We start from the raw sequence: 461373 nt of genomic DNA, 5'->3' as shown, positions 1-461373 counted from the left end.
CAGATCAACTTCTGTAAAGCTAAATTTTTTTAGCTCAATAAAGATGGGAATGCAGTTATATTCATAGCTCTCTTGATATCTATTATGGAGGGTCTCTAGTCCTATTTTTCGTAAGAAGGTAGATTTGCCTGTGCCAGGACCACCTAATACCATCAAATATTGATATGCATTAGCTATCTCTATGCCAGATTGTCGTTTAGCTCGCTTTTCTTCTAGCAAGAAAACCTTGCGCTGACGGTAGTTTTCTTCGAGCCAATTGATGGACTCAGAGCTAAGGACAGAATCTTCATTCAGTAAGTGCATTGTGGTATAGAGTGAATCCAGCTGAGCTGGCCCTCTCATCCCCAATACTTTCAAAATGCCATGACGCTCAGAATACCGTCTCAAATATGCTTCCGTCGAGAAAGAGCATTGCTGATTGCTATGGGTATCAGATCTATGTTGCAGAGAAGCGTTTAGTGTTCTATTGTTTTCGGCAACACTATAAGACACATCGGGTAAAGAAGAAATCGGTTGGCTTGTGTTATAACCATAGTCAGTGACTTGTTTGGATTTAGAAGGCCTGAGACGCTCCCATTCGTCGTAAAACTTTTCTAAATTATCTGCAGTATGGTTCCGATCAAACCAGAGCTTAATTGTAAAATTCCATTTGTGCGATCCTCGGGGCTGAGAACGATTATCTACCAGGATATTTAAGAATTTTTCTAATAATTTGAGTGAAGTTTTAACGTGATTATTATCAAGCTGACCACTATAAGCATCCGATTGGGTCAGTGAAACTAAGGCATGAACAGTCGTCTCCACCACCAGTTGATAGTCTGTCTGCCAATTGACTCTGATTTTTGATCGTAGCTGCTCACTAATTTCGAATTCATCATTTGAATAGGCAAGTAGAACTTCCAGCAGACGCTTTGTCCTTCGTCTAGGGACTGGGCCATAGGTCAAATGATTTCTCCCATTTTCATGATCGAGAAATGGGCCAGAGTCATACATAGGCCGAGGTTGAATGCACTAAAAGATATGTACGGTAGATGTAACTTGCTAAGTTAATCATAGATCTAGATGCGGTGGTTTCTGGCCATTACAACACTAATAAAGTTAATGGCAATTGATAGGTTAGAGAGCTACCTTTAACTCTAGAAGCTTCTGCTCATATAGCTTTTTGCGATTATAAAGGACTTGTTGCTTGCCGTTACTAGCATCAAGTTATCAGTTGTTATGTGAACTAGTCGTAACTTCATGGTTTGGTCTGGAAATGGTTTTGTTGTTTTGAGGGCTTAGGACTCCTCAGGTGCTTAAAGTGTTTCAGCAATTTTTTTAAGATGGATTTTTATGGGTGATTAATTTGTAAAGAACTAATAGCTTTCGACTTTGCTATTCTCTAGACGACGCAAGACATATGAATATCACTGATCGAGATTCAAATCCAATTGACGTAGAAGTTCTGCCATTGTTATTGGAAGCTCGTCAATATCCTCCAGGTCACTATAAAAGAAAACAATGTTTATCAAAAATAATTAGGATTATCCAAAAATCGAAAAAGCTTTGGCATGAACATACTCCATATTATGAAGATGCCTTACAACTGACTTGGCTTTATTTTTGTCAGAATATATGTGAAGCAGGTACCGGAAAGCAGTTTGACCCAGAACGCAGCAGCATCATTACCTGGTTAAATCAGTATCTTAAATGGCGTTTACGAGACTTTCAGATCAACAAGGCTCAGCATCATACGAGATTTTGTTCTCCTGTCTCATCAACTGGAACTAATAAGGCTGGTGACACTATGGCAAATCTTGCTGCTCCTCCAGATATCCCTCCTATTTTGGAAGTGACCCGTCATTGGGTGGAAACAGATCCATCTGGAGAATTGCGTGAGCTACATATTCTCAATCGACCTGATGCCAATTGCCAAGTGTTGTTGTTGAAGCGCATCTTCTCTGATATGCAATGGGATCAAATTTCTCAGGAGTTTGATCTGCCTATCTCTACACTGAGTAGTTTTTTTCAAAGACGATGTATGCCAGTGGTCAAGAAATTTGGCGAGCAGCAAGGTTTTCTATAAAAAAGTTGACTAGCCGTACTTTAGCGAATATCTTTGGGTTTACGAACAACCCATTCTGTATCCGAGTACTGGTAATTTAATCCAACTCAAGTTGAATTATTTGGTCAATCGTGATCCCAGCTCGACCGTGGCGAGTATTATGACGGCCTTTCAAACCATGGGCCTGATGGTGGAGTTTAATTTCATCTTTGCGGGCATCTAGGACCCGCTGAATCACGCCTTGGTAAGACTTGGTCAATCGTTTGAGGATAGATGAGCTAATCATCCATTTTTCATCAAAGGTTCGAGTGGAAACATTGTTGTAGTCCATGATCGCGTTAATGGCCTGGATGATTTTGGCTTCTGCAGCGGCAGACGTATTACCTGAACGTCTGCCTCTCTTTTGGGGAGAAGAAGATTCTGGATCTGGCGTTGTTGTGGAAGATTTTGTAGATTTAGCCTGCTGAGATGAGGCATGGCCATTCTTGTGGGCCGTTTTATTCTGCGCAGTGTCTAGTTCTGGAGTGGGTTGAGGAGCTACCGAATCTCCCTGCATCACTTGTACTAGCTGTGTCAGTACCGTGGCTAACGTATCTAATTTTTGATCGGTTGTGGATGGTGAGTCGGCTTGACTGGGTGCTGAATCAATTTTAGGTGTAATGTCCGATTTAATAGGTGTAACTTGTTGAGGCGTATCAGATGCGGGAGCTTCCAATTCATGATCCAGATCGTCTAGAAATAACAGAGCATAATGGGTGCGCTGCTCATAGTTGACCCCCTCTTTGGTATAGCTGGTTCGTTCTGCTGTCTTTCCATCAATTAGGGGGAGCTGCCCCGAGCGTATTGCTTCTGCGATCGCTCGTTTATACAGGGGCAAATAATCCTCTGGATAGTAGTCCTGCTCCAGGTCAGAAATTTCTTGCTGGCACAGGTTTCGGATAGCCTCTGGGTCTCTGAGGGGTTGTAGTGGCTCAATAAACAGGTGGGCTAGCTGGTCTAAATCATCTGGGGTCTCACTCATAGGAGTCCCGTCTTTTAGGGATTGTTCTAGCCATTCCAGCAGCACAGACATCTTTTCTTGTTGAGTGCCACGAGGCTCAAACTGGTCGAGCACCTGGAGCCACCGATCCCGTTCATCTTGGTAAAGTCTCAGGGTGGAAATTTCCCGCTTAGGGCGCTGGTGTTGACGTTTAACAGGTCGGATCATTGGTTGTTCTTCCCATTCAGTGAGGGGTTCTGGTTCAATTTGAGGGGCAGCACTTTGGAACACTTGCAGGACCTGCACCCCTGGATCTCGTAGTCGGATACCTTGACGACCATCTATATTGCCCTGGCCGTCACCAATTTTGTAGTCATTGTAATGGCGAGTGGAGGCAAGGGATCGGCGGAGCGTCGTATCCTGCTCCTTCTGGATCAAAAAATGGCCTTGAATCGCAGCCATATACTCAACATCCGCCACAGTGGGGGGAGCGTACCAATGGGTAGAGATCCGAGCATAGATCGTCCGAAATAGGTGGGTATACAGATTACCCCGTCCGGCTCGCTGGGGAATCAGTTCGGCAAAATACCGATCGCAGGCTTTGGCTACGGGGGGACTGTACTTGCGATTAATGGTTTCTAGATCCAATCCCACGGTATTGACTCGTTGCCGGAGGAGATCTAGGGCTGCGATCGCATGCTTAGCAGAAGCAAGGGTAGGAATTTCAAAACGTAGCTCCATGGACTCTTTTCGACGTTTCAGTGCTCCAGTAAACCAAACGCTATAGGGGGAGCAAAAGATAAATTCAGCGGTTTGTAAGAGTTCTGTACAGCGACGTCCGGTTACTACGGCTAACCCAGCGGCGACTTCTGACCAATCCTGACTATCTAGCAGCATTTTGGCGCGATCGACAATGGCATCGGGCTGTTCAATCAGCCCCTGCTGTTCGTTGCGAGCTGCCACCGTATCATTAATCGATAAATTGATTTGAATCCACTCATCCCGTGAGAAATTCATGGTCTCTACGACCACATGCTCTTCACCGAGTTGCTGCTTGAGTGCCTGCCGCACCTCCGTCATCAAATTGCGCTGCTGTTTCAGCTCTTTTAGGCCATGGTCATGCCACTGTTGCTTCATCCAAGTCGACCATTGTTCTGCGATCTGGCGATCTTGAGGAGTATTTCCTAAGGGAGCTACCGCAGGCAAAAATGGGTGATCATATAATTTTTTAAGCCAGCGGCGCATAGTATTGCAAGTACCAGATTGCGATGATTATTACACACCTATTGGTCGATTTCCCATTAGGTATAAAACTTTTGCAAAGCGAGTGATAGTAGTGCTTTCCTCAATACCCAGACGTGAAGGTTTAAGGCTACCCTCACAACTTCCTCATGATTGCAACCTAAAGTAAGCACATAACAGCATCATTCTTTCCAGCAATAATTTCCACAAAGCTTATGACTGACTGTCCATGCTGCTCGAATACATTGCTACGACAAATCCACTTTGATAGAGTTAGCTGGTTCTGTCCCCATTGTTGGATAGAAGTCCCTTCTACAAAATCAGATCAATATCTGACTCAAAAAAAGCGTTCAAAACATCAAGTTATTCATTGGCCTTTGACTTTGTCAAAGTTCTATTTACGCAGATCTAAGAGATTAAGTTTTACCCGTTAAGTCTATCCTCAATTTTTGAGTCCCTAGATAGAAAATAGAGACTTCTATGAAAATCATCAGTGGCCGATTAGCTCTTGCCTCAATGGGGTTAATCGGCCAGCTACCGATTAGATTTGGGCGAGATTTTCTGTTCATGGCTTCAAGGAGATTGTCCCCAGAACTTAGAGCAATAAGGGATGCCATTGCGTAGGTAGGACTCTATTGACAGGTCATGCCAAATAAGAACTCCAACCTTTAATCACCTCTGGTGATCCGTACCATTGATAGTCTGTATTTCTAGGAACAGCTTGGGTTGGATGCGGCGAATGCCACACCTGATCGATGGTTAGATTGAGGGCACCCGATAGATGGGCAGACATGATTGGAGTGACCCCATCGCCCCAGCATTCACCTTCACCACAAGTGACCTTATAACTGCTATAGGTAAACCACTGCCCCAATCGCCAACTACGCTGGCCATAAAGGGCTTTACCCGCAACGCATACGTATTGCACTTCAGGATGAAAAGCACCAGGGTAGTTATCATTCACGAAATTGAGGTTGCGTTGGGTCCATGATTCTTGGCTGGTGTGTGGGGTTCCCAGACTAATCAGGGTATGCACTTTAGGCTGAGCTTGCCAAACCTGATCACAATAAGGTTCTGCCCCCATATAGATCCGAGAGATCCACCCCCCTGCAGAATGGCCGACGATATTGACTTGAGGGGCTTGGGTGCGTCCAAGAACTTCATGAACAGTACGATCTAGCTGTTCCAAAATAGGTGAGATGGGACGTCCACCCAGGGTGGGAAACCAGTCTTTACGCTGTAGAGGAACGATAGTCGTGTCTGTGCCTAAAACCTTGAGTTGCTGTTGGAGATCTAGATAGTCTGTTGCCGAAGCCAGATACCCCGGCAGGATGACGGTGGGTCGCATTTATGAACGTTTTCTTCGAGGAGTTTGCAGCCACATAGTGATGCCGGTGACTGCCAGCATCAGCAGGGCAAAGGTATTGATAAAAGGATAAATGACTTCTAGCTTGAGGGGGCCAAAGTTTCCTTTATGGATATCGAGTAGCCAAAAGAAATCACTATTGGCTTTATTCAGATTGGCGACTTGATAAAGAGAGCCACTTAGAGAGGTAAGGATAAGGGGCAGGAACCATATGGGTGCAATTCGAGCATGAAGTCGTCGTATTTGGGCTTTATTTATAGCCATTGGGGCATTCAAGTTGAGTGTACTCATTTATTGTGACACTCACTGTCTAAGGTGGGGATCGATTCTCCCCCTTAGTCCCCAGTCAGTTACTGAAGATGGCCAGACGGGCAGGAAGCCCCGATGCCCTCAGAATTAGATATTGCGAATGCTCAAAGCCCTCCTGAATCGAGCCTGTGACTCTGGGACATCTTGAAAGACTTATTAGCCCAGGGCAATCGTCTGAACTTTTACATAACCTTCAAAAGGTTTACGCTTGTTAAGCTAACTTCTCGTTACTTAATTTAAATTAGAAGATTTTCTCTGGAAACAAGTTGAGACATCGTCGTATTCTCTCTCAACTCACTGTGTACCCATTGTTACGACTATTCCATTGGGTGGGGAAGGACTCACCCATCCTATCCATTTAGGCAGATAAATCTAGACAACAGCAGGTTCCTCTATCTGCGTCTACCTATTAAATAGTGACGGTAGAGATTTAATAAGCTATCTTGGATGAGCTAAATACAATTGTTCATTGTTTTGAGTTGTCGCGGGGAAATGCAACTGATCGCCATTGATCTCTATCTTTAGCTATTTGCCGTAGCTAAGTTCAAGAGAGGCGCAGGTTGCTGTCACTCAAAATAAACATCAACTGATACATAGGTCATTCTCCGATTGTTTTTTCAATTTGGAATGAGGATTGACTGGAATTTCCATGTCTTCTCAAGTTTGAATGTTGACCTAATGGTGTGGGGGGAACTTTACCGCATCGTAGGAGAAGCTACATGGATTGTAGGGTCAATTTGACCAATCGAGATATCAATAACATTATTGCTGTGCTGTATTTACAAACTTATTTAGAAGATGAAGATGCCCTGGCCCTGATTGACAAACTTAATGATGAACTAGATGCCTGTATTACTGAACAGAGTGGAAGCAGGGTCGAACACTCACCGGAGTATGTTCAAGCGAGACAACAGCTGACACGACAGCTTTATTTTCAGCATCGTCACCCTGAATCGGATGCTTAAAGTCAATTTCCGGTGCAAGATAGAGAGCATGACTTCAATGGCTGATGCATGCTTGGTAAATTTATTGTTTTTGAAGGTGGCGAAGGGGCGGGGAAAACCACTCAGCTCAACTTGGTAAATGAGTGGTTGTCATGGAGCGGCTGGACCAACCGGATTAAGGCGCATATTCAGGGTGATTACTCCCCCGTTCTGACGACCCGAGAACCGGGGGGAACGATTTTAGGGAAAGGAATCCGCAAGTTGTTGTTGGATGTGACGGCGACCGGGAATGAGGCCATTGATGAAAGGGCTGAGTTATTGCTGTTTGCCGCGGATCGAGCTCAACATGTGTCAAGTTGTCTGCTGCCACATTTACAACATGGGTCTTTGGTATTGTGCGATCGCTATACGGATTCCACCATTGCCTATCAGGGATATGGTCGGGCATTAGACCTAACATTAATTCACCAGCTCAATCAAATTGCCACCCAAGGCTTGGAGAGTGACCTCACCTTTTGGTTAGATATAGATGCCGAATCTGGGCTAGCCCGAACCCATAACCGGGAACAGGATCCAGAGATTGAATCCGATCGCATGGAAGCTAATGAGATTTCTTTTCACCAAAGATTACGGCAAGGGTTTACAGACTTATCTCGCCAATATGCAGAGCGGATTGTTCGAATTGAAGCTCAGCAGCCCAATACTGTGGTGGCCCAGCAGATTCAAGAGAGTTTCGAGCCATACCTCCAAAAATGGTATCCCTAATGTTTACAGGGATTATTGGCCAGTCGGCGGCGATTGAATATTTGAGTCGGGCAATCTCAACCCAGCGAGTCGCCCCTGCTTATTTGTTTGCTGGACCGGAAGGGATTGGACGGAGCCTCGTTGCCGAACAGTTTCTAAGTCTGCTTTTAGATCCGGAACAAACGGATCGGCGCAGTCTCAAAAATCATCCTGATAGCCTGTGGATTGCTCCCACCTATAAACATAAGAATAAATTGCTGACGGTGGCTCAAATGCAGGAACAAGACATTTCTCTGCCTAGAAGTCACCCACAAATTCGCTTGGCCCAAATTCGAGATATGACTCAGTTTCTGAGCCAATCCCCGTTGGAGGCATCCCGATTGGCCGTAGTGCTTGAAGGGGCGGAAACTATGAATGAGGCCGCTGCTAATGCTCTGCTGAAAAGCTTAGAAGAGCCTGGCAATGCCACGTTAGTTTTATTGGCACCTAATATTGACGCTTTGATACCGACGTTGGTATCGCGTTGTCAGCGCATTCCATTTTGCCGCCTGAATCCAGAGCAAATGGCACAGGTGTTGAAACAGGCTGGATATACGGAAGTTTTGGATCATCCTCAATTGATCGAGATGGCCCAGGGAAGTCCTGGGGGTGCGATCTCACATTGGCATCAGCAAGACTCTATTTCACCAGATCTCTTGCAGGCAGATTTGGAGACTCTCAACACGCCTCTGGCCTGTCTGGGGCTAGCTCAAAAAATTGATCAAGCTTTGGACCTCCCTTCTCAACTGTGGCTCCTAGACTACTATCAACAGGTATACTGGCGCACCTATGGTAATTCGGCCTTGGTCCATCAGTTTGAGAAAGCGAAGGAACAGCTACGTCACTATGCCCAATCCCGCTTAGTCTGGGAAGTAACCTTGTTAGCTTTAGCAGAACAATAGAATTTACAAACCAAAGGGTAACGAACTCCCGGACCAGTGAGGGATAAGCGTTAAACTTTAGCCTTACTCAACATAGACGTCACCTCGAAGAAGTTGCTGGGACGTTGACTCCCCCAGTTGGGTCAGCTTTCGGTTCTGTAACCAGCTCAAACCTGCGACCAAACCCACGTGGATTCCAAATATCGGCAGTGTGCTGAAGGCTGGAATTTTTTCGATGCCAGCTATGGCAAAAGGGGTGAATAAAATCAAACTCTCCCACGCTTGTCCAGGATTAATTCCCAACATAGCGAGTACAAAAGTTGGCAGAATAGTGGGTCCCAACAACGTTGCCATTACCCACAAGTTGCGATTAGAGATGGGCCGCAACAACATCACCTGATTGAATAGAGTGAAAATCAATATCAAGGTGGAATTGAACAAGAGTGCAGCAATGCCGACTCTAGAGTCATTTTCGGGTAAAAATAACATCCAAAGTAGGATCGGAAGACCTGCAATGCCTAGATTGATGGCAATTGCAATCCAAGTTGGACTATTATCGGCCCAAACTAAATCATGGAAGCGTTGTGTCTTGCCCTTCGTGGATGGATAATTTCTTCGAAACCGAGCCCAATCTTCTAGATTCTGATGGTGAGGGAGTAACAATACAACCATCAACAGAAACCATAAAAAATGAGTGAGGATAACGGCGGTCATCATATTCGATGGAGAGTTGTTTCCAGAATTGAATGAAAATCCCAACAAGCAGACAAAGAAGCAGGCGGTTGCCCAATAGCTTTGCTTTTTGCTGAGGAGGGAAATCGTGGGGTTGTTAAAGCGGCGTTGTAGAGGTCGCCATAACCACCAAGTCCATAGACCGAAATGGGCCAATGCAAATAACCCTACCCCCACGACACTTCTGCCGATGGGCACTAAAAACCATTGCCAGTCCGCTACCCGATGGGAATATAAAGGGAGGTTCACACCCGTCAGAGTAGGCATTATATCCCGATAAATAAGGGGGAAAATCACTGAAGGCGATAGAGTATATAGCCAGTCAATAGAACTGTTTGTTAAAGCAGTTTGTTTAAGAGACAGCAGGAGTAAAAAAATACCTGCACTCCATAACCAAGCTTGTAAGCCGTTTAGCCAGTTGCTGGCAAGCCCCATTAATAAAGCCAGGCTGTAATAGAAACAACAGCTAGCCAACAGAAGAATATCAAAGCCTAATATTCTGATGGCCGGAATTTCAGCAGCTAACCCTGTCATATAGTGAAGTGGCAGTGCGAAGAGGACAGCCAAGTAAATCAAGAAGGGAGCGCCGAGCATTTTTCCCAGCAAGATGGTGCGGGCTGTTTGGGGGCTGAGGCTAATAAATGTCAGGGTTCCGTGGCGATCTTCCCTTGATAGATCACTGATCAGTAAAAAAGTGCCGCCTACGATCAGGCCAAACATCAGAAAAATACAGCTCCAGGAAAAGACTCGTAACCACCATCCTTGCCAATTCACTAACAGAAATTGTTCTGGGCTGACTTGGAAACAGTCCACGCCTGTTTTCCGATATTCAGCGGTTTCACAGTTCCCCCACCGATAATCTAAAGTCCGATATTGCCAGAATAGAAACAGTCCTTGAGCGACCAAAGACAAAAATACCGTCAACAACACACTGCGTAATTTTAAGCGACCTTGGATCTCCCGCATCAGTTGCGGATTCCAGTCACCCAGGGTTTCTATTCCTCTATTCACGAGGGAAGATTGAGCCTTGCCCATTTATGACACCTGCTTATGGTCTAGTTTTTCGAGAAAGATGGTTTCTAAATCTTCTTGAATGCACTGAAAGTTATAGATGGGAAGATCGGCTTCCAGGAGCGATCGCAATAATGCAGCGGCATCCGCTTGATTCCCTTGGAATTGAGCTTTGATCTGTTGGGTTGTTGGATCTACCTGCCAACTCTCTATATGAGGGCATTGCCCCAACAGTTGTTCCACGGGCTGCCAATCCCCCAGGGTGGCAATCTGAACTTGCTGCTGGCTTAACGTTTCGTAGAGCTGCTGCAGCGAGGTCTTCTCCACCAAATAACCCAGTTCCATAATCCCAACAGAGGTACAGAGCTCTGCTAAATCGCTGAGGATATGGGAGGAAATAATGATGGTCATGCCTGCTTCTCGCAGTACATTGATCAATTCCCGAAACTGAACTCTAGCGAGGGGATCTAAACCAGAGACGGGTTCGTCTAGCAGCAGCAAAACAGGTTCGTGGATAATCGTACGAGCTAGGCCCAAACGCTGCTTCATTCCCCACGATAAACTGGCGACGGAACTCCGACGCTTGTGGGTCAATTGCACCAGCTCCAACACGTCAAACAAACGTTGGCGACGGCGAGGCTGGCGTAACTCATATAGATGAGCAAAGTAATGGAGATATTCCCATACCGTCAGATCTTCATAGAGGGGAAAATCATCGGGTAAATAACCGATTAGGCGTTTGAGATGGGCGTTGGTTTGATTACGTTCTAATAACTGTCCCCGAATATAGATATCGCCAAGGGTGGGCTGTTCTGCCGTTGCCAACATCCGAATTAGGGTCGTCTTTCCAGCACCGTTGGGACCAATGAGTCCAAATACTTCCCCTGAGCCAATTTCTAAATCTAGGTCATTGACTGCAACGTGGCGACCAAATCGCTTCGTCAATCCCTGGGTGCGTACTGCTATATCAGAGGACATATTGATCTCAAACCATTCCGTAGGGTGATCTTAATCATCCTGGGTAGAATTATTTGTGATCCAAGTACATCAGCAGTGTGAGGGTGATCCCAATAAGCCCATTTCAGGAGCTAAGGAGGAGCGAAACAGATGGAGGTGCACCCTCTCTGCCTGAAGCTTTGATAAATATGCACCAACAAATGAGTTTTAAGTCACTCAATCATCGACTACCAATCTTCATCAGAGCCTGGGTATTGTTTGGGTGGTTCCCCATGCACCTCCAAAATTTCACCCACAGGTGCTTTTTTCTTTTTCTTTTTGGTGCGGGTACTCTGAATTTGATCGGGGTTTGGCTCAATCATTTCCAGTTGAACCTGAAACGTCCAACAATCCCCAAAATCAAAAAGATATTCCATTATGCTGCCTTCTGAAAGGGGCAGGCTACCAATTTTGACTGCATCCGTATGAAGAGGTTCTTCATCTGAGAAGAATCCGCCTTTAGCAAAGGGATGCAGTACTTCTACTTTTCGCCCCATTTCATTGGCATAGGTAAAGGAATCCAGATGATCGGAATCAAACTCCACCGAAGACAGGATATAAGCACTGAGATCTTCTAAAGTAGCGTCTCCAGAGATGGCGATCCGTCGCCATATTTTGCCTAAACTAACTTTAAAGATATGGCGATCGGGTCGGAAGTCTGAACTAGGCAAGACCAGCGTTTTCTGCCATTTTGGGAAATAGGGCTGTAATGCGTCTTGTAATTCACCATAGGGGACGGATGGATCCACCCCAGAAGGCCAAGTCATATTGTTTTCTAGAAAGGCATTTTTGACCAAATTTAAAACAGGCGTTCCCAAGGATAATGCTTCAATACTTTTAATCCGCCATCCCTTCCCAACATCAGGTTTGCCTGTCGTGATATTGACTAGGCCGAACATCTCCATTAGCGCTAAATTGTGGATTCCAGGATAGAAGCTAAAAGAATCCTGAGCCGTTCTTTTCTGGTTATAGGTATGCTTTTTCTTCTCAACAATCTTGTGCCAGCTTTGTATGCAGCGATTCCCCTCGGTGAGATATCCCATTCGGTCTTCACCTAACATTTCTCCATGGCCACGGATTAACCAAGCTTCGAGAAGCGTACAGTAGCGTTCTGTTGGATTGAATTGTTGCCAGAGGTCATAAACTGGCGGATTCAGAACCAGAAATTGTTTTTTCCCTTTCGCCACTATTTTGACGATACCCGTTGCTCTCAGCAGCAAATACAGCCCATGAATCGGAGGATAGGATTTTTGAGCCGGACGTTTCAGATCAATGTCTATGGGAGTACTCAACTGCTGGTTCAATTCAGCTAGGTCTTTCATGGAAATTTGCTGTCTTTTGCCACTGACAGTCCGCCCTTCTGGGCCAATGAACGCTAGTAGGGTCTGGAAGTCTTTGAGGAGGGGGCCAGGTTGAGTTTCACTAATGGTGAGTGCTTCAAGTAGCGTAATATCTTGTTCTGACAAGGAGAAGTCTTCATCTAGGGGCGAGCCCATCAAATCAGTTCTGAGGGATCGGAGAAAATCTCCAGGTCCTTGCTTGGCGGTTGGGGCATTGGCATCTAGCAGATCTGCCATCTGATCGGCCGCATCCATGATTTTGCCAAGCAGCTCTGCAGGATTGACCTGCTCTCCCTCTTCCGGTAGTTCAACCCCCATTAAGTCTAGAAACTGCTTCACATCTGGCGGAGGAGCTGTCATGGGGACAGTCGGTTCAGCAGGAATGAGGGGGTTATTTTGAGGATCCGCTTTAATTCGCTGATTGTATTCAGCTTGGAAGGCCTCGACATCTGATTGGCTCGACATGTCAAAGCCTGCCTCCATCCCCTGCATCATAAAGTTTTTGGCAATGCCGCCTCGGGTTGAGTCAAACATCCAGTCTTGGAACTTGTCTTGGATCGAGGTGAGGTATTTTGCGATCGCACCTGCACTACGGAATTTATACTCCTGCTTTAGAAACGTCCAAAAGGCCACTAGCTCTGGAATCGCATCCTCTGCTTCGCTGGGGTCTAGTAGGGTAAGCTTGCGGGGAAGAATATTCGCCATGACAAGCTGGGCATCCCCTTTGCTCATCTTTGCTAGGGTAAATTCGCCGTAGGTAAAGGCCATTTCTATAAAAGTGCCGATCCAAAAGCCTCCAGTTGGATAGGCTTGGGTATGGGCCTTTCCTACTTCTGATTCGATGAATTCACGAATCACACCGTTAATGTAGTCGTCTAATAATGGTTCAGCCCCGTCATAATCCAGGCCGTCAAGCTGGCGAATATCAAAAGTCACGATTCAGATCCTCAGAGCAGATATCTCTGAGGGTACCTACTGGTTCGTTTCTCTTCAAGACGTTGGGATTATTTCTGGTTATCCCTCCCTCTGATGCAGTTGATCAACCTGGCTATGGTTCTATCGTTTGGACGAATGGGGGCATTACTGAAGTAGTTGTTTTGCTTGTATGGCATGAGCTGTGATTGCTAGCCCTAACCCAGCTGATAAACAATCATAATTTCTTTGGCATCAGCAATACATGATGTGCTGAAGATGCCATGAATATAGAGAAATTGCCGTGATCTCAGTCTATCGAGCGGTGTGATTGAAGCGCTGTCTTATTTAAAAGCGATGCACTATGGTTTGAGGTATGTTGCGTATCTTTCTAGATGTGAACTGACAAGACTTAAAGACAGTAATCTAGAACACATTTTTTTGCCAGCGGGGGTTTTCAGGATGTTTAGCCAATTGCATTCTCTAGAGGTTGACCAGCCACATCGATCTTCTCATGTGCCACCTTATCCAAAGGATTCAACGGCAGTTTCTGCTCCAATTCTGGACCGTAATACGGGTTGGCGAGGAGTTTGGCAACAAGCCTCTCAAGGTCTAGCGCAACGCTCACAACTTAGCATTGAGAAAAAAAGTAATCTTAAGGGAGAAACCTGGTGGCAGGTTAGCGATCCGTGTTCAGGCAAGGCATTTTATGCTCAAACTTTGAATGAAGCGATTCATTGGATCGAAGTCCAACGACTTGGGTAATAACCTTCACACGATAGGGATTTACCACATTTTTTCTTAACAATAGGCTTAAATCCTTACGGTATAAAGACCTCAAGCCTGCTAGACTATGGATTGGTCCGTTTTCTTGCAGAGGTATCAAGTGATGAAGTTAGGTCAGAAGGTTCGCGTTTGCCAAATTCGCGATCGATTTTCTAGTGCCCTCAACGATAAAGTCGGTGAAATGGGTACGATTCAAGATTTCAAAATGACGGATGGTAGTGGTGTTGGTGTCGTCGTCGCCTTCAGTGACAAAACCAGTAGCTGGTTTTTTTGAAGAAGAGCTAGAGACAGGTCGACGGTAACTCTGAATGGCATTTCTTCTGACTTTCTTAGGAAAAGGCGGCACGGGGCGAACGACGGTTGCGATCGCAGCGGCAAAACAATTCGCTGAACAGGGATATCGGGTCTTATTGGCCAGCCAGAATCCGGGTCCCGGTTTTGATTTAATGATGGGTGCCACAATTGGCACGGAACCTCAAGAACTCGGCGTCAACTTAAAAGCAGTGCAGCTCCGCAGCACGGTTCTGCTAGAGAAAGCTTGGGAAGATCTCAAGAAACTCGAAGCAGAATATGTTCGCACGCCTTTTTTTAAGACGGTCTTTGGCCAAGAACTTGGCATTCTGCCCGGTATGGATAATGTCCTCGCCCTCAATACTCTGCGTGAGTATGAGGGCAGTGGCAGTTATGACGTCATTATTTATGATGGTCCGGGCGATCTGTCTACGCTTCGCATGATTGGGTCGCCAGAGATCCTGAGTTGGTATGCCCGTCGATTTCGCCAGGTGATTGCTGACTCCGATTTGGGTAAAGCACTCTCTCCCTTTGTCCAGCCCGTCACATCTGCTGTGTTCACCGTTAATTTGGCTGGGGACAATTTTGCTGGACCAACTGAGCAAGCCAATACCGTCTTGGATGATGCCAAGCGGGCGATCTCAGATCCGAATCGAGTTGCAGCTTATTTGGTTACCACTGGGGACGAAGTTGCGATCGCAACTGCTCAATACTATTGGGGCAGTGCCCAGCAAGTGGGATTAAGCATTGGTGGTGTGATTGCCAATCCTGCTAGAACCCCCCTCAATCCCTCAGCTTTGCAATCGGCCTTTGATCCACTCTCTGTAGTAACTCTGCCGGAATACACCGGAGATTGGCAGTCCCTGATGGCGGCCCTACCTGATCTAAAACAAGCCGCCAATGCTCCTAAACCCATCGAAATTGACATTATCCTGGGGCAGGTGAAATTATTTCTGCCCAAATTTGAAAAATCCCAGGTTAAATTAACCCAATATGGTCCTGAAGTGACCATTGAAGCAGGAGACCAACGGCGTAATATCTTCTTACCCCCTGAGCTACGTGGGAAGCCCGTTAAAGCCGCAAAATTTCAAGGTGGATATTTAACGATTACTTTTTAGAGGATATTTGAGAATTCGAGGCTTCCATAAGCCCTCGGTGAGTAGGCTGTTATCGCTACACGATCGCCTTAAAGATTAATAGGTAAGTCATACCCGAGTTACCCTTAGAGCAAGGAAAACGCCTTGAATTCCTCCTACCTGCAGTTCAACGTCGGCAAGGCTCCAGAATAAGCCTTGAGGACCAAGGTTTATTCAAACATCCTCTAAGGCTACTTTTCCCATTTGTTTTAATGATGCTTTGCTCAGAATCGCATTCTTTTTAACTTGGAACTTTATATAAAAGTAATCTTCAACTAGAATAAGATTTCTTTTTTTTAGGGTGACATCAATACTTAATCTTTAATTAACCCAATTTTTTTCCTATCAATTTAGCTTGGGATTTAAATCACATCACCCATCAGCAATATAAGTTACACTAAGGCTTCCACAAAATTCAACTCAGTGGATTGAAATTACTTTTAAGAGAGAGTTTTTAGGGCTACCTACTAAGTTGAGTCTGATTATGAATACTGCTGTGCTTGGACGACTCCAGCAAGTCTTGTTCAAGCTTCGAAAACCAGACTGGTTTCTCATGTATGCCTTAAGCCGCTTCAGCACGATGCGGAAGCTTATTACTCGGCTTTATGGTAGTGCCCAAAGCCAAAAAACGACCAATTCGCTCTTTATTGGCATCGAAGATAGAGTTTCTCTATTTTCCGACCTACACGTTAATACGGTTGTACATGGCATCAAAAAAGATGGGTTTTATGCGGGCATAAATCTTCCATCGACAACGGTTCAGGATATCTTTCAATTTCTTGAAACCATCGACTACTATCCCGACCATGATGGCCCAGCCTATATTCCCCCTAAGGTTGATAATAGCCCTACAGCTCCTAGATTCAATAAGCTCTATTCCAGGGGACGATATCCAGATACATTCCTCGATTGCCCGGCGATTCAGCGCATTATCCATGATCCAAAGCTGTTGAAGATTGCTCAGGGCTATTTAGGTGTGCGACCGATTCATAACGGATCGCGGTTGTGGTGGAGTTATGCCAATGTCCCTCCCTATGATATTGACCATGCAGGGCAGCGTTTTCACTATGATGTGGATGATTTCGGGGCCCTAAGATTTTTCTTTTATCTCACCAAAGTGGATTCTGCCTGTGGCCCCCATATGATTGTGCGGGGCACCCACGATCACAAGCGATTAACGGATAAGATCACCCTGTCGCGCTTTCGCTCCGATCAAGACCTGATCGACTTTTATGGCAAAGAATCCCTGGTGAGCCTAGAAGGAGAGGCAGGGTTTGGGTTTGCGGAAGAACCCCAAGTCTTCCATAAAGGAGCCCAACCCACCTCAGGGGATCGTTTGATTTTATTGATTCGCTATGTGATGCGGGAATGGGTGACGGGATAAGCCCCAGGGAACCGGTTGCTGAATTGCTGAACTGCTAAGTTCTACAAACCGTCTTTGGCAAAGCTTTAGACAGATTTGTTACAAGGGGTGTGGGATGGACCATTAGTCTTTCATTCCTCTCTGTCAACAGGTTGTCCCTATGGATTTTTTGTCTGATACCGTTGTGCTGTCGAGGATGCAGTTTGCCTTGACCGCTATTTTTCATATGCTTTGGCCAGTCTTGTCTACTGGGATGGCCATTTACTTAGTGGTGGTTGAAGGGTTGTGGTTAAAAACCCGAAATCGAGATTATTACCTTCATGCCCGCTTTTGGGCCAAGCTCTATGTTTTGAACTTTGGCATTGGTGTGGCTTCTGGTTTACCCATGGAGTTTCAGTTTGGTACTAACTGGGCACCGTTTTCGGAAGCTGTGGGAGATTTCTTTGGCAGCATTCTAGGCTTTGAAGGGGCAATGGCCTTTATGCTCGAAGCGGGATTTCTGGGAATTATGCTGTTCGGCTGGGATCGAGTGCCGCCTTTGATGCATTGGCTGGCGACGATTATGGTGGCCTTTGGTGCCAATCTATCGACCTTTTGGATCCTGACGGCGAATTCCTGGCTCCAAACCCCAGCGGGTGGAGAATTTATTGAGGGTAAGTTTATTGTCAGCGACTACTTCCAGGCGATTCTGAACCCGTTTATGCTGAATAGCTTTCTGCATATGTTTTTCGCCACCCTGGAAACCTCTTTATTTGTGATTGGGGGCATTAGTGCCTGGTATATTCTCAATCGTCGTCACCCAGAATTCTTTGGACAATCTCTGAAGGTGGTACTGGCCGTTGCCTTAGTCGTTGCCCCCCTCCAGATTTTCATCGGTCACCTGAGCGCTGAGCAGGTCTATCATTACCAGCCATCAAAACTAGCGGCGATGGAAGCCCAGTGGGACACTATTCCTGCTGGATCGTCTCCAGCCTGGAGTCTGGTGGCTTTGCCCAATGATCGGGAAGGACAAAATAAATGGGAAGTCAAAGTCCCCGGTATGCTCAGCTATTTACTGGAGTTGAAGCCCACCTTATCGGAGCCAGTGCAAGGTTTAAACGAATGGGCACCCCAGGATCGCCCCCATATGGTGGGATTGATTTACTATTCCTTTCGAATCATGAGTGGGATTGGCATTTTCTTGGCGGGGTTGATGGGGTTTAGTGTGTGGCGATGGTTACGGGGCAAACTGACAGCGGAGGCTATCGTTGACCAAAAACTGATGCTTTGGGGGTGGTTGCTAGCCGCACCTATGGGCTATGTGGCGGTGGAATGTGGCTGGATTGTTCGCTGTGTCGGACGCCAGCCCTGGACGGTCTATGGTGAGTTGCGCACCGCAGATATGGCAACGCCCCTGCCTGCTCCTGAAGTTTTAACGTCTCTTCTGGGATTTGCAGCCATGTACAGCATGTTATTTGTAGGGGCGCTGTATTTTGGTAGTCGTATTATTCGCAAAGGCCCGAATTTGGAGTTGCCCTTACCCCAATCAGTCAGCAAAGACACTCTTGAGGTTGAACCCATGCAGCATCAGCCTGATCAGCGTCCCGTAGAAACCCAACAGTAGAGGTTCGTCCATGGAAGCATTAGAACAATTTCTGCCCCAGGTTTGGTTTGTGATTCTGGGGTTGTTTCTATTTCTCTACGTCACCCTGGATGGGTTTGATTTAGGAGTAGGGATTTTGTCCCTGACGGCTTCGAATGAAGAAAGTCGCAGTATTTTGATGACCAGTCTGGGCAATATTTGGGATGCTAACGAAACTTGGCTGGTTTTGGTGGGAGGGACATTATTTGGCGCTTTCCCCCTGGCCTATGCCACAGTGCTGCATGCTCTTTATATTCCGGTCAGTGTGATGGTGGGTGGATTAATCCTGCGAGCTGTTGCTTTTGAGTTTCGAGAAAATTCGGTGCGCAGTAAGCAACTGTGGAATGTTGCCTTTGGAGCGGGGAGTTTTATGGCTGCCTTGGGCCAGGGGTTTGCGGTAGGGACTGTGTTTGAGGGGATTGCGGTTGATACAGCAGGCCATTTTGTGGGTGGTGTTTGGGATTGGTTGAGCTGGAAATCGATCCTAGTAGCTCTGACACTGATTCAAGGCTATGTCCTGATCGGTTCCACTTATTTGGTGATGAAAACAACGGGAACGCTGCAACAAACCCATTACAAAACGGCCAAATTAGCAGCGGTGACAACCTTCCTAGGGGCGGTATTTATAACGGTGAGTACGCCTGTGTTTTACGAACAGATGCGCGATCGCATGTTTGATCCGCCTCTGTTTTATTTTTTTGCAGCCATTCCTCTCTTGGGCAGCTTATTTGTGGCTTTGCTATTGCGGAGCCTCGGCAAGGAGCAAGAGCGGATGCCCTTTGTTTGGACCGTGCTGATTTTCTTACTCTCATTTTTGGGCCTGGGCTTGATCATTTTTCCGTATATCATCCCCCCCCAAATCACGATCTATCAGGCCGCTGCCTCACCGAGTGCCTTGGTTTTTATGATTATCTTTATCGGTTTCTTAATCCCGATTATGTTGTTCTACAACATCTATAACTATGTGGTCTTTAGAGGAAAAATCACCCAAGCTCATGAGAGCGATTAATCAATAAACCCTAGCGAGTAATGCGCAGAATCTTATCTCGCTGTGCTGGACACCTACCCCGACCATCACAATTACTCGTCGTGATATACAAATCACCATCAGGCCCCATCACCGCTTCTCTCAAGCGCCCTTGCTGACCCTGCAAGTACACTTCATGGTGCTGCAACTGACCTGTTTGGGGATCAATGACAATACGCTGCAATTGTTCAGCCCGCAGTCCTGCCACCATAAAGCTATCTTTCCACTCTGGAATAGCATCTCCGGTGTATACTGCAGCACCACCAGGGGGCAGGGCCTGACGCCAGGTAAGGGTAGGAGGGACCAATCTAGGTTGGGATTCACATCGATAAACCGTGGGCCAACCCAAATTATCCCCAGCCTGGGCCACGCTGACTTCATCATGCCCTGAGCGTCCTAACTCTCCACTGGGGCCATGATCACTCACCCAAAGGGTAGAAGGATTGATCCAATCAAATCCCTGGGTATTGCGAATCCCCAAAATATAGACTGGATTATCTGAAAAAGGATTATCTGCGGGCACCTGTCCCTCTGGGGTAACCCGCAATATCTTGCCCGCTAAACTGTTGACATCTTGAGACAGGTCAGGATCGCGGGCGTCGCCAGTGCCAATGTAAAGCATCCCGTCCGGGCCAAATCGAATTCGTCCACCGTTATGGAATCGAGCAACGGGGATGTTGTCTACAATGATGCGATCGCGGGTTGCTTTTTGCCCATCTTCTGACAATCGCCAGCGCTCCACTCGATTGACCGATTTCCCTGGCAGGCTGGCTGTGAAATAGATATAGAAAAATCGGTTTTTGGCAAAGTCAGGATGGGTGGCAATCCCCAACAATCCCCCTTCACCCCGATCACTCACTTTAACAGTGGCAATGGGCCGAGGGCGGAGTTTGCCATTTTGAACCAACCTGATTCGCCCGAGCCGCTCCGTTACCAGCATTCCGTTATTCGGCAGAAAGGCAATTCCCCAAGGCACTTCTAGCCCTGTGACAACTTCTTCCACCCTTACCTGCACTTGTCCTGGAGGGCCAAAGCCATTTTCCACCAAGGTACATTGAGCCGATCCTGGCTGGGCGGCCTCTGAAGCTAAAGAGTTTGGCCCCGTTTGTGGTGGGGACGTACAGGCAATCACTCCTAGGGACATCAGCATTATTCCTGGAGTGAAAATTTTTGAGGAATGGATCATGCCAAATGTCATCCTGATTAGAGCACCGTTTTAGTCAAGGATTCAGATCCCATCAAGGACACAACATCAGAATCCTGAAATAGCTTTGGAGCTATAGTTCACATCATACAAAGGTAGCCCTTAGATGACTATGATGCAGCCCTCTGACAGTTTGGTCTGATATCGGTTGGCTGGGTTGATGGATGCCGGATAGATTGACTCAGACCTAAAAATTCTGGGTTATTACGGTTGGTGATGGGCGAGGGGGGAGTGTTGCGATCGCAAATAAGTTGCATAGGTGCGCTGCAAAAGTCTGCCAACATCCGCCCTTCAGAAATTTGGAAACCTAGAGCTGCCTACTGATGAAATTTAGAACTTGGACTGGAAGAATTGATAGCCTGGATCACTGCGGCGTTGATTATTCTGAAGCTCTGACTGCCACTTAAAAGAAGGGTCTGGCTCAGGGGAAGGACGGCGAGCAATTTCTGTACCTTCCAGTTGAGAATTGACTTCTTCAATGAGTTTGGTTGCAGGAGTGAGTTCAACAATTGGCGGGGTTGGTGAAATTGTGATGGGTTCCCCCAAACCCGAAGCAGAAGGGACTGTATTAATAGACTGAGGTGCTGCCCAGACCGGGAGGCTGACAGAACTCATCGCAATCAGAAAACCAAGTGAACCTATAGCAGAGTGAAGAGAGGGCATCGTTAATCCTTCGTTTTGATATCAGAGCTAGACATTAATAAGGAAGGGATTCCACCATCATCGAAATAACTCATCCATCTAGGATTGGAGTGAGGAGTGCATCAACCTTTGAATGTCTATGTTGATTAAGTCATAGGAAACTGAGGTTGAATCCAGAGCCTTCTGAGAATTTTCCAAGATAAGGTTCATATGGCATTAATCCATATCTAGAGTGAGCATTGTGTAATAAGTTAAGTCTGTTATTCACAACTAGATCCGAAATATTGAGCCAATGATTGAATGGATTGATGGCTCTAGTTTTTCGACGCTACATTGTAAAGGCATCACCCATTACTACAGGAATCAGTCATGTCCAAAAGTGCACTAGACCAACTCAAAGCGGTTACAGTTGTCGTTGCTGATACTGGTGATATTCAAGCGATTGAGCAGTTTACGCCTCGTGATGCGACTACCAATCCATCTCTGATCACTGCAGCAGCACAAATGCCCGAGTATCAAGAGATTGTTGATGAAACATTGCTGCAGGCCAAAACAGATGCAGGTTCTGGTGCGACTCATACAGACATTGCCAACTTAGCCTTTGATCGCTTAGCAGTGTCCTTTGGTAAAAAGATTTTGGAAATTGTTCCTCAGCGAGTCTCAACTGAAGTTGATGCTCGGCTGTCCTACGATACAGAGGCCACAATTGCCAAAGGCCGTTACCTCATTTCTGAATATGAAAAAGCGGGAATTAATCGCGAGCGCATCTTGATCAAAATAGCTTCCACTTGGGAAGGTATTAAGGCCGCAGAAGTTTTGGAAAAAGAGGGCATTCACTGCAATCTGACGCTACTGTTCGGTCTCCATCAAGCCATCGCCTGTGCTGAAGCAGGCGTTACCTTAATCTCTCCATTTGTGGGTCGCATTCTGGATTGGTACAAGAATGAGACTGGACAAGAGTATGCTCCTGCCGCAGATCCAGGTGTACAGTCTGTTACAGAGATTTATAACTACTACAAAAAATTTGGATATTCCACTGAAGTTATGGGGGCTAGCTTTCGCAATACTGGCGAGATTCTGGAACTAGCTGGATGCGATCTTCTTACGATTTCACCTAAGCTACTGGCTCAGCTTCAAGACAGTACTGAAGACATGCCCCGAAAGCTCGATCCAATTAAGGTTGCAGGGATGGAGATAGAGAAGATAGCTATCGACCAAACGACCTTCGAAAAAATGCATACAGAAGATCGTATGGCTTCAGAAAAACTAGAAGAAGGTATTAAGGGGTTTAGTAAAGCCCTGGAAACACTAGAACAACTTCTGGTTAACCGATTAGTGCGACTAGAAGCTGACGTTAAAGTCAGTACAGCAACAGCCGATATCTTTCATAGCTACGATCTGGACGGTGATGGCTTTATCACCCGCGAAGAATGGTTAGGTACAGATGCCGTTTTTGATGCCCTTGATCAAGATCATGATGGCAAAATCACCCCTGCAGAAATGGGTTCTGGGTTAGGGGCCATTTTGCAAATGGCAGCGGTTGAATAATCGCAATAGTACAGACTTCTTATAGGAAGGTGAAACCAGCCAATTCGGATGCTAGTGATCAACTCAGGGCTTTGTACCTGGCGACCTGAGAATGGGGCGCTCTAGGTACAAATGCTTTAACCCTCCTGTTATAAAGGAGTTTGCACAGATGATGATATTAGAAATAGCTGCAAAATTTCCAGAACGGATGATGTAAGTTTCTACATCAGTTAAAACAGGGTGGCGCTTAGCTTATAGGATTTCAAGATTTTTTTACCTTGCCAGTATTGGCAAGACTTCATTCTGCATCTCTAAGTATTTTTAAGTTGGCACTGACAGTGAGACCAGTCATTAGATAAGGGTAATTACCAAGCTGATTCGTTGAGTCAGCGGCGCCCTATAATTCAAAGATTTGCAGTCTACTAGCAAAGCTATCAATTCTTCGAAATATTGGGGTAGATAACCTTGTTGTTCTAAATTTACAGTTCTTCTGATCGAGAAGTGATTCCTGGCGTAAAAACTGAAGGAATAAACCTTGTGAGTTGATAAAAGTAAGCTTAATCACATTGTGAAAAAATAAATAGGCGTAAGATCTATATTGATAATCAGAGTGGTTGTACATCAGCTCAGAGCTAACTATACACCCCCAAATAGAGAATCTAGAATTGAGTCGTCAAAATTAAACTGATAGAGTTCACTCTCTTCTTCTAGATTAATTGGCTAGTCACCCTAAGCTTTTATTGCCTATTGCCATAGATACCTTAAAGAGACATGAATAAGTTTTTGATTAGACTGTTTAAGTTTGCTTCTCTGCAATGTCTTGTGCTAGCTGCCATTACGCTCTACTACATTCAGACTCACGATCAGTTGGCTCAAAAACAGTATTTAGCGGCAACCATCGACAAGCATGCTCTTCTCAAGCAGCAAAAAAAGCCAAGAATTATTTTTGTTGGTGGCTCTAACGTTGCATTTGGGATAAATTCCCAGCTTATCGCCAGTAATCTCCAGCGTAGGCCCGTCAATATGGGACTTCATGCTGCACTGGGTCTTGAGTATACCCTCAATGAAGTTGAGGAGGCATTGAGGCCGGGTGATGTTGCTGTCGTTTCATTGGAATATGAAAATTTCTCTAGTCATTTACCTGATATTCCAGAACGTCTGTTTAACACGATTGATAATCGAGTTCAAAACGTAAAGTTTGTTCCCTACTACTATGCACCTGTGCTGTTAGATAAAGGACAGCTTTATTTTGGAGGAGTTATTCGAAATGTTGTTTCTACTCTTACCAAGAATTATGAACTAAATAGCATATATAAACGGAGTAATTTTAACCAAGCTGGGGATATGACAGAAAATACTGGAACTCCGCGAGATATTTCTAAAATTAAGCGTACTTTGGAAGTCACTGATGGATCAATCCAAACTTCTTTAAAAATTATCCAAAAAATTTGATCGAGTGGCAAAAGGAAATGGTGCACGAGTATATTTTTCTTATCCGCCCCTAGCTAAAAATGTATATAAAAAATAATGCTAAGGCTATTGATCAAATTAGTTCAGTGATTGAGAACACTTCTGAACTTGATTTTATCGATACTCCTGAAGAAATGGCATTTCAGGTGAAATATTTTTTTGATAGTGAATACCATCTAAACCAATCTGGCTCTTTGCTTCGGGCGAATCATATTGTCAATCGTTTATCCGAAGAGCTATAGCAGTAATTCGCCTCAGAAAATAAAGTAACTCTGCATTCATTTTATTTCAAATATATGTATTTTTTTTATTTGAACGATCAGATATTTATTGTGACTTAGATTACTTCGTTGTTATTTTTTAGCCGACTAGTATTTATTCTAACGCTCTGGCTTATTCATCAAGTATTGGATTATGAATGCAACTTTAGAAAGACAAATTATTTCTCCTCGATATGAGTTTGATTCCCTTAACCCATATCAACCTTCTGTGTCTAAGACTCAGCAAAATTTCATAGATAAAATAAAAATTAAATATCGACAATAATTCCTATACACTGCAGCATTCTGCCTGTCCTTGCGAAGCTAATGACTCAGAAGATGTGATTGTTTCCGAAATTGATAGATATGGGATTCCACTAACATCTGTTGTATGTAATCGATGTGGAACGGTAAGATTTGATCCCTATTTGGATGAAGAGAGCCTAGCTGACTTCTATACCAACATGTATCGAAAAATGTATGCGATGGATGTTGATGACTCGGAAGATTATGGAGATTATATTGCTAGCCAAAGCAGTTACTCTGAGAAGCTACTCCAATTCATTAGCGACTCCTTAACACCAGCAAGTCGACTTTGTGAAGTGGGTTGCGGAGGGGGCGGTAGCGTCAAGTTTATGCAAGAACGGGGATATGATGCAATCGGCTGTGATTATGATGTTGCAGCATTACAAGCTGGCCGTCGCTTTGGTGTGAAACACCTCTACTATGGCGATCTGAGTGCCCTTCCCGCCGAACAGAAAGATGCAAAGTTTGATTTAATCTACCTACACCATGTCTTTGAGCATCTTGATCAACCGCTCCAGTTCTTGCAAGACATCCGTCAGTATCTCACCCCCAATGGGAAGATCGTTTTGATTGTGCCTGATATCAGTCGTATTGATCAGTTTGGGCATTTGCCTGCCCTTGGTAATTTGTTGATGTATTTACACATTGCCCATAAATACAACTTTTCTGTTGACGGATTGTATCGAATCGCAAATAGAGCAGGATTTTCTGTTGAGAATATGGAATTTGGGAGTTCATCAAAATCTTCTTCTCCTTGGTCAAGTTCTCCAGAGATTTGGATGCAAATTTCTCCTAATATGACTCAGGAGAATACTACTAATCTAGAACCTTCATCCCGGTCTTCTAAGATGTTGAAGTATTTGCAGCGAACTGAAACGCTATTTTCTTTAGGGTTATGTCGTGGTCAAATTGCCTATAAATTATCAGCCCTTGCCTCGCCCAATAAAATAGTAAGTAAGTTAAGGCAAATGATGTCGTAATAATTGCAATTTTTATCGTAATAACCAACCTGGAGAGATTGGCCCGTCTTGCAGTATTTTTGACTCGTTCTTCTCTGTTCTATCACGTGCCTGACCGTATTAAATAGGTAGCTCTCGTCTTCTTTTAGTAATACGGTATAGGTCGGATAGAGAATAGTACGATCGTCTGTAGCAGGCATGTCTGCAAATATAGATTACCTGGCGCTACCGTCTTAAATCTCATGCTTTTTGGGCCAGTTTTGCAATTTACCGAAGCCTACTTTTCACACACCTAGCTCGAAAGGCCTGTCATATTGGTCTGCTGTCAAGGTTGCAAATACAAGGGTACTCCTTATCTGAACAATTCCCATCAGCTTGCGACTCTTGTCTCTTTGTCTTCATCCTTCAGTTCACTAAACGTGGCTAAGCCCCAAACAGAAGGTGTACTTATTTCAACGCAAAATTCGTAGCTGAATTGTAATGGCCTTGTGAAGGCTTACTGTTGGCTAATCTAGAGCCGATAGAATGTTGTTTTGTTCTATCTTTCAACCCTGTACTTGATTCATCCGACGGATGTAAGTTTCGTTGATTGCTGACTGTACTGACTGTACCTACTACACATAAGCTATAAGCAACAGCATTCCAAGCTTACAAGGATTGATTATCTGAGTGTTATGAGTGATGACAATGATTTAAGTGCCCCTCAGCAAATTTATGATGTTTTGATTGTGGGGGCTGGTCCAGTGGGTTTAGCGACTGCGATCGCACTTCTAAAACGAGGCATCACGAATATTCTGGTCATCGATCAAACTCGCGAATTTCGCAGGGTGGGACAAGTCGTTGATCTACTCCCCAATGGCTTGCGAGCCATCAAATATATTGACCCAACTGCTTATGAGCAAATAAAAGCATCCCCGTCTGGCGTTAATAAACCTTCTAGTTCTTCGGTCTCTCAACCCCAGCCAGCTCCTGAAAAACAACGGTGGTGCCAAAGAAATCTACAGGGAGAGATTTTGCGCTCGTTTCCCACGGATTTTCAAAGTTGGTTTGATCACTATGGGGAAGAACGGGTTTCCTTGCCCTGGTTTAATTTGCAAACTGAATTGAGGAATATACTCCCTCCAGAAAAGGTCCTAGCCAAACATCGTTGTGTTTTCATTGAGGACGGTCCTGACTGGGTGCGAGTAGATTCGACCTCGGATGCAGCGGAATCCATAAATCCTTTTGCCCATTGGGAAATGTTGCGTTCCGATCCCCAGCGTTCTACAAGCCCTGAAACAAGTCAAACATCCGTAAGTGGCAGATTTTATGCAAAGTTAGTAGTCGCTGCAGATGGCATTAATTCAACAATGCGCCAAGTCCTGTATGAAAACAAAGGGCTAGAAGAATGGGCAAAACCGCAATATTCTGGTTTTGCTGCAATGGGTTGTTTTCAATTCGAAAATTTACCAAAATCTATTCTCGATAACTTAGAGACTTACTACTTACAAGGAGCAAGGATCGTTACCGTCAAGAATGATTCATCTCAATTTGATTCTCCAGAACAAGAACAAACCCGTATAGTTTTAGTGCGTCTTTCGGAAACTGCAATAGGCTATGCCATTACTAGCCCAATTAACTTGGATGTATTGCAAAAAAGTTCGCCTGAAGAAATTCTCGACTTAGGACTCACTAGTTTAAGAGATGCTGAGTTTCTGCCCATTTTCTCTGAATTTGTGGGGCTTTCAGCTCCTGAAAAAGTGTTTCATCGACCCTATTTTATCCATCCAATCGCAAGCCTAAAGAATGTTCAATCGATTTGGAGTCATGGACGGGCGGTTCTCGTTGGCGATGCAGCCCATGGAATGCCTCCTTTTATGGCTCAAGGGGCTAATCAAGGGCTGGAAGATGCGGCCGTGGTTGGCACATATATGGCTCAGCTGATTCAGGATGATGGTTTGGATGATATGACTGCGATCGAAAATGCATTTCATCAATATGAGCAAATTCGTAGACCTTTAATGGAAAAAGTCCAATCTGCAACGATGACTTGTAATCAATGGTCTCAACCACAATGTGATCAATTTAAAGAGATCCTTCATCGGCGTGAATATCCATCCTCCGTTACCCTTGGAGAGCTGGGGTAGCAAATAGAAGGTCACCCTACAGCCTATGTCCTATCAAAAAAATTAGATCGAGCAGGATAGAGACCATGCCGATTTTATGGAAATGAGAATCACTCAAGGGCACCCTTTAGGTCTTCATAATTGGGATGAGAATTCTCTGATAGCATTGGGAAAAGGACAGAAGTCTTATATTCAAACCAAATCAATGGCAATCAAAGTTGGCAATTCGGTTCCCGATGTATCTCTCCAAAACCAGGCGGGAGAAACGGTTAGCCTCAAAAGCTTGCTAGGGGATAAGATTGTTGTCCTCTACTTTTATCCCAAAGACGACACCCCTGGTTGTACGAAAGAGGCCTGTAGTTTTCGAGATAGCTATACCGTTTTTCAAGAAGCTGGCGCAGAGGTGATTGGCGTCAGTAACGACACCCCTAGCTCTCATCAACAGTTTGCCAATAAATACCAACTCCCTTTTCTCTTATTGAGTGATTCGGCCAACCAAGCTCGCAAGGCCTTTGGGGTTCCCTCTACCTTAGGGCTATTACCTGGCCGTGTGACCTATGTAATTGATACAGACGGCGTTGTCCGCCATATCTTTAATTCGCAGTTGAACTTCCAAGGCCATATTGACGAATCTCTCAAGATCGTCCAATCCTTGACGAAGGGTGCTTGATTGAAACCGCTGCTGGCGAGCAAGACTGAGTTAAAAGCTGGGTCGTTAGGATGGCGTCAGCAGCACAAACTGACGTCGGCGAGACCAAAGTAAAACGCCTTGTTGTTCCAGATCACCAATCAGTCGAGTGGCTGTAACCCTTGTGACATTGGCGGTTTCTGCCAACTCTTGATGGGTGATTGGCAAGGTGGTACAAGTTCCTGCTGGTGTCAAATTGCCGAAACGTTGGGCCAACCATTTGAGTAGGCTTAACAGCCGATCGTCTGCTCGTTTAATGCTGATAATTTTGAGTAAAATCGAGAGTTGCTGAGCATGGCTGAGAATAGCTTCTGGATTGTTCCATTGACTAGAGACTAAGGCAGTCGCTTCAACGGTCCCTAAGGTCTGGATCATATACGGTGTAACGTTTGACAACGGCTGCCCTACAATATCTCCGGTTCCCCAAATTCCCAAGGTGGTGATGTTGCCATTGGAGTCCCAGGTATAGGTGCGCACGAGTCCCCGCGTAATTTGCCACAATTCTTGCGATTCAGACGGTAAAAAGGCTCGATCTGAGAAGAGGGTTGATTGTAAGGCACTAGATTGAGCGTGCATGAACGAAGAAAGGGGAACGGTGGATAGTGAAGAAACCATCGGACAACCAAAGTAAAAAACTGATGCGGAATTAAACAGAGCAAACATCTAAGTTCTTAGCTGGAATGGAAGGCTCTGACTCGATTTGCCAAAAGTCCAAAATTTGTTCAGCAATGGGTTGAGGATGAAAACAGTGGAAAAAGTGGTAACCGCTCTTGTATTGCCAGATGCGATCGCATCCTTTCATCCAAGGCTGCCATTCCTTCAATGCCTGACTATCGACCACTGGATCGGTTTTGCTTCCACAGACAAACAGGGGCATTGATACGCCACTAGGAGGCAAACTGTAGCGTTGAAATAATGAATGAGGCGAAGGAGAAACCATCATTTCCTTTTCCAGCAACCGACTGAGGTAGCAAGTCACGGTTGAATTTTGTTCGCCAAATAGATCGGGAATAAGCTGAGCTAGAACTTGGCGGCGGTTACTAGGAATAAACTGGAGATGAAAATAGTAATGGGCCATCCAATCTAAGGTGGCTGATGCCCCCACACCGAGCATCGTCAGAGATCGAACATTCTGGGGACATTGACGTGCATACAATAAGCTCACTAACCCACCTGTGCCATGCCCTATTAAGTGGATGGGATGGTCAAAATTCTGGATGTAGTCATGGAGGAGATCCACCGCTGTGCTGAGGGAGCTGGGTTCATCCGCAGATTGTTGATACTGCCACTGGGCAATCGTTGTATGCTTTCTCAACCGATCCAGTAGGGGTTGGTCAAAACGCTTAAGATAGCGACTAGTCGTCGTCCAAACGGCATCAATGGAGTGAGTCATGTATTTTTTCGCAAATGTAGTTAGAAGGAATTCTAAAAAAGGGGTCGATGAAAGGCCAGAGATTGTCCCTGGCCCAGCTGTTGGAAACCCTATATTCCGAATTCTGTTTTAACTTGGGCAACCCAAGCCTCTATGCGCTCATCAGAGAGTTCAGACTGGTTATCTTCATCCAGGGCTAACCCACAAAATTTTCCTCCTCTGTCTGCCTTGGAGCCATCAAACTCATACCCATCCGTTGACCAATAGCCAACGGTTTGGCCGCCCTTCTCAGTGATTTTTGCCTCAATCATGCCGATGGCATCCATGTAGTTATCGGCATAGCCCACCTGATCGCCTGTACCAAAGTAGGCCACTTTCTTACCGGAAAAGTCAATGCTGTCTAAATTAGGGAAAAAAGCGTCCCAGTCACTTTGCAGCTCACCGATATCCCAAGTTGGAGAACCAATCAACAAGAAATTGTAACTAGAAAAGTCTCCATCTTCGACATCTGGGATTTCAATGAGTGTGACAACATCTTCACCCCCAAAGGCCTCTTGGATCTTTTCAGCAGCTTCTGCTGTTTTGCCAGTGGTGGTGCCAAAGAACATTCCGATTTGTGACATATGTACTCCAAAGGATTACTACAAGAAAACTAAGTTTCGTGAAAAAGAGAGTGGCAAGAGCGTAAAACGGTCAGATTGTTCACGCTCTTACCGTGGCGCTCTTATTCAACGGAGTTGAATGGGGTATAAGGCCTACGCAGACTTATTCGAGAATGCTTGCGCAGGCGGAGCAGTAGCGGTTAGCAATTTTCAATTACTTTGGTTTGACTGCCAGCTGCTCGTCGGTCAAAGAATTGAGAAAGTGATCGACTGATCGAAAGTTAAAGCCTAGCCCTCTCAAGGCATGCCAAAGATGACCTTGGAGAAAATAGAAAGCAAAGATGTAGGTTGTATTCGAAAGCCAGCATCGAGCGGAATGGATGCCGTAGGGGAGATCTACCGTATCTGCAAAGTAGGGCGTAAAGCCAAACTTGATTTGCAAAGCAGGTCCATAAAACTCTTCTGGCCAAATATAGGTATTGACCGAACACCAATAGGCGGACAGGAAACCGAAGAAAGCCACTGCTCCTAAGGAATAGGACAAGATTGCTTCCCCATTGACAGGAACTCGCTTCTTGGCCCAAGGCAACATGGGAACGAGCAAGTGGAAAATCCCACCGACAATATCTAGGACAGCAATAAAGATATGGCCACCGACAATATCTTCCAAATTGTCAACACTGTCGAAATGGGTTTGATAGCCAAAAATAACAGATGGACTGAGGGTGGGATCTGTGACCAACCTGACTTCTTGCAAATCAGGGTCATAGAGTCCTCCCCAATACATGGCCCAACCCACAAATAGGAGGGTATACAAGCCCAAAATGAGGAGATGATGGCCTAAAATTCGACCGAGTTTAGTGGTATTGTCCCATTCGAAATGGTAGGTGCGAGCTGCACCGGAGGCATCACTTAAATCTAAGGGAGCTTTTAAGAGATGAAACAGCGCTCCAGCCCCTAATACAGCCCCTGCAATGATGTGGACCATAGCCACGGCAACCAGCTGTTGAGGATCATCCAGGATTCCACCTGAACCGAAGCCAATGCCCTCTGCGGCCAAATGAGGGAGGAGAACGAGACCTTGGTCCCACATGGGAGAGTCAGTGGTGTAGCGACTTAGCTCAAATAATGTAAAACCACCCGCCCACACCGATATCAAGCCAGCATGACCCGTATGGGCAGAAATAAATAAACCTGAAGAGCTGGCTACGCGCGAATTACCCGCCCACCAGCCATAGGTAACTTCAGGGTTACCGTAGTTTTGCATAGGAAAGTCTCCTTCCTTTTAGAATGTCCATATTTATCGCTCTGTTGCGAACATAGTGAAAGATTTAATAAAGGCCAGAGGTTGAGGGAACCAACCTCTAATCAAGATGTGAGGGCTGTACTAACCAAAGAAATACCGTTTCCAACGAATGTTTTTTGGCCTTACGTTTTCTTGCTATTCAGTCCCAGAACCGAATAGGAAAGAAGTGTGACTTATTGCTCACTATTTATTGAGAATTAAAATCAATAAGCCTCTTCCGCTATTTAAGCAGGTATTGATAATATTGGCAATAAATTAGTGGGTCTTTTGCCAGCAACGACGATGGGTAGTTAAGAGAATCACTGTTAAGCCCTGTATGCTTTAAGCCCAGATATTTGTTTTTCAACTTGGATGAGGTTTAGGGATCGATATGATTAAGTGAGAAGAGACTCTAATTGAGAATCTATTTAAAAAGTAAAATCTATTAACATCCGATTGATGTTCTAATCTGAAGCATTTAGGCCAGAGTTTTTAATAAAGTTTTGCTGAAAGCCATGCTATGAAGCTGTTTTATGCTTAAGGCTCTAATTTGAGGGTTGATCTAAGCCTGAAAAAAATCTGAAATTCACCCTTATATTCTTCTATTTATTGAGAGTTGATCTGAATAAACGGTAGGATGATGCCATCTCTGTTGAAAAACTAAGTGACTACAATGAAACGTTCTAAATCAGTTGAGTTATTTCTTGCCCTGGGTTTATCTGCTACCCTTTTCGCCTGCGATGGCGGCACAACGAATGGTGAAGGGGGAGAACAGGAAAGCCCCAGCCCAGCTGTGGAAAGTCCTGCCGATGATGGCGGAGAAGGTGGAGAGGATGGCTCTACCGATGATGGCGGAGAAGGCGGAGAGGACAGCTCCTCTGATGATGGTGGTGAAGGCGGAGAAGGGTAACCTGCCCTAATCTTCGTTCGTTCATTTAGGTAAATCTTCTACCTAAATAACGATTCTTATTGATTGCCCCTCTCATTTTCATGAACTTTATTTGGTTTAGAAGATGAGGGGGGTTTGTTGACTTATAGCTATATTTTTGACACTGGCCACAAAAACTAAATCAATATTGCCCGTGAGGGAAAGCCCATAGATGAAAAGCTTCTATGAAGAATATTGATGTCATCTGAACTATGGGCTCAAGCTTTAACCCATCTAAATTGAGGCAAAGCTATGGCCTAGCCGTGGAAAAGGTAAAAGCTTGCCATGCTGCGTTCTGAACCGTGAAAGCTCTAAATATGCAGACTTAGAAAATCCTCTCTTTGCTTGGCAACCGTTGTTAAATGTCCCCTATTTAAGATCTTTAAGACGTAGAAAAATGGTGGAAATTTGATTAACAGGGTAAATCGCTTTTTTCTGAGTCATTTAAGATCTCTATCCAGGTTTATTCATAATTATGAATAAAATCTCTGTGAAAATATTTGCGATTGAATTATTAAGTAACTTGTTATAAGCCTTCCTCTGACATCCAATCCAATCCTGAATTATTCCTTATACGTAACAATATTCACTTCGCGAATGAAATTTTGCTACTTTGGGAAAGTGTATTCTGTAGGCTAAGCCATGACCATTGGCCCCACCCTCATTCAAAATTCTCACAAAATCGGTGAGCGCTTGTGTGCATCAGATCTGATTTCAGCCCATCAGTTGGAAACTGCTCTGTATGAGCAGCGACTCTATGAAATGATGCGGTTAGGTGAGATTCTGACTCTGCATGGATGGGTGCAACAGCAAACGGCTGACTTTTTTGGTGATCAGTGGCCTTACCCCGATACTCAAGCAGATCCAGTTCCCATTGGTAGCTATTTACGGCGGGCTGGACTGATTGATAGAAATATGGTCGACGCTATTTTGGCAGCTCAGCAAAAGACGGGGTTACGGTTTGGAGCCCTTGCTGTTTTGAATGGCTATATTCGCCAAGCCACCTTGGATTTTTTTGTAGAGCAGTTTTACCCTGAACATATTGGGGAACCGCCATACATGATTGTTGATCCAGATAGTCTCACGGATGTTAGCGTTAATCCGTTTATTCAGTTCGATCCTAATGAAGAAATGCCTGCGACTTCAGAGCCTAATCAGATTGATGACTGTCCCCCTACGTCTGGCAATGGAGTCCAGTGGCTCGATTAAGAGATGACTTTTAGCGGCTATTAGATTCCTAAACCATTAGATCGTGCTTGTATCTTCTGAAGAATGCCAGCTTTCAAGAGCAGTTTGAGCCCAATATTTTTCTTGGAAGAGATGGGCAGTGAGATGGATAACGGATAGGAGCAAGGCTGCGATCGCAAGTACGTAGCTGTGCAAGGTATACATATGTTGAAGGGTCAGGGTATTAATGGCACTCCCGCCAGCCAGTACCTCCCGTAGAAATGAGCCTGCGGGTAAAGAGCCAATAATATTGAGCTCAATCTTGAATCGCCAGAAACCGACCTGGTCCCAATTGAGAATAATGGCTGTCCAACTGAGGCCTATTGTTGCTAGTGCTAGGCAAATTCCGCTAATCCAGGCGGTTAACCAAGATCTCATAAACTGCCGTCCCAAAAACATGACGACAATTTGGACTAATGCGAGAACAATCAGGCCATTCCCAGCGATGTTATGCAGACTGAGAATGAGATTGCCGTTGACGATCTGATATGCGATCGCATGCAAGGATGCATGAGCCCCTAACGCTGTCGGCTGATAGTAGAACGCCAGCATGACTCCCGTCATTGCTGCTAGACCACATAGAGTCAATTCCGCCACTGCTAGGAGTGTCGCTATTCTTTGCAAGATAAAATAGGTGCGATTAATTTGTAGGGATTGAGTTGCGATCTCTCCCTGCTTAACGATAGGACCATCATTAGTTTGTTGAGGCCTGGATAACTGGGTGAAAATCTGAGCTACGGTTTTTCGTCCCACCACTCCAAACATATAGATGCCAAAATACAGCAACCGCCATCGAAAGATCAGACTTGCTAACCCCTCTGAATATCGTTGTTGTAGTTTTTCCTGAGAAGAGACAATAGCTCTTAACCAGTCCTGATACTCCTGCCATATATCGGGAAAACGACGGACAAACTGCCCTGTTTTTTCTGCGAGTTTTAAATCCTTCTCATTCATTTCATGCCCCTTCCGTTTCAGGTATCCAGGCTGCTACCTCAGCTAGCAGATGTTGTTTGACATCTAATGCTCTGATGCCTACAGCAGTAATACGGTAGTATTTTCGTCTTGCCCCACTATGCTCTTCTGGCTGCTCATCCCCCCCCATTCAGACTGGACGAGTCCTTTCTTCTCTAATTTCTTTAAATTGGGATAGAGGGAATTAAAACCAATCTGTTTCCCACCACTATTTTCAATCGCAGCCAGAATCTCAAGACCATAGCGTCGATGTAATCGTAAGGCCGCTAAGATAACCTCTTGATTAGGCGTCAAACGCAAGTTGGATTCTGACATAGCAGCGCTAGATGTTTTTGAAATATATATTCAAAAATAACACTATATTCATTTATTGGATATAAGGCTTCACTAGGTATATAGCTGGCCACCTATCAAGGACTTTCGGGTATTGATGACTTTTGACTGACGATAAGACATTCCCAAGCCATTCTTTGCAGGAGCGAGCTAAATAGATTGAGACAAAGGGGTATTTAAGAATTGGGAAATTCCTTCTCCATAAAGTTCCTATATCTACTTTTAGCTTACCCATTCCCATTTTGAGGACTCTGTTCCGTGGAGTCCTGAGGAAGAGGTGAAATGAGAGGATGCGTAACCGCTAGAATTTCGTCATAACGAAACTCGTATACTAAATGTCTGAGAGCTTCTTGCAATGGCTGAGCAGTATCATCAAGCTCATCGAGGAGCAGTTCCACCATATGTTGGTCGAGATTATTAGTCGCTTGATGTAATTGAACTAGCCAAGGATGAGGCATTTGAGCTAGATGGTCCACATTTAAGGTGGGAATCGTTGATTTGAGAGGTACTTTATCTTGGTAATGATACTCCACCTCTAAATGTAGAGCCATTTTTTCGAAAATACTTGCTTCTCGATAAGGCTTATGAACGAAATCATCACATCCTGCTCGTAGTGCCAAGTCACGATCTTCATCAAAGGCATTAGCTGTTAAGGCAATGACGACAGGGGGATTCTCCATTTGCTTGATCAAACGCGTAGCGCTCAGTCCGTCTAGGATAGGTAGTCGCAAATCCATCCAGACTAAATCAGGTTGCCAGCTTTGGCATAGTGTAACGGCTACTTCACCATTTTTAGCTGCCTTAACCGTAAAACCAATAGTTTCTAGTAGGGTTACTAACAATTCACGACTATCCATATTATCTTCCACTACCAGAATTCGATATTGAGGTTGATCTGGTAATAACCCCATGAACTGACGATGAGAGAGAGATTGCTTTTGCTGTAGAACTTTTTCAACCACAATATTGAAGGTGAAAGTTGTGCCCTGGTTATGGATACTCTGGGCAGTCAAATTTCCGCCCATCAGCTGTACGAATTGACGGCTAATAGCCAATCCTAAGCCTGTTCCTTCTTGGGATTGACGCCCCGTTTCTGTCTGGGCAAACGGCTCAAATAACAACTTAAGTTCTTCTGGGGCAATGCCGGACCCTGTATCTGTCACTGTAAACCGCAGCTCTAGTAATGGAGGTGCATCTGAACTCTCAGAAGTGTCTAAGGCACTGGACTCCAGGTGCAGCTGGACATGACCACTGGTGGTAAATTTAATGGCATTACTCAGTAAATTCATTAATACCTGTCGGAGTTTTCCGGGGTCTGTCCGAATGTACTGAGGTGGGTTAGGCCCACGGTTAATGAGCAGTGTTAGCCTTTTTTGCTTCGCTTTAATCCCGAGCATACTTTCCACAGTATCCAGAAGCAACGGTAAATCTACAATTTGGGAGTGGAGAGAAGAACGTCCTGCTTCAATCTTGGACATGGTGAGGACATCGTTAATTAAGGCAAGCAGATGTTCACCGCTACGATTAATAATTTCTAGTTGTTCTAGCTGATAGTTCGGGGTACTGGGGTCACGACTGATCAACTGGCTAAAACCTAGGATGGCATTTAAGGGTGTCCTCAGTTCATGGCTCATATTTGCCAGAAATGTACTTTTGGCTCGATTCGCCTGCTCTGCTTTTTTCTGAGCTGTTTCAGCTTCTTGTTTAGCGGCCGCCAACTGTTGATTGTTGAAGGTCAATTCTTGGCTTCGAACCGATAAGACATGGCGTTGATGCTGTTCTTTAAGCAGGAGTTCAGCTTGATATAGGGCAATACCCAGTTGATTGGCAATCTTCTGCACAAACTCTATGTCATCCGGCTGCCAAGATCGCGGCCCTGAACATTGATGAATACAGAGCAATCCCCATAAGTTATCTCCCTGGAGTAGGGGCAGAACTAAGTTGGCACGGATATGAAACTGGGCCAAAATTTCAATATGGCAATCACTAAGGCCAGCTTCATGAATATCGGCAACAGCCTGGAAGCGACCGCTCTGATAACGATTTGCATATTGGTCACCAAAGCATCGGTCTCGCACATGGGCTGTCAGGGCAGATGGAAACTCTGGGAGTACTTCTTCTGCGACCATCATGCCTTGGGCGTGGTCCGTATCCTCTATAAATCGATAGATGCAGACGCGATCTGCAGCTAGTAATTGTCGTACCTGAGTCACGGCAGTGCGGAAAATTAACTGTGGTTCAAGACTTTGCCGAATTTGTTGAACAATTTTCTCTAACAGTTCAGCTTTTTCGAGTTGCTTTGCTAATGCTTTCTCGGCCTGATTTCGATGGGCGATCTCTTCCTGCAGGCGGCGGTTCTGAAGTTTTAAGTCCTGACGCTGCTTCTGTTCATCCGCTAATAAATCAGCATGGGCAACAGCAATCCCTAGCTGGGCTGCAACTGTTCCCAATAAAGAGACTTCATCTTTGGTCCAATTCCGTCTGCGCTCGCATTGGTCGAGGAATATAATGCCATTTGGATGATTTTTAAAGGCTGTTCTAACGCTGAGATAGGCTCTAATTCTTAGGGTAGAAGACAGGCTTTCTTTTTCTGATGTCGCCAGACTAGGCTCTTGCCAAATATCAGACACAGGGCGAACTCGATCATTCGCAAGTAACTTTAAAAGACGAGGATGATCTGAGGTGAGGAGGGGATGAGAAAGAGCAGCTTCCCATTCTGGCTGTGAATAGGCTTGGGCAGAGAGTACGAGTTGAGGGTTGGGCTGGTCAGTGTAAGTAAAAAAGGAACACCGACTGACTTGGAATAAAGCACAGAGCTGTTCTACTGCAGATTTTAAAAGGATGTCCAGATCGAGGCTCTGACGAATTTGGTTGGTAATTTCGGATAAGACCTGTTCTCGTTGGAGTTGTTGCTGCAACTCGGCTTCGACCTGAATCCGCTCTGTAATATCTTCGGCAGTTCCCAAAACCCCTACCACTTTTCCTTTAGGGTTATGAAGAGGGACTTTATTGGTGTCCATCCACGTTTTTGTCCCGTCGGCGCGTAGCTGAGTTTCAAGGACATGGAATTGGGGTTGGTTGGAGTTTATGACTTCTAGATCAGAAAGCCGATACCATTCTGCTTCTTCCGGTGGCCAAGGCATCTCTTGGTCAGTTTTGCCAATAATCTCTTCTGCAGTGTTAAAACCCGCTTCTTTGGCAAAAGCACGATTACACCCTAAATAGCGAGAGGTTCTGTCCTTCCAAAAAATGGCTTGAGGAATGGAATCCATCACGAGTTTGAGAAGGGTCTGTGTTTGTTTCTTCTCTTCGATTTCAGTATGTAGTTGTTGGTTCTTTTGAGAGAGTTGTTCTCGCTGGTGGAGTTCTTGGGTGAGTAAGTTGGCGTGGGCTAGGGCAATGCCCACTTCTGTGGCGACTGCAGTGAGTAAGTCTAATTCCTCGGGGGTCCAATCCCGGATGTGATCGCATTGGCTAATCGTAATCGCTCCATTCACATTGCCTTGGTAAGACGTGCGAATACTAACCATAGATTGAATGGAAAGGGCTGCAACCATTGGCAAGCAACTTGCCAATAATGGATCGGATTGAGCCTGGGGGCTGGCAATTGCTTCTGGTTGGTTTGCCAGTTGCCGCACATACTCATGATCGGCTAAGCGGACAATCTCTGGTCCTTGGTCTGGATAATCTGCTTCATAATCATGGAACATCAAAGAGAAATGAGGGTCATCCGCAGCACTATAGACAAAAATGTTGCATCGACTCGCTTTAAGAGCGCGACGAATTTCTACTACTGCCGTTTCAAAAACATGAAGGCTATCCAGACTTTCATGGATTTTCTGAGTGATTTTACCTAAAAGCTGCGATCGTTGTAACTCTTGAGCTAGAGCTAGATCGCTCTGTTGCCGTTCTACTAATTCTTGCTGTAACTGTATAGCTAAGTCAGCTTGTTGAATCGCAACTGCAAATTGATTGGCCACTTGCTGCAGGAATAAAGCTTCATCTGGCTGCCATACCCGAGGATAGTCACAGGCATGAACCACTAATAACCCCCATAACCTTTTGTGGCCATGATTTTGGGATTGCACAATGGGGGCCACAATCTTAGATTTGACCTGGACTGGCATCCAGAATTGTTTTAAGCAATGACTCCAGTCGTCTTGGTGTAAGTCCAAAACGATTCGCGGTTTTCTTTGGAGATAAAACTCATAGCATTCAGGTGGGAAATCTTGATCTTCACCATCTAGCTCTTCCATAGCAGGATAGCTAGGGAGAACAGATTCCTCAAGAATGATGCCTCCCCCTCCTGGCATTAAGCGAAACAGCAAAGCTCGATCTGCCCTAACTGTCTGACGGACTTGATTGACAACAAGAGACTGCAGTTCCTTAATATCTCTGGTGCTATGAATGTCTTGGGTAATAAGTCGTAGTAGCCTTTCCTGCTCAATTTGTTGGTTTAATTCTGCTTCTGCTTGCTCCTTGTCTTTAATTTCCTGTTGAAGTCGAAGATTCTGTTGTTCCAATAGCTGGGCTCGATCCTTGGCAAGGATAATATCCTCTAGCAACTGTTGTTGCTGTTCCAAGCCATGATTCCAGTCCTGCAATAGGTTGATTTTTTCTTGTTTAAACGGCTCAACCTGTACTTGCGGGGTCTCATTCATCGCCAATGGGTCGAATAAATGGAGCAGATCATCTTGATTGACAATCCCCAAGAGATGATTACTATTATTTGAATCAACCACCACCATGCGGCGGATGTGATGGTGATGCATTTGTTGATAAACCGACCACAGGCTATCTCTAGGATCGACAAAAAATAGTGGGCTACTCATGACCTGCTCAACGAATGTAGTGGTCGTAGGAATCCCTAAGGTTTGTAATTGCAAGATATCTCGTTCAGTAATGATGCCAATGGGGTGTGACATTCGCTGCTGTTGGTCAATCACCACTGCACAACTCGTATGGTGAGCATGCATTTGACATGCAACTTCTAGGATCGACATAGAAGGGGCTGCGCAAACCACTTCTGTGGACATCACGGCCTGCACGGACCACAGCTGCAGAAAGTTAGTCGCTTCAATCGCTTGACAAAGGGTGCCTAGAGTAACGATTCCCAACACTTTTTGCTGGACATTGACCACTGGTAAATGCTGTACCATAGCCCTCCTCATTAAATAAAGAGGGGCAGAAATATCTTGACACTGCTCTGGAGAAATTGTGACTGGTGAATCACAAAGGACATCACCAATACAAGCTAGGGCGATGTCTTGACCTTCCACCATTAATTTGACTAGATCTCGTTCAGTAAAAATACCAACCAGCTGTCCTGTTGAATCGATAACTATGGCACAGCTAGCTTGAAGAAAGGACTCCTCTGGATCCACGGGGAAAGTACAGGCTGCCCCATGAAGTTGGCTCATCTGCTCCAACACCTTCATCACAGGGGTATTGGCAGTCACGGTGAGTGGCTGTGGGTTAATGATGCTGGTTGATACTAGTTGCCAAGCTACAGGCCAGCGCGATCCCATAATCAGCTTCTTCCTGAAGGGGGCGTAAAGGTTGATCTTGAATGCCAATCACTCATGGTAGTGATTAGCTATTCCTAGAATTCCCTAGACTGATTGAAAAAAATCAGAAAAAAAGAACTAATTTTTAGATAAAAAGAAACTATACTCAATCTGTTTGGAGAGGAACAGAAAAGTCATGGAGAAATAAGGTATTAAGTCGCTGTCAAAGTTCAGATGCCAGCATTGTTCTGAGCAGACAAGAGGGCCGCTGAACTTGATAAGAGAGTGTCTTCAGATAACTATTTCACTATACTCACTATTGGCTTATTTTTGCTGAAAACATGGAAATCTTAAGAGAATTTATCGTCTTTTAGAAAAAATAAAACCCAGTCTAAACCTAAAGTCTATATACAGGCAATATGGATAGAGGTGAATGTATATCCTTTGCCAGTAGAGGGTTATAGTAGTATATAGAAAATAAACTTTCTTTAAGCTTAATGCTATAAAAACAATTGACTAAATTTATCAGTGATCTCTTTCTTGCTTTGTTTAACTTAAAGTTAACTACTATTTCTAGGTAAATTTAACTAGCCAATGATTTAGCTTAGGAGTTTTTCATTAATTAGCAAAAGAATATTATCCATGATGAATTAAATATTATTAAGGGAAATTTGTGAATAGCTTATTTACTTATAAAAAATGTCACTACTCAGGCTTAAAGGATAGTGTGCTAGCGAAGTATGGGATACACAGAAAAATCGTTCCATGTCCAAGGATTCAAGGATAGCTCTGCCCTTTGAGATGCAGTATTGTGGGTACGGCTCTAGGTCCAAATCCAGTTAAAATAACTCACTACCTAACGAACGGTTACAGCCCTTTGTTCCCAGAACTTACCGAACTTGTTCTGACGACGGTGCCAGCGTCCGGGAGCATGGGACTGAAGAATAGTATGACCTTCTTGAAGAGTGAGTTGACGACGATAGTAGATCGCATCAAAGGTATCGGTGAAGGTTTGCGTACAGTTGGGACAATAAAAGCGCTGACTGCCTTTGCTGGTACAGCCGTGTTTGTGAGACTTCGGATGACCGCATAACGGACATGGTATAGAGAGAACCTAGATAAAGCTATAGGGATAGATTACCAATCCCACACTTTGCTAGAGCACTACCGATGTATTAAATTTTTTTAGTCATGGTCTTAAGTAGATTTCAACTAGGATTCAGCCAATATTTGGCCTTACTCAAAAAACAATCTACATTCGTATTTTTTATTAATTCAAGAACAGGAAATTATCGAATCAATTTTTTCTTTAGAAAAACATAATTCAACTATCTCAGCTGAATCCTATTTCCAAGATTTGGTCCGCGATTGAGAATCTCGATCTCCCATCTCTTTTATCGATAAAACCTAACATCCTGCTATCTTTGACATCTCTGGAAGCAAGCAGTTTTAGACAACGTGTCCTAGATTTAAGGTTCATAATCATCTGTTGAGAATTTATGGGATGCTTGAAGTAGGGTTCTAGGCAATCCGTAGTAAAAGAGAGCTTAGAACTAAATTGTCAACAGAACTACAGCCCTAGTGTATGTAGAACTAAGGATAATTCAGGGGGGGGGGGATAAGATGTACATTATCCAGTCAGCGAATTTAATAGCGCGAGGCGTACTGAATGATCAATCTGCTTCTTTGATGATCCGAGGGAGATGGTTTAGACCTGGCCCTGCGTTTGCCCAATCATTGCGTCAAATAGCAATTGAGTTTTGTGAGGATGCTCTTTCACAAGGACGACAATACATACTGATTGAATTTCCCTTGTATTTTATGGCTTGGCGTCGTTTCCGTCCGAGTGAAGAAACTCAAGCCCCATCGACAGTTTCTTTGAAATGTGCGGAAAATCCACGAATACGACCCACAGCATATAAGTGGCCACCCGCTTTTGCAAAGCCATCTTGCCAAAATAAACCGTTTTCCCAATCCGATCTAGATAAAAGAATCAAAACTCAAAAGATAAAAAGAACTGGGATTGATGATGTACTCATAAAAAAGTGTAAGGCTGAGCTAGCTATCCATATAGGCCCCATGGCCGAATATATTACTGAACAGACTTTAAATAATTCAGCTCAACTTAGTTCTGAGCAACTCATTGCAGCTCTTGCTACCCATATTCCTAACACTAAAGCAGGTCTCTTATTTAGATGGACTTTAGCGAAAAAAAGTACAAGACCAAAATGATAAGAATGTTTAAAATAATTGTGTTTTAACTAGGGCAACCTCAATGCCTGAACTCTGGGAATGGATTGCGGTGGGAGGGTGCGATCTCAATCCTCATACCTCTCCCCCCACGGAAGCCACGACCCTAACGAACAGTGCTTATTGAGTAATCTGGGTTACGCCAATTCAACCGTTAGAGATGTGACAATCTAACAGCAATACAATGGGCAGCCCATCATGTATCGACATAGAGCAATAGGAGCCTCGCTGATCATGGGGTTAGTAACTCTAGCAGGCTGCATATCACTTCAATCTTCTCAGGCGCAAAAATCGCCCCCCCCTCAGCAAAAGAGAAGGGCAGACAACCCATCACCCTACGTAATGGTGCGATGACTCTAGGAACGACGGTCCCTGACTATTGGCATCATCAGTGGGTGGGAAAAGGCAAGATCTCCATTACACGGGATACTCAAATTTTTAAACAGGGCCCTGCTGCCCTAAAGGTGGCTAGTACGTCTGGCCCTGCTAAAGGACAGGCATTTCAACTGATCAAGGGGGCATCTCGTCAGTCTTTCACTGTCAGCGGTTTTGCTAAATCCACAGGGAAGGTCAAAGTCAATATTGCCATTCAGTCTTTTTCTAAACAATCACGCCCGCTCCAATTTCAGCAAGTCAAGTATCTCCACAATACTCAGGATTGGAGTTCCTTCTCTCAGGAGGTTATCTTACCTCCCAAAACTCATAAGTTTGGAATCGTTTTGCTGATAGAAGGTCAGGGGAAAGCCTGGTTAGATGAAGTCAAACTGACTGGCTCAAACATCAAAAACATAGCGGATCATCTTGAAAAAGCATCTGCTCCGAAACAACCAAAACCCACTGTCACTCCGAAACAGCAAGATCCCACTATTCCCATGCCCGGTCACTATCCAAAATTTCCCCAAGCATGGTTGAAGCTCCATCAGCAACATCTCAAACAAACTCAGAAACGCCAAATCAATATTGTCTTTTTAGGTGACTCGATTACCCGCGGGTGGCGAAAGCATAAAAAGCTCTGGCAACAACACTATGGCAACCTTGGCGCCGCAAATTTTGGTATTGGTGGCGATCGCACACAACAAGTTCTTTGGCGAATTGACCATGGCCTATTTGACGACATACAACCTCAGTTAGTCGTTCTCAATATTGGCGTTAATAATCTCTGGCAAGATTCTTTTAGTTCAGCCCGTATTGCGACAGGAATTGAGAAAATCGTTGCCAAAATTCGGATCAAAAACCCACAGACTAAAATCCTCCTCCTTGGAATTCTTCCATCGGGCAAGCAACCCCATACGCCCAACAGAAAAAAAATTCAGGCTATTAATAGACAAATTGAGCAGCTTGACAATGGTTCGACCATTCGATTTCTGGATATGGGGGCCAAGTTTTCTAGAACCTGATGGCAAAATTTCTAAAACAGTAATGCCTGATTATCTACACTTATCTCCACAAGGCTACCGAATCTGGGCTAAATCAATGGAGAACACATTCGATGAGATATTAAGGCAATAGACTTATCTCTTCTTCAACGATTTAATCAAATTATAAAATCATGACATTCCAACTTTTTCATGTCATTAAAATAGATGCTCTGGGAATTCTATAACCAAGCACTATATTTTGCTTCAGAGCTTTAATATCAAGCTTTGATATTTTTACTCAGAACACACTTTACCTCAGATAATCTTGCATGATTAGAATTCGAATTCAATGCATGAAAAATATCAGCCATGCATATTGACTCATAGAATTCTCTTGTTAATTCATGGCAAAGTATTTTTGAGGAAGAGATAGTATTTCTGAGTGCAAGTGACAGAAGTTGGGGGACATCTAAATGTCGAGATTTTTAATGAGACAAGAAGCATCACTACATCGTAGCTTATTGACCTCATACACAATTTTTACAGTAATAACGAATACAAGATAATAGCTCCACAGAGGTTGGCTTTGCGTACTTCTGTCTCCATAGAATAGATTTTCTGGCGAATAGCTAGGTGCAAAATAGAATGCCTATCAGTTTATGGCATTCCAAAAATTACTATGCAGCATAGGCAGACACTTTACTCCAAATTGGTTTAACGATAGCTGAAGCAATTTTAGGACTGTTAAGCCTACTCAAAATTGTCCCCTTGCTGTGGTCATTTTTTATACGCCCAGAAAAGTATTCCTTTTTAGCATTAGGAATGCGATATCAACTTGTCAAAAAAATGAATATTTTATTGGAATCATACAAATAAGAGATCATGCTGAATTTCAATAATTACCAGATTGAATCCTATGGAGGCTCTCAAGATCAGAAACTGAGCTTTTCCACTCTATCCAATGGCAATATATTGCAGTTATCTGGGAATGGTTGGAAAAAAATCAAGCTACCTTACCAAATTACGAAAAGTACTGTTTTAGAGTTTGACTTTAAAAGCAATGTTCAAGGAGAAATTCACAGTATTGGATTTGATACTGATAATATTCTGAGTCCGACCCAAAGTTTTCAATTATTTGGTAGTCAACCTTGGGGAATCAGCCAGTTCAACCATTATCAGACTGTTATCGGTGACTGGCTCACTTACCGCATTCCTGTAGGCGAGTTTTTCACGGGCAATGTCGCCTATTTAACCTTTGGCAATGATCAAGATGTCCCACACCCCAAGGCAGATAGCTTGTTTCGAAATGTCAGGATATTTGATCAGACACCTGCACCGATTGTTTCGAGAGCAGCTTTAGCCACTTCTCCCATACAGTCTGCAGTTCCTAGGTCAGCAACATCCATTGCCACACTAGGTGAAGTAGGGCAAATTTCTGGTCTGACCCATCTTAAACAGACCATCCAACTTCAGCATGACTACATAAACCCTGTCATTTTCGCCCAAACCCTGAGTTTTAATGGTGGACAGCCTGCAACAGTTCGAATTGACAACATTCAAAGTAATCGTTTCGAACTCTATATTCAGGAACCCAGTAATCATGATGGCCAACATGTAGCTGAGGATATTAGTTATATCGTCTTGGAAGCTGGGTCATGGGTTTTAGAAGATGGCACAAAGCTAGAAGTTGGCACCCTAGATACCAGTGGTTTGGTCACCAGTAGGTTTGAAACCGTTAACTTTAATCAAAAATTTTCGGATTCCCCCATCGTTTTCAGTCAAGTGCAAACTGTGGATGGTTCAGATTTTGTGCGCACGCGACAGCAAGCCACGACAGTCAGTGGCTTTCAGGTGGGCATGGAAGAGGAAGAAAAGAAAAAATATTCTGGTCATGTATCGGAATCGGTGGGATGGTTAGCGATTGAGTCAGGGGCAGGAACGTGGGGAGGATTATCGTATCAAGTTGGGCAAACAGGAGATACCATTACCCATGATTGGGCATCCATCGATTTTTCCGGTTTCACCTCCACTCCAAATTTTTTAGCGTCCCTTGCCTCATACGATGGAGGCGATTCTGCAGGGGTTCGTTATCGTAATCTTCACAATACTTCTGTAGAAGTCAAGGTAGAAGAAGACACCACTGCGGATGCGGAAACTTCCCATACGAGCGAAGTTGTTAGTTTTTTAGCCATTCAAGGCAGTGGGTTGCTTCAAGGTTCTAAAACTACGAACTCTACAACCGATACAGGAGGAACTGTGGCGACACGGGATGTAACCCTGCGGCCTTTTGCTGCCAACTCGATATGGAATACCCCCATTGGGTCTAATGCTGAATATGTGGATGCCAAGATTGAAAAGGCAAAAAACGCCACAGTAGATGTGGATCACTTTTACATCCTTAAGGGGGATGACCCGTTACAACCCCTCTATAACCAGGGAACTTGGGGACCGGGTCGCACCACTGGCAGCACCTATCAAGGAATATCCCTGCCCTTACCTAATGATTTATTGATTGCTGATTCGACCAATAGCAAGACCCCTAATAATTCTGCGGCTTTTTTAATGCCCGATGGCCGCACCCTGGTTCAGGTGAATGCATTGACTCGCGATCGCAACCGTGATTTCGTCTACGGCCAACGCTTACCCTATACCCTGGATGTTGCCAAATATGAGGATATTTATGGAACGGGTATCGAGGGGGCCCATGCTGGGTCTGGGTTATCCTCCATCGGTGGCACCATTCGACAGGGTGAACTCATTGGTGATGATCCCATCCGCCATGCCCTAAAAGTGAATCTTTGGACGAAAAAGTATTTTTCTCATACCAAAGGCCCAGGTGGAGGACTAGGATATCGTTGGCCTGCTGTGAAAGCAGACACCCATATCAGCCCACAGACCTATGCGGGTGCTACCCCAGAACTACTCAACGGCAGCTTGCTGGCTATTCCACCGGACATGACGCCAGATAAATTAGGGATTCAAACCGAGGTTGGCAAAAAACTTTTCTATGCCCTTCAGGACTATGGGGCTTATCTGGCCGACGATACCGGATGGGATGCCCATGCTATTGCAGTTGAGAAAGGGGTCACGCAAGAATTTTCCAGCCACTATGGCTTTAGTTTTACCGACAACAGTGGTCCTTTTTATGATGACTATATGCAGTTATTTTCGGCCCTGCATGTCATTGACAACAATGCCTTAGATAACATCGGTGGCGGTGGAACACCCCGTACTCCCCTAGCTCCAGACTTTGATGTCGCTGCCCCGCCAGCATTTATCGGCAACGCCGACTCAAATAATCTTGAGGGGGATGACCAAGCCAACCGGATGGATGGCAAAAAAGGGAATGATCTGATCCAAGGACGAGGTGGACATGATTTCATCACCGGTGGGTCGGGTAAAGATACCCTCGATGGCGGTAAGGGCAATGATCACCTCATTGGTGATACCAGCTCCGATCATTTACTCGGGGGAGATGGAAATGACTACTTAGATGGAGGTGCCTATAGTGACATCCTGGAAGGGGGCAAGGGTGATGATCATCTGACGGGAGGAACCGGTAAAGATCGCTTAATGGGTGGTACTGGCTTTGACACCGTGATCGAGTCAGATGATATTGACCTTGAGCTGACGGAGAACAAGCTGATTGGCACCTGGACCGATACTCTCGATAGTATTGAACATGTCATTCTCAGTGGTGGGGATAGCAATAACAAACTAGATGCATCCCAATTTCAAGGCACCATCCATTTACATGGTGGTAAAGGCCATGATCAGCTAATCGGCGGGAAACAGGGGGATGTCCTAGTTAGCAGTTCGGGTAAAGACAGCCTGACAGGAGGGGCAGGTTCCGACACATTTGATGTCGTCGGTCGAGTCGAGTTTTTACAAAGTAATCGTAGTACCCCTCTGAAGCAAGATGAATTTGCCCAAATTAATGACTTCAGTAAGGATAAAGACACCCTTCTCCTTCTAGGATCTGCCCAACAGTATGTTGTCGGTACCAGTAATAAAGGGGCAGAAATATACTTGGATACCAATGGAGATGGCCTTACGAATCAAGCTGATGAAATCGTTGCGATTATTAAAGGTGCAAATTCCTTTAACCTAGACGGTTCGTTTGTTAAATATATTGATTGAGCTGTCAATTGCGAATGGGCGGTGCCAATGGCGCTCTAGGGGTGCCACCTCCGCCCACTGACTCAGGCGTATTGTTAGATACGACCGAAAGCTCGGTAAACAGCTTAATCACATCATCGAAGAAAGGACCTTCTGAAGTGTTGAAGGAATAGCCATAGGTCCGTCGAAACTCTTTCAGTACACTATGCTCCAAAGGGATAGCATGGGCGTTCCAGTCCGTATCATCGACCACGTAAGCCCCATAGTCTTGGAACGCATGAAAAAGCTTTTTGGCCGGTTGCGTTTTGAGTCCCAGGCTGGACACTGAGAGATCAGGGGGAATCGCTAATAAGGCACCTTGAACCAACTCAGGATTCTTGCCCCCATACTGTTTGGCTGCATACTTATCAGCACGATCTGCTGGCCAACGATATCCAGGGATGCGCTTAGAATAGTAAAGATATTTTTTACCCCACAAATTAATCTTTAACGCATGTCGAATCGGGGCGTCATCGACCAATTCCCCTTCTCGAATTGAGCCACCGATAGAAGATAATCCTGATCCAAAGTGAGCACCACCAATGCCTGCAGTGTAGATATCAACGTTGGGAAAATATCGCCAGCCATAAATGGGACCTCCTGGCTCACAGCGTGCCAGCGGTTCAAGCTGCACCAATGTCTTGCCATCAGGCATCAGAAATGCAGATGCATTATTCGGTGTCTTCCCCTTCTCCGCATCGGGAATGATCAGATCGTCTGGAACCGGAAGGGAAATCTTCATGGACTTCTTTTTCCCTTTGCAGCGTTTTTTCCACGAACCTGGTGCATAAACTGGTTGACGAGGATCATCCCCTTTAAGCTCAAAGAAATACTCTTCATCAGATCGCAAACGGGGGGCTGACTTAATGCGGGCTGGCTTATATTGAGCATCAGAGCCAATGGGCATATTCCAGATAGACTCTGAGGAAAACGGCCAGAGAAATTTATCCCTAGAGGTTGGGGCATTGTGGCCATAGTCCACTGGACGAGACTCAACGCGAGCCTGAGGCGTCGATGAGGAGCTGCTGCTAACCTGCTGACAGGCTAATAGTCCGAATATGCCTAGCAGAATGCACAATGAGATGAAATACCGTTTATAGCGATTTCTTCTGAACATGGGCTAATTACATAGTCACGTTTTCATTCCCCCGGACTGGCATCACACTTAAAGACGACTAGCCAAACTTGAGTTGTGCTTTTACCCGCTCTAAAGCCGTTAAATGCTTGATAAAGGTCAACACAAACCACAATCGCAGTTTTTGTTGGACGGTATCTACCCGCGCCCGACCAAAGGTTTTGAAAGGGGGGAAAACATCTCTAGCGATATCTTTGATAAATTTCTTCAGGGAGTAGGTATTAGACTGACTCAAATCGTAAGGACCTCGGGTTGTTCTAGTCACGTTTTCATTCCCCCGGACTGGCATCACACTTAAAGACGACTAGCCAAACTTGAGTTGTGCTTTTACCCGCTCTAAAGCCGTTAAATGCTTGATAAAGGTCAACACAAACCACAATCGCAGTTTTTGTTGGACGGTATCTACCCGCGCCCGACCAAAGGTTTTGAAAGGGGGGAAAACATCTCTAGCGATATCTTTGATAAATTTCTTCAGGGAGTAGGTATTAGACTGACTCAAATCGTAAGGACCTCGGGTTGTTCTGAGGATTTTCTTGTAGAGCTGTTCAAAGGAATGTCGAGCTGGGTGATAGACATAAGCCTCTGGTGAATAGACCTGCTGATACCCTGCGGCAAAAAACCCGTTGCCCCCCATTCATAGTCCCCCCCAGATTTCAGGATTTGATCAAATAAACCGACTTCGGCAAAGACTGATTTGTAGGTAAAGACATTTGCCGTAGCGCCAAACTTGGCATGCTTTAAATACAAATCTTGCTGTAAGTACAGCACACTATCGCAGAGTTCTATGGAGTTCGGCTGCTGGGGGTTTTGGTAGCTGAATTCAATTCTGCCAGCTACCAGACCACAGTTCGGAACGTCGCGTAAACTCTGAACTCCTTTTTCAATCCAGTCGGGGGCTGGTATACAGTCTGCATCTGTGAAGGCTAGGATGTTTCCTTTTGCGATCGCAATCCCAGTATTGCGAGCCGCATAGGACCCCCGTTGAGGCTCAACCACAACCTTTGCATGGGAAAATTTGGTAACAACAGCTTGAACGTCATCTTCTGAAGCATTGTCTACGACAATGACCTCATAGGAATGATTAGAATATGTCTGCTGCTCAAGAGCCTGTAAGCAATATGCCAAACGCTCCGTATCATTAAAGACAGGAACGATGACAGAAACAAAGTCTAAGGTGGAAAGAGTCATGACTAGGTGCGTGAGCTTATAAGAATTACGACCCGATAGCTAATGTTGTCCCTGTAAGGAGACTTTAGTCTGATTGCCCAATCTTTTTCCTAGGGCATTAAAACGCCCTAGACTTTTGGCAATATTACAAATCCAAGCAATAAACAGAATGGACGGTATATGTTGTCGGGCTTCGTCATTCTCAGAGTCGAGAATAAACTGTCTATACCGCCAGGGGTTAGGTGGAAGCATTTGCCGAATGGAATGGCGGATGACCGCCCATAAGGCAATATTTTGATCGAGCTGCAGGTCCAGCTGCCCGGCCCCAACTCGATAACCTTTCTTCACCAAAGAGCGGAAGTGACGGGTAGGATGACTGATTTCAGCATCAGGAGCGTATATAAGCTTGAATCCTGAATCGGTAGCTTTTTTGGTCCATTTAAAGTCTCCCCCAGACTTCAAACTAGAATCAAAATAGCCAATGGCATCAAAAACCGTTCGATGGGCGAATAGATTGGCTGTGACCGTAAGCTGTCGGTTCTCAATATTCTTCTTAACCTGTAAGGACGTAATTGAATCAAATAACTCTGCTGCTGTTCTTTGGGGCGAAAAGGAAAATATAACGCTACCGCCTGCAAGATCCGCTTGACCTAAACAAAGAGCATTGACCCCACTCTCAAGCCATTGTTCACAAGGGGGTACAATCTGAATCGGTGAAAGCGAGAATCTTGCCCTTGGCCATCGCTATTCCTGTATTCCTAGCTGCATAGGAGCTTTGCTTAGCTTCAAAAGCATAGATAACATGCTCAAACTCAGCCACCACAGCATCAATTGGCTCATCAGAATTGTTATCGACAACAATCACCTCATATAAATGTTGGGGATAAGTTTGATTGTCTAAAGCGGTTAAACAAGTTCTCAATCGTTGAGTATCATTAAAAACCGGAATAATAACAGAAACAAAATCCATGATTAAAAACTCTATCTATAAGCCATTAAAGTCATAGGAGGGATTGATAAATATCCACTAACTGATCATTAAGATGATGGATGTTGTAGTCTCTTTCTACAATTTTTCTGCCTGCTAAACCCATTTCAGGCCAAGTATTAGGGTTCATCGCCAAATACTCTAATTTATTAGCCAGTTCATCAACATTTCTTTCTGGCACCAAAAAGCCAGAACTATTATTCTGAACCAGTTCAGGAATACCGCTATGCTGCGTACTGACAATGGGCATCCCCATAGCCATCGCTTCCATTAAAGCTACTGGAATCCCTTCCTGATCACCATTTTGACTAGTCACACTCGGGGCTATGAGAATATCGGACGTCTCAAGGATATCGATCACATCACCCTGTTCTTTCCAACCTAGAAAATGAATGTTGCTCTCCATCTGTAAATCTTTGACGAGTTGCTGAAGATCACTCATCAGTGGCCCTTCTCCAATAATGTTGTACTGGACAGGAATATTCTTATGGATGAGCTGGGCAACAGCCCGAATCGCATACTCAACCCCTTTTTTCTCGACCAGGCGATTTACAGTGGCCAGAACCACTGGTCTTTCTAAACTTAAGTGTCTGCTAACAAATTTAAATTTGCTGCAATCAATCCCCATATGGTGGACATGGGTCTTATCCCGTTGGCATCCTAAGTTGACAATCTTCTTCAGAAATAGATCGCTAATGGGTAAGAAAAGGTCGCCTTTCGTCCAAAGCTGATCGTACATATCATTGCCGTAAACCTGGAGGTGCTTCGTAATATCCACACCATGAAAGGTCGTCACCAACTTACCTCTTAAGGCTTTGACTTCTTTAAGTAGCAAACCTCGGATAGCATTCAAGCCAAAATGACAATGGACGATGTCATAGGATGAGGGTCTAGAAATAGCGGGCGCAGCCCGGCAGAGTAACTTAAAAGACGTTGCTTGCTTGCCATATTTAGCAGCATTGAGAGAACTGAGAGCGGCAAAAGGATTCTTAAAAAGACAATGGGTTAGTAGTTTGATTTTGTCTGCTTGTCGAGCCAGGAATGCAGAAGGAAGTGGATATTCATAGCATATATTGCTGTATAAATCGTAATTTTGAATATCAGCATGCACAGAAGACTGATAAGCGGGTACATCCGCATAGATATCCACTTCATGGCCCCTATCCATTAAACCAATAATCTGATTTAAGATAAAAGTCTTGGAAGCGACGGGAAATTGTCCAACAATAAAAGCTATTTTCATTGGCTAATATACGAAAAATAGTCTCATACAATATGAATGCTTACAGTCAAGATATATAGGGGTTTCGAGAAATATTTTCATGATGCAACTCTAGAAAAGACCCTGAATAATTTAGGGCTCGTCAACTCATAATTCAGCTTGTCTAAAAGAGCACCAGCAACATACTCAATTTCTGCCACTTGTATCCGAGTTAACTTCTTCTTCCAGGCAAAAGCTCGAGAACCATTAATCGGTTCAGCCACCATGGCATGTAAATGCCAATCTCTATTGATATGCTCCTTTATCTTTGTATGATGTTGCAGCATATCCGATGAATATTTAATCCCTAGCCAGGCACAAAGATTTTGCAAAGACAATTCAGGTTGAGTCACTAAATCCTCGTACTTTAGTTCGTAATATCGCTCATTCCCTAATTGACTGCCGACAGTAGTGCCAGTACTCACGCGTTGTTGCCATCGTAAGGCGGCACTTTTCATATTCTTCTCCCAGCCAGCCTTCATCAGGCTTAAGGCGACATCTCTACCATCTCTCAATACATGAACAAATTTTGCCTTGGGATAGACTTGGGCTAACCAATCTAGCTGAGTGACGTGGCGGGGGGTTTTATCAGCCCAATATGGCTTGCCATGCTTATGGGCAGAAGCTTGAAATAAAGATGCTGCAGCACCAAAAAAATCCGTTGGGGCTACCTGCTTCAAAGTCTCTTCAGCCTCAGATAAAGTCAGTTCAAAAATATCGAAGGAATAGGTATCTTTAGTTGCATGATTGAGCTGTAGGTCTCGAATAAAAAACCACCGTTGATAGGGTTGACTAAAATCACCATAAATATCTTGATGAATACTCAATTCCTTGAGAAACCAGGACTCTCCTGGAATATGAAGTTCAGAACTCTGGTTTAAGATGATTCGCAGCAATGTTGTCCCAGAGCGCTCACATCCGACGATAAATATCGGTTCAAACACTATACGGACCTCAAAATGGGTTGATAGAACATGAAGACATACCAAAAATCCTTAAACTGCTAACCAATGGGATAAATCTCTATTTAAGAGGTCCTGGAGTTGATAAATACTCTCACTATAATCAGCAAGAAGATTGGCCTTAATTTCTGGCAACATTTTGGGTCTATCATAGGTATTCATTGCTTCAAACATCTGTCTAGCTTTAGATCGACTGGTTTCAGGTAATGTTCGCCTGATAAATCCCTTGATAGGACTGGGACGTTTGAGAAAATCCCCCAGCCTTTTTGAACGCATGAGCTTGGTAACGTTATATCTTTGGACAACGTTAGGCTCAAATGCACTATCAATATCTAGAAACTGAAAAATATCCCTAAGAACCTTACGAGGATCTGAGCATAAGTCTTCATACAGATAGACTCGGATCTGTTCTTTATTAAACAGTTGGAAATACCGGGTAAGGTGCTCGTAATAAAATCCTTCTTGTAGGTAATACCAATCAGGTAGCCAATTTGATTTCTTTCGATTTTCTTCTGCAAGAATAGCTTGTTCAAACGTGTCTATAGGCTCAAGATCTTTTCGATACAGGTGCCAGTAGTGAGAGTAAGCTCTCTCTGCCGGTTCTCTGAGGATGGCGATCAGTTTCACATCAGGAATATAGTGCTTAATCCGTTCGGGGGCAGTCGGAGAACTTAAATACCAAGTGGAAGCTTCTCCAATGGCCTGCTGATCAGCGACTTGAGCAAAAAGCTGCTGATACTCATCAAGGGTGGTGACGATGTTATACCTAGAAACGCCATGGCCATTAAAGCCTGTGCATCCTTCGAAGGCAAAGAATCTAGGCTCTTTGTGGGAGCTCATATACACTTGTGGATGTTCATCCAAGTAGCGATAGAGAGAGGTCGTTCCCGATTTAGGAGCGCCAATAACAAGAAAGTTCGGCAATACCATAGAAAAGACTAGTGATTTAGCAAAAACAACAGGTTATAAGGGGCCAACCCATCCAATGTTCTAAACGTTGACGGTTAGTTCTGCCTGTTCGCATAGATATTTGAAGGAGTCAATAAATCGCTCTTGGTTATGAGAGGACTTTACCCAGCTTTTTCCATCTGTCGCTAAACGGTTGCGCAGATCTTGATCGTCTAGAAGCCGCTGTAAACCATCAATAAATTTGGGTAGAGCCTCTCGTCCAGAACCATCCCATCGCCCGACATACACCCCGTAGCGAGAAACGACATTCTCGGAATCTACACAGCTCAGAATGGGGGTTTCACACATCAGGGCTTCTAGAAAGCTAATGGCAAGTCCTTCATGAATGGACGTATTGACTAAAACCCAGGCAGAGGAAAGAAGGCGGATTTTTTCTTCACCATCAATATGGCCCATCATTTTCACATTGCTGGGCAGAGAATCTGGCTCCCAAGCCCCAAGCCCTTGAAAGTGATTTTTGCCCATAAATATAAAGTCAACCTCAGGGAAATAGGTTGCTAGTTCAGCAAACAACCAGGGGCGTTTATAGGGATCAAGGCGGGCTAGAAAAACAACGCTAGGCTTTTCACTTTTGACGATCGTTTGTGGCTCGTCAATAATATGCTCGATAATATTGGGCAACAGGGTTATTTCTGAAGGCTCAACACCATAGGTGCCCACTACTTTCTCTTCGTAATAGGCTGCGGGCTGGGCAAATACAATGGGTCGCTTAGAAAAAGGAGAATTTGATTTCTCTACAATTTCTGCTAAGGAGGTGCAATTCACAGGCTTCAAACCTTGAGGGACATTGTCTCCTTGGCCAGGAATTCGGGTACTTTCTATCCGCTTCATATCATAGGGAGTTCTTGGATCGTGCACCCAAATAATGACGGGAACACGGGGGAGTGAATCAATAATGGGACGGTAGTTAGATCGATAGTCCATCGTCAAGACAATATCGAACTTCTCATTCTTAAGAAGTTGACGACGTTGGTGCTTATCTTTAGGCAATATCAGCAGCCGAGTACCATGGGCTATTACTTCTGTCTGCCCACCTGTCTCAGATAAACCACCAGTGATAAAGACTGGCTCAACCCCTAGCTCAGACTTTTGATTAAATAAATCAGCGACTTGGCGAATAGCTACCCCGAACCCGCCCATTCTTCCTAGTGACAAATCATAGAATTCATTGGCGATGAGTCCAAGCTTGATTTTATTTTTTTGAACCTTAAAAGTATCAACTGCTCTATCTTTTACAATGCTAATCATGCTGAGTTCACCAAGCTAAAACAATATTCTCAAGAAAATCAGGGTCAAATAGGCGGCTAGGCATCATTCATGCCTGCAGCCATTGTGAAAGATCTCTATTAACTAACTCTTGGAGGTTAAGAATGTCCTCTTTATAAACGTCAATAAATTTTCTTCTTGTATCCTTCGATATTTTTGGTTTTTTCTTTTAAGTTTAGTTGAAAAAATACTTGACTCCATTTGCTGGAGAAAAGCGCTTATTACCCCGAGATTCTTTATGCGGTTTACTTTAGAGTTCTTTGACCATATTCTATTTAGAAAGTAGGTATTTAATCTTATGTTCCTAGGAATCCCAGAAGGATTATACTTGATTGAGAAATCAGGCTCAAAGCAATGCTCAACCCCTAGGAAATGATAAATATCTTTTACTATTGCTTGAGGGTTCTTTTTGAGATCATCAAAAAAAATAGACTTTTATATTTTCTCTATCAAACAGTTCGAAATAGGGCTTTAAGAAAGAGAAATAAAATCCTTTTCGCTTGTAATGCCAATGAGGAGACCATCGATTTTTTATTCGCTGATCCTCCAATGTCATGGCTTCAGCAAAATCATCAGTCGTTTCAATGCCGCGACTTAATGAATCTAGAAAGTTGGAATAGGCTCGTTCTATTGGATCTCGCAATATAACAATTATTTTTTGCATTCGGAATATGATGATGGATTCTCCTAGGTGCCTTGGGTGTCGTCAGGTAGATGGGAGATGCCTCTCCAATCGCAATTTCATTTGATACCTGACTAAATAACTTCTGGTAATCATCAATTCTATTGATAAATCTAAATCTAGAATCATCAGGCCCCTGAAAGTTGATCTCTTCGTCTTCAACTGCAAAGAAACGGGGCTCTTTTTTTGGGACTCATATAAATCTGTGGATGTTCTCTCAAATATTCATATAGTGAGGTGGTTCCAGCTTTCCCAGCTCCAATAATTACAAAGTTTGGCATTGTCATTTTGAATAATCCTTGCAGATATCATGTGTGTGCAAATCGAGATAAGTCTAGGGATAGGATGAGGTGAGAAAATAATGAAATAGTTTATCTATAAGGGCAGCTAGCTTACATACAAGACATTTCTAAATAATATTTACTTTGAATCATAAATCGACCTTACTGCTTTCCTTTTAATCAGTCATTTTCATTGTTGAACTTGTATAAATACCAACCTATATCAAAGAAATAGTTAACACTTATCCTTTATAAGAAACTACAGTAAATAGCAATGGTCATCCTGGTGCAAACTGCATCTGGTGATATTTCCATAGTTCTCCTTTTTGGTTGAGTAATTCTTGATATTTCCCTTGCTCTACCACTCGCCCTTTCTCAAGGACAACCACTTGATCGGCATTGACAATGGTAGAAAGTCTATGGGCAATAACAATGACCGTTCTGCCTTGAGATAAGTTTTCAAGGGATTCTTGAATCAGTCTTTCGGTCACTGAATCTAAGGCACTAGTCGCTTCATCTAGAATGAGAATTTCTGGATTTCGTAGTAACGCTCTTGCGATCGCAATGCGCTGACGTTGACCTCCTGACAACCGAACGCCTTTATCTCCCAAGCAAGTCTGCAGTCCATCAGGTAGCTCTTGAATAAACTCAAGAGCATTCGCCTGTCGGGCAGCCTCCCAAATAGCTGATTCATCTATCCTCTCTAAACCATAGGCAATGTTATAGAGAACAGAGGCATTAAAAATAAAAGTATTCTGGCTGACAATGGCTAACTTCTGGCGGAAAGTATGGATATCAAATTGCCGTAAATCAACACCATCCACAAGAATCTTGCCGAAGGTAGGGTCATATAACCGGGGAATCAGATCTGCCAGAGTTGTTTTACCAGCACCAGAAGATCCCACTAACGCAGTCGTCTGACCATTGGCAATGGAAAGAGTAATATCATAAAGAACAGGCTCATTAGCTTCATATCCAAAATTAACCGCAACAAAATCAATAGAGCATTTGAGCTCTGAAAATTGAAGCTCACCGTTGTGAAGATACGGTTTATCCGACTCTTGCAAAAGATCCTTGATATTCTTAAATGCCCCTTGAAAGCTATTGAGCTTTGTCCAGGCACCATTGATATGGGTTACCACAGGCATGGTGCGGGACAAAGTCAACAGAAAAGTGAGTAAAGTCGTGGCACGCATCTGTCCACTTTCAACTAAAGTGCTAAACGCAACAGCAACCATCACAATTAAAAGTGTCCCCGACATTCCTTGGGTCAAAGGCCCCACAATAGTGGATAGTTTTGCCACTTTAGACGTCGCCTTCACAACCTTTCTCGTTGCCTTGTAGAAGCGTTGGCGCTCGTACTCATGGGTCGAAGAGGCATGGACCGTTCGAATGCCGTTAATAAATTCCAGAGCAGTGGACGAAAACTGACCATTCGCCATCGGCACATCAAAACTGGCTTCCCTCACCCTGGCCGTAATATTGGAGACACAGACAGACAGTAATCCAAAGACCAAAAATGCTGCAATCGAAAGCTGCCAAGATAAGAAAAACATCAAACCCACGTATACAAGCAATGTTGTTCCTTGGGCAAAAAAGACTGAAATTACATTAAATGCTTGTTGAAGCTGGTTTGTTTCTCCCCGGATACTACTAATTAATTCTCCAGGTTGGGCTGTGGAATAAAAACTCAAACTGACCCTCTGTAGCTGCTCAAAAATACTCCTACGAAGACGTTCAGTCAGGTTGATAGCTGCCAATCTTGAATAGAGTTGCCCCAGATAGGTACACAGTGACTGTAACCAAATCGCAAATAATATAAAGGTCGATAATCTGATAATTCGCTCAGTTGGGGGAGCGGTAATACCGAGTACCCAATGGTCAATAAAATATAGCCCCGTTTGTATGGGGGATTCTTGAGGATTCGTCAGCCCTTGCAGAAAAACGCCAATCAGGGCAACGGTAGAGCCCGACATGCAGGCAGCGAATAACGAGAATGCGATCGCAGCCACAGTAATCCCAGGAAAATATTTAAATTCCTTCAGGATCAACCGATTATCCTGCCATAGTGCAGTTGCTTTTAAGAGATTCCGAATAGCAATACGTATATTAGAAAACATATCAATTAACTAGAAGTACCTAAGGGATTAGATAGCGCACTGGTTCGAGAGAATATTTTCCGCATAGTATTAAACAAACTAAGGCACCAAACATAGCTATCCATTCCCATAATTTGCATCATGCTGCTGGCGATAGAGAATGAGAGAAACTCCCTAGACAATCGCAAACTTGGATAATGACTTAATGCTTGTTGGCAGAAAAATTTAGCTTTCTCAAAATCTGGTTCTTTAGCTTGAATACATTTCCACGCAATACACAAATTTACTCGACCATAACTCCGACTTCTAATCGGTAAATACTCATAGGGCACAGATTGAAATGCCCGCTCAATAATTTTTCGAAAATCTTCAACCATTTCTGGATATCGTTTCGATTTACTCGAAGGATGAATTCTGTATTGAACTAAAAGGGCTCTAACCACAGAAATTCGATAAGATGCTGCTACCCTAATCCATAAATCCCAGTCTTCAGCAACTATCAACGTTGAATCGAAAGTACCTGCGATGTCTAAACAGGCACGTCTTACCATCACAGAAGAACAGGCAATCATATTAGATTCAACAATTTCTTGCCATATCTCTCCCTCACTATGGGGCTTCATAACTCTGCCCGTGAGCCGACTTCCTTCATCCATTAAAGCCAGCCATGTATGGACCAACCCCACCTCCTCATGAAGGTCTAATACCTTAACTTGCCGTTCCACCTTTGTCGGAACCCAAACATCATCCCCATCCAGAAAAGCGATATATTCTCCTCGGGCAAGGCTGATGCCTGTGTTCCGAGCAGAGGATACTCCTTGATTGGATTGGGAGTGGAAGATTATCCTTGAATCTTCAACAGAAGTAATCCAGTCAGAAATACCATCAGAACTACCATCATCAACAACGATGACTTCGATCTCAGAAAAGGTTTGTCGTAAAACACTAGCTAACGTTTCCGGAAAGAAACGCATAGAATTAAAAGTCGTAATAATAACGGAAACTTTAGTCATCTGATATATCTAGTACTAAATTACGATTATTTTATTACTACTAAAAGAAGGAATAAACGATTTAGTTAATTCAACTATCTGTTAACGTATGACAAGTCAGAGTGAATGCTATTTAATCGAATAATTTTGGCCGGATTACCAGCTACTACAGCATGTTCTGGAACATTTGATACCACAATGGCTCCTGCTCCAATTACAGCATTATTACCAATCTCTATGGGTCCAAGAATAACAACATTACAACCAATTTCAACATTGTCACCAATGACCGGAGAAGAAGAGGTAGAACCATCACATAAAATCTTATTTCCAATCGTAGTAGAGTGCCGAATTATGCAATTACTACCAATAGTTGTAGCGTGATTAACGACAAGACTAAATCCATGCTGAAGCTGTAAATTACTGCCAATTTTGGTATCAAAAGGTAGTTCTATTGCAAATAGAATTTCAGCAAAAAATCTGATATAGATAAGTTGCCAATCTAAACGGATAGGGCAGCTTTGATAATAATTGAGAAGCTCTAAAGGAAGAAAGCACAAGCCGTGATTTTAAACTAGTCTGCTTATTAACCTCCCAGTCTTGAAAAATATATGTCAAAAGTTGGTTCATTATGTTCTATCCCAACTGAATACCAAACATCAAATTGGATGTTAAAAAACTAGGACAATATAGAGAAAGGTTGACCGTTAGTCATTTGCAAAGTGAATGACTGATCAAGCCTATTAAGTAAGCCATCACATAATTCCTGGATATCTTCTGATAAATCTATAGACTTACCTTTGCCCACAGAACATGCATTAATCTCCCAAGTATTTTCATCTCTAAACTTTTTCCCTAAAAAGGAATAGATATGGTTTAAGAATTGATTTGAATAACAAACCATATGCTCGTACTTACACATCATTACTCTTGAATTCTGATTAAGCTCTAACTCAAAAAAAGAATGCATTTCTGACATACCAAAATAGAGCAATCGCATCAGTAGGTTGAATATCATCCTTATAGAATTGAATCAAAGTAGAGCGAACAGAAGAAGGGATCGATTCCGAGTACCAAAACCCCGTATTCCCATCAACAATAGCTTTGATATTTCTTATGCCTACATTAAGATTAAATTTATTCAAAAAATGAGTTTACGACATCTCTATAATCCCTATACATCCATAAAGCTTTTGATTGAGGAAAGTGATTTAATAAACACAAAATATTTTGTGTTTCTACTAACAGCTTTAAAACAATGGTAGGAGATTTATCTTTCAACAACTCTGCTTCCAAAGACCGGAATGAATTCAGTCTTAGCTTCAAATGACCAGAATGAATTGAATCATTAGATGAAAGACGGCTAGATTCTCTATATACACTGACATGAAAATCTCTTGCAAAAATCCGACTAATTAAGCTTGTGCCTGAACGTTGGCAGCCAATAATCATAAGAATTTGTTGTTCAGGACAGGTAAGATAAAAAAATCTTTTGATATAAAAAATTTCAACACATAGATAAGATATAAATCCAAAGTGACATGCTCAATATTTAAACTCTTTTTAATTTCATACATAAGCATCTTTTTAAGAGAGAACTAGTAATTAGCAATCTAATTATTGGGGCATTAATATATCCGGCGAACTCCAATCCCAGCTTGATATTGCAAACAAGACAGAAAAATAGAAGAAAAACACCGTATGACTCCATATATTTTCTGTTACCATTCCTACTAAAACTGCAACAACTAGAGCAGCAACAACTAGGCTCAAATCTTTGTGTGAGTCTAAAGTAGAAGATCGGACTACTTTAATTGATTGCGCAAGATATAAACTCCACAATACTAAATAAGAAAAAATCCCTAATATCCCACCCTCAATCAATGCTCTTATATAGTCATTATGTGGCAAATACTTACTGTCGATAGATTGCTTGCTTAGTCCTAGGCCATAGCCAAGGAATGGGCGTTTTTCCCATGCCTTTAAAACTGTATGCCAATGAGATAAGCGCCAGTTAAAACTATTGTGGTCAGATTCGGAAAGAAGAATCCCTCTATTAATACTAATCTCTGGGTTTAGCAAAGGTGTACTTGCAATAGATTCCAGTCTTGACTTTCCATAGTCTGTACTAGCAAATAAACTGATTACAAGAGAAAAACTTAAAACCCCAAAAAATCAAACTCTTTAAACTCAATTTAGGAATAATGATCACTAATAAAGACACTAGCAACATCATTAAAACAAACAATGCTTTAGTGCTAATCAATAAAAAATGAGATTATCCCTAATAGAGTAATCCATAGCCACTTAAATCTAGTAGAATTTTTTATATTTCCACCATACTATCCCCATAAACAACAAGAGAAATGAAGCGAACGCATTCGCATGGGCAAAAGTTGAATTAATTCTTACTATTCCATTTTTTTAACTGAAATAATGCCAATAAAATTGGTAAAGGTAAGGCCAGCAACAAGACAGAGAGAATCTTTTGAGGTGAGACCTTCCCTTTTAACTGCATTACGAGAAAGTATGCGGTTGGCCATATCAATATTCTTAGCCACTCTCTAACACTTTCAGCTAAGTAGGTTGCATCAAATCCCAATGCATCTAATGGCATTAAAAATAGCCATAACCCTTGGAAAAGTGTCCAGCCCAACAATAACCACCCAAAAGAGTCTGTTTGTATTGATTTATTTCTTATAAAACAAAAAAACCATATAACATATTGCTAATAACTCGATCCCAACTCCATAAGCAGCAGGTATCTTAAGTTGAGTAAAGAAATCAAGTGAGCTTCTAAGTACAAGCAAAAAAAAGTATGCTGATTTCAATTTCTTTCAGAAAAAAAAGCCAAAATAGCTGCAGCAACTATCAATAAAATTAATAGCTGTAAAGTCACTTCTCCCCACGCTGCTGTTCCCAAAGCAACCAACAACGAAAGTACAAAAAAGCTAATATTTTTTTTATTTAGTTCGAATATAGTCATATATTCATATCAACTTCAGAAAAAGATTCATACATTAGAGGTCATGCTGCCAATGCATAATCTTCTTTTAAGTACCGATAATATTTGTCAGTTGAGGAAGATACACCATTTATTGCCAGTCCTACAACATTGACATTATTAGAATTTAAGATGTCTATAGATCGATTCAGAACTTGCTTAGGAGTGACGTCAAGCCTAGCAACCATAATTGTTTGACGATCTCCTTGACTCAATACTAAAGCATCAGAACAAGCCATGACTGGCGGAGTATCAATAACAATCACATCGTAATGTTGTTCCACCTCAGCCAATAGTTCCTTAGCTCTTTGGGTTTCAAAAGAGAAGACATTATCATATGAAAATTTCCCAGAAGTCATCACTGATAAATTCTTAATTGATGTGCTATGGATCGCTGAGGGCAAACCTTCATTTACTGCGCCTCTTAGATAATCTTGCAATCCAGGATCCTGAGAGACTTGAAAAAGCTTATGGATGGTAGGGCGCCGCATATCAGCATCAATTAATAAGGTTTTTTTCGATAGCATTGCCGATAGAACAGCTAGGTTTGCTGCCACAAATGATTTACCCTCACCTGAAATCGCACTCGTTATAACTAAAACCTTGCTTTCAGTTGAATTTTTATACTCAATATTCTTAGACAAACCTCTTACTGATTCCAATAATGGCAAGTTATTATAGAGTTCAGCAAAGGGTAATGTTGGGAACAAACGACTACTCTTTTGCAGGGGTATTACACCTAACAAAGGTACTTTTGCTAGCTCCTCTACATTCTCTAAGTCTCTTAGCCGTCCATCCATACCTTCAGCACTTAAAGTGACCCCCGCTGACAGTGCAACAGCAGCCATAATTCCTAGCACGAGAAAACTAGGAATATTAGGATATGAAGGTAACGTTGGCTTATTCGCTTCCTCAATAATTCTCAGATTACTAACTAGTTGCGCTTCTGCAATACGTGCCTCATCAAGCTTCTGACGCAGGAGATTAACTGATTCTGTTGACCCTTCTTTTTTTCTTTGCAATGAGGCTAAAGTCTTTTCCAAGACTGGATACTGCTTTCGCCTAGCATCTAACGTAGAAATATAGGATCTTGTATTGGCCAGTTTGTCCCTAAGCTCATTTCTTTCTACAACACTAAGGACTAATTTTTCTGACAATTCTTGGGCAACTTTCTCATTCGCAACCTGAACCGTACCATTCGAATTCAAGCTACTCCCAGGCAGTATGGTTGATAACTTTTGTTGGTACAGTGCTTGTGCAGCTTCCTTTTCAGTTATTAGCTTTTGTATATCGGGATGATCATCCGTTAAACTCTCTCGCTTGATCTTTAACTGCGACTCCAGGTTAGACAGTTGATCTCTCAAACTAATTAGCTCAGGGTTCTGTCCTGCCTTTGCCGATAAGTAGGATTCTTTGTCAGAACTTTGGTCTATGATTTTGCTGAGTGCCAATCCCCGGGCTTGTACTTGCTTTAATTCAGCCGATATCTCCTCAGCAACTTTTTCTGCTTCAGCAATACTCTGCGTCAAGCGCTTATTATCTGTTTCCTCTAGTGAAACAATGTTGTATTGTTGCTTAAACTGACTGATAGAAGATTCAATTTTAACGAGTTCCTGTTGCCTGCGAGGAATTTGATTCTCTAAAAATTGTCGTGTAGCCCTTGCTTCAGATCGAATAGTCTCTGCATTCTCTTGAATAACACTCGAGGCGATCAGATTCAATAATGAAGAAGTGACTTGTGGATCAGTATGCCGAAATGAAATCTCAATGATCTGAGTGCCAGGAATAACCTCAGTGGAAACTTCTTGCTTAGCTTCGCCTAAAGTAACTTTCTCAACTGCACTATCTTCATTGCTTTGATTAAACAGCACAATAGCTTTTGTGAGAACACTTTTTGAGCGAACAAGCTCTTCTTGTGTTGCTAACCCTTTGTTGTTATCCCCTGGCGTCTGAGCAATATCACGGCCTAGAGGGGAAATACTAGTGGCTGGCCTTTGATCCAGAATTAACCGAACCTTTGCTGAATAAAGACGAGGAGTAATCAGCAGATACACTACTATCCCAGTAAAAACAGATAGAAAGGTCCCTGCTGTAGTCCAACGATTCCTATGAATTATTTTGAATACTTTTGAAACAGATTCGTTCATAACAGGATTAAAAAATCTGATGACTTACTTGTCTGACTTAGTACGCTTAGCTCAAGCAAATGATTTTTGCCCTAACCAAGCCGAACCCAATACCCATAACGTCCAACTAAATCCATTCAACAATAGAAGAGGAGAAGTCAATAAACCTTAGTGATCATGAAGACAAAAGCCCACCCATTACTTCACATCTACAGTTTCACTTTCTTCAGGATGAAGAGAATAATCTGATCTTAAAAGAGCCGAATAGAGATCTAAATTGTCAGCAGTAATTTTTTGCCAAGTATAGTTTTCAGCAACATGCTGTTTAGCTCTATTAGCCATTTGGGAGAGTTTTTCTAAATCTTTTAATGCAAAATCAATGCTATCAATGCAAGATTGAAGATTTCCTGCTTGAAACAACATACCTCTATCGTTACCAAGCAACTGACGATGTGCCAAGATATCACTTGCGAGGATAGGAATACCTTCCCGCATTGCTTCCAACATTGCTAATGGCAACCCCTCTAAATCTGAAGGCAAGGTAAATAACCCAGCGCCTCTAACAAGCTCTGCTAACCGTTCACCTTTTAGCTCGCCTGCAAACACAACATCCTCTCTATTCTCAGCCCTCGTCAAGAGTTCTTTGTGATAGACCGTTGTATCGCTAACTCCGCCAACCAGTACTAACTTCCAACCACAATTTTCTATTCTCTTAAATGCTTCAATGAGGAGTTCAGGTCGTTTTTCAGGAACAAGCCTGCCTAAAAAAATAAAATATTTTCCAGATTCTAAGCCTAGAGATTTCCCGAACCTAAAGTCAGGATCTGAATTTTTATAGGTAGCTGGTGCATTGGGAATATAGACTGTCTTTCGTTGATAAGTATGCCAAAAATAAGCTTCAAGTTCTCTTGAAACAACTGTTATTTCATCTGCGAACATAGCAGCTGCTCTTTCACCCAGTCTAATAACGGTGCTAGAGAATGTTCCCCATTTCGCCCTTTGCCAGTCTAAGCCTTGACACGTTACGACAATTTTGGGAGGTTTCTGAAAAGGATTTAATTTGGGTAACCAACAGAATAAAGAAGGACCTAATGCATGAAAGTGAACAATATTATATTGTCCAAGAGAAGCCGATATTGTAGCAATAAAAGAAGATAGAAAAGCGTCAATCCCCCGCAGCCAAATGCTGGGAAGGTTTACAACCTCTACCCCCTCATAGGAGGTTCTTTTGAACCACGACAGATTTGTATAAGAAGATCTGGCAAACAGAACAACAGAATTTCCTTGGGCAACCATCCGAGGATAAACCTCTGAACAGTGATGTTCTATTCCACCTTGCTTTGCAGGTAGACCCTTTGGTCCAATAACGGCAACTTTCATTTGGCAACCTTATTCATGACATCAAGTACTTGGGTTGAGCGGACTCAGATTGGCGTCGGGGACCGCAGATAAAACTAAATCGTTTGAGTGTTAAGAGATATTCAAATTAAAGCAACATTACAAACTTGGAAATATAGTTTTTCATGGCATTCAACTTGAATTCAACATTGCTTTTTAGCTCAAGCTATCTAATGGGTTAGATCTGAATTGACTAATATCACTGAAAATTGCTGCTAGCATGGGATCAGGCTCCTATATAAGTACTTGGGAGTTAAGAGAGCAGTCTCAGATTGGCGTCGGGGGCTGTTCTCGCAGCTTCGAAGTAATGACGCCCAGATTCATCCGAGACAAAGCTATCGAAAATTACACTGTCGAGAAAGTTTTCTCTAATAATTGCTGTTTGTTTTTCCATCGTTCTCGCATTTCGTTATAGACTTCAGAAACAACCCACCTAGCCCAGTAGGGACTAGATGATTGGGCACAAGCTTTGCTAGGAAAACTTTGAGAGTTTCTCAACACAGTCCTGAGAGAATCAGCGGTAGATTCAGGTGTTCTAGTTGGAATTACAACTCCTGTGTTCTCCGTCAGAAGTTTAGAGGTTTCACCTGAATCTGTGGAAACGACTGGAATTCCACAGGAGAGGGCCTCCAATACGACCATAGGTAGACCTTCATAGATACTGGTTAGGGCTAAAAGTTCACTGACTCTAAGGATATCTGCGATTTCTCGCGAATTCATAGCTCCCAACAAAGTTATTTGACTATCTAGCCCTAAACATTTAATTTCTGACTCAATATCTTCTTTTAATTCACCTTCTCCAATCATAAGTAGATGAATATTGGCATCATCGAGTTCTGCGATTGATCTAACTAATAACAATGGATCCTTTTGAGGATGCAATCGCCCCACATAGGCCATGAAACGTGTTCCCAGTGACAACCCCATTTCCGCTATTAGCTGCAGACGCTTCTGGTCTTTCAGTGGAGTAGATAGTGGGAAAAAGATTTCATCATCTACAGTATTTCGGATCAACTGATACCGATCTTCGGTAGAGCAGTAAGTTTCCCGAAAATACTGAAGTGATTCTGAGTTACATGACAGCACATAAGAGAATTGCTTAATTAGAAAATTTTCAAAAAAGAAGTATGCCGAAGGAAAATATCTCCATAAAAAAGCTTTATTATCTCCCTGACCATTAACTTGCTTTTTTATGTCTGCATGAATAAACAATGTCTTTTCTCCATGCCAATTCATAGATACTAAGGAAGGTTCAATTCTATGAAAATGCAGAAAGTCAGAGTCTAACTCTTTTCCAAACAACGCTAGAAGAAATTTCAGCGTAGTGGGTATAAGACCTCTCACATTATCATCTTTAACATAAAGTAAAGGAAGATACTGTATCTGCCTGTCAAACACTAAAATACTTTGCCAGCGACCAATTTCGCACTCTTTTCTAGATGAGATCCCTACCAATCGAATATCGAAATCTTGAGGCGCATACTTAATAAAATTCAGAATGGTTGTCTGGATACCACCGATGCTGATATCGAGGGGATCAATCTGATAAAGAATAGTCAAAGAGGGATTCAACATAAAGGAGATTGCCAACCACTTAGCACACGCTTAGATAGAAACAAGATTATCTGAGACAAGTAATGATTCTGTCTTAAGAATTTCGAATAATTACCGAAAGATGTAGTCTTTCTTTAATGACTAAGAGGCATCTGCATTGACACAAGTAAGCTAATTCAATAGTTCAAGCAAAACTGTGTAATAACATACAAATAAATCTAATTAGTGAGAGGAAATCTGGTTATGTAAAACACACTACATTGTTGTACTTTTAACTGTCTTAGTAATTTCTCGACCTGACGTTGCCATATTACACATAGACCTTCATCTTCCGAGTAACCTAGGTTACATTACGCAAAGAAAAAAATGGCTTTCAACAATTATCATCTATATTTACAATTAATATTTAACGACAGCAAAATAATCTTTCTCTTCACTATCAATAAAAAATTAAAAATGACATCAAAACTTTGAATCCACCCTTCTACTAGGCAATTTCTCTTATAAATCATCAAGAAAGCCATTCTGTACTCCTTCAGATCCGATATTCTCCTAGTATTGGCGAATCGTACTGTTGTACTTTAAGTAAGTAGCATTCAATGTTCACTCTCTGACTCCAACACACCTCGAAAAGGATAGAGTGAGAGGCATCGCCAAATTATGCGGACACCATGAGAACGGGAATTATTGCAGCAGTGCTCTTTGTTGGACTGTTAACTTGGCTAGGAAATAGTTCTAAACCGTCTCCACAAAGCCTTTCACCCACAACCGTTTCTTCTCCTCTCCCTGAATCTTCTACCAATGTACCGACTGTCCCTGTGGACGAATCAGCCGGTCTATCCATCATTGCTCCCAGTTCTGAAGAAATTATTGAACGCATTCGATGGACAGGAAGTTGTGCTAACTGCAATTTACGAGGCATTAATCTAGAAGGGGCTGAGCTGGTCCTATATCGGCAACCCCAAAAAGATGAATTCTTCCAAGCGGAACAAGCTCCTGCGATTGGCGTTAATTTAGAAAAAGTCAATTTTAGTAATGCCCAACTCAGCAAAGCCAACCTTTCTAGAGCTTTTCTGCATAGTGCTGTCTTAGAAGAAGCTGTACTGAAAGAGGCAACACTGACTCAAGCCATATTGAGACAAGCCAATCTCCGATCGGCCAATCTTGAGTCAGCACTGCTAGAAAATGCCCGTTTCCAAGATGCCGATTTAAGAAGGGTGAATCTACAGCAGGCCTTTGTTAAATCAGCAAATTTCGCCCGTGCAAATTTAGTGGGAGCAAATCTAACACAAGCAGATCTCAGGGAAACTAATTTTACGAAAGCCAATTTGGCTCAAGCAGAGTTACTACAAGCTAAACTGCGGGATGCTAACTTCAGTCAGGCAAATCTCATCAATGCCAACTTATCTGAAACCCGCATTGATGGCGCTAACTTCAGCGGTGCGAACTTAAGAGGGGCAAAATTACCTAAGGCAGGACTCAATAATGTAAATTTCTGCCAAGCAACCATGCCCAATGGCAAAAAAAATACAACTTGTCCTAAACCCTCACCCTGAACGAGACTCATATAGCTCGTTACTAAGAACGCTAGAGTAAAGTTGGGCGTGTAGGGAATAGATGAATTGATGCGACCTCCTAAAATCAGCTTCAGATTGGGTTTGGCCCTCACAGTCTTCTTACCAATGGCAGGGTGTAGCGGAGACGCAGTGCAACAGGCTTTTTCTGCCGATCCACAGGCTAGTCAGTGGAGTAGTCCTTCAGCTTTACCCAAGGATTTCCCTACTGATTTGAGCTATCCCAATGCCAATTTACAGGGGGTGCAACAAAATCAGAGCAACTTGCCTTCTGACTCGAAAAGCCAACGTTCAACTCAGCAAACTCGATGGGCGACTCCCGATAACAGCCAGAAAGTGCAGCAATACTACAGTGAGTTATTGCAAAAAGGGAGCTGGCAGCTTTCAGGTCGGAAATTAAGTCAGCAGCAGCTAATTTTGCTTGCTAAGCGAGATCGACTTCAGGTTAGAGTTACTATCCCTGCCACAGGGACCTTAGTTCCTATACAAACAGGAAATAATGGTGGACGTCGCATCCCCATGACGGTCTTTTTCATCGACTATTCCCAAGGGAAGTCGTCATCGAGTTCCGAATCACCGACCAAGTCTCTACCCCAGCCTGGAGATTTGGATTTTATTGGGCCAGTTGCTAATCAGGCATCTGAGCCATCAAAGGATGAAACCAGCCAGAATTCTGCGGAGGTGCCAACAGCACTCAAAACCTATGTCAATGATGTTCAAAGACTTAAAGTTATTGATCTAGGCAATCCCAATCAGCCTATCCAGCGGGGGACTTTTGCGCGCTGGTTAGTAGAAACCAATAATCGGTTATATCAAGATCGTCCTACACAGCAAATTCGCTTAGCCGCAACGAGTCAAACCCCTGTGTTTAAAGACGTTCCGAGCTCAAACCCCAATTTTCCTTATATTCAAGGCTTAGCGGAAGCGGGCTTTATTCCGAGTCCTCTCTCAGGGGATGCTGACCAAGCTACGTTCCAAGCGAATAAACCCCTTACTCGCGAAATTCTGTTGAGCTGGAAAGTGCCGATTGATCTGCGCAAAATCTTACCTTCAACCACAACTACAAAAGTGCAGGAGGTGTGGGGCTTCAAGGATACTAAGCAGATTTCATCTCCCGCGCTCTCAGCAATTTTTGCCGATCATAATAACGGTGAGCTTGCCAATATTCGTAGACTGCTGGGATCAGCACTTTTGCTTCAACCTAAAAAGCCTGTGACCAGAGCTGAAGCAGCCGCTACCCTTTGGTTTATTGGAGTTGCTGGCGAAGGATATTCTGCTAAAGATGTATTGCGAGCGGAACAACAAGCTGAAGCGGCTAGTTCTTCTTGATTCGCAAAAAAAATTGAGACTTATGTAAATCTGAAGGCTGACTTAGGTCATCCAGGTGGTCGTCTGAGCTTCAATTTGATGGCTGGGATGAATCACAGATGCAGGCATTGTATTAGCATTATTCAGCCATTGAATTGAATAGCCAAAGAAGGGCAATGCCAACGTAATTGCTGCCGCATGGAAAATCAAAATGAATTGTTTTTGTATGGTATTCATAACGATTGCTGACCTCATCACCCATCACACTTTCGAGTATGCCCGGTTTATTCAATTGTCGGGGTGACGCGGTCAGAAGTTCCCAGTGATCTTGATCACAGAAGACGTTACACAGAAGAGATTTGAGCGATCGCGACCTCCAATCCCTGAATCAATGCTTGATTTTCGGTAGGTGTTCCCACGGCAGTGCGGAAATAATGAGCCCCTAACCCAGGCTTAGAACCAAAATCGGCAACCCAAATATTTTGGTCTTGGAGGGCTTTAACTAAAACATCTGATTGCAGATTTAAAGGCTGTGTATCAACCAATAGAAAATTGGTATCGCTGGGGTAGACTCTAAACCCTAACGTGACTAATGCTTGTTGTAACTGGGGTTTCTCTGCCAAAATTTTCTGGATATTGGCCTGAACATAGGCCTGATCTTCGAGGGCGGCGATACCGGCTGCGATCGCAACTTTATTCACAGGAAACAACTGGGCCGCTCGATAGAGGTAATCAACCACTTGCGCATTGGCAATCCCATAGCCAATGCGCAATCCGGCCAGGCCAAAACTCTTGGAAAGACTACGCAGCACAATCAGATTGGGGTAGGTGTCTACCAGATCCGCAATCGTAGTTTGGCACAGCTCAAAATAGCATTCATCCACCACCACCATGCAGCTCACCCGATTGAGCACCTCAATTAGCGTTTCGCGAGGAACTAAATTAGCGGTGGGGTTATTAGGATTAGCGATATACAAAACTTTGGTGTCGGAGGTGACCTTGGCCACCAAAGCATCCACATCTAAGCCAAAATCAGGGGTCCGTTGAACGAAGACAGGCATCCCCCCCATCACCTGAGTCGCATGCCAATAGACAAAAAAGGTGGGCACGGGTAAAAGAACTTGTTGCCCCGACTGAACAAACACCTTAATAATCAACTCAATCAGGTCATCGGACCCATTGCTGATAATGAGCTGGTCAGGGGACGTCCCAGTGTAGTCAGCGAGTTTATCTCGAAGAACCCCTCCAAGAACAGCAGGGTAACGATTACAGGTAGTGGCGGCTTGGGAAATAGCATCTACCACTTTGGGGGAAGGAGGATAGGGCAACTCACCTTTATCTAAGCGAATAGCCTGGTCGTTTTTCTGGAGACCCACGGTTTTAGGGGCAAGACTAAGGATAGATGGACTTACCCACTGTTCAATGGTGTCTAGATTTAGGGTCATGTCGGCTCAATTCCTAACACTTGAGGCAAAGCTTGAATACTTTCAATCACGCAATCACAACCCAGATCCGTAAACATCTGCACCTGTTCTGACTTAGCCCGACTAGCCGTAAATCCGGTGAGGACACCCACGGAAATGCATCCAGACCGCTGGGCTGCAACCACATCGCTAGCAGCATCACCGATATAGACAGCATGAACACGATCTTGTTGTTGAAATGCCTCGGTACAAAAGAGTTGAGGGTCTTCATCCACATAGAGAGCTTTAAGGACGACGAAGGGATGGGGCTTGCCTAATTTAATGGGAGTTGAGTTTGGATTCAACTGATCTTCGGCAGCCAGCACTTCATCATAGGTAACGATACGCTGAGGATCGAAAAAAGAGAGTAATCCCAAGGCTGTTAAGGGTTCGATGACTTCGTTGCGGGGGCGACCGGTTGCGATCGCAAGGGTAAATCGATCGGCGTCCTTAAGGGTTTGCAAAATAGCCTTAATCTGTTCTACATCCAGGACAGTTTCATCATCAGGCAGCGTAAAACCTTTGCGACCTTCATACCAAGCCTGGAAGTTTTGATAACACAGATGCCACAAGTCACTGTGGGTCTCAGGCAAAGAAATGCCCAAGTGTTTTTGATAGAAGGGGCGGACGTACTCGGTAACTGCTGAACCTTTCAGGTCAGTGGTCTCCTGCCAAAATTGAGCAATCGTCGCCGCACTTTCGTTGGGATCAAAGGTTAAGCCTTGTAAGCTTTGCCTTAAAAGCTGCCACTGTTCTGAGTTGGCAAGATCAATTTCAGGGTTGAGACCAGACCATTTTTGGGGTTCCCGTTTCTGGAGCTGACGAAGGATTCCTGCTAAATGAAGGCAGAACACAAAGTAGGTCAAATCCCAATTGGAGTTGATGGCCCGTCGTTTGAGTTCATAGATAAAGTCGTTGTTGATGGTCTGCTGGCCGTCAGCAAGAGCGTGTTGAGGTTGGGTAGGGCCAAAATAATTCGTTAACCCCAAGTAATCGGGCTGGGTGATCAGTTCCCAGACCGTTAGCCGAGCCGTATTCCAATATTTTTGTTCGCTGGTAATTACCCCATCTAAGTCAAAGATGAGAAATTGGATGCGATCAGTTTGGTCAAGAACGGTCTTATTTGGCAGAGATGGGTTGGTTGGATTCACGCTGATATACCCACTCAAATAGGGGGTATTGAAGTCTCAAAGTCTGACGATAGCATTCAAACTGAACCAAACCCAAGTCTCGACACCGCATACTCCCTTGAAACAATCAGAAAACGTTCTGCCGCAAATAAGCATAGCCATTCTTAAATCCATCCAGGATGATTGTGGCCTGTATTAAAATTCAGGCCAAAAATCACGACAACTAAAAAGGGTTAGCCTCCTTTTCAGCATCAGCCTTCGGGATGATGATAGTCTTCTCCAAAGCCTCTCCCCGCTTAGTTTTAAGCAGTTGGGTCCCCGGACCATCCTGTCCCCACATGGGTAAAGTCTCAATATTCAAGCGAGCGGCTCGATCCTGATTGCTGAGAACAATTACGTCCTGATTGGGGCTTGCAGGCAATAGGGCTATCAGTCCATCAGATTTGATCATAAACTGCATGGCTTGAGTCCCTAAATCCCCTACTTTGCCTAACCGCAACAAGTCAATGGGCAACCGTTTGCAGTAGCCCTTACTGGATATCAGCAGCAAATCAGCATCATCTTGAACTGCCGCCATCCCTACAATAGATTCCTGCTTTCGTAACCGAAACACTTGATTACCCTGGGCAGTGCGGCCCATTTCAGGAATTTCGGTGACGGGAATATTTAACAAGCGTCCAGAAGACGTTGCGATCGCAACGTTGGTTTCCTGTTCAGCTTTAACCACCCAGCCTAGCTGATCTCCTGATTTAATCTTGGCAGCCCCCAAGCCCCGGCTCGTCATTTCGGAAAACTCACTCATGGGCAGACGCTTAATTTTGCCCTGCTGAGACAGCAGAATAAGCTGGCTAGTCTCCGAAATTTCAGTGCTGAGAAAACGGGCAATAATTTCGTCATCACGTCCTGAATCGGGTAATAGAGTGACTAAAGGTTTACCCTTGCCTTTGCTGGATGTAAATGGGATGGATTTCAAACTCACCCCCAAGGCTTTCCCACTGCCCGTAAACAACAGAAGATCTGTTTTTAATTCAGCTGTTTGTCGAAAAACAGTCAGATCCGTCGAGAATTCGGCTAACTCCCCTGGTAATTCAGCAGATCCACTTTTACGCTTCGAAACTCGTAAGCAGCGAGCATACCCCCGCTGGTTCAGCTCTACAACGACGGGTTCGTCACTGACCGGTGCTGCTAATATCTCGGTTTTAGCTGCAGCCCCCAGGATAACGGTCCGTCGCGGATCGCTATATTGCTTTTTCAGGGCTCGCAGATCTTTCTTCAAGGCTTTTAGAAGTTCATGGCGATTTCCCAGTAACCGCTCCAAATCGCCGATTTCTTGGGCCAGATCATCAAATTCTTGTCGGAGGTTTTGTTGCTCTAACCCCGTCAGTCGCCGCATCGGCATCGCTAAGATCGCATCGGCCTGACTGTCACTCAATTTGAATTGAGATTTGAGTTCAACTTTTGCCGTCGTTCCATCCGGGGCATGGCGAAGAATCTCGATCAGGTCATCCAAACGATCGAGAGCATTAATAAGCCCCTCGACTAAATGTTGACGGCTTTGAGCTTGCTCTAACTGATTTTGATATCGGCGGGTGACCGTCTGCTCTCGGAAATCGAGAAATTCTTGCAATACCTCTTTCAAGGACAGTTGCAGGGGCACTCCATTGACTAAAGCCAACATAATGACCCCAAAATTCGATTGCAGAGGGGTGAGCCGATAAAGCTGCTCCAGTACAATCGGAGGTTGAGCTTCCCGCTTCAGCTCAATGACAATCCGCATCCCTTCCCGATCGCTTTCATCACGCAGATCCGCAATTCCCTCAATCCGGCCTTGGTTAATTAAGCTGGCAATTTTTTCAATACAGCCCGCCTTATTCACCTGATAGGGCAGCTCCGTCACAATAATCACGGGACGGCGATGACGCCCTCGCCCCGGTTGGACTTCCTCAATGGAGGTCACAGCCCGGACGGTGATGCTCCCTCGACCATTGGTGTAGGCATCAAGAATCCCCTGCTTGCCGACAATCTCTCCCCCAGTGGGAAAGTCTGGCCCAGGCACCAAGGTCATCAATTTTTCTAAGGTCATTTCTGGGGAATCAATCAACGCCACCAGAGCATCAACAATCTCACTCAAATTGTGAGGGGGAATATTGGTGGCCATTCCCACGGCAATCCCAGAACAGCCGTTGAGGAGGAGGGTGGGGAGTTGAGCCGGTAAGACCGTGGGTTCTTGCTGGGAGTTATCAAAGTTGGCGGCAAATTCAACGGTGGATTCGCCAATTTCCTCCAACAGGGACTGATTGCCAATGGGAGACAAGCGGGTTTCCGTATATCGCATGGCTGCAGGTGGATCGTTATCCACGGACCCAAAGTTGCCATGCCCCGCCAGCAAGGGATACCGACTCGAAAAATCTTGAACCAGCCGAACCAAGGCATCATAAACTGCCTGATCCCCGTGGGGATGGTATTTACCCAGCACATCGCCTACGACTCTGGCACATTTACGATAGGGGCGATCTGGCGTCAATCCTAGCTCATGCATGGCATAGAGAATCCGCCGATGCACAGGTTTTAATCCATCCCGGACGTCGGGCAACGCTCGCCCAACAATGACGCTCATGGCATATTCCAAGTAGGACTGCTCCATCTCGGTATGCAAAGCGGTCGCGATGACTTTACCGGATGAGAGTAGGTTTAATTGGTTGGACATGAGTGAGGTTCCTTCAGATCTGGCGAAATCAATGGGGTATAGGAAGGGGGCGATCCAATTCTGCCCAACCCCCACGAAAAGGTGTCAGGCTACAATGCACTTGTACTATGGAAACCCCATTTTTCTCAACTCTGTCCATAAAACGCAATTTCTTAATCTGTCTGGGTTGTCCCATCCCCTGAACACATTAGTCCCATCAAAGCTCATCACCATGCATCTGCTGTTATCCCTGCTCTTTAGTTTAGGTATCGCTATTGCAGCAATTTTGTCTGTTCAAAATGCTACAGCGGTTTCTGTCCATTTTTTAGCCTGGCGCTCTGTCCCCATCCCCATGGGGATTGTGTTGGGGTTTGCAACTGGGATGGGCATATTGGGCGGTGCGATCGCAACCCCGCTCTGGTCCAAACGACTATCCCGCCGTAGACGATATACCGAGTTCGAAGAGTCTGAATTTACCGAAAACAACCCCTATTGACATTCCATATCGCCAAGGAGTGCTGTCAGAATCCTATCGACCAAAGCCCTAGTCTGAAGAGGTATGGGTTAATCGATGATAAATGGATCGTAGATGCCCGGCACTATCAACCGGCGTCCGGGGCTGGGGCAGCTCATTATTAGGCCAGTTCGATAAGTCATGACAAGGACATTCTGGGGATGCGATGCCTGCAACTGGCAAACTCACGGGCATCTGACAGCGGGAACAATCCGTAATTTCCCATTGATCCGTCAATAGCTCTTCTACCGTGGGCACAACACCATCCAAACAGCACTCTCCAGATTCAGTGCTTTGGATATATCGCCAAAGAGATTCGAACTCAGGACTATAGTGCTCACCCAGAACGACTCGTGAAATAGAGTGGGGTTCTTGTTGTAGACCCACCCGGATCGGTTTACCAAGCTGCAACCAAGAGGCTAAATAATCTTTAACTTGTTGTTGGGAAGCCATAATGCTTAAACGCTCTTTGGGTCTCACACTGATAGGGTGACTCTAACTCAAATTTTAGGGTAGCGACATCGGTCCCGAGACAGATCTAAAAACACTTCAACACCTTACGGTCAATCTCTTTTGAGATGGTCAGGTGGCACCATAGGAGCAACATAAGTCCCTAAAGCTTTAAGATTTAGGGCATAACCTGCCGACACTAAGTAGACTTGATCTGAGATCGCCCCAATCTGGCGCAGCAATTCCCCCATGCGATCGCGAAATAGTCTCCCCAAAGGATACGCTGGCACCACACTCCAACCCGTCTCCTCGCCGACAACAATAACTTGGCCCTCAGCCTGCACCAAAGCTTTCAACAATTTCTGCAAAGTATCTGCCCACAGTGCAGCATCCTGGTCCAAAACATTGGTCAGCCAAGTGCCTAAGGAGTCAATCAGTAAACACACCGACCCAGGTTGTGATTGAATGATCTCAGCCAAATCAATCGGTGCATGTATCGTTTGCCAATCGGCAGGACGGCGCTGCTGATGGGCTTGGATGCGAGCCTGCCATTCCTGATCTTCAGGATAGTCAGCCGCCGTAGCCACATATATTACCAACAAATTAGACTGACTCGCCAGGTTTTCAGCCCATTCACTCTTACCGGAACGAGCTGGCCCGGTCACTAGAACTAAATGCCGATCACCCATAGCCTTTATGTCCAGCAAATCGCTGCATAAAATTCCTAACGCATGCTCAGAAATCTACGAGAAATCTTTAGAGTACGTCTTTCTGCTCCGAAACTTCGTACTTTGAGATAAGCTGCATTACGAGCACTATCCCTAATAATAGCTAGAGAGTTCAACCACTACCCGTGCAAAAAAAGTCTAACCGTTGGTTCATTTGGGTTTTTGTCGTTGTTGCCGTCGTCGCCTTAGTCGGGTTTTCTTTCGGCTCGATTTTCGACAGTATCCTTAGCTCCCGCCCTTCTCCCTCGCCCACTGTTCCGACCCCAGGCACAACTCCAACGCCACCCGTCGTTTCAGACATCGAGAAAAAGAACCTGCAAGACCTCGAAAACGGCTACTTACAAATCTTAGAAAAAGAACCAGACAATCCAGATGCTCTGCGCGGTTTAGCCGAAGCCCGGAGTCAAATGATTAAAATCGGCCTAAAAACCGAAAAAGATCTGCTTGACCCCTTAGAAAAACTAATTGAGTTGAATCCAGAACAAACTCAATATCAAGTTCTTCTCGCCCAAACCCTGCAGAAAACAGGTAAAAGGGAAAGCGCAGCTCAAACCTATCGCAGTATCTTAGTCACCGAACCCGGCAATATGGATGCTCTCCAAGGTTTTGTGAGTTTATTGGTAGAACAGCAACGCCCTTCAGCCGCCACAGAACTCCTGCAGACCACCCTTAAAAACGCTCCACAAGCGAATCAAGTAAAGCCCAACAGCATTAATGAAAGTGCTGTCCAGCTTTTGCTCGGGCAAGTCTATGCCACGCAAAAGCAGTTCGATCAGGCCGTTGGAGTCTACGACAAACTTATTGCCAAAGACCCTAACGATTTTCGCCCAGTTTTTGCCAAAGCCATTCTCTCTAGAGAACAAGGAAAAACCAAAGAAGCAGGCATTCTCTTTAACTCAGCCGAGAAGTTAGCCCCTGGCCAATACAAAGACCAAATTAAAGCTGCGGCCAAAGAAACGGCAGAAGCGCCTCCCAATCCAAATTCACAGCCTCCTAGCACGAGTCCCAACCCCTCCCCCCAATCCAGCACCAGCAACCCCTGAATAAACCTAAAACTTTCCCTCGCAACAAGAGTGTTGCGAGGGAAAGACACAATATTCAGCTGTATTTTTCTAAGGGCTGGCAATGGCAAAGGAATGTCCGCAGCTACAGGTTTCAACCGCATTGGGGTTGTAAAAGCGAAACCCTCCACCCATCAAATCCTCGGTATAGTCCAGGGTTAAACCGGAGAGGTATTTCATGCTTGCCTTTTCCACAACCACCTGAATATCCTCACAATCAAACACTTGATCGTCTGGTTGGGGTGATTCAGCAAACTGCATTTGATAGGCCAACCCTTTACAGCCACTGGCATCAACAACAATACGGAGCTGGCCAGTAGGTAAATGCTTCTTTTGAAGGCGTTTTAATTCACCAATGGCAGTAGGGCTGAGTTGAATCATGTTGAGCTGTGTATTCCCATCGCTAATGACTATCGTGCGTAATCATCATCAAAGCGCACAATATCATCTTCGCCTAAATACTCGCCGTTTTGAACCTCAATCAAAACCAAAGGCACCATGCCAGGGTTCTCCAGCCGGTGTTGGGTAAACCGAGGCACATAAGTAGACTCATTGGCGCTCAGCATCAAATCTTCCTCGCCTCGCACAACTTTAGCGATACCGGCAATGACAATCCAATGCTCACTTCGGTGATGATGCATCTGCAAACTCAAACGGTGCCCAGGCTTAACCTCAATTCGCTTGATCTTATAGCCTTGGCCTTCTTCCAAAATGGTAAAAGATCCCCAAGGACGCAGCTCAGTTGCAGCAACACCTTGGTGAGCAGGCACAGGTGCTGCTAAAAGGTTGGATGGTTGAGTTTGGACCACGGTTCCTACTTACCTCAATAGGGGTTTTCATTGATATGAGTAGACAATTGCTTAATCAGGACAGGGCCATGCCAAAATCCCCAATCGTCTAGAACTAAATTGATCGAATGCACTTGGGCATTCAATGCATAACATTATGATTTAAGCAACCAGAGGATTTTTTTTAGGTGATCTTTGTCACGAACAAAGGTCAATTTATATAAACAAACAGTTATTCACAATCAGCTCAAAAAAGAGAAGTGTCAAAAACATTCGCTTACAGGTTTTATTCTTAATGCACTCTAGATTAAGAACAAACTCGTTGACAGATTGTCAACCTTGAACAATCTAACTCAAGAACCTAGGTTCAGCAAATTACTTTGCATTAGGCTGCCAAAACACCCCAATACCATTTTGAACCCGAGCTGCCGTCACTGGGTGGCGATCCAGAAGTTGCCCCCCTAGATACAAACTGGTCGAACTTCCTCCATCTAGATTTAAAGCATTGACAGATCCCAGCCGCTGCATGATCAAGGCCCATTCCTTCAAGGTTGGGCCAGGACCACCAACTCGGTTATGAACCGCTGCCAACAAAATCGTGCCATCTGCCGTTTGCCCAATCCCACTCCGAGGCGCAGATTGAGTATCAAAAGGAGGGCGGAATTTTTCAGCCTTGGCATTCAAAACCACTTGACCATTACTCACCAACAAAGGTCCAGCACCCACAATATTGGGAAAGGCATTAAAGCTCGCAGGTGTAGTGGCAGTTTGGATCTGAAGCTGAGTTCCAGAAGCCAAGGCTCCACCGACTTCAAAGGACCTCTGTACTAGCAAATAGCCGTTTTTAGGAATCGCAAAAGATTTAGCGCTCGTACTGACTTTCTCAGAAACGACCTGATTATTAACAACAGTAATAATTTTTTCAGTTTTGAGAATAGGCGTATAAGTAGGGCCCCAAGTCGGCGTATATCGAGCAATTCCTTTTTGGGGATAGCCACTGTCAAGAGACACAATCGATAATCGCTTACCAGAAGACGTACTCAGGACTTGCTGTAGGTTAATGCGTCCCATTTGGAACTGACCTTGCGGATTCCAAGCCACCACGCCTCGATTTAAAATGGGGCTCGAAACCCACTGACCATTTTGACGAATAGCTCCCAAGGGGGTCTTATTTTTACGATTAAAAAACCCTGCGTTAATGGCTGCTGCAACCTGGGTTCCTTTAGCCATCGACAAGAGAGGATGAATCCCCAATAGGGCATTCCGATTCCCCCAAATGGGTTGAAGCTTCAACCCTGGTGTCTGCGGATTTAAGGCTAACCAAGTGACGGGATATTGTTTGTTGCCTAAGGCAATAACTCGCTCTTGCCGAAGAATACCCGGGGCCCATAGGATACTACGTTGTTCAGGAACGCCACCTTTAATATCAATGACCAATCGATTGGGATTAGTCAGCATCCATACCCGAGGACGCATCGTCCCTTTAATAACACCACTTAAGAGCGTTCTTCCCTGCTTTCGGGTGATTTTCAAAGACTTTAACGCGGATTTTGCAGGGAATTTCCAAGCTTTACCCAATCCGGCTGCAGCTGTAGCATCAATGGCCAAGACAAATTCGCGATCTTTTTTCCCACTTCGACTATTAGTCAATCGCTCCATTTGCCAGGGGGTAGGCTGATCGAGATCAATTACCAAACGATGTCCCCATTGCTGTCGACCCGCCCTTATCTTGCCAATCTTTGCGGGAGGAGACTTAATTTTGAGGACATTACCCTGAGGTTGAATCTGCCAGTTAACTGATCGAGCCAAAGCTGAAACATCGAGATATCGAGAAGCCCCATTTTCACTAAACCGAGTCGTTAAGGCAATGGGCTTAGGGGTAAACCATTGCACAGGCTGCTGCCGAAAATCATTCGAGCTGGTTAAGTCCACTCCAAACCGACGATTTAAACCACTATCGCTAATTCCTATGGATGGAGAGGATTGGGTCGAATCTTGCCATTGGGTCCAAGCAACTGGATAGGTACGACCATTGAGTTGAATCTGATTGCCCTGATTAATACTGGCACTAGCGACCTGGACAATCGGTTGATTAACCGCAACTTGGGCTGCAGGCGTAACAGCCAGCACACCTGGGCCCAGCATCAAAAAAGAGGATAGGTAAGCCAAAAGCGAGAAAGGGGAATAAAGGACAAAAAAGAAAGCTATTTACCCAAGATACCCAGCAAATAGAACAAAGATTTCGGTTCGAAATAGTCCTTAAGGTATGTCGATGTCGGTACCGCTGGTCTCAGGAGCAGACTGGGTAGGTGAACCTAACTGTTCCTGCTGTTTTTTGCGAAAGGCATCAACGGCTGAGTCAAAACTAGCAGATTGATCCTCGGCAAACTCGCTACCAGAACGACTATTCACCTGCTGTAAGCGATTCAATAGATTCAATAAGGATCCGGGTCCGCCGCGATCAGTGAATATCTCCTCGGCACTATTTGAATCCTCTAGCTGAAAATCCTGTAAGGGATCGTTGGTTGGCGAGGACTGAGCCATTGCAGGAAGTGATGCGAAGCAGGTAAGAGCACTCAGCATTGCTAAAGTCGAGACTTGGGACCGAATCAGGCGGATATTCATGATTTTTCTCAGCTCAGAAGCAAAATAAACGATTAATTGATGGACACAAACTATATACGATATTACCCATATCTACCTATGCCAAGTTGAGGTCATACCCGTCAGGGATAGAAATACCTGCAACTTTTTGGAAACCTGGGGTTGAAAGGTGATCAAACTCACTGATTAGAGTATGAACCATATTCTTTAATGATTCTTAGAATAAAAGATAACCAGTAAGCATTTAGACTCTCTCGCCGGTTCGAATGTTTCTTCTTCAGAAACTACACTAAAATTCCAAAAAATAATTTTTCGACGACTGTCGAAATTTAAATGGAATTGGTCGATCCTAAAGAATGAGGGTTTTGAAGACGGAGTCATAGGTAGACAGATGCAATCATCCAATACGCAGCAAGATATCGAGAAGCAGCTTGTTCCATGTCCTGAAGCGGGATGTTTAAGTCAGTCAGAATCTTCATCAAGATTTGTACAATTTGTCTCTGTCACTAATCCCGAACTTGAAACTGGATTGTCGCAAGCCCTCCATTTCAAGAATCAGTTCAAAGGCCAAATGGACCTTAAAGCTGACAAAGCAACGGTAATGGCCTATTTGGATGCTCATCAAGGCTGGTTCTGTCGATGTGCCCATCCCATGAAGGTAGAGCCCGTCGGCAGTAATGGGTATATTCTTTCCTTGGGGCGGTATGGCTCCTTTGGGTTTGAAGTGGAGCCCCAAATTGGCTTAGAGCTCCTTCCTCAAGAGGAAGGGGTTTACCGGATTACAACTATCCCTGTCCAGAACAAGTTTGATCACTGCTATCAAGTCGATTTTCAAGCTGCAATGTATCTAAACGAGACCTCTGATGCTAAAGCCAATTCATCCACCCCCCAAACCTCTGTGGAATGGGACTTGGCTTTAGACGTTGCTATTGTGTTTCCTCAATTTATTCTCCGTCTCCCTCGCAAAATGATTCAAGGGGCAGGTGATAAGTTGCTACAACAGATTGTTCGACAAATATCCCAACGACTCACTAAAAAGGTGCAAAGTGATTTCCATGCCACCCATGGCATCCGTTAACCCAAATGCGGTTGGGCCACTCACCTTCTCTCTAACGGGTTCATACCGTGAAAAAGCTGCAAAGGAGAGGCATTATTCACGTTGTTGGGAAAAAGCTAAACCTTTATGATTGCTCAACGCCCAAGACCAAAGACTTTAGGTGTCATCCATTAGCAACTATAATTTGAACGAAAATTTGAGAATAGTGACCAAAAGGGCAACTTTCCCTGCTGTAGACAGTCATGAATGAAGGTATTTTCCTCCTTGCAGCTAAATATTTTGACTTTACCTACCCGTCAGCCTGTCATAAAATCATGCAGGTTAAGACTCATATGATGTCAAACTTCTTTGAGGGCAAAGGGGGATTAAACACTCCGTTGTCAGTGCCATTCCTGGTTACATTGCTCAATTCCTCAGTTCATCGTTGGCCTATGCTTTCGGCATCACAGTTCAAACTTCATCGCTATCTGTCATTTCCTGTGGGATGCTTATCCTTGCTGTTGTCTCTAGTTGCGAGTCCTGCGATCGCATTAGAGTTACGTGTCGCCCTATTGCAGGGACAAGAAGATGTAGTTATTGGGAGTTCCACCTCCGCCAACATCGTCAATGGCCAAGGGACAACGGTAGGAGCGTTACCGGCCTTAGAAGGTTTCTTCGCTAAATCAACGCCTGGAGCCGTCACCTTCTTTGGCAAAAAAGGATGGCAACTTTCCATCGAACCCTCCGAAGATGGTTTTGTTTACATCAAAGATCGATGGTATCGAGGTCAAGTTCGATTAATCACGACCGCCCAAGGCATATCAGTGATTAATGAAGTGGATTTGGAAGACTATCTAGCAGGGGTCATTGGCAAAGAAATGCCTAGAACGTGGCCCCAAGAAGCATTAAAGGCTCAATCCGTAGCGGCCCGTTCCTTTGCCCTATATCGAAAAGGCAAACAAAAAAACCCCCTCTACGACTTGGTCAATACCACCAAAGATCAGGTTTATGGCGGTATCGATGGTGAAGCAGAAAGCACTCGATCAGCGGTTCGAACCACGGCGGGGCAAGTGTTGACCTATCAAGGCAATATTGTTGAAGCCTTGTTCCATGCAAATTCTGGTGGCCATACAGAAAACTCCGAGCAAGTATTCAGCGGCGTTATCCCCTATTTGAGAGGCGTTCCTGATTTTGACCAAGAAGCGCCTAACTTTCAATGGTCTGTGAACTTTTCTCAAGCACAGCTGCAGCAAAAACTCTCCGGACTGGGTAATATTCTTTCTATGACCCCTCAAGGAACTACGGCCCATGGCCGTGTCAAACACATCAAAATTGTTGGAGAACAGGGGACAAAATTGATGAAAGGGCGTGAATTTCGTCGAACCCTGAAATTGAAAAGTACCTTATTTCAGGTTGTCCCCCAATCTGATCTAGTGGCGAGTCAAGCTCAAACTTTGCCCAGTAAGCCCCCCGGCTTCACCATTAGCGGACGCGGCCATGGTCATGGGTTAGGGATGAGCCAGTGGGGCGCTTTGGCCCTTGCCCAGCGAGGGAATACCTACCAACAAATTTTGCAGCATTATTACAAAAACACTGTTCTCCAGAATACCTATTGACCGCATACACTCAATCCCTGAACCATTTGGCAATAGGATCAAAACCATTCACTTGTATTAGCAGCACAGTTGAATCACACATAGGACAAATTTCATGGCAAAAGTCGCCCTCATTACCGGCATTACGGGTCAAGATGGAGCTTATTTGGCAGAGCTATTATTGGCCAAAGGCTATCACGTTCATGGGATTAAAAGACGCGCTTCTCTCTTCAATACCGATCGCATTGATCACTTATATCAAGACCCCCACGAGAAAGAGCGACGCTTTTTCCTGCACTACGGCGACTTAACTGATTCGACCAATCTCATTCGAATTGTGCAACAAGTCCAACCAGACGAGATTTATAACTTAGCTGCCCAAAGCCATGTGGCGGTCTCATTTGAGACTCCTGAGTATACCGCCAATGTCGATGGCCTTGGTACCTTGAGATTTTTGGAAGCCATTCGCATCCTAGGGTTGGAGAAAAAAACCAAATTTTATCAAGCCTCCACATCTGAGCTATATGGCTTGGTACAAGAGGTGCCTCAAACAGAAACAACCCCCTTTTACCCCCGCTCTCCTTATGCCGTTGCCAAACTCTATGCCTATTGGATTACGGTTAATTATCGCGAAGCCTATGGCATGTATGCCTGTAATGGAATTTTGTTTAACCATGAATCTCCACTCCGGGGTGAAACCTTTGTAACCCGGAAGATCACGCGTGCGATCGCACGGATTTACCTGGGCAAACAAAAATGTCTGTACTTAGGAAATATGGACTCCTTAAGAGATTGGGGCCATGCCAGGGACTATGTAGAGATGCAATGGTTAATGCTCCAGCAAGACCAACCCGAAGATTTTGTCATTGCCACCGGTCAACAATACAGCGTCCGCCATTTTGTCTCGATTGCCTGCAAAGAAGTCGGCATTGAAATTCGCTGGGAAGGGGAAGGCATCGATGAAAAAGGCTATGACCAAGAGGGGAATTGTATTGTTGCGGTAGATCCGCGTTATTATCGCCCCACAGAAGTAGAAACCTTACTGGGTAGTCCTGAGAAAGCGAAAGAGAAACTCCAATGGGTCCCCAAAGTTAGCTTTGCAGAATTAGTCCAGGAAATGATGGCAGAAGATTTGAAAGCTGCCGAGCGGGATAAGATTATCGAAGAGCATGGCTATCCTGTCCCCCTTGTTCATGAATAAATCTGTGATTTAGGCTAAGTTTTAAGCCTATGGATAGGGGCGATTCCCAGTGAACGTTATTTAGTAATGAAAGTACTGCTAATTCATGGCCTGGGACGCTCTCCCCTGTCTGTATTTGGGTTATCTCAATACTTACAACAAGCGGGATATCGCACCGAGTTGTTTGGCTATTCATCCCAAATCGAATCTTATACTCAAATTATTGAGCGTTTGCAGCAACGTTTAGAAGAGCTAGAACCAGACCGCTATGGCATCATTGCCCATTCCATGGGGGCAGTGTTAGTGCGGTCTGCCATTGCACCTCATTCTTCATTCAAACCCCACCCAGTTATTTTGTTGGGACCGCCCAATCAGTCTCCCCGTATCGCTCAGTTGGCCCAGCGATTGAGTCTCTTATCGCCATTAGCAGGAGAATGTTTGCAGAATTTAGCGGACCCTAGCTTTTACCAGCAGCTCCCTAATTTAGTCATTCCTCATATTATTATTGCGGGGACGAATGGCCCCCGAGGGACTTGGAGCTTTTTTGGCAACGAAGTGAATGATGGCATTCTCACCATAAAGGAAATGCAGCTGGACGATTGCAGTCGCTCCGTAATCCTACCTGTCAACCATATTCAAATGTTGAATAGTCCCCTGGTACAGCAAACCATATTACAAATTCTTGCTGACCCTGCATCGAAACAGAAGTCTTTCCCTACTTAGCCACTCAGGCATTTCTTGTCTACAGTAAGGGTATGACCATCATCACTTGCGACCATCTTGATAAAGTTTATCCAGTTGCCATTAAGCAACCCGGATTCAAAGGCACTCTATCTCACTTTTTTCAGCGACAACATCGCCTCGTCAAAGCGGTGCAGTCCGTCACCTTTAAGATTGAACCCGGAGAGGTTGTTGGCTTTTTAGGTCCGAATGGTGCAGGCAAAACCACAACCTTAAAAATGTTGACCGGTTTGATTCATCCTTCGGGGGGGCAGGTACAAGTCGCAGGCCAAATTCCGTTCCGACGCAGCTCTGCCTTCCTAGAAAAGATCACCTTAGTCATGGGGCAAAAGCAGCAACTACTGTGGGACTTGCCGGCTTTAGATTCTTTGCGGATCAACGCAGCAGTTTATAAAATCAGCCCCCATGAGTTTCAGTATCGGGTGGATGAACTCTCGGAGATGCTGTCTTTAGGGGGGAAACTCACTCAACCCGTGCGCAAACTTTCCCTGGGGGAGCGGATGAAAGCAGAGCTACTGGCTGCCCTCTTACATCGCCCCCAGGTTCTCTTTCTCGATGAGCCCACCCTAGGTCTAGATGTCAATGCTCAAGTCAGCGTTCGTGAGTTTCTGCGGGAATACAACCAACGCTACGGTGCTACGATTTTGCTGACCAGCCACTATATGGCAGATATTACGGCCCTGTGCGATCGCGTTCTCTTAATCCATCAAGGTCAACTCATTTATGATGGCGTCCTCAATCAGTTAATGAACCGCTTTGCCCCCTATCGGGAAGTCAAATTAGAACTCATGCAAACGCCCGATCCAATAACATTAGGACAATATGGTGAAGTCGAAGAGATCGCTGGGCGAGAAATTCGTCTACTAGTCCTTCGGGAAACCCTTACCCACACCGTCTCGAAAATCTTGGCCAATCTCCAGGTACTCGACTTAACTATCACAGACCCACCCATTGAAGAAATTATTCGGCGAGTCTTTCAATCGGGCAAAGTCACATGAGTGCTATTCTCCGGAAAATCACGACTTTCTTGACCGTCTATTACGCTTATATGTTGGAATACCGAGCAGAGTTGCTGCTATGGGTATTAGCCAACTCACTCCCCCTTATCATGATGGGAGTCTGGTCTCAAGCAGCCACAGAGGGGCAATTCTCACTCACAGCCCTAGACTTTGCCCGCTACTTCATCTCTGTCTTCATCGTTCGACAATTCACGATCGTCTGGGTGATTTGGGACTTCGAGCGAGAAGTCGTCGAAGGCAAACTCTCCCCTCGCCTGCTACAACCCATTGATCCCGTATGGCACCATGTTGCGGGCCATGTGGCTGAACGACTGGCCCGGTTTCCCTTTTCAGCAGGATTAGTCATCCTATTTTTTGCTCTGTATCCTCAAGCCTTTTGGTGGCCTAGCCCCCTTGGTTTAATTGAGGGATGCTTGGCCACTGTCTTGGCCTTTATTTTGCGCTTCATTATTCAATACACCTTTGCCATATTTGCATTTTGGGTCGAACGAGCCACTGCAATTGAACAACTGTGGTTTTTGTTTTATTTATTTCTATCGGGAATGATTGCCCCCCTCGATCTTTTCCCAGAATCGGTTCAGGCAGTTGTGGTATGGACCCCTTTTCCTTATCTTATCTATTTCCCTGTCAGCCTCTTAATCGGACTTCCAACTCCTGTTGCTAGAGGCTTTATGGTCATGCTGGTCTGGTGTATTTTGGGCCTAGTAATTAATCGCTGGCTATGGCGTCGAGGAATCAAACATTACTCAGGGATGGGAGCTTAGGGTCTCAAGCAGCAATGGCTTGAGTAATGGCTTGAGTAATGGCTTGGGCCATCGCCTGGGAATCAACCACTTCAAAACCAACTGGAGTCAAGTCAGCAGCCGTATCGCCTTGATCTGCAACCACAGTCTCCACTGCTGCCTGTAGCCGCCGAGCCGCATCCTGTTCTCCTAAATGTTGCAACATTAACGCACCCGCTAGGATCAGCGATGTCGGATTGTTGCAAACTTCACTTAACCCCGTTGATTGGGTACCAAAAACTGCATATTTATCTCCAATATGTGCATTCGGTACATTCAGCCCACCCACCATGCCAGCACAGAGATGAGCGAGCAAATCACCGTATAAATTTGGCATCACTAACACATCAAATGTGTCAGGTCTCTGCATTAATTCCCGACAGATCACCTCTATGGCTCGATCTTCAAACTCTATTTCTGGGAACTCTTGGGCAATATCGCGGGCAATTTCAAGAAAAAGACCGTCCGTATGGGCCATCACATGAGCTTGATGAACAGCGATCACTTTATGCCGTCCATTCTTTCGCGCATAATTAAAGGCAAATTCAATAATTTGACCACAGCCTTTAACAGAAATCGGTTTAATTCCCACCGCAGCATCTTCTCGTATCCGTTTGCCAGACAGTTTCGACAGAAAAGAACGAGCATCTGCAGCTTCTACTGAGGTTCGTTCAAATTCAATGCCAGCATAGATTCCCTCTGTCATTTCCCGCACTATCATTAAATCAACATTTTGATAGCTGCTGGGAATACCCACCATCGTTTTTGCGGGCCGTAAGTTGACATAAAGGTCCAGGTTTTCTCGGATATCCGCTTCCATCTGGCGATAACTATCTGGCCTCATCAACGGTCCAATGACAGCAGTTTTTGCCCTTCGGATAACATCAAAAATATGGCTAGGCCATCTGCCTTGCTGACCCTCACTCCCCGTATCGACAATCTGCCAATCAATGTCGACGCCTGTCGCAGAAATGGCCATTTGCAACGCATTCGTCACCCGTGCTCCCAGCTCACCCTCTCGAATCAACACAACCGGATATCCCATTTACTTATCCCCCTCAATTTAGGACTTTAGCCGCGATCGTTCATCATCCGAATCTTGTTCACACCTGCACGGGCAAATCGCCCCATTTCTGCTCTCGCAACACCACTACAAAATACTTCTTTGAGGTGGATACACTGATATACTCCATCAGGAAACGCTTGGTCACCTTACTACTAGGTTACCCATACAGCTGGTCAAGGTGCTGCAACTTTTAGAGAAGATACATGTCCCCAAAAAAAGCCACAAAAATCATCTACACCCACACGGATGAAGCACCCGCCTTAGCCACCTATTCTTTCCTACCCATTGTCAAAGTTTTTACCCAAGCAGCCAATATTGAGATCGAAACAAGGGATATCTCACTAGCGGGACGAATTATTGCTAATTTTCCCGAGAAGCTAACTACTAACCAGAAACGACCCGATGCCCTTTCTTACTTAGGAGATTTGGCAAAGACCCCTGAAGCTATCATCATTAAGCTTCCCAACATCAGTGCCTCTATCCCCCAACTAACGGCTGCCATTCAGGAGTTACAAGGCAAAGGGTATAACATTCCTGACTACCCAGCCAATCCTCAAACTGAGCAGGAAATCGCTGTCAAAAACCGCTATGCCAAAGTCCTTGGCAGTGCTGTTAATCCAGTTTTAAGGGAAGGGAATTCAGATCGGCGAGTCGCTGCAGCCGTCAAACAATATGCCCAGAAGAATCCTCATTCTGTGGGTCCTTGGAAATCCAGCTCAAAATCCCATGTGGCTCATATGGATGAAGGTGACTTTTATAGCACCGAACAATCCGTTGTGATTAGCCAAGCAGGAAACGTCAAAATTCAGTTAGTTAAAGAAGACCATTCTCTGGAAGTTTTGAAAGAGAATATCCCTGTTCTTTCAGGTGAAGTCATTGACGCGGCAGTGATGCGGATACACGCGTTAAAAGCCTTTTATGAGCAGGAGATCACTGCCGCCAAGACTGAAGACATTCTCTTGTCTTTACATGTCAAGGCAACCATGATGAAAGTCTCCGACCCAATCTTGTTTGGCCATGCCATAACCGCTTACTACAAGGATGTGTTTACTGAAAATGCCGATACGTTTCATACCCTTGGGGTCAATCCAAACAATGGATTAGGCGATCTTTTTGCCAAGATTCAAACCTTGCCTGATGCAGAGCGCTCAGCCATCAAAACCGCTTTTGAATTGGCCCATCAAACCCGCCCCCCACTGGCAATGGTCAATTCTGATCAGGGCATATCGAATTTCCATGTCCCCAGCGATATCATCATTGATGCGTCTATGGCAGCTGCCATTCGGAACTCCGGCAAAATGTGGGGACCTGATGGCCAGCTCCATGATACGAAAGCGATGATTCCAGATCGCAGTTACGCAACCATGTATCAGGAGTGCATCAAATTCTGCCAAGAGCATGGCGCTTTTGATGTTCAGACGATGGGAAATGTCGCCAATGTAGGGCTAATGGCTCAGAAGGCCGAAGAATACGGCTCCCATGATAAGACCTTTGAAATCCCTAGCAATGGGACTGTCCAGGTGATGGATCAGGCAGGTCAAATCTTATTGGAGCACTCGGTCCAGAAAGGGGACATTTGGCGCATGTGCCAAACCAAAGATATTCCGATCCAAGACTGGGTCAAACTAGCAGTCAATCGAGCCAGAGCCACAGGTTCTCCGACCGTTTTTTGGTTAGATGCAGATCGTGCCCATGACGCTAACCTTATCCAGAAGGTGCAGAAATACCTACCTCAACATGACATTACGGATTTAGATATTCGCATTTTGTCTCCCGTCGATGCCATGCGCTTTACCTGTGAACAGATTAAAGTCGGCAAAGACGTCATATCGGCTACCGGGAACGTCTTAAGAGACTATCTAACGGATCTATTTCCCATTCTAGAGCTAGGTACAAGTGCCAAAATGTTATCCATTGTGCCTTTGCTAGCAGGAGGAGGCTTATTTGAAACCGGCGCGGGTGGCTCTGCCCCCAAGCATGTTCAACAATTTCTGGCGGAAGGACATTTACGGTGGGATTCTTTAGGAGAATTTCTGGCTTTGGCTGCAACTTTGGAAGATGTGGGAAATAAAACCAGCAACCAAAATGCTCTAGCTCTAGCTAACGCCCTCAACCAGGCGAATAGCCAATATTTAGAACAGTCTAAATCTCCTTCCCGTTCTGTCCATGAATTAGACAACCGGGGTAGCCATTTCTATTTAGCCCTCTATTGGGCCCAAGCCTTGGCCGAACAAGATCAAAATGTTGCCTTCAAAACTCTGTTTACAGACTTATTCCAACAACTAAGCAACAATGAAGAGACTATTGTAGCTGAGCTTAATGCTTTCCAAGGCCATCCAACAGAGATTGGTGGGTATTACTTGCCGGATTCGGAGACAACCCGCCAAGCGATGCGTCCTAGTAAAATATTGAATATGATTTTGGCATCACACCTTAGGAATGATGTGTGATGGGAGATTCCCAACAGATCATCAACTTCCTACCGGAACTAAGTCCCTGTTGTTGATGAGACCTTTTAATCGTTTTGTCGTTACATAGCTTTCGATGGGCATTCTAGAACCGGAAGGTTCTGGGATAAGCCTAAAAGTTTATCCCAGACCTGCTGCTCCCAAACTCACTGTGTCAGAATCTTGTATTCTGCGCAGTGAGTTAAGATTACCTCTTTTATATTCCCCTGCCAATTGTTGGCAACCTAAATTACCATAGTGGTTCATTATTTTTTTGTTGACCTGAGCCAGGTCCCCAAAGGGGTTCTTGCCGTCGTGGGGCGGGGGGGGGGCAGGAGCTGGGCGTGGAGCTGGCCTAGGGGCTGGCCTTACCGCAGGGGCCGGGGCTGGGCGAGAGGGTACATAAGTCGATCTTTGGGGGTGGCACATAAGCCGGGGAAGGTCGAGCCGGCACTGATGCGGCTTGGGCGGCTTCTAATTTTCGCTGAGCCTCTGCAGCAGCCGCAATTTTCTTTTGCCGCTGTTCCTTCAGAGCTTTCAGTTGCTTATCAAAGTCTTTTTGCTTCGCTTCAACCTGTGATGCAACCAGGGTATCTTTAGGAACATCCTTGAGCAGTTTGATGGCCTTTTCCCATTCTACTTTGTGTTGATCGAGGGTAGAAACAGAGTCTTCACTTTTCGCCTTCTTTTGCACCGCTTGAGCAATGGTCGTTGCCTTCTTGAAGGTTTCGTCTGCTTTATTTTCTGTCTCAATCCGAGTCGTTATGGCTTTGCTCTCAGATTGGTACTCAGCTAAAGCCTTTTTCGCCTCATCGTATACCTTGACGTTTTTAGGAATCTTGTTTAACTCCGCAATAGCTTCATCCATTTCTTTCTGGGCCGATTGGAGATCAGCAACCGTTTTTGCCTGCTGATTGCGAGTTTCAGCAGCTTTGGCATCATCAACAGCTTCGTCGAAGGTTGCTTGAAATTGAATGTCCTGAGAGCAGTTATTTAAGACAGTGCAAACGGCTTGGATATGGGGTGAGGTGAAAGCCAACGCCGTCCCCCCCATTAGCAGCGCAACGAATCCCCCAGTCAATACTTTAGTTCGGCTCAACCAAGCGGTCTGTTGCGATCTAGGAGAGACCGCAACAGTTTCTGGGGGCATTGCGTCGATTGCGTCGGCAGGATTTGTCACAGGCACCTGTGGCGTCGTGGGGTTGGGATCAGCCTGTTGAGAGGTATCTCCTATTTGCGGTGCACCATTAGAGATAACTGCATTGGGAATATTGGTGGATTGCTGAGCCGTTGTTTCTAATTGCTGAACGGTATTGTCTGTTTGGGCCGTCGTTTCTAATTGCTGAACGGTATTTTCAACAGCAGGTAAGGGTTGAACAGGACGTTCAGCACCATTACGAGGATTGACAACGGTTTCAGGCAAATTATCCAGGGGAGGGGGCGGTGCTGCTTCTGCCGCTCGAGCTGCCATTAAACTTTGAACCGCCAATAAGGCATCATTCGCAGACCGATACCGCTGCCGGTAATCGTAAAGCACCATCTTTTCTAATAAGGTTGCAAAGGCTGGCGATACGGAAACGCGATCTCGCCAGGCAATTTCCCCCGTATTCTCATCTTCTGGCAGCTCACCAAAAGAAGGACGTAAACCGGTCAATGCTTGCAGGGCAATGATTCCCACCGCATAGACATCACTACATAGGCGGGGTTGTCCTCGGAATTGTTCACTAGGCATATATCCCGACGTACCAATCAGGACCGTGCGGGGCATTTGGGTTGCAGATTCCGCAATCTGAGTGGTGACCTGTTTCACCGCCCCAAAATCAATCAATACAAGCTTGCGATCGCTCTGACGCCGAATTAAATTAGAGGGCTTAATATCCCGATGAATGACTTGCTGCTCATGTACAAAGGACAACACCTCCAGGATGTCATGGAGCAGTGCAATCGCCGTTTCTTCATCTGACTGTTGGCCTGGAACCAGCTCGTCTGCAAGACTTTCTCCTTCTACATATTCTTCCGCTAGGTAGAATTCTTCTCCATCTTCAAAGTGAGCCAGCAAACGAGGAATTTGAGGATGATCCCCTAGCTGGTGCAACACCTTTGCTTCTGAATCAAATAGTCGGCGCACGGTATGCAGCAAAGCAGGCTCATGGGAACCTGTTTTAAGCTTCTTCACCACACATTGAGGGGAGTCGGGCAAATGGGTATCTTCAGCTAAGAACGTCTCGCCAAAGCCACCTTCAGCTAAGGGTTTAACAACGGAATAGCGTCCTGCCAGTTTGCGTCCTAACATGGGATGGATCTCAGCGTCTAACAACGATGTGAAACAATGAAGGGTGTTTCTTTTCAGAACACGAACTGTGTCACTCTCGGTAATCACTCTAACACCTACCACAGGCCAACCGCCCGCTGGTCTTTTCGTGGGTTTACATGGATGGGGATCTAACGCTGAAGATCTCGCATCACTTGCGCCCTATCTTAATTTGCCAACCTATCAATTTTGTTTTCCCAACGCCCCACTACCCCATCCTCATGCCCCTGGCGGTTTTATGTGGTACGACCTCAATACCCAAGCAGGCTTACCTGAAAGTCGTCAACTTCTCTTAGATTGGCTACAAGCCTTAGCCATAGAGACTCAGGTCCCTTTAGAACGGATGATTCTGGCTGGATTCTCTCAGGGTGGCGCCATGACCCTAGATATCGGTGCCCGCTTACCCTTGGCTGGGTTAATCTGCCTTAGTGGCTATTTACATCCTTCTATTGCAGCTTTATTGCATCCGAATACCCCACCCGTACTCTTAGTTCATGGTCAAAACGATCCAGTCGTCCCCCTTAAAGCGGCACAAACAACTGACCAAGTCCTGCGCCAAGCTGGTGTGTCAGTTCAATATCAAGAGTTCCCGATGGCCCATGAGATTAATCCGCAAGCCTTAGAATTAGTTCAAGACTTTGCCGCCTCTATTACCCCATAAAGCATGCCCCAACACACTGTTCACAGCTAGTTTCATCAAACTCATCCTCGTTAAAATCTGCTGACCCAAGCACTATTAAATCGCCTTAAAGCAGAGTAAGGAAAAATTAAATGCAAATTCCTTTAGAAAACCTCTATAAGCGTGTAACAGCGGTCTGATAGACTTGTAAACTAGTACTTAAAGATACAAAACAAATAAAGTAGCAGTTACTTTAAGACACAGACGCGAGACATAGTCAGGCATTTAGGAGGAATCTTTGCGTGGATAACGTTATCGGCCTAGAAATCATTGAGGTGGTTGAACAAGCAGCCATTGCCTCAGCTCGATGGATGGGAAAAGGAGAAAAAGATACTGCCGACCATGTTGCAGTTGAAGCCATGCGCGATCGCATGAACAAAATCCATATGCGAGGCCGCATCGTTATTGGAGAAGGGGAAAGAGATGATGCCCCTATGCTATTTATTGGCGAAGAGTTGGGCATTTGTACCCAGCCTGATGCCGCCGAAGTATGCAACCCCGATGAGTTGATGGAGATCGATATTGCAGTTGATCCCTGCGAAGGCACTAACCTTGTTGCCTATGGACAGAACGGTTCAATGGCTGTTCTCGCCATTTCTGAGAAAGGTGGGTTATTTGAAGCCCCTGATTTCTATATGAAGAAGTTGGCTGCTCCCCCTGCGGCCAAAGGCAAAGTGGATATCAATAAATCCGCAACAGAAAACCTACAAATTTTGGCCAAATGTCTTGACCGCAACATTGAGGAATTGGTCGTTGTGGTCATGAAGCGGGAACGCCATAATGACCTGATCAAGGAAATTCGCGAGGCAGGAGCAAGAGTTGCTCTGATTACGGATGGAGATGTCTCTGCGGCTCTCTCCTGTGCATTTTCTGGTACAAATATCCATGCATTGATGGGTATCGGTGCTGCACCTGAAGGCGTCATTTCAGCTGCTGCGATGCGCGCGCTGGGTGGGCATTTCCAAGGCCAACTTATTTACGATCCCGACATCGTCAAAACAGGTTTGATTGGTGAGAGCAAGGAAAGCAACCTAGCTCGCCTCAAGGACATGGGTATTAACGACCCAGATAAGGTCTACACAGCTGAGGAATTAGCCTGTGGTGAAACCGTTCTGTTTGCCGCCTGTGGCATTACCCCAGGAACCTTGATGAAAGGAGTTCGCTTCTTTGGCGGGGGTGCAAGAACACAATCCCTTGTTATTTCTACTCAGTCTAAAACCGCCCGATTTGTTGACACCGTCCATATGTTTGAAACGCCTAAACGTCCTAAGGCACTCCAGTTACATTAGGCAATTGCCTCTATGTTCTGAAGTTTGAATCTCTCAAACGAAACGGCTAAATAAACAGAGAAGGAGGACACATGAATATTGCGGTTGTCGGTTTAAGTCATAAAACAGCGCCAGTGGATGTGCGAGAAAAACTCAGCATTCCCGATGATGTGAAAGAAAAGGCTACCTCTCAATTAAGGAGTTATCCTCATTTAGAAGAAGTTGCCATTTTGAGTACCTGTAACCGCATGGAAGTTTATGTGGTTGCGCAAGAAACCGATGACGGTATTCGTGAGCTGACGCAGTTCCTATCAGAGTGGAGTCAAATTCCTCTATTGGAACTCCGTCAGCATTTGTTCATCCTTCTCCATCAAGATGCTGTTATGCATTTGATGCGCGTGTCCGCCGGGCTAGATAGCTTAGTTTTGGGAGAAGGACAAATTTTGGCTCAAGTGAAGCAAACTCACAAAATGAGTCAAAAATACAGCGGCGCTGGCCCTATTCTCAATCGCTTATTCAAACAGGCGATTTCTGCTGGTAAGCGAGTCCGAACAGAAACCAGTATCGGCACAGGAGCAGTATCAATCAGTTCGGCGGCAGTAGAACTTGCCCAGATGAAGACCGAAAATTTGTCAGCCCATCGGGTTGCCATTATCGGCGCAGGCAAAATGTCTCGCTTATTGGTCAAACATCTGCTCAGTAAAGGGGCCAATCAAATCACGATCTTAAATCGGTCGATGAAGGGAGCTGAGCAGCTGGCCAGTCAATTTCAGAGTGCTGACCTGAAGCTGCATACTTTAACTGACATGCAGGAAGTCTTATCCGTTTCTGATTTAATTTTTACTAGTACGGCTGCAACTGAGCCCTTGTTAGATCGCGACATCCTAGAGCCCATCGTTTGTGATCGTCAATCCTGCATGATCTTCGATATTTCCGTACCCCGAAACGTTCACAGCAATGTGAATGAATTGACGCAAGTCCATGCGTTCAATGTAGATGATTTAAAAGCAGTCGTTGCTCAAAACCAAGAGAGCCGAAGACAAATGGCTATAGAAGCAGAATCTCTCTTAGAAGAAGAGGTGGCTAGTTTTGATGTCTGGTGGCGTTCCCTAGAGACAGTACCCACCATCAGTAGCTTAAGAACGAAGGTAGAATCCATTCGAGAGCAAGAATTGGAAAAAGCGCTTTCTCGTCTGGGCACAGAGTTTGCCGAAAAACACCAAGAAGTGATCGAAGCCTTGACCCGAGGCATCGTCAACAAGATTCTGCACGATCCCATGGTTCAACTTCGAGCTCAGCAAGATATTGAAGTTCGCCGTAAGGCCATGCAATCACTCAATATGCTCTTTAACCTTAATTCTTCTCAAGGAGTTGCCAAGCAACGCAATACCTAAGCTTGTTTTTGTTGGCGTTGGAATTTGTGTTTAAGCAACTGTTGACTCACTAGAAGTATAAACATGGGGTTGTTGATTAGATAACGACGCCAAAGTCTTCGCGGCTCAACGCAAAATCGGTACAACCACTCTAGACCGAGCTGCATCATCCATCGGGGAGACTGCTTAACTTCACCACTATGGAAACTGAATGCAGCTCCTACACCAATCATCACGGCGTTTATTCTGCCCTGTTGACGAGCCATCCATTGTTCTTGCTTGGGGCAACCAAGGGCAACAAAAACAACCGATGCACCTGATGCGTTGATGCGATCGCAATCTTGCTGTTCCTCTTCTGGAGTTAATGGCCGAAAGGGAGGCGAATAGAAACCTGCTATTTCCAAGGTGGGGAATTTTTGATTCAAATTCTCGGTTAGTTTTTTGAGCATATCTTCGGTCCCTCCATATAGGTATATGGGAAGGTTTTTCTCAGCTGCTCGCTCACACCAAGCCAACATTAAGTCTGGCCCGTAAACTCTAGATTGGCTGTCACTTCCTAATTGCCGCATAACCCAAACTAAGGGCATGCCATCAGGTGTCACCAAAGTGGCTTCGTTGATAATTTTTTGATACTCGGATTGCCAGACCCCTGTCATGACGACGTGGACGTTGGCGGCAATTATGTAGCTAGAGGTTTGAGTTTCGGCCAATACTTGGATGCGATCGCAAGTATCGGTGTAACTTGTGACATCAACTCTGCTACCGATTACAAATCGATTTGTGGACTTTGTTGGAATCATCACGCTGTAGGTTTGTAAATAATTGATTTATCGTTTCTTCCTAGCACGACCTGCCAATAGGCGTAGAAGATATGCTGGCATCCCTAATGTAATAAGTGTGGAGAACTGGATGTTTCCATGCAATAAATATTTCCACAGCTTTTTGGAATAACGTTGTATTTCGCGAGGATTATGATTTAGCCACTTGCTTCCCAATAGCAATAACTCATAAGCTCTAAATTCAAGTCCAGTTTGGCAGTATATATCTAGATGTTTTTTAGCTACTTTTGCCCATGCTAATGGCGTGACTTGACCACTATTTGAACCATGGAATTTTCGCCAAGTGTAAATAGGTTGAGGAATATAGACATAATCACAACCTGAAGCTATTACTCGAATCCAGAACTCTACATCATGCAAGTCCTCAATACCAAACTCTAAATCATAACCTCCAACTTTCTGCCATAATGAACGTCGAATTGGTGATGTTCCTAATAAAGTCCAGTTAGAACTTAAAGAGAACGGACGTGCACTGAGCTGATTAGAAAGTGAAATTTCACTTGGGCGAACAATTTTTTGAGGAAGATTTGGTTGGTCTTGGCGAAAATAATCTCCATAAGCAAATTCTGCTTCTGGATGTTGTTCGAAAGTATTTTGTATAATTGCTAGAGCATCTTTTGGTAAACAATCATCTGCATCTAGGAGCACACAAATATCGCCTGTTGCAGCCTGAAAACCGTCGTTTCGTGCTGCCGAAGTGCCGCCATTCATACTGCGATTAATAACTTGAATTTTAGGGTTGGACGCTATTATATTGCAGGCTGAGATGGTATCTACATTAGGTGAAGCATCATTGACAACAATAATCTCCCAATTAGGATTAGATTGCTCAAGAACACTCTTTACTGCCTCCCGAAGGAGGAAACCTTCCGAGAAACATGTGATAATCACAGAAATCTTACGATTCATAAGACATCCTTACTTGGATAGCATCTAACATATTTTTTGCGATGCCTTCTCGGGTAAACGGATGTATGAGCTCTGGTTTTGACTTATAGGGAATAGAGTAACCTTGGAGGAGTTGATTTAAAACCCTGATAGTTGAGGTTACTGTTTTTCCTAAACAAACCCCCGTCTTAGTTTTAATTATCAGTTGGCCTGCAGCACTTTCTGGAGTTGCACCCATACCAAGAATTGGTCGGCCTGAAAACATGTACTCATACAATTTGCCTCCGATGATACCTTCAACTAGAGGATCATGCCAATCGATATATATCAAAGCATCAGCAGCCTTTTGAATCTCTAAAGATTGAGAACGGTCTATAAAACCTGGTGTTTTGACAACATCCTGTAATTGGTATTGTTCCGCTAGAGCTGGTAGGTTACCTAAATCCCACCCATAAAAAAGAACTTCCAGACGATCTGACAAGCCTGGTTGTTGCTGTTGTAACTGATATAAAGCTTGAAACAGTAACTTAGGATCTCGCTTGTGGGAATAAATATTCCCCGTATGTACTAAGCGAATTTTTTGATCGCCTGAAAAATGATAAGGCACTTTTGGGATCTCAGCTAAATCAAACCCATTGGTAAATGTCAGTATCTCGGTAGAAGGGAAGCGTTTTCGCAACGTGCTGCTGAACCCTTCAGAAACTGTTGTGATCAAATCAGCGACTTCTATTGAGAAGTCCTCTAGTTTTTTTTCCAATACCGAAAACGGCCATTTTGTGATTAAAAAATCGTAGCCGTGCCATAGATCTCGGTAATCAGCTACCCAAAACACATTAAGGCGTCTACGGATCATTGCTGCAGTTAAGTGTGAGGCTGGGGGACCATATGTACTCACAACCAAATCATAGGGCCAGTCTTGATAGAGAGCTAGGGCTCGACGGAGAGCTGGATAAACCCACAGATCACTGACAAATAATAGGGTGCCAGTTCCTAATAGCTGGCGTAGTTTAACGATTCCTTGCCGTAATTGAGGATACAGCTTGTTATTGAGAGTCAACTTATCGGGATGGGCATTAGTTGTTTCACTAACATCGGGGCGAGACAGCAAATAGGACACACCCTCAATCTGAATGCCACTATTTTCAGTGTGGGAGGGTAAGGTTTGATAGGCCGCTTTTTGGGTTGTCAACACACGAATATCATGTCCCATCTGACTCCAATACTTTGCCCAAGCTGCTGGGCGCTGAGAAGCCATCACAGCAGCCCCATTTTCAGGAGGGTAGTAGTGAGCAATAATTAGGATCTTCATAGGAGGTCGGCATAGATACTGAGCAGCAACAAAGGTACTTATATTAGTTACTCCCTTCCCGCCATAAGATCGTGCATCTAAATATCATTGAAATTCTTATTTATCAAGAATCTGAATACCCAATCTTATGCTGGGATGGGAGTAATTGAAGAAGATCGTAAAAATTGATCCACGATAGGCCAGCTTTGCAAGATATTCCTTATGTCAGATACTTTACCCGACCATAACCGTTTGAGAATGGCTGGACTTGATAGGTCGCGGGATCTCCACCAAAATCGAACACGCTAACTTGCTGAGCTTCTAATGTCACGATGCGATGTATAGGTTGTGAAAAACCATAGTGTCTGCCCACAAATCCATCGATGGAAAAGTAGAGGCAGGTGGCTTCGGCCTGATCCTTGAGACTAAATAGACCAAGAGCACCAGGAAGCCAATCATTTTGTTCTTGATATAAATGTTGTGGGGTGAAATGGGACTGAGTTGATCGATACAAATTGCGCTGTTCTGGCAAAGGGGTATATAAATAAGTGCCTGGATCACAGATCAGAGTTTGACCGTCGATTTCCAGTTCAAGACTCAGTTGATCGTTATGGGCATGGCCCCCGTTACCATTTTGACCATTGCTACCACAGCGAATGGCTAGATAAATTCGGGAATTCTTATATAGATACAATCCAAAGTTAGGGTATGCAAAAATCCGTAGAGGATCATCAGTACTCAAAAAGGGCTGGCATCTAAAGTGAGATACGAATGGTTCACCTTGAGATTGTTTTAATTCAGTCAGCCAGCTATTCAGTGTGCGATCGCATCCTACACTAACGTTCAAAGCTTCAGGTATGGCCTTTTGTCGATCAGAATGATAGGAGGGAATGTTGCAGTTAGTAGACCAGGCTCGTAAAAGTTGCATTTCTGGATCGGCTGTTTCACTGTGATCTCTATCCCGTAAATCTGGACGTTCCAGTAATACTCCAATGTTGCGGGTCAGATGTCGATGATCTAGCAACACTTCATCCCAATAGATGACCTCTGAAGCGTGGCCATCATATCCTTGCAGATTCTGATACGTTGCCACAGCTTCTGCCACTGTCAGTTGGCGATAGGTAGGCCACAACTTCAAAAATCGACCACTATCGTTATCGCCAAACTGAGGGATGTAAGAGTTAGGTTTGATAATCTCATGGGTGAACTCTCCAGCCTTTTCTAAACGTTCCCACAACCAGTCAGGGAGTAGATGGGGGTTTTCAATATCATACGCTTGCTCAGAATAAGGGTGCAATGCTGGTTCCCAATCTGGGGCAGGTACATAATCGACCAACGCCTGTCGTTTTTTATTTGGTAGTGAACAACACAAAGCTGCGCAGTAGAGAACTATTTCGGCTGACAGCCGGTGGTAGCTAGTAGAGGCTTCGAAGTTGCTGCCATCGGAGTGGAATTGCAGGGCCACTTCAGCAATGAATTCTTGAACCGCAAAGGCTAACCAGCTATCACACTCTCCAGACCGGGGTAGATAAGCAGCAACAAAGAGTAAGCCAGCAATATCCGATAAATAGTGATTACTACGTAGGTTAGGATTCCATTCCAGATTATGGATGATATGAACACCATGGTCATAGACTGATTGCTTGAATATCGCCTCGAACTCAGAATCCCAAGTCATCCCATGGCTAAGGAATAAGTCATAGGCTACTAGCCAGTTAACAATCCGAATGCCAACATCCATTGTGCAGCGCCAGTTCACTCCAAATCGAGGTGGATTGGTAGCGATGAAGTCAAGGATTTGATTGTGAAACTCCTGCGAATAGACATGAGGAGGAAACCATTGAATCTTGGATTTGGAGTCTGTTTGGGTTGCACCAGCGTAGGCCCACGCCAACATCGGTAAATGCTGCATACGCCCCAGTTCCCAGGGAACCTTAATATCAACCCCAGGTTGATGGGCATATTGAACATCTAAATACCAAGTGGTCTCACTCCAGCGATATCCCGACTTAAAGTCAAGATGCCAGTCAATAGGCTGATACCCAGTATCCACTAACTTCCAGACCGCTTGAGCAGTGGCAATATTGGCGTGATTGATGCGCTGAGCTAACCATCGTCCTTGGAGATCTGGAGTAATGGATGCCCCCATACTATAGAGATGACCTGCTAAACCACGACACTTCAGCCCATGCTTAACAGTTATCCAACCAGACCCCAATAAGTCAAAGGTATGCTCACAGTAAAGTTGACTTAAAGCTGCAATAGTACTGGCCTCATCTTGTGACAGTTTCAAGTCAAACGGAGGCAAGTAAGTTAGCAGATCTACATCCATGCTGACTGAGACAGGGCTATAGGTACTGCGATTTAGATCTAGCCATCGCCGATATCTATCTGCAAAATACGCTTGGGTCCATTGATTAGCCAAACTGACAGACTTCTTGATCAGTTTGCCAGGGGGCATCGAGCGTACTTTTTGAATGTAATAGCTTATCTTTGAAACATTCATAGATTGGGCAATATCACACAATAAAATACTGAAGAAATAGATAACCCCATAATGCACTACTCATTAGCATCACAAGGATTGGTTGGATTACGACTACTCCAATGTAGAGATTCTGGTGAAATTTGAGATGGTAATTGCGATCGCATGTTGGTTGCTGGCAGTAAGAAATTGGCCCCAACCAAAATCTCCAAGGGGGCAGTTTTGTCAAGCTGGGCAGTTGTAATGCATTCATCACAAACACATTATTAAACAGCGGTAACCAATGGATATAGTAGTTATCTAGCTGAGCTGGGTAGGCACCTGAACCATAGGTGATGGGGCGAATATGATGGCCATTACCGTTCTGCAAGGCTTGATGAATATCCTGTGCCCCCACCAGTTGATCGTTCTGTTCAAAACTCACCATAAACGTTGGATCAAAAATAATCCATCGATCATCACAGCGCACCTCAACCGTCGTATGACTGTCATAGGGGTCAAATATATTACGTTTGAGAATAACTAATCTGGCCTTGATGTGATTGAGACATAAGGCATGGAAGTAAAGTGCAGCCATCCCGAAACAACATAGGCCACCATTCTGTTTGGCGTGGTGATAGAGGACTTCAACATTGCCGTGAGGATCAGGCTCTATTTTGGTCACAAAATTATTTACTGTGTGAAGGAGTTGGAGATGATCCTGATTTTTAAACTCTGGTATGGATAACTCAGCAGGAAGCGTAGAGCGTTTTGTCCAGACCGTGTTGAGATTATCAATGGTTATAAGTCGCTGCAGAGCATCATAGCGTCGGAGTAGACGTAACCCCATGATGTTAAAGGCAACACGCATAAAATTTCGACCATCTAGACATCCCCCTACCAACGCTTCACCTCTATGCACACTGAGCCTTTAGTTTCTCAATGATTCTGTGTGTGTGTTCTTTCCAGGTATGGTGCTCAATTGCGACTTGGCGGGCTGCATAGCCTAATCTTTGACAGCGATCTGGCGCTTCAATCAAAGCTCGTAAACCTTGCACAAGGGCATCAATGTCGCCGGGTTTGACCAAATGGGCCGTTTGATCATGGGTTAGGACTTCGCCAATTTGATCAAGATCTGAAGCGACAATCCCTTTACCCATTGCCATATACTCAAACAGTTTGGTTGGCGAACCAAAGAATGGGGTACCATCGCTATTTGGGACGTGAGGAGAGGCCAAAATATCACAAGCTGCTAAATGGGCTGGCCCTTCAGCTTGGGGTACTAGACCAGTGAGAATACAGGAATCATGAATGCTGTATTGATCTATATTTTGCTGAACCTCGGGCATCGTCACACCATCACCGATCATCATCAGTCGGATACGATCTCGATATTTGGGAAAGTCCTGCAATAACTTCCCGTAGGCGGAGGCTAGCACCTCTGCACCATGCCACTTACCAAAGGTGCCGATGAAACCAATCACCACTTTATCTTCAAGACTGTAGCGTGCTCTCACCAAATCTCCAGAGATATTGGGTGAGTAGCGATCCGGGTCTACCCCATTGGGGTTCACGAGTATCTTTTCTGCAGGAATTCCTCGTGCTACAAGTTCAGTCTGCATGGGTTGACTGACAACGACAATCACTTGGGCTGCGTGCAGATTCAGCAGCTCAATCTGTTCTGAAAGAGACTCATACTTAAGAGGGGTACCCCAGTTTCGATTAATCCAAATTTCAGAGCCGTTATATTCCAATACAAAGGGAACCTGATACTGCTGCGCCAATTTAACGCCACAGAAGTTATTGAGGCTATAGCGCTGGTAGATAAATGAAGGAATACGGTCCCCAATGACTTTTCGTCCTTGTGGCTCAAAGGAATCGTTAAAGGCAAACATTGGAACTTCACTGAGGCTCCAGAACCCATCGGCCGACGGCAATATACAGTGGGTTTCTAGATCTTCTCGCACAGTTGGGATGCGATCAGTTGTCAGAAAAAGGGGTTTGGGGAAAAACTGATCTAAGTTATTAAGTACCCCTGCAATATGACCGACAGATCCACCAGAGGTTAGGCCAAAGCACAGATCTGTACGCAGGTATATTGGTGAAGCCTTTGTGCTGAGAGCAGGGGGGGAAGGAAGTGTAGCCAGATTGTTACGAAGCTGATGAATTTCTTGTTCAATACGCTGTAAGAAACGACTTTTCAGTCGATAGTCCTGAGCCATCCGCCCTAGAAGCTCGGAGAACGCATAGAGACTTAAAGATTTGACCTGGCCTTGTTCATCTTCAATCCAGCAGCGCCCCCGACTAAGAAGACGTAACAGCAGCGCTCCCATGAATGGACGCGGCAGCAAATCTAAATGGTGAGTAATGATATTTGCTTCTTGATAGCGCCAGAGATGTTGCCAAATAGTTCCTTGACGGATCCACTCTTTAAATCCACCCGTTGTAATGAGTCGAGAGCCATTAGCTCCCTGACCAATATCAGTTCTCAATGCATCTCGAAGGATCGTAATCCGAGTAGCAGTCATATATCAATCTTAGATAATTCAACAGGAATTTTAAGGCTGCAATTGCCGTAAACAGGGGCTTATAGAGATTCGACTTCTCCCAAATGACTTGAGACTGCTATAACTTAGTGGTGGTAATAGCTGGTGGAACGCTAGCCTTCTCATCTTTATAGAAAGCGGATGCATCTGATGCATTTATAGGTAAACGACAAACAACATAAAAACCTGAAGCCATCCTTGGCCATAGCTTACCCAGCCAACAGTTAAGAGCCATCACCAACGGAATACCGGTAAACAGAAAATCACTAGAAGGACCAGCCATAAGAACCGATCCTCTATAGTTACATAACTCAAATCCAGATTTAACCAGGAGTTCCTTAATTGAATCTAAAGTAAACCGCTGGACATGAGGTGAACTTGCTAGAGAAGATGGTGTCGTATCAACACAGTCACGACCAAAAATTTTGAGTTTGAGACGTTCATAATGCAAAATCAACTTATTCCAGTAGAATAGATGCCGTAATCCTCCGTGATTCCACAACCAATGTTCAACTTCAAACCAGCCATATCCATTTGGTACTGTAACTAAAAATAGTCCTCCTGGTTTAAGCTTCTGACGAACATCTTTAAGAACTTCACTAAGATCTGAATCTGGGATATGCTCAAGCACTTCAGACGCAATAATAGAATCAAATTGTCCTTCCAGTTGTGAAAGCGAACAATTTTTCAGCGCCTTTGGATTTAAGTCCTGCTCTTCCAATAATGCTTGGCCATACTGGATGCTATCGAGATCAAGATCTACCCCAACTATGCTGTAGCCCTTCAAAAGGAGGGACTTAGTTATCATGTAGCCTGTACCACAGCCTAGCTCAACAATACGACTGGCTTGGCTTTCCTGTAAATTTCGTTGCAACCAATTCAGGCGGCTTAAATGACCGTATATATTTTCCTTCATCACAAATAAAGCTACTTTTCAGCTTGAACAACAACATACCAGCCGAACCAATTACCCAAAAAGTTCAATATTTTTTTAGGTAAGGTTGGATTACGCCAAAAGCCTGAGAGAAAAGCAATATCAATAGGCAGTAAATGCCTGACATAACTGAATGTGGAAGAAAAGTCGGCAAACAATGACTCAAACTCTTTTCGCGAATAAAGCTTTACCACAATATTTTCATTATCATTTGGATATTCAATGAGACTTAGCTGCTCTTGAAGACTTCGGGTTTCATAACCGCGACAGATTAAAAATTTATAGAAATAAGTTGTCCACCAAAAGAAAACTGAATTCTTATGATAAACAGTTATATAGCACTTCCCGCCAGGCTTCAAAACGCGAAAAATCTCAGAAATAATGGTTGATGTATTTGGCGAGTGATGAATCACTCCAAAAGAGTAAACAAAGTCAAATTCACCGTCTTCATAGGGTAATATCTCGGCGTCACCTGTCAACAATTTTGATTCAAGATTATTAATCTCAAGTCGCAAACTTGTTGCTTCATAATTCTTAGGTGTTAAATCAATACCATACATTACACCACCTTTTCTTGCCATTGAAAGATGGTCTGTTCCCATTCCATAACCTATCTCAAGAACTTTTTTACTCTCCAGATCAAGGGAATCAATATCCTTTTTTAACCACGGATGAGTAGAGTATCGATGGCGCTCAATTTCATTAAAGTAGCTCTTACTAAAGACATCTTTATCTGAATAATTAGAACCACAAGGATCCTCTGACCAATGCCCCTGGGTCTCATGCTTATAGTGTTCTGAGCTATGTGCTTCAAAGGAAACAGTATCTACTTCTAGCAGTCTTTTAAGCTGGCTTTTGCTTTTAGGCATAAGTGAAACATCCAATGCATTCTAGAATTTAAGAAATGACAAAAACTGAGTGCTGTTATAAGCAGATACTAAGCCAGGGAAGATATCAGAAAAAGTATTGCTTATTGTAGAAAATTTTTTTCCTAAAAAACAATTTCATTTTTGTCTATATCTAACAATTGCAGTTCATTTAAATCAGCTACAGCACAAGCATAGACTGATTCTGTAATATGTTGTACATCATGTAACCATCGAGAATTAGTGGCAAAACGACGAAGGATAGTCCCATCCTGGTGGATATAAATAATAGCTCCCATCGTGCTATCAGCAAAATAAATTTCTCCGCAGTCATTTACACGCCCACCATGACAACCAACAAAACCACTACAAATTTCATTGAAGCTATCGTTACTTAGGTCGAATTGGCCTAATGCACCTTGAATCAAAGTCGTGACAACTATTTTATTATCATCCACAGGATAAGCAGAATTGATATGCGTAGTTTGGAAGTCATTGTTGATATAGTGACTTTTTAAATTCATATTTGAAGTAAGAGTATAGTTTCTTCCATATAGTTCAGCAGGCAATCTTAAGACTTTTGAAACAACAGAATTCTCTAGGTCAACTACTAATACTGAGTCTGGTGCAGATGCTGAAACAATAGCAAAATTCTCATTTTTTTTTGAAGGATATAGTGTATGGATGCCTGCAAAATATGGATGGTCAATACGCTTATCAACCCTTATTTCATGCTTGTTGACTTTACCGCGTGGCCAGTTCTTTTGACCTATAATCCAGATTTCAATAGAGTCTTCATAAGCCACTAATAACTTGGACTTATTTACAAAAGAAACATGCTGAATTTTTTCTTTGCAATCAATGCTACCTAGACAATTGATTTCTAAGTCTTTTGAATTAGATTTTGAAATAAGGAAAAAAGCTTACAGCACCAATATAATCCTTGCTTTGGGGAGGTAATTCTTCAAAAGGCGGCAGATTAGATAATCGTTTAGGATCTGAATAACGTTTTGACAAACTATTGATCGAACAATAATTTAGATCTGTTTTTCGACTAGAATGGGTCAAGCTTAAAATTCCAATTTCAGACATACTGCCTTTTCCTGTCTCTATAAAATGTTGTCATGGTAACTAAAGCAACCACTAGTATGGACAGGCTTGATGATATTGCTGCTCCACTAATTCCCATTGAAGGTATCAAGAAAATGTTCAGCACAATATTTGTCAATGATGCTGCCAGCCATGCATAAATTATCTCTATGCGATAGCCATCACTGGCAAGCAATTTTCGAAAAACACTTTCAATACTCCAAACAAGAATGCCCGGCAACAACCAAAGCAATGGTTGTGCTGCTAAAGTGTATGATCTCCCGTAAAGAATAGTAATAAGTGGATAAGCTGATATTGCAGTGAAAGATATGATGAATACCATCAATAATGAAAGTGGTTGACAAACTTTCTTTAGAAGTCTGTATCTTTCTTTCCAGTCTTCTATAGAACAGAGCTTCGGGAATATAATATTCCCAACAGTAGTAGGAATTAAGTAAACAAGGTTTGAGATGGCAACTGCAACTGAATATAAGCCTGCTTGTTCTGCCCCTAACCATTGATTGATCATAAGCAAATCAACTTTGAGGACTAGAAAAGCTAGAAACGTTGAAGTATAGGCTTTGATTCCATAAATTAGGTTCTCCTTAAACAAATCAAAAGAAGGCTGAAGAGCACTATTCATCTGAGGTCGAAGATTTATGAATAGCCATGTTAATGTGATGCATGACGCTAAAATACTGGCGCCTAGCAAAATATCTACTGTGATCTGTTGGCTGATAATTACTATTAATACAAAACCAATACTTATTAAGGTGCTCCCCACTTCAATTTGATTGAAGGTGCGAATCTTCTGCATCCCAACCAAGATATTAAGGCAAAGCATATAAGCTAGCCCCAGAGGTATAGCCATTAACGCCAAAGTTAAAGTTGTGCCATGAACTGGAGCAATCTCAGGCGCCATCCGAAATATAAATCCGAGCACCAAAGCACCTAAAGTCCCTATTCCTAGACTAATAACAAGGCTATTGGCAAGCACGTTCGGTAGGCGTGTCGGATCTTTTGAGACTGTATAAGTGTTGGCAGTGGGGAGTCCTAAGTTACCAAACTGTATACCCATTGCAGTCACTGCAGTAGCAACGGCCAGTATCCCTCGCCCTTCTGGAGCAAGAATTCGGGCAAGAATAATAGAATTCACAAAACCTAGACCCATTAGCAAAACTCGAACCACAAATGTGGCTGAGATTTTCTGAAATAGGTCTGAAGCTAGAGTACGCTTTGCCACTTGCTTTAGATTGAGGTGCGGCAAAGGGAGAAGTCGCTCAATTAATAAGTTGATAGTCTGTTTCACTGGATATACTCTCGCCACCACAGAGCAAAGTTAAGCAAATACCAGACTTGAGGTCCGCAGCCTTGATCCATTAAGCTACTTACCCCTGCAGGATCTAGAAAATCGGTTGTCTCACAAAAGGTTGTCAGTTCTTCGCGTGTGCGATCGCCCAGTCTTCCAAAGAACCACTCATAAACCGGAACTCCAAAGCCTTGTTTCTTGCGATCAATCAATTCATCAGGAATAAGTCCCCGCACCGATTTCTTAAGAATGTGCTTGAGTGTGCCATCACGAGTTTTAACCGCACTAGGAATACTCATCGCTAGCTCAATAAACTTGTGATCGAGGAAAGGCACCCGACCCTCCAAACTCACTCCCATGCTCATCTTGTCCACTCGCATCAGCAATAGCTCAGGCAAGCGTAAGTTGAGATCGATATAACTCATCCAGTTCAGCGGCGATTTTTCCCAAGCCTTCTCCTCAAAACGTTGATAGATGGGCTGCAACGCGTCCCAGGAAGTCAAATGGTTATATTTACTCCGTAAGCGAGAAGATAGCAACAGTTGCTTTTGCTGCTCAGTAAAGGCTTCTGCTCCCCCCCAAAAGATCGGCTGACCTACAGCTCCTCGCCGCAGCTTTTCGTAGCGAAAATCTTGATCTTTACCTAGCCAGCGTAGCCCCGCTAAACCTAAGTGCTTGAGAGAGCGAGGGATTGGCAAGTTGTCATATTGCTGGAGCTGTAATGCTGTTTTCCAGGTTGAGTAGCCCCAGAACAGTTCATCAGAGCCTTCTCCAACTTGGCAGACTACTGCGCCGTTCTCTCGGGCTAACTTTGATACATAATAGACGGGCACACATACCGGATCTGCAATCGGTTCATCTTGAAGCCGAACCATTTGCGGCAAAAAATCTAATAAGTCATCAATATTGAGTAATTTCTCGTGGTAGTCGGCTCCTACCGTATCAGCCATTTGTTTGGCGTAATGCAGCTCGTTTTGGTAGCTTTGATACTCACCCTCATAGCCAATGGAAAAAGTTTTAACTGGCTTGCCATTCCCTTCTGAGAACAACGCAGCATTGGCGCTTGAATCAATCCCTCCAGACAGAAATACGCCTACAGGCACATCACTGACTTTCCGTAATTGCACCGCAGTTCTTAACTCTGCCAATAACTGCTCAGCAATCTCAGCATCAGATGCTTGGGTTAATGGCTCCGTGTGCTCCCACACATCCCAATAACGATGTTCTTTAATCTCACCGTCTTCCCGGATTCTCAGCCAGGTTCCACCCGGCAGTTTTTTGATCCCATCAAATAACGTGTGCGGCGCAGGAGTGGTAAGAAACGATAGATAGTGATAGAAGGCTTCTTCGTTAACGGCTCGATGCTGATCTGGGTCCTGCAGCAAGGCTTTAATTTCAGAGGCAAACGTGATTCGACCGTGGTGGATGCTGTAGTAGAGAGGCTTAATACCAACGCGATCGCGAATTAGCCACAGTTCTCGGTTACGGTTATCCCACAAAGCAATGGCAAACATACCTCGAAACTTATCAATGCAGTCAATGCCCCACTCTTCAAAGGCATGGACAATAACCTCTGTATCGGAATGATCGGTTTGCCACCGATGCCCACCCAATTGCTCTAGCTCAGCTCGGATTTCGGCATGATTGTAGATCTCACCGTTGAACACCAACTGAATTGCGCCATCTTCATTCCCCATTGGCTGGGTTGCTGCCGTCGATAGATCGATAATGGAAAGCCGCCGATGCCCTAAGCCAATCTTGCCGTCTTCAGAAATCCAGAGACCTGCACCATCAGGGCCACGATGTACCATCACATCACGCATCTGAGTTAGCCCATCAGCCTGAACTCTAAAGGAACTCTGTTCAAATACTAGGGTGCCAACAATGCCACACATATTTACACTTCACCCAATTGAGTTGCGACTTGCAAAGCAATATCAGTTGCCTGTAGCTGTTGCCAAAGGGGGATAGGCCACTCACTGCCCTGTTTGAGAGCCTGAGCAAATGCCTGGACTTCGGCTTGATGGCCTTTATCTACTAGCTTGGTTTCCAAACCTTTTGTTTTGGCTCCAAATACCTGGAGAGACTGATAGTCCTCCATGACTAACACTTTCCCATCGACATAGACCTCCAGATTCTCTTTTGGATAATCTCGGGACCCCAAAGCTGTATAAGTGAGGGTCGCCACTGAACCATCTTCAAAGGTCAGAGTTGCAACAAAGTTATCGCTGCCGCTGTAGTGTGCTGTCTGCGGACTGATCGCCTGTGCCTGTACCTGAGTGACCTTACTGCCGGTGAGGTATGTGAACAAATCGTAGATATGACAGGCTTCACCGCGATTGCGTCCCCCTCCAGATTCAGTATGCACCCAGGAATCTAAAGGAATGTATCCCGCGTTTATGCGGTAATTCAGCAGCATCGGGTTGCTTCGATTGGCGACCAATGCCTGGAGACGTTGGGCATGGGGTGAGAAGCGACGATTAAAGCCAGTCAACAGCATAGGCTTTGCTGTACCGTTAGTCTCCTCGGCATAGAAAGCTCGGATGCCATCTAATTCAGTTGCGGTCAACGCTAATGGCTTTTCTACAAATACGTGCTTCCCAGCTTGAAGTGCAACTAATGTCATCCCCGCGTGCAGATCGTGGCGGGTACAAATCAATACCGCATCCACGTCAGAGTCTTGAAGCACCTCTTGGTAGTCAGTGGTGGAATAGTTGCTACCAAATTGCCGAGCGGTTGCGATCGCATTATGCCCCGTCCGGCTCACCACTGCCTGCAAATGATATAAGTCTGACATTGCTTGCAAATTAGGCAAATGCATTCCCTTTGCAAAGCTACCCGCCCCTACAATCGCAACTCGAATCTGACCTGCGGTGGCGGGCATCGGTAGCGGATTTGGTATTGTCCGAACGGGCTGAGTCGCTGGGTCAGACTGTGGGTAGGACAGTAAAACAATGAGCGGCTTTTCTGCGCTCTCACGAATTGCGTTATAGGCAGTCGTGGCCTCAGTGACAGGGTAAGTCGCGCTGACCAAAGGTTCGATTTTGAGGTGGCCTTCAGCAATTAGGCGTAAGTATTCGCCCATATTGCGATTTTCAGTCCAGCGTACATAGGCAACCGGATATTCAAACCCTTCTTCTTCATAACGCTGGTCGTAGCGCCCCGGACCATAGGACGTTGAAATAAAGAAGTCCAACTCTTTCTTATAGAAATCAGCCCGATTTAAATGGAGGCCCACATCGCCCACTAAAACGACACGTCCCTTTTTTCGACACATTTGAAACGCGGTAGACATCACTGCATCTGAGGGGGTTGCAGCCGTAATGATGACCCCATCTGCGCCCAGTCCTTCAGTAAATCGAGCCACCTGTTCAATATTGTGACCATCATCAGGATGCAAACCAATATCCATGCCTAAAGCGCTGGCACGCTCAATCCGTTGGCGATCTAAATCGGTACCAATGATCCGGCAGCCATTTGCCCGGAGTAATTGAGCCGTCAACTGACCCAGAACTCCCAATCCCAAAACAACAAAGGTCTCCCCTAGTGTTGGCTGGGCACGTCGGACTCCCTGTAGTGCGATCGCCCCTAAGGTAACCGTACTTGCCAACGAAAAATCTACGCTATCTGGGAGGGGTACAGTTAGGTTGCGAGGTACGCGGATAATCTCTGCATGGTGGGCGCATTGTGCACCTGCACAGGCAACGCGATCGCCCATTTGTAAATCATCAATATTCGACCCTACGGCAATCACAGTGCCTGTCGCCGAATAGCCCGTGGGTTCACCACTTTCTAACTTGCCCTGCACGATACTAGAGGTGCGACTAATACCTTGCTCTAGGGCCATGTCCACCACTTTTTTGATTTTTTCAGGGTGACGAATCGCTCGTTGCCAGAGAGGGACACTGCTCGTTTTAAGTCCACTCATTTCAGTACCTGTAGAAATACAAGAATGATGGACCTGTACAAGCACCGTATTGGCTTCCACAAGGGGAGCTGGCACATCTTCAACTACAGCCTGTCCTTGCTTAATTAGAACTTGCTTCATCGCCAAATCCCTCGCGTATCAATAACAATCTTTTCCTTGAGACTATCTTGATCGACCCCCTTAAATATTCGATGATCGACAAGGAGCACGATAATGTCAGATTTTTCTAAAGCCGTGACTAAATTGGTAAATTGCAGATTCGGCAATACCTCTAAGCTGGGTGGCAGGGTATCAAGGTGAGGTTCTACCACCAACAACTCTCCTATCTGGTTTTGGCTGAGTTCCTGCACGATGGAGATCGCTGGACTTTCCCGCACATCATCGATATTGGCTTTGTAAGATAGTCCTAGGCAAGCAATAACTGGTGCTTTGAACCGATCCGCTTTTTCTTGAATTCTCTGAACTACATGGGATGGTTTTGAATCATTAACCTCTCGAGCCATGCGAATCAGTCGGGCCTGTTTAGGGGCTGATGCCACAATGAACCAGGGATCTACGGCAATACAATGACCTCCAACTCCTGGCCCTGGCTGCAAAATATCAACTCGTGGATGGCGATTTGCCAACTTAATCATTTCCCAGACGTTGATATTGAGGTGATCACATATGAATGACAGTTCATTAGCAAAGGCAATATTGACGTCCCGAAAAGAGTTTTCAGTTAGTTTGGCCAACTCAGCAGTATTGGCATCAGTACAGATAATCTCACCGCTTACAAACCGACTGTAAAACATGGCAGCTTGCTGTGTAGAAGCAGGATCAATACCACCGATAATTCGATCATTAGTGACTAATTCCTTGAGAATTTGCCCTGGTAGCACTCGTTCTGGACAATGGGCGATATGTAGTAGTGCTTCTCCCTCCCATAATTCAGGGCGAAGCTGTTTAAGCCATTGATAGATCTGCTCTGTGGTCCCTACCGGACTTGTAGATTCTAATATGACTAAATTCTGCGGTTGTAAGTATGGGGCAATAGCGTGCGTCGCTGCTTCAACATAGGAAATATCAGGAATATGGCTAGCTTGAAAGGGGGTTGGAACTGCGAGAATGAAAACATCAGATGGAGCAGGTTCAAGATCGACAACTAAATTTCCACTATTTACTGCAGATTTAACGAGAATATCTAACTCAGGCTCAACAATATGAACTTTACCACTCTGAATTGTATTGACAATCTGAGGATTGGAATCGACACCATGTACAGTTAGGCCTTTGCTTGCCAATAAACTGGCGGTGGGTAAACCAACATAACCCAGACCAATCACACAAACTTTATTCATCACTATGGCCTTTAGTCATTTTTAGATTTAGAGGCTATTTCAGACAGTTATAATTTTTAATGTCTACTAAGCCGCCCACACTCAACATACCCATCCACTACACCGGTTTTACAGATCTAGGCATCAAAGTTGCGAGGATGAATTATTGAGAATTTTTTTTACTGATATGGCTTTTAAAGCTTATGTGGCGAGTAGTTATCCTCATTGCAAACGTATATCCAAGTGGATTTATGATTTTAAGAGCCTCAGGTTGTTGCTCTCGAGATTTGAAATAACGATAACCGTATTTGTGTAAATCTGAAGATTTAATAAGATTGACTACAAAAATCAAGATTCTTGGGTTGAATTCTTTGTTAAGTCGATTGACTACAACGATACAGGCTATTGTCATTATGGTTCTATGGAGAACAGTAAAGTAGCAATTGCTGTTTCTACATTTATGTCTAGGATTGTTTGTATTGTGTATAGATGCGTTGTGGAGAATGACGAATGACGAATGGGGTTGTCTCTCAGCAGGCCGTTGGGGCATTAGAAACATCGGGTTTGCCAGGAAACCTCTCAATTGCTGATGCCATGATCAAGGCTGGCCGGGTCACTCTGGTGAGCTATATCAAGGCCGGTAGTGCCCGATTCGCCATTTGTTTTAGAGGCGATGTATCAGAAGTGAAGCGAGCCATGGACGCTGGGATTGCTGTGGTGGAGAACACCTATGGGGCAACATTACATACGTGGGTCATTATTCCTCGTCCTCATCCCAATGTGGAACAAGTTCTACCCATCGGCTACCCACCTGAAGTAGAAGAATATCGTCTGCAAGCAAATAAAGGGAAGTAGTTGCAGCTTTTTGCAGTAAATTTGTAATCTATTGAAGCTATCTCTTCAATATGCTGTGAACAATGTAGTGTTTTTAGAACTCGGTAATGACGCGTTTAGCTCTCTTAAGTACCTCGGATAAAACTGGTCTAGTGGAATTAGCACAGCAGTTGATCAATGGATATGGTTTTACCTTGGTTAGTAGTGGAGGGACAGCAGCAGCCTTAGAAAAAGCAGGGTTGCCAGTCACAAAGGTGTCTGACTACACTGGATCGCTGGAGATCTTGGGAGGGCGAGTCAAAACCCTCCATCCTCGAATCCATGGTGGGATTCTAGCTCGTCGCAGTTTAGAGTCGGATATACAGGATTTATCGGATAACAATATCCAAGGGATTGACTTGGTTGTTGTTAATCTCTATCCCTTTGAACAGACGATTGCCAAACAAAAGACTCAGAGCATCACTGATCCAGACCAAGCATTGGCAGATGCTGTTGAACAAATTGATATCGGCGGGCCGACGATGATTCGGGCTGCCGCTAAAAATCATGCCCATGTGACCGTGTTATGTGACCCCCAGCAGTATGAGTCTTATTTGCAAGAGCTGAAGCAAGGGAAAGGAGAGACGTCGCTGTCGTTTCGACAAGCCTGTGGACTCAAGGTGTTTGAGCGAATGGCGAGTTATGATTGTGCGATCGCAACCCACCTCCGCCAATCGATCGCCTCTTCCGATTCCCAAACCCAGCTCTCCATATTGGGTACAGCTAAACAAACTCTTCGCTATGGTGAAAATCCCCACCAAAATGCTGTTTGGTATCAAGAAAGCGATACGGTTTCGGGATGGGCAGCTGCTCGACAGCTCCAAGGGAAGGAACTCAGCTACAACAACCTGGTTGATTTAGAAGCAGCTCGACGGGTGATCGCCGAGTTTGCCCAGGCTGAAACCCAGCCCACGGTAGCAATCCTTAAACACAACAATCCTTGCGGGGTGGCCCAAGGAGAAACCCTGCTTCAAGCCTATGAAAAAGCTCTAGCCGCTGATTCAGTCTCAGCCTTTGGCGGTATCGTTGCCATGAATCGCCCCATTGATAGCGATACGGCCCAGGTGCTCACCAAAACCTTTTTGGAATGTATTGTTGCCCCTGAGTGTCAGCCCGACGCAGCAGCTGTACTTCAAGCTAAATCTAACTTGCGGGTATTAGTGCTACCAGATTTAATTAGTGGTCCTGCGGTTACGGTCAAAGCGATCGCAGGCGGTTGGCTTGCCCAAGCAGCCGATGAAACTTTAACCCCGCCTGTTGATTGGCAAATCGTCACCCAAGCAAAGCCCACTGAAGCTCAGTTAGCGGAACTGCTGTTTGCCTGGAAAGTGGTCAAACATGTCAAATCCAATGCCATTGTGGTGACCAAAGACCACACCACCCTGGGAGTGGGTGCAGGCCAAATGAACCGCGTCGGTTCCGTCAATATTGCTCTACAGCAAGCAGGAGACCAGGCTCAAGGCGGAACTCTAGCAAGCGATGGCTTCTTTCCCTTTGATGATTCAGTACGGACAGCTGCCGCTGCCGGAATCACGGCCATTATTCAACCCGGTGGCAGTATTCGGGATAAAGACTCTATCCAAGCAGCCAATGAATTGGGAATTGTGATGGCCTTTACAGGCACTCGCCATTTTCTCCATTAACGTATTCGGGGCTCAGACGGTTTGTAGTGATTTAGGCGATCTCAGTCCTTTTTTCTGCACCTGAACCGATTGTTTTTGTCCCAAAGTCACCCCTCGACGTCCGGGCTGAACGGGTTGTTTATTGAGTAAGCCAAAATCGCACTGGGTTAGCAGTGTTCCCAGAACAATTTTCATTTCGTACTGAGCCAATGCCGATCCGACACAGCGCCGCACCCCTCCTCCGAACGGCAAAAACTCGTATGGGGAAAACTTTCTTTCCAGAAAACGTTCAGGGCAAAACTGTTGGGGATTGGGGTACAAATCTTCTCTTTGATGAATGAGATAAATGCTGCCCATAAGTAACATGCCAGGCTCTAGCGAATAACCACACATTTCCATTGGTATCTCTACTCGACGAGGAAACGTCAGCATGGCAACGGGATGAATACGAAGGGTTTCGTTACAGACGGCTGTGAGATAAGGGAGTTTGAGAAATTCGGCGGGATCATCTGGATTATCAACGGCATCTAGTTCTGCCAGCAATTTGTTCTTTACCTCTGGCAAAGAATGAATCCAGTACATCGCCCAAGTCAAAGCTGTGGCCGTCGTTTCATGGCCTGCTACTAGCAGCCCCATCATCTCATCTCGTAGCTCTTGATCAGTGAGGCCATGACCCTCTTCATCCCGAGCAGCTAGCAGCATAGAAAGAATATCTACCCGATCAGGATCTGGATTAGCCCGTCGCTCTCTAATTTCCGCAAACAGCAGCTCATCCGTTTGGGCCGCAATCTTAAGCAGACGGCCTCCCGGACTCCATGCCCCATAGTCTTTTTGTAACCATGGCAAAAAGACTATGGCAGATGCCAAAGGAGACCCTGTCATATCCAAACGAATTCGAAGTAACTGCTCAAGCTGTTGGTAGCGCTCACCTTGATGCAGCCCAAAAACTGCCTGCAGGATGACCTGCATGGTGATTTTTTGCATGATTCCACGAATACTCTGTGACTCATGCAGAGGCCATTGTGCGATCAGATCGGTACTGATTTGCTGAATAATTGCCCCATAAACGTTAAGCCGCTCGCCATGAAAAGGCGGCAAAACCAGCTGTCTGCGGTTTCGATGTTGATTGCCGCTGAGCAACATCATGTTTTGTTTACCCACCAAGGGTTCCAGAAGTTTGTTAACTTCCCCCGGTGATGTAAACTCTTTCCCCGTATCGTGGGTGAGGAGATACTGAACCGCTTTGGGCTCGTTCACCATAATCAAGGGAGCAGTATTGTCCCAAAGAACGCAAGCTTCGAATATGTCACCATACCGTTTGAAATTCGTATTCATATAACCCACTGGATCGAAGATCCACTGAGTTGTTTGTAGGGGCATCGGTGTGCTGGGAGAAGGCAGTGTTTGCATATTTACTGATCACTTGCTTCTGGAGGTCTCTAGCTGCATTCTATCAAAGCTGAAATAAGGCGGTAGGCAAGAGAAAAAAGTTGATCTTGCAACTACTTCAGAGATTGAGCGTATAGTAATGAAGTTAAACAGCCAAGCAGAATAATATGAGAATTTCTGGCACTTTTTTGGATGAGATCACCCACGATATTCCATCCAATAATTGGGGGCGGGCAGAATGGGCCGAAGATTTTCGCATCATGAAATCTGTTGGCATTGATACTGTGATCATGATCCGGGCAGGAGTAGGTCGAACTGCGGTTTGTCCGTCCCAGGTGCTCTCAGAACAGGCCGATATCTTTCCTGTCTATGAAGATCTAGTGGAACTGTTTCTAGATCTAGCTGAAGAGAATGAGATGACCTTTTTCTTTGGGACCTATGATTCCGCCACAAGACCGTCTAGAGAGCGAACCTTAGATCAAGAAGTACAGATGGGCAAAGACTTTATCGATGAAGTCTGGCAGAAGTATGGACATCGGCAAGCGTTTAAAGGCTGGTATCTCACCTTTGAACTCGGCAAGATGGAGAAGCATCGGGTTGAATGTCTCAGACAGTTGGGGGCTCACTGCAAAGGGCTGTCGCCTCATTTACCCAATATGATTTCACCCTATTTGCATGGCAGTAAATTGGTAGACGATCCTATTTCTCTAGATCAACATTGCGAAGACTGGGACGAAATCCTAGGGGTGTTGGCAGGAGCCGTTGATATTGTGGCCTTCCAAGACGGGCAGGTGGATTATGATGATTTGCCTGATTTCCTACGAGCCAACCGTGAACTGATTGCTAAGCATAGGATGCAGGCTTGGTCTAATGTGGAAAGCTTTGATCGAGATGTGCCGTTTGATTTTCCTCCCCTAGATTGGCGGAAGCTGTGGTGGAAAATGGAGGCGGCAGAACAATCTGGCGTTGAAAAGCTAATTACCTTTGAGTTTGCCCATTTTATGAGTCCCAATTCTTGCTGGCCAGCGGCAAAGAATCTCTTTAATCGCTACTGCGATCACCTAAGAAAAAACGGTGAATTGGATTGAACACCGACTTCTGAGAACTTGGGGTAACTTTCAGCGTCAGGGGGACTTAGAGGGGATAAGACATGCGATCGCAACCCACAATTCACGTCAAACACTAATAGGAAATTTTCCCTCACCCCTACTGCACCCCAGTTTTTTATCTTTATGTATTTTCGGTTGATATCCAGTGCATTAATGCTCATCAGCGGGCTACAAGTACTGTTTTATTACAGTCCTGTAAAGTTCCGTTGGCCGCTAGCCCTCCTGGTTGAGCTGTGGCCCTACTGGAGTGTCATTCCTTGCTTAAGTTTTATCCTGGTCATCGCAATCCCTAAGCTGCGACAGCAATCGGCTCGTATCAGCATTGCCACACTAATCCTAATTTTGATTGTGGCTCCTGTTCTCAATTGGATCGGTCTTCCCCAACTGGGTTCCGCTCCTAACGGATTGCGGGTGATGGCCTACAACCTCTGGATTGATAACCCCAATACCGATGCGATCGCACAATCAATCCAGGTAGAAAATCCCGATATTTTATTCCTATCAGAAGTCAGCAAACCGACAATGGCCGAACTGCAATCTCGGTTGAGTTATCCTCATAAGTATCGAACAGGGGGCGGTAATAATGCGCTGTTTAGTCGATATCCTATCCTGGAAGCAACAACAACAGGCTTTGAAGTTAAAACCAAAGGCCGAACCTTTAGCCTGATGGCAAAGCTTCAGGTTGAGGGTGCCCCAGTGACAATCATTGGGATTCACCCACCTATACCCATCATTCCGAGATTTTTTCATATCCGTAATCGGCAACTGGATACCTTTGCCAAAGCCAGTCAATCGATAGAGGGAAAGCTGATCGTCTTAGGGGATTTTAATGCGACGCCTTGGTCTCCACATTTTCAGCGTTTTGAACGAATCAGCCAGCTTCAAAATGTAGGTCATCGTCAGTGGATTTGGGCAACGTGGTATTTCAATCAAACCCTGACCACCCGATATATCAAAATCCCTTTGGACCACATCGAAACGCGAGGTTATGCCGTTCTCAAAACTTGGACTGGGCAGACAGGAGGCTCTGATCACAAACCGATTGTTACTGTTCTAAAGCCGACCTGAACAATCATGAACTTCTAAGCACTCAGTTGAAAAAAATCTCGAAGCTCAGTCATTAACCACTCATTTTCTATGTCTTCAAGCTCCCTACCAAACTGATAAATATCTAAGCCAGCTCGTATCTGACAGAGTTTGGTCGTGTTATTTTCTTCCCAGGGTAATCGTTTAGTAATCAAAGTAACTTGATCGACATCAGCCGTATTTCCCGAAGTTTGATGTTTTATCCCCAACAAGGACCAACACAGCCTAAATTGAGTTCGATTGATTTCTAATTGAAACTGTGTGAGCCTGGTAATCACTTCAGCCAAAAATATCGCACCTGCGGCAATCAGAGGCAATCCACAACCAGAACAGAAGACCATTGCCGGAACATTAGAAATCACGTCTGGAGAGAATGGCAACCACATAATACTGACACCAAGGCCCATCATGCCGATACTGAGTAACGCTGTAAACAGGCTATTGGGGTCCAATTTAATCGTAGGGATATTGATGATCATGCGATTTCGACTGCGTTCCAACTTGACTTTGCTGCCTGCAGGTTGAAGAGCGATACCGCTTTTACAGTCTTCAATGTTTTTTTCACCCTTGAGAACAGCCAAAGCCTCTGCGGCAGACCCAAATCGATCCTCTGGCATGGGAGCCAGCATCATCTCTAACCAATTGGCAAAGGCCGTAGATACCTCAATTTCATCGCGAAAATCGATTTTAAAGTGATGCTCCGGTAAGGCTGTGGGAGGTCGTCCTGTCAGCAAAAATAACAGTGTCCCTGCCAACCCATATAAATCCGTCACCGAGGTTGCTTTGCCCCGAAACTGTTCCGGGGCCATATAGCCGTATGTGCCGACCACAGTGCTGCCATAGGTCTCTGAACCATGCTCGCTAACCTGGACAGCTCCAAAATCGACGAGAACAATTTGGTGATTATCTTGCCGAATCAAATTTCGAGGTTTGATATCTCGATGAATTACAGGGGAGGGCAGGCTATGCAGATAAGTCAGAATTTCCAACACCTGTTCAGCAATCTGCTTGGCTTCGTCTTCACTGGCACGCCAGCCATCGTGAACTAAATCAGCGAGGGAGGTGCTTTCAGCCAATTTTTGGGCAAGGTAGAATTGTCGATCTTCAGGTAAATCGACTTGAAAATAATCGAGGTAATGGGGAATAGCTGGGTGTTCTAACTGGGATAAAATTTGGGCTTCCCGTTCAAAGAGTTCTATCTTTTTCCAGTTATCCGCTTGACGTAAAGTCAGAACTTTTAAGGCTACCTGTTGATCGGTAAGCTGATCTTTGGCTCGATACGTAATACCACTTCCACCCTGTCCCAAAACGTCTAAAATCTCGTAACGTTGGGCAATGTGTTCACCGGACTGGTGAAGTAATAATTTCATTTTCTGCAGAGATTGATGATTCTTCTATTTTAACTCGCGAAAAAATAATCGCCTTTCAAGTGTCTGTTGAGCGGTGAATCTTAGTTGACTAACAACGACTGCAAGCTATTTCAAAACAAACTGAGCTGGGTTGAGGGAGGTGTGAGTTGATCCCAGGGTAACGGTGGAATATCGATCTGTTCCTGCAAAAGCTGTTGAAACAACTGAGCCGTTCTGGGGGACTGCTCTTCCAAAGGACAATGGACAAAGAAATAAGTATCAATCCCTTGTCGCAACCAAGTCTGCAGAATATTCACCCAATTTCCCAAAAACACATCATTTAATTCTTTTTGGGGATGACTGATATAGCGAACCACCGTAAAGGGTGCTGTCGTTGCAAGCTGTAGTGGCAGCTTCGGTTTACGGCGTTGAGAATGCACTTGTGGATCGTCCGGTCCTTGATAAATGGGGCGCGAGTCTAACAAGACTCTGCCAGCTTGGAGTGACGTCAACAAATTATTCAGTTTGTCAGCATGGGGCGGTTGAAACCATTGTGGATGTCGAACTTCTAAAGCTAAGGGTACATTAGACGAATTAATCTCAGTTAGGTACGTCGCTAAGTCCGGGAACTGTTGAGGACCATAACTGGGGGGCAGCTGGACGAAAAGCGGACCCAGTCGAGGACCTAAGCCTTGCATGAGCTGGATAAAATCAATCGCTTCATCAATATGGGGTTGTAATAGGCCCGCATGAGAGACGGTGCGGGGAAACTTGGGGCAAAATCGAAAGGATTCTGGAGTTTGCTCAGCCCAGCGACTAACCGTTTCTGGAGACGGTGTGGAGTAAAACGTAGCGTTGACTTCAACCGTCGTTAACCGTTCAGCATAAAGCTGTAGCAGCCGGCTGGAAGCACTGCCCTGGGGGTAAAAATCCCCCAGCCAACCCTTATAGGCCCAGATTGCACAACCTAAATAGAAATTGCCCTGGGGCTTGGATAATGTTGCAGTCATGGTTTCCCCCTACAATTGGAGTGTTTGCTTCCTTGAGACCCATTTCTCAAGAGGGAAATCTCCTTATTATCTCACCACAAATCAGATGAGCATTGTAACGCTACAGAGCATTCGCAAGGATTTTGGCATCAAGGAAATTCTGCGAGATGCGAGCTTTAGCATTGAACCCGATGACAAAATTGGTCTGATCGGTGTGAATGGCTCGGGCAAGTCCACAGTCCTGAAAATGATTGCCGGGATGGAATCCATTGATGGGGGCAAACGCCAAGTCAACTCGGGAGCAACTATTGTCTATCTGCCCCAACAGCCAGAACTAGACGATGAACTCACCGTCCTGGATCAGGTGTTTAACGACAGTAACGAGCAGATGCAGCTAGTCCGCACTTACGAGGACTTGTCCCACCAAATGTCTCAGGTGGAGGGGGCCGAACTAGAAAACCTGATGGCCAAGCTAGCCGGAATTTCCGCCCAAATGGAAACGACGGGGGCCTGGGAACTAGAAACCAAGGCCAAAATCATTTTGAGCAAATTGGGGATTACGGACTTTGAAGCGAGGGTTGGGGATCTTTCAGGCGGATATCGGAAGCGCATCGCCCTGGCAACTGCCCTACTTTCAGAACCTGACCTCCTACTGATGGATGAGCCCACCAACCATTTAGATGCAGAGTCGGTGGAATGGTTACAGAGCTATCTAAAGCGCTATCGAGGGGCGTTGCTGCTAATTACCCACGATCGCTACTTTTTGGATCAAGTCACCAATCGAATCCTGGAAATTGATCGGGGGGATTTGTATACCTTTTCAGGTAACTATTCCTATTACTTAGAAAAGAAAGCCTTGGCAGAAACGGCCACCGCCAAAAGCCAACGCAAACATCAGGGCATCTTACGGCGAGAGCTGGAATGGCTGAAACGGGGGCCAAAGGCCCGCAGTACCAAGCAGCAGGCTCGAATTGACCGGATCCATAATATGCAGGATCAAACATTCAAAGAGGCTCAGGGCAAAGTAGACATCGACACACCGGGTCGTCGGATTGGCAAAAAGGTGATTGAGCTGGCCCAAATTTCAAAAAGCTATGGTGATCGAACTTTAATTCAAGACTTTTCCTACGAGTTTAGCCCTGAAGACCGCATCGGCATTATTGGGGGCAATGGCACTGGCAAGTCCACCTTAATGAACATCATGACCGGGCGAGTTGAGCCAGATGCAGGCCAAGTTGAGATAGGTCGGACCATCCATATTGGCTACTTCGACCAACATTCAGATGATCTGGTTGCCGCGTCCAACCAGGATCAGCGAGTGATTGACTACGTCAAAGAAGTGGGAGAGTTTATCCAAACGGCAGATGGCAGCCAGATTTCGGCCTCCCAGATGCTCGAGCGATTCTTGTTCCCGGGCAACCAGCAGTATGCCCCTATTCACAAACTGTCTGGGGGAGAGAAACGACGGCTGTTTTTACTCCGGGTGCTGATGAGTGCCCCCAATGTACTGATTTTGGACGAGCCCACCAATGATTTGGATGTGCAGACCCTAGCCGTCCTAGAAGACTATTTGGAAAACTTTAATGGCTGTGTGGTGGTGGTTTCTCACGATCGCTATTTTCTCGACCGGACCGTCGACTACATTTTTGCTTTGGAGGATGCTCAAGTTCGCCGCTATCCCGGCAATTATTCCATATATCTGGATATCAGGCAGGCCGAGGCATCAAAAGCAGAACTCAACCAGCCAGCAAAAGTCAAGGAGGCAGAAGTCACTCCAGAAGCACCTGTAAACGAGCCTCAAGACTCTGCTCGGTCTCGTCGTCTGTCGAATTATGAACGACGCGAGTTTGCCAATTTGGAAGATAAGATCCCGGAATTGGAAACGAAGAAAGCCAAATTAGAGACAACTCTATACGGCTCACCCCCTAATGATCTTTCTGAAGTACAGCAGCTCTCTGATCAACTCGCCACCCTGGAAGCAGAGATTGAGACCGCTACAGAGCGGTGGATGGAGTTAGCTGAATTAGAATCGTGAGATTCAGGTATTTTTATTTACCCATCGAGAAATTTTTTTCCAAACTTGACAGCGCTCTATGCTTGAAGAGTGCCAAATCCCCATTATCTGAGTAAGATAAGAAGCGGCATCCGCGCCAACACCATCCTTTTCGTCATCAAAAACAATGGAAAACCCATCTCTCCGTCAACAACCTCGCGAACAAAAAGCTCCGATCATGGAGTCTCGACAAGATGCATCTATCCTGGGATGGCTGGAAGGATCGGGTCGGTTAATGGATCGAGACAACCAGGAAAGGGCCAAAACAGTCGTAGGAGAAGAGGAAAGCGAAGAAATCAATGCCCTGATGGGTGGCGAGGAAGAGTCGGATGACGATGAGGATTAAGTAAAAAAACATGGTCCTTGCAAATAAGACCACTGCGTCAACTCGATCTGGGGCTGGCCGTAATTTGTATTGGTTATTGCTCCTGAGTTTAAGTGGCGTCGCTTTAGCCACTGATATTCATTCAGGTCGCATGGACACCCCTGCCCTGACGATTGTGGCTCCCCTATGGACAAGCACCCTATTGGTTACTCTACTGGGGTTTTGGGCGGTTCCAGTGTTGCGATCGCTGAAAGCATCCCAAGTCATCCAAGCCGACGGTCCTCAAAGTCACCTCAAAAAAGCGGGCACGCCTACCATGGGCGGCATTTTCTTTATGCCGGTTGCCTTGGTACTGAGTTGGACCTGGGTGGCCACGACCGGCGTTAACGTACTCGAAGTATCCGCAGCCGTCCTCCTCACTCTATGTTTGGGGTTGGTGGGCTGGTTTGACGATTGGCAAATCCTGCGCAAGAAGTCGAACAAGGGCATCTCAGCTAAGTTGCGGTTGGGCATTGAGTTAGGCAGTGGCCTGATCTTCGGATTGTGGCTCTTTTTAACCCGAACGGATATTAGCGGGTTGGCTTTGCCTTTTGGGTTCACTCTTCCGATTGGCGTGCTGTTTTTGGCCATCTCTACCTTCGTCGTGGCTGCAGAAAGTAATGCCGTTAACTTAACGGACGGCATGGATGGATTAGCGGCAGGGACGAGTGCGATCGCATTCCTAGGACTTGCCCTTGTGGTTGCTCCTAGCTGGCCGGGATTGATGATTTTCTGTGCCTGTCTATCGGGAAGCTGCTTAGGCTTTTTAGCCCACAACCATAATCCAGCTCAAGTTTTTATGGGCGATACCGGATCCTTGGCTTTGGGTGGTGCCCTAGCAGCAGTGGGACTGATCACCAATACCTTATGGGCCTTGCTAATCCTTAGTGGTCTCTTTCTGGTGGAATCCCTATCCGTTATTGCTCAAGTCACCTACTACAAAGCCACTAAGGGGCCGGATGGCGTGGGTAAACGCCTATTTAAGATGTCTCCCATTCACCATCACTTCGAGCAATCTGGTTGGCCCGAAGTGCGGGTCGTATCGACGTTTTACGCCTGCGTTGCCGTTTTAGCGGTGGCGGCCTGCGGCCTTAACGCCCTGAGCTAATTCTCTTAATACACCTATCTAAAACTGATCTTTCATACCCCGTAACCGTGCAAAACACTGGACCGGGGTATTGCTTTTTGTATGAATAATTAAATGGGGCTGATCCCACCGCAGAAAGGGATTGGTTTGTTTTTCCAGACCAATGTCTGAAGGAACCGTCGGCTGGGATTGACGGCGAGCGTATTGCACCTGTTTAAAACGATTTTTTAGGTGTGAATTGTCTCCATCAACCGTGAGGGCAAACTGTAAATTTTTGAGGGTATATTCATGGGCGCACCAAACTCGGGTGCTCTCAGGTAAATTGCGCAGCTTACTCAAGGAATCCACCATCTGAGCTGGAGTGCCTTCAAACAAACGTCCACATCCCCCTGCAAACAAGGTATCGCCACAAAATAGTTCACCCCCTTCTTCTCCTGAAGACGGGGGAAAGTAATAGGCAATATGGGCACGGGTATGGCCAGGGACAAAGTACACGTCAGCCGTGCGATTGGCAAAAGAGACCTGATCGCCCTGTTTTAGAAAGTGCTGCTGTCCGGGAATCCGACCTCGATCCTGTTCTCCTCCATAGACCACAGCGTTTGGAAAAGCCTGGAGGAGTTTCCGATTGCCCCCCACATGATCCGAATGGTGATGGGTGTTAAAGATCGCCACCAATTCAGCTCCCAAATCGTCCAATTTCTTGAGCACGGGCTGAGGATCAGCTGGATCAACCACAGCGGCGATATTCTGCTCTGGATCATGGAGAACAAAAATATAGTTATCAGAAAAGGCAGGTAGTCGGTGGATTTGCATATGCGATCGCAAAATTCAATTTCACTCACATTTTATTATTTTGCGATTCCAACAAGTGTTGCAAGTCTTGTTGAACGGCTTTCCTCAGCCAAATAGCAAACTCAATACCCTCTTTTTTGCATAGGATCGAAGGAGGCATATCGGTTTAGTCATTCACCCTTGAACTATGCGCTACAACAAACTTCCGTTGATTTTGCTGTCCTTCCTCCTGGCAATCTGTCTTTGGGGACTCAGCCCATGGACCCTTCGAGCAGAATCGAATCATCCGCTTGTCGTTGCCCAGCAACAGTCCTCTGCCTCAGATCGCAACCCTGGAACCGAAAATAAGCCCTTTCGAACCATCAATGCCGCAGCACAACAGGCTCAGCCCGGTGACACCATCCTGGTCCATGCCGGGATTTACCGAGAGCGTGTCATTCCTCCTCGAAGCGGAAACCCGGATCAACCGATTGTCTATGAAGCTGTACCAGGAGAAACCGTCGTCCTCCGAGGGTCAGAGGTTTGGTCAGCAACCCCGGTATCAGCCGATGCCTCAACGACCTCATCTGCTTATTGGGAAGGCCCCTTGCCCAAGCAACTATTTCCAGACCCGGATCCATTCACAAAGCAACTTGAGCGGATGCCAGAGGGGTATTTACGCGGTCAAGTTTTTTGCCAAAGTCTGCCCCTACGCCAAGTTCTAGATCAGAAAACCCTGACTGCCCAACCTGGAGCTTGGTATTTCGATCCCCAAAAACGTTGGCTTAGGGTTCACCTAGACCAGGCTTATCCCGTATCAAAGCCTCCTTTTTTAGAAGTCAGCACCCGTCGAGCCGTCTTTGCCCCCAAAATTCGTGGACTAGGCTATATCCATGTCAAGGGATTTGTTATGGAGCATGGGGCTAACCCCTTTCCCAGCGGGTTTTGGCGTAGTCAATCTCCTCAAGCAGGAATTTTGAGCACCCGCTCCGGACACCATTGGCTCATTGAAAACAACACGGTTCGCTTTGCCAAAAGCCTGGGGATTGATAGTGGTAGCGAAGGACGCTATGACATCGATGGTTTAGAGCAACCGATCCCAGAGGGCGTGGGGTATCACGTTATTCGAAATAATCGGGTTACGGACAACGGCGCAGGGGGGATCGCGGGCTGGAAACAAACAGAATCCTTAATTGCCTACAACGTGATTGAACGCAACAATCGCTTAGGTTTTACAGCTCCAGAAACAGGGGGCATCAAAGTTCACGGATTTGTGGATGGTCAAATTATTGGCAATGTCCTGCGCAACAATGAGTGTTTTGGCATTTGGGTCGATAACGTCTATCGAAATGCCCGTGTCAGTCGCAATCTCGTGTTGGGTAATCAAGGGGCTGGCATATTCGTGGAATTGGGAGGCGGCCCCATCTTGGTTGATAACAACGTAGTTGCATTTACAAAATTAGGAGAAGGCATCTACACCCACGATGCCAGCGGCGTCACTCTTGCCCACAACTGGTTACAGGCCAACACTCACTTTGGCATATATATGCGAACCGTTACCGACCGTCGATATGCCAAAGCAGATGGTACGCCTGAACAAGCGGGTACAAGGGGGCAACGGATTTACGGCAATGTTCTTGTTGATAACTATCGCGGCCATATGAGCCTGCCGTACCCCATGGAACCCGAAATTGATAACAAATCTGACTACAATTTGCTAATTAATGGCACTCTTTGGCAGTGGGCAGGCCAAGCACCTCAACAATTTGTGTGGAACCACCGTTCTAAATTTGTAAAACGAGAACGCATCGTCGCTACGTTAAAAAAAGCTTTTGAAACAGGCCAACTACCCAAGGCAGAGCAGCCCAATTTTGACCAGTGGAGCCAGACCCTCGCTTTACCTTTACCTTGGTGGCAGCAGCTCACAGGAAATGACACAAATAGCATTGCGCCTTTGATTCAGGGGGGTGAAGTAGTTAATGGTGCCATTGCCCAGGGCGCCATCACATTAGGTGTATCAACGCCCAATTTAGATGTAGCCGATCCTGCCGTGTTTCCCCAGTTAGCCATCCCCACCTTGCCCCTTCCTAGTCAAGACTTTTGGGGAACTCCCATCAACAATTCCCCTCGATTTCCAGGTCCATTCCAAAACTGGCCCCAAAAGGGGTCAGTGCATTGGCATCTCTGGCCTGTGGAATCACTCGAATCAACAAATATGACTCAGTAGCTTAGGATAATACTTGGCTTAGAAGTCCAAGCCCATAGAACATTCCTGTCATATCCAATTGAAAGAGTAAGCACCATGCTAGCCAAGCGAATTTTGCCTTGTTTAGACGTTAAAGCTGGACGAGTCGTCAAAGGGGTGAACTTCGTCAACCTGAAGGATGCTGGAGACCCTGTTGAACTCGCCCAAATCTATAACGAGGCTGGGGCCGATGAGTTAGTGTTTCTAGACATCACCGCCACCCATGAAGATCGCAGCATTATCTTTGACGTGGTGTACCGTACCGCTGAAGCAGTATTTATTCCCCTGACCGTGGGGGGTGGGATCCAATCCTTAGAAACCATTAAAAAACTGTTACGAGCGGGAGCCGATAAGGTCAGCTTAAACTCTTTCGCTGTCCGCAATCCAGACTTTGTTAATCAAGCAAGCACACGGTTTGGTCGCCAATGTATTGTCATAGCCATAGACGCCCGTCGTCGAACCGACGGTAACTTCGGCTGGGACGTCTTTGTGCGGGGAGGTCGCGACAACACGGGATTAGATGCGATCGCCTGGGCTAAGGAAATGGAAGAACGGGGGGCAGGAGAACTATTAATCACCAGCATGGATGGTGATGGCACCCAAGCCGGATATGACCTGGAATTAACTCGCACTATTGCCGAGCAAGTCGAGATTCCAGTGATTGCTTCTGGTGGGGCTGGCACCTGCGAACACATTCGAGAAGCCTTAACAGACGGCAAGGCTGAAGCGGCTTTGCTAGCATCACTGCTTCATTATGGACAACTCTCAATTGCTGAAATAAAAGCGCATTTGCAGGATCATCAAGTTCCTATTCGCCAAAGCTGATTCTTAAATCAACCTGTAATCCTGCATTTTTTGTGGTGGATTAGTCTTTAATTTTATTAAAATAAGTAAAGTTATGATTATTCTGCTTGTCGGTGCTATTGGACTTGTGATGTGGTCCTTGCAATTAATGAAGATGGCTCACCACTCTAGTGAGAAGTCTCTCATTTTTGCTGGGGTACTTGTGGCTGTGTCTGCAGTAGGCCTCGTAGCAGTCTATTTACTGATGGATGGCTGCATGGGGTATATAACAGGTGGAGAATCCATCTCAGCTCAATCTTCTTACCTACCAATAATGATGATTTCTCATTTCTCTTCAATCCTTTGAGATCATCTCAGCCCATCATCCCAATATCAGAATTTAAAGTACTCAGCATCAAACAGGCAAGGAAATAGCTCTAAATTAGCTTAAATCCTCGATTCCAAAGATTTTTTAGTCCATAGCTGCTATATCTCAATCATTACATTTTCTAGTTCGTAGCTGCTATATCTCAATCATTCTCCCTTTAAAACGCAGCATCAAGATATTTCTGACATAAGGTTGATCTCTTCTGGAGAATGGTATGCAGCCTCTCTATATTGGGCTCTATACAACCATAGTCTGGCAAAGCTAAGAACCTCTTCTGTCACTAAAAAATTGGATTCCTCTACAAAATCAGCCTTTCAGGAGTTTTAACTCACACTGGCATTGGAACTTCATATCTTGTATTTTCTAGACTGTAAAGTATCAAAGCTAGTGTCTCAAGGGATTCTAGGGTGATCACTACAATGCTCATTTCTAGAGCCAAGCCAGGCTTGTGATACATCTCTGCCAAAGAGGGGAACACTCTTCCTAATCAATTCAGAGTAAATACTAATATATTCAATAAAATTAAAACAATTATGGATAAAGTTCACTGAATCGCTAATATCCACACCATTTACTAGAAGTATCTTTTTTTCGTCACTGTTTTTTTTCTAGGCTAAACAACAACTAAAATAGATTTTATTCTTCCAAAAAAAGACTAATGGTGCAACGTCTTTATACTTCTGATAAATAAACAAAAGCTATATCAGTCATTGTTTTCAGAATAATAAAAACTGCATCAACTGATACACTATTTCTTTTTTAAGAATTTAGTAATCATTATCTTTTTTTATTTGCGTTATCCTAGATAAATCTTGTCAAACCTTGTCTATCTTAGGGGGGGAATATGCAAATCTGGAAACTAGTAACCATCGAATTAACTCTAATTTTTGCTTATTGCGTTGTTTTAGTCTTTAACGTCTTTAATTCTAATCAAAACGCCCAATATCCTAGTCAATCAAATATTCAGGTCACCCGCCCGGATTGATGCTTTCCAATACGTGTAAAAGCGCTGATTGATCACCCAGAAATTAAAGCCCCTGCTAGTTTTGATGGCTAGCAGGGGCGCGTTTTATCGTTGAGTTGCAAGGTGATCAAGAAGAAGAAAAAGACTATCCAGATGGGATAATTTGGGAAAGCTTGCCATTTTTGCGGAGCTTATATCGATATCCACGCCATTCCACCGTTGTCCCTACCATTCCATACCCCCAAATAGCAAAATTGACTAAATCCCGCAGGGGAATCAGCCACCATAATCTCTGAGCCACCCGGTCATGGAAATAGTAAATCGCAATCACCCAAGCCATTAGCCAGCGGCTCGCTAGCATGATTACCAGAACTGACCACCCCAAAATTGACCCTTGAGTCGCCAACAGAAAAAAGACTCCGCTTGTGGTGCCAAAGGTAAACAGCAATCCCACATAGCCCCAAAATCGTTCTACCCGAATGCACCTAGCCCAGCGGGCTTGACGATGAAAGAACTCAGATAGATTTGTGGTCGCCAGTTGATGCTCCACGATATAGGGGGACAAAACAACTTGATAGCCTACTTGAGTGGGTAAATTCCCCATATGGAAATCGTCAGCCAGGTGATCTGCTAATGCCGCAAAACCTCCAATTTTGGCCAAGGCAGCGTGACGAATCACAATGGTCGAGCCAAAGGCAAAATGCATACCTTCCAACTTATGGGCTGCGAGTACATTGGCATGGTTGCGGGTAGCAATCCCCAAGGCTTCAAATCCGGCTAGCCACCCTTTGGCCCAAGAATTATAGAGACACGTCACTACGCCCACCTGGGGGTTTGCCAAGGGTTGGACAATGTGTTGTAAATAATCAGATTGGACCAGAATGTCGCAGTCTGCCAGCACAATCACGTCATGCTTGGCCTGTTCCACAGCATTGGCAAGATTGCTGACTTTGAGGTTGGTACCAATAGTGCGATCGCAAACCACTAACTCAATATCCACACCAGGGAAAGCCTGAATCAGCTGCTCCACAATCGGCAAACTCGGATCCGTGGCCTCCCGCACGCTAAAAATAACTTGATATTCGGAGTAATCCTGCTGACAGAAGGACGCTAAATTCTCATAGGTATTCACATCCACACCGCACAGGGGTTTGAGGATGGTAACGGCAGGATGGAAATCAGGATCAAAAGGTTGGGATTGCCGAAAAAAATCGACCGTCGCATAGATGGCATAGCAGTAATACAATACCGCCGTACAGCAAAACGGAAAGATCAGCCAAGGAAGATAAGCAGTCATACACCCAACATGGAAACAGGGGCCTAACCCGTTAAAGAGATTATGCCCACACCCCAACCAATGACAATAATGCCAGCTAACCGTCCCGGAGAAATATGCTCCTTAAGAATAAAGTGGGCACCACAGAGATTGATAATGTAGCCTAAACCCGTGGCAGGGCGAACCAAGCTAATATCCGCCCAACTCAGGAGCGAAATAAACATCAGAAACGACACGGTATAGCTCGCAACCCCGATCAGTACCCCTGGATTCATAAATACACTCTTCAGCCATCGCAAAATTGATGTCAGAGAGCGGGCTGAAAATGTGCCAATTTTCTTGACACCACGGGCCACCAAGATATCCGCAGTACAGTCGGCCAACACCAACACCAATACTCCCAGCCACATCTTAGGTAAGGAGAAACTCAAGGGAAGCAGCAGCAGCAAGGAGGATTTTATATTGGGATCGGATTCTTGCGGCGACTGAGCCTTGCGATCGTCAATGCGCTTACTCCAGCCCACAATAAACACTCCCAAGGAGATAAAAATCGCCGCTAACCAACGGGCCAAAGAGACCGGCTCCTTTAAGATCAGCCAAGCCATGAGGGCATTGAGAACATAGCTAAAAGCGTGCATGGGCAGCACGAAGCTCATATCTAGTCGGGTGAGGGAAACGAGATAAATGAGCATAGAGATGGTGAGGGTGACGACCCCCATCCCAATCCAAGGGCTGGTGAATAAATAGCCGACTAGCTGCCCTAATGCCTCGGGATGGTAAGACGTGATCTCACCAAATACTTTCATTCCCCGACTCAGCCAAATATCACCGAGCACTTGAGTGGAGATAAGGAAGACAATCAGTAGAAAATTGATCAAAATGCAGCTGAAGCGATGAGTTCAGGATAATTGGTTAATTGAAATCCACTGGATTGAAGCTGGGCTTTCACAGACTGACTCAGCAACGCCGCCAGCTCCCGCTCTCCCGCTCCTTCAGGCCCATTGATCGGTTCGTGGGGATATGGGATCGCAGGATGGGCATATAGCTCTATGACATTGGCCTGAATTTGGGGAATTAACCCCAACAGATAGGACTCTGTCACTGAACCGGATTGCAATAGCCCGTAGACCCGCTCAGCATACCGTATCCCTTGGGCGGTCAGCACCTGCTCCCCATGATGGCGCAGCAGCCGAAACACGGACCAGCCCAGTCCCTTCCCTAGCCAGCCCTGGGAATCTGCTTTCAAGGTATAGGTCAACTCCTCATGGGGAAGCCGGATAATGGGGATGTTATATTTCGGTGCCAAAGCCATCAAGACGTCCAGGACTGCGGGATTAGCATGATGGTGCAAATGCCCATCCACATGGGATAGGGGCAAGCCTGTGGCGAGGAAATGCTGCAGTTGGGCCTCAATTTCTTGATACAGCTCTTGCCGAGCGGCCTGATTGAAGTAGTATCGCCAACCTGCCTGGGCCGGATTATCTGGAAACCGCCCCTGCTCATCCACTAGATGGGGAATTTGATCAGGCGGCAGGGCGGCTTTGCCACAGCCCAAAACGACATGGAGACCCACCCCCAGACTCGGATGCTGTTTGGCCAGGTCAACCGCTTCTTCAACTGCCTCCCCCGTCACCATCAAGCTGGTACTGGTGAGAATGCCTTCGGTATGGGCCTGAATAATACCTTCATTGACCCCGTGGGAAAACCCAAAGTCATCGCCATTGACGATTACATATCGTGGGGATGTCATGGCAACCCTACCCTAATCTCATTTGGCATCTTAGCCTCCCTGTACCGATGGGACTGGATTGCGGCTGGGCCATAGACGCAGACAGGTCAAGGCCAGTTTGGATAACCGAGGCATCAATAGGGGCTGAAGCAATTGCTCATCAAACCGTTCCATGCGTTGGTGGTTGGCATCCAAGCAGTTCTTTAAGACCTGCTTGGCCGTCAAATCGTCCATAAAATGTCCTGCTTCAGAGGCGGTAAAAGGTTTTCCTTCCTGCTGATTTTCATTGCTGCCAAAGGCTTGAATTAAAGTTTTTAAGGCCTTGCCATAGTGCCAGAACGCTCTCATACTGCGTAGTTCTTCTAGTTTCCAGCCCTGTTGGATCTGCAGATAGGTCACCCAATTCACGAAGAAAACAATATGGCGGGCTTCTTCATCCAAAATCGGATCGAAAATTTTGAACATGCTCTCCGGCATGTACTGGGCTTGGCGGGCTAAATCAAACATGCCAAAGGCAAAGTAGGAATCCAGACATTCCCCAAAACCAAAATCAGTGAATGCCGTTTCCATCTGTTCGGGAACAGTGATTTCAGGTAAAGGCGACACTTCAATGTCATACCGCTCAATCAGATGCTGTAATAAACGGGCATGGCGATGCTCTTCTCGACCTTGGAGGGCAACGGCTTCTTTGATCAGGGGATCAGAAATCGTTTCGGCAAAAGCACTCACCATCACCCCGGCTTCACTCTCCGTTAAAAGCGCTTCCCGCCAAAAAGGGATTCCCCGCAATCGCTTCAAGGAGACTGAATCGAGGTTCGGCCAGGGTAAATTCTCGGGTTCGTAATCTAAAGAAGTGTCCAGAAAGCTGCGACAGAATAGTTGCTTATGTTCTCTGCTACCCAAATTAATCATCACTTGCATAACCCCCAATGATTTCAATGTGTATTAGATGGTTCCCTAACTGACGTTGAATTTCATTGTTTCTAAAATCCCTAACTCCCCCCTCCTGGGCGGGAGGGAAGTTCTATGGAGAAGGCCACTCAACCCTCCAGGGGACAACCTTAAGCTTTAGCTGCTGCGCCGGTTTGTCGCTCCTTCAAATAAGCAAAGAACTCCCGCCCTTCCCGTAGGCGGCGGACCAACATTTGCGGATCTCCCAGCATTTCACCCACAATCGGAATAATGGCTTGGGGCCGGAAATAGAAGCGACGATACATGCGTTCTACTGCATCCTCAATCGCTGCACTAGAGAGATTGGGATAGGCCAAGGTGGAGGTTTGAATCCCTGACTCTGCTAATAGAGACGTATCGCTAAACCAGTTATTCTCTTGAGCCTGGGCATAAAGGGCTGTACCGGGATAGGGAGCTGCAATCGAAACTTGAATGGTATGAGGGCTCACCTCACAGGCAAACCGAATCGTTTCTTCGATGGTTTCTTGACTTTCGTTGGGAAGGCCAATAATAAAGGTGCCGTGGACGGTGATACCGAGTTTGCGGCAGTTGGCCATAAACTTACGGGCCACTTCCAGTTTGATGCCCTTGTTGATGCCGTCTAGAACGTCCTGATTCCCAGACTCGAAACCTACCAGCAATAGGCGGAGTCCGTTGTCTCGCAATTGCTTGAGGGTGTCGTAGTCGAGGTTGGCCCGAGCGTTGCAGCTCCAGGTGAGCTTAAGGCGTTTGAGATGTTCACTAATCGCGATCGCACGGGGTTTATCAATCGTGAAGGTATCGTCATCAAACATATATTCCCGCACCGTATCTCCGAACAGAGATTTGGCCTGCTCCATTTCTTTGCCCACGGCCTCGGGACTTTTGGCCCGATAGTTGTGGCCACCTATGGTTTGGGGCCACAGACAGAAGGAGCATTTAGCGGGGCAGCCCCGCCCGGTATAAAAGGAAATGTAGGGATGAAGGAGATAGCCGATGAAATACTTTTTGATATCCAGGTCGCGATTATAAACGGGAAGAACACTGGGCATCGCATCCCAATCGTGGATTAAGTCCCGCTCTGGATTATGTTGAATTTGATTATCCGGGTCGCGATAGCTGAGCCCCTTAATCTCTGCTAGCGGTTTGCCTTCGGCCACATCTTTGCAGGTATAGTCAAATTCGCTGCGACAGACAAAATCAATAATGGGGTTATCCCGCAGGGTTTCTTCCGGTAAGACCGCAACGTGAGCGCCAATAAAACCTACCTGAGTACCAGGCTTTTGGGCCTTAATCTCTTCCGCACATTTAACATCGTTGGCTAAAGAGGGAGTGCTGGTGTGCATAATCACCAGGTCATAATCCTTGGCAACCTTGAGCACGTCCTCAACAGTTTGTTCATGGGGAGGCGCATCAATCAGCTTACTTCCCGGCACCAATGCCGCCGGTTGCGCGAGCCAGGTTGGGTACCAAAAAGAGGTGATTTCTCGTTTGGCCTGATATCGGGCCCCAGCACCACCGTCAAATCCATCAAAAGAGGGGGGACTCAAAAATAGGGTTTTCTGCATTGTTTCACTCCTCATTTAAGATGCAGTCACAGGGAAGTTTCTGAAGTTAGAAACTTCAATTGAGGTCCATCCCTCAAATACCATCAGATCACTGAAGCAACCATAGCGTATCAAAAACCAGCTTTACCTGGTGGACAATCTTGTATCGGTTGCAGTTGATTTATCCAGTCGGGATAGATATTATGGCAGTTCTGCTCCTTGCAGCTCCAAACGTTAGTTTTAAATTGCATTCTGGCGAGGTTTACAGCCATCTGTTGAGTCAACAGGCCAGCAGGTTACTTCAAATCGCTATTATTGGGGACCGCCTCTCGATATTCTGTGATCACGATCAGTTAAAGGATGAGATATGGTTTCGGTTGGGGTCTTTATAGACTTGAGATGGCACCAAGCCGCAGGTGGGCATGTGAAATGCTGGGAATCCTTTGCCAAAGCCGCAGCCACTTTGCCTGAAGAGCTAGAGTTAAGCCTGCATTTCCTAGGAGATCAAGAACAGGAAATTGAACTCGCTCCCCATGTTCGCTATGTCTTGCATCCCCCCCGATTTAGCACCGAACGTCTAACCTTCCTAAAGGATGTGCCCGGACATACGGATATTGCCCCCTCGAACCCCTCCCTCGTTCCCTATTTCGAAAAACTCGATATTGTCCATATCACCCATCCTCAATTCACCTTTGGGAAAACAGCCAAACGGTATTGTCAGCAACAAGGCAAACCCCTGATTGCCTCGATTCATACCGACACGCCAGAATATTCCCGAATCTATACGGAACAAGCCCTGGAAAAACTGTTTGGTCAGGGATGGTTCAATCATTTGCTCTCTCAACAGCTGCAAATCCCCCGGCGGTATAAGCAGCTGATGGTAGCTCGGCAAAAACGCTACTGGCAATCTTGTGCCCATGTGTTGACCGCTCAGCCCTCAGACTTTGGCGTAGTGAATGGCGTTTTGCCCCAGTCACACATTTCTCACCTCCGTCGGGGCATCGATAAGGCGTTGTTTCATCCTCAACATCGTGATCGCCCTTGGCTGGAACAAACCTATAGCCTGCCTCCCGGAAAATTTCTGCTGTTATTCGTGGGTCGCCTAGATGCCTGTAAAAATATCCTCACGTTTGCCCAGGCGGTGAAAGTTCTGCTCGATCAGGGCTTACCCGTTCATGCCCTCGTCGTTGGCCAAGGCAGCAGTGATCAAGAAGTGCAGGTCATCCTTGGCGACCATGTGACCTTAACCGGAACGATTGACCACGATCAGCTGGGTCCTATTTTTGCTAGTGCCGACCTGTTTGTGTTTCCGTCCCAAACAGAAACCATTGGCAATGTGATTGTGGAAGCAAGGGCATCTGGTTTACCTGTGATTATTTCTAGCCACGGAGGGGCTTACCAGTCAGTACAAGCCTCTGGGGAAGATGGCGTCGTCATTGAAGATGATCTGCCAGAGACGTGGGCGGGTGCGATCGCAACCCTGTATCATGACCCAGATCAGCTAGCCCAGATGAAACAGGCCACCCTTGCCCATATCGATCAGCATTGGCCCACTTGGTTAGAAGTCTTACAGAAAGACTTGTTGCCCGTTTGGCAGTCGGTGGCCGTGATTCCAGATCGAGTGACTGAACGGCCTTAGGTTTAGAAAAATTTAGCACTTTCCCAGAGTGCCATCCTTTAGTATGAGGGGAAGGGGCTAACCTCTTTTGTATATTCTTCAGCAGCTGCACCTCTGAGCAAGATTATGACCACAACAACGACAGAACCCACTCAGACCTCGACGGCGGACAAGCGCGGGTTACCCGTCACCATTATCACGGGCTTTTTGGGCAGTGGTAAAACGACCCTGTTAAACCACATTCTTTCCAATCAGGAAGGTCTAAAAACGGCTGTTTTGGTCAATGAATTTGGCGAGATTGGCATTGATAACGATCTCCTGATCTCCACTGGCGAAGACATGGTAGAGCTGAGCAATGGCTGTATCTGCTGCACCATCAACAACGATTTGGTAGAAGCCGTTTATAAGGTTCTGGAGCGGTCCGACAAGATTGATTATCTGGTGGTCGAAACTACTGGGTTAGCTGATCCTTTACCTGTTGCTTTGACTTTTTTGGGCACTGACTTGCGAGATGTGACTCGCTTAGATTCAATTGTCACCATGGTCGATTCTGAAAACTTTAGTTTGGATCTGTTTAATAGCGAAGCGGCCCAAAGTCAGATTGCCTATGGCGATATTATCTTGCTTAACAAAGCTGATCTGGTGGATGAAGCGGATTTAGATCTGCTAGAAGTGCGCGTTCGGGAAATGCGAGAAGGCGCTCGGATCATTAGAACCACGAAAAGTCAGGTTTCCCTACCCCTGATTTTGAGTGTCGGGCTATTTGAATCCGATAAGTACTTTGATGATGAGCACGACCACGAACACGAACACGGCCATGACCACGGCCACAGTGATGACCATAGCCACGACCATCATGACCATGATCATCACGACCATGACCACAGCAATTGCGAGCATGATCATGATCACTCCCATCACTTAGATAACGATGGGTTTACATCCCTCTCATTCCAGAGCGATCGCCCCTTCTCAGTTCGCAAGTTTCAAAAGTTCCTGGATGAACAACTACCCCTCAACGTGTTCCGAGCTAAAGGAATTCTGTGGTTCGATGAAAGCGAAAAGCGGCACGTCTTTCACTTAAGTGGTAAGCGCTTCTCCCTCGATGATGAGGACTGGAGAGGAGAGCCCAAAAATCAGCTGGTACTCATTGGCCAGGATTTGGATCATGACAAGTTGCGATCGCAAATCGAAAACTGCTTAGCCACCGTTTCCAGCAGCCGCAGCAAAGGATTCGGCTAAAATTCAAGTCTTGTGGTTATGGCAACAACCCATAAACGCTATACTGGCGGGTAGATTTTGTAATCTACCCCAATGGGGGCATGTAGCTCAGTCGGATAGAGCATCAGATTCCGGTTCTGAGGGTCGGGGGTTCGAATCCCTCCATGCTCGTTTTTGAAAAAAGCTCAAAATATATACCAAGAGAAACCGAAAGCAGGTTATGGGGCCAGCCCACACCTCTTGCATAAAAATTGTAGCCTCGCCTAACTCGCTTACTCTGTAGCTTCTTCGAAAGCTCCCATTAATGCAGTTTTTGGGCTTTTGGCAATACTCTATGCCATTACATCTCAGTGCTGTTTTGGGCGGAGAGGGGTAGCGTAATTCTAAAGGTAGATCCGACACCAGGTTGGCTTACCAAATCAATTTTTCCTCGGTGAGCTTTGGTAAACGCTTTCACAATAGCCAGCCCTAAACCCGATCCATCTGATTGGCGTTTGCCTAATCGAGCAAATCGGTCAAAAATTCGCAGTTGTTCCTCTGGGGACATACCCGATCCGTTATCTCGTACCCAAAAAATGACTTGAGTGAGGGTTTGCTGACAGCCCAATTCAATCGTCCCGGTTGGTGGGGTATGTTGAGCAGCATTTCTCAGTAAATTCAGTAACGCTCCGGTTAGCCGTTGGCGATCGCCCATCATGGAACCAGAGCAATCTAGATTCAATTGCCAGTCACGTTCTGCCAAGGCTTGCGCTTTCGTCAATAGATCATGAGCCAACTGCCTCAGATCAATCATTTCATATTGGAGAAAATCTGGATGTTCCGACTGGGTCAGGGTAATCATATCCTTAACTAGGCGGCTCATTCGATCCAGCTCATCCATCACCAGTTCAATCGTTTCCTCCTGTTCCTTCGGATCTTTCCCCATTAATTCCAAATGCCCTCGGACAATCGTAATTGGGGTCCGTAGTTCATGGCCAGCATCATTGACGAAGCGACGCTGACTATTAAAACTATGTTCGAGTCGGTCCATCATGGCGTTAAAGATTTGAGACAGGTCTGCTAATTCTCCCGAGCCTTGAGGAGATAAGCGCTGGGTTAAATCGGTCTCATTGATGTTACGCGCTGCGATCGCAAGTTCTCGCACAGGTTCAAACAATCGCCCCGTCACAAACCAAGCCAAGAGCAAGGAGATCAGCACAACAACTCCCTCCATTAACATAAAGGTATAGACGCTTGCTAAAGCCTCATGCTGTTCTCCCGCTGTTGCATGGGCAAGAACCATCACGCCGAGTGGGTCACCATCTACAATCAGCGGTTCGGCTTTATAGAGAACGGTCCCAATCTTGGGATTATCTGTGACCTGCTCTCCCCGAGTGAACTGAGTAATATCGAGCCACTGCTCATAAAGTTCAGACCCAGGTCGCATGGGCTGGAGTAATTGAGGGGGATTGGAGTGGTATAAGTCTCCCCCAATAATAAAGATAAAAAAGTTATCGTCCTCCGGGAGTTGATTGACTAAAAAATCATCTGCGAAGGTCTCTAAATCTTCCAATGTTTGATTGGGCAGTCGTTCCCAATTCATATAGGCTGTATGAAAAATTTCATGGGCTTCGCTCAAATCATTGCGCACTCGCAGAGAGACCTGTGCTGTTATCAACGCCTGAAATAGGGGAATAGCGAGTCCTGTGAATAGCCCCATCAGCACAACATACAACAGCAAAATGCGCGTTCGAGTTTGGCGGAAAAAATCCCCCAAAATCGAGCGTGTTAGCAGTACTACGGTTTGTTGCTTAGGGTTAATCACAACAAGTCTTTATCAGGTTTGAATTTGAGAACCGGAGGAGGTAGGCAGATTACCCACTTGAACCAGCGGGAGTGTTACTTCTAGATTTGTGATAAGGGTAAAGGTGACGAGCTTGCAGCTAAGACTCGGACTCCCCTTCCTTAGGTGTCTTGCAAACATACAGTGTTTTGTACCAATACTCTATTAAGACTAATCGGTTACACGGAAAGATTTTGGCAGCAACAAGCTTCCTAAGCAAATTTTTTGGTTCAACTTTACCTACTAGTCTTAAACGGAAGTAAGCAATACGCAGCAAAAATAAGCTCAAAAGCGGTCTGATCAGACCGCTCGTTTGATTTCACAATATCCTTCAAAAGACAAAGTCCAAATATCGACCAGGCAATATTTGGACTTTGTTTATGCTCACTCTAAATTACACATAGCTAATGTAGGAGGCATCCAGGTCAAGGGATTCGACAGTTGTATTTTCAACAATGGCAATCAAGTCATTACCACGATAGAGTCCTGCACCCGAGACATCACCCTCGGAAGCTGCCCCCAAACTATATTTGTTTGCATTGCCGCTGAGCTGAATCATATCTTCAGCAGCATTGAAGTCGGTCAAAACAGCATACCCATCATAGAAAGGAGAGTCATAAGCTGAACCGCTGGCATCTCCTAAAACAAACAGGTCATTGCCGATTCCACCGGTGAAGATGTCATACCCTTCTAAATCAATCAGGGTATCGTTACCTGTTCCACCCACTAAGCGGTTAGAGCCAGTTCCGCCCACCAAAGTATCATTACCACCTTGCCCTTCTAGAAAACCTTCACCTACACGGGAAAGCATGTCATCAGCAGATCCGCCTGTTAGACCACTTTCAGTAGAGGTTGAATCTTGGTAGACCCGGATATGGTCAATATCAAAGCTGCTAGGAAACTCGGTAGTTTCATCCGGAGAACCGGGCCAGTTACCACCCACAGCCAAGTTAGCCAGCATATACATGGGTTGGTCAGGAACGTTCTCAGTCGTATTGAACACTTCCATGCCATCGATGAACCAAGTCAGTTCTCCAGGTTGCCAGTCCACCGCAAAGGTGTGCATGCCATCGGCAAAGTCGATCCCACTAAACCAGCTTCCTTCCATGCCGTGATTACCTGCTTGGGAGGGATCTTGGTAGTGAACAGTGGTATAGGCCGTGCTGGTGTCATCTCCCAAGATTTCCATGATGTCAATTTCGGGGGGCCATTCACCGGATTCAGGCAACATCCAAAAAGCTGGCCATAGTCCCTGTCCGGTAGGAGATTGACCACTAATTTCAAAGTGACCATAGGTAAAAGAGAGGCTGTCGTGGCCTGAGATCATGCCAGAAGTGTAGTCAAAGGTTTTACCGGAGTCAAACCAGGTTTCTCCTTCAACGGTTTCTTCTTTGGCAACAATGGACATCACGCCGTCATTGAATTCGAAGTTGCCAGCATCGGTGTAATATTGCAATTCGTTATTGAAGGAGTTAGTGCGGCTGCCGTAGTAGTATTCGGTGTCCCACTTGGTGCGATCTAGCTCGGTTCCGTTGAACTCATCATTAAAGACCATGCTCCAGTTGGCTTTAGAATCGGGATGAATCCCAGTATCGAGATCATCATCAACGGTGACACCATCTCCAAAGTTCTTTTCCCAACCTTTGCCTTTGATATTGAGACCTCGTTGCCAGTTCTCAGGCTTGGGCTTGTCGAGTCCAGGAGGAGTAAATCCATTCCCTAAGCCTAATCCCTTCCCCTTTCCAGAAAATAGGGTTGTAGGCGCAGTATTGGAAGTATCTATCCCGGTACTGCTTTGTGAGGGAACTGGATCAGAAGCCAAACCCAAATTACCTTGGTTAGATGTTAGGTCTAAAACATCGGGCTGCCCCATACCAAGCTTTGCGTTTCCTTTGTTTCCTTTAGTTGTGGGCTTGGCCATGATGTTACTCCTAATATGTAGATGAAAACTATGAATTGTGAAGCCAGTAACCATCACTTTGATCGAATGGCTGATGGGTTCTTAAAAATGGATGCTTGCCAAAAGCATCCAAAGAAATTGTCAAATTTGTGTTAGCGGTCTTTTGAAAACTGTTGTTGTGATGATGATTGAGATGGACTTTATACTCTAGGGTGAGTATTTAATATCCGATGCAATTCATCTAGTCAGTGTGGCAAAAGAGTTATTAGTTTTTGACTCGAACTTAAATATAGACTAATCGTTGTAGTTACCTTCAATGTCAAGAGTTTTCTCAATAAGAAAAACTTATATTATTCTCTAATTCTCCAAGATTCTTACTGCGGCACCGTTCTAAGATTTGATTAGTAGAAATACTAATTTATTAGCTAAAGCTGAGATAAATAAAATACCAAGACTGGATATTAATATCAGTCTTGGTCTGGATCGAATTATTTTTCTTTATCTGACATATCACAAGCAATTTTTATCTAATAATAATATATAAAAAATCTACTTTTTAGTTCTTAAAATATCTCAAACGAACAATAATACATGCTGCAAAAATTCTTGGGGTTCAGTCAGATAGGTTATTCCATGACTTTCACTATATCTCATGAAATACCTCGTGAAGCTTTATAAAACATTTATCACTGACAGTGTCTTGATATTAATCTAATATAATTTTTAACAAAAGAAATCACCTCAATTCTTGTAGAATTGAGGTGATACAAGACACACAAGATTCATCAACAATCAGTAGACATTAATTTCTGATTTACTATGGTTGTTCTTGAAAAATTTTAATTATATTTCTTATTTATGCAAGATTTTAGAATAGCTGAAATTTGACATATTAATCGAGAAATCAATGAATTGTTATTATTTTAAATTTCAAAAAATATTATTGAGTGATCGAAAATATTTATAATTTTATGCTCATATCATTCAAATAGTATATCTAGCCAATGCATTATTACCTGCCTATGAATCTATTATGAAACATAGATGTTTAATATAATGTCTTCGAAAAAAAATTCTTGTGTATAAGAAATGTAGAATAAGTATTATTCGCCACATTTCTCTTATTCACCCTTGTTATGGAGAGGATGGCACATCATTACTTCTGAGGGTCGCAGTATATTGCACAAGTTGAGTTGAACCGTTCGGCAAATCTCCCAGCAGGCATAACCGAACGGATCGCGTGCTCGGTGTCAGGGAAGAAGGCGATACTTCAAACCCCGACGTCCCTGAACCAGAACATCCTGGAGAAGCATTAGACACTCGATCAACTAATGGATTTCCGGCAGTATTAGAGACTGTTGATCGGTAAATCACTTGTGGTCCCTGCCAGTTTGATCCCGAAGATGTATCAAATGCGTAGTAAGCAACCGTTGAATTATCTGGTTTAGTGAGGTAGAGAATAGCACTATAGTCGGCAGGAACCGTCCAACCTGATGGTGCAGTGGTAGAAACTACCTTGGCCTCTCTAATATCGTCAGCGATAAAGTTTATGGCACGGTTTAATTTAGTATGCTGATCCACCTCAGCCTCTGACTGACGATGGCTTTGCAAAATGGAAATCAGTCCCGACCCTGCAAAAACAAGGAAGATACTGGTCACTACCATTCCGACCAACAGCTCAACCAATGTAAACCCTTGATTACTGGCATTCTCTGATGTATTAGAGACCTGATTAATGCCCTGATGTTGGCAACGATGTGGAATATGGCCAGTCACAACTTCTGAAATTTTAGAAATCATAGTGTAGAGGTTTTGCAGTTGCTGGCCAATGTTGTCGTGGGTGTGCCTATATATTTCCCCACTCGGATCAATCCAATGCCAGGGGCAATCACTAAACACTTTGAAGGAGTATTGGTTTCATTGGCGATAGACAGAACGATGGTTTGTTCTGCCGTTAAAGAAGAGGGAACTCGCCCTTTAAAGTCAAAACTGAGGGAGGGAGTGGCTAGTGAATGTCTGAGTTGAAGCCCTTCTAGCGTTCGGTTGCCAGTGCGTAGACAATCTGTAGGTGAACTGCTCAATACAGGACTGCTCCCTGTCGGCAGGTTAATGGTGCAAGTCTTACTCTGACGAATCGCTTGGTTTTGGCCTTCGATGAGTGCCCCTTCCAGTTCAGCTAAGCCTACTTCAAGCTTTCGGGTGTTAACCCAATTTAGAAAGCTGGGTGCTGCAACCGCCCCTAAGATACCCATCACTACCACAACAATGACGATTTCGAGCTGGGTGAACCCTTGTTCACTATGGACAGGCAAAGAACGCATTAGGTACCACCTCTGAATTGGCTTGGGCTACTGTCTCCAAATTTTCATCAGTGACGTTATAAGTAACTTCCAAAATTTGATAGGGCTCTGCTGGCCGAACGGAGGTTGTCCTTTGCAGGGTGAATTCTTGGCCTAAGATAGTTTTTTGCCCGGATTTAGGCGTGCTACTGTTGTCCATTTCTGATTTGACTGCAGGTAGCGATTCATCAAGATAGGCGGCGAAACCTCCGGTAGTCAGATGAGATCGGCATCTTGCCAATACGAGGGCTGTGGAGTCCGCTTTTTGGTTATAGGCTAAAGGATTGAGTAAGGTGACTTCTAAATAATTTGTGCCAGTGATGGGGTCAGTTTGAATTTGCAGATTGGTTATGACGTTACTGTTCGTCTCTGTACCAATCACAATAGAATCGCCTGGCCTAAATCCTAGTTGAGTAACCTGAATTGTTGTATCCCCTGGAAGTGCATCAGCATAAAGCAATGCTGAAGTGAGGGGCACTTGGCCCACATCACTCGCTACAGCTTTGACATCTTCTAAGTCTTGCTGAATCCAGTTATTGGCTGCAGTCAACTGTTTGGCGCGTACCTTGAATGTTGTTGAGAGAACCAAACCTTGCATTGCAGTCCCAATAAAAATTGCCATAACCAACATGGCAACTGCAACTTCAACTAAGGTAAATCCTTGTTCATGAGATTTTTTGTGTGTTCTTATGATCACTGAAGTCTTCCTAGCTGTGAGCCTAAGGGATGAGAATTCTATAAATAGACCCATAGGGTCGCTTATTACGGAGTTGCTTCTAAGCGATTCCAACTGGTTGCTGCAGACGTTTTATGGGACGCGGAGGTAACCACAACGCCAGAATCTGTTAGCAGTTGCTTCATAGCATTGGGCACCGTAATTTCAGCAGTGTTGGAGCTTGAGCCATCCCACTCTCTGACCCAAATAGCACCCCGTATATCAGGATTGCTGCTACCACCATTTATTCCCATACGGGCATCTGGGGCATGAATAAAAACATTGGTGGCTGTTGCCCCACCGTTGAAGGTGAAATTCTGATCAGAGAAGCTATCACCATCATCGACATTGCCATAAATACGGAATCGCTCTGGGCTACCTAGACCACTTCCATAGGTGCCGCAATTATTGGCAGAGCCTGAACAGGTATGGGCCAAAGTGGCTTGGCCACTCATATCAATATCGCCCGTAATGTAGAAGTAGATGGGTGCTGAGGTGGTATCAATGGTCACCTGATCACTGCCACTCAGAGTAATGTCACTGACTTCATAGTGATAAGCACCATCAGCACCTACAGTGTCTCCAGTCCGAGGAAAGCTGGTAGCACCACTAATCGAGACATTGATCGCACCTGGGGGAATTGTGGGAACAGGAGGCCATGTCACATCACGAACGTAAATTTGCCCCTGGACTACACCATTGTTGAAAGCATCAATGGCATCGCGTAAACCATTATTTGTCGGTTGACCATTGACACATTCACTCACAGGCACCGCACAATTTATCGTATCTGTGCAAATTACATTTCCTGAAATTGCACCCAAGACATCATTATTCCCTAAGGTGATATTTTGAGCCATTAATCCTGGAAAGCTAGCTAGGGAAGAAGATTGAGAGATATTCATCGTCTGCTGAATTCGCGATACAGCAGAAGAATTTGGGGGATGGCCCTTGACAATTACTGTGCCAGTTTCATCTCCTGAATTTGATATTCCATCTGGATCACTGTAGCGATAAGCTTCAACGGTATAGGTGTTGGCTGATGCCGTAGTCGGGATCTTGCCGGTTAAAAGATTATTCACCCCGGTGAAACAGGGAGGGGGTTTAGCAAGAGATGACCATTCATCAGGACTATCCGATCCTAAGAGACTGTTTGGGTCATAATTCAATCTCAGCAGCATGTGATAGTTATGATTCAAGAACCCAAGGGTTCGAGATATTCCACCTTCAGCAACAGTGGCACTTGCGGTTGTTTGCTTTTGAGAAACAGCTGAGACTTGATCGTCCCTGGATTTAATGCTTAAAGTCAGGGCGACCAGCACCATGATTAACCCAAAGCCGATGGCAATAGGTAAAGCAAACCCCTCATCGGTCGTCTTTCTTCTAGACTTCAACATATTCAAATTGAAAGAAAAAATATTAGTTAGGTATATCTATTCGCTTGACCTATTCAGTATTGGATAGGTCAAGCGAGTCATCAATGACCAAAGCTAGATGATGGCTATCACCTTATACAATGCCAATATGGTATTAAATATTGATAAGTCAATCGAGCGAAAAAAGAGCCACATAACCCTCATTCTCATGAATATATTCTTGAGATGAGCCAATAATATTTCAGAAATAAAATCAATTTTCCAAAGAATATTTTTTGTGTTTTATTCTAGAGGTTTGATTTATATATATTTTTAGTATACGAAACAATATATATTCTTCCTTCAGTAATTATACGTAGATCATAATATGAACTTACATAAATTCTATGTAAAATCACTGAAGGAAGCAGATAAAAAAACAGTGTTCACATGGTCCTATAGATTAGCTGTTAAAGCTTGATTTTCGTCGAATAGGTGAATAAAACAGAGAACAGATCATATCTAAATGGCACAGGATTTAGATTCATTAAAAAGCCGAAATATTTATTATCACAGAAAATATTTTCTTAAATTAGATTAAGATCCAAGAGTGCAACTTAAAGGTTATTTTTTCAAGTAATTTCACTAAATCCAACATATTTCTCTCAATAACTCTTTATTTAAACCCTATCTCCCCACTCACCCATCACTGTTCTTCCCAATCCTCTGCTGTACAACGGCCTGCATCCGTAATAGCAATGGGTTGGATATCACCTTTATAAGTGCCAACACGGGTTAAGCCCAACGTATTAGAAATAGCGATACAGTGCTTCTGGTAGTTAGGTGAGATTATCTCAGCCCCTCTAGCTAAGGGAGGCTCGAAAAAGGTATTGCTGAAGGGAGTTATTGAGCCAAGATACTCCCATGGAAGAGAAAAAAAGGCCATTACTTTCAGAGCTAGCTTGCGTGAACTCTAACTGTGAAAGCTATGGTCAAGCGGGCCTTGAGAATTTAACAGTACGTAAAGTCTACGGACAAGATCGAATACGGTATCTGCGCTGTCATAGCTGTGGAGCAGAGTTCAGTGAACGCAAGAACACTGCCTTTTGGAATACAAAAAACCCTGAATCTCGAGCAATAGAAGTAGGTCGTCAAATTGCAGAAGGAACGTCTATCAAAGGAACATCACGTCTGACCTACACCCATCCGGATACGGTGAAACGTTTGACCCTCAAGTTTGGTCAGCATGCCCAGGACTTTCATGAGCAGGAAGCTCAGCAACTGGATATCGACATACTAGAGATGGACGAACGTCATGGATACGTCGCCAGCAAAAAAGCAGCAGTGTTGGGATGCGGTATCCATTGATGCCGCCAGTAAATTCATTGTCCACGTGGCAGTTGGTCCCCGTAACACAGACCTGATAGAAAGGCTGATGCAAGGCAGTCACAGACGACTAGCTCATCCCCCAAGACCTGGTGCTGATGACCGATGGAGAAGCGAGTTATCGCACTCTCTTTCCGGTCATCTTCGGGGTGTCTTACCTCCCCCCCCGTCAAAGCACGATGGGTCGACCTCACAACCCCAAGTATCGGATTCCTCGAACCCTTGCCCACGTCCAAGTCATCAAGCATCGTCAGGGACAAAAGTTAGAAGCCGTAGAGGTGAGCAAAGCTCATGGGAGCTGGCAACGGATCAATCAAGCGCTAGATGAAATAGGGTACAACATTCCCAACACCTCAACTGTGGAGCGTTTCAATGGCACTGCACGACGGATGAATGCTCATCAAGTCAGACGCTCACTTGCTTTCGCTCATCGCAGTAATACTCGTCAGGCCGTTGCTTGGTGGAGTGCTACAGTTTACAACTGGGTGAGAGTGCATCGCAGTTTACGAACTCCTCTAGAAGTAACCGAGGGTAAAAAGCGCTTTCAACAGAGAACTCCTGCCATGGCAGTTGGATTAACTGAACACATTTGGACCGAAGCTCAGATCCTCAGAGCACCGGTTTATATAGCTTCTCAAGAATAGGGGGCTGAGATAATCTCACCTAACTACCACCCCTACAAGGTCTAAAATTAAACATGAACCTTCCCCGACAATACCGGCACTAGCAACAATGTCATATCCATCTAAACCATCTGCTGAGCCCTGCGTAACAACCTTCGATGAGTTTGTGCGATTAGCGGATTATTCTCTGATGAACAGCTTAAATGCCGATCCTGATGCTACAGAAGATGGTGATGATCACCGTGCCCGCCAGGTTTTTTCTGGTCATTTCGTACCTGTGACACCCACGCCCCTTGCAGAACCAGAATATGTAGCCCATAGCAGCACTTTTTTTAAGGAACTTGGGTTGAGCGATGAACTGGCGCTTAATGAAAAATTTCGCCATATATTTTCGGGTGATATCTCTGCGTCGCATGAGCCAATGCGTCAGGTTGGCTGGGCAACTGGTTATGCACTGTCGATTTATGGCACCGAATATATCCAACAATGTCCATTCGGTACAGGGAATGGCTATGGCGATGGTCGGGCGATATCTGTATTTGAAGGAATCATCAATGGCCAGCGCTGGGAAATGCAATTGAAAGGGGGTGGCCCAACACCTTATTGCCGTGGTGGCGACGGGCGCGCAGTGCTACGTTCAAGTGTGCGTGAGTTTCTAGCGCAAGAATATATGCAGGCTTTAGGTGTGCCAACATCGCGCTCTTTGACACTGTATGTTTCTAAATCTGAGACCGTTACCCGACCTTGGTATTCTCAAGACTCCCACTCCACTGACCCTGATATTTTGGTGGACGATCCTGTGGCCATTTCAACTCGCGTTGCACCATCCTTTTTGCGTGTTGGTCAGCTAGAGTTATTTGCCCGCCGCGCTCGCAACAATGCTCATCCAAGAGCATTAGAAGAGTTAAGCATGATAGTGTCCCATTTAATTGAGCGAGAATACAAAAGCGACATTAATCAAAGCCTTGGTTTTGCAGATCAATTGGTTGAGTTGGCTAAGCTATTTCGCCAGCGTCTCACGACCCTGGTGGCCAATTGGCAACGTATTGGTTATTGCCAGGGTAATTTTAACAGTGACAACTGCGCCGCGGGTGGCTTTACCCTCGACTATGGACCATTTGGGTTTTGTGAAATTTTTGACCCTTGGTTTCAACCTTGGGCTGGCGGCGGCGAGCAATTTTCATTCTTTAATCAGCCAATCGCAGCAGAAGCGAATTATCACATGTTTTGGAAAGCTGTGAGACCTCTACTTGCAGAAGATGCTGAAGCTTTAGAACAGTTCGACCAAGTACGCCGTGGCTTTGCAGAAGCAATGCAAAAACAAATTCAAGAAATGTGGGCGACCAAACTTGGATTAACTGAATTTAACCCAGAGCTATTTAAGAAATTAATGCAGTTAATGACCGACTCAGAGGTAGATTACACCATTTTCTTCCGCGAGTTATCTCATATACCAGACGATGTCTCAGCATTGAAAAAGAGCTTCTACGTTAAAACTTCACAACAACTCGACGAGCAATGGCAATCTTGGCTAAAAAGCTGGCGCAACCTCGTCATTAACGACAACAATTTGGCTGAGATATCAACAAAGATGAAACAGACTAACCCAAAATACACATGGCGAGAGTGGTTGATTGTCCCCGCCTACCAACAAGCCATGCAGGGTGACTACACATTAGTTAAAGAGTTGCAAGATGTACTTAGCTATCCATATGATGAGCAATCACAGGAAATAGAAGATAAATACTATCGTCTAAGACCTAAGGCGTTTTTTAACGCTGGTGGAGTGTCGCACTATACCTGTTCGTCTTGATTTTGAATAAAAACTGAAAAATTGGAATTAGGTTTGCGTTCTCAAGGCATGAGCTTTTGCTGGGCGATTGCCAGACCTGTTTTCAGCGCTAGTAATCGATCGTCCATCCAGTGATCTGCCGGAATAATTTTTCCTATGCCCAGCTTCTCTAGCCGGCTCTTGACCTTTTTGTTCGCGCCAATCAGTACCACTTCACGAGTCGCCTCAGTAGCTTCTTCGATCGCATTTTCAATGGCTAATGCCGAGGTTACCCCTAGCACGGGCACCTCACTGAGATCTACAATCAACACATCGTAGTTTGCGATCGCATTATGCTCACGCGAGATGGCCTTGGCTACTCCAAAAATCATCGGCCCGTTGAGGTGAAACAGGAGTACCCGGCCATTAGCCGCATCCAATACTTCTTTTTCTTCTTGATTCAGCACAATCTGATCGTCGCCGGTAGTAATCGCTTTCACTGACTGCGATTGCAACTCATCCAAGCGGGCAATGGTCAGAATATTGGCGATAAATACACCTACCACTACCGCTACCATTAGATCCACAAACACTGTCAGCAGCACCACACTATAGACAATGCCTGCGGCCTTCCAGGAGATTTTGTGAACCCGCTGCAAAAAGCCCCAGTCAATAATATCGACCCCTACTTTCAGCACAATCCCCGCCAACACGGCTAGGGGAATGCCCGAGGTCAGGGGTGCAGCCCAAAGGACTACCACCAGCAAGATCAGCGCTCGGCTAATACCCGACAGTGCCGTGCGCCCTCCGGCCTGAATGTTCACCACCGTGGCCGTGGTTGCTCCAGAGCCAGCAATACCGCCAAATAGGCCAGTAATCAGGTTTGCGACCCCCTGAGCAATCAGTTCTTTATTGGACTTGTGCTCGGTGCGGGTCAAACTATCCGATACCAGGCAGGTCAGTAGGCAGTCAATGGAACCCACCATCGCCAGCACCATGGCGTTGACAAATATTAGCCGTAGGTTTTCGGAGTTAAAGGTGGGCATCTGCAGCTGAGGCAACCCAGGGGTAATCTTGCCGATGGTCGCAATGGTGCGAATATCGATATTGCGCAACAGCGTCAGCGACACCACCGTGCCCACCACCAGAGCAACGAGCTGGGGAGGCATGACTTTCTTGAGGGATTTGGGATACAGAAAGAGAATGGCAATGGTGAGCAAGCCGAGAGCAGTTTCCCACAGACTAGCATTAACGACCAGGTTGGGCAGATCTTTAATCACTCCAATCACCCCACCAGAGGGGGTTTCTTGACCTAAAAACGGCGCCATCTGCATAAAGATCAGAATGACGCCGATGCCGGTCATAAAGCCTGAAATCACGTTGTAGGGCAGCATTGTAATGTAGCGCCCCAGCTTCAGCATGCCAAAGGCAATCTGAAACAGACCCGCCAGCATGACCACCGTAAACGCCATGGCCAATCCATTCTCGGGGTCACTGGCCGTAGTCTCAAGAATCACAGCGGTAATAATCACCGTCATGGGCCCGGTGGGTTCAGAGATGAGGCTGGGAGTACCGCCAAACAGTGCCGCAAAAAAGCCGACTAAAATTGCACCCCATAGTCCCGCTGAGGCCCCGGCTCCCGAGGCGATGCCAAAGGCAAGAGCCATGGGTAGAGCGACCACCGCAGCGGTTAAGCCGCCGAGGAAATCGCCTCTGAAATTACGAAAATTGATTCGATTGGTAATCGCCATGCCTGGCTGTTTCCTTCTGAAAAAACTGAGTTGTGGACAAGACTGAACAGAACTAAGGTGATTTCCTGAAAAGCAGTCCCTTACTAAATTGGGTGAATGAAAATATCCTCTTTAGGTAATTGCAGATTTCTCTCCCATCGTTTCTCAATCCCGCTCATTGCTTTTTGAGTGAGTGAAACTCCTCTTTTATAGGTCTTCTCTGTCAAGGTCACTACGCAAGTCATGCGACTAGACCAACCCAACAGGGTTTCGACATCGGTTAACAAGATGCAATGCCAATGCTGTTCCAGAATGCCCCAACATCGCTCAATAGGGTTGTACTTGCTGTGATCAAGCGGATAGCAAAGTAGTTGAATGGAGATGCCAACGCGGTCACTCAATGTCACCAGTCGATTGAGGAACTGAGTGTATATCCCACTATTCTCAGAACCGTTATTCACCTTGATCAAGATCAGCTTGATGTTTTGCTGCTCTGTTGGCGTGATTATATTCCACCAGTCTTGTAAGTTATCGACCATAAAGTCGTCTTTTTTGTAGGAGTTACCAAATTTGATGTGTAACCCTCCAATTTCCTCATCTAAGACGCCACAAGAGAGATATTTTTCTCCTTCATCTATGTCATGTTCAGAGGCCTTCGCCTGTGTTCGGGTTTTTTCCTGCCGTGATGAGTCGCTAAGCTTAACCGTGGCTTTGCAATCCATGCTCAATCACTTAACTGTACCGTCATGCTCTTTCTGATCTTTGAGTGTGAGGTTGGTAAAAATGGCATCTGTTTCTAGGAGTTTTTTTGGCTTGGCTGGGAGGATGGTTCGTAGTCGATAGCCTGAACGATTCAAGACGACTGCCATTGTACTCTGCGAAGGCACAGACTCGGAGGAAACCTTTGCATTCAACTCATTTCATTTTTTTATCTAAATGACCTAAAATATTGGCCATTTAACCTAATATGAATAATCAAAAAGAAACAGCAGGAAATTGCATCGCCTCGCCTTGAGAATTCCCTTCATAATTCTATTTTACAAACATAAAAAAAATAGATCTCTGCGTAAGAAACCTCTAGAATAATTGAATCTGAAGTTGAAACTAACCTGGGCAAAAACTCCAAAGATGGATCATGGTGTAAGCCAAACTTTTTAGGGTAGAAAATTCACCCATGAAATAAAATCCGAATGAGTAGTCCCACAAGGTCGGTTCAATCATTTATTGAGTACGGCGAAACTAGAGTACCCGTTGCTTCAAGGCCTGAATTTCTTTTTCCTTTTGTTGCAATTGTCCTTCCAACTTTACATTCTCATAGGCTAACTGGCTGACTTTTTGCTGTTCTAAAGAAAGTCGCATTTTGCAGGCATCTAGTCTTTGGAGTTGAATTTCTAGCAGTTCGGTTACTTCTACGAGCTTAGTGACATCTACATGGGCTCCTAACATCCGAATCGGCTGGTCAAACTGATCTCGAATAGCGATTCCTCGACAACGGACCCACACCATCTTTCCATTTTTTTTCGTATATCGAACGATTTGATCGTACGGGTGTGCGGGATTGGCAAGATGCTTTTCTAGATTTTTACAGGCCACGGCTAAATCATCAGGGTGGATTAAGTCTTTCCACTCTGATGCTAGGTGCTGTTTTTTGACCGGAGAATACCCTAGGAAAAGCCAAAACTCGGGGCTCATCCACTCATGTTCTGGGTTAACCAAATCCCAATACCACACTCCATCTAGGGTCGCTTCCTGCAAGAAACTAAAGACGGAGGGATCATTTTGGATCAGTTCATACAGTTCCGTACAGAGATAATGAGAATCTTCAGCTAGTTTCATTGTTACTTCAGAGACTACTGTAATATCGGCACCATGGGCTGTAGAGGAAGTTTGATCAGAAAGGTTGATCCTCCACCTAGGGTAGACGTGCAAGAAATGGTTCCGCCATAACTTTCGATCACTTTGCGACACAATGCTAAACCAATTCCCGTCCCAGGATACTTGTTGGAATGATGTAATCGCTGGAACATCACAAAAATACGATCTAAGGATTCCTCAGAAATCCCAATACCGTTATCTGTGATAGAGATTGCCCAATACTCAGATTGCTCCACTGCTGTGATCTGAATGCGAGGCAGAATTTCAGAGCGAAATTTAATCGCATTACTGATTAGATTTTCTATAACTTGAGTCACCTCTACGGTGTGCGCATAAATCATGGGCAATGCGTCATACTCAATAACCACCTGATGTTCTTCAATGGCTAGGCTTAAATCAGACTGCACTATTTCAAGCACATGGTTTAAATCTACAGATTCTAGCGCTTTGTCACTTCGTCCAACCCGAGAGTATTGCAACACATCCTGAATAAGCTGTTGCATGCGCTTTGCCCCTGACATGATGTACCCAAAGTAGCGGCTTTGATTCTCGTCTAACTGGGGTGCCAAATCGTCTTGTAACAATTCAGCGAAACTTTGGATTTTACGCAGAGGTTCCCGTAGATCATGAGATGCGATATAAGCAAACTGCTCTAGCTCTTGATTCGATCGTTGTAGTTCTTGAATCGCTTGTTCTAATCTTTTTTGAGAATGTTTGATGTCAGAAATGTCCATGCAGGAACAAATCAGTCCTGAAAATTGACCTGCAGTTAGTCTGGGTATCCCCGTTGCCAATATCCAACGATAGACTCCATCTGCCTTTGCTTGCTGAAACTCCAGTTCGAAGGGTTGTTGCTGGGCACTGCTGTCTTGAAATATAGATTGTACTCGGGTTCGATCCTCAGGATGAATGGTATTCAGCCATCCTGATCCTAGCTGAGTATCCAAAGGTTGACCGGTCAAAGTTTGCCAGGTTTGGTTGACATAGGTACAGTTTCCTTGCTCATCACTGAGCCAGATCAGAACCGGGGCATTGTCTGCTAGGGAGTAAAATCGGGTCTCACTCTCTTCTAAACTGCCTTCGATCGAATGGAGAGAGGCATCTTTCTCAGCTAAATCGACTTCCAGATTGAAGTTGGACAATTCTAAAGCTTCCTCTGCTTTTTTCTGCAGGGTGATATCAAAACAGGAGCCAATCATGCCCGCAAATTCTCCTGTAGGTAGGAATCGAGGCTTGGCTGTATCGAGTAACCAACTAAAGGTGCCGGTGCGATCGCATCGGCGATACTCAGACCGAAAGGGTTGTCGTTCTGTCACTGCCTGCCGATAAGCCGTCACATTATGCTCTAAATCCTCGGGGTGAATCCCGCTTTCCCAACCTTGTTCTAGGGCTTGTTCTAGAGAGCCCCCTGTAAAATTCAACCACTCTTCATTTAAATAGGTGCAATGGCCTTGGGCATCCGTCACCCAGATCAGTACAGGGGCATGGTCCGCCATCGATCGAAACCGTTGTTCACTCTCTAGCCTTGCGGCTTCCGCCTTTTTACGTTGGCTAATATCTACCGAAACCACTAAACACCGAGAAATCTCTCCTAGATCATCGCGTTCCGCAATCATCGATTGCAACACATCAATCGTTGCTCCCGATTTAGTCAGTATCCGCATCGGTACATCAATGCTCAAACCAGATTCCAGAAACCTCGGCCAGAGCTTTTGAAACCGCTCTTGAGACTCCGGATTGAGAAAAACATCCACCGTCTCGCCCAAAATCTGTTTACGGGGATATCCTAATTTGGAAAGCCAAAATTTACTCACTTCTACCACTACCCCTCGTGCATCAATGGAGTACATCATCACAGGGGTTTCATGGTAAAGCTGCTGATAGCGCTCTTGAAAAACCGATAGGGTATCTTGGGCCAGTTTGGCTTTAATCCGTTGAGATTGAAGTTCAATCTGCGCCGTACGGGTGGCCGTGATATCGATAATCGACATCACCACTCCTTGCTGCTCATCACTATTATTGAGGTAAGGATGGATGCGGATCAGCAAATGTTTCTCATCCGTATGAATTTCTTGCTCGGTGACTTTGCCTGTCCGGGCCGTTTCCGACAAGACCTCCAGTAAAGAGGGGTAATTAACGTTGCTGGCTAGGTTCTTGAGGGGACGCCCCACATCGCTCGGCAGGAATTGAAAAATTTGATTGGCTGCCGGGGTAAATTTGCGAACTTGCAAGCTTTGATCTAAAAAAACCACGCCAATTTCGGTACTCCGAAACAGATTATCGATATCGTTGCTCAGGGCCGTGAGTTCATTAATTTTGGATTGATGCTCGTTATTGACGGTGTACAGTTCTTCATTCACCGCATGGAGTTCTTCGTTCGTACTTTGCAACTCTTCGTTGGAGGCAATCAGTTCCTCGTTAGTGGCTTGCTGTTCTTCATTTGTACTTTCAAGTTCTTCAATCGTAGCCTGCAGATTTTCACGGGAATAGGACAGTTCCAGCTCCAACTGCTCAATTCGGTTGATCACTTCCGTACTGCTTTCCAACTCTTGCTGGGGGACAGAGACGGACTTTCGAGACGTCGTAGAAATCTCCAGCTTTAAGAACAGCTGTTGCCGAGGATTGAGTTGACAAGGGCTGACCTTAAACTTTAATTCAAACGGTTCACCCTTCTTCTCCCATAGGAGACCACTAAATTGGACCGGCTGCTTTTCCCGCAAAACCCGATTCAATGCCGATATAAAAGGCAAATGCATCACATCCGGCAGCAAAGATCGGACACTCTCAGTGGCTGGTCCTTCCGGGATGCGCAAAATATCTAAGTGATCGGCACAGACCCGCAGCAGTTTTTCGTCGGTATCCAACAACAGGCAAGTGATTTTCAGCTCTTCCAGATGTGCTTTAAAGGCTTGTTCTAGCAACGGATCACTTTGGCGACGGTGGCGAGTCTCTCGCCCCGCCATCACCGGGGTCGCAATCGTTTTATTGCGAAAATAATTTAGATTCAGTCGTTGCTCTCTGACTTTAGAAAAGATTTTATTTTTAGCATGGAGAACCTCAAATTCAGGCTCGACTTCACCAAGATCTTCTGAATTTCCCAACAGGAGAATCCCGCCCTTATTGAGGGAAAAATGTAAGTTTCGCAATACATACTGCTGCAATATGGGCTGCATATAGATCAGAACATTGCGACAGGTCACCACATTCATTCGGGTCAGGCTGGCATTTTTAGTCAAATCATGGGGCGAGAATATCAACATCTCTCGCAACATTCGTTTAATCGTGAAGTGACCGTTGTCATAGGTGAAATATTTTCTTAGCCGGTCTTCCCCCACGTAATCTGCAATGGATTCGTCAAATACGCCCAGGGCGGCTTTATCCAGGGCAGTCTGATCGAGGTCCGTCGCAAAGAGCTTAGTGGGTATCTGTCGCCCCAATTCCTCGCACAATTCTCGAATTGTAATCGCCATGGAATAGGCTTCTTCGCCCGTGGCACAGGCGGTTACCCAAACCCTAAGGGTTTCATTCTTGGGGAAGTCTTTGATTAAGGGGCGCAGAATCTCATTTCTCAAATATTTCCAAACCACTCCATCCCGAAAAAATTGCGTGACATTAATCAGTAAATCTCGACGCAACAGGGATCGTTCATCGGCGGAATCAGTTAAGAGGGTGGCATAGTCGTGTAAGGAGTTGTGCTGGGTCAATAGCCGGCGGCGCTCAACTCGACGGCCCAAGGTTGACAGCTTATATTGAGAAAAATCAATACCTTCATGCTTAGCCAGCAAATCGACTATCTTTTGGAGTTGATGGGTTTCTGCCCCTAAACCGTTAAATTTAATTAAATCAGCGGGAACAAGAGACGGATTTCCCAAATCGTTGATCATTTCGGCCAGCACTTTGGGGGGCGCGATGTAGTCAATACATCCAGTACTAATCGCCGTATGGGGCATACCGTCAAATTCAGCCGTTTCTGGGTCTTGAACTAGGGTAATTCCCCCGCCTTCATGGATATTTTGGAGTCCATGGGTGCCATCACTGCCCGTGCCCGATAGAACAATGCCGATGGCACGTTCTTCAATTTCTTCGGCCAAAGATTGAAAAAATAAATTAATGGGAAAGTTCGGTTTGTGATCTCTTTTTTGGGGATAGAGGTAAAGACAATGGTCCCGAACAATCATATTTTGACCGGCTGGAATCAAATAGATGGCATTGGACTGAAGTTCCATGCCTTCTTCCGCAATATGAATCGCCAGTTTAGTTCGACGACCCAAAATTTCATTCATTAAGCTTTTGAAGTCAGGGGACAAGTGCTGAATGACAACAAAAGCCACTCCTGACTCAGGATGTATATTTTCAAAGAATACTTCTAGGGGTTTAAGACCACCTGCGGAGGCACCCACCGCCACAACGTAGAACGAAGTATCGGCAGTTTGCATTTCATTGGAATTCATATCAAAGGTTTGATTATTATGAGAATCCATTGTCAAAAAAAATCTATTCCGATGGGCCAAAAATTCAACACAGAAGTGAAGGGATATATCTAGAAATTATTATCTACAAATAGATACAAATCACTGATGTTATAGTCTTAAACTGTTGGACATTCTAATTCAACACTGACTAATTTGACAGGGAACTGAAGATTTCCTTAAACCTCAACCTTTAAACGAAATATTCTCTAGTCAAAACTAGTTTTTCTCACTATATATTTCCTCGTCGTTCAAAGTTAAACCCCAGCCCTACATTGATTTGGCAACTTCATTTATCACAAAATAATCCCTGCAGAAAAAAATAATATTATTTTCACTTCTCTAGGGAAGAAGAAGTTTAATTCCCATCAGTTTAGTGAGAAAAAAACAATAGACCTCTTGCAATATTCATTTCATGATGTGTTACTCACTCAATTTATGCCGCGATCTGACATGATTTTTTAGTCCTCTACCATATCGGTAGCTGAATTATGCAAGAGGTCTAATATGGGTTCTGATTAAAAGTAAGTTTCTTGTTCTAGACAATCCACAACCCTAAATTTTCTTCATCACATAATCCTTTATGATGGCGGTAGGTTGCCAACCGTTTAATTCCATTATCAGTAACTCAATGGGAGGCTGGTGAACAATTTTCTCTCTGACAAGATAATAGTGACTTAGTTTTCTGGAATGGTTTATCTTTTTAGGTCGCAATGGTGAATATGGGTTAGGTATGGAACGTAGAGAACTAGCGATTTCCAATTGCGATCGCGAGCCCGTACACATACCGGGTTGCATCCAAACCTTTGGGGCTCTGATTGCCACAGGTAAGCATATTGAGACCATCACCCATGTTTCCAGCAATATCAGCGACTTTGTGGATGTCTCCCCTGGGGATGCTTTAGGGCAACCCCTCAATACCCTACTCCCCGAAGACGTGATCCATACCCTCAGGAATATCGCAGGCCATCCCACCATCGAGTCTCAGCGGGAACGAGCAGGCGTTTATCCCCTTCATCAACACACCCTAGATATCAGTCTGCACCGCTGTGGTGCCCATTTTTTAATTGAACTAGAGCCCGTTGCGTCGGCTCAGCTCGATAGCCAATCCGCTTTTACTCAAGTCCGCATGCTACTGGCCCGCCTGCAGGAGGAAACGACAACCCCAGCCCTCCTACAAATGGCCGTCAAAGACCTACAGCGGGTGACGGAATTTGATCGGGTTATGGCCTATCAATTTCTACCGGATGGGGCGGGAGAAGTGGTCGCTGAAGCCATGACGGATGATTTAGACCCCTATCTTGGTCTCAGATACCCCGCTTCAGACATTCCTCAGCAGGTAAGAGGAATGGCCTTAAGAATGCCAATCCGGGCCATCTCAAATATTGATGCTCCCACCGCTGACTTAATTGCCGCTGATTCAGCTGCAGATCCCTTAGACCTTTCCTTGACCCATATGCGGGCAGTGTCTCCCATTCATCTAGAGTATCTAGCCAACATGGGGGTTCAGTCCTCCATGAATGTGGCGATTATTGTTCGAAGACAGCTATGGGGGCTGTTTGCCTTCCATCACAAGAGTGTCAAATTACTATCCCCTGATTACCGATCCACCTGCGATCTATTTGGCCAACTTTTTTCCCTCAAATTCCAGTTGGTCCTGGAAGAAGAGCGGTTCAACACCCGTAAACGCACCACTTCAGCCATCTCCCAATTCGTCCAAAAATTGACGAGTAGCGGTCGGTTTACGCAAACCGTACAAGCCTTAGGAGAACAACTCTGTTCCATGCTCTCTGCCCAGGGTCTGGCGGTTATTGCCAAGCAAGAAATTCAAACCCATGGAGACGTTCCCACTCATGGCATCATCAGAGAACTAGTCCATCAGGTTCAAACCCATCCCTGCCCTGATCTAATCCCCCTGGAAAACCTATCCCAACTCAACCGCCTTAGTACCACTCAATTGGGTAAAACCGCAGGTGCTCTCTGTCTAGGCATAGCCCCCAGCGACGACGTCTTCGTCATTTTCTTTCGCCATGAAATGATCTATGAAGTCCGATGGGCAGGATCGCCAGAAAAAGAGATTGTCGAAGGGGCTAATGGACCCCGATTACGTCCTCGTACCTCCTTTGCAGAGTATCGAGAAAAGATAGCAGGCCAATGCAAACCTTGGTCAGTCCTCGAAACAGAAGTCGCCCTAGAACTCCGCACTGGGCTAATGCAGTTAGCCATCAGTCAAGGAGAGGTTCAGCAACAAGAATGGTTAAGACAACGGCGACAACAAGATCTCCTCATTGCAGAACTCAACCACCGGGTCAAAAATATTCTGGCCTTAATCCGATCCATCTCTCGCCAAACCCGTCACTCCACTACTTCCATTGAAGAATATACCCTGCTCTTAGATCGCCGCATTGCAGCCCTAGCCCATGCCCATGATTTGGTGGCTGGACATGGTCTGGAGTGGCCCAGTCTCCAAAACTTGGTAATGACAGAACTCCGTCCTTACCTGGGGGAATCAGAACATCAAGTCAGTTTCTCGGGTCCAGAAGCAGGTCTAAAAGCCAACTTTGTCCCCATGTTTGCCCTAGTCATTCATGAACTGATTACTAATTCTGCCAAGTATGGAGCCTTATCCGTTTCCGCCGGTAAAGTTGATGTCCGTTGGAAAGAACAGGATGGAGGGCTGGCTATTTATTGGAAGGAATCTGATGGACCGACCGTCTTTCCACCTAAACGCAAAGGGTTTGGACGGACATTAATCGAGCGGGCGATCCCGTTTGAGTTTGAAGGAGAGGCCACGCTACGCTTCCCCAGAACAGGGGTTCAAGTCAATTTTTGGCTGCCTGCTCACCTGATCCTCTTCCAAGATGACCAACCGGAAGTGTCTTCTACGCCAATGCCCGCCTTCCAGAGCGAGGAAGAACCAGACCTTGCCCCTGGTCATGTTCTGATCGTTGAAGACAACATGTTACTGGCCCTCGAAATGGAGAATCTTCTAGAGTCTTTGGGATTTAACGACATCGATACAGCCCCCAGAGTCAAACAGGCCATTAAACTTTTAGCCCAGGAAACATACATCCTGGGTATCTTAGACATCAACCTCAAGGAAGAAAATAGCTTTGACATCGCCAGAGAACTAATCCGGCGACGAATCCCCTTCATGTTTACGACGGGCTACAATTCCAAATTCACGCTTCCAGAAGACTTAGCCATTGTGCCCATGCTCAAAAAGCCCATTGACGGGGAGCAATTAAACCTCACCATCCATCAACTCTTAGCCTAGAGGGAGCTATACCATTGGCTAATATTCTCATATTCGAAGACGATACAATCTTGGCGGAGTCCTGGCAAAAAACCCTTGGTGATCAAGGGCACCAGGTTGAATACACCGCTAATATCAATGTGGCCATGTCCAAAATTTATGAAGCATATCTAGACATTGCTTTAATTGATATTTTTATCCAAGAAAACAATCAAGAAAGTCCTAGGGGAGGGATCATGCTGATTTCCAAAATCAACATGCTCGCCCTAGAAAGCAAGCCATGGCTGATTGCTATTAGTGGACGTTCTCATGATCCAGGTTTCTCAGTCCTAGAAATTGCCAAAACCGTAGGCGCAGATGAATACCTGAAAAAACCTATCGATTTGCCAGAGCTAATGACAGTGGTCGATCGGGTGATAAAAGCCAAGTCCAAGGAATGAGGAATGCTAGCTCTTCTAGGACCCGTCGGTTGTCTAGCTCATTTCATGGGGAGGCAACTTGACAATCGTAAACCAAAATTCTTCTAGCAAATTGACCACCTTAACTAGTCCCTTTAAACCCACAGGTTTCGTGACATAAGCATTAGCCCCAATTTTGTAGCTCTTCAAAATATCTTCATCCGCATCTGATGTCGTTAACACAACCACAGGTATTTGCCTGAGACGGCTACTCTCTTGCATATCGGTCAACACTTCTCGACCATCTTTACGGGGTAAGTTAAGGTCTAACAACATCAAGTCGGGAGTTTTTGCCGCCTCATAGGTCCCTTCTTGCTGAAGGTAGGCCATCGCCTCCATACCATCTCTGACAACAGTAACGTTGAGGGCAACTTTTGAGCGATTAAAGGCTTCCAAAGTGAGTTCTATATCCCCTTCATCATCTTCTACCAACAATATCTCAATCATTCATTGCCCCAAAGTCAAAATACACCCAACTGTTAAACATCATAAACAAATCCATGAAAATTGCAGGGATTTTAATTTCTTGTCCATATAAAATTAAATTCGAATGATTATGGCCATTATCTGGCGAATATATTATTCGAGAATTGCATCCAAAAAAAAATCTCATCGGGGCAGAGTGAAAGAAAAGATCGCTCCTTTACCTTCTTCCGAGTCCACCCAAATTTCCCCTCCATGCCGCTCAATTATTTTTTTACAGATGGCCAATCCAATCCCTGTCCCCGAATATTCTCCCCGGTGGTGTAAGCGCTGGAAAATGATAAATACTCGCTCAGCAAACTGGGGGCTAATGCCAATTCCATTATCTTGGACTGAAATAGCCCAAAACTCTTTATTTTGAGTGGCTCGAATGTGAATACTCGGACGATCCGCTTGGCAATACTTGATGGCATTAGAAATCAGATTTTGGAACACCTGCCTCATTTGCACCGGATCAACAGCAACGGTTGGCAACGAATCTATGACCATCTCGACCTGGCGTTGTTCAATAACCTTTTCTAAATCAGATTGCACCTCTTTCACTAGGGACGATAATGCAGTGGGATTCACCTTTAGTTCAGCTCGTCCGACTCGAGAATAACTGAGTAGATCATCTATCAACCCTTGCATGCGGGCAGCCCCATCGGTGATGTAGCGAATATAGCGATCCGCTGTCTCATCTAGTCGCCCCTGATAGCGTTCGGCCAATAACTCAGTAAAACTCCTTATTTTTCGTAACGGTTCCTGCAAATCGTGGGAGGCAACATAGGCAAAATGACCCAACTCTTGGTTAGAGCGAACGAGCTCCGTATTTATTCTCCGCAGTTCCTGCTCTGCCTGTTTGCGATCACTAATATCATGGAGCATCCCAACCATACGGAGAGGTTCCCCTTGATCATTGCAATCTACGACTTTGCCCATGACAGAAATCCATTTCCATTGCTCTGATTTCGTTCGCGTTCGATAGTCAAAAACATAGGGGATGGACTGATCTTGTAAATGCTCTTCCAGCAAAGCCATCATTCTAGGTAAATCATCAGGATGAGTCCAGCTTTGCCAAGTTTGAAACGAGGAAGGCAATTCTTCCATCTCATATCCCAGCATTTGATAGAACTGTATACTCCAGCTTGTTTCATCCGTGAGCATGTTCCAGTCCCACCAACCATCTCCAGAGGCCTCTAATGCCAATTCCAAACGGGACTCACTCTCTTTTAAGGATTGAATGGCAATTTGTAGTGCTAAAGTTCGATTTTCAACCCGCTCTTCCAATTCAGCATTCATTCGCTTCAGTTGGTTCTCCAAACGTTTGCGTGTTGAAATATCTCGCCAGCTTGAGCGACTGTACCTAACCTTGCCTTGCTGATCGCGAAACCCCTGGGCATTGAGGCTGACATCCATGGTCGTCCCATCTTTGCGCTGTACGACTAGGTAGACATTCCTAGCTTCACCTGTTTCCAAAAAGGTTTGGAAGGCGTTCTTTGCTTCAGTCCGAAAATCAGGATGATAAAGATCGATGACAGAGCAACCCACTATTTCTGAATAGCTGTATCCCAGTTCTTTCATTAGGGTTTGGTTGCAACGCAAAATCTTGGTGCTATCCGCATCGACGGACAGATACATGTCTGGGGCATTGTCATAAAGATCCTGATACTGAGCAGCAGATTTCTTCAAGGTTGAGTAAGCTGTATCTAGCTCTGTAGAGCGATCTTCAATGGCCAGTTTTAGCTGCCCAATCACCAAATTCAAGTCTGCTTCAGCCTGTTTGCGGTCAGAGATATTATCAATTTGAGCAATAAAATATAGGGGTTTATCCTCAGGCGTTCTGACCAGAGAAATACTCAACCTGCCCCAAACAATATGTCCTTGCTTGTGGTAATACCGCTTGTCAAAGCGACAGGCCAACACTTCTCCAGATAGCAGTTGATCACAATAGTGTTGTTCAAGGGCTACATCCTCAGGATGGGTCATACTTTTGAAGTTTGTCTGTAATATCTCGGCCTCTGTGTAACCCAATAGTTCACAGAGGGCTGAATTGACTCTGATCCAATCTCCATCAGGGGTGAGAATAGCCTTACCAATTAAGGCATATTCGAAGGCATCATTTAAAATTTGCTGGCTTTTATATCGTTCTACTTCTAGTTGTCGACAATTTTCAAGCTCCTGCTTCACTACCCGATTTTCATCCACTAAGGTGGGAGTAGTATTTTGAGACAAAATTTTTGTGCTGTCTGCTAGGAATTCTCTACTAGCGAAGATCGCAATGGCCAAGGTGAGTAGCTTGATTCCTACCTGAACACCAGCAATGGGAATATAAGGAGAGGCTATATCCAGAATCGAATTGAGGCTACAAGTAGCCAATAAAGCAATAAATAGAGAAACAAGTTGGGGATAGGTCACTGGCTGATGGCGAAAGACCATATAGCCCAAGAGAACAGCCATTCCTCCAAATGTAAAGGCAATAGCTATATCAGGAATAATCGCTGTAGGGAACTGCTCCAGCTGACTTAAAAAACTAGCAAACAATAAACTATCTGAAAGGTAAAAGATCTTGAAGAGAGTCAAATTTAGTATCCCCTTCTAAATCATAAAATCATCTACAAATATAGAAAACTTTTTCAACACATTGGAGGATTATAGACTGGCCTGAAAAATTCTCACCTTGCAAGTATAGATGAAGTTTTAGTTTTATACACTCAACTCAATCCAAGCCATCAGGATCAGGATAAAGACCGAATTACCTGATAACTTTACCTAAAGACAGCATTAGAAAAATCAACATCAAAAACATCCAGTTTTATAGGATTTACCTATGATCTTCAAGCCCGAATAATGTAGAAATTCTGCTAATTTTTACCTAATCTTCCTAGGAAAGACTCTGTATATATGTGGGGATGCTCTTTGGGAAAAAAGGTCCTCAAATCTTTGCGGAATTTGCCACCAATTTCGATGCTTTTTTATTTCTCAAATGAGTCTAAAAGCTTTCGGAGTAATTGAGTAAGAGAGTCGATCTCTGATGGCTCCAATACACTTAGGAGAAGGTGTTCGTTGGCGACATGGGCTTCAAGGGTTTTGTCAATCAGAGTAAACCCCTTATCTGTTAACTGAATCAGGGTCCCCCGACGATCATTGGGGTCGGGAATTCGTTTTACCAGCTCAGCTTGCTCGAGGCAATCAATACGATGGGTCATGGTTCCGGACGTGACCATCATGGCGTGATATAGCCTTGTCGGTGATAGCTGATAAGGTTGCCCAGAACGTCGCAACGTTGCGAGTACATCAAACTCTCCTGGATTCAAGTCAAATTGAGCAAAGGTGGCCCCGATTGCTCCTTTGAGATGTTTTGCCAGTCGGGTCATGCGGCCAATGGTTCCCATGGGCGATACATCTAAATCAGGACGTTCTCTTTGCCACTGGGCCAAAATTTCGTCAACTGCATCGGTATCCATAGGAAAAGACAGCTCAGGATTTGAATGGCGATGATTTTAGCACCTCATAAATCTTAAGTCCAAGATACTTGGCATCAAGATAAATGCTAAAATCTCGATATCAAGTATCTTAATATCAAGATAAATAATGAACGCTTCTCCACCTCAGCTGTTCAATATCTTGTTGACGGCTTTAGCCCCTATTTCCTGGGGGGACCACTTATGTTGTGGCGACGGAATTACTGCCATCGGGGCATCCATTGCTGGTCGCAGCTCTAAGAACGCTTCCGATCGGCCTGGTCCTTATCCTGAGCCTGAGGCAACTGCCTCAAGGGATTTGGTGGTGGCGGATGTTGATTCTGGGAGGACTCAATATTGGTCTTTTCCAAGCACTCTTGTTCGTGGCGGCCTATCGACTACCGGGGGGAGTTGCAGCCACTGCAGGTTCGATTCAGCCCTTGCTGGTGGTCCTATTTGCTTGGCAACTCTTAGGTGAAAAACCTTCCCCAAGATCAATCTTAGGAGCAATCACTGGATTGATTGGCGTGGGTTTGTTGGTGCTCGGTCCTGAAGCTCGGCTCGATAGTGTGGGGATTGTGGCTGCGATCGCAAGTGCTGCAACCATGGGATTAGGAACAGTCTTGGTGAAGCGGTGGCAATCTCCCGTTTCCTTAATGGTGTTTACGGCCTGGCAACTCACGGTGGGGGGACTCATGTTACTCCCCATCGCTTTGATTGTTGAAGGTCCCTTTGAGCAAATTACTGGGACTAACCTATTGGGGTTTCTCTATTTAGGACTGATCGGAACTGGGCTTGCTTATGCCTTGTGGTTTCGGGGCATTAGTAAACTCAATGCCACAGCTGCTTCCTATCTGGGGTTACTGAGTCCAGTTGTGGCAACGCTGCTGGGGTATCTCTTTCTCCAGCAAACCCTGACCTCCATTCAACTATTGGGGGTTGTGGTCGTGCTGAGTAGTGTTTTACTCGGACAACAAACGTTTCGGAGATCCAGTGGGGCAGACTAAAGTTCGAGGGTCTTTTCCCCTCCTGCGACTATCACAATTTACCTTTGATCTGATGGATCTTGAATCCCAATCGCGACATACCCTCACACCGTAGATCTACCTATTCACGGTAATTTGAGGGCTGTTTAGAAATATTAAGTTATATGTTTTGTAGCCGATCTGATAGTGGGTTGCTGAACGATAAGCGTAGAATTGGGGGATATCCAAATCTAAAGAAAATATTAATTTTTCCATAAAACACGTTTTCTGAAAAACACTCACCTAGGGTGAATGTCATGAATTCCAACCTTCTCCGGCAAGTCTGGGAAGTTATCGAAACGACTCAGACCGATATGTTGACCCAGCTCAACGACTCGCAACTGGTTCAGGTCCTGGTAGCCAATCTCAAAAATCGCAACCAGCTTCCTCAAGACGAAGAAGCCAATGCCAAAGCCTATATTCGCTCGCGGCTACTGCTGATCCGCGAGTTAGCCCAATCTCGAAGAGATCTCTGCTGCCCACTCAAAGTCAAAGTGGCGATCCACCCACCCCTGGAAGTCCACACCCGAGACTTAATCGCGGGTTAAAGGGCCGGGGCGTCCAACATTCGCCCCCCAGCCCCTTGAAGATGTCGGCATATTCCCCCTAGCTCTCTGAGGGTGCTTCTTCCGGTAAGTACCGATTTAAGAATGCATTCACCACCGACAGGGCAATCGGCCCCAGAAAGAACGCCAACAAGCCGTCTACCTGAAAGCCTGGCACAAAGGCGGCAGCTAGGGAGAAACATAACCCATTCAGCACGAGCAAAAACCCACCCAGGGACAGTAAGGTCAATGGGAAAGACACAATTTTCAGCACGGGTTTAACAATGGCATTCACCAAGCCAATGGCAACTGCAGCTGCGATCGCAGTGGAGATACTGTCTAAATCAATCCCTGCAAAGACGTAATCGACCACCAGTAAACTGAGGGCGGTAGCTAGAATAGTTAACAGAAGTCCACGCATTTCGATCTCCTCTGAATCAATGAGGTTGCCATAACTGCTTCCTTTGGAGTGGGAAGCTGGGGAATGTAGCTGCCAAACATGAAACTGTCTTAACTTTAGAAGACAAATCAGTTTATCTCCTTGAAAATAAAGATCATTTCACCTTTACTTTCTTAAGGTCTCTAGGCAATCGACCCTAGTCGATGCAGTCTTGACCTATTGAGGTAAGGTCAAAACCGTCTTTTCCCATCGTGAGCCCACCCATCCATAGGAGATCAGACCATGGGTAAATCTCTACCCCCCAAAGCCATCATCAGCCTGGGTAAGTTTGTTTGGACCACAATGTGGAATGTGATGATGTCAAATATGGCCCCACGGAGTAAAGGGGGTGCCTATATTCGACCAGAGAGCCAGTTCCGAGACAAAATTGGCAGCGATACCTTCCCAGCGGTCGCTCAACGGTATCGGCTATATGTGGGGCTAGGCTGTCCTTGGGCCCATCGCACCTTAGTGGTTCGAGCCTTACAAGGGTTACAAGATGTCATAGATATTGTCGTGGTTCAACCCTCTGATACGGAAGGGGGCTGGGTCTTTGCCTCTGAACATCAAGGGTGCCGTAACCTTAGAGATCTCTATCTTCTGGCACAGCCTGGATATGAGGGCCGCTGCACTGTGCCAGTGCTGTGGGATACTCAAACTCAAAAGATCGTCAATAACGAAAGTTCTGAGATCATTGTCAACCTTAATTCCGCCTTCACTGACATTGGTCAACAGCCAGACCTAGATCTCTACCCCGAAGCCTTGCGTCCCACCATCGACCAGTGGAATGAGAAAATCTATCATGCCGTCAATAATGGTGTGTATCGCTGTGGTTTTGCCCAAACCCAAACGGCCTACGATCAAGCCTGCAACGAGCTGTTTGAAGTTCTAGACGAAATCGATACAGCCCTTGCCAACCAACGATATCTCTGTGGTGATACCTTAACCCTTGCGGATGTGCGGCTATTCCCAACCTTATTCCGATTCGATGTCGCCTACTACGGACTTTTTAAGTGCAACCGCCGACGAATCCAGGACTACCAGCATTTAGGCCCCTATTTGCGTGATCTTTACCAACTCCCTGGTGTAGCAGACACCTGCAACCTAGAAGCAGTCAAACAAAGTTACTACGGTTTTCTCTTTCCCCTAAATCCTGGCGGCATTATCCCTTCAGGGCCTGATATTACCAGTTTATCTGACCCCCATGGCCGTGAACAGATGGGCAAAGCACCTCAAGCGGTTTAGCTAAAGCATTAAACCTAAAAGGCTACTTTTGGCACCACTGCCGAGCAATGTGTCCCACAATACTGCCGTAGCTAGATTTAAAAGATTCAAGGCTAACCAGCTCTGAAACCGGGCATCTCTTTTGCATGGCTAAAGCGATTAGATGAACTATTTCAGCCGCACCCGCACCCACTACATGAGCCCCTAGTATTTGGCCATTATTTTGGATGAGGACCTTACACCAGCCGGTCTGGTCCTGGAGCTGACCTTGCTCAGTTTGTTGGTAGGTATGATAGAAACTCTTAAATGGCCTGGATGCTTGTTGGGCTTGAGTTTCTGTTAAACCCACCCTTGCTAACACTGGCATCGTCGAGATAGCCCAAGGTAAGGTGCCATATTCGATCGTCTGCCTGGCACCCAAGGCATTGTTCACCGCTACAGATGCTTCATACTGAGCAATATCTGCCAGGGTATATCCCCCCAGGACCGACCCGCAGGAATACACTTGGGAATGAGAGGTTCGCAATTGAGGGTTCACCCACAAGCCTTGAGAGGTATGACGGAGATCCACAGCAACTTGATTGGGATTCAGGATGGCTGAGGTTGTTTCTACAGCCCAAACTAAGGATCCGGCCCTCAACAAGCCTTGATTCGTCGATACCTGATAGCCGGATGATGGGGTAACGCCTTTGATCTGGCAGTGGCAGTGAATATGGACACGATCAGCCTCTAGGTGGGCTTGCACCCGCCAAGCTGCTTCAGCATCTTCCCAAGGCAAAATTTGATTATGGGGACACAGTAAGTGGACTGAATGTCCCAAACGACCTAAGGATTGGCTCAGGGAAACGGCTACCGGACCATCCCCTACCACCAGCACTGGATCGGTTAGGGACTGATTTGGATCGTCTAGTCGAGTTAGAACATCAGCCGGACTGAGCCAGTCCGCTTGCCCTGGAACATCTGGTGAAGATAAATCTGCATCTAGACAGAGGAGATACCGATGAGATTTCAATACCCGATTCTGACAATGCACCTGAAAATTCGGCTTGGTTCTAAACTGAGCGATACCATCGAGCTGCTCAATGCCTAAACTGGCTAATTTGGCCGGCGATCGAGAGGCCTGCAGCCGCATTGTCATCGCTTCAATCCATTCGGTCAAAGCCATCGGGGGCTGGGTTTGTACCCACTGCTGCAGAAGGAGATGATACGGGATGGGTTCTGGAGAAACAGAGATAAAAGCGACTCGGGCCGACCGTTCTTTGGCTGCGATCGCAGCCCAGGGAGCCACCGCATTATTGCCCACCACCACCAACTCATAATCAGCCATAGCCTACTCCCAAGGCGCTCATGCCTTTTCTCATCTAAACAGATAACTGAGGTAGGCAATCGGTCAGGGCCGTCAGTAATCGTTGATTTTCTGCTTGGGTCCGCACGGCAATTCGAAAATACTGATCTCCCAGTTCCGGAAAGCTCAGGCAATCTCGAATCAGGATACGGTGATGTTTTAAAAGCAACTCCTGCAACATAGGCACCGAAACCTTCGTTTGTACTAACAGAAAATTCGCTGCCCCCTCCAGGGGATAAGCCCCCAAATCCACCAAACCTTGCATCAGCTCAGTGCGAACAGGGGGTAACCACGATAAGGTTTTGTTTTGAAACGCTTGATCTTCCAGTACCGCTATCCCTGCCATCACAGCTAGGGAGTTCACGGACCAGGGATCGCGGCATTGTTGCCAGCGTTGTAGCTGATCAGGGTGGCCAACGGCATATCCCAACCGCAACCCAGGCAAACTATAAAACTTGGTCAGAGAGCGCAAGATAATGAGATTGGGAAAATCTTGCACTTTAGAAATCAAGCTGTAGTCAGCATTTGCAGGCAAAAAGTCTATAAATGCCTCATCCACCACCACCAAAGAGAACTGCTCTAGAAACGGTTCTATTTGACTGATGCTGACCAGCCCTCCAGTGGGATTATGGGGATTATTCAGTAACAGTCCAGCTTGAGCTGAATCGGCAAACTGACTAGCGCCCTGTAAGGCCTGCTCGATCAAATCACTGGAAGATTGTTGGTGAATCTGGCTAAGATCCACAGGTAAGGGTCGAATTTGGGCTTTAAACGCCTTCAGTGCCCGTTGATAGTCAGCAAATGCGGGCGTTAGAACCCCAGTCCATGCAAGTTGAGCCAAATCACGGCAGGCCCAAGTGAGTAATTCTGCTGACCCATTTCCCGGTAAGAACCAGTCAATGGGGAGCCGGTGAACCTCACTCAACACCTGGCAAATGGACTGATAGCTGGGATCTGGATAAGCCGTGAGGGTATCGAGATGAGTTTGAATTGCTGTGATTGCAGATTTAGGCGGCCCAAGCGGATTAATACTGGCCGAGAAATCGAGAATACAGCTGGGAGAACAACCTGCTATGTCTGCAGCCCACCGCAGGTTGCCTCCATGTAAAGGGCGACTCAAAAGTGACGCCTCATACCAAAAATTAAGGAATTACTTTTTAGGAGCAACTTTTTCCTTAAACAGCTTACCTGCAGAGAAAGCTGGAACTTTAGTTGCGGGAATCTTCATTTTCGCACCGGTTTTGGGGTTACGTCCTTCCCGGGCCTTGCGTTCGCGAGGTTCAAATGAGCCAAATCCCACCAATGTGACTTTTTCTCCTGACGAGACAGATTCAACAATGGCCTCTAGGGCGGCAGTCAGAACTGCATCTGCCTGCTTTTTCGTGACACTTGCCTTATCAGCAACGGCGTCGACGAGTTCTCCTTTATTCATTGATTGACTCCTATTTGTTCAGTTAAGCGTGAGCAAAAAAATCGAGTCTGTAGTTCCAGAAAAATACAGATAAATCTGATGTTCTATCTGGAGTGTAACTACAGTCTAACTGGCTGAAATGTCGCAACCACGTCGATTTAATGGATTATTCTAAATGCTATTCGCTAAATATAGATCGTCAGAACCTTGATAATCTCTGGATTTCAGGTTTTTTTTGGTAATTACGAGTTTATGGATAGAAAAGTTTGGAGTATTTCGGCAAAAGTTACGGACAGTCAAATAACTCAAAAAGCTTTCTGGGCATACTTTTAAGACATCAACATGAAAACGATTCTCGATTATTGATGCCCAGTAAGTTTTATTTGTCAGAAGAAATTTAATCCTGTAAAAAAATTATTAAGTTAAGCCACTTTTAGAGGTCTCAGCTGATATCAGACCCTCCTTACGGTTGAAAAAAAGTGAATGCAGTCAGCAAATTTTTTCTACTTTTGCCTATCCATTTAGGTGCGATAGGTAAAGCTTCATCTGAGATTTAGTTTCTTCATACCCTATGGATTCCTGAGTATATTTACTAAAATCTTCGCTTTTGTTAATCAAATGATGAAGCAAGATAAAACTGATGGAAAATCTTAGAAAAGTTCACGGCTTCATTTAGCCTCTACTCAAAGTGGAGAAGAGGACCATTCTCTAATAGACCTTTTTACCCATCACAGCTTTTGTTCATGGAAGGCTTGCGCCTATGTAGAACCATATGCTTGGTGCAGTTAGACCTTTGGCTACTATCGGTCACTCTTTCTGGCCCATAGAGTGAGGCTGGTCCCTCATTCCTTGTCTGAAGCGGGGTGGGGCAGGCGGGGAGAGTTGTTACTAGGTACTTGCCATATGAGCCAAGGGGATCAGTCTCTAGGAGAAAACCAGAGAATCCATTCAGCTTCAGCGGGGTACTCGCCTGGACTGTCTTATCTATCTGATCGAGACAGGGTTTGCAGATTAGCAGCCCAGATTTTGCAAGATCCACTGGCGCAATCTCGATTATGCGATCGCATCTATGAACTGATGCAAAACGACCTGCAAAATCAGCGCGAGCGGAACTATGGGGGCGGTACTAGTGGCTAGCAACAGCGAAACCCATAACCTTAACTACGTCACTGCCAATCGCTTCTATGTCGAAATCCAAGAAAAGAGCTATATCAGTGCTTGCTTTAGCGAATGTTCGAGACTGATCAGAGTTTTGTGTAAGCGGTCTAGAATCCAAACACACCAGGAGACCGCATCATGTCTAGAAAGAAACAAGTACCCAATCGAGTTGATGAGCTATTGGATGAACTCATTGGAGAGAATCCACAGCCAGAGGATATTCTGGGCGAATCAGGACTGCTCAAACAACTCAGCAAACGCCTAGTGGAACGAGCCTTGGCAGGTGAATTGACTCATCACCTGCATCAATCCTCCGTCGATGAGCGTTCTCATGGCCCTAGAAACAGTCGCAATGGTTACTCGAAAAAGACCGTCCAGACTGAACAAGGAGAGATGGACCTATCGATTCCTCGCGACCGTTGCAGTGAGTTTGAGCCTGTCCTCGTGCCCAAAGGCCAGCGACGTATCGCGGGACTCGACGAGAAAATCATCGCCTTATATGCTCGTGGCATGACCACTCGTGATATTCGAGTTCTCAATTGGTGGAGCTGTATGGGGCCAATATCTCTGAGGGTCTGATTAGTGACGTCACCAATAGTGTCATGGAGGAGGTTAAAGACTGGCGCTCAAGACCATTGGATGAGGTGTATCCGATTGTCTATCTCGATGCCCTGTATGTGAACATCAAAGTCAATGGCCAAGTCAGCAAGCGAGCCGTCTATGTCGCGCTAGCGGTAACTGTGGAGGGAAACAAAGAGCTGTTGGGATTATGGATAGGGGCTGCCGAGCGGGAGGGAGCAAAATTCTGGCTTTCAGTGCTCACAGACCTTAAAAACCGAGGCGCTCAGGATATCTTGATTGCTTGCTGTGATGGTCTCAAAGGCTTTCCCCAGGCGATTGAATCGGTCTATCCCGATACTCAAGTTCAAGTTTGTATCGTTCATCTCATTCGCAATAGTTTGCGCCATGTGCCTTGGAAGGAAAGTCGAGCCGTAGCTGCAGACCTCAAGCCCATTTATCAAGCGGCCACTTTGGAGGAATCTGAGGCTGCCTTGGATGCGTTTGCCAACAAATGGGACCAGACGTATCCTGGCATCAGCCAAATCTGGATACGGCATTGGGATAATATTGCTCCGTTGTTTAAGTACCCAATGGCCATCCGAAAGGTTATCTACACCACTAATGCCATTGAGTCGCTCAATCGCTCACTGCGAAAGGTGATTAAGACCAAAGCTGTCTTCCCGAATGAAGAGTCTGTCTACAAATTGATGTTTCTGGCGATGAGGAATATCTCGAAGAGATGGACCAGACCGATTTTGAATTGGAAGGCGGCGCTGTCCCATTTTGCTATTCTGTTCCCAACACGATTCAACTATTGAATACGTTACGGCTTACACAAAAATCTAAACACTCTCAATGTTCAGGGTTAAGCGCCAAAATCAAGCATGACACCTACTTTGAAGGCGGCGTCAACAACCAGCAGCGAATCATACTCGGTCAAACTGAATTCTCTGATGTCACCCTCAAGCGAGGGATTACGAATGATCTAGTGTTTTGGGGCTGGGCCAGTCGTATGCTCACCCAGTTAGAACCGACCGATCGTAATGTGAATCCCCAGCGTCGCAACATCAATATCCTCTTGTTCAATCAAGCAGGAGAAACCATTCAAACCTGGACCTTAATTGGTGCCGTCCCCGTGGCTTGGCAAGCTCCAGCTCTCCAAGCGGATACATCTACCGTTGCCATTGAAGAACTCACCTTGGCATACGAAGGTCTAAAGGTCGTTGCCAACCTGCAGCCCAGCAATAACGCAGGCGGTGGGGCTACCTTCTTGAAAGGTAGAGATGCCGGAGGATTCTACCCCAGTAACTAACCCAAAACGTTTGTTTATGGATGTCAATTCAGGTCAAGGTCATCAATCCCAGCCGGAAGAGATTCCTTCCTCAGACTCGCTTGGCCTGCAACATCCACTGCTACCTCCTCCTGTTCTAGGACAATCCTTTCTCCAACCCCATACCCTATCTCCCTTGGGCACTGTATCCCTAATAAGCTTGGATGCCACCCTGCCTACCGAAACAGCTCGGACAAATTCTCTAAATACCCATTTTGCTGCCCAGGTGCCAACGGAAGCCATTGACGACAGCTCTTCAAGCTCTTCCAACATCTCTCAATCCGTCGTAACCCAGTTTCCTGGAGCGCAACCTAGCACTCTTGCTCCGAAAGCACCTGCCGAGAATCTGCAACCTAAATTAGAGCAATTATCAACCCATCAGGAGCCGCCAACAGCACCCAGCAATGCTAACAAGATCCATCGCAATGCTGCACCAGAAGTAGAACCATCGTCATCCAGTGAGACTAATGCAGTCCTTAATGCTGCCCCAACTCAAGCTGCAGCCCCTTCTATTCAGCCTGTGCAGTATCAGATCTCTACCCAGTCTTTAGTCCCTCATTCTGAGCAGGTTGAATCAGAAAAACAGATTGCTCAAGATCAAAGCAGTCCTGACACAATACTTCAACCTAAACTGGTCAGGACTTCTAAACTTAGCCCGCCATCCAATGAATCCCATGCTCAAGAGTCAGCACATTCCCCTGCTTCCTCCCCAATAGACAACACACCGGGACTTCAGACATCATCAGAGGGGGTTGCCGGAAAACCCAGTACTGAGTTCAAACCCCAGCCTGAACAAACGCCCCAGGAACCAATCGCACATCCCTCATCCAAAGCGATATCTCCTGAGGTGAGTGCTTCTTCCCACCCAACAGATGTGCCGCCCCTTCAGACTAAACGCCAGGATTTACCAGAAATCAAGGCAAATTCCGAGCCCTCCGCAATCCAAGAGAGTCTCCCTAAGTCTCAAGAACAGGCCACTCCTCTAGACTCAGACGCAACATCTTCTAGCCTAGACCCTTCACCTCTTGCCAATTCTACAAATTCTGATTCATCTCCAACTGAAACCTCAGAAGTCTCTACCCCCATTCAACCAACCCTCCAAAAAGTCTCTTCTGCCCCTGACCATTCATTAGCTCCATCTACTCAAAACACCCAGGTTGTCCAAAGTAAAGAAGAAGCTGCCCCAAAAGCATCTCCACTGTCTAGTCAAAAACCAGTTATTTCTTCTAAACCTGTTCAGGAAAAACCAGTAGCTAACGTTCAACCTCCCGAGTCCCAACCCGTTCCAATCCAAACTTCACTTGAGGCGACTGCTCAAGACATCGAGCTAACCACTCCACCCACTGAACAAGCGACTGACATCACCACAGATCTACCTGCTAAGCGGACTATACAGTCATCTCCTATTTCTCCAAATGAACTGCAAACTAGCCGTTCACAGTCTTCCCTCGCTAACTCAGAAGTAGAAGCTAACCCAAGTCGCTCAATTGATAGTGGTTCATCAATTGAAACTCCTGTAACACCCAGCCCTAAGCCCAAGACTAACGAAAACCCCATCAAGACAACAATTGTTCAAACAGTCACCCCAGCATCTCCTCAGCAATCTCCAGATGATGAGTCTTTACTGCTTAAGAATTCCGAGCCACCCAGTTCAACGGCCAAGACTTCTGATAGCTCCACAGAGACAACAACTATTCAAAACTCAGAAAGTTCGGCTGTTCAGCAGTCTTCTACGGATCACCCACAGATACCAAAGGTAGAGACTAACCGAATTAATCCTAGTAACGACCTCCCATCCGTTGAGAGTCCCCCTATACCCAGCACTTCAGAAAAAATTGATGGGGATGCGGTACAGTCAACAGCTATTCAACGAGCAGACGATTTAACTCCTCAGGCATCTACTAAAGCACCTGCAAAAAAACAAAAGAAACAGAGTAAAAAAAGCAAACAGAAAAAGCTTCCCTTACAAGCTCAGCTCTCGCGAATGGGGAAACGAGCCCAACAGGATATTAATAAAGTTGGTATTCAGCTTAAGCAGGCATCTCAATCACTCCCTGTTGGTAAATCTAGAGCTAAGGCCAATGAGGTACAGAAATCCACGAATGATTCACCTCCACTGTCAAACGCTCCATTGCTTCAAGCCAAATCGTCCCCTGACTCAAAACAATCATCCTCTGAAGTATCTCTAGTCCAAACAGGAACAAAGGCTGTAGAGAAAGCTCCTTCTCAAGAACTGTCCAAAGAAAAACTGCTGTCAGAGAAAACTGAGAATGCTGACGATGAAGAGAATTCTCAAACTGTTCAAGCAATTCCTGAGTCTATAGACTTACCCCAAAAACATTCGCCTTCCACTCCACTACAAACAAAGTCTCTTGGAACGTCTGAGCCAACAATTCACCAAGACAAACATCCTAATTCAATCGCTGGTCCCAATGGGGGGACTGAGTCCACCTCAGACTCCAAGGCATCTAGACCGGATCAAATTAAATCTGAATCATCCACACCCGAGGGGAGTGCCGATCAGCCAAAACCTACCTCATCATCAGATGTTACTTCTAGTACTGAGTCTAGTTCGTTTCGGTCAAAAGCAAAGATGCGGGGACCCTTCCCAGTTCAACCCCTGCAACGACTGACGCGTTTCAGTCAACAGGTCATGGATACGGTTAGTCGCCAACTTGAACCTCAGCCAAATAAAGAGTCCAATCCGCTCCAAAGACAGCAGCAGTTTTTATCCAAAAACTCAGAGCAAAATCGTAAAGATCAGACCATCAACCCTGTCTCGTCTCAAAAATCGGTAGGTGAAGATACACCACCATCGCAAGGTAGTGGTGGTAAAGCTGTAGATAAAAACGCTGTAACATCCATTCAATCAGATATTCAAGCTAAGCCATTTTCACCCAATACAGCTCCAGATACAGCTATTCATTCAAAATCTAAACTTAGTTCAAACAAACAAGAGCATCCCAAGAGTCAGTCAGGTCGACTCACCGATGTCACTGCTGATGAAAATCTCCAAACCCAAGAATTACCAACGGTACAAAAAGCTGAAGCATCACAATCCTCAATACCGACCCCTCTTCCTTCTGAGCAAGTAGACTTCCCTACCCCAAATAGTATTGAGGAATCTTCCCCACGGGAAGGGCATAACCCAGCACTTGTTGCCCAAGGAGAAGCACAACCCAATGCTGCCCAGCCTGGATGGCAAACCACTCAAAATCAATTCGCAGATAGAATCACAAATCTAGGTTCAGAAATTAAAGAGAGGGTTGATCGGTCGATCCGAAAACAAAGTTCGAGGAGGCAATTACCTCAATCCATACAATGTCAGGAAGCTGGCTCAGTTGAACCAGCGACCTCATCCGAAGTTGCACAGAAAAACATCTCCCTACAATCTGCAGATGTTCCTGAGCTTAATAAAGATAATATTCAGGCCTCTGCTGAGCCTAGTTCAGACAAAGTGTATGGCAATGAACAACCATTATTGACTGATTCGGTACAGCTAACCTCTACATCTAACCCGGCAACAGAAAGTCTTGTTCAAACGGATGTAAATCCCGCCATCCCTCCTTCCCCAGCAAAAGACACTAATAATCCACCAGAATCCACAACTGAGCCAATTATTCAAGCTAGCTCTGTTGATAAAGCAAAGACTCCTCAGCCACCAAAAGATTCAGGACAAAATGAGCCAGCTTTGCCATCAGGCAATGAGGACTCTATACAAAGGACTCCAGATAGCTCTGAGATAACCTCAACAAGCTCAGAACAGCCAATGAGTGATGTATCGAGTCGAGGTTCAGAAAACCGTGGCTCAACACCAAAATCATCTCAAAGTCGCAATCTCTCCCTCAATTCCCATATCTCAAAAATAGGTACAACCATTGTCCAGCAGTTGGCAAACTTAAGGCCTAAAAAGACAAAGTCAAAACGCCAGACAAACAAGCAGAAACTAGCGTCGTCTCCCGCAAAAATTTCTAGTGAGAATACAGGAGCTGATACAACTCTCAGACCAACTTTACTGACTGAACAAGAGGAAACATCACCATCGACACATCAGTCCAACCCTTTAGAACGACCAAACGTACCCACACAATCATCACCGACCACTGAACATACAGCAGTGGTCCAAAGGCAGCATGACACGGGCGATGGGAGCGAGGCAGCTTCGGCCCGCGCTCCAATAGTCTCTGACCAGCCTTCAAGAAACACACCCCACTCTTCCATACAGCCCTCTGAGGTTCCTTCTCCCTTAGCTGATAGCTCAATTAAACGACATTCATCCACAGCAGAAATTATTCAAAAGCAGCCTATCCCAGCTGAGGAAATAAACTCTAAGCCCTTGGATTCTGAAAGTTCTAGCTCCTTTAGCGAACCGAACCTTCAGCACCGAACAGAGCTGTCTTCTCTGCCCACCTCAGATTCCATTCAACTTTCCCCTCAGAAGAATTCCATTACTCAAAGTGAGGCGATCAATCAAGCGACCTCAATTCCAAGTACTAATAACTCTATTCAACGTCAGGACGTCACTCATCAGCAATCATCACAACTCGACAATGCTGATGATCGAATAAAACAATCCAAAGCTGCTATCCCCCCAAGTTCACATTCACTTTCTCAAGCTGAACTATCGTTACAGGAGTCCACAGACTCTGATGAAAACTCAGAAGTATCAAATACCAGCGATCCAGACAACCTACTCCAGCGACAAACTATACAGGAGCAATCTCAATCCGATATACCTAACGCTCCAACCCCAAACTTTCTGGATCAACATGTTCTAGAAACAGAATCGCATCCTCCAGAACGTCCTCCCATTAGTGAAGTCTCCGTTCAGACTAAGGTTGAACAGCCATCGATCACTAGCCAAACTCAACAACAGCTTCCCGCTGGCTCAGATTTATCTATCCAGGAATTCAGTGAAGAACAGGTTCAGCTTTCCAAGAAGAGTAAGCAAAGTGACGACAGAGAGAGTCCAAAGGTAGTTATAGAAGTTAACCTCTCAGAAGCTACTAGTCAAAATCTGGATAGCACTAATATCAACACATTTCAAAGTCCGAAACAAGACGACAACGTATCGAATAGTGCTTCCCCAACGATTCAAGCCAACGTAAATCCACCGAAAGAGACAGTATCAGACCAAAGCTTATCTGCATCAGACCTCAAGGTAAACGCGCCCGACCATACGGCTATTGCTGCCACTCAGAATGCCAAGATTCTTGAATCTCAAGAAAATAATGTGCCACAAGCTCCAAGCAATACCAGTGATACTGCTAGCATCACTGAGACGGGCAACATCGTTCAGCGAAAGATTGAGACTCAATCAGATAGTGATCAGCCATTAGTTGCTCGAAGAAAGGATGTCAGTGATGCCAGCAAACCGTTACATGCTCAGGCTAAAGCCCCGGAAACTCCTGTCCTAGACAAGACTTCTGCTCAAACAGAACCCAATACAGAAATATCGAAGTTGTTATCAAAGCAAGCATCTACCGTTCCGATTCAGGCTGTGGAGATTTCTGTTGTCCAACCCGCGGTTGAATCACAGCTACAGAAAGGAAGCAATGGGCAATCGTATGATAATTGCGATCGCATCCAAGAATCACCTCCAGATACTAGAGATAATCTTTCAATCCAGCCAACCCCAGAAAGCCAACCTTCCCAGTCAATAGACCAGCCCGAACAACAGCAAGCTACACCAAATAGCCACATCTCTCCAACTGCTGATACATCACCTCCCAATAATTTGCCTGAAGCAACTATAGAGCCTGCCATCCAAGCATCTAGCATTGAGCAGTCTCACGATTCTAATACAGCTCTTACTGACATTTCAGACGCATCAGAAATTATCCAGTCTGCACATCAGCCCAATAAAGTTTCAGAGACAAAGGTAGATTCGGATCTACCCACCCCAACAACCCGTTCGGCTCAGACTACTCCGGCCCCCTTAGCCAAACCGAGTATTTCTGACACCAAAACTCCAGACTTACAACAACTTCCAACTGAAAATATTGCTGATTCGTCACCTCAAAAAGTAGAAAGCATCCAGTCTCAACCGGACAAGATAGATTCCCCTCACCGTCGGGTCATTGAAATTGCAGCTCAACATCCTGATGGAAGCATCGAAAATGCTAACTTACCCAGTCAAGATATATCGTCAAGTCCATCCTCTGATCTCAACGAGAATCAGATCCTTCAAAAGAATTCAGAGAGCCACTCTTCTCGGGTAGAAACAGAGTTTGACCCTGCTCATACAGAAATCTCCTCCAACGTTGTACAAAAATCTGAGGTTGCAGAACCGCCTCAAGTAACACCTGATTCAAAGATTCAGATTTCGGATGCAGATCGTTCGGACTCTTCACTTGCTTCAACCCAGCCATTATCATCGCCCCCCATTAAGCCTACGATTCAGCGCCAAGACCCATCAGGCGGTACTCTCGATGCGCTGGAGATAGACCAGATCAATGCTCAGCCTGACTCTACAGATTTGCGCCAACGCCGAGTCATTGAGATAGCAGCACAACCACCTGAATTAGAACTACCACAGGAGAATTCTCCAGACCTAACCGTTGCCCAGTTATTGGCGACTGGCCAAGCGCCTTCTCCCCTTTCCAGCATTGCCGACAATTTTGTTGCTCCGAAATTAATTAGTAGCCTATGGCCTGCCAGCCAGTCGAATCATAAGCATCGTGCTCAGAAACTCAGTCATTTGCAAAGCTCGAATATTCCATTAGATCTAAGCCCTGGTGACACGGCGCTATCTGAGGAGGGTTTTGAGGCGAATACGGAGAATGCGATCGCACCCACAATCCAACCCTCAGCACTACCCTCAAACTGGTCTAGTATCGAAGACCTATTCACAGTCCAATCGCCATCAGCCATCCAACGCCAAGCAGAGCCACAAACCCCAGTACCTGAAGACACTTCAGATTTAGTTCTCACTCCCACTGGAATTCACCCAGAAAAGCGAGTCCAAAGAAAAACAGCATCTGTCCGGCGGACTGCTCAAACCTTGCAAAAGGCTCTAGCTGCCCCTCCTCCAGTCTCATCCCCTCCACAAACGACAGAAGTGGTGATGCGTCAATCCCACACCGAAACTTCAACAGCATCCAAAGTAGATGAGCAAAGCTTCGAGATCTTAGCCAGGGAGATCTATCATATCCTCCGACAGCGGCTGGAAGTGGAGCGAGAGAGACATGGAGGGTATCATTCTGGTCGCTTACCTTGGTGAACATTAAATGAAGAGGTTGAACCATATCCATGACCTATAGTGGCTCTCGCAGCAATAACAGTGCCGTTGCCTCTGGCAAGTTAGCCAAGGCAACTTTAGTCCACCAACCCACGGACAAGAGTAAAGATATTGAATTTATGTTCAACCCCACAGAATTGGTCTTTCAGCAGTCAATGCGCCTGAATGAAAGCCAAGGGGCACGAACCGCTAAGGGATTACCCAAAGTCACCTTTGCCTACCCGGAAGCCTGCTCTTTGTCCTTAAGCAATATATTGTTTGATACCTACGAACAAGGTACAAGCGTGATCGATGCTTATGTCAGCAAACTGATTAAAGCCTTGGATTTTGATGACAGTGGCGACGCTGCCAACAAACGACCGCCTATCTATATCTTCACCTGGGGAGACCAACAATATCTGCGGTGTTTTGTCGAACAAATTACCTACAAACTCACCTTATTCTTGCCTGATGGAACACCGGTCCAAGCTCGGGTTGATATGTCCTTGAAGGAAATAGATGAGTCCAGCCTAGGTGCAGGAGGGAGTCAGTCTGCCTCCCCCAATCGCTCCCAGGATAGTCGCTCCAACCGGACAACCTTTGGTCGCTAAAGTACTGAAATTAAATTCTCCAACTGTTTACACCTATGCCTGCAACCACCTATATTGCCGAGCCACTTCTAGAGATTGATGGTAAAACAGCATCTAATGAGCTGATGGAAGATATCCTCCAGATTTCTGTGGAAGAAAGCTTGCACTTACCTGGGATGTTTGTCCTGGTAATCAAGAATGACTACTTTTCTGGACGCTCCGTTGATGCCCCTTGGCAATATGACGATCTCTTTCAGATCGGTAAAACCATCAAAATTGGCTTTAGCGGCAGTACCACCGCAGCTCAAGACTTTGATGATCAGAATCAAGGCTATGTGCTGGATGGAGAAATCACAGGCATGGAGACGAATTTTACCTCCAGTTCCCAAGCCCCCATTGTGATTCGCGGTTACGATATTTCCCATCGACTCCATCGAGGTCGCTACAATCGCTCCTTCCAAAATATGACCGACACCGATGTTGTCAAAAAAGTGATTGGAGAAGTCGGAATTCCCGTTGGCACCATTGATAACAGCGGTTCTCCCCATGACTATATTTTTCAAGAGAACCAAACCAATATGGAATTTTTGCGGGAGAGAGCGGCTCGAAATGGGTTTGAACTCTATGTTCAAGACGGCAAGATGAATTTTCGGAAGCCCAAGGCCAACTCCAATATTTCCCTCACCTGGCTCAAAGATCTACATAGCTTTCGGGTGCGGGTGACCAGTGCAGAGCAAGTGAAAAGTGTTGAAGTGCGGGGTTGGGATTATGAACGGAAGGAAGCCATCGTTTCCACTAAAAATGTCGAGAAATTGCTAACCTCAACAGATCATGGCTCCGGCCAGAAGCAAAGCACCGTCTTTAATGGCAAACCCACGACTCCCAAAATGATTGTGGTGGATCAACCAGTCTTTAGTGCCAAAGAAGCCGATACCATTGCCCAGGCTTTAATTGATGAGTTGGGAGGTGAATTTGTAGTGGCGGATGCCAGGGCTGAAGGCAATCCCGACTTGAGAACGGGGCAAGTCGTCCAACTCAAAGATATGGGGAAATACAGCGGTAAATACTACATCACGGAAACGCGCCATTTATTCCAAGATCGGGTTTATTCCACTGAGTTCAGTGTGCGGGGATTGCGGGGAGGAGATTTATTATCAACGCTGGCCCCTGCTCAACGGCTGCAGGCAGGGCAAACCCTATTGGTCGGTAAAGTCACCAATAACAAAGACCCTAAAGGGTGGGGGCGAGTCCGAGTGAAATTTCCCACCCTGACAGAGGAACATGAAAGTAACTGGGCCAGAATGGTTGCCAGCGGCGCAGGCAAGGATCGCGGTTTTGACTGTTTACCCGAAGTGGATGATGAGGTGCTGGTAGGGTTTGAGCATGGTGATATTCACCGTCCCTACATTGTGGGTGGGGTGTGGAATGGCAAAGATAGTCCCCCAGAGAAGGTGGATAGTTCCATTGTTGACGGCAAGGTCAATCTACGAACCGTGAAAACTCGCACCGGCCATACCCTCCAATTTGTCGAAGAGGATAAAGATGCGAATAAAAAAGGAGTTTACTTAGATACGGTGTATGGCCACCATCTGTATCTCAATGACAGTGAAAAGTTCACCGAATTAAAAACAAAAGAAGGACATTATGCCCGGTTAGATGATCAAGGTAAAAAGTTAGAAATAAAATCCAAGGGAGGACATAAAGTCTTACTAGACGATAATGGCTCCGCCAAGATCGATATGATTTCGACAGGAGATATCAATGTAAAATCTGGAACCAGCGGTAGTTCTCGTAAAATTAGCCTGAACGCTGGCGAAATTACCCTAACAGCAACGACCAAGATTACGCTAAAGGTGGGTAGCTCATCCATTGAATTGAGCAATTCTGGCGTCACGATTCAAGGGGTTCAGGCCGCTATGAAAGGGACAGCCCAAACTAAAATTGATGGTGCCTTAGTGACTGTTCAGGCCTCTGGGGTAAATAGCATTAAAGGCTCAATCGTAAAGATCAATTGATAGTGACAAGGAGGAGTAGGCAATGGCTCAACAGGTCGTCATGGGAGCTTCATTACAATGTTCATTTGGTGCAGCACCGAGTTCCTTGATCGTGATTCCTAAAGGTCCCCCCGATCTGACGGGAGGTCCCGCAGCTGCCACCATCATGGACTATGCTCCCATCGCCAATATTCCACCCTTTGGCGTTTGTTCTTCTCTCGCGAATCCCACCGTAGCCTCGGCAACGGCTGCAGCGTTGGGAGTCCTTACCCCCATGCCCTGTATTCCAGTTATTCCTGCCCCTTGGGCACCAGGTTCACCAACCGTATTGATCAATAATTTTCCAGCGTTGAATAGCACGTCTAAATGCTTTTGTACCTGGGGCGGTATTATCCAGATTACTTATCCCGGACAAGTGACCACCCAAATTCCTTGAAACACCTTATAAAAAGGTGCCTGTAAAAATATCAGGATGAATCGGAAGCTGAATCCTGATCTGAGGGAAACTCCTTCTTCCGCCCGGCTTTACGAGCGGACTCTTTAAGCAGAAATTCCATTTGAGCATTGACGCTGCGCAACTCATCCGCCGCCCAGCGTTCCAGGGTGTCGTAGAGAGTCTGATCGAGTCGTAATAAGAAGCGCTTCTTTTTGCTCACGTATATAGGGTTCCAGCATTGATGATGGGCTGAGTTGAACTTTCAGAGACTAGGGCAACTAGTAAGTTGTTTACCATAGCAGCCTTCCGTTCTTCATCCAGGTCTACCACCTGTTGCTCACTCAGTCGATGCAGTGCCATTTCCACCATGCCCAAGGCACCTTCGACGATCCGTTCTTTGGCAGCAATGACTGCAATCGCTTGTTGGCGACGCAGCATCGCTTGAGCGATTTCTGGAGCATAGGCCAAGTGCGTAATTCGGGCTTCGATAATATCAACCCCCGCAACCTCCAAACGGCGTTGAACTTCTTGTTTGAGTAAGTCAGAAATTTGATCGGGGTTGCCCCGTAAAGACTCGTGGGTGTTATCGAAAATATCGTAGGCATAACGACTGGCTAGACTTCGCAGGGCCGTCTCACTCTGAATTGCGACAAAATCACGACAGCTTTCGACATCAAGTGTGGCCTTAGCAGAATTAACCACCCGCCAAACGACTACCGCTGCAATTTCAATCGGACTACCCTGAGCATCATTGACCTTCAGTTTCTCACTATTAAAGTTGCGAACGCGAAGGGAGACTGGACGTTTACTGACGATAAAAGGAATGGTCCAGTAAAAACCAGGTTCTCGGATACTGCCAATGTACTTTCCTAGCAAGATTAATACCCGAGCTTGATTAGGGTCTACAAGGAAAAAGCCAGCCGCGACTAGCCCAGCCATAGTGAGCAATCCAGAGCCTAGCCAGAGCTGAGGCCCCGCTAATGTTTTCTCTAACAGAACAAAAGGGAATAGATACCAACTACTGATTGCCAAGAACAATAAGAGGATTGGCAACACCCCAAACCCATTAATTTTCCAAGCGGATGATTCTTGCGTGGAGTTCATACATTCACTTCCTTTGAATTCATACCACTAAGATAGCAAAGTGATATCACTTTGACATTGTGCTTATGGTTTGTCATCGCAGGCCATCTCAGTCTGCTGCTAACGTAAAGTAGCAGCAGACTAGAATTCAAAGGTGGGGCGATGAGAAAAATTAGAATGGGGGTGTTGGTGATCGGACTTGCGATCGCATGGCTACTACTAGCAGCACAACCCGCCACAGCCACAACCTGGAAACTCGCTGCAGAAACAGATCAAGGCCAAATTCGCCAATATTATGATCGCGATTCGCTCCAACGAACAGGTTCCGAAGTCACCGTCATCAGCTACTACATCAATGAAGGCAAAACGCCACAGCGTATAGATTACGTAACTGCGTACGATTGCAACTTAAACCAATTCAAGGATGTAGAGGTTAACGGCCAAGCAACGGCAGATGATTGGCAACCTCTGATAGCCGATCCACTCAATGAAGCAATTCGAGATTTACTTTGTGACGTATAGTCATTGCTTGCTCTAACAGATTTTTATTATCGTTAAATGTCAGTAATTTTCTTATTTTCACCACAATAAATTAGCCGATAAATCAGTCACTGATGAGGTGTGGTCTATCACCCTTAAATACACTGCATTCCACACGAGTAGATCCTGCTTAAATATTAGCTTTCAGGGATATTACTGATTTGATATCTCTAAATTTCACTTAATTTATATATAGAGGTAGAAAATTTAGAGGTTTCATCTCCCTCAACATTGGTGTCCTTTTAAGAGTTCAATATCTCCATGGTCACGGTTGAAGATATCAAAGTTTTTTATCAAAGGAATATCTCTCAATCTAGGCAAACACCTCAAGAAGCCTCTCAAAGAATTCCTATCATTGAGTCATGGATAGGCTTAGAGAAATCAGGAAGACCTATTCTCAAAGGTCGGCTTTATGGTCATCCCCAGCATTCTGTGGGGGCTAAGATCATGACCTCAACGATTCAGGGGTATTTTGCAGGTGCAGGCCACGTCTATATCAAAACGAAACATTCACTCTATGAGTTGGGGCAACCCTACAATGAACTAGAGTTCTCGGAAGACTTTTCTGCTCACCAACATCCGGAACAAGTGACCCTCTGGAACGAGTGACATTCCTTTGACAAAGACGGTTGTATGACGTTCAAAAGACAACTTTTTACATCCAACCTAATTTCATTTTGAACTCTTCACTAAAAAAGGCTCCATCCCAGTTGTGAGCAGTTTTGATTTGCGAGACGGTTAGACCTTCAACCTTCCGGAGGACAGCACGATTCAAATTAGCATTATATAAATTCGTTCCTAGTAGCTGTGCTCTATGGAGATTGGCCTCGCATAAATCTGTTTCCATCAAGCTTGCTCCCATTAAATTAGATTCAGAGAGAATTGCTCTCCCCAGATCAACCCCATATAAATCAGCCCCCGCCAAAGTCGCACTGTCTAGATTAGCGCCAAATAACCTAGTCCAACACAAGTGGGCTCGGCTCATATCAGCTCCATTTAGTAGCCCCCCTAACAAATCAGTATTAGCCAAATTGGCACATCGTAACGCTGCCCCAGTCAGAATCGCTCCTAGCAGATTAGCCCCACTCATATTAGCCAATTGAAGATTTGCATTGCTCAGGTCAGCTTCAACCCAGTTAGAGGTCGTCAAATTTGGAATCACATCAGGAAATCTTTGTCTCCATTGGTTCCAGGATTGAACCCCTTTCTTTAACTCTGCAACATGTTTAGGATTTGCCATCATCAAGTTAAGAGTTAAATGGCCACATGTGGTCGCAATCTTTAGCAGCTCTCGAACAGTACCGATGAGTAATATCTAGGGATCATCACTCTTCATCGAAGTATTAAATCAATTGACACCAAATTGAGGCTGCTAGCTTTGGCATGACCAAAAGACGGGATTACTTGCATAAGTCCAAGCTCCCTATTTTGAAGATATCAAGATGAGAAAATATCTTAGTCACCTTTATACTCAATATTAATCAATTGAAGATAGAAGGCTACTGTTGCAATATAACGATATTTTTTGCCTGGCTGCAGAATTAGCTCAATAAAAGGTAAATTTCTCAAAAAAAAGAGGAGAGGAGATTATTGTAAATCTTCTATCTCAAAATCAAATGCCCCTATCCATGGACTATTACTTAAAGACTATTGTGTCTAACAATATATTTTCAACTTCTTAGCCCCATTTAGGTGAAAGATACTTAATATCCTCTTGACTAACGATTGATTTAAATATTTACGACATGACTACCAATGGTTCAGGAATTCAACAGTCAAACCCTTAAGGAAAAAGCCAGCGAACTTGGCTGTCACAAATTTGGCATTGTCAGCATTTCTCAATGGCAGAATAAGGAGCAAATCTCAGCCCACCCTTTACAAGCATGGCTCAACCAGGGATATCATGCCGATATGGCTTGGATGAATGATCCACGTCGACAAGACATCTACCAAGTCATGCCCGATGTTCGCTCCATCATCTGTGTGGGCATCAACTATTACACACCACAGCAACGCCCCTCAGAACCAGAGTATGCCAAGATCTCGCGCTATGGCTGGGGCCGAGACTACCACCGCGTGGTGGGTCGCCGGATAAAAGCTTTATCCCTGTGGATGCAGGAACAAGACCCGCAGGCTCAAGTCCGCTACTATGTCGATACGGGTCCTGTCCAAGACAAAGTCTGGGCCGAGCGAGCTGGCCTTGGCTGGATTGGCAAACACAGCAACCTCATCTCGCGGGATTATGGATCTTGGCTTTTTTTAGGAGAAATTCTGACTAATTTAGACTTGGAACCCGATCGTCCCCACACTCAACATTGTGGTTCCTGTACCCGCTGTATGACAGCCTGCCCCACGGACGCAATTCGTGAACCTTTTGTCGTTGATGCGAATCGCTGCATCGCCTATCATACGATTGAAAATCGAGAGGCTACATTACCCAAGCAGATTGCAGAGAATTTGCAAGGCTGGGTCGCAGGTTGCGATATTTGCCAAGACGTTTGTCCCTGGAACCAAAGATTTGCCCAAGAAACCGATATTCCAGACTTCCAGCCCTATCCTGAAAATGTTGCCCCGACGCTAACAGAGCTAGCAACCCTGTCGGTATCAGAACGCGATCGCAGATTCAGAGCCTCCGCCCTCCGCCGCATAAAACTAGAGATGCTGCAGCGCAACGCCACAGCATCTCTCAAAGCCAATGCTCAAGGAGCTAAGCTATCTAAGACTCAGTACCGCCTGCACGAGCCGCCGCCGCTTCCTCCGGATGAATCCCCAATCGAGTCAGATTAATCCGACCTCGATTGTCTAGCTCACGGATTTTAACTACCACTTCATCGCCAACGGTGACTTCATCTTCCACCTTGCCGACTCGATAGTCCGCCAACTGGGAGATATGAATCATGCCTTCCTTACTAGGGGCAATTTCCACAAAAGCTCCAATCGGGATGATCCGAGTCACTTTACCCAAGAAGACATCGCCAGCTGCCAACTTGCGAGTCATGCCCGCGATAATCTGACGAGCACGAGAAGCAGCCTTCTCATCTATGGCAGAAATCGTCACGCGACCATCATCCTCGATGTCGATCTTGGCTCCCGTTTCCTCGGTAATCCCTTTAATGGTCTTACCACCCGGACCAATAATCATGCCAATCTGCTCAGGATCGATCTTGATCGTCAATAGGCGAGGTGCATAAGGGGACATATTTTCGCGAGGACTATCAATCGTCGCCAGCATCTTATCCAAAATATGAAGCCGAGCGGGTTTCGCTTGATGAATCGCCTCAGAGATCACCTTCATGGGTAATCCCGTGATCTTCATGTCCATTTGTAGAGCGGTAATGCCATCGGCAGTACCCGCCACCTTAAAGTCCATGTCACCCAAGAAATCTTCAATGCCTTGAATATCTGTGAGAACCCGGATTTCATCGCCTTCTTTGATCAAACCCATGGCAGCTCCACTCACCGGCTTAGCCAGGGGCACACCTGCATCCATCAAAGACAAAGTAGACCCACAAACCGACCCCATTGATGTGGATCCGTTCGACGATAAGACTTCGGATACGACCCGAAGCACATAGGGAAACTCTTCTTTACTAGGCAGCATTGGTAGTATGGCTCTTTCAGCCAGGGCACCATGCCCCACTTCTCGTCGCCCGGGTGAACGCATTGGACGAGTTTCACCCACAGAATAGGGAGGGAAATTATAGTGGTGAAGATAGCGTTTTTGGCTATCGGGATGGAGATCATCCATCTCTTGGGCATCACCCGGTGTCCCCAAGGTCGCAATAGATAAAACCTGAGTTAAGCCTCGGTTAAATAAACCACTACCGTGCACCCGTTGGGGTAAAACCCCTACATTACAAGAAATAGGACGCACTTCATCTAGCTTGCGGCCATCCACCCGGACCTTATCTTCAACCACTTGGCTGCGCATCAAGGTTTTGGTAATACTCTTAAATACCTTACCGATGGCCTTGGGACTTGCTATCGCTGCCACTTGCACAGGGTCGGTTTCTGGAAGCTCATCAATGGCCGCCTTCACAGAATCCTTAATCTCATCTAAAGCAGTATCCCGAACATTTTTGTCCTTCTCAAATCGGGCTAGAACTTCTTTAATAGGGGTAGTCACCCGCTCTTGCACAAAATTCTCTAGGGTTGGATCCGTTTCTGGAGCAGCCTCTTCAACCTGCTCAATCCCCAATTCAGCCATCAATTCTTTTTGAGCCTTGATGAGATCACAAACCACCTCATAGCCAAAATCAATGGCCTCGACCATGTCTTGCTCGGCAACTTCATTCGCCCCAGCTTCAACCATGATCACCCCATCAGGCGAACCAGCCACAACTAGGTCAAGTTCTCCTTCCGAGATCTCTTCATAGGTGGGGTTAATAATAAAGTCATCTCCCACTAAGCCGACTCGAACTGCAGCCATTGGCCCTTTAAAAGGTATCTTGGCCAAAAGGGTAGCGACGGAGGCACCCGTAACGGCCAAGACGTCAGGTGGAACCTGCTCATCCATCGAAATGGTGGTTGCCACAATTTGCAGATCATCCCGCAACCAATTCGGGAAGAGGGGTCGCATCGGTCGGTCGATCAGACGACAGGTTAAAGTTGCTTTCTCAGGTGGCCGACCTTCTCGGCGTAGAAAGCCCCCCGGCACACGACCGGCAGCATACAGCCTCTCCTCGTAATCCACGAGCAAAGGAAGGAAATCAATCCCTTCACGTCCCGACGATCGTGTCGCAGTGACTAGCACTGAAGTTTCACCAGATTCAATCAATACACACCCACCGGCCTGCGGAGCGAAACGGCCGATGGTGAGTTTTATTTCCCGCCCGTCAACAGATATTGACTTAATAACTTCTGACATTAAGTGACTTGTCCTTACTTATTGTTTTGTCCTTTTTTTTTCTGTGGCAATCCTAACATTGATAGAGAACCGCTTGCTTTACAGAACAGCATTCAGACATGTTGCTTATTGATTCTCATCTGACCTTTAAAAGGGATATCCATATGACAAGTTCACCCTGTAGCATGGGTATAGAAGATCACCGCCTAGACTCATGACTCTTGAGTTTGGGTAGACCGTTTATGCTCATAACAATATTTTCAGATTGATGATGGCTCAAAAGACAAATCACAGCCATCTCTTCACAACATCATCATGAGGCAAAGGTTGTGCCAATATTGTCATCACATTAACGAGTTTAAAGGTGATATCTGTCCTGTTTTTACCAGTGAATGGACCATACGTCTCCCAGGGAGTAATTACAACTAAATTATGGCGATCTTGCATGGTAGTTGGCGGCCAACCTCAGACCTTAAAGATGGGCATCAGTCAAACGCTCCGTCTAAACCCAGTGATCAGCAACCTTTAAATGGAACATTATTTATTTGGGCTGAAACTTGGCGCAGTGCAACCGCAAAACAAAGCCCAATTTCTGAAGAGACGTTGCCCCATCCTTTGGGAATGGACCCAAAGGAATTGAGTCAGCTCCTGCTAACGTTATATGAGTCTCGACAGCTGTTCCTCAGTCCCTCCCTACAATCGGTCGTCCATTCACCCCCAAAGCGTAAAAAAGCCCGATCTGCAAAAACTCGTTCCCCTACAGCGTCTCCCAGCACGGCCTCTTGGAATGCTCAAACGGTTACTTTGCCCGCCTATACCGAGGAAGAAAGACTGATCCCGTTTCACTCATCTACTGTATTAGATGAAGATGAGTCCTATGAACTGCACCCTTTCGAAGTACAAGGTTTAGAACTCCCTCCTGAGCAAGCATTAGATTTCTTAGCCGGACTTCCCCTACACACCAGCACGGATGAGGAGGCTTTTCTAGGGGAAGAGCTCCTTTTTTGGTGCCATTCAGTCCGTTGGGGGCTAGATTTACTCACCCGTTCGAAATTTATTCCCTCGATTCAGGCCCAAACAGACCAATCCTGCCACTTCTACTGGCAACCCTTACTGGATAGTGCGACGGATCGACAGCGGTTTCAACAGTTCGTTAAAGGGATGCCTCAAGCTTGTCTGTTTTATCAAGCCACTGTTACTCAAGCACCAGCAGTGGCATTGCCGACCAAAGCGGGATATCTGCTGACGGATTTTTTAACCCATATTATTGACCATCAGGTCCGCCAAGGAATTGATGATGAGTTCATCACCTCAATGCAAAAGGCAGGGGTTGACTCAACGTTTGGGCAATGGCTACCGGCCTTGAGTTCATCTAGCTCCGTTCTCAAAGAGACAAAAGAAAACTGTGGTACCTGGGTTGAGACCCTAAATCAATGGTTACGCCCCATTGAACAAAGTCTTCAAGAACAGCAGTATCGCGCCTGTTTCTATTTACAACCCCCAACAGGTCATACACACTGGAAAGTAGAGTACTTTTTACAAGCGACGGATGATCCAACATTTCTAGTCACCGCAGAGGTGGTTTGGAATACGACTTCAGAACAAATGGATTATTTAGGCCGAAAGATTGAGCGTCCCCAAGAAACGTTGTTGCAAGGACTGGGATTGGCCTCCCGGGTTTACCCCTTGCTAGAAGAAAGCTTACAAGGGGCACGACCGACAAAATTAGGCTTATCTCCGACCCAAGCCTATGACTTTATCAAAGCAGCAGCATGGCGGCTGGAAGATAGTGGGTTTGGAGTCATGTTGCCTCCCAGTTTGTCAGACCAAAATGCCATGGCAAACCGGCTGGGATTGCAAATTAAAGCCGCTGCACAATCTCGCAATGACAGTTCTATTGGTTTAGACAGTTTATTGAACTTTCAGTGGGAGCTTGCCATTGGGGGGCAAACTTTGTCTAAAGTCGAATTTGATCAGTTGGTTGCCCAGGAATCTCCCTTAGTAGAAATTAATGGCGAATGGGTTGAATTTAGACCTCAGGATATCAAAGCAGCTCAAAATTTCTTCGCCTCTCGCCAAAACAAAACTGGCTTGTCCTTGGAAGATGCCCTCCGCATCAGTACCGGGGATGCCTTAACCATCGATAAACTCCCGGTGGTCAGTTTTGAGGCATCGGGGTCCTTAGAAGCATTACTGACGACCCTCAGTGGCAACCAAACCTTAACAGCCATTTCTGAACCCCCTGGTTTTGAGGGAAGTTTACGCCCCTATCAAGCCAGAGGGGTGGGCTGGCTGACTTTTCTAGAGCAATGGGGACTTGGCGCTTGTTTAGCAGATGATATGGGCCTGGGGAAAACCGTACAGTTTATTGCCTATCTCTTACACCTAAAAAATGAAGGTCGACTAACAGGTCCGATGTTACTCGTTTGTCCCACCTCTGTGTTGGGGAATTGGGAGCGAGAAGTGCATCGGTTTGGCCCCAAGTTAAAGGTAGTAGTGCACCACGGTTCGGGGCGCCCCCAAGGCAAAACCTTCCTCAAAAAAATCAAACCCTTAGATTTAGTCATTACTAGTTATCCGCTAGTCTTTCGGGATGAAAAAACCTTATCAGCCCTCACCTGGCAGGGAATTGTCTTAGATGAGGCTCAAAATATCAAAAACTCTGAGGCCAGACAATCCCAGGCAGTCCGTAATCTGCAAGCTAAAGTGCGAATTGCCCTGACGGGTACCCCCTTAGAAAATCGATTAACGGAGCTCTGGTCTATTCTTGATTTTCTGAATCCGGGCTATCTCGGACCTAAGCCCTTTTTCCAACGACGATTTGCTACCCCCATTGAGCGATACGGTGATACGGCATCGTTGACGACGTTGCGATCCCTCGTCCAACCCTTTATCCTACGTCGAACCAAAACAGACCGAGACATCATCCAAGACTTACCTGAAAAACAGGAAATGACTGTCTTTTGCAGCTTGACTCCTGAACAAGCAAAGCTTTACCAAACCACGGTTCAGGAGTCGTTGGATGCGGTAGATGCTGCCAAGGGAATCCAGCGTCGAGGGATTATCTTAGCGACATTGGTCAAACTCAAGCAGATTTGTAATCATCCTGCTCAGTTTTTGCATGAAGAGACTTTAGATCTTGATTTACAGCGTTCAGGCAAATTGAAGCGGCTGCAAGAAATGCTAGAAGAATTACTAGATGAAGGGGACCGGGCGTTGATATTTACTCAGTTTGCAGCGTTAGGCAAACTGCTCCAACAGTATTTACAAACTAAGTTACAGCGAGAAACATTACTTCTCTATGGAGGCAGCAGCAAGAAACAGCGAGAATCGATGATTGATCGATTCCAACATGATCCCCAAGGACCTCGTATCTTTATTCTGTCCTTAAAGGCAGGTGGCGTGGGCCTCAACCTCACCCGTGCTAATCATGTTTTTCATTTCGATCGCTGGTGGAACCCCGCCGTAGAGAATCAGGCAACAGACCGGGTTTTTCGGATTGGCCAAACTCGCAACGTCCAGGTGCACAAATTTGTCTGCACTGGCACCTTAGAAGAGCGGATTCATGAACAACTTGAAAGCAAAAAAGCACTGGCAGACCAGGTCGTCGGTGCAGGAGAGAACTGGTTAACCGACCTCGATACAGATCAGCTCCGTAATCTGCTGTTACTAGACCGGAATGCCGTTATTGATGAAGAAGGAACATAACTCCATCTGTCAATAACGGCATCATCTATTGGTTACTTCAGTTCACCCCATGCCTATAACGTCAACATCTGGTTTTGAGCTGCGGTAATGTCACCTTGCACAGTCAGAGTATCCCCACTACTCAAGCTGGCAGTCATCTGGTCATGGCTAATCACAGTAGTTGACAGCAAGGTTGCTGATCCTAAATCCAGTTCATCCAAACCATCAAAATCCTTAAAAACAAACTGTTGCTGAAGATTATCTTCAACTACGTCCTCCCCCAGGACAAAGCGATCGTAGCTCCCACTTCCTTGCAGGGAAGTCTGAGAGTTGTCAGCCACAAGCATATTGGGCAAGTCCTCTCCCATCAGACCATCTGGTTGCCATTGTCCACGAATGGCCCCAGGCGCAGAGCCAACAGTATGAATATTCCAATACAAAGGAATATCCTCACTAGCGGCTGTGCCCCGGATTGTATTCACAAAATCACTCAATGGAATCAGGGATGGATCAGAGGTTTCCCACATGCCTTGTAAGGTCACTGAACCATCTTCATTACGGGAAATCCTTAGATCGTCACTATCTTGATCGTTAACCGTTAAATCTTCTAAATCAATGAGAGCAAAGGCAAGAGGACCATTTTCACCCCTAATCGCATTATGGATATGGACTTTGGTGACATCGTCACTCGTATCAGCCGTAAAGGCAGTACCATCGCCAATAAACTGTCCAAAATCTAAACCAAAGACAGTGAGCGTATAGCTCAAGGCATCGCCCGCACGATTCAATTCCAGAACTGACTGCCCAGACGCTTCAGGATTATTGCTGGGAGTTACTTCTTGACCAGCCGTTAACTCTGATGAAAGACGCACTGGAGGCTGGAATCCACGTTCTAGAAGTTGGCCTCGAATGGCACCCGATGGAGAGCCTTCAGTATGGACATTCCAGTATAAGGGGATGTTGCCCCCCCTTTCTACATTGCGAAAGTCATCAACAAACTCGCTCAGGGAAATTAAGGCTGGATCCGTTAACTCCCATCGTCCGGTCAAAGTAACAGATCCATCTACATTCCGCTGGAACTGCAAATCATCGGCATCCTGATTATCAATGGCTGGATCACTTAAATCGATGGGCGCAAAGGCTAAGGGGCCATTCTCACCCCTAATCGCATTATGGATATGAACCTTGGTCACATCATCACTAATATCTGCAGTAAAGGGGGTTCCATCCCCAATAAACCTGCCGAAATCTAAACCAAAGACCGTTAATTGATAACTTAAGGCATCTCCACCTGCATTTAATTGGAGAATAGAGGTTCCCCTGGCATCAGGGTTATTGCTAGGTGTAACTTCTTGGTTTGCAGTGAGTACAGAAGCCACTCGAACTGGAAAACCAGCACTATCCATCTGCTCTAGAGAAAGTGCAGGCACAACAGGGCTGCTAGCTAATAATATCCCCGGAGGGACATTTCGAATCTCTTCTGTGGGGGTTGATTTGCCTTTCTGCTCTACCTTCAGGCCAGTCTTCCGCTGTCAGCTCAATATTATCGAGGGGAAAAATCAAATGTGCCCCCCTATTTTCGAGGAATTAGATATCCCATCACCATTGCCCCCCAAATATAACTAAATCGACATCAGACTCCTCGGTTGCAACCGGATATTTTCTTGTGGAGATAAGCATAAAATAACCTTCAAAAAAATATTAGCGATGAAAATAATGTGAGCTCAAACTGCCAATGGGGAAAATTTGAAATAGTTAGCTATAGGTATAAAAGCAAATAGATGCTATTAAGATCAAGCCAAACTGGCAGATACTTTACAAGATATAGATAGGTTCTAAGACATAAAGAAGAAAACTAATTCTACAGATTTAGTACTCCAATTCTTTGTCATAAGCCAAAAGATATCTAGTCTCTTAAGACTTGCCTTCTATTATTTTTAAAAAATTAAAACTTAGCCCTTTACATCCAATCTATCAGGCAGGATTTTGGGGCAATGTAAAGTACACATTTGTGCCTTTACCCATTTCAGACTCCACCCAGATTCTGCCATTATGACGTTCTAGAATTTTCTTGCAGGTTGCCAATCCCATGCCCGTCCCTGAATAGTCATCTGAGTTAAGTCTTTGGAAGACCTCAAAAATCAACTCAACTTGGTCACTATCTAAACCAATACCGTTGTCATGAATACTAAACAGGTAACTTTGCGCTTTATGGTTATCCTGCTGATCATAATTCCCAAAAGACAGATACCCAGTACTGCCTGTTTTCTCAGCCACATCTTGTGGCAACAAACTCACTGAAATTTTAATGTCCGGTTTGTTATTAGGGGGCTGAAATTTCAAGGCATTAGTGATGAGGTGATAGAAGAGCTGCATTATTTGGTTCCTATCTGCCATGATGGTCGGCAAAGAGTCATGGTGAATAACAGCAGATTTCTCAGTAATTTCTACCTGAAGGTTATCGAGCACCATGGCCAAAATAGATTCACAGGCAATTTCCTCAACAGCCAGCTCTTCATTGCCGACTCGAGCATAATCCAGCAAAGCATCAATGAGCTTCTGCATCGTCCCGCTGGTATCTCGCAAGCGTTTTAAATATTCAAACACCTTGGGGTTAGTATTCGATTGGCAGCATTGTTCAACGAGTCCGATGGCGAAGAGAAAACTTTGTAAAGGTTGCTTCAAATCATGAGACATTACATGGGCAAACTGCTCTAATTCTCGGTTTGACCGCATTAATTCTTGATTCTGTCTGAGCAGTTTTCGCTGTTGGTTTTGCAGCTGTGTTCTTAAACGACTAATGGTAATTTGATTTTCAATCCGTGCCAGTACTTCAGGCAATTCAAAAGGCTTAGTAATGTAGTCAACACCACCCAATTGAAACGCTCTAACTTTATCCATCGCTTCATCTAGAGCGCTGATAAAAATTACTGGGATTTCACGGGTAACGGGATCCGCCTTTAGATGTTCACATACCTCATAACCTGACATTTGAGGCATTTTAATATCTAGCAATATTAAATCGGCACGAGTATTTTGTAACGTTGTCAAAGCCATAAGACCACTGCGAGCACAGCGAACTGCGAATCCTTCTTCCGTCAGCATGCTGGAGAGGATACGCAGATTTTCTGCCGAATCATCAACGACCAAAATATTGGACTTTAGGGTTTTATTCGGCAAAGTTGTCATTCTTTCATTCGCAAAGTCGGGCTGAATTCAACAGAAATTTAACCAAATGGCAAAAGATTCTCAATTTTATTCCTAATAGTACAGGGTTTACACCTTAATCAAGTACTATTTCCGCAAAATTTCAGATCCCTCTTTATCACTCAAGGATATATTAATGATCAGTTCTCCCATAGCCTATAGGATCCCTCTAACTATTGATTCCGATAGAAATAGCTAACCCTTCTAAGGTTGTAAAATACTTTCCTCGTAGACATTAATTATTTTAATCACTGGTTCTGGATCCATCTCTTTCAAGGGTTAGATAGGTAGGGATATCCGAATCCCATACCATCGGTGATCTCACCTGCTCTTACCGTATCTAAATGGCTATTGAAAATGCGATATTTTAAGGGAAATGATGGAATTACTATTGATCGCCTGAACGGATACCAATGACTATGCTGGAACAAGGCACAATTTCGATACATACCGAGAATATCTTCCCGATTATCAAAAAATGGCTCTATTCAGACCATGAGATTTTCTTGCGGGAACTGATTTCCAATGCAGTAGACGCCATGCAGAAGATGAAGATGGTGTCGATGGCCGGGGAATATTCCGGTGAAGTGGGGGAACCTGAGGTTGTTATCACCATTGATCAAGACAACAAGCAGCTCACCATTACTGACAATGGCATCGGCATGACGGCCGATGAGGTCAAGCAATATATTACTCAGGTTGCCTTCTCCAGCGCTGAAGAATTTGTCGAGAAATACAAGGATAGTGGCGATCAGGCCATTATTGGACATTTCGGCTTGGGCTTTTATTCTTCTTTTATGGTGGCGCAAAAAGTTGAAATTGATACCCTGTCCTACAAAGAAGGGGCTGAAGCGGTTCATTGGTCCTGTGACGGCAATACCGACTATCAGCTAGAGGCCTCTGAATGGAATCAGCGAGGTACCAAAATTACCCTCACGTTGATGGAAGAGGAGGGTGAATATGCCGAAGAAGCTCGAATCAAGTCTTTGGTCAAGACCTACTGTGATTTCCTGCCTGTCCCCATCAAATTAGGGGATGAGCAAATCAATAAGCAGAAGGCTCCTTGGAAAGAGTCTCCTAGCAGTCTCACTGACGAAGATTATCTGGAGTTTTATCGGTATCTATATCCCTTCCAGGAAGACCCTTTACTGTGGGTGCATCTCAATACAGACTATCCTTTTATCGTTAATGGCATTCTCTATTTCCCAAAGCTGAAGCCTGACATTGATGTTACCAAGGGGCAAATTAAGCTGTTCTGCAATCAGGTGTTTGTCAGCGATAACTGTGAAGAGGTGATTCCTCAGTTCTTGATGCCGCTGCAAGGCGTAATTGACAGTAGCGACATTCCCCTCAATGTCTCCCGCAGCTTTTTGCAAAACGATCGCACGGTAAAACGAATTGCTGATTACATTGCTAAGAAAGTTGGTGATCGCCTGAAAGCTCTGTATCGCGACGATCGAGATGCCTATATTCGCTGTTGGCAAGATGTGGGAACTTTCGTCAAGTTTGGCGCTATCAACAACGATAAGTTTAAGACACAGATCGAAGATATTCTGATTTATCGGACGACGGCTGAACTGGCCGCAGCAACCGTCGAGACTCCTGCTGAACCAGCTGCTGAAAAGGCTGAGGATACAACAGATGATGCTTGGGCAGATTCTCCAGCAGATGCCCCAGATGCCCCTACGACTTCAGCAGAACCACCCCATACCACCTTGAAAGAGTATCTGGAGCGCAATAAGGAGCGTCATGAGAACCAGGTATACTACAGCACTGATGAGGTCAACCAGGCCACTTATGTCTCCTTGCTGAACAATCAAGGTTTGGAAGTTCTGTTCCTGGATACTTTTATCGATACCCATTTTGTTCCGTTTTTGGAACGAGAATATACGGACGTTAAGTTTGCTCGGGTGGATGCAGATTTAGATGAAACCTTAATCGATAAAGATCAAGCAGCGGAAATTGTCGATCCCACCACAAACCAAACGCGCAGTGAAATCATTAAGGTGTTGTTTGAGCAGTCTCTGGGCCAACCCAATTTGACGATTCGTACGGAAGCACTGAAGTCGGATACTCCCCAAGGGGCTCCTCCAGCCATGGTGCTGTTACCAGAATCTGCTCGCCGGATGCAGGAGATGATGGCGATGATGCAGCAACAGACGATGCAATTTCCCACTGAATATACGTTGCTGGTGAACACGTCTCATCCACTCATTCAAAACCTGTTAACCCTGAGCCAAGGAGGGGTGGTCCAAGCGGATGGCCAATCCCCATCAGGAGAATTGGCAAATCAGATTTGTCACCATGTTTATGATTTGGCCCTGATGGCTCAGAAAGGGTTTGATGCGGAGGGAATGCAGGCGTTCACTGAGCGCTCCAACCAAGTGTTAACTCGGTTGACTGAGTTAGCTGCCAAGTAGGTTCACTGAACATTGGGGAAGGACTATGCTGTTTTTTCCCAATGTTCAACCTTTCGAGAATGAGAATACGTCAACGTCTAGGGCCGAGAGACCTGTTTATAGTCCCCTTAGTATCGATGCTGAGGGGACTATGTGCTTGCAGATCAATAAATGGTATGAGAGACGCTTTACTCAGCTAGACACTCAACAATCGTCCCAGCCAGGTATCGACTTTTTTTTGAAACTGATGCTTGCGTTCCCAGCGCCGAAAAGCCTGTTCGTAGGCTTCATCTCCGGTGTGATATACATTCCAGGTATTCAGTCCTAAGCGCAATCCCCAGATCAAGGCAATATACAAGGACCATGGGGAGGAAAATCCCATCAGGGTATTGATCAGGATAAGACTTGCATTTGCGATCGCATATCGTCCTGCTTTTTTCCGTAAGTTAGCGCGACGGTATAGATTAAAGCTTTGGCGCTTCACTAATTCCCCTTCTTGGGTTTTGATACTTTGGGCTGCTTGTTCCAAGGTGATTTGGGGAATCGCCAGCTCTTCGGCGATTTCCAAAAGCTGCGCATGGGAAAATTCACCCTCATAGTCTTGCTGTGCGATCGCAAGGTTGAGGATTTGCTGAATTTGCTCTTGGCTATAGGTCAATGTTGCTTTTGACGGTTCCGTTGCCATGCCAAACTATCCAGTATCTCAATACTATTATGACAAACTTGCTGACCGTCACAGTTCGAATAGGGTAGGGCTAGCCCTAATCTTTTTTTAAAACAACCTGTTATCGGTCCACGTCAGTACATGTTGAGAAGGCCTCTAATGACCATATTGTCGGCTGTTTGGCCCTAATCTCAGTGCGTTCAGAAAGGGTTCGGAAATTTCTACGTCTTTCCCCTAGCTTTGCTAAACAGGTATCACTTCTGTTACCCAGAGATTAACGCCAGGAAACCTAATAGAATTCGTCTATCTAACCCGAGTCGTTTTCCTATCCATCGCCATCCAATTTCTATCTGGCAACGCTTCAAGACAGAAACGGGATTAACCGGAACTTCACTAATACATGAGAAGTTGAGCCCATAGGAGCCTCCTTCCCCATGCAATTCATTCCCAGATAGGGAAAATTGAGGGCGACTCTCCTTTAGACGAATAACATCTTTATAAATTTTTTATGGCTAGATATACTTGCTCAACAACCGTTTCACAGCCTTTAGATAACGTTTACTCTAGATTACAAGCATTTTTAGATGGGAACGGCTTAGAAGTCTTATTTTTCCAAAAGGACTGTCTGATTGCCCGAGAACATCCTGGACAAGTTGCCCAGGCCAAACTCGTCACCATTGAAGTTGCGGTGGAAAATGCCCTTGGCTCTGCCAATGCTAAGCAGATGGATGTGGTTGTGACTAACGAGGAATTGCCTTTCCACAGACAAAATCATTGCTTTCAGATTTTTAATCAACTGAGCGAATTGCTCAATATATGTTGAGGGTTTAAGGCGCTGCCAAACATTTTTCACCTTACCTAGGTGAGATGTTCCAATGGGGATAGCCTTCAACCCTGACGTCCTTCGGTTCAGAATTTCTCGCTCAAACTGGCCATCGTTGTATCGCTCATTTGTCCAGCAACTGGCCCGGTAGATCAATCCTCAAGGTTCATCTACCGGGCCAGTTGCATTGGAACATTGACTTAGATCCAATTCAGTAGATTGGAACTACCACAATCCACGGACGGGTTGTGGCGCAACTTCATCTGCTGGGGCTGTTGGGGTAGCCGGGGCTGGATCGCTAATTCCAGCAGGGCTAGCCGGTGCAACATCACCTGTAGGAGCTGCAGGAGCTGGGCTATCAGCACCACCAATAGAATCAGAACTCTCTTCTACTGTTGTGGGTGAAATAGTCTGGCCACTATTAGGAGTTGTGGGATCAGGAGTGGGAACGGCTTCAGAGGCTCCAGGAGTAGGGGCCGCTTCAGGGGTCGGTGTGATTTCATCGGTCGCTGCCGGGGATTGGTCTGGTTGAGGAACGTCTTGAGACCGAACCATCTGGGGGGGGGGACAGAATAGAGAAGCTCACTAAGCAACCTAAGGCGGCTGTGGATAAGACGCGTCGTTGAATGCTGGGTACTAATTTAGTCATTAAAATGACCTCAAAGGTTAGGGAACAGTTGCCTAAAAGGACGAAATTTCGAGCACCAAAGTTTCAAATATTTTGGCAAAAAAATACGCCCTTTTACCAAAACCTCACCCTTTTCTAGTAATATCTATATTTGGGACGTTATGGCAATTTTTCTATACTCTCAATAATATTCTGGTAGTCTTTTGTTTTCCCTTGAGATTGGTAAATATCTGCAGCTTTTTGTAAGTCTTGAATAGCCTCTTGTTTTTTGCCGAGCTGGCTTTTTACGGTACCGCGATTCTCATAAGCTTTAGCATACTTAGGATCTATGCGAATCCCTTGGGTGTAGTCGGCAATTGCGGCTTGTGTATTCCCCAAGGCTAATTGAGCTGTTCCCCGGTTGGTATAGGCTCTGGCATATTTGGCATCAACCCGAATCGCTTCAGTATAATCAGTAATTGCCTGCTTCAAATTGCCAAGGGCAAAATAAGCAATGCCCCGATTATTGTAAGCCTGAGCATAGTTGACATTCAGGCGAAGAACTTGGGAATAATCTGCGATCGCAGCTTTGGTATTGCCCAGATCTGACTGCACAATGCCGCGATTAAAGTACGCCTCATAATACTGAGCATCGATCTGTATCGCTTGGGAATAATCTGCGATGGCAGCCTGTTTTTTCCCGACCTCAGAATAGATCGTCCCTCGATTGTTATAGGCTTGAACATGCTGGGGATTGAGACGAATCGCTTCCGTAAAATCAGCGATGGCAGCGAGTTTATCTCCTAACTGACTGCGTACCAGGCCTCGATTATTATAGGCATCGACAGAGGTGGGCTTGAGACGAATAGCGGTGGTGTAATGGGCAATAGCCCCCGGCAGATCATTGAGCCGACGTTTCGTAATACCACTATTAAAGTAGGCTTTCGCATTTTCAGGGTCTTTTTGAATCGCGGCTGCATATTCACGTAGTGCCTGTTGATAGTCCCCTGCGGCAAACTGTTGATCCCCTTGTTGGAGATGGCCTTGAACTTGTCGATTGACTTCTGCAACCGTGATCGCTTTGGGTGAAACGGTAAGTAACCCTTGGGCGACGATATATCCGATGCCGCCGAGAAGAGCCAAAGTGAGTAGGGCACTCCCAACCACCTTGCGAGGAATGCGGAGAGATGTGTCTTTTTGGAGAGAGGTAGCATTAGATTGGGGCGCGAGATAAAAAATAAAAGGCTTGGATCGACGGTCTACAGAAGATTCAACCACCTTCGTAGGCGGTAAAGACGCTTCTAGGGAATTCTGGACCTGCACTGGCAATGGTAACGTCGAAGCTTTGGGTAGAGCTGTTGTGGTACTGGCATCTGGGGTCAGCACCCTCCGAGTTAACTCCTTGAGGGCTGCTTCTGCGGACTGATAGCGGTTTGAGGCCTCTTTTTGCAAAAGCTGACTCAAAACTTGCCTTAGTAAAGGGCTGAGGGGTTGGGAAACATAGGAATGCCACGACTCTAGCCAACTGTAGCCATGTTCCGTTGCCAGAGTGGACGGAGACGTTTGGCTTAGGAGATAAAAACAGCTCGCCCCCAAGCCAAATAAATCACCACTAGGCGTCGCAATGCCTAAACGCATTTGCTCATAAGGAGCAAAGCCAGGAGACCCCAAAACAGTTCCAGATAGCTCCTTCGCCGGATCAGGAATGGGTTTAGCAACGCCAAAATCGATCAGCACATATTTCCCGGTTCCAGGAATATGCATAATATTGTCTGGCTTAATGTCTCGATGAATAACACCGCGTTCATGGATGTATTGGAGAACCGGAAGCAGATGAAGCAATATCTGCTCAATCTGGCCTCCAGAAAAAGCACCTTGATGTTCTAAAAGCTGCTTTAAATTTTTCCCTTCTATGTACTGCTGGATCAGGTAAAGACAGCCTTCGTCTTCAAAATAGCCCAGTAGAGCAGGGATCTGAGGGTGGGTCCCCAATTGCTGAAGCTGTTGGGCTTCCCCTTCAAACAGCTGGATAGCCTTCTGTGCCATCCAGGTATTGGTGGATTGGAAGGTGAGCTGCTTAACGACACAGCGCTTATTGAGGTTATCCGTATCATGGGCCAGAAAAGTTCGGCCAAACCCTCCTTTCCCCAAAAGTTTGACGACTTTATAGCGGTTTCTGAGTAACGCCGATAGGGGCGCACCACATCGTTGGCAATAGTGAACTCCATCGTGGTTTTGGGGATGATCGCAGGTAGGACTGAGGCAACAGATCATGTTGCAGTATCGAAAATATGAGGAACCATACTCAATTCTAACTTTCTAGCCACCGTGATCCTTGTAGCATCGGTGCTGAATCCATATCTTCACTTCCCCCAATGGGAACAGGCCCCCTGCAGATTTACACCTTTGCCTCAAGACTATGAGTTTTAGCTTTGCGATACTGCTTCGATAAGGTTCGGTAGGAGTGCGATCGCATTGCCAATACGGTCAATATCAATCCCACCAGTCCCGTCACCGTAAACACCAGGGCGATTCCTCGATCTCGACCAGTCCCAAACCAAGGACCCAGGAGTTCGACCCCAGCCCCCGTAGTCATAAACGGAATAAAAACAAACTGAGCAATGGGGCCAATCATAAAGGCAGTCAGGGGTGAAGCAGATTGTTCAATACTTTGAGCAAAGCCAAAGACACGGCCCTGACGTTCATAAGGAATCACCGTTTGTAAGATGGTGTGTTCTGCCGCCTCAACCACTGGGTCTAAGCAGAGAAAAATAAATGCGCCAATCGTTAACAACACAATTGATGCCTGGATTGTGAAAAACATGGCAACCAGCCACATTCCTGCATTGGCAAGAAAAAGGGTTCGCAGGGGATTTTTGCCTAGCCCTCTCCGAGCTACTATGATGCCGCCCAAAATAAATCCTAAGCTCAATCCTCCCCATAAAATACCCCAGGTTTGGACTGAAACCAGTGACAAGCCATAGGCATCCATCAGAGACATAAAGACTCCCCCCAATAAGTTATTGAAGGTATTGAAGAAAATGAGAGCAAACAGTCCAGGAACCAGACGAATGGCCCGAATGGTGCCACGAATATCAATCTGATTCGTTTCAGATTCTGTAGGGATGATTTCGCCCTCAGGAATGGAGAGGGTTACCAGATGAATCATAGCTAGCAAGGTAAATGCGATCGCAATTCCCAGCATCCATTGCACACCTAAAAATCCAATCACCAATCCACTCAAGGTAGACGCAACTAGAAACGAGATGCCATCACTTGTCCCCACCAAGCCATTGGCCTGATCTCGTTTGTCTTCAGGGATTAACAGCGTAACCAGGGTAGATAAGGCAATAGATCGTAAATTACCTGCGATCGCACCGGTCAATACCAAGAGAATGAAACCCCAAAGTCTGGGGCTACCAGGATCTGTAAAGACCGCAGGGTCAGATAAAGCGAGGATGCCATAGGCAAGGGTGTATAAAATAAGGGAGCAAAGGCTAGAAAGCATCATCACCGTTTTCTTGCGATAGCGATCCACCAACGCCCCCAAGAAGAATCCAGAAATAGAAACGGTGATCAGATAGATTCCCGCCATCACCGACATTGCCAATACAGACTCAGTTTGCAAATAGACCCAAAATGTTGCCGCAAACCAAACAAAAGTATTCGTCAAAAGAGCAGTCAAAGAGTTGGCCAAAATGGCGTAGAAAACGTTAGTCATTTTTTCCCACTTGCGATCATTTAAATCTTGGCCAGAATTATCTGAGTGCTTTAGCAGTAAATGGTTGTAGCACAGTTTATATATGTCAGAAATGGCAAGTCAACTCTGTTTAGGAAAGAATAAGTGCTTCCCTAATCCCTACTAACCACCTTCAAAGTGAGTTTTGCCACACAATCAAAGTCAGAGGAGAGTATTTACTGGCATAAGATTAGCCCCAATTCCCTGGCCAAAGCAGGATTGGAGCCTCATCCAAACAAGCTTGTAAGAATAGAGCTAGAAAAACTACATGATTAAAAAAAATCTAAGTGATAGCCGAAGAAATATTTTAGTACAAATGTACTATACAAAGCTGAGTTAACAGGAAAACAAGCCTCGTAAGGTTCAGTGCAATGTATTTATTCCCAGTTCACTCCCTATTCAAACTTGCAATAGGAAAGTTTAGAGCTTAAAGCAAAGAAGCTATAGCGTATTACTGTATGAACCTCTCTTGATAGAACTAACTTTTCGTTAGACTGGAAATAACAGTCTAGCCTTTTTCAATTTCTTAATACTGGTGGATATCCTGATGAAATGGCGTTCAAAATCAGCAGTTCTATTGCTAGGATCTTGCTTATATTTTTCACCTTCTTTATCTCAGGCTCAGGAGAAAAATAGTCCATCTCCAAAAGCTTCAGATATACAAGACACTTCTCCCGCTTCTCTATCAGAGCAGAAGTCAGAGAACACCTACTCTAACCCAGATCTTTGTCAAATCAGTCAGAAATTATCAAATACTGCACAGTCAAATCCACAACCCAATTCAGGCTCACGTTCAGTGCTATTAGATTCACCCAATAATGGAAGATTCCGTAAAGGGTTCCCACTGACTAAAGTGTTAGGTTCTCTTTCAGAGAATGATAATCAGGAAAATTCTAAACCCTCAAAACCTAAGCCAAAATCTAATAGCTGCAATTAGAGTTCTGGATGATTCTCAACTCATAAATACAATCGCATTTTACTATTAACCCTGCTATATACCATATATCCTAAATCGCTTAGAAATCAGGAATAATGTAGTCATTAAATCGGTAAATTAATTCAAGCTCGGGTTGCTCGGTTAGCAGTATTTCGTTCCATATCTCGCAGCTTCTTCCCTCGCCAAAGTAGGCGGATAGGGGTGCCCGTAAAGTTTAAATTTTCACGGAACTGTCGTTCAATATAACGACGATAATTGTCTTTGAAGTGGACAGGATTATTCACAAACAGAGCAATCGTAGGCGGCTGGCTACTCACCTGAGTGCCGTAGTAAATTTTGCCTTGCCGTCCTTGGCGAGTTGTAGGCGGCGTATGCCAGCTCACAGCTTCTTCCAAGACCTCATTAATCACCGAAGTCGTCACCCGCTGTTCAAATTGTTGAGCAGCAGTATCCACCAAGTTCAGAATTTTTTCTACCCGTTGTCCCGTCTGGGCACTAACAAAGATCATTTCTGCCCAGTCCATAAAATTGAGACGGGCTCGAATTTGCTTGCCAAATTCATTAATGGTGTAGGTGTCCTTTGTGACGGCATCCCATTTGTTGACCACCAGAACACAGGCCCGACCATCATCAATAATGCGTCCGGCTAGCTTCTGGTCCTGTTCTGTCACACCATCCAAGGCATCAATCACAAACAATACGACTTGCGATCGCCGTATCGCTTTAAACGCCCGATTAATGCCAAAGAACTCCGGCCCATAGGAGACATTCTTTTTACGACGAATTCCTGCCGTATCAATAAAGCGATAGGTTTGGTCACCTCGACGGACCACCATATCAATCGTGTCGCGGGTTGTCCCCGAAATGGGGCTAACAATCGAGCGATTCTCGCCAACAAAAGCATTCAGCAGACTAGATTTACCGACATTCGGCCGTCCCACTATCGCCACCTTGATCTCCGGTTCTTCAGCCGCTTCAGGTGTTTCTGAGAAATGTTCGACCACTTGATCTAAGAGATCCCCGGTGCCATTACCATGGATTCCCGAAACGGGTAGGGGTTCATCTAAAGACAATTCCCAAAATTGTGCAGCCTGGGTGATGCCTTGATCCGGTGATTCGCACTTATTAACCGCCAGTAAGACGGGAGTATTTTGTAACCTCAACCAACGAGCAATTTCATGGTCTGCGGGGGTAGGGCCTGCCTGCCCATCCACCACCATCACCACTACGGTGGCCTCTGCTAAGGCAATCATGACTTGCTGGCGGATAAAGGGGAGGAATTCCGTCTGATCATCAAACACGAGTCCGCCGGTATCCACTAGGGAAAAGTCTCGACCATTCCAGAGGCCAGGACGATAGGTGCGATCGCGAGTGACGCCAGGCGAATCATGGACAATCGCGTCCATCATTCCCGTGAGTCGATTGACTAGGGTTGACTTACCCACATTTGGGCGACCAACAATGGCAACAATGGGTAACCCCATACTGATATCCCTATTTCTAAATAATTTGAATGATTACTTCTGCAAGCCGTTTACTTCGTCGAGGCGGCATGGGGCAGCTCTTCTGGCGCAGGTTCGGGCAAAACCCCCCATCCGCACTTCAGAATACCAAGTCGCTTGATATAGTTGATTCGCCTGTTTTAAAAGACTGATGCGCAAGCGCAAATTAGGGCTGGCGAACCATACCCGTTCCTCCAAATGCAATTGATCTTGGGTTCCCGTTAGGATCAGTCTTTGATCTTCGTCAATATGAAAATTAAGTCGCATAAAAGGGGCTGAACCCACCTGTTGTAGTATTTCCCCTTGGTTAGATACGTTCGATAGGGCCACCATCAGTAGCTCCCCCGCTTCTTGAGGTTGGGCCTGAAACCCTTGTCCCTTCCAGGAAATTTTAGCGGCGCACTGAGCCAAGGTCGGATCAGTCTCGGCCGCTTTGCACAATTCCAAAACAGCCACATCCTCTAAGCTTAGCTTCTCCACACAAAGCTGCGCTGATTGGGCATCAGAAGATAAATTTCCAATCTGATGACAGGTGCGCTGCGTAAACCATCGGCCACAACTTTGTTGAATAAATGCCTGGATGTTCATGTAACTGAGAGGGTGGGCAATCCCCTAATTTTAGGACATTGTTTCCCCTGGTACCGAATTTCAGTTGAGGAAACCCTTACAAACCCAAATACTCGGCATGAAATTTGATGTGATCACCGATAAAACTAGCGATGAAATAGTAGCTATGGTCATAGCCTGGCTGCATTCTTAGGGTTAAGGGACGCTGGGCCTGGTCACAAGCGTCCTGTAGCAAGTGAGACCGCAATTGTTCTTCGAGAAAAGAGTCCGCCGTGCCTTGGTCCACTAGCAGGGGGCGATCATCTTGGTATTGATGCACTAATTCACAAGCATCATATTGCTTCCAAGTCTCCATATCCACGCCTAAATATCTGGAAAAGACTTTATGTCCCCAAGGGCAGCGCGTAGGAGCCACGATCGGGGCAAAAGCTGAAATGGACCGATAGCGATCGCGATTCCGCAAACCACAGACTAACGCCCCATGTCCCCCCATGGAATGACCACAAATACTTTGTCGCTCAGGATTGGCAGGGAAAAACTGGGCAATTAGTGCCGGTAGCTCTTCCACGACATAGTCATACATATGATAGTGCTTGGCCCAAGGGTCAGCTGTTGCATTCACATAAAACCCTGCACCAGTTCCTAAATCCCAATCGTCCTTGGCACCTGGGGTTTCGCCATCCCGAGGGCTGGTATCGGGTGCCACTAGCATGACGCCATATTCGGCCGCATATCGCTGAGCCCCCGCCTTGGTTACAAAATTCTCTTCTGTGCAGGTGAGTCCCGATAAAAAGTAGAGGACGGGAACCGGACCTGTCTCGGCCTGGGGAGGCTGATACACAGCAAAATTCATGGGGGTGCGGCAGGTTTGGGAGTCATGACTATAGAATCCCATGGTGCCACCAAAGCAGACAGTCTCCTGGCGACAGGTGAATGATACGGACATAGATGCAATCTAGAGCAACTTCGCCATTATGGGGGATTGGTGATGCGATCGCACCTCCAATCCACAGATTGTTTAACCTCAATTGACGAACCACGACCAGGCATAAAACCGCATTTGCTAGCCGCTAACCCAATGTACTGATTACCCCTCGCACGACTTACCGTTTGGGCATAAATCCAAAAAACACAGGGTACAAATAATACCGTTGCGATTAAACCTGTATCCTTCCCATGACGACGCAAAATTAAACACATCTGACCCACTCAATCATCATTATTGCTCAATCAATAGATCGATATTTCCCCAAGACAAAGCCCCATCAATGGCTAGCAAATCTGGGCATGTCCCTAATATTGAAGGATTAAATTTAAATTCCATTTCTTCAACGGGTTAAGCTTCGTATTTCCTGAAATTAAGGTTAGTTTATGGTCCGCTGCCGCGCTGGTCCCTAACCGACTAATTCCTTTCCTAGTCACACTCTCTCAAAACACCTTAGAGCAATGCTTAGCCATCAAATTTTCTCTAAAAATAGGTTGCAGAATCAGCATCCAAGTCACAATCTCGAAAAGATAAGCTTGCAGGCGTCCGTCACCATCTTCAGGTAGTGTGATAGCAACCCTTTCCGCTAAGGGAGCCACACCCAGAATGCAAATAGATTTCCATAACGGCGTCACCTATATCGTGGCCCGTTTGGCTGGGTTCGATCACCCAGAAGCCAATGTCATTGCCCACTGCGCTCAATATGTTGATGACGCCACCAATTCTGGCTTAATTCGCTTTAACAATGGCACTGTATTCAATCACATTAGTTCTGCCCATAAACTGCTGGATTATCGGAATTTTCGCCAACTAGCAAACTATCAAGTTTGGATTCCGTTTCATTTTTTGCCGGGGAATGAGGGGCTGTCCGCCCACCAGAACCCTAATGGCACCTTTATTAATAAATTAATCTGCCGACCCAATAGCCATGTAGCCCAGGATATGTTGCGAGAATGTATCCAGCTGCGCCAAACCGATCATGGTCTGTATCGGCTGGGCATTGCGATGCATGTCTATGCTGACACCTGGGCTCATCAGGGATTTGCGGGAGTGAACCACCAAGTGAATGAAGCCAGAAAACTCATCGACTCCCGGGGCAATCTCGACCTTAAATTCACTAAAAAGGTCAAAGCCTACTTCAAAAAGAATGTCGTCGACAATTTTACCGGCCATCTTCTGAGTGAAGTCTTTCCCCTTGGCCATGGAGCCGTCTTAGGACATCCTGATAAACCCTTTTTGAAATGGGGCTATACCAACGGCCTCAACGAGAAAATTGTCAGAAACAACCCCCAAGACTATTTAGAAGCGGCAGATCACATGTGCCAGTGGTTACAGCGCTATCGGTTGGGGGATCCAGATGCCCGAGTTACTGGGCTACCGCCAAAGGACAAGGTTGTCATTGCTGAGCACTTACAATCCATCACCCATAAAAATAATGAGATTCGGTATCGACAGTGGCTAGACTTAATTGGCCAGGGGCGATTTAGTTTTGGCACTGCCCATCTTTCCTATGTCCATAAAGGCATCGGCTCTTGGAAACATGATGCGATTGGGACTGAAGCCTTGCTTGATACAGGGGAAGAAGTCTTTCAGTATGACCCTAGTTTCCTAGAAAGCCATTGGAAACAGTTCCATGAAGCCTTGATCGCCCATCGCTCTTATATTGTCGGGACGTTGCTCCCCCAGTACGACATTCATATCAAGGTGAATCAACCCATTAAACTAACTCGCTGAAATCAGTAAGTGTTGAGCGACAGCCTGCATCAGATCTTGGTGAACCGTCGCTGAAGTTGCCACTATTAAGCCGGGTCGTTGGTAGTTTTGACTGGTCTGTAAGGGCGGCAGAGGATCTCCCGTAAATGTGGTAACGATACAGCCTGCTTCTTGGGCTAAGAAAGCAATGGCAGCTCCATCGATAAACTTACCCGATTCCAAGATGGCACCAGCAAATTCTCCTTTGAGAATGGCATTGATATTGGGTGCAAAGGTATCTGCGGTATAGGCCGTTTTCAGATCATTGATTTGATAAGCAGGACCAATATCAGGAAGGCGATCCGAGAGTCCCCAACCCAAATAAATGAGAGGTTTTGGATTCTCAAGTTGGAGTTTCTGGCACTGGTCTAAGGAGGATTCTAGAGAACCCAAAAAGGTCCCTACGCCCTGCAGGGCATAGTAATAGCAATCCTGGGCCGGTGAAATGGCGAGGACTGCCTCATATTCGTCTTGGTTCAGGACACCCACAATAATTTGATAATTATCATGACCATCTAGGTAAAAGCGGGTGCCGTCAATAGGATCGAGGGTGACTAAATAATCTCCATCTGGCCCTAAATCAATGGCTCGGAAATATTTGGTATTGGCTGTTTTTTCATATTCCTCCCCGTAGAACCGGATTTGAGGATAAGCTCCCAAAAGGGCTACTTCCACCAAAGTTTGAATCGACAAATCGGCATCTGATAAAGCAGCGCCAAAGTGATTTTGCTGATCGGTTTTTTCGGGACAGGCCGCAATCACAGGCTGAATATTTTTGGAATAGGCAGCGGCTAGTCTTAAAGGCGGTAATAACGTTTCTAGAATCTGCCGAGGCGTAGGTGAATTAGACATAGGTTCCATCGTTAACGGGCAAACAACCCCTTCATACCTTAACTAAGTTAACGTCAGATATGGGACGGGTTATCGAAAAGGACTAATGGAACGATTTAATTTGCAAATTTTAGGGCGGTTTTGGAAAATCGCCATTAGCTATTGGAATAGCGAAGAAAAATGGAAAGCGCGGGGATTGCTCCTGCTCGTCATGGTGCTTTCTCTGGGCTATACCGGCTTAAGCGTGCTTCTCAACAATCGTCGGGGGGGGGGTGATGATTTCAGCCCTTTCCGCCCAGGATGAAACCCGGTTCTGGCAAACCATCATGATCTTCCTGGGAGTCCTGGTGGCTTATGCACCTATTTTTGCTGGTTATACCTATTTGCGGGATCGCTTAGGACTGCAGTGGCGACGCTGGCTAACCAATCGCTATGTGGATAACTATTTCAGCAATCGAGCCTACTATAACCTCAACAATCTGCATACGGACATCGATAACCCCGACCAGCGAATTGCTGAAGATGTCAAAAGTTTTACCCAGGGATCACTCACTTTTCTGCTGATTATTGTCGATTCCCTGTTAGGGATAATCGCCTTTAGCAGCGTATTGTGGAAGATTTCTTCTTCATTAGTATTGTTCTTAGTGCTTTATGCCGTCCTGGGCACCGTCGTCACGGTGGGAGTATTTGGGAAAGGGCTGGTCAGGCTAAATTTTGCCCAGCTCAAGAAAGAAGCTGATTTCCGTTTTAGTCTGGTGCGCATTCGCGAGAATGCGGAATCAATTGCCTTCTATCGGGGAGAGCAACAGGAAGCCGATCAGGTCAAAGATCGGTTTATGGAGGCCTTTGAGAACTTCAAGAACCTGATTATTTGGCAGCTGAATTTGAATGTGTTTTCCAATGCCTATGAGTTTTTGCCCTTTATCCTGCCTGCCATTGTCGTTGCTCCTGGCATCTTTGCAGGTGAACTTGAGGTGGGTAAGGTCTCTGAAGCCCAAGGCGCATTTATTCGGATCTTCTTTTCCTTGAACTTGATTGTGGCCCGTTTCCAAGAGTTAACCTCTTTTGGGGCAGGCATTGACCGTCTCTATACCTTTGCTGAAAATATAGAACAGCCTAGTCAGACGGAAGCAGAGGAATCGACTGAGTCTGATGCTGAAGAGGAAACACAGATTCAGCCTACCTTTGCCGTAGAGGAAGGGGATGGCTTATCTCTGGCTGAACTAACCCTAATGACCCCCAACTATCAGAGGACTTTAATTACCGATCTCTCGATGGCTTTGTCAGAAGGAGAAGGGCTGTTAGTCAAAGGGCCAAGCGGATGCGGTAAGAGTTCATTACTGCGGGCGATGGCTGGTCTATGGAATTCGGGCCAAGGCACCATCCACCGTCCTCAGCCAAAGGATATTCTCTTCCTACCTCAGCGTCCTTATATGATTGTGGGCAGTCTCCGGGATCAGATGATTTATCCCAATATGGAGATTGAGGCCAGTGACGAAGAGCTTAAGGCCATTTTGCAGCAGATTAATCTACCGGATTTAGATGAACGGTTTGAGGGCTTTGATGCGGTGGAAGATTGGTCTTCAGTTTTATCCTTGGGTGAACAGCAGCGGCTGACCTTTGCTCGGCTGTTACTGAATAAGCCCCAATATGCCATTCTGGATGAGGCCACGAGTGCCCTAGATTTGAGCAATGAAGCTTCTCTCTATCAGCAGTTACAGCATCTGGAAACGACCTTTTTGAGTGTGGGCCACAGATCAACGTTAACGAACTACCACGAGCGCACCCTGAAGTTGGCAGCGGATACAACCTGGGAATTATCTGAATCTGAAAAGGTGGAGAATGCGATCGCATAATTCGGAACGCTCAGGTGCATAAAGGGGAGGCTCAACTTACTCTTCTGAGAAAGGTTTGCCTCTGCCTATTACACCTATTAAACGTTGAGAAAAGGTCATCGAAAGTGGCTGATCAATTAGCTAATTTATTAAATCTGATCCTTCCAGATGAAAAAATCTTGTCAGACCTCTGGGAAACTGTAGACGATGGAAATAATAAAGTTGAGCTGAATGATACTTGGATTGAAATCCCAAACAAGACCCAGATCGATATTGTGACAAAAGCCTACTTTCTAGAGTCGTTTCCCAATATTGGTTTTGGGGTCTATAAAGTTCTTCTAGCCTTAGGTGGATTCAACCAAGGTTTACATGGCTTCCATTCTGCTGGAATATGCTTCTCAACAATGATCTATGATAGGAAAAGTGATTTAATCACTCTAGATTTCCACAAAGATTTTCGGTAAGGCTTTGATAAATATTTTGGCAATTTTAAGATTTTAGAGGCCAGAAAAATTGTAAAACTAGCCTGCCTATATAATTTACTTATTGTCTTTATTTATCTAATATCTAACTAATGGCTTTTATGTAAATGTAAAATGCATTTTCTTAACTAGTTATTAACAATGCGAAAAATCGAGCTTGATTCATGGGACGAACTTCCTACAACAGTAGAAGAAATTCGTACTGAATTTGAAAATTACACGTCGAGAAGAGGTATTTTATTTCGAGGGCACTCCAACGAGAAATGGAGACTTGAAACTACACTTGAGCGGAGAGGAGATAAAAATATTAGGCTTTATGATTACCTGATTAAAGCCCAAAAAATATGTTAATGAGATCGAATCAATTACAGGTCACCAATTTAATACACAAAAAAAAATTGATTTAAAAAGCCACTTACTGAATGCAAAAGTACAGCCAGATTATTTTGATTTTCCTTCTTATGAGTTCGCAATTTATTTGCGACACCACGGGTTCCCATCGCCTTTGTTAGATTGGTCAAGATCATTCTATGTTGCAGCGTTCTTTGCCTTTCAGAAACCAATACCACCAGAAGATAAAATTGCAATTTTTGTTTATATCGAGCGACCTGAAGGAACAAAATTTGTACACCATCTAGATCCCACTATTATTTCTCTGCCTCCTTTCACATCTGCTCACAAACGTCATTATGCACAGCAAGCAGAATACACTATTTGTGCTCAATGGAATGAAGGGAATGGCTACATTTTGCGCCCACACTCAGATGTTCTTGATCTCAATATAGAAAGCCAAGACATGCTAACTAAAATCACTTTATACTGCAGACGACTTGTGACTTAACATAGTAGCGGAGAGATTTGGCACACTGGGAGTATCCCCCACCTACTCTCTTACTTGCATGATTAAAATTGATTTCACCGCAGAGGAAATCCAACACCTCAACTACGAACGCTATCATCATCCTCACCCACGGGTGCAGCGACGGATGGAAGTGCTCTACTTGAAAAGTCAGGGTCTTCCCCATGCCCAGATTTGTCAGCTTTGTCAGATTAGTCGTCCGACCTTAGCTAAAACCCTTCGTCAGTATCAACAAGGCGGAATTGAAGGACTGAAGACCCTGGAATACAAAGGTCAACCTAGTTCACTCAATGCTCATAGCGATAGTGTGAGAGCCTACTTTGAGCACCACCCGCCCCGCACCAGTGCAGAAGCCCAAGCAGTCATTGAACAATTGACAGGCATTAAGCGTTCTCCAACCCAGATCAAAGCCTTCCTCAAGCGCATTGGTTGTCGCTATCGAAAAGTGGGGTATGTGCCGGGAAAGTCGAGTCTGCCCGAGAAAATTGAGGAGCAAGAGCAGTTTCGACAAACTCGCCTTGAACCCTTATTAGAGGAAGCTCAACGCCAAGAGCGTCTTGTCTTTTTTGTGGATGCTGCTCATTTTGTTCACCGGGCTTATCTGGGGTTTCTCTGGTGCCTTCGTCGGATCTTCATCCCGTCTCCTTCTGGCCGTCAACGATTCAATGTTCTGGGTGCACTCAACGCTGTCACCAAAGAAGTCACCAGTATCACCAACCACACCTACATCAACTCTCATAGCATGTGTCTGTTGCTAGCCAAGCTGGCACTACTCGACCCAGTCATACCCATCAGCGTCATTTTAGACAATGCCCGATATCAAAAATGCCAGCTGGTGACTGACTTTGCTGAGATCGTCGATATTGAGTTAGTCTATTTGCCCTCCTATTCACCCCCATTTGAATTTGATTGAGCGGCTTTGGCGCTTTGTGCGCAAGGAATGTCTCTACTCGAAGTATTATGCCGATTTTCACTCTTTCAAAGGGGCCATTCAACATTGCATTGATCAATGCAATGGAGAGCACAAGGCGAAACTAACAAGCCTTCTATCACTCAAGTTTCAGTCTTTTAAAGAAGTTAATATCTTAGCCGTCTAGAGTATACCGGGTACTCAAAGAACCAAAGCTCTCAGGTTCTTCCAAGATGCAAATATCAATCAATTCACTCTATTTCAAACAGAAGACGCTTTAATAAGTTCAATTGAGACCCGAATATTTGATATTGACAATACCTGATTTTCTCACTTTCTCGACTAGCAATGAGTGCTCTCTACTACTATCTAAATACTCATTAACTCAACCCAAGCTGCATTCGAACCGCTAGTTCTACCGCAGTCATTTCTTCAAGCGAAATTTCTCCTGCTTTCTTTCTTATTCTTTGCTTGGAAACGGCTGCCAATTGATCCGCCATTGCCTTACCTTGTCGACCGTGCAAAGTCACAAGGGCCTCACTGGGATATAGCCGAGATACATTTCTAGTGATCGGCACAACCTGAACTCGGTTGAGATTCCGGTTGGCAGCATTGTTACTGACGATAATGGCAGGTCGCTCTTTCTTGATCTCACCATCAACAGATGGATCAAAGTTAATCCACCACACCTCACCTCCATTCATGTTTCAACATCTCCAATCAGAGCTTCAGACCACTCTATAGCTTCTGATTCGCGCACTCTATCTTCAGCCATAAGTGTGTAGGCCGCATCAAGTTCATCCTTAAGGACGTATGGGCGGACTAAATCTTCAATAAACTGGCTGATAGAGCCCTTGCCAATAACCTTATAAAGTCCTTCATACAGGGAGCATGTCACCTTTGCATGCCAATTAAACCATTGAGATAAGCACACCGATGTGCAAGCACTTGCGGAACATTGCTTTCATTCCACTGCGCCCCTGAAATTTTGACTCTGCGACTAATCTGTTTGATAGCAGATTCAACAGCTCCAGACCCAATAGAACAAATTTGCTCACTCTGGTAATAGTCATAATTGACGATCCGATGCCGATGTTTGCGGATATAGTTACAAAAGACTTGGGCTTGCTTTTTCTTCAACGATTCAAACAGAGTCAAGGTTTCATCCACCTTCCCCTGCCATAAGAGTTGTTCAGGCTGGTGCAGACGCTTGAGAGATCCACCGACCTTATGAAGATTTTCCACCAGATGGTACCAGTCCAGAATCTCCCGTCGTTGCTCAGGTATACTCAGCTGACGAATGATGTTCCAAATGCCATCATGACCATCCCCTAAGCAAGTCACTGGAGAGGCTAACGGTTGCTGGTGAGTCCAGCCAATGAGCCGGGCATTATTGTGATAATCCGCAATGAGTCCCACGTCTGTTGCTAAGGTTTTATAGTCTTTCCACTGACAAGGTTGGCCTGCAGGTGTGCGGATGCGTACTTTGCCACCATCGACACTCACTTCAGTTAAAGCTTCGTGGGCCTGGGGCGTAGGAAACCGTTGCTGATGGACCAAGCGTTGCTGGGTTTTGGCTGCAACCTGAATACCCGTTAAATAAGCCACATCTTTAGCAGCTTGGGCATAGGAGACATTGGCACTGATGCGCAAGCAACAATTCTCTAAATGAGGACTGATTTGACGGTAGGAGGAAACGGCTAGACGACTTGCCTGTTGAGTTGTAACCCTTAGAGCGCCCAAGGTGCTTTTCAGTTGCCGGTTGCGCCCTGCTGCTGTGCCAGTAACTGTGCGGATAAAAAATGACCGAGTTCAGGACTGACATGGGTCTGGATTTGCTGACGCACCGTCATCTCAATGCCTTCTAGCGTCTTCATGTTTTCTGGGTCGCTTTCCTCATAGAGTAATTGTGCTATCGCATCGAGATGGATTTTGAGTTGAGCGGTTTTATCTGAGTTCATTGCTGAAGATTGCTGGGCAACACTTCATATCCTGAACGGTTTCAGATAAATCTGCAAAGGTGACATGCTCCCTTCATACACCTGTTCGTCAATACTGATCGTTAGTTTTCTATGCATGGGAAGAGCATGTACATATACGTATGCTAAAAATATGCCATTTCCCCATCTAATCAATTGATTAGCGTTCATAGTGCATTGCCAAAAAACAACTCAGAGCAACTATAACGGTCCATTGTTGAAGACTAGCAACATTCCCTAAATAGGGACTTAACATGCTTTCAACCTCTTCTTCAGGTTGATGTCCAAACCAGCTGGATAAGACATTGCGATCTTGATCGAAGAGAACCCAGCTTGGAGTTCCTGGCAGAAAATTGAGATGGAAGGTTTCACGATCTAATGCGATCTCATAACCACTGGTACCAAATATTGGTAGCCAATTCCCACGACTTGATACCTAACTGCTGAGTTTGCGATCAATGTCATTAACTCAGTCCGAGTTGTACCCGGATTGCCATTTCTACCGCAGTCATTTCATCAAGCGAAATTTCTCCCGCTTTCTTTCTTATTCTTTGCTTGGAAACGGTTGCTAGTTGATCTGCCATTGCCTTACCTTGGCGACCTTGCAAAGTTACAAGAGCCTCACTGGGATATAGCCGAGAGACATTACTAGTGATCGGCACAACCTGAACTCGGTTGAGATTCCGGTTGGCAGCATTATTACTGACAATAACGGCAGGTCGCTCTTTCTTGATCTCGCCACCGACAGATGGATCAAAGTTTATCCACCACACCTCACCCCTATTCATATTTCAACATCCCCAATCAGAGCCTCAGACCACTCTAAAGCCTCTGATTCGCGCGCTCTATCTTCAGCCATAAGTTTATAGGCTGCATCAAGTTCATCCTTGATAACGTGTGGGCGAACTAAGTCTTCAATAAACTGACTTATAGAACCCTTGCCAATAACCTCATAAAGCCCTTTATAGACCTGTTCGTCAATACTGATCGTTAGTTTCTTATGCATGGGAAAAGCGTATACGTATACGTATACGACTAATCTACCATTTTCTTAATTGATGATTGGCCATAGGCACATAGGCAACAATCACCCTAAAACAACCAAACGCTCCTATTGATCCATTACTGAACACTAGCGGCACTCCCTAAATAGGGGCTTAGCATGCGTTCAACCTCTTCTTCAGACCGATGTCCAAACCATCTAGATAAGACATTGTGATCTTGATCGAAGAGAATCCAGATTGGGGTTCCTGGTAGAGAATTGAGATGAAAGGTTTCACGATCAAATGCGATCGCAAACTTTAACGGCATCCCGTATCGCTCAATCTGCTTTTCTTGGAAATACTGTTGGGTGACCCCTACCATCTCGCCAGACTGCAATAGCTTCTGAGTATTCGCCGCAGTATACAGTTCAAAGTCTTCAAAAGCAGTCGACAATCCCAATACGTTGATGCGATCGCAACACTTCTCATCCCCTAATCTGGAAAGAAGTTTATTGAAATCATCCAACAGATTCACTTCCTTAACTCAGAACTTGAGTCAAAAACTAGCAATGATGGTTAGTACTGAAGATTGTTGTTGAGTGAAGATACTGGACATGTGGAATCAACGCTACGCTGACAACAGCTATATATATGGAACTGAACCGAATTCATTCCTAGCCGAACATACAGATATTCTCCTCAACCCAGTCCTATCTCTGGCGGAAGGGGAAGGACGAAATGCTGTATTTCTCGCTTCATTAGGATTTTTGGTACACGGCGTGGATGGCTCCGAAGTAGGCCTTACCAAAGCCCAAGGACTGGCACATTCAAAAGGCGTAGAAATCCAAACAGAAGTGGCTGATCTTGGCCTGTTTGAGCCACTAGCAAATCATTACGGATCGGTTATTTCAATCTCAGCCCATCTTCCCAGCGTGATTCGGAACAGACTTTACCCGTTAGTCGAGCAATGTCTAAAACCCAATGGCATTATCCTGCTTGAAGCCTATTCCGAAAACCAAATCACTCGGGATACGGGCGGCCCCAAAGATCTCGATATGCTCATGACCTGTGCCAAAGTTGAACAGGAATTTCCGAACTGTGAGCCGATTCTTATGAGGGAACTTGAGCGGGAAGTCTGTGAAGGGAAATACCATACTGGCATGGCCTCAGTCATACAATTCATCGCCAAAAAGAAAGAAAGCCTAAATTGCCAAGACTAACCTCAAGCCTCATCACTGGGTAAGCTTTCTTAGACTTTTTGTAGAACAATCCGAGTCCAAGTCACATTTTTCTTGCCCTTGACCAAACTGGGCTGATTTTCCAATACTAGGAGCGGTTTCAAACTAACCCTTTCTGCTTCCTGCAATGTTTTCTGGGCATTTGTAGGGAATACATAGGTGCCTACGCCAGCAGGACCATGACGCAGAGAGAGGGCAAAAATCCCTGTGGGTCTCAGTAAATCGGCAATGCGCGTTAAAGCAATTCTTCGTTCATCCTGATCGATATGATGCCAAACCGCTGATACCAGGGCAAAATCAAACCCTTCCTTGCGGTCTTCAAGACTTTGCAATAGCGGTAGAGAGTCATCGATCCACTCAATGCTGGTGCCATAAAGACTTTGTGCAACCGAGAGAAATTCCCTAGTGGGTTCTACGGCAACTACGGTATGTCCCATTTCAGCAAGGACAGCGGCATCACGGCCAATCCCCGAGCCAACATCCAATACATGGGATGGATCGGTGGGGATGAACTGAAGGATCGATTGATGCAGATCTTGAAATGCGATCCCATGAGTCGCTACAACAAATCGTTCGGTAGCTGCCACATATCCTTCAGTTCCTTTGACCCATAGCATATTTATCTCAACCCATTTACATCAGCGAATTAAACTCATAGGTAGCCGTTCAGAAGCAAGATTGGGCGCGAAGGAGGACTGATGCAGATCTCGACAATACCCCCATCAAAAAAATTCACACTGGAGCCATACATTATTTAGATACGTACTCCAGGGAATCTTCTACACTATGCTCACAGAACTGTAGGAAATGAGCTGTTTGTGGCCACCGTTCACTGTCTGGATCATACCTTTACCAATATTGAAGCCATCGTTTTTGATAAAGATGGCACATTAGCAGACGTAGAGTCTTTTCTTAAGAGCTTAGGGCAGAAATGCTCAAGCGTTCTAGAAGCAGAAGTTCCAGGTGTTCAAGACCCCCTATTACGAGCCTTTGGTATAGAAGAGACCTATATCAACCCAGCCGGGTTACTAGCTGTGGGGAGTCGTTACGAGAACAAAATTGCTGCTGCCGCCTATGTTGCCGCAACTGGACGCAACTGGTTAGAAGCACTAGAGATGGTTGAGTCCGCTTTTAATGAAGCCGATACCTATTTAATACCGAAAGCAGAGCATACTCCCCTACTTGCCAACTCCTTAGAAACCTTAAATACATTGTCAAAGACAGGGCTAAAGTTAGGAATATTATCTGCAGACAGTAGTGACAATGTCCAAGAATTCCTAGACACCTATCACCTGCAAGCACTATTCCAAGCTGCCCAAGGAGTTGACGGTACGATTTCGAAACCCGATCCCTCCTTATTCATTGATATTTGCGCTCAGATGGAGACACCCCCCAACCGAACTCTGATGATTGGGGATGCTCCTGTAGATATGAAAATGGCAAAATCTGCAGATGCAGCAGGTTGCATATTCGTCACTTGGGGATGGCATGCTCCAATCCCCACCCATCTCGCCGATATTTCCTTAGACAGCTGGCAGCAGCTCACCATCAGTCCATAGAATCTTATTCTTATCGTAATTGCAGGGTTCTACATCATTCTCTCCAAGTCCTTTCTGAAGAGAATGCTATAATTCTCTGGACTTACAGGAATTTTTGCTCATTATTGTTCTCTCGCTTTGCTCCTCAGGAGGATCAAGATCTTGCCTAAGCGTTATCTTTTCACTTCAGAATCTGTGACTGAAGGCCATCCCGATAAGGTTTGTGATCAAATTTCTGACACGATTCTTGATGCTCTACTCACTCAAGACCCCGCTAGTCGGGTCGCTGCTGAAGTAGTAGTTAACACTGGCCTCGTTCTCTTAACTGGAGAAATTACCACTAAAGCCCAAGTTAACTTTGTAGATTTAGTCCGTCAAAAAATCACTGAAATTGGTTATACCGACTCCGATAATGGCTTTGCAGCTAATAGCTGCTCTGTCCTAGTGGCATTGGATGAGCAATCTCCAGATATTGCCCAAGGGGTTGATTCAGCTCAGGAAACTCGCGAAGAAAAAAGCGATCAAGAGCTGGATGCCATTGGTGCTGGCGACCAAGGTTTAATGTTCGGGTTTGCCTGCAATGAAACACCCGAACTGATGCCCTTGCCCATCAGCCTTGCTCACCGAGTCACTCGACGATTGGCAGCCGTGCGCAAAACCCAATTGGGTTATTTACGACCGGATGGTAAATCTCAGGTTACCGTCACCTACGAAGATGGTCGTCCTGTAGGGATTGATACGGTTCTGGTTTCGACCCAGCATGACGCCACCATTGGCGATATTACCGCTCCTGCTGCAGTACAGGCCAAAATTAAGGAAGATCTGTGGAACACAGTTGTACTCCCAGTCTTTGCTGATATTGATATCAAGCCCGACGAGAATACTCGGTTCCTCGTCAATCCCACTGGCCAATTTGTGGTCGGCGGTCCCCAAGGCGATGCCGGACTCACGGGACGGAAAATTATTGTAGATACCTACGGGGGTTATTCCCGTCATGGCGGTGGTGCTTTCTCCGGCAAGGATCCCACAAAGGTAGACCGTAGTGCAGCCTATGCCTGCCGATATGTGGCCAAGAATATTGTGGCCGCTGGATTGGCAGAGAAATGTGAAGTACAGCTCAGTTACGCCATTGGCGTTGCCCGACCTGTCAGCATTTTGATTGAGACCTTTGGTACTGGCAAGGTTGACGAAGATCGCCTCCTGCAAGTGGTTCAAGAAAATTTTGAACTTCGTCCAGCTGGATTGATCCAAACCTTTGGCTTAACCAAACTCCCCGGTGAGCGTGGCGGTCGGTTCTACCAAGAAGTGGCGGCTTATGGTCATTTCGGTCGGACTGATATAGACCTGCCCTGGGAAGCAACCGATAAAGCTGAGCTGCTCAAGCAAGCCCTTAGCCCTGCAATGTCTGGCAACGCTTAACGAATTTCTTCGTAAAAGCGTTTGAGAAATTCGGCTGGTAAACCCATAAGCCACAGCCAACCTATCGAGTGATAGATGAATGTGGCTTTCCAAGCCCCCCATTTCTGCAATCTGCGGTCGGAGGTTTGGACAATGCGGTTTACCAGCCGAATTTTGCCTTGTTGGACAATTCTGGTACAGAAATCGGCATCTTCCATAATGGGCAGCCCCGGGTCAAAGCCGTCACAGTTCCAAAATGCTTGTTGGTCACAGAACATCACTTGATCACCAAACAAGACTCTAAACCCCTTACATAGGCAGAGATAGGGATGAGAAATCAGGGCGGCAATATAGGTTTTTAGGTAGTTTTGCAACGTGATGCCCCAGCGGGTACTTTGATCGCCACACATCAAAGCAATAAACCCCCCGCAGACGGTATTAGGATCGGCTAGGGTCTGAGTCATTAGGTCGACTAGATCATCGGGGACTAGGGTATCGGCATGGAGAAAACAAAGAATGTCTCCAGTTGCGATCGCAGCCCCGTAATTCATCTGCGATGCCCGGCCCCGCTCCGTTGCTGTCACCACAGAAAAGCTCGTCCCTTCCCAGGACTCAACATGGTGCTGAGCAATGGAAACCGTCGTATCAGTACTGCCCCCATCCACCAAGATAATCTCATGGGCGGGAGGCTCCAAGGCCATCAGATGCTTAAGGGTTCGGCTGAGAACCGTTGCTTCATTGAGCAGGGGCATAATGATAGACACTTGAGGCATGAAAACTCAGTTCAGCAACAGAATATGAACAAGGCCCCATTGATGATACGCGATGGTAAACCCCGCAGGAACTGAGATCATTGTGTGCCAGAATCAGGAGTGTTGCACAGGGGGCCTTGATGCTGGGTACTTTACTTGATCAGCGCTATAAGGTTACGGCAGTCTTAGGGGCCGGTGGATTTGGCCAAACCTATATTGCTGAAGATACTCGCCGACCGGGCAATCCCCAATGTGTGGTTAAGCATCTGAAGCCAGCCAGCTCTGATACCCAATTTATTGATGTGGCCCGGCGGCTATTTCGGACCGAAGCCGAGATGCTGGAGAAGCTGGGACGCCATGATCAAATTCCTCAGCTCCTCGCCTACTTTGAAGATCAAAAAGAATTTTATCTCGTTCAGGAATTCATTCAAGGTCAGACCCTGAGTGATGAGATGCCCCTGGGCCAACCCTTACCCGAAGCTCAGGTGCTAGGCATTGTGCAAGAAATCCTCAACGTCTTGCATTTCGTTCACTACCACCAAGTCATTCACCGGGATATCAAGCCCGATAACCTGATCCGTCGGCAAGCCGATGGTCATTTAGTCTTAATTGATTTCGGTGCCGTCAAAGAAATCCGCACTCAAATTGCTCCAGCGGATCAATCCGTTGGCTACACCGTGGGCATCGGCACCCAGGGCTATATGCCCGGTGAGCAATTATCAGGCCGTCCCCGCCTCAACAGCGACATTTATGCTGTTGGCATGATTGGTATCAAGGCCCTAACGGGGGTAGAGCCGATGCAACTTCCCTTTGATGAACAAACGGCGGAGCTTCAGTGGCGTTCCTTGGCCCCCCCCAAGCGTCCCCCCAGGTTTGCTGAGATCTTGGAACGGATGGTGCGATCTCAATTCAATACCCGCTACCCATCTGTGGCAGACGTCCTCCAAGATTTACAACTCCTTTCGCAACCTTCATCTCCCCCCATTCCTCCCACCGAGCCCGTCATCTACAGTGCTCCCATTCCTAACGCCAACCCCACCGACTTGCCTGCCACCAATGTTGTCAGTCCAAAACCCGTGCCTCTCCAACCCTCTCGTGGTTCTTGGTGGATTGCTGCAGTCATCGTCGGTTTATCGGGTCTAGGGGGTGCTTACGCCCTCGGTCTGATGCCCAACTTTTCGGGGCTCAATGGCCGATCTACAGATCCGACTGTGAGTCCCTCTGCCTCTGTTGAACCCTCTGTTGGGCCCTCCCCCTCCTTGACTCCTTCCCTCATCAGAAACGTCAACCCTCTTCCCTCTAACTGCAGGGTCACCGTCAACGATCCGAATCCTCCCTTGAACATTCGTTCCAGTCCAGAAGTCACCCCCGACAATATCGTCGCCACCGTTGATAACGGCACCCCCTTGTCCGTGCTCGGTTCACAAGGGAAGTGGCTACAAGTTCAATCTCCTGACGGTTGGGTTTCTAAAAACCTCACCCAGCAAGTGTGCCGATTAGCACCAAATCGGGTTCGATTCGCCCCAGGGGCAACAGGCACTTTACTGGCACAAACCTTGAATCAGCATGAACGGCAACCCTTCTTACTCAATGCTCAAGCCCAACAATCTATGACCGTGCGCTTATCCAGCGGCGATGTAGAGGTCCAAATCCTCGATCCTCAAGGTCGTATGATTGCTGAGGCAAATCGTCAAACGCCTAGCGATACCACAGCATTACCCTCGAATGGGAACTACACCATCGCCGTAGAAAATCAGCAACCTGGGGCTGAACGCTTTTCCCTAGATGTTGAAGTCGTTACGCCCAGGCAAATCCCCCCTAAAGACACCACCTCAAGGGTGAAGTTCGCCTCTGGTGCAACGGGGACTCAGCTCAACAGCACCATTCAAGCAGGCCAACAACAGCGGTATTTACTCAATGCTGGGGCACAGCAATTGATGCGGGTCAATATCGCCCAAGGAGATATTCAGGTGACACTCTTCAGTCCCGGTGGTCAACCTTTAGGCCAACTCAGCCCCCAAGCAGCCAATTGGCAAGGACAACTCCCTCAATCTGGAGAGTACCGTTTAGACGTGACGGCAACTCAAACCAGCCCTTACAGCATCGATATTGATATTGAATAAAAACTGGGAAATTTAGGTGATCCTTGTCATTCGAAAAGGACCTAGACTGAGCTAGGTTATGATGTGAACGCAGGAAGTCTTGGACATCCTATCAATTACTCATACAGTAATAATCAATGGCTACACGCCAGTATGGGAAAGGGATAAATCACTTCTGCTTTTCACTTGGTTTGGACCTTGCTGCATTGATTGAAATGCTAACTTTATGACTCAGATTACGTGTAGTTCCTGTGGGCGAGAAAATTCTTCAGACTCCCGATTCTGCCAATATTGTGGGATTTCAATGTTGAAACCTCCTGTGACAGGTTCAGGCAGCCCTGCAGTCGTACCCCAAACCAGTAATCAATCTTCAATTCCACCCACCCAAGCAATTGCAGACTTAGACGCCACTGAAAATACCCAGACCTCATTGCCCCCTGGTACACGACTCCGCGATCGCTACATAATCCAACACCAGCTAGGACAAGGGGGATTTGGCAGAACCTACCGAGCTGAGGATACTGGGCGCTTTAACGAAATTATCGTGCTCAAGGAATTGACCCCATCGGTTCAAGGCACCTACGCCCTTAAGAAAGCCGAAGAGCTCTTTCAAAGAGAAGCAGCCACCCTTCATCGCCTTGAACATCCCCAAATCCCCAGATTCTGGGAGATATTCACTGCCCAGAAGCGACTATTCCTAGTCCAAGATTTTGCCGAAGGCTCCACCTACCAACAACTGTTAGAAGGACGCCAACAGCAAGGGCAAACCTTTAACGAAACAGAAACCACACAACTGTTTCGGGATCTGCTGCCCGTCTTAAGTTATCTCCATGGCCAGGGAGTCATCCACCGAGATATTTCCCCTGATAACATTATCCGGCGGAACAAAGATGGTTTACCCATCCTGATTGATATGGGTGGGGTAAAGCAAGTTGCCATAGACGTTGCGACAGAAGTTGCCACCGAACGGAGTTCCCCTGGAGCGTCCACGGGAGGGACTCGCTTGGGGAAAATTGGGTATGCGCCTGATGAGCAGATGCGATTAGGTTTAGTTGCTCCCCATAGTGATTTATATGCCTTAGCGGTAACGGCTTTAGTGCTGATGACCGGACATCCACCCCAACAACTCCAAGATCCCCAATCTCTAGAATGGCTATGGCAGAAAGAACTCAGCTTAAGCTCTAATTTTTCTGACACCCTCAACAAAATGTTATCGCCCCCGGCCGGTGGATCGGTATCAGTCCGCAGCGGAAATCATCCAAGCGCTCAATACTCAGATAGAGCCGCCCCCCCACCAAAATCATGCAGCCACCCCCCCCGTCGCTGGAGTGCCTCCGACCATGCCGCCAACGATGCCCGCGGCACCTCCTCCGACTCAACCGTCTCCCCAAACCACCCAGTCAGCGAACCCTTTTTCTGCCAACTATTCTGCCCCTGTGCAACAAATTGCTGCGGTGGAAGCAGATCAAAGCAAGAGTAACGTTAAGTTGTGGACCATCGCCGGTGGATTGACCTTCATTATCCTGGGCGGTCTTGCTTACGCTGGATTTAATGGCAGTAATAACAGTGTCGATCCAGTCGTATCAACCGAAGAATCTAGTTCGCCGACTGCCTCTAGCTCTCCTTCCCCTCGGGTTAGCCCTTCACCCAGCCCATCCCCTTCCAGTAGGCGGCGGTTTAAGTCCGTTGATATTGATAAGTTATCCACCTATACCCATAAAACCAAAGCCTTTTCCTTACTGGCTCCCGATGGATGGAAAAGCAAAGACAATAGCAAGCCGGGTGAAGTGATTGTGTTATGGACCGATCCAACCCGTAACGGTGGACTCGTCGCCGACATTTTCGATGTTGACTACGATCCCACCCAGGATGATTTAACCAAGTTACTCCAAGACTTTCTCAAGAACTCTTTTGAGAAGGAGCCAGGTTTCTTTCTCCGAGATGCTAAACCCCAAAAAGATGGCAGTGTTTTGCTCATTTGGGGTTATACAGCCAAAGCAACAGGTAACATTAAAGTTAAACTGCTGGGCAATAGCTTTATTGAACGTAAAGGGAAGCGAGTGGCCATTCTGAGCTTCATCGTTCCAAACGATCAATTCAAGGAACTGGAAAAACCCCTCAATCGAATTATCAATAACTACAAAATCAATACAGAAGCCAAAATCCCTTAAATAAGGGATGGGAATGTGGAACTTTTCTAGGATGGTAAGGCTCAAGATAGCGAAACAGTCTCACATCATTATGAAGCGCTTAATCACTTCTCAGTCCATTGCGCACAAGGATGACCCTACCCACCCGGCCCCCCATGAAACTTTCTCGAAGCCACCTCCTTTGGGTTACTAGTATTCTTGCTGGTGGGGTCGTTTTGTCTGTGGGGGATTTATCGGTGGGTCTCTTCCCAAGGCGTTCAAGCATCTTCGACCTCTTCAACCCCAGCTTCTGCACCCTCGTCTCCGGGTCCTGCTCCAGATTTATCCAAGACGGCTCTTGCGCCCCCCAGGACTATTTGCCCCACTAAGGGGAGATGTGCGATTAGTGGTGATGAGTGATCTCAACAGCCAGTATGGGTCAACTCGCTACGCTCCAGAAGTCACTAAAGCAATCTCACTGATTCCTGGCTGGCAACCTGATTTAGTTTTGAGTGGGGGAGATATGGTGGCGGGCCAATCGCGTTCTCTCAACCGGGCTCAAATTCAAGCCATGTGGGCTGCATTTGATCGCAACATAGCAGCCCCCCTTCGCCAAGCTCAACTCCCTTTGGGATTCACCATCGGCAATCACGATGGCTCAGGAGCTTTATCACCTGCGGGCAGCCCTATTTTTACGGTAGATCGGCAAGTTGCGTCCTCCTATTGGAATCAACAACGCCCAGATTTACCCTTTGTCGATCGGGCAAACTTCCCGTTCAATTACACTTTTGCTCAGAATGACATCTTCTATCTGGTTTGGGATGCTTCCACCGCTAAGATCACCCAAGAGCAAATAGCCTGGGTGGTGAGAAGCCTTGAGAGTCCAGCAGCCAAAAAGGCTAAACTTCGAATCATGATTGGTCATCTCCCCCTCTATGGCATTGCGGTGGGACGCAACAAACCCGGTGAATATTTGCACAATGCTGAACAGTTACGGGTGATCATGGAGCGCTATGGCGTTCATACCTATATCAGTGGTCATCAACATGCCTACTATCCCGGTCGCCGGGGACAGCTCCAGCTTCTGCATACAGGAGCATTAGGCGGCGGTCCTCGTCAATTAGTGGGGAGTGATCGCACCCCTCAGAAAACCTTAACGGTGGTGGATATTGACCATAAAGCGTTATCAACGACCTATACGACCTACGATATGAAGACCCTACAGGTGATCAGTCACCAACAACTGCCCCGCCAAATCGCTGGGCAGAATGGTACCGTCTATCGCCGGGATATAGGCATAGTCCCATAGAGCTAACTCCACTAGGACTGAGGATATATTTTAGCTCCAGGCAATCGTTTCAAACGGTCCCAATGGACTAGCTCGTCGTGGAAATATAAGGCATAGTCTGACGAGAATGAGATCGCAACATTGATCACGCCTTTCAGTTTATGATTGCTAAAGTACTCATGCTCCTTTCGATTAAATGGACGTCGAGTCATCCCAAAAATATAGTAGGGACATTCAGGAAAGCGTTCGAGCACTCTTTGAACCAAGTAGACCGTTTTTATCTCTGGATAACTGGAGAAGTGCTCCGTTAGCTGTCGAATTTCTGCCTCTGGTAATCCATGAGGTTTGAACTGTGTATTCTGGGCAAACTGCGAACGTTCAGTCAACGCCATCTTCCAGGCTTTCTGATGCTGCTGCCATCGTCGTTTATAAGGTTCAGCCAGATCCGGCTGATGTCGTTGGTGATAGTAGCCATAGAGCTGACGACAGGCTGAAGTCACGAGGGAAGGATCATGATCCATCGCATATTCAAGGTGTGTCACTCCGTCGGCTTGCCCTTCCTCTGTCAATAAATATCCAACCCAATAGCGAGCATTAGCCTGGTGAGGGTTCTCCACAATAATCGATTGGAACATGGATAGGGCTTGCTGTCGATCCTGAAGTTGCCAGGTGGTTGAAGCCCGTTTCATTTGCTCTTCTAGGGTCAGCAGATGTTCAGGCCTTTGATTCAAGCGGTGTAACCCAGCCAACTGATGTTGACTATAGTCATGATCATCAACCCACTCCTCAGTTTCTTCTTGTTTTTGAAATTGATTCAATTGGGCGGTTAAGTCAGGAAATGTATCCCCCAATAAAACTGTAGCATTCAATTTAGGAGGCAATAATTCTACTGGGGAATAGGCCAACCTCTCCAGACGTTCTGACAAACATGGATGAGTCGAGGCATTGGTGGTTTGCTGAGCAAGACACAGGGCCAACCATCTACGATATTGATCTAGAGACATTCCTGATCGAAGAACCTGGAGGATCTGGGAAATAGAATCATCGTCCGGTTCTGACTGGTGGAGTGTTCGGCGGTAATGGGTAGACCAATACTCTTTCAAGAGCAGATGATCATACACATAGAGCCAAATAAGTGCCTCTGCTTGATGGTGAGCCCCTACTATTCCTGCTGCCCGCCGATCGGCCTCATACTCTTGAGCACGAGCATGGACAAAAGAAAAAGCTCTAAAGAATGGTCCATACCACCTAAAAAAACGGTCAAACAGAAATCCTCCACTACTATGCTCAAAACGTTCTGCTAGGTCATACCACGTCCGACGAATTCGATAAATCCATGCTGACGCTCGACCATCATCTCCACAGAGATGGGCAAGCTCATGGGCGAGTACGGCTTTGCACTGCTGGGGAGACAGCGCTTGCAAAAGGGGCAGGCCAATTAACAAATAGTTGCTTTGCCAACCGATCAATCCAAATCGAGGACGCTGAACAATAGCAGCATTGAGCTTCCCATTCAGGATGACATTATTCAACTTGGGCGCTTTCATCGCCAATGCTAATTCATCAAGCATGGCAAACAACTCGGGGACTTGTTTCCGAGTCATGGGAATCCCCTTAGGCCGATCAAAGCGAACGAAAAACAAGCGCAGCAGACTAAACCCAACCAAGATAGTCACATAATTGAGAGATTCAATCATGTCCTGGTCTTGAATGGCGGTTAAATACAGTCGAATTCCCCATAGCCCCGCAAATAACAGGACAAATACAGCCAGGATATAGATATAGCCTAAACAAGCTAACAGCCTTAAGCGACTCCGGTAGAAACTTGGATTTCGTTGAGCCATTGTCTCAACCCGGTAGACTAAAGCATCAAATTCCTCAGGTGTGGAGATTTTTCTGAACGAGATCCACTGAAACCACCGTTGCATAGCTACAAAAAATTGACCTTCTTTCTACCTAAAGTATGCCCAGCAGAAGAACTTTGAGATTTGGGCTCAATGTTTCAAGTGGTCATTCAAGGGTCAGGTGAACTCAATCCATGCCCACACCTCAATTTCCTCGGCAGTCCTGACAAGAATTTGTATGATAGGGAACTGTTGCCAAAACAGAAGATAAGGCTCATGGAGTCAACCCTCATTTACCCCCATCAGTTGTATGAAAACCATCCTGCTGCCTCACCAGATCGCATCCCCTTCTTAATCGAAGAGCCGCTCTTTTTTCGCCAATACCCATTTCACAAAAAGAAGATTATTCTGCATCGAGCTTCAATGCAGAGCTATGCGGATCAATTGCGAGAGCAAGGCCATACAGTTCAGTATTTAGAAAGTAGTGAACTCAACTCTTCCTCCACCGTTTTTTCTATTCTCCATAGCCAAGGCATTGGCTGTGCCCATATCTGCGAAGTCACCGATGACTGGTTAACGCAACGAATTATTAAAGCAGCGCAGACATTCGACATCCAACTGGTTTGGCATCCAACCCCCAACTTCTTAACCCAAACCTCAGAATTAGAATCCCTATTGCCTGCAAACAAGTCGTTACGGATGAATTCCTTCTATATCAAACAGCGTCAACGACTCGGGATTCTCCTTGATGGCGAGGGTCCAGTGGGGGGCAAATGGAGCTTTGATGCGGACAATCGTAAGCGCCTGCCTAAAAAAATTGAGCTTCCTTCTATTCGGTGGCCTGCTGCCAATACCTATGTCAAAGAAGCGGTTGCCTACACCCAGCAACACTTTGCCCAGAATCCAGGCAGTAGTCATGGTTTTGCCTATCCGATTGACCACGCCAGTGCTCTTCATTTCCTCAACCAATTTTTAGAAACCCGTATTGACCAGTATGGTGCTTACCAAGATGCTATCGATGCCGACCAATCCTACTTATTTCACTCGGTTTTGACCCCTGCCCTGAATATTGGTTTATTACATCCACAAGAAATCGTTCAAGCCACATTAGATAGGCATGCAGATCGCCCCATTCCTCTCAACTCGCTGGAAGGGTTTATTCGGCAAGTGATTGGCTGGCGGGAATATGTCCGCGGCGTCTACCTTCTAAAAGGACGAATCCAAAGAACCACTAATTTTTTCCAACACCATCGACCTATCCCTAAACTATTTTGGGACGCCAACACGGGCATCCTCCCCTTTGATCCGGCAATGCAGCGGGTATTAGACAGTAGCTATGCCAACCACATTGAACGATTGATGGTGTTTAGTAACCTATTCTTGCTCTGCGAATTCGCCCCAGATCAGGTTTATCGCTGGTTTTCATCGCTGTTTATCGATGCCTTTGATTGGGTGATGGTTCCTAATGTGTATGGCATGGGCCAGTATGCCGACGGGGGCCTAATGATTACGAAACCCTATGTCAGCTCTTCCAACTACCTGCGCAAAATGAGTTATTTCAAGCAGGGAGACTGGAGTGTCCTCTGGGACGGCTTATATTGGCGCTTTATGCACCAGCATCGATCGTTATTTGAGCGCAATCCTCGCACGCGGATGACGGTCAGCCACCTGGATCGCATGGGTGACAAGCTAGATCAGCATTTGCAGGTATCCGCAGCCTTTCTTGACAGTTTTTAGATCAACGAACCAATGATCAACAGACTGGTATTAACAGTGGGCTGCAATTTGGCTAGCCTCGCGAGGGGGATAGGTCAAGGCAGCAATTAGCAGCACTGTCAGATCAAACGCCAATTTCAAGCTATGGATCACTACGTTTTTCACCACAACTAAACAGCCCATCAGTAAAAGTTTCAACAGAGTTCGGCCAGACTGGGCCACTGCAGGGGTTGTCGAGGTGACTAATTTACCGGGCAAATACAAAAAGAGGGACAAAGCCAACAAGTTTACGATCAGAATTCCGATGAGCAAATAGCTACCCAGACCTGCCAAAAAAGATCCTTTTTGCATTGAAGGCAGCAGCTTATCTAAGGTGGACAACACCCCAACCATACCTAGGGGTGCTAACCATCGCGGTAAGCTCATGCCTTCGGTAAATTGCTTCAGTAGGTGAAATCCATTATTGACGACAACCGATAACCATTCACCACTCTGATCAGCCATGAACTAGACCTACCCATAGACGTTGAAGACATCTTACACATAATTCAGGGATTGTCAATGCTTTTCCTTTGAATAGAGGGATTTAGCAAAATCTTTTGCTCATATTTACAGAAATGCGGCGAAAAACTTTTTTCAGAGTTATTTTAGTGGAGATGTTAGGGGATTTTGGAGTCGAGCATGGCGAGTCGTGAGCATCTAAACATACTGAACCAAGGCGTTAAAGCCTGGAATCAGTGGAGAGATGCCAACCCTAATATTCGTCCTGATCTGCAGTTGGCAAACCTGAATGGGAAAAACCTCAGCAAGATCAATTTCAGTCGAGCGGATCTCAGCGGTGCAGATCTGAGTGGGACAGAACTCAGACATGCTCATCTGATTGGCGCGAATCTCAGCCGAGCCTTTATGCGTTGGTCGGATCTGAGTCGAGCCACCTTAAGGGGTGCCTATTTATGGGGGGCCGATTTGAGTGGCACGACCCTGGAACAGGTGGACCTGAGCTATGCCAAGCTGCGAGGGGCAACCATGCGTTGGGCCGATCTCAGCTTTGCCAGACTGACTCAAGCCAACCTTCGGGGAGCGACCCTGAGTGGGGCCACTCTCTGCCGTTCAATTCTGAGAAAGGCAGATTGTAGTTGGACAGAACTCCGCTGGGCCGATATGCGGGGAGCTAACCTGTATGAAACGGATTTGCGGTGGACGGATCTGCGCGGAGCCGATTTGCGATACTCGTCGTTAGATTATGCGATCGCACTTTCGTCTGACTTCACCGGAGCCACCTTTACCGGGGCCAGTATTGAAAACTGGAAGATCAGTAATGAAACCAAATTTGATGAAGTTGACTGTGCCTATATTTACCTCAAGTCTTCCCAACGGGATCGTCATCCCCTAGCCGGCGATTTTATCTCAGGTGAGTTTATCAACCTGATTCAAAAGCCCTTAGGGACGATTGACTTACTCTTTTTACACGGTATCGATTGGCTAGCCTTTGTCGCTGCTTATCAAACTCTTACCAGTGAATTTGAACAGTGTGACATCAATATTCAGGCCATTGAGAAGAAAAGCGGAGGCGCTTTTACGGTTCGATTGGAAGTCCCCGTTGATGCGAATCATGAGGCGATAGAAGCTCAAGCAAAACAACATTATGCTGCTCAGCTCAAAGCCATTGAGAGACGATATAAATCTCAGCTCAACGCCACGGATGTGGAATTAAAAATCTACCGCCAGAAAAATGCTGATATCAAGGAGATTACAAAACTGCTAGCGGTTAGGCCCTTAAAAGCCAGGAATAAAGCGGCCCTTCAACATCGGTCTAACTTACGGGTCCCCTCCTAAAGTCTGGCTGGATTTGTTCTATCTCAGACTGGATTTCACACAGAACTTGAAATAACTCCGTTCATGGAGGGTCACAGTTCTGCTAGTGTCCCTACTGACGAGTCCAAATCCGGCGATTAAGGTTGAGATCTTGGATAATTCCTAACATGAGCTGGAAGTTATCAAAGTAATCTTGCATCGGTCTGAAACTCAGCATCGTTTTGAATAGCTGAGCCTCAAACAAATCTCGGTCATGATGGATGGCAATAAAGATCTGATTCTCTGAGAAGGATATAGAGACGGGACGCTGGGCTTTTTTTCTAAACTTCACGAGGCGTTCCATTAGGCTCGTCGATAGAATATATCGGGCCTCAACTTGATCGTCACTGTATACGGTATACAGCTGGTCAAATTCTGGGTCTTCTAGCTTAACGAGTTGTCCAGATCGATTCAATTGCTTGAGTTTCGAGGCTAATGAGCCTGTGAAAACAACGGTCTCACCCTGAAAACTCTTATTAAACTCAGATCGAAAAAACAGTCCTTTAAACACCTGCCGTCGAGTCACCTGATTCCCCACTTGGTCTTTGAAGCTGTCGTAATCAAAGCGTTGGCCTTTGAACATCCTGATCACGATAAAAGGCGAGGCTTTCAAAAAGCTAAACATCAAAACCAGCACTAAAATAGGTAATTTAATAAACGTGAGAAACCCTCTTGAACGTCTCAGTAAAAAAGGCATCATCTTAGGGATGAATGCGTGATAGATTTCATGCTCAGCCACGACCTCTGAGAAGTAAACATTAGCCGGACCGATATTGCCATACACACAATCATCTTGTTGAAGGTGAAATGTGGAGTTCAGAGCAGGAAATAGTCGACTTCTCAGGATCGCCATCCTAGTGAGGGAATTATCTCCATAGGCAGCATAGCTTAGGCCTTGATCGTTGTTGATGTAACGAATCACTTTCTCAATGATTTTGGTTTTAAACCCACGTTCATACATCTCCGTTTGAACGCTATAGAAAATAGCCCAACTCCATAAACAGCCAATTATGCCAAATAGAAAAAATGTAGCGACCAATAATAGCGACCGAAAATTTGGGAAGGAGAATCTAGGTTCTTGGCACTTTAAGATGAAGTCAAAAAACAGCTGTTCTGCAGTGCCATCGTCAGCATTGCTCAACTTTTGACCCAGACCAGAAGTGATCATGTCTCGGATGCACTCACCCTCCGTAGGGATAGGAAAAAGTGGAAGAGACTGAAACACTTGCGGAACCTGAGTCAGAATCAAAATCAAGATAATTAGAAGGATGGCACCAACAATAGCTAAAGCTTTCAGGGCCGACTGCCGCTTGGTCTCATACTCCTTCAGATCTTCCACTAAGTTTTGTCGACAATAATCTTTGAACTCTGCTAAGGTGCGATGCTTAAAGAAAGGTTTTTCTGGCGACCCTTGAGATGATGCAGCAGAGACACTATCGGTTTTGGCGGTAGCTTGCATTCCTGTAACCACTTCGGTCGCAACCAAGAGGCTAAGGCTTTGGATAAATTTTTCTGCCCAGGCTTGAGTGGCTGGATTATCGGCCAGTATTGTTCCTAGGGATTTTGCCTGTTCGAGTTGACCCGCTTTTTGATAAGCGGTAGCCAACCACATTTGGGCTTGGTAAAAATCCGGATGGGAAGCATCTCCACCCTGGCGAAACTGCTCTAGGGCATGAATTGCCTGGCTAAACTGTTGGCTTCGGAGGGCTTCACGGCCTTCGGAGAGGAGCTGATTTGCATCAGTTAGGGACAAGGGAGCTGCACTAGGTTCAGGTATGGGTCCATCTGCTGGTACAGTATTGACTTCTTCTTCAGTACTGGCTGCTAAAGCTTCTTCGGCAATGGCTGCGGCTTTATTCGATAGTTTGTCTTGCCAACGTTTTGCCCAAGAGCGAATATTGGGCTTTTCGCATTCCGTCAATTCCTGGCAAATGGCCAGGGCTTTATCAAGCTCATTCACCTGGTCATAGGCTTTGACTAGGGCTTTACAGGCTTGATAATGTTCTAAAGATCCCGGTTTAGGGTTGGCGTGATAATAGTTTTCTAAACGCTGAACGGCTTCAGGATAATCCTGTTTTTCTAGGGCGAGTAACCCTGAACGATATTCTTTGAAAGGAGTCATGATTTAATTTTGAAGGAGGTTGCGGACATCAATAGCCCGTCGATCTTGAGCGGTTGCTTCAAACAAGGATTTGGCTTCATCCCGACGCCATGTGGCGATTAAGTTGCTCGGGAACATTTCGATACTGTTGTTGTAGTCCGTTACAGCTCTGTTATAGAAGCGACGAGCAGCAGACAGCTGTTCCTCGACCTCATTCAAGGACCCTTGAAGTTGAACAAACTGTCCATCTGTTTTCAGATCAGGATAGTTCTCGGTTAAGGCCAGGACATTAGCTAAAGCACCTGAGAGTTGATTCTCGAGCTGGACCCGGTCTTCCGTAGACCCCTGGCCTTTCATCACTTGCGATCGCAGTTGCGTTACTTTCACAAGAGTTCGCTCTTCAAACTCCATATAGGTTTTGGCAATCGACACCAAGCTTGGAATCACATCACAGCGTTTTTTCAGCAATACATCAACACTGGAAAACGCCTGATCGACTTGATTTTTCTTAGCGACTAGATTATTAAAGAAAAACCATACGACTCCTCCCAAAACCAACGGAAGCAGCAAAATCAGGGCTAAAAGAATCTGCACAATTAGCATAATGAAGCTAACTCAAAATAACGCCAATAATCCAAGTTTTATGATTACTTGACTATTGTTCCCGATATTTTTGTGAGAATAGCAATTTAATCTAAGCTCAAGCACTAGGCGTTAAAGCATCACCTAAAACTACTATTAGATCGGTAAATCTGCTCGTGGCTTATAGGTTTCAATTTGGCGAATTTGTTCGTAGAGTTCTCGCTCTCGAGAGCTAATATTTTTAGGAGATTCGATGCGAATCTCAACTAATTGATCGCCTCTTTTTCCATTCGAAGCGGGGTACCCTTTTCCACCTAACCGAAGTCGCTGGCCGGAGCGCACTCCACTCGGTATCGATACCTTAACCCATCCATCTAGGGTTGGGGCTTCGATTTGCCCTCCCAAGATGGCTTCTGCACAGGTAATCGGTAATTCGCAAACAATATCGTTCCCTTCTAAGCGGTAGAAGGCATGGGGGGAAACATCAATTTTGAGATAAAGATCACCCCCTGAGGTTCCCTGACCTTTCAGACGAATGCGCTGACCCGATACCATCCCCATGGGCATCGACACTTCTAGGGAGCGTCCATCTTCCAGGCGAATGCGCTCTCTGCCCCCCGCATAGGCTTTTTCCAGGGGCAAAGTCAGCCGTGCTTCGGCATCTCGCTGGCCAACTGCAGAAGCTTTAGGCTTATTTCTCGTTTGCTTGCGAGCATTGCTTTTCTTGCCATAGGGTCGCTCCAAGAGCTGATCCAAAAACTCTTGGAAATCTGCAAACTCACTGAAATCAACCTTATCAGAGGCAAAGGGATTGGTTTGCCCTCCCCATTTCTTAGCCGATTGGGGACTACTCGACTTCTGAAATCCCTGCTGTTGCCAATATTGACCGAACTGATCATACTTGGATCGCTTCTCGGCATCCGACAACACATCGTAGGCTTCACTGATGGTTTTAAACTGCTCTTCCGCCGCTTTATCGCCCGGGTTCAAATCTGGATGATATTGTCGGGCTAATTTTCGATAGGAACGCTTAATCTCTTCCGTGGGTGCCTCTTTAGACACCTTAAGAATGTCGTAGTAATTGCGGAAGTTCTGCATCTACCTCTTGTTAGCCTAGTTCGCCAAAATTGCAACGATACCGTTGAGTTTACCAATCATCATCCTCCCAGTCTTCCCAGAAGTCCCCATCCATTCGACTCGAAGACCGACGCGGGGGTGGATCATCGGACGACGGTCGCCCTGTCACCAATTCCACGCCTTTATTCACCCCTTTGGATACAGCATCACTGATCGAAGACATAGAAGGCAAGGGGAATAGCTCCTCTTCGTCATCGTAGTACTCTTGATTGACGCGAGTCACCTCTTGATTGAGTTCATATAGCGCATCTTGGAGATTGGCATAGTCCAAATCGATCTGGCGATCCTGATCTTGGTTAATGCTGTCTTGTAAGTCTCGGGACAGGGTCTCGACCCGCCTTCTCAGGTTGTTGGCGAACTGAGGACCAAAATCTAAGGTGATTTCTCGCAGCTTGCGATCGCATTGGCTAATCAGATCTTGACCCCGATTCCGCTTATCAATTCGCTCACGACGGAGCCGATCCTTATCGGCAAACTGCTCCGCTTCCTGGAGCATCCGGTTGACTTCAGAATCTGACAGATTGGCCGCCCCTTGGACCGTAATCGTTTGTTCACGGCCCGTGTATTTATCCATCGCCGTCACTTGCAGAATGCCGTTGGCGTCGATATCAAAGGATACCTGCACTTGAGGCACCCCTCGGGGCGCTGGCGGAATCCCCCGCAGCTGAAACCGTCCCAAGGATTTATTGCTATTCGCGAGCTGTCGTTCCCCTTGAAGCACATGGACTTCGACCTGGTTCTGATTGTCTTGGGCCGTAGAGAAGACATCAGAACGCCGGACCGGAATCGTCGTATTACGAGGAATCAGGGTCTTCATCACCCCGCCAATCGTTTCTAGGCCAAAGGACAAGGGTGTCACATCTAGCAGGAAAATATCCTGCAAATCGCCTGCCGTAATCCCCGCCTGAATCGCAGCGCCCACAGCCACCACTTCATCTGGGTTAACATTCTGATTCGGACGTTTGTTGATCATCTGGCCAATCAGATTCTGGACCATGGGGATGCGGGTGGAGCCACCCACTAGCACCACTTCATCAATATCGATGGAGCGCAGATTACTATCCCGTAAAGCCCGTTCCACTGGGGCCTGTAGGCGCTCCGCCACATCGGCACATAAATTTTCAAACTGGCCCCGGCTCAACACCACGTCCATATGTTTGGGGCCTTCTTCCGTCGCCGTGATAAAGGGCAGGCTCACATTCGTCTCGGGCAAACCAGATAGTTCGATTTTGGCCTTTTCTGCAGCTTCTGTCAGGCGCTGCAGGGATTGGGGCTCCCGGCGCAGATCAATATTTTCTTGCTCTAGGAACTGCTCAGCCAGCCAATCTACAATGATCCGGTCAAAATCCGTGCCCCCCAATTGGGTATCCCCACTCGTCGCCCGCACTTCAAAGACCGAATCTCCCACATCCAGAATCGAGACATCAAAGGTGCCGCCGCCCAGATCAACCACCATCACCGTTTGGTTATATTGATTGTCCAATCCATAGGCTAGAGCCGCAGCGGTCGGCTCATTAATAATCCGCTTTACCTCTAAACCCGCAATTCGCCCCGCATCCCGCGTGGCCTGTCGCTGAGCATCATTAAAGTAGGCGGGCACTGTAATCACTGCCCCAGTAATCGGTTCTCCAAGAAAACGGCTCGCCTCATCTGCAAGTTTCCGCAGAATCATGGCCGACACCTCTTCCGGGGCAAATTCTCGTTCTAAGGCAGGGCATTTAATCTTGATATTGTCAGCCTGGTCACGCCGAATCGTATAGGGAACCCGTTTGGAAAAAGCAGATAATTCGCTATACCGACGCCCAACATATCGTTTAAAGGCATAGAAGGTATTTTGGGGATTGAGGACAGTTTGTCTGCGGGCTAATTGACCAACAAGACGTTCCCCTTCTTTGCCAAAAGCCACCACAGAAGGGGTTGTACGGCTGCCTTCGGTGTTGGCAATCACAACTGGCTTGCCTCCCTCCATCACTGCCACCACTGAATTAGTAGTACCTAGGTCAATGCCGACAATTCTGCCCATGAACTCTATTTCTCCTATCGCCAGCCTAGTGCGATCTGTATCGTGAACCGTTGAATTTAATATTTTATCCTGCGGAACGGATTCTGTTCTGTGAGTGAGAATGGCCTCTGGAGAAGAATGAATTCTTCAGCTGAGGAGAAACATCTTGGAATTGCCCCTACAAGGGAGAAAGTCTCCTGACATTAACCACCTCTTGGTTCATGTGCACCATCATCCTTATTTCTACAGAATACCTTAGCCGTCTTATTCCTGGGGCATCCATCAGCTCTCCTGGGTCACCTGAGAAATTTCCTGGCATTGGCAAAGAACCAGCCCAAACCATTGGTTTGCATCCGTCCAAGTTCGCAAGGGGGTTAATTCCTTTTGTATTGAAGTCTCCCCTCCATCCGAAGACTCCGCCAATTCCTGAGAGACGGAGCGCAATTGTTGCTTTAAGGTCTCTAAATCAAATTTACGAGAGATTTCAGTCCGGATGGTTTCTTCCTGGTCAAACTCAACTGCCAGATCCAGGGCCGCTAGGTTGACCTGCTGAGTCTTTAGGCTAACGAGATGCATTTCGATCTGATGCTCATCCAGATTGTAAAACGCCTGGTGTTGGAAATTATCCACCTGGAAATCACCTTGAAATCGCTGATTGAGATGCTGCAGCATATTCAAGTTAAACGCGGCCGTCACCCCTTGGCTATCGTTATAGGCAGCTTCTAATTGCTGAACCGATTTTTGTAAATCTACCCCTAACAGTAAATACTCACCGGGTTGCAACGCTTGGGTTAACTCAGCAAAGAAGTGTTCACATTCCTGAGGGTTAAGATTCCCCAGGGTACTGCCCAGAAAGCAAATCATCCGGGTTGGCAATTGAGAGGGCAGCAAGGCAGCTAGAGCGGCCTCATAGGTGCCGACATAGCCATGAATATTGAGGGTGGGATAGTCCTTGAGTAGGTCGATGGCGCTCTGTTTGAGGATACCGCCGCTCACGTCAATGGGGCAGTACCAAGAGGCAAGACCAATATCAACATAGGCATCTAAGAGCAACCGTGTCTTTGTAGAACTGCCACTCCCCAATTCTACTAACTCACTAGGGCCAGTGATGGTGGCGATCTCGGATGCATAGGCCTGGAGAATAGCAGTCTCAGTCCGGGTGGGGTAATATTCCGGCAACTCACAGATTTTTTCAAAAAGTTGAGAGCCTGGATCATCGTAAAAATATTTAGCCGGGAGGGTTTTGGGCGTTTTCGACAACCCTTGAATCACATCTAGTCCCGGCTGGGTAGCGGTCGGAGACGGGTCCGAAGCAAATTGGGTAATCTGTAAACGAGATGGAAGGTCCGTAGGGGATAGTGCCGACAGGGATTGAGTTGCTGTATGCACAGACTCAAGCATGGGTGAGAGGTCTCCAACAGGGAGGCAACACAACGGTCACCTAAGGTTCCCAACCACTGTAAACCATCCCAAACAAACCCGCACAACTAGCCATAGGCACAGCGAAACCCGGCAAAATGAATTCGAATCCGAGGCTCATACCAGTTCCGGAAAGCCCCCCGGAGGACTGGAGCCTGAGTGGCCCAACTGCCTCCTTTTAAGATGCGATGCTGGTGATCAAAATAGACCATGGAATACCCTTTGTAAGGATAGGGCTCGAAATCAGGAAAGGGATGGAACCAAGTATTCGTCCATTCCCAAACATTTCCCAGTAAATCGAAACAACCATAGGCACTTTGCCCTTTTGCATACTGATGGACGGGGGTTGTCCCCCACTGCAAGCCCCCATGATTACAGTGATGCTTTTCTAGGGCCTGGTTGCCCCAAGGGTAGTCTCGCTTGGTGGGAGGATCCTGGGGTGCAGGGTGCCAGCAGGCCGCTTTTTCCCATTCCGCCTCGGTAGGCAGGCGTTTACCCACAAACCGGGCATAGGCATCGGCTTCATACCAGCTCACCCCACAGACTGGATGATCAGCTCCCCCCTCTGCCATCCAGTGGGTGGGATGATTAACGGGGTTAGATTGCAACCATTGCCATCCCGCTGCTGACCAATAGTGAGACTGGCCATATCCTCCAGCCTCGATGAACTGTTGATATTGACCTTGAGTCACCGGAAATCGATCCATCCAAAATGAATCTACCTGAACCCAATGAGATTTTTTTTCGTTATCCAGGGCTTCTAACCGGTCATTGCCTAATAAGAATCGCCCCCCTTCAATCGGAATCATGCCTGGATCTGGTAGGGATGTCTTTGCGGTTTTAGAGACATTGACAACAGCAACGGGCCATTTCTTTTCCTTTGGCACAAAAGCAACGGGTTGTGATTTTCGGCGATGCAGTTGGAGAACCCAGGTGATCGTCTCGCAATGCTGACTTTCATGCTGGACTAGCCAATGCCATAGCCAAGCCCGAGAGTCTAAGGGGGCTTCCAGCAAATAGTCCCAAACTTGATTCCGGATTTGATCTAGATAGGCACATATTTCTGTAAAAGAGGGTAGATTTTGCCGCTCAGCCTTCGGTAACCCATCCGCTGCAAATAACCGCCGATACTCAGGAAATAGTGGAGCGAATCCAGCTTCATGCTCTAAAAGCCAAAGTCCTTCGGTAAAGCCAATATGTCCTAAATGCCATCCCACAGGACTAAAGTCAGAATTGGCTTGCAGTCGAAACGTATTTTCACTGACGTCTTCAAATAACTGGAGGGTGCGAGCGCGGGACTGAGTCAGGGTTTCCCTAATGGCTAATTGTAGGTGTTCTGTTTCAGTAAACATCTCCTTAGAGGGCATGAGTGGTGACTTCTCCCTTGGGATTGATGGTTAATAAACTGTTTGCCGGAATGGATTGCCAGCAGTCTCCAAACTGCGATCGCATCTGCGCATCTGCATCTAAAGGCTCCGAAGCTACCACCACCCCTTTCACCGGATGGGTGACATTCAGCCAATACAAAGATGGGGGCGGATCTGGATAGGCAAAGCGAGACACCGTCATGGATTGACCATCACTGAGAACGATATTCAAGCTAACGCGCACCTCATAGGACTTAGCCCAAGTCTTAATCTGGTTCAAGGTTTGGGTTAACGCACCCACCAGGGTTTGCTCAGGATTTTGAGCCAGAGTTTCATAGATTAAAGCCAGAATATGTTCTGAGTCTGTTGTTCCTTCGATACTTTGATAGCGTTCGTCACCGAGACATTCCCGCATCGGTCGATATAGGGTTTGGCGGAACCGTTCAATAAAACCATTGTGAATCCCCAGTAACTGCCCATCGCCAAACGGCTGGCAATTACTAAGCTGCAGACTTTGCCCCAAGGTGGCGCTGCGAATATAAGCCAAAAAACTTCCAGAAGAAATATAGCGACAGAGTTCCTCAAAATTCGGATCGTTCCAAATGGGCAAACGATTGCGATACCGATAGGGCAGTTGATCTGTAGCGGGCTTGTACCAACCCATGCCAAACCCATCGGCATTAATTAAACCCGCCGTCATTTCTTTGGGCTGGTAACTCTGGGCCACGAGGGAATGGCGGGGAGTAATAAGAAAGGTATCTAACGAAACCGGTTCGCCTAAATAGCCCAACAAACGGCACATAGAGAGGAAAGTCCTTATCCATCAGTGAATACTGTAGCAAGCTCCATGCAGGTCTTTGAATGAGCATGCCATAATTACGTCAGCCGACTTTCTATTTAGACCTGTTGAGGGGATCAACGATTATCCCAATGCCACAACAGCCTGCGGATCCATTCAACATCGCTTCTTCTCTTTCATTGGCCAATCCCTTCGCGGCCTTTATTGACCAAACGGTTGATATCTTCGTGGCCTATGACCAAAATTTGCGAATTATCACCATCAATAAAATCGGTGCCCAGCGGCTGCAGTTGGCCTATGAACAAATCCTGGGTCAAACGAACCAGCAACTCTTGGGGCCACAAGCAGAACTAATCGATCCATTTATCACATCGGCCTTGGAAACGGGGGAAAGAATTTTTGCTGAACAGGAACTCGTATTTAATCATCAACGCTACTACTACGACACGATTTATACCCCGACCACAGATGCGAGGACGGGAGATCGGCAGGTTTGGGGAATTTGCCGAGATATCACCATCAAAAAGGATCTGCAAAAAAAGCGGGAAGCCCTGCTTAAGCAACAAACCATCCAGATCGAAGAGCGGTTTCGGACATCCTTTAATAATGCCGCCATCGCCAAAGCATTACTCGCTTTAGATGGATCTTGGCTCCAAGTCAACCTAGCCTTAAGCCAACTTTTAGGCTATGGCCCATCTGAACTCCTGAAATTGCGCATTGAAGATCTGACTCACCCAGAGGATCAAAACATTGATCGGCATCAAATTCGACAGCTCTTAATCGGTCAAACGCCCAGTTACCAAACTGAAAAACGGTTTCTGCATCGGTTGGGGCATACCCTTTCCGTCCTCTTAAATGTTGCCTTAATCCACAATTCCCAGGGGAAACCTTCCTATTTCATTGCAGAAATGCAGGATATTAGCCAACGCAAACAAGCCGAGGCCGCCCTGTATCTCCAGCTCCAAAAAACGTTACAACTACAAACTGCCCTCCAAACCAAAAATCAGGCTCTGCTAGAAAGTAGCCAAGCCGCCCAAGCAGCAAACCTCGCCAAAAGCGAGTTCCTGGCCATGATTAGCCACGAAATCCGCACGCCGATGAATGCCGTGATCGGCATGACGGATTTACTGAAAGATACTCACCTCGATCCCCATCAGCAGGATTTTGTGGAAACGATTCGAACCAGCGGTGAATCACTCCTCAATATCATTAATGACATTCTTGATTTTTCGAAAATCGAGTCAGGGAAATTAGAACTAGAGCTACATCCCTTCCCCATCTCCACCTGTGTGGAAGAAGCATTAGATATTGTCAACTCCAAAGCGACAGCCAAAGGGCTGGAACTGGCGTATTGTATTGAACCCGGAACCCCCATCCATATCCAGGGGGATGCCAATCGTCTCCGGCAAATCCTTGTCAATTTGCTGGGGAATGCGGTGAAGTTCACGGCCTCTGGTGAAGTCATTGTGACCATCTCTGCCCGAGATGTCGCCACTGCGGAGATGACCCCAGAAGTCCCTTTATCCCTCCATGAACTCCTCTTTGCCGTCAAAGATACCGGCATTGGCATTGCCCCGGATCATCAGCAAAAACTGTTTCAGTCTTTTTGCCAACTAGACTCCTCCATTACCCGGGAATATGGTGGAACGGGATTAGGATTGGCCATTAGCAAACAACTCTGCGAGCTGATGGGCGGGACGATTTGGATAGAGAGTCAGGTAGGGATTGGTTCAACCTTTTTCTTCACCATTGCGGCCTCTGCTTTACCGGGCCCTGAGGATCACCGAGAAACAGAACCCCAATTCCAAAACAAACGGATTTTGATTGTAGAAGACAATGCCAGTACGGGCCAGATTCTTTGCCAACAAGTCCAGACTTGGGGATTAGTTCCCACCTTGGCTTCATCCGGCTGGGAGGCCATGGAATGGGTTAGGAACATGAGATTTGATGTTGCGATCGCAGATCTGCAGCTCCCCGATATGGCCTGGCCCAGACTCCTGTCGGAGCTGACTCAAAATCATGTTCAAGCCCCACTCCCCATTATTGGCTTATGTGCCATCGGCGAAAGTGCAGCCATTTGGCAATATCAGCCTCTTCTATCGGCCTCTCTCAGTAAACCCGTTAAACAATTTAGGCTCTACCAGGCCCTAATCAAATCTCTCTCCACTCATCTGTCCGATATTGTCCAGCCCTCAACATCCAAGCCACTCCAACCACCGACCACTTCTCCGGTCAGAATTTTGGTGGCAGAAGATAACGTTGTCAATCAAAAAGTCATTCTTAAGTTACTCGATCGCTTGGGCTATCAAGCAGATCTGGTCACCAATGGATTGGAGGTGCTAGCAGCATTGCGTAAACAAACCTATGATGTGGTGCTGATGGATGTCCAAATGCCGGAGATGGACGGCATCACCACAGCCCAGAGTATTTGTGAAGAGTGGGATAACACAACTCGGCCACGCATTGTCGCCATGACAGCCAATACGATGCAGGGCGATCGCGAGTCGTATTTAGCCTCAGGCATGGACGACTACATTGCAAAACCCGTTCGACTCAAAGGACTTGAACGGATATTGTCAGAATTCACATAGAAATATTACACCTAAAATAAACCAGACTTAACACCTAAAAATACAATTAATAGGTGTGAATACAAACCAAGGTTTTAGAATGGAACGATGAACCTGTGGACACTGATTGTTCAACCCCACCGCTTTTTTCGGCAACTATTTGATCAACCGCTTCAACATTGGGTGCCCTTAGGCATTGTCTTAAGTGCAGGCTGGCTCCGGTACATCGCCTATGGGCTCTGGACCCGGAACTTATCCCCCATTATTTCTACCGAGTTAATACAGTCTTTCAGGACCGAAACTGGAAGCCCCCCGTTTTGGGTAATCCTCCTACTCATTGGCTTAATGGGTTGGCCCTTATTGAGCTGGGGAGTGTACGGATGGATGATTCAATGGCTCACCGGCCAAAGGCGGGCTTGGCAGCTTGCAGGGTGGACCCAATGGCCCCTGGCCATTGTGGGATTGATCATGGTGGGAGCTGCCGGGCTATGGCCAGCGACCGGACGCGTGATTCCCTTTACCCAATTTGTAGCATTTAGACCGGAAGAACCCCTACTCAACCAATACCTAACTTGGCTCCACCTATATAGCCAAACCTTGAACGGACACGTGTTCCTCCAACTGCTATTTTGGTGCGTCTTGGTAGGCAGCCTTTGGTCTTTATGGTTACTGTACTGGGGCGTCAAGTGCCTTGCCCCCCAAAAAGCGATGTTGACCACCAGTATTTTGACCCTTTGGCTATTGATTTGGCGAGTGCTATAACGGTCAACTTTTCAGGTCTGCAGGTTCACCCCCGAGGTAAGGTTCGATACCTTAGCATTTTGTAACATTGTCCTGATCACAGTACAGTGATTAGAGAATAAATACCTATTGCAGACCGTTTTTTAATTTGGGTGAATGACATGAAACAGTTGAATAAAGGCAGTCTCGCGATAGGAACAGTCACCACTTTTATCGCGTTATTTCCTCTGGGGGCTGCCAGCAATACCCCTCAGACTCCCAACCCCGAGCATCTTCAGCAGCTAAAGGCCACGAACAGTTGTGAGGGTTGCGACCTCAGGGGAGCTAATTTTCAAGATCAAAATTTAAAAGGCGCTAGCTTGCAGGGAGCAAACCTGCAAGGGGCCAATTTACAGGGCGTTAATTTGGACGATGCCAATCTAGAGAGCGCTAATCTGCAATCTGCCAATCTCAGCAAAGCCACCCTAAGACGGGCCAGCTTAACCACAACCCTCAAGCAAGCCACCAATTTGCAAGACGCCAATTTAACCCAGGCAACCTTAGTCAAAGCCAAGCTCAAAGGCGCCGATTTGCGCCGGGCCAACTTGTTTGAAGCCGCTTTAGAAGATGCTGACTTTAGCGTTGCTGTGGTAGAAACAGCCCAAGGCAATCGTCGCGTCTACTTCAGCGACCTAAGAGAGGCTAATTTCAATAAAAGCAACCTCAAGAGTGCGAATCTCAACCAAGTCTATTTGGCCAACGCTAATCTCAGCGAAGCCAACTTAAAAGGGGCAAAACTAAAGCAGGCCCAACTGAAGTACACCAACCTCAATGGGGCCAAGTTAAACCATGCAGATCTGAGAAAAGCCACTTTAGAAAGCGTCAATCTCAGCGGGGCCGACTTAAGTAGTGCCCATCTCGGCAAAATCGCCATGAAAGATGTCAACTTACGAGATGCCAACCTAAGCAATGCTGATTTAAGCGGGGCTAAATTCTGTCAAATGGATATCCCCGCCTCAATTCAAGCCTTGGCAACCTGCAAGTAAGACCTACTGGGAAATGCCATCCGGGAGGGTGGCCCCTGTTAGGTCTGCATCCGTGAGCTTAATTCCCTTCACATTAGCGCCACTCAAATCAGCTTCCTTAAGATTTGCACCTGTGAGATCAGCATTTTGGAGATTAGCGCCCCTTAAATCAGCTGAGAACAAATTAGCTCCATTCAGCTTTGCCCCTTTCAGATTAGCTGAACCTAAGTTCACCCCTTGGAGTTTGGCTTGTTGCAGTTTTGCCCCTTTCAGATTGGCAGACGTCATGCGGCTGCTACGCAAATCCGCGCCCGCCAAATTAGCGCCTCGCAAATCAGCTTTACTCAAATCCGTAACGCTGAGGTTGGTGGTTTGCAGATTCGCATCTGACATTCGGGCCTGAATGAGCTTGGCACCCGTCAGGTTAGAGGCGTTGAGGTTAGCATTCTCCAAGTTGGAGAAAATCAGGTTCGCCCCTTGCAAGTTAGTAACGCTCAGATCCATGCCGCCAAAATTAGCACGGGATAAATCACAGCGAATACAGCGACGAGTATTGAGCAATTGTTGAATATGTTCGGGTAATTCTGCCTGGGCGGGAAATGCGATCGCAGCCAAGCCCAACGCCAGAATTAAAGGTTTATAGTTCATAGTTCTAATTCCCTAGCTTGTCAGGTTTGTCTTCAACAAAGCCTCTGCCAGGCCCCAAGTCCCAACGCTTCCGGCTCTTAGCCACAGTGACCCAATAATTGAAGCGATCTCGGACCGTACCAAAGGAATAGACCAAGCAGGTTTTGGTTGGACAGTAAAAAGAAAAGACCCCTTTCTTTTGGGTAGTCGTAGTTTTATACCCCTTCTTATCGGTAATCTGAGGCAAAAACTGCTGATCGAGTTGGGTGAATAGCGTCCAAGCTTCGACGGGCTTTTCGAGGGTCAACCGCGCCCGAGTCAGGTTTACTTGGGCTTGGCGAAGTTCTGCCGTTAGCTTGGTTGCTAACTCGTTGCAATCATTTTGGGGATAGCAAGGAATGTAGTGAATGACGTTGTCTTCGAGAGGGGCTTCACTATCTTGAAACACAGCATATTGATAGCCAGCCACCCGACCAGCTGCTTGAGCGGGGGGCAACAAACGCTAAAGCACCTAACAAGACACTTGACACCACATATTGTTGTTTCATCGTCATAAAATGAATCTTTTGTTAATGATATGTTTACTTTCTGTAATCTTTATCTTTTCAGCTTTTGGAGTTCCTGTCACGATTCTTGCTGTAGATTCGGCTAGAACCTAGGCTGAAAGACAGGATTCATCCCTCCTCAATCCATTGTTTTATATGGCTAACTTTCGCTTCTTTATCCGATACCGACTCCAAGTCGCAGGGCTGGCCATTGGAACACTCATCGCAGCATTGCTAGTACTCTGGATGCAGCCCCGGTGGGCAATTGATCGCCTAGCCCCCTTAATTTGTCCAGGTGCGATTTTCTATCTCCCCACCGAGCAACCGATTGTCGCCCTCACGATTGATGATGGCCCCGATGATCAACGAGCAGGGGATACCAATACCACCGGAAAAATATTGCAGGTTTTGGCACAGCACGATGCCAAAGCAACCTTTTTTATGATCAGCAGTAGATTATCGGCTCAGAACCAAGCCTTTATCACCCAAATGGTCAGGCAAGGCCACGAGTTGGGTAATCACCTCACCATTGATGTCCCCAGCATCAGCCTTCCTTTACCTGAATTCCAAACTGCTTTGCAAACCGCAGAACAGGATATCCTAGCTGCCGCCAACCATAAAACATCCCTGGAGTGGATGCGTCCAGGGAGTGGCCGCTGCACTCCAGAGATGGCTGAGATTGCTCAACAGCAAGGATACAAAATTGCCCTGGGGGCACCATGGCCCTATGACACAAATCTGCCGTCTTCAGATTTCGCCGCTCAACAGATTTTGGCGAATGTCCAACCCGGCAGCATTATCGTTCTCCATGACTATGGACCTGAGGGGGCCTGGGGGCTGCGAACCGTCCAGACGCTGAATCAGATTTTGCCCCAACTCAAACAAAAAGGATATCGAGTCGTTACCCTGACTGAGCTATACCGGGAAGCCTCCAAATCCAATTCCTTATAATTTACCCCATCAAACCGAGGTCTATTTCCTCCGAATGACTTCTAAATCGGGGGCACTGGCCATTCCTCATGCCATGGGTGATGGCAATCACTCCCACCCCAGAAATCGATCACTGCTTTCTATTAGCTGGCCCAGCATACTAAACCGTATCAACCCAGCAGAGGACAATGTAATGGTTCTTCTCGACACCCTCAGAATTTTTGGCCATGCATCAGCCATCACCCTAATGATGTTTGGCTTAATGTGGCTATCCGGTGCATTTGCTGGCACCAATCACTTTCAGAAGCAAAGCTAATTTCATCGCAATCAAGCCAAAACTCTTTTGTTTTTTCGCAACTTTCCCTTTTCAAAGTTGCTCAGTTTTCTCAGAAACTATTCAGGATGATCTCAAGAAGATCGCCTACATTAAGGACATCGCAGATGGGGCTACATCAGAAAAAATATTCCCTATTTCAATTATTTTCTGATGACTCACTTGAGAATTGTGTGGCCTCCAATCTACGACACTGCCCAAGTAGAATTCAGGTAAAAACAATGACTCAAATCAAACAACAAACAACCCCCAACACAACCACTGAATTACTCCCCAAGCCAAACCAAGCAGACGTTGTGCCAAGCACTTGGGATCAATACTGTGCCATCAATGACTGGTCCGATGCCTGTCGGGTCTATGATGTGTAATCCGATGAACCCACAAGCTAAAAATTTTCTGTATTATTGTGGTTAAGGGCTGTCAAAAAGGCTAGATCTTAATCCAAAAACAATGGGTTTGCCTCACTCTTCTAGGGGCAAACCCATTGTTTAATTTTCATCAGCAAATACATCTGAATAGAAACAATCTTGAAATTTTTCTGACTCTTCCAGCAACCATTACATTCCCACAATCACTGACCATAAACAGACGCCTAATCCTAGGCTCGTCATATGCTGAGGAAGGAGGACAGAAATAGGTTGACGAGCAATTTTTTGAGTAAGCACCCACGTCAGGAAAATTGCGCTCAAAATTGTGGAACCTTGGAGAAAACTAACCACGGCAGGATGGGCTACCCAGATAGGTAATTCCGCTCCAGAAAAGCCAAACGTGGCCCAGGTGACGGGTAGAATTTGACCTGCTTCTGTCAGTCCTAAGCGTAAATAATGGGCTAAGGTACCGCCGAGGACCAGAGGTAAATATCCATAAACCAACTCTATAAAGGGTCTTGGTTTCAGGTTGGGACTAATACGGCATAAGACGGCATGGGAAAGTAAGGGAATCAAAGCAGCTATCCCCAACACCAAACAAGACACCAGAGCATGGACTGAAAACTGCTGCAGATGCAAATCCAGCCCTATCCAGGTTTGCAATTCAGGAAGTCGATGCAGGAAAATCCCCCCTAACAACAGCAGGAGCAATGCGGCCTCATAGATTCGAGGGGTGTGGGTTGTCCATAATTCAATGCCGGGGGGACGCAAATTGAACTCTACAGAACGGTGGGGGCAGGCCTGCAAACAGGTCATACAGAGCACGCAATCTCGGTTATCTTCCAATTGAGCGGGATGAGAGTAAAGGGGGCAGCCTGTTGTTTCTTGTCCTTCTCCTTTTTCAGGTCCGCCTTTGTAGCATTGATAGGTACTGCACTCAGCAGAACAGGTGCCTTGTTGTGCCCTTAGCTCAGTCATAGAAAGTTTGGCAAATAAGCCATTCATTCCCCCGATAGGACACAGATAGCGACACCAAAATCGGCGTTCAAAAATCTGTGAGCAAATGATGGCACCTGCCGTAATCAGCAGCAGTAGGCAGCTAGACAGATAGGCCGTATCCTCTAAATTCCATAGTTCTTCCCAGAGAAAGATCAGGGTAAATAGACCAAATAAGAACCAACCTCCCCACTGCTCGGCTTGCTGGCGGGGCCATTGCCGCAGTTGTCTCGGCACCAGCCAGAGAGACAGTTTTTGCAGCAATTCACCACAAATCATAAACGGACAGACGGAGCACCATAGACGCCCCACAAAGGGGAAACCGATTAATATCAACGGCCACCACCAGGCCCAAAATAAGTTCAAGGCAAAGTTCTGACTCCGTTGCTGAGGACCCACAAATAGGACGATCACCACAAAAATAAATAGGGGTAAGACGATGCCGTAGTTGATCCGGGTGGGCCACCAGGGACTGCGGAGAAATCGCCGCAACCACGGGTTGACATTGAGCAGGTTGAGGCGGAAGCGCTGTTGGCGATCTTGGGCGGCCCAAAAGATTTCTGCGGTTAGATCTTCGTTGGGAGACGATTGTGAGATCGCACGCTCCACCAAACTATGCAGCTCAACAATATTGCCTGGGTAATTGTAGCTTTGTAAACGTCGCAAGGCTTCAGGGGTCAACTGTCGCTTAGCAAAGCCCTGTTCCTTAGAAAGTAGACTGATATAGTACTCAACTTGGGCACCCACATCCGCCTTACTCACCCGCAACGGCGGCATCTTAACCCGATGGGAAATCACCCCATCCAGTTCCGGCTGAACCTTCTCAGCCGTCAAGATTAAGCGAGCATTGCTGGTACGAGGCTTCACTGCATTCCCGTCTCTTTGAACCGGTACGTAAGTCTGGGTTTCTAAAAGCTGCCGTATTTGTGGGCATAATGCGGGTGGCAGTTCTTGAATATTATTTAAAAGAACCGTGCCCTCACCCACCGCTTCTAGAAGTCCAGGCTTACCCCCCACTCGACCAAACAAACTGGCCCCGCTGATTTGTAGGGTATTGCAGTTAATCTTCACCATCGGCTCCCGTCTTTGGTTCGATCCAAAGTGAACGAGAGCGGCTGCATTATCTTTTTCTAGACCGGGTTCGCCAAAGATAATCACTGAATCGCGAGTACGTGCTGCCTCCTTGAGTTGCTCTCGCAATCGCTTAGCATAGCGGCTAGAGCCGACTATTCCTCTATTTGCCTTAGGGACCAAATAGGGTCTGAGGATAGCTTGTCGTTCCTGTTCAGCCACTAACTCTTGGGAAACATTCGCCAAGTCTTTAGACAGCTTTTGCGACACAATTCGCGTCACATCTTGATATTCACCCGCGATCTTGAGTAGGTCTTTTTTGGAAATGACCCACAACTTGCAATCCGTTAAAGTAATAATGGTTTGGAGGGTCGGCTGATCGAGCAAGATGTCGAAAAGATGCAGCACAGCCCCTGGTAACAAGCTACAGACCTGTGCCGTATCCACCAAACTAGTGTGATAGCTTTCAAGACGGCCTTGACGCAAAATATATACCGCATCCGGCAAAGTATCTTCTAGAATCAGTCGCCGATTGGCTTCTAGCGTCTGTGCTTCTACTTTTTTAGCCAGCCGATCCAGAATCTTTTCAGGAAAGATATCTAGATCTGTATGCTCCTGTAACCAAGCCTTAATGTCCTCTGAGGATGTCATGGAAATTTTTCTCCTCAATATAGGTGTGAAAGGTTTAATATCATGCCCTTCAAACCAGTGGTTCTGAACCAAGGTTCTAATCTCAGACCAAGACTAGAGATTAGGAATAGAACCATCCTACTGCCCGATTCACTTGGATAGATGAGGCTCCACCACTTTGGGAAAATTGTCGAAATTCCGTCGAACCCAATCCATACCCACTTCGTTATTGAGTTTGATATTTTGGGGTGCATCACCATAGAGCTTGGCTAAGATATCGACATCTTGTTCTACTGCCACTTGGCCGAATTTGAGAAAAGAATTACCAAAAACCTTGAATAGTGAATGCTGGAGCTGAGCAAACAGCAAAATATAAGTACGAGTCCGCTGTTCTGACTCAGGCACAAAGAAATGGCATTGAGCAATTTTTCCTAAGGGTGTTTCAGTATGTAAAATGACCAGCCCCGGAAAATAGTTCTCCAAATGTGCCTGAATGGTTTTGGGTAGCAACATCAGATCTGGCTTTCTCAACTTTTCCGTCCAGTGATAGGTTTCTGTGGGCATGTCGTAAAACGCATGGGATTGATACCCATGGTCTACAAATTGATGGAATTGAACGTCGGTGATCTGAAACAAATCACGGTGAGTGCCGTTTTGATGGTTGTAGTCATGCATCACCAGCAGCATACTCAGTAAATCCGTTTCTACGCTGTAGTCAGCAGTAGGTCCGATAAAATCATAGGCTTGGGCAATTTCATTCATAATGCTGGGAATCGGTATTTGGGGCTCATGGCCGCCATAGGACCAGATAAAATCGCCTTGAATCATTAGCTCTGGAGGCTGTAATTGGGGCAATGTTTTGCGTTGAGTACCCGGCAGAACGGTGCAACCTGCGCCATCAAACTGCAGCGCATGAAAAGGACAGACAATCCCTGATTGCCCATCATCTCCATCTGGCAAGAGTTCACACCAACCTTCCGACAGCATCGCCCCCATGTGGGGACAGCGATTGGGCAAGGCTTGTACTGAACCCGTGCCATCCTGCCAAAGCACATAGTCCTGTCCGTCCAGAGTCACCTTGAGGGGCTGATTGACAGGCAGCATAGACTTGTGCGCCAATAGCCAAGGCGCACCGGGAAGCATCGATCGCATCATCTTCTTCGCTCGCTATAAAATTGTGAAAGATTCGTCGTGTTTTAAAAATATGACAGATAATTCATATTCGTCAAGTCATTTCCGTCGACAGCCTAAACAGCAAAGAGGCAAAGAAAGGGTCGATAAAATCCTCAATGCGGCAGCAGATATCTTTGATCAGGTGGGCTACGATGCCGCTACCACCCACCAAATTGCCGCCCAAGCAGGGACTGCCGTCGGCTCTCTCTATCAGTTTTTCCCCAACAAAGCCGCTATATTCAATGCCATGGAGTTGCGCCACATCGAGCGCGTCAAACTATTTTGGAATGAATTGAATACCCCAGAAGTGGTACAGTTACCCCTGCGCCAAATGATCCACAAGCTGATCACAGCAGTGGTAGAACTCTTTGCCCATCCCGTATCGCGGGTCATCTTTATTCAGTTTTATACTTCCCAGGATATGTTCCAGTCTATTGACGAAAGCATGACCCAAGAAGCCATCAACTTTCTAGCGGATATTCTCCGGCAACGGAATCCTGACCTACCTGAGGGCCACCATAGCCTGCTGGCAGAAGTCTGTGTCCATAGCAGTAATGCCGTCACCTTGTCCGTTTTACGGACCAGTGACTTGGAGCATCGCCAACGACTGACAGAACAAATAGAAAATCTGCTGACGTCGTATTTAGAGCCTTATGTAGGGGATAACCTTACACAGAATGTAATGAAAGTAATGATATGCCCCCATTGTCAATCCGACAGAATCTCGAAAAATGGGCAACGCAGACAGCAACAATGCTATCTCTGTAAGGATTGTGGGAAGCAGTTTGTAGAGTCAGTGATGCTAAAGAAGGGGTATGAGTCCCCATAGCAAAACGCCTATAGATGAACAATCTATAGGGCATCGCTGGGTTATGAAATTGAACGTGAGTCCTGAATTAGGCTTAACCGGGCATTTCCCCAGGCTCAACAATGCGCTGAAACAGATATCCTGTCCCTCTAGCGGTCAGAATCAGCTCAGGGTTACTGGGATCCTCTTCTAGCTTGGCTCTCAGTCGAGAAATATGGACATCGACCACCCGAGTATCTACATGGCGCTCAGGGGTATAGCCCCAAACTTCTTGCAAAATATCGGACCGGGAGAAAGCCTCACCGGAACGGCTGACCAATAGTTCTAGCAGGCTAAATTCCATCCCTGTCAACCGGATGCGCTCATCTCCTTTGTAGACTTGGCGCTTGTTAGTATCGATCCGTAAGGTATGGACACTGATCACTCCAGAACTGGGAATGCCAGAGTTGCCGTTTTTGCTAACACGACGAAGTACTGAGCGGATACGAGCTTCTAATTCCTTCGGTGAAAACGGTTTAACCACATAATCGTCGGCACCGAGTTCCAAGCCGGTAATCCGATCGGCGACATCCCCCAGAGCCGTCAGCATAATAATGGGCACATCAGATTCTTTGCGGAGTTCTTGGCAGACACCATAGCCATCCAGTTTTGGCATCATTACATCAAGGACAACTAAGTCAGGAATGGCATGATGGAATGTATCGATGGCTTCTTCCCCATCTGCAGCGGTGACCACATCGTAGCCAATCATGGAGAGGCGTGTTTCTAGGATGCGACGAATACTCGCTTCATCGTCGACCACCAGAATTTTCTCTTTATGATTTTCCAATTTCCTTAATGCTCCTTAATTGCGAGTCATTGCTAAAAGTTAAATTTTTGTCCTCTGTTATTAAGTTAGCATGAAGTTAGTAACAGGAAAAAAACGCTGAAATGCTTTCAGACTAAAGACTTTAAGAATATTTACAGTTCAATTTTATTTAAGAATTATATGGCAAAAACACGAACTCATTACATTTGCCAAGAATGTGGTGCAGCTTCTCCCCAGTTTTTTGGTAAATGTCCCTCCTGTCACACTTGGAATTCTTTGGTCGAACAAGTGGTGCCCAATGCACCTGCAGCAACCGACGGAACCCGCTTGGCGCAACGACATCGCCAGAAACGTAATGCTGCCCCCCCCAAGCGCTTTCTTCCCTGACATTAACCCAGATTTCTGAGCAGCCAATACAGCGATTTAGTTCGGGTTACGTTGAACTCGATCGGGTGTTAGGGGGAGGCATTGTCCCAGGTTCTTTAGTATTGGTAGGGGGTGATCCGGGAATCGGAAAATCAACCCTTTTGTTGCAAATTGTCAATTTTTTAAGCTCGCGGCAAACCGTTCTCTATGTTTGCGCGGAAGAATCTGGCCAACAGGTTAAATTACGCGCCCAGAGATTGGGAATTGGAGATTTAATTTCGAAAAAAGAGATTTCAGACACTTCCACCCCCCAACCAGAGAAAGCAGCGAATGCCAATTTATATCTGTTACCCGAAACAGACTTAGAATTGGTGCTGCAAGAATTAGATTCCCTGCAACCTCAAGTCGCCATTATTGATAGTATTCAGGCTCTCTTTTTCTCCACTTTAACCTCGGCCCCCGGTTCCGTCGCCCAAGTTAGGGAATGTACGTCAGCTCTGATGCGACTGGCAAAACGAAACCACATTACGTTATTTATCGTCGGTCACGTCACAAAGGAAGGGGCAATTGCAGGTCCCAAGGTTTTAGAACATTTAGTCGATACCGTGCTCTATTTTGAAGGGGATCGGTTTGCGAATCACCGATTACTCCGGTCAGTGAAAAATCGATTTGGTGCGACTCACGAAGTTGGTGTTTTTGAAATGATTGATCGGGGCTTGCGGGAAGTCTTGAATCCATCGGAATTATTTTTGGGGGACCGCGAAGAGGTATCACCAGGGACTGCCACCATCGTCGCTTGCGAAGGCACCCGTCCAATTGTGGTGGAACTGCAGGCCTTGGTCAGTCCCACCAGCTACAGTTCACCACGCCGTTCGACGACAGGCATTGAATATAATCGGTTGCTGCAAATTCTGGCTGTGTTAGAGAAACGGCTGGGGATTCCCCTCTCTAAGCTAGATGCCTATGTGGCTTCTTCCGGTGGATTGAGTGTGGCCGAACCCGCTGCAGATTTGGGAGTTGCGATCGCACTCGCAGCCAGCTTCCGAGATCGCCTGGTAGACCCAACCACCGTCGTTATTGGCGAGGTGGGATTGGGCGGCCAAGTCCGCTCCGTATCGCAAACCGAATTACGTCTGAAAGAGGCTCTCAAGTTGGGATTTAAACGGGCCATCATTCCTAAAGGCCAGTCTTTTCCCAGTTTGGATATCGAAATCATTCCCGTTGCTCGGGTTGCCGATGCTATTGTGGCAGCTCTCCCCGGCGGCCAATCTACACAGTAGATTGCAGAGCATTAAACTTGATGCCTTTTTCCTGAAGCAATGAGATTGCCTCCGTTTCCAGTCCATCTGGTCCTAGAACCAGTCTCTTCATACAACGCACCCCAGTAGGGTCGCTTTCCTCTGGGTATATAGAATTTCCTTGACGGTGCCATTCAGCTCCAGCATGGGAATATGGGTGGCTAAATAACCCATCCAATCCTAGAGATTCCAGTCTATTGACCTGCTTTCTCTCAAAAAGTTGGATACAAATTGATTATCTATCATCATTTTTAAGATAGCTGACGTTACCATTTCCATGGAGGACATTGTATCAACTGATCATCCATGACCATTCGGCAAAAACGGTTGAACAGCCTTGGGAAGCTACTAGCCAAAGTAACCCAAACCTCTGTATGCCCAATTTGGATGCCCATTAGTTTGCTAATTGCAGGGATCAGTACCCCTGCATTCGCCACAAAGAATGTCCTCGTCATCCATTCCTATCATGCAGAACTATCCTGGACCCAACAAGAAAAAGAGGGGATTGATCAAGGGTTTCAAAAAAGCGATCGCAACCTCCGTATCTTTCACGAGTATTTGGACCTCAAGCGATATCCACAAGCGCCCCACAAACAAGAATATCTGAACTATTTACAGCAAAAAATATCAAGATACTTCCATTGATGTATTGATGGTCGGCGACGATCCAGGCTTGAATCTGGTACTGGAGTATCGCCGTATTTTTCTGTCCAAAGTTCCACTGGTATATTTCGGCATTAACCACGTTCGTCATTCTTTACTCAGAAGCCCTGGAATGACGGGAGTATATGAAACCCACAGTAATCAGGAAACGATACTAGAAGCCGCACGCCAAACCCAAAGCAACGGTGTCATTCTTGTGAGTGACACGTCTGCATCAGGAAAAGCGAACCAAAAGCAGATCGAAAAATTGCGGACTCACCCCCAGGCTCCCAAACAACTCGTCACGATTGTCGATCTAGTCCCCCAACAGATTGCCGCAGAAATTGGTCAATATCCTGACCATTGGCCCATTTTCATGTTGGGACAGCTTCGACAAGAATCTGCTACAGGGCCTTTAATGGACTTTAAGAAAGCGTCCAACCTTCTCGCCCAGACCATCCCCAACCCCATTTATGTTGATACTTCTCTCATGATGGGGGCAGGAGTTGTCGGTGGAAAAATATTAGATGGCAATTTCCATGCCCAACAAGCGGTGGCCTTAGCGCTACAAATTCTTGAAGGAACATCAGTGGATCAAATTCCACCGATCCTCAAATCAAAAAACCTGTGGGTCTTTGATGCCAAAATGCTTAAACGAGCAGGCCTATCCCTTGATAATCTTCCGCCAGATAGTCAGGTCATCAATCAAGACCTGTCCTGGTTTGAAGAAAACCAAAGTTTAATCATTGTCATTTCAGTCATCTTTGCCTCTGGATCAATCACCATCCTGTTGTTAAGCCATTACATTCGGCTGCAAAAACAAATCGCCCAGGAGCTGCATACCAATCAAACCAAACTCAAACTGGCGCAACAAACCTTGGAGAAGCGCGTGGCGCAAAGAACAACAGAATTAGCAACCGCCAAAGAAAAAGCTGAAATCGCCAACTATGCCAAAACAGAGTTCCTCGCCAATATGAGCCACGAACTCCGCACCCCCCTCAATGCCATTTTGGGATTTAGTCAGTTACTGCAAAGTGAAGGGAATCTCGCTGAGGTCCACCAAAACCATGTGGGTATCATCAACCGCAGTGGCGAACATTTGCTCACCTTGATCAACGATGTCTTAGAGCTTTCTAAAATCGAAGCGGGCCAAATTGTTGTCCATCCATCCTCCCTCGATCTCATCGAGCTGCTGGACACACTGCAAACGATGATGCAGTTAAAAGCCAATGCCAAAGGGATTGAACTGTCCACAACCTACGATCCTGACATCCCCCCCCTTTTATTGAAACTGACCCGATCAAAGTACGGCAAATTCTGATTAATCTGCTGGGAAATGCCATTAAGTTTACGCAAACAGGTCAAGTCAACTTGAATGTCCGTCCCCTTGAGAATCCAAAAGCAGAGAGCTCTATGAGTTTGGAGTTCACCGTTCAGGACACGGGTCGTGGCATCAATCCCGAAGCTTTAGAAGATATTTTTACGCCTTTTGTGCAAACCCGCACAGGCCAAAAAAGCCAAGAAGGCACCGGACTCGGCCTGGCCATTAGTCGCAAATTTGCCAGACTGCTGGGGGGGGGGATATTACCGTCACCAGTACCTTAAACGAAGGCAGTACTTTTTATTGCACCATTCAAACGAACCAGACAACCACTTTCCCAACGAGCAGGCGCCAATATAACAACATTGTTCACCTGGCCTCAAATGAAGCACCTTGGCGGATTTTAGTCGTCGATGATCAACTCGAAAACCGCCAATTAATGGTGAATCTACTCTCTTCCGTGGGCTTTGACACCCAAGAAGCTATCCATGGTCAAGAGGCCATCGAGAAGAATCAGCAATGGCAACCCCATTTGATTTGGATGGATTTACAGATGCCTATTATGGATGGTAAGACGGCTCTAAAGCAGATTAAAGCCACGGCTAACCCGCCTATTGTCATTGCCCTCACGGCGAATATATTTGATTGCGATCGCACCCAAGCATTGCAAGACGGGTTCGATGGATTCGTTTGCAAACCCTTTCGTACCTCAGAAATATGGGAACAAATGGCCCAACATCTGCAGGTAGAGTTTATCCAGGCAGCCCACCCCTCAGCCCTCACCTCTGCTGACAATATTGTGATTTTGCAAGATCTCCAACATCTGCCCCCAGAATGGCAGCTTCAGCTCATCAAAGCATCACAATCTCTAGACAACCCTAAAATTGAACAACTTCTCACCCACATCCCCGATCAATATGCTCCCCTCATACAGACCCTGACTGAGTTAGTCAGGGCTTATCGATTCGACCTGATCTTAGATGCCTTAGAAAGTCTCAATTTACTCTCCCAATCCTAGGATTCAGGCTTCCTTATGCCCTATCACCTGTCGATCATTCACTGATACAATCCCTAAGTGAAGTGAGCAGGCTCTTCGACACCCGGCAACTCGATTGAGATTTGGTCAGTCATGGCTCAAACCAGAGTGGGTAGACATATCCTCAATCTGCAATGACCGTGCCAAATAGAAGCTTCAACACAGTTGAAACAGGCATCCGATCATTCATGTTGCCCAGAATGTTGAGCCATTCACCTGGGTGATTAACGACGAGAGGTAACTTGCAGCCCTAACACCAACTGACTGATGTCTGCCCCCGAGCTGTCATGTTTTTGAAAATGCGATGACGAGAAATCCAACAGTTATGACACATGGCGATCTTCGTCACATCCACAACAGAAATGCCGGTGCAGGAACCAAAGTAGCTGTGCAGATATACACTCATCAATGTTGACGAAATCTAATATTTCATTCGAACTAAGTGTTGAAGGAAAACCAGACAGTCAGGTCAGTGCAGCATATATCGATATCGGCAATGGCCCAGCCATTTTATTCATTCACGGTTTTTTCTCAGATGCATCAGTTTGGAAAGGCATCACCAATAACCTTAAAGACAAATATCGCTGTATAAGTCTAGACCTATTAGGTTTTGGTGATTCTTCTAAATTAGAGATTGAATATAAAGTTGATTCACAAGTCGCTTTTTCCAAAAAATTCATGGAAACACTTGGAATTGAAAATTTCTTTGTTGTTGGCCATTCTTTAGGGGGTTGGACAGCAGCACGTCTAGAACTTTCTGCCTCCCCATCAATATTAGGACTAGTTCTGCTAGCCCCCGCCGGTGTTGGAGAATATCTTGAACCGTATCGTATACTCATCCCTTTCTCGTGGAAAACGCCAGTCATTGACTGGCTCATTAGCCTAGTATCTCCTTTGCTAAAACTTCTTGGATATGAAAAATTTATGCAGGAGATCAGGTTTATTCGAGAGAGGTTTTTACATGATCCTGTCTTTCAAGCATGGATACAAAGAGCATTTCGCCTAGAAATAAGTGATGAACTTATCCATGAAGATGCAAAAAACATCCATTCTCCAACGGTTATTATTTGCGGAGAGTCAGACGAAACCATTCCCGTTGAATTTGGGGAGCACCTTGAAACAAACATCTCCAAAGCAAAATTACATGTTATTCCAGGCGCAGACCATCAACTTCCCACGAAATATTGCCAGACATTATCTGACTTAACTTTGGATTTTTTGACCAGTGTTGAAGTATAAATTGACTGAATAAAAATGAGCTAAATCTAATCCTTTTGCCATCCCTCCATTTTCTTACTTTTTTGGGGATGACTCTAGAATGACCTCACCTGCCACCTTAATTGGACCTACATCATAGATACCTTCCTGATCGCCGGGAATCGTAAACTGCACAACTTGAGGCTTTTCTGTAAACAGCCGAATTCGATATTTTCCAGGTTTAAACCCTTCAGCAGCGAACTTACCCGCCTTATTTGTAAATAGGGTTATCGGTTTCCACTGCGGATCGGACAAAGATTGTACTTCACCCGCTTGCAACGCAATCACCTCGCCTTGCGAATTCAGTAACTTACCCTTCAGAAAAATGGAAGCATCAGAGCCCATACGGATCAGCGTACCGCTTTTATAGGTAGGAGAAACATAATGAACCCGAGGACCAATCTCATAACCAATGGGCAAGTCAGGTGCGCTCACCCGCAATGTGGACAGTTGATAGGACTGTAAATTGGACATCACGGCTGGTCCAAAGGGATCAACTTTGGCTTGATAGTTCTCACCGCCATTAGGATTCACACCAATTTTTAATCCCTTCAAATTAGGATGAGGTACTAACAAGGCAAAACTATCTGTTACAGGGCGTGAAATGCCCCAATGACCATCGACAAACACAATAGCTGTACCAAACGTTAACTGGGTACTACTTTGGGTCAGTCTTTGACTCTCCCTCTCTAGCTCAAAAGATTGGTCCAGTTGCCAGGTTCCTCGATACCCTTTGTATTTAAGGTTGCCAGAGAGACGATTACGATCGGCCTTAGCATTTAACCCCACCGATGCATCCAATCCCTGATTAGGATTTAGAGCACTATAATTCCAGGCCAAACGGTTTTCAGGATCGTCTACACTGCTCACTTCTGTCGTGAGCTGCACGGTCTGTCGTTTTTCAGGTTTCAGCCACAGGAAATTAAGGGAGGCTTGCTGCTCATGATTTCCCTCTTGGTTGAGAATTTGGCTTAATCTGAGATTGACACCCACCCCCTTAAAGGATCGAGTCAGTCCCCAAACCAACTTGTACTGGTCTGAGGTATTCCGTCCCAGTTGATAGCGAAAATTTAAAGTACTAGTTATATCCCAAAACAACTTTTGGCTATAGTAGGCCGTGAAATCTAAGGCTGTCTCTTGTTCTCTATTGACAGCTCCAAAGTTTGCAAAAACGTTACCCCGGTACTCCACCGCGACCCCAAAGTTCCGTTGGGTGGGATTTTGTTCGCCGGACTGTAAAAAGTCATACCCGAGTCTGAATGCATAGTCTTGCCCCCATTCCTGTTTATTGCTAAAGGCCACATCCACATCTACATTCCCAATGGGGGCCGCCCAGAGGCCTTTAAGTCCGACCAATTGTTCCTGGAATCCCGCTTGCAGATATCCCCCCACCGTAAAATTCGGAGATATCCCAGCACGATGACTCAGACTCACGATCGGTTGGGAGGTATCATAACGCCACAACCTCATTTCATCGGTCCGAGGGAAACCAACCCCATAGGCAAATTGATGCCGCCCTGGTGCTAGTAAATTACCCGCCACCGTTGCCGAAAAATCTAAGCGCTGGACCCGACCCACATTGTCTGTAATCACGAGCTGAACATCATTGAGACCTGCCGTGAGGGGCAAATCACGAATATCTTGGGGACCTGCAGACAACCTTAAAGTTTGAACAAGCTGACCATTATTAAAAACTTCAACCTCAGCTTCATCCTCTAGAAAAAATTCGAATCGATTGATCGGACGGGTTACTCGGTTAGGTTGAAGCTTGAAATTACGGACTACACTCATGCCAAAGATAGACTGGTTATTTTGATATCCAATCGTCGGTAGTGCCAAATCCCCTAATACATATCGCACAGATCGTTTTGGGTCATCTCGGATCAGACGGATATCTTCCCGTTGAACCGTTGTCATATCGTCTTCATCCCAACGTGCCGCGCCTTCAAAGACCCAACCTTTGTAATTTAAAGCCCCATCAAGATCCAACTGAACAGGCTGCCGTTCCCATTCCCCTTCAGACCAATCCACCGTTTCTCCCCCTCTGACATTGAGATATCCTGAGAACGAATTCGGGGTCAGGGGGGCTTCTGCGCCTGGAACTTGGGATTGCGAGCCTAGTGAGGATACCTTCACTTTTCGGTGAACCGAAGGAATGGTGATCTTCATCTCCAGCCGTTGTTCATCAAATTGGGCCTGAAGACCATGTTGGCTGAGATTTTCAAGGGATAGTTGACCACTCTCACTCACGTCGGATGTTAGCAAAGACACTATCTCTGCATCCAATACATTAGACAAGGGTTCTAACAATTGCGAAGCGGGCAGGCGAATCAACTTGCTATTCCCATTTGGAATCGTCACTAATATTTCACCGATGACACTTCCATCAATCAGTAATGGCGCCATCAGCTGATGGGGTCTCTCCTGCAATTGGGGTTGCCCAAACACTTTTTCAAACACCTCCTCTTCAGTTAAGTCAGCGGAGGATGATTCTGGCTCTACGGATGGTGGAACAGTCGGTGGATCAGATGGTGGTGGTTCAAATGCGGTGTTAGAAAACAGTCGTGATTCTGGGGTACTAGTAGTGGTAATTTCTTCAACTGGAAGAACCAATTGAGGAGGAGGTGGGATGTGTCCTAGCGTCATAATTCATCTCCCTCTCACCGATTGAGAGGATTCAATGCCCTGTTTCCTCCTTAGTCCGGCTGTTGAAAAGTAAAGGTGGCCTTCACAGGCTTAAAGTTCAAATTGGCGGGATAGGGAATTCGGAATTGACGTTGCTTACCTGCCAGAATGGTGGCATTCTTCATTTCACCCATTTGCTCCGGGGTCAACTCCAAAACCTCACCCTGCTCAGCAATCAATCTGAGCTGCAGTTTCCGTAGAGACGCGTGAGCGGTTCCCTGGTTATGAAAGGTCAAGGCCAACTGTGCATCGCCTTTTGGGGATTGCATGTTTTCTAACCCCGCAAGAACAACATCAGGTTTTACCTTTTCTGGCTTGATGTAGACCGAGCCGACATAGCGCATCAGCACTTTTATCTTTCCGGTAGAGGATGTTCCCTTTAGAGCTGAAGGTGGATTCAGATTGATGGGTAATTGTTCAGCAATCAGTCGATAAGCCAGTTCTTGAGTGGGTTCAGACTCCCCCACCCAAGTCACTCTTACCGTCTGCATGGCATTTGGCTCAAGTAATATTTGCGGAGGATAGACCAGAAAATCATCATCTGCAGGTGAATGACTTTCCTGACCGGTTTTATTCACCAACCGATGAACCATTGAAATATTAATAGCGACCCGTTCATTGCTCGGATTAAAAATTTCGTAAGACTGAGTGGAACCAGAACCGACTGGCTTAAACGTTCGTGAAATGGGCTCTAACTTAAAAGCATTGCTGGGCTGAAAACTAAAGAGACTGATGGTGGCTGCCAACAGAATGGCTTGAAATACTGATTTCATAAATCATCCTTGCCTTTCAACAACTCAATTAAGCCAAGATCACTCTCAAGCTCGGTTGTCGATTTATTATTTTATGGTATTAATAAAGCTGATTATTTTAGATCAAAGGGTTATCTGAAATATTGACAAGAATAGAGCCGCTATAACTACCAGGGTCCTGCAAAATTCCAGGCGTATAATAAATATAAATATCCCGATTTTCTGTGCCAGCTAAACTTGTCGTATATTCATAATTATTCCCAGATGGAACTGTAAATTCTGCTGCAGTGGGGGGGGGGTGGATCTCCACTATTTACAGTGACAACTTGAAAGCCAATTGGAGTACCACCTGATTTTCCGATGGAGCTAGAGCTAATTGTTAAGGTGAATCCCGTAAGATTTATCGTTGAAGCGGTTAATGTTGCTACTTTGACAATACGACTACTCGTACTGCCTTCGCCATCTAACGTCAGGTTGCTGGCATTACTTGAAGGGGTAGTCGTTAAAGTCGGCAAGGCAAAAGCTGGCTGAAGCCCCATCATGAGCCCCCCTATCAGACAACCTAATAGGGGGAAAGCTCGGTCACTTAAGGTAGGGTATTTCACACTTTCGAACTAGTTCTAATAACAGTGCATTTGGGAATAATTCATTGATCAATTGTGCTCAGCAAAATCTCTGACTGATAGGTTTGGGCGGTCTCAAGGTCTACGGTTTCAAGTTGGAGATAGACACTCAGTCGGAGCGCTTGACCTTGACTAGGGACTCTGACCTGAGGCTGCTGCTGGGTACTGAAAGTCGCCCTCTGATTTTCCGGTGTAGATATACCTAATTGGAACGGAACCCTCTCTCCTGTTGGACTTTCTAGATAGTTCTTAACCGGCTCGAATACAACGTCAAAGGGATACTCCCCATTCATTTGAATCGTCAGATCCATCACCTTGACCGTAATCCGGCTCTGGTTGCCTTGAGAAATAGATGGGTCAGCAGCTTGAACTGACTGAGGTTGCAATTCCACTTTAATCGAGCTGGAATTTGAAGACGAGTCTATGGTGAGTCGGGGAGAAATAATCCCCACTAAATCAACACTACTATTTGCACTGGCCAGATTATGGGGAGTCAGTATCCCCCATAGCCCTAGACATAACCCCGACATCCAGAAGATTGAATGAGTCCCTCGAGTATTGACTGCAGACTTCTGCTGATGCAACAAAGATTTTAAATCTAGGGCCATCGGTGAAATATGCCTTTTCAATGGCTCAGCTATAGGCCGATAATCCATAAGATTTTGCTTAATTATCAGCCACTGTCACTGTAATAGCCCCTGTATAAGACCCGGGGTCTTGCAGAGCGGCTGGAGTATATTGAACCCAGAGATCGCGATCTCCCGATCCGGAGGCATTCGCTGCAGAAGTTGCGAACGTATGATCAAGACCTGAAGCAACCGCAAAGTCCCCTGTCACTGCAGAAACACCAGTAGCCGTTGTGGTTGTCTGATAAGAGATAGCTGTTCCCCCGGACTTTGTCAGGTCTCCTGAGGTTACGGTTAAGGTATATCCTTGCTCGTTGTTTGTATTAATACCGAGATCAGCGACTTGGATAATTTGTTGATTACCAGCAGCACCACCATCTAAAGGCAAAGTACTAGCACCGCCCGTAGCTGTTGTCGAAAGCGTTAGTGTTGAAGAGACAGTACCAGACAAATTTACGGTATCTGCAAATGCTTCGGATGGCATCACGACTGCCATACCAAAAGAGACACCTAACACTGCCAAAGTGCGGAGGATAGAATTGCCTAGAGCGGATTCAGACTTAACACAAACTTTCATAATCTAAGATAATAACTTTTCCTTCACTTTCTAATTTAATGACTGACTGTATTTAAACCCGTATATATAGAAGTTTGAGTTGTAGATTTACACCATTTTTTTAACTACAATCAAAAAAATACTTAAGAGATATCGCTATAATTCTAATCAATTATTTTAATTTTCAGCTAATAGAAAAGACCAGATGAGAATCACCTCTTATCCTAAATATGGGTGAGCAACATCCCAATCACTGGTAGGATCCGAACGTGAACTGAGCAACCCCCTATTAATATGGCAAACCCTCGCAATACAACCGGCGCAGAGGCAGTTGATACTGCGATCGCAAAAGGTCTCGATCTCGATGGCTCCCAAATTCCCGCTCCCAAACTCAATCTCTACAATCAGGTCATGGGATTAGAGGGAAATCGGCAACGAAGTGGCGTATCCAATACCATGCGATCTCGGATTGTCCGCATTGGAGCCAAGCATATTGCCCAAGCTGAACTCAATCAAATGCTGTTGGATGCAGATTTCGCTCCCTTGAAGGATAAGGAAGTCGCTTTTTATTACGGTGGCAAATAACCTTACCGCTGGTACCGTCCATCAACAACTCGTCTCCCTCGCCAATCCAGAGATTGCCGAGCATTCCCAACGCTTTTTCAAAACTGGGGCAGGTGACTATGGTGAAGGTGATCAATTCTTAGGGATTCGAGTCCCTGTACTCAGACAGCAGGTTACTCACTACCAATACCTCCCCAACAAAGAGGTCATTGCTCTTCTCAAATCACCATTTCATGAAGAACGTCTGTTTGCCCTTCTAGTTTGGGTCAAGCAATTTCAGAAAGCCCCTGAAGAAAACCAAGCCCATCTTTACGGTCTCTATCTCCGCCATACCCAGTACATCAACAACTGGGATTTGGTAGACAGTTCTGCCTATCAAATCGTGGGAGTCTTTCTTGAAGGGAAAGATCGTCAACCGATATATCCATTGGCCCAGTCTCAAAGTCTATGGGAACGGCGAATCGCCATGATCGCAACCTTTCAGTGGATTCGCAATCATGATTTTGAGGACGCTCTAGCGATTGCCAAGTTACTGTTGCACGATCAGGAAGATCTAATCCACAAAGCCGTCGGCTGGATGCTTCGGGAAATTGGCAAACGGGATTTAGAAATAGAGAAAGGCTTTCTCAAAGTGCATTACCAAGAGATGCCCCGCACGATGTTGCGGTATGCCATTGAGAAATTTCCCAATCCTGAACGACAAAGGTATTTGAAAGGGTTAATTTAGTCCTTTGCCGAACCCCCAATTCCTGTGATCGTTGCTCATGCAGGGCATTGCTCTCATTTTGAACAGAAATAAATTTTTCTTGAGCTAGGTTTGCCAGGACACAATTGTCTGATGCGGAGTTTGTAGATAGAGGCTAAAGGAGAAGTTGCGATCGCATCCCGGTATTGCACTTGCGATCGCACATCCAAAAACTCCCCCGCATTGCTACAGGCAGGGGAGTTAAAAGACAGATGAAAAGCGTCCAGGAACTTTACCCTTATGCAACGCAAGGCAAAACGTCAGCGACGTCTTGAGAGTTCTTTTCCTGAGAGAGTTCCATAGAGACCAACAAACTCTCGCTTTCCTTTTGATAAGCCTCTACCAGTTGTTGTTCTTCTTGGCTCAAGTCAGGATCACTGTTGAGCGCTATCTCTTGCAGTGTTTCTTCAACCAGTTCCATTTGCTGTTCGGCCTCTGCCAAAATAGCTTGAGGTTCAGACTCTAGCAGTGATTCAAAATCGACTACAGCATCGAACTTAGTCTGAAATTCCTTTAAGACAGCTTGTAAATCAGTATTCTCCTTCGTCAGAGTATTGACGGTCATCGACAGTTCAACCTCTTTCGCTTGTAAGGTTAGCTGATTTTCCTCCAAACGCTGCTGTCGCTCAGTAAGGGTCTGAATAGTACGTTCAAGTTCGGATTTATCCTGCTGAAGCTGATTGACTAAAGACCGATAACTCTTGATGGCTTTGACGGCGGGTAACAGCTTTTCCTTCAGGTTCATATGAGCCACGTCAAGTTGATGAAATTTATCAGAGAGTTTGACATAAGCCCCAGCGAGGCCGTTATAGCGTTCAGCAATAGATTTCATGGGAGTTTATAAAGGGGGTGATTCATCCCCACTATTATCGGTAATCCTGTCAAATTTGGCTGTACCTGCATATACGCTTGACCGGGATAAAAATTCGGTTAGACGTATACACACCACTCTATTGAATGGATGCCAAAGGTTTATTTACTTCCATTCAGATGGCGTAACTCACGCGAACTTTCCAGCTAAATCGTTCGGTGGGAGAGAGGCATAGAAATACCTGCTCGATCAAAGGCATTCTTGAGGCAACGACGATATTCTCGACCAACGTTCCACTGCTGCAGCGGCTTAGTTTTAATTCACAAACGAATCGTTAGATGATTTTCACTAAATTCATCTACTTCCAAAATGGTAGGGGGCTCAAAGATGAGTTCCTGCCAGGGTTGCACCCGATTCATCTCTTGAGCAACATCATCAATAATTGAAATTTCCTGATCAAGATTCATTTGATACCCAACTGCGATCGCTCAGTTCACCCGAGACCATTTATTCATATGATTTCTGACTGACCTTTACTCAAAGGACTTAGAGCCTTCATTATGCGTGCAAAAAAGAGAGGAGGTTTCCCCCCTCTCACTCAGTTTGACTAGTCAGTCACTCGTTCTAGACAGCCCAGGCTTGCTTCAGGGTTGAATCTAGCTGAGTCTTAGCGGCCAGAGTAGACCCTGCAGTCTCATAAGCATCCCAAGCTTGCACCATGTCATTGACTTGAGAGCTCTGCAGAGAAGCCCCCTTGCTAACTTGGATAGTATCAACTTGCTGACTGAGGGGAGTGGCATACCAATCCTTGAGAATCACCATCTCATTCGTATCTAAGACATTGAGTTGAACATCATTGCCGCTTCTGGAGAAGTCAATGTTGCGGTAATCAACCTTGGCCCCTAACAGCAGCTTATCGGTGGTGTTAGCATCACCCTGGTTATCGATCGTGGTGGTGCGGATGCCACCAGGATTTGCCCCTAGAGAAGCGCCAAAGTCATCTTTACCCCCAATTTGGTAAGTGTCGTTGCCAGCCCCACCGGTCAAGGTGATGTTGTTACCGATGGAAATCAGGGTGTCATCGCCTGCACCAGCATCGTAAGTGTTGGACTCACCGCCGGCATGGATGGTGTCCTTATCTTGTCCACCCTGGATAGCGTTGTTCTTACCAGCACCGTAGATGCGGTTCAAACCACCCAAACTCATGAAGCTGTTCTTGGCTCCCTTGACCAGGACAATATCGTTACCGGAACCGGACTTGATTGTGTTTTCCTGACCGAGGCCGAGAATAATATCATCGCCTTTGCCGCCGTCAAAGGTATTCTTTTGACCAATGGCCAGGATAAAGTCGTTGCCTTTGCCGCCGATAAGCTTGTTTTCCTTACCACCACCGATGAGGATATCGTCGCCATCATCTCCTTTTAGGGTGTTCTTCTTACCGCCGCCAATCAGGATGTCGTTACCTTTGCCACCCCTGAAGCTATTGGTCTGACCGCCGCCAAGGATAATGTCATCTCCAGCTCCTCCCTTGAGGACGTTCTTCTTACCTGCACCGAGGATGATATCGTCTCCCTTGCCGCCTTTGAAGATGTTGGTCTTACCAGCGCCGAGGATAAGGTCGTTGCCTTCACCACCAAAGAGACGATTCATTTTGCCGCCACCGATAATGATGTCAGCACCTGCCCCCCCTTTCATGGTGTTGGTCTTACCACCGCCGAGAAGGATGTCGTTGCCTTCGCCACCGAGCATGGTGTTGAATTTACCGCCGCCAACCATGATGTCGTTGCCTTTGCCACCGGACAAGGAGTTAATCTTGCCGCCGCCAACCACTAGGTCATCCCCCGTTCCGGCCATCATGTTATTGAACTTGCCGCCGCCGGCCATGATGTCATTACCAGCTCCGCCCATCATGGTGTTGAGCTTACCGCCGCCAATCATGATATCGTTGCCATCTTGGCCCATCATCTTGTTGAAGGAACCACCCGCCAACATCAGGTCATTACCGAGGCCACCTTTTAAGAGGTTGAATTTACCGATGGAGGCTTGGATATCGTTGCCCCGACCACCATCTACGATGTTGACTTTACCGCCAGCCACTTGGATATCATCGCCTTCGCCACCGGACAGTAGGTTCACTGCCCCCAGGGCCACTTGGACATCGGCACCGTTGCCACCCCATAGAGCATTGGCTTTACCCAGAGACACTTGAACGTCACTGCCTTGACCACCCAGAAGGAAGTTGGCTTTGCCCGCTGCAACCATAATGTCGCTGTTGGCACCGTGGCTAAAGAGGTCGAAGCTTGGCAGGGTCAGGTTGGGAAGCTTAATAGATTGAGCGACGCTATTGGCTTTGTCTTTGAGCAGTTGTAAGGGATCTGGAAGGTTAACCGAAGGAATAGAAGGAAGGTCCGGTAAGGAAGGTAAGCCCAAAGCTGGAATGTCCAGGGTGGGTAGAGTGACCTGGGGGACTGGAATCGAAGGCAGGTTAATTTTAGGAATGTCAAGCTTGGGAAGATTCAAGCTTGGGATGGTGAGCGGAGGCAAACCAATGCTGGAGGTAGGCAGTCTCAGGCTAGGAATTAAGGATCCAGGAAGGTTGATGGAGGGCATCTGAATCGAAGGCAGTTGCACATTCTTGAAGCCAGTGACCTTAAAGTCAATGCCAGGGAAGTTCAAACCGAGATCAGATGTATCGAGGGACAAGTCACGGACATCCGGTAGTTCGGGTAATTTGATTTCAGGTCCGTTTAAGCTGAATTTCAGACTGCCAGGATTGGGGAGTTGATCTAGGAGAAAGCTAGGCCCTTTGAAGGCGGGGATAACGTCACCCAGTTCACTAAAGTCCACCTCAAATTCTTTGAAGTTTGGAAGACTAAAACCGGAGAAGTCTAATTTCGGTAGGCTGGCATCGGAGAGCTTCAGAGACCCTAGGTCTAAATCTTTAGCCATGTTCTTGAGGGTATCCTTGTCGATAGTGTCGCCTGCCATGGCATTCGCTGCGCCTAAGGCAACCATCACATCTTGGCCTTCGCCACCGACTTGAACGTTAGCAACTGCTGCACTGACGAGGATGTCATTGCCAGCTCCGCCGTTTAAGTAGTTAGCTGCACCCAGACCAATCATGATGTCGTTGCCGCCGGCGGAAGTCAGCCAGTTTCCGGCCGCGACCCCGACCATGATGTCATTACCGTTGCCCGTCTTAAGCTTGTTGAGTGCGCCGAATCCCACGACGACGTTGTTGCCATCGCCTGCATCGACAACGTTGGCCCCACCGACGCCGATGATAGTATCGTTGCCGGAGCCAGAGTTAATGACATTGGCTCCGCCTAAGCCGATGACCGTGTTGCGACCGTGGCCTGCATTGATTTTGTTAGCACCACCAAATCCAAACATGAAGTCGTTGCCATGGCCAGCGTTCATGGTGTTGAAGCCACCGACGCCCACTGAGGTGTTGTGGCCGTGGCCTGCATTCATATTGTTGTAACCACCGACGGCAATCAGAGTGTCGTTACCCCAGCCTGCGGTCAGACGGTTGTATCCGCCCGCTGCAATTAGAGTGTTGTGGCCTCCGTTGCCGTGAACGGTGTTCTGACCACCGAGGGCAACTACTTTGTCATTGCCAGAACCCGCGTGGATAGTGTTGGAAACTGCAGCAGTTGTAATCGTGTCATTCCCATCCCCTGCATAGACTGTATTTGATGCAGCAAATGTCTTAATACTGTCATCTCCAGAACCACCATAGATTGTATTCTGAGCACCGTAGGCTTCAATCCAATCCGCTCCAGAACCACCGTTAATATGGTTTTTGATACCATAGACTTGGAGCCAATCTCGTCCAGAACCGCCATCAATGTGGTTCCAGCCTCCTTTGGCGATTACATGGTCATTGCCCCATTCAGCGTAAACTTTGTTACCCCAGGCTGTTGTCTCAATTTTGTCATTGCCCCAGCCACCGTAGACGGTGTTTTTTTACAGCAAATGTCTTGATGCTGTCATCACCAGAACCGCCGTAGATTGTATTTTCAGCGCCATAAGCCCTTAACCAATCAGCCCCAGAACCACCATTAATATAGTTTTTGATGCCATAGACTTGAAGCCAATCTCGTCCAGAACCACCATCAATGTGGTTCCAGCCTCCTTTGGCGATTACATGGTCATTGCCCCATTCAGCGTAAACTTTGTTACCCCAGGCCGTTGTCTCAATCTTGTCATTGCCCCAGCCGCCATAAATCTTGTTTTTGGCACCTGTAGCACGGACATAGTCATTTCCTGAATCACCATAAACTGTGTTGCTCCAGCCATAAACGCGAATTTGATCATTACCGCTTCCACCGCGAGCATAGTTTGAACCACCGTAGCCATAAATACGGTCATGGCCGGAACCGCCTCGGAGTGTGTTCTTCCCCCCCCATGCTTCGACATGGTCATTGCCACTGCCACCATCAACGGTGTTCTTCCAGCCATAGGCTTTTAATGTGTCGTTGCCACCATGACCATAGAGATAGTTGACGGGCATATATCCAATGAGGGTGTCATTGCCCCAACCACCATGCTTGGTGGGGGAAGGAGCAATCTTCTTAACTTCTTTTACTACTGCTTTTACAACGCGTCCCATGGGTTTTCTCCTTATGTTTTTTTCTAACCGATTGACTATCTGCACTATCGCCAAATCGCCAGGTAGAAAAAATCCCGTTTTATTCAGCTAAATTCAGGTAAAAGTTCAGGACCTAGATTCAAAGGATGGAGAAGGTAGAATTGCAGTAAAAAAGACGGCGCTCAATGTCAGGACAACCATGAACTTCGAGATCAGCGAAAAGCGTTGGTATCCATTCATTTCAGGCAATCGAAAAATATAATTCATCCCAACCTTGAGCAACGCCATAAAGAAAGGCCTCTGCAATGCAAAGGCCCCTGACTGAGAGACATACTTTGAATAATGTGAACCTCATAAACTCAGAGGGTGTATTTAGCAATGGAGCGCAGATTGCCCTCAGCATCTACCCGAAGAGCTTTAGCGGGGGTGCCCTTGGTGAAGATATTTTTGCGGATATCTTTGACGATATGGCGGGCATGACCAAAGGGAGCAATAAATTCGGGGTACCAAAGCCGGTCACCACCTTTCCACTCCGGAAATAGCAGCTGATACTCTCCCGTTTGGTACTGAGCTTCAATATCTGCAGACAGCCAAGCCCAATTGAGAAATCCTACGGGTTGGCCATCCATTTGGTAATAGCGAAATTGATCATGCATCAAGCTGGGTAAAATGCGGGATTCTAGTTCTCTAAGGGTGTAGGACTTATGAAGGGGAGATTGCATCATCAGCCAGGTGATAGATCCCAGCAGTTGCAGTCGTTGTTGTACTGCCTCTGGGGTAGCTTGGGGTAGATCAGCTGCACTGGTTATCGGTGATTGGGGTGTTTCAGGAGCATCATTCGGATCTGAAGTGATATCTACTGTTGTGGACATATCTTGAGTCATCATGATTATTACCTCTAGTGGTGGAAGAGAAAGACTAAACGGGAGACTGGACTGGCGAAGTTGTCTATGGGTCAATACATTTACTATCGCCAAATCGCTAGGTAGATAAAATCCCGATTTATTCAGGTAAGTTCAGGGGTTTTTCCATCCCTCAAACAGCAGAAAGTCCTGCGAATGGATTTTGAGTGCAAGTCAAACCATTCCGCAGGAGTGAGGTAATCTTTGTTTTCAAAAGGGAGAAGTTGGAGAGATTTTGGTGGAACCCGTTGCTGCCATTAGGATTTAGTCTTAATGGTTAAGGATCAATCTTCTGCTCCTACCTGGTATTCAACAATTGAGCGAGAACCGTCTTCTTGGGTGCGAATCATTTTGGCGGTTGTACCCTGGGGAAAGATACTCTGACGCAAATCTTCGAACATACTTTGGTCTTGGTCAAAGGGCGAAATAAAATCGGTACACCAGAGCTGTTCACCACTCCGCCACTCTTGCGGTAGCAGCTTGTATTCTCCTGTTTGATATTTCTCTTCGGCTTCTGAGGACAAGTAGGCCCAACTGACAAATCCGATGGGTTGACCGCCTGATTCGTAATAACGGAATTGGTTGAGGGTGAGGCTGGGTAAAATTCTCGCTTCTAATTCCTCGATCGTGCAGTGCCAGTGTTGGGGAGATTGCAACATCAGCCAGGTAATCCCCCCTAAGAGCTGCAGTCTCTGTCGCATCACCTCTGGTGAGGTTTGAGCTTGAGTATCTTCCCTTTGTTCAGGGGTAGGATCTTGATTCTCTGTTGGTTCTGGAGTGAGAACAGCTTTTTCTGAGGGTTCAGGTGTCGCTTCAGTGGGGTCAGGGAGAGCTGCGTTCTCAACAGGAATCACAAGTTCAGTTTCAGGCGCTTCTTGAATGTGTTCTAGAGCGAATTCGGTGGTTGCGGAGGTAGTCATAGTCATGATTTATTACCTGTACTAATTGGGTAGAAGGGGTTAGTTCTTTGAAGCTGTGCTTATGGGTCATCGCTTCGTTGATGTCCCTACTATCGCCAAATCAATCGGCAGGTAAAATCCCGATTTATTCAGGTAAGTTCAGGTGTTTAGTTGCTCTTTGAACAAATTTCGCGGCTGATTTACATAAGGAGTAGCTCAAGCTAACGTCAAAATCCTATGATTGATAGATGCAAAAAATCACCCTCACCCGGCCCGACGACTGGCATCTCCATTTACGGGATGGAGATGCCCTAAAAGCAGTTCTCCCCCATTCGGCACGGCAGTTCGCTCGTGCCATTGTCATGCCGAACCTAAAGCCCCCAATCCGCACGGTGGCTGATGCTGCAGCTTATCGAGACCGAATTTTAGCGGCAATACCGGCGGGTCAAGCATTCGAGCCTCTGATGACTCTATATCTAACCGATAATACGAGTCCAGAAGAAATCATTGCGGCAAAAGCATCGAAGTTTGTCAAAGCGGTGAAGTATTATCCTGCAGGGGCAACCACCAATTCTGACTGTGGTGTGACTGATATACGGAAGTGCGATCGCATCTTCGCAACTATGGAGCAGGAAAATATTCCTCTATTACTGCACGGGGAAGTGACCAATACTGAAGTGGATGTTTTTGATCGCGAAAAAGTGTTTATCGAACAACACCTGATTCCCCTCGTCTCACGATTCCCCAAACTACGCGTGGTGCTTGAGCATATCACCACCTCAGAAGCTGTGGAGTTTGTCCTCAGTGCCAACCGCAACATTGCTGCAACCATCACGCCCCAACATCTTCTATTCAGTCGCAATGCTTTATTTAAAGGTGGTATTCGTCCCCACTACTATTGCTTACCCATTTTGAAACGAGAGAAGCATCGCTTAGCTCTTTTAAAAGCAGCAACCTCTGGCAATCCCAAGTTTTTCCTGGGCACCGACAGCGCGCCCCATGCACAACATACTAAAGAAAGGTCTTGTGGCTGTGCAGGTTGCTACTCGGCTCTCCACGCAATGGAACTATACGCAGAAGCATTTGAGAGTGTTGATGCCCTCGACAAACTGGAGGCTTTTGCCAGCTTCTATGGTCCAGATTTCTACCAACTCCCACGCAATATCGAGAAAATCACCTTAGAAAAAAAGACTTGGCGTATTCCCGATACAGTACCATTTCCTGAAGCTGGACTAGTTCCCCTCAGAGCAGGGGAGGAGATTTCATGGCAGATGATGGCCCCCTAGGCATAGCGGACAAAATCCAGTGCAATGCTTTTTCCTAAAAAGGTCAATTGTTTGAATTAAAGGTTCTGTAATTGAAGAGGCAGACAAAATAACCGCAGCATTCATCTTACCGCTGCTTTAACATACATCAGCCTTCTATTCACCGTACACTTGTCCAATATAGACATTCTAAACATCAGCATTCAAGGATCATAACCAGTTGCCAACCAACACAAAGGGACTCCAAAAATAGGGCGCTCTAAATTTTGGGTCCTTCATCAAAGCCAACTGCGCCTGCCGGAACGCTGCTGCCTTCGTCATATTAGGTTGAGCCAAGACTTTATAAAAATGGCCCATAAAGGCTGCTGCCGCCTGATCATCCAACGACCATAATCCGGCCAATGTACTGCGCACGCCGGACCGAATCGCCATCCCCGCAATTCCCAGAACAGCGCGACTATTCCCCACAGCCGTTTCACAAGCGCTCAACACCAGTAAATCAATGGGAACCTCAGAAGTTCGAATACGAGTTCGGAGTAAAGATGCCATCGCCTGGATCGAGAGCCGACCTTCCCAGGTGAGAATAAATGTATCTTCTGGGCTAGCGCCAAACTCAGCATGAGTCGCCAAATGCACCACTTCAGAAGACACTTCTGTTAGATAGTCATTCAAATTTTGTTGGGTCAAATCTTGGTTAAACAGAACAGCATGATCTTGAATCTGCGAGGTAATCTGCTCCACTTCTTTGGCCACATAGGGCAAGGCTGGGAACCCAGATCGGGCCTCACTCACCCCACCCACTAACACTTTCACCTTCTCTCTGTCTTGGGGAAGCGGTGCTAGTAAATCTAAGCCTGGGGAAAGGGCGACATTATATTTTTCAATTAAGTATTGTTCGCCATCATAAAGCGTAGTCAAGGGTAAGGTACGCAAGGCTCCATCAGCGACAAAAACCAACGTTTCTACATCCTGCTGGGCTAAATCGGCAGCAACTGGACCCACCACCCAGTCGTAAATTTGTTGAAGTTTAGTCAGGTTGCTCTTTTGGGCAGACCCCAAGGGAGTCGTTAGGGATCGCAATAGTTGTTTCACGGTATCTTCCACCTGCCCAGGCTCAATCGGTGTGCTGTAGTGGCGCAAGGGTTGCTTACCAATGCTGACAATTATATCCACCCGATCCTTTAAGACAATGGGATAAATCACCGCTGCCCTTGGATCCACTTGATCCACTGCTTTCGGTTGGGCTTGCACACAAGCATCCTGAAAGTAGTCTTGAATTTCATTGAGCTGCAAATCTTCGATGAGGTTTCGGGCACGATTTAGGTTGCTCGAAGCATCTGCCTGAGTCATATCTCCTTCTAACAACAGCCCTACCAACTCTCGATAAATGGGTTCTACCCCATCTCTGAAGGTGAAGCGAACATCATCACTGGCTGTTCTGAGATCTCCTCGTAAAGAGTCTAGGGCTGCAACAGCATCGAGATAGGCCGAAATTGCCCCTTGGCGATTGCCGAGTTGACGACGATAACGGCCCAATTGCCAAGCTAGCTGATAGAGAACTTCTGGAGATTGCTGCCTTTGTACTTGCTGCAATGCCTTCTCAGTCAGCGACACAGCTTGGGACCATTGTTTAGCCTCACCATAAATTCGCCCCTGATACCCCAAGATATAGGATTGAGCATTTGGATCATCCAGCTCTTGAGCTTGCCCTTCCACTTGATTTAATAGGTGCAATACAGTCGAAGATTCTTCCCTCTGTCCCCATGTCAAAACCGTTTCGATCAGGTGGAGTTGTGTATAAATCCCCTCTCTGCTGCTGGGAAGCGATCGCATTTGATCTTGCAGTGCTTGAAAAAGCTGCGATGCTGCAGGATCTTTTTGAGCAACTAACAGATCAAATCGGCTCACTTGTATCTGAAATTGAATCAGGGATGTCGGTGCAATCGCATGGGCCTGCTGATAGTAATCCAACGCCTTTTGGGTATTTCCCTGGCCTCGAAAGGTATGACCTAAATTCAGAAGAATCGTACTGGTCAGCGCTGGCTGGTTAAGAGATTGAGCTGTACTTAGAGCGGCTTCGATTTGGCGTTGCGATCGCAACATATTTCCTTCAGCCCGCGATACCTTCCCCAGATTCAACTGAGTCATCGCCTTAACAGGTGACGGCGGCTGTTGCTCTAGAATCTGCATCAATGGCACAAGCTGTTGTTGAGCTTGTCGTAGATACCCCAAATCTTGGAGAACCTGAATCTGATTCAACTGCACCTGCAGGTTTCCCGCATCATCCCCCGCCCGTTGATAGGCCTTCGCCGCTGTCTGCCAATCCTCCAGAGCGCTACGAGTATCCCCTCGAGCCAGGAATAAACTCGCCCTCGCACTAAGCACCTGGGCATGGAGGGCGGGTTGTTCAGCAATCATGTCCGGGGTCAGAGCTTTTTGGCTCGCAGCCATTGCCTCCCTCGCTTTGTCCCAATCGCCCAGATGATGGTAAGCCAAGGCTAAATGGCTCTGAACTGCAGCATAAATACCAGGATGCTTGGAGAACTGGTTAGCAGCTTGAGTCCAATGGACAACCGCGTCGGCATAGTTTGCTTCCAGATAAGCCTGGCGAGCCTCTTCTAGTAGCTTGGGGAGTGACGACTCTCCCTGCAGATAATAGTCTCCCCTAACCGTAACCACTAACCGCTTCGCTTCTTGCAAAACAGTCGTACCATCTGCAGGCGCTTGAGTACCTAAATCCGTTAACAAATAACTCCCAGCAGGGCGACTCGATGGCATCAGAGGTAAACCGCCCCGGCCCGTCACCACAAATTGCGATTGCCCCGTGCTCGGAACAGCACAAGCATCGGCAATTTGCGTACTTTTATCCAACACATTCTCGGGGAGCTGGGTGAGGGCAGTCGTCGGATCCGTGGCAATAGTTTCGATATTAATCTCGCCATTAAAACCTAATTGCGATGATGCTGAGATATTGAGAAACTGTGGCCCAAAAATCGCATTTGTAAAGATATCAATATCGCCCCCGTCCCCCTCAAACGCATTGGCAATTATTTGATTGAGTTCACTGGGGAAAGCAATAATAAACTGAGCCGCGATATCAACACTACCGCCGTTACCAAATCCACCAGAATTCTCTGCAGAAATAATTGAACCCCCTTGCAGGGTCAAAAATCGCAGTAACTGGGTATCAGTCCCACCAATAAAGATATTGCCACCATCGGCCTCATCCCGCGCAACGGTTGAGATCCGACTTCTATTCAGAAGCTGCAATGAATCTCGAACCGACAGCTCGATATTGGCAAGATTCCCTTCCACTGCCTCAGCCAAGAATCCAGCATTATCCAAAACAACAGTATTGGCCTCAATAAATAAACGTCCCGCAGCCCCCATCGCACTGCTCACAGAAACTTGAGCACCATTACTGACCCTTAAAGAGGGGGTAACAATCTCCACATCACCCGCATCTCCTTCCCCCAAAGAGCTAGCAAAAATCCCACTGGGAGATGGCGTAGAGCCAGTGATAGAAATACCTTGATTGGCATTAACCCGTACAATCCCTCCATTTCCTACTGAATCAGCAGTAGTCGATGCCAAAATCTGGCTCCCATCTCTTATCGTCAGCTGCCCCGTCACTAATTCAATATTGCCGCCATCAGCATTCCCCCCAGCCACCGTTGAAATCCGACTCCCGTTGAGCAGTTGCAATGAGTCCTGAACGGATAGCTGTATATCAGCCAGATTTCCATCAACCGCCTCAGCCAGGAGTGCAGAATTATCCAAGACAACCTTGTTAGCGTCAATGGATAAAAATCCCGCAGCGCCCGCCGAACTACTCACAGAAACTTGAGCACCATTACTCATCTCTAAAGTGGGGGTCACAATCTCCACATCACCCGCATCCCCTTCCCCCAAAGAGCTAGTAAAAATCCCACTGGGAGATGGCGTGGAGCCAATGATAGAAATACCTTGATTGGCATTAACCCGTACAATCCCTCCATTTCCCACTGAATCAGCAGTGGTTGAGGCCGAGATCTGTCCTCCATCTCGTATCGTCAGCTGCCCTGTCATCACTTCAATATTGCCGCCATCAGCATTCCCCCCAGCCACCGTTGAAATCCGACTCCCATTGAGCAGTTGTAATGAGTCCCTTACGATCAACCCAATATCCGCTTGATTCCCTTCCACAGCCTCGGCTAACAGAGCTGCATCATCCAAGACAAACGTGTTGGATCGAACAAATAAACTCCCTGCAGAGCCATCATTCGTACTGCTCACGGACAATTGAGCTCCATTCCTCAATGTAATATTGGGAGAAAAAACATCTATCCCACCGGCATTGCCATCACCGGTTGCAGTGGCAAAGATCCCGCTCGGGAATAGCGTCTTCGTCGAATCCAGAACAAAAGGAGAATCTGCATCTGCAGCAGGCAATGTCACCCGAGGTGATGATCCTGTGATCAGAATGCCCTGGTTAGCAACAACTGAGATATCCCCACCATTCCCAATCGAATTAATCGTAGTCGAGGTCGAGATCTGTCCACCATCTTGTATGGTTAGCCGTCCAGTCACCAGATCGATATTGCCACCTTCAAACATGCCAGGGTTCTGCAATTGGGTCAGAATTCGGCTGGGCTGTCCATTCAAAGTACCTTGTAGCGTCACGGACTCCGTCGTATTGATAAAAATATCGCCACTATTCCCTAATCCCTCAGCCCCAGCATCAATAATGGAGCCATCTCTCAGAATCAAGTGGCGAGCATTGATGCGAATATCGCCACTAAACCCCTCCGTTGTCGAAGCCCGAATGGCAGTGGACAACTCAGCCACCCCAGCAAAGTTCCTTCGAGCTGCGGATGGATCGCCTATTAACTGGACTGTATCTCCCGCTCGAATCGTCAAATCTCCCCCTTGGGCATTTCCAAAGACAGCGGGAGCAATCAGTCCACCAATTAGGGTGAGATTCTGAGTATCAATTTCAATGTTTCCTCCTGTCCCACCTAGGGTTTCAGGTGGTAGCCCTAAATCTTCAGGGAAGAATATCACACTGGTCGTAATGCCAATAGGGGGGCGATCTAGAGTAGGTCCTCCTCGATCATCCACCAAAATAGTGTTGGCCTGAATCCGAATATCTCCCTCCGAGGTATTCGGTCCAAATTTTCTCGTGCGAATATCACTTTCCTCGCGAACCAAGAGAGAATTTGTTGTGATGCTAATGTCTCCTCCAGATCCAGCACTCTCAGAACTAATGCCAGAGCTAAAACTGAGGCTAATATCAGGCGCATTAATCAAGATGGATCCAGCATCACTCATAAATCTATCCGTAGAGGATCGACTTAAGATTTCAGCCCCTCTTTCTAGGCGGAGACGATTGGTTAGATCAATGCGAATATCGCCACTAGAGCTATCTCCCAACGTACTCGTAAAAATCTGAGAATTGTCCTGCAGAGTCAGATTCTGAGCGCTAATTCGGATGGTTTCACCTTGCCCCAGATCTTCTACCAAACTCCAAACAGAACTTTCAATCAGTTGAATATCTCCAGTTCCATTGAGAAGAACGGCTCCGCCTTGGGCATCAACGTTGTCAACATCCTCATTCAGCCCCACGAATAAATTCGTTTGATTGAGGAAGATATTCTCAGCCTGAAAGATAATATCTCCTCCCTCCTCTTCCACCGTATCGATGGTTGAATTATTGAGGGTCACAGTAGACCGTCCCTCGATCGGAACGGTCAGAAAAGTTTCAGGGGTTGCAGCCTCTAGATTAAACAGAAGGGTACCGGGTTGGGAAAGACCACTTAGACTCACCCGTCCTCCGGGAGCCAAAATTTCAGCACCATCGAGATTTACGGCTCCCCCCAACAAGGCCAAGGGTTCTCCAACAGCCGTTTCTAACGTGGCACCAGTAACCGAAATGGGTTGAGGGTTGGCACCAAACTGAACCCCCAAGGGCACCGAAACCGTCAGCAACGGAGGAGCATTTGGATTCACCGCATTAAAGGAATTGCCATTCGGGAGCAAAAATCGATCTGCTGTGGTGGCTACAAATGCCCCCGCCATATCTAACTGGGCATTGGGACCAAACAGAATACCGCTAGGATTAACGAAAAACAGATTGGCGGGACCATTCACCCCCAACAAACCATTAATATTGGAAGCCGTCCCTCCAGTCACCCGCGCAAAGATATTCTCGACGGCAGCTGGGTTGCTAAAGAAAACCGTTTGATTGGGACTAATTCCAAATCGCTCAAAACTATGAAACAACGCCGTATTGCGCTGAGCCCCACCTTCAATAAAAAGGTCGTCTGCCGTTGCCCCAGGCGCAACCACGGACTGCTCCGCCCCCAAAGTATTGTCGGGGACAATCAGTTGAGCCAGCACCATTTTTGAGAACATCAGTGGACTCAAAACCACACCCATCAGGGGAGCAACTGCTGGCCTCAACCAATGTTGTATCAGGATGCGATCGCACCCAATCCTATTCATAATTTTTTGGCTTATGAAAGTGTACTAAAGACGGGAAAACACAACTTTCAACTCAAGGGGTAGAGGGTGATTGGTTCATATCCAAAGGCCGAGCAAGGGTCTTTAAATTCGCATCATCTAGCCGTTCGGCAATATTGACTAATGCTTGACCGTGCTTATCCTCCTCACCTAACTGGGTTTGTTCCTTCAGAAAAGCCCGAAGCTTTTGGTATGACTGGGACTCATCTGCTTCCAACAGCAGCTCTCTCACCGTATCAAACCAATAGCCAGCCGTTGCAAACAACGCTGCTTTCTGATCTGGAGTGTCAGCTTGAGATAATGCCTTTTGCAAGGCAGCAGAAGGTAAGGCAACATCAACTTCCGCTACAAAGGGTGGACTGAACCGATCATCCTCGGGTTTACAAGCAACACTCAACTCCACAAAAAACCGTTGGCCATCCTGTAGGGTGGTCTGCTCCATTGGCACTGTATATTGAACCAATCCAGAAGAAGTTTCAATATATTCCAACTCATGGATGAGTTCAGAACTTTGATCTGAATCCAGAATAAATAAGGAAATTCTGACGCGATAGGGATCTGTGGCCGTTACAAACCAAGCCAACGTAGGTGCCACCGCACTAGTTCTCCCCACATGAGTACTGGGAGCTAGCAGGGTAACGGGGATGCTTGGTTGCGGAAGAGATGTTGCCTGAGCATTCGCCTGCTTTGTCACCATTTGACGATTCAAATCAGGAGATTGAGCTTGGTCAAAGCTACACCCCCGGGAGCCATTGGACCCAAACTTACCTTTCGGCGGATCACCCTTGGGGGGTTGGTATCGTCTCGCCCAGGCAGGGGAAGGCAAGATCGATAGAGATAATAGAAGAAGACCTAAACCAAAACAATAGCTACCTTTCAGCCCTCTTCCCTTGAGCGGGAGTATTTTCATATGCCTATTTGGCTTGAGATGAGCCATAACCATTGGTGCATACCTCACTTAGCATTGACGGTACAAAACGCGATCGCAATCTGCTGCGTTAGCCACTGAGCAGGACGATCGTCTCGATCAGCAATGATCTTTAAGTCCTGATCGGTCCATTCCAAAGCGACTTCCTGCCAGGGTTCTAATGACACTCGTGATAGTTGTGCCAGGGTAGAGGAACGGATGTAGTAGCGGGTTTTCTCTAAAAACATAGTAATACCTCCCTTATTTATCCGGTCTCAATTCATCTGGAAAATCGATTAATTTCCCTTCATCGTCATAGGGGTCAAAATCAATAATTTCTCGACGGACCCATTCCTTAAATCGCTCCTTTATCGCTGCCATCATTGTCTTAAATGATGGCAATGTAGAGTATGTCGGCTCTGCATATCTATAGTCAGGCGGCATATCAGATCTCCCCCGTATTTAGGTTATTGAAATTACCTTAATTGAGCTTGCTGGTAGAAAAAATCCCGTTATCATCAGGAAACTTCAGCAAAAGTTCAGGCATGGATGACCCAAAAATTCAGGTTGATCTTCAGGCCAAAATCTAGACAAGAATTTTAAGATTACAGGGGGAATGGGTTCACATCACACTACTCACTGGTTAAGGGGATAGGGATTGAAGTCTCAGACTTGGCATAAACTCCGCCAACAATTAGCGCCACTTAAACTTGTGGCACTCCCCAGCTTACTCATACTGGGCCTAATTCTGGGCGGACGATGGGCAGGCGCTTTTCAGTCCTGGGAACTGCAAGTCTTAGATTTATTTCTGAAATATCAACCATCAGAACCCCAAGACAAGCGCATTCTGCTAGTCAATATTGATGAGGACAGCATTCGCTCGATTGGCCGCTATCCCATTCCCGATCAGTATCTCGCCCAATCTCTCAGCATCCTCCAGAAGCATCAACCCAGAGCTATTGGACTTGACTTGTTCCGAGATATCCCTGTAGAACCGGGTTCGGCTAAGTTGGCAAGTGCCTTTCGGAATATGGATAACCTATTCGGAATAGATAAAGTCCTTGATAAAAACAAATCAGAAAGGGTAAATCCACCACCCAGCTTACCCATAGAACGGATTGGATTTGCTGATGCCCCCATCGATCTAGACGGTAGTCAGCGTCGGGGATTTTTAGGAACTCAAACACAAGAAAAAGGCTTCCGATTTTCCCTAGCCTTACTACTGGCTGAAAAATATTTAATTGCTCAAGATATCCATCTAGATAACGGTATCCAAGATCCCATAGCCATGAGATTTCGGTCTGTAGAAATTCCCCGAATCCGTCCTAATTTTGGAGGCTATATTCGCACCAATACGGGAAATGCAGATGCCCAAATGCTGTTAAATTTCCGCAACAACCCCAAGGCATTTGAGACAATTTCATTTAAAAAAAATACTATCAGAAAAATTTTCACCTAATTTAGTCAAAAACCGTATTGTCATTATTGGTATCACCACTTCTAGTCATCAAGACTATTTCCCGGCTGCCGTTCCCTCTATAATCGCCCCTGAGGCAAACTGGGTCTATGGCATCGAGCTACATGCCCATGCTATCAGCCAAATTCTGGGCGCAACCTTAGATCAACGACCGCTAATCAATACTTGGCCGGATTGGGTCGAATACCTCTGCATTATTTGTGGGGGGATGGGTGGGCATCATCGTCGCCGCTTACATTCGTTCACCTCGGTATACGATACTTGCGATCGCACTCTGCGCATTACTGGTCTCTGGCATCAGCTACCTTGCTTTACTGGGGGGATGGTGGCTCCCCCTAGTCCCCATCCTAGCCAGCTTTCTGGTCATCAGCCTCGGCCTAGATGCCTTCTACCAATACGATCGCTTTATCCAAACCAAAGTCAAAGCCCAGCAACAAACCCTCCGTATCCTAGAACAAGCCAAAACCGATCTAGAAATCCAGGTCGCCCAACGGACCTCCGAACTTCAACAATCTAATGTAGAGCTAAGCCAAGCCAAAGAAGCAGCCGAAATGGCCAGTCGTGCCAAAGGAAAATTTCTCGCCAAAATGAGCCATGAATTACGCACTCCCCTCAATGCCATTCTGGGGTTTAGCCAAATGATGGCCCAGGACAGCAGTCTCTCTACAACCAACCACAAGCGAAATCGCTTAATCAACCAATCTGGCGAGCATTTATTAGGTCTAATCAACGATATTTTATCCCTCGCCAAACTGGAGTCGGGCAAACAAGAACTACGAGAAGGCCCCTTCCAGCTCAGCACCTTAATTGAGACGGTTGAGGGTATCTTTCGGCTCCGAGCTGAACAAAAAGGGTTAGCGTTTCAGGTCGAAACCGACCCTGATCTATTTCCCTATCTAGTCGGGGATGCCCAGAAGCTTCGACAGGTCCTGATCAACTTGCTCAGCAATGCTCTCAAATTCACCCATGCTGGACATATTTCCCTACGCATAGGCAGCATCCCGAAAGCAAAAGGCATCACCTTAAGGTTTGAAATCGAAGATACAGGTGAAGGAATTGCCCCCTCAGAACTGCACAAATTATTTATTCCCTTTGAACAGACCGAAAGCGGTGAGAAATCAAAAGCCGGAACAGGACTCGGTTTACCCATCAGTCAGCAGTTCGTCCAACTGATGGGTGGAGAGATTAAAGTCTCTAGTCAAGTGGGGCAAGGGACCATCTTCACCTTCACAGCCCAAGTCACCATTGCTAATACTGCCAGTGCCCCTCATTCACAAAATATTGCAGACGATGCACTTCCCTTATCCCAACAGCTGAATGATAGGGTTGAACCAGAAGAACTCCCCCCAGCAGCCATCAGCCCAGAGACCATTGACCAAGCCTTAAGATCCATGTCTTCCAACTGGTTAGATGAACTCCACCATGCTGCTCTCAGGCTAAAAGGGAAACAGGTGATTCAACTATTATCCGAACTTCCCTCAGAATATGAAGCCGTTTCTCAATATTTAATTGAGCTAGCAGAGAACTATGAATATGCTCACATCACTAAAGTCACCACACAATTGATGCAGGAATAACACCAAAGGTAGTTTTCATGAGCGACATCGATCCTTCCAGTGAACCCATCTTAGAATTCGCAGAGAACTTAATCCTGCAAAAAACCGACACCTATTGCAGTGAGCTCCAACGGCGCATCCTCAGTACTGCCCTGCAGGGAGAGCGCAAAACCTACGATCAGCTTGCAGATGAATGTGGCTATTCCCCCAAATATGTCAAACAAGATGTTGCCCCTAAACTCTGGCATTTACTGTCCCAAGCCCTCGACAAAAAAGTTTCAAAATCTAATGTGCGGATCATCCTAACTCATGAAATGCGCAATACAACCCAAGCTAGCAATACTTCTGCCACTACTCCAACACCCCCATCCCTTCCCCTTGAGCCACAATCCACTAACCTAGCTGGAAAAGTCAAAATCTTACTCGTTGACGACCAACCCCAAAATTTACGGTTGCTCACGGATGTATTAGAAGAACAGGGCTATGACGTTCTCCAAGCCCTCAACGGCAATGTTGCGCTCCAGGCCGTGTCTCTCGATCAACCTCAGTTGATCCTCTTAGATATCCAAATGCCGGAAATGGATGGCTACACTGTCTGTCAAAAATTAAAAGCCGAGCCATCCACCCAAGAGATTCCTGTAATATTTGTCAGCGCCTTGGATGAATCGTGGGATAAGGTTAAAGCCTTTTCAGTGGGAGGTATAGATTACATCACCAAACCCTTCAAGGTTGTAGAGGTCTTAGCTCGGGTACAGAATCAACTTAAAATTCAACAACTGCAGCAGGCACTCATAGCCCAAAATGCACAACTCCACCAAGCAAATTTAGAATTGCAGCGCTTAGCTGCCTTGGATGATTTAACCCAAGTCGCCAATCGCCGTCGCTTTGATGCCTATCTTCTTACATCCTGGCAAGCAGCAATTCAAGGCCAACACCCTTTGACATTGATGCTCTGTCAACTCAAGCATTTCAACTTTTATGGTTCTGGAGGCAATCCTCAACAAGGAGACCAGTGCTTATATGAAATAGCTCAAACTATCAAGCAAGCCATACAAGGCCCTCATGATCTAGTGTGCCGCTATGGCACTTTCATCTTTGCCATCGTTTTACCCCAACAGTCTTCCACTCAAGCAGAATCGATTGCCCAAAAGTTATCCAAGCAAGTAGATCAAAAGGAAGTGGGTTCTCCTCCCATCAACTTAAGTATTGGCCTCACCTCTATACAGCCTAAATCTGATATTGGCATTGAGGCATTCATAGAAGCGGGTGATCGCAACCTTCAACAAGCAAGGAATAATGGCGGCAATTGTGTATTCACTGATGACAACTGAGTCAAAATCAGCCCAGAGCAATTATAGAAACTCTCCCTCTTTTCGGTCATAGGCTAAACCTCTTATTCCTCAGTAGAGAATTTTTTTACTCAAATTTTCATCGATTAACTGCTTAATCCTGGAATAAGAAAGAGCCCATCTACAGACCAAAAGCTAGCACTGGCAAGACTGATGAGTAGAGGATCTAGCTTCACTAATAAGTTTTGCTCGTCATATTAACCTCTAAAAAAATTAATATCAACGGCGCTGTTGTTTTAAGATATCTATAATTAATTCTGGAACACGGACCTTAGAATCTGACTTGGATCTTCTCTGATATCTAGGTGGTAAGGTGGCCCCTGTTAGAATTGCATCATCTAAATTAACATCCCGCAAAATAGCTCCGGTCAAATCGGCATTTTTTAAGTTTGCTTTTTTGAGGTTAACCTTTCTAAGAACAGCAAATCGCAGGTCAGCCCCTTCAAGATTAGCCTCTTGCAGATTGGTCTCTCGTAGAAAAGCACCTTTCAATGAGATGTTAGCTAAGTTTGCTTTCTTGAGATTACATCTAAAGCAGTTACGAGTTTGTTTAATCCTTTGCAAATGCTCAGGTTTCTCAGCTCTTACTGATGGAGCTAGGAACGTAGCAAGACTCCCAATCAAAAAAGAGATCGCAACTTTACGACCCATTTTTCTCAGCCGACGGTTGCCCATGATCTATAACTCCAACAGTAGCGACAGCGGAGGAATCCCCCCTCATCAAAAGCGTATCAACCCTGAGTATGCCCTGAAGAGGGGACGGACTTGCATGTTCCTACCATCCCAACCTAGAAATTATGGTGATGCCGAATCAGATTGAGAAACTCTTCCCGAGTTTTATGATCGTCCTGAAAGACTCCAACCATGGAGCTAGTCACTGTCCAAGAGCCTGGTTTTTGCACCCCACGCATCACCATACACATATGGCTTGCTTCCATTACCACGGCCACACCCTTGGGTTCTAAAGCTGTTTGCACCGCTTCTGCAATCTGACGAGTTAGTCTTTCTTGCACCTGCAAGCGGCGAGAATACATTTCCACAATGCGAGCTAGCTTACTTAGACCAATCACCTTTTGATTAGGGATGTATGCCACATGGGCCTTGCCAATAAAAGGCAACATATGATGCTCACACAAGCTAAAGGCATCAATATCCCGAACCAAAACCATCTCATCATGACCTTCATCAAAGATGGCATTGTTCACCAACTCTTCTAAGGACTGCTGATATCCACTGGTGAGAAACCGCATGGCCTCAGCCACTCGCTTCGGCGTTTTCAGTAAGCCTTCCCGCTCTGGATCTTCACCCACCCCTAACAGCATGGTTTCTACTGCTCCCATCATCTCTTCTTGGCTGGATTGACGATGGGTCTCTTTCTCCTTTGCCCGTTGAGATAAGCTGCGATCTGGACGAAGCTGAGAGTTATTAGAAGTTGTGTTCATAGAAGAGTTAGCTGAATCAGAAGGTTTAGAAGACAAAGTAGTCATTGTTTCAATTAATTGTATGAAATTTGGCAGAAAAGTTGGGGGTTATACGAGGGAGGATCAAAAGGTCCCTGCATTCGGCATCAAGACAAGTTCCTCTATCACTGCATTTTGAGGCATCTGCACAATATGCAAAATTGATTGAGCCACATTTTCTGGTTTGAGCATGGCGGTGCGGTCAAAATCAGCATCCACGGTGTCTGTATCCCATAAAGGGGTATTCACTGAACCCGGACAAACGGCCGTCACCCGAATTCCATGGGGTCGTTCTTCTTGGGCCAGAGATTTGGTTAAACCCATTAAGGCAAACTTACTGGCGCAATAAGCACCCCACTGAGGAAACGCCTGTTGCCCCGCAATGGAAACGACATTGATAATGGTGCCTTGCTGTTGAGATCGCATCCCTGGCAACACCGCCTGCAAACATTCAAATACACTCGTCACATTCAGATCGAGCACCCTTTGCCAATCGGCCAAAGGCATATCAATCAGTTCGCCGGTGTAACCCATCCCAGCATTATTAATCAAAATATCGATGGGGCCAACCTGATCCAAAAGCTGACTCATCTGAGACTTTACCTGGCCAACTTCAGACAAGTTAATAGCGAAAGCCTTGGCCTCAACCCCCTGTTTTTGGAGGGTCTGAGCTAATTCATCCAGTTGAGCTTGAGAACGGCTGACTAATACCAAATCAATATTGGACGCAGCAAATGCTTCGGCCGTTGCCCGACCAATACCCCTGCTCGCTCCGGTAATCAGAGCGCGCAGTTTCCGTTGAGCAGTCATGCAAAATACCTAAAATCAATACTCGGTAAAAACTTGCCCAACCACAAACACTTCTGCGAATTGAACAGGCAAGGGACTTTAAAAGACGGATGTAGACTCCTTGAAACTATCAGCGCAAATGAGAGGCAGTCATTGCGCGTAAGCTTACGCTAATTGTAAACAAATGTTGCGACTTTGTAATCATACCACTGGTCCAAGATGGAGCGCATACTCAAGGAACCTGAGAGAAAATCCCCATATTCCGAAACTTATGATAACGCTGTTGGCGGCGTTCTTGGGGACTCAGACGCCATAACTCTTCTAAATTACTTAAAACTGCAGTTTTAATGATATCTGCAGCCTTAACGGGGTCAACATGGGCTCCTCCAGGAGGCTCAGTTAAAATTTGGTCAATTATCCCCAATTCTTGCAAGTCCGTTGCTGTGATTTTGAGGGCTTCAGCCGCTTGGGGGCCTTCCTGAGCATCGCGCCAAAGAATCGCTGCACAAGCTTCTGGTGGCGCCACACTATAGATCGAATGTTCAAACATCAGTAGCCGATCACCTACACCAATTCCCAAGGCGCCCCCAGAACCACCTTCCCCAATTACCGTACAGATAATGGGCACATCCAAACGGAACATTTCCCGGAGGTTGAGAGCAATCGCTTCACCTTGACCAAACTGTTCAGCTTCTAACCCCGCCCAAGCCGCAGGGGTATCAATAAAAGAAATGATAGGCAAGCCAAATCGATCGGCATGATCCATTAACCGCATGGCTTTCCGATACCCACTCGGAAAAGGCATCCCAAAATTGCGGGCCACATTATCCTTCGTGTCACGTCCCTTCTGATGGCCCAACATCAACACAGGCTGGCCACCAATCCGACCCACACCCCCCACAATCGCGGGATCGTCATACCCCCGGCGATCGCCGTGTAATTCCATCCATTCATCACTGATGGCATGGATATAGTCCAATGTACTAGGGCGCCGAGGATGCCGAGCCAGCTGCAGCTCTTGCATCGGGGTTAAGCTACTAAAAATTTCTTGGCGAAGCTGGTCAGCCCGACCTTCTAGCTGGGTAATTTGATCCGTGACATCCACCCCATTCTGCTCAGAGAGGCTACGGATCTGCTCAATTCGATCCTCTAACTCAGCTAAGGGTTTTTCAAAATCAAGCAGTTGGAGTTTGCGATCGGAAACAGCCATTCGCAGGTACCTAGTCAAACGTTAAACAATTTCAGTCTTGTTGTCTTAATTAATAGTTCAAAAAACTATTAAACGATCCTAACAAGCGTGCCCCAGGCAAAAAATACCCTCAAGCTGACTTGATAACAAGCCCAACTTCATTAAGAACACTTTAAAATACTACACAATAAAGGGGGATGTCACAGCTATCCTATCCCCATCCATAGGAAAATCGCCTAAGCCATCACCATTCCACCATCTACATTGAAGACCTGGCCCGTAATGTAGGCGCTAGCAGGGTCAGCTGCTAAGAACCGAATCATACCTGCTACTTCATCAGGCTGGCCATATCGCCCCAGGGGGATAAATTTGAGAATTTCTTCGGACTCTAGCCCCTCAGTCATATCCGTTGCAATAAATCCAGGAGCTACCGCATTCACTGTTACCCCCCGAGAAGCCATTTCCTTGGCCACGGTCTTCGTAAAACCAATGACCCCCGCCTTAGCTGCACTGTAATTGGCCTGACCGGGATTCCCCATTTGACCCGCCACAGAGGCAATATTAATAATTCGGCCGGACCGCTGTTTAAGCATCACCCGACTCACCGCTCGGGTACAAAGATAGACTCCTGTGAGGTTGAGATTAATGACCGCTTGCCAATCTTCTGGCTTCATTCGCAACAGCAAGGTGTCTCGGGTAATGCCTGCATTATTCACCAACACATCGGCACGCCCCCATTTGTCCAACACAGACTTAAACAGAGTGTCTACCTGATCCGCTTCCGCCACATTGGCCTGGAGGGCTAATGCTTCCCCTCCATTACCTGTAATTTCAGCCACCACAGCATCAGCCGCGCCACTGGAGTTGGCATAGTTAATGACGACCTTTGCCCCTTCACCCGCTAGGGCCAAAGCCGTAGCCCGTCCAATCCCTCGAGAGGCACCCGTAACGATTGCGACCTTATCTTGCAATGAATTCATGAACGGTTCTGAGCCAAAAAAATCTGCTCAACTATCTTATGACATTGCGGGGGCGCGATTGATAGAGTAGTCCAGGCTCGAACAGCTAAGCCGCAGCAGCAAATTTAATTTTGAGGTAATCCTCTTCCATCTTGGCTCCAGCAGGCTGCATTGCAGCAAGAGCCTGGGGAAGAACAAGATTGCGGCGGTGATTACCAATTCTGATATTTAGCTCGTCAGCCGTTTTGCTCAATTCCACCTGATTTTTGGGAATTCCTGGGAGATACACCTCAAGACTATATTGCCCCTGCTCTTGAACCACCCTCAAGGTCGTTTCCTTGTAATAGACCTGAGTCGGATCTTCTTGGTCATACAGGGTTTCTTTCAGACGTTCTAGGGCTTCTAACCCACACATTTCCTCTTGAAAAAGCGGGACTTCTTTGACGGGTAAAGGCTGAAAGTTATCGTGAATTTCCTGGCGATACTGAGTTTGGTTCTGTTTCCAGTGCATGAAGAAGGGGTCGGAAACATGGTCAGGAATGATCCGATTGGCCACTACCATATCTGTCGAGACGTTGTACAGGCTCAAATAGGCATGGGCTCTTAAGGATTCTTTGATCACCATTTTTTCTGGGTTGGTGACGAGGCGAACTGACGTTTGGGTATTGTTCGTCAATACTTTCTCTAGGGCTTCAATTTGCTCATAGAACTCGTAGGGTGCATCCATCACTTCTTCATCTGGAAGCGAGAATCCTACAATAGGCTTGAAAAAAGGTTCTACCAAGGGCCTAAGGGTCACAGACATCCGCTGGAAGGGTTTGTAGAAGCGGCGCATATACCACCCTCCCACTTCAGGAAGGCTGAGGAGACGCAGGGCTGTTCCGGTCGGTGCAGAGTCAATCACCAAGACATCATAGGTGCCTTCATCATAGTGACGCTTCATCCGCACCAAACTAAAAATCTCATCCATGCCAGGAAGAATGGCCAGTTCTTCAGCCTGAACCCCGTCAAGACCTCTGGCCTGCAGCACCTGGGTAATGTAGCGTTTGACAGCCCCCCAATTCCCTTCTAATTCGAGCAAGGCATCTAGTTCAGCACCCCACAGGTTAGGTTTGACTTCCACGGCTTCATGGCCCAGTTCCATATCGAAGCTATCAGCCAAGGAATGGGCAGGGTCAGTACTAAGAACGAGGGTCTTGTAACCCAGCTCGGCACAGCGGAGTCCGGTAGCAGCAGCAACGGAGGTTTTGCCAACCCCACCTTTGCCAGTCATTAAGATTACGCGCATGGGTTACTTACAATCGCCTTAGGCATCAACACACTAGATTAAACTTAGGTCAAACAACTTAACCTCTCTTTACATTACTCTAATCTATTTAACTCATAGGTGGGGCCAATCTAAGAGAATTCCAGGCATCCAGTTGATGAGGCCAAGAATTCTGGATATGCCAACATCATCAGAGTTGGGTATCTTGGTTCGGTGAAATTAGAAGTCCCCCCTATAACTGCCTCCACTGACTGCTTTCTAAAGTTGATTTTCAGCAAATAGTGAAGGGATAGCTGGAATTTCGTACCATGGAAGATGTACTAAGTTCCCTAAAGTAACGATGTTTTTAACCTGGATGGATTCCAATAGTTGGCTGATCGAGATGGCCGGACAACGGATCCTATTAGATCCTTGGTTGGTTGGACCTTTAGTTTTTGGGAATCAGCCTTGGTTTTTCAAAGGTGAGCGCGCCACAACCCTCGATATTCCCGATTCGATTGATCTCATCTTGCTGTCCCAGGGACTACCCGATCATGCCCATGTCCCTACGTTGAAGCAGTTAGACCACACCATTCCGGTCATTGCTTCTGAAAATGCCACCAAAGTAGTGGAAGAACTAGGCTATACCAAAGTCACTACTATTGCCCATGGTGAGACCATCACTTGGGCAGACCGCCTCCAAATTCAGGCCTTACCCGGCTCACCCATTGGACCATTTCTAGTTGAGAATGCCTTAGTTCTCACTGACCAGGCATCCCAGAGCCGACTCTACTATGAACCCCACGGTTTCCATGCTGCAGCCATCGACCAGCTGGAAGCGGCGGATGTGATTATTGCTCCTATTCAGGATTTAGTACTACCGCTGCTGGGACCTTTTATCCAAGGAGGAGACTTTGCCCTAGAGGTGATCAAGAAGCTCCAACCCCAATTTATTCTGCCGACTGCCTCGGGGGGTGAGGTTGAATACAGCGGCATATTGGACAAATTGCTGACTATGGAAGGTACGATTGATGAATTTCGTGAGCGCCTGGAAGAGAATAGCTGTGAGACCCACGTGCTGAATCCTTCTCCTGGGGAACGCATCGAAGTTCTGCTCTCTTCTTCAGTGCCGAACTAACCATGGTGAAACAGCTTGACGGCAGTGACCTAGTGGTTGACAATCACCAGGAAGGTTGGCTCAGATTATTCTTCCCTCGCTGTAAGTGTTCCTCTGTACAGGAGAGTAGGCATGGATAAACCCAATTATTTTCATTGGTGGCAGAAGTTATCTGTACCCTCTCGCCTCCTAATGATCGGCTTAGCCGCACCGATTTTGGCCCTCAATTTTTGGACTTTAGCGTCTATCTCCAATTACTTTGGGGTGTTAATCGGGATCATTGTCGTGGCGTCGCTGCTGGCATTTCTCCTCAACTACCCGGTGAGCTGGTGCGTTCAGCGGGGACTGCGGCGAGAACCCGCATCGATTATTGTGGCGTTGTTGGCCATTTCCATTCTTTTTGGCATCGGCATTGTCCTGATTCCGATTGCCTTCAATCAGGCGCAACAACTAGCGAATCGTTTACCCGACTGGTTGGAATCAGGCCGCCAGCAGCTGATCTTGCTCAGCCAACAAGTGGAGGAACGAGGGGTCTCTCTAAATCTAGATGTGTTGGCCGTCCAAGCCTTTGATCGGCTCCAGGGCCAACTCCAAACCCTTACCAAAAGTCTGCTCAACATTGCCCTAGGAACGGTCAGCAGCCTTCTAGATATTCTGATCGATGTCCTCGTGACGATTATCCTGACCTTTTATCTCCTTCAGCATGGTGATGCACTCTGGGACAGTTTGATTGATTGGCTTCCCGAAGAAAGTCAACAGCCTGTTTCCGAAACCCTCCGGTCTAGCTTCCAGAATTATTTTATTGGTCAGCTGCTGTTTGGCATCTGTATGACTTCAGTTCTAGTCCCCACGTTTTTAATTCTGAAAGTGCCCTTTGGCCTGCTGTTCGGTCTCACCATTGGCACAATGGCTCTTATCCCTTTTGGAGGAACCGTCGGCATTATCTTGGTGACGTGTTTGGTGACCCTGCAAAATATCTGGCTGGGCCTCAAACTTTTGGCTGCAGCAGTGGTAGTTCAGCAAATTTTAGATAACTTGGTAGCCCCCAAAATCTTGGGAACCATGACAGGGCTAAATCCAGCCTGGGTGTTCATTTCAATTTTGATTGGTGCAAAAGCTGGCGGGTTAATTGGGGTTGTCATTGCGGTGCCGACAGCTGTGGTGATTAAAACAGTGTTGATCAGTTTGCGATCGCGGATGGTATCACCCGATTCTGCATCTACCCCAGATATCCCAGTGGTCTCCGTAGAATCGGAAACCACAGCCCAGCCAGTGTCCCGCATCTCCTAAGCTTCAGTTCTGATTCTCAATCTAAATCTACAGTCTCCCTACAAAAAAGGTATCCAGTCAAAGACCCATTGGAACGATTTCAGGAACGGCATCTTCTGGCTAATGAGCCGATTACCCTGATTGCTCTGCGGCTTGAGTTCAGCGGGAACCGATTGGCTAGGAACCACAGGAGTAGATGGCTGCTGCCAAAACACAATGCTGTCATTCAACGGTTGAACTGTTGTCCCAGGATAATAAAAATTGAGAATTTTAGTCGCTGACCAGCCTAAATTACTGAGGTGATAAGATCCCGTCTGACTCAGGCCCACACCATGTCCAAAGCCCCCACCAATAAAGACATATCCTTTGAGCATTTTCCGAGGTTTAGCCGCCGCCGTTGGACGGGTCGGCTGCACCGATGAAATCGATTCTGGATTGGATTGGGTAACGCCTACTGGAGGAGAAGGTTGAGGTTTAACCGTTTGATACCTGGGCTCCACGTAAAAGAGTAAGCTATTAGGCGCTTCAAATCCCCGTAAAATATCATCCTTGGTTAAGGTCAGACTGCCTAAGTTCGTGGTGACCTGAAGTTTCTGAACCCTGCCACCGTGGGATCTCTCAATCACCTCCAGCTTTTGAATGGTTTTGAAATTAGCCAAGGGATGCTTAGACTGACGTAGAAATTTGCGCAAAAATCCATTGAGTTCGGTGATGGGCGTTTCTGTCTGCCAGCGAAAGGTCTTCCAAGACGCTTCATTAAAACCTTGCTTAAGGTTAATAAAAGCTTTCAAATTCGACTCTTCCGCCAAGCTGCGAGTGGTTAAATCCCATGTCCCTCGGGGTAGGGCATCAATTTTAGCCGTTAGGTAAGGTCGAGGCGTTCCCTCCCAAACCTCCTGAAAAGCAGCCGTCACCCCACCCGTGGTGGAAGAATAGAGGGCATCCACTAATTCATCCTTGTGGGTTAGCACCTGCCCTGTTGTTGCTTTAATAGCACGATCCACAATGGGATCGGTTTTAGCGATTCCTTTATAAACTTGGCATTGGGTATCCGCACATAACTCATACCCATCGATCTGAAAGCGCCTAAGGTTACGTAATGCATAGGTACGGGCAATAATCGTTTGCGCCTCAATGGCGGTTGTGGGTGCATTAAAACCAATTTCATAGGGAACAACCCCCCGAAGATAGGTTTCCGTTGGCACCTTATTCACCAGGGTATAGGTCCCATAGGTATTGGGCTGAAACCTCAAACTGCCGTAGTGCAACGCTTCGCCCACTTGAAACTGCTGTTTCTTGCTGGTGATACTGACAATACTGCGTTTGTACTGAGTCCCATTGGTGACAAAACTAAGCTGAGGCTTGTCACGTAATCGACGCCGATGCAGAAATACATTGTCATAGCCTTGCTGCTTAAGGGTATCGATTAATAAAATCCGATCGGCTGAGGTGGGATATTGATCGCGCTTGGCCCATACCTGCCACTGCTTGGGCTGGGCAATTTCCACCGGAATCCCCAAAGCCTTCAATTCATTCGCTTTAGTTTCGGCTGTCTCAAAACTACGATGAACACTCAAGACCACCCGTTCTTCCCATCGAGGCTGCTTTAAAGGAATGGGCGTAATGGCAAACTCTACTTTATCCGTAGTCAAGGTCTGTAGCTGTTTACCCGTCGTAAATTGAAGCGTCAGCTGATCACCCGGAAGGGCTTGAACCGTCAGTTTATCCGTAGGTTTGCGACCAAAACGCTGCTTAATGCTGACTTTGATGCGGGGATTAAGGGGTCGTGTATTAAGAGCTTGAGCCCATACCCGACCAGAGCTATTCCCATCAGAAGATGTTGTAAATGGCTCCAGTACGACTCCATCGAAGATCAGACACACACTGGCACTTGCCAAAATGGGCACCCACCAACGACGTTTGAATAGTCCTAATGGAGAGGGGAACGGCTGAGCCAAATTTCGAGTCATATTTACGATAGTTCGCGTCATAGGGTTCACAAGAGATTTGCCAGGGTCTATCCAGTCAGTACTGAATTCTGAGTTTGACCGCACTTACGCCTAACAACATTAATTTCAATATCGATTGAGCCTAGGCCACACGTTCAGCAGTCCACCCAAAACTTTTGTTTTTTGAGCAAAATTATTAAGTCAAATAAAGTTTGTTGTAGTTGAGACAAGATAAGAGACAGAATATAAACGTAAAAAACAATCTCTCAAGCACAGTTATTGCCTCCAAAAATGAGTGTCATGCTTCTACAACTCATATAAGTTTTTTCACTAAATATCATTAAAATTGAAACACCACTATTATCCCTTCATTCCAAGACGCAAACAGACCGCAGTGGGTTTCACGCTAACTGAAACTATTGTCCTAGTCGTCATTATTGGTATCTTTGCGACCTTATCCGCTCCCAGTTTTTTGGGTTGGCTCAATCAGAAAAAAGTGGATGATGCTCTCGCCAAAATTGAAGGGGCCATTAAGCAAACCCAAAGAGAAGCCATCAAACGCAGCCAAGATTGTACTGTCACGATTCCAAAAGGGATTGATCAAAGTATTTCTGGAAACTGCCTAGTTACAGGGAGTCGCCAAATTGAAGATGTAACTATCTACTATAACCATTCCGCTCCTCACGATATATCCTTCAACTTCAAGGGATTATATACCCCTCCAGGGACTACACTATGGGTTTCTATCCCTAATAGTTCTGTTAAGCCCAAATGTCTCTCAATCTCTACAGGAATTGGCCTTATGCGTACCGGCAACTATGATTTGGGAGTGGACAAATGCATAAGACCTTAACTCCGCCAGTCAGGCTTGTCTTGCTTTTACCAAGAACTACTTTCCCTGATCGAGGCCGTTCTAATGGCTTTACACTGCCAGAATTATTAGTTGCATCCCTAATTCTGAGCTTGGTGATTACCCTAGCGGGTCTTGGTTTGATTCAGCTCTTGAGAGCCAACGAACGCAATACAGTTGAAGCAGAACGACAGTCGGAACTGAATAGAGCTTTAGACTTTATCGTCAATGATATTAAAACTGCTACGTCGGTATCAGTCAGTGATATTCCTTCGAGACCTAATTATCTAGGAGTGTTTAAGCTAACAAAAGTCGAAGGTGAAGGAGCCACGAGGCAAGAATTTGAATTTGCTTATTATACGGCTCCGAAAAGTGCGAGTGCCATATGGAGAGGACCAAGAACTGTTTATCGCCAGCAAATTGCACCAGCACTGGCTGGACCGTCCACATATGCGTTGGTGGATGCGATCTCAAGCGTAGATCCTACCTGTACAGGCAGCGGGAACAGCCCTTCAACCAGCAAAGGCCTCAAAGTCTTTATCCAAGATAATTCCTACGTCAAGCTCTGCTTAGTCGGTCAGCTCAACGATTCAAGAACATTACTCCTAGAAACTCAGGCTTTCACCAGAGGATCTTAGGAAAACACTAAACACAGGATTTTCTATGTAGAGCACGAGAGAGCCTAAGCTCTCCCACTAACGAAATGGAGGAGAGTATAACAATCCCCCTTTAGTCCACAGTTGATTCTCGCCTCTCGGCACATTCAGTTTAGTAGTGGGACCCAAGTTGCGATCGTAAATTTCACCGTAGTTACCCACATACTTGACCACTCGGGCAGCAAAATCTGGGGTCAGACCTAAGCTGGCTCCCAGATCTTCCTCAATGCCCAAGAAGCGCTTAACGACTGGATCATCACTATTGGCAAACGACTCCAAATTATCTTGTTTAATTCCCAACTCTTCTGCTTCAATTGTGGCATTGACCACCCAGCGGACCACATCAGCCCACTCCACATCCCCATCTGCAACAGCAGGTGCGAGGGGTTCTTTAGATAAGACCTCATCCAGAATGGTATGACTTTTAGGCTTTGGCAGTGAGGTTCGGCGGGAGATGAGCTGGGACCGATCAGAGGTCACACCATCGCAACGACCTTCTGCATAGGCGGCATAGGCAGAATTAATATCTTCGTAAACCACAAGCTTATAGTCCACCTTGCGCTTCCGCATTTGATCCTTTAAATTCTTTTCGTTGGTGGTGCCGGTCTGAGTACAAACCGTCCGATTTTTGAAATCTTTGAGAGTCTTGATACCGCTATCCGCTTTGACCATTATGCGCTGGCCGTCATAAAACACCACAGGTGCAAATGCCATCCGCACTGAACTATCTCGATCAAGGGTCCAGGTCGTATTCCGGCTGAGAACATCCACCTCCCCAGTTTGAACTGCGGCAAATCGTTCTTTGGCATTTAGAGGACGATACTCCACCGCATCAGGATCATCAAATAAAGCAGCTGCGATCGCACGACAGATATCCACATCTAGTCCTGAATAATTGCCTTTTTCATCCACAAAGCTAAAGCCCGGCAACTCGCCGCTGATGCCGCAGCGCACCTTTTTCTGGGCTAAAACTTGCTGCAATCGGCCTCCGGCAGATTCAGAACTACTACAGCTTCCCAGGGCCAATGCCACCAGAAGACCTGCACAGAGAAAAGAAATTTTTCTGATCATAAAAGATGTCGTGCGTATGTTCTACAGACTTTCCATTAAGGGCAACCATCAGCATGGGTCCCACACTTAGCCTACAACCTTAAATCCCAGAAGATCATAGAAATCAGGATCTGTGCTCGGTGAAAAAACGAGTCACAAAAAAAGTCTGAACAATACTCCCAGCCCTAGAGAGTTCAGCGAGTCGCTGACACTACATCGAGTAAAGGCTTGGCACGATCATAGTAGTGCCCTTGAGCATAATCAATGCCCACACTTGAGATCGCATCCAGAACGACATCAGACTCCACATGTTCCGCAATCGTCTGCATCCCCATCACCTTAGCCACATTATGAATCGACTCGACAATACCCCGAGAAATCTGATCTTGGGCAATATCTCGGACCAGCAACCCATCGATTTTCACAAAATCGACGGGTAGATGTTTCAAATTCATAAAGGCAGACATATCACTGCCAAAATTATCTAGAGCGATCTGACATCCCATTGATTTGAGAAAACGGCTCAATTCCACCGCCGATGTCAAATGACTCAGGGCTACGTTTTCAGTCACCTCAAAACAGAATCGCTGCACATGACGATTAGAATGAGAGAACTGTTTATCCAAAAACTCAAACAGCTCTCCATTTCGGCAGGTTGCACTCGACAGGTGAATAAAGAACCGAGCATCCAGCTCATCCAAAGAGGGCATCGTTTCCAGGTTAGCCAGCAAGTTTTTGATCACCCATCGATCAATCCGAGTCATAAAGTCATACTGTTCCACCATGGGTAAAAACAAACTGGGGGAACAAACAATACCAGGCTGATCCTGTAACCGCAATAGAATCTCATAACTGCAAGCCTTTTGCCCCCGACTCAGGGGGTAAATGGGCTGAGCATAGAGCTGGAATTGGTCCTTGTCTAAAGCCTTTAATAATCGGCTCACCCAATGCAAGGTCTGGTTGGAGTGCAAGTCTGGATCTGCACAACCCGTATGATGAATCTGGACTCGATCTTTCCCTTGTTCGCGAGCAAAATGGAGGGCTTGATGCACTGCTTCAATCAGCAATGAAGGCGCAACCTTTGCCCGAGGAATTTGACAAGCCACCCCTAAACTCAGGGTGATCGGAGAATTCGTTACACCGAGCCCTTCAGGAGGAAACGGCACTGACCTTACCCCCGTGCGGATCGCTTCTGCGAGATAGGTTGCACCGGCTAAATCTGTGTTGGGCAGCAGAATCATAAAGGTTTGCCCACTATAGCGAGCCACACAATCAGCAGGGCGTCTGGCGACTTTGGCAATCTCCTCAGCAACTCGCTGCAAGCAGTAATCGCAAGCTTCAGCCCCATGTTGCTCTTGATAGGCCGGCAGATTATCAATTTCACACAGGACCAACGATAAATGAGAACCTTCTCGCGTCAAGCGGTTCCATTCCGACAGGTAAACTTCATCAAACCGGCAGCGGTTAAATACTCGGGTGACCTTGTCCACTTCCGCTAGTCGTTCTAGCTCCTGTTGAGCAATTTTTAGCTGTCGTGTTAGAGCATCAAGGGTGAGATCTCGATACCCAATCTCAACAGATTGATGCGGTTGTTTCAGGGCATATTGAACCGAACGGCAAAGAGATGTGCTATCGAACTGCCCTTTTACTAGAAAATCTAATGCTCCTTTTTGTAGAGCCTCCTCCACCACGGATTGATCTGTATTGCCGCTTAAAATAATGAGCGGCTTGGCTGGAAAAGCTTGATGTACCTGATAAAACGTCTCTAATCCTTGAGCATCAGATAAACACAAATCCAACAGGATTAAGTCAATGCCCTCCCTATGATTGAGAAGATTAATGCCATCAGACAAGGTCTTGCTGCGCTCAATCTGGACAGGGAAAGCCTGCTTGACTGCCAAGTATCTGCGCACAAGCTCCGCATCTTGATCATCATCCTCAATCATCAAGATCTGCGTACTAGCCTGCATACCAACCCCCCCGATGTTGCCATCACGTTTCACAACTGAATATCAATCGATAAACCAACCCAAACAAGATAAATGTGTGGTCGATCTAAATTTTTCAAATAAACCTTAGCTAAAATTTTGTCTTTTTGCCTCTGTATCTCTAGATTCTTCCCAATAACCAGCTCATACTCTATTTCATTAAGAGATTGTTACGCTTGGCTGCTAATGGTCATGCAGGAACTTGAAGTAAGTTTAGAGTCATACCTCTTGGATGGAGTGAAACCTTAATTTAGCCCAGTTTTTTTCGTCACAGGAGGCTAAATCCTAGGTGCATTTGAATCCACCCAATCATATTGCCCCATTTGCGGCACTAAACTAAAACGCCCCAATTTATCATGAATAAATTGGGGCGTTTTATGGAGCCATTCATTGCTGAAGGCAAGCGCGAATAACATCCTCGGCCCCCCCTTGAATGAGCCCGATCGGAACGTCCAATTCATCAGACAACTCCGCGACAGTCATATCATCCAGGAATTGAGTGGTCCCATACTTCAGCATTAAGGTTGGTAAGAGCAACCTATCCCCCAAGGATTGATGACGCAAACCCGACAAAATATCTTGTCCGGTCAGAAGTCCCGTCACGGTCATCGTCTGCCCCCAATAATCACTCCGAAGAGGTGCGAGAGTCACCGTCAGGCCTTGCACCTGATTTAAGCGCTGAACAATGGGCTGAAAAGCCTGTTCCACCGTATTTCCCACGACCCAGGTCAAACGTTTCGCGGCAGGGATATGGGAGGGTAAAGATTCAGCCGCCCGATCAAACTGGGACAGAAATTGCCGAATTGAACCCACGCCATTATCAATTTGCGGATATTCTCCGTAATGGCTTTCAGGGGGCAAATCTTGTCCTGCTATTAAAAACCACTCGTCCGCTAACCAAGCAAAGGTTGTCCCGAACTGACTTTGAAACTGGGTCTGTAGCTGCTGGACCTGATGAATCACAGTTAAGGCATCGGTCGGTTCGACCGGCTTCAACTCATCTTCTGGGGGGCGAAATCGGGTTAAGCCTACGGGTACAACAGCGATGGATGACACCGCAGGCACCTCGGACTGATGGAATTGAGCCAAATCCAGGATGGTTTGCTGCAAGATTTCACCATCATTGATGCCAGGGCAAACCACAACTTGAGCATGAATCTGGAGTCGTCGCTGCTGGAACCACTGCAGTTGGTCCAGAATTTGGCCTGCCCGGAGATTTTTCAGCAGCCGTATGCGCACATCTGGATGAGTCGCATGCACGGACACATAAAGCGGAGACAAGCGCATCGCCTCAATGCGGTCCCATTCATGGGGGGGGATATTGGTCAGGGTTAAATAACTGCCGTACAAAAAGCTGAGACGATAATCGTCATCTTTTAGGTAAAGACTGGATCGCAGCCCCGGAGGCTTTTGATCGATAAAGCAAAAGGGACAGTGATTATTACACTGAATCAGTCCATCAAACAGGGCCGTCTCAAACTCTAGTCCCAGTTCAGAATCAAAATCTTTTTCGATTTCCACCTGATGGGGGCGACCTGCGGCGTCCAAAACCTCAAGAGTCAGGTATTCATCTGCACAGAAGAATCGATAGTCAATTAGATCGCGAGGCACCTCGCCATTAATGGACACCAGGCGATCTCCCGGTTCAAATCCCACTTCTGCTGCGATCGAATCGGGGACCACCGCTGAAATTAAAGCTGGCTGAATTGATGACTTACTCATTCACGGATTGATGGGGCTTAACCGCCAAACGCTCAGTCGATCTTAGCGCCTAATACGCTAGCTAGCAGAGCTTGTTGAGTATGCAGGCGATTCTCGGCCTGATCCCACACTCGAGACTGTGCGCCTTCCATTACGTCTGCTGTAATTTCTTCTCCGCGATGGGCCGGAAGACAGTGGAGAACAATGGCATTGGCATCCGCCTGAGCCAAAAGAGACTCGTTCACTTGATAGGGCTGAAAGATGGGAATCCGATTACTGGCCAAATCTTCTTGGCCCATACTGGCCCAGACATCGGTATAGAGGGCGTGAGCCCCATCGACGGCTTCCTGGGGGTCAGTGGTGATCAGTACGGAACTGCGATCGCCCGCCAGTATCTTAGCTTTCTCAACAAAATCAGGGAGGGGCTGATAGTCCGGAGGGGTGGCTACTCGAATATTTACCCCGACTAGGGCACATCCCAGCAGCAGGGAATGGGCGACATTGTTGCCATCCCCCAAATAGGTGAGAGTCAATCCTTCTAGCTGCCCAAACGCCTCTTGTAGAGTGAGTAAATCCGCAAAGATCTGACAAGGATGTTCTAAATCTGTCAGGGCGTTAATTACAGGAATCGAAGCATAGTTCGCAAAGGTACTCAAATCCTGCTGCTCATAAGTGCGAATCGCCAGTACGTCTAAGTAGCGATCTAAGACTCTAGCCGTATCTTCTAACGGCTCACCCCGCCCCACCTGGGTGGCATCCGGTCTAAGATCAATCACCTGCCCCCCTAGACGGTACATGCCGACAGAAAAGCTGACCCGGGTGCGAGTAGAAGCCTTAGTAAACAGCAAACCCAATACCTTGGGACAATGGGGTTTGACCTGCCCTGCCTTGATTTGAGCCGCCAGCTCCAACAAACCATACATTTCTGGGCTCGTTAAGTCTGCTAAACCTAGCAGATCTCTCCCTTTAAGACTTGCAGTATCGGTAGACATAGACTCTATATCAGGCTTGGGGGACTACAACAGCTAAGGCACCAAAATAGCGGAAACATCCAGAATACCTTATTCAAGCGAGCCCTGTCTTTCCAGTTATTCCCCTGGAGCCTCTTCTGGCGGAACAGGTGCAAGCTCAGGTGGTAGTGAAGATTCAGGCTGTACAGTTTGCTCAGGGACTGGTGCAGGTTTAGGGGCCACTGGAAGAGGTACAGGTGAAGAGAGCTGAGCCCCTGAGGGCTTGGCTTTTGGAGGCACAACCTTTGGAGAAGGCTGGACCGGTGGCTTTACCTTGAGAACATCAGGTTGTGGCTTGGGCTTAGCGGGGGCTTCTTTCGGGGTATAGCGGGGTTGATCCAGACGTTTCACCAGTTTCTTGATGGTCTCAAGGGCAGCCTTGTTTTTCCCCGTCCGCTGCTGGGCCCAGACTAGGGCTGTCTTCGGATCGTCCTGTACATGTCGCATAAGGGTACCCCATGCGATCGCATCTTGATTCTTGGGATTCACCTTTAAAAAGGCTTCCACTCGCGCAGATAAACGCCCCGGATCGGCAGCCAATAAAGCCCTAACTTCTACCGGATCCGTCTGGGGAGATTGAAAGAACTTCAGGGCCGCACTCCATTCTCCATTCACCAGCCGTGCCACAATCGTTTGCACTCGACTCGCCGAAATTTGTTGAGCTTGAGACTTGGCTATAGTCGCATGGAGATTGATATAGTCCAGCTGGGCTTGGGCCTTGGGAGACCATCGACGCGACTGCTGTTTTTTGACAGTCAACAACCGCTTTTGGGCTGGAGACCATAAGCCACTCCGAGCCAACAATAAACTTTGGGTATAGCCCGGATCAGCAAAGGCAGGCTTGGCTAAGGAGATATGTTCGACCTGCAAGTCCCCTGTTGGGGCAGGATGAAGCCAATACACTGCATATTGTGGTTCTAGACCCACCGTTTGTTTGACAACTAATTCTGGCCGCTGATCACCCGTCACCTGACGCCATTGAGGAGACTCGCCCGATGGACTCGCCCAATTCAACATCAAAACAAGCCGGGCCTCATCCGGATGAAAATACAACACTTGGCCATAGGTAGCCGTTGCACTTCCTTCACTCCTCAGCCCCGTCAATCGTAACCAAGCTCCTGGCTTGGGGGCAGGATTATAAACTTCGACCCGAGATAAATTGAGAGGCCGGGTTGACCCTGTCACTAAGCGCGGGTTACGGGCTAAGCTAACCAGTTGTTCTTCCATGGGGCCATGCACCGTCATCCGATCCAGCAAACGGTAATAGCGTTTGCCCTGGAACAGTCGTAGGAGAGATGGCAGCTTTAAAGAACGATATACCTGCAAAGACTGGAGTTGCTGGCAGGGACCCTGAGCACAGCTCTTGTTATAAGTTGGGATCAAAATATCTTTGGTCGCCGTCAGCGGACTGTTGGCATTGCCATCAGCCGCTAGCACAATGGGCTTTCCTGGCGACTGTTTCTGATCCTGGAGACGCTTTAAAATTTGCTGCAGGGTGCGGGGTTGATGAGCAGCCGTTTGCTTCCCTTTTGTCGTTGGCAAATACTGATTCAACCAAAAAGCCACGTCTGGATCCGTAATCACTTGGTAACTCAACCAAGCTAATCCCACTACAGTGGTAGTGATACCAGCCAACAGCAACAAATTCAGGCTAGACCGGAGTTTCGCCAGCAGTCGAGGGGACTGAGCACGAGCAGATTGGGTAGGAGTATGCGGGGCTGTAGGCACGTAAACGACTTTGCCGTTTCGCACCTGGCGAGAAAATTTTTGATTAGTGCTCACTTCAGACGCTAAAAACTATATCCAGACTCTTCGAGGCGATGACGGAAGTCAGTCAGAATACCCATGAGATCTTGTTGGCCTGCGACAGGCATGAGATCAATCAATGGCAGTTTGCATTTACCACCCCCCAGTGGCACAGAAACATCTGACAACACTTGCAGGATCTGGGGTTCCTCCAACAATCCGTTTTCCAAAAGGTTACAAAATTGCTCTGCTAATGACTGATGCAGATGGGCATCACTCAGAAAGAGATGCCATTTGGCCACATCAATATAGATTTTTTCACCAATATCTGCGGCGAGGGCTTCTACGTCTACAGTTGCAATTTGGTCTGCCATAGCTTAGGGTACCCCTATTTTTCAGGGCCATTAAGGTGAACTCGAAGTTTCACCAGATTGTCTTTTCTAGAATAACCCCTGATTATTAATTCGCCATGCTAGGGCTTCTGTCCCAAGCTCGATAGTGGCTAATCCCTCGGAAATATATCGAACTAATTTCGTAGCCAACACAACCCATCATTACCGAAGTTCAAAAGGCTTCAGCTTTTGATCGAGCAGTTGTTGAATGCGATCGGCTTTATTTTGAAGTGATTCGACTTGGCCACCTAAGAGTTGCTTTGATTTCAGATGATCCTGCTGGGCTTGAGCATCATTTCCATCAAGCTTATGAGCAAGTCCTCGATTGAAATAGGCTTCAGCATAGTCAGGGTTCAAGGCAATAGCTTGGTCATACTGAGCGATCGCATCTTTGTATTGCTGTAATTCATAAAAAGCATTGCCACGACTGTTGAAGGCAAAAGCATTTTGGGGATTGAGGTCGATGGATTGATTTAGATCTGCGATCGCACCTTGGTAATTCCCCCCTTGAAACTTATTCGTGCCTTGCAAATACAAGTCATCCGAGGTTAATTCAACTCCCCCAGTTGCCACATTTCCTGAAAATCCTAAATCAGGATTAATCGTGCCCACGGAACTTAAAAAGGTATTGATGGGAATCCCTAGATTAAATCCTGTCTTCACGTACACCGTTTCAGTTCGTTTAACCTGCCGTTCTCCATCCGCTCGCCCATGAATGCCAATCAGTTGGCCTTGGCTGTCTAAAACAGACCCACCACTCATCCCCGGTAAGGTGTTGTTGCTATAAACCAATCCGTAGCCATCTGCCAAAGGGCGTTTAGCGTTTGCCGTTACCTTCCCTTCAGAAAAGTTCCAAATGGGAGCGGTGATAGCAGCAGTCGGCATGGGAAATCCAGAGACATAAATAGATTCTCCTGCCCTTACATTAGATGAGTCTCCCAACTTTGCGACTTGATAAGGCTTGGAGCTGGTGAATTCAACCAGTGCTAAATCAATTCCAGGAAATTTTTTAACGGTACTGTAGGCCAAGGGATACCGTGAATCATCATCAGTCACTACATCATATTCATCTGCTGTGGCCACCACATGGGCCGCTGTCAATACGGTGTAAACATCATCTTGACGTTTGATAATCACCCCTGAACCTGAGTTTTGACCATCGATACGGACGGTAACGGCTTCTGCGATCGCACTCACTTCCGCTGAATTCAATGCCTGGGCACTATAAAAAGGAGCGGCAACAATTGCAGTAATTACTACAGGGACGAGTGGATGGATAAATTTCATTGATGACAATTCTGGAAAAAATCAAAAAAACTTATCCTATTCCCTAGCACATCTGTATTAAAGATCACACCTTTTTTTACAGTATATTTGTACTAAAAGAAATACATCTCTGCCATTATTCATAGCAAAAACCGAATCGCAATGATTACAAATCTGCTTCTAATTGCGCTTTAGATATCACTAATGGAAGCTATCAGATAAATATATTCCACTTCTTGGAATTAAAAAGATTTTAAACGCAAATAACTGTAAAAATAGCTAAATTCAATGGATAAGTTTACCAAAAAACTGGAGATACTAGAAGAGCTTATTTTTCCAGAAGAAATGTATGAAGACGATGACTACTATGAAGACTATACAGAAGCTCAAAAACTAATCCGAGAGATGATTTCATCTTTTTCCAGCGTGAAAAACATGGAAAGCCTAGCGCGCTTCTTCAAAATCATCATTTGTGCTGTCGGAGACTTTAAAACCTGTGATTTATACAACCAAATCACTGATTGGGGGATGAAGATTTACATTCAGGCTAAATCCCAAAAATCACCCAATCAAGTCAAAATAGCGGCCTACTTGACTTCTTGGTTAGATCATAAACTTGAGTTTTTTGAAGGCCCCGACCCCACCAAAGAAGTCAGGCTATCCTTAGCACTCCACGCCGATTTAGTTCTCAGCAACAACCCTGGTGCCCAGCACCATTCTAGAGGAAGACACTATCAGGGATATTCAACTTATGCTTTGATAGTTGGGCTCGCAGATAAAAATTATCAATTAATCAATCAGTCGATTATTTTTCAAAAATGGGCTCTAGATCGTGAAAGTGCTAATACTTCACGTCCGTATTCCTGCATTGAATATATAGTCACATTGAAGAAGAGAGCCCTCGCGTCCAAACTTATGTCAGCCTACAAATTTGACAACGATACCTATTCAGGATACTTGGACGAGATAGACCTACTACTACAAGAGGTAGCAGAGAAATTTAAACACATTGGAACTGACTTTGATAAGGAATACACAAAAGGACTACAGGATAAATTTAAGACTTATTTGCCTTAACTCATTTACCCTTCAGTGGACTCACCGGATTCTTCGGCAAGCTTATCCTTATCTTTTTTGAAAATAGGTTTGGTATCATCTGCATCGCTGTAATCTGCGATGGCCAATACATAGATAGCCTGCAGGCCAATAAATCCTAACCAGCCTAAGGTTAAGCCCTTCAGCCAAGGCCAATCCTGATACATCAGCAACTTAAAAAACCACAGGGACGAAGCGGCAGTCGCATAAATGGCAATATTAAATGCCAAATTGACGCGATCGCCAAAGCGACGATAAGCAGTATCATTCTTGCGATCGGGTTCTCGGGGCCAAAATGGCGGCATAGGAACGCTCTACTCTGGTTGCATCTATCCTGGGGTTGTCTTCAGATTCTATTACAGGGGCATCCACTGTCAACATCAATCTTCACTGTTGACGCTGCCACCAAGCCCTGACTAACCGAATTTCCTCATAGGAATAGTTGTTTCCCAGCTTCTCTCGGATTTTTGTGAGGGAAATGGGGCCGATACGCTCAATGATTTCGGCGATGGTCTGTTTGCGATCGCAATCCACTACTCCGTCAATCTCTCCCACCTGCCCTGCCTCGATCAAATCTTCCAAATGCGTAGCAATGGTCGTAACCTTCAGGTCTCGTCCAGCTGCAATTTCTTCTAGCGTCTTTCCTTGTTGATAGAGCTGGAGCGTCGCCAATACAGTATTCGATAACTTAAGCGTAGTTGGCCCCGAAGGCTCCTCCAGCTCAGCTGCATCTGCTTCGCTCACCACAGGCAAGCCCTGCTCCTGCCGATGAGACCGAATAAAAGCCGTAAATTGCTGGCCATATTGTTCTAGCTTGCGCTTACCGACCCCCGAAATCTTGGCAAACTCCACCATGGTCTGGGGCTGCTGCTGGGCCATCAGCTTCAAACTAGAATCCGCAAAGATCACGTACGGGGGAACAGACTGCTGATCCGCCAGCTCCTTTCGCAACTCTCGTAACCGTTGAAACAAGGCTTCAGCCTCTTCCCGGCGAGCATTGTTGGGCCTGTCCTGGGTCGGGGCAACGGGCACAGGAACAAATACGGACCGTTGATGCCGCAACACTTCCCAGCTCAGTTCATTTAGCTTAAGTACCGGATAACCATCGGTAGTTTCTGCAACCAAACCTTGATGCAGCAACGTCCGTCCTAACAATCGCCATTGATCCACTGTTTTGTCTTTGCCAATCCCATAGGTAGAAAGCTGGTCATGGCGTCGCTGCAGAACCTTTTGATTGCGTGAGCCTCGCAACACATCAATGACATAGCTCATCCCATATCGTTCCTGGCAACGAGCCACACAGGACAACAGCTTTTGAGCCGGGATGGTCCAATCTTCGACGGGTTTAGGATGGCAGCAGTTATCACAGCCCCCACAGTCTCCCCCAAAGGTTTCGCCAAAATACCCCAACTGTACCGTTCGCCGACAAACCGTGCTTTCGGCATAGTCAATCACCTGGCGTAACTGTTGGCGGGCAATCCGCTGTTCATTATCTAAGGGGTTGCCTGTCTCTGGATCGACTTTCTGTTCAATCAGCCATTCAAGGGTGTGAATATCCTTCGTACTAAAGAACAGCAGGCACTTAGACGATTCACCATCCCGACCCGCCCGGCCCGCCTCCTGGTAATACCCCTCGATATTGCGAGGCAAATTATAGTGAATGACAAACCGCACATCCGGCTTATCAATCCCCATGCCAAAGGCAACCGTAGCCACCATCACCTGGACATCATCCCGAATAAACCGCTCTTGATTAAGGGTACGAGCCTTATCGCTCATGCCCGCATGGTACGGCAAAGCACTAATGCCATCCGCCTGCAATCGAGCTGAGACTTCATTCACTTCCCGTCGACTCAAACAATAGACAATGCCCGAGTCTTGGCCATGCTGGCGAATCTCCCGATAGAGATCGGCATAAGCTTGCCGTGATTTGGGGCGCACCTCGTAGTAAAGGTTAGGACGGTTAAAACTGGCCACATGGACAAAAGGCTGTCGCAACTGCAGTTGCTGGATAATGTCTTGTCGCACCCGCTCCGTCGCCGTGGCCGTTAAGGCATATACAGGGACCTGGGCATATCGTTGCCGCACCTCGGCCAAACGACGATACTCAGGCCGAAAATCATGTCCCCACTCAGAAACACAATGGGCCTCATCCACCGCAAATGCAGCTAAACCTGTCTGGGCCTGCACCTGATCCAATAAATTAAGGAAAGATTCATGGAGTAATCGTTCTGGTGCAACATACAGCAGCTTGATCTTCCCAGAAAAAACTTCTGCAATCCGTTGCCGAGCTGTAGCCGCATCAATACTGCTATTCAAAAATGTTGCTGGAATATCATTGACCTGCAGTGTCGTCACCTGGTCCTGCATCAGGGCAATCAAAGGAGAAATCACCACCGTCAACCCAGGCAACAATAAACCTGGTAGCTGGAAACAGAGGGATTTGCCACCTCCCGTCGGCATCACGACCATCAGATCTTGCTGCTGTAGTGCTGCCTCAATAACTTGCTGCTGACCAGCCCTAAACTGGTCATACCCAAAATAGTGTTTTAGAGCCGCTTCCAAGGATGCAAAGTCAGGAGCAGATGCAAAAGAACTCAAGGTCATGGGCAGTATAGGGATGAAATGTGATCGAAATATTCCTCTTCACCCCAGCAATGGGTCACAATGGGGAGGGGTCCATCATCATCACTCTTAAGTGGGGGATATGGTTAATGCTAAGCCAAGACACCCTGATTTGAGCTAGCTTTAATCTTCACCTAAGTTGTCATCTCTTTTTCGTCCTGGATAAAACGATCTTCCATGCCCAAACGATTCTCCTGGATCATACCGAATCAACTCGCCGTGGGTTCCTTTCCCCACCAAACCACCTCAGCATCTCAGCTACGACGCGAGGGGATTACTGCGGTTCTGTGCCTCAATGAAGAAGGTGAGCAGCCGGTTCCTGATGACATTCAACATGGGTTTCTCTGGCAGCGAGTCCCCATTCCCGACGGGTTTACGGGAGGCGTTCCCTCAGAAGAGCAATTTGACCAAGCCCTCAAGATCCTCAATCGCTGGCAGCGCAAAGGCCACGTCGTCTATGTCCATTGCTTAGCAGGTGTAGGAAGGTCTGCATCCATATGTTGTCTACACGTCGCCCAAAAACAAGGGCTATCCCTGGAAGATGCGATCGCATTTGTGAAAGAACAGCATCACTATGCATCCCCCGACAAAAATCAAGTCCAGGTCATGCAGTCTTATCTTGCTTCCACAGACGATTAATGGCTTCTTTCGCTCCAGCATTAACCTAGCTTGCCAGATTGGACTGAAGTAAAGGGCACCTCCATGTCTATCCCCAAAGCTGATTCCCATCGGCAGCGCCTTTTAGCGGAAGCTTTACAACTAGCGCGCCAAGAGGACACAAGCACCACTTCCCAACGATTGGCCACCATTCAGGCAGACTTGCAAAGTTTCGCTCATAGCATCCATCGGCAACCCATCCCCCGCCCATGAAATTCCAGTAGCCGTCCGAGAAGCGTTTGTAGAAGCCACCGTCAGGCTCGTTCCCTACCAGGAAGTTGGCGGCAGTAATTGGCAAGGGACTCTAAACTCACCCACCCTAGAGCATTACCGCCCAGATCCACTCCCCAAGATCTTGCAAGAACCCGCCATGGGTTCCCAACTGTGCGAGCTCTTTCAACTATCCGATGACTTTGCTTCCCAGCTCCAAGCCAGTCAGGAACAGGTCACCAAACGACTGGCTCAGCAAAAACGGATCATGGCAGCAGCAATGACCTTTTTTGAGGGTTCCGGCCAAGGGAGATTGCTGCTATTCCAGGCCCTATTTGGCCCCCCTAGCAATCCCTGCAGCAATCATCGACTATATCCACACCCCCCTCCAACTCTATTTCTGCCTTCCCTATAAGGACGGCAAATTTTATAGTTCAAATCCTGACATTTCCCTTCCAGATCAGCTTTCTGAGTCCTTACAATCTTTCCTACAGCAACTGGATGAGTTCCACTACCAGAAGTTTGATCGATTCCCTACTTTTGGGCCATGTCATCCTGCCCATATCGATCCCGACTGGTGCCAAGCCCTCGCTCAAACAACCGGCGATTCCTCGACTGATATCGCCCGCGTCCTCAGTCGAGCCATTGGCATCATCCCCACTCATAAAATGGAAGCCTTCTTAATTCATGATGTGTGGGGCCATCACTGGCAATACCTCTGCACCCAATTTTCCAGTGACTACGCCATTCTCAAAGATTGTGGTCAACCCTTCCATGCCGGCGAAACAGCCTATACCCCTGACGGCCCCATCAATTGCCGCATGCTTTTTCAAGTCCAAGGGGAGCAAGTTGAACTCGATCACCCCCAAAGCCCATCTATTTTTTCATGGAGAAGTCCAGCAGCGATTAGGGCTCCTTTTCACCCATCTCATCGCCGAAATGATTGCGGATGCAGCTGAGTTTAAGTTCGTTTGGGACAATCCTCACCATGCCGATCAACTTCTCAGCAGCTCTGTCTTTAAGGACCTCCCGACCAAGCTAGATCTCACCCTCGCGGATATTGATTTTCTATTTTTGCAAGTGCTTCGTCCCCTGGTAGAAATTCATCTGTCTGCCCTTGAGGAAACCCCTTTAGAAACGGATCTCCTTCGAGAATGGGGACAAGCAGGCCATCCGGTACATGCCCTAGGCTTAAAAACGAGTTTAAAGACTGCGATCGCAGCCCTATACCAAATCTTCTTTCAGGAATACAACACCACCTACCTGCCCACATTGACCGGAGAATCCAGTCTATTCACCGATATCGTTAGCAATCTGCTCTATTTACAGAACGTCCTCAACGAGCTCTACACCGAACCCATCAATAAAAATGCCGTTCCGTTTCAAGACCTGCTATTACTGTTTGTGGGCTGCTATTGTTCCAGCGACAGCTATGCTGAATTCTGGAGTTTAGACGATGCCCTTGCTGCTTATTACTGGCCCTGCTGGCACCTTCTCAACACCCTCCTGAATATCCAGTGCTAACTCAGCCTGAATTTTTAGGTGTGAAGTGAATTTTTAGGTGTGAAATAAGACATGAGCTTCACAATTTTTTGGCTCAGTATCAGTTTGCTTTCGGGTCTCATTTGGGTCGGCCTCCTCCTCTTCCGAGGCCAATTCTGGCGGGCTAATCAAGTTCTAGACCCCACACCACCGCCTCTAGACCTACAAGAATGGCCAAGCGTCTGTGCCATTGTCCCAGCTCGCAATGAAGCTGAAGTATTGCCAGACAGCTTGAGATCGCTACTCCAACAAACCTATCCCGGCCCCTTCAAAATCCTACTCATAGACGACCAAAGCACCGACAAAACTGGAGAAATCGCCCAGGAAATCGCCACTGACTTAGGTAAAAACCACCAGTTACAAGTCATCCAAACCTCCCCACTCCCTCCAGGCTGGTCTGGCAAACTATGGGCCATGCACCAAGGGATAGAAACGGTTCTAGCAGAGTCCGTTCACCCAACTTACTTCTTACTTACAGATGCTGATATTCAGCATGAGGTTAATTCTCTCCAAAGCTTAGTCACCAAAGCTGAGCAAGAAAACCGAGACATGGTCTCCTTGATGGTCCGACTCCGGTGCCAAAGTATTTGGGAACAGCTACTGATTCCAGCTTTTGTCTTCTTCTTTCAAAAACTATATCCCTTCCTTTGGGTCAATCAGCCCCAGAAGCAAATGGCTGCAGCAGCAGGCGGTTGTATTTTAGTCCGTCGTCAAACTCTCATGACCATAGGGGGAATCGAAGTTATTCGAGACGCTTTGATTGATGATTGCGCCCTTGCTACTGCCATCAAACTAACACCCAAATCCCAACCCAACCGCAACATCTGGATCGGGCTAACCTCCGCCACCCAAAGCTTACGGTCTTACGACACCCTTGATAGTATCTGGTCAATGGTCGCCCGCACAGCCTTCACACAACTCAATTACTCTACATTGCTCCTCATAGGGACTGTACTAGGGATGTTCCTGATCTCATATGGTTCCCCCCATTAGTATTGTGCTTGGCCTCTATCTTGGCAATATCAGTATTAGTCTTATAGGAACAGTGACTTGGGTCTTAATGACCCTGGCCTATCTACCCACTATTCGACTCTATCAACTTTCCCCCACCTGGGCCATTTCACTCCCATTAATTGCAATACTCTATAACCTAATGACCCTTGATTCTGCTCGTCAACATTGGCAAGGAGAAGGCGGTGCTTGGAAAGGGCGTGTATATCCCGTACGCTAGCTTTATTTCGCTAAAAAATAGTTTTTAAGACTAGTGATTAGCAAAAAACCTATGAGTCAGTTGTCCTATTCTTTCACCCATAATCCTCTTTAACTCAATCTCAAATTCACCATAGCCAGATATTCACAAAAACAAGAAACCCCAAGATTAAATGAAAGGGTTTAATAATCGCTATCCGCGACACATATTCCTTGACACTTAATTCCATTCGTTGCCGTGCGTAGACAATGTGGACAGAGGACTTTTTCTATTTCTGGTGGGTGACAGTTCTTCAGGTTATTTTCTTGTTTACTTTCATCAGGCTTAGAACTTGAAGTCATCAAAATACAAACTTTTGAAAACTGATCATCTCTCACATTGTACAAACTCTAGAAAAACCACTAGCGCTATTCAGCCGTAAAGATTCTATAGGCATAACGTTTAGTCTCCTAGAATTCTGCTATATGCTCTCTTTATCAATATTCAGAAAACGCGTCATGTAATGAAACGCATACATTTAATTCATCACAAACGTGCATAAACACGTTATTTATAAGAAAGTAGGAGTATAACTTGATACAAGAAATAGCTTATGTCAGCTTTTCAGCCTACAAATCCAAGTTCTCCAACCTCCCAGGATTCTTTATTTGTTGAATGTGTTGAAAAACTTATACCTCTCGCTGGAGAGAGGATGCAGGCTATTGACCTACATTGGTGGGATGTCGATCGATTCCTAGGCTTAGCCTTTCATATCCTTCTCACAGAAGAAGATCTCATCTCTCGTCAACAGGTCGCCCAATTACTACCCAAATTTGGTGCAAAAGCGGTACCTACTCTATTCGTCATTTTCCAACATCAGAATAGTGATTCGACCCTAAAGCACTTATCAAGTCAAGCACTAGCCAAACTCGAACGCACGATTCTAGTGGCTGGCCTAATCGATACGCTAAAAGCTTCAGAAGACGATCGGTTTGATCATCAAATCAGTCAAATGTTAGCCACCGTTGCTCCTGAAGCCATTGCAGGCCTCACAGAACTAATGGAAACGCGGGAATGGCACAACCTTGCGCTTCGAACACTCCATATGATGCAGTTACCCCAGACCCAAATCTTATTAGATCAACTCATCTGTCATCCCAATCCAGATATCCGCCATTCAACCATCGACGTCCTTAGCGAATTAAAAGACTACCAGCTCCTATGCCGTCTCGAGAATGCATTCAGAGCAAGCTCTGCTCATAACACTCACAACCTCCCCCAGACAGAACTATCATCTCCTAACTCTCAAAGTTCGAAACAGCAAGACAGCCCAAATTTCGAGCTTTTGATGAAGCTAGCTGCCGCTCAAACTGAAGAACAAAACTATTGGGGGGCTATCCATTCCTATTCCCAAGTGATTTCTCTCAACCCTGAGAATGCCAATGCTTATGGCAATCGAGGTCTACTCAGACTTAACTTGGGAGATCAACAAGGTGCTATCACTGACTTTCAACAGGCTGCTCAGATTTTCTGGCATACCGGTAAAAATGCTAATTTTGAGATAACACTCAGTTATCTTCGTAAACTTACTCCAAATGCACAGTTTACGTTTCCTTCCACATAATCAATTAGCGAACTTCTTTCTTAGTCCCATCTAAGTACTAGGATTCGGTAGGATGATATTTTCAGCCCATGACAAAAATGCTGAGAATTATCGATAACCAATGCCGTAAGTTTGAACTACATCATAAGAAGCCATACATTTCTACAATTTCAAAAGAACATTGAGTAGCTCCAAGCATATACTCCAAACAGGTATCCACTAACCTATTCAAAAGCACACGCTTCCCCAAACACCAATACAGGTATATATCACCATCCGCTCTAATTCTTTTGGGGATTTCATTCCAATCATCTAGATAATCTTATTTTGCTTGTTACGCTTATTCAGCCAAGCTGCAAAAACAAATAGAGCTGTCAACATTAGGTAACTAATAGCCCAATCACTTCCCGTTCCCCAACCCAAATCCACCACTGTATCGGTCGGGGTCCAAGCAAAACTATGAATCAATCCAAACCAAGCTAGAATAGCAGCCCCAAAGGCCCAAAGAGCCGCTAGTCCGAATTGTTGCTCAATGATATATACCGTAATGGCAGCTAAAATCATTGCCAACAAGATGACCCCTTGTTCCAGCGCAAATGCACCTTCAATGAAGGTATCACTCATCTTAAAATTTGCGACTAAGACTTCTGGTTGAAAGGGCTGTTCAGGCGTACCGACTCCTGCAGCACGCATGCTATTTTTAGCAATTAATGCCCCCCATGCAGCAATTCCTGGCATTAATCCAACCACTACGGCCGGTGCATGAGCTTTAGGCGTTGCCGTAAAACTCTGTGCCACAATCACAATTCCAATCCAAAGCACTATTGCCATACCCGCATCAATAGGCACCAAATATGTGATCACTCCCAGAGTGCCGCTTAAACATAAAATCCCCATGACCAAACCACTAAGCCATGAATACCCAATTCGGGCTCCCATATCTTTCCAGCCCGGGTGGCCAATATAAATCGTTGTCGGGAAACAAGAGCCACAGACCGCAGCCACTAACGTTCCGATGCCATTAGCAGCTAAGCAAGGAGCCGTTGGATACCGATCTCCCGCAGCCTCCGCACTCTCAAGGTTTTGTAAGCTCCCCACCAAATTAAATAATCCCATTGGCAAAATGATGCTGAAATATTTACTCAGCACCCCACCTTGCTCCCAAATCGCACCAATCCACAATTTAGGAAAATAAAAACCTAGGGGTTGTATCGCTTTTTCAAACACTGCTGGATCCCATTGAACTAATCCAGTAGCCCAAGCAAGCACCATCCCCACTAAAACCGACAACAACCCTCCTGGGAGGACAAAATCAACTCGACCAAAGTAAGTCAGTAAGATCACTCCCAAGGGCAGCAATCCAACGATGGGATTAGCAAAAGTGCGCAGCAAGAACCCAATAGCAATGAACGTTAACGCAATACCTCCCAAGGTTGAAAGCATCGCAGCTCGAGGGGCTAATTGTCTGAGGCGATTACCGAACCAAGCACCTACTAATTCAATCAATCCAGACCCTAAACAAGCCACTAATCCCGCTTGCCAAGCAAGTTCAGCTGCCTGCGGAGGTGCTATCCCCCATGCCAGAGAGTGTTTAGATTTTTGTGTAAGCCGTAACGTATTCAATAGTTGAATCGTGTTGGGAACAGAATAGCAAAATGGGACAGCGCCGCCTTCCAATTCAAAATCGGTCTGGTCCATCTCTTCGAGATATTCCTCATCGCCAGAAACATCAATTTGTAGACAGACTCTTCATTCGGGAAGACAGCTTTGGTCTTAATCACCTTTCGCAGTGAGCGATTGAGCGACTCAATGGCATTAGTGGTGTAGATAACCTTTCGGATGGCCATTGGGTACTTAAACAACGGAGCAATATTATCCCAATGCCGTATCCAGATTTGGCTGATGCCAGGATACGTCTGGTCCCATTTGTTGGCAAACGCATCCAAGGCAGCCTCAGATTCCTCCAAAGTGGCCGCTTGATAAATGGGCTTGAGGTCTGCAGCTACGGCTCGACTTTCCTTCCAAGGCACATGGCGCAAACTATTGCGAATGAGATGAACGATACAAACTTGAACTTGAGTATCGGGATAGACCGATTCAATCGCCTGGGGAAAGCCTTTGAGACCATCACAGCAAGCAATCAAGATATCCTGAGCGCCTCGGTTTTTAAGGTCTGTGAGCACTGAAAGCCAGAATTTTGCTCCCTCCCGCTCGGCAGCCCCTATCCATAATCCCAACAGCTCTTTGTTTCCCTCCACAGTTACCGCTAGCGCGACATAGACGGCTCGCTTGCTGACTTGGCCATTGACTTTGATGTTCACATACAGGGCATCGAGATAGACAATCGGATACACCTCATCCAATGGTCTTGAGCGCCAGTCTTTAACCTCCTCCATGACACTATTGGTGACGTCACTAATCAGACCCTCAGAGATATTGGCCCCATACAGCTCCACCAATTGAGCTCGAATATCACGAGTGGTCATGCCACGAGCATATAAGGCGATGATTTTCTCGTCGAGTCCCGCGATACGTCGCTGGCCTTTGGGCACGAGGACAGGCTCAAACTCACTGCAACGGTCGCGAGGAATCGATAGGTCCATCTCTCCTTGTTCAGTCTGGACGGTCTTTTTCGAGTAACCATTGCGACTGTTTCTAGGGCCATGAGAACGCTCATCGACGGAGGATTGATGCAGGTGATGAGTCAATTCACCTGCCAAGGCTCGTTCCACTAGGCGTTTGCTGAGTTGTTTGAGCAGTCCTGATTCGCCCAGAATATCCTCTGGCTGTGGATTCTCTCCAATGAGTTCATCCAATAGCTCATCAACTCGATTGGGTACTTGTTTCTTTCTAGACATGATGCGGTCTCCTGGTGTGTTTGGATTCTAGACCGCTTACACAAAACTCTGATCAGTCTCGATGCCAGAGCATCCAACTTAACAGGCAGCATAACCAAAAACACATAGGCAAACAGACTGACTGTATTGATGCCATAGGGGAGTGCTGTTAAGTCATCTCGTCTCTCCCTCAGTCCTTGCCGATAGGCCAACCAACTATAGTAGACATTTCCTAAAATCAAACTCAGGGCAACTCCTGGCAGGATTCGGCCATATATCAAATCTGCACCAAACCCAAGTACACCCTGACACAACCCTACAATCAAAAGGATTTGAACAATATTATCAATCGCTAATCCAAAAAAACCATCAATATCTTTACGGACAAACCAACTCGGCGTTGCATTGGCTGATTCCGTCATTTATTCACTCTCTCGACTAAGCATTGCCTTCATCATGGCACTCTGACTGACTCTTTGATAAATCGTTCGCAAACAATCACTGACCAGAGGATCGCCGCCAACCTTACCTTCAGATGACAATGGCAAGGGTCCCAATACATCCAACACAGTTTCGCTTGTAGGCGGTGGTGTAATGACAACCAAAGATGGATCCAACTGCTGGTCGTATCGCCAAAAATCAGTCTTAACCTTAATTGCTAAAGATTGAGAGATATCTGTGACTTTTGATTCACCTTCTTCAACTTCTGATCCTACGCTGCGCATCTGTCTTAAATCTTCTACGATGCTCTGCTTTGTACGCCCTCGAAGCTGCAGCAAAATAAAGGGATCTTGACTAAAGTAATCACCCAGTAAGTAGTACACAGCCCCAATATGCTTGCAAGGGTTAACGGGATCTGGACAGGAGCATCGACTGTGAATATCAAACTTACTAAAAGGGAACAAACTGAGGCCACTTGCCGTAAAAGCTTCCTCAATATTTTGAGGCATCTCACCAGCCAAAAGTTTCGCAGCAAAGATGGCCCGCAGAGACATCTCTTCAATGACAAATCCCCACTGTTCATCCGTAAATGAGTCAAGCGCCAAGGAAACCTTATAAGGTTGTTCAGCAGTCCCTTGCACCTGTGCAACTACTTTAGGGCCATTGAATTCTAGCTTCAGTACCCGACCGTCACGAACATAGTTACGAGCCCGTTCTAATCTACGGCGCCACCCAAAAGACTCCAATACATCAACCCAGCGCTGAGCCCACCATTCTCTTTTTCCTGGGCCATTAACATCACCAGACTGACTATCAGTAGATTTTGCTCTTAAAGAGACCAATTGGGGTTTGGAAGAAGGCTCTTCTTTAGTTCCACTGGAATTATTCTGGGTCGAGGAGTCATTCATGGATGATATTCCCTATCAATCTATGGATTCCGAGGAAAAGCATGATAATCCTTCCAATAGCATCCAACTAAAAAAGTAGACCCTCTCTAATGAGAAGGCCTACTCTAAATATTAACCTGGCACTGAGCTATTTTCCCAGGGGGCTACCCCCCAAGTATCTTCGCCGCTACAGCGTTTCACAACCGAGTTCGGGATGGGTCGGAGTGGGTCCACTGTGCAATAAGCACCAGGAAGACTGTTAGGGTTAAAACCCTCAAGACTGCATAGCTAAATTCTGTCAAACATTCAATGAATAATGAGGTCAAGCCCTCGGTCTATTAGTACGGCTCGACTGCATGTGTTACCACACTTCCATCTACCGCCTATTAACGGGTGGTCTTCCCGTGACCTTACTGGCTTATGCCATGAGAGCACTCATCTTGAGGTGGGCTTCCCACTTAGATGCTTTCAGCGGTTATCCACTCCGCACTTGGCTACCCAGCGTTTACCGTTGGCACGATAACTGGTACACCAGCGGTGCGTCCTTCCCGGTCCTCTCGTACTAAGGAAGGATCCTCTCAATGCTCTTGCGCCTACACCGGATATGGACCGAACTGTCTCACGACGTTCTGAACCCAGCTCACGTACCGCTTTAATGGGCGAACAGCCCAACCCTTGGGACCTACTCCAGCCCCAGGATGCGATGAGCCGACATCGAGGTGCCAAACCTCCCCGTCGATGTGAACTCTTGGGGGAGATCAGCCTGTTATCCCCAGAGTACCTTTTATCCGTTGAGCGATGGCCCTTCCACGCTGTGCCGTCGGATCACTAAGGCCGACTTTCGTCCCTGCTCGACTTGTAGGTCTCGCAGTCAAGCTCCCTTATACCTTTACACTCTGCGGCTGATTTCCGACCAGCCTGAGGGAACCTTTGCGCGCCTCCGTTACAATTTAGGAGGCGACCGCCCCAGTCAAACTACCCACCTGAAACTGTTCCTCTCCCGGATAACGGGTAAAGGTTAGAATTCTAGCCTTGATAGAGTGGTATCTCACCAGTGACTCCACACTGCCCACAAGCAATGTCTCAACATCTCCCACCTATCCTGCGCAATCAAAGCCCGAACCCAATTCCAAGCTATAGTAAAGCTTCATAGGGTCTTTCTGTCCGGGTGCAGGTAGTCCGTATCTTCACAGACAATCCTATTTCGCCGAGCCTCTCTCCGAGACAGTATCCAGATCGTTACGCCATTCGTGCAGGTCGGAACTTACCCGACAAGGAATTTCGCTACCTTAGGACCGTTATAGTTACGGCCGCCGTTTACCGGGGCTTCGGTCGCTAGCTTCGCCGAAGCTAACCAACTTCCTTAACCTTCCGGCACCGGGCAGGCGTCAGACCCTATACGTCGTCTTGCGACTTAGCAGAGCCCTGTGTTTTTGGTAAACAGTCGCCTGGATCTATTCACTGCGACCACCTTGCGGTGGCACCCCTTCTCCCGAAGTTACGGGGCAATTTTGCCGAGTTCCTTAGAGAGAGTTATCTCGCGCCCCCTTGGTATACTCTACCTGCCCACCTGTGTCGGTTTCGGGTACAGGTAATCTTGGATTAACGTGTTTAGAGCTTTTCTTGGAAGCATGACATCAGCCACTTCGGAGACGTATCTCCTCGTACTCGCGCCTCAGCTCAGGACGTTTTCGCCGTCCCTCATAACCTCGAACGCTTCAACCGGTAACCAACATCCGGCTGGCTTAGCCTACTCCGTCCCTCTGCACAATCCAAAATCAGTACGGGAATATTAACCTGTTTCCCATCGACTACGCATTTCTGCCTCGCCTTAGGTCCTGACTAACCCTCCGCGGACGAGCCTTCCGGAGGAACCCTTAGGGTTTCGGGGCATTGGATTCTCACCAATGTTTTCGCTACTCAAGCCGACATTCTCACTTCTACTTCGTCCACACCTGCTCACGCTAATGCTTCAACCTAACGTAGAACGCTCCCCTACCACTTGTACAAGTACAAGTTCACAGCTTCGGCATGTTACTTAGTCCCGTTCATTTTCGGCGCAGGAGCGCTTGACCAGTGAGCTGTTACGCTTTCTTTAAAGGATGGCTGCTTCTAAGCCAACCTCCTGGTTGTCTTGGCCTTCCCACATCCTTTCCCACTTAGCCACAACTTAGGGACCTTAGCTGGCGGTCTGGGCTGTTTCCCTCTCGACGATGAAGCTTATCCCCCACCGTCTTACTAGTTGAGTGTACACGGGGTATTCGGAGTTTGATTCGATTTGGTACCGCTCTCGCAGCCCGCACCGATTCAGTGCTCTACCCCCCCGCTATAATCTCAACCGCTGCGCCTAAACACATTTCGGGGAGAACCAGCTAGCTCTGGGTTCGATTGGCATTTCACCCCTAACCACAGCTCATCCGCTCCTTTTTCAACAGAAGTCGGTTCGGACCTCCACTTGGTGTTACCCAAGCTTCATCCTGGCCATGGTTAGATCACCCAGGTTCGGGTCTATAAATACTGACTAACGCCCTTATCAGACTCGGTTTCCCTTTGGCTTCGACATTTCCGTCTTAACCTGCCAGTACTTATAAGTCGCCGGCTCATTCTTCAACAGGCACACGGTCAGCCGTTAAATCGGCCTCCCATTGCTTGTAAGCTAACGGTTTCATATTCTATTTCACTCCCCTCCCGGGGGTGCTTTTCACCTTTCCCTCACGGTACTGGTTCACTATCGGTCACATAGGAGTATTTAGCCTTACGAAGTGGTCTTCGCAGATTCACACGGGATTTCACGTGCCCCATGCTACTCGGGATTCAGCTAGTATCTTTAAGTTTTTGACTACAGGACTTTCACCTTCTCTGGTGCAGTATTCAGCTGCTTCGTCTAACCGCTAGAGTCCATGTCGCTGTCCCACGACCCCAAGAGTAAAAACCCTTGGTTTAGGCTGTTCCCGCTTCGCTCGCCGCTACTAAGGGGAATCGCTGTTGCTTTCTCTTCCTCCAGTTACTAAGATGTTTCAGTTCACTGGGTTCGCTCGTGCTGACCTATGTATTCAGTCAGCCGTTTTAAGGGTTGCCCCATTCGGAAACCTCCGGATCAATGCTTGTTTCCAGCTCCCCGAAGCGTATCGTCGGTAACCACGTCCTTCATCGCCTCTGTGTGCCTAGGTATCCACCGTTAGCCCTTTGTAGCTTGACCACAAAAAGTTTTTCATTGGTGTCTGTAAATATCAGTTCATCGCACTAGGCAATCAACTGACCTACCTGACAGAATTTATAATGCTATGCAGTTTTCAAGGTTCTAGCTGGACTCGCATCCAGCAGGTTGTCATGTTCACACAAGACAGCTTGCAAGAGGCAATTATCCATATCGAGTTGTAAAATTTGTCTTGGTGGAGGTAAGCGGACTCGAACCGCTGACATCTGCCTTGCAAAGGCAGCGCTCTACCAACTGAGCTATACCCCCCAAATAAAAAAATGAGTGGGCCATCCTGGACTCGAACCAGGGACCTCACCCTTATCAGGGGTGCGCTCTAACCAACTGAGCTAATAGCCCGTGGTGTTTAACTCGAAACCAGATTCAAAAGTACAAGACTCTTGAACCTGAATCTAGAGTTTTCACCAAACCTAGAATAGTTTGAAAGTTAAGACTCCTCGACCGACCTTGGGATGACTTGTCTAAACAGCCGATATACGTGAGTCTGGCCGTTAGCAAGTAGGTCTCCCTAAAAGGAGGTGATCCAGCCGCAGGTTCCCCTACGGCTACCTTGTTACGACTTCACCCCCAGTCACCAGCCCTACCTTCGGCGTCCCCCCTCCACAAGGGTTGGGGTAACGACTTCGGGCGTGGCCAGCTTCCATGGTGTGACGGGCGGTGTGTACAAGGCCCGGGAACGTATTCACCGCGGCATGCTGATCCGCGATTACTAGCGATTCCACCTTCATGCACTCGAGTTGCAGAGTGCAATCCGAACTGAGGCTAGGTTTATGAGATTAGCGCACTCTCGCGAGTTGGCAGCTCTTTGTCCTAACCATTGTAGCACGTGTGTAGCCCAGCCCATAAGGGCCATGAGGACTTGACGTCATCCCCACCTTCCTCCGGCTTATCACCGGCAGTTTCTCTAGAGTGCCCAACTAAATGCTGGCAACTAAGGGCGAGGGTTGCGCTCGTTGCGGGACTTAACCCAACATCTCACGACACGAGCTGACGACAGCCATGCAGCACCTGTGTTCGCGCTCCCGAAGGCACTCCAAGCTTTCACTCGGATTCGCGACATGTCAAGGGCTGGTAAGGTTCTGCGCGTTGCTTCGAATTAAACCACATGCTCCACCGCTTGTGCGGGCCCCCGTCAATTCCTTTGAGTTTTAATCTTGCGACCGTACTCCCCAGGCGGAACACTTAACGCGTTGGCTACGGCACTGACCGGGTCGATACGGCCAACACCTAGTGTTCATCGTTTACAGCTAGGACTACAGGGGTATCTAATCCCTTTCGCTCCCCTAGCTTTCGTCCATGAGTGTCAGTTACGGCCCAGCAGAGCGCCTTCGCCACTGGTGTTCTTCCCAATATCTACGAATTTCACCTCTACACTGGGAATTCCCTCTACCCCTACCGTACTCTAGCCTTTCAGTTTCCATTGCTGATCCAGAGTTGAGCCCTGGGCTTTAACAACAGACTTGATAGGCCACCTGCGGACGCTTTACGCCCAGTAATTCCGAACAACGCTAGCCCCCTCCGTATTACCGCGGCTGCTGGCACGGAGTTAGCCGAGGCTTATTCAACAGGTACCGTCAGATCTTCTTCCCTGTTAAAAGCGGTTTACGACCCAAAGGCCTTCATCACTCACGCGGCATTGCTGGATCAGGCTTTCGCCCATTGTCCAATATTCCCCACTGCTGCCTCCCGTAGGAGTCTGGGCCGTGTCTCAGTCCCAGTGTGGCTGATCATCCTCTCAGACCAGCTATGGATCGTCGCCTTGGTAGGCCGTTACCCCACCAACTAGCTAATCAGACGCGAGCTCATCTTCAGGCGAAAAAACTTTCACCTTTCGGCACATTCGGTATTAGCAGTCGTTTCCAACTGTTGTCCCGAACCTGAAGGCAGATTCTCACGCGTTACTCACCCGTCCGCCACTCGCCATCAAGGAGCAAGCTCCTCATGCTGCCGTTCGACTTGCATGTGTTAGGCATGCCGCCAGCGTTCGTTCTGAGCCAGGATCAAACTCTCCATGTGAGAATTTGTACTGAAATTATATTAAAGTTGAAGTTGATAAACTAGTGAGAAGCAAGCTTCCTTTCGTTCAAAAAACTCCGACGAGGATGATTGTCTTAAAATCTTTCAAACTATTGATTTGTCTAGGTTCGGGGCGCTTTTCGGAGGCGAACCTCGTTTCGAGCGCTTGACCAATATAACAACACTGCATTGGTGTGTCAAGCATTTTCTAGAAAAAAGTTTTTGGGTCCATTCAAGTCCAGATACAGCAGTGATATATCCTGCTCTGGAAGCCAACTTTGCAGATTACAGATCCCTCATGCCAGAGTTAACCCACTTCTCATTTTCTAGATTTACCCACCTATGATTGACTGACTTGGATGGCGATAAAATCCTAGAACAACAGCTCATTTTATAAATAGATGATCCGATAGTGGACCTTAAACTATTGGGAAACCGTCATCTACCAGTAAGATTTTCTTGTTTGTGCTGTCTCTATTTGGTTCTTGCCTATGTTGTCCCTGCTCTCTGCTCTACTCGTTGCTCAATCTTCTGCACCTGCCCAACCTGAGATTGTCGTCCAGCCCCAAGAAGTTAGAGCACTACCAGGCCAACTTGATTCTGTGATGGTGTTTAACAGTAATAGTCCTGAAGTTGTCCAAACTGAAGGAATCTTACTATCTACGTTTCCGGCTACAGATAAAGCAGTCCCGACCGCACATCTCGATCAGCACTTACAGGGACGATTCGATGTGTTTGCTCACCATATTGCGAAAGCAACGGCCCCGGATAACTTAAAGACTCTATATATGGGAGTGCTCTTACACAATCCAGGCCAAACTCCTGTCACAGTGAATGTACTCCAGGCAGCGAGTTACTTAAGTCAGCCTGACGCTCCATTTGTCCCTTTAGATACCTATTTGCCTAATCCTAACGGAGCCGTTTATGCGGGTCCAGGGGACCGAGCCACGGATGATGTCTTAAGGGGTAAGAGACAAGACCGTTGGCCCGCTCAAATCATCATTCCAGCAGGTGAAAGTCGAATGCTGTTAAATCTCCCTATCCCCGTTAAGGAATTAGACCCACCCATCAATGGTCGGTCTACGCTAGCAAGGTTACGCAGTACAGGGAAAGTTTATGCGGCCAGTCTGGCGATGTTTGCCCCAACCAGTACAGGAGGGGAAGAACGCAAACCCACGCTGGCCGAATGGGAAAAGCTACTACAGGAGGGCAAATTGTCTGGTCCGAGAGACAAAACCCCTACCCCACCGGGACAACCCGGAAAACTGATCTATAGCCGAGTTTCTGGAGTCGCAAAAGGCTCTATCTGGAGGGCTCAAATTACCGATCCTGACTCTAAAGGCTATACCCTTAAAATTCCGAAGGTAGGTGAAGCTTATTCCTATGTCTTGAGCAGTGTTGATCGAGGTACCTTTGGGACTCAACAAATTCAAAGTGCACCGATGATCGTTCGCTATCCAGATACGGCTTATGCCGCCCATGGCAATTATGGGATTCAATATAGTCTGAATCTACCGCTCCACAATTCCAGCGACCAAGCACAGAAAGTTGCCATTACCTTCCAAACCCCGATCAAGAATGATCAGAGGGAGGGAAATCTCCAATTCTTTGAGCCCCCTGCCAAACAGGTATTCTTTCGAGGAACGGTACGAGCCCGTTATCAAGATGATCAGGGGCGTCCCCAGACGCGCTATGTACATTTTGTGCAGCATCGAGGGGAAACAGCCCAAGCTTTGGTGAATCTGGAAATTGCTCCCCAAGATATTCGCCTGGTTCAGGTTGATTTCCTCTATCCACCTGATTCCACTCCGCCTCAAGTATTAACGGTGCAGACGCAAGAATAGCTGCTTAGGTATGCCGCTTTTGATGCCATCGCCAAGCATGGGTGATGATCTTTTCTAGATCGGCATATTGGGGTTGCCAGTTTAAAATTTTGCGCGCCTTGGCAGCACTACCAATTAACAGGGCAGGGTCGCCTGCTCGTCGATAGCCTTCTACCACTGGAATGGGCAATCCGGTGACTTTTTTGGCCATATCAATGACTTCCCGCACGGAGAAACCATCGCCATTACCTAGGTTAAAGACGCTAGTTTCTCCACCTGCTAACAGATACTCCAAGCCCTGTACGTGGGCTTGGGCCAGATCGGTGACATGGATATAGTCACGAACACAGGTCCCGTCTGAAGTTTTATAGTCAGTGCCAAAAATGGTGATGTTTTTCCGTTTGCCGAGGGCTGTCATCAAAACCAGGGGAATTAAATGGGTCTCCGGATTGTGATCTTCCCCTAGGCGACCGTCTGGATCGGCCCCTGCAGCATTGAAATACCGAAACCGCACTGATCTCAAGCCATAGGCTTGATCAAAATCAGTGAGAATCTTCTCCACCATGAACTTAGTCATCCCATAGGGGTTAATGGGATCTTGCGGATGCTCTTCGGGAATGGGAATTTGATTGGGATGGCCGTAGGAAGCACAGGTGGAAGAAAAGACAAAGTTAGTCACCTTAGCTGCAAGCATTGCTTCTAACAGCGTCAAGGTGCCCAAGACGTTATTTCGGTAGTACTTTGCCGGATCTTCGACGGATTCTCCGACATAGGCATAGGCGGCAAAATGAATGACCGCAGCAATGTCATGTTGGGCAAAAACTTGGTCTAGGAGGTTGCGATCGCAAATATCGCCACAAATAAGCTCAACTTGCAATACCGACTCAACAATATCGCGGTGACCATAAACTAGATTGTCTAACACCACTACAGAGTAGCCCGCTTGTTGCAGCGCCAGAACGGTGTGAGAACCAATATAACCGGCACCGCCAGTTACCAACACAGTGGGTTTGTTCATTTATGCTGACTAATTATAAGAGACCTTGTTTAGCAGTAACCAACCAATTCATGACCTTTTCGCCTAGAGACGTATTATCTAAGCGATCAATTTCCCGAATCCCAGTCGGACTCGTTACATTCACTTCTGTTAAGTAACCACCAATAATATCGATCCCGACAAACATCAAACCGTCCCGCTTAAGAACTGGGGCCAGTTGATTGCAAATCGCTTTTTCCCGATCCGTGATTTGAGCTTGAACCACTCGTCCCCCTGTTGCCATATTGCCCCTGAACTCCTGCCCTCTAGGGACGCGATTCACAGCACCAATGGGGTCCCCATCAAGCAAAATAATGCGCTTATCGCCCTGCTGGGCTTCGGGCAAATAAATTTGAACCATCACTGGCTCTTGTCCCCGATGAGTACTGATCTCAATCAGGGAATTGAGATTGCGATCTTCTGCCTGTAACAACAGGATCCCTTCTCCAGCTTTCCCCCCCAAAGGTTTTAGAACAGCCATGCCTTTATCCTGAACAAACTGCAAGATAACGCTCTTATCTTGACTCACTATTGTTTCAGGAATCGCATCCCGAAACTGTAGAGCATACATCTTTTCATTTGCGGCTCTAAGTCCTCGCGGATGGTTAATTAAAAGGGTTTGTTGAGGATCAACATAGTCCAGGAGATAAGTGGTGTACAAATACGAAACAGTCACCGGAGGATCTTTTCGCATCCACACGGCATCCATATTAGCCAAAGGTTGAAATTGAGAATCGCCCAATTTGAACCAATCCTTGGTCGCTACCCACAATCCATCGACTAGCTCCACAGGCTTTAGAGATACAGGCGTCAGGGTTGCCCAAGCCTGTCCATCTAAAACGCTGAGCTGATCAAATTGAGTTATCCACACTTCATAGCCAGCGGCTTGTGCAGATTCCATCAAAGCAACACTCGTGTCGTGTCCAGGATCTAAGGCAGAAATGGGATCAATGATAAATGCTAGCTTCACGCTGCACCCTACGTTTGCAACAGCGGATCCAGTTTACCTTGTCCCTCTAACTCATAAAGGTCATCGCACCCACCAATATGTTCATCATCGATAAAGATTTGCGGAACAGAACGCCGTCCAAAGGACCGTTCAGCCATTTCAGAGCGAGCCATCTCATCCCCATCAATGCCATATTCGGTAAATTTGATGTTTTTACTATCGAGTAGCTGTTTGGCTTGAATACAAAATGGGCAAGCGGCCCAAGTATAAATTTCTACTTTTGCAGTCATAGTTTCAGTAATTTATCCAAACAAACCCGCAACAGCTCGACCCATATTATTGGGTTGAAGCGCATCTACAGCAGCAGTGGGCTCAAACCCACAATGCACCATACAATCTTGACACTTGGGATTACCGCTAGCCCGGCCATATTGATCCCAGTTCGTATTGTCTAACAACTCTTGGAAGGACTTATAGTGTCCTTCATTCAACAGATAGCAAGGTTTTTGCCAACCGAGAACACTATAGCTAGGGCTGCCCCAAGGCGTACATTCATAATCCTTTTCTCCCGTCAGAAAGTCGAGGAACAAGGGATTGTGATTAAAGTTCCACTTTTTCTGGCCTGAGCGAAATGGAGCAAGTACTTGACGGAACAAAGCTTTAGTTTGCTCACGTTTCAAGAAACTATCTTGATCCGGGGCCCACTCATAACTGTAGCCCGGCGAAATCATCATTCCATCAACACCGAGGGAACTGACGAAATCAAAAAACTCATGCATGTCATTGGGATCTACACCATCAAAAACGGTTGTATTAGTGGTGACCCGAAATCCTTTAGCCTTAGCCGCTTTAATTGCAGCTACCGCCACGTCAAAAACTCCCTCACGATCTACACAGTGGTCATGCTGCTCCTTTAACCCATCCAAATGAATGCTGAAGGTCAAGTAGGGAGAGGGCTTAAACTTATGGAGATTTTTCTCCAGCAATATCGCGTTGCTGCAAAGATAAACAAATTTACGGCGTGCGACTAATCCTGCCACGATTTCTTCGATTTGGGGATGGAGTAGGGGTTCACCGCCAGGAATAGAGACAATAGGGACGCCGCATTCTTCCACTGCATCAAAGCATTCTTGCGGGGAAAGATGCTGGCGTAGGATCTCGGGTGGATGTTGAATTTTGCCACAGCCAGAGCAGGCTAAATTACAGCGAAATAAGGGCTCCAGCATTAGAACCAATGGAAATCGTTTCCGACCTTTCATCCGTTGGGTAACGAGATAGGTTCCAACCTCAACGGCCTCTTTCAGACTAATCGACATAGATTCACTTCCTCAAAACCACATTCCTGCAAGAGATCCTTGGCAGAAACTATAACATTTCGTAAAGTCAACGGTATGACCTTGTTCTAGCAGATTTGACGCAAGAAAGGCAGCGAAGTTGCACTGATTTCAGAGCAGCTTTTTGATCCCACGGTCCACAATCGTTGCGTTAAAAGCCTCAACGGCAAGGTATCAAACTTTTTTATCAATCAGGGCTCAGTCTGGCTTCCAATCTCCATATATCCTTAAAATGCAAGATATTACAAAGCCTATGGGGATTTGGGTTTCGCTGCATTCTGCACAGGATAACCTGAATTAACTCCTAACTGAGGCAGCCAACTCTTATTTAAACCTTCAGATTGGAAGTCTAGGCCAGGTTGAGTAAATTAAATCTTTATCAATGGAATGTTTATTTCTATCAACCCCTAGGGCAAGATAGAGAGCGATATGAGTTCTCACTCTAGTAAAAGTAGGCTTTTAATGAAACTAGCCCGTTGACTGGGAAAATTTAGTTCAAGGCTACCTTCTGCTAGCTCCCTCAAATCGACTCTTTATAAGTTGAACTTACTTTCTAGCCAGTTCGCCCATCTGTAAACCTCACATAGTTTGTCTATGATGAGCTATAAAACTGAAACTAATCCTGATATGTCAAACGAAGACGAAACCCTTAACTATACGGACATTATCGAAACGGTTATTTCTAGCCTGGACCAGCACAATAACGTTTTGGTGAATTCTTCCGAAGACGGACACATTTGGAAGTTCAAGTACGGATCAGTGGATGTATTCATTCAATTGACAGGCAGCTCAGAAGATGACTCGTTTACGGTGTGGTCACCGGTATTGCAACTCCCTGTACAAAATGAGACTCACCTCATGCGGAAATTGCTGGAACTGAACTGGTTGAGCACGTTTGAGGCTCACTTTAGTATGTTTAGTCAGCAGGTTGTTGCTGTTACCAGTCGTTCAGTGGCTGATTTGTCTCCTGGGGAAATTTCTCATCTCATTACTTTGGTGGCTACCATTGCCGATGACCATGATGACGAATTGCAGGCCGAATTCCCTGCCGCTGCAGCCTAAACCTCGTCTATATTGAGACTCCTAGTTTTCAGAGCAGCTACTTAAGCAGCCCAAACCATAACCCTTAAAGGTTTACAGAAATCTCATAAAACTCCTGCTTTCGAGCTGGACGCGGTTTAATCTTGGATTGGCGATTAATTCCTTACCTCAATACTGATGGCATAACCCAGATGGCCATTGATCAATGGTTATTTGATCAATGCCATCACAACAACCATCCACCCACATTGCGGTTTTATACCTGGACGCCTGCTGCAATTTCTTTGGGTCGCAATCAGCTGACTTGGCCTCAACATTGGCAAGACCTAACTTGGCAGGGTAGTCCAATCGATTTGGTGCGTCGCCCGACTGGTGGTCGGGCGGTTTTGCATGAAGGGGATCTGACTTATGGGCTCACACTTCCGCATCCTCACCGCAATCGCCGCCAAGCCTATGAAGATCTCTGTCAATTTTTAATTCAGGGTTGGCGAGAACTAGGGATCAACCTGCACTTTGGCGAACCCCGCCGGAACTATGCTCAAAAAGCAAGCTGTTTCGCGACCGCCACCAATGCCGATTTAGTTCTAGACAATGGGTGCAAACTGATTGGCAGTGCCCAAGCTTGGCAAGGCCAAACGGTCTTACAACATGGTTCCATGCGACTCAATCCGAGCCCAACGCTGGCCGAACAAGTATTTGGAGAATCTACAAATCTTCCAGAAAAAGACACGACTCTTCTCCAGCAACCGGAGGAAGCAATTATCTCTGCTTTGATTGAAGCAGCAAAGACCTGCTTTGAAGCCATATTTACTTGTGAACCGCTATCTCCAAAAGAGCTGGCAGCCATTAAACAAGTAAAGGCAACGCCAATCGAAAATCATATAGCTGGAAATTAATGTGAACTGGTTTCTGGAGTAGGTTCAGCAACCATCACGTCCCCCATAACGGATCGAGCAATAGCAGGGAGCTGGAGGGTGGAGGGGTAACTGCCTTCATCTTTGATCCGGCGAATATCTTCATCCGAGATGGGCAGGTTGAGCTTTTTCGCCAGCGCTTTAACCGTATCTCCTCGGTCAATAACACCGGCAACGGCATCTGCTGGGGATAAGACAGTAATCAAGGGTAGTTGCTCCGTTTCTAGGAGTTCAATCACTTCTGTGATCGGTGTATTCTGACGCACTGTAGGGATTTGCTGAAAGGACCGCACAACAGATTGGATCGGTTGTACGTCCCATTGGCTACGCTCGATGGTGTTGAGGCCATCAATATCTACTATTCCGCGATACCGGCCTTCCGATGCCGCGAAATAGGCGGAACGGCGCATCGTATCTAGAAGGTAATGATCAGTAAGCTGACTCAAAGGCTTGTCAGCATCTACCACCCGAAAGTCCCGGGTCATTGCATCTTGGGCTTGAAGCTGGATTAATGCTTCTTGGAGCTGGGAAAACTGCTCATAGTTATAGGCATTGCGGAGACCAAACCATCCCAGCATTGTCACCCACACGCCACTGATCTGTCCTAGTAGGAAGGTAAACGCGAGGCCTACAATCACGGCAAGCCAGCCAAATGCCTGACCCGCACGAGCAGCCCATCGCACTCCCTGGAGTCGATTGCCGGTCACTTTCCAAACTAATGCTTTGAGAATTTGGCCACCGTCTAAAGGCAATCCAGGGATCAAGTTGAATAGGGCTAGGACCAGATTAATTTCTGCCAAGCTTTGCAACAAAACCCGAGCAGGACTTTCAGCTGCGGCAAACTCTCCACAGAGACTGAGAAATAGGAAAATGCTGATGCTAACGGCAGGACCTGCGATCGCAACTTGAAACGCATGGCCTGGAGTCTTGGCCTCTTCATCAATGGAGGCAATTCCACCAAACAAAAAGAGGGTAATGGAATTAACCTTTATCCCTTGGGATCTCGCCACTAAGCTATGGCCAAGCTCATGGAGCAACACAGAGACAAACAGCAGTAAAGCCATGACAAAGCCCACCACCCAAGCTGTTCCAGCTAGCCAATTGGGATAGAGCTGTTGCCAGGACACCCCATTGGCAAACGTGACTAATGCCAGAATCAAAAACCAGGATGGGTCAACATAGAGAGGAATACCAAAAACCACCCCTATCTGCCTGTTTGCATTTGAACCTTGCTGCATAACGGTTGTCTCAATGAAACCTTATTTCTATGGTAATGTCCGCATTCCTGTGATGAGTGTAGAGCTGATGGTGTAAATTCCCTACACTCTTCAAGATTGTTTAGTAAAGGGCAGCAGAGCAAAAGATAGGGATCCGTCTTCTAGCTGCTCCAATCCTGGGCGGCATGGGAACACTAAACAGGAAGTGAGACCAATCTTTGGGTCCAATAAATTGCATTTTTGCAATCCTCCGACTCAATAGAGCATCGAACATTCCTATGCTGCACTCCCCAAATTCCCCTGAAGAGGAATACACCATTGCGTTTAGCCGCAAGGACAATAAAGTTGCATCAACTGCAAGGAATATTGAAGCTCTTATTCATCCGAACCGGCAAACGTACCATATTCTTGCGATTGAGATCGATCAGAAGAAACAGCTGATTTCTCTAGAAGACGCCACTTATACGATTGGACGCCACAAAGCGAATGCCATCGTGTTAGATGACCAAACGATATCCCGCAATCACGCTTTTTTGTTAAGGATCTGCGATGTCAATACCAAACAACACACTTTTCGGATCATTGATGGCGATCTAAACGGGAAACGCAGCCAAAATGGATTGTGGGTGAATGGTAAACGATCCTTTATTCATGATTTACAGGATCATGATGTAGTCTCTTTTGGCGAACATATCCATGCTACTTATGTTTCTACGTCTAGCCTCACTGATCCTAGGATTGATATAGAAGAAAACAAGGTTCAATCCTTACCCATTCCTTTACCTAGACCAAATCTTGCACCGGGGTCAACCCTTTTCCATAAAGCGACCCTAGGCAACCCCCAAGCCATTCAAGAAAGTCTCGTCCAAAAACATTCTGGTGATGCAGCTTTTGTGCGGCTGTCTTCGTTTCCAGAACTGACACCTTTGCCCATCATTGAGACAGATTTGGACGGCAACATTACCTATATCAATCCCGCTGCTTCCAACAAATTTCCAGAATTACGAACCATTAAACGTCACCCCCTTACAGATGGCTTATACGAGAAGCTAGTCCAGGAACAATCTGAATACGTTGTCCGAGAAATGGAAATTGGCAGTTCGATTTACGAACAAGCCATCTACTGCATTCTTCAGAGTGGTCTGATCCGTAGTTACCTCATAGACATTACGCAACATCGCCGCACAGAACAGCAGCTGAGATTGAGCGAAGCACGCTATGCAGCCGCAGCCAAGGGGGCTAACGACGGTCTGTGGGACTGGGACTTACATGCCAACACGATTTACTTCTCTGATCGTTGGAAAAGTATGCTGGGCTTCGCTGAAGGAGAAATTGGTGACAGCCCTGACGAATGGTTTGGACGCATCCATTCCCAGGATCAAGACCGAGTGACGGAGGATCTATCGGCTCACTTGAGAGGTGATACACCCCAATTTGAATGTGAATATAGAATCCTCCACAACAATGGGGAATACCTATGGTTTAGAGGTCGCGGCCTAGCCCTCCGCAATGAACAGGGGCAAGCCTTTCGAATTGCTGGTTCTCAAACTGACGTCACAGCCTATTACTCCACCAGAGCCCAGCTAGAATTCAAAGCTCAGCATGATGAAATGACCCAGTTACCCAACCGGGTCCTGTTCATGGAGCGATTGACCCATGCCTTTCGCATGACCGAACATCATCAGTCTCGGTTGTTTGCTGTTCTTTTTCTCGACTTAGACCGATTCAAAATTATTAACGACAGCTTGGGCCATGGGGTTGGAGACCATCTGCTCATCGAAGTTGCCCAACGACTACAGCAATGTCTTCGCAAGCAAGATACCATTGCACGCTTTGGCGGTGATGAGTTTGCTATTCTTCTGGACACAGTTGAAGATGCAGATGAAGCAATTCACGTTGCTCAAAGAATCTTACGAGCCCTCAAAGCCAAGATCTCCTTAGAGGAGCATGAAGTTTATACCAGCGCTAGCATTGGCATAACTATCTCCAGTCCAGACTACCAAGCGCCAGAAGAACTGTTGCAAGACGCGGATACTGCCATGTACCGCGCAAAGAAACAGGGTAAAAACTGTTTCGAGATTTTTTCTTCAGGTATGCGAGCCCAAGTCAACAGCCAACTGCAATTGGAGACTGATTTACAACGAGCCATTAGCAATAATGAGCTGCACTTGGTCTATCAACCCATTGTCGATCTCAGCACTGAAAACATCGTAGGGTTTGAAGCTTTATTGAGGTGGGCTCATCCTAAGAGAGGGTTAATTCCACCCTCAGAGTTTATCCCCGTGGCAGAGGATGCGGGGCTGATGGTCTCCATTGATTGGTGGGTGCTAACTGAAGCCTGTCAGCAGATGGCCCATTGGCTGAAATCCTATCCTAGTTCAGCTGAGCTAACCATCAACGTCAATATTTCAGCCCATCAATTTTTGCAATCCACCTTTTGTGAGAAAGTCACTGCCATCATTCAAGAAACGGGTATGAAGCCCCATCACCTAAAGCTGGAGATCACTGAGGGAGTCATTCTGAGTAATGCACCTAATATTTCAGAACAATTAAACAATCTGAAAAAGCTGGGTATTCATCTGGCGATTGACGACTTCGGAACAGGATATTCCTCCCTCAGTTACCTGTATGCCTTTCCTCTTGATGTCTTAAAAGTGGACTATTCTTTTGTTTCCCGGATGGATCAAGACAATGGGCTCGCTATTGTACGGACGATCGTCAATCTGGGTCAAAACCTGAATATGAAAGTGGTGGCAGAAGGTGTCGAGACTAAAACCCAACAAGAGTATTTACAAGAAATGGGTTGTGAATTTGCCCAAGGTTATTTATTCTCACGCCCACTTAAAAAAGGTGCAGTGGAATCAATCTTAACCAATCAGCAACAACCTCATATACCAGCTATCCCCGCTACAACAGTCTAAGGTTCGAGACAATTAGATACAGTTTACTCATTCATGAACCTCAACTTCATTAGATAATGTGCCATTCAAAATATCTTCAAGGAGTTGAGGGATTTGACGTTCCGCATGAGAGAAATCATGCTGAAAGCTGAGATACAAGACTCCTAGGAATGCAAGGTAGTAAAAAGGAAGTTCACCACAAACAATACTATATAGAAAAAAAACCTGAAGAAATCAGATATATACCAGCTACCCATGTTAGTGAATCAATCAATAAATGCAGAACCAATTTATTTCCTGCCTTGAATAACAAACCTTGAGTACAAAAATCAAACCGGCGATAAGATCGAGGTCCATACAAAGTGAGTTTGTTTCTATCTAGCTGTCCTCTATAACTACTTTGAGAAACATAGGTTCCCGTTAAGCGAATACTCTGATGATGTCGTCGAGTGATTTTTTTTCTTAATGACAATTTCTCTAGCCAGAAATTCTTCAAGATTTTTATATGCTTGTGATCCTGGCGTCGAACTTATCAAAATCCATCGAGAATGAGGCAAGAATCGACTCAAAAAACTCTGCTTACACGAATTGTTTTGTACCTTCATATCTAACTAACAGTAAACTAAATTTATAGTTTTCCAGGCTTTTTTAGATTTGAGTTCGACGCTTTCACAACTCCAATCATCTGTCAGGCTTTCAGTCAAAATTTAACAGAGTGCCATTGACAATATCCGCAACCAATTTGCTTATTTCAGCAGCATAATAAGATAAATGCCACTGAACTGCTAAGTAGATAAAGCCCAGAAAAAATAGCGGGAAAGGGATAAATACAACTCCAACCTCCTGGACTACGAAGAACAGAAAGCCGAATACAAAAGCCAGGACGTATAACAGACCAAAAACATCGCGACGGCTCAATTGAACCCATAGCTCAAGGACAAGTTGTTCTCCCTGGATAGCAAAGAAACCCCGTGTCCGAAAACAAAACTGACGGTAAGCCTCTGGACCATGCAATACAAACTGGTTGCCGTTAATATGTCCCCAATAATGTCGGGGAATTTGTTCCAAATAATGTTGAGGCCATTGCACAAAACTACCACCCAAACTAATAGACCTCTTGCAATATTCATTTGACGATGTGCTATTGCTAGTTTGCATCCTTTAAGCTGCCAAAGATAGCTCATAGTTATAGATGGCTGCAATCAAGTTACACCGCAGAGAGTAGCGACGACGACGATTGCGATAACGCTCAGACAGAATTCTAAAAATCTTCAGGCTGCGATTGATGTGCTCAATGCGAATCCGCTCTTGACTCAAAGTATGGTTATACTCTCGCTCTAGGGGGAGTCAGTTCTCCCTGTTTGGGCTTTTTGAGAGGAACATAGCTATTGGAGTGATACGCTGCCATCCCCTGATATCCGCTATCTTGAAGACTCTCGGTGTCTGGATGAATATGGACGTCTGATATCTTAAATATCTGAAAATCATGCCGACGACCTTTGCCAAAGTTAAGACAGATAATCTCTAAAGTGTTGCGGTCAGCGAGAACCTGGCATTTGAGAGTATGTTTCTTTTTTTTCCTGAATAATACGCTCTTTGTCCTTTTTTCGGACGCTCAATAGGCGTTTCAGTCACATCAATTACGACGACATCGGGTCGCTCAAACCCCTGTAGTAAGAGCTTTTTGCCAGGTAAGCGGAAGAGTCCTGAGTTCATCAGGACGGTCTCGACCTGCTGGACAATACGGCAAACGGTTGATTCGGAAACCTCCCAATCTCCAGCAATGTGGAAATAGGTCCGATATTCTCGCCAATACTGGAGGGCTACCAATAGTTGATCCGGACGGCACAACTATTGGTAGCCCTCCATTGGAGTGACCCAGGTGATAGGTGTGCCATGCATCGAGCATCCGCTTGAAGGTTTGCTTGTAGACTCCAGTTCGTCGCTTAAAGTCCTTTGCACTCAGCTCTTGGGCTATTTCGTATTTCATCGGATATGGCACTGAATAGGTAGAACATCAGGCTCATTACCATATCGCAAATTCAATTATGCAAGAGGTCTAATATCACCAGCGAAAGCTTCATCTAATCGTTGGTAGGCCTGCTCTATGGGAGTGGAAAGAGTCAACGCTATCTGCCGATGGGGTATCAATTGACGGAAAAAAGATAGTTTGATTGGATCTAGTTGTTTTTGCATGTTTCAACCTTCTGCACGCATTACGCGACAAGTGAGGCTCTACTAATATTCTCTGCAAATAGAAGATCGAGGGTTTTGCGTTAAATCACAAAGCTCCTTTGTACTCGATCACAACTTTCCATAGAGTTTGAAGTCTCAAATTATGCAAGGTTCAATCCCCCCTTTTGAGCAATCCTATCTCTTGCTGAGATAGTCCCTGACTCATACTCATTCTTCCTGGCATTGGGGGCAGTAATAGTACCGACGCCCACCTTGAGCATCTTTGACAATTGGGGTAGCACAGACCCAACAGAGCTGCCCTGCTCTGGCAAAAACCCAATGACGATACACACGCCGCGCAAATCCCTGGGATTTCAATTTAGCGGCCCAGGCAATATCGTTGGTGATGCCTCCGGTTTCATAGGACTGCTTAGGCAAAGCTAGGGCTGTTTCTGCCAGTTTCTCCAACTGCTCATCGGTACAATCTACAGGTCTTAGGGAGGGATGAACCCTGGCAACAAACAAGATTTCGCTTCTAAGGTAATTCCCCAGCCCTGCCAGGAAATGCTGGTCGAGGAATAAGGTTGTGAGGCGGCGACGGCGAAAGCGATCGCAACTCAGTCTCTCTTGCACCTGATCGACGGTCGTCTTAGAACTGAGGACATCTGGCCCAATCCGACTTAGAAAGGAATGGACCTGAATCCCAGCCGCATCCAAGACATCAATATCTGAAGCGCTGTAAAGGAGAGCGGATTTGCGATCGCAATGCAAAGCCAGCCGTAATTGTCGCTTTGTTTGGGGGTAGCTATAGGCTTTTCGGACCATCCACATACCGTAGAGCTGGTTATGGCTATAGATGCTAAGACCACAGTCAAAATGCAGCAGCAAGCCTTTGCCCTGAGTTTCTACCTGTTTAATTTGACTTGCACCTAATTGAGCTTCGTATTTTTTTAGGTGGGAGAAGGCGAACCAGACTTCTTGGAGGGGTTGGTTTGAGATCGCACCCGCAATACGATCTGCAGCTCGCTTAATTTCAGGTCCTTCGGGCATGGAGTCTACAGAAGGGAATACTATCCCCAAAGAATAGAACAATACCGTATCCGTATCATTTGGAACGACATTCGAATCAGCTTCAGAAAGCCGTGGTATGAAGTTCTTCTGGGTCGAGATGGGAATGAACCACTTGGCCGTCTCGAAACCAAACGACTCGCTGCGTTGTCTTCGCTACTTCTGGCTCATGGGTTACCATCACCACCGTCATGCCGCTTGCATTTAAGGTTGAGAAGATGTCCAGAATTTCATTCGTCGTTTTGGTGTCCAAAGCCCCCGTAGGCTCATCCGCCAGCAATAAAACAGGCTCATTGACAATAGCCCGAGCAATCGCTACCCGCTGTTGTTGTCCACCAGAAAGTTGAGTGGGTTTATTGCGAATCCGATCGCCTAAACCGACTTGTTCTAAAGCTGCCTTACCCCGCTCTCGTCTCTCTTTTACGGGCACATTGGCGTAGACCATCGGCAACATTACATTCTCTAGAGCACTGACCTGACTCAGCAAATGAAACTGCTGAAAGACAAACCCAATCTTGCGGTTGCGCACCAGGGCTAATTCAGTATCCGTAAGTTGAGCGACATCCACTCCATCCAAAAAATACTGTCCTGAAGTAGGTCTATCCAAACAGCCAATCATATTCATCATGGTGGATTTACCGGATCCAGATGCCCCCATAATCGAGCAGTATTCACCAGGGTTGATCACCAGGTTCACACCATCTAAGGCTCGGACTTCCGTTTCTCCCTCACCATAAAACTTAGTAATTTGCTCTAGGCGAATAATGGCCTGTTCTGGGTTCTCTTCCGTCAGGGATTGAGCTTTCGGCTGTGTGGTTGTCATAGTCTTATCCTTCCCTTAAGCACTGCGAAGGGCCACAATTGGATCGAGTTGAGCTGCCCGTCGAGCAGGGACGACCCCGAAGAACAGCCCGATGCCACCCGAGACACCAACAGCCAACATCACAGCCGGAACGGAAATACCTGTTTCCAAAGGGGTGAGACTGCCTACCATCACCGTGCCACCCACGCCCACAAAAGTACCAATCATGCCGCCTACAGCGGACAGGATAATAGCCTCAATCATAAATTGGACCAAAATATCAGATTGGGAGGCCCCAATAGCTTTGCGTAGACCAATTTCTTGAATACGCTCTGTCACAGATACCAGCATGATATTCATAATGCCAATGCCGCCCACCAGCAGAGAGATACTGGCGATCGCCGCCAACATGATCGTCAAGGCTCCGCTGATATTGCCAATGATTTCCAAAGCCTGTTTTTGAGTCCGAACCGTAAAGTCATCTTCGTTAATAATTTTGTGGCGTATGCGCAACAAATTACGAATCTGAAACTCTGCCGATGGGATACTCGCTTCATCTTTAGCCGAGACGGAGATAAACGTTAGCTCAGTCCCAAAGGGGGATGTAGATCCCACCACCCGATTTGCCATTGTCGAAATGGGGATGAATATCACATCATCTTGACTACTCCCGAGGAAAGAGCCTTTCTCTTCCATCAGGCCAATCACTTCAAAATTGAGGTTTTTAATCCGAATTCGCTTGCCAATAGGATTTTCAGACCCCACCAATCGCTTGGCCAGGTCAGTGCCTAACACTGCCACCAACTTGCCTCGCTGGATGTCTTGCGAGCTGAGGAATCGACCTTTGGCCACATCATGGTTCCGCACAATCGGATAGTCATCTGTTGTCCCCATCACCAAAGCCGTTGTATTCGATCCTTGATAGATAGTGGTCAACTGATTCTGAAGTTGAGGGATAACAGCTTGAACAGCAGATACAGCTTCTTTAATGGCTTTGGCATCGGCCCACACCAGAGTCTTCGGTACCTCAAAGGTCTGCCGCCGGGCTTTATCAGTTCCAGGAACGATAAATAGAATGTTGGGTCCTAGGGACTCAAACTGTCCTGAGGCATACTTTTGGGCCCCTTGCCCAACGGCAATCATGGCAATGACAGACGCATTACCAATAATCATTCCTAGCATCGTCAAGCTACTGCGCAAGCGGTTGGCGACCAAAGTCGCTGAAGCCATTTTTACGCTTTCGAGGATATCCACTGTTACTCTTCCTCTTTCAAATCTTCAGGTTTTTGGCCTTCCGGGAAAGTTTCAAAAACTTTTTGACCGGGGGTTACACCCTCCAGAATCTGAGTTTGATTCTTGATAGACGAACCTGTCGTTACAGGCTGAAACTTAGGCTTTCCATCTTCATCAGGAATATAGACTCCTGTTTTTCCATCTTTTGTGGCAATCAAACCGGTTGGCAGAACCATGCTGTCCGCGACAGTGTCACCCAAGAACGTTAAATCTGTATTCATTCCCGACCGCAACTTGTCTTGCCCAGAAGTAATGTTTACCCTGACCTGGAAGGAAGTCACATTTTGCTCTTCAATCGCCTCTGGAGACACTAACCGAACGCGCCCCTTAAATACCTGATCGGGGAAAGCATCCGCCTGAATTTCAACCATCTGCCCCGGTCGAATCTTACCAATATCGATTTCAGGAACAGTGGCCAACACCTCTAGTTTTTGAGCTAAGGCCACGATAGAAGTCGACGTAGCCGACGAAGTGCTCGATGCGGTAGTTGTGGGCGTTACAAAGGCCCCTTCCGTCGCAAATTTCTGGGTAATGATGCCTCCGAAGGGGGCCCGAATAATCGTATCGTTAACCTGGGTCATGACCACCCGTTGACGGCCTTGGGCCTCGGCTACTGCTGCCTTTGCTTGCAGAACCACTTCGGGGCGACTGCCTTTTTGCATCAGTTGATAGGCCTGACGAGCTTCCGCCACATCAGCCTTAGCCCTTAGGACCTCTGCAGGTTGAGACCCTTGCCGTAAAATTTGCAGACGTCTTTGCACTTCTCTCAAGTTGGCACGGGCGGTATCTGCTTCTGCTTGCGCTTCATCTCTGCGATCGCGGGTTTCTGCCCCTGCTTTATAAAGCTGTTCAAAACTATTCAGACGAGTCAAGGCCAACCTCAAACGGGCTTTTGCTGACTCCACTTGGCTTTGGACCTGGGCAATGGTTTCCAGTTGATTACCTCCCGCGATTTGGGCCAGTTGGGCCTCCGCTCGGATTAAACGAGCCCTAGCCTGTTGAATTTCTTCCGGGCGGTTACCTGCCTGCAACTCCGACAGCCGCGCCTTTGCCTGAGCAACAGAGGCATTCGCTTGAATTAATTGACCTTCTAAATCACGAGTATCCATGCGGGCAATCACCTGCCCTTTCTCAACCTCATCTCCTTGCTCTACCAGCAGCTTTGCCAAAACGCCTGCTTGCTTTGGACTTAAGTTGACACTTTTGGCCGGTGTAATACTACCGCTAGCGTCAATCCGGAGGGTGACATCTTTGGACTCCACCTCGACCGTCAAGTCTTCTAGGGTGGGTTTATCCGAAGACCGATTGACAAAAGATCTAGCCCCGACTGCCCCCAACAAGACAATGGCGCTTACAAGGCCAATCACCCACACCTTAGGTTTCTTGACTTTGCCAACTACAGGAAGTTCGATATACACGTTGCTTAATATTTCGTAACCTTTTCTCATTCTAGCGAGGATTCATCTCGCTTGCCGTCTTAGTTCTAAAACTCAGCCCTTAGACTTAGAGACGATTAGCCTTCCCTGCAGGGTTCCCCAGCCCCCCATAAATCTAGACAGCTTCCTGATTAAACTTGAACAAAGCCCCAAATAGAAGAAAAGCCAACATAAAGTCAGCTTTATTTTTGTTGAGGCGAACCTTGCTCTATAAAGTCCACCAATGCCTGATATTTTGGTGCGGTTTCTAAAGGTTGGTTCTGATATTCCAGCGCTCCCCAACTGCCAAAGCGGGTATAGGGTGAAACATCTACAAAATGACAGAGCAATCCCCCACCCGCCTCTTGCCATTGATTGAGATACAGCTGATACAGCGTTGCCATTCGAGGATGGCGGTTGAGGGAGGTAAACAGTTGAGTAATCTTCTTTTCATGCTCTTCGCTAAAGGCAGCACTGGTTAAATGCTGTCCCCCTTCATAGGCAATTAATTCCAACCCAAACTCGTCTCGAATACGGCTATAGTTCTCCCGCATAAACGGCCCATAGGATTTAATTTCCACCTCCATCTTTTGCCAAATTTCGGCTTCAGAGCTGTTCAGAAGTTGCGGTAAGTTTTCCAGATAATCCCATTCCCCACTGAAATAGGGGGCAATGGCATAGGCATCTGCGGATTTATAGGCATCTTTCCAAGTCAGCACCTGCTCTGCAGTCCAAGGATTCACATACTGAGATGCTAGTACCCTCACCAGGCGATCACGATTGCCAAATACCGATTCCCAAAGTTTGAAAATCTCGACGGATCTTTGGGAGTAGTAGTGCAAGCTGGCTTGATAGGGATCCTCCGCCAGCTTCAACCCTAACCCCTGAGCCTGAGCATACTGATGTTGATTAAAGTCGGGAGCGCTATTCCACACCTCGTTGGAATACTCCACATACACCTTGAGCCCAGGATCTAACCGATCACGCACCATCGTCGCGAATTGACGAACATAATCATCCGAAGCTTTGTGAGGCAAGGTAAACCAAGGATTCGCTTGCAGGGTATTGGCCAAATCGATCAGATATTCCAAGGCCACCCCCTTGCCAGCTGCTTGGGTCACATCCGACACTTGGGGCCGATCGCCCCATTCCTGAATATCAGAGCCATTCGTTTCCATCCAATCCATAAACCGCAATGTTTTGAAGGGCTGCAGCCGCTCTAGAAACAATGGATGAAAGGGGCGTTGCTGATAAGCATATTCAAAACCCGGCAGAATCAAGCGAATATTCCGAATCGGATTTTGGGGATTTGTCCGACTGATTTTCAGCCAAATGCCCGTCTTCATTGGCGTTACATCCAGTACCATCCGTCCAGACTGCTGACTGGCAATGGTGGCACTACCAAAGTTAAAGCTAATCTCCCCTTCTCCGTCATACAGCAGAGTATATTTCCCAGCCGGGTAGTGACCTTTGCCATTGTCAAAGATCACGGTCTCGGCAAAATGCTTAGGTTCTAAGGCCGCAACCCAACCTTCAGAGGTGAGCTGCAAGGGGCCTCCCTCATCAAAAGCAGCCCCTTCGCGCCCAGAGAACCAAGGGCGAGACAGCTTAAATGCATCCACAAACGGCCATTGGCTGGTGTAACTTACCACTTCCCCTAAATTCATCCCAAGTTGTGGTTCAGAAGCTGTCTGGGTAGCCTGGGTAGGAGGAGAAGAAGGCTGATTAAATCCCACCACACATAACGCAAACATCGCGATAAAGAGTAGAACTAAAACCCATTCGCGAAGGTACCGAAAAGGATTGCGTCGTCGAGGCACGGTTCGTCTCACTCCAATGACATCAATACTCCGTTGTAATCGAAATATCTAATCCATTATCCTGCTGTTAATTCCATCTTCTAGCTTAGCGATCTCACCCTGGCCCAGCTTATGAACTTCCTTGTTTTTCTCGTGATGTTTGGTTGGATTCCGTTGGTCCTTTATTTATTCAGCCAGCTTCCGGTGCAGCGGGCTTTAGTGATCAGCTTTATTGGGGCTTGGCTATTTCTTCCCCAAGCCAGTTTTCCCTTGGTGGGTCTGCCCGATCTCACTAAGATGTCGGCAACTTGCTATGGCATTCTACTCGCCACCATTATCTTCGATGCCAAGCGGTTCCAGCTCTTCAAATTCAGCTGGATAGATATCCCCATGGCGATCTGGTGCCTCTGTCCCATCGCCTCGTCTTTAACCAATGATTTAGGGCTATACGATGGCCTTGCCCAAGCCCTAGGCCAAACGGTGACTTGGGGGTTTCCCTATTTTTTGGGGCGACTATACCTAGGAAATTTAAGCGGGCTCAGACAGTTGGCTACTGGCATTATTATCGGTGGCATCCTGTACGTTCCCCTTTGCTTGCTGGAGATTCGGCTTAGTCCCCAACTGCACCGCTGGATTTACGGCTACCATGCCCATTCTTTCGAGCAGACTTTTCGTCTAGGGGGTTTTAGGCCCACGGTATTTATGGAGCATGGGCTAATGCTGGGGGTTTGGATGATGAGCGCCACCTTAATGGCCATTTGGCTATGGCGAGCGGGGACCCTGACTCGTCTGGGGGATATTCCCATAATTTGGTGCGTGTTGGCCCTTGGAGTAACGTTTGTTCTGCTGCGGTCCACCGGGGCCTATGCTCTGTTACTGATCAGCCTCGTTATCCTGTTTACCGTTACCTGGTCTCGCTCTAGCATTGCCATTTGGCTGCTAGCTCTACTGATGGCGGGATATTTAGCCATCAGTTCAACGGGTTTGTTAACACCAACCTATACTCGCCAACTCGTTGCTACGACAAGTCAAATCACCGGACCCGACAGAGCGGCTTCTCTTAGCTTTCGCCTTGAGAACGAGCAAACTCTTTCTGCCAAAGCTCGGATTAGACCCATTTTTGGCTGGGGAGGTTGGGGCAGAGCCCGAATTTATAATGACCAAGGCCAAGATGTATCCGTGACCGATAGCTTATGGATTATCGCCTTTGGCAATCATGGCTTAGTAGGATTAGTGAGTTTAATGACCGCCTTAATTTTGCCCGTCCTCACGTTAGCCAGACGAATTCCTGTCTCCAACTGGACTCACCCTGCAGCTGCCCCGGTCGCAGCCTTGTCAGTCGCCCTGATTATGTATGGGCTAGATTGTCTTGTGAATGCCATGATCAATCCTGTGTTTGCATTAGCAGCAGGTGGACTATCCGGTTTAGCAGTCCAGAAAATCAACATGAAACGTCCACGACGGGCAGGCAGCAAGAAAATCGCTACCTAATGTTCCTCAACACATAGCCCCTCGCTTTAGGTCATTTGGGTACGGGCTGTTTTCACCATAGTAATCATCGTCTGATGAGCATCTTCGGAATCTTGTAGCACATGATCAAAGGCAATACGGATGGTAGAGTCTTGGGCCCCCGCATTTACGGATAAGTCCATCCCTTCTGAATCTACTTTCAGAATCTGAGCAGCTTCCGCCTCGGTTACCTTTCCATAGACTTTGGCATAAAGTAAAACGGCATCGGCATGGTCTTCGTTCATGTGCTTGCAGATGCGATCGCTAATTTCGGGGGTAAAGGTATCAGCCATAGGATTTATTTGTCACAATAAATAGGTGTAATAACAAATAGCTTGGAGTAAGTCTTTCAAGCCATTGCCTAGGTCAAGTTCATCTTATCTTGCACCTATTAAATCTTAGGTACAATCCTTATTCCTTTTCAACCTCCAATAAATCTGAGGCAGAACTGAGGCAATCGGAGATAATAGGCACCGGGGTCAAGGCCATAAGGATATTTTTTCATGGGATTCATTCAAGTTTCACGAGGGACACGGGACATTCTGCCGGACGAGGTGATCTATTGGCAGCATGTCGAAGCTACAGCCCGTCAGCTCCTGCATCAGGCGGCTTATCGAGAGCTGCGTACCCCTATCTTTGAGCAGACTAATCTATTTGAACGCGGCATTGGCGAAGCCACAGACGTGGTGGGCAAGGAAATGTACACCTTCAAAGATCGAGGCGATCGTTCAATAACGTTGCGCCCTGAAGGGACTGCTGGAGCCGTACGGTCGTTTATCGAGAACAAACTTCATGCCCAAGGGGGCGTTCAGCGTCTTTGGTATATCGGCCCCATGTTTCGCTACGAAAGACCTCAAGCAGGTCGACAACGTCAATTCCATCAGATTGGTCTTGAGTGTCTGGGCAGCACAGATGCCAGAGCAGATGCAGAAGTTATCGCCATCGCCTCCCAACTCCTCAACGCTTTAGGAGTCTCAGAATGGAAGTTATCCCTTAACTCCCTGGGTACCACAGAAGATCGTCAACGCTACCGAGAAGCCTTGGTCAACTATCTCAACGACTACAAAGATGACCTCGATACCGACTCCCAAGATCGCCTTAAGCGCAATCCGCTTCGCATCCTTGACAGCAAAGATCCCCAAACCCAACATATTGCTCAATCAGCCCCTAGTATTTTGAATTACTTGGGGCCAGACTCCAAAAAACATTTTGACCAGGTGCAACAGCTACTCACTGATCTTGGTATTGACTACCAGCTGACTCCTTCCCTTGTGAGAGGACTAGATTATTACACCCACACTGCGTTCGAGTTTGAACTCGATGGGTTAGGCAGTCAAGCCACCGTCTGTGGCGGAGGCCGATACGATGGCCTCGTTTCTGAATTAGGAGGACCCGAAACCCCTGCAGTGGGGTGGGCGATCGGAATGGAACGGCTCATTATGCTCCTACAAAACGCTGAGATTGCATTAAATCAATCTTTAGACTTTTACTGCGTGGCCCGGGGACCAGAAGCAGAAGCACAAGCCTTACTAATTTGCCAGAATTTGAGAAAAAACGGCTTTTCCGTAGAGATGGATCTAAGTGGCAGTGCCTTTGGCAAACAACTCAAACGGGCTAATCGGAGTGGTGCCATAGCCTGCTTAATTTTAGGCGATACGGAAGCTTGCGATCGCACCGTGCAACTCAAGTGGCTAGCCTCTGGAGAACAAGAATCCATAGCTCAGGCTGATCTCAGCGATCTAACATCCCAACTCCAAAATAAATTGAACGCAGCCAAAGCGAATTCCTCCACCTAAAACTCCCATTTCCCAACAAGATCAGTTACACTGTGCTCCATGTTGGAGTCCCTTGACAATACCTAGAAAATATGGATCTCTGAACTGTGGCTGTGTGGAGTAGGACGTAAACAAAGATGACAGTGGACATAGAATTTCTGATTCAGAAAGAAGGTGATTTTGCGTGGCTTCCACTGGAATCCCTAAGTGTTGAAATATTAGTCGGCAGATATCAACTCATCGCCCAAACTAGTGAAGCAGACTGCCCCATCCAGGTACATATCCATCATCAGTATGTTGAAGATGGTTTGTGGCAAGAAGTGGTCCACCATCAACTCCTACGCACAGATTCTCAAGGGCGCATCGAAGTCTTACCGCCAACCTTCCTCCAACATGGTCGTTGGATCATCAGTTGCGCAGCCAACGAAGACGAGCAAAGAGGCAACGCAGAGATAGATCGTCACTGTGTGCAACTCCAAGTCCTAGAACAAGAAACTGATCTTGACCAAGACTGGGAATTCCTAAGCCAGTCTGTGGCCTGTCAAGAACCTTATGTGCAGCAAGCGGATCTACTGGCACCCTTGCAGGCCGCAAATATCAAATCTGAAACAGCCTGGAATAACATCGCCCCGTCCGAAGAAAGCTTTTCTATTCCTGAAAGAGAATTAGATTTTGTATCCCCCGATCTTCTCGATATCTTCGAGCCAGCCATGGCTGATCACAACTTAAATGTGCAGTCACATCCAACCCCAAACAACCCGCAAGAATCCACGGTCCCGCAACTCCCTAAGATTCCCAAGGATGTTACACCCATTCGTCTCCAGATTTCACCAGGATTCATTCTCCCTCCTGAACTCTTCACACCAGAATCTGACAACATTCCACTCCCCCAACTCCCCGTATTTCCTCACCTTAATCAGTGGAAAGATCTCTCTTATTCAGAACTATCAGTTGCTTTAGGCCGCCTTCACTGGAGCAAGATCGATACCTACGGTAAAGCAATTGATGTGGACTTTGATTCTCTTGAGTTACAGGAGCGATTCTTAGAAACATTGAATCAATTATCCACGCAAAATACTGTAAATTCCGGCAACAGTACTTCCGTCATACCGAAAAAAGAAACACAATCTGGAAGTAAAGCCTTGGTCCCAATTGCCTCAAAAGGGGCATCCTAAAGACCTCAATAAGGACTGAATATGCGTATTTGGCTCATTAGCTTTCTAACACTCTTGGCTTTAGCTAGAGGGTTTGAGTGGCTCCAACACCTGGCTTTGCCCTTTCCAATCCTCCTATTAGGGGGAGCCTTATTGTCGGTTTTATCAAACGAATCGACCTTAGCAGGCTTGCCTTGGATGCCTAAATCACAATCTTCTCAAATAGAGCCTGCAGCCACTAAAAACACCCTCACTCCCCAATAAAAATTCATCGACCCGGCACGAGAAAGGGGTGCTCAGATGAGCACCCCTTTCTCGTTGAATTTTATAGCTTTAGACGAATGTCTTAAGCCTCATCAAGTGCAGCAATTCCAGGTAAAACTTTACCTTCTAAAAGCTCTAGGCTTGCACCACCACCCGTAGAGATATGGCTCATTTTTTCAGCCACACCTACTTTTTCAACTGCCGCAACCGAGTCACCCCCACCAATAATGGTGTCAGCACCCGTCTCGGTGATCGCAGCCAAACTATGGGCAACAGCATCGGTTCCTGCTGCAAATTTATCGAATTCAAACACACCCATCGGTCCATTCCAAATCACAGTTTTGCAGTCGGAAAGTGCCGCCTGAAACTCCTTCACAGAATTGGGACCAATATCTAAGCCCATCCAGCCATCAGGAATATCACTAATACTCACAGTCTGAGCATTGGCATCAGCCGCAAAGTTATCTGCAACCACAACATCGGTGGGCAGCAATAGTGCGACTCCCTTCTCTTTAGCCTTAATCTCTAAAGTACGAGCTAACTCCAGCTTGTCTTCTTCAACCAAAGACTTACCAACAGCTAAACCACGAGCCTTATAAAACGTGAAAATCATACCGCCGCCAATCAGTAGTTTGTCTACCTTGTCTAATAAGGTTTCAATCACACCAATTTTGCTGGAGACTTTTGAGCCACCCACAATGGCCGCCAAAGGACGCTGAGGGCTCTCAATTGCAGCCTGTAGGTATTTCAGTTCTTTCTCAATCAAGTAGCCAGCCACAGAAGGGCTCAGGTGATGAGTGACCCCTTCCGTAGAGGCATGAGCTCGGTGTGCAGTACCAAACGCATCATTGACGTACAGATCAGCCACAGCAGCGAGCTGGCGAGCAAACTCAGGATCATTGGCTTCTTCACCCGCATGAAAACGGACATTTTCCAGCAGGGCTACTTGTCCATTCTGTAATGCACCTATTTTTGCTGCTACCTCATCTCCAATGCAGTCATCACATTTAGTGACCGATTGACCTAGCAATTCAGACAAACGAGCCGCAACAGGTGTCAGGCGCATGGACTCATTGACTTGTCCCTTAGGACGCCCAAAGTGGCTAGCAAGAATCACCTTAGCGCCTTTAGACGTTAGGTCTTGAATCGTAGGAAGAGCAGCTCGAATGCGGGTATCGTCTGTAATTTTGCCCTCGCCATCCAAGGGCACATTGAAATCGGCACGCACCAAAACTCGTTTACCAGATAAATCTGCCGATGTTAAATTGGCTATTGTTTTCTTGGACACAGTAAAAATCTCCTAAAAGCGTCTATTGCGTTTTATTACCCCCCATAGCAGAGCGCATGGGGTATTGGCATGATGATGGTTGGGATAAATCTATACCCAAACTCGTCGGTCGGGTTGGTTGTTAATGTGAACTGATTCCGTGCCGTCCATATTTTACCGGAGTCCGTACCCTGGAGTAGAGCTTCATGTTTAAGACGATTTTGTTTCCAATTGATCAAAGTCGAGCTTCTCAGGATGCTGCTGAGAAGGTGGCCGAAATCGTTAAATTCTGCAATAGCAAACTCGTCATCCTGTCAGTGCAACCAGATGCCGAGAACGCTCCCGAAAACGATACCCCTGCCAACCAAGCGATTGACCAACTTCTCCAAAATGCAAAAATCGCTTTTTCAGACTGGGGTATTGCCGCCGAAATCATAAAACAGGCAGGAAGACCTGCCTTCTGCATTTGTGATTATGCCGATGAGATCAATGCAGATTTAATAGTTATGGGCTGCCGAGGCGTTGGCCTTACTGAAGAAGGAGCATCAGAAAGCGTCAGTAATCGAGTCATCAATTTAGCCCCTTGCCCTGTCATGGTTATTCCTTAGGTACAGCCTTCCCTCTCCATGGATGGCTCTTTGCTGCCTGCTGCTCAACACAAACTCAAATGACCTATCTCGCTTATTGCTGGGTCAACTCGAGGATTACATCACATCGATAATTATTGGCCAGAGAGGCCAACAGATTTTTTAGATGTTCATATTCAGGTGAAATATCTTCTAGCAAGTCAAAAATTCCATCCGTATCTAAACTAATGGCTCTGCTCTGCAGTTGAGTCAGCCATGACTGAGACATCACTTCAAGTAACTGCGCCTTCAGATCGTTCCGTTTAGGCAGGGACAGAGAGTCACAATGGGTTAACGGAGGAGTCAATTCTTCATACAAATACTTCACCCCCAAATGCTGTGTCATTTTCTCTAAAATAATCGTCTCATTACAGGGTTTATGGAGAAAATCATCACATCCACAAGTCAGCGCTCGTTCTTTATCCTCATCAAAGGCATTGGCCGTCAAAGCAATAATCACTGGCTGTGGGATTTGAGGCATTGCCCTAATCCTTTGAGTTGCCTCAAGACCATCCATCAAAGGCATCTTAATATCCATCCAAACCAAATGCGGGCGCCACTCTTGGCAGACTTCCAACGCCTCTTGGCCATTTTGTGCAGATTTCACCAAAAAACCAATGGTTGCTAGCAATGTGACTAACAAGCATCGATTATCCGCATGATCTTCCACCACCAAGATACGAAATATCGGTTGATGAGGGTGAACCTGGAGAACGCGCTGTTCAAGGGTAGGTACCAATGCACTGGCAGTACTCACCTTGACGGGAATAGAAAAAGAAAAGGTTGCTCCCTCATGAAGCTGACTTGATACGGATAATTCCCCCCCCATTAAATTGACAAATTGACGGCTAATTGACAATCCTAAGCCTGTTCCATGTACACCTTGATGGGACTGTTTCCCATACTCAGTTTGGTAAAAAGGATGAAAAATTTTCTCTTGATCCTCTTCTGATACACCAGGCCCTGTATCCTCTACTGAGAAGGTTAATAAACAGGTAGGCTCCTGAACATTTACAGAGTAAGAATCATTAATATAAATGCGACTTGATACTTTTAGATCAACCTGACCTTCATCCGTAAATTTAATGGCATTCCCCAGTAAATTAATCAGCACCTGCCGAAGCTTTTTGATGTCAGCCTGAATATATTGAGGAACAGTTTTAGAAAACTGAAACTTTAAGGTGATCTTTTTAGAGGAGACCTTCTGTTGAAATAAATTATATAGCCCTTCCAAAAAGTGATGAAGGTTAAAATTAGTTGGATCTAGGGTGATCTGTCCAGCCTCAATTTTCGACATTTCTAAAATATCGTTAAGCAGAGCTAGAAGATGTTCACCACTATTATTGATAATACTTAGTTTATGAAGATGAGCAGCAGTCAAGGTTGAATCCCGACTCAATAATTGCGAAAACCCCAAAATTGCATTCAGAGGAGTTCTCAATTCATGGCTCATATTGGCAAGAAAGGTGCTTTTAGCTAAGTTAGCAGTTTCAGCCATCTCCTTAGCCGCCACCAACTTTTGAGCCCGTTCATCTGCTAACTTATGAGCTTCATTTAAAGCTGTATTTTTTGCCTGTAGAAGAAATAGAAAATCTGAGACCCGATCATGAACAGCAAAATGATTTAACCGTAATCCAAGAGGTTTGAGTTCATGGATTTCTGTTACCCAGAGAGACCCCAGGAAGAAAATTAAATTAGTCTCAGAAACATACATCATTTGCCCTTGCAACTGCATGTTGATGGCAAGGCAATCCAAAATCAGCAATGAACGGCAAGGTTCGCTGAGACTTGCAAAGTCAGGTGACAAAGGGGGTCTTTGAATAGCAAATTGCTGTCCAAACTGACTCCCACAAATCTTAGGGAGTAAATGCTGAAGAGAGTCTCCAGCTTGAATAATCTCTAAATCAGAATTTAGAACGAAATGGAATGGAAAGGCGGTGGCAAATTGCTCTGGCGGTAAGCTATGGCTCAGGGAAATTGTCTGATGACTAGGGCTGGTAGGTGACTGAGAACACATCGTGATCAGCTCCCTGCTCTCGATCTTGGACTTGGGTTACTTCTACTTCTGTATCAAATCGTTCCCCTAGTCCTTCCACCAATCCTGATACCATTGGAGCCATTCCCTTGCGATGGGAATAGTAATGCAAGTTTAAGGTCTGCTTCTCCTGATCACTACATTGAAAGGAAGGCGGTTGCATTTTGGGGAAAATTACCCCAAGCCGACTATGCAAGTCATCAAGATTACCCAAAAATTCTGGCAAATCATCACCCGCCAGGTTCATCATTTCGCCATAACCTTCTTGCCCTGTAAACTTAACCCAATATTTCCCAAAGTCTTCCATGATCTCAGCTGCAGATATTCCCAGTACTTGACTGGCAGACTTGACCAAACGATGGGTCAAATCGTCAGGATAACTCTCTAAGCTAATAAAATTCTCAGATTTAGTTTCTGAAAGCTCTCTTATCGCTTCCCAAGCCTCCTCACCAAAATGGTCACAAACCATTTCCTGAATGGCCTTATTCACTAAGCCATACATACAGCATCCCCCCACTCATTTATTTTTTCAGCAAATTAATCTTATAGAAGAGATTTGCCTACAACTATTCCCTCTAATATAATCAAGAACTAAAAATTGGGTCCAAAACAATAGGTTTTATTCAGGAAATCATCCTAACTTCATTCAAACTATTGCATTTTTTTTGAGCAGGGAAGAGACAAGCCGATGTTCTCAACTTAGCTGTAGAAATAGGTTGCCTACTTTAGGAAATAAATCTCGATCGCTAAAAAATTAAATGACTTTGGCTATTTCTCTGACCACATTTTTATTAGATTTAGTACCGAGTCATCTATATATTGGAATGGATCACTCGAATCAGGACGACAAGCTACCTACTGCTACTCTAGGCCACCATGTCGAATAACAAGATTTCAGCGTCTTCAGACTGTCCATGAACTTTAATCTCATGGAGATCTGAAATGGCAGCAGCATCTCCCGCCATTAGATCATGCTTCTCATTAAGCTGAATTACACCTTTGGCAACGTGCAGCCAAGCGATTCGGTGCGCTGACAACGGATGGACAACCGATCCTTGCTGGCTGAGCTGGGCCCCATATAAATCCACTTTTTGATGAATGGTGACCACTCCCTGCTGACTGTTTCTAGAACCCAACAGGTGTAAGTGATTTCTTTGTTGATCTATAGATAAATGAACTTGTTCATATCCAGGCTCTAAACCTTCAGCATCAGGGACTATCCAGATTTGCAATAGGTGAACCGGCTCAGAGAGGGAAGGATTATATTCGCTATGTTGAATCCCTGTGCCAGCTGTCATTCTCTGAACATCTCCAGGTTTAACGATGGAGCCATTTCCCAGACTATCTTTATGCTCTAGAGCTCCCTTTAACACATAGGTAATAATTTCCATATTTTTGTGGCTATGGGTTCCAAACCCCTGCCCCGGCTGGATGAAATCTTCATTGATCACTCGCAAGGGTCCAAAGCTCATATGGCGAGGATCGTAGTACTGGCCAAAGGAAAAAGTGTGATAGCTCTTGAGCCACTCTAAGTCTGCAGATCCTCTTTCTTGACCTCGACGAATATCGATCATTGAAGTCGACCTCTCATTTTTAGAAGTGAAGGGTAAATCACCGATTCCAGTCGGTGATATGTCTATCATCAACTAAGCTCAATAAAATGACAATATGATATTTTATTGACACATTGTCTCTTATTTGTTGACAATAATATGAATAAATTCGACAGTATGCATGCTTTCACCCAAGTGGTTGATGCCAGTGGCTTTGCAGCAGCTTCTCGAAAAATGGGACTGTCACGATCGCAAGTCAATAAACTGGTGATTAACCTAGAGGACAGTTTAGGGATCCAGCTCTTACAGCGCACCACTCGCAAAGTGACACCCACAAAAACTGGTCTGGCTTTTTATGAGCGTTGTCGAGCCATCCTGGCAGAAGTGGCAGAGGCAGAAGAAGCCATTACCCAATACCAAACCCAGCCCAAAGGAACCCTAAGGGTCAATGCCCCTATGTCTTTTGGCACAAAGTACTTGGCCCCAATTCTCCCTGACTTCTTAACTCAACATCCAGACTTAAAGGTGGAATTAGTCCTGAATGATCGATTTATTGACCCGATCGAAGAAGGATTCGACATTAGCATTCGCATTTCTGCACAGCCAACAACTAGTAGCTTAATCATTCACACCCTTTGTCCTGCCCCCAGAGTGCTATGTGCTGCTCCCGCTTATCTTGAGCAACAGGGTATTCCTGGAAATCCCGATCAACTCAAGAACCATTCTTGCTTGCACTATGGCTACTCAGCCCCCCTCAATCAGTGGGAACTCAAGGGGCCAAATCAAACCCAGTCGATTCGAGTCCAAGGGACTGTCTGTTCGAATAATGGCGAAGTGCTACGACAGGCAGCTCTCAAAGGGTTGGGGATTGCACTTTTACCCCACTTTCTGGTGGGAGAAGATTTGAAAGCTGATCGCTTGCAAGTGGTTCTATCAAATTATGCAAGTCCTGAGATCGCAGTTCATATCCTATATCCCGTGAGCAAGCATCTTTCTGCCAAGGTGCAGTTGTTCACTGAGTTCTTACAATCACAACTTGGCCAAGAGCCACAACTGGTCGATGAGACAGGCAAGAACTAAAATGGGAAAACTAGAACCACTCGAAATAACTGAAATTTCGGATTATTGATCTGACTTCGTTCTCAATCAGAAGTCTCAATTGTTATCCCGCTGACTAGCACCAGGCCATCCAGTCTATCGATAGACAAGGAATACGTAAGACCATCTGAACCGTTGTACAAGCAACTCATTTGCTAAGGATTTGACATGAAAAAATGGCTGCTGCTGCTACTGTTTATAGCGGGTTTCAGTTGGGCGATCTCAAATTTCCAAGGGCTATCTGCTCAGGGACAATATGATTCCCTAGTATTTGACTTCAAAGAATCTCTCACCACGGCAGAGATTGAAAGGCAGGTCAATTCTTTATCAGAGCAATTCCAAACTAAATTGACCTATAACAGTCAGTTCTCCTTAAATGACCATGTGTTCATTGCCAAGGGAGATCAACAGCTCCTCAACGCGGTTAAAAAATCTGGTATTAGCGAATTTACCGAATTTGTTGAACCCAACTATGCTTACCAGACTTCGTTCAGTCCCAACGATCCAGATTTTGATCAGCAGTGGAACCTCAAAAGCATCAACATGGAGGCAGCCTGGCAAGCTAGTCGGGGGCGAGGCACAACCGTTGCCGTGATTGATACAGGTATCGCTCCCGTTGCTGATTTAAAGCGGACTCGCCTTGTACCTGGCTATGACTTTGTCAACGATCGGGCCAATGCGACCGATGATAATGGCCATGGCACCCATGTAGCAGGCACCATCGCGCAATCCACCAATAATAACTTTGGCGTCGCGGGTATCGCTTATGAAGCTCAGCTAATGCCCTTAAAAGTTTTAAGTCGGGGTGGTTCGGGCACTGTAGCGGATATTGCGGAATCCATTCGCTTTGCAGCTGACAACGGAGCCGACGTCATCAATATGAGCCTGGGCGGGGGGGGTGAAAGTGAACTGATGCGAGAAGCCATTGAATATGCCCATAAAAAAGGTGTAGTGATTGTGGCCGCTGCGGGTAATGCGGCCAGAAGTGCCGTGGAATTTCCGGCCCGTTATCCCCATGTCATTGGCGTCTCTGCCCTGGATGCTGAAGGCCAGAAAGCACCTTACTCCAATTACGGTGCCGGGGTCGATATTTCAGCCCCTGGGGGCTCCCTCAGAGACAATAATGGCTTGGGCGGTATTCTGCAAAATACCATCAATCCCCGAGATGGCTCTTCCATCTTTGCCGCCTTCCAAGGAACCAGCATGGCTGCCCCCCATGTGGCTGGTGTCGCTGCCTTAATTCGATCCATTGGGGTCCAAAATCCTGATCAAGTCGAACAAGTCCTCAAGCAGTCTGCAGCTGCTGTCAAAGATGATGCCTCCAACTACTTTGGTACGGGTAAATTAGACGCTAGCAAGGCCGTCAGCTTAGCCGCTCAAAAAAGTTTTGGGTTTAATGGCTTTATGGGATGGCTGCGTAATGGCTTATTCTTAGGACCACGCTTCTGGTTCAACGCCAGAGCCGTCAACTGGGGCTATAAGCTGCTTATGCTAGCAGTTGCTGCCGTGCTCGCCTCCCTATTCCGCTTACCTTGGAATTGGCCAATGGGGTTAGGGCTAATTTTGGGCAGCACTGGCTTATTTATCCTCCGCTGTTTTCATCTCGTGGATCTTCCCCATTGGCCCCTTCGCGTTGTGGGAAGCTCCTTGCCAGAATTGGGCAGTGCGATTCAGGACACCCATGCATTAAACCCTTTAACGGCTAATGTTTTGATGGCTTTAGCACTGATTGTCCTCTTCCTGAGCCATCCTCAACTCAAGTGGTTAGCCCTTGGCGGTTCAGTGGGAATGACAGCCTGTCTAGGCGTCAGTGCGTTTATGGCCCCCCAAGTCGTCTGGTTAGGCAGCACAGCCGTTGCCCAGGGATTTTTAGCCATCAATGCTTTGCTCTGTTTAGCGTTAGTTTATCTAGCATCCAAATCCGCCACTCGTTCCGCATAAAATCAGCATGTCTATAGAAGCACAAGGAACCATCACCTTTCAAAGTTTTGGTCTAGGGGTATGGGCTCTAGCAGCCAGCGAGACCACCTACGAGCTCTTTGAACCCCCCACCGAATTACAGCAAGAGGGGCTGGCGGTGAAAGTAACGGGTAATATTCGAGATGACATTATGACGGTGGCAATGATTGGCCCAGTCTTGGACATCCAAAACTTTGAGATTCTAAGTTCTTGACCCCTAAGGTTGATTCGAGCGAACCACAAAGCTGTATCGTATACGAGCAGTCATGTTCCCTAGAAAATAACTACTCCCTAGTAAAACAAAGCTAATTAACCCAAACATCAAGCGTTGTGAGGCTCCTGTCTTACGGATTTCTGCTTCACTCCCTCGGAGAATTTGGAGTTTCTGGCCATGAGGGGCAACCAGTTGGCTTACTGGCCCTGATCCAACACTTGCAATCAGGGTAACCTTTGCTCCATTAGGGATATACTGACGCAATACCCTAGGTTTGACAGAGCGGGTCGCGGGCAGATCAGCCAAGGGAAAAGTTTGATCTTGATACTCAATAGCAATAGGGCGAGCAGTCCGCGAAGAGCCATCATATTGCAATTGAGCGCGAGCGTTAAAATCCCTTTCTACTGGCAACTGAGCTAAATCAGAATTGACCAAAATTGTTTGGGTTGATGCTTGAAGGGTGTTATCTGCAGATAACACCACTGAATCTACCTGATCCTGCCACTCATATAGCACTTCATCGGCCACCACTTCCGAGCCACTAAACTCAGCTGAAACCTGGAGTTCTCCCTTCAGTACCTTCAGCTCAGGATCATCAGGCATGACAATAGGATCTGAGGCCCATAGGAAACCAGAGATTTTGAAAGGTGGGGTGGGATCACCTCTATAATGCAGAGCTTCAGAAATCGACTTTTCTGGTAATTTAGCCAGCTTATCCGCTTGCCAGGTCGTAATCCCTAACACACTACCGATCAAAAATATTGCCCCTAGCCCGCCAGTGACAACCGTTCCAAACACCATGAATGAATAGCGATTGTACTCTTGCTTGCTGACATGGCGGGGACGATCAGTCCAAAAAGAACGTCGCATCTTCATTGAATTTCTTCCTGCTCCATCTCTCCCTAACATTCACAGTTCAGGTTCAAAGATTTCAACCTGCTGTGACAGTACCCCCAAGGTAACTGCAACCCCCATCTCCATCCGGGGGATAAGGGGAGCTAATATTTCAATGATCGATGGATTCTGAAAATGATCCGGTTTTGTTTCAGGGTGGGGATAATAAATCAGTCCCGCAGCACGATGGTCGCCATACTTTACTCGACAGGGAGAAAAGGAAAAGGTTTCAGGACAAGATGCTGGATACCAATGCACCAGAGGAAACGTCCATTGAGGCTGAATCATCTGAAACTGAGCTGGAGCAATAGAGATATTCAGGGTGCCAGGATAATAGGGGGATAGGTCTAATCCTAATTTTTGGAAATGAGGCATTTGTAGCACAATCGTTCCCTCTGGATAAGGAGAGTCCACTGCTCGTCCAGAAGCGACACCATATCCTGATTGCAATTTCCCAGATACATAGGACCAGGCTGGGTCTTCTGCTGCTAGCAACTGACAATACCCGTCCACTGAACTTGTTTCCGATGTTCTCGCCGATAGGAAAAGAATTTATCGGGGTCTTGATAGGTGCAATGGGGTGCGATCGCAACTTGGTCTGGCAGCACCCCCATCTGCTCTAACTGCATGGCATTCACCCGCCGCACATCTAATCGCACTCGTCCCGCCTCTGAATCAGCGATCAGGGGGGAGTGTTCAACTTGTAAGAGATGCTCAGCAATAACTTCAGCAGACTGCTCAGAAAGATGGGGGTCGACGACGGTACTACCGACTTGAGCGGCAACCTCCGTATCGACTTGATACATCTCACCTGCGATCGCAGGTCCCATTGCCACTCGAATATCTTTGAGCTGACTCCCCTGTTCTTGCAGACGAGTCAGGGCCATGGGCACAATCTTGGCAGCCGTTCCCCGCCATCCGGCATGGACAGCCGCAACATGACCCAAGCGAGTATCCGCAATCAATACGGGGGTGCAGTCGGCCGTACAAACCCAAACAGCCTGGTTTTTATTCTGGCTGATCAGGCCATCCGCAGGAGGGAATTCTGATACCACTTCATCTGTTTCAGCAGCCTGAGACGGCAACTGGTCCCAATAGGCTTGAACTTCCGTGGGGTTTAAGACTGCATTGCCATGCACCTGTTTAACACGAAAGGTTTGAGCATCTGCGTTTAGTATCGGGGCTAACTCAGCCGGGGGCCTAGGCCAAAATTCTCGGGTGAAAAAGCCATGGGGCCAAGGCTCCAGCAAACTACATGTTAAGTAAGAGCGACCCTCACAGGTACGCCAATTCCAGGTATGCATGGGGGGAGAATAGACCTTAAACAGTGCTAGGCTTACCTATGCTAGCGTGCCTATTCTAGTTTTAACGGGCCTAGCACCCGGACTGTGGGATTTGATCAACCAGCATTTCAGACTCATCTAACGACCCAAACCTGGGGGCGGCCTCTCCATCACTTTGAGATCCTTGACTCCACCAATACCAAGCTCTGGGAATTGATTAAACAGGGGGCAAAACCTGGGACAGCAGTCGTTGCAGCCCAGCAGCAAGCCGGTCGAGGCCAGCGAGGACGGACTTGGGAATCTTCTCTAGGGGGACTGTATCTGTCGGTTGCGATCGCACCCCGTATCCCCGCCGATCAAACCGCCCAAATCACTGTAGCAACCATTTGGGGACTGGCTACCCTACTGCGGCAGCATCACATCCCAGTGTGGCTCAAGTGGCCCAATGACCTCCTAGTGCTGGGGAAAAAGTTTGGGGGTATCCTAATCGAAACCAGCCTTCAAGATCAACAGGTTCAAACAGCAGTGCTCGGCATTGGCCTGAATTGGCAAAATCCAGTCCCCGATCAAGCCATCAACCTAGCAACCATTGCTGAACAGTTACCTGCACAAAATAGATCTCCGATTCATTCCCTAGAAGAATTAACCGCCCTCACCTTATTAGGTCTAGAAAATGGCTATCTTTTTTGGCAAACCCAAGGCATCCATAAATTACTGCCAGATTATTTAGATCTAATAAAAATTTATCCCAAAGCCAGTCAACCCATCCGCCAAGATTTAGCAAAACGTCTAGGGTTATGAAGGCATCAATACTCTAGGTATAGTAAAAGGGAGAAAGTCGTTTCCTTAAAAATTTATCTACCATTAGGAAATAAGTGGCTAGGTTGATTCTTCCTTAGTAGGTATGCTTTGCTAAGTCTTGAAGGTTAACTTAACCTTGTCTCTCTTTGCTTTACTGATGTGTTTTCCATTGATTACCGACAAAAAACTGAATCACCTCTAAGGATCGAATTGGTATGATGCATCGCTCACTCTCGCTCCGAACTCACCTTCGGCCAACATCTCTGTTGTGCCTGGGTAGCTGGCTAAGCCTTCCCCTTGGCTTGGGAGTTCTGTCTCTAAATCAGCGAGCCCAAGCGATTGATCTTGAGAGTCCGGCCATCACAGAAACAGCCCCCATCTCTCCTGCAGCACCACCCGTCGACACATTTATCGATCCACCTGAACCTGCTTGGGAACCAGCGCCTGTCGCACCACCTGTACCATCTATCCCTGAGCCCATTGCCTTACCTGAAACACCTGTCCAGGCTGCTCCAACAGCTCCAGCCATATCACCACAAGTCATGCCGCAGGTAGCTGACCGTCCTGCCATCGCCCCCACAAATACAGGTTCCAGCACTTATTCCATCACCCATGACCCGGTGCCGGTAGAGACCACATCTACCCCGACCTCGCATAAGACCGTTCTATCGGGTAGCATTTCGGGTTGTAAAGCAAGCCTCAAAATTGATCCAGTCCTCGCAGCAACCCTGTGTGGCCCTGCGATTCAAACAGCCCAGAAACCCACAATCCCGATTCGTCAATATACTCCTGTTGCTTCAGCTCCAACCTATTCGACCTATTCTTATCAACCACCACAACAGCCTGCCCCCAAGTGGACAGGCTATTCTCCGTCCTATATCCCCAAGACTGCCCCAACTCCCTGGGTTAAAGGTGCTCCGGTCTCTTTGAGTCCCTTAGCAAAAACCTCTCCCTCGATTAAACGGCTGTCTTCCTCTCCCAACCCCCTAAAGTGGCTCGTTCCAAATCGGCAACAGATGATCTTTCCGTTGCCCATGCCCGCCTCCATCACTTCAGCCTTTGGTTGGCGGACTCACCCGATCTCAGGCCAAACTAGTTTCCATGCTGGCACTGACTTGGCAGCACCAACAGGCACACCTGTTCTAGCGACGTTTCCTGGTCAAGTCCAAACCACAGGTTTTATGGGTGGCTATGGCTTAGCAATTCTACTGCAACACCAAGATGGGCAACTGGCGACCCGTTATGCTCACCTATCCAAGATTTATGTCCAGCCCGGTCAATGGATTTCTCAAGGAACCATCATTGGATTAGTGGGGAGTACCGGAAATTCCACTGGCCCTCACCTGCACTTCGAGACGTTAAAGCGCCAAAATAAGCGCATGGTCGCATTTGATTCTGGCATTCAGCTCAAAGTCTCTCTGGCAGAATTAATTAAAGCGATGCAAACAGCAAAAGTCCCTCCCAAATCTCAAAGCTAAGTTGGGCACAACAGATTGAAGTTCCGTAGCCTAAATCTGTTAGAGCCTAGATATACCTACCTCAATCTGCTAGGCGAGACACCCCGACTGAAACCTTGGGGTGGTTTCTCTCGTGCATCCTACTAGCTGCCTCCATCTACTGGCAGCCAGATTTATGACATGTTGCACCATGAATTGCAGACATCTATACAGCAAGACTCACTCATTCGATCAAACGATCTATCAGGATATGACTAGGCGCTGGATAAAACCGTTCCAGTCATAGGGTCAAAGTGCTGACCACTAATTTTTAGGTAATTGAGATGGATTGCAGGCTTGCCATACTTCAATCATGGCTTGAACTGCCATTTCCACAGGAATTTGTTCCAAGGTTTGGCTGTGATGAAATTTTAAGCTGATAATCAGTTGTTTGTGTAGAACCGAGAGGCGCTGACGTTCATGGGCAGCCTCGACGACGTCATCTTTCATGTGTCATTAGGTTGGAGCCAATGGCATCCAAGAGAAATAAGCATCAACATCGAAAACCTGCACTGCTAATAATTTTACATAGCAGGCGAAAAGAGAGTCTTAGAAAAAAAGAAAAACTGGATAGTCAGCTGTCCTGTCTTCCATTGGTATAGACAATGAATACAGTCTGCATTCCTGAAACCGCCATGATTAATGGAGGAAAAATGCAAAAAATCTAATCAATATATCCTCAAAAAATGAGGAGATTAAGGATAGCCCAAGGAGATTTAAATCAATACTAACTTAGACAACCTCTATATGGATAAGTAACTTCAGATATAGAATCGTACAGGTTCTTGGTTTAACCTCATTGCTACAGCTAATGAAGGGATAGCTAATTCTTCAGCTAGTTGTTATACCATTGCCATTACTCTGTTGCTTAGTTGGTGATAATGCAGATTTATACGCCTGATTGGGTTAAAAATGCTGTCTTTTATCAGATTTTCCCTGATCGTTTCGCTTTCCGCCCACATTCCTCTATTCCGTCCCAAGTAAATTGGGAGTCTTGGCACGCACCGCCTACCGTCCAAGGATATAAAGGGGGAAATTTGTGGGGGATTATTGATCGTCTCGATTATTTAGCTGATTTAGGCATCACAGCGCTCTATCTAACACCCATTTTTCAATCGGCGTGTAATCATCGGTATCACACCCATGATTATTACCAAGTAGACCCCATTTTAGGCGGGAATGAAGCACTTACTGCTTTGTTAACAGCAGCCCACGAACACCAAATTAAGGTGGTACTGGATGGTGTCTTTAATCATGCCAGCCGAGGATTTTTCTTTTTTAACGACATCTTAGAAAATGGCCCTCACTCACCTTGGGTGGACTGGTTTCGAATTGAGGGCTGGCCTGTTGCAGCATATCAAGGTAGCAAGCCTGCTAATTATGTGGGTTGGAGTGGCAATCGAGCCTTACCCCAGTTCAACCATGACCACCCCGATGTGCGTGAGTACATTATGCAAATTGCGGAGTACTGGATAAAACAAGGCGTTGATGGGTGGCGCTTAGATGTGCCCAATGAAATTCAAGTCCCTGAATTTTGGCAAGAATTTCGCGATCGCGTCAAAGGTATCAACCCAGAAGCCTATATTGTGGGCGAGATCTGGGATAATGCCCAGCCCTGGCTACAAGGTGACCAATTTGATGGGGTGATGAACTACCAGTTTCGGCAGGCCACTATCGCTTTTGCCGCAGGCGATCGAGTGGATATAGACTATACAACTCAACCGACCTATGCGCCTTATCCCGCCCTGGAGGCATCAGAATATCAGCAACGAATTCAGGACTTACTGACCTGGTATCCCTGGGACATTCAACTGACCCAACTTAACTTACTGTCCAGCCATGATACGGCTCGACTGCTGTCGATGGTGCATTTGGACTACAGCACCATAGAACTGGCAACACTCCTGTTGCTAACCTTTCCCGGTGCTCCTTGCATCTATTACGGGGATGAAGTGGGGCTCCCAGGAGGAATCGATCCTGATTGCCGTCGCAGTTTTCCTGAAGAGGCCGATTGGCATCTCCCATTACAAGCCATGCACAAACAGCTGATTCAAATCCGGCACCAACATGCTGCTCTCAGAACTGGCCAATACCAAGTTTTACTGGCTACGGATGAGACCTATGTCTTTAGCCGTTCTTTGGCAGAAGAAGTGCTGATTGTAGCTATCAATACTAGTACTGAGTCTAGTTCGATCACCGTCGACCTCAGCCCGTTACCCCAATCTATTTCAAAACTGGACTGTATCTACGGAACGCCTAAAGTCTCAGAAGTAAATTCAACCACTACATTAGAGCTGCCTGGACGACAAGGGAGTATTATGATTGCCAGTTTTGAATAAATCAGGCCTCAATTCGCTTAAAACATTGTTTTGGTATCACAGACGTCGGATTACTCCAATCGGTTGGGCATCCTAAGAACATGGGGGGACCCCAGTTTCGGGGATGTCATGAATGCATCTAAATTCCCGTACATTAGAAGCCTTAACAGATGGAAGCAATTTTAATGGTTCTAGCTGGATTGCTATTAGGTATTATTGCCACCGTAGCAATTCTCTATGCCTTCTTGGTGGTCCTGATTTTACCGAATAGAGAATCTATCTCTACTTTTCAACAACACTCTTCCCAACCGCAACGCCTCACTACTGAGGTTCGAGAACTCAGTGATTTACAAGCTTTGATGGAAATCAGGCAGCCTCAGCCTGCCGAAGCCCGTTCTTGGCATAAAAACTCTGAGTATCTAGCACTAAAAGCAGACATTCAAGATGAATCTCAGGCTTATCAGCGTATTCCTACTTTTTTAAGAGGATTTATGCCCAAGCCTTGGAAAAAAGCTTGGCAGTATAGCGAGTCATTAACCTATGTGAATGATTCAATTCCCAAAATTATTGGGAACTGGGATAGTCGAGAATTCTCTCGTCAATGTACCCCTACGCTATTGAAATCTACCCAGAAGGACAGCTTAGATCAGAGCTTTGCTGAGCTACTGGGTCGATGTGGCCAGATGACAGCTTATCAAGGCATCAAATATTTTGGCTTGGATAACCGAGGAGATTCGGTCTGGCAATTTGTGGCTCAAGCTGATTTTGAGAACGGATGGGCCATCATCACCGGCCGTGTGATTTGGCAAGGACAGCGCTGTTGGTTTGATCACTTCAGTATCAGTAACGCCATATAGTACTGAATAGACTCCTCAGCATGGTTTTCTAATTCACGTATTTTAGATGGATTTTAAAAGAGTAGGATGTGCAGATTGCCAGCCTGCTCTTTTTTTAGATCACCAATCTTTCCAGGCTAGAGGGTGATCTGTATTAGCTGCATAGGTTTGCAACAGGGATTGATACATCGGACTATCTGACCATCGATCAATTTCTCGGGCTCGAAGCACAGGCAGAGGATGAGTCAGCTCAGCAGTGCGAACTGACTTGAGCAGGTTACCTAAATCATGATCGATGCGATCATAGGCTCGTGCTTGGTCAATAAAGGCGTCTACATTCAGCTGAGAGGCGAGGGTAGATGATCCCCCTGCTAATTTCATCAGGACTGATGCCATAACATTGGCATTTTGGGTGACGAGTAACCCCGCACGATCGCAAGTGAATTCTGCACAGCGGACCCAAGCCATCAACTGCCGTTGCAAGTTTTGGGCCATTAAGCCACCAAAGGGAGACAACTGACCAGCCGCCAGCACGAGCAAGTTAGCAATGGTGAGATACACGCCATGCTCGCATTTCAGATGACCCAGCTCATGGGCTAATACAGCCTGTATCTCAGGGGGATCGAGTAATTCTAGCAGTGACGTATGCACCACAATAAAAGGTTGCTGTCCCCGCATGGCTAAGGTGTAGGCGTTCGGAGTAGGATTTTGGCGAACGTACAGCTGAGGCTGTTCCAAGTCAAGAATATGGCAGGCTTCAACAAGCAGGTGGTGCAGGTCAGGAAGTTGTCGTTCGCTGACTAAAACGCTAGATCCAATATTTTCTAGATAGAAGACTTGTTCGGCTACGCTTCCTAGCAGGCTTCGTACAAGCCAATCTAACCCAGGAAACTGCTGAAGGGTTTGGGTTGCTTCCAAATCAATAGGATGTCGGAACTGGGCAGCCTGCAACCCCAATAAGGGAATTTTTGACATCGGCATTTTGTTTTAGTTTGCGGTGTGGCCTGACTTCATTGTGACATTTGTTTTTTAGAGTAGAGAAAAGGGTTAATTTTTTATCGTCTTAACACTGGGAAAAAAGCAGGGATAAGCTTCGATTTACCCTATTCCGTGAAGGGGCGAGGCAGGGTGATAAACCTGCTGAGATCTCAGAGTATCTTGAGATGACTAACCGTTCAGGGCCTAGAGCTGTCAGCGATTCTCTAACAAGTTGCTCCATCTATAATTGAAGGATCTCCTCAAGGAACAGCTGTTTTCAGAGTAGATGTGACGGATGTGTTAAGAGAATGCTGATTCTAATCTGGATCTGTTAGTTTGAAAGGGGTAATCGTTTTCCCTTATTTCTTTCGCTATATTAATTAATAGTAAATTAAACGCCTGTGGCTCCAATAAAAAAAAAGAAATCAACAAAACCAGCCTAATATTAACGAACGTATTCGTTTTCCCGAAATTCGCGTAGTTGATGCAGATGGAACCCAGCTCGGCATTATGGCGCCCAGCGAAGCCATGGAAATCGCCGATGAGCGGGATCTGGATTTGGTGCTAGTGAGTGATAAGGCCGATCCACCAGTTTGCCGGGTCATGGACTACGGTAAGTTCAAATTTGAACAAGAGAAAAAAGCCCGGGAAGCAAAGAAAAAGCAGCATACTTCTGACGTCAAAGAAGTGAAAATGCGCTACAAGATTCAAACCCATGACTACGAAGTGCGGGTAAACCACGCCAAGCGCTTTCTAAAATCTGGCGATAAGGTGAAGGCAACCGTCACATTTAGAGGCCGGGAAATTCAACATTCCCATTTAGCCGAAGCGCTGTTAAAGAAGATGGCGAATGATTTGCTTGATTTTGCAGAAATCCAGCAAGCGCCCAAGCGTGAAGGACGAAATATGATTATGTACCTATCTCCGAAGAAATAGAGCTGGAGTGTCTCCTCCATTGGCAGCTAGACTCGAGCTATAAAGGCTGCCCTCCAACTTGTACCCATTCATGTAATTCGTATTCAACACAATGGTTCAAGATCAGGGGGTCTTGCTCTACGATGTCTTGAGCTTCTTCGTAGGACTGGGCCTCAAAGATCAGCATGCCTCCTGCACTCTCTCGCCAATAGCCCGTTTTCGCCTGGTGGCTCTTCAAGGTTTTAACATAGGCCAGATGGGCGGGCACATGGCGATCAAATGTGGTTTTATCCACAATGCCGCGTTCAATTTTGATATACCAGGGCATGGCCTAAAGATACTTTTGTAAAATTAAGGAGAGTTGTTCTTTGGTAGTTGCTGGAGCCTGATCCAAGGGGGTAAAGATCGCGTGCTTTAGAGCATTATGAGCCTTGGAAGCAGGGGGCGACTGACTCAGGCGTTTAACGGTTTCTTTAATCACGCTTTGGGCATTACTCGCATTCTTGTGGAGGTTGCCAATAATCATTTCTACCGTGACGCTGTTATGTTCTGGGTGCCAGCAATCATAGTCGGTGACTAGGGCGAGGGTGGCATAGGCCATTTCTGCTTCCCGTGCCAGTTTAGCTTCAGACAAATTGGTCATGCCAATGACGGTGCCACCCCAGCTGCGATATAGGTTCGATTCTGCTTTGGTGGAAAAGGCAGGGCCTTCCATGCACACGTAGGTGCCCTGGCGATGAAGGGTTACGTCTGGGAGATTCAGGGATGCGATCGCATCTCCCACTACCCCAGCCAAAGCCCCACAAATAGGGTCACCAAAACCAATATGGGCCACAATGCCATTACCAAAGAAGGTGGAGACGCGATTCTTTGTTCGATCGATAAACTGGTCCGGCACCACCATATCCAAAGGTTTCGCTTCTTCCTTGAGGGAGCCAACTGCCGAAGCGGAGATCAAATACTCAACACCCAAAGATTTCATGGCATAGATATTGGCCCGGAAGGGTAATTCACTCGGGATAAGATGATGATTCCGGCCATGGCGGGCTAGGAAAGCAACTCGTGTTCCCTCTAAGGTGCCCACAATGAGCGCATCTGAAGGATCACCAAAAGGAGTCTTGACTTGAACTTCTTCTACATCTGTCAGAGCCTCCATTTTATAAAGGCCACTACCGCCAATAATGCCAATTTTTGCCTGAGCCATATCCAATACTAGTGACTGTTCAATCCTTTCGTAGTGTACTGGGAAAGTTAGGTCTAGCAACTAATTTTTTTCGCTAGCAGTGAGCCGAAACGCCCCATTTCCCTCACATTCGCAAAGAAAGCCTGAAATTATGGTTCAGATTCCCCAAAATCAAAGGCTTAACATGCAAAAAGCCAGGGGTTGAATATGCAACAGATACCCTGGCTTTTACTTTAGATATTTTGGCGAGTCTACCCTGTAGCCCAATCTTGAGGTTTTAAGAAAGTCTCATATAGTTCTGCTTCAGGGGTATTAGGCTCGGGAGAATATGCATATTCCCAGCGCACCAATGGCGGTAAAGACATCAGGATAGATTCAGTACGGCCATTGGTCTGCAAGCCAAAAATTGTTCCTCGGTCATAGACCAAGTTAAATTCTACGTATCGACCTCGGCGATAAAGCTGGAAGTTGCGCTCACGATCACCATATTCAGTATCCCGTCGTCGCTCAATAATCGGGACATAGGCAGGCAAAAAGGCATTGCCACAGTCTTGGGCAAAGGCAAAGATTTCATCCCATGATCGTTGGGGTAAGGTACCCAGCTGATCGCTATGGTGGGCAGCAATCCCTTCAGCATGGGGGCCACGGTATAGGGCACCGATACCATCCTGATAATCAAAGAAAAGACCGCCAACACCTCGCATTTCTTGCCGGTGCTTGAGGTAAAAGTACTCATCACACCAAGGCTTAAAGGTCGAGTAATACTCAGGATGATGACGATCACAGGCTGCTTTCATCGTTTGATGAAAATGGACCACATCTTCCTTAAAAGGGTAGTAAGGGGTCAAATCAATCCCGCCACCAAACCACCACACAGGTCCAGCTTCAAAATATCGATAATTCAGATGCACCGTTGGCACATAGGGACTACGTGGATGCAAGACCATCGAAGTCCCCGTCGCATAAAATCGATGCCCTGCAGCTTCCGGTCGTTGTTTGAGAATAGAAGGAGGCAAATGATCCCCCCAAACCTCAGAATAATTCACACCACCCTGCTCTAAGAGTGCCCCTTCTCTTAGGACTCGCGAGCGGCCACCTCCTCCTTCAGGTCGGTCCCAGGAATCCTCTTGGAACGTGCTTTTACCATCCAATACTTGGAGCTTGTCACAAATACTGTCTTGCAAGCCTCGCAGAAATCCCCCCACCTGCTCTTTAGAGTCTGAAGGGGGTGGAGGAGCATTTATTACCGCTGAAGGCGTAGAAGGAGATGCGGTCATGAGGGGCCTCTAGAGAAATAAGGGCTGAGCCATTACAAAAATGCTTCGCTTGTATTGCAGGAAGCAGAGCCAGCCACGTTGCTTTATCTACTCTAGAACGATTTGGACGAATGGAGAATAGGGGATTCGAACCCCTGACCTCTGCGGTGCGATCGCAGCACTCTACCAGCTGAGCTAATTCCCCAAGAAACGCGGACTATTGCCGCGCCAACATATTCTAATGAGTCCGTTTTTGCTCTGTCAATTAAGGAGCAGACACGCATTAAACCCAATTTAATAAACAGAGAATGAATCAACGACACGCTGAAAAACAGGCTCAACCTTAGTCCAACGAGACTCTGGTGTAGAAAGGCTGAGAGTAAACAGCTTACCCCGACGAACAACCACAGTTGAGAGGTTATGGCGTTTACCAATGGGTAAATCAATCGAATATTCAAGGGCGTAATAGACTTTCTCATCTTCTGTTCGCGAAGCTGCCGCCAATAAATCCGCTTCTTGACCAGATTGGGAAGGCGCAATCACCGCATTCAAAAGAGTGCGAGCCACTTCAGTTGGATCCCCTAAATCTGTCAACTGAGTATCACTGGTAATGTCACTAACAACTACGCTCACATTTTCGGTTTCTTCAATCAGGTCATGAAACACGACGTCAGAGCTACCGGGAACTTTGATGGGTGCCCAGCCATTGGGATACATAAAAGTATAACCATCAATATTGTCTGCATAAGCTTGCAATCCGGCTGTATCAGACGCGCAGGCTTGTAAGGTCAGACTTAAAATGATGAGTGCAAGTGCTGCGATTCTTTTGAACATGTTATGTGTCCTTAACCCGTTTTCCTTTGCTTGTAGACAAATTCGATTCATTGAGTGAGTTTATTGTCGCATTGGGAGGAGCGTTACCTCCATCAATTGCAACAAGATGTTTAATCCCTATGCCTCCATCTCCTTAATTTCAAACATCTGCAGATACCAATCTGGACCAGTTGAAAACTGTTGCCAGCCAAAAGCATGAACAGCACAGCCTAATTCTTGCCGTGCTTCAGTACTCATACCATAGGCTTTTCAGTGATAATTGGCACAACCCTGATAAGGAGACGCCGCTGATTCCGCCCTGGGAGCGAACCCGATCTAAGTTCGGAGAATTCGGCAATCCCAATCTAGAGGTCGCCATCATAAATTGAGTGCTTTTAGGCTAGCCCGATGGGCTGGACGAAAGAGATCTCGCTTCTGCTGCATGATGACCTCACCCAGTTCGGCATCGTTTATCTTAAGAGTGTCTTTAAGAGACCATACAGGCGAAAAAGGATGAGAGAATGAAACGGTATTTGCGGGTGCTGAAGCTGTTTTGGGCAACGACCATTGCAGCCGAGATGGAATATCGAGCCAACTTTGCAATCTCAGCCCTTAGCAGCGTAGGAAATCTCGCGGGCAGTTTATTCGGCCTGTCTTTGTTTTACCGCACAGGATATACCTTCCAAGATTGGACTTGGCATGAAGCCCTTGTTGTTCTGGGCATCTTCACCCTCCTTCAAGGCTTTTCAGCCACCTGCTTAGTCCCCAATCTAAACCGCATTGTTCGCCACGTTCAAGAAGGCACCCTCGATTTTATTTTACTCAAACCCATCAGTAGTCAATTTTGGTTATCAACTTATTCCATATCCCCTTGGGGCTTGCCCGATGTCATTTTTGGGCTAGGACTAATCGGCTATGCCGGATTTCACTTGAAGCTAGGTTGGCAAAATTATGCTCTTGGCCTGGGGCCACTTCTCTGCGGATTTCTCAGCCTCTACAGCCTGTGGTTTATTTTGGGAGCCACCAGCATTTGGTTTGTCAAAATCTATAACGTTACGGAAGTCTTGCGAGGTCTAGTCGAAGCTGGCCGCTACCCAGTAGTAGCCTATCCAACCGCCTATCGCTTCTTTTTTACCTTTGTTATTCCTGTGACGTTCCTAACGACAGTCCCCGCTCAAGCCATGCTCAACCGAGCCACCTGGAATTGGAGCCTAGGTGCAGGAATACTCGCGATTGCTTTATTTATACTGTCCAATCGTTTCTGGCAGTTTGCACTCCGCTTTTACACCAGTGCATCCAGCTAGCGGTCAATCCACCACCACCGGATTTTCCAAAGCACGAATCTCGACCATGGCTGCCAGCAGTCCGCCCATACCAGAAGCAACGATGCCAATGATCATCCCCACTTGAGTCCAATTAATCACAGCAAATGGCCAGACAATACTACAGATAGCAATGGGGGCAAGGACCAACCCCACGGATAAATTAATGGCACCTAGCAAAAAACTGGCTTTGACCGAGAGGGCTTCCCATCCAGCAGTGGCATCTTGATTCACACGGCTGGCAATTGCTTTCACCAAAGCACCAATGCCAATGACACATCCCATTCCTGTGACCACCGCCATCGTCGTTCCTGCAGAGACTTTGGTTGAACCGACCAAAGCCCCAATCGCAGAGCCAATGCCAATAGTGACGATGGTCCACACCGCCCACACCAGCCCATTCTTATAATTTGTAGCCATTTGCTTAGATTGTTGCTAACTCTTTTATTTTCCCCCAATACGGATCCCTTAGGGATAAAACGTTAGTTCCGGCAATCCTAAGGTTTCTGGCCAGCCCATCATCAGGTTTAAGCATTGGACAGCTTGCCCTGCTTGACCCTTCATCAAATTATCAATGGCTGAAATCACGATGACACGACCGGTTCGCTGATCAACTTCTATGCCGAGATAGCACAGGTTCGTGCCATAGGCCCATTTCGTATAGGGATAGGTACTACTAGGTAAGACTTTCACCCATGGCGAATTACGATAAAACGCGCTAAAGATCGTAATCAAATCTTCCCGCACCAGTCCTGGGTCCCGCATCGTGGCATAGACCGTTGCCAAAATCCCCCGAGTCATCGGTGCTAAATGGGGCGTGAACTGGACGACCACCTCTCGCCCAGCCAAATCACTACTCACCTGTTCAATTTCGGGAGTATGACGATGATGGGCCACACCATAAGGACCAATACTGTCATTGGCCTCAGCTAGGAGTAGATGGGTTTTGGCTTGGCGTCCCCCCCCTGATGTGCCCGTTTTGGCATCAATAATGGCACTGTTTGGATCGATTAGCCCTTGTTTGAGCAAGGGTGCTAAAGCCAACAAACTAGCGGTAGGGAAACATCCTGGACAGCCCACCAATTGAGCCGTTGTAATCCCCTGCCGATAGAGTTCAGGCAAACCATAGACTGCGGTAGAGGCAAGATCGCGATCTTGTCGTTTAGTCCCGTACCAATCTTCATAGGTATCCAGGTTATTAAATCGGTAATCAGCAGAGAGGTCCAATACCTTGCAACCTCGTTCCACTAAAGTCGGAGCCATCTCTGCTGCCAAACCATTGGGAAGAGCCAAAAAGACCACCTGGGTCCGCTCAACGATTTTGTCTAAATCGATGGCTTCTACCTTTAGACCTTGTTTAAATCCCAAGTGGGGGTACAAATCCGCAAATGGACGACCAGCACTGCTATTGCCCCCCAAATAGGCCAGCTGGACATGGGGGTGTTCCAACAGTAGACGAGTCAACTGGACCCCACCATATCCAGATGCTCCAATAATGCCAACAGGAATATCTTCCTGAGAACCCATATTCATTTTTCCCTCAGAGGTCAGTCATACAAACAGTTAATGTAGTTCAGGCTTCCCAAAAATAATGATGATGATATCGATCACCGTATTAATTGATATCGATCACTGCATTGAATAGCAACGACTGCATTAGCTCACATGTGCTGCATTGTAGTACCAAATCCCCATTTCGACTGGTTTTGCAGAATCAAAGGATTCTGTGCGAACTGGCGTCCCCACCCCTTAGAATTAAGGAGAAGATGTTAAAAAACGTTACGGTACCGTCACTTTGAATCCCCACGACACGCCAACAGACTCTTTTGAATTTGACTCCATTGAAGACGCCCTTGCGGAGTTTAAAGCGGGACATGCCATTGTCGTGGTGGATGATGAGAATCGGGAAAATGAAGGCGACCTAATTTGTGCAGCTCAATTCGCCACCCCTGACATGATTAACTTTATGGCCGTGGAAGCGCGGGGGTTAATTTGCCTAGCCATGACGGGGGAGCGATTAGATGCATTAGAGCTGCCCCTGATGGTTACCAATAACACCGACATGAACCAAACGGCCTTTACCGTCAGTATCGATGCCTCTCCTCATTTAGGTGTCACGACCGGCATTTCGGCAGAAGACCGCGCCCGTACGATTCAAGTCGCCGTCAATCCCGATTCTTTACCCACAGATTTGCGACGACCTGGGCATATTTTTCCCTTGAGAGCCCGCCCTGGCGGTGTTTTAAACCGAGCAGGCCATACTGAATCGGCGATTGACATGACTCGGTTAGCAGGGTTATATCCAGCTGGTGTAATCTGTGAAATCCAAAATCCCGATGGATCCATGGCTCGACTGCCAGAGCTTCAAGACTATGCCCGCGAACATCAGCTTAAAATCATCAGCATTGCCGATTTGATTAGCTATCGGCTTCAACATGAACGGTTTGTTCATCGAGAAACCGTTGCTGAGATGCCCACTGAGTTTGGCCAGTTTCAAATTTATGCTTACCGAAATCAGCTCGATCACAAAGAACATGTCGCTATCGTTAAAGGTGATCCAAAACAGTTTGGTCAACAGCCCGTAATGGTGCGGATGCACTCAGAATGCCTCACCGGAGATGCCATCGGCTCCCTCCGCTGTGACTGTCGTATGCAGCTCCAGGCCGCCCTCAAAATGATTGAGAATGTGGGGCAAGGCGTCGTAGTGTATTTAAGACAAGAAGGCCGTGGAATTGGTCTAGTCAATAAATTAAAGGCTTATTCCTTGCAAGATATGGGTCTAGATACCGTAGAGGCTAATGAGAAACTAGGGTTCCCAGCCGATCTCCGAAACTACGGTGTAGGGGCTCAAATCCTCAATGATCTGGGCATTCAAAAACTTCGTCTGATTACCAATAATCCCCGTAAGATTGCAGGGCTCAAAGGCTATGGATTAGAAGTTGCAGACCGAGTACCTTTGCTGATCGAGGCCAACACTTACAATACGACCTACTTAAACACGAAGGCAGAAAAGTTAGGTCATATGCTTTTGCAAACCTACCTGCTGACGATTGCTATCCGATGGCAGGATGACCCCTTAGATGTGACTCAACGCTACGACCGTCTTGAAAAACTGCGTCATTTAGCAGACAATCAGCATCTGTTGCTACAGGAAGAGGCCCGTCCCGTCGGGATTGCTTTGTTCGAAGGCCAGTCTCTAATTTGCCATTTAGGTTTAGATCAACCTGATGTTGCCACCGCGGATTGGTATGAGCAAAAAGGACATCCTTATCTTGAAGCTGTAGCTCGCATATTCGAGGATTTACAGTCTTGGTCTAATATTGCAGGTTTTGAGTTCCTGATTTCTTCAGGTGCTGACCCCCTGAAAAATCTCCAAGTCAAGCTTGACCGTAAGAGTATTGAAGCCAATCAGCTGTCCCAATCCCTAGGCCATGCTTTAGAAACACAAACGATTTATAGTGTGTTATTTCACGCATAAATCGGCTAGGCTGCCCCTGTGACTAGCATTGAAACCCCACCTGCAGGCGTGAAGGTTATGCCCCGTCGAACGGGTTGAATAGGTTGTTGGCTAGCCAGTTGCAGGGAGGTTTGTTTAAGGACCGTAGCAAGCACTAATTTCATTTCAAATAAGGCAAAGGCATACCCTAAGCAACGACGATTACTGCCTCCGAAGGGAAAATACTCGTAGGGTGAAAACTGGCGTTCCAAAAACCGCTCAGGCCGGAAAACATTGGGATTGGGGTAGAGATCTTCTCGGTGATGAACCAGATAGATACAGGGGGTCAACATCGCACCAATCGGCAGATCGTATCCCATCACTCGCAGGGGCTGTTTGAGGATACGGCTAAAGGTGAACAACACCAACGGATAAATTCGTAAAGTTTCTGAACAGACTGCACTGAGGTAAGGCAGCTTGGCAATCTCACAGGGGTCGGTATCTGGGGTAATGTCATTTAACTCCGCCAGTAATTTCGTTCGCACTTCAGGAACCTTATGGATCCAATAAAAGGCCCAGGCCAATGCAGAAGCGGTGGTTTCATGGCCGGCAAAGAGCAGCGTCATCAGCTCGTCCCGTAATTCTGTATCGCTCATGGGTTCTCCCTGCTCATCACGGGCAGCAAGGAGTAAGCTCAAAATATCTTGCCCCAGGGGCTGCTGACGTCGTTCCTGAATTTCCGCGAGCAGTAGAGTGTTTATGGCTTGTCGTCGCCGCAAAAATTTCCCCCATAGACTCCAAGGACCTAAATCTTTTTGTAAACCGGAGAGAAATAGATGGCTAGACCCCAAGGAAGTATCGAAGGTATGAAGCATCTCGTCCAAGAGCTGACGCAACTGCTGAAAGCGCTCATTGTTATCAATACCAAAGATGGTCCGCAGGATGACCCGCAGGGTAATTTCTTGGGTGGCTGAGCGCATCACAAACGGCTGATTTTGGGGCCATTTTTGCGATACTTGAGTTGAGATCGCACACATCGATTCACCATAAGCCCGCATTCGCTCACCATGAAAGGGGGGCATCACCAGTTTTCGCCGTTTTTTGTGGGCTTCCCCATCTAATAGAAGGAGGCCCTGATCGCCCGTAATAGGAGAGATGATCCGGTTGCCGCTGACACTATCGAAAAGATTGGGGTCAGTGGTAAAGACCTGCTCAATGGCATCAGGATGACTGAGGATAACAAAGGGTGGGAAGCCAAAGGATCGACCTTCAAAGATGTCACCATAATCGGCTTGGGCGTTTTCCAAATAAGGAATGGGGTTGACTATGGCTCGAATCGTTTGCAGCCAAGTTGGCACTTGAACACGAGGAATTGGCGCAGACGGAGTAGGGGCAGGCGCTGTAGTAGTCATTGTTTTTTCTCCAAGCTATCAATAGGCTAATCTTGATACCACTCTCATAGCAGGCCCAATATCTTGCCAGGGAAGATCAGAATTTTAGGTGGAAACTTAAGACTCTATTCCCTTGAGTAAATTTTCCAAGGTTGGCCATAGGCTGTTCCTGAGAAGGTTTTATAACTGTTCCTTTATCACCAATATCCTGGGATTCTCCAGTGACAGTATGTGACAAACATCATTCATTGAGATGAAAATAAAATGCTGTATTTTGTGGACTTGAAATTCTTCGTCAGTCATGAAATGAGCAGCATATTGATCTGCCCAAGGCGAATTATGAAAAATGAGTATAGGGTAGGTCCAATCTTGAAAGTTCGGATGCTCACATTGTGGAATCGGAGAGGGTAATGCGATTAAACCAAAGGATTCCTTCTCCCACTGAAAAGCAAAAGGATGCTCGAAAGTGATGCTGAGATCTGACTCAAAACCACCCATAACTCTAGCGAAATGCATGGTTATATTAAGGATAGAGGTCCATGCATATGAAATATCTGCACAGGGCATGCTTGGTATTGCAGTGTCTAAATATCGAACTGCTTTTTGCATGTGTTACCCAACTCTAGATAATATTGTTTATCAAAAGTGCTGATAGCCTTTTTGCAGATCTAAAAAATATTTTGTCCCATCTTTTCTGATTAACTTGATATCATTCCCAGCAATGATTTGACCTAAAATCACTGCTGTTGAGTCTAGTTTTTCAACCAACTTCTGTGCCGAGGATAGCGGTAAACAGAGAACCAACTCAAAATCTTCGCCCCCATAAAGCGCCCATTCTAGGGCTTGCTCTGAGGTTAAAACTTGAGAGTTTTTAAAACTATCGGGTATCGAGATTTGAGTTTGCTGGATCTCAGCCCCAACTCCACTAGCTCTACAAATTTGTAAAACAGCATCCGCTAAACCATCACTACTATCCATTCCTGTCGCCCTAGGAACAGGTGTGAAGTGTTGAAGCGCTTGAATCACATCTAATCGGGGTTGAGGACGCTGATGGGCTTTCTGTAGCGCTAATCGCTCTGTAAGACTCAATGTCTGTCCCCAATCCGGGTGGAGTAAGAGTTCTAATCCAGCCCGAGCAGCACCATGCACACCCGTAACCACAATTGCATCTCCCGGTTGAGCCGTAGAGCGCAAAATTTCTTCCTGGGGCAAGACCTCCCCTAACGCCGTCATGCTCACGGTAATGACTGAAGAACGACTCAAATCTCCACCAATAATGGCCGTTCCATAGGTGTTTAAGCAATCGGCCACCCCCTGATAAAACTGATCGAGCCAGCTCACAGGTAATGTTCCAGGTAAGCCTAGACTGATGGTCAGCCCCAAAGGGCTAGCCCCCATAGCTGCGATATCCGACAAATTTGCGGCAGCCGATCGCCAACCGACATCAGCGGGAGACGTGGTGCGATCGCTAAAGTGAATCCCATCCACCAACATATCCGTCGTCACCACAAGGTGATGTCCTGAACGAGGGGTGAGCACCGCTGCATCATCGCCCACCATACTGGGTTCACAAAACCGATACAGCCGCTGTAATAACTGTTGCTCACCTAACTCGGCCACCGTGAGACCTAGGTTTTTATTTTCCATCCATAACCTGATCAAAAAAGACCTGGGAACCGCGTTAAGTTCCCAAGCCTATTGTGGTTGATACTGGTCTAGATTTTGAAATTAGACTAGATTCTCAGCCCCTTTAATCACCCGAGCAGACTCAATCACGTCGCCGGGCTTAATCATACCGAGCACATCTTGGCCTTCCACCACGTATCCAAAGACCGCATAACGACCATCCAATAGATTTGAGCCAGCAGGCGTTAGTTCTGGTTCAAAAAGCAAGAAAAAGAACTGGGAAGAACCGCCGTTAGCATCATCGCCTGGCCGAGCCATTGCCATAGTGCCGTAGGAAGAGAAAGTCAATACTGGCTCATCTAGATAGATTCCCAGCTCTTCCAAAGTAGAACCATAAATCGGCTCAGAATCGCCCTTAACCATGATTTCTAGAGGAATAGCCCGGTATTCTCCAGTACTAGGATCGATGAAACCTGCATCAGGACCATCTGGATCGCCCGTTTGCACCACATAAGACTCTTCAGCCCGCGTGAACTCTAGACCATCGTAAAATTTGCGCTGAACGAGATCGACAAAGTTCCCTGCTGTCACTGGAGCACTATAGCCATCTACCACCATCGTCATCTCACCTTTACTGGTAGTGACAGCAATCGTGGCTCGACCTTTCAATTGAGGCAGATTTTGATATTCTTCAGGCACCTCAAAGGGAAACTCTGTGAGCATCGCTTCTTCGATAATGCCCACTCGATCCGCCAGAGGTTTACGAATGGCGTTGAACTGGTCAATGTCCTTGTTCGCGACAGCATCTTCTAATTCTAGTAACGCTTGACCAATTAGATCTAACTGCTCGGCTGCAACCTCTTGTTGATCAGTCACAACCGCCGCCAAAATATCGGAGCGGTGAAAATCGAGGGTTCTTTTCGCTTTGCCCAGTCCTTTGCGAATTTCAGGCCATCGTTTGCCGCGAATTTGGGGCGTCGTTCCCTCTACAGCATTTTGAATATCCCGAATATAGGGTTCATCAATGGGTAGGGCAAAACGCAGAATGCTATTGCCATCTTTCACAGCATTTGCCGTTGGTAAAACAGATAGCGACAAAAGCGGGGCGGACCAGACTGGCCCTGATAGACCAAAGGAAAAAGCGAGGGTGAGCAGCAGCAGGGCTGTTCTTTTCAACCAAGAATGAAGACTATACATAGATCCTAAAATTGCAACTTAAATCAAGCCAGCTCGATCGTGAGCCACCCCACGAGGCTAGAACTGTTGTTCTGTACCAACAATCCCTAATAAACCTAGTCAAACTAATCAACCACTGTTGAGACGAATCAACAATAGCAACCATGACGTGTTCGCGAACCTCTGCCTTGCATTAAGGACAGCAATCTTGATCTGGTAGATTTAAATCTGCTCAACAGCCTCAACAGATTGTGGTGAGGCGAGTTCAGGCAAGACAACCTTCTCAACGACTGGCAGAAACCCTAGCCATTGGTAGGATAACTCAGCAAACTGTTCGGGACAACCACTGACAAAGAACCGAGTCGTTGGAGAGGGGTTTCCGTTCTGCAATTGGAGAAGCTTTAGCTCTTGTTTTGCAGCGGTAGTGATATACACAGCCGGGTCAACGGTTTTGACGTGGGGTGGCAAAATTTGTCGAATCACACCAGACAAATGAGGGTAATGGGTACATCCGTAGACAAGAGTGTCGATTCCTTGTTGCAGAAGTGGCTTTAAGTGTTGGTGGACAATGTGGAGGGTTTCAGGTTCGCGAATGCGGTTGTGTTCAATGAGAGGGACAAATTCTGGGCAGGCCTCTTGGAAAACCTGGGCAGTGGCATTGACCTCTTGAATCGCTTGCGGATAACTTTTACTCGCCACTGTGGCAGGCGTTGCAATCACGCCGATACGTTTCCCTTGTTTAACGGCTGCTCGTGCCCCTGGCAGGATAATACCTAAGATAGGAATATCAAACTCAGCACGCACTTCATCTAAGGCTAATGCTGAGCTAGTATTGCAGGCCATAATTGCCATCTTGATGGGTTGAGATGTCATCCAACGCAAAATTTGGCGGACAAATCCGAGAATTTCGGATTGAGAGCGTGTTCCATAGGGGACATTCGCCGTATCCCCAAAATAGAGAAAAGACTCCTGAGGAAGCTGCTGCTGCAATTCCTTCAGAACCGTTAAACCACCCACACCGCTATCAAAGACACCTATAGGTAATTGCTGGGGGGAATAAGCACTTGTAGTTCTTCGAACGTAGCTGGGGATACCATCGAGATCGCCTTCGCTTCTTTTCCGCACAACGACTGTAACTCCTCACAAACACAAACAACACACACACACTTGACTACGCATTATTGCTTAGAATATGCATTTTTGCCTAGAGGCACTCGACAATATCCCTTGAGCTTGAGTAATTTTATTCCCTTTATAAGAAAATATAATCTTCGCTCATTAATGTTGACTGTGACCCAAAACAGATAGGGGGCTGTGATTCTAAGCACTTCTCACTGGTTGCAGGTTTAACATGCCCGCTTTGTATAGAGAATATGCAGCCTATCTTAGGATAGGCAAAAGAACTTCATAATTTATCAATATTTGGGAAAAATTTGTTTGTAAATCTGAGGGTATTCATCAAAAAAAGTGATGCGGTTGATACCAACAGACCGCATCACAAAAATTCGGAGAAAGACTTGGGTAACGTTAGACTTCTGTTTCGACTCTTGCCAAAACCCGTTCGGCTACTTTGTCGGGCACTTCTTCCAAATGATCGTCTCGCCAATTAAAGAAGCCAACCCCCTGGGTGAGGGATCTCAACTCAATAATCAAGCTTTGCATCTCTGCCATCGGCAAATAAGCCGAGATTTCATCCCAGCTTTCCCAATCGGCCTTGCCTTCATAGCCTAAGACCTGACCACGATGATTACTGATTAAGCGTAGGACCTTGGACGTGAATTCTGTCGGAGTGGATAGGGTCACTCGTTCAATAGGTTCCAAGAGTACGGGTTGGCAATTGGGAAGTCCAGACTGCATGGCAATCCGTGCCGCCTGCTTAAAGGCCTGTTCTGAGCTATCCACCGAGTGATAGGAGCCATCGGTGAGGGTGACATCAATATCGACGATGGGGAAACCCAACACACCATGCTGAAGGAATTCACGGACGCCCATCTCCACACCTGGGATATATTGCCGAGGGACCACCCCTCCCACAATCGTGTCCTTAAAGCTAAAACCTTCTCCCCTAGCTTTGGGTTTGATATCTAACTGCACATCTCCATATTGACCATGTCCACCGGTTTGGTGCTTATAGCGGCCATGACTAGAGGCTGACTTGCGAATACTTTCCATGTAGGGGACATGGGGGGTATGGGTTTTGATGGGTAACTTATGTTTACGTTGTAGCCGATCCGTGGCAATTTGCAGGTGGATATCCCCTTGCCCCCACAGCACAATTTCGTGGGTGGTGTCCCGATGCTCCCAACTCAAACTGGGGTCTTCTTCCAAGAGCTTACTAATGGCACCGCTGAGTTTGACTTCATCTTTGCGATCTCTGGGGGAAATCGCTAGAGAATAGACGGGCTCAAGCTGCTGAGCCGTCGGTAAATCTGGAGGAGCAACTCCATTAACAACAACAAGGGTATCCCCAGTTTTGGCCCCATCTAAGCGGCTCAAGGCCACAATGTCTCCCGCCTTTGCTTGGGTGAGACTCTGTTGCTGTTGTCCCAATAAACGGTAGATGCCACCGACTCGCACTTGGTTTAAGGTCATCCCCTCGGTCAGGGTCCCTTGCCACACTCGCACTAGGGATAGTTTGCCGCCCTGAGGAGAGAAATAGTTTTTCAATACCTGGGCAACCAGACGATCTGAGCTGGGTTCTAGTTCACGAGATTGAGCCGTGTCATTCGCATCGGGTGCTTCCTTCTCAAGGGCGTCTAGTAGGGGACGAATCCCAAATCCTGCCTCAGCGACCCCTATAAAGACCGGCACAATTAAATCGGCCCCAAGTTCTGTTTTCAGATCTTGTAAGACTTCGGATTGGGGTGGCTCAATATCTTCTAAGAGTTCTTCTAAAAGATGATCATCAAAATCAGCTAACGCTTCCAACATTTCTGTATGGGCCGCTTTTTCCTGATCCGCCAGTTCTGCAGGTAAAGGTATCGGGTCCGCAGGGGAGTCGGGATGGTAATGGAAAGCTTGTTCAGAAACGAGATCAATAAATCCCTGAAGGTCCTCGTTTTGGCCAATGGGGTATTGATGAAGGACCAGAGGACGGCTGGAGACTTGCTTGAGAGCATCTAAGACTTCGCTAAATGGAGCGTTGGCACGATCCATTTTATTGATAAACACCAGATGGGGAATTTCCCATTCATCCAGGGTTTGAAATAAGGGAGCCAGGGTGAGGACTTTCTCGGGTTCAGGCTCACACACCACTACAGCAGCATCAACCCCAACCAGACAGTTTAGGGTTTCTTGCAATAACTCGACAGAACCTGGGCAGTCTAAAAAAGTAAAAGAAAGGCCGCCATGTTCAAAACTGGCAGCCGTTACTTCTGTACTCATTTGGCGTTCCCGGGCTTCAGCGCTTGCATCCCCCACGGTGTTGCCTTCTTTTATGGACCCTTTTCGGGTGGTGACCTCCGTGACATGGAGTAAACTTTCGAGGAGCGTTGTTTTGCCACTGGAATAGGGACCCACCAGGGCAATATTTCGGAAACTATTCATAGTTACCTCATTGATAGACGATATCGCTGCGATCAATCGCAGCAAGCAAAATAATGAAAATTGAAACTAGAAGGGGTAAATCTCAGTCTCATGAATGAAGGAGTTCCTGCTCGTAGACTGCAGAGACTTGAGACGTACCTCTGGTGTAACTCAGGATTCAGTCTGTTTTGGTAAAAGTGCCACTTCTTTTAAGGCAGGGTTAACAACCGTGAAGTATGTTGACGTTTTTGTAATCAGGAGAGATGAATGTTAAGCATTCGCTTACTAAGCACCAGTATTTTGTTGATTCTGGGGGTTGGAGTCATCGTTCCTGAACAGGTAAACAGCCCTGTCCATGCTAAACCAGTGGCCCAGGTGAATAAGGATCGCCAACTCTTTCAGCTATTTAAGAAAGGTAAAGAGTTAGTAGAGGCCAATGATTTAGATATGGCCTTGCAGGCCTATCGGCAAGCGACTCTCTTAGACACCAAAAATCCGCGCATATTTTCAGCGATTGGCTATATTCAGGCCCAAAGAAAGGATTTTGCCCGATCCGTCGAAGCCTACAAAAAAGCGATCGCCCTCGATGGCAAGAATGCCAATTTTCACTATGCCTTGGGATATAGCTTGGGCAACTTAGGCCAGAATGACCAAGCTGCGGCGGCCTATCAAAAAGTCATCGAACTGGAACCCAAAAATGTACGGGCCTATGAAGGCCTGGCCGTCATTTACAGTCGCCAACAGAAATATGACGAAGCGTTCCAAAACTTCCAAAAAGTGATCGAGATTAACCCCAAGAATGGCGGAGCCTACAACTCGATTGGGCTGATTCACTTGAAAAGGAATCAGGTGGAGCCTGCCGCTACTAATTTGAAAAAAGCCGCCACTTTGTCTCCCAAGAATGGCGAAATTCAGATGAATCTGGCTTTGGCCTATGCCGCTCAAGGCAAAACGAAAGAAGGATTAGCAGCCCTAGATAAAGCAGTCAAATTAGATCCAAGAAACCCCAAGGTCCATTTGCGGACAGGACAGCTGTTGCAGAGCCAGGGAAACAACGAGCGAGCCTTAGCGGCCTATAAACAGGCGTTGCAGCATGACAAGAATTTAGGGGCTGCCCATGAAGGTCTGGGGGATGTATTGATGCAAAAGGGGGATGCCTTAGGGGCTGTGGTTGCCTTTCGTCAGGCAGCTAAGCTAGAAAAGCGTAATCCCAGCGCCTTTTATAAATTAGCGAAAGCACTCATTGCCCGGAACCGCCATCGGGAAGCCATTCCTGAATTACGCAAAGCCCGTCAGCTGTACCAACTTCAGCGCCAAGCTGATGGGGTTAAGAAAGTGGATGCCTTGTTAAAACAGTTATCGGTCAGTTAAGGACGGTCTGAGGGATTAAGCCTCTGGCAGTACTGTTAATACCCGATAAGCCGTGGTGGAGAGGTAAGTCTGAGCAGCCTGTTGCAGATCAGCTAGGGTCAGTTGCTGAATATACTGTGGATACTGCAGGCCAGCTTCTAGGTTATGGGCGATCGCATGGTGGTATCCATACAGACCGGCTCGACTAGACGGGCTTTCAGTACCAAATAAATGCTGGTTCACCATTTGCCGTTGTCGTCGTTCTAACTCTGATGCGGGCAACGGTTCATCTTGGAGCTGCTGTAAATGACGGATAATTTCCGCTTCTACCCGCTCCAAATTCTCTGGCGGCACCTGGGCGGAGATCCAAAATAACCCTTGCCATACCTGGGTGAGGTTACTGACAGAGATGCGCTCAACCCACTGCTTCTCTTCTCGTAGGGATTTAACTAAGCGAGCGTTTCGTCCACCTCCTAAAATTTTGGCTAGGACATCTAAGGCATAGGTTTGAGAGAGCTGTTGAATTCCGGGTACCCGCCATAGCAACACTAAGCGAGCCTGGGTCAGTTTAGGGTCAACGACTGTTTGACGAGTGATGTCAACAAAAGGCGGCTCGATGGCCTGGACTGGGGCCGAGGGAGGAGGACTAGAGGGTGTGGAAAATTCTTGAGCAACGGTTTCGATCATCTGCTCCACGGGCAGATTACCCACCACAACAGCGGTTAGATTTTCAGGATGATACCAAGACCGATGATGGTCATACATTTGCTTGGGAGCAAGGGATTGGATTACCTCAGCAGGACCCAGAACAGGTCGCCGATAAGGTAATTGGGCATATCCCAAGGTCATGGCTTGCCGAAATAGTCGACGGCGAACATTATCGTCAGAACGGCGAATTTCCTCCAGCACCACCAGCCGTTCTCGCTCAAAGCTCTCGGCATCTAGACGGGCATTGAGGGCCAGATCAATTTGCAACGGTGCGATCGCATTAAAATCCCGAGGAGCAACAGTGACGTAAAAGCAGGTGTAGTCCTGACTCGTGACGGCATTGGTAACGCCGCCTCGGGCCTCCACTTGGCGTTCAAACGCACCTTCTGGGAGCCGCTCTGTCCCCTTAAACACCATATGCTCTAAGAAATGAGCCATACCATTGATGGCATCAGCTTCCACCGCCGAGCCAGCATTCACCCAAAGGCTAAAGTTGACCGCATCCACGGGTAGATGCTCTGCAATAATCGTTAACCCTTCAGGGGTACGGTGGCAGGTGGGATTCAGTAAAGGGGGAGCTGCCATATAGGCAAGGGGGCCGATAGATCCCCTCCATTCTAGCTTTTGACGATGGCTCCGAAGTCACCTAGCACGAGGGCGTGATTGCGCAATAATCCCAGTAAGTTCAAGCGGTTAGTGCGCAAATCAGCATCTTCTGCCATAACTAAAACACTATCGTCGCCATCAAAAAATTGGCTCACTGCAGGCGCAATTTCTGCTAAGCCCTGGACAAGCTGTTGATAGTTTCGAGAAGCTTGGGCTGCCTCAGTTTGAGGTAAGAGCTTGAGTAAGCCATCATAAAAAGCCTGTTCGGATGACTGTTCAAACAGCTTCGGATTCACAAGGTCTTTCGGATCCAGCACATCGGTTGGCAAATCGCCTTTCGTCGCCAGTCGAGCAGCTCGGTTGACGGTTTCATAAATCGTGTTTAACGTGCCATCGGTGCGGATGGTCTGCAGAAATTGAGCGCGATCGCGGCCATCTAGCACATCCACCAGCACCCGCTGGGTATGCTCACCATTTTCGCCTAAGACTGCATTGACTAAGTCGTAGTCAATGTTCTGCTCATCCTGAAGCAAACTGCGTAGTCGTTGCCCAAAAAAGTCATGAAGCTTTTGGACATCGGGCTGGAATTTAGCAAAGGTCTTGGTAAAGGCAGTGATGGTTTCTGTGAGTAGTTGATCTAGGTTGAGATCTAGATTGGCAGCCCAAACGATATTGAGAATGGCATTGGCTGCCCGGCGCAAAGCAAATGGATCGGACGACCCGGTGGGAATCATCCCTAGGCCAAAAATACTGACTAGGGTATCCAATCGATCGGCAATACCGACAATCTGCCCTACAAGAGTCTGTGGGAGCTGATCGTTGGCCCCTTTGGGTAGGTAATGTTCAACGATAGCAGTGGCAATTTCGGTGGATTCACCACTTGCGATCGCATATTTCTCCCCCATCACTCCCTGCAATTCAGGAAACTCACCCACCATTTGGGTCACCAAATCTGCTTTACAAAGCAGGGCTGCCCGCTCCACCTGTTGAGTCGCTTTTTTATCGAGCTTGAGCTGCTGGGCAATGCGTTGGGCGTTAGCCTGAATACGATCCACCTTGGCCCGTACAGATCCTAAATCTTTCTGGAAGGTAACCGTTTCTAGCTTCGGTAAATAATCAGCAAGAGACATTGCCTGATCGGCCTTATAGAAAAACTGACCATCGGCTAATCGAGCCCGAATCACCCGTTCATTCCCAAATGAAATAATTTTTGACTTTGCTGGATCGCCGTTGGAAATCGTGATGAAGTGAGGCAAAAGCTTAGCTTCTTTACTAGCCTCAACGGGGAAATAGCGCTGATGGCTCACCATTTCTGTCGTAATTACCTCGGAAGGCAGCTCCAGAAATTCTGACTCAAAGCCCCCCACTACGGCGGTAGGCCATTCCACTAAATAGGTCACTTCCGTCAGCAGATCTTCGGAAATGACGGCTTTGCCTTTAACGGACTGGGCACAGGCGTGAATCTGCTCTTGAATTAAAGTTTGGCGCTGGCCTGGATCCACCTGTACAGAAGCCTTTTCTAAGGTGGCAACATAGTCTTGGGGATGCTTGATCGTCACCGGTTCAGGGTGGAGCACCCGATGACCACTAGAAATGCGATCGCTAGTTATCGTACCTGTTGAATTCTCCAATTTAATAGGTATAAGATGATCGTCCAACAGCGATACCAACCATCGAATCGGCCGGGAGAATTTAACTTCTCCATCGCTCCAACGCATAAACCGCTTACCGTCTAGGCCAAAAATCCAATCTGGAATCAGGGCAGCTAAAACTTCAACCGCAGGCTTACCCAGGGTCGTTTTCTGGATAAAGATAAACTCACCTTTCTCCGTATCGCGCAATTCAAAATCAGCAATACCAACCCCTTGTTTACGGGCAAATCCTTCGGCGGCTTTGGTCGGTTGGCCGTCCTTAAACGCGGCTTTGGCAGGAGGACCTTTGACCTCTTCAGTTTGGTCAGGCTGCTGTCCTGGCAAGCCTTCAGCCAATATGGCGAGTCGTCTGGGCGTACCATAAACCTTGAGGGATTTTGGGGTCAGGAGATGTTCTTTTAGACTGTTAGGAATTTGCGATCGCCATTGCTGAATCGCCGATTCTACAAAACTTGCGGGCAACTCTTCTGTACCCACTTCTAATAAAAACGTCGCCATCACCGACCCCACTGGAATATTGCCTAATTCATGCAGACCAAAGGTTTGCTTACACAGTCTATCGTGGGACTACGGCAAAATGGGAAGAGGTTTGGAGAGCTGACTTTTGCCGTTATCTCTTCCCCCCCCTTTAGCAGAAGACTCGCAGCTTTTTCATCAGGGTTCTTGCTTGCCCATTCAATCGCAATAAAGTTGTTTAACTGACAGTCATCTAGGAGGGAATAAGGGTTTCAAGATTAACTCCGCTTTCAGCAACATCATGCTTTCACTCCTTGGACTAAAGACCCCTGATTTGTAGAGGTTTGAAGACTTAGCGACAACAGTCAGGAAGCATATGCTCCTTGACCTTATAGCTAGGTATAAGGTTTATGATGCAACCAGTGTAAATCCCTATCGCCATCATGAACCGTGTTAGCGATGTTGCTCGCACCTTTGGCCTTAATCCTCAGACCCTCTATTACTATGAGCGGATTGGCCTCATTCCTGCGCCAGAGAGAAATGACTCAGGATATCGAGTCTTCAATGATCAAGATTTGGCCCGTTTATCTCTTATAGAGCGAGCAAAAACGTTAGGGCTAACCCTAGACGAGATTAAAGAGATCTTGGTACTACAAGCCGGGAATACCTTAACTTGCGGTGAAATTCATGAACGACTACTCAAAAAGCTTGAACAGATCGAAATCAAAATCATTCAGCTCCAAGAACTAAAAGCAGAATTACTACCGCTTATCCATCGATGTAAAGAGCAACTCAGCCAACAGCAAATTCATACAGATTGTGGCGTTTTTAAAGAAAACGAAATATCTATAGGCACAAGCTAGAACTTTCTTATTTCAAGTATTTTCTGATTCAGCGGGTTCTCGTCAACCTCATCAAATTATGACAACTCAAAAAACTCGACTCACCCCTCCAGTCCAGGCAGGGGGACAGCTTAATGTCTTTGAACGCTATCTCACCCTGTGGGTGGGTCTTTGTATTGGTGTGGGCATTCTCTTGGGGCGGATTGCGCCTGGCATCGCAGTCGGTCTGGATGCAGCCAGTTTCCACCAAATCTCTATCCCCATTGCGGTTTGTCTTTTTTTCATGATGTATCCCATCATGGTCAAGATAGATTTCAGCCAAGCTCGTCGTGCAGCTCGCACCCCAAAGCCTGTGCTACTAACCCTAGGCGTCAATTGGCTGATCAAACCCTTCACGATGGTGGTTTTAGCTCAGTTCTTTTTAGGACAGGTATTTACGCCTCTGTTGCAAGGGACTGAAGTCATTCGTGGTAGTGAAGTGTCTTTGGCAGATTCTTATATTGCCGGTGCTATTTTGTTGGGGATTGCGCCCTGCACAGCCATGGTGCTGATGTGGGGATACCTGTCTTACAGCAATCAAGGACATACCCTGGTCATGGTAGCTGTGAATTCTCTAGCAATGCTATTTCTTTATGCCCCATTGGGGCGCTGGCTATTAGCCGCTAACGATTTAATCGTGCCCTGGCAGACCATCGTTTTGTCGGTCTTGATCTATGTGGGGCTGCCGTTAATCGCCGGCATGAGTTCCCGATACTGGATTCTGAAGCATCGCGGTAGACAGTGGTTTGAGCAAGTTTTCCTGAAGTGGCTCAGCCCCATGGCCGTCATCGCTCTACTGGTCACCTTGGTGCTACTGTTTGCCCTGAAAGGGGAGTTAATCGTTAACAACCCCTTGCATATTGTGTTGATTGCAGTTCCTCTGTTTCTACAGACGAACTTTATCTTTTTAATGACCTATGTCATAGCTCAAAAGCTGGGGTTGACCTATGAAGACGCAGCACCTGCCGCTCTGATTGGAGCCAGTAACCACTTTGAAGTAGCAATTGCAACTGCGGTCATGCTGTTTGGCCTGAACTCGGGAGCTGCTCTCGCTACAGTGGTCGGAGTTCTGATTGAAGTTCCGCTTATGCTGGCACTAATTGAAGTCTGTAAACGAACTGCTTTTTGGTTCCCTAGAGATCCTGAAAAGGCCACGCTTTTAGATCCACGTTGTTCTCGCCCTTTAGCTTAATCCACTCATGGAAGAAAAGATGAAACGTATCATGTTTGTTTGTAAGCATAATTCTCGTCGCTCCCATATGGCTGAAGGATTTGCAAGGTCAATCGCGGGTAACAAGATTGCAGTAGCGAGTGCTGGCTTAGAAGCCAGCCAGGTCGATCCTCTTACCATTCAAGTGATGCAAGAGGTGGGAGTCGACATTAGCAATCACACCTCCAATGCCTTAGCTGAATTTGAGCCCCCAGACTTTGAGGCCGTCATTTCTTTATGCGGTTGTGGGGTTAATCTACCGGAAGCCTGGGTGACTCGACCGATATTTGCGGATTGGCAGCTAAAAGATCCGGCTGGACAATCGATTGAAGTCTTCCGTATTATCCGTGATCAGGTTAAACGACATGTCCAAGGTTTGGTAGAGACAGTCAGCCTTTGAGAACTATCCATATTCCTATCCCATTAGAACTAAGAAATAGTTGTCTAGTCATCTGATGTTCTGACTGGTATCCTACGCAGTACTAGCTATCCTAATGAGTATGTGATAATCTCACCTGACTCAACATCTGCGAACCTAACTTAAGAATGGTCTAGTTCAAGAGTTGAGTTCAATGGCAAACAGCGAACTACGGCGATTTTTGGAGTGACTGTCCCTCTATGGAGCCAATTCTTCAGACCTTTTTGGTGACAGGACTAACATTCCTCTGTTTTGTTTTTGAATGGTTACCCCCTGATCTGACGGCAATCTGCGTCATGGTCGTTCTAATGTTGCTGGGACTCGTAAACACAACAGAAGGATTATCTGGATTTAGCAATCCCGCCACGATCACGGTGATGGCTATGTTTATTCTCAGTTCGGGGATTGCGCGGACTGGGGCCATTCAAATGGCCAGCGAGTTTTTGCTCAAATGGGGGGGCAAACGACCCGCAAAACACATGCTGATCATGGGTGCTGTCATTGGCCCTTTTACCGCCATTATCAATAACGTCGCGATTGTCTCCGTTTTTCTACCCGTCGTCGAAGATTGGAGTCGCCAACGCCGCATTCCAGTGTCCAAATTAATGATTCCGCTGTCCTACATCACGATTTTGGGTGGCATGATTACGGTTCTGGGCACCTCTACGAGCGTTTTGGCAAGCGGCTTATCGTCAGATCTAGGCTTAGGTTCTTTTGATATTTTTCAATTTACGGCCCTGAGTTTATGTACATTTACGGCGGGCCTGATTTACATGGCCACCATTGGCCATCGGTTGCTACCGAATCGGAAGACCTCTTCCAGCTTGAGTCAAGGGTATGGGTTGAAGGACTATGTCAGTGAGGTCGTGGTTACCCCTCAGTCAAATTTGGTGGGGCAAACCGTTCGTTCCAGTCTGATTCAGCGGATATATGACGTTGACATTTTGGAACTGATCCATGATGACAACCATTTCCCTCAACCCCTTGCCGATAAAACCCTGTCAGCTGGAGATATTTTGCTGGTTCGTGGGGGCCGAGAAGATTTACTGAAAATTCGGGATGGCCAAGGCTTAGAAATTCTGCCAGATGTGCAATTTGGTCAAAAATCCTGGCAAGCTGATATCAGTGCTGAGGAAGGGGCAGCTGAAGCCATGGTACTGGCGGATTCTAACCTAGTTGGTTCAACGCTTAAAGATTTGCGATTCCGCCAACGCTACAACTGCACGGTGTTAGCAATTCGGCGGGGACAAGAGTTAGTACGAGATCGTTTAGGAAAAGTACGACTCCGATTTGGTGACTTGCTATTGGTGCAAGGCCCCAAGCAAAGTTTGGTGGGTTTACAGACCAGCAAAGAGTTGTTGGTGATGGAACAGCGAGATGTTGAAAATCTCCGACGGGACAAAGCATGGATTGCGATCGCAATTGGTCTCCTGGTCGTAGGCGTCGCTGGCACCAAACAATTCTCCATTGCCGTAACTGCCTTGGCCGGAGTCATGCTAATGGTCTTGACGGGCTGTCTAAAACCCGGAGAGCTCTATCGAGCCGTCCGTTGGGATGTGGTGTTTTTGCTCGCGGGCTTATTTCCCTTAGGGATTGCCATGAAGAAGTCTGGTGCGACCCAACTGATAGCCGATCAACTTATTTCAGTTGGGGGACAATTATCAGGCTATTGGCTACTCACCCTGTTTTTTGTTCTAACGGCACTACTGACTGAGATTCTCTCCAACAACGCCACTGTTATTTTGCTGTTGCCAGTGGCCGTCCAAGTTGCCCAGGAACTTGGCTATAACCCCTTTGCCTTTATGTTTGTCGTGACCTTTGCGGCCTCGAACAGCTTTATGACCCCGATTGGCTATCAAACCAACACGATGGTTTACGGAACGGGGGGCTATCGCTTTCTAGATTTTATGCGGGTGGGTGGCCCCTTGAGTCTATTAATGGCACTGATCACCCCACCACTCATCATTTTGCTATATGGCTTAGAGCCTCTTTCCTAAGACAGGATTTAAATCCCCTCCTGGGCATTCAAGGACTTTGCCAAACGATTTGGCCCGATGGATTCACATATCCTGCTTTGCCCCCTGTCTTAATCAGAGCTAATCCTTGCTTGAAGTTGCTGGCCTCATCAAAGCGAGGTGAAATCACAAACGCACCCGTCTTGTTGATATAGCCCTGCTTGTTACCAACCGTGACCCAGGCCTTGCCTTCAGAAAAAGAGCCAGCCCGATCAAACTTAGGGGCAATCACGATTTTCCCAGTTTTACTGATAAAGCCATATTTGAGGCCCATACGAACCAGTCCTAAGCCCTCGCTAAATGCCCAGGCTCGATCAAATTGGGCCACATGGGCAAATTGGCCGTTCGGTTGGATATAGCGCCATTTTTGATTCGTTTCCACCGCTGCCAGCCCCTCTTGAAACGGCGAGGCTTCATAAAACTGGGGAGCAATAACGGTTTGTCCTGATTTATTGATAAACCCTACCCGGCCTCTAAGCTGGACCTTGGCGAGGCCATTGGAAAAATCGTGGGCTAGATTATATTGTGCCGGAACCACCACTTTTCCTTGACGGTTAATAAAGCCATACTTTTTACCAATCAAGACCCGTGCCATTCCTTCTGAAAACGGTCCTACCAAAAAGAATTGGGGCTTGATCACCCATTGACCCGAAGCATTAATATAGCCCAGCTGATCATTGATCATGGCAGCAGCTAAGCCTTCAGAAAAATCTTCTGCCAGCTCAAATTGGGGCTTAATCACCCATTGCCCCCGAGGGTTGACATAGCCATATTTTTCGCCAAGTTGAGCCACTGCTAACCCCTCTGAGAAAGCATGGCTATCGTCATACTGAGGTGACACCACAATTTTGCCTGAGCGATTGATAAAACCCAGCTTGTCATTCTGGCGAATCTGAAAGAGGGGATTGCCCTGAGCCGATTGAGATTGGCTGGGGGGAGAAGCGGCTTGGGCTAGGGCAGGCAGGGAAAGCAGCGGTCGATTGGCGATGCTCGAAAGGCAGCCACCGGCTATCGCACATCCCAAACCAACAATCGATAAGCTACGAAAAAGATAAGTCATAGTGTAATGGAGAAGAAACCCAATAATGGCAGTGAACGTTCTAGACAAAGAACTAAATCACTCTTGGACACTGCAAATCAACTCGTTTTTATACAGTCATCCAGTATTTAGAAATTTTGACGTCTAACGGAGATAAATAGTTGCTCGATTATCCTTCATAAACAAGGTACGGTAGAGGTCAACATCCCATATGGAAGATTGATGCAAACATTCTGGACTTCTATTGTCACTTTTGCCCACACCGTTACACAACAAGTTGGGGAACGCTTACTCACTGAATATGGGAAAGTTCAAGCGACGTCTAAGTCCGATGGCAGCTTAGTCACGCAGTCAGACCAATGGGCCGATCACTATTTGCGTCAGGCCATTGCGACTGCTTTCCCAGAACATGGGGTATTGAGCGAAGAAGCAGAACATATTTTCCCTGGCAACGACTGGTGTTGGGTGATTGATCCGATTGATGGCACCACTAATTTTTCTCGCGGTGTCCCCATTTGGGGCACCTCCCTAGGATTGCTTTATCAAGGGGTTCCAGTGTTTGGCTGTGTTCACTTCCCCCCCTTAGGGCAAACCTTTCATGGGTTTTGGTCTGCTCCAGAGCAAAAAGACGGGGCCTTTTGCAATCAAATACCCATCCAAACCCGTCCAGATAAACCTTCTGGAGATCAATGTTTCAGTCTCTGTGCCCGGAGTCTTTCAGTGTTAAAAAAACCATTCCCCTGCAAACTTCGCATGCTGGGGTCTGCAAGTTACAACCTGCTAATCGTTGCTCAAGGTGTGACGATTGGCGCAGTAGAAGCAACCCCCAAGATTTGGGATATTGCTGGAGTTTGGCCCATTATCCAAGCCGCTGGAGGGGCATGGCTCTCCTTAGCACCTGACCCTATTTTTCCGTTAACCGTTGGGCAAAATTATAGCCAGGTTGCCTATCCTACCTTGGCCCTCAGTCAGGCCCAGTGGGTAGAACAATTTGTCCCCCTTGTTACTTCCATTGGCCAGCCTCAAACAACGTCATAATTTCCTTTTAGTAAAAGTATCGCGATGCCTCCTTCCCCAACCGTTCAACAATCTCAAGCAACTCTCGCCAAATTTGCAACCCTAGACCCTCCACCTATTTCCACTACTGAGGAGCGAGAACAGACCCAGACTGCGTTATTGGCCTTAGCCCAGGTCACTGACTACCAAATGTTCGGCATCTTGGCAGAAACCTGCGATCAAGCCATTGCTGCCTTAACGGCCTATACTCAAGCCTTTAGCTATGAGATGCCGACGAGTTGGCAGCCCATTACCGGGCCCACTTATCTGAAGTTCAACCCCAACTTAGGCAGCTGCTATACCGATGATTATGTGGGGAATCATCGTGGGGTGCTAATCTCTTTTCAGTCTGAGTCAGAAGAAATCATCAATCAGACCTATGGTCATTTCCCGCTGGATTTATTCTCTGAGGCTTGATCCATCTTCAGAAAGTGTCACTCCCAAAGCGTTGACTTTGACCCGAATCTCATAGAATTTTTGCAGCTCATCTCTATATTGCCCCCAATCCCTGAATAAAGGAGACTGTGATGTCTACTGGCGAGGTTCTCTACGAAGGGAAAGCCAAAATTATTTATCGGACAGACGATCCAGATATCCTTTTAGCCCAGTATAAGGATGATGCGACTGCCTTTAATGCTCAGAAGCGCGGCACTATTACCAACAAGGGCCGCATCAATTGTGCCATTGCGACTCACCTCTTTAAGGTCCTGGAGGCGACAGGGGTTGCGACCCACTTCATCGATCAGCCCAACCCAGACCAGATGCGCATGCGAGCGGTACAAATTGTGCCCTTAGAAGTGGTAGTGCGGAACATTGCGGCCGGGAGTCTCTGTCAACAGACAGGACTAGAGTTAGGTGTTCCCTTGTCACAGCCGTTAGTCGATTTTTATTATAAAGATGATGCCTTGGGGGATCCGTTACTGACCCGCGATCGCATTTTGCTACTGGAACTGGCAACGCCAGAGCAGCTGGAGCAACTGCGCCAACTGGCCCTACAAATCAACCAAATCCTAATTAATTTCTTCCACCAATGCGGCATTACCCTGGTGGATTTCAAATTGGAATTTGGGATAACGTCGGACCAACAGCTGTTGCTAGCGGATGAAATTAGTCCCGATACCTGTCGACTCTGGGACGATGCTGAGTCGGACCCCAATCGACGGGTCATGGATAAAGATCGCTTCCGACGGGATTTAGGAGAAGTGGACACAGCCTATGCTCGGGTCATGGAGCGGGTTCTAGCTCAGGACATATACGTTCCCTAGCATGGTGCGATAGAATACTCCCTGTTTTGGATTTTTTTAAGGATTCCCAGCGTTCATTGTTGTTCAGTTGCATGTGGTGTGTGAAGTGACTCAATCTCCATCGATCAAGATTCTCAGTCTTCCACCGATTCTCGGTGCAACCGTGATCACGGCGGTCCTACTGGGGGTTGCGCCAGCGCAAGCCAAAGACCAGTCCTCTTCCGAAAGCAATAGCCTCCAAGAACAGCTCAGGCTCTCTTCACCTTTTGCCCCACCGCAACCCATCGGGCAACTGCCAACAGATGCGACTCCCAGTCAAACTGCCCCGGTTTTTACCCTGCCGGATCAGCCTGCCACCCCAGCGATTGAGGCACCTTCTACACCGGAAGAACAAGTAGAGTCTGCCCCAGATGAGGCTACCCCAAATACCGGTGCCCCTGGAGAGCCCCCCACAGCCGAAGACATCGCTCCTGTAGGACCAGGAGACGCCCCTGCAGCTGAAGAAGCCACTCCTGCAGTCCCCGGAGAGTTGCCTGCAACGGATGAAGCTGCTCCAGATACAGGCGCACCTGGAGATGTGCCTGCAACAGATGAAGCTGCCCCAGATACAGGCGCACCTGGAGATGTGCCGACAGAAACACCGTCTGCTGATGATGTCACCCCCTACAGAGTCATCCCCAGTAGCCCCAGCTCCTGGACTTCCAGTTCCTGGGGGGTGATATTCCCAGTGGCAATCCTGGTGAAACCCAGGCTCCCACTCAATCCCCAGAAAATTCTGTAGAGTCTCCAGGCACCCCCCCCTCAACCCCCCAACCGAAACAGCCGAACCGCCAGCAGCCCCTGAACCAGAGGTTTTAGTCTCAGAGGTCTTGGTTGAAGGGGTAGATGGTGATTTAGCGATTAATGCCTATGAAGCCATTAGTACGCGACCGGGACAAACCACGACACGATCGCAAATTCAATCCGACATTAATGCCATTTTTGGCACCGGCTTTTTCAGTAACGTCAAAGCGGAACCCAGTGATACTCCTCTAGGAGTCAGAGTCACCTTCTTTGTCCAGCCCAACCCCACTCTGCAGTCGGTGCAAGCGGCTGGCAATCAGGTCCTCACCCAAGAGAAAGTGGATGAGATTTTCAAACCTCAATACGGCAAAATCCTCAACCTTCGAGACCTCCAAGCAGGAGTCACCCGGGTCAATAAATATTATCAAGATGAAGGTTTCGTCCTCGGTCAGGTCGTTGGCGTTCCCCAAGTCGATCCCGATGGCACCGTCACTCTCCAGGTGGCTGAAGGGGTCGTAGAAGATATTGACGTTCGCTACATCAACGAAGATGGAGAACCCACAAAAGGCAAGACTCGGAAATTTATCATTACCCGAGAAATGCGCACCGGACCAGGTTTGCCCTTGAATCGAAACAAGCTACAAACCGACCTGCAGCGAATATTTGGGTTGGGACTCTTTGAAGATGTCAAAGTGGCCCTTGAACCGGGTCAAGATCCACGAAAAGTAGTGGTGAACCTAAATGTACAGGAACGAAGCACGGCCAGCTTCTCGGCTGGTGCTGGTTTTAGCTCTCGAAGTGGTTTCTTTGGTACCGGCTCCTTTACTCAAAGCAATTTAGGGGGCAATAACCAAACCCTGAGCGTCCAGGCCCAGGCAGGCACCCGAGAATTCTTATTTGATGCCGGGTTTACGGATCCTTGGATTGCCGGAGATAAGCACCATTCGTCCTACAGCATCAACATTTTCAATCGACTCACCCTGCCCCTCGTGTTTGATGAAGGTCCAATTGAAGTAGATCTCCCCAATGGCGATACCCCTAGGGTGAACCGCTTGGGAATTAGTGGTGTATTCAACCGACCCTTCACGACCGATTTAGATAATCTCAGACAAGCCTGGACTGGCTCGGTTGGTTTTCGATACCAGCGAATTTCAATTCGCGACAGTGACTTCTCGATTTCTCCGGTGGATGAATTGGGTAATGCCTTAAGTTTTAGTGGTACAGGCAATGACGATCTATTCACGGTACAGCTCGGCATTGGCCGTGATTTACGGGATGATCCATCTGACCCTACCAAGGGATATGCCCTCCGATTTGGTTTAGAACAGTCGGCTCCCATTGGCTCTGGCAGCATTCTGTTGACTCGACTCCGAGGTAGTTTCAGCTATTTTGTCCCCCTTAAACTCACGAACTTTACCGAAGGTCCCCAAGCCTTGGCCTTTAATGTCCAAGCGGGAACCATTTTGGGCGACCTACCACCCTATGAAGCGTTCTCTTTAGGCGGCAGCTCCTCTGTTCGGGGCTACGGTGAAGGAGATTTGGGCAGTGGTCGCAGCTTTATGCAGGCCACGGCTGAATATCGTTTTCCCTTGATTAATTTCTTGGGAGGTGTGGGAGCCGTCCTCTTCTTTGATGTGGGCAGTAACCTGGGCACTCAAAGTAATGTTCCTGGCCGCCCTGGTATTGTTCGCGGTAAGCCAGGGGTTGGCTTTGGCTACGGGATTGGGGTTCGCGTCAAAACTCCCATCGGTCCAGTGCGTCTGGATTACGGGATTAACGATGATGGGGACAATCAATTCCACTTTGGTTTTGGTCAGCGATTCTAAGGCTCCCTTGTGGGTCTGGGTGTGGGCGTGAATGTCAGTAAGGCTGAAGGGTTTAGGTGTTTTGAGGATGCGATCGCATCTCCGCATCAGCACACCCTAAACCACAGCTTTACCCTTACAGGCATTGGCTTACATACGGGGGTTGCTGCCATTATCACCGTGCATCCAGCACCTCCTGATCAAGGGCGATATTTTTGGCATCAAGATGGGCCAGACATTCCGGCCCATCTCTCATTCGTTCACCAAACCCAGTTCTGTACCCTTTTAAGACAGGCAAATACCACTATCTCAACGGTGGAGCATCTGCTGGCGGCCTTAGCAGGGATGGGCATTGATAATGCCCGCATTGAACTAGATGGGCCAGAAGTGCCGATCCTAGATGGATCCGCCCAGATGTGGACTGATGCCATTCTGAAGGTGGGATATCAGGTACAGCCAGAGCCTCGCACTATACCCATACTTCACCATCCAGTCTTGGTACAAGGAAACGAAGAAGCCTTGGTCATGGCTCTACCAGAGCCCCACCTTTCGTTCAGCTACGGCATTGATTTCCCTGAACCCGCCATCGGTAGCCAGTGGTGCCGATTTAGCCCTAAAGAGTTTATCTCTGACATTGCCCCCGCCCGCACCTTTGGCCGAGCAAAGGATGTAGAATCCCTGCAAGCTATGGGGTTCATCAAAGGTGGTAGTCTAGAAAATGCTTTGGTTTGTCGTCAGGACGAATGGCTGAATCCGCCGTTGCGATTTGCAAACGAGCCGGTTCGCCACAAACTGCTGGATTTAATGGGCGATTTAAGTTTATTAGGGTATTTACCCCCCGCCCATTACGTTGCATATAAAGCCAGTCACTCGCTCCACATTCGCTTTGCCAAACGCCTTCAGCAAGCCTTACTCGGCTAACTGCATCTTTTGTTGAATAGTGATTGCTTATTATGTCAAATCCCTCTGATGGCTCTACCGATCCCAAAACCACCTTCATGATTGAGGAGATTCAAGAGCTGCTGCCCCATCGCTATCCCTTTCTGCTAGTGGACCGCATTATCGACTACAAAGAATCTGAGCGGGCGGTGGGCATCAAAAACGTGACAATGAATGAAGAGTTCTTTCAAGGCCATTTCCCCGGTCGCCCCCTGATGCCAGGGGTATTGATTGTGGAAGCTATGGCTCAGGTAGGCGGAATTGTCCTCGCTCAACTTCCCGATGTTCCCTCTGGCAAATTATTTGTGTTCACGGGTATCGATAAAGTCCGGATCCGCCGCTCTGTGGTTCCTGGAGATCAGCTAGTGATCACGGCTGAATTTCTGTCTTTGAAGCGCAAACGGTTTGCCATGATGTCCACCAAGGCTGAAGTGGATGGCAAACTGGCCTGTTCGGGAGAGTTGATGTTTGCGATGGTGGACTAATCCTCTTGAACCTCAGCGGTATCAACGTTTTGTTCAATGCTATCCATGGCCTGTAAATAGGCCGGATCATCGGCTTGAGTCGTAATTTCTTCTAGATCAGGCTCTTCAAATTCCAGGGCTTTCCTGGCATTATCCGCAATGATGGCATTGGCAAGCTGCTCTAAGGATTCAGGTTTATCCAGACGATTGAGAATACCTGCATATTTACGGCTATAGAGGGGCCGAACCGATTCTTGGCAATAATTGGACAGCTCTCGACTTTTGGTCATGACTTGGAACGCAAATTCCTGTTCCTTGCCATCCCCACAAATGACCATATGCAGGAGATTAATCATCGAAGCATCATGGACTTGAATCTTATATTTAGTCGTGATTTGGGGCCAATAGCGCAGAGCTTTTACTCCCTCTAATCCCCCTTTATTGAGGCCTGCATCTTCACACCACTGTTCAAATTCTTCGATATTCAATGGGCATCGTCCATGTTCTTTCATGGATTTTGCTAAAACTTGTCCAGCTCGGAAGTTGCGGGTCGGTTTCCCTGTGGTGGGGCTGGTCATGCTGCCCCGCACATCTGCCACCATGGCCGTTAATTGGGAAAAGGTATGATCGCGAACCTTTTCCTTATCTCCCCCTTGATTGAGGGTCGCTTCAATCATGGGCACGCCGTAGCCCAGTTCTGTTAGATCAATGGGCTGGTGAGTGTACAGTTTTTGTCGATCACGCCGAGACATGGAGACCGTTGCCGCTTGATCTAAGCATTGATCTAAGAGGAGAGTGAGCAGGGTCGGTAAAATACCCGTATTTTCCCAGTGAAACTCGTAACCAAACCCAGCAAAGATCGAGGCCATGTTTTTGGCCGCCTTAATATATTGAGCTTCGACATTATGCACGCCAGGGGAGACTTGGATATTGAGGGAAATGCCATCCAGCATAAAGGCCCCAATCAACGCTGTTAGGGCATTAGGATGGCAAAAATTAGCGGTAAAGCTATCTACAGGGTCTCTTAAAGCTCCATCTCGGTGAAATCCAGAGAAGAAGGCCAGATTAGGATTTTTTTCGCAGAGAACATAGGCCGCATTGCTGGCCTTATCATGGCTAAAAGAACCTGCCAAACAAGCTAAAACGACATTGGTACGGCCCAATTTATGGCGCAGGGCGCAGGCTTCCTCTAAATCCTGTTCGATGTAATTACTGTTAGCACTGAGAACCACCAAGTCGCAGTTCTCAATTAGGTACTCTAAGGTGTTGGTAACGCTAGCATGGCCCTCATTATGGCGAGCCATGCGGTGCAAATTGACGACATGGTCGGGGTCCATTCCCCCTTTAGCTTCTTCGGAGAAGGCCCCCATCAGATCTCGCCCCGGTCGAGGGGCCAAAATTAAAGGGGTACCCCCTGCTTGCATCACGGCATTGTAAGCCAGAGAGCCCGGATAAAGACCAATACTATAAAATCCAACGGTGGCTTTCTCGAGTTCACGGATGCGTTGTTTGATAGAGGCTTTGTCTAAAGAATCGTCAAAAAAACTGTTCCGCATTAATTTCCACACTCAATACAATCGGAAGCCGAGGAGTTTTGGCCGTTTATCTAAAATGCTACCCTCAGATAGTCATTGTAAAACGCTGACCCTTCATGGCCGACTTGATTCACCCCACAGCTGTGATTCATCCCCATGCAGCTTTGCATAAAACTGTTCAAATTGGTGCTTATGCAGTCATTGGTGAACAGGTAAAACTCGGCCCCCGAACAAAGGTGGGGCACCATGCTGTAATTGAAGGCTGGACTGAAATTGGGGCCGATAATCATATTTTTCCGGGAGTGGTGATGGGCATGGAACCTCAAGATCGCAATTTCCGAGGGGAACAAAGCGGTGTCAAGATTTGCGATCGCAACCAGATACGGGAATATGTCACCATCCATCGAGCCAGTGGAGACCAGCAGTTCACCACCATTGGCAGCGATAATTTATTAATGGCAAATGTCCATATCGGCCATAACTGCCACATTGCTGATCGGGTGGTAATTGCCAATTCTGTCGCCCTGAGTGGCCATGTCCAGGTGGAATCCCAAGCCAACATTAGTGGCGTTCTAGGGATTCATCAGTTTGTTCATATCGGGCAGCTGGCGATGATTGGCGGCATGAGTCGGATTATCCGTGATGTCCCCCCCCTTGATGCTAGTAGAGGGAAATCCGGCCCATGTCCGGGCCTTAAACCAAGTGGGGTTACAGCGTCATGGGGTCTATGACTTATTGCAAGGGGAGATGCGGCCCATCCTCAAGCAAGCCTTTCGGTATCTGTATCGGTCTAATCTTCACCTAGACAAAGCCTTGGCCCAAGTCGAGGACTTATCTGAGCATCCTTTGGTTCAACATTTATGCCAGTTTATGCGGGCAGCCCAGAACAGACGTGGCTTGACCCCTGGTCGCCAACACTGGGCCTCTACCTAATTAACGATGGGACGGTCCTACCGAATTTTTATTAGTACCGGAGAAGTATCTGGCGATCTGCAAGGCAGTTTATTGATTCCTGCTCTAGTAATGGCAGCTCAGTCCCGAGGATATTCCCTAGAAATTCTGGCTCTGGGGGGTCCGAGGATGGCTGCAGCAGGCGCTCAACTCCTAGGGGACACGAGCAAGATCGGAGCCATTGGTCCGGTCAATGCTGTCCCCTTTGTCTGGCCCACCCTAAAGCTGCAAAAGCAGGTAATGGCTCAGTTCCAACAGGTCCCCCCCCGATCTGACGGTTTTAATTGATTACGTAGGCCCCAACCTGACTTTAGGCAAACGCCTCAAACAAAAATTCCAAATACCAGTGGTCTACTATATTGCCCCTCCCGAATGGGTCTGGTCCCAAGGGTTAGGGGTAACTCGGCAAGTGGTGGCTCTCAGTGACAAAATGCTGGCTATTTTCCCCCCAGGAAGCCACGTATTACCAAGGGATGGGGGGCAGATATAAGTTGGGTGGGTCATCCCCTGGTGGATCATGTGCAACAATTTCCTCCACGAGCACAGGCTCGTCAGCAATTGGGACTTCATCCCAGCCAGCCCATGATGGCGCTGATGCCTGCCTCTCGCCAACAAGAACTGGATCATCTGTTGCCCGTGATCCTCGCCGCCGCCCAACAGATCTGCCACCAAGTGCCAGACATTCAGTTTTGGATGCCTTTAGCCCTATCGGCCTATCGTGCCGATGTCACGCAGGCCATTCAACAGACAGGGCTACCCATTTCTATTTCTCCTGATTCTCAAACGGTCATTGCTGCCGCAGATGTGGTGATTACTAAATCGGGGACTGCTAATCTGGAAGCCGCCCTACTCAATGTCCCTCAAGTGGTGTTCTACAGGGTCGGAGCCATTAGTGGCTGGCTCTATCGGCATCTTCTCAACTTTGAGGTTGAGTTTATTTCGCCGGTTAATCTTGTGGCGGGTCGAGAGATTGTGCCGGAACTATTGCAACAAGAAGTGACACCGGAAAAAATTACACAACTCGCTTGTGAACTGCTAGAGGGTGAGGCGAGGCACAAGATGATGGCTGGGTATCAGGAGTTGCGATCGCAACTCGGTCCCCCAGGGGTTCTCCAGCGGGCGGCAGCGGCCATCCTCGATGTTTTAGAACAAAGCTCAGTTTGACTCTAGATCGGCAGGTAGCTCACCAATAATGGTTTGACGGCTGTTAAAGGTAGCCGTCGTTAGACTGGGTTTAATGGCTAAGAGTGCAGAGGACAAAGAACCTTGCTCAATCGGGCGCCAATTAAGGGTCGCCAAGACCACCCTCACCTTGGCCATCACATCAATCAAATTTGAGAAAATGCTGCCTTCATCAAATGCCGCAATCAGCTCAGAAGCACCCTGATGGGTCGCCCATTTCCGTTCAGAAGCGGGGACAAATGTCCGCGTACCACTCGTCAAGATAATTTTGAGATCGGGATGCAAATTATGACACCACCGACAGAAGCTGTAGGGATTGGGCTTCAGGATTGTCATATCCAGCAGCAACAAATCTGGAAACCCTTGCCCTGACTTAATGGATTGGGTCAGATATTGGGCCAAATCTATATTTTCATTCAGCCAAGTCAGGGAAATGCCCTGAGAACTCATTGCTTCTTTCCAAACTTGCCCCTGTAGATGGGAAGACTGCATCATTAGGACATTTTTCGGTGCCGTTTCGATGGCACTTAAGGCAGATTCCCGGGGACGGTGATGAAATTCCAGTTGAGAATGACCAATGGTAATCAGGTCCCCATCCTTAAGAGCAACGGGCATGGTCACCCGTTCACCATTGACGACAGACCCATTGCCACTCCCCAAATCAATCAGGAAAAATTCGCCTACATCTGTCGCTCGCAATTGAGCATGATTGCGAGATGCCCATCGGTCTGGAAGGACAATCGAGTTATCCGGACTACGGCCAATCGTCCAGGATCGCTTGCCCACAAGAGGAACTTGCGACTGACCAATCGGACTGTAGATGATCAATAGGGACATGGATGATGAGGGGTTCATGCTGTCAAGGGGTTGAGAGTATGACGGTTCAAGCCAGGGATCGGCGGCATGGGCAGGGATAGGATCACTAAAATTATGGCCTTGTCCATAATCGCATTTCAACGCACTCATCAACAGACGCTGTTTTGGAGTTTGAATTCCATCAGCCAGCATCTTTATTTCAGCATTGGCTGCCAGGATAAACATCGAATGGATCGATTCTAAATATCCTTGCTGATCTAGGTTACCCAGGAGAGTCGATGATAGTTTAATCCAATCTATGGGTAAACGTTCATCTGAAGACAACCAGTCGAAATCTTGATTATCCTGAACCCGAGCGAGTTGTACCCCTCGCGAGTGGATGTCTTGGAGATGGGCCAAGACTTTCTGGGAGGGTTGTGGCCAAAGAGATGGGGGTAACTCGATAACCAAATGCTGGGGATTGATGTCATTTCTTTCTAACAACCGTTCAAATTTAGATAGGAAGTTAGAGGATGTCAGTTGCGACTCAGACACTGACACCCAAATAGATAAGGGTTGTTCCGTTGGCGTTCGCTGCCACTGAGGGAGCTGAGAGCAGGCCTTGCGCAAAATCCACCAGCCCATGGCTCGCTGCAGTCCAGTATCCATCACCGCAGACAGAAACTCGGATGGAGGTAACACCCCTTTGCTGGGATGCTGCCAGTACATCTGGAGAGTGAACCCCCAGACTTCATTATTTTCCAAGGAGTGGACGGGCTGACAGTACAAGCGGAACTCCTCTTCATCAAGGGCCTGTCGGAGTTCCGTATCAATTTGTACCTGGGCTAGAGGCTGGAGGGGCATCTCTGGAGTAAAGACGGCATAACAGCCTTTGCCACTGGCTTTAGCCCGATAGAGGGCAATATCCGCATGGCGCAGCAAATCGTCTGGTTTATGCTCAGGATTGCCACTCATGGCAATGCCGATGCTCATGGTAATAAAGACTTCAGTATTGTCGAGGGTAAAGGGCTCACTCAGGGATTGCAAGATGCGATCGCTAATATGCATCGCATCTTCAGTCTGATCAATATTGGGGAGCAGCAAGGTAAACTCATCCCCCCCGATACGAGCCACCGTATCTTCGGGCCGGAGACAGGTTTGCAACCGGTGAGCAACAGCCACCAACAGTTGGTCTCCGACCATATGGCCGAGAGTATCGTTGATAATTTTGAACCGATCGAGATCTAAGAACAAAACGGCAAAAATTTCATTTTGATGCCGTTGAAAAGAACGGCAAGCCTGTTCCAATCGATCAATAAACAACACTCGATTGGGTAACTGGGTCAACCCATCATGGAGCGCATCATGGAGGAGGGCCTGTTCTGTTTGTTTCCGTTCTGAGGCATCCACCAAAGTGCCTGCCGTGCCCGTACAGGTTCCGTCCTCAGATCGAATGACGTGGTTATGAACGACAATCCAGGAGCACCCACCCTGCTGACTAAAAAAGCGCAGCTCATGGTCATAACTTTCGGAGGTCTGTTCAACAAGATTATGAAACGCCTTCTGGAAGCCAGGACGATCGTCGGGATGCACAAAGTCCCACATGGGTTTCCCTAGACTTTCTTCTAGGGGAAGCCCAGTTAACTTAGACCAAGCAGGATTGAGATAGGTCCAATGTCCTGCTAGATCCGTCTGAAAGATGACGATGGAGATATCAGCCAGCAGCGTTTGATAACGATCAATTTGCTGCTGGGCATTAACTTCTATCTGCTTGAGGGCGGCAATATTAGTCAGGGTTCCTACAATCCGGATCGGCGCGCCTTGGGCATCCCGCTGGATAACGCCCCGATCACACATTGGCTGCCCGTCCGATTGCCAACGATACTCAAGCTCAAATTGATCCTCCCCCTGAAAGTCCTGATCAACCAGAGTTTCCAACAGCTGTCGATCATCAGGATGAATTTGATCTAGCCATTCTTGCAAAGAGAATTCAAGGGGAATATTAGAGGTTGCCGACTGTTCCTCATTGATTTTCGTAAACTGCAGGATAGAAGCGGAGGCAATATCCCAGTCGTAGAAACAGCCCCTAAAGCTGCTAGCGACTAATGTAAATCGTTCTTGGACGGTATTGAAGTAGTCGTTAACCCGCTCAGCCTGGATTAACCAAGCCAAATAGCTAACTACATTCTTACCCCACAAACAGAACATATCGGCATCGGGCAGTCGCTCAGGACTCCCTAATGTCAACATCCCCAAAACAGTATGATTGGTTGCCAAAGGCATTTGCACAACTGTTTTGAGTAATGCCGAAGGGGGTAAGTATGACGCCAAACTGGTCTGCTTGGTCACCCCTTGATCATCAACCAGAACAGCGGGAGTTGAGGCCCCTAATACCTGGCTAACCTGTTGATTAAGGCGTTGTGCACCATCATCCTCATCATTGAGCAGACTAATGGTCCCAGCCTGAAAGTGAAGGGTCTGTTGGCTAGGATCATAAAAGTCAAGCACAACGATGGCAAATCCCAGGGTCTCACTGAGAATTTCCACTGATTTTTGCAGCCGCTCTGATAAGGACAGATGTTGTGAATCCAAATCAGCCAGTTTCTGGTAGGCCAGCAGGAAGTGGTTGCCTGTAGCCAGAGACTGAGCGACTTCTGGTAAGGCTAACGTTGGTGATTCTAAATTATGAAGCAGGGTTTTGAACCCCAACGACAGTTGTCTTGGGACGATGGTTAATTGATTCCAGAACTGCTGAATTACTGACAACCTCGTTTACTCTGCGACCGCCTAATGTAATTACCTCTACAACCTCTCTAGTGAAAGAGATTCTGCCTCAAAGCTGCCCTTGAAATGCTAAACATTTCAGCATTCTGCCAACATCAGAATGAACAACTCCCTTTATTCAGAACAGTTGAAGGCGTGTGATATTCATCATTACTAAACGATAAGACCGAAAGATGCCAAACCCTCACCAGCCCTAGTGTACCCCCAGAGACAGCTGACTCTTAACTTGGAAATTCTGATCTGATGACTTTCTTGGCTAGCTTGTCGCTTTTATCAACGGAATACTAAGAAAATAGCCCATCAATCCTTTAGCAAGTCAAGTTTTAACAACGGTAAGAAACGATCAGGAATGCTCTCGGATTCCGTTTGGCCAATTCGGTAAGCCCCTACAGTGAGGTAAAAGGCTTCCGCATTAGGATCGCTCTGAATCAGAATCGATTGAGTCCCCCAAAAAACAGCATGGCGTTTTGCATGGTTGATTAGATGCCTACCATAGCCTTGCCCGATAGAAGTGGGAGATACAAACAGGGCAATGAGTTCCATTTCTTGGGCAGAAAGCTGTTCTAGCCCATAAAAACCGATTAGATTATGTTCTCTTTCACCTAGGAAGAAATGATATTGGGGTTGATTAATCTGTGCTGCAGTGTAGGTTAATTCAGACCGACACGCCTTCATAAAATCAGGAGAATATCCCCAATATGCCTTTGCCTGAAAAGCTAATGGGTTCAGTGCGGGTAAATCCTCACATCTTGCTTTTCTGATTTCTAATGAAAAAACAGGCATAACACTGGACACTTAAGAAATCTCAACACTAGGGTTTGACTTTAATTTCACGCAATAGCATCGTGTAATTAGGTGGCATTTCAGATTTAATCCTTAATCTCTACTTAACTCACCTTTTACCTATCGACAATTCAGTTCTAATGTCAGTAGTTGAAGGCAATCATGATTCCCCAGTAAGGAAACAAAATCTGATTTTTCATGTCATTAAATTGCTACCAGCTAGCGTAAAGAATGTACCGCAGACTTATTTAACTCGCTGGCTGAATCGAACGGTTCATACCGCTCTAGGTTAAGTCTAATCATTTTAGTAGCAATACTTATCCAAAAAATTACCCCAAACAGTCGTTATCCAAGATCTGAATGAGCAGAAGTTTTCTTCATGCTTTCTCTCCATGGCTTATGGAAAATCCTATGGATTTTAAATCAAGAAAACCCAAACTCAACGTTCTGATTTTTAGGATGGGGACTTTTTTATATCAGCAGTTTGAAAAGTTGATTCCACTTTATTTGCGAGTCAAATGGAGACCTTTTTTAGGGTTGGCGCTGAACCCATCCTTGACACTGTTGATTGGCGATGATTTTCTTCTGCCCCGCCTCATCAAAAAGTTTATCTTCAGTGTTTCACTGAAGCCGTTGTCCCCAGCGAACAAACCTGCTGATTTTGTCGCGAAGGTGTAAAGGAGCTAGATGCAAACATTTCTGCTGATTTGGATAGGACAAGTTGTTTCTCTGCTAGGGACAAAACTGACGGAGTTTGCCCTTGGAATATGGGTTTACCAGCAAAATCAGTCGATTAGCCAGCTGGCACTGGTGATTTTGTTCACCTACTTGCCGAATACACTGATCTCACCCATTGCTGGGTCCCTCGTAGACCGTTGGGACCGTCGTTGGGCGATGATTCTCAGTGATGCGGCGGCGGGCATTGGTACGCTAATTATTGGTGCCTTGGTCCTGACCAATCAGCTGGAGATTTGGCATATTTATCTGGCGGTGGGCGTTAACTCGATTTTTAATGCGTTTCAAGTCCCAGCCTATACGGCTGCAATTTCGCAGTTGACCCCCGCCAGCCAATATAGCCGCATGAATGGCATGGTTCAGATTTCTCGTGGTATCGCTCGAGTGATCTCACCTGCGATCGCAGGTTTCCTGATCGGTATTCTGGGCATTGGCGGCATCTTAATTATCGACTTCAGCACCTTTCTGATCGCGATGTCGACCCTGTTAGTTGCCCGCTTCCCCAAAATCAAACGCACCCGGCCCACCAAGCCGCCCCAAATCCGGCGACTATTGCAAGAGATGCAGTTTGCCTGGCGGTACATCACCAAACGCCCCGGTTTATCTCGGCTGCTACTCTTCATGTCCACTAACTTCTTTTCCGTGGGCATTTTAGAAGTTGTGTTTTGGCCCCCTAATTTTAGATTTTGGGTCCCAGGAAGAGTTAGGGTATGTGCTCTCCATTGGGGGCAGTGGCTTGCTGCTGGGCAGTATTGTAATGACGGCTTGGGGTGGCCCTAAACGCCGGGTCTATGGTCTGCTCTACTTCATCCCCCTGCAGGCTGGAATTATGCTGATGGCGGCACTCCAAACCTCCATCCCTCTGGCGGCAATGGGGCTATTTGTCTATTTATTTGCACAACCCATCATTGTGAGCTGCAACCAGGCCATTTGGCAGAGCAAAGTCCCCCAACATTACCAAGGACGGGTGTTTGCACTCCAACAAATGATTGAAAAGTCTTTGGCGATTTTGGCTTACATTGTCGTGGGTCCTTTAGTCGAAAAATTCTTAGAACCCCTGATGTCAGGTGGTCCATTTGCAGAAACAGTGGGTCCCTATATTGGCGGAATTGGTGCAGGGAGAGGGATTGCTCTGATGGTGCTCATGATGGGAATTGGCAACTTGGTGGCAACTGGCATGGCTTTTAGGAGCCGTCGCTTACGCCGCTTAGACATAGAGATACCAACGGTGAAACGACCAGACTCATCTATCCCTAAATCAGAAATCCGTGACGCTTATAGTTTTGAAGAGGTAACCTCTCCATGAAGATTGCAATTATTACCTCTGGTTTTCTGCCCGTTATAGATGGAGTAACGGTTGCCGATTATAACCGGATGAAAAAGTTGAGTCAGTGGGGACACCAAGTTCGGGTTTTTTGTCCCGACTACAGTGCGTTGGCAAGTGTTTATCCAAACTGGCAAGACTATACGGGGGAGATCCTTCCCAACATTGAGGTCGTCAACCTACCCAGTGAAGCTTTTATGGGGTTGGACTTTGAGCGAAATGTCAGTCGACGGGCTCGTCCTCACCTGATGCAATCTTTAGAAGAGTTTCAGCCAGACATCCTGCATGTGGATGAGCCGGAACGATTATCTGTAGGGCTTTTGCAAACACCAGGCATAAAATATGCCAAACAGGCTGGCATCCCTTGTGTGTGCTTTTATCGCACGAATTTTATTGAATATGCGGAGGACTATTTTGATTGGCCTCCCGCTGCCATTTCTGGCCTACAGAATATATTTAAGCTGCTGTTGCGACGGGTGTATAACGCCTACGATCAGACCTTTACAACCAGTCCGATTACGCAACAGAAAATCATCAAACTGGGCATTAAGAACAGCCGCTATGCAGGGTTAGTGGGCTTTGATACCGATCACTTTAGTCCCAACCTACGTCAGTCCAACTACTTTGCCCAGAATTACGATCTACCGGAGGTGGATCAGCAAGTAAAACTCGTGTTTGTCGGCAGGCTTACCCCTGATAAGGGCTGGGGCTTTACGTTTAAAGCAATGCGAGAATTTTTACCCCGAATTGATCGAGATAAAGTGGCGCTGATCGTGGCTGGCGATGGCTCTATGCGGGAAGAAATTGCGGATGAGCTAGGAGCTTTAACGCCCCATGTGCATTTGTTGGGTCGGGTCGATCCAACTCAAATCCCTATTTTGCTTGCTAATAGCGATATTCACATCACCACATCAGAGAAAGAAGCACGGGGTCTAACCATCTTGGAAGCCTTTGCTTCAGGGATTCCGGTCGTTGCTCCCAGAGCCGGTGGGGTCGTTGAAAATATTGAGCATGGTTGCAATGGCTATCTGTATGAACCCCAATCGGTCCATGACTTTGCTAGCAAGCTTCAAGCCCTAATCGAAAGCCCAACGCTGCGGCGAGGGATGGGCGACTATGCCCCATCCAGTGTTGAGAATTACAGCTGGGATAGAGCATTTCAAACCTTGGTGCAGCTATGGGAAGAGGCGATCAGCAATAATCACTCCTCATCCGCCTCACCTGCTAAACGAACTTTAGTCGGAACCACCTCTGACCGGTAATTCTGGATCTTAGCTGTATAAATTACGAATTGTTAGCCCTCAGCCAATCGTTGTAAATGCTAAGTGAAAAACAGAAAATGCTTGCAGGAGCGGATTACATTGCTTCTGATTTTGAGTTGGCAACGGAAAGAACGCTGGCTCATGCCAAATGTCATGGGTTCAATTCAACACCAGGGTGTAGCCCTGAAAAATTGCTGGGTTTGGCTCAAATGTTTGGCTCATGCGGAACGGATTGCTATATTGAGCCGCCTTTTTTCTTGGATTATGGCTATAACCTTGTCCTCGGGCAGAATGTCTATCTGAACTTCAACTGCGTCATTCTAGATTGTGGGGTGGTAAGCATCGGGGATTTCGTGAAATTTGGCCCCAATGTTCAGGTCTATACGGCGGGGCATTCTTTGAATAATGCTAAGCGATTGCAAGGGTATGAGTTCGCTAAGCCCATCACCATCGGTGCCAATGCCTGGATTGGAGGGGGTTCAATTATTTTGCCGGGGGTTGATATTGGAGAAAATACGGTGATTGGTGCGGGTAGTCTGGTCTCCAAAAGTATGCCTGCAAACGTGGTGGCTGTAGGGAATCCTTGTAGCGTTATTCGAGACAATAGTTGAGCAGTGGGTATGACCTTTGGCAACCCATGAACTTTGAGTTTCTGAACACGTATCACTCAGAACGTTCAAGCATCTGATGAGATGCAGAATCTTCGGTATAGCATTGCCACGATTGATTGAAAAAATGTCACCATGATCAGTGATTGGCGTTTAGGAAACAACTATTATGGCCGCTGAATTTAAACATGTCATGCTCATGGTCAAAGACATCCCAGCAACCGTGAAGTTTTACTCAGAAGGGCTGGGATTGAAAGTGAAAATGCAAACCCCCGGCTGGGCTGAGCTAGATGCCGACGGAACCACCATTGCGCTACATGCCGCTGGTGAATCAGCGGGTGGTGATTCACCTATTTTGAGTTTTCATGTGGAAGATGTACATGGTGCGATCGCAACTCTGGAATCATTAGGTGCACAACTTGAAGGTCGGGTTAGAGAGCCAGCATTTGGCAAAGTTGCTGCCATGCGAACCCCAGATGGCAACCTTTTGAGCTTATTACAACCTGTAGAAGTCCCTGCAACCAGTCATTCTCACTAAGTACCCTTCATTCAACGCAACCGGGTTTTTCTGATCAAAGAGGAACCCGGTTTTTAATGGAATAGAGGGAAAAATACCATCATTATTCTTTCATCGTCGTTTCCTCCATACCCTGATAAAAGGGCCAAGTGCAGCAAGATCCGTAATATTACTTAGGTTGCTGATCTCATCACCGATGAGAGACCGAAGCACTCTGCTGACAAAAGTTTCACGAAAATGATTTCAGTAGATGTACAGTGGTCGTCCTACTGATGAACTGGCAACATACTTAGTGTATTAGGTATTTATACGGGTGCCTTATAGACTTCGACCTGTAATCCTATGGGATATATCTCTAGAATTCCAGAATATTTGGGGTTAAAGGTAGCAAAGTATACTATAAGCATCATATTGCAGAGTTTTTAGCGATATCTTTCGTCGGGAGAATAGAAATGTCGGGGGGGAGCCAAGACCATTTCATTCATTTTGCCCTTATACCGCATGGGCATTGTTACCTGTGGGACCCTGGTTTGGTCGGGCTGCACGTTGCTTCGGATGCCTTAATTGCGATTGCCTATTTTTCAATTCCGCTGGCGTTGATCCACTTTGTTCGCCAGCGCAAAGATTTACCTTATCCCTGGCTTTTTCAGCTCTTTGGGGCCTTTATTGTGACCTGTGGCCTCACCCATATCATGGAGATCTGGACACTCTGGCATCCTATCTATTGGGTATCCGGCGTACTTAAGGCCTCCACAGCCATCATTTCACTAGCCACAGCAGGTGCCCTAATTCCTGTTATTCCCCAAGCCCTTCTTTTACCCAGCCGAGAAGAACTTGAGCACGCCAAGGCCCAGCTAGAAGAGCGTGTCAAAGAAAGAACTCAAGCCCTGGAATTGAGCGAAGAACGACTGCAAATGGCCCTCTCGGGTTCTGGAGATGGTTTATGGGATTGGAATATCGAAACGGGTGAAGTCTTCTACAGTCCTCGATGGGAAGAAATGCTGGGTTATGAAGCGGGGGAACTTCCTGGCCATGTGAGTACTTGGGAAAGTTTAATCCATCCAGAAGATAAGCCTGGCGTTACGAAGGTACTGGACAGGCATTTACAAAACGGCGAACCCTACACCTACGACTATCGATTCCTGACAAAATCCGGAGAATGGCAATGGATGGCGACCTACGGCCAAGTCGTGAAGCGAAACGCCGACGGCACACCCGAACGGATGTCTGGCACTCACAAAGATATTAGTGCTCGCAAATATGCCGAACAACAGCTCGCAGATTCTCTAGCGGAAAAAAGCGTGATGCTGCAAGAGATTCACCATCGAGTCAAAAACAACTTACAGGTTATTTGTAGTTTGCTTAATCTCCAAACTCAAGGCAGTCCCGACCCAAAAATCACTGAGATTATGAAGGAGAGCCAAAATCGAGTGAAATCCATGGCCCTAGTCCATGAAAACTTGTATCAATCTCAGAATCTCTCCAAAATCAGTCTAGAGACCTACGTCAGAGAATTAACCAACAATCTATTGCGGTCCTATCGCTCTAAAATGAGCCAGATCAAGATTCACGTTGCCATTGCCAGTATCTACCTCGACATCGATACAGCAGTGCCTTGCGGCTTAATTATCAATGAACTGGTCTCCAATGCCCTCAAATACGCGTTTCCCGACCAGGAGAGCGGAGAAATTAAGGTCAAGGTCACTCAGAACACAGAAAAGTCTATCACCCTAACCATTACCGATAACGGGATGGGACTCCCCCATGAGATCAATGTAGAACAAACCCAAACCTTAGGACTACGGATGGTCAAAACCCTAACTCGACAGATTTCAGGCACCTTAACCGTTAGTCGAGGAACTGGCACCTCATTTAATATCCATTTCCCTCAACCTTCTTATTAGCAAGAATTTATGTCTTCTCTTCTGTCTCAACAAAAACGACCTGCGCCCGTGGTCTCTGCCAAAATCTTGGTGGTTGAAGACGAAGGACTGATTGCCCTAGATATCGAAAGTCACTTAATCGATTTAGGCTATCAAGTCCCTGGAATTGCCGAAACCGGTGCCGATGCGATTCTCTTGGCCCTGGAAGCACAGCCCGATTTAGTGTTAATGGATATTCGCTTAAAAGGGAACATTGATGGCATTCAAGCGGCGGCCAAGATTACCGACAAGCTCGACATCCCCATTATTTTTTTAACCGCGTTTGCGGATGCAGACACCCTCAACAAGGCTAAACAGGTCTCACCCTTTGGCTATATTCTTAAACCCTTTGATCCCATGGATCTGCGGACCAGCATTGAAATTGCCCTCCACAAACATCACTTTGATCAAGAAGTTAGACAGCAAAAAACCTGGCTACACACTATTCTTGCCAGCATTGGAGATGCTGTGGTAGCAACGGATAACCAGGGGTCGGTGACCTATATGAATCGTGTGGCTGAGTCGATTACCCAATGGCAACAAGCCGAGGCTCTAGGCAAAGATGTTAGCGATGTGATTCCGCTGATTACGGGCACTGCCAAAAATATTCTAGAAAACCCGCTCAAGCAAGTCTTGCGAGAACATCAAGAGGTGGTTTTGCCCGACAACACCTACTTGATCACCAAAAACCAAGAAGAAATTCCCATTGATGATAGTGCGGTCCCTATTGTTGACGACCAAAACCAGTCCCATGGAGCAGTCATTGTTTTTCGGGATATTACCGAGCGTCTAGAAGCCAACCAACAACTCTTTCACCATGCCTACTATGATTCATTAACAAATTTGCCCAATCGCGAATTATTTATGGATCGGCTTCAGCACTTAATCAATATGAGCAAACGATATGTCAATCATGAGTTTGCAGTACTGTTTGTCGATTTAGATCGATTCAAAATGGTCAATGATAGTTTGGGACATCCCGTAGGCGATAAGTTGTTGATTGCCACTGCTCAACGGTTACAGAAATGCCTGCGCCCAACCGATACTGTCGCTCGATTTGGTGGGGATGAATTCGCAATTTTGTTGGAGCAAATTGCAGATGTTAATAGCGTCTGTACCTTAGCAGAACGGATCAACCGTGAATTGGGTGCGCCCTACGAGCTAGGCAACTACGATCTATTTAATTCGGCCAGTATTGGCATTGTCCAAAGCAATATTCGATATGCTCTTGCCGAAGAATTGATTCGGGATGCAGATATTGCCATGTATCAGGCCAAGACCAATGGCAAAGGCTGTTATGCCGTTTTTGATGCGGTGATGCATACCCAAGTCAAAGGGCAATTAACCCTAGAAAATGACTTGCGGCGGGTGATCACGGACCAGCAATTAACGTTGCACTACCAACCCATCGTCTCGTTGCAGGATCAAGAGATTGTTGGGTTTGAAGCCCTAACCCGCTGGGAACACCCAGAGAAGGGGTTAATTCCACCCGGAATGTTTATCCCCACGGCGGAAGAAACCGGACTGATTGTGCCCTTAGATTTGTGGGCTATCCGCGAAGCCTGCCAACAGTTACGAAAGTGGCAAGATCAACTTCCCCCAGAGCGAACGTTAGACGTTAGCGTCAATCTTTCCAGTCGTCATTTTTCGCGTCCCGATTTAGTCCAAAAAATTGCCGCAATCCTGGCTGAAACGAAGTGCCCAGCGACTAGCCTGAAGCTAGAAATTACAGAAAGTGCCTTAATTGAGAATCCTGAGTCTGCGGCCCAAATTTTATCGGAGTTAAAAACATTGGGCCTTCGCATTCATATCGATGACTTTGGGACGGGCTATTCCTCCCTCAGCTATTTGCATAAATATGACATTGACACCCTAAAAGTGGATCGCTCTTTTATTCAATATATCGATCGCAATGCTGATCGGGTAGAGATTGTCCGCACGATTGTGGTGCTTGCCCATACGTTAAAGATGGATGTGATTGCAGAGGGCATCGAATCCGCGGAACAGCTCGCTGCTGTTCAAAGTTTGGGCTGTGAATATGGGCAAGGATATTACTTTGATCGACCGTTAACGAGCGAACAAGTCGATAAATTAGTGCGTGAACAAGCTTTTAAATTTTGTTCTGAATAGGCATAAGATATATCTAGGGCCAATAAATTTAGGCTTTCAAGATGGATCAGGTCATATTTATCTTAAAACGAATAAAAATGACTAACCAGGGGGAAAAGCTATCTACGGATGACGAATCAGTTAAATCCAATATCTATTGGTGAGAGGAACCTATCCTGTCCAGTATCTGGAATTGTTGCTCTTCAACAATCCGTGGATAAAAATCCGCTTATTTGTACCCCCGATACCTCTGTACGAGACGTTTTGAACCGCATGAATCAGGGTTCGGACTCCTGTGCGGCCGGATCTGAGCCTCTCAAGGCTAAAGCTCCCCAGCGTGTTAACTATGTGCTGATCATGGTTCAGCAACAATTATTAGGGATTTTTACTGAACGAGATGTGGTGAAGTTAAGCGCTCAAGAGATAGACTTTGACGCTGTCCAAATCGCTGATGTGATGACTCGGAATTTGATCACCTTACCAGCCTCTGAGTTAAAGGATGCGTTCAATGTTCTCAGTCTATTTCGTCAACATCATATTCGTCATGTCCCCATTCTCGACGATCAAGCCCATGTGACTGGCGTTATAACAACCGAGGGATTACGGAAGTCTCTCCAACCCAGCACATTAATGAAAATGCGGGCCGTTCATGAAGTAATGAATGCCCAACCGATTACGGCTTCTCCTTCAACTTCTGTGATGGAAGTGGCAGAGATAATGGCCACCCATCAAATTAGCTGTGTGGTGATTGTCCAAACAGACGTTCAAGATGCTGATTCCATTCTTTATCCGATTGGCATTATCACTGAAAGGGATATTGTTCAGTATCAGACTCTAGAACTGGACCTAAAATCTCTCCAGGCCCAGGCAGTCATGAGCAGTCCCTTAGAATGTTTGACCATTGAAGATACCCTGTGGCACGCTCAGCAATTCATGCAGAAGCTACATGTGAGACGACTGGTGGTGATAGATACCGCTGGGCAGTTAACAGGTGTTCTCACCCAAAGCAATATGCTATCCGTGCTGAATGGCTCTGATATGTATACGACTTTAGAGATCTTGCAAGACCAAGTTGATCAGCTCCAAAATGAGAGAATTCAGCTTCTGCAAGCCCTCAATTCCACTTTAGAGCATCAGGTGGAAGCAGATGCGGTGATGCTGCAATCTTGCCAAACTCACTTTGAATCAACGTTTGAACAGGCTGCTGTAGGGATTGCCCATGTCAGTCTTCAAGGCCGGTTTCGCGCCGTCAATCAGCGATTTTGTGAGTTGCTGAAATATTCTCAATCTGAATTGTTGCAGCTTTCATTTCTGGATATTACCCATGTGGATGATCGTGAAGAAGACCAACGGCTGGTTCAACAATTGATCTTGTCCCAAAGGTCTTCTTTTTCCCGTGAGAAACGTTACCTTTGCCAAGACTTCTCTATTTTCTGGGGAAAGGTTACGGTCTCGTTGGCCACGTCAGCTCCAGGAGAGCCTGACTATTTTATTGCAGTGGTTGAGGATATTAGCGATCGCAAACAAACAGAACTCGCGCTCCAACAGCTCAATCAGGAACTAGAAGAACGGGTCAAATTCAGTACGGCAGCTTTTCAAGCGAGTGAGCATCGATACCGATCTTTATTTGAGTCTGCGCCAGATTTACTTTTTGTGTTGAATAAGCACGGCATGATTCAACAAGTTAACACTGCTGTCCTGGAAAAGTCGGGATATGCCGAAGCAGAACTCTTGAATCGTTCTTTAAATCAATTTTGGGTTACGGCTCCTCCCCTAACTGATGCCCAATTATTGCAAATTTTGCTGAAGGAGGGACATTGGCGCTACACCCTGGAATTCCGATGTCGAGATGGATCGCCTCTGTTTGTCGATTGTGCCTATTCGATGATTACAGATGAAATCGGTGTATCCCCCCATATTCTGGTGATTCAGCGAGATATTAGTGAACAGACTCAGGTAAAAACGGCTCTCATTGTTAGTGAAGCTCGATATCGGTCTCTCTATGAGAACACGCCAATCATGCTGCACTCGATTGACCAAGACGGCAGAGTGGTCAGTGTCAGTAATACGTGGCTGACCCAAATGGGCTATGACCGCAGTGAAGTGTTGGGGCGAGCCTCGACGGATTTTCTGACATCAGCATCCCAACACTATGCCCGTGATTTCGTTCTACCCCAATATTTTCAAAAGGGTGCCTGCCGAGATATCCCTTACCAGTGGGTGAAGAAAAATGGCGAGTTGATTGATGTATTGTTGTCTGCGATCGCAGAACGAGATACCAGCGGCAACATTATTCGTACCCTGGCGGTGTCAGTGGATGTCACAGAACGAAATCGCATTGAAGTCGCCCTCAGCGAAAGTGAAGAACGCTTTCGCCTCGCCTTTGAGCAAGCTGCGATTGGCATGGCCCTGATTTCACCCGCCGGTCAATGGCTCAAGGCCAATGAGTCCCTCTGCAACATCGTCGGCTACTCAGAAGCTGAATTACTCTCCATGACGTTCCAAGACATTACCCATCCAGATGATTTAGCTTTAGACCTAAAATCAGCGGAGCAACTGCTGACAGGAGAAATTAACAATTACCATACGGAAAAAAGATATATCCACAAACAAGGGCATGACGTTTGGATTTTGCTCAGTGCCTCCTTGGTCTGCCAGGATAATGGCCTTCCCCTCCACTTTATTACTCAGATCCAAAATATCAGTGCTCGCAAAGTCTCTGAGCAGCAGCTATCTGAATCTCTGGCCGAAAAAAGTGTGATGCTACAAGAGATTCATCACCGAGTCAAAAATAACTTGCAGGTCATTTGTAGCTTGCTCAATCTTCAAACTCAGGCAAACCCTGACACTAATATTTCAGAAGTGATGCAGGAGAGCCAAAATCGAGTAAAATCCATGGCATTAGTCCATGAAAATCTCTACCAGTCTAAAAATCTTTCCAAAATCAATCTAGAAACTTACGTCAAAGAGTTAACAAACAACCTCTTGCGTTCCTATCGCTCTAGAGTCAGCCTCACTCAGATCAACATTGGGATTGCCAATATCTACCTCGACATTGATACCGCAGTCCCCTGTGGCCTAATTATCAACGAATTGGTTTCCAATGCCCTCAAACATGCCTTTCCAGAACAAAGTAGTGGAATAATCACCATCCATATCCTGGAACAACCCGAATCAGAGATCACACTAACGGTTACCGACAATGGGATCGGAATGCCTGAGCAGGTATCCTTCACCCATTCCAAAACCCTGGGATTGCGAATGGTAAAAACCTTGACTCGACAGATTTCAGGAAACCTAACCGTCAACCGAGAATCAGGGACATCCTTCCAAATCTGTTTCCCGCAACCTGCTGCTATCCCTGCAAAAAGCACTTCAGCCTAGGGAATTGGCCTTGCCCCCTTCAGAGCAGTCTATTCACATGGGGTCTTTTTCATGGACTCAACTGGGCTCAACACTTCCCCGGCCTTACACTTCATACTGGTGGGAATCGCATCCAAAAATAGAGTTCTATGAACAACCTGACCTGCCCAGTGTTGACCATGGCATCATAGGAACAAATCCAGGCTCAAGTGGCCTGCCGTTCCCCCAGCATTTATGTTATTCCTCACCCGATCTCAATCAGTACTACTACGTAAATGAATAGAACGGCAGTGCAAATAGTTCCGTAGTTTAATCGTTTTTCTCTGATGGGCCTAGATTTAAGCTAGCTTTAGCTGATCTTAGGTCACGGTTATGAAACTCGCCCATGAACTGCATCAACTACTAACAGACGATTCTAGAATCGATTCATTGCCTGATTTTTTCCTGTCTGGGTCTATCAGTGACCCTAGCCATTCCAAACGGCGCATGCAGCAACGAGCCATTTCCACCGATATGATCGAACTGGCACTTCTGTACGGCAAGCAAGAATATCACAGCCACGCCAAAACCTATACGCTCCTAGATAAAACCCTCAGAAACACACCCTACCAAAGGTTTGTAGACAAACTGAGAGGCCTCAGAGTTATCGCCTTAGACACAGCCCGAGGATTGAAAGTGACCAGCGTTTATTGGGCCTGGAACTTACGCTAGCGATTCAGCAGATTTTGCATAAGACCCTAGAGTCAACCCAGGCCAGGAGAAGGGTTTGAATCATGAGATCCTAACTGTAGGCAGAAATCATGTTTTTCTCCTGTTTTCCATCATTGAGCAGTAAGGTTCATGGCAAGGCGTTTTTGGTTAGGTATTGCAGCATTGCAAGTGCTGGTGCTAGGGCTGCTCTATTTCACTTGGCCTCCGGTTGTTTTGACCTTGCTTGTACCGGAGGATGAAGCACAAGCGTGGCAACCCTTAATTCAATCCTTTGAGGCCAAACATCCCAAAACTAAAATTCGTCTAACCACCACAAAAAACCTTGGGGGGTATTTATCCAAACAGCTCAAAGAAGGCTCTTGTTTGCCCCAAGGTTCTCCTGATCTGGTGTATATCGATGTGATTTGGGTGCCTGAATTTGCGGTTCGCGGCTGTCTTCAAGATCTATCTGGGCGGTTTGGTACGGAGATGCGATCGCAATTCAACACCCAATCCGTCAAAGATGGAGAATATTATGGCAAGTCCTATCGAGTCCCTTTGCGTTCCGATATGGGCATGCTCTATTACCGCTCGGATTTGCTAACTCAAGCAGGCTACCAGAAACCGCCCCAGACCTTCACTGACTTAATGAAAATCTCCCAAACCCTCAAACAAAAGAAGCTCGTGGAGTGGGGCTTTCTATGGCAAGGCGATCAGTACGAAGGCAAGATTGCCACCTTTGTCGAAATACTGGCCGGACATGGGGGCTACTGGATTGATGATGAAACCCGTCAGGTAGGACTCGATCAACCTGAGGCCCTTCAGGCCATTCAGTTTCTTCGCAGCACCTTAAAAAGCAAGGTATCTCCCACCAGTGTCCTCACCTATAGCGAAGCAGAATCTCTCACTCAATTCAGGGCTGGTAAAAGCATGTTTCTGCGGCATTGGCCCAGGGCAAAGTTTTTTCTGGCTAACGACAAAACAGTTAAATCCGTGCCGATGCAATTACAGTCCCAGGACCATCCAGGAGGACCTTGTAATGGGAGTTGGGGCCTAGGCATTGCTAAAAAAACACACCACTCTGATCAAGCCTGGCGAGCCATTCAATTTTTTTCCAGTGAGCAAGCTCAGCGCCAATTTACCCAAGCAACTCAGTTTATCCCCAGTCATAAAGCAGTACTCAAACAAGAATCACTTGAGGTTCAACAGGCGATAACGAAGGTCATCTATCGACCTCGCATTCCAGAATATGATCAAGCCTCAGAAATCTTGCAAGCTGCTCTCAGCCAAGCTCTCAGTCCCGACACTTCCGATCAGTCGGTTGAGATAATCATGAAAAAAGCAACAGCAGAAACCTATCAACTACTCAATCCCCCTTCCTAGTCGTAGAGATGGAAGAGGGTGCTGCACTTGTTGATTCGTATCTTGAATAGGTTGGCTATTTTCGTGGGCCTGCCACCACAACAGACCACTGATCAACAGGATGGAGAACAGAATAAGGTTCAGCAACGAGCCCCAAGGGGAAGAGCCTGATGAAACCTCGCCTTCAGATGAATCTTGGGTCTGAGGCGGTGGCAGAATATTCTCTGATTGGATATGACTCAAGACTTCAGCCGCAGATTGAGGACGGTCTCTGACCAAAGGAGACATCAATTGATCAATCCAATCGGCAAGCACCACAGAAATGTCAGGTACTTTCTCTCGCCAGACTAATTGCCCACCATCATCAACCCTCAGATTGTAGGGAGGAATTTGGGTGAGTAAATGCACACAGCTCCGCCCCAAAGCAAAAAAATCGGACTGCTGCACCGTTCTCCCATCCATTTGTTCTGGGGGGGTGTATCCCGCAGCAAAAACACAGGTATCTGTAACCGTAATGTCTGGTCGAGGGGGAATATCACCGGCTTCTTCACGGTGAGGCCGAATTTGTTTCACAGCGCCAAAGTCAATCAATACCAACTGTCCATCCGGTTGCAGCATGATATTGGAGGGTTTGATATCTCGATGCCAAATATTTTGGGTATGCAGATAGTCCAAAATAGTCAGCAATTCTCGCAACCACTTTAAAAGAGTTGAGTTATCCATGGGCGAGTGTTGTTGCATCCAGTCCCGCAGGTTGTCTCCTTCGACCTTTTCCATCACAAAATAATGAACCTTACGGTTAGTCAATGGTGCCACAAACGAAAAAAAGCCATTTTCTGCAAAATCCAGCCGATCAATTTTAGGAATGGCAGGATGGTCAAGGCCTTGTAGATAGTTCGCCTCTTGTTTGAACAATCGCTCTAGATCACCACCGTTGTACTTGAGCAGCTTCATGACTTTCGGCTTAGGCTCAGGCTGATTCGCACAGCGTAGATCCTCAATTTCAAACACTTCCGTGTTGCCTGATCGTTCAAGATTAACTAAGGGCCGAATCAGACGATAGTTCTGGTTGAGGGTTAATGGTGTTTCGCAACTTTGGCAGATCTCTGCTGTTGCAGGATTTTGCCGCTGTTTGCACTTGGGATTTGGACAATACACCATCGATTGATTAGGCTTCAGACACCATAATTTGTTGGGTCACCTCTTTGATCACAGGTGGCAGGATAAACCCCTGATCCACATGTTCAATCAGCGATCGCTGGCGAAGGGACGAGAGGGCACTCATTAGGTCTTGAGCATTGACATGAGTGAGTTGAGTTTGTAGTTGTTTAAAACCTAACCCATCACTTTGATCAGACAGAATATACAGAATTCGCCGTTCCAAATCTGAAACACGATCAAAAATTCGCTCTATAAAATTGTGAATGTCTCTTGTGAATAAGCTGGTATCTAGAAAGTCACCCACATTACCACCAAAGACTTCCTTGATAGTTTCAGCGACGAGCTTGAGCATCATCGGATTGCCTCGATACCCATCCACGAGATATTTCCATTTATCTTCTCCTGTGAGTCCCTTATTTTGGAGAATTGCTTTGGCTTCTTGCAATTCCAATCCGCGCAATTTAAAGGAACCAACCGGCAAGGTTTGGCCCTCTAGATAGGCAACCTCGCTCAGCTTCTCTTGACTCGTCGTGACGACACAGCTTTGATGGGGCACCGTTCCCAACAGATGAATAAACTGGCTGTAATTTTCGTAATTCGGTTGATAATTTCCCGCCAGATCTCCCCGACGACTCAAGGATTCTAAACCGTTCAAGACGAGCAGACATCGATGATGTTGGAGATAATCCATCACCCAATCCATTTGTTCTGAAACAGTCGCGAGAGGCGGGTCCAGTGGCGAACCCTGAAGAAAAGTCGTCAGTTCGATCAGTAAATCTTGCAGGAGTGGCGCATAGTACAGCGAACGCCAAAAAATCTTTTCGAAATGGGGTTGCAGTCGTTGGGTTAACTTTACGGACAGGGTGGTTTTGCCAATCCCCGAAATTCCGTAGAGTGCCAACAAACGATAATGATCATGAATAATCCATCGCTCTAGTTTTTCTAACTCTGCAGTGCGGCCATAAAACACGGACACATCGGGTGCATTGCCCCAATCAACCTGCTCTAGCTCCACAGCATTTGCAGCCACCTTTCCATTCTCAAGGGCTTCTTGGTAACGTGTAACCAGGAGTTGTTGGAGTTTTGTGAGTTTGACAGGGCCTCGCCCAGCAATCCCAAATTTCTGATAGACCTCACTTAGGCGCTTGCGGGCTGCATCCCCACTAATCCCCAGCTGTTCACCAATATCAGCAGTGGAATACCCTGCTATTCCAAGCTTGAGGGCAGCTAATTCAGATTTGGATACACCTTGTTGAGTGGCTATATCACTCAAGAACTCTGGAGGAATCACTCCAACAAACTCACATAAATCAGATCCTTTTCATTCTATCCCCATTTCACAACTTTCTATGTGAGACAGATCTCAACTAAGTGAGAACCTCTGTATCTTCTTTATTGTTAGGTCTATAGAGTAGTTCAAGTAAAACCCTGTTACCCAAGCTCATACTAGCTATTCAAGCTATAGCTAGTATGGGCATCATGCCTGATGAAGACTCTATCCAAGATCAGCTGCAAAAGCTTCATGTGAGAAAAATCATTGACAAATCTCACATAAAAGAGATATCTTATGTGAGGAAGAGATTGAGATAGGGTTTTATAGCTCACAGTCCCTTTCCTGTCGCATCAAGAGGAGCAATGTATGCCCCCTCACCTACAAACAGCCCCCCTGCATATCGCCCAGGTTTCACCACTCTGGGAAAGCGCATGGCGGTATAGAAAGTGTCATTAGTGTCCTAACAGAAGGATCAGTCCAACGAGGACATCAGGTCAGTAATCACCCACTCTTTGCACACTGTCCTCAACTTCCAATGATCAACATTAGTGAGGCCCAGAAACCAACGATGCCCCACCTCAATTACATTGATACAATTCACAACAGCATTGACTTATCTCGATATCCCTTTGCGGCTGAATACCAGACCCCGCCTTGCATTGCCTTTGTCGGACGAATGGCTCCAGAGATAGGTCCGCAGTTTGCGATCGCAATTGCCCAACATGCCGGATTGCCCCTAAAAATGGCAGGCAAAATTGCCCCTTCCGAGCAAGACTTTTTCGATCAACAGATCAAACCTCACATTGACGGCCAGCACATTCAGTATCTCGGAGAAGTCAACCATGCCCAAAAAGCAGATCTTCTCGCCAAGGCAGCCGTCGCCGTCTTCCCCATTATCTGGGATGAGCCCTTTGGCCTAGCAATGTTGGAATCGATGGCCTGCGGCACACCCGTGATTGCCATGAACTGTGGCCCGGTCCCAGACATCATTGCAGACGGTAAATCTGGGTTTATCTGCTCCACCATTAGTGAGTTTGTCCACAAAATTCCAGCAGCCCTCCAACTCAATCGGGCAGACTGCCGCCAGCATGTAGAGTCCTTATTTCATCCCACACACAGGGTTAGCCAATACGAGCAGACCTATCGCCAGGTTATCCGTCAGGTCCTGTCTAGCCAAAATAATCTGCACACATTTCAACGACAGCAGTCGTAGAACTTGTTTAGTTCGCCTATTGATTTATTGCCAGAGGATTTCCAAATGAAATCTATCAAGTATGCCCCCCGCAAAGTTATGGGTGTTGGTATTGTTGTTGCGATCGCAACCGTTCCCCTTTGCGCTGCAGCATCTGTCCACCAGGGAGCTGTCGCTCCCCTTCAGTTGCATCCAGTCATAGAAACCAAAATGGATCATCAACCTGCTATCGGTATTGGTTATGATTCAGCCCTCACCCCACCTTCGACAATCATAGCCACGGGTTTGTCTCCAAGACAGGTTTCCCAACAACCACCGGCATTTTCCTCTTTCCATATCGATCAATCGATTGCTGTGGCATCAAACTCGAATCGTCGCCAACCCCGTTCTTCGAATCAAGATTCTACTGACTGGATTGTGCTGATCGGCATTCTAGGCTTTAGCAGCATTATTTTTTGGCGGATTCTAGCCAATCAGTCCAGTGGGAATCGGAGCAGCAGCAACACCTGGTTCGACTGTAGCAGCGATTCTAGCAGCCATAGCGATTATGGGAACTATAACGATAGTAGCGATTTCAGTGGTGGAAGCAGTGACGGGGGCGGCGACGGTGGAGATTGGTAAGCCGTTCTCCCAGTCAGCTCAATTTTCCTATTGGGGAGCACAACAGAAAATTGAGCACTTTCCTTCTAACACTTTATTCCCAGTTCAAAAACCACGTTGTCACTACTTCAGAGACCTTGTCCCTAATGGATTTCACAAGACTGTCACATGAGAACAATAAGGTTTAGAACTTGCCAGGTCATCGGCATTGGGACTGGAATTGCGATAGCCAATGGTTGCCCTTCAAGTATTGCCACCTATCCCGCCACCATCGAGGAAATTCCGCGGCCTCACCGACTTCATCTGAAGATTGCCCCATCAGCAACACTCCATCAGCGAGCAATCAGCCAAGATCCTTATTTGGCACTATCCACTCCCACTGTTACTGGTTTTCTCACAACAACCTCCAAGACTGACCTAAAATCTCACCTCAGAGCTGACACCACTCCATATTCGACTCCGACCAATCGTAAACTCCGCTCTTCCCCAAGACATCCTTGGACGTGGCTACCTTCACTCTTCTTCTTAGGTTTTGGCCTTGGCATCATCAGACGGGTAAAGATGAGTCTAACCAGCAGACATAACGATAGTCATAGCAGTAAGGATTCAGATAGCTATCACAGCAGTTCCAGTGACTATAGAGACTCAGGTGATTTCAGCAGAGGTGACAGAGGTAAATAGGAAAACCTCATTGAGTTTTTTTTGGGAGATCTTTAACTCTTTATCCAGTTCAGGAGCGTCCAGAATGAAAACGACATATCCCAGCACTCAAAAAAGTATTCGCCTTATGGCTGCCATAGCCGGTGGTTGTCTTTTAGGTACCGCCACCCTCCCCCTCACAGCCTGGGCAGTCCCTTACAAACAAGTCCCCAATCCTCGTCAGCAAAATAGAGGCTGGGTTACAGACATGGCAAATGTCCTCAGTCCCCAAACCGAAGCCAAACTCAATCAACTGATTACTGATTTAGAAGCTAAGAATGGTAGCGAAATTGCTGTGGTGACTGTTACCAATACAGCCCCATCAGCTTCACCCAAAGCCTTTGCCACCAGCCTATTTAACCACTGGGGTATTGGCAAAAAAGAGGAAGACAACGGTGTACTATTCCTGATTTCCAAAGGTGACCGTCGAGTTGAAATCGAAACCGGTTATGGCATCGAAGTCATTTTGTCCGATGCCAAAGTGGGTCGGATTATTGACCAGCAAATTCTCCCCAAATTTAAGACTGGCAACTTTGATCAAGGAACCTTGAAAGGGACTCAGCTTTTAGTGACCCATCTCGGCTCTGATTCATCAGTCACCGTTTCTTCCAATCCAACACCCAACACATCTCAAGACAGTTCTGACTTCTCTTGGATTTTATGGGTCTTAGGTGGCAGTGGATTCATAGGCGGTATGGGTTTTCTGATTAATCGAAAAAAAGGATCACTACTGAAACCAGGGAAACGATCTCGTGTTTCTCGGGAGGAATACAGCAATGACTCGAGAAGTACACCACCCCGCTGTATCTATTGCCAGAAAAGCCTCAAAAAAGTGGATGCTGACATACTCTCGCCCCACCTCACAACCATTGAACAAACCGCTCAAAAAATGGGTAGCGTTAAGTTTATTGGCTGGAAGTGTTCATCGTCTTGTCTTAAGGCTTCAGATTCAATTCATATCCGCGCCTATATTTGGAACCAGATTTCTTTTCGAGAATGCTCTAACTGCGAAGAATACACCATCCGACATTCCACTGAAATCTTGGAAGAAGCAACAGAAAAAGAATGTGGGAAGCAATTGATTACGCAAATGTGTGTCTGTTGTGGCCTCTACAAAGAATATCAAGAGAAAATACCTCGTCTAAAACCAGTCCGATCACGTTCTAGCTCTACCAGTAGTTATGGCGGTTACGGTGGCTATAGCGGGGGGGAGGCAGTGGCGGAGGTTCCAGTGGGGGGTTCTGGTGGAGGGGGTTTTTGGTGGGGGGAAGCAGTGGCGGGGGGTGGTGCTGGCGGGGGGTTGGTAAATCACTATTTCTCAAGAGATGGAAACAATGAGACCTGACAAGCAAAATATTCCTGCCAATGAAGCCCCTGCAATTTTTGAGTTAGCCTCTCAATACGTCTCTGCTAACTTAGAACGCTACTCACTAGCAGAGTTGGAAGCAGCAGCAGAAGAAGCAGGGATTTCAGCGAAGTATATTCCTCAAGCCATTGCAGAAATTCAAGCCAAAAACACCAAAAAAGAGGAAAAAAGGCAGTATATTAGACGATGGTTAAGTCAATGGCTGCTTATCGGCTCAATTGCTATAATGGGAGGCGTAGGATGGATCTTTACCACATACAACGCGATTACCAATCATAAAATTCAGGTAGAAGCTGCTTGGGCGCAAGTCGAGAACCAACGTCAGCGACGAGCAGATTTAATCCCTCAATTGGTCAAGGTCACCCAAGCCTACACCACCCACGAAAGCATCCTAGTGACAGCACTCATCGAGGCGCAGCAAGCTTACTTAGAGGCCCGCAGTCTTGAACAGCAGCAGGATGCAACAGAAAAAATAGATCAGGCCATTGATCAGTTTCAAACCTATGCCCTGAATCATTCAGCTCTAAAATCCAGCCAACTTTATATCAACCTCCAGTATGAAATCACTGGTACAGAAAATCGGTTGGCCGTAGAACGAATGCGATATAACCAGGCCGTCCAGAGCTTCCAACAGCAACTGCAAGGATTCCCCAATGCAGTCGTTGCCAAGCTTTCAAGATTTGAATCACAGCCTTTTCTAACAGCAGATTAACGTTGGGCCAGTACGAATAAGCCCAAATTTCTAAGGATAATTTTCCTTGCTTATCAACCCATAGAAACGCCACTTCGTCAGCGTCGATTGAATTTATGCAGCTTTTGAACCTTGAAGGTTCATTGGAGACAAACAAATGAATAATGTCAAAAACACTCTTGGTTGGTTGAATTGGAAAACCGGGTTAGGACTGTTTATAGCTTTAGTGGGTGTCAATACTTTTCAAATTCTAGGACCCACCCAAATTGGTGTTTACAAGTTCTTAGGCAAAGTCCAAAAAGGAGCGGTCCAAAGTGGTCTGAACCTCAAATGTCCTTTATTTTGCGGGATTGATGTTTACGATGCCAACATCCAACAAGAGCAGTTCCCCGCAGCAGCCGCAACCAAAGATTTACAAGACCTCACCGCCGAACTAACGGTTTTCTACACCATCGATCCAGGTCCACTAGCCAATACTAGAACCCGTATTGGCACCATGTCTCAAGTTACAGCTAAGGTCAGATCCCTAACCCAAGAAGCATTTAAGGCATCCAGTGCTCAATATACAGCTGAAGAAGCGATTACTAAGCGTGAGCAGCTTCGTCAAGCCTTTGACGAAGGCATGACCAAACGGCTATCTAGCTTTGGCATCAATTTTGAGGGCAGTGCCATTGAAAACCTCAGCTTTAGCCCTAAATTTAATGAGGCCGTTGAAGCCAAGCAAATTGCTGAACAGCAGGCAAAACAAGCCATTTTTGATGCGAAGAAAGCCGAAGCCCAGGCCCAAGCGGAAATTAACCGCGCCAAAGGTAAAGCCGAAGCTCAGCGCCTCTTGGCTGAAACCTTAAAAAGCCAAGGAGGCAAGCTAGTACTCCAAAAAGAAGCGATCGCCGCCTGGCGTGAAGGGGGTGCCCAAATGCCCAAGGTTCTAGTTATGGACGGAAAAGGCAATAACAGCATCCCATTTCTCTTTAATTTAGGAGATGTAGATTCCCAGCAATAGTAAATACAAAACTTGCAGCAGTCTGTTCAAAAAACTGCTGCAAGTCTACACAGGAAATTCTGTATTTTAAGTCAATGCTTACCGATAACAGAGTTATCAAAACACTCAGATTTACAGGATTATTTTTGTCCTCTATGACATTAGTTTTCTTGTGGCATCATGTAAAAACTTATGTCGAGATAATCACGCCACTATCAGAAAATATTTCACAGGCAAAAGATTTAATTAACTGGCATCGTACAGTTTTACTATTTTTCATGGCTCCATTATTCGTCGTTGCCTGCCATTTAATCTCCATATATAGCCGTGAGCAGGATTCTTTTAAAGCAGTAAATACTCTTTGTCCTCTTTGGCTCAGAACGATATTTTACGGAATAACTATATTGGCTTGGATTGATGGAACGTATTGCCAGCTGATTGTCTTTGCTATCCCCGCTCGCAATTCCTATGAAATATGGAATTATTGGAGGGTAAGAAATAGTTTAGATGGACACATAATTTTTCATAGCATTTTTTATTTTATTCTTCTATACTCTATTCTTGGTTACCTATCCGAAACAGACTCAATAACTAATCTTCCACATGGGAGCATGTCACCTTTGCATGCCAATTAAACCATTGAGATAAGCACACCGATGTGCAAGCACTTGCGGAACATTGCTTTCATTCCACTGCGCCCCTGAAATTTTGACTCTGCGACTAATCTGTTTGATAGCAGATTCAACAGCTCCAGACCCAATAGAACAAATTTGCTCACTCTGGTAATAGTCATAATTGACGATCCGATGCCGATGTTTGCGGATATAGTTGCAAAAGACTTGGGCTTGCTTTTTTCTTCAACGATTCAAACAGAGTCAAGGTTTCATCCACCTTCCCCTGCCATAAGAGTTGTTCAGCCTGGTGCAGACGCTTGAGAGATCCACCGACCTTATAAAGATTTTCCACCAGATGGTACCAGTCCAGAATCTCCCGTCGTTGCTCAGGTATGCTCAGCTGACGAATGATGTTCCAAATGCCATCATGACCATCCCCTAAGCAGGTCACTGGAGAGGCTAACGGTTGCTGGTGAGTCCAGCCAATGAGCCGGGCATTATTGTGATAATCCGCAATGAGTCCCACGTCTGTTGCTAAGGTTTTATAGTCTTTCCACTGACAAGGTTGGCCTGCAGGTGTGCGGATGCGTACTTTGCCACCATCGACACTCACTTCAGTTAAAGCTTCGTGGGCCTGGGGCGTAGGAAACCGTTGCTGATGGACCAAGCGTTGCTGGGTTTTGGCTGCAACCTGAATACCCGTTAAATAAGCCACATCTTTAGCAGCTTGGGCGTAGGAGACATTGGCACTGATGCGCAAGCAACAATTCTCTAAATGAGGACTGATTTGACGGTAGGAGGAAACGGCTAGACGACTTGCCTGTTGAGTTGTAACCCTTAGAGCGCCCAAGGTGCTTTTCAGTTGTCGGTTGCGCCCTGCTGCTGTGCCAGTAACTGTGCGGATAAAAAATGACCGAGTTCAGGACTGACATGGGTCTGGATTTGCTGACGCACCGTCATCTCAATGCCTTCTAGCGTCTTCATGTTTTCTGGGTCGCTCTCCTCATAGAGTAATTGTGCTATCGCATCGAGATGGATTTTGAGTTGAGCGGTTTTATCTGAGTTCATTGCTGAAGATTGCTGGGCAACACTTCATATCCTGAACGGTTTCAGATAAATCTGCAAAGGTGACATGCTCCCCTTCCACATGGTCTGATGAATAGGTTATCTCTTCTATACCTTGCTCAATCACATCACTTTTAGGAAGTGGGAACGCCTAATGTTAGAAGATAGAACAGAAATCCGTTGGTTGATTGATGCTTCCACATCTTATGTTTGAGTCTATCAACCCAAGAAAGTTCTAACTTTTTTGACTAACAATAAACCTCATTCCTAACATTGCCACGGAATTTGAGCTGGCCATAGAGCCGTCATTCAGCGGGTTAATTATTGGGTAAATTCCATAAAAAAGAACTGAGCCTTGCAATAGCAAGGCTCAGAACAGTCAACAACCAATGAAACTTAGACTTTGACGACTTCGCCAGAGGCTTGAAGTCGAGCACGGGCGCGTTTGAAGTCACGTTGGGCTTCATAACGCTCTTGCTTATCTTCGCTTTGCTCTGATTGATCTAATCGAGTTTGAGCAGCAGATAAAGTGGAGCGGGCTTCTTCCCGATCAATGGCATCACCGCGCTCAGCGCCGTTCACCAAAATAATCACTTCATCATTTTCAACTTCAACGAAGCCACCCATGAGAGCGATGGAAACCCAGTCTTTACCAGGTCGAACCCGCATTACCCCGACATCAAGAGCCGAGAGTAATGGTGCGTGACCTGATAGGATACCGAGTTGGCCAGTGGTGCTGGGCAGAATGACTTCTTCAGCCGCAGAGTCCCAAACCGTCTTATCGGCAGCAATGACTCGTACTGTTAGTGACATAATGCCTCCTTACTTGCCTTCGGCTTTCATTTTTTCAGCTTTGGCAATGGCTTCATCAATGTCACCCACCAGATAGAAAGCTTGCTCTGGTAAATCATCTAATTCACCAGAAAGAATCTTGTTGAAACCAGAAATGGTTTTCTCAAGAGAGACGTACTTACCAGGAGAACCTGTAAACACTTCAGCAACAAAGAACGGCTGAGAGAGGAAACGTTCAATTTTCCGGGCGCGGTAAACCACAAGACGATCATCTTCAGACAATTCATCCAAGCCTAGAATGGCGATAATATCTTGCAATTCTTTATAACGCTGCAAGGTAGACTGTACAGCCCGAGCAGTGTCATAGTGCTCGTCGCTGACAATACCAGGTTGCAACATGGTGGAGGCAGAATCCAAGGGGTCCACAGCGGGGTAAATCCCTTTAGAAGCCAAACCACGAGACAACACGGTGGTTCCGTCTAGGTGAGCAAAGGTTGTCGCAGGAGCGGGGTCAGTTAAGTCGTCCGCAGGTACATAAACCGCCTGAATGGAGGTAATAGATCCTTCAGTAGTTGAGGTGATGCGCTCTTGTAGGTCACCCACGTCAGTACCTAGGGTAGGCTGATATCCCACCGCAGAAGGCATCCGTCCGAGCAGCGCAGATACTTCAGAACCGGCTTGCACAAAGCGGAAAATATTGTCGATGAACAACAGCACATCTTGCTTGTTGACATCACGGAAATACTCGGCCATGGTCAAAGCTGACAGACCCACCCGCATTCTGGCTCCAGGTGGCTCGTTCATTTGACCGTAACACAAGGCAATTTTGGACTCATTGAGGTTGTCCTTGTTGATAACCCCGGACTCCATCATCTCGTTGTAGAGGTCATTGCCCTCACGAGTCCGTTCGCCCACGCCACCGAACACAGACACACCACCGTGGTTGGTGGCAATGTTGTTGATCAATTCCATCATGATCACGGTTTTGCCTACACCAGCACCACCGAAGAGACCAATTTTGCCGCCTCGACGATAAGGGGTTAACAGGTCAATCACCTTGATGCCTGTTTCAAACACGGAAGGCTTGGTTTCAAGCTCTGTAAGTTTAGGTGCAGGACGATGGATGGGGAAAGTTTCGTCAGTACCCACATCTCCTTGATTGTCTACGGGCTCGCCCAAGACGTTAAAGATACGGCCTAGGGTTGCTTTACCTACGGGTACTTGGATGGGGGCACCCGAATCTGTAACTTCCATGCCTCGGACAAGACCGTCCGTGGAACTCATGGACACAGCGCGGACTTGGTTGTCGCCTAAAAGCTGCTGTACTTCGCAAGTGACAGAAACATCGTCTCCGGCAGAATTCTTACCTGTTGCCTTCAAGGCGTTATAAATCTTGGGTAACTTCCCACTAGGGAATTCAACGTCCAAAACAGGACCAATAATTTGAGAAATGTAACCAGTATTCTTATTCGCGGTGGTGACCATGCTCACGCCTACTCTAGTTGTGATGACTGTTATAACTGCTTTTACGCGCAGCTTAGACGTATGATTTCGCCATCTCTAAACCTATCATTTAAGGGACTCAACGTAAACTTTCTTTTCAGAATCCTAAATTTATCGTTGAGAGAAGTCCGTTGTCTTGTAAAAGGCTTCTGGGTAAGTTGCCCATCAGCTTTCTGAGACACTATAAATCCGTTGAATTAAGTCTGTAGAGGTTCAGATGTGCCCTGTGCCCACAAGGATTCAAAGGCAATATTGAGCATTCCCCCTAGTCCTGGATGGGTAATATTTAAGACCGTAAAGCTAGGCGTTCCCGATAAGGGGTCCTGCAGAGAAAGTAATGTAATTTTCTGATCAAAAAGCTGCATTTTGAACGGCACCTCATTCACAAAACGAACGTGCTGCCCCCAGTCTTGGCACTGGCGAATAAAATCTTGGCTACTGGGATCTTGCCAGATGTTGTGTTCGTAGATCGTGCGATAGCAGATACCGCGCTGAAGTGGATCTTGCACGAGGGTGAGCCCGTCTTCATGACTCAGTAAAGACGGGTAGGTGAAGAAAACACTGATCGAGGATTGGGCCGCTTGGGAAAGTTTAACGCCACAGTCCGTAATCCGATTCGGTTCGGAAATGACATCAATATAAGCCAGAGGATCTTGGGTGTTGTGGCCTTGGGTATACAGGGGGGCAAGGGCGTTGACGGCAAGGTGAGTCTGTTGTTCTTGTCGCTGAAGTTCGGCGTTAAATTGTTTTTGTTTTTCTTGCAACAAGGTGGGTAGGGCGTGGGACGGATCCACGGCTTGGAAAATCCGTTGCCGACCAGAATGGCGTTCGAGACATAAACCGCGATCGCACAGTGATGCCAAGACATCATAAATCCGCTGCCGAGGAACTTGAGCACGGGTCGCAATCTGAGCAGGCGTAAAGTCCTGCCGATCCATCAGAGCCAAATAGACAGCGGCCTGATACCGAGTCAATCCCAAATCTACAAGGTTTTCTAAGTACTGGGCATCGCCCATTAGATGACACCACTAAAGAGTGGTGCTATTTTAAAGTTCATCGTGAACCTTTTGCAAGTGCTGTATCATGACACTCCTTACTCAACCCGAATTACCAGCAGCGACTCCTGTTCCAGAATTTCTGCCCATAGCTTTTTTGGCAGGAAAATTCTGCCCCTTTCCTGAAGCCCAACTTTCCATTGCCACCCACGCGCTTCACTACGGCACCTCTGTCCTAGGTGGAATTCGAGGAGTGCCCTCTCCCCATGACTCCAAACAGATGATGTTGTTTCGCCTCGCCGACAGTGATCGGCGATTGAGTCAGAGTGCTAAATATCTGAACACCGATATTGACCCCATCGAACTAGAAGCAACATTGATTGAATTTGTTCGGCGCAACCAGCCCCAAACCTCCTTCTATATCCGGCCGTTGATCTACACCTCAAGCCTGGGCATTGCACCCCGACTCCATGATGTCGACAAAGACCTGTTAATCTATGGCCTAGAAATGAGAGATTACTTGCACCAAGGCGGAGTACGGTGTCGAATCAGCTCTTGGCTACGACAGGAAGATCGCAGCCAGCCCCTGCGAGGCAAGTCGAGTGCTGCATATATTGCATCAGCCCTAGCAAAAACAGAAGCGGTTGCTTCAGGATTTGATGAAGCGATTTTAATGAACTCTCAGGGCAAGGTCAGCGAGGCATCGGCCATGAATCTATTTCTGGTCAGAAATGGCCAGTTGATTACGCCCAGTGTTGATCAAGACATTTTAGAAGGAATTACCCGAGCCAGTGTGATAGCACTAGCACGAGATTTAGGAATTCCTGTTGTTGAGCGTCCTGTCGATAAGTCTGAGCTCTTTATTGCAGATGAAGTATTTCTCTGTGGTACCGCAGCTCAAATTTCACCAGTATTAGCAATTGAAACCTACACACTGCCAAAACAACGTCCGGTCTTGGAACAGTTACGCGAGTTGATGCGAAATGTGATGATGGGAGCAGAGCAACGGTACTCTAACTGGCTCAAAGTTGTGCATCTAAATTCCTAGTCTGGCAATCAGAGGCAAACTGAGGTTGCCAGACTAACAAGGATGGTGCCCCCGTTATTATGTTTTCTCCAAACAGATGCCTAGAGTCAATATCAGCTGATAAGGATACCGGTAATAGCAGCATCTTCCATCGCAGAATTGTTGAGATCAACGTCTATTAGGTGGACGCCATCAATCTGGGTCTTGCTGAGATTAATCCCATCCAAGTCAGTGCGCAACAGGCGAGTCCCGTCAAAGTGAGTACCTTGGAGCTTGGCATTCCGAAGAATGGCATTCCGAAGATCTCCATGACTAAAGTTAGCTCGCATCAAGTTGGCACTGTCTAAAATGGTGCCTCTTAAATTTGCTCCTCCCAGATTGGCACAGTAGAGCATGGCATTACTGAGGTTTGCACCACTCAGGTTCGCACCGCTTAGATTTGCACCAAACAGATTTGAACCTCTGAGATTTGCGCCCCTCAGATCGGCCCGATATAGGCAGGCTGCCCGCAAGTCCGCTCTAAAAAGTTTGGCTTTGCGGAGGTCCGCGCTAGCAAAATTTGCGCCTCGGAGCAGTGCATTACTGAGATTGGCTTTAAACAAGTTAACCGGGATGGTCGGATTTTTAATCCGCCAATCATTCCAAGTCTCCGATCCACTTAACAGAATACTCAGTAGGTTTTCGGTCCCCAAGATGGGACCTACCTCTTTATTATTTGTCATCATCAGCAAACCCTAGGAATTATTTGGTATCGAGATAAATACCTCTTTTAATATAACCTGCACTTTTAAAAGTCTTTCTCCATCGATAAGGGCTAGAAGCCTTACTGAGTAAAGATAAATATACTTTCAACAGTAAAAGAATGAATAAAGTTGAGGGGTAACGAATAGGGCAACCTTTCCAGAACGGATAAAGTCTGCCCCAGGAATATGATGTCTTCTGGGCTAAAGCAGCCTTAAAATGGGCGTTCATTCTGTTCATCGAAACATTGAACAAAAGTAACGATATGCTAATAAATCCAACCTAATTCCCAGATAAGCTTCAGACCATGAAACTGATAATGTTCGATATTGATGGCACCCTTACGGCCTCCAATGACCTCGACGATCTGGCGTTTGTCCAAACAGTTCAAGACATTTTTGGAATTACGAATATCTCTGAAGATTGGGCCACCTATACCCATGTCACGGATGCCTGTATTCTTCGGGAAATCTGTGAACAACAGTTAGGACGTTTACCTGACCCCAATGAAATAGCGCTCTTTCAAAAACAATTGTTGCAACGACTCGCCCAAGGTGCTGTCCGGGAGGGCGGCGTTTTCCCTATTGCTGGTGCTGATGTCCTGCTGAAACAGTTGCAAGCTTCCCCGAATTATCAGATCTGCTACGCAGGTGGCGCTTGGACTGCATCGGTTCAGTTTAAGCTGCAGTCGGCGGGATTACCCTTTGCGGACATTCCATATGCCTTTGCAGACGATCATGATTCACGAGAAGGTATTTGTCAGATTGCTCTGGACCGTGCTCAAGCAACCTACCAACAGACTTTTACCCATGTGATCTATGTGGGGGATGGCATTTGGGATGTACGAGCCGCGAAAAACTTAAAATATCCTTTTATTGGCATTGCGACCGGAGAAGCCGCTCACCAACTTAAAATTGAAGGGGCAAAAGTGATTCTCCCTCACTACGAGGATCTGCAGGCATTCTGGGATGCGTTGGATGCGATCGCACCTTAGTTTCACCCCGCCATCGATTCCCAATTATGACTCGTGGCAAACCGGCAAAACTGCTCAACCATCTCAGAACACTGCAGCCGCCACTTAACACCAACCCGTCGCTGAAAATCGACATCAACAACGGGCAGATAGACAATATCCGTCAACCCCCGCCAGTAAGGCATCATACTCAGACCCAATCCAGCTTTAACCAAAGAAATCACCCACTCTTCATGACTAGCTCGGTACACCACTTTGGGGCAAATCTTCTGGGCCTCTAGCAGTTGACACTCTTGCTTAAAAAATTCACAGTTCACCCGATCAATATAGGGTTGACCATCCAGTTCGGACAACCGCACTGAAGTCCGTTGTGCCAAGGGATGACGGGCAGGAACAGCTAGCAACAAGGGCTGAGTAAACAAAAGAGTTGAGGTTTGGGCATCATCCTGGGGGCCCAACACCGTAATTGCCACATCCACCTCACCTTGGGGGAGTTTGTCCTGCAATGCATCGGCGGGATGGTCATACATTTCCAGGGTCACATGGGGATAGTGTTGCTGAAAACTATGAACCAAATCGGCCAGCTCACTCACCCGCAAGGTACTCAGCACCCCCACCTTGAGAGTCGGGCGATCGTTAAAGCCTTTGAGCTCATGTAGGGCCGCTTGGTACTGAGCCATAATCACCGTGGCCCGCTCCTTAAACGCCTGTCCCGCTGCGGTTAAAACCGTCCGTCGCCCCCCCCGCTCGAACAACGCCACTCCTAGCTCTTGCTCCAGCTTTTTGATTCCTGCCGATAGGGACGGCTGAGAAAGATAGAGTCGCTCTGCTGCCCGGGAAAAGGTACCCGTTTCAGCAATGGTCAGAAAGTATCGAACTTGGTAGAGATCCATATATAGATAATATCTATAGCTTCTATACAATAAATAGTCTTGCTCTATAGTTTAACCTGCTCCAGGATAGAGAAAGCGAAACGGAACTGCGATCGCACTCTCTATCCCGGACTAAACCTATGATTACTTTTGCTCAAACCACCTCACCCAAACTCCTCATGGGCCATGCCGCCCCACCCCTAGTTGTTCGGACCTTAGATAACGGACCATGGCGCTTGGCAGATCAAACCCCTGAGCACTACACGATGGTGGTTTTCTATCGCGGGCTCCATTGCCCCATTTGTCAGCAATATCTCACTGAACTTGATCAAAAGCTGGCATCCTTTACCCAACTTGGCGTTCAAGTGATTGCCCTGAGTGGTGATGGCATAGACAAAACACAGCAACTCAAGACCCAGGCCAACCTCCAGCAGTTATCTCTCGGTTATGGCTTAACACCAGACCAGATGCGGGACTGGGGTTTATATCTGAGTCAAGGCCATTTTGAACAAGAGCCGGCTTTGTTTAGTGAACCCGCCGTGTTTCTCATTCAGCCGGATGGTCGATTGTACTTCGCCAATATTGGCACCCATCCGTTTTCCCGCATCGATTTTGATTCGCTATTGAGCGGCCTAGCCTACATCATTCCCAACAACTATCCCTTGCGAGGAACAGAGTAAATATTCTGTCTCCCATTCATCTGCGAACTTTCAATCACCCCTAAGGAGAACACTATGAATACTGCCCTTTTCTATCTAGCAGCCAGCGGCATGCTCTGTGTACTGCTGTGGACACCCTATATTCTCAATCGCGCCTTTGTCTGGGGAATACCGGCTTTTATCAGTAACTATCCCACTCGCAAATTTCCCGCCGAATCCCCCAATATTCCAGTCTGGGCACAGCGAGCCCAACGAACCCATCTGAATATGGTGGAAACCCTGCCCGCATTTGCCGCAGTTGTGATCGCAGCCCACTTAACTGAAGCCAATCCTGGTGTGATTACAGCTTGGGCTGCAACCTTTTTCTGGGCACGCGTCATGCACGCCAGCGTATACATCTTCGGGGTTCCTTATTTACGGACTCCCACATACTTGGTTTCTTGGGCGGCTGTGCTGATGATTGGGGCTCAGGTGGTTTTCTAGCAACCTGTCCTTAGATGCCACACCACTCCCGTATAAGTAACAAGCCTTTAGACAAAAAAAGCTACGACTATCGCCACCACAAGAACTTCATGCTGGCTAATTAACAGTGCAGCATGAAGTTCTCATCAAAATTATTTAAGCTATATCATCCGTCTTACTGACCGACATCTTGCCAGAGAGTGCCTTGATGAGGAACAACACCCTCGTGAACGACTGTGTTTGCGTTCGCAGTATTTCCTTGAAGAGAGGAGCGGGTCAAAGAATAACCTACAACGAAGGCTGAAAAGCCAACTGCCAGTATCGAGAAAGCGGCTAGGGATGCACCAAGGACGCGATCAGAATTAGAAGACTGAGTATGCGAATACATTTCTATATAGCCCAAGATTGAAACATTCAATCTTAGTATCTTCTCAGTTTATTCCGTATAAATCGATACCCTTTATAAAAGCTTTACTCTTCTGGAACTTGGCTAATCTGAAAAGGCTGGAGAAACTGATCGGTTAGGGACAAGGGTAAATCGGTATTGTGGGATACAAAACCATGACCAATTCCGGCAAAAAACCCGATTAAGGTTGCATAGAGTAAAGGTGATCTGCTGTTCATACGAGATGTCGAGAAGTGAAATAAAACAAGTAGAAAGCCTACTAGGGCCAGCCATCACCACTGCTAAATCTTGGGCTTTGAAACGCATTGGGTACAAGCTCAAACCTGCTGTTATCAGCACGCTTGTTCGTTATGTTTACTTAAGTTAGCAATTCTTAGTAGAGGGATTCTGTAACCGTTCTTACGGTTTGATGATTTCAATGGCGGCATTATGCAGAAACTGCAATTAAATTATTCAAAAATTGCAATCCTCTGCCAATCCAAAAATATTTTTTAGCTGAGTCTTCTCATCCATTTAAGGTTCTAGGTTGACTGAAATTCTTAAGATGCCAGCACTGCCATCTTTGCCATTTTTATCTATGATTTTTTGCGTTTCAGTTCGCGATTTTGCCTGGGCCAGCAGCTTATAGGTCCCCGGTTGAGTCGGCTGCCAAAGATACTGCCAAAGAGTCCATTCATGGGGGGAACTGGGCTGATTGATATCTGCTTGCATCCAGGTCTGCCCATTATCCGTACTAATTCTGACCCACTCCATCGGCTGAGCCTGATCAATCGCCACACCTGCAAGGGTGACCCCTCCCTGCCATCCGCTCTCTCCCATTCGGGGCAGATCAACATGGTAGTTTTTATTCCAAACCTTCTCCCCTTGGATCTTCTGGGTAATAGCATGGGTCGCGATTTTTGCGGTATTCGACCAGCCTTGACGTTCCCAGTATCCTTTTTTGGGAGTAGCAATGGCCTCGATTTCTGTCAGCCATTTCGGTTGCTTCTGGCCATACCGCCCCGGAATGATGATTCGCAGGGGAAAACCATGGGATCTCGTTAGCGGCTCCCCATTCATTCGATGCACGAGCTGCACATCCGATCTCATCAAATCGGCAACGGGCAAAGTCGTCTCATAGGAATCAGCACCATGGAGCATAAACTCAACCGCCTTGTCCTGCACACCTACTTGCTTAAGAAACGGCAATAAAGGCGTCCCCATCCAGAGGGCATTGCCGATTTGTTTTCCCCCGGTGCGATTGCCAATGCACTCCATCGTTAAATAAAAGTCTGCTTGGGGTGCCGCTAAAATATCGGTAAATTTTAGGGTCAGGGGTTGATCCACCAGTCCCGTAAACTGCAATTGCCAAGTATCGAGATTGACTTCAGGGGGTGACGCGTAGGACTGCACATAAAACTCTCCTACGGGAGTAACCTGATGTTCCGGTAAAGGTTGATCAAATTGCTGGGGTTCTACGGCAAATAAGAGACGTAAGTGCTGAGAGTTGACACATCCTGGCAGGAGTGTGGCAACCATACCACCGGATGCTTGCAAAAGTCGCTTTAATGCCTGACGTCGTTTCATAAGCTGCCGCCCCCTTCAGTCTCTAATGTTTCTGCCCAAATTCATGGCTCTAGCTTAGAGGAAAAATCTAAGGACAACCTGAGAGAGAAGATAGCTGGTCATCCAGGGGATGAAGCTAACACTGATGGGGCAAGAGAAATTTATTGCGCCAATTCTGTAGATTCATCAAAGATTTGAACCTCAGAAAAAGAACAGGATTGGGGAGTCCATACTCAGAACCCTTGTGATCAATGCTATTGCGTTTAAAGGGTTATAAATCTCTCAAAACCGCTATGGCTAAGCTTGCTAACCGAATTAATGTGATTTTCTCACTGCGAACTCAAAACAACCCTGTGTAATCGCTAGCCTTGAATCCATTCAGGATGCCGAATCATCAAGATTGACTAGCGGTTCAAACCAGAGAATGTCACAATCCTTAGAAGTGGAAATTGAAGTCCCTGACTACACCTGAGAAGGATTGCCCCGGACTCATCCACAATTCCCGACCTGCCTATTTCTGAGAAGTTCCTAGCTTATGCCTCGCCGTGATGATCTGCACAAAATCCTGCTGATTGGTTCTGGGCCAATTGTGATTGGGCAAGCCTGTGAATTTGACTATTCCGGTACCCAAGCCTGCAAAGCATTGCGGGACGAAGGATATGAAGTGGTGTTGATTAACTCTAATCCCGCCACGATTATGACGGATCCAGAAACAGCGGAGCGGATCTATATTGAACCCCTAACCCCCGAATTGGTCGAAAAGGTGATCGCCAAAGAACGACCCGACGCCTTATTGCCAACGATGGGCGGACAAACCGCTTTGAACTTGGCAGTCACTTTAGCCAAGACCGGGGTGTTAGACAAATATGGTGTGGAGCTAATTGGAGCCAAACTCCCGGCCATTGAAATGGCAGAAGATCGCAAGCTATTTAAAGAAGCCATGGAGCGAATTGGCCTAGGCGTTTGTCCGTCAGGCTTAGCTGAGACCATGGCGGAATCCCAGCAAATTGCCCAGGAGATCGGCACCTATCCTTTAATCATTCGCCCGGCCTTTACTTTAGGGGGAACGGGTGGCGGCATTGCCTATAACCAAGAAGAATTTGAAGCGATTTCCCAGAGTGGTCTCGATGCCAGCCCCGTTTCTCAAATTTTGATTGAGAAGTCCCTGATTGGCTGGAAAGAGTATGAGCTGGAAGTCATGCGGGATCTGGCCGACAATGTGGTGATTATTTGCTCCATCGAGAATATCGATCCGATGGGCGTACATACGGGGGACTCAATTACTGTTGCCCCAGCCCAAACTCTGACGGATAAGGAATATCAGCGATTGCGGGATGCTTCTATTAAGATCATCCGCGAAATCGGGGTAGAAACGGGTGGATCAAATATTCAGTTTGCAGTGAATCCTGTCGATGGCGATGTGGTTGTCATTGAGATGAATCCTCGGGTGTCTCGTTCTTCCGCCCTCGCGTCCAAGGCTACCGGATTCCCTATTGCTAAGTTCGCAGCCAAATTGGCGGTTGGCTATGCTCTTAGCGAAATTCCCAATGATATTACGCGCAAAACCCCAGCAAGCTTTGAGCCCAGCATCGACTATGTCGTCACTAAAATTCCTCGGTTTGCTTTTGAAAAGTTTCCCGGTTCAGAACCTACGTTAACCACGCAGATGAAATCTGTGGGCGAGGCGATGGCCATTGGCCGCACCTTTCTAGAATCATTTCAGAAGGCTCTACGGTCGTTAGAAACAGGACGATTTGGCTGGGGATGTGACCAGGCTGAGAACCTGCCGAGTCTAGAGCAGATTCGGGCTAGCCTCCGAAATCCTAACCCTGACCGTATCTATACTGTTCGCCATGCCTTGCAGGCGGATATCAGCGTTGAAGAAATTTATGAGATTACGGGAATTGATCCCTGGTTCCTTTGGCATTTTCAGGAACTGCTAACCACTGAAAACTATCTTAAGCAAACCAATCTATACGATGTGACAGCAGACTTGATGTGGCAGATTAAGCAGCAAGGATTTAGCGATCCACAGATTGCCTTCGCCACCTTAGCCAGCGAAGATGAAGTCCGCACCTATCGGAAACAGTTAGGGGTGGTGCCTGCCTATAAAACGGTAGATACCTGCGCGGCTGAGTTTGAAGCTTTGACCCCCTATTACTATTCCACCTATGAGCAGGAATCGGAGGTGTTGCCCTCCGATCGCCGTAAGGTAATCATTCTGGGGTCGGGGCCGAATCGGATTGGCCAAGGTATTGAGTTTGACTACTGCTGTTGCCATGCGTCCTATGCTTTGCAGGCGGATGATTTTGAGACAATCATGGTCAATTCCAACCCGGAAACCGTCTCCACGGACTATGACACCAGCGATCGCCTTTATTTTGAGCCTCTGACTAAAGAAGATGTGCTCAATATTCTGGAAGCAGAAAATCCAGAAGGGATCATTATCCAGTTTGGTGGACAGACTCCTCTAAAGTTGGCGGTGCCGCTGCAAACCTATTTACAAGGGAAGCCAGATGGGCCGAAGATTTGGGGCACGTCGCCAGACTCCATTGATATTGCCGAGGATCGGGAGCGATTCGAGCAGATTCTCCATACCCTCAACATCACACAGCCACCCAATGGGATTGCCCGCAGCAACCAGGAAGCCATTGAAGTGGCCCAGCGGATTCAATATCCCGTGGTGGTGCGGCCCAGCTATGTGCTGGGGGGACGGGCAATGGAGATTGTCTACTCAGATGAAGAGCTAGAGCGCTATATGACCTTTGCGGTCCAAATAGAACCAGATCACCCCATCTTGGTGGACAAGTTTTTAGAAGATGCCATTGAAGTAGACGTAGATGCGATCGCAGATCGTACTGGTGAAGTTGTGATCGGCGGCATTATGGAGCATATCGAGCAGGCGGGGGTTCATTCGGGCGATTCTGCCTGCGCGATTCCTACCCTATCCCTAGGAGAAGAAACCCTAGCGACGATCCGACAGTGGAGTAAGCAGCTTGCACAACAGCTTAATGTCATTGGCTTAATGAACCTGCAATTTGCTGTCCAGGGGGAACAGGTCTATATCTTGGAAGCCAATCCCAGAGCTTCTCGCACGGTCCCCTTTGTCTCTAAAGCAATTGGCTTGCCCATCGCTCAAGTTGCAGCTCGGTTGATGTCAGGCCAAACACTAGCGGAACTAGGGATCACAAAGGAGCGAATTCCTCAGCATATCTCTGTAAAAGAGGCAGTATTGCCCTTTGCTAAATTCCCTGGCACCGACACGATTTTAGGCCCCGAAATGCGTTCTACAGGTGAGGCAATGGGGATTGATACTGATTTTGGTAAAGCCTTTGCCAAATCTCAGCTCTCGGCCCATCAGGATCTACCCCAATCGGGATCGGTTTTTGTCTCCATGACGGATCGAGATAAGCAAGCGGTGATCCCCATTGCCAAGGATTTAATTGACTTAGGATTTAAATTGGTGGCGACAGCCGGAACCCAAAAGGTACTGGAGGCAGAAGGCTTTGAGGTGACTCCAGTACTGAAACTGCATGAAGGCCGCCCCAATGTTCTAGATTTGATCAAAAATCGTCAGGTGCAGCTGATTCTCAATACGCCCTCCGGTAGTGATGCCCATGCCGATGGTCGTTTGATTCGACGGTCGGCTCTAGCCTATAAGATTCCGCTGATTACAACGATTGCGGGAGCAAAGGCGACGGCAGCAGCATTGCGATCGCTGCAATCAGAAACAATGGATGTCAAAGCTATTCAGGACTATCACCTGCAAATGCAGTGATTTTTAATGGATCAGCTAAACGGCAAACCGCCAGACAACTGGCTCCCACCCATAGGCATCCCCTTGAGTTCTAACGTGACCCAGCCCTGGGAAGGGCATATGGGGCACCAACAGCAGGCGGCGCTGAGCAGTAACCGTTTCCAGTAACTGACGACGAGCGATTACACCTTGTTCAGGGTCACCATCAAAGGCCACTTCCCAGTCTGGGTTTTCCAAGTTAAGCGGATCGCTAAAGAAAACGTCTCCAGTGGTGAGTAGACTGTCTTCACCGGAAGTAATGAGGAAGGAAGCTTGTCCGGGAGTATGCCCCGTAGAATCAACGGCTTGAATATGGGGAATGACCTCACTGCCCATGGCAAATAGGGTCGTCCGATCTTGAATAGCGCTTAGTCTCTTCTTGGCCCCCATAATCGTCCCAGCCTTTGTTTCCTTGTCTAATAGGGATTTGGGCAGTTCCACGGTGTCCGCCATCCAAAAGTCAGACTCTGCCTGGGAGATATAGAACTGGGCATTGGGTAAGCGCAGCTGGCCCTTAGGATCTAAAATACCGCCGATATGGTCTGGGTGGGCATGGGTCAAAATAACTGTGTCAATTTCTTGGGCAGTAATACCTGCGGCTTCAAGATTTTCCAGCAGATGACCAGCAGTGGGACCAAAGGCAGTCCCTGCGCCTGTATCGATCAGAACTTTATGTTCATCGGTTTCAAGGTATAGGGCATTGATATGGGCTAAAACATCTTTGGTTGCGAGAAAATGTTCCTTCAGTACTGCTGTCACTGCCTTGGGGTCAGCTTTGGGCACAAAGAAGTTTGGTGGAAAGGATAGGGTACCGTCACTCACCACCATGGCCTTAAAGTCGCCCACTTTAAAGTGATAGACGGCGGCATTGGTTGGTCCTGTTTCAGCTTTAGTTTGAGGAAGATCCATTTGTGCGCTGATCACCGACCGGCCTAAGGCCATCGCACTAGTCCCCAACAGCACCATACTAAAGGTTAAACCTGCGGCTAATACCAGTAACTGCCAGCGTCGAAGCCTGTGAGAAAGATTGTTTTTTATTGCCCTCGATAGAGCCCTATACCAGCTTTTTTCTCTCATTTTTGCCCCTATTCACTTGTCTTTAAAGTCTCTGAGATGCGTTTTCTGGTGACGATAAGTTTAGCTGTCTGCTTAATCTAATGGGCGCAAATCTCAGGTTTTGTGGATATTTTACGCCATCTGCCAATACCCATGCTGATAGTCGCTTGATTTGACGGTCTGCCCTAGCCTATAAGACGACGATTGCAGGGGCGACGGCAGCAGCATTACGATCGCTGCAATTAGAAACGATGAATGTGAAAGTCATTCAGGACTATCATTTGCAAATGCAGTGATTCCATCGGTTTCTCCTTGCGGTTATTGAGCTTGGAAAGCTGTTATAAGATTATTTTCCGATTAACCCTATTGTATCTGCGGATTAAATACCAATAGACGCCTCTTAAGTACCAATAGGGCAAGCGCATAATATATTTCGCTTGCCTCTTCATTGCCACTGATGCTCCACTCACCACATCCTGATGAGGCATGATGGGTGCAATCTTTAGCTTAGTCTCAATTAACGTCCTTGCTTCTTGGTGTCTGTGGTATTGAGCATGTACGCCAATTCCCGTAAACGCTTGGACATAATAGGACGGCGGATAAGGCAGTAACATTGCCTCATTGCTTGAGGCCGTTGTCAGGCTGCGAATATCGCTATATTTTGTGACAAAATCTATGCTCTTCACCCCACCTCCTAGGTAGGCCAACATCCTCGTTTTTTCTTGTGTATTAATCCATGATGTGCAGAGCAAAGGTGGTCCAATAACACCATGAAAGAGGAAAAAGGCTTCATGAGAGAAGGAAAGTGACTTGGCTGATTCATTGAGCTTATGAAAAGCCTTACTGAACTTTCTGTCGTTAATGTTTGAAACTATCTCGAATAGGCGTTCTGGTTGACAAAGCATTTTGACTGAATAATAGAGAGTGCAATTAATGGCAATGCCAGCAACGACCATAAAAGCCAATATATATCTGAGAAAGATGCCCATCTCCACCTTGTCTATTGCCCGTTACTCAAGCCCTTGAAGTGGAACTTAGAATACCCAATATCTGTAGGTAACCGTCCGCTAGCTTGGAGTAGGCAAAAATTAAACGACACTCGACCCTAAGTCATCCTGTAGATAGAACCAAACGGGGGTAAGAGTCAGTTATGATCGCAATGTGTCTATACTGATCTTTTAGATTTGAGGTCAACATTATTCTGAAAAAACCCTCCATCAATAACAAAATCCTAGCCAAAAAAGTCCTACTGATCGATCAGACAGGGACTAAGCAAGGAATTGTTGATACACAAGAAGCGCTTTCCCTGGCCCAGCAGGCCAAACTGGACTTGGTGGTCGTCTCCGAACGAGAGGACGCACCAGTCGCCAAGATTATGGATTTTGGCAAGTATCGATATGAGCAGAAGAAGCGTCAGAAGCAGTCTTCCTCTAAACCTTCTCTGAAGGAAGTAAAACTCCGCCCAAATGTGGGCGAAGCTGATTATGGGGTCCGCATTAGTCGGGCTTTGCAGTGGCTTGAAAAGGGAGACAGTGTCAAGTTTCAAGTGCGCTTGAGAGGCCGAGAACACCAGCATCGTGACCGAGCCACCGACTTATTGCAGAGAGTCATCGAGGATTTAAGCAAGGTAAGTGAGGTTCAAATCTTTGATCGACGTGCGTTGATTGTTCAACTTGTGCCTGTATAACACTGCTTTTTCTCTCTTGCGTATAGGTAAGAGAGTATAGGATAGCGAGAATTCAATGAGCGGAGTGCTGCACTTCACAAATAGCACTCCGCTCAATTTGGGTACGTATAAAGTGTTGATACTAAGGTCTTGAGTTTGGACTAGGCTTACTCAACAAGCAGATGTTGCAAGGCACAGTAAAGTATCTCATTCGCCTTCAAGGGTTGAGAATCAGTATCTCTGGTGCGAACTCAAAAGCTTAAGGGCGAAGTTTTGGAGATTTGTAGGGCTTAATGCCTGTGTTACTCGCCGCTTTAAGCTAGGATTTCAGGGATTATGCAGGAGCAATCTGTACCCATGAGTTCTGAAGAGAAATCGCATTCAGTTGCGATCGCAATTCTGTATCAGCAAAATCAGTACTTAATGCAGCTTCGGGATGATATTCCAGGTATTGCCTATCCAGGGCATTGGGGCTTTTTTGGTGGGCATTGCGATCCGGGCGAACATCCAGACGATGCTATTCATCGAGAACTTATGGAAGAACTGGGTTATCGCACATCCACCATTAAGCTATTTAATCTCTATCCTGATCCAGGCGTCGTTCGCCATGTTTACTATGCCCCCCTTACAGTTCCTCTTTCTGAATTGAAACTCATGGAAGGTTGGGACTGGGGATTTTTCTCGCCTGAAGAAATTCAGGATAGCAAACGATACTCCCAAAAAGCCCAAGGCACATTCCCTCTAGCCTATCCCCACCAGAAAATTTTGTTGGATTTTATGGCATTTCAACTTCATCTTGGAAGCCCAAAAAAATAATTCTCCATCAGTCCGAAAGATTGATAGAGAATTATGCACAATATTGAGGTTGGTTTTGGCTTTGCTAAAACCTCATGATTCTTGAGACTCTGGGGGCTCTTGAGAATCGGGTTCCCGGGTGACTTCTTCTTCAGCCTTACTTTCGGCAGATGGGGGATGGTGAAGGGGCCGGGGGTGCTAGCAGGAGCAGGGCTTGCCGCTGGGGCAGAAACGGGTGGTTTGCTCGCAGTAGGCTTAGCTGCTACGGGTTCTTTAGTTTTTTTTTCCGGTACTTTAATATCTAACTTCGTGCGAGCAGTTTGCAGCGCATTATCTGCTCCTTTTTTAGTTGCTTCTATCAGAGATTTACCGGCTTCCGACACAAGGTTGCCATCTCCTACTTCATTTGCTTGGTTTTGTAGAGACTTTACGCTTTCAGACAAGTCAGTATAGCGATCTTTAACCCAACCAATTGAAACGAGTCCCCCAAGAATAAACAGGTAAGCCAGGATACCTGTTTCTTTAATGATGGTCCATGCCAATTCAAAGAATTTTTTAAACGAATCCCATGTATCTTTAGCTGAGACTAAGTCCCACCATTTAGTAAGTTGTTGATTAAATGGGCTTTTATTACTGTCACTCATTAAAGATATCTCCGCTCCAAGAAACCATTTGCCATATCTATCATGGACTGTTGTCTGAACCGGGTCAATCCAGTTTGATTGCAGAAAATCTATCATTTTGCTAAAGACCAATCAGATCTTTTGAACAGAGTGGATATGGGTCTTTAGGATAGGAACACTGAGGAGTTCAGCTCTCAACACAATGAGATTCAGGTTGTTGCAGGATAAACTAATCTCTATTGTGTACTTGTTACCCCTTTCAGAACTGAGGTCTGACTCAAAAGTATGATTTTCCATATTGCTCAAAAGTTTGATTGGCAGGCTGCCCAAACGGCTAGGGAGTATCGCGCCTCTTCCCTTACGACTGAGGGGTTTATTCACTGCTCCGATCAGCATCAAGTCTTAGAAGTGGCCCACCGTTTGTTTTGCGATCGCACAGATCTAGTTTTACTAGAAATCAACCCTCAGCTTTTGGATATGGAGCTGCGATATGAGAATTGTGAGGGAGGAGAAGAGCAGTATCCCCATATCTATGGGGCTATTCCCTTAGCTGCTATTCCAAATACATATCCGTTTTTACCTACTCCATCCGGGGAATTTAAACTACCTCCAGAAATTGAGCACTAATAGCTAAAGGTCTGACAACTTTTTCAAAGTCGATTCTCACCTGCGTGCCTGTGGATTAGGTGCCATCCAATTGAGCAATAGAATAAGGGGTGGAAAAATACAAAAGCAATAGAGGCCTAGTTGGTAGGATCCCGCAAAGTTTTTAAACAGTGCCATCCAAGAAGGACCAATCGCACTGGCAAATACAATACTCATCATCTGTACCCCTGAAATTGCCCCTAAATGGGTTCGACCAAAAAAGCGGGGTAATGCCACGGCAGATAAGGTGCCAAAACACCCCCCACTACTGCCCAATCCAGCAATGGCAAACCCGCGCAAAGCCACAATATCTAAATTAGCCATACTGGCAATGCCAATTCCTAAGGCTGTCATCATGCCCATAAACAGAAATTGCAGCCGAATTCGATCGGCAGCCAAGCCCATCAAAGATCCCATTATCGTCGATACCAACGCCATCGGGATGAATAGGGCGACTGCTTCGGCTTTAGTTAAGCCCACTTCCGCTCCAAGGTCGACGATATGAAAAGTAATGCCTGTGATCGCTAAAGCTTGACAGGATAAGGCTAATGTTACGGCCCAAAAAGCAGGGGTGCGGAGTGCTTCGCTGCGAGTGAAATCTCTGCGGGTGTCAACGGAAGCTTGAGATGGTGGGGGGGCTGAGGGGTTGAATTTCCCGTCCATCTGTAGACCACATTCCTCAGGATTGTCTCGATAGAGAAGCCAGCCTAAACTACTCATGCCCAATCCGACCATTAAGCCCATACTGACCCAGGTCCACCGCCAGGTTGTAGCTTCAATCCAGGTATTGACAATAGAAGGGGTTGAGGCGAAGCCAAAAGAAATAAAGACTCCAGCAATCCCCGAGGCTAAACCCCGTCGCTTATCAAACCATTTACCTAAGGTGTTACGACTGGACATGGTTAACATGCCTTGCCCACTGAATCGCAGACTGGTAAATCCCAGTACCAGCAAACCAAAGGCAATATAGTTGGAGGTGGGTAAATTCCAGGTTTGACTGAGGGATACGGCGATGCGATCGCACACGCTCATATACCCCAACGTCAGCCCCAACCAAACTGAAGCCAACACCACAGACAGGCGCGTTCCAAACCGATCTAAAAATACACCCCCAAATGGCAACAACAAGCCGCTGGTTACCGTGCCAATCAGATAAGCATTGCTAAGCTGCAGCCGCGATACCCCCGTCGATTCAATCAAATAGTCCGTAAAGACGCTCACTCCCATGGTTTGACCCGGGATACTCATGATGATTCCGATGGTGCAGGCTGCTAAAATCGCCCAGCCATAAAAGAAGGGCAGCTTGCCAGGATCAAAAGGCCATTGAGGACGAAGCAGCGGATGGATCTGTGGTGGATGTTGATCAGTCCGTTGCTTAGACAATCTATTTCGCAACCTCATGCAAAACCTAGTGAGACGATGGGAACCAAAGAGTCTTCAGCTTAACGAATTAGGAGTCCCAGAGAGCGTGAATGCTTGCAAATAAGGGCGATATTATTATGGTTGAAAATCTTCAGCAATCTGATCACCTCACCTCAGACAGTCATCAGCTTCTTCTCAGGTTCCAGCTCTAAATTGATATTAACGACAAAAGAGGCACAGAAGATGACTCCGAAACGTATACTCTCCACTGCATTACTCAGCTTATCCGTTTTCACGATTGGTATCAGCGAAGCGAAAGCCGCCGAGATTGGTTTATTTTCTGACCAGCAAGAGCCTCAATTGGTCTCCTTAAAGTTCAACAAATTTGGTCATCATCGTCGTGGTTTTCATAGTCGCCGCAGATTCCGTCGGCGAAATCATGGTCGCCGACGCTTTAACCGATTCCGTCGCTCCCCTAATTTTGGATTCAAGAAATTCAAAAAATTCGATAAGAAGCATCACGACAAGCACCATGGTCATGATCGTAAGTTCCATCATGACCATAAAGGATTCCATCGTTAGTCGGTATGTCTTTTAACCCACTTAGGCTTCTGGTTCCGAAGTTTCCTGATGAAGATCTGCTGACTCTGGGGCAAAAACAACCAACCCCCGAGGAATGCATTCCACTTCGATGGGGGTTGTCCCAATCATCTCCCCATCCACCACAACCTTTTGGGGTGGTTGAGTTTTTACCTTCACCCGCCGAGTTTGGAGATTGATAATGTCTTCTCGATTGGTGGGTTGGCGCAGAAGGGCGGCACCCACTAAATTCACCATTGCTCCGACCGCTTCCAAGTCTGTTTGGGGAGCGCCAATCGTAATATCCAGCAGTCCATCACTAGCATCGACGACCCCTGCCCCTTGGGCCATCACTGAAGTAGGGGGTGCAGCATTGGCGATCGTGACGGCACCGGCCTTAAAGGTTTTGATCACGCCCTCCACCTCAATCTCCGTTTCAAAAAGCTCCTGCTGATTGAACTGCTTAATCCCTTCCATAATGTAGGCGAAAGCCCCCCAACGATTTTTGGCCTCTCGGTCTGCTCGCTCAATTACTTCTGCCTCTAATCCAATCCCTGCTAGTAAAATCATCGGCTGATCGTTACACTTCGCCACATCGACCACCCAAGTCTTCCCTTGGATAATAATGTTGCAGGCCGTTCGAATAGGTGTAAATCCCTGGGAAATGCTGAGGGCCGCCGCAAAAGCGTTGGCTGTTCCCCGAGGAATCACTCCCAGAGGAATATTGGATCCAATTAATGCCCCTGCCACAGCAGAGATAGTGCCATCACCACCGGAAGCCAAAATCAAATCGGCTTGAGCTGAAATCGCATCTTCCACGAGTTCGCTGGGATGGGTATCTGGAGTGGTTAAATGCACCACTAGTTCCATGGCTGGACTGAGAAGTTCTTCTATCAAAGTTAGATCGTGATCGGCATTGCCTTGCCCAGACACTGGATTGAAAATAAGGTGGGCGACTCGGGTACAGCGCAGTTGCTCTAGGATGGCCGTTGCTGTCCCTACATTGATGGCAACGGGTACATCATAAACGGCACAAATCCGTTGAAGGGTCTGAATATCGGGTTCATGGGGT

At 46.5% G+C, this 461373-nt stretch carries 375 protein-coding genes, 4 tRNA genes, 3 rRNA genes and 19 pseudogenes (2 of these 401 cut by a window edge); 174 read left to right on the top strand and 227 right to left on the bottom strand.

All coding sequences use genetic code 11. From position 1 onward, the window contains the following. Together HRE53_RS25655 and HRE53_RS25650 are read right to left on the bottom strand one after the other, a co-directional pair. A protein-coding gene (locus tag HRE53_RS25655; protein ID WP_235111260.1) for an NACHT domain-containing NTPase crosses the window boundary here: on the bottom strand, positions 1-219 show its 5' portion. It extends 1344 nt beyond the left edge of the window; 219 of the gene's 1563 nt are visible here — the first part of the coding sequence; the start codon lies at positions 217-219; its stop codon lies off the left edge, out of view. A 408-nt stretch (positions 220-627) separates the two neighbouring features. After that, a pseudogene (locus HRE53_RS25650) lies at positions 628-993 on the bottom strand (NACHT domain-containing protein); the annotation flags it as partial. Between the two features lie 406 nt (positions 994-1399). Here HRE53_RS25650 and HRE53_RS25645 point away from each other — a divergent pair. Then, positions 1400-2065: a sigma-70 family RNA polymerase sigma factor gene (locus HRE53_RS25645; protein WP_212665945.1), complete on the top strand. Its 666-nt coding sequence runs from the start codon at positions 1400-1402 to the stop codon at positions 2063-2065. Positions 2066-2141: 76 nt separating this feature from the next. Here the strand turns inward: HRE53_RS25645 and HRE53_RS25640 are convergent, their stop codons facing one another. From HRE53_RS25640 to HRE53_RS25630, 3 genes are all read right to left on the bottom strand, one after another. Then, on the bottom strand, positions 2142-4229 hold the full coding sequence (locus tag HRE53_RS25640) for a protelomerase family protein (RefSeq protein ID WP_235108479.1): 2088 nt from the start codon (positions 4227-4229) through the stop codon (positions 2142-2144). Positions 4230-4908: 679 nt separating this feature from the next. Next, the gene (locus HRE53_RS25635) at positions 4909-5613 is read right to left on the bottom strand and encodes a triacylglycerol lipase (protein ID WP_212665943.1); all 705 of its coding nucleotides are present in this window, start codon (positions 5611-5613) and stop codon (positions 4909-4911) included. Further along, positions 5614-5895 carry a PepSY domain-containing protein gene (locus HRE53_RS25630; RefSeq protein ID WP_212666247.1) on the bottom strand — a complete coding sequence of 94 codons (282 nt, stop codon included), beginning with the start codon at positions 5893-5895 and terminating at the stop codon, positions 5614-5616. It lies immediately after the preceding gene. A gap of 764 nt (positions 5896-6659) precedes the next feature. Between HRE53_RS25630 and HRE53_RS25625 the strand changes: the two genes are divergently transcribed. Genes HRE53_RS25625 through HRE53_RS25615 form a run of 3 tightly spaced genes read left to right on the top strand, consistent with a single transcriptional unit; the run spans position 6660 to position 8569 of the window. Next, on the top strand, positions 6660-6905 hold the full coding sequence (locus HRE53_RS25625) for a hypothetical protein (RefSeq protein ID WP_212665942.1): 246 nt from the start codon (positions 6660-6662) through the stop codon (positions 6903-6905). 48 nt (positions 6906-6953) lie between these two features. Beyond that, positions 6954-7649, top strand: a complete 696-nt coding sequence (gene tmk, locus HRE53_RS25620; RefSeq protein WP_235108478.1) for a dTMP kinase — start codon at positions 6954-6956, stop codon at positions 7647-7649. Beyond that, on the top strand, positions 7637-8569 hold the full coding sequence (locus tag HRE53_RS25615; protein ID WP_235108477.1) for a DNA polymerase III subunit delta': 933 nt from the start codon (positions 7637-7639) through the stop codon (positions 8567-8569). The genes tmk and HRE53_RS25615 overlap by 13 nt, the downstream gene beginning before the upstream one ends. Before the next feature lie 63 nt (positions 8570-8632). On the opposite strand, the gene HRE53_RS25610 is transcribed toward HRE53_RS25615, so the two are convergent. The 3 genes from HRE53_RS25610 to HRE53_RS25600 form a co-directional block, all read right to left on the bottom strand. Beyond that, positions 8633-10315 carry a hypothetical protein gene (locus HRE53_RS25610; protein WP_235108476.1) on the bottom strand — a complete coding sequence of 561 codons (1683 nt, stop codon included), beginning with the start codon at positions 10313-10315 and terminating at the stop codon, positions 8633-8635. Then, positions 10316-11269 carry an ABC transporter ATP-binding protein gene (locus tag HRE53_RS25605; protein ID WP_235108475.1) on the bottom strand — a complete coding sequence of 318 codons (954 nt, stop codon included), beginning with the start codon at positions 11267-11269 and terminating at the stop codon, positions 10316-10318. 206 nt (positions 11270-11475) lie between these two features. Further along, complete coding sequence (locus HRE53_RS25600) at positions 11476-13563, bottom strand: plasmid pRiA4b ORF-3 family protein (protein WP_235108474.1); 2088 nt, start codon at positions 13561-13563, stop codon at positions 11476-11478. 438 nt (positions 13564-14001) lie between these two features. On the opposite strand from HRE53_RS25600, the gene HRE53_RS25595 reads away from it, so the two are divergent. The 6 genes from HRE53_RS25595 (at position 14002) to cydB (ending at position 19745) form a co-directional block, all read left to right on the top strand. Further along, a complete protein-coding gene (locus tag HRE53_RS25595; RefSeq protein WP_212665934.1) occupies positions 14002-14304 on the top strand; it encodes a hypothetical protein in 303 nt (100 codons plus the stop codon). An 88-nt stretch (positions 14305-14392) separates the two neighbouring features. After that, on the top strand, positions 14393-14599 hold the full coding sequence (locus HRE53_RS25590; RefSeq protein ID WP_235108473.1) for a DUF2862 domain-containing protein: 207 nt from the start codon (positions 14393-14395) through the stop codon (positions 14597-14599). 34 nt (positions 14600-14633) lie between these two features. Next, positions 14634-15734 carry an ArsA family ATPase gene (locus HRE53_RS25585; RefSeq protein WP_212665933.1) on the top strand — a complete coding sequence of 367 codons (1101 nt, stop codon included), beginning with the start codon at positions 14634-14636 and terminating at the stop codon, positions 15732-15734. 502 nt (positions 15735-16236) lie between these two features. Continuing rightward, positions 16237-17136, top strand: a complete 900-nt coding sequence (locus tag HRE53_RS25580) for a hypothetical protein (RefSeq protein ID WP_235108472.1) — start codon at positions 16237-16239, stop codon at positions 17134-17136. A gap of 139 nt (positions 17137-17275) precedes the next feature. After that, the gene (locus HRE53_RS25575) at positions 17276-18718 is read left to right on the top strand and encodes a cytochrome ubiquinol oxidase subunit I (RefSeq protein WP_235108471.1); all 1443 of its coding nucleotides are present in this window, start codon (positions 17276-17278) and stop codon (positions 18716-18718) included. A 10-nt stretch (positions 18719-18728) separates the two neighbouring features. Beyond that, positions 18729-19745, top strand: coding sequence for a cytochrome d ubiquinol oxidase subunit II (gene cydB / locus HRE53_RS25570; RefSeq protein WP_235108470.1), 1017 nt, complete (start codon positions 18729-18731; stop codon positions 19743-19745). A 10-nt stretch (positions 19746-19755) separates the two neighbouring features. Here cydB and HRE53_RS25565 read toward each other — a convergent pair whose 3' ends face one another. Beyond that, complete coding sequence (locus HRE53_RS25565; protein ID WP_235108469.1) at positions 19756-20907, bottom strand: sorbosone dehydrogenase family protein; 1152 nt, start codon at positions 20905-20907, stop codon at positions 19756-19758. A gap of 390 nt (positions 20908-21297) precedes the next feature. Further along, positions 21298-21630 (bottom strand): hypothetical protein, encoded by a 333-nt coding sequence (locus HRE53_RS25560; protein ID WP_235108468.1) that lies wholly within the window; start codon positions 21628-21630, stop codon positions 21298-21300. A gap of 348 nt (positions 21631-21978) precedes the next feature. Between HRE53_RS25560 and HRE53_RS25555 the strand changes: the two genes are divergently transcribed. The 6 genes from HRE53_RS25555 to HRE53_RS25530 all read left to right on the top strand — a co-directional run bounded on the left by HRE53_RS25555 (position 21979) and on the right by HRE53_RS25530 (position 28906). Then, positions 21979-23157: a transaldolase gene (locus tag HRE53_RS25555; RefSeq protein WP_235108467.1), complete on the top strand. Its 1179-nt coding sequence runs from the start codon at positions 21979-21981 to the stop codon at positions 23155-23157. Positions 23158-23907: 750 nt separating this feature from the next. Beyond that, a complete protein-coding gene (locus tag HRE53_RS25550; protein ID WP_235108466.1) occupies positions 23908-24588 on the top strand; it encodes a hypothetical protein in 681 nt (226 codons plus the stop codon). A 59-nt stretch (positions 24589-24647) separates the two neighbouring features. Further along, on the top strand, positions 24648-24848 hold the full coding sequence (locus tag HRE53_RS25545; protein WP_235108465.1) for a hypothetical protein: 201 nt from the start codon (positions 24648-24650) through the stop codon (positions 24846-24848). 359 nt (positions 24849-25207) lie between these two features. Then, positions 25208-26152 (top strand): bifunctional 2-polyprenyl-6-hydroxyphenol methylase/3-demethylubiquinol 3-O-methyltransferase UbiG, encoded by a 945-nt coding sequence (locus HRE53_RS25540; RefSeq protein WP_235108464.1) that lies wholly within the window; start codon positions 25208-25210, stop codon positions 26150-26152. Positions 26153-26805: 653 nt separating this feature from the next. Then, a complete protein-coding gene (locus HRE53_RS25535) occupies positions 26806-28257 on the top strand; it encodes an NAD(P)/FAD-dependent oxidoreductase (RefSeq protein WP_235108463.1) in 1452 nt (483 codons plus the stop codon). A 184-nt stretch (positions 28258-28441) separates the two neighbouring features. Continuing rightward, on the top strand, positions 28442-28906 hold the full coding sequence (locus tag HRE53_RS25530) for a peroxiredoxin (RefSeq protein WP_235108462.1): 465 nt from the start codon (positions 28442-28444) through the stop codon (positions 28904-28906). Between the two features lie 45 nt (positions 28907-28951). Here the strand turns inward: HRE53_RS25530 and HRE53_RS25525 are convergent, their stop codons facing one another. The 4 genes from HRE53_RS25525 to HRE53_RS25510 form a co-directional block, all read right to left on the bottom strand. Further along, the gene (locus HRE53_RS25525) at positions 28952-29539 is read right to left on the bottom strand and encodes a Crp/Fnr family transcriptional regulator (protein WP_235108461.1); all 588 of its coding nucleotides are present in this window, start codon (positions 29537-29539) and stop codon (positions 28952-28954) included. 31 nt (positions 29540-29570) lie between these two features. Beyond that, on the bottom strand, positions 29571-30317 hold the full coding sequence (locus tag HRE53_RS25520; RefSeq protein WP_212665855.1) for an alpha/beta fold hydrolase: 747 nt from the start codon (positions 30315-30317) through the stop codon (positions 29571-29573). Positions 30318-30406: 89 nt separating this feature from the next. After that, a complete protein-coding gene (fldA, locus tag HRE53_RS25515) occupies positions 30407-30919 on the bottom strand; it encodes a flavodoxin FldA (RefSeq protein ID WP_212665854.1) in 513 nt (170 codons plus the stop codon). A gap of 193 nt (positions 30920-31112) precedes the next feature. After that, the gene (locus HRE53_RS25510) at positions 31113-32165 is read right to left on the bottom strand and encodes a chlorophyll a/b binding light-harvesting protein (RefSeq protein ID WP_235108460.1); all 1053 of its coding nucleotides are present in this window, start codon (positions 32163-32165) and stop codon (positions 31113-31115) included. 691 nt (positions 32166-32856) lie between these two features. Between HRE53_RS25510 and HRE53_RS25505 the strand changes: the two genes are divergently transcribed. Together HRE53_RS25505 and HRE53_RS25500 are read left to right on the top strand one after the other, a co-directional pair. Beyond that, entirely contained in the window at positions 32857-33093 is a 237-nt protein-coding gene (locus HRE53_RS25505) for a hypothetical protein (protein WP_212665852.1), read from the top strand. 660 nt (positions 33094-33753) lie between these two features. Continuing rightward, positions 33754-34320, top strand: a complete 567-nt coding sequence (locus HRE53_RS25500; RefSeq protein ID WP_235108459.1) for a hypothetical protein — start codon at positions 33754-33756, stop codon at positions 34318-34320. 36 nt (positions 34321-34356) lie between these two features. On the opposite strand, the gene HRE53_RS25495 is transcribed toward HRE53_RS25500, so the two are convergent. The 4 genes and pseudogenes from HRE53_RS25495 to HRE53_RS25480 form a co-directional block, all read right to left on the bottom strand. After that, positions 34357-35292, bottom strand: coding sequence for a cytochrome b N-terminal domain-containing protein (locus HRE53_RS25495; protein WP_235108458.1), 936 nt, complete (start codon positions 35290-35292; stop codon positions 34357-34359). A gap of 78 nt (positions 35293-35370) precedes the next feature. Beyond that, complete coding sequence (locus HRE53_RS25490) at positions 35371-35625, bottom strand: helix-turn-helix transcriptional regulator (RefSeq protein ID WP_235108457.1); 255 nt, start codon at positions 35623-35625, stop codon at positions 35371-35373. Between the two features lie 245 nt (positions 35626-35870). After that, positions 35871-41171 (bottom strand): GAF domain-containing protein, encoded by a 5301-nt coding sequence (locus tag HRE53_RS25485; RefSeq protein ID WP_235108456.1) that lies wholly within the window; start codon positions 41169-41171, stop codon positions 35871-35873. A 709-nt stretch (positions 41172-41880) separates the two neighbouring features. Then, positions 41881-42255: pseudogene (locus HRE53_RS25480) on the bottom strand (hypothetical protein). Positions 42256-42773: 518 nt separating this feature from the next. Here HRE53_RS25480 and HRE53_RS25475 point away from each other — a divergent pair. From HRE53_RS25475 to HRE53_RS25465, 3 genes are all read left to right on the top strand, one after another. Beyond that, positions 42774-43382, top strand: a complete 609-nt coding sequence (locus HRE53_RS25475; RefSeq protein WP_235108455.1) for a hypothetical protein — start codon at positions 42774-42776, stop codon at positions 43380-43382. 368 nt (positions 43383-43750) lie between these two features. Next, complete coding sequence (locus HRE53_RS25470) at positions 43751-44797, top strand: GDSL-type esterase/lipase family protein (protein WP_235108454.1); 1047 nt, start codon at positions 43751-43753, stop codon at positions 44795-44797. Between the two features lie 843 nt (positions 44798-45640). Next, complete coding sequence (locus tag HRE53_RS25465; RefSeq protein ID WP_235108453.1) at positions 45641-48898, top strand: calcium-binding protein; 3258 nt, start codon at positions 45641-45643, stop codon at positions 48896-48898. A gap of 4 nt (positions 48899-48902) precedes the next feature. Here the strand turns inward: HRE53_RS25465 and HRE53_RS25460 are convergent, their stop codons facing one another. The 19 genes and pseudogenes from HRE53_RS25460 to HRE53_RS25370 all read right to left on the bottom strand — a co-directional run bounded on the left by HRE53_RS25460 (position 48903) and on the right by HRE53_RS25370 (position 68821). Then, positions 48903-50033 carry a hypothetical protein gene (locus tag HRE53_RS25460; RefSeq protein WP_235108452.1) on the bottom strand — a complete coding sequence of 377 codons (1131 nt, stop codon included), beginning with the start codon at positions 50031-50033 and terminating at the stop codon, positions 48903-48905. Between the two features lie 58 nt (positions 50034-50091). Continuing rightward, positions 50092-50316: a hypothetical protein gene (locus HRE53_RS25455; protein WP_235108451.1), complete on the bottom strand. Its 225-nt coding sequence runs from the start codon at positions 50314-50316 to the stop codon at positions 50092-50094. Between the two features lie 39 nt (positions 50317-50355). Continuing rightward, positions 50356-50550 carry a hypothetical protein gene (locus HRE53_RS25450; protein ID WP_235108450.1) on the bottom strand — a complete coding sequence of 65 codons (195 nt, stop codon included), beginning with the start codon at positions 50548-50550 and terminating at the stop codon, positions 50356-50358. Continuing rightward, positions 50547-51239 carry a glycosyltransferase family A protein gene (locus tag HRE53_RS25445; RefSeq protein WP_235108449.1) on the bottom strand — a complete coding sequence of 231 codons (693 nt, stop codon included), beginning with the start codon at positions 51237-51239 and terminating at the stop codon, positions 50547-50549. The genes HRE53_RS25450 and HRE53_RS25445 overlap by 4 nt, the downstream gene beginning before the upstream one ends. 39 nt (positions 51240-51278) lie before the next feature. Then, the gene (locus tag HRE53_RS25440; RefSeq protein WP_235108448.1) at positions 51279-51569 is read right to left on the bottom strand and encodes a hypothetical protein; all 291 of its coding nucleotides are present in this window, start codon (positions 51567-51569) and stop codon (positions 51279-51281) included. A 337-nt stretch (positions 51570-51906) separates the two neighbouring features. Next, the gene (locus tag HRE53_RS25435) at positions 51907-52188 is read right to left on the bottom strand and encodes a glycosyltransferase family 2 protein (RefSeq protein ID WP_235108447.1); all 282 of its coding nucleotides are present in this window, start codon (positions 52186-52188) and stop codon (positions 51907-51909) included. A gap of 31 nt (positions 52189-52219) precedes the next feature. After that, a complete protein-coding gene (locus tag HRE53_RS25430; protein ID WP_235108446.1) occupies positions 52220-53449 on the bottom strand; it encodes a glycosyltransferase in 1230 nt (409 codons plus the stop codon). 77 nt (positions 53450-53526) lie between these two features. Further along, a complete protein-coding gene (locus tag HRE53_RS25425; RefSeq protein WP_235108445.1) occupies positions 53527-54411 on the bottom strand; it encodes a sulfotransferase in 885 nt (294 codons plus the stop codon). Between the two features lie 51 nt (positions 54412-54462). Next, positions 54463-55353 carry a sulfotransferase gene (locus HRE53_RS25420; RefSeq protein ID WP_235108444.1) on the bottom strand — a complete coding sequence of 297 codons (891 nt, stop codon included), beginning with the start codon at positions 55351-55353 and terminating at the stop codon, positions 54463-54465. A gap of 66 nt (positions 55354-55419) precedes the next feature. Further along, positions 55420-56553, bottom strand: a complete 1134-nt coding sequence (locus HRE53_RS25415) for a glycosyltransferase family 4 protein (protein ID WP_235108443.1) — start codon at positions 56551-56553, stop codon at positions 55420-55422. Positions 56554-57905: 1352 nt separating this feature from the next. Further along, positions 57906-59747, bottom strand: a complete 1842-nt coding sequence (hepA, locus tag HRE53_RS25410; protein WP_235108442.1) for a heterocyst formation ABC transporter subunit HepA — start codon at positions 59745-59747, stop codon at positions 57906-57908. A 5-nt stretch (positions 59748-59752) separates the two neighbouring features. Then, positions 59753-60739: a glycosyltransferase gene (locus HRE53_RS25405; RefSeq protein WP_255801007.1), complete on the bottom strand. Its 987-nt coding sequence runs from the start codon at positions 60737-60739 to the stop codon at positions 59753-59755. A gap of 74 nt (positions 60740-60813) precedes the next feature. Beyond that, on the bottom strand, positions 60814-61278 hold the full coding sequence (locus HRE53_RS25400) for a serine O-acetyltransferase (protein ID WP_235108440.1): 465 nt from the start codon (positions 61276-61278) through the stop codon (positions 60814-60816). Between the two features lie 119 nt (positions 61279-61397). After that, positions 61398-61697 (bottom strand): hypothetical protein, encoded by a 300-nt coding sequence (locus HRE53_RS25395; protein WP_235108439.1) that lies wholly within the window; start codon positions 61695-61697, stop codon positions 61398-61400. A 638-nt stretch (positions 61698-62335) separates the two neighbouring features. Further along, positions 62336-62866 (bottom strand): annotated as a pseudogene (locus HRE53_RS25390) (O-antigen ligase family protein); the annotation flags it as partial. A gap of 679 nt (positions 62867-63545) precedes the next feature. Beyond that, positions 63546-63704: a hypothetical protein gene (locus HRE53_RS25385; protein ID WP_235108438.1), complete on the bottom strand. Its 159-nt coding sequence runs from the start codon at positions 63702-63704 to the stop codon at positions 63546-63548. Between the two features lie 41 nt (positions 63705-63745). Continuing rightward, positions 63746-65869, bottom strand: coding sequence for a tyrosine-protein kinase family protein (locus HRE53_RS25380; protein ID WP_235108437.1), 2124 nt, complete (start codon positions 65867-65869; stop codon positions 63746-63748). Between the two features lie 177 nt (positions 65870-66046). Beyond that, positions 66047-67228, bottom strand: a complete 1182-nt coding sequence (locus HRE53_RS25375) for a glycosyltransferase family 4 protein (RefSeq protein WP_212665819.1) — start codon at positions 67226-67228, stop codon at positions 66047-66049. A 363-nt stretch (positions 67229-67591) separates the two neighbouring features. Continuing rightward, positions 67592-68821: a glycosyltransferase gene (locus HRE53_RS25370; RefSeq protein ID WP_235108436.1), complete on the bottom strand. Its 1230-nt coding sequence runs from the start codon at positions 68819-68821 to the stop codon at positions 67592-67594. A gap of 650 nt (positions 68822-69471) precedes the next feature. Between HRE53_RS25370 and HRE53_RS25365 the strand changes: the two genes are divergently transcribed. Both HRE53_RS25365 and HRE53_RS25360 read left to right on the top strand, forming a co-directional pair. Next, complete coding sequence (locus HRE53_RS25365; protein WP_212665817.1) at positions 69472-70356, top strand: pentapeptide repeat-containing protein; 885 nt, start codon at positions 69472-69474, stop codon at positions 70354-70356. Between the two features lie 150 nt (positions 70357-70506). Beyond that, the gene (locus HRE53_RS25360; protein WP_235108435.1) at positions 70507-71703 is read left to right on the top strand and encodes an S-layer homology domain-containing protein; all 1197 of its coding nucleotides are present in this window, start codon (positions 70507-70509) and stop codon (positions 71701-71703) included. A gap of 42 nt (positions 71704-71745) precedes the next feature. On the opposite strand, the gene HRE53_RS25355 is transcribed toward HRE53_RS25360, so the two are convergent. The 4 genes from HRE53_RS25355 to gyrA all read right to left on the bottom strand — a co-directional run bounded on the left by HRE53_RS25355 (position 71746) and on the right by gyrA (position 76982). Continuing rightward, on the bottom strand, positions 71746-71919 hold the full coding sequence (locus HRE53_RS25355; RefSeq protein ID WP_235108434.1) for a hypothetical protein: 174 nt from the start codon (positions 71917-71919) through the stop codon (positions 71746-71748). Between the two features lie 107 nt (positions 71920-72026). Further along, a complete protein-coding gene (hisC, locus tag HRE53_RS25350) occupies positions 72027-73127 on the bottom strand; it encodes a histidinol-phosphate transaminase (RefSeq protein ID WP_235108433.1) in 1101 nt (366 codons plus the stop codon). Then, the gene (locus tag HRE53_RS25345) at positions 73124-74296 is read right to left on the bottom strand and encodes an HAD family hydrolase (protein WP_235108432.1); all 1173 of its coding nucleotides are present in this window, start codon (positions 74294-74296) and stop codon (positions 73124-73126) included. The genes hisC and HRE53_RS25345 overlap by 4 nt, the downstream gene beginning before the upstream one ends. Positions 74297-74498: 202 nt before the next feature. Next, entirely contained in the window at positions 74499-76982 is a 2484-nt protein-coding gene (gyrA, locus tag HRE53_RS25340) for a DNA gyrase subunit A (RefSeq protein WP_235108431.1), read from the bottom strand. Positions 76983-77076: 94 nt separating this feature from the next. On the opposite strand from gyrA, the gene HRE53_RS25335 reads away from it, so the two are divergent. Next, positions 77077-77457 carry a lipopolysaccharide assembly protein LapA domain-containing protein gene (locus tag HRE53_RS25335; protein ID WP_235108430.1) on the top strand — a complete coding sequence of 127 codons (381 nt, stop codon included), beginning with the start codon at positions 77077-77079 and terminating at the stop codon, positions 77455-77457. A 48-nt stretch (positions 77458-77505) separates the two neighbouring features. On the opposite strand, the gene HRE53_RS25330 is transcribed toward HRE53_RS25335, so the two are convergent. Together HRE53_RS25330 and cobU are read right to left on the bottom strand one after the other, a co-directional pair. Continuing rightward, on the bottom strand, positions 77506-77928 hold the full coding sequence (locus HRE53_RS25330) for a hypothetical protein (protein ID WP_235108429.1): 423 nt from the start codon (positions 77926-77928) through the stop codon (positions 77506-77508). A 110-nt stretch (positions 77929-78038) separates the two neighbouring features. Further along, a complete protein-coding gene (gene cobU / locus HRE53_RS25325; RefSeq protein ID WP_212665809.1) occupies positions 78039-78614 on the bottom strand; it encodes a bifunctional adenosylcobinamide kinase/adenosylcobinamide-phosphate guanylyltransferase in 576 nt (191 codons plus the stop codon). A gap of 164 nt (positions 78615-78778) precedes the next feature. Here cobU and HRE53_RS25320 point away from each other — a divergent pair, with 164 nt between their 5' ends. Beyond that, positions 78779-79696: a lipopolysaccharide assembly protein LapB gene (locus tag HRE53_RS25320; RefSeq protein ID WP_235108428.1), complete on the top strand. Its 918-nt coding sequence runs from the start codon at positions 78779-78781 to the stop codon at positions 79694-79696. A 69-nt stretch (positions 79697-79765) separates the two neighbouring features. Here the strand turns inward: HRE53_RS25320 and HRE53_RS25315 are convergent, their stop codons facing one another. The 4 genes from HRE53_RS25315 to HRE53_RS25300 form a co-directional block, all read right to left on the bottom strand. Then, positions 79766-80095, bottom strand: a complete 330-nt coding sequence (locus HRE53_RS25315) for an iron-sulfur cluster assembly accessory protein (protein ID WP_235108427.1) — start codon at positions 80093-80095, stop codon at positions 79766-79768. A gap of 29 nt (positions 80096-80124) precedes the next feature. Continuing rightward, on the bottom strand, positions 80125-80523 hold the full coding sequence (locus HRE53_RS25310; RefSeq protein ID WP_010475209.1) for a cupin domain-containing protein: 399 nt from the start codon (positions 80521-80523) through the stop codon (positions 80125-80127). Between the two features lie 354 nt (positions 80524-80877). Then, positions 80878-82647 (bottom strand): phosphodiester glycosidase family protein, encoded by a 1770-nt coding sequence (locus tag HRE53_RS25305; RefSeq protein WP_235108426.1) that lies wholly within the window; start codon positions 82645-82647, stop codon positions 80878-80880. A gap of 114 nt (positions 82648-82761) precedes the next feature. Next, a complete protein-coding gene (locus tag HRE53_RS25300; RefSeq protein ID WP_212665805.1) occupies positions 82762-83127 on the bottom strand; it encodes a hypothetical protein in 366 nt (121 codons plus the stop codon). Between the two features lie 370 nt (positions 83128-83497). Here HRE53_RS25300 and HRE53_RS25295 point away from each other — a divergent pair, with 370 nt between their 5' ends. The 6 genes from HRE53_RS25295 (at position 83498) to HRE53_RS25270 (ending at position 89441) form a co-directional block, all read left to right on the top strand. Further along, positions 83498-84184: a DUF1997 domain-containing protein gene (locus tag HRE53_RS25295; protein ID WP_212665804.1), complete on the top strand. Its 687-nt coding sequence runs from the start codon at positions 83498-83500 to the stop codon at positions 84182-84184. Positions 84185-84594: 410 nt separating this feature from the next. Next, a complete protein-coding gene (locus HRE53_RS25290) occupies positions 84595-85758 on the top strand; it encodes a SpoIID/LytB domain-containing protein (RefSeq protein WP_235108425.1) in 1164 nt (387 codons plus the stop codon). A 94-nt stretch (positions 85759-85852) separates the two neighbouring features. Further along, on the top strand, positions 85853-86938 hold the full coding sequence (gmd, locus tag HRE53_RS25285; protein ID WP_212665802.1) for a GDP-mannose 4,6-dehydratase: 1086 nt from the start codon (positions 85853-85855) through the stop codon (positions 86936-86938). A 66-nt stretch (positions 86939-87004) separates the two neighbouring features. Further along, entirely contained in the window at positions 87005-87640 is a 636-nt protein-coding gene (locus tag HRE53_RS25280) for a triacylglycerol lipase (RefSeq protein WP_235108424.1), read from the top strand. Between the two features lie 32 nt (positions 87641-87672). Further along, positions 87673-88656 carry an ATP-binding cassette domain-containing protein gene (locus HRE53_RS25275; protein ID WP_212665800.1) on the top strand — a complete coding sequence of 328 codons (984 nt, stop codon included), beginning with the start codon at positions 87673-87675 and terminating at the stop codon, positions 88654-88656. Continuing rightward, positions 88653-89441, top strand: a complete 789-nt coding sequence (locus HRE53_RS25270; protein WP_235108423.1) for an ABC-2 family transporter protein — start codon at positions 88653-88655, stop codon at positions 89439-89441. The genes HRE53_RS25275 and HRE53_RS25270 overlap by 4 nt, the downstream gene beginning before the upstream one ends. A gap of 4 nt (positions 89442-89445) precedes the next feature. On the opposite strand, the gene HRE53_RS25265 is transcribed toward HRE53_RS25270, so the two are convergent. Next, entirely contained in the window at positions 89446-90504 is a 1059-nt protein-coding gene (locus HRE53_RS25265; protein WP_235108422.1) for an isocitrate/isopropylmalate family dehydrogenase, read from the bottom strand. 224 nt (positions 90505-90728) lie between these two features. Here HRE53_RS25265 and HRE53_RS25260 point away from each other — a divergent pair, with 224 nt between their 5' ends. Next, on the top strand, positions 90729-92975 hold the full coding sequence (locus tag HRE53_RS25260; protein WP_235108421.1) for an NADP-dependent isocitrate dehydrogenase: 2247 nt from the start codon (positions 90729-90731) through the stop codon (positions 92973-92975). Positions 92976-93327: 352 nt separating this feature from the next. Here HRE53_RS25260 and HRE53_RS25255 read toward each other — a convergent pair whose 3' ends face one another. Further along, complete coding sequence (locus HRE53_RS25255; protein WP_235108420.1) at positions 93328-95265, bottom strand: serine/threonine-protein kinase; 1938 nt, start codon at positions 95263-95265, stop codon at positions 93328-93330. 67 nt (positions 95266-95332) lie between these two features. On the opposite strand from HRE53_RS25255, the gene HRE53_RS25250 reads away from it, so the two are divergent. From HRE53_RS25250 to HRE53_RS25240, 3 genes are all read left to right on the top strand, one after another. After that, on the top strand, positions 95333-95944 hold the full coding sequence (locus tag HRE53_RS25250) for an alpha/beta hydrolase (RefSeq protein ID WP_235108419.1): 612 nt from the start codon (positions 95333-95335) through the stop codon (positions 95942-95944). 260 nt (positions 95945-96204) lie between these two features. After that, positions 96205-97251 (top strand): class II fructose-bisphosphatase, encoded by a 1047-nt coding sequence (gene glpX, locus HRE53_RS25245; RefSeq protein ID WP_212665794.1) that lies wholly within the window; start codon positions 96205-96207, stop codon positions 97249-97251. A gap of 71 nt (positions 97252-97322) precedes the next feature. Next, on the top strand, positions 97323-98624 hold the full coding sequence (locus HRE53_RS25240; RefSeq protein WP_212665793.1) for a glutamyl-tRNA reductase: 1302 nt from the start codon (positions 97323-97325) through the stop codon (positions 98622-98624). Here the strand turns inward: HRE53_RS25240 and HRE53_RS25235 are convergent. From HRE53_RS25235 to wecC, 13 genes are all read right to left on the bottom strand, one after another. Then, on the bottom strand, positions 98621-99403 hold the full coding sequence (locus HRE53_RS25235) for a WecB/TagA/CpsF family glycosyltransferase (RefSeq protein ID WP_235108418.1): 783 nt from the start codon (positions 99401-99403) through the stop codon (positions 98621-98623). The genes HRE53_RS25240 and HRE53_RS25235 overlap by 4 nt on opposite strands. 27 nt (positions 99404-99430) lie before the next feature. Then, the gene (locus tag HRE53_RS25230; RefSeq protein ID WP_235108417.1) at positions 99431-100351 is read right to left on the bottom strand and encodes a glycosyltransferase; all 921 of its coding nucleotides are present in this window, start codon (positions 100349-100351) and stop codon (positions 99431-99433) included. Beyond that, positions 100341-101639, bottom strand: coding sequence for a glycosyltransferase (locus HRE53_RS25225; protein ID WP_235108416.1), 1299 nt, complete (start codon positions 101637-101639; stop codon positions 100341-100343). Before HRE53_RS25225 ends, HRE53_RS25230 begins: the two co-directional genes overlap by 11 nt. A gap of 199 nt (positions 101640-101838) precedes the next feature. Further along, on the bottom strand, positions 101839-104079 hold the full coding sequence (locus HRE53_RS25220; RefSeq protein WP_235108415.1) for a heparinase II/III family protein: 2241 nt from the start codon (positions 104077-104079) through the stop codon (positions 101839-101841). Between the two features lie 58 nt (positions 104080-104137). Further along, positions 104138-104932 (bottom strand): transglutaminase-like domain-containing protein, encoded by a 795-nt coding sequence (locus HRE53_RS25215; protein WP_235108414.1) that lies wholly within the window; start codon positions 104930-104932, stop codon positions 104138-104140. A 64-nt stretch (positions 104933-104996) separates the two neighbouring features. Then, entirely contained in the window at positions 104997-106610 is a 1614-nt protein-coding gene (locus HRE53_RS25210; protein WP_235108413.1) for a glycosyltransferase family 4 protein, read from the bottom strand. A gap of 97 nt (positions 106611-106707) precedes the next feature. Next, entirely contained in the window at positions 106708-107544 is an 837-nt protein-coding gene (locus HRE53_RS25205; protein ID WP_235108412.1) for a bifunctional 2-polyprenyl-6-hydroxyphenol methylase/3-demethylubiquinol 3-O-methyltransferase UbiG, read from the bottom strand. 11 nt (positions 107545-107555) lie between these two features. Next, positions 107556-108431 (bottom strand): class I SAM-dependent methyltransferase, encoded by an 876-nt coding sequence (locus HRE53_RS25200; protein ID WP_235108411.1) that lies wholly within the window; start codon positions 108429-108431, stop codon positions 107556-107558. Positions 108432-108553: 122 nt separating this feature from the next. After that, a complete protein-coding gene (locus HRE53_RS25195) occupies positions 108554-109234 on the bottom strand; it encodes a hypothetical protein (protein WP_235108410.1) in 681 nt (226 codons plus the stop codon). Positions 109235-109512: 278 nt separating this feature from the next. Then, on the bottom strand, positions 109513-110826 hold the full coding sequence (locus tag HRE53_RS25190) for a flippase (protein ID WP_235108409.1): 1314 nt from the start codon (positions 110824-110826) through the stop codon (positions 109513-109515). Further along, positions 110823-112721 (bottom strand): asparagine synthase (glutamine-hydrolyzing), encoded by a 1899-nt coding sequence (gene asnB, locus HRE53_RS25185; RefSeq protein ID WP_235108408.1) that lies wholly within the window; start codon positions 112719-112721, stop codon positions 110823-110825. Before asnB ends, HRE53_RS25190 begins: the two co-directional genes overlap by 4 nt. Positions 112722-112723: 2 nt before the next feature. After that, positions 112724-114874: a bi-domain-containing oxidoreductase gene (locus HRE53_RS25180; RefSeq protein ID WP_235108407.1), complete on the bottom strand. Its 2151-nt coding sequence runs from the start codon at positions 114872-114874 to the stop codon at positions 112724-112726. Continuing rightward, complete coding sequence (gene wecC, locus HRE53_RS25175) at positions 114871-116094, bottom strand: UDP-N-acetyl-D-mannosamine dehydrogenase (RefSeq protein ID WP_304518407.1); 1224 nt, start codon at positions 116092-116094, stop codon at positions 114871-114873. The genes HRE53_RS25180 and wecC overlap by 4 nt, the downstream gene beginning before the upstream one ends. A 489-nt stretch (positions 116095-116583) precedes the next feature. Between wecC and HRE53_RS25170 the strand changes: the two genes are divergently transcribed. Together HRE53_RS25170 and purH are read left to right on the top strand one after the other, a co-directional pair. Beyond that, positions 116584-116928: a carbon dioxide-concentrating mechanism protein CcmK gene (locus HRE53_RS25170; protein ID WP_212665786.1), complete on the top strand. Its 345-nt coding sequence runs from the start codon at positions 116584-116586 to the stop codon at positions 116926-116928. 86 nt (positions 116929-117014) lie between these two features. Then, complete coding sequence (purH, locus tag HRE53_RS25165) at positions 117015-118589, top strand: bifunctional phosphoribosylaminoimidazolecarboxamide formyltransferase/IMP cyclohydrolase (RefSeq protein ID WP_235108405.1); 1575 nt, start codon at positions 117015-117017, stop codon at positions 118587-118589. A 12-nt stretch (positions 118590-118601) separates the two neighbouring features. On the opposite strand, the gene HRE53_RS25160 is transcribed toward purH, so the two are convergent. After that, positions 118602-119978 (bottom strand): cytochrome P450, encoded by a 1377-nt coding sequence (locus tag HRE53_RS25160; protein ID WP_235108404.1) that lies wholly within the window; start codon positions 119976-119978, stop codon positions 118602-118604. 146 nt (positions 119979-120124) lie between these two features. On the opposite strand from HRE53_RS25160, the gene HRE53_RS25155 reads away from it, so the two are divergent. Next, a complete protein-coding gene (locus HRE53_RS25155) occupies positions 120125-121045 on the top strand; it encodes a DUF4434 domain-containing protein (protein WP_235108403.1) in 921 nt (306 codons plus the stop codon). A gap of 144 nt (positions 121046-121189) precedes the next feature. Next, positions 121190-122134 carry an endonuclease/exonuclease/phosphatase family protein gene (locus HRE53_RS25150; protein WP_235108402.1) on the top strand — a complete coding sequence of 315 codons (945 nt, stop codon included), beginning with the start codon at positions 121190-121192 and terminating at the stop codon, positions 122132-122134. Positions 122135-122148: 14 nt separating this feature from the next. Here HRE53_RS25150 and HRE53_RS25145 read toward each other — a convergent pair whose 3' ends face one another. Next, positions 122149-123522 (bottom strand): serine/threonine-protein kinase, encoded by a 1374-nt coding sequence (locus HRE53_RS25145; protein ID WP_235108401.1) that lies wholly within the window; start codon positions 123520-123522, stop codon positions 122149-122151. 110 nt (positions 123523-123632) lie between these two features. Further along, complete coding sequence (locus HRE53_RS25140; protein ID WP_235108400.1) at positions 123633-124511, bottom strand: DUF72 domain-containing protein; 879 nt, start codon at positions 124509-124511, stop codon at positions 123633-123635. An 85-nt stretch (positions 124512-124596) separates the two neighbouring features. Here HRE53_RS25140 and HRE53_RS25135 point away from each other — a divergent pair, with 85 nt between their 5' ends. The 3 genes from HRE53_RS25135 (at position 124597) to mraY (ending at position 128015) form a co-directional block, all read left to right on the top strand. Continuing rightward, complete coding sequence (locus tag HRE53_RS25135) at positions 124597-126525, top strand: ABC-F family ATP-binding cassette domain-containing protein (protein ID WP_235108399.1); 1929 nt, start codon at positions 124597-124599, stop codon at positions 126523-126525. Positions 126526-126670: 145 nt separating this feature from the next. Next, the gene (locus HRE53_RS25130; RefSeq protein ID WP_212665778.1) at positions 126671-126889 is read left to right on the top strand and encodes a DUF3134 domain-containing protein; all 219 of its coding nucleotides are present in this window, start codon (positions 126671-126673) and stop codon (positions 126887-126889) included. Positions 126890-126899: 10 nt separating this feature from the next. Next, positions 126900-128015 carry a phospho-N-acetylmuramoyl-pentapeptide-transferase gene (gene mraY, locus HRE53_RS25125; RefSeq protein WP_235108398.1) on the top strand — a complete coding sequence of 372 codons (1116 nt, stop codon included), beginning with the start codon at positions 126900-126902 and terminating at the stop codon, positions 128013-128015. Between the two features lie 18 nt (positions 128016-128033). Here the strand turns inward: mraY and gloB are convergent, their stop codons facing one another. Further along, positions 128034-128807 carry a hydroxyacylglutathione hydrolase gene (gloB, locus tag HRE53_RS25120; protein ID WP_235111252.1) on the bottom strand — a complete coding sequence of 258 codons (774 nt, stop codon included), beginning with the start codon at positions 128805-128807 and terminating at the stop codon, positions 128034-128036. 166 nt (positions 128808-128973) lie between these two features. Here gloB and HRE53_RS25115 point away from each other — a divergent pair, with 166 nt between their 5' ends. After that, entirely contained in the window at positions 128974-130992 is a 2019-nt protein-coding gene (locus HRE53_RS25115) for a right-handed parallel beta-helix repeat-containing protein (protein ID WP_212665775.1), read from the top strand. A 75-nt stretch (positions 130993-131067) separates the two neighbouring features. Then, the gene (gene hisF, locus HRE53_RS25110) at positions 131068-131835 is read left to right on the top strand and encodes an imidazole glycerol phosphate synthase subunit HisF (protein WP_235108397.1); all 768 of its coding nucleotides are present in this window, start codon (positions 131068-131070) and stop codon (positions 131833-131835) included. Positions 131836-133290: 1455 nt separating this feature from the next. On the opposite strand, the gene hpnI is transcribed toward hisF, so the two are convergent. The 5 genes from hpnI to hpnJ form a co-directional block, all read right to left on the bottom strand. Then, positions 133291-134442, bottom strand: a complete 1152-nt coding sequence (hpnI, locus tag HRE53_RS25105) for a bacteriohopanetetrol glucosamine biosynthesis glycosyltransferase HpnI (protein WP_235108396.1) — start codon at positions 134440-134442, stop codon at positions 133291-133293. Between the two features lie 23 nt (positions 134443-134465). Next, positions 134466-135299, bottom strand: coding sequence for an EamA family transporter (locus tag HRE53_RS25100; protein ID WP_212665771.1), 834 nt, complete (start codon positions 135297-135299; stop codon positions 134466-134468). Then, positions 135296-136171, bottom strand: coding sequence for a hopanoid biosynthesis-associated protein HpnK (gene hpnK, locus HRE53_RS25095; protein ID WP_212665770.1), 876 nt, complete (start codon positions 136169-136171; stop codon positions 135296-135298). Before hpnK ends, HRE53_RS25100 begins: the two co-directional genes overlap by 4 nt. A 30-nt stretch (positions 136172-136201) precedes the next feature. Continuing rightward, the gene (locus HRE53_RS25090) at positions 136202-137071 is read right to left on the bottom strand and encodes a ferritin-like domain-containing protein (protein WP_315875973.1); all 870 of its coding nucleotides are present in this window, start codon (positions 137069-137071) and stop codon (positions 136202-136204) included. Between the two features lie 140 nt (positions 137072-137211). Continuing rightward, positions 137212-138648 carry a hopanoid biosynthesis associated radical SAM protein HpnJ gene (hpnJ, locus tag HRE53_RS25085; protein ID WP_235108395.1) on the bottom strand — a complete coding sequence of 479 codons (1437 nt, stop codon included), beginning with the start codon at positions 138646-138648 and terminating at the stop codon, positions 137212-137214. 346 nt (positions 138649-138994) lie between these two features. Between hpnJ and HRE53_RS25080 the strand changes: the two genes are divergently transcribed. From HRE53_RS25080 to HRE53_RS25070, 3 genes are all read left to right on the top strand, one after another. Next, positions 138995-140266 (top strand): glycosyltransferase, encoded by a 1272-nt coding sequence (locus HRE53_RS25080; RefSeq protein ID WP_235108394.1) that lies wholly within the window; start codon positions 138995-138997, stop codon positions 140264-140266. Between the two features lie 105 nt (positions 140267-140371). After that, positions 140372-141487, top strand: a complete 1116-nt coding sequence (locus HRE53_RS25075) for a GTP-binding protein (protein WP_235108393.1) — start codon at positions 140372-140374, stop codon at positions 141485-141487. 76 nt (positions 141488-141563) lie between these two features. Next, positions 141564-141637, top strand: a tRNA-Arg gene (locus HRE53_RS25070). A gap of 169 nt (positions 141638-141806) precedes the next feature. Here the strand turns inward: HRE53_RS25070 and HRE53_RS25065 are convergent. The 7 genes and pseudogenes from HRE53_RS25065 to HRE53_RS25035 all read right to left on the bottom strand — a co-directional run. Then, entirely contained in the window at positions 141807-143270 is a 1464-nt protein-coding gene (locus tag HRE53_RS25065; RefSeq protein ID WP_235108392.1) for an ATP-binding protein, read from the bottom strand. A 412-nt stretch (positions 143271-143682) separates the two neighbouring features. Continuing rightward, positions 143683-145209 carry a family 16 glycosylhydrolase gene (locus HRE53_RS25060; protein ID WP_235108391.1) on the bottom strand — a complete coding sequence of 509 codons (1527 nt, stop codon included), beginning with the start codon at positions 145207-145209 and terminating at the stop codon, positions 143683-143685. A gap of 1113 nt (positions 145210-146322) precedes the next feature. Beyond that, complete coding sequence (locus tag HRE53_RS25055) at positions 146323-146988, bottom strand: type II secretion system protein J (RefSeq protein ID WP_212665763.1); 666 nt, start codon at positions 146986-146988, stop codon at positions 146323-146325. Continuing rightward, the gene (locus HRE53_RS25050) at positions 146985-147509 is read right to left on the bottom strand and encodes a Tfp pilus assembly protein FimT/FimU (RefSeq protein WP_212665762.1); all 525 of its coding nucleotides are present in this window, start codon (positions 147507-147509) and stop codon (positions 146985-146987) included. The genes HRE53_RS25055 and HRE53_RS25050 overlap by 4 nt, the downstream gene beginning before the upstream one ends. Continuing rightward, a complete protein-coding gene (locus HRE53_RS25045; RefSeq protein WP_235108390.1) occupies positions 147487-148224 on the bottom strand; it encodes a prepilin-type N-terminal cleavage/methylation domain-containing protein in 738 nt (245 codons plus the stop codon). Before HRE53_RS25045 ends, HRE53_RS25050 begins: the two co-directional genes overlap by 23 nt. A 65-nt stretch (positions 148225-148289) precedes the next feature. After that, positions 148290-149639, bottom strand: a complete 1350-nt coding sequence (locus HRE53_RS25040) for a hypothetical protein (RefSeq protein WP_235108389.1) — start codon at positions 149637-149639, stop codon at positions 148290-148292. A 664-nt stretch (positions 149640-150303) separates the two neighbouring features. Then, positions 150304-150429: pseudogene (locus HRE53_RS25035) on the bottom strand (type II secretion system protein); the annotation flags it as partial. Positions 150430-150563: 134 nt separating this feature from the next. On the opposite strand from HRE53_RS25035, the gene HRE53_RS25030 reads away from it, so the two are divergent. The 3 genes from HRE53_RS25030 to HRE53_RS25020 all read left to right on the top strand — a co-directional run bounded on the left by HRE53_RS25030 (position 150564) and on the right by HRE53_RS25020 (position 153419). Beyond that, positions 150564-150965 (top strand): hypothetical protein, encoded by a 402-nt coding sequence (locus HRE53_RS25030; RefSeq protein ID WP_235108388.1) that lies wholly within the window; start codon positions 150564-150566, stop codon positions 150963-150965. A 110-nt stretch (positions 150966-151075) separates the two neighbouring features. Next, positions 151076-151627, top strand: a complete 552-nt coding sequence (locus HRE53_RS25025) for a transposase (protein ID WP_235108387.1) — start codon at positions 151076-151078, stop codon at positions 151625-151627. An 88-nt stretch (positions 151628-151715) separates the two neighbouring features. Further along, positions 151716-153419, top strand: a complete 1704-nt coding sequence (locus HRE53_RS25020) for a YdiU family protein (protein WP_235108386.1) — start codon at positions 151716-151718, stop codon at positions 153417-153419. Positions 153420-153460: 41 nt separating this feature from the next. On the opposite strand, the gene HRE53_RS25015 is transcribed toward HRE53_RS25020, so the two are convergent. The 5 genes from HRE53_RS25015 to HRE53_RS24995 form a co-directional block, all read right to left on the bottom strand. Continuing rightward, positions 153461-155128 carry a SulP family inorganic anion transporter gene (locus HRE53_RS25015; RefSeq protein WP_212665758.1) on the bottom strand — a complete coding sequence of 556 codons (1668 nt, stop codon included), beginning with the start codon at positions 155126-155128 and terminating at the stop codon, positions 153461-153463. A gap of 83 nt (positions 155129-155211) precedes the next feature. Continuing rightward, positions 155212-155829, bottom strand: a complete 618-nt coding sequence (locus tag HRE53_RS25010; protein ID WP_235108385.1) for an ISAzo13-like element transposase-related protein — start codon at positions 155827-155829, stop codon at positions 155212-155214. Between the two features lie 6 nt (positions 155830-155835). Next, on the bottom strand, positions 155836-155994 hold the full coding sequence (locus tag HRE53_RS25005; protein ID WP_235108384.1) for a hypothetical protein: 159 nt from the start codon (positions 155992-155994) through the stop codon (positions 155836-155838). Between the two features lie 352 nt (positions 155995-156346). Then, the gene (locus HRE53_RS25000) at positions 156347-156943 is read right to left on the bottom strand and encodes a PAS domain-containing protein (RefSeq protein WP_212665756.1); all 597 of its coding nucleotides are present in this window, start codon (positions 156941-156943) and stop codon (positions 156347-156349) included. Positions 156944-156957: 14 nt separating this feature from the next. Next, on the bottom strand, positions 156958-161463 hold the full coding sequence (locus HRE53_RS24995; protein WP_235108383.1) for a PAS domain S-box protein: 4506 nt from the start codon (positions 161461-161463) through the stop codon (positions 156958-156960). 721 nt (positions 161464-162184) lie between these two features. Here HRE53_RS24995 and HRE53_RS24990 point away from each other — a divergent pair. Beyond that, positions 162185-164728, top strand: coding sequence for an HWE histidine kinase domain-containing protein (locus HRE53_RS24990; protein WP_235108382.1), 2544 nt, complete (start codon positions 162185-162187; stop codon positions 164726-164728). A 14-nt stretch (positions 164729-164742) separates the two neighbouring features. Next, positions 164743-165147, top strand: coding sequence for a response regulator (locus HRE53_RS24985; RefSeq protein WP_212665753.1), 405 nt, complete (start codon positions 164743-164745; stop codon positions 165145-165147). 33 nt (positions 165148-165180) lie between these two features. Here the strand turns inward: HRE53_RS24985 and HRE53_RS24980 are convergent, their stop codons facing one another. The 3 genes from HRE53_RS24980 to HRE53_RS24970 form a co-directional block, all read right to left on the bottom strand. Further along, a complete protein-coding gene (locus tag HRE53_RS24980; RefSeq protein ID WP_212665752.1) occupies positions 165181-165612 on the bottom strand; it encodes a response regulator in 432 nt (143 codons plus the stop codon). Between the two features lie 162 nt (positions 165613-165774). Next, a complete protein-coding gene (locus HRE53_RS24975) occupies positions 165775-168210 on the bottom strand; it encodes a PAS domain-containing sensor histidine kinase (RefSeq protein ID WP_235108381.1) in 2436 nt (811 codons plus the stop codon). Positions 168211-168602: 392 nt separating this feature from the next. Next, positions 168603-169094: a MarR family winged helix-turn-helix transcriptional regulator gene (locus HRE53_RS24970; protein ID WP_235108380.1), complete on the bottom strand. Its 492-nt coding sequence runs from the start codon at positions 169092-169094 to the stop codon at positions 168603-168605. Between the two features lie 127 nt (positions 169095-169221). On the opposite strand from HRE53_RS24970, the pseudogene HRE53_RS24965 reads away from it, so the two are divergent. Beyond that, positions 169222-170098: pseudogene (locus HRE53_RS24965) on the top strand (EamA family transporter). Positions 170099-170373: 275 nt separating this feature from the next. Further along, positions 170374-170664 (top strand): hypothetical protein, encoded by a 291-nt coding sequence (locus tag HRE53_RS24960; protein ID WP_212665748.1) that lies wholly within the window; start codon positions 170374-170376, stop codon positions 170662-170664. Positions 170665-170722: 58 nt separating this feature from the next. Here the strand turns inward: HRE53_RS24960 and HRE53_RS24955 are convergent, their stop codons facing one another. Then, positions 170723-171082 carry a phage holin family protein gene (locus HRE53_RS24955; protein ID WP_235108378.1) on the bottom strand — a complete coding sequence of 120 codons (360 nt, stop codon included), beginning with the start codon at positions 171080-171082 and terminating at the stop codon, positions 170723-170725. A gap of 261 nt (positions 171083-171343) precedes the next feature. Between HRE53_RS24955 and HRE53_RS24950 the strand changes: the two genes are divergently transcribed. Further along, on the top strand, positions 171344-172345 hold the full coding sequence (locus HRE53_RS24950; protein WP_235108377.1) for a glutathione S-transferase family protein: 1002 nt from the start codon (positions 171344-171346) through the stop codon (positions 172343-172345). A gap of 22 nt (positions 172346-172367) precedes the next feature. Here the strand turns inward: HRE53_RS24950 and HRE53_RS24945 are convergent, their stop codons facing one another. From HRE53_RS24945 to HRE53_RS24935, 3 genes are read right to left on the bottom strand one after another with little or no spacing between them, the layout of a single operon-like run. Then, a complete protein-coding gene (locus HRE53_RS24945) occupies positions 172368-173651 on the bottom strand; it encodes an FAD-dependent oxidoreductase (RefSeq protein ID WP_235108376.1) in 1284 nt (427 codons plus the stop codon). 34 nt (positions 173652-173685) lie between these two features. Further along, positions 173686-174789, bottom strand: a complete 1104-nt coding sequence (cobD, locus tag HRE53_RS24940) for a threonine-phosphate decarboxylase CobD (protein ID WP_235108375.1) — start codon at positions 174787-174789, stop codon at positions 173686-173688. A gap of 30 nt (positions 174790-174819) precedes the next feature. Continuing rightward, on the bottom strand, positions 174820-175101 hold the full coding sequence (locus tag HRE53_RS24935; RefSeq protein ID WP_010476266.1) for an HU family DNA-binding protein: 282 nt from the start codon (positions 175099-175101) through the stop codon (positions 174820-174822). Positions 175102-175983: 882 nt separating this feature from the next. On the opposite strand from HRE53_RS24935, the gene HRE53_RS24930 reads away from it, so the two are divergent. From HRE53_RS24930 to HRE53_RS24900, 7 genes and pseudogenes are all read left to right on the top strand, one after another. After that, positions 175984-176217, top strand: a complete 234-nt coding sequence (locus tag HRE53_RS24930) for a hypothetical protein (RefSeq protein WP_235108374.1) — start codon at positions 175984-175986, stop codon at positions 176215-176217. A gap of 159 nt (positions 176218-176376) precedes the next feature. Beyond that, positions 176377-177617, top strand: a pseudogene (locus tag HRE53_RS24925) (IS256 family transposase). Beyond that, on the top strand, positions 177614-178111 hold the full coding sequence (locus tag HRE53_RS24920; protein ID WP_235108373.1) for a phage tail protein: 498 nt from the start codon (positions 177614-177616) through the stop codon (positions 178109-178111). The pseudogene HRE53_RS24925 and the gene HRE53_RS24920 overlap by 4 nt, the downstream one beginning before the upstream one ends. A gap of 16 nt (positions 178112-178127) precedes the next feature. Beyond that, complete coding sequence (locus HRE53_RS24915; RefSeq protein ID WP_235108372.1) at positions 178128-185351, top strand: hypothetical protein; 7224 nt, start codon at positions 178128-178130, stop codon at positions 185349-185351. Between the two features lie 29 nt (positions 185352-185380). Next, positions 185381-185959 (top strand): hypothetical protein, encoded by a 579-nt coding sequence (locus HRE53_RS24910; protein ID WP_212665741.1) that lies wholly within the window; start codon positions 185381-185383, stop codon positions 185957-185959. Positions 185960-185994: 35 nt separating this feature from the next. Next, positions 185995-187953: a VgrG-related protein gene (locus HRE53_RS24905; RefSeq protein ID WP_235108371.1), complete on the top strand. Its 1959-nt coding sequence runs from the start codon at positions 185995-185997 to the stop codon at positions 187951-187953. A gap of 22 nt (positions 187954-187975) precedes the next feature. Then, positions 187976-188368, top strand: a complete 393-nt coding sequence (locus tag HRE53_RS24900) for a DUF4280 domain-containing protein (RefSeq protein WP_212665739.1) — start codon at positions 187976-187978, stop codon at positions 188366-188368. 31 nt (positions 188369-188399) lie between these two features. Here the strand turns inward: HRE53_RS24900 and HRE53_RS24895 are convergent, their stop codons facing one another. Beyond that, entirely contained in the window at positions 188400-188588 is a 189-nt protein-coding gene (locus tag HRE53_RS24895) for a hypothetical protein (protein ID WP_212665738.1), read from the bottom strand. Next, the gene (locus tag HRE53_RS24890) at positions 188585-189472 is read right to left on the bottom strand and encodes an SPFH domain-containing protein (protein ID WP_235108370.1); all 888 of its coding nucleotides are present in this window, start codon (positions 189470-189472) and stop codon (positions 188585-188587) included. Before HRE53_RS24890 ends, HRE53_RS24895 begins: the two co-directional genes overlap by 4 nt. Before the next feature lie 141 nt (positions 189473-189613). Here HRE53_RS24890 and HRE53_RS24885 point away from each other — a divergent pair, with 141 nt between their 5' ends. Continuing rightward, complete coding sequence (locus HRE53_RS24885; RefSeq protein ID WP_235108369.1) at positions 189614-189973, top strand: hypothetical protein; 360 nt, start codon at positions 189614-189616, stop codon at positions 189971-189973. Positions 189974-190252: 279 nt separating this feature from the next. After that, entirely contained in the window at positions 190253-190600 is a 348-nt protein-coding gene (locus HRE53_RS24880; RefSeq protein ID WP_212665735.1) for a hypothetical protein, read from the top strand. Positions 190601-190646: 46 nt separating this feature from the next. Here HRE53_RS24880 and HRE53_RS24875 read toward each other — a convergent pair whose 3' ends face one another. Next, positions 190647-191234: a pentapeptide repeat-containing protein gene (locus tag HRE53_RS24875; protein WP_235108368.1), complete on the bottom strand. Its 588-nt coding sequence runs from the start codon at positions 191232-191234 to the stop codon at positions 190647-190649. Between the two features lie 512 nt (positions 191235-191746). On the opposite strand from HRE53_RS24875, the gene queG reads away from it, so the two are divergent. Further along, entirely contained in the window at positions 191747-192778 is a 1032-nt protein-coding gene (gene queG / locus HRE53_RS24870; RefSeq protein WP_235108367.1) for a tRNA epoxyqueuosine(34) reductase QueG, read from the top strand. Here the strand turns inward: queG and HRE53_RS24865 are convergent. Beyond that, positions 192708-194858, bottom strand: coding sequence for a polyribonucleotide nucleotidyltransferase (locus HRE53_RS24865; RefSeq protein WP_212665732.1), 2151 nt, complete (start codon positions 194856-194858; stop codon positions 192708-192710). The genes queG and HRE53_RS24865 overlap by 71 nt on opposite strands. Positions 194859-195269: 411 nt before the next feature. On the opposite strand from HRE53_RS24865, the gene HRE53_RS24860 reads away from it, so the two are divergent. Further along, positions 195270-198545, top strand: coding sequence for a DEAD/DEAH box helicase (locus tag HRE53_RS24860; protein WP_235108366.1), 3276 nt, complete (start codon positions 195270-195272; stop codon positions 198543-198545). Between the two features lie 53 nt (positions 198546-198598). Here HRE53_RS24860 and HRE53_RS24855 read toward each other — a convergent pair whose 3' ends face one another. Continuing rightward, a complete protein-coding gene (locus tag HRE53_RS24855) occupies positions 198599-199954 on the bottom strand; it encodes a CHRD domain-containing protein (protein ID WP_235108365.1) in 1356 nt (451 codons plus the stop codon). A gap of 544 nt (positions 199955-200498) precedes the next feature. After that, the gene (locus tag HRE53_RS24850; protein WP_212665730.1) at positions 200499-201713 is read right to left on the bottom strand and encodes a response regulator; all 1215 of its coding nucleotides are present in this window, start codon (positions 201711-201713) and stop codon (positions 200499-200501) included. A gap of 431 nt (positions 201714-202144) precedes the next feature. Between HRE53_RS24850 and htpG the strand changes: the two genes are divergently transcribed. Next, positions 202145-204151: a molecular chaperone HtpG gene (gene htpG / locus HRE53_RS24845; protein WP_212665729.1), complete on the top strand. Its 2007-nt coding sequence runs from the start codon at positions 202145-202147 to the stop codon at positions 204149-204151. A 175-nt stretch (positions 204152-204326) separates the two neighbouring features. Here the strand turns inward: htpG and HRE53_RS24840 are convergent, their stop codons facing one another. Then, on the bottom strand, positions 204327-204815 hold the full coding sequence (locus HRE53_RS24840; RefSeq protein ID WP_235108364.1) for a 2TM domain-containing protein: 489 nt from the start codon (positions 204813-204815) through the stop codon (positions 204327-204329). A gap of 487 nt (positions 204816-205302) precedes the next feature. Between HRE53_RS24840 and HRE53_RS24835 the strand changes: the two genes are divergently transcribed. After that, on the top strand, positions 205303-205617 hold the full coding sequence (locus HRE53_RS24835) for a hypothetical protein (protein WP_235108363.1): 315 nt from the start codon (positions 205303-205305) through the stop codon (positions 205615-205617). 225 nt (positions 205618-205842) lie between these two features. Here HRE53_RS24835 and HRE53_RS24830 read toward each other — a convergent pair whose 3' ends face one another. From HRE53_RS24830 to HRE53_RS24820, 3 genes are all read right to left on the bottom strand, one after another. Further along, positions 205843-206172, bottom strand: coding sequence for a hypothetical protein (locus HRE53_RS24830; protein ID WP_235108362.1), 330 nt, complete (start codon positions 206170-206172; stop codon positions 205843-205845). 232 nt (positions 206173-206404) lie between these two features. Further along, complete coding sequence (locus tag HRE53_RS24825; protein WP_235108361.1) at positions 206405-208498, bottom strand: tetratricopeptide repeat protein; 2094 nt, start codon at positions 208496-208498, stop codon at positions 206405-206407. Between the two features lie 124 nt (positions 208499-208622). Then, positions 208623-209945, bottom strand: a complete 1323-nt coding sequence (locus HRE53_RS24820) for an MFS transporter (protein WP_235108360.1) — start codon at positions 209943-209945, stop codon at positions 208623-208625. Between the two features lie 565 nt (positions 209946-210510). Here HRE53_RS24820 and HRE53_RS24815 point away from each other — a divergent pair. Further along, entirely contained in the window at positions 210511-210900 is a 390-nt protein-coding gene (locus HRE53_RS24815) for a hypothetical protein (protein ID WP_235108359.1), read from the top strand. Positions 210901-211022: 122 nt separating this feature from the next. On the opposite strand, the gene der is transcribed toward HRE53_RS24815, so the two are convergent. The 4 genes from der to HRE53_RS24795 form a co-directional block, all read right to left on the bottom strand. Next, on the bottom strand, positions 211023-212384 hold the full coding sequence (gene der / locus HRE53_RS24810; protein ID WP_212665723.1) for a ribosome biogenesis GTPase Der: 1362 nt from the start codon (positions 212382-212384) through the stop codon (positions 211023-211025). Between the two features lie 33 nt (positions 212385-212417). After that, positions 212418-212990 carry a phycobiliprotein lyase gene (locus tag HRE53_RS24805; RefSeq protein ID WP_235108358.1) on the bottom strand — a complete coding sequence of 191 codons (573 nt, stop codon included), beginning with the start codon at positions 212988-212990 and terminating at the stop codon, positions 212418-212420. A 76-nt stretch (positions 212991-213066) separates the two neighbouring features. Continuing rightward, positions 213067-213915 (bottom strand): S-formylglutathione hydrolase, encoded by an 849-nt coding sequence (gene fghA / locus HRE53_RS24800; RefSeq protein WP_235108357.1) that lies wholly within the window; start codon positions 213913-213915, stop codon positions 213067-213069. Between the two features lie 26 nt (positions 213916-213941). Continuing rightward, on the bottom strand, positions 213942-214169 hold the full coding sequence (locus HRE53_RS24795; RefSeq protein WP_235108356.1) for a hypothetical protein: 228 nt from the start codon (positions 214167-214169) through the stop codon (positions 213942-213944). A gap of 391 nt (positions 214170-214560) precedes the next feature. Between HRE53_RS24795 and HRE53_RS24790 the strand changes: the two genes are divergently transcribed. Beyond that, the gene (locus HRE53_RS24790; RefSeq protein ID WP_315876666.1) at positions 214561-215688 is read left to right on the top strand and encodes a DUF6765 family protein; all 1128 of its coding nucleotides are present in this window, start codon (positions 214561-214563) and stop codon (positions 215686-215688) included. Here HRE53_RS24790 and HRE53_RS24785 read toward each other — a convergent pair. After that, positions 215677-216558, bottom strand: a complete 882-nt coding sequence (locus HRE53_RS24785) for an inositol monophosphatase family protein (RefSeq protein ID WP_235108354.1) — start codon at positions 216556-216558, stop codon at positions 215677-215679. The genes HRE53_RS24790 and HRE53_RS24785 overlap by 12 nt on opposite strands. 85 nt (positions 216559-216643) lie before the next feature. Between HRE53_RS24785 and HRE53_RS24775 the strand changes: the two are divergent. From HRE53_RS24775 to HRE53_RS24760, 4 genes and pseudogenes are all read left to right on the top strand, one after another. After that, positions 216644-218393: pseudogene (locus HRE53_RS24775) on the top strand (ABC transporter ATP-binding protein/permease). Between the two features lie 104 nt (positions 218394-218497). Next, on the top strand, positions 218498-218836 hold the full coding sequence (locus HRE53_RS24770; protein ID WP_235108351.1) for a hypothetical protein: 339 nt from the start codon (positions 218498-218500) through the stop codon (positions 218834-218836). A 373-nt stretch (positions 218837-219209) separates the two neighbouring features. After that, positions 219210-219695 (top strand): FRG domain-containing protein, encoded by a 486-nt coding sequence (locus HRE53_RS24765; RefSeq protein WP_315876664.1) that lies wholly within the window; start codon positions 219210-219212, stop codon positions 219693-219695. Positions 219696-219753: 58 nt separating this feature from the next. After that, positions 219754-220810 (top strand): annotated as a pseudogene (locus tag HRE53_RS24760) (IS630 family transposase). 193 nt (positions 220811-221003) lie between these two features. Here the strand turns inward: HRE53_RS24760 and HRE53_RS24755 are convergent. The 6 genes from HRE53_RS24755 to HRE53_RS24730 all read right to left on the bottom strand — a co-directional run bounded on the left by HRE53_RS24755 (position 221004) and on the right by HRE53_RS24730 (position 224111). Next, positions 221004-221327: a type II toxin-antitoxin system PemK/MazF family toxin gene (locus HRE53_RS24755; RefSeq protein ID WP_235108349.1), complete on the bottom strand. Its 324-nt coding sequence runs from the start codon at positions 221325-221327 to the stop codon at positions 221004-221006. Continuing rightward, positions 221324-221521 carry an addiction module antitoxin gene (locus tag HRE53_RS24750; protein WP_235108348.1) on the bottom strand — a complete coding sequence of 66 codons (198 nt, stop codon included), beginning with the start codon at positions 221519-221521 and terminating at the stop codon, positions 221324-221326. Before HRE53_RS24750 ends, HRE53_RS24755 begins: the two co-directional genes overlap by 4 nt. Beyond that, positions 221518-222584, bottom strand: a protein-coding gene (locus tag HRE53_RS24745; RefSeq protein ID WP_235108347.1) for an ISKra4 family transposase whose coding sequence is annotated in 2 segments (ribosomal slippage) — positions 221518-222428 and positions 222428-222584 — 1068 coding nt in all. Because the reading frame shifts where the segments join, the coding sequence is not laid out codon by codon here. Before HRE53_RS24745 ends, HRE53_RS24750 begins: the two co-directional genes overlap by 4 nt. Before the next feature lie 482 nt (positions 222585-223066). Then, positions 223067-223390 carry a type II toxin-antitoxin system PemK/MazF family toxin gene (locus HRE53_RS24740; RefSeq protein ID WP_235108346.1) on the bottom strand — a complete coding sequence of 108 codons (324 nt, stop codon included), beginning with the start codon at positions 223388-223390 and terminating at the stop codon, positions 223067-223069. Then, the gene (locus HRE53_RS24735; protein ID WP_235108345.1) at positions 223387-223608 is read right to left on the bottom strand and encodes an addiction module antitoxin; all 222 of its coding nucleotides are present in this window, start codon (positions 223606-223608) and stop codon (positions 223387-223389) included. Before HRE53_RS24735 ends, HRE53_RS24740 begins: the two co-directional genes overlap by 4 nt. 116 nt (positions 223609-223724) lie before the next feature. Beyond that, positions 223725-224111 (bottom strand): hypothetical protein, encoded by a 387-nt coding sequence (locus HRE53_RS24730; protein WP_235108344.1) that lies wholly within the window; start codon positions 224109-224111, stop codon positions 223725-223727. Between the two features lie 88 nt (positions 224112-224199). Here HRE53_RS24730 and HRE53_RS24725 point away from each other — a divergent pair, with 88 nt between their 5' ends. Continuing rightward, positions 224200-224805, top strand: a complete 606-nt coding sequence (locus HRE53_RS24725; protein ID WP_212665712.1) for a class I SAM-dependent methyltransferase — start codon at positions 224200-224202, stop codon at positions 224803-224805. A 29-nt stretch (positions 224806-224834) separates the two neighbouring features. Here HRE53_RS24725 and HRE53_RS24720 read toward each other — a convergent pair whose 3' ends face one another. Then, positions 224835-225440, bottom strand: coding sequence for a bifunctional 2-polyprenyl-6-hydroxyphenol methylase/3-demethylubiquinol 3-O-methyltransferase UbiG (locus HRE53_RS24720; protein ID WP_235108343.1), 606 nt, complete (start codon positions 225438-225440; stop codon positions 224835-224837). 201 nt (positions 225441-225641) lie between these two features. On the opposite strand from HRE53_RS24720, the gene HRE53_RS24715 reads away from it, so the two are divergent. After that, positions 225642-226382, top strand: a complete 741-nt coding sequence (locus HRE53_RS24715; protein ID WP_235108342.1) for an HAD family hydrolase — start codon at positions 225642-225644, stop codon at positions 226380-226382. A 141-nt stretch (positions 226383-226523) separates the two neighbouring features. Beyond that, positions 226524-227780: a methionine adenosyltransferase gene (metK, locus tag HRE53_RS24710; RefSeq protein ID WP_235108341.1), complete on the top strand. Its 1257-nt coding sequence runs from the start codon at positions 226524-226526 to the stop codon at positions 227778-227780. Here metK and HRE53_RS24705 read toward each other — a convergent pair. Beyond that, entirely contained in the window at positions 227777-228532 is a 756-nt protein-coding gene (locus HRE53_RS24705) for a TIGR04283 family arsenosugar biosynthesis glycosyltransferase (protein WP_235108340.1), read from the bottom strand. The two genes, metK and HRE53_RS24705, sit on opposite strands and share 4 nt — an antisense overlap. Before the next feature lie 119 nt (positions 228533-228651). On the opposite strand from HRE53_RS24705, the gene HRE53_RS24700 reads away from it, so the two are divergent. The 5 genes and pseudogenes from HRE53_RS24700 (at position 228652) to HRE53_RS24685 (ending at position 234051) form a co-directional block, all read left to right on the top strand. Next, positions 228652-230634 (top strand): serine/threonine protein kinase, encoded by a 1983-nt coding sequence (locus HRE53_RS24700; RefSeq protein WP_235108339.1) that lies wholly within the window; start codon positions 228652-228654, stop codon positions 230632-230634. Positions 230635-230839: 205 nt separating this feature from the next. Further along, positions 230840-230887, top strand: a pseudogene (locus HRE53_RS35290) (hypothetical protein); the annotation flags it as partial. Positions 230888-230917: 30 nt separating this feature from the next. Then, positions 230918-232093 (top strand): serine/threonine-protein kinase, encoded by a 1176-nt coding sequence (locus HRE53_RS24695; protein ID WP_235108338.1) that lies wholly within the window; start codon positions 230918-230920, stop codon positions 232091-232093. Continuing rightward, complete coding sequence (locus HRE53_RS24690; protein ID WP_235108337.1) at positions 232050-232784, top strand: hypothetical protein; 735 nt, start codon at positions 232050-232052, stop codon at positions 232782-232784. The genes HRE53_RS24695 and HRE53_RS24690 overlap by 44 nt, the downstream gene beginning before the upstream one ends. A gap of 316 nt (positions 232785-233100) precedes the next feature. Then, a complete protein-coding gene (locus tag HRE53_RS24685) occupies positions 233101-234051 on the top strand; it encodes a metallophosphoesterase (RefSeq protein ID WP_235108336.1) in 951 nt (316 codons plus the stop codon). An 11-nt stretch (positions 234052-234062) separates the two neighbouring features. On the opposite strand, the gene HRE53_RS24680 is transcribed toward HRE53_RS24685, so the two are convergent. Further along, the gene (locus tag HRE53_RS24680) at positions 234063-235958 is read right to left on the bottom strand and encodes a M48 family metallopeptidase (RefSeq protein WP_235108335.1); all 1896 of its coding nucleotides are present in this window, start codon (positions 235956-235958) and stop codon (positions 234063-234065) included. Between the two features lie 192 nt (positions 235959-236150). Here HRE53_RS24680 and HRE53_RS24675 point away from each other — a divergent pair, with 192 nt between their 5' ends. Beyond that, complete coding sequence (locus HRE53_RS24675) at positions 236151-237611, top strand: cryptochrome/photolyase family protein (RefSeq protein WP_235108334.1); 1461 nt, start codon at positions 236151-236153, stop codon at positions 237609-237611. A gap of 30 nt (positions 237612-237641) precedes the next feature. Here HRE53_RS24675 and HRE53_RS24670 read toward each other — a convergent pair whose 3' ends face one another. Beyond that, the gene (locus HRE53_RS24670; protein ID WP_235108333.1) at positions 237642-238094 is read right to left on the bottom strand and encodes a hypothetical protein; all 453 of its coding nucleotides are present in this window, start codon (positions 238092-238094) and stop codon (positions 237642-237644) included. A gap of 177 nt (positions 238095-238271) precedes the next feature. Here HRE53_RS24670 and HRE53_RS24665 point away from each other — a divergent pair, with 177 nt between their 5' ends. After that, positions 238272-239426 (top strand): pentapeptide repeat-containing protein, encoded by a 1155-nt coding sequence (locus HRE53_RS24665; protein WP_212665702.1) that lies wholly within the window; start codon positions 238272-238274, stop codon positions 239424-239426. A gap of 91 nt (positions 239427-239517) precedes the next feature. Here the strand turns inward: HRE53_RS24665 and HRE53_RS24660 are convergent, their stop codons facing one another. From HRE53_RS24660 to egtC, 7 genes are all read right to left on the bottom strand, one after another. Continuing rightward, entirely contained in the window at positions 239518-241566 is a 2049-nt protein-coding gene (locus tag HRE53_RS24660) for a DUF3137 domain-containing protein (protein ID WP_235108332.1), read from the bottom strand. 3 nt (positions 241567-241569) lie between these two features. Next, on the bottom strand, positions 241570-242148 hold the full coding sequence (locus HRE53_RS24655; protein WP_235108331.1) for a LemA family protein: 579 nt from the start codon (positions 242146-242148) through the stop codon (positions 241570-241572). A 135-nt stretch (positions 242149-242283) separates the two neighbouring features. Further along, complete coding sequence (locus HRE53_RS24650; RefSeq protein WP_212665699.1) at positions 242284-243225, bottom strand: DnaJ C-terminal domain-containing protein; 942 nt, start codon at positions 243223-243225, stop codon at positions 242284-242286. A gap of 49 nt (positions 243226-243274) precedes the next feature. After that, positions 243275-245287: a molecular chaperone DnaK gene (gene dnaK, locus HRE53_RS24645; protein WP_235108330.1), complete on the bottom strand. Its 2013-nt coding sequence runs from the start codon at positions 245285-245287 to the stop codon at positions 243275-243277. A gap of 261 nt (positions 245288-245548) precedes the next feature. Then, positions 245549-246667, bottom strand: coding sequence for an L-histidine N(alpha)-methyltransferase (gene egtD / locus HRE53_RS24640; RefSeq protein ID WP_235108329.1), 1119 nt, complete (start codon positions 246665-246667; stop codon positions 245549-245551). Between the two features lie 86 nt (positions 246668-246753). Then, a complete protein-coding gene (locus HRE53_RS24635; RefSeq protein WP_235108328.1) occupies positions 246754-248052 on the bottom strand; it encodes an SUMF1/EgtB/PvdO family nonheme iron enzyme in 1299 nt (432 codons plus the stop codon). Next, positions 248042-248854: an ergothioneine biosynthesis protein EgtC gene (gene egtC, locus HRE53_RS24630; protein WP_235108327.1), complete on the bottom strand. Its 813-nt coding sequence runs from the start codon at positions 248852-248854 to the stop codon at positions 248042-248044. The genes HRE53_RS24635 and egtC overlap by 11 nt, the downstream gene beginning before the upstream one ends. A gap of 128 nt (positions 248855-248982) precedes the next feature. Here egtC and HRE53_RS24625 point away from each other — a divergent pair, with 128 nt between their 5' ends. The 3 genes from HRE53_RS24625 to HRE53_RS24615 all read left to right on the top strand — a co-directional run bounded on the left by HRE53_RS24625 (position 248983) and on the right by HRE53_RS24615 (position 253187). After that, positions 248983-251442 carry a response regulator gene (locus HRE53_RS24625; RefSeq protein ID WP_235108326.1) on the top strand — a complete coding sequence of 820 codons (2460 nt, stop codon included), beginning with the start codon at positions 248983-248985 and terminating at the stop codon, positions 251440-251442. Between the two features lie 87 nt (positions 251443-251529). Continuing rightward, complete coding sequence (locus HRE53_RS24620) at positions 251530-252183, top strand: YIP1 family protein (protein ID WP_235108325.1); 654 nt, start codon at positions 251530-251532, stop codon at positions 252181-252183. A gap of 140 nt (positions 252184-252323) precedes the next feature. Then, positions 252324-253187 (top strand): pentapeptide repeat-containing protein, encoded by an 864-nt coding sequence (locus HRE53_RS24615; RefSeq protein WP_235108324.1) that lies wholly within the window; start codon positions 252324-252326, stop codon positions 253185-253187. A 3-nt stretch (positions 253188-253190) separates the two neighbouring features. Here HRE53_RS24615 and HRE53_RS24610 read toward each other — a convergent pair whose 3' ends face one another. Next, the gene (locus HRE53_RS24610; RefSeq protein WP_235108323.1) at positions 253191-253814 is read right to left on the bottom strand and encodes a pentapeptide repeat-containing protein; all 624 of its coding nucleotides are present in this window, start codon (positions 253812-253814) and stop codon (positions 253191-253193) included. Positions 253815-253818: 4 nt separating this feature from the next. Further along, positions 253819-254292 (bottom strand): hypothetical protein, encoded by a 474-nt coding sequence (locus tag HRE53_RS24605; protein WP_235108322.1) that lies wholly within the window; start codon positions 254290-254292, stop codon positions 253819-253821. Between the two features lie 202 nt (positions 254293-254494). On the opposite strand from HRE53_RS24605, the gene HRE53_RS24600 reads away from it, so the two are divergent. The 3 genes from HRE53_RS24600 (at position 254495) to HRE53_RS24590 (ending at position 255970) form a co-directional block, all read left to right on the top strand. Then, positions 254495-255289, top strand: coding sequence for a polysaccharide deacetylase family protein (locus tag HRE53_RS24600; protein ID WP_235108321.1), 795 nt, complete (start codon positions 254495-254497; stop codon positions 255287-255289). A gap of 34 nt (positions 255290-255323) precedes the next feature. Continuing rightward, positions 255324-255584, top strand: coding sequence for a hypothetical protein (locus HRE53_RS24595; protein WP_235108320.1), 261 nt, complete (start codon positions 255324-255326; stop codon positions 255582-255584). A 239-nt stretch (positions 255585-255823) separates the two neighbouring features. After that, positions 255824-255970, top strand: coding sequence for a hypothetical protein (locus HRE53_RS24590; protein ID WP_212665688.1), 147 nt, complete (start codon positions 255824-255826; stop codon positions 255968-255970). A 189-nt stretch (positions 255971-256159) separates the two neighbouring features. Here HRE53_RS24590 and HRE53_RS24585 read toward each other — a convergent pair whose 3' ends face one another. Together HRE53_RS24585 and HRE53_RS24580 are read right to left on the bottom strand one after the other, a co-directional pair. Next, entirely contained in the window at positions 256160-258688 is a 2529-nt protein-coding gene (locus HRE53_RS24585) for a sigma 54-interacting transcriptional regulator (protein ID WP_235108319.1), read from the bottom strand. A 129-nt stretch (positions 258689-258817) separates the two neighbouring features. After that, on the bottom strand, positions 258818-259819 hold the full coding sequence (locus tag HRE53_RS24580) for a Rieske 2Fe-2S domain-containing protein (RefSeq protein WP_315876662.1): 1002 nt from the start codon (positions 259817-259819) through the stop codon (positions 258818-258820). A gap of 52 nt (positions 259820-259871) precedes the next feature. Here HRE53_RS24580 and HRE53_RS24575 point away from each other — a divergent pair, with 52 nt between their 5' ends. After that, on the top strand, positions 259872-260669 hold the full coding sequence (locus HRE53_RS24575) for a TetR/AcrR family transcriptional regulator (RefSeq protein WP_235108317.1): 798 nt from the start codon (positions 259872-259874) through the stop codon (positions 260667-260669). A 73-nt stretch (positions 260670-260742) separates the two neighbouring features. On the opposite strand, the gene rpaB is transcribed toward HRE53_RS24575, so the two are convergent. Further along, positions 260743-261477, bottom strand: coding sequence for a response regulator transcription factor RpaB (rpaB, locus tag HRE53_RS24570; RefSeq protein WP_212665684.1), 735 nt, complete (start codon positions 261475-261477; stop codon positions 260743-260745). Between the two features lie 159 nt (positions 261478-261636). Between rpaB and radA the strand changes: the two are divergent. From radA to HRE53_RS24545, 5 genes and pseudogenes are all read left to right on the top strand, one after another. Next, positions 261637-263102: pseudogene (gene radA / locus HRE53_RS24565) on the top strand (DNA repair protein RadA). Positions 263103-263426: 324 nt separating this feature from the next. Beyond that, positions 263427-263765, top strand: a complete 339-nt coding sequence (locus tag HRE53_RS24560) for a hypothetical protein (RefSeq protein WP_235108316.1) — start codon at positions 263427-263429, stop codon at positions 263763-263765. A gap of 7 nt (positions 263766-263772) precedes the next feature. Beyond that, positions 263773-265083 (top strand): histidine kinase dimerization/phospho-acceptor domain-containing protein, encoded by a 1311-nt coding sequence (locus tag HRE53_RS24555; RefSeq protein ID WP_235108315.1) that lies wholly within the window; start codon positions 263773-263775, stop codon positions 265081-265083. Then, entirely contained in the window at positions 265047-265367 is a 321-nt protein-coding gene (locus tag HRE53_RS24550) for an ATP-binding protein (protein WP_315876660.1), read from the top strand. The genes HRE53_RS24555 and HRE53_RS24550 overlap by 37 nt, the downstream gene beginning before the upstream one ends. Further along, the gene (locus HRE53_RS24545) at positions 265319-266101 is read left to right on the top strand and encodes a response regulator (protein WP_315876658.1); all 783 of its coding nucleotides are present in this window, start codon (positions 265319-265321) and stop codon (positions 266099-266101) included. The genes HRE53_RS24550 and HRE53_RS24545 overlap by 49 nt, the downstream gene beginning before the upstream one ends. Positions 266102-266369: 268 nt before the next feature. Here the strand turns inward: HRE53_RS24545 and HRE53_RS34965 are convergent, their stop codons facing one another. Then, positions 266370-266525 carry a transposase gene (locus HRE53_RS34965; protein WP_212665681.1) on the bottom strand — a complete coding sequence of 52 codons (156 nt, stop codon included), beginning with the start codon at positions 266523-266525 and terminating at the stop codon, positions 266370-266372. A gap of 2 nt (positions 266526-266527) precedes the next feature. Here HRE53_RS34965 and HRE53_RS24540 point away from each other — a divergent pair, with 2 nt between their 5' ends. Beyond that, the gene (locus HRE53_RS24540) at positions 266528-267358 is read left to right on the top strand and encodes an alpha/beta fold hydrolase (protein ID WP_235108313.1); all 831 of its coding nucleotides are present in this window, start codon (positions 266528-266530) and stop codon (positions 267356-267358) included. Positions 267359-267412: 54 nt separating this feature from the next. Here HRE53_RS24540 and HRE53_RS24535 read toward each other — a convergent pair whose 3' ends face one another. The 5 genes from HRE53_RS24535 to HRE53_RS24515 all read right to left on the bottom strand — a co-directional run bounded on the left by HRE53_RS24535 (position 267413) and on the right by HRE53_RS24515 (position 272639). Then, a complete protein-coding gene (locus HRE53_RS24535) occupies positions 267413-270022 on the bottom strand; it encodes a fimbria/pilus outer membrane usher protein (RefSeq protein WP_235108312.1) in 2610 nt (869 codons plus the stop codon). A 50-nt stretch (positions 270023-270072) separates the two neighbouring features. Further along, positions 270073-270834, bottom strand: coding sequence for a molecular chaperone (locus HRE53_RS24530; protein ID WP_235108311.1), 762 nt, complete (start codon positions 270832-270834; stop codon positions 270073-270075). Between the two features lie 233 nt (positions 270835-271067). Beyond that, positions 271068-271355, bottom strand: coding sequence for a hypothetical protein (locus HRE53_RS24525; RefSeq protein WP_235108310.1), 288 nt, complete (start codon positions 271353-271355; stop codon positions 271068-271070). A 104-nt stretch (positions 271356-271459) separates the two neighbouring features. Then, positions 271460-272092 carry a hypothetical protein gene (locus HRE53_RS24520; RefSeq protein ID WP_235108309.1) on the bottom strand — a complete coding sequence of 211 codons (633 nt, stop codon included), beginning with the start codon at positions 272090-272092 and terminating at the stop codon, positions 271460-271462. Between the two features lie 10 nt (positions 272093-272102). Next, positions 272103-272639, bottom strand: coding sequence for a hypothetical protein (locus HRE53_RS24515; protein WP_235108308.1), 537 nt, complete (start codon positions 272637-272639; stop codon positions 272103-272105). Between the two features lie 273 nt (positions 272640-272912). Here HRE53_RS24515 and HRE53_RS24510 point away from each other — a divergent pair, with 273 nt between their 5' ends. Beyond that, positions 272913-273203, top strand: coding sequence for a DUF4090 family protein (locus tag HRE53_RS24510; RefSeq protein WP_235108307.1), 291 nt, complete (start codon positions 272913-272915; stop codon positions 273201-273203). Beyond that, positions 273193-273909 carry a DNA alkylation repair protein gene (locus HRE53_RS24505; protein WP_235108306.1) on the top strand — a complete coding sequence of 239 codons (717 nt, stop codon included), beginning with the start codon at positions 273193-273195 and terminating at the stop codon, positions 273907-273909. Before HRE53_RS24510 ends, HRE53_RS24505 begins: the two co-directional genes overlap by 11 nt. A 53-nt stretch (positions 273910-273962) precedes the next feature. Here HRE53_RS24505 and HRE53_RS24500 read toward each other — a convergent pair whose 3' ends face one another. From HRE53_RS24500 to HRE53_RS24465, 8 genes and pseudogenes are all read right to left on the bottom strand, one after another. Then, the gene (locus HRE53_RS24500) at positions 273963-274178 is read right to left on the bottom strand and encodes a hypothetical protein (protein WP_235108305.1); all 216 of its coding nucleotides are present in this window, start codon (positions 274176-274178) and stop codon (positions 273963-273965) included. After that, positions 274166-274759: a hypothetical protein gene (locus HRE53_RS24495; RefSeq protein ID WP_235108304.1), complete on the bottom strand. Its 594-nt coding sequence runs from the start codon at positions 274757-274759 to the stop codon at positions 274166-274168. The genes HRE53_RS24500 and HRE53_RS24495 overlap by 13 nt, the downstream gene beginning before the upstream one ends. A gap of 299 nt (positions 274760-275058) precedes the next feature. After that, complete coding sequence (locus HRE53_RS24490; RefSeq protein WP_235108303.1) at positions 275059-275205, bottom strand: hypothetical protein; 147 nt, start codon at positions 275203-275205, stop codon at positions 275059-275061. Between the two features lie 157 nt (positions 275206-275362). Beyond that, positions 275363-278212, bottom strand: coding sequence for a calcium-binding protein (locus HRE53_RS24485; RefSeq protein WP_235108302.1), 2850 nt, complete (start codon positions 278210-278212; stop codon positions 275363-275365). 51 nt (positions 278213-278263) lie between these two features. Further along, positions 278264-278509 (bottom strand): annotated as a pseudogene (locus HRE53_RS24480) (calcium-binding protein); the annotation flags it as partial. 166 nt (positions 278510-278675) lie between these two features. Then, positions 278676-279353, bottom strand: a complete 678-nt coding sequence (locus HRE53_RS24475) for a calcium-binding protein (RefSeq protein ID WP_235108301.1) — start codon at positions 279351-279353, stop codon at positions 278676-278678. Positions 279354-279691: 338 nt separating this feature from the next. Beyond that, positions 279692-280219 carry a toxin-activating lysine-acyltransferase gene (locus tag HRE53_RS24470; protein WP_235108300.1) on the bottom strand — a complete coding sequence of 176 codons (528 nt, stop codon included), beginning with the start codon at positions 280217-280219 and terminating at the stop codon, positions 279692-279694. Between the two features lie 299 nt (positions 280220-280518). Then, positions 280519-281154, bottom strand: a complete 636-nt coding sequence (locus HRE53_RS24465) for a toxin-activating lysine-acyltransferase (RefSeq protein WP_235108299.1) — start codon at positions 281152-281154, stop codon at positions 280519-280521. Between the two features lie 227 nt (positions 281155-281381). Between HRE53_RS24465 and pyrC the strand changes: the two genes are divergently transcribed. Continuing rightward, complete coding sequence (pyrC, locus tag HRE53_RS24460; protein ID WP_235108298.1) at positions 281382-282419, top strand: dihydroorotase; 1038 nt, start codon at positions 281382-281384, stop codon at positions 282417-282419. Between the two features lie 189 nt (positions 282420-282608). Here the strand turns inward: pyrC and HRE53_RS24455 are convergent, their stop codons facing one another. The 4 genes from HRE53_RS24455 to HRE53_RS34580 all read right to left on the bottom strand — a co-directional run bounded on the left by HRE53_RS24455 (position 282609) and on the right by HRE53_RS34580 (position 290190). Further along, positions 282609-288881 (bottom strand): CHAT domain-containing protein, encoded by a 6273-nt coding sequence (locus HRE53_RS24455; protein ID WP_235108297.1) that lies wholly within the window; start codon positions 288879-288881, stop codon positions 282609-282611. A gap of 52 nt (positions 288882-288933) precedes the next feature. Further along, complete coding sequence (locus HRE53_RS24450) at positions 288934-289725, bottom strand: DUF928 domain-containing protein (protein ID WP_235108296.1); 792 nt, start codon at positions 289723-289725, stop codon at positions 288934-288936. 128 nt (positions 289726-289853) lie between these two features. Continuing rightward, positions 289854-290054, bottom strand: coding sequence for a hypothetical protein (locus tag HRE53_RS24445; RefSeq protein WP_212665666.1), 201 nt, complete (start codon positions 290052-290054; stop codon positions 289854-289856). A gap of 13 nt (positions 290055-290067) precedes the next feature. Next, positions 290068-290190 carry a hypothetical protein gene (locus HRE53_RS34580; RefSeq protein ID WP_255800989.1) on the bottom strand — a complete coding sequence of 41 codons (123 nt, stop codon included), beginning with the start codon at positions 290188-290190 and terminating at the stop codon, positions 290068-290070. 274 nt (positions 290191-290464) lie between these two features. Here HRE53_RS34580 and HRE53_RS24440 point away from each other — a divergent pair, with 274 nt between their 5' ends. The 4 genes and pseudogenes from HRE53_RS24440 (at position 290465) to HRE53_RS24425 (ending at position 294170) form a co-directional block, all read left to right on the top strand. Then, a complete protein-coding gene (locus HRE53_RS24440) occupies positions 290465-291265 on the top strand; it encodes a CHASE2 domain-containing protein (RefSeq protein WP_235108295.1) in 801 nt (266 codons plus the stop codon). Beyond that, positions 291216-291437: pseudogene (locus tag HRE53_RS24435) on the top strand (CHASE2 domain-containing protein); the annotation flags it as partial. The gene HRE53_RS24440 and the pseudogene HRE53_RS24435, both read left to right, overlap by 50 nt. Before the next feature lie 58 nt (positions 291438-291495). Then, positions 291496-292860, top strand: a complete 1365-nt coding sequence (locus tag HRE53_RS24430) for an ATP-binding protein (RefSeq protein ID WP_235108294.1) — start codon at positions 291496-291498, stop codon at positions 292858-292860. A gap of 17 nt (positions 292861-292877) precedes the next feature. Next, positions 292878-294170, top strand: a complete 1293-nt coding sequence (locus HRE53_RS24425; RefSeq protein WP_235108293.1) for a diguanylate cyclase domain-containing protein — start codon at positions 292878-292880, stop codon at positions 294168-294170. A gap of 237 nt (positions 294171-294407) precedes the next feature. On the opposite strand, the gene HRE53_RS24420 is transcribed toward HRE53_RS24425, so the two are convergent. The 6 genes from HRE53_RS24420 to HRE53_RS24395 all read right to left on the bottom strand — a co-directional run bounded on the left by HRE53_RS24420 (position 294408) and on the right by HRE53_RS24395 (position 299873). Next, positions 294408-294863, bottom strand: coding sequence for a pentapeptide repeat-containing protein (locus HRE53_RS24420; protein WP_235108292.1), 456 nt, complete (start codon positions 294861-294863; stop codon positions 294408-294410). A 113-nt stretch (positions 294864-294976) separates the two neighbouring features. Further along, entirely contained in the window at positions 294977-295630 is a 654-nt protein-coding gene (folE, locus tag HRE53_RS24415; protein WP_396124646.1) for a GTP cyclohydrolase I FolE, read from the bottom strand. 102 nt (positions 295631-295732) lie between these two features. Continuing rightward, on the bottom strand, positions 295733-296458 hold the full coding sequence (locus tag HRE53_RS24410; RefSeq protein ID WP_235108291.1) for an SDR family oxidoreductase: 726 nt from the start codon (positions 296456-296458) through the stop codon (positions 295733-295735). Positions 296459-296669: 211 nt separating this feature from the next. Next, positions 296670-297647 carry an acetyl-CoA carboxylase carboxyltransferase subunit alpha gene (locus HRE53_RS24405; protein ID WP_212665661.1) on the bottom strand — a complete coding sequence of 326 codons (978 nt, stop codon included), beginning with the start codon at positions 297645-297647 and terminating at the stop codon, positions 296670-296672. Positions 297648-297862: 215 nt separating this feature from the next. Next, positions 297863-298606 (bottom strand): 3-oxoacyl-[acyl-carrier-protein] reductase, encoded by a 744-nt coding sequence (gene fabG / locus HRE53_RS24400; RefSeq protein WP_212665660.1) that lies wholly within the window; start codon positions 298604-298606, stop codon positions 297863-297865. Between the two features lie 85 nt (positions 298607-298691). Continuing rightward, positions 298692-299873, bottom strand: coding sequence for a TRC40/GET3/ArsA family transport-energizing ATPase (locus HRE53_RS24395; RefSeq protein ID WP_212665659.1), 1182 nt, complete (start codon positions 299871-299873; stop codon positions 298692-298694). Between the two features lie 319 nt (positions 299874-300192). Here HRE53_RS24395 and HRE53_RS24390 point away from each other — a divergent pair, with 319 nt between their 5' ends. Both HRE53_RS24390 and HRE53_RS24385 read left to right on the top strand, forming a co-directional pair. Beyond that, positions 300193-300969, top strand: a complete 777-nt coding sequence (locus tag HRE53_RS24390; protein WP_235108290.1) for an MBL fold metallo-hydrolase — start codon at positions 300193-300195, stop codon at positions 300967-300969. Between the two features lie 111 nt (positions 300970-301080). Continuing rightward, the gene (locus tag HRE53_RS24385) at positions 301081-302238 is read left to right on the top strand and encodes an AI-2E family transporter (protein WP_212665657.1); all 1158 of its coding nucleotides are present in this window, start codon (positions 301081-301083) and stop codon (positions 302236-302238) included. Between the two features lie 38 nt (positions 302239-302276). Here HRE53_RS24385 and HRE53_RS24380 read toward each other — a convergent pair whose 3' ends face one another. After that, positions 302277-304208, bottom strand: a complete 1932-nt coding sequence (locus tag HRE53_RS24380; RefSeq protein ID WP_235108289.1) for a SpoIID/LytB domain-containing protein — start codon at positions 304206-304208, stop codon at positions 302277-302279. 352 nt (positions 304209-304560) lie between these two features. Between HRE53_RS24380 and HRE53_RS24375 the strand changes: the two genes are divergently transcribed. Continuing rightward, complete coding sequence (locus HRE53_RS24375; RefSeq protein ID WP_235108288.1) at positions 304561-305019, top strand: Tfp pilus assembly protein FimT/FimU; 459 nt, start codon at positions 304561-304563, stop codon at positions 305017-305019. After that, entirely contained in the window at positions 305004-305654 is a 651-nt protein-coding gene (locus tag HRE53_RS24370) for a type II secretion system protein J (protein ID WP_235108287.1), read from the top strand. Before HRE53_RS24375 ends, HRE53_RS24370 begins: the two co-directional genes overlap by 16 nt. 57 nt (positions 305655-305711) lie before the next feature. On the opposite strand, the gene HRE53_RS24365 is transcribed toward HRE53_RS24370, so the two are convergent. The 7 genes from HRE53_RS24365 to HRE53_RS24335 all read right to left on the bottom strand — a co-directional run bounded on the left by HRE53_RS24365 (position 305712) and on the right by HRE53_RS24335 (position 314846). Continuing rightward, positions 305712-306743, bottom strand: a complete 1032-nt coding sequence (locus HRE53_RS24365; protein WP_235108286.1) for an amino acid ABC transporter substrate-binding protein — start codon at positions 306741-306743, stop codon at positions 305712-305714. Between the two features lie 173 nt (positions 306744-306916). Further along, positions 306917-308692, bottom strand: a complete 1776-nt coding sequence (locus HRE53_RS24360) for an EAL domain-containing protein (RefSeq protein ID WP_235108285.1) — start codon at positions 308690-308692, stop codon at positions 306917-306919. Between the two features lie 405 nt (positions 308693-309097). Next, a complete protein-coding gene (locus tag HRE53_RS24355; RefSeq protein ID WP_235108284.1) occupies positions 309098-310432 on the bottom strand; it encodes a TIGR03279 family radical SAM protein in 1335 nt (444 codons plus the stop codon). A 32-nt stretch (positions 310433-310464) separates the two neighbouring features. Beyond that, on the bottom strand, positions 310465-311403 hold the full coding sequence (gene argF, locus HRE53_RS24350; protein ID WP_235108283.1) for an ornithine carbamoyltransferase: 939 nt from the start codon (positions 311401-311403) through the stop codon (positions 310465-310467). Positions 311404-311499: 96 nt separating this feature from the next. Further along, a complete protein-coding gene (locus tag HRE53_RS24345) occupies positions 311500-313203 on the bottom strand; it encodes a hypothetical protein (protein WP_235108282.1) in 1704 nt (567 codons plus the stop codon). An 8-nt stretch (positions 313204-313211) separates the two neighbouring features. Then, positions 313212-313541, bottom strand: coding sequence for a DUF3181 family protein (locus tag HRE53_RS24340; protein ID WP_235108281.1), 330 nt, complete (start codon positions 313539-313541; stop codon positions 313212-313214). A gap of 180 nt (positions 313542-313721) precedes the next feature. Further along, complete coding sequence (locus HRE53_RS24335) at positions 313722-314846, bottom strand: trypsin-like peptidase domain-containing protein (RefSeq protein WP_235108280.1); 1125 nt, start codon at positions 314844-314846, stop codon at positions 313722-313724. 267 nt (positions 314847-315113) lie between these two features. Here HRE53_RS24335 and HRE53_RS24330 point away from each other — a divergent pair, with 267 nt between their 5' ends. After that, on the top strand, positions 315114-315902 hold the full coding sequence (locus HRE53_RS24330; RefSeq protein WP_235108279.1) for a hypothetical protein: 789 nt from the start codon (positions 315114-315116) through the stop codon (positions 315900-315902). A gap of 5 nt (positions 315903-315907) precedes the next feature. Here the strand turns inward: HRE53_RS24330 and HRE53_RS24325 are convergent, their stop codons facing one another. Both HRE53_RS24325 and recQ read right to left on the bottom strand, forming a co-directional pair. Beyond that, positions 315908-316225 carry a hypothetical protein gene (locus HRE53_RS24325; protein WP_235108278.1) on the bottom strand — a complete coding sequence of 106 codons (318 nt, stop codon included), beginning with the start codon at positions 316223-316225 and terminating at the stop codon, positions 315908-315910. Between the two features lie 82 nt (positions 316226-316307). Then, positions 316308-318527, bottom strand: coding sequence for a DNA helicase RecQ (gene recQ, locus HRE53_RS24320; protein WP_235108277.1), 2220 nt, complete (start codon positions 318525-318527; stop codon positions 316308-316310). 195 nt (positions 318528-318722) lie between these two features. On the opposite strand from recQ, the gene HRE53_RS24315 reads away from it, so the two are divergent. The 7 genes and pseudogenes from HRE53_RS24315 to HRE53_RS24280 all read left to right on the top strand — a co-directional run bounded on the left by HRE53_RS24315 (position 318723) and on the right by HRE53_RS24280 (position 323767). After that, positions 318723-319184: a dual specificity protein phosphatase family protein gene (locus HRE53_RS24315; RefSeq protein WP_212665643.1), complete on the top strand. Its 462-nt coding sequence runs from the start codon at positions 318723-318725 to the stop codon at positions 319182-319184. A gap of 63 nt (positions 319185-319247) precedes the next feature. After that, complete coding sequence (locus HRE53_RS24310) at positions 319248-319415, top strand: hypothetical protein (protein ID WP_235108276.1); 168 nt, start codon at positions 319248-319250, stop codon at positions 319413-319415. Between the two features lie 157 nt (positions 319416-319572). After that, positions 319573-319827, top strand: a complete 255-nt coding sequence (locus HRE53_RS24305) for a hypothetical protein (RefSeq protein WP_235108275.1) — start codon at positions 319573-319575, stop codon at positions 319825-319827. After that, a complete protein-coding gene (locus tag HRE53_RS24300) occupies positions 319748-320371 on the top strand; it encodes a hypothetical protein (protein WP_235108274.1) in 624 nt (207 codons plus the stop codon). Before HRE53_RS24305 ends, HRE53_RS24300 begins: the two co-directional genes overlap by 80 nt. Then, complete coding sequence (locus tag HRE53_RS24295; RefSeq protein WP_235108273.1) at positions 320262-320936, top strand: hypothetical protein; 675 nt, start codon at positions 320262-320264, stop codon at positions 320934-320936. The genes HRE53_RS24300 and HRE53_RS24295 overlap by 110 nt, the downstream gene beginning before the upstream one ends. Positions 320937-320987: 51 nt before the next feature. Beyond that, positions 320988-322185: pseudogene (locus tag HRE53_RS24290) on the top strand (glycosyltransferase). A gap of 670 nt (positions 322186-322855) precedes the next feature. After that, positions 322856-323767 (top strand): tetratricopeptide repeat protein, encoded by a 912-nt coding sequence (locus HRE53_RS24280; protein WP_235108270.1) that lies wholly within the window; start codon positions 322856-322858, stop codon positions 323765-323767. Between the two features lie 291 nt (positions 323768-324058). Here the strand turns inward: HRE53_RS24280 and HRE53_RS24275 are convergent, their stop codons facing one another. The 9 genes and pseudogenes from HRE53_RS24275 to HRE53_RS24235 form a co-directional block, all read right to left on the bottom strand. Next, the gene (locus tag HRE53_RS24275) at positions 324059-325444 is read right to left on the bottom strand and encodes an NCS2 family permease (protein ID WP_235108269.1); all 1386 of its coding nucleotides are present in this window, start codon (positions 325442-325444) and stop codon (positions 324059-324061) included. Further along, a complete protein-coding gene (locus HRE53_RS24270; protein WP_235106803.1) occupies positions 325366-326604 on the bottom strand; it encodes an IS256 family transposase in 1239 nt (412 codons plus the stop codon). Before HRE53_RS24270 ends, HRE53_RS24275 begins: the two co-directional genes overlap by 79 nt. 59 nt (positions 326605-326663) lie before the next feature. Next, positions 326664-327005, bottom strand: a pseudogene (locus HRE53_RS24265) (NCS2 family permease); the annotation flags it as partial. Further along, positions 327006-327932: a metal-binding protein gene (locus tag HRE53_RS24260; protein ID WP_212665637.1), complete on the bottom strand. Its 927-nt coding sequence runs from the start codon at positions 327930-327932 to the stop codon at positions 327006-327008. A 114-nt stretch (positions 327933-328046) separates the two neighbouring features. Then, a 5S ribosomal RNA gene (gene rrf, locus HRE53_RS24255) occupies positions 328047-328163 on the bottom strand. A 66-nt stretch (positions 328164-328229) separates the two neighbouring features. Further along, a 23S ribosomal RNA gene (locus HRE53_RS24250) occupies positions 328230-331110 on the bottom strand. A 191-nt stretch (positions 331111-331301) separates the two neighbouring features. Continuing rightward, a tRNA-Ala gene (locus HRE53_RS24245) sits at positions 331302-331377 on the bottom strand. A gap of 16 nt (positions 331378-331393) precedes the next feature. Then, positions 331394-331467: transfer RNA gene (locus tag HRE53_RS24240), tRNA-Ile, on the bottom strand. A gap of 172 nt (positions 331468-331639) precedes the next feature. After that, positions 331640-333144 (bottom strand): 16S ribosomal RNA (locus tag HRE53_RS24235). Together the 16S, 23S and 5S rRNA genes with 2 tRNA genes alongside form the textbook arrangement of a ribosomal RNA operon. A gap of 491 nt (positions 333145-333635) precedes the next feature. Between HRE53_RS24235 and HRE53_RS24230 the strand changes: the two genes are divergently transcribed. Further along, positions 333636-334988: a DUF3370 domain-containing protein gene (locus HRE53_RS24230; RefSeq protein ID WP_235108268.1), complete on the top strand. Its 1353-nt coding sequence runs from the start codon at positions 333636-333638 to the stop codon at positions 334986-334988. 4 nt (positions 334989-334992) lie between these two features. Here the strand turns inward: HRE53_RS24230 and galE are convergent, their stop codons facing one another. Genes galE through hpnH form a run of 4 tightly spaced genes read right to left on the bottom strand, consistent with a single transcriptional unit; the run spans position 334993 to position 338268 of the window. After that, positions 334993-335985 (bottom strand): UDP-glucose 4-epimerase GalE, encoded by a 993-nt coding sequence (galE, locus tag HRE53_RS24225; protein WP_212665635.1) that lies wholly within the window; start codon positions 335983-335985, stop codon positions 334993-334995. 13 nt (positions 335986-335998) lie between these two features. Continuing rightward, a complete protein-coding gene (gshB, locus tag HRE53_RS24220; RefSeq protein ID WP_235108267.1) occupies positions 335999-336973 on the bottom strand; it encodes a glutathione synthase in 975 nt (324 codons plus the stop codon). Between the two features lie 8 nt (positions 336974-336981). Further along, positions 336982-337242 carry a glutaredoxin 3 gene (gene grxC, locus HRE53_RS24215; protein WP_235108266.1) on the bottom strand — a complete coding sequence of 87 codons (261 nt, stop codon included), beginning with the start codon at positions 337240-337242 and terminating at the stop codon, positions 336982-336984. 12 nt (positions 337243-337254) lie between these two features. Next, complete coding sequence (hpnH, locus tag HRE53_RS24210) at positions 337255-338268, bottom strand: adenosyl-hopene transferase HpnH (protein ID WP_212665632.1); 1014 nt, start codon at positions 338266-338268, stop codon at positions 337255-337257. A 615-nt stretch (positions 338269-338883) separates the two neighbouring features. On the opposite strand from hpnH, the gene HRE53_RS24205 reads away from it, so the two are divergent. Together HRE53_RS24205 and HRE53_RS24200 are read left to right on the top strand one after the other, a co-directional pair. Continuing rightward, positions 338884-339348, top strand: coding sequence for a YbjN domain-containing protein (locus HRE53_RS24205; protein WP_396124651.1), 465 nt, complete (start codon positions 338884-338886; stop codon positions 339346-339348). A gap of 122 nt (positions 339349-339470) precedes the next feature. Next, a complete protein-coding gene (locus tag HRE53_RS24200; RefSeq protein ID WP_235108264.1) occupies positions 339471-340223 on the top strand; it encodes a lipoate--protein ligase family protein in 753 nt (250 codons plus the stop codon). On the opposite strand, the gene HRE53_RS24195 is transcribed toward HRE53_RS24200, so the two are convergent. Next, positions 340220-341479: a site-2 protease family protein gene (locus HRE53_RS24195; RefSeq protein WP_235108263.1), complete on the bottom strand. Its 1260-nt coding sequence runs from the start codon at positions 341477-341479 to the stop codon at positions 340220-340222. The genes HRE53_RS24200 and HRE53_RS24195 overlap by 4 nt on opposite strands. Positions 341480-341736: 257 nt before the next feature. On the opposite strand from HRE53_RS24195, the gene HRE53_RS24190 reads away from it, so the two are divergent. After that, positions 341737-344379 carry an EAL domain-containing protein gene (locus HRE53_RS24190; RefSeq protein WP_235108262.1) on the top strand — a complete coding sequence of 881 codons (2643 nt, stop codon included), beginning with the start codon at positions 341737-341739 and terminating at the stop codon, positions 344377-344379. A gap of 675 nt (positions 344380-345054) precedes the next feature. Here HRE53_RS24190 and HRE53_RS24185 read toward each other — a convergent pair. The 7 genes and pseudogenes from HRE53_RS24185 to HRE53_RS24155 form a co-directional block, all read right to left on the bottom strand. Continuing rightward, positions 345055-345447, bottom strand: a complete 393-nt coding sequence (locus tag HRE53_RS24185; protein WP_235108261.1) for a hypothetical protein — start codon at positions 345445-345447, stop codon at positions 345055-345057. Between the two features lie 72 nt (positions 345448-345519). Continuing rightward, a pseudogene (locus tag HRE53_RS24180) lies at positions 345520-346348 on the bottom strand (IS5 family transposase). Positions 346349-346761: 413 nt separating this feature from the next. Beyond that, positions 346762-347583 carry an endonuclease VIII gene (gene nei / locus HRE53_RS24175; RefSeq protein ID WP_235108260.1) on the bottom strand — a complete coding sequence of 274 codons (822 nt, stop codon included), beginning with the start codon at positions 347581-347583 and terminating at the stop codon, positions 346762-346764. Positions 347584-347665: 82 nt separating this feature from the next. Continuing rightward, a complete protein-coding gene (locus HRE53_RS24170) occupies positions 347666-348424 on the bottom strand; it encodes an ABC transporter ATP-binding protein (protein WP_212665625.1) in 759 nt (252 codons plus the stop codon). Positions 348425-348439: 15 nt separating this feature from the next. Next, positions 348440-349657, bottom strand: a complete 1218-nt coding sequence (locus tag HRE53_RS24165) for an ABC transporter permease (protein WP_212665624.1) — start codon at positions 349655-349657, stop codon at positions 348440-348442. Positions 349658-349659: 2 nt separating this feature from the next. Further along, positions 349660-351114, bottom strand: coding sequence for an efflux RND transporter periplasmic adaptor subunit (locus tag HRE53_RS24160; protein ID WP_235108259.1), 1455 nt, complete (start codon positions 351112-351114; stop codon positions 349660-349662). A gap of 200 nt (positions 351115-351314) precedes the next feature. Then, entirely contained in the window at positions 351315-352931 is a 1617-nt protein-coding gene (locus HRE53_RS24155; RefSeq protein ID WP_235108258.1) for a hypothetical protein, read from the bottom strand. Positions 352932-353042: 111 nt separating this feature from the next. Here HRE53_RS24155 and HRE53_RS24150 point away from each other — a divergent pair, with 111 nt between their 5' ends. Beyond that, the gene (locus HRE53_RS24150) at positions 353043-354401 is read left to right on the top strand and encodes an O-antigen ligase (RefSeq protein WP_235108257.1); all 1359 of its coding nucleotides are present in this window, start codon (positions 353043-353045) and stop codon (positions 354399-354401) included. Positions 354402-354427: 26 nt separating this feature from the next. Here HRE53_RS24150 and HRE53_RS24145 read toward each other — a convergent pair whose 3' ends face one another. Next, positions 354428-354712 (bottom strand): DUF2470 domain-containing protein, encoded by a 285-nt coding sequence (locus HRE53_RS24145; protein ID WP_212665620.1) that lies wholly within the window; start codon positions 354710-354712, stop codon positions 354428-354430. Positions 354713-354922: 210 nt separating this feature from the next. On the opposite strand from HRE53_RS24145, the gene hisS reads away from it, so the two are divergent. From hisS to HRE53_RS24130, 3 genes are all read left to right on the top strand, one after another. Then, the gene (gene hisS, locus HRE53_RS24140) at positions 354923-356215 is read left to right on the top strand and encodes a histidine--tRNA ligase (protein WP_235108256.1); all 1293 of its coding nucleotides are present in this window, start codon (positions 354923-354925) and stop codon (positions 356213-356215) included. A 116-nt stretch (positions 356216-356331) separates the two neighbouring features. Further along, positions 356332-357369, top strand: coding sequence for a hypothetical protein (locus HRE53_RS24135; protein WP_235108255.1), 1038 nt, complete (start codon positions 356332-356334; stop codon positions 357367-357369). 21 nt (positions 357370-357390) lie between these two features. After that, positions 357391-357612: a hypothetical protein gene (locus HRE53_RS24130; RefSeq protein ID WP_212665617.1), complete on the top strand. Its 222-nt coding sequence runs from the start codon at positions 357391-357393 to the stop codon at positions 357610-357612. Positions 357613-357694: 82 nt separating this feature from the next. Here the strand turns inward: HRE53_RS24130 and HRE53_RS24125 are convergent, their stop codons facing one another. Beyond that, complete coding sequence (locus HRE53_RS24125) at positions 357695-358900, bottom strand: phosphoglycerate kinase (protein WP_212665616.1); 1206 nt, start codon at positions 358898-358900, stop codon at positions 357695-357697. Between the two features lie 185 nt (positions 358901-359085). Here HRE53_RS24125 and HRE53_RS24120 point away from each other — a divergent pair, with 185 nt between their 5' ends. Then, positions 359086-359487 carry a universal stress protein gene (locus HRE53_RS24120; RefSeq protein ID WP_212665615.1) on the top strand — a complete coding sequence of 134 codons (402 nt, stop codon included), beginning with the start codon at positions 359086-359088 and terminating at the stop codon, positions 359485-359487. Between the two features lie 73 nt (positions 359488-359560). Here the strand turns inward: HRE53_RS24120 and HRE53_RS24115 are convergent, their stop codons facing one another. The 3 genes from HRE53_RS24115 to HRE53_RS24105 form a co-directional block, all read right to left on the bottom strand. Beyond that, a complete protein-coding gene (locus tag HRE53_RS24115) occupies positions 359561-361522 on the bottom strand; it encodes an ATP-binding protein (protein WP_235108254.1) in 1962 nt (653 codons plus the stop codon). After that, positions 361494-362042, bottom strand: coding sequence for a heme NO-binding domain-containing protein (locus HRE53_RS24110; RefSeq protein WP_212665613.1), 549 nt, complete (start codon positions 362040-362042; stop codon positions 361494-361496). Before HRE53_RS24110 ends, HRE53_RS24115 begins: the two co-directional genes overlap by 29 nt. A gap of 364 nt (positions 362043-362406) precedes the next feature. After that, positions 362407-363114, bottom strand: coding sequence for a pirin family protein (locus tag HRE53_RS24105; RefSeq protein WP_235108253.1), 708 nt, complete (start codon positions 363112-363114; stop codon positions 362407-362409). Between the two features lie 138 nt (positions 363115-363252). Between HRE53_RS24105 and HRE53_RS24100 the strand changes: the two genes are divergently transcribed. From HRE53_RS24100 to HRE53_RS24090, 3 genes are all read left to right on the top strand, one after another. Next, positions 363253-364173, top strand: a complete 921-nt coding sequence (locus HRE53_RS24100; RefSeq protein ID WP_235108252.1) for a LysR family transcriptional regulator — start codon at positions 363253-363255, stop codon at positions 364171-364173. 186 nt (positions 364174-364359) lie between these two features. Continuing rightward, the gene (locus HRE53_RS24095; protein WP_235108251.1) at positions 364360-366132 is read left to right on the top strand and encodes a DUF5942 domain-containing protein; all 1773 of its coding nucleotides are present in this window, start codon (positions 364360-364362) and stop codon (positions 366130-366132) included. 7 nt (positions 366133-366139) lie between these two features. Continuing rightward, positions 366140-366364: a hypothetical protein gene (locus HRE53_RS24090; protein WP_235108250.1), complete on the top strand. Its 225-nt coding sequence runs from the start codon at positions 366140-366142 to the stop codon at positions 366362-366364. A gap of 3 nt (positions 366365-366367) precedes the next feature. On the opposite strand, the gene HRE53_RS24085 is transcribed toward HRE53_RS24090, so the two are convergent. The 3 genes from HRE53_RS24085 to pgeF are packed head-to-tail and all read right to left on the bottom strand — an operon-like array spanning position 366368 to position 368562. Next, complete coding sequence (locus tag HRE53_RS24085; RefSeq protein ID WP_235108249.1) at positions 366368-367234, bottom strand: hypothetical protein; 867 nt, start codon at positions 367232-367234, stop codon at positions 366368-366370. 39 nt (positions 367235-367273) lie between these two features. Then, positions 367274-367771 (bottom strand): hypothetical protein, encoded by a 498-nt coding sequence (locus HRE53_RS24080; protein WP_235108248.1) that lies wholly within the window; start codon positions 367769-367771, stop codon positions 367274-367276. Next, positions 367747-368562 (bottom strand): peptidoglycan editing factor PgeF, encoded by an 816-nt coding sequence (gene pgeF / locus HRE53_RS24075; RefSeq protein WP_235108247.1) that lies wholly within the window; start codon positions 368560-368562, stop codon positions 367747-367749. The genes HRE53_RS24080 and pgeF overlap by 25 nt, the downstream gene beginning before the upstream one ends. 84 nt (positions 368563-368646) lie before the next feature. Between pgeF and HRE53_RS24070 the strand changes: the two genes are divergently transcribed. After that, entirely contained in the window at positions 368647-369342 is a 696-nt protein-coding gene (locus HRE53_RS24070) for a biotin--[acetyl-CoA-carboxylase] ligase (protein ID WP_235108246.1), read from the top strand. Between the two features lie 215 nt (positions 369343-369557). Continuing rightward, a complete protein-coding gene (locus HRE53_RS24065) occupies positions 369558-370820 on the top strand; it encodes a M23 family metallopeptidase (protein ID WP_235108245.1) in 1263 nt (420 codons plus the stop codon). 282 nt (positions 370821-371102) lie between these two features. Here HRE53_RS24065 and HRE53_RS24060 read toward each other — a convergent pair whose 3' ends face one another. Then, positions 371103-371288: a hypothetical protein gene (locus tag HRE53_RS24060; protein WP_212665603.1), complete on the bottom strand. Its 186-nt coding sequence runs from the start codon at positions 371286-371288 to the stop codon at positions 371103-371105. 431 nt (positions 371289-371719) lie between these two features. Between HRE53_RS24060 and HRE53_RS24055 the strand changes: the two genes are divergently transcribed. After that, a complete protein-coding gene (locus HRE53_RS24055) occupies positions 371720-373177 on the top strand; it encodes a glycoside hydrolase family 13 protein (protein ID WP_212665602.1) in 1458 nt (485 codons plus the stop codon). Between the two features lie 149 nt (positions 373178-373326). Then, positions 373327-374013 (top strand): hypothetical protein, encoded by a 687-nt coding sequence (locus HRE53_RS24050; RefSeq protein WP_212665601.1) that lies wholly within the window; start codon positions 373327-373329, stop codon positions 374011-374013. Positions 374014-374112: 99 nt separating this feature from the next. On the opposite strand, the gene HRE53_RS24045 is transcribed toward HRE53_RS24050, so the two are convergent. Further along, on the bottom strand, positions 374113-374973 hold the full coding sequence (locus tag HRE53_RS24045; protein ID WP_235108244.1) for a M48 family metallopeptidase: 861 nt from the start codon (positions 374971-374973) through the stop codon (positions 374113-374115). 411 nt (positions 374974-375384) lie between these two features. Between HRE53_RS24045 and infC (HRE53_RS24040) the strand changes: the two are divergent. Next, a pseudogene (gene infC, locus HRE53_RS24040) lies at positions 375385-375906 on the top strand (translation initiation factor IF-3); the annotation flags it as partial. Between the two features lie 37 nt (positions 375907-375943). Here infC (HRE53_RS24040) and HRE53_RS24035 read toward each other — a convergent pair. The 5 genes from HRE53_RS24035 to psbP all read right to left on the bottom strand — a co-directional run bounded on the left by HRE53_RS24035 (position 375944) and on the right by psbP (position 379158). Then, a complete protein-coding gene (locus tag HRE53_RS24035; protein WP_212665598.1) occupies positions 375944-376213 on the bottom strand; it encodes a YciI family protein in 270 nt (89 codons plus the stop codon). 3 nt (positions 376214-376216) lie between these two features. Continuing rightward, a complete protein-coding gene (locus HRE53_RS24030) occupies positions 376217-377089 on the bottom strand; it encodes an S-methyl-5'-thioadenosine phosphorylase (protein WP_235108243.1) in 873 nt (290 codons plus the stop codon). 230 nt (positions 377090-377319) lie between these two features. Then, a complete protein-coding gene (gene hemF, locus HRE53_RS24025; protein WP_235108242.1) occupies positions 377320-378345 on the bottom strand; it encodes an oxygen-dependent coproporphyrinogen oxidase in 1026 nt (341 codons plus the stop codon). Positions 378346-378456: 111 nt separating this feature from the next. After that, positions 378457-378529 (bottom strand) — tRNA-Ala (locus HRE53_RS24020). An 89-nt stretch (positions 378530-378618) separates the two neighbouring features. Further along, positions 378619-379158 (bottom strand): photosystem II reaction center PsbP, encoded by a 540-nt coding sequence (gene psbP / locus HRE53_RS24015; protein WP_212665595.1) that lies wholly within the window; start codon positions 379156-379158, stop codon positions 378619-378621. Positions 379159-379658: 500 nt separating this feature from the next. Here psbP and HRE53_RS24010 point away from each other — a divergent pair, with 500 nt between their 5' ends. Next, positions 379659-380441 (top strand): ABC transporter permease, encoded by a 783-nt coding sequence (locus tag HRE53_RS24010; protein WP_235108241.1) that lies wholly within the window; start codon positions 379659-379661, stop codon positions 380439-380441. 3 nt (positions 380442-380444) lie between these two features. Here the strand turns inward: HRE53_RS24010 and HRE53_RS24005 are convergent, their stop codons facing one another. Together HRE53_RS24005 and argC are read right to left on the bottom strand one after the other, a co-directional pair. Next, positions 380445-380879 (bottom strand): hypothetical protein, encoded by a 435-nt coding sequence (locus HRE53_RS24005; protein WP_212665593.1) that lies wholly within the window; start codon positions 380877-380879, stop codon positions 380445-380447. Between the two features lie 48 nt (positions 380880-380927). Beyond that, on the bottom strand, positions 380928-381986 hold the full coding sequence (gene argC / locus HRE53_RS24000; protein WP_235108240.1) for an N-acetyl-gamma-glutamyl-phosphate reductase: 1059 nt from the start codon (positions 381984-381986) through the stop codon (positions 380928-380930). Between the two features lie 268 nt (positions 381987-382254). On the opposite strand from argC, the gene ribBA reads away from it, so the two are divergent. After that, positions 382255-383937, top strand: coding sequence for a bifunctional 3,4-dihydroxy-2-butanone-4-phosphate synthase/GTP cyclohydrolase II (gene ribBA, locus HRE53_RS23995; RefSeq protein ID WP_235108239.1), 1683 nt, complete (start codon positions 382255-382257; stop codon positions 383935-383937). Between the two features lie 5 nt (positions 383938-383942). On the opposite strand, the gene HRE53_RS23990 is transcribed toward ribBA, so the two are convergent. The 6 genes from HRE53_RS23990 to HRE53_RS23965 form a co-directional block, all read right to left on the bottom strand. After that, a complete protein-coding gene (locus tag HRE53_RS23990; protein ID WP_235108238.1) occupies positions 383943-385307 on the bottom strand; it encodes a cytochrome P450 in 1365 nt (454 codons plus the stop codon). Positions 385308-385466: 159 nt separating this feature from the next. Then, positions 385467-385895 (bottom strand): hypothetical protein, encoded by a 429-nt coding sequence (locus tag HRE53_RS23985; protein WP_212665588.1) that lies wholly within the window; start codon positions 385893-385895, stop codon positions 385467-385469. Between the two features lie 30 nt (positions 385896-385925). Next, positions 385926-386933, bottom strand: a complete 1008-nt coding sequence (gene thiL / locus HRE53_RS23980; protein ID WP_235108237.1) for a thiamine-phosphate kinase — start codon at positions 386931-386933, stop codon at positions 385926-385928. Positions 386934-387014: 81 nt separating this feature from the next. Next, a complete protein-coding gene (locus HRE53_RS23975) occupies positions 387015-388109 on the bottom strand; it encodes a peptidylprolyl isomerase (protein WP_235108236.1) in 1095 nt (364 codons plus the stop codon). A gap of 201 nt (positions 388110-388310) precedes the next feature. Continuing rightward, the gene (gene murI, locus HRE53_RS23970; RefSeq protein ID WP_396133404.1) at positions 388311-389213 is read right to left on the bottom strand and encodes a glutamate racemase; all 903 of its coding nucleotides are present in this window, start codon (positions 389211-389213) and stop codon (positions 388311-388313) included. Positions 389214-389615: 402 nt separating this feature from the next. Continuing rightward, positions 389616-391634: an elongation factor G gene (locus HRE53_RS23965; RefSeq protein WP_235108235.1), complete on the bottom strand. Its 2019-nt coding sequence runs from the start codon at positions 391632-391634 to the stop codon at positions 389616-389618. Between the two features lie 246 nt (positions 391635-391880). On the opposite strand from HRE53_RS23965, the gene HRE53_RS23960 reads away from it, so the two are divergent. After that, positions 391881-392984, top strand: a complete 1104-nt coding sequence (locus HRE53_RS23960) for a lipopolysaccharide assembly protein LapB (RefSeq protein WP_235108234.1) — start codon at positions 391881-391883, stop codon at positions 392982-392984. Positions 392985-392999: 15 nt separating this feature from the next. Here the strand turns inward: HRE53_RS23960 and HRE53_RS23955 are convergent, their stop codons facing one another. Both HRE53_RS23955 and glyS read right to left on the bottom strand, forming a co-directional pair. Beyond that, positions 393000-394256 carry a pitrilysin family protein gene (locus HRE53_RS23955; RefSeq protein ID WP_235108233.1) on the bottom strand — a complete coding sequence of 419 codons (1257 nt, stop codon included), beginning with the start codon at positions 394254-394256 and terminating at the stop codon, positions 393000-393002. A 32-nt stretch (positions 394257-394288) separates the two neighbouring features. Next, complete coding sequence (gene glyS, locus HRE53_RS23950) at positions 394289-396427, bottom strand: glycine--tRNA ligase subunit beta (protein ID WP_235108232.1); 2139 nt, start codon at positions 396425-396427, stop codon at positions 394289-394291. A 401-nt stretch (positions 396428-396828) separates the two neighbouring features. Between glyS and HRE53_RS23945 the strand changes: the two genes are divergently transcribed. From HRE53_RS23945 to HRE53_RS23930, 4 genes are all read left to right on the top strand, one after another. Beyond that, positions 396829-397248 carry a heavy metal-responsive transcriptional regulator gene (locus tag HRE53_RS23945; RefSeq protein ID WP_235108231.1) on the top strand — a complete coding sequence of 140 codons (420 nt, stop codon included), beginning with the start codon at positions 396829-396831 and terminating at the stop codon, positions 397246-397248. A gap of 58 nt (positions 397249-397306) precedes the next feature. Beyond that, positions 397307-398458 (top strand): ACR3 family arsenite efflux transporter, encoded by a 1152-nt coding sequence (gene arsB / locus HRE53_RS23940; protein ID WP_235108230.1) that lies wholly within the window; start codon positions 397307-397309, stop codon positions 398456-398458. A gap of 19 nt (positions 398459-398477) precedes the next feature. Continuing rightward, entirely contained in the window at positions 398478-398876 is a 399-nt protein-coding gene (arsC, locus tag HRE53_RS23935) for an arsenate reductase, glutathione/glutaredoxin type (protein WP_235108229.1), read from the top strand. Between the two features lie 218 nt (positions 398877-399094). Next, positions 399095-400891 carry an SLC13 family permease gene (locus tag HRE53_RS23930; protein WP_212665578.1) on the top strand — a complete coding sequence of 599 codons (1797 nt, stop codon included), beginning with the start codon at positions 399095-399097 and terminating at the stop codon, positions 400889-400891. A 28-nt stretch (positions 400892-400919) separates the two neighbouring features. Here the strand turns inward: HRE53_RS23930 and HRE53_RS23925 are convergent, their stop codons facing one another. Next, the gene (locus tag HRE53_RS23925) at positions 400920-401969 is read right to left on the bottom strand and encodes a WG repeat-containing protein (protein ID WP_212665577.1); all 1050 of its coding nucleotides are present in this window, start codon (positions 401967-401969) and stop codon (positions 400920-400922) included. Positions 401970-402170: 201 nt separating this feature from the next. Between HRE53_RS23925 and HRE53_RS23920 the strand changes: the two genes are divergently transcribed. The 7 genes from HRE53_RS23920 to fabZ all read left to right on the top strand — a co-directional run bounded on the left by HRE53_RS23920 (position 402171) and on the right by fabZ (position 408260). Continuing rightward, positions 402171-402986: an inositol monophosphatase family protein gene (locus HRE53_RS23920; protein ID WP_212665576.1), complete on the top strand. Its 816-nt coding sequence runs from the start codon at positions 402171-402173 to the stop codon at positions 402984-402986. 24 nt (positions 402987-403010) lie between these two features. Beyond that, the gene (locus tag HRE53_RS23915) at positions 403011-403421 is read left to right on the top strand and encodes a DUF1824 family protein (protein ID WP_212665575.1); all 411 of its coding nucleotides are present in this window, start codon (positions 403011-403013) and stop codon (positions 403419-403421) included. Positions 403422-403531: 110 nt separating this feature from the next. Next, entirely contained in the window at positions 403532-404269 is a 738-nt protein-coding gene (gene purC / locus HRE53_RS23910) for a phosphoribosylaminoimidazolesuccinocarboxamide synthase (RefSeq protein WP_212665574.1), read from the top strand. 85 nt (positions 404270-404354) lie between these two features. Further along, positions 404355-405029 (top strand): hypothetical protein, encoded by a 675-nt coding sequence (locus HRE53_RS23905; RefSeq protein ID WP_235108228.1) that lies wholly within the window; start codon positions 404355-404357, stop codon positions 405027-405029. 88 nt (positions 405030-405117) lie between these two features. Continuing rightward, a complete protein-coding gene (locus tag HRE53_RS23900; protein ID WP_235108227.1) occupies positions 405118-406857 on the top strand; it encodes a BamA/TamA family outer membrane protein in 1740 nt (579 codons plus the stop codon). A gap of 72 nt (positions 406858-406929) precedes the next feature. Then, positions 406930-407757, top strand: a complete 828-nt coding sequence (gene lpxC / locus HRE53_RS23895; protein ID WP_315876656.1) for a UDP-3-O-acyl-N-acetylglucosamine deacetylase — start codon at positions 406930-406932, stop codon at positions 407755-407757. A 32-nt stretch (positions 407758-407789) separates the two neighbouring features. Continuing rightward, the gene (gene fabZ / locus HRE53_RS23890) at positions 407790-408260 is read left to right on the top strand and encodes a 3-hydroxyacyl-ACP dehydratase FabZ (RefSeq protein WP_212665573.1); all 471 of its coding nucleotides are present in this window, start codon (positions 407790-407792) and stop codon (positions 408258-408260) included. On the opposite strand, the gene HRE53_RS23885 is transcribed toward fabZ, so the two are convergent. Beyond that, positions 408257-409795: a hypothetical protein gene (locus HRE53_RS23885; protein ID WP_212665572.1), complete on the bottom strand. Its 1539-nt coding sequence runs from the start codon at positions 409793-409795 to the stop codon at positions 408257-408259. The two genes, fabZ and HRE53_RS23885, sit on opposite strands and share 4 nt — an antisense overlap. A gap of 95 nt (positions 409796-409890) precedes the next feature. Between HRE53_RS23885 and lpxA the strand changes: the two are divergent. Continuing rightward, positions 409891-410707, top strand: a pseudogene (lpxA, locus tag HRE53_RS23880) (acyl-ACP--UDP-N-acetylglucosamine O-acyltransferase). 6 nt (positions 410708-410713) lie between these two features. Next, positions 410714-411889: pseudogene (gene lpxB / locus HRE53_RS35285) on the top strand (lipid-A-disaccharide synthase). On the opposite strand, the gene HRE53_RS23860 reads toward lpxB, so the two are convergent. Next, positions 411881-415468: a diguanylate cyclase domain-containing protein gene (locus tag HRE53_RS23860; RefSeq protein ID WP_235108224.1), complete on the bottom strand. Its 3588-nt coding sequence runs from the start codon at positions 415466-415468 to the stop codon at positions 411881-411883. The pseudogene lpxB and the gene HRE53_RS23860 sit on opposite strands and share 9 nt — an antisense overlap. 318 nt (positions 415469-415786) lie before the next feature. Then, positions 415787-416269: a GNAT family N-acetyltransferase gene (locus tag HRE53_RS23855; RefSeq protein WP_235108223.1), complete on the bottom strand. Its 483-nt coding sequence runs from the start codon at positions 416267-416269 to the stop codon at positions 415787-415789. Positions 416270-416680: 411 nt separating this feature from the next. On the opposite strand from HRE53_RS23855, the gene HRE53_RS23850 reads away from it, so the two are divergent. The 11 genes from HRE53_RS23850 to HRE53_RS23800 all read left to right on the top strand — a co-directional run bounded on the left by HRE53_RS23850 (position 416681) and on the right by HRE53_RS23800 (position 430182). Beyond that, positions 416681-416947 (top strand): hypothetical protein, encoded by a 267-nt coding sequence (locus tag HRE53_RS23850; protein ID WP_235108222.1) that lies wholly within the window; start codon positions 416681-416683, stop codon positions 416945-416947. A 9-nt stretch (positions 416948-416956) separates the two neighbouring features. Further along, a complete protein-coding gene (locus tag HRE53_RS23845; protein ID WP_235108221.1) occupies positions 416957-417784 on the top strand; it encodes an MFS transporter in 828 nt (275 codons plus the stop codon). Beyond that, positions 417762-418310 carry a hypothetical protein gene (locus tag HRE53_RS23840; RefSeq protein ID WP_235108220.1) on the top strand — a complete coding sequence of 183 codons (549 nt, stop codon included), beginning with the start codon at positions 417762-417764 and terminating at the stop codon, positions 418308-418310. Before HRE53_RS23845 ends, HRE53_RS23840 begins: the two co-directional genes overlap by 23 nt. Next, complete coding sequence (locus HRE53_RS23835) at positions 418307-419590, top strand: glycosyltransferase (RefSeq protein ID WP_235108219.1); 1284 nt, start codon at positions 418307-418309, stop codon at positions 419588-419590. Before HRE53_RS23840 ends, HRE53_RS23835 begins: the two co-directional genes overlap by 4 nt. Positions 419591-419646: 56 nt before the next feature. Next, positions 419647-420201 carry a sugar O-acetyltransferase gene (locus HRE53_RS23830; protein WP_315875923.1) on the top strand — a complete coding sequence of 185 codons (555 nt, stop codon included), beginning with the start codon at positions 419647-419649 and terminating at the stop codon, positions 420199-420201. A 166-nt stretch (positions 420202-420367) separates the two neighbouring features. Next, complete coding sequence (locus HRE53_RS23825; RefSeq protein ID WP_235108217.1) at positions 420368-420736, top strand: VOC family protein; 369 nt, start codon at positions 420368-420370, stop codon at positions 420734-420736. Between the two features lie 509 nt (positions 420737-421245). Beyond that, positions 421246-422619, top strand: a complete 1374-nt coding sequence (locus HRE53_RS23820) for a sensor histidine kinase (RefSeq protein WP_235108216.1) — start codon at positions 421246-421248, stop codon at positions 422617-422619. A 9-nt stretch (positions 422620-422628) separates the two neighbouring features. Further along, entirely contained in the window at positions 422629-424767 is a 2139-nt protein-coding gene (locus HRE53_RS23815) for a bifunctional diguanylate cyclase/phosphodiesterase (RefSeq protein WP_235108215.1), read from the top strand. A 192-nt stretch (positions 424768-424959) separates the two neighbouring features. Beyond that, on the top strand, positions 424960-428130 hold the full coding sequence (locus HRE53_RS23810) for a PAS domain S-box protein (RefSeq protein WP_235108214.1): 3171 nt from the start codon (positions 424960-424962) through the stop codon (positions 428128-428130). 351 nt (positions 428131-428481) lie between these two features. Then, the gene (locus HRE53_RS23805; RefSeq protein ID WP_212665559.1) at positions 428482-428820 is read left to right on the top strand and encodes a DUF4258 domain-containing protein; all 339 of its coding nucleotides are present in this window, start codon (positions 428482-428484) and stop codon (positions 428818-428820) included. A 129-nt stretch (positions 428821-428949) separates the two neighbouring features. Continuing rightward, positions 428950-430182 carry an extracellular solute-binding protein gene (locus HRE53_RS23800; RefSeq protein ID WP_235108213.1) on the top strand — a complete coding sequence of 411 codons (1233 nt, stop codon included), beginning with the start codon at positions 428950-428952 and terminating at the stop codon, positions 430180-430182. Here HRE53_RS23800 and HRE53_RS23795 read toward each other — a convergent pair. Both HRE53_RS23795 and HRE53_RS23790 read right to left on the bottom strand, forming a co-directional pair. Next, the gene (locus HRE53_RS23795; protein WP_235108212.1) at positions 430162-431322 is read right to left on the bottom strand and encodes a serine/threonine-protein kinase; all 1161 of its coding nucleotides are present in this window, start codon (positions 431320-431322) and stop codon (positions 430162-430164) included. The genes HRE53_RS23800 and HRE53_RS23795 overlap by 21 nt on opposite strands. A gap of 7 nt (positions 431323-431329) precedes the next feature. Further along, positions 431330-432613, bottom strand: coding sequence for an NB-ARC domain-containing protein (locus tag HRE53_RS23790; RefSeq protein WP_235108211.1), 1284 nt, complete (start codon positions 432611-432613; stop codon positions 431330-431332). Positions 432614-433163: 550 nt separating this feature from the next. Between HRE53_RS23790 and HRE53_RS23785 the strand changes: the two genes are divergently transcribed. From HRE53_RS23785 to HRE53_RS23765, 5 genes are all read left to right on the top strand, one after another. After that, on the top strand, positions 433164-433808 hold the full coding sequence (locus HRE53_RS23785; RefSeq protein ID WP_235108210.1) for a glycosyltransferase: 645 nt from the start codon (positions 433164-433166) through the stop codon (positions 433806-433808). Between the two features lie 45 nt (positions 433809-433853). Next, positions 433854-434408 (top strand): hypothetical protein, encoded by a 555-nt coding sequence (locus HRE53_RS23780; protein ID WP_235108209.1) that lies wholly within the window; start codon positions 433854-433856, stop codon positions 434406-434408. Positions 434409-435132: 724 nt separating this feature from the next. Further along, complete coding sequence (locus HRE53_RS23775) at positions 435133-436431, top strand: YgcG family protein (protein WP_235108208.1); 1299 nt, start codon at positions 435133-435135, stop codon at positions 436429-436431. Beyond that, positions 436421-437164 (top strand): LemA family protein, encoded by a 744-nt coding sequence (locus HRE53_RS23770; RefSeq protein WP_235108207.1) that lies wholly within the window; start codon positions 436421-436423, stop codon positions 437162-437164. The genes HRE53_RS23775 and HRE53_RS23770 overlap by 11 nt, the downstream gene beginning before the upstream one ends. Positions 437165-437300: 136 nt before the next feature. Beyond that, positions 437301-438146, top strand: coding sequence for a prohibitin family protein (locus HRE53_RS23765; protein WP_212665552.1), 846 nt, complete (start codon positions 437301-437303; stop codon positions 438144-438146). 593 nt (positions 438147-438739) lie between these two features. On the opposite strand, the pseudogene HRE53_RS23760 reads toward HRE53_RS23765, so the two are convergent. From HRE53_RS23760 to HRE53_RS23745, 4 genes and pseudogenes are all read right to left on the bottom strand, one after another. Beyond that, positions 438740-439807 (bottom strand): annotated as a pseudogene (locus HRE53_RS23760) (ISKra4 family transposase). A 393-nt stretch (positions 439808-440200) separates the two neighbouring features. After that, a complete protein-coding gene (gene atpC, locus HRE53_RS23755; protein ID WP_235108206.1) occupies positions 440201-440617 on the bottom strand; it encodes an ATP synthase F1 subunit epsilon in 417 nt (138 codons plus the stop codon). A 9-nt stretch (positions 440618-440626) separates the two neighbouring features. Next, positions 440627-442081, bottom strand: coding sequence for a F0F1 ATP synthase subunit beta (atpD, locus tag HRE53_RS23750; protein WP_235108205.1), 1455 nt, complete (start codon positions 442079-442081; stop codon positions 440627-440629). Between the two features lie 215 nt (positions 442082-442296). Continuing rightward, positions 442297-443115 carry a TrmB family transcriptional regulator gene (locus HRE53_RS23745; RefSeq protein WP_235108204.1) on the bottom strand — a complete coding sequence of 273 codons (819 nt, stop codon included), beginning with the start codon at positions 443113-443115 and terminating at the stop codon, positions 442297-442299. A gap of 67 nt (positions 443116-443182) precedes the next feature. On the opposite strand from HRE53_RS23745, the gene HRE53_RS23740 reads away from it, so the two are divergent. Continuing rightward, on the top strand, positions 443183-444142 hold the full coding sequence (locus tag HRE53_RS23740) for a branched-chain amino acid transaminase (RefSeq protein WP_235108203.1): 960 nt from the start codon (positions 443183-443185) through the stop codon (positions 444140-444142). A gap of 92 nt (positions 444143-444234) precedes the next feature. On the opposite strand, the gene HRE53_RS23735 is transcribed toward HRE53_RS23740, so the two are convergent. Next, positions 444235-444846: a pentapeptide repeat-containing protein gene (locus tag HRE53_RS23735; protein WP_235108202.1), complete on the bottom strand. Its 612-nt coding sequence runs from the start codon at positions 444844-444846 to the stop codon at positions 444235-444237. 323 nt (positions 444847-445169) lie between these two features. Between HRE53_RS23735 and HRE53_RS23730 the strand changes: the two genes are divergently transcribed. Continuing rightward, a complete protein-coding gene (locus HRE53_RS23730) occupies positions 445170-445856 on the top strand; it encodes an HAD family hydrolase (RefSeq protein WP_235108201.1) in 687 nt (228 codons plus the stop codon). Between the two features lie 2 nt (positions 445857-445858). Here the strand turns inward: HRE53_RS23730 and HRE53_RS23725 are convergent, their stop codons facing one another. Continuing rightward, entirely contained in the window at positions 445859-446728 is an 870-nt protein-coding gene (locus HRE53_RS23725; protein ID WP_235108200.1) for a LysR family transcriptional regulator, read from the bottom strand. A gap of 119 nt (positions 446729-446847) precedes the next feature. Here HRE53_RS23725 and HRE53_RS23720 point away from each other — a divergent pair, with 119 nt between their 5' ends. Both HRE53_RS23720 and HRE53_RS23715 read left to right on the top strand, forming a co-directional pair. Continuing rightward, on the top strand, positions 446848-447387 hold the full coding sequence (locus HRE53_RS23720) for a peroxiredoxin-like family protein (protein WP_212665545.1): 540 nt from the start codon (positions 446848-446850) through the stop codon (positions 447385-447387). A 54-nt stretch (positions 447388-447441) separates the two neighbouring features. Then, positions 447442-447849, top strand: a complete 408-nt coding sequence (locus HRE53_RS23715) for an MAPEG family protein (protein WP_235108199.1) — start codon at positions 447442-447444, stop codon at positions 447847-447849. Between the two features lie 154 nt (positions 447850-448003). On the opposite strand, the gene HRE53_RS23710 is transcribed toward HRE53_RS23715, so the two are convergent. From HRE53_RS23710 to HRE53_RS23700, 3 genes are all read right to left on the bottom strand, one after another. Then, positions 448004-448216, bottom strand: a complete 213-nt coding sequence (locus HRE53_RS23710) for a hypothetical protein (RefSeq protein ID WP_235108198.1) — start codon at positions 448214-448216, stop codon at positions 448004-448006. Positions 448217-448299: 83 nt separating this feature from the next. Continuing rightward, positions 448300-448452 carry a hypothetical protein gene (locus HRE53_RS23705; RefSeq protein WP_212665543.1) on the bottom strand — a complete coding sequence of 51 codons (153 nt, stop codon included), beginning with the start codon at positions 448450-448452 and terminating at the stop codon, positions 448300-448302. A 295-nt stretch (positions 448453-448747) separates the two neighbouring features. After that, positions 448748-449800, bottom strand: coding sequence for a molybdopterin-dependent oxidoreductase (locus tag HRE53_RS23700; RefSeq protein ID WP_235108197.1), 1053 nt, complete (start codon positions 449798-449800; stop codon positions 448748-448750). A 514-nt stretch (positions 449801-450314) separates the two neighbouring features. Between HRE53_RS23700 and carB the strand changes: the two genes are divergently transcribed. After that, on the top strand, positions 450315-453557 hold the full coding sequence (gene carB, locus HRE53_RS23695) for a carbamoyl-phosphate synthase large subunit (RefSeq protein ID WP_235108196.1): 3243 nt from the start codon (positions 450315-450317) through the stop codon (positions 453555-453557). 15 nt (positions 453558-453572) lie between these two features. On the opposite strand, the gene HRE53_RS23690 is transcribed toward carB, so the two are convergent. Both HRE53_RS23690 and HRE53_RS23685 read right to left on the bottom strand, forming a co-directional pair. After that, positions 453573-454517: an MBL fold metallo-hydrolase gene (locus tag HRE53_RS23690; RefSeq protein WP_235108195.1), complete on the bottom strand. Its 945-nt coding sequence runs from the start codon at positions 454515-454517 to the stop codon at positions 453573-453575. A gap of 452 nt (positions 454518-454969) precedes the next feature. Continuing rightward, the gene (locus tag HRE53_RS23685) at positions 454970-455620 is read right to left on the bottom strand and encodes a hypothetical protein (protein WP_212665540.1); all 651 of its coding nucleotides are present in this window, start codon (positions 455618-455620) and stop codon (positions 454970-454972) included. Between the two features lie 206 nt (positions 455621-455826). On the opposite strand from HRE53_RS23685, the gene infC (HRE53_RS23680) reads away from it, so the two are divergent. After that, positions 455827-456318 (top strand): translation initiation factor IF-3, encoded by a 492-nt coding sequence (gene infC, locus HRE53_RS23680; protein ID WP_212666221.1) that lies wholly within the window; start codon positions 455827-455829, stop codon positions 456316-456318. A gap of 336 nt (positions 456319-456654) precedes the next feature. Continuing rightward, on the top strand, positions 456655-457113 hold the full coding sequence (locus HRE53_RS23675) for an NUDIX hydrolase (RefSeq protein WP_235108194.1): 459 nt from the start codon (positions 456655-456657) through the stop codon (positions 457111-457113). Here the strand turns inward: HRE53_RS23675 and HRE53_RS23670 are convergent. Continuing rightward, positions 457089-457832 (bottom strand): hypothetical protein, encoded by a 744-nt coding sequence (locus HRE53_RS23670; protein ID WP_235108193.1) that lies wholly within the window; start codon positions 457830-457832, stop codon positions 457089-457091. The genes HRE53_RS23675 and HRE53_RS23670 overlap by 25 nt on opposite strands. Before the next feature lie 168 nt (positions 457833-458000). Between HRE53_RS23670 and HRE53_RS23665 the strand changes: the two genes are divergently transcribed. After that, on the top strand, positions 458001-458342 hold the full coding sequence (locus tag HRE53_RS23665; RefSeq protein WP_212665537.1) for a DUF952 domain-containing protein: 342 nt from the start codon (positions 458001-458003) through the stop codon (positions 458340-458342). Between the two features lie 36 nt (positions 458343-458378). Here the strand turns inward: HRE53_RS23665 and HRE53_RS23660 are convergent, their stop codons facing one another. Further along, a complete protein-coding gene (locus HRE53_RS23660; RefSeq protein ID WP_315876651.1) occupies positions 458379-459608 on the bottom strand; it encodes an MFS transporter in 1230 nt (409 codons plus the stop codon). Between the two features lie 357 nt (positions 459609-459965). On the opposite strand from HRE53_RS23660, the gene HRE53_RS23655 reads away from it, so the two are divergent. Then, positions 459966-460304 (top strand): hypothetical protein, encoded by a 339-nt coding sequence (locus HRE53_RS23655; RefSeq protein ID WP_235108191.1) that lies wholly within the window; start codon positions 459966-459968, stop codon positions 460302-460304. 21 nt (positions 460305-460325) lie between these two features. On the opposite strand, the gene mgsA is transcribed toward HRE53_RS23655, so the two are convergent. Further along, positions 460326-461373, bottom strand: the 3' portion of a protein-coding gene (gene mgsA / locus HRE53_RS23650; RefSeq protein ID WP_235108190.1) for a methylglyoxal synthase. The gene runs 260 nt beyond the window's last position; 1048 of the gene's 1308 nt are visible here — the last part of the coding sequence; its start codon lies beyond the right edge, outside the window; the stop codon is at positions 460326-460328.

The organism is Acaryochloris sp. 'Moss Beach', from assembly GCF_021497025.1.
In the GTDB taxonomy this organism is placed as follows: Bacteria; Cyanobacteriota; Cyanobacteriia; order Thermosynechococcales; family Thermosynechococcaceae; genus Acaryochloris; species Acaryochloris marina_A.
This window is presented reverse-complemented; position numbering and strand designations above follow the sequence as displayed.

What these genes read in the sequence shown, in the direction of transcription:
- HRE53_RS24045 (WP_235108244.1), bottom strand. Translation starts at nt 374,973, where the DNA reads ATGCCGATGTCAAAAATTCCCTTATTGGGGTTGCAGGCTGCCCAGTTC.
- HRE53_RS25000 (WP_212665756.1), bottom strand. Translation starts at nt 156,943, where the DNA reads ATGAAACTAGCTGAAGATTCTCATTATCTCTGTACGGAACTGTATGAA.
- HRE53_RS25645 (WP_212665945.1), top strand. Translation starts at nt 1,400, where the DNA reads ATGAATATCACTGATCGAGATTCAAATCCAATTGACGTAGAAGTTCTG.
- HRE53_RS24405 (WP_212665661.1), bottom strand. Translation starts at nt 297,647, where the DNA reads ATGGCTGTTTCCGATCGCAAACTCCAACTGCTTGATTTTGAAAAACCC.
- HRE53_RS24930 (WP_235108374.1), top strand. Translation starts at nt 175,984, where the DNA reads ATGAGCCAAGGGGATCAGTCTCTAGGAGAAAACCAGAGAATCCATTCA.
- HRE53_RS25210 (WP_235108413.1), bottom strand. Translation starts at nt 106,610, where the DNA reads ATGACTGCTACTCGGATTACGATCCTTCGAGATGCATTGAGAACTGAT.
- HRE53_RS24700 (WP_235108339.1), top strand. Translation starts at nt 228,652, where the DNA reads ATGCTGGGTACTTTACTTGATCAGCGCTATAAGGTTACGGCAGTCTTA.
- HRE53_RS25405 (WP_255801007.1), bottom strand. Translation starts at nt 60,739, where the DNA reads ATGACTAAAGTTTCCGTTATTATTACGACTTTTAATTCTATGCGTTTC.
- HRE53_RS25010 (WP_235108385.1), bottom strand. Translation starts at nt 155,829, where the DNA reads ATGGATTGCAAAGCCACGGTTAAGCTTAGCGACTCATCACGGCAGGAA.
- HRE53_RS25535 (WP_235108463.1), top strand. Translation starts at nt 26,806, where the DNA reads ATGAGTGATGACAATGATTTAAGTGCCCCTCAGCAAATTTATGATGTT.
- HRE53_RS25235 (WP_235108418.1), bottom strand. Translation starts at nt 99,403, where the DNA reads ATGATTCCAACAAAGTCCACAAATCGATTTGTAATCGGTAGCAGAGTT.
- HRE53_RS24830 (WP_235108362.1), bottom strand. Translation starts at nt 206,172, where the DNA reads ATGGTTCGGTCTCAAGACGTTCCTCAACCAGACCAATCCCCGGCAGCG.
- HRE53_RS24910 (WP_212665741.1), top strand. Translation starts at nt 185,381, where the DNA reads ATGACCTATAGTGGCTCTCGCAGCAATAACAGTGCCGTTGCCTCTGGC.
- hisS (WP_235108256.1), top strand. Translation starts at nt 354,923, where the DNA reads ATGGGATTCATTCAAGTTTCACGAGGGACACGGGACATTCTGCCGGAC.
- HRE53_RS24030 (WP_235108243.1), bottom strand. Translation starts at nt 377,089, where the DNA reads ATGGCTCAGGCAAAAATTGGCATTATTGGCGGTAGTGGCCTTTATAAA.
- HRE53_RS24205 (WP_396124651.1), top strand. Translation starts at nt 338,884, where the DNA reads ATGAGCTATAAAACTGAAACTAATCCTGATATGTCAAACGAAGACGAA.
- HRE53_RS24705 (WP_235108340.1), bottom strand. Translation starts at nt 228,532, where the DNA reads ATGCCTCAAGTGTCTATCATTATGCCCCTGCTCAATGAAGCAACGGTT.
- HRE53_RS24270 (WP_235106803.1), bottom strand. Translation starts at nt 326,604, where the DNA reads ATGTCTAGAAAGAAACAAGTACCCAATCGAGTTGATGAGCTATTGGAT.
- HRE53_RS24095 (WP_235108251.1), top strand. Translation starts at nt 364,360, where the DNA reads ATGAAAAAATGGCTGCTGCTGCTACTGTTTATAGCGGGTTTCAGTTGG.
- grxC (WP_235108266.1), bottom strand. Translation starts at nt 337,242, where the DNA reads ATGACTGCAAAAGTAGAAATTTATACTTGGGCCGCTTGCCCATTTTGT.
- HRE53_RS24610 (WP_235108323.1), bottom strand. Translation starts at nt 253,814, where the DNA reads ATGAACTATAAACCTTTAATTCTGGCGTTGGGCTTGGCTGCGATCGCA.
- HRE53_RS23825 (WP_235108217.1), top strand. Translation starts at nt 420,368, where the DNA reads ATGGCCGCTGAATTTAAACATGTCATGCTCATGGTCAAAGACATCCCA.
- HRE53_RS24130 (WP_212665617.1), top strand. Translation starts at nt 357,391, where the DNA reads ATGCGTATTTGGCTCATTAGCTTTCTAACACTCTTGGCTTTAGCTAGA.
- HRE53_RS23675 (WP_235108194.1), top strand. Translation starts at nt 456,655, where the DNA reads ATGAGTTCTGAAGAGAAATCGCATTCAGTTGCGATCGCAATTCTGTAT.
- HRE53_RS24740 (WP_235108346.1), bottom strand. Translation starts at nt 223,390, where the DNA reads ATGAATAGGGGTGAGGTGTGGTGGATAAACTTTGATCCATCTGTCGGT.
- HRE53_RS24470 (WP_235108300.1), bottom strand. Translation starts at nt 280,219, where the DNA reads ATGATGACTCAAGATATGTCCACAACAGTAGATATCACTTCAGATCCG.
- HRE53_RS25305 (WP_235108426.1), bottom strand. Translation starts at nt 82,647, where the DNA reads ATGCTGGGCCCAGGTGTGCTGGCTGTTACGCCTGCAGCCCAAGTTGCG.
- asnB (WP_235108408.1), bottom strand. Translation starts at nt 112,721, where the DNA reads ATGTGTGGCATTGTTGGCACCCTAGTATTTGAACAGAGTTCCTTTAGA.
- HRE53_RS24085 (WP_235108249.1), bottom strand. Translation starts at nt 367,234, where the DNA reads ATGCGACGTTCTTTTTGGACTGATCGTCCCCGCCATGTCAGCAAGCAA.
- HRE53_RS23925 (WP_212665577.1), bottom strand. Translation starts at nt 401,969, where the DNA reads ATGACTTATCTTTTTCGTAGCTTATCGATTGTTGGTTTGGGATGTGCG.
- HRE53_RS25385 (WP_235108438.1), bottom strand. Translation starts at nt 63,704, where the DNA reads ATGACTATATTCGAACTAAATAAAAAAAATATTAGCTTTTTTGTACTT.
- HRE53_RS25435 (WP_235108447.1), bottom strand. Translation starts at nt 52,188, where the DNA reads ATGGATTTTGTTTCTGTTATTATTCCGGTTTTTAATGATACTCAACGA.
- hpnJ (WP_235108395.1), bottom strand. Translation starts at nt 138,648, where the DNA reads ATGCAGAAAACCCTATTTTTGAGTCCCCCCTCTTTTGATGGATTTGAC.
- HRE53_RS24330 (WP_235108279.1), top strand. Translation starts at nt 315,114, where the DNA reads ATGGATAAGTTTACCAAAAAACTGGAGATACTAGAAGAGCTTATTTTT.
- HRE53_RS24365 (WP_235108286.1), bottom strand. Translation starts at nt 306,743, where the DNA reads ATGATCAGAAAAATTTCTTTTCTCTGTGCAGGTCTTCTGGTGGCATTG.
- HRE53_RS24495 (WP_235108304.1), bottom strand. Translation starts at nt 274,759, where the DNA reads ATGAAATCTATTGCTGAACGCTATAACGGCCTCGCTGGGGCTTATGTC.
- pgeF (WP_235108247.1), bottom strand. Translation starts at nt 368,562, where the DNA reads ATGCATACCTGGAATTGGCGTACCTGTGAGGGTCGCTCTTACTTAACA.
- HRE53_RS24055 (WP_212665602.1), top strand. Translation starts at nt 371,720, where the DNA reads ATGCAGATTTATACGCCTGATTGGGTTAAAAATGCTGTCTTTTATCAG.
- HRE53_RS24515 (WP_235108308.1), bottom strand. Translation starts at nt 272,639, where the DNA reads ATGAAAGTTTGTGTTAAGTCTGAATCCGCTCTAGGCAATTCTATCCTC.
- HRE53_RS23700 (WP_235108197.1), bottom strand. Translation starts at nt 449,800, where the DNA reads ATGAAACGACGTCAGGCATTAAAGCGACTTTTGCAAGCATCCGGTGGT.
- HRE53_RS24360 (WP_235108285.1), bottom strand. Translation starts at nt 308,692, where the DNA reads ATGCAGGCTAGTACGCAGATCTTGATGATTGAGGATGATGATCAAGAT.
- HRE53_RS25055 (WP_212665763.1), bottom strand. Translation starts at nt 146,988, where the DNA reads ATGATTTCTAAAATTTCAGAAGTTGTGACTGGCCATATTCCACATCGT.
- HRE53_RS24190 (WP_235108262.1), top strand. Translation starts at nt 341,737, where the DNA reads ATGCTGCACTCCCCAAATTCCCCTGAAGAGGAATACACCATTGCGTTT.
- HRE53_RS24275 (WP_235108269.1), bottom strand. Translation starts at nt 325,444, where the DNA reads ATGGACCAGACCGATTTTGAATTGGAAGGCGGCGCTGTCCCATTTTGC.
- HRE53_RS24540 (WP_235108313.1), top strand. Translation starts at nt 266,528, where the DNA reads ATGTTGACGAAATCTAATATTTCATTCGAACTAAGTGTTGAAGGAAAA.
- HRE53_RS25525 (WP_235108461.1), bottom strand. Translation starts at nt 29,539, where the DNA reads ATGGTTTCTTCACTATCCACCGTTCCCCTTTCTTCGTTCATGCACGCT.
- HRE53_RS23710 (WP_235108198.1), bottom strand. Translation starts at nt 448,216, where the DNA reads ATGTATTCGCATACTCAGTCTTCTAATTCTGATCGCGTCCTTGGTGCA.
- htpG (WP_212665729.1), top strand. Translation starts at nt 202,145, where the DNA reads ATGACTATGCTGGAACAAGGCACAATTTCGATACATACCGAGAATATC.
- atpC (WP_235108206.1), bottom strand. Translation starts at nt 440,617, where the DNA reads ATGTCACTAACAGTACGAGTCATTGCTGCCGATAAGACGGTTTGGGAC.
- HRE53_RS24620 (WP_235108325.1), top strand. Translation starts at nt 251,530, where the DNA reads ATGAACCTGTGGACACTGATTGTTCAACCCCACCGCTTTTTTCGGCAA.
- pyrC (WP_235108298.1), top strand. Translation starts at nt 281,382, where the DNA reads ATGCAAAAAATCACCCTCACCCGGCCCGACGACTGGCATCTCCATTTA.
- HRE53_RS24595 (WP_235108320.1), top strand. Translation starts at nt 255,324, where the DNA reads ATGACTTCTAAATCGGGGGCACTGGCCATTCCTCATGCCATGGGTGAT.
- HRE53_RS24115 (WP_235108254.1), bottom strand. Translation starts at nt 361,522, where the DNA reads ATGTGTTCTCAGTCACCTACCAGCCCTAGTCATCAGACAATTTCCCTG.
- HRE53_RS25545 (WP_235108465.1), top strand. Translation starts at nt 24,648, where the DNA reads ATGTATATAAAAAATAATGCTAAGGCTATTGATCAAATTAGTTCAGTG.
- HRE53_RS24005 (WP_212665593.1), bottom strand. Translation starts at nt 380,879, where the DNA reads ATGGCTACAAATTATAAGAATGGGCTGGTGTGGGCGGTGTGGACCATC.
- HRE53_RS24890 (WP_235108370.1), bottom strand. Translation starts at nt 189,472, where the DNA reads ATGAACTCCACGCAAGAATCATCCGCTTGGAAAATTAATGGGTTTGGG.
- HRE53_RS24420 (WP_235108292.1), bottom strand. Translation starts at nt 294,863, where the DNA reads ATGGGCAACCGTCGGCTGAGAAAAATGGGTCGTAAAGTTGCGATCTCT.
- HRE53_RS24425 (WP_235108293.1), top strand. Translation starts at nt 292,878, where the DNA reads ATGAGCGACATCGATCCTTCCAGTGAACCCATCTTAGAATTCGCAGAG.
- HRE53_RS23965 (WP_235108235.1), bottom strand. Translation starts at nt 391,634, where the DNA reads ATGAATAGTTTCCGAAATATTGCCCTGGTGGGTCCCTATTCCAGTGGC.
- HRE53_RS25270 (WP_235108423.1), top strand. Translation starts at nt 88,653, where the DNA reads ATGAGTGCTATTCTCCGGAAAATCACGACTTTCTTGACCGTCTATTAC.
- HRE53_RS25445 (WP_235108449.1), bottom strand. Translation starts at nt 51,239, where the DNA reads ATGACTCTTTCCACCTTAGACTTTGTTTCTGTCATCGTTCCTGTCTTT.
- HRE53_RS23665 (WP_212665537.1), top strand. Translation starts at nt 458,001, where the DNA reads ATGATTTTCCATATTGCTCAAAAGTTTGATTGGCAGGCTGCCCAAACG.
- HRE53_RS25475 (WP_235108455.1), top strand. Translation starts at nt 42,774, where the DNA reads ATGTACATTATCCAGTCAGCGAATTTAATAGCGCGAGGCGTACTGAAT.
- HRE53_RS24725 (WP_212665712.1), top strand. Translation starts at nt 224,200, where the DNA reads ATGTGGAATCAACGCTACGCTGACAACAGCTATATATATGGAACTGAA.
- HRE53_RS24380 (WP_235108289.1), bottom strand. Translation starts at nt 304,208, where the DNA reads ATGACGCGAACTATCGTAAATATGACTCGAAATTTGGCTCAGCCGTTC.
- HRE53_RS23845 (WP_235108221.1), top strand. Translation starts at nt 416,957, where the DNA reads ATGCAAACATTTCTGCTGATTTGGATAGGACAAGTTGTTTCTCTGCTA.
- HRE53_RS23805 (WP_212665559.1), top strand. Translation starts at nt 428,482, where the DNA reads ATGAAACTCGCCCATGAACTGCATCAACTACTAACAGACGATTCTAGA.
- HRE53_RS23930 (WP_212665578.1), top strand. Translation starts at nt 399,095, where the DNA reads ATGGAGCCAATTCTTCAGACCTTTTTGGTGACAGGACTAACATTCCTC.
- purC (WP_212665574.1), top strand. Translation starts at nt 403,532, where the DNA reads ATGTCTACTGGCGAGGTTCTCTACGAAGGGAAAGCCAAAATTATTTAT.
- HRE53_RS24305 (WP_235108275.1), top strand. Translation starts at nt 319,573, where the DNA reads ATGGGTTCCCAACTGTGCGAGCTCTTTCAACTATCCGATGACTTTGCT.
- HRE53_RS24335 (WP_235108280.1), bottom strand. Translation starts at nt 314,846, where the DNA reads ATGAAATTTATCCATCCACTCGTCCCTGTAGTAATTACTGCAATTGTT.
- HRE53_RS24395 (WP_212665659.1), bottom strand. Translation starts at nt 299,873, where the DNA reads ATGCGCGTAATCTTAATGACTGGCAAAGGTGGGGTTGGCAAAACCTCC.
- HRE53_RS24090 (WP_235108250.1), top strand. Translation starts at nt 366,140, where the DNA reads ATGTCTATAGAAGCACAAGGAACCATCACCTTTCAAAGTTTTGGTCTA.
- HRE53_RS24955 (WP_235108378.1), bottom strand. Translation starts at nt 171,082, where the DNA reads ATGCGTGGACTTCTGTTAACTATTCTAGCTACCGCCCTCAGTTTACTG.
- HRE53_RS24900 (WP_212665739.1), top strand. Translation starts at nt 187,976, where the DNA reads ATGGCTCAACAGGTCGTCATGGGAGCTTCATTACAATGTTCATTTGGT.
- HRE53_RS24860 (WP_235108366.1), top strand. Translation starts at nt 195,270, where the DNA reads ATGGCGATCTTGCATGGTAGTTGGCGGCCAACCTCAGACCTTAAAGAT.
- HRE53_RS24720 (WP_235108343.1), bottom strand. Translation starts at nt 225,440, where the DNA reads ATGCTATGGGTCAAAGGAACTGAAGGATATGTGGCAGCTACCGAACGA.
- gyrA (WP_235108431.1), bottom strand. Translation starts at nt 76,982, where the DNA reads ATGTCCAACCAATTAAACCTACTCTCATCCGGTAAAGTCATCGCGACC.
- HRE53_RS24670 (WP_235108333.1), bottom strand. Translation starts at nt 238,094, where the DNA reads ATGGCTGATCAGAGTGGTGAATGGTTATCGGTTGTCGTCAATAATGGA.
- gmd (WP_212665802.1), top strand. Translation starts at nt 85,853, where the DNA reads ATGGCAAAAGTCGCCCTCATTACCGGCATTACGGGTCAAGATGGAGCT.
- HRE53_RS25595 (WP_212665934.1), top strand. Translation starts at nt 14,002, where the DNA reads ATGTTTAGCCAATTGCATTCTCTAGAGGTTGACCAGCCACATCGATCT.
- HRE53_RS25015 (WP_212665758.1), bottom strand. Translation starts at nt 155,128, where the DNA reads ATGGCGATTACCAATCGAATCAATTTTCGTAATTTCAGAGGCGATTTC.
- hisF (WP_235108397.1), top strand. Translation starts at nt 131,068, where the DNA reads ATGCTAGCCAAGCGAATTTTGCCTTGTTTAGACGTTAAAGCTGGACGA.
- HRE53_RS24575 (WP_235108317.1), top strand. Translation starts at nt 259,872, where the DNA reads ATGACAGATAATTCATATTCGTCAAGTCATTTCCGTCGACAGCCTAAA.
- wecC (WP_304518407.1), bottom strand. Translation starts at nt 116,094, where the DNA reads ATGAATAAAGTTTGTGTGATTGGTCTGGGTTATGTTGGTTTACCCACC.
- HRE53_RS23765 (WP_212665552.1), top strand. Translation starts at nt 437,301, where the DNA reads ATGAATAATGTCAAAAACACTCTTGGTTGGTTGAATTGGAAAACCGGG.
- queG (WP_235108367.1), top strand. Translation starts at nt 191,747, where the DNA reads ATGGTTCAGGAATTCAACAGTCAAACCCTTAAGGAAAAAGCCAGCGAA.
- HRE53_RS24915 (WP_235108372.1), top strand. Translation starts at nt 178,128, where the DNA reads ATGGATGTCAATTCAGGTCAAGGTCATCAATCCCAGCCGGAAGAGATT.
- HRE53_RS24035 (WP_212665598.1), bottom strand. Translation starts at nt 376,213, where the DNA reads ATGCCCTGGTATATCAAAATTGAACGCGGCATTGTGGATAAAACCACA.
- HRE53_RS25355 (WP_235108434.1), bottom strand. Translation starts at nt 71,919, where the DNA reads ATGAATACCATACAAAAACAATTCATTTTGATTTTCCATGCGGCAGCA.
- HRE53_RS25630 (WP_212666247.1), bottom strand. Translation starts at nt 5,895, where the DNA reads ATGGCTATAAATAAAGCCCAAATACGACGACTTCATGCTCGAATTGCA.
- argF (WP_235108283.1), bottom strand. Translation starts at nt 311,403, where the DNA reads ATGTCTACCGATACTGCAAGTCTTAAAGGGAGAGATCTGCTAGGTTTA.
- HRE53_RS25215 (WP_235108414.1), bottom strand. Translation starts at nt 104,932, where the DNA reads ATGGGGTTACGTCTACTCCGACGCTATGATGCTCTGCAGCGACTTATA.
- HRE53_RS24520 (WP_235108309.1), bottom strand. Translation starts at nt 272,092, where the DNA reads ATGGATTATCGGCCTATAGCTGAGCCATTGAAAAGGCATATTTCACCG.
- folE (WP_396124646.1), bottom strand. Translation starts at nt 295,630, where the DNA reads ATGAACACAACTTCTAATAACTCTCAGCTTCGTCCAGATCGCAGCTTA.
- HRE53_RS24445 (WP_212665666.1), bottom strand. Translation starts at nt 290,054, where the DNA reads ATGTTTTTAGAGAAAACCCGCTACTACATCCGTTCCTCTACCCTGGCA.
- HRE53_RS23655 (WP_235108191.1), top strand. Translation starts at nt 459,966, where the DNA reads ATGACTCCGAAACGTATACTCTCCACTGCATTACTCAGCTTATCCGTT.
- HRE53_RS24490 (WP_235108303.1), bottom strand. Translation starts at nt 275,205, where the DNA reads ATGAATCTTGATCAGGAAATTTCAATTATTGATGATGTTGCTCAAGAG.
- HRE53_RS25160 (WP_235108404.1), bottom strand. Translation starts at nt 119,978, where the DNA reads ATGCAAACACTGCCTTCTCCCAGCACACCGATGCCCCTACAAACAACT.
- HRE53_RS23715 (WP_235108199.1), top strand. Translation starts at nt 447,442, where the DNA reads ATGAATACTGCCCTTTTCTATCTAGCAGCCAGCGGCATGCTCTGTGTA.
- HRE53_RS25590 (WP_235108473.1), top strand. Translation starts at nt 14,393, where the DNA reads ATGGATTGGTCCGTTTTCTTGCAGAGGTATCAAGTGATGAAGTTAGGT.
- HRE53_RS24665 (WP_212665702.1), top strand. Translation starts at nt 238,272, where the DNA reads ATGGCGAGTCGTGAGCATCTAAACATACTGAACCAAGGCGTTAAAGCC.
- HRE53_RS24680 (WP_235108335.1), bottom strand. Translation starts at nt 235,958, where the DNA reads ATGCAACGGTGGTTTCAGTGGATCTCGTTCAGAAAAATCTCCACACCT.
- HRE53_RS25130 (WP_212665778.1), top strand. Translation starts at nt 126,671, where the DNA reads ATGGAAAACCCATCTCTCCGTCAACAACCTCGCGAACAAAAAGCTCCG.
- HRE53_RS25275 (WP_212665800.1), top strand. Translation starts at nt 87,673, where the DNA reads ATGACCATCATCACTTGCGACCATCTTGATAAAGTTTATCCAGTTGCC.
- HRE53_RS24485 (WP_235108302.1), bottom strand. Translation starts at nt 278,212, where the DNA reads ATGAATGCAGGCCACGGCCACAACACCTCAGTGGGCGTCGGTGGCTTC.
- HRE53_RS24050 (WP_212665601.1), top strand. Translation starts at nt 373,327, where the DNA reads ATGGAAGCAATTTTAATGGTTCTAGCTGGATTGCTATTAGGTATTATT.
- HRE53_RS24390 (WP_235108290.1), top strand. Translation starts at nt 300,193, where the DNA reads ATGTTTTTAACCTGGATGGATTCCAATAGTTGGCTGATCGAGATGGCC.
- HRE53_RS23745 (WP_235108204.1), bottom strand. Translation starts at nt 443,115, where the DNA reads ATGGGCGATGCCCAGTACTTAGAAAACCTTGTAGATTTGGGATTGACT.
- HRE53_RS25205 (WP_235108412.1), bottom strand. Translation starts at nt 107,544, where the DNA reads ATGAAGGAAAATATATACGGTCATTTAAGCCGCCTGAATTGGTTGCAA.
- HRE53_RS25585 (WP_212665933.1), top strand. Translation starts at nt 14,634, where the DNA reads ATGGCATTTCTTCTGACTTTCTTAGGAAAAGGCGGCACGGGGCGAACG.
- HRE53_RS25625 (WP_212665942.1), top strand. Translation starts at nt 6,660, where the DNA reads ATGGATTGTAGGGTCAATTTGACCAATCGAGATATCAATAACATTATT.
- HRE53_RS23955 (WP_235108233.1), bottom strand. Translation starts at nt 394,256, where the DNA reads ATGGCAGCTCCCCCTTTACTGAATCCCACCTGCCACCGTACCCCTGAA.
- HRE53_RS24790 (WP_315876666.1), top strand. Translation starts at nt 214,561, where the DNA reads ATGCAAATAGATTTCCATAACGGCGTCACCTATATCGTGGCCCGTTTG.
- HRE53_RS24655 (WP_235108331.1), bottom strand. Translation starts at nt 242,148, where the DNA reads ATGCTAATTGTGCAGATTCTTTTAGCCCTGATTTTGCTGCTTCCGTTG.
- HRE53_RS24530 (WP_235108311.1), bottom strand. Translation starts at nt 270,834, where the DNA reads ATGAAATCAGTATTTCAAGCCATTCTGTTGGCAGCCACCATCAGTCTC.
- HRE53_RS24980 (WP_212665752.1), bottom strand. Translation starts at nt 165,612, where the DNA reads ATGATTGAGATATTGTTGGTAGAAGATGATGAAGGGGATATAGAACTC.
- HRE53_RS25560 (WP_235108468.1), bottom strand. Translation starts at nt 21,630, where the DNA reads ATGCCCTCTCTTCACTCTGCTATAGGTTCACTTGGTTTTCTGATTGCG.
- HRE53_RS23990 (WP_235108238.1), bottom strand. Translation starts at nt 385,307, where the DNA reads ATGACTACTACAGCGCCTGCCCCTACTCCGTCTGCGCCAATTCCTCGT.
- HRE53_RS23740 (WP_235108203.1), top strand. Translation starts at nt 443,183, where the DNA reads ATGACACTCCTTACTCAACCCGAATTACCAGCAGCGACTCCTGTTCCA.
- HRE53_RS25550 (WP_235108466.1), top strand. Translation starts at nt 23,908, where the DNA reads ATGAATAAGTTTTTGATTAGACTGTTTAAGTTTGCTTCTCTGCAATGT.
- HRE53_RS24950 (WP_235108377.1), top strand. Translation starts at nt 171,344, where the DNA reads ATGGGTAAATCTCTACCCCCCAAAGCCATCATCAGCCTGGGTAAGTTT.
- HRE53_RS24825 (WP_235108361.1), bottom strand. Translation starts at nt 208,498, where the DNA reads ATGATCTGTTGCCTCAGTCCTACCTGCGATCATCCCCAAAACCACGAT.
- fghA (WP_235108357.1), bottom strand. Translation starts at nt 213,915, where the DNA reads ATGTCCGTATCATTCACCTGTCGCCAGGAGACTGTCTGCTTTGGTGGC.
- HRE53_RS23770 (WP_235108207.1), top strand. Translation starts at nt 436,421, where the DNA reads ATGAGACCTGACAAGCAAAATATTCCTGCCAATGAAGCCCCTGCAATT.
- HRE53_RS24815 (WP_235108359.1), top strand. Translation starts at nt 210,511, where the DNA reads ATGAAATGGCGTTCAAAATCAGCAGTTCTATTGCTAGGATCTTGCTTA.
- HRE53_RS25555 (WP_235108467.1), top strand. Translation starts at nt 21,979, where the DNA reads ATGTCCAAAAGTGCACTAGACCAACTCAAAGCGGTTACAGTTGTCGTT.
- HRE53_RS25505 (WP_212665852.1), top strand. Translation starts at nt 32,857, where the DNA reads ATGAAACGTTCTAAATCAGTTGAGTTATTTCTTGCCCTGGGTTTATCT.
- HRE53_RS25330 (WP_235108429.1), bottom strand. Translation starts at nt 77,928, where the DNA reads ATGGCTTCCCAACAACAAGTTAAAGATTATTTAGCCTCTTGGTTGCAG.
- HRE53_RS25115 (WP_212665775.1), top strand. Translation starts at nt 128,974, where the DNA reads ATGCGCTACAACAAACTTCCGTTGATTTTGCTGTCCTTCCTCCTGGCA.
- HRE53_RS24625 (WP_235108326.1), top strand. Translation starts at nt 248,983, where the DNA reads ATGCCACAACAGCCTGCGGATCCATTCAACATCGCTTCTTCTCTTTCA.
- HRE53_RS25180 (WP_235108407.1), bottom strand. Translation starts at nt 114,874, where the DNA reads ATGAAGCAAGTTCTAATTAAGCAAGGACAGGCTGTAGTTGAAGATGTG.
- HRE53_RS25470 (WP_235108454.1), top strand. Translation starts at nt 43,751, where the DNA reads ATGACTCTAGGAACGACGGTCCCTGACTATTGGCATCATCAGTGGGTG.
- dnaK (WP_235108330.1), bottom strand. Translation starts at nt 245,287, where the DNA reads ATGGGCAGAATTGTCGGCATTGACCTAGGTACTACTAATTCAGTGGTG.
- HRE53_RS24590 (WP_212665688.1), top strand. Translation starts at nt 255,824, where the DNA reads ATGACTCAAATCAAACAACAAACAACCCCCAACACAACCACTGAATTA.
- HRE53_RS23840 (WP_235108220.1), top strand. Translation starts at nt 417,762, where the DNA reads ATGACGGCTTGGGGTGGCCCTAAACGCCGGGTCTATGGTCTGCTCTAC.
- HRE53_RS25370 (WP_235108436.1), bottom strand. Translation starts at nt 68,821, where the DNA reads ATGTTGAATCCCTCTTTGACTATTCTTTATCAGATTGATCCCCTCGAT.
- HRE53_RS24935 (WP_010476266.1), bottom strand. Translation starts at nt 175,101, where the DNA reads ATGAATAAAGGAGAACTCGTCGACGCCGTTGCTGATAAGGCAAGTGTC.
- HRE53_RS24315 (WP_212665643.1), top strand. Translation starts at nt 318,723, where the DNA reads ATGCCCAAACGATTCTCCTGGATCATACCGAATCAACTCGCCGTGGGT.
- HRE53_RS25335 (WP_235108430.1), top strand. Translation starts at nt 77,077, where the DNA reads ATGCACTTGTACTATGGAAACCCCATTTTTCTCAACTCTGTCCATAAA.
- HRE53_RS23725 (WP_235108200.1), bottom strand. Translation starts at nt 446,728, where the DNA reads ATGGATCTCTACCAAGTTCGATACTTTCTGACCATTGCTGAAACGGGT.
- HRE53_RS25465 (WP_235108453.1), top strand. Translation starts at nt 45,641, where the DNA reads ATGCTGAATTTCAATAATTACCAGATTGAATCCTATGGAGGCTCTCAA.
- HRE53_RS23945 (WP_235108231.1), top strand. Translation starts at nt 396,829, where the DNA reads ATGAACCGTGTTAGCGATGTTGCTCGCACCTTTGGCCTTAATCCTCAG.
- HRE53_RS24995 (WP_235108383.1), bottom strand. Translation starts at nt 161,463, where the DNA reads ATGGATTCTCATAATAATCAAACCTTTGATATGAATTCCAATGAAATG.
- HRE53_RS24535 (WP_235108312.1), bottom strand. Translation starts at nt 270,022, where the DNA reads ATGACGCTAGGACACATCCCACCTCCTCCTCAATTGGTTCTTCCAGTT.
- HRE53_RS25530 (WP_235108462.1), top strand. Translation starts at nt 28,442, where the DNA reads ATGGCAATCAAAGTTGGCAATTCGGTTCCCGATGTATCTCTCCAAAAC.
- HRE53_RS25510 (WP_235108460.1), bottom strand. Translation starts at nt 32,165, where the DNA reads ATGCAAAACTACGGTAACCCTGAAGTTACCTATGGCTGGTGGGCGGGT.
- HRE53_RS25365 (WP_212665817.1), top strand. Translation starts at nt 69,472, where the DNA reads ATGAGAACGGGAATTATTGCAGCAGTGCTCTTTGTTGGACTGTTAACT.
- HRE53_RS24065 (WP_235108245.1), top strand. Translation starts at nt 369,558, where the DNA reads ATGATGCATCGCTCACTCTCGCTCCGAACTCACCTTCGGCCAACATCT.
- HRE53_RS25220 (WP_235108415.1), bottom strand. Translation starts at nt 104,079, where the DNA reads ATGCCCCCTGGCAAACTGATCAAGAAGTCTGTCAGTTTGGCTAATCAA.
- HRE53_RS24885 (WP_235108369.1), top strand. Translation starts at nt 189,614, where the DNA reads ATGAGAAAAATTAGAATGGGGGTGTTGGTGATCGGACTTGCGATCGCA.
- HRE53_RS24010 (WP_235108241.1), top strand. Translation starts at nt 379,659, where the DNA reads ATGAAACGGTATTTGCGGGTGCTGAAGCTGTTTTGGGCAACGACCATT.
- arsB (WP_235108230.1), top strand. Translation starts at nt 397,307, where the DNA reads ATGACAACTCAAAAAACTCGACTCACCCCTCCAGTCCAGGCAGGGGGA.
- der (WP_212665723.1), bottom strand. Translation starts at nt 212,384, where the DNA reads ATGGGGTTACCCATTGTTGCCATTGTTGGTCGCCCAAATGTGGGTAAG.
- psbP (WP_212665595.1), bottom strand. Translation starts at nt 379,158, where the DNA reads ATGTTCAAAAGAATCGCAGCACTTGCACTCATCATTTTAAGTCTGACC.
- HRE53_RS24795 (WP_235108356.1), bottom strand. Translation starts at nt 214,169, where the DNA reads ATGTGTTTAATTTTGCGTCGTCATGGGAAGGATACAGGTTTAATCGCA.
- atpD (WP_235108205.1), bottom strand. Translation starts at nt 442,081, where the DNA reads ATGGTCACCACCGCGAATAAGAATACTGGTTACATTTCTCAAATTATT.
- HRE53_RS24840 (WP_235108364.1), bottom strand. Translation starts at nt 204,815, where the DNA reads ATGGCAACGGAACCGTCAAAAGCAACATTGACCTATAGCCAAGAGCAA.
- HRE53_RS23835 (WP_235108219.1), top strand. Translation starts at nt 418,307, where the DNA reads ATGAAGATTGCAATTATTACCTCTGGTTTTCTGCCCGTTATAGATGGA.
- HRE53_RS23780 (WP_235108209.1), top strand. Translation starts at nt 433,854, where the DNA reads ATGAAATCTATCAAGTATGCCCCCCGCAAAGTTATGGGTGTTGGTATT.
- HRE53_RS24905 (WP_235108371.1), top strand. Translation starts at nt 185,995, where the DNA reads ATGCCTGCAACCACCTATATTGCCGAGCCACTTCTAGAGATTGATGGT.
- HRE53_RS25075 (WP_235108393.1), top strand. Translation starts at nt 140,372, where the DNA reads ATGACCACAACAACGACAGAACCCACTCAGACCTCGACGGCGGACAAG.
- HRE53_RS25495 (WP_235108458.1), bottom strand. Translation starts at nt 35,292, where the DNA reads ATGAATGAGAAGGATTTAAAACTCGCAGAAAAAACAGGGCAGTTTGTC.
- HRE53_RS25565 (WP_235108469.1), bottom strand. Translation starts at nt 20,907, where the DNA reads ATGTCCCTAGGAGTGATTGCCTGTACGTCCCCACCACAAACGGGGCCA.
- HRE53_RS23795 (WP_235108212.1), bottom strand. Translation starts at nt 431,322, where the DNA reads ATGGTGTATTGTCCAAATCCCAAGTGCAAACAGCGGCAAAATCCTGCA.
- HRE53_RS24675 (WP_235108334.1), top strand. Translation starts at nt 236,151, where the DNA reads ATGGAGTCAACCCTCATTTACCCCCATCAGTTGTATGAAAACCATCCT.
- HRE53_RS23960 (WP_235108234.1), top strand. Translation starts at nt 391,881, where the DNA reads ATGTTAAGCATTCGCTTACTAAGCACCAGTATTTTGTTGATTCTGGGG.
- HRE53_RS34580 (WP_255800989.1), bottom strand. Translation starts at nt 290,190, where the DNA reads ATGATGGCAGCGATAAAGGAGCGATTTAAGGAATGGGTCCGTCGAGAA.
- HRE53_RS25255 (WP_235108420.1), bottom strand. Translation starts at nt 95,265, where the DNA reads ATGTTAGGACGCAAACTGGCAGGACGCTATTCCGTTGTTAAACCCTTA.
- HRE53_RS24695 (WP_235108338.1), top strand. Translation starts at nt 230,918, where the DNA reads ATGTTGAAACCTCCTGTGACAGGTTCAGGCAGCCCTGCAGTCGTACCC.
- HRE53_RS24805 (WP_235108358.1), bottom strand. Translation starts at nt 212,990, where the DNA reads ATGAACATCCAGGCATTTATTCAACAAAGTTGTGGCCGATGGTTTACG.
- HRE53_RS25240 (WP_212665793.1), top strand. Translation starts at nt 97,323, where the DNA reads ATGAATATTGCGGTTGTCGGTTTAAGTCATAAAACAGCGCCAGTGGAT.
- HRE53_RS25200 (WP_235108411.1), bottom strand. Translation starts at nt 108,431, where the DNA reads ATGCCTAAAAGCAAAAGCCAGCTTAAAAGACTGCTAGAAGTAGATACT.
- HRE53_RS24100 (WP_235108252.1), top strand. Translation starts at nt 363,253, where the DNA reads ATGAATAAATTCGACAGTATGCATGCTTTCACCCAAGTGGTTGATGCC.
- HRE53_RS25020 (WP_235108386.1), top strand. Translation starts at nt 151,716, where the DNA reads ATGTCATATCCATCTAAACCATCTGCTGAGCCCTGCGTAACAACCTTC.
- HRE53_RS24340 (WP_235108281.1), bottom strand. Translation starts at nt 313,541, where the DNA reads ATGGCAGACCAAATTGCAACTGTAGACGTAGAAGCCCTCGCCGCAGAT.
- HRE53_RS25395 (WP_235108439.1), bottom strand. Translation starts at nt 61,697, where the DNA reads ATGTCAGAAATGCATTCTTTTTTTGAGTTAGAGCTTAATCAGAATTCA.
- HRE53_RS25575 (WP_235108471.1), top strand. Translation starts at nt 17,276, where the DNA reads ATGGATTTTTTGTCTGATACCGTTGTGCTGTCGAGGATGCAGTTTGCC.
- HRE53_RS23705 (WP_212665543.1), bottom strand. Translation starts at nt 448,452, where the DNA reads ATGAACAGCAGATCACCTTTACTCTATGCAACCTTAATCGGGTTTTTT.
- HRE53_RS24990 (WP_235108382.1), top strand. Translation starts at nt 162,185, where the DNA reads ATGGAACGTAGAGAACTAGCGATTTCCAATTGCGATCGCGAGCCCGTA.
- hisC (WP_235108433.1), bottom strand. Translation starts at nt 73,127, where the DNA reads ATGACCCTAAATCTAGACACCATTGAACAGTGGGTAAGTCCATCTATC.
- HRE53_RS34965 (WP_212665681.1), bottom strand. Translation starts at nt 266,525, where the DNA reads ATGAGTGTATATCTGCACAGCTACTTTGGTTCCTGCACCGGCATTTCT.
- HRE53_RS23785 (WP_235108210.1), top strand. Translation starts at nt 433,164, where the DNA reads ATGCCCCACCTCAATTACATTGATACAATTCACAACAGCATTGACTTA.
- HRE53_RS24465 (WP_235108299.1), bottom strand. Translation starts at nt 281,154, where the DNA reads ATGACTACCTCCGCAACCACCGAATTCGCTCTAGAACACATTCAAGAA.
- HRE53_RS24850 (WP_212665730.1), bottom strand. Translation starts at nt 201,713, where the DNA reads ATGACAACTTTGCCGAATAAAACCCTAAAGTCCAATATTTTGGTCGTT.
- HRE53_RS25225 (WP_235108416.1), bottom strand. Translation starts at nt 101,639, where the DNA reads ATGAAGATCCTAATTATTGCTCACTACTACCCTCCTGAAAATGGGGCT.
- HRE53_RS24170 (WP_212665625.1), bottom strand. Translation starts at nt 348,424, where the DNA reads ATGACAACCACACAGCCGAAAGCTCAATCCCTGACGGAAGAGAACCCA.
- HRE53_RS23975 (WP_235108236.1), bottom strand. Translation starts at nt 388,109, where the DNA reads ATGTATAGTCTTCATTCTTGGTTGAAAAGAACAGCCCTGCTGCTGCTC.
- egtD (WP_235108329.1), bottom strand. Translation starts at nt 246,667, where the DNA reads ATGCTTGAGTCTGTGCATACAGCAACTCAATCCCTGTCGGCACTATCC.
- cobU (WP_212665809.1), bottom strand. Translation starts at nt 78,614, where the DNA reads ATGGGTGATCGGCATTTAGTTCTAGTGACCGGGCCAGCTCGTTCCGGT.
- hepA (WP_235108442.1), bottom strand. Translation starts at nt 59,747, where the DNA reads ATGTTTTCTAATATACGTATTGCTATTCGGAATCTCTTAAAAGCAACT.
- argC (WP_235108240.1), bottom strand. Translation starts at nt 381,986, where the DNA reads ATGGGTTCTCAGGAAGATATTCCTGTTGGCATTATTGGAGCATCTGGA.
- fabZ (WP_212665573.1), top strand. Translation starts at nt 407,790, where the DNA reads ATGTCAAATCCCTCTGATGGCTCTACCGATCCCAAAACCACCTTCATG.
- HRE53_RS24660 (WP_235108332.1), bottom strand. Translation starts at nt 241,566, where the DNA reads ATGACTCCTTTCAAAGAATATCGTTCAGGGTTACTCGCCCTAGAAAAA.
- HRE53_RS25300 (WP_212665805.1), bottom strand. Translation starts at nt 83,127, where the DNA reads ATGAATATCCGCCTGATTCGGTCCCAAGTCTCGACTTTAGCAATGCTG.
- HRE53_RS25060 (WP_235108391.1), bottom strand. Translation starts at nt 145,209, where the DNA reads ATGGCCAAGCCCACAACTAAAGGAAACAAAGGAAACGCAAAGCTTGGT.
- HRE53_RS24960 (WP_212665748.1), top strand. Translation starts at nt 170,374, where the DNA reads ATGAATTCCAACCTTCTCCGGCAAGTCTGGGAAGTTATCGAAACGACT.
- HRE53_RS25315 (WP_235108427.1), bottom strand. Translation starts at nt 80,095, where the DNA reads ATGATTCAACTCAGCCCTACTGCCATTGGTGAATTAAAACGCCTTCAA.
- HRE53_RS24280 (WP_235108270.1), top strand. Translation starts at nt 322,856, where the DNA reads ATGCAGGCTATTGACCTACATTGGTGGGATGTCGATCGATTCCTAGGC.
- HRE53_RS25605 (WP_235108475.1), bottom strand. Translation starts at nt 11,269, where the DNA reads ATGTCCTCTGATATAGCAGTACGCACCCAGGGATTGACGAAGCGATTT.
- HRE53_RS24060 (WP_212665603.1), bottom strand. Translation starts at nt 371,288, where the DNA reads ATGAAAGATGACGTCGTCGAGGCTGCCCATGAACGTCAGCGCCTCTCG.
- HRE53_RS25145 (WP_235108401.1), bottom strand. Translation starts at nt 123,522, where the DNA reads ATGAAATTATTACTTCACCAGTCCGGTGAACACATTGCCCAACGTTAC.
- HRE53_RS25155 (WP_235108403.1), top strand. Translation starts at nt 120,125, where the DNA reads ATGAGAATTTCTGGCACTTTTTTGGATGAGATCACCCACGATATTCCA.
- HRE53_RS24755 (WP_235108349.1), bottom strand. Translation starts at nt 221,327, where the DNA reads ATGAATGGAGGTGAGGTGTGGTGGATTAACTTTGATCCATCTGTTGAT.
- HRE53_RS24820 (WP_235108360.1), bottom strand. Translation starts at nt 209,945, where the DNA reads ATGACTAACGTTTTCTACGCCATTTTGGCCAACTCTTTGACTGCTCTT.
- HRE53_RS25485 (WP_235108456.1), bottom strand. Translation starts at nt 41,171, where the DNA reads ATGGGATCGCGCTGGCCTGTAGCTTGGCAACTAGTATCAACCAGCATC.
- HRE53_RS24875 (WP_235108368.1), bottom strand. Translation starts at nt 191,234, where the DNA reads ATGATGGCAAATCCTAAACATGTTGCAGAGTTAAAGAAAGGGGTTCAA.
- HRE53_RS24635 (WP_235108328.1), bottom strand. Translation starts at nt 248,052, where the DNA reads ATGCCCTCTAAGGAGATGTTTACTGAAACAGAACACCTACAATTAGCC.
- tmk (WP_235108478.1), top strand. Translation starts at nt 6,954, where the DNA reads ATGCTTGGTAAATTTATTGTTTTTGAAGGTGGCGAAGGGGCGGGGAAA.
- HRE53_RS24650 (WP_212665699.1), bottom strand. Translation starts at nt 243,225, where the DNA reads ATGCAGAACTTCCGCAATTACTACGACATTCTTAAGGTGTCTAAAGAG.
- HRE53_RS25375 (WP_212665819.1), bottom strand. Translation starts at nt 67,228, where the DNA reads ATGAAAGTTGCCGTTATTGGACCAAAGGGTCTACCTGCAAAGCAAGGT.
- HRE53_RS23985 (WP_212665588.1), bottom strand. Translation starts at nt 385,895, where the DNA reads ATGCAAAAAGCAGTTCGATATTTAGACACTGCAATACCAAGCATGCCC.
- hpnH (WP_212665632.1), bottom strand. Translation starts at nt 338,268, where the DNA reads ATGTCGATTAGTCTGAAAGAGGCCGTTGAGGTTGGAACCTATCTCGTT.
- egtC (WP_235108327.1), bottom strand. Translation starts at nt 248,854, where the DNA reads ATGTGCCGTTTGTTGGGCTATTTAGGCGAACCGGTTTCGTTAGATACC.
- HRE53_RS23920 (WP_212665576.1), top strand. Translation starts at nt 402,171, where the DNA reads ATGCAAACATTCTGGACTTCTATTGTCACTTTTGCCCACACCGTTACA.
- fabG (WP_212665660.1), bottom strand. Translation starts at nt 298,606, where the DNA reads ATGAATTCATTGCAAGATAAGGTCGCAATCGTTACGGGTGCCTCTCGA.
- arsC (WP_235108229.1), top strand. Translation starts at nt 398,478, where the DNA reads ATGAAACGTATCATGTTTGTTTGTAAGCATAATTCTCGTCGCTCCCAT.
- HRE53_RS25635 (WP_212665943.1), bottom strand. Translation starts at nt 5,613, where the DNA reads ATGCGACCCACCGTCATCCTGCCGGGGTATCTGGCTTCGGCAACAGAC.
- HRE53_RS24230 (WP_235108268.1), top strand. Translation starts at nt 333,636, where the DNA reads ATGTTGTCCCTGCTCTCTGCTCTACTCGTTGCTCAATCTTCTGCACCT.
- HRE53_RS24105 (WP_235108253.1), bottom strand. Translation starts at nt 363,114, where the DNA reads ATGATCGATATTCGTCGAGGTCAAGAAAGAGGATCTGCAGACTTAGAG.
- HRE53_RS23720 (WP_212665545.1), top strand. Translation starts at nt 446,848, where the DNA reads ATGATTACTTTTGCTCAAACCACCTCACCCAAACTCCTCATGGGCCAT.
- HRE53_RS25140 (WP_235108400.1), bottom strand. Translation starts at nt 124,511, where the DNA reads ATGACTGCAACATTATCCAAGCCCCAGGGCAATTTCTATTTAGGTTGT.
- HRE53_RS25230 (WP_235108417.1), bottom strand. Translation starts at nt 100,351, where the DNA reads ATGAATCGTAAGATTTCTGTGATTATCACATGTTTCTCGGAAGGTTTC.
- HRE53_RS24560 (WP_235108316.1), top strand. Translation starts at nt 263,427, where the DNA reads ATGACCATTCGGCAAAAACGGTTGAACAGCCTTGGGAAGCTACTAGCC.
- hpnI (WP_235108396.1), bottom strand. Translation starts at nt 134,442, where the DNA reads ATGACTGCTTATCTTCCTTGGCTGATCTTTCCGTTTTGCTGTACGGCG.
- HRE53_RS23660 (WP_315876651.1), bottom strand. Translation starts at nt 459,608, where the DNA reads ATGAGTATCCCGGGTCAAACCATGGGAGTGAGCGTCTTTACGGACTAT.
- HRE53_RS25500 (WP_235108459.1), top strand. Translation starts at nt 33,754, where the DNA reads ATGACCATTGGCCCCACCCTCATTCAAAATTCTCACAAAATCGGTGAG.
- HRE53_RS24195 (WP_235108263.1), bottom strand. Translation starts at nt 341,479, where the DNA reads ATGCAGCAAGGTTCAAATGCAAACAGGCAGATAGGGGTGGTTTTTGGT.
- HRE53_RS24585 (WP_235108319.1), bottom strand. Translation starts at nt 258,688, where the DNA reads ATGACATCCTCAGAGGACATTAAGGCTTGGTTACAGGAGCATACAGAT.
- HRE53_RS23730 (WP_235108201.1), top strand. Translation starts at nt 445,170, where the DNA reads ATGAAACTGATAATGTTCGATATTGATGGCACCCTTACGGCCTCCAAT.
- thiL (WP_235108237.1), bottom strand. Translation starts at nt 386,933, where the DNA reads ATGGAAAATAAAAACCTAGGTCTCACGGTGGCCGAGTTAGGTGAGCAA.
- galE (WP_212665635.1), bottom strand. Translation starts at nt 335,985, where the DNA reads ATGAACAAACCCACTGTGTTGGTAACTGGCGGTGCCGGTTATATTGGT.
- HRE53_RS25080 (WP_235108394.1), top strand. Translation starts at nt 138,995, where the DNA reads ATGGTTTCGGTTGGGGTCTTTATAGACTTGAGATGGCACCAAGCCGCA.
- HRE53_RS25430 (WP_235108446.1), bottom strand. Translation starts at nt 53,449, where the DNA reads ATGAAAATAGCTTTTATTGTTGGACAATTTCCCGTCGCTTCCAAGACT.
- mraY (WP_235108398.1), top strand. Translation starts at nt 126,900, where the DNA reads ATGGTCCTTGCAAATAAGACCACTGCGTCAACTCGATCTGGGGCTGGC.
- HRE53_RS24150 (WP_235108257.1), top strand. Translation starts at nt 353,043, where the DNA reads ATGAACTTCCTTGTTTTTCTCGTGATGTTTGGTTGGATTCCGTTGGTC.
- HRE53_RS23775 (WP_235108208.1), top strand. Translation starts at nt 435,133, where the DNA reads ATGAAAACGACATATCCCAGCACTCAAAAAAGTATTCGCCTTATGGCT.
- HRE53_RS24555 (WP_235108315.1), top strand. Translation starts at nt 263,773, where the DNA reads ATGGTCGGCGACGATCCAGGCTTGAATCTGGTACTGGAGTATCGCCGT.
- HRE53_RS24325 (WP_235108278.1), bottom strand. Translation starts at nt 316,225, where the DNA reads ATGCCGCCATTTTGGCCCCGAGAACCCGATCGCAAGAATGATACTGCT.
- gloB (WP_235111252.1), bottom strand. Translation starts at nt 128,807, where the DNA reads ATGCAAATCCACCGACTACCTGCCTTTTCTGATAACTATATTTTTGTT.
- HRE53_RS24145 (WP_212665620.1), bottom strand. Translation starts at nt 354,712, where the DNA reads ATGGCTGATACCTTTACCCCCGAAATTAGCGATCGCATCTGCAAGCAC.
- HRE53_RS24580 (WP_315876662.1), bottom strand. Translation starts at nt 259,819, where the DNA reads ATGCGATCGATGCTTCCCGGTGCGCCTTGGCTATTGGCGCACAAGTCT.
- cydB (WP_235108470.1), top strand. Translation starts at nt 18,729, where the DNA reads ATGGAAGCATTAGAACAATTTCTGCCCCAGGTTTGGTTTGTGATTCTG.
- nei (WP_235108260.1), bottom strand. Translation starts at nt 347,583, where the DNA reads ATGCCCGAAGGACCTGAAATTAAGCGAGCTGCAGATCGTATTGCGGGT.
- HRE53_RS24120 (WP_212665615.1), top strand. Translation starts at nt 359,086, where the DNA reads ATGTTTAAGACGATTTTGTTTCCAATTGATCAAAGTCGAGCTTCTCAG.
- HRE53_RS23800 (WP_235108213.1), top strand. Translation starts at nt 428,950, where the DNA reads ATGGCAAGGCGTTTTTGGTTAGGTATTGCAGCATTGCAAGTGCTGGTG.
- HRE53_RS23850 (WP_235108222.1), top strand. Translation starts at nt 416,681, where the DNA reads ATGGATTTTAAATCAAGAAAACCCAAACTCAACGTTCTGATTTTTAGG.
- HRE53_RS24310 (WP_235108276.1), top strand. Translation starts at nt 319,248, where the DNA reads ATGTCTATCCCCAAAGCTGATTCCCATCGGCAGCGCCTTTTAGCGGAA.
- HRE53_RS24135 (WP_235108255.1), top strand. Translation starts at nt 356,332, where the DNA reads ATGACAGTGGACATAGAATTTCTGATTCAGAAAGAAGGTGATTTTGCG.
- HRE53_RS25260 (WP_235108421.1), top strand. Translation starts at nt 90,729, where the DNA reads ATGTCCCCAAAAAAAGCCACAAAAATCATCTACACCCACACGGATGAA.
- HRE53_RS23670 (WP_235108193.1), bottom strand. Translation starts at nt 457,832, where the DNA reads ATGATAGATTTTCTGCAATCAAACTGGATTGACCCGGTTCAGACAACA.
- HRE53_RS25170 (WP_212665786.1), top strand. Translation starts at nt 116,584, where the DNA reads ATGACGAATGGGGTTGTCTCTCAGCAGGCCGTTGGGGCATTAGAAACA.
- HRE53_RS24880 (WP_212665735.1), top strand. Translation starts at nt 190,253, where the DNA reads ATGGTCACGGTTGAAGATATCAAAGTTTTTTATCAAAGGAATATCTCT.
- HRE53_RS25615 (WP_235108477.1), top strand. Translation starts at nt 7,637, where the DNA reads ATGGTATCCCTAATGTTTACAGGGATTATTGGCCAGTCGGCGGCGATT.
- hpnK (WP_212665770.1), bottom strand. Translation starts at nt 136,171, where the DNA reads ATGACATCCCCACGATATGTAATCGTCAATGGCGATGACTTTGGGTTT.
- HRE53_RS25610 (WP_235108476.1), bottom strand. Translation starts at nt 10,315, where the DNA reads ATGGGCAAGGCTCAATCTTCCCTCGTGAATAGAGGAATAGAAACCCTG.
- HRE53_RS24615 (WP_235108324.1), top strand. Translation starts at nt 252,324, where the DNA reads ATGAAACAGTTGAATAAAGGCAGTCTCGCGATAGGAACAGTCACCACT.
- HRE53_RS24525 (WP_235108310.1), bottom strand. Translation starts at nt 271,355, where the DNA reads ATGATGGGGCTTCAGCCAGCTTTTGCCTTGCCGACTTTAACGACTACC.
- HRE53_RS24785 (WP_235108354.1), bottom strand. Translation starts at nt 216,558, where the DNA reads ATGTCTAATTCACCTACGCCTCGGCAGATTCTAGAAACGTTATTACCG.
- HRE53_RS24260 (WP_212665637.1), bottom strand. Translation starts at nt 327,932, where the DNA reads ATGAATGACTCCTCGACCCAGAATAATTCCAGTGGAACTAAAGAAGAG.
- fldA (WP_212665854.1), bottom strand. Translation starts at nt 30,919, where the DNA reads ATGTCACAAATCGGAATGTTCTTTGGCACCACCACTGGCAAAACAGCA.
- HRE53_RS25520 (WP_212665855.1), bottom strand. Translation starts at nt 30,317, where the DNA reads ATGACTCACTCCATTGATGCCGTTTGGACGACGACTAGTCGCTATCTT.
- HRE53_RS24475 (WP_235108301.1), bottom strand. Translation starts at nt 279,353, where the DNA reads ATGGGACGCGTTGTAAAAGCAGTAGTAAAAGAAGTTAAGAAGATTGCT.
- HRE53_RS24110 (WP_212665613.1), bottom strand. Translation starts at nt 362,042, where the DNA reads ATGTATGGCTTAGTGAATAAGGCCATTCAGGAAATGGTTTGTGACCAT.
- HRE53_RS24970 (WP_235108380.1), bottom strand. Translation starts at nt 169,094, where the DNA reads ATGGATACCGATGCAGTTGACGAAATTTTGGCCCAGTGGCAAAGAGAA.
- HRE53_RS25380 (WP_235108437.1), bottom strand. Translation starts at nt 65,869, where the DNA reads ATGAACGAATCTGTTTCAAAAGTATTCAAAATAATTCATAGGAATCGT.
- HRE53_RS25050 (WP_212665762.1), bottom strand. Translation starts at nt 147,509, where the DNA reads ATGCGTTCTTTGCCTGTCCATAGTGAACAAGGGTTCACCCAGCTCGAA.
- HRE53_RS24600 (WP_235108321.1), top strand. Translation starts at nt 254,495, where the DNA reads ATGGCTAACTTTCGCTTCTTTATCCGATACCGACTCCAAGTCGCAGGG.
- recQ (WP_235108277.1), bottom strand. Translation starts at nt 318,527, where the DNA reads ATGACCTTGAGTTCTTTTGCATCTGCTCCTGACTTTGCATCCTTGGAA.
- HRE53_RS25090 (WP_315875973.1), bottom strand. Translation starts at nt 137,071, where the DNA reads ATGCAAGTGATGATTAATTTGGGTAGCAGAGAACATAAGCAACTATTC.
- HRE53_RS25265 (WP_235108422.1), bottom strand. Translation starts at nt 90,504, where the DNA reads ATGGGATATCCGGTTGTGTTGATTCGAGAGGGTGAGCTGGGAGCACGG.
- HRE53_RS24735 (WP_235108345.1), bottom strand. Translation starts at nt 223,608, where the DNA reads ATGCATAAGAAACTAACGATCAGTATTGACGAACAGGTCTATAAAGGG.
- HRE53_RS24355 (WP_235108284.1), bottom strand. Translation starts at nt 310,432, where the DNA reads ATGAGTAAGTCATCAATTCAGCCAGCTTTAATTTCAGCGGTGGTCCCC.
- HRE53_RS23690 (WP_235108195.1), bottom strand. Translation starts at nt 454,517, where the DNA reads ATGGCCTTAGGCCGGTCGGTGATCAGCGCACAAATGGATCTTCCTCAA.
- HRE53_RS23685 (WP_212665540.1), bottom strand. Translation starts at nt 455,620, where the DNA reads ATGGGCATCTTTCTCAGATATATATTGGCTTTTATGGTCGTTGCTGGC.
- HRE53_RS25290 (WP_235108425.1), top strand. Translation starts at nt 84,595, where the DNA reads ATGCTTTCGGCATCACAGTTCAAACTTCATCGCTATCTGTCATTTCCT.
- HRE53_RS23885 (WP_212665572.1), bottom strand. Translation starts at nt 409,795, where the DNA reads ATGCGGAACAGTTTTTTTGACGATTCTTTAGACAAAGCCTCTATCAAA.
- HRE53_RS23915 (WP_212665575.1), top strand. Translation starts at nt 403,011, where the DNA reads ATGCCTCCTTCCCCAACCGTTCAACAATCTCAAGCAACTCTCGCCAAA.
- HRE53_RS25295 (WP_212665804.1), top strand. Translation starts at nt 83,498, where the DNA reads ATGCAATCATCCAATACGCAGCAAGATATCGAGAAGCAGCTTGTTCCA.
- hemF (WP_235108242.1), bottom strand. Translation starts at nt 378,345, where the DNA reads ATGACCGCATCTCCTTCTACGCCTTCAGCGGTAATAAATGCTCCTCCA.
- HRE53_RS23815 (WP_235108215.1), top strand. Translation starts at nt 422,629, where the DNA reads ATGTCTTCTCTTCTGTCTCAACAAAAACGACCTGCGCCCGTGGTCTCT.
- HRE53_RS25460 (WP_235108452.1), bottom strand. Translation starts at nt 50,033, where the DNA reads ATGTTCAGAAGAAATCGCTATAAACGGTATTTCATCTCATTGTGCATT.
- HRE53_RS24370 (WP_235108287.1), top strand. Translation starts at nt 305,004, where the DNA reads ATGCATAAGACCTTAACTCCGCCAGTCAGGCTTGTCTTGCTTTTACCA.
- HRE53_RS24385 (WP_212665657.1), top strand. Translation starts at nt 301,081, where the DNA reads ATGGATAAACCCAATTATTTTCATTGGTGGCAGAAGTTATCTGTACCC.
- HRE53_RS23855 (WP_235108223.1), bottom strand. Translation starts at nt 416,269, where the DNA reads ATGCCTGTTTTTTCATTAGAAATCAGAAAAGCAAGATGTGAGGATTTA.
- HRE53_RS24510 (WP_235108307.1), top strand. Translation starts at nt 272,913, where the DNA reads ATGGCAAACCCTCGCAATACAACCGGCGCAGAGGCAGTTGATACTGCG.
- HRE53_RS24410 (WP_235108291.1), bottom strand. Translation starts at nt 296,458, where the DNA reads ATGACTGCTCAACGGAAACTGCGCGCTCTGATTACCGGAGCGAGCAGG.
- HRE53_RS25150 (WP_235108402.1), top strand. Translation starts at nt 121,190, where the DNA reads ATGTATTTTCGGTTGATATCCAGTGCATTAATGCTCATCAGCGGGCTA.
- HRE53_RS25580 (WP_235108472.1), top strand. Translation starts at nt 16,237, where the DNA reads ATGAATACTGCTGTGCTTGGACGACTCCAGCAAGTCTTGTTCAAGCTT.
- HRE53_RS25490 (WP_235108457.1), bottom strand. Translation starts at nt 35,625, where the DNA reads ATGTCAGAATCCAACTTGCGTTTGACGCCTAATCAAGAGGTTATCTTA.
- HRE53_RS24835 (WP_235108363.1), top strand. Translation starts at nt 205,303, where the DNA reads ATGGCTAGATATACTTGCTCAACAACCGTTTCACAGCCTTTAGATAAC.
- HRE53_RS23735 (WP_235108202.1), bottom strand. Translation starts at nt 444,846, where the DNA reads ATGATGACAAATAATAAAGAGGTAGGTCCCATCTTGGGGACCGAAAAC.
- HRE53_RS24945 (WP_235108376.1), bottom strand. Translation starts at nt 173,651, where the DNA reads ATGGCTGATTATGAGTTGGTGGTGGTGGGCAATAATGCGGTGGCTCCC.
- HRE53_RS25135 (WP_235108399.1), top strand. Translation starts at nt 124,597, where the DNA reads ATGAGCATTGTAACGCTACAGAGCATTCGCAAGGATTTTGGCATCAAG.
- HRE53_RS25280 (WP_235108424.1), top strand. Translation starts at nt 87,005, where the DNA reads ATGAAAGTACTGCTAATTCATGGCCTGGGACGCTCTCCCCTGTCTGTA.
- carB (WP_235108196.1), top strand. Translation starts at nt 450,315, where the DNA reads ATGCCTCGCCGTGATGATCTGCACAAAATCCTGCTGATTGGTTCTGGG.
- HRE53_RS23830 (WP_315875923.1), top strand. Translation starts at nt 419,647, where the DNA reads ATGCTAAGTGAAAAACAGAAAATGCTTGCAGGAGCGGATTACATTGCT.
- glyS (WP_235108232.1), bottom strand. Translation starts at nt 396,427, where the DNA reads ATGGCGACGTTTTTATTAGAAGTGGGTACAGAAGAGTTGCCCGCAAGT.
- HRE53_RS24455 (WP_235108297.1), bottom strand. Translation starts at nt 288,881, where the DNA reads ATGAATAGGATTGGGTGCGATCGCATCCTGATACAACATTGGTTGAGG.
- HRE53_RS25040 (WP_235108389.1), bottom strand. Translation starts at nt 149,639, where the DNA reads ATGTTGAAGTCTAGAAGAAAGACGACCGATGAGGGGTTTGCTTTACCT.
- HRE53_RS24865 (WP_212665732.1), bottom strand. Translation starts at nt 194,858, where the DNA reads ATGTCAGAAGTTATTAAGTCAATATCTGTTGACGGGCGGGAAATAAAA.
- purH (WP_235108405.1), top strand. Translation starts at nt 117,015, where the DNA reads ATGACGCGTTTAGCTCTCTTAAGTACCTCGGATAAAACTGGTCTAGTG.